Source organism: Flavobacterium cheniae (assembly GCF_004363695.1).
GTDB lineage: Bacteria > Bacteroidota > Bacteroidia > Flavobacteriales > Flavobacteriaceae > Flavobacterium > Flavobacterium cheniae.
In genome coordinates, this window is record NZ_SNZC01000002.1 from 403699 (window position 1) to 776786 (window position 373088).

Below are 373088 nucleotides of genomic sequence, written 5' to 3' on the forward strand. Positions count from 1 at the left end.
AAAATGGTGATGTTGTTGAAATTATTAAAAAATAAGTACTAAAAAAATATTGGTATGAGTAATAAAATAACCAAAAGCTTCGGAATTTCAACATGGGCGATTAACAATAAAATGACCGTGTATGTAATTACAGCTATTATCTTGATAGGCGGATTAATTTCCTACTATTCAATGCCTCGTGAAGATTTCCCTGAAATTATTGAAACTAAAATTTACGTTAGTTCTATCAATCCAGGAAATGCCGCTGAAGATGTTGAAAAATTAATCACTAAACCTTTAGAAGAAGAGTTTAACAATATATCTGGTGTAACTAAAATTACCTCAAACACACTTCAAGATTATTCTATGATTTTAGTGGAGTTTGATGAAGATATCTCGGTTGATGCAGCCAAACAAAAAGTAAAAGACAAAGTAGATTTAGTAAAATCTGAAACCGATTGGCCAACAATGCCAGGAGGCGAAAAGGTAGAACCAAACGTTTTCGATTTAAACATTGCAGAAGAACAACCTATATTAAATATTAATTTATCGGGAGATTTACCTTTAGATAAATTAAAAGATTATGCAGAATATTTAGAAGATAAAATCGAAAGATTACCACAAATTAAAGAAGCAGCTATTCGTGGTGCGCAAGAAAAAGAAGTGGAAATCGCAGTAGATATTTACAAAATGACGGCAGCTCAAGTCAGTTTTGATGATATTATCGGAGCTGTTTCAAGAGAAAACACAACTATTTCTGGTGGAAATGTAGTCAATAACGGCATCAAGAAAAACATTCGAGTGGTAGGAGAAATTGAAAATCCTGCCGAATTGGAAGACGTTGTGGTTAAAAAACAAGATGGCGTGGTGTATCTTAAAGATATTGCAACCATTAAGTTTCAACCTAAAGAAGCTACAACACATGCCAGAGAATATGGCAATGCCGTTGTTATGCTTGATATTAAGAAACGTAGTGGTAAAAACATGATTGAGGCAACTGAAAGCATCAAGAAAATTGTTAAAGAAGCACAAGACAACTACTTTCCTTCGAATTTAAAAATTTCTATGGCAAATGATCAATCTTCAAGAACCATTAACCAAGTAGATGATTTAGTAAACAACATCATTTTTGGAGTATTACTTGTAGTAGGTGTTTTGATGTTTTTCTTAGGATTTAGAAGTGCGCTTTTCGTAGGTTTTGCCATTCCGCTTTCTATGTTTATGTCGTACATTATTTTAGCTTCATTTGGAGTAACTTTAAATACGATGGTATTATTTGCCTTAGTAATGGGACTCGGAATGCTAGTTGATAACGGAATTGTAGTAGTAGAAAACGTACATTCGTTAATGAGTCAAGGCTTAAGCCGTAAGCAAGCTGCTATTGAAGGTGTTGGAGAAATTGCATGGCCTATTATTGCATCAACTGCAACCACTTTAGCTGCCTTTTTCCCATTAGGATTATGGCCGGGAACTATGGGTAAATTCATGATATATTTCCCTATGACACTTTCTGTTGTATTGTTTTCATCATTGTTTGTTGCATTAGTTATCAATGCACTTATTAATGCCGAATTTATGCAATTGGAAGAGAAAGAAATGTCTCAAAAAACATTAATTCGTTTGAGTAGCATTGTAGGAGGAATAGGAATAATTTTAGTAATTCTTGGTTTTTCAACCAGCACAGATGGTTTAAAAGGAATTGGAAATTTAATGGTTTTCTTTTCCGTAATGCTTTGGGTTTACAAATATTATTTGTCAAGAGCTCAAAAGTATTTTATGGAAGTTTCATTAGTAAAACTTGAAAACTTTTATAAAGAATCGCTGATTTATGTTTTGAGCGGGAAAAGACCTTATTATTTTTTATTTGGAACCATTGGACTTTTAGTTTTCTCATTTATTTTAGTGGGGATTGCTCAACCAAAAGTGTTGTTCTTTCCTGAAAATCAGCCTAACCAAATTATAACGTATATTGAATTCCCAGAAGGAACTGATATTGCTAAAACAAATGCTTTTACTAAAGAAGTTGAGAAAAAAGTATATGCTGTAGCCAATAAATATACCGATGAAGAAAATTTCAACTTTATGGTTGAATCTGGCGTAGCACAAGTTGGTGAAGGTGCTGGAAATCCTCAAACCGATGGTGGTTCACAAAACGAAATGCCACACAGAGGAAAAATTACTTTATCAATGCGTGAATTCAAGTTTAGAAAAGGAGTTGAAAGTAGCGATTTAATGAATGAAATTCGAGCAGCTGTTAAAGGTTATCCTGGTGTTTCTATAATTGTTGAAAAAGATCAAAACGGACCGCCTTCAGGTTATCCGATCAATGTTGAAATTTCAGGTGAAAATTATAATGACATGTTAATTGAAGCTGAAAAAGTAAAAGATTTTATCAACTCAAAAAACATTGCCGGAATTGAAGAATTAAAACTAGATGTTAATAAATCAAAACCTGGTTTAGAAGTAATTGTTGATAGAAAAGTAGCTGGACAATTAGGTGTTTCAACAGCTCAAGTAGGACAAACATTACGTCGTTCGGTATACGGAGAAAAGATTTCCACCTATAAAGAAGACAAAGATGATTATGAAATAAATGTGCGTTTTAATGAAGATTTGAAAAATGATAACAGTGCTATTTTCAATCAGCCAATCACATTTAGAGATCAAGCTACTGGAAGATTACAACAAGTTCCAATTGCTGCATTAGTAGAAAAAACAAACACATCATCATTCAATACCATCAAACGTAAAAACTTAAAACGAGTAATTACAGTATATTCAAATGTATTGGAAGGTTATAATGCGAATGAAATTGTAGGCGCTTTGAAAAAAGAAATGGCAACCTATAAAATGCCAAAAGACACTAATTTCGCTTTTACAGGTGAACAAGAAGAACAAGAAAAAAACTCTTCATTCTTATTTAAAGCTTTGTTAATTGCTATGGGAGGAATTATTTTAGTAATGGTGGCTCAGTTTAATTCGATTTCAAAACCAGCTATTATTATGTTTACCGTAATCTTAAGTTTTATTGGTGTATTCTTGGGATTAGTAATTTTTAGAGACGATTTCGTAATTATTATGACCATGATGGGAATTATTTCTCTTGCCGGAATTGTAGTAAACAATGGAATTGTATTAATAGATTACACCCAATTATTATTAGACCGAAAAGTAGCCGAATTAGGTTTAGAAGAAGGATCAATCTTAAGTAAACAAGATTATTTTGATGCTATTGTTGAAGGTGGTCGTTCAAGATTACGCCCAGTATTGTTAACGGCTATTACAACGGTTTTAGGTTTAATTCCATTAGCAATTGGTTTAAATATCGACTTCTTCGGATTATTCATCAACTACAACCCTAATATTTATATGGGTGGAGACAACGTGATTTTCTGGGGACCTTTAGCTAAAACGGTTATTTACGGATTAATATTTGCAACATTCCTTACGTTGATTATTGTTCCTGTGATGTTCTTCTTATTAAACAGAATGAAAATCAAAATTAAAAACCGAAAAAACAAAGACACTGAAATCTTACCATCAGTATAAAACAAAAAAGTCCCGATTAAATCGGGACTTTTTTTATACTTTAAATTGAATTAGTTTTTAACTAAAACATCTTTTGACCATTTTTTTACTTCAGCAATTCTACTATCAGAAAAATCAACTTCGCTTAATGAAGAGTCACTCCAGAAAAACCATTTTCCAGTTTTAGCGCCTTTATTATATTCTCCAATAGATTGTTTACTACCATCTTCGTTATAAGCCATCCATTTTCCATGTAATTTTCCGTCTAAGTAATAACCTTCTTGTTTTACTTGTCCGTTATCGTAATAATATGTTGCTTTTACCATTTGGTCAACCACTTCTAATTTTGGTTTTACTTCTTGTGCAAATGACAAACTTGAAACCAATAAAACTGCTGCAATCACTAATTTTTTCATAGTCTTTTCTTTTTTAGGTTAACATTACAGAAACAAATATAAAATTTATTTTACAATAAAAAAACTTTTACTTAACAATTTGGTAACATTGGATAAAAATTTAACATTAAAAAAGCCAATACGTAATGTATTGGCTTTAAATAGGATATAAAAATAGAGGTTGTTATTTCACCAAACCATCTAATAATTCAATTAATGATGTAGAAGAAGGTCTTGGTGCATCTGCCTTAACTACATTTCCATTTGGATCAATTAATATGAATCTTGGAATTGAATTAATTCCAAAAGCTTTTACAAAATCAGAAGTCCAGTTTTTATCAGCAAATAATTGAATTCCACCCAATTCTTTAGTAACTACCATTTTTTTCCATTTCTCATAATCCTTTTCTGTATCAACAGAAATACTCACAAACTCGATATTCTTTCCGTGATATTTTGCTTCTACTTTCTTTAAATGAGGAATCTCAGCTAAACAAGGTCCACACCAAGTAGCCCAAACATCAATATATACATATTTTCCTCTTAAATCTTCTAACTTGGTTTTTCCTCCTTTATGATTTTCATAATCAAATGATGGAGAAACAATGCCTTCCATTTTCTTAGCTGCTACCTTTTGTTTGTAATAATCTAACAAAAATTCTTCTTCTCCATCAAAAGTAGACTTCACCATTTTTACCAAAGTTTCATCAAAACCTTTCCCATCAATCATGCTAATATCATTCGCTTTCTTTTTAGCCAATGCGTCTTTAAAAGTAGCTTCGTCAGCATCAAATAAAGCTTCTAACTCCATCTCAAACTTTTCATCAGACAATGCTTTCTTAGCTAAATAGTTATTTTCATTAGCACCATTGCCCTTGTAAACAATAGTTTCATCAAAATCTTTAGTATCTAATGTCAACTTTAGATCGTAACCATTTTTCAAAAACATAGTAGTTCCTTCGTTACCATCATTTAAACGGTATAATCCCCCATCTTTTGAAGCTTCAAAAGTGGTTTGAAACTCACCTTTTTTATTAATCCCAACTTTTTGTTTGAAAGATCTTCCTGAAGAAATAGTAATCGTATCCGAAAATCTATTCGCAATTTTTACGTTTAAAGAAACCGTATTAGTAGTATTTTGAGCAAATCCTGAAAGAATTGCGGCAAAAAACAAAATGAATGCTTTTTTCATGTTTTAAAAGTGTTATTTATTGAATCAAATCTATTAAAATTAAACGAATAAAATTAATATTTGTTACTACATTTGCAAAAAATTTCAAGAAATGTACAGAAGTCATAACTGTGGCGAATTAAACGCTTCACACATCAATACAGAAGTTACCCTTGCAGGTTGGGTTCAAAAATCGAGAGATAAAGGATTTATGATTTGGGTTGATTTACGTGACCGTTATGGTATCACGCAATTAATCTTTGATGAACAAAGAACCGATAAAGCAGTGATTGAAAAAGCAAAATCTTTAGGAAGAGAATTTGTTATTCAAATCAAAGGAACTGTAATTGAGCGCGTTTCTAAAAACCCAAATATGGCAACTGGTGATGTTGAAATCTTAGTTACCGAATTAACTATTTTAAACGAAGCACAATTGCCTCCATTTACTATCGAAGACGAAACCGATGGTGGTGAAGACATTCGTATGAAATATCGTTATTTAGATATTAGAAGAAATCCTGTTAAAAATAATTTATTGTTCCGTCATAAAGTATCGATGGAAGTTAGAAAATATCTTTCTGACCAAGGTTTTTGTGATGTAGAAACACCTTATTTAATTAAATCTACTCCAGAAGGCGCGCGTGATTTCGTAGTGCCAAGTAGAATGAATGAAGGGCAGTTTTATGCACTTCCACAATCGCCACAAACATTCAAACAATTATTGATGGTAGGTGGAATGGATAAATATTTCCAAATTGTGAAATGTTTCCGTGACGAAGATTTACGTGCTGACCGTCAACCAGAATTTACACAAATCGACTGCGAAATGGCATTCGTGGAGCAAGAAGATATTTTAGATATGTTCGAAGGCTTAACGCGTCATTTACTAAAAGAAATCAAAGGAATTGAAGTAGATAAATTCCCAAGAATTACTTACGATTACGCAATGAAAACCTACGGTAATGACAAACCAGATATTCGTTTTGAAATGAAATTTGGTGAGTTAAACGCTGTAGCACAACATAAAGATTTTCCAGTATTCAATTCAGCAGAATTAGTTGTAGGAATCGCTGCGCCAGGTTGTGCAAATTATACCAGAAAAGAAATTGATGCTTTAATTGATTGGGTAAAACGCCCTCAAGTTGGAGCATTAGGAATGGTATATGTAAAATGTGAAGAAGATGGAACTTTCAAATCGTCTGTAGATAAATTCTACGATCAAGAAGATTTGAAAAAATGGGCAGAAATTACCAATGCAAAACCAGGTGATTTAATTTTAGTATTATCAGGAAAAGCTGATAAGACAAGAACACAATTATCAGCTCTTCGTATGGAAGTGGCTACTCGTTTAGGTTTGAGAAAATCTGACGAATTTGCGCCATTATGGGTAGTAGATTTCCCATTATTAGAATGGGACGAAGAAAGCGGAAGATACCACGCAATGCACCACCCTTTTACTTCTCCAAAACCAGAAGACATGGCATTAATTGAAACCGAACCTGGAAAAGTTCGCGCTAATGCTTATGATATGGTATTAAATGGAAACGAAATTGGTGGAGGTTCTATTCGTATTCATGACAGAGAATTACAAAGTAGAATGTTTGATTTGTTAGGATTTAGCAAAGAAGAAGCTTTATCTCAGTTTGGATTTTTAATGAATGCCTTTGAATTTGGAGCGCCACCACACGGAGGTTTAGCTTTTGGATTGGATAGATTGGTTTCTATTTTAGGCGGACAAGAAACGATTCGTGACTTTATTGCTTTCCCTAAAAATAATTCAGGAAGAGATGTAATGATTGATGCGCCATCTACAATTGATGAAGCACAATTACAAGAATTACATATTAAATTAAGATAACATGAAAAAGATTCTAATTGGTCTTATCGTAACCATTGCTTGCCTTATTTCTTTTGGATATTTTCAAAAAAACAACGGCTTAAATGGCGATAAATGGATTGGAATTGGAATTTTATTAGTAGCTTTCGTTTTAATGCCATTGTTTTTATATTCGAGATTTAAGAACAAAGAAACGAGAGAAAGAATGCTAAACTTAAGTTCAAAGAAAAAAGAAGACACTGATAATCAGTAATTTTGAAATATTTTTAACTTTTTCTTGTTCGTGTCGTAAATAAGTATATCTTTGAAGTATTATTAATTTTTTTATATTACAAAAATGCGCACAGGCAAAGTTAAATTCTTCAATGAATCAAAAGGTTACGGTTTTATTACAGATGATGAAACAGGAAAAGACATTTTCGTACACGCAAGCGGAATGAGAGTTGAATCTCTTAATGAAGGTGATGCAGTTAGCTACGAAGAAGAAGAAGGAAGAAAAGGTAAAGTAGCTGCTCAAGTAGTAGTTATCGAAGACTAATATATATTATTTTTTGATTACCTAGAAAGAACAAAGTCCCGATTAATCGGGACTTTTTTTATGCAAATAGCTGAAAGAAATACTTCAATAAAAAAAGGACTACATTTTTGTAGTCCTTTTTAATTCTCAACTAACCTTCTATTTAAACAAATATTTCATTCCAAATAAAATATTTCCTTTTGGCATAGGAACAAATGTATTTTCAAAATACTCTGTATTGAAAATATTTTGAATTAACATATTAATTTCAACATTTTTAGTTCTGAATGTTGTATTCAAATCATAAACATTATAAGAAATTCTTGAGGTTCTCTCAGCATATCGGTATGAAATGTTTTGACTAAAACCTTTAAACAATTGAATATCATAATTAAAAACAACTTGATGACGCATAGAATTTATACCGTTTTTTGAAATCAAATCTGTATTGATATTGTCATCAATGTAAGTGTAGCCTAAGTTTAGCTGATTTTTAATTTTACCTAATGAAAAATTATACTTTAACGAGGATTCGAAACCTTTTGTCTCAACATCAATATTAACTGGTCTCCATAAATCGGCTGGAGTTGCTCTTCTGTAATCGATGAAATTTTCTGTATTTCTATTAAAAAAGGCCACATTAAAATCAACTTTAATTGCATGATATTTGAACCCTAATTCTTGAGCAAAGGCTCTTTCTGCTTCTAAATTTGGATTCCCTTGAGTTTCTAAATCACTATAATTTAAATCGGTATAAGTAGGAACTCTATATGTATATCCAACGTTACTGTAAAGTCGAATTCTATCCGATAATTTCACCCCTAAATCAACACCTGGAAAAGCTCTATTGTCAAAATCAGAAAAATAAGAAACCGCAACACCTGGAGTAATATCTACTACTTTATCAAACAATTCAAAACGATGTTCTAAAAATAAAGTAGCAATTTCTCTTTCGGCATCTCCTAAGTTATTACTTTGAATCATATATTTTGAAAATTCAAGACCAAAACCTGTGATACCTATTTTAGATTCGTAAGAACCATTAAATTCTCCAGCAATTTTATTTGTGATATGTAAATTTCTGTAAACTGAAGGATTTGTTCTTATGAAAATATATTCGTCTTGGTTTCTTCTCCAATAAACTCTTGGTTTAAAAGTAAAATTCCCCCTTTTTACTTCGGTGGAAAGTCCTATTAAACTTGCTTGCGTAACTTCATATGGAAGTGCAAAATCCCTAGTAACACCATAAAAATTTTGAGCTCCAAATTTTCTCTCAGAAAAAGCTGAAATTAAATTAATAGGTAGTTTAGATTTATTGAATTTACTTCTCAATACATAATTTGTATTATCAAAATCAGTGTTTTTTCTATAACCATCTGAAGACTGCTTAGAAAAGTGAATCACATGATTGCTGTCTTCCAAATTAACAGCACCCGTAACTTCAGCAATAAATTGACCAAATGAACCTCCTTGAATCTTAGCAATGATTGAGTTCTCCAAATTGTCATTAGTTACGATATTAATGGCTCCAGTAAATGCATTTTGTCCAAAAATACGTGCGGCAGGTCCTTTAATTACTTCAATTCTTTTAATCACTTCAATTGGTAACGCTAAATTTAAAGTATGATGTCCAGTTTGTGGATCATCAACTTTAATACCGTCAATAAGCAATAAAGTTTGATCAAAACCTCCACCTCTAATGTATAAATCGGCTTGCATTCCGTTTACACCTTGACGTCTTACATCAATTCCTGCAACCTGTTGTAAAGCATCGGCAACGTTTGTAACACCTAATTTTTTGATGTCTTCAGCGGTAACAATTTGAATAGTTCTTGAATTTTCTTTAAAAGGTAAATCAATTCGAGAAGAAGTAACTACAACTTCTTTAAGAGAATCAGTTTTTAATTCTGTTTCTTGTGCATTTCCGAGTAAAGCACTTAAAAGCAAGGTAGATAAAAAGTATTTATTTTTCATTTGAAGTTTATTTTAAAACGGTGCAAAAGTCGTAACTTTCCGGACGATTAAAATAGTCCAGTTTTAAAATGAAAGATAGTCCGGTTAATTTGTTATTGAAAGAGCTTATTCACTTTGATAAATCAAGTGCTACTTCCGTATATATTCAAATTTCGCAGCAAATTATAAATGCGATACAAAGAGGTTATCTAAAAGAAGGAATGGCTTTACCTGGAACACGAGTTTTCAGCCAATTACTTAACATTCACAGAAATACGGCAGTTGCAGTTTATGACGAACTAGCTTCACAAGGTTGGGTTGAAATCATTCCAAATAAAGGCACTTTTATCTTGGTTCCAAAACCAAAAACAGCTTCCATAAAAGCGCGATCTAATAAAATAAACGATGCATATAGTTATCCTAAAACTACGGGATTCCCTTTTCAGACTTCGTTTCATTTGGCTTCAACGCAAGAATTTTCGGAAACAAAATACGTTTTAAACGATGGTCAACCCGATTTACGTTTACATCCTATTCACGAATTTTCAAAATGGTATGGTACATCAATGAAACGGAAATCGTTGATTTCAAAATGGAACAATACATCGAAAAACAGCTATTCTACATTTGAAAATCAATTGTGCAATTTTTTAAATGCAACCAGAGGATTTCATATCAAACCTACAAACTTAATCAGTACAAGAAGTACCGAAATGAGTTTGTATATCATCTCGCAACTTCTAATTCGCAAGAAAGATGTAGTATTGGTTGGTAATTTGAGTAACTATAATGCCAATATGATTTTTCAGGAAGCTGGAGCAAATATCAAAACCATTCCAATTGACGAAAATGGATTAGATATCAATTACATTGAAAAACATTTTACAAAAGGCAAGATTCGTTGTGTTTATGTGTGTTCCAATCGCGATTACCCAACTACAAATACTTTGTCTGCTGAGCGAAGATTACAACTTTTACAACTTGCCAAGAAATACCAATTTGCCATAATTGAAGATGATTTTGATTACGATTTTCAACTCGATGGCTCAGCCATGTTACCAATGGCAGTTTCAGACGGAAATGGAATGGTAATTTATCTTGGAAAGTTAGGACAATCATTATTTCCTAGCTTTCAAACCGGATTTGTGGTCGCTCCAGAAAATTTGATTTCGGAAGCCAAAAACTATTTACAAATGCTAGACAAACAAGGCGATTTAATTCAAGAACAAGTACTTTCTGAATTAATTTATGAAGGTGAAATTCATCGTTTATTGAAAAAAAATTCGATAATATATAAACAAAGAAGAGATTATGCTTGCGAATGTTTTAAGCGATATTTCAACGGGTCCATCCAATTTAAAAAGCCTTCAGGCGGATTAGCCATTTGGATTGAATTTAATCCTTCCATATCATTGATTCAACTTTCTGAAGAAGTAGCTAAAATAGATGTCTTACTACCGAAAACGATTCTTTATCAAGATAAAAACACGTGTGCCATCCGTTTTGGTTTTGGACATTTGAATGAAGAAGAAATTGAAATTGTGATAAGTAAATTAAAATTAGCATACGATACAATCACAAAGTCATAAAACAAAAAAAGTCCTGCAAATTGCAGGACTTTTTACTATAAATCTATTGTCTTAGTCAGCTAAAACAATAATCTTGTTTTCATTCATTTCGATGGTACCTGAATTAATAGGTAACCAATACGTTTGCTCATTTACTTTATTGAATTTAGAAACAAATTCTTTTTCAATTTTAATGTTTTGAGCATTGATTTTCACATTTCCTTTTGCTAATAAAGAAACAATAGGTGCGTGATTATTTAGCATTTGAAACTCACCGTTAATTCCAGGAACTGCTACCGAAGTAACTTCTCCTTTAAACAATGTAGCTTCTGGTGATACTATTTCTAAAATCATTTTTTTATGCTTTAGGCTTTAAGCTTTAGGCTTTAAGCTATTAAAAATTATGCTTCTGCTAACATTTTTTGTCCAGCTTCGATAGCTTCTTCGATAGTACCTTTAAGGTTGAACGCTGCTTCTGGTAAGTGATCTAATTCACCATCCATAATCATGTTAAATCCTTTGATAGTTTCTTTGATATCAACCAATACTCCAGGAATACCTGTAAATTGCTCCGCTACGTGGAAAGGTTGAGATAAGAAACGTTGTACACGACGTGCACGAGATACTGATAATTTATCTTCTTCAGATAACTCTTCCATACCTAAGATGGCGATGATATCTTGTAATTGTTTGTATTTTTGAAGAATCTCTTTTACTCTTTGAGCACAGTCATAATGTTCAGCACCTAAGATTTCTGGAGTTAAGATACGAGAAGTAGAATCTAATGGATCTACCGCTGGATAAATACCTAACTCAGCAATTTTACGAGACAATACAGTTGTTGCATCTAAGTGAGCAAACGTTGTTGCTGGTGCAGGGTCAGTTAAGTCATCCGCAGGTACGTAAACCGCTTGTACAGATGTAATAGATCCTTTTTTAGTTGAAGTAATACGCTCTTGCATTGCACCCATTTCAGTTGCTAATGTAGGTTGGTAACCTACTGCAGATGGCATACGACCTAATAAAGCCGATACTTCAGAACCTGCTTGTGTAAAACGGAAGATATTATCAACGAAGAATAATACATCTTTACCTTGGTCAGATCCAGCTCCATCACGGAAATATTCAGCGATAGATAATCCTGAAAGTGCTACACGAGCACGAGCTCCAGGTGGCTCATTCATTTGTCCGAAAACGAAAGTAGCTTTAGACTCTCTCATTCCTGGCATATCTACTTTAGACAAATCCCATCCTCCATTTTCCATAGAGTGCATGAAATCGTCACCATATTTAATAATTCCTGACTCTAACATCTCACGAAGTAAGTCATTTCCTTCACGTGTTCTTTCACCTACTCCTGCGAATACTGAAAGTCCACCGTGTCCTTTTGCAATATTGTTAATCAACTCCTGAATTAATACTGTTTTACCTACTCCGGCACCACCAAATAATCCAATTTTCCCTCCTTTTGCATAAGGCTCAATAAGGTCGATTACTTTAATACCTGTAAATAAAACTTCAGAAGAAGTTGATAAGTCTTCAAATTTTGGAGCTGTTCTGTGGATTGGTAAACCATTTGCACCAGCTTTAGGTAAATCTCCTAAACCGTCGATTGCATCACCAATTACATTAAATAAACGACCAAAAACGTCTGCTCCAATTGGCATTTGAATTGGTGCACCAGTAGCAACTACTTCAACACCTCTTGCTAAACCATCTGTAGAGTCCATAGAAATGGTACGAACAGTGTTTTCACCAATGTGAGATTGAACTTCAAGTACTAATAAAGTACCATCTTTTTTAGTGATTTCTAATGAATCGTAAATTTTAGGTAATTCGTTATTTGAGTCATTAAAAACGACGTCAACAACTGGCCCGATAATTTGTGCAACTTTTCCTGTGATTCTAGACATTGCTTATGTATTTATTTAATAGCTAATTAATGTTGAAAAAATGATGTATTTTTCCGAGTGCAAAGATAGTTTTTTCTAAAACAATTTTGCAATTTATTTTTTGAATTTTTTGCAATAAAAAAGCGAAATCTTCCAATTTCGCTTTTAAAATGTTATTCTACGGTTACGGATTTTGCTAAATTCCTAGGTTGATCCACATTACAACCTCTTAAAACTGCAATGTGGTACGATAATAATTGCAACGGAATTGTAGTTAATAATGGTGTAAATGGTTCGTTTGTTTCTGGAATTTCAATTACATGATCTGCTAAAGCTTTTACTTGCGTATCTCCTTTAGTCACGACAGCTATAATTTTTCCGCTTCTTGATTTTATTTCTTGAATATTACTTACCACTTTATCGTAATGCCCTTTGTTAGGAGCAATTACAATTACTGGCATGTGTTCGTCAATCAATGCAATTGGCCCGTGCTTCATTTCTGCGGCCGGATACCCTTCTGCGTGGATATATGAAATTTCTTTTAGTTTTAATGCACCTTCTAAAGCAACTGGGAAGTTATAACCTCTTCCTAAGTATAAACAATTGGTTGCATCTTTATAAATTTCAGCAATTTGTTTAGCAACATCATTTGTTAATAAAGCTTCTTGCACTTTTTCCGGCATGATTTCCAATTCTAACAAATAACGTTGGTACTCAGAATTATTCATTGTTCCTTTAGCTTTCGCTAAGCGAAGTGCTAGCAAAGTAAGAATAGTAATTTGTGTTGTAAATGCTTTTGTAGAAGCTACTCCGATTTCTGGTCCTGCGTGTGTATAAGCACCCGCATGAGTTTCACGAGAAATTGAAGAACCTACCACATTACAAACTCCAAACACGAAAGCTCCGTTTTCTTTAGCTAATTTGATTGCAGCTAAGGTATCTGCTGTTTCACCTGATTGTGAAATTGCGATGACAACATCATCTTTATTGATGATTGGATTTCTATATCTGAATTCTGATGCGTATTCTACTTCAACCGGAATTCTTGAAAATTCTTCAATAATATATTCTGCAACTAATCCTGCATGCCATGAAGTTCCACAAGCAACTATAAGGATTCGTTTTGCATTTAAGAATTTTTCTAAATTATCTTCAACACCTGACATTTGGATAATTCCTTTGTTTGCCAAAAGTCTTCCTCTGTAAGTGTCTTTGATTACGCTTGGTTGTTCGTAGATTTCTTTCATCATGAAATGATCATAACCTCCTTTTTCAATTTGCTCCAAGTTTAATTGAAGTTCTTGAATATAAGGATCAACCAATGAATCATCTTTAATTTTTCTAACTTTTAACGGTTTGTGTAAACGGACAATTGCCATTTCTTCATCTTCTAAATAAATAGCATTTGAAGTATATTCGATAAAAGGAGTTGCATCAGATGCGATGAAAAACTCATCTTCACCAATTCCAATTGCCAATGGACTTCCTAAACGAGCAACAATAATTTCATCTGGCTTTTCAATGTCAATTACCGCAATCGCGTAAGCCCCTATAACTTGATTTAATGCAATTTGAACTGCTTTTCCAAGCTTACAATTTTCTTTTTTCTTAACATCTTCAATCAAATTTACCAATACTTCTGTATCGGTATCAGACTTGAACGTATAACCTCTTTTGATTAATTCTTGCTTTAATGGCTCATAATTTTCGATGATTCCATTATGAATAATCACTAATTTTCCAGAATTTGAAAAATGTGGATGTGAATTTACATCATTAGGAACTCCATGAGTTGCCCAACGTGTGTGACCCATTCCTATTTTACCAATAGTTGTTTTCTCACTTTCAGCTTTTGCCTCTAAATCAGAAACTTTTCCTTTGGTTTTTGATAATTTTAAATCTTTTCCGTCATATAAAACAATACCGGCACTATCGTAACCTCTGTATTCTAAACGATGTAATCCTTTAATAATAACAGGATAAGCATCTCTATGACCAATATAACCTACAATTCCACACATATACTATTAGTTATTAGGTTTAGTGAAATAAATATTTAATTTTAATTTCATCGGAATTACATTTCCGTTTTCATCTGTAAAAGTAGCAGTACTTAAAGGTCCGTGCAAAACAGTTCCCAATGGATTTAATATTGAAGATAATGGCACTTTAGTAATTTGTACTCCATTAGTAGAAAAAGGAGTTTTAAGGTTTCCACTAGCTGCAAGATTGATTGACTCTGTTACAGAAAGGCCAATTTTGATATTGTCTTGATACTCACCATTACTATCTGCTTTCAAAATTCTTTTGATGTGCTCTGTTAATCTTATTGTGTATTTGATTCCTTTTTTAGGGTCAGTAGCTTCTCTTTCTATCATCCCTCCAAAAACAACTTTACTGTTTTTTGGATTAGCACTTGATGAACCATCAAATGTATAATCAACTAATACTGAATTATTAGTAGCATCATAAATATAAATTCTTTCTGGCTCACTCGTTTTTGGGACATTTGTCATAGCTGTTTTATCCACATAAAATGTTAGACGAGCATCATTAACTAACCAATTTTGTGTTGCCACATTATTTCTTAAAGCTTGCAATTCATTAGCATCAAAAAGATCAATAAAAGCTATTGAACCGTCACCTCCTTTTAGAAACAATTTGTCATCTCCTGTAGTCTCCGAAGACAAACTTAAACCATCTTGATAAGATTGTGTTTTTGTGTGTTCAAGAAAGTTTATACTATTATTTCTTAAACTTGATGACGCACTATATCCCATTTTTAAAGAAAACTCTCTTCTCGTTCTTTCTGGTGTTGGATTTTCAACACTTACTTCAGTTGAAGCTGCTTTGTATAATATCTTCAACTCTGCATTAGAAAAATCCAACATAGCTAAAGCGCCTTGACCAGCATTAATTTCTTCAACCTCAAACAACAATCCTCTAAAATAATTTTTAAAAGCATTATTACTAAACAAATTAGCAGTTGAAGCTGCATTTAAAATTTTCTGTTGAAAAAAACTGCTTTTCAAATCTAGCCACATACCTGGAGCTCTTCTTTCCTTAACAACTCTTGCAGACAAATCACTTTGATTCCCAAGAACAACACCTTGATCATCGACATATAAACCTGCTCCATTAGTTTTATAAATCTGTATCTCTTTATTACTAAAAAAGAATTCACTATTCTGAGAAACATTAGAACTATTATTTAAAAGCTCTGTCCCTTTGAAAGGATCAATCAAATTTTTATCATTACTATAATATTTTTGAGCGGTTTGTAAATTCTCACTTGGATCAAAGTCACGAAGATAGTAGCCATTTTCTAAAACATTTAATCTGAACTTTGCACTTTCTGAATAACCATAAACAGAATCTAACTCATAAATTCTTTCTCCATCGTCTTCTGTAGACTTTAATGTTCTAAAATAAGGAACATATAAATAAACAGAATCAACCACTGGATTAAATCCAAAAGAAGGATTTTCAGAAGCCAACTCAACTTGTGTTACAAAATGTGCTTTTGTAACACCAAAACCAGGATTATTGTAAATACCTAGCGCATTTAATGGCAAATTATTCGTCTGAACCGCACCTGTTGCTTTTGAATAAGCAATTAAATTTTCTACTTCGTATTTTTCTAAATCAAAATGATCATCGCCGATTACTTCTGAATCTAAGGAATTAAAATCCTTATCGCACGAAATTAGTAGAACAAATAGAAATAATAGAGAGGATATTTTTAAAAAACTTTTTTTCATAATGGTAGAACCCTTTTATAATACGTGATTTTTGATAAACGAAGTATACACTTCTTTAATTGTGTCTTTGGAGGCGAAAGGTAAAAAAGGTTTGTTTGAACTTTCTATAAATTTTGTTAAAGTTGGAGACAAGGTCTCAGAGCCTGCCACTACTGCATCGGAATGCATAATAGAAACCTTCATTAAGTTTTCGTAGGTTGGTGATGCTAAATCTGAAACAGCTTCTTTACCAATGTTATCAAACAATACTTTATTGATAAATTCTTTATCTAGCTCCCCATCAAATCCTTGCTCATAAACCGAAGAAATGATTTTTGTTTCAGCAAAAATACCTTCATCTTTATAATAATGTTTTAAGTAAACTGGCAACATTGCTGCCATCCAACCGTGAACATGAATTACATCTGGAACCCAATTTAATTTCTTAACTGTTTCTACTACTCCTTTTGCGAAGAAAATAGCTCTTTCGTCGTTATCTGGATATAAAACACCTTCTTCATCTGAAAAAGTTGCTTTTCTTTTGAAATATTCGTCGTTATCGATAAAATATACTTGAATTCGCTCTTTAGGAATTGAAGCTACTTTAATAATTAGAGGCATATCCATATCATTCACCACCAAATTCATTCCTGATAAACGGATAACTTCATGCAATTGATGTCTTCTCTCGTTAATATTACCATATCTAGGCATAAAAATTCGTATTTGTCCACCCAAATCATTAATCATTTTTGGCATTTCATACGATTGTAACGATACTTCGTTTTCAGCTAAATAAGGCACCACTTCAGATGATACATACAATATCCTCTTGTCTTCCATAATGTATTCTAGTTAATTATTGTTTTAAAAAACCTTGCAAAATTACAAAATTTTATGGATTTATCCACTAAAATAGTAAGTTTGCACCTGAAATAACAAAGTAGAAAATGCTCATTTTTAATAAAAAGTCCGATTTAAGTGCTTTTTTAAGCCCATTAATCAAACAAAATAAATCCATTGGATTTGTTCCTACAATGGGAGCGCTGCATCAAGGACACTTGTCGTTACTGAAAAATTCGCTTTCTGAAAACGATGTAACGGTGATGAGTATTTTTGTAAATCCTACCCAATTTAACAACGCCGAAGATTTAGATAAATACCCAAGAACTTTAGAACGCGATGTGCAAATCATGCAAGATTTAAGCAATAACATCATCGTTTATGCGCCTGAAGTGGCCGATATCTACGAAGGAAACACTATTTCTGAAAGTTTTAATTACGATGGTTTAGAAAATCAAATGGAAGGCAAACACCGTCCAGGACATTTTGACGGTGTGGGAACCATTGTAAAACGTCTTTTCGAAATTGTTCAACCAAACAAAGCATACTTCGGAGAAAAAGATTTTCAACAACTTCAAATTGTAAAGAAATTAGTTTCAAAATACAACATTCCGGTTGATGTTATTGGTTGCCCAATTCATAGAGAAGCAAACGGATTAGCCATGAGTTCAAGAAATGAACGCCTTTCAGAATCTGCAAGAGAAAAAGCAGCTATTATTTATCAAATACTAAATTCGGCAAAAGAAATTTTTCAAACGAATTCAGCAGAACAAACGATAAAATTTGTAGAAAACGAATTCAAAAAACATCCAGAATTTGAATTAGAATATTTTGAAATCGCCGATGAAGCAACACTTTTACCTGTTTCTGAAAAAGAATCTGAAAAAAAATATCGCGGATTTATCGCCATTTTCATTGAGAATATCAGATTAATTGATAATATTTCACTAAATTAATTACCTTTGCATCATGCAAATTCAAGTAGTAAAATCAAAAATTCATAGAGTAACCGTAACGGGTGCCGATTTGAATTATATAGGAAGTATCACCATCGACGAAGCTCTTTTGGAGGCTTCTAATATTATTGAAGGTGAAAAAGTACAAATCGTTAACATTAATAATGGAGAGCGATTAGAAACGTATGCCATCAAAGGACCTAGAAACACAGGTGAAATCACTTTGAACGGACCTGCAGCTCGTAAAGTACACCGAGGAGATATTATCATTATTATTTCTTACGGAATTATGGACTTTGAAGAAGCTAAAAAGTTCAAACCTACTTTAGTTTTCCCTAACGAGAAAGATAATTCTTTAACCTAGTTTGAAAGCTAGTATTAGAAAATTTTTAAGCCTTACTATCCCACTTTTTATTGGGTTAGGCATTATCTATTATCAATACACCACACTTACAACAGAAGAATTAGAAAAAATTAAAATCAGTTTTATAAAAGCTGATTATTTTTATATTTTTCTGTCACTTTTTATTGCCCTTTTTGGATTTTGGTCAAGAGCCTATCGCTGGAAATTTGCTTTACAACATTTAGGTTATCAAACTAAATTTCACAATGATTTAATGACAGTTTGTGTATCTTATTTGATTAATTTAACTATTCCTCGCTCTGGTGAAGTATCAAGAGCAATGCTGTTGAAAAAATACGAAGACGTACCATTTGACAAAGGTTTTGGAACCATAGTTGCCGAACGAATTGTAGATATGTTGATTTTTTTACTTTTTGTTACCATTGGATTTATATCACAATTTGAGACTATTTACCAATACCTAGTAAATAATGGAGTAAAATTTGAGACTTTAATTTGGGCTGGAATTTTAGTATTTGTTGTATTTGTCATTTTTGTTTTAGTTTGGATTTATGCCGAGTGGAAAATTATTTTAAAACTAAAACAAAAACTTTCGGGATTAATTGAAGGCATGCAAAGTATCTTAAAAATGAAAGACAAATGGAAATACATTTTTCATTCATTCTTTATTTGGTTTTCTTACTTAGCGATGTTTTATGTAACCATTTTTGCTTTACCTGAAACAGCTGATATAAGTTTTGATGTTGTAGTTATGGGATTTATTTTTGGCACACTAGCTGTTGGATTTACGAATGGTGGCTTAGGTGCTTATCCTTTAGCTGTAGCTTCAATTTTAAGTTTATACGGTATTTCTGAAGGAATTGGAACCGCCTTTGGTTATTTAATCTGGGTTTCACAAACACTTTTAACCATTTTCTTGGGATTATTATCTTATTTACTTTTACCTATTTTAAATAAAAAATAAATTAGTAAATTGCTAATCTATTTTAACCAAACTATTTAAAATGAAAACCAAACTTTTCCTTTTTGCTTTACTGGTATCGTCATGTATATTTGCACAACGTACACCAGAAACCATCGAATCTAAAAAATTAGGTACACGAACTTTTACGGTTGTAACTCCTGCATCATACGCTACTAGTCCTGAAAAAAGTTATCCAACTTTATTAATTTTAGATGGCGAATATTTGCTGGACCCTTTTGAAGGTATTTTAAAATATGGTGCTTATTGGGACGATTTACCTGAAATGATCATCATCGCAGTAAATCAAAACTATGGTGAAACTCGATTTGCTGATAGCGAATTTGACGAAGCCGGATTTCCATCAGGTTCTGGAGCAAACTTTTTTGAATTCATTGGACAAGAATTATATCCTTATGTAGATAAAAAATACCGCACTATTCCTTTTAGAATGGTTGCTGGTCATGATACAACTGCTGGTTTCTTGAATTTCTATTTATACAAAGACAACCCAATTTTCAACGCCTATATTTCGTTAGCTCCAGAAATGGCTCCAGAAATGGAAAAACGCGTAGCAGAGCGTTTGTCAAAAATGACCAAACCACTTTTCTATTATCAAGCTACAGGCGAAGGTGATTTAAAAGAAATCAACGAAAAAGCTGCGGAATTAGACGCAAATATTAAAGCAATTCCAAATGCTACTTTTAAATATCAAAACGATGCTTTTAAAGGCGCTTCTCATTATTCATTAGTTGCTAAAGCCATTCCAAATGCTATCTATTTTATTTTTGATGGTTACCAACCGATTTCAATGGTGGAATTTCAAGATAAAATTTTAAAATTAGATGCAGGTTATACTGATTATTTAGTTGCGAAATACGACGAATTAGAAAAACGTTTCGGTTTTAAAATGAAACCAAGATTATCAGATTTTAAAGCCATCGAAGCGGCAATCATGAAAAACAAAGGCTATAATGACTTATTGACTTTAAGTGATTACGCTAACAAACATTACCCAAAAACTACTCTAGGAACGTATCACGAAGCGTTGTATTACGAAAAAACGGGTAATTACAAAAGAGCTATTAAAACATACCAAAGAGCATTTACTCAAGAACCAATTCGTGAAATAACTAAAGATTTCATGTTAAACCGAGCAGAAGCTTTAAAAGGAAAACCAGACAAACCAACTGAAGAAGCTCCAGCAGAAGTTCCTGCAGAAACTCCTACAGAAGAACCAACAGAGAAAAAGGAATAAAACAAAATGAGTAAAGTAAAAACGGCTTTCTTTTGCCAAAATTGTGGCACCCAATATTCAAAATGGCAAGGACAATGTAACGCTTGCAAAGAATGGAATACCATTGTAGAAGAATTGGTTCAAAAAGAAGAAAAAGTAGCTTGGAAAACCACGAGTGCTACTTCTAAAGCCGCAACTAAACCTTTACTAATTAAAGAAATAGATACCGCACAAGAAATCCGATTGAACACAACAGATAACGAGTTGAATCGGGTTTTGGGTGGCGGATTGGTTCCGGGTTCCTTAACTTTGTTAGGTGGTGAACCAGGAATTGGAAAAAGTACATTGCTATTGCAAATTGCTTTAAAATTACCTTATAAAACACTTTACGTTTCGGGAGAAGAAAGCCAAAAACAGATTAAAATGCGTGCTGAACGTATTACCTCAAATGGTGATAATTGCTACATTTTAACCGAAACCAAAACCCAAAATATCTTCCGTCAAATTTTAGAAATTGAACCCGATATTGTCATTATCGATTCAATTCAAACTTTACATACCGATTATATCGAATCGTCTGCGGGAAGTATTTCTCAAATTAGAGAATGTACGGCGGAGTTGATTAAATATGCCAAAGAATCGAATGTGCCGGTTTTATTAATCGGACACATTACGAAAGACGGAACCATCGCCGGACCAAAGATTTTGGAACACATGGTGGATACCGTTTTACAATTTGAAGGCGATAGAAATCACGTGTATCGAATTTTACGTTCATTAAAAAATCGTTTTGGTTCTACTGCCGAATTAGGTATTTACGAAATGCAAGGTTCTGGTTTACGTGAAGTCGACAATCCATCGGAAATTTTAATTTCACACAAAGACGAGCAACTTTCAGGAACAGCAATTGCTACTACTTTAGAAGGCATGCGTCCGTTAATGCTAGAGATTCAAGCTTTAGTTAGTACGGCAGTTTATGGAACGCCACAACGAAGCACCACAGGGTATAACGCCAAACGATTAAACATGATTTTAGCGGTTTTAGAAAAACGCGCGGGTTTCAGATTAGGAACAAAAGACGTTTTCTTAAACGTAACGGGAGGAATTTCTGTAGAAGACACCGCGATTGATTTAGCCGTTGTAGCTGCTATTTTATCCTCAAACGAAGACATTGCCATTGCTGAAGGTTTTTGCTTTGCTGGAGAAGTAGGCCTTTCAGGCGAAATTAGACCCGTTAACCGCATTGAACAACGCATTCAAGAAGCCGAAAAATTAGGCTTTACTACCATTTTTGTTTCCAAACACAATAAAATTTCATTAAAAAACACCGGAATCAAAATTGTTTTAGTAGCTAAAATTGAAGATGTGGTGAGTGAATTGTTTGGTTAATTATGAGTGATTTAAAAGAACGCAGATTAAAAAGTCTTGATTATCAAATTCAAGAATTAGAAAACCGTCCCAATTATTATAAAAAATATTGGCTAAGATTAATTGTGATAGGTATTTTAGTAACATTAATTGCTCCAGAATATACAGCAAAAAACGCTAAAAATTTAATCTATTATTTTGATTACAATTATCCGTTATGTTATAGCGTTGTTGCTTTTTCTTACGTAGTAATTTGTGCCATCATGCTACTAACTTTCACAATTCAAGACAAGAAAAAACTAAAGAAATTAAAAGAAAAACGAGATTTTAATGATTTGTTTAGAGGATAAATTAAACCTGTCAGGTTTAAAGTTGTTATCTTTTGGTGAAATATCTGAGCGTTAGGATTTTTTCAATTATTCATTGTATGCCGCAAAAAAACATATGATAGCACCCAATGCTGTAAGAATAATAAATCCCCAGTGATCAACTATTCTAACTGTTTTGTCATATCCAAAAAGTTTTATGCCTTTCTCCTTTTTATCACTTTTCCACCATCTATGATATACATAGCCCAGAATCGAAATTATTAAAAACAGTAATCCTTTCCAAAAGTAATTATTCATAATTTATTTTTATCCTTATCACTTGAAATAGCACCTTAAATCCAACATTATTCATCAATAAATCATTAAAAATATTGAGGAATAACTTGATCAGAATATATAGGTTTACCAATTCTAGACACTCCTTTTTTTAATTTCAAATAATCTGTGGCAAGTTGCCAAATATATTCATAACCTTTATCTCCAATTTCATTTTTCCTTTTTTCAATTTTAGTTGTATCACTTGAAACTAAGTCTGCAATTATTGGATGAACTAATGTCCACATTCCTGAGTTATTTTTTCCTGGAATTAAATCAGATTGTAACTGGGAGATATCTGCAAATGTATTAACGCAAACTAATCTATCTTGAATTTTAAAATTATATTTATTTTGAATTTTGTCTTCAAATACCAGCATGACAATACAATCAATATCTTCATTATAAGCTGCAATTAACAATGGATTTGTTTTTACAACTATTGCACCTTGACTATCTCCATATTTTACATGCTCAGAAATAACTTCAATATGGGTTGAAAAACCCCATTTCTTGAATTTATATTTGATTTCTTGTATGGGGCTAAATATTTCTGGAATTAGTAACTTTAATTTTTTCAAATCGATATCAATTCCAATTGAATCAGACGCAAAAGATGTATTATCGTGATATTTCATAGCATTTTAAAAATAATTGGAAAAGGTAATTATAAATTTCTTCTTAAACTAAATCCCCTCCAACAACTCCAACGCCTTATTCACTGATTTCACATTATCAAAAGTCAGTAATAAACGTAAGCCGTTTTTGGTTTCTTTTTCTTTTATTTTACAAACATTGCCGTTGCGTTGGGCAAATTGTAGCACTTTCATGAAACGGTTACTTTGGTAAAAATCACTTTGTTGGTCGCCAATGAAATAACCAATCATTTTACCTTGTTTCATCATTAAACGTTCAATTCCCATTGCGGTTGCTTTCCATTTGATACGCACGCTATTTAGTAAGGCAATAGCTGGTTTTGGTAACGCTCCAAAACGGTCGATTAGTTTTTGTTCAAATTGTTGTAAAGCCGCTTCGTCTTTAATTTGACTTAATTCGTTGTATAAATTCAAACGCTCCGAAATGTTGTTAATGTATTCATCTGGGAACAGCAATTCGAAATCAGTATCAATTTGAATGTCTTTGACAAACTCTTTGGTTTCAATGTCATTTTCTTCTTGGTATAAATCTTTGAACTCGTTTTCTTTCAACTCGTCAATGGCTTCGTTCATGATTTTTTGGTAGGTATCAAAACCAATTTCATTGATAAAACCACTTTGTTCACCACCTAATAAATCGCCCGCACCACGAATTTCCAAATCCTTCATCGCAATATTGAAACCGCTTCCTAATTCGCTAAATTGCTCCAAAGCTGTAATACGTTTTTGCGCTTCTCCCGTCATCATCGAATACGGCGGCGTAATGAAATAACAAAACGCTTTTTTATTACTTCTTCCCACACGACCACGCATTTGGTGCAAATCAGACAATCCGAAATTATTGGCATTATTGATAAAGATCGTATTCGCATTCGGCACATCTAAACCACTTTCGATAATTGTGGTTGCAACCAAAACGTCAAATTCACCTTCCATGAAAGCCAACATCAATTCCTCCAATTTTTTCCCATCCATTTGACCGTGACCGATGCCTACTTTTGCTCCTGGCACCAAGCGTTGAATCATTCCTGCTACTTCCTTGATGTTTTCAATTCGGTTATTGATGAAAAACACTTGACCACCACGCTGAATTTCATACGAAATCGCATCACGAATGGCTTCTTCATTAAAACGAATCACGTGCGTTTCAATTGGATAACGATTTGGTGGAGGCGTTGTAATTACTGATAAATCTCGAGCCGCCATCAACGAAAACTGCAACGTTCTCGGAATCGGAGTTGCGGTTAAGGTCAAGGTATCGACATTCGTGGCAATAGTTTTTAATTTGTCTTTTACGTTCACTCCGAATTTTTGTTCTTCGTCGATAATCAACAAACCTAAATCTTTAAATACCACATTTTTATTCACCAATTGATGTGTTCCAATTAAAATATCGACTTTTCCTTCTTGCAATTTTTGAAGCGTTTCCGATTTTTGTTTTGCCGTTCTAAATCGGTTCACATAACTCACCGTAACAGGCATATCTTTCAAACGTTCCGAAAACGTTCTAAAATGTTGATACGCCAAAATAGTCGTTGGCACTAAAACTGCGACTTGTTTTCCGTTGTCCACCGCTTTAAAAGCCGCACGAATCGCAACTTCTGTCTTTCCAAAACCAACGTCACCACAGACTAATCGATCCATCGGACGCTCGCTTTCCATATCGGTTTTTACGTCTAAAGTGGCGGTAATTTGGTCAGGCGTATCTTCGTAAATGAATGAACTTTCTAATTCTTTTTGCAAATAACTATCAGGTGAAAACTGAAAACCTTTGTCTAATCTTCGCTTTGCATACAACTGAATTAGGTTGAATGCAATATGTTTTACACGTGCTTTTGTTTTTTGTTTTAGAGTTTTCCAAGCGTTGCTTCCTAATTTGTAAATTTTAGGTGGCGCGCCATCTTTCCCATTGTATTTTGAGATTTTGTGTAGCGAATGAATACTCACATACACAATATCGTTATCGGCATAAACCAATTTTATGGCTTCTTGCGTTTTGCCTTCCACCTGAATTTTCTGTAAACCACCAAATTTTCCAATACCATGATCGATATGCGTTACATAATCACCCACCGACAACGAAGTCAGTTCTTTTAACGTTATGGTTTGCTTTTTTGAATAACCATTTTTAATGGAAAACTTATGGTAACGCTCAAAAATTTGATGATCGGTATAACACGCAATTTGATTTTCTTCATCGATAAATCCTTCAAACAAAGGCAACACCATGGTTTTATACTGCTTGCGAACGCTTTCGGAATTGGCTTCGTCAATATCTTCAAAAATATCATGAAAGCGACTCGCCTGATTTTCATTGGAACAGCACAAATAATTTTTGTACCCGTTGAAATGATTCTCGCTCAAATTGTTCAATAACAAATCGAATTGTTTGTTGAAAGAAGGTTGCGGCTGAATATGAAATTCGACTTTTTTATCCGTTTTAAAAACAGGATTTGCATGCAATTCAATTACCGAAAAATCAAGCGCACGTTTTAAAAACTGCTTTTGATTTAGAAATAATTCTTCTGGTGGCGCATGCTGAATATCCTTAGATAATTTTTCGAAAGCTTCATTGGCTTTGTCGAATAATTTATCTAATTGTTGACCTAATAATTCGGTATTTTGAATCACTAAAACCGTTTTTTCATTGATATAATCTAAGAAACTTTCACGGTTTTCTTGCAGTAATTTATTTTCGACATTTGGGATAATCGAAATCTTTTTCAGTTTTTCAATCGATAATTGAGTTTCAACATCAAAACTTCGGATACTGTCTATTTCGTTACCAAAAAATTCGATTCGGTAGGGATTATCATTGGAAAACGAAAAAACATCAATGATTCCACCACGAACGGAAAATTCGCCTGGTTCGGTAACAAAATCTACTCGTTTAAAATTATATTCAAATAAGGTTTCGTTAATAAAATCGATGGAAAGTTTGTCTTCCACGGACAATTTTAACGTGTTTTTCTCTAATTCTTTTCGGGTAACGACTTTCTCAAAAATAGCTTCGGCATACGAAACAATAATAGCTGGTTTTTTTCGCGAATTGATTCGGTTTAAAACCTCAGCACGTAAAAGTACATTTGCGTTGTCGGTTTCTTCAATTTGGTAAGGTCTTCGGTACGAACTTGGGTAAAAAAGTACGTCTTCGGCATTAATTAATTGCTCCAAATCGTTTAAATAATACGCCGCTTCTTCTTTATTACTGAATAAAATCAGGAAAGGAAGTTCTGATTTTTTAAACAGCGAATGTGCCACAAAAGACAACGACGACCCAACCAAACCAGTCATTTGAGACTTTTGGCGCGCTGCGAATGTACTTTCTAAAACGGCAATCTTTGGTGACTTATCGTAAATGGATATAATGTCGGACTTGCTCAAAATGAATTTTTTAATTGACTACAAAAATAAAAAAACCACTACGTTTTCAATAGAAAAGTAGTGGTTATATTAGGGAAACGATTGTTAAAAAATGAATTTCTTAGCAACTGTAACGTTATTTTCTAATGTTGTTTTAATAATTAGTGCTTGATTGTTCGCTATTAAATTTGAAAGGACAACTTCTGAAGCGTTTACTTTATCTTTTGAAAAGACAACTCTTCCTAACATATCATACACAATTACACTTGCAATATTTGATTGTGTTGAAACGATTTTCGGTTGGTTATTTTCTTTAAAAACATATACCGAATTTTCAATTCCGGCAAAATCATCATTTGATAAAGAAGTGTCTTGATAATGGATTTTAAATCGAGTATCAAAAGTTCCGATAGCCGTTGTGAAAGTAAAAGCACTGTTTTTCAAATTGTGAAAAGTGCCATTGCTAGTGTCTTCTAAGAAGATATCTTTATCAGCGAAAAAAGTATCAAAATGATCAATAGCAATATCAAACGTTCCTGCTTGTGTAGTGGTGTAACCTAAAGGAACAACATCATTAATTGACCAAGGATAAGCTCTTGCTTGAATTCCGAAACCTAACGACAAAGAGTTAATTAACGAATAAAAACGAATAGCACCTTCTGTAGAAGCTAAAGCATCTGAACCAAAATCATAGCCATCTGTTGCGTCTTCTTGATAGCCAAAAGCAATTTGTTTAAAAGCTCCTAGTGTATTCGTCAAATTCAAGTGTACATAATAATTAAGAGGCACATTTTGAGCATTTCTGTAAAACTGCGAATTATTACCCGCTACTCGCATTGCATTCGTAAAATTAATGGTTGTAGTGGTTCCTGCTGATGCGAAAAAAGCTTGTCCAGCAGCAATATTAAGCCCAGGAGCAGTTCCTCCAGTTACCGCTGCAATACCAGTGGTTCTAGTTCGTATAGCATAATCACTTGAAGTAAAAACGTTGTTTGTAATCGCCGAATTATGTGTCCAAAAGTATAAGGTTCCTAAATTAGTATTATCTAACAAGGTAATAACATTAATTGCAGAAGGATAAGGATTAGCCAACAAATTATAGTTTAATAAAGCTGGGTTAAAACCTACCACATTTGCTGAAATATTTCCATTATTAGGAACACCCATAAATTCTCCACTAAAGACTTGAGGTGTTGTTGTATATCCTTGTGGTGCTCTAATTGCATACCCTTTTCCAGGCACTATAACATTGTTTTGATTTTCGATTACCCAATTATTAACTCCTACATTTGCATTGTAAGAATAAAATTTATCTGCTAATGTTAATGGAGAAAAAACGTTTAATACTTGACCAGCTACTGGGGCGCCCCAATATGTATATTCATATTGACGCATAGGAGTAGCGTTTCTTCTATACTTTATATTTCCTGTATTTGTAGCAGAAGAATTGTTTTGTAATAACGATGTATTATTATTTAAAATTAATTGCCCTGTACCTAAAACTTGAATATTATCTTGTACTGTTATAGTTGCAGCATTATCTACGTTTAAAATAGCATCTGCTTGTACTGTAATGGTTTTAAAACTTGTATTAGATGTAACATTACAAGTTCCCGACAAAACAATTGCATCAGTTGTTATGCTTGGATCACCATTATCCCAAGCTGAACCCGTCCAAGTAGTGGTTTGACCAAACATCATTTGAACAGCAAGGAAACTAATTCCAATAAAAAATTTAAAAAAGTATTTTTTCTTCATATCTTGTTATTATAAAATTCCAAAAACCTTATTTTATTTTATCGGAAATTTCCATTTTCTTTCGCATTTCATCTGGATTTGCGTTTCGTGTTGTATCCAAAGCTTGCAACATTAATTCTTCTCCTATTTCTTTTGGGATAGCTTTTTTGATAATAATTTCATCCCATTGTTTGTATAAACCTTTAATTTCTTCATTAATTTCTGGAATCAATTTAGCAATTCTTTGTTCTGGAATAACTCTCAAATTCATAAAAGTTTCTAACGATTTTAATTTGGTATTTAAAGTCGTAATTCTGCTTAAAATTTGAGGCTTATTGTATTCCAAAGGAATTGTAATTGCTAAAGTATCTGCTTTTGAAGACAAGTTTCTAGTTTTCATTTGAAAAGCCGACAAAGTAGATTGTGGTTTTTGAAGCATTTCGATTTCAAACTGGCGCCATTCGTTCCATTTATTCAAAGTAACATTTACTTCTGGTCTTGCATTAGGAAAATTGAATTGCCACATTTTCGAAATGTTCTTAAAAACAGCTTCGTTTTTTTGAGCTACTTTTTGGGCTTCTAATTGCTGATTTTCACTTTCACATGAAATTAATGTCAAAACTAAAAGCGATAAACTATATAAGAAAACTTTCATTCGGATAAATTAAAAAGCAAAGGTACAAATGTTTACTTAACGTAGTTACTTTTCTAATAATATCTTAACACTGGTTTTACATCTAAAATGTTAATCCATTAAGAAAAGTCTTTGAAAGAATGTTAATTTATTAAATATATAAATTAAGCAGGTTATTTGTAAAAATATCACAAAAAATCATCTGAAAAATTACTTCTAAATGTTATATTTGTTACCACTTTTACACAACCAAATGGATACGAAAATTTTAATAATTGGTGCTTGTGGTCAAATTGGCACCGAACTTACAGCAAAACTTAGAGCAACTTACGGCGTAAATAATGTAGTAGCTTCTGATATTAGAAAATTAGAAAATGATGTGGTAAACAACGGTATTTTTGAAGTTGTTAATGCTTTAGATTACAACCAAATTGAGCATTTACTTGAAAAATATCAAATTACCGATGTGTATTTGATGGCGGCTTTGCTTTCGGCTACAGCTGAAAAAAACCCAGCTTTTGCATGGGATTTGAATATGAATTCGTTGTTTCATGTTTTGAATTTAGCCAAAGCAGGGAAAATTAAAAAGATTTTTTGGCCTTCGAGTATCGCGGTTTTTGGACCAACAACTCCAAGACAAAACACACCACAATATACCGTTATGGAACCTTCAACAGTTTACGGAATTTCGAAACAAACCGGGGAAAGATGGTGTGAGTATTATCACAAACAATATGGTGTAGATGTAAGAAGTATTCGCTATCCTGGCTTAATTAGTTGGAGCACTGAAGCAGGTGGAGGAACTACAGATTACGCTGTAGATATTTATCATAAAGCGATTACCGATGGAAAATTCACGAGTTTCTTATCTGAAAATTCAGAATTACCAATGATGTATATGGACGATGCGATTAAAGCAACTATAGGAATTATGCAAGCTCCTGCGGAACAAATTAAAATTCGTTCTGCGTACAATTTAGCAGCGATGAGTTTTACTCCTAAACAAATTGGTGAAGAAATTAAAAAACACTATCCAAACTTCGAATTAAGCTACGAACCTGATTTCCGTCAGAAAATTGCTGATAGTTGGCCTGCAAGTATTGACGATACTTCGGCAAGAAAAGATTGGGGTTGGAAAAACGATTTTGATTTAGAAAACATGACCGTAGATATGTTCAAAAACTTAAACGAACATACCTATAAAAAATAAAAAAACGTCCCGAAATATCGGGACGTTTTCCATTAAAACAAAAAACAAACTTACTCCTGAACGATAGGAGCTCTCAATGATTCTAACACAGCAACAACTTCTCCGATTAAAACAGGGTCTGTAACTCCGTTTAATCCAGCAGCTGCTCCTACGTATCCTATAAATTTATCATATTCAGCATCATTTGATTTTTTCCCCATACGAGGATTTTGAGCTGGATCATGAGCTGTAACCATATCTAATCCTGTGTAAACATTTGTTGCCCCTCCACCAGTATTTGCTGAAAAGAAATCGGTCAAATTATCACTTAATATAGCAACATTAGTTGCGTTACCACTTAAAGCTTCTGAAATTACTGGTGCAAAATGCTCCCCTAAATTACCTTCTGCTCCCACTACAATATCAGAAACAATTAACGTAATTGTAGAATCCACAACAGAACGATAACTCAATCTCCCTTGTTCTATCATTTGTCCTGGATTGTTAGGATCAGCAACCATAGTAGTTCCTCCTAATTTTGCATATAAAGATGCTGGTTCTGCTGCTTTGTCATCGTCACTACAAGAAGTAACAAACGTACCCGATGCAATAAATAAAGCCAATAAGGCTAGTTTTGAAAAATTTTTCATAGTAATAGTATTTAGAAATTAATTAAAAATTCGTTGAATTCCTCTAGAAAACTTATAACTAAAGCTATCTTCATTCATCACTGGGCAAGCCGTTTTGTTTTCTAACTCTTTTGGTAATGTAAAACGTTCAGCCTTGTAATTTCCCATGGCTATTAATTTGTCATAAATAGTTTTCGAATCGGCTATTTTTATATCGTGAAAGAAAACCAAAACTCCAGTTTCTCTATTCAACCTATCGGTTTTTACACCTGGAATGGATTTTAAATTTCGATGGATTTCTTTCGCTTTTAGTGAATCTATTGGTTCTTTGAAATCTATTCGACTAATTTGTAGCGATGCATTATCAATTACTAAAGGTTTAGCCGTGGCGATATGAACCACTAAAACCACAAAAAGTATCAGGAAAATTCCGAAGATGCTTCCCAAAGCAATTTTGACTTTTTTATTAATCTTCATTTTATTTGAGATATTTGTTTAGTTGATTTACGTAAACAATTTCTCCTTGGTTTTCTGGAAATGAAAAAAAAGCGAATTTTAACATTTAGACATAAAAAATCCCAAGACAAATTATCTTGGGATTGAATTTTATTTCGGTTTATTCTTATTTCTTTTCAGAAAGTATTTTGTCTTCTATTACTGATTTTATTTTTACTACTTCATCTACATTGTCATTTGGAACTGTCATGGAAAGCACATAATGTTTAATTTTCCATTGTCCTTTTTCTTGCACTAAAACACCAGAACCGCGACAAATTTTCATTTGTGTACTCAATAATTCGTCAAACCAAACCATTTTTCCGTTTTCGCTAAAATAGATATTACGTTCTATTGCTTTAAAGTTCCAAGCTTTTCCTTTGTCAAAATAAGGTTTTGAAAAAGCTTGAAATTGTTTTTTATTCCAATTTTCAGTGGCGTCCGTTCCAATAAAAATAGATTCGTCAGACATGGCTCCAAAATACGCTTCATAGTCTGCAGCCGCAGCTGCTTTGTGCCAATTGTCTAAAACGGTAGTGATGTTTTGTTTCTCTGATTGGAGTTTTTCTTCACAAGGTTTACAGGAAAACCCTAGAGTTGCTAGGACTAGTATTGATAGTTTTTTCATATTAAAAAGTATTAATTACAACTGTTTTTACATTTACAAATTCTTTGATGCCGTCTTCGGCTAATTCTCTTCCGTAACCTGATTTTTTTATACCACCGAAAGGTAATCTTGGATCGGATTTCACCATATCGTTGATGAAAACGGCACCTTCATTAAATGATGGGATTTTAGTCTTGATAAAATCAATGTCTTGAGTAAAGATAGAAACTCCCAAACCAAATTCCGATTGATTACTTAATTTAATTGCTTCTTCAATAGTTTTGAAAGTTATGATGGCAGCCACAGGTCCAAAGGTTTCTTCATTGAAAACAGGCATTTCTGTTGTTACGTTTGTTAAAATTGCGGGTTCATAAAACGCTTCGTTTCGGGTTCCTCCAATGATTAATTTGGCTCCCATTTGAATGGATTTTTGAACTTGGACTTCTAATTCTTCGGCTAAATCAACTCGCGCTAATGAACCAATTTGTGTTTCTTTATCTAACGGATTTCCGGTTTTTAAATTTAGAATGGCAACTTTGAATTTTGCTATAAACTCTTCTGCGATAGTTTCATGAACTAAAAATCGTTTCGCTGCAATACAACTTTGACCTGCATTTTGCATTCGGGCATTAACGGCTGTTGCTACTCCTTTTTCAAGATTGGCATCTTCTAAAATGATGAAGGCGTTGCTTCCGCCTAGTTCTAAAACGCATTTTTTTAAATGTTTTCCAGCTTCGGTAGCGACAGCAATTCCGGCTTGTTCACTTCCTGTTAAGGAAACGGCTTTTATAATTGGATTTGCGATGCTGTTTGCTACTTCGCTACTTGGAATTGGTAAATCTTGATAACAACCTTTTGGAAAACCTGCTTGCTCAAATATTTCTTGAATTAATTCGGCTGATTTTGGAACGTTACTCGCGTGTTTAACCACAACAGTATTCCCCGCTATAATTGTTGGAACCGCGAATCGGAATACTTGCCAAAACGGAAAATTCCATGGCATTACACCTAAAATTACACCTAAAGGTTCGTAGGTGACAAAACTTTCAGAAGCTTCGGTTTTTATGTTTTTTGTGGCTAAAAAGGTTTCGGCATTTTCATAATAGTAATTGCATAGAAGTGCACATTTTTCAACCTCAGCAATGGCTTGTGAAATGGGTTTATGCATTTCGGTAGTGATACAAGTTGCATATGCTTCTTTGTTTTCTAAAAGTAGTTTAGCTAATTGTGGCAGAAAAGAAATTCGATTTTGAATACTTAAATTACGCCAAGAAAGCTGTGTGTTTTCTGAAACTTTTAAAAGATTTTGCATGCTGAAAGGTTTTTGTAAAAATACTAATTTTAATTGAAAACGAGGTTCGCGTTAGGGATTACCTCACCCAGTTTTAGTTTTAGTTGAGTTCGGTGAATTTCATTTGTAGTAGAAATCCTTTTCTTATAAAATTATAAGATTTTATAAGAAAAGATTGTAACGGAAAGCCCGACCCTTGTGGGAACGCCCAAATTAAAAAAGGAAATGATATCTTTGTGAGGTATTTTACAACATAAATAAAATGGAAGATTGTTTTGAAACCTTAATTTCGAGTTATTTGGATTCGAAAGTGGGAATTGTGGAACATTTTGTATCGGAAGAATTAGCGCAACATTTGACAAACAGATTGTTTGAATTGAAAGAACAAAATTTATTAAAAGCCGCTGGAATAGGAAATGCCGCAAAATTGACTCAAAATTCGGCGATAAGAAGTGATACTATTTATTGGTTAGACCGAGCGAACAATAACGAACATGAAAATGCATTTTTAGATCAAGTAGATGCTTTTGTGTCGTATTTGAACCGAAGTTGTTATACTGGAATTACAGGTTATGAATTTCATTTTGCGTTGTTTGATAAAGGCAGTTTTTATAGAAAACATTTAGATCAATTTCAAGATAATTCGAGCCGACAGTTTTCGATGATTACCTATTTGAACGAAAATTGGCAACCAGAAGATGGTGGCGAATTGTGTATTTATGATAGCGATGTAACTCAGAAAGTAGCACCAACCAATAGAAAAACGGTTTTCTTTAAAAGTAATGAATTGGTTCACGAAGTATTAGAAAGTCACAAACCTCGATTGAGTGTCACGGGTTGGTTGAGAAGAGATTAAAAATTAAAAAAGAGGTTATCAAAAACATGACAACCTCTTTTTTAAATTAAAAGACTTCAAATTATTTATAATAAGGACTTTCGTAATTTAGGAGTTTAGAAAAATAGTCTTTTATAAAAGCATGTTGTTGATTGTGACTCATTTTTTCTGCTGATTTCGTTTCAATTTTAATTTTATCAAAACGATGATCTTCGCGAATCATATTGGATAATTCTGTTTTAGCAGCTGTAGGACCGTAAAGCAAAACAACATCATACTCCTTGATAATATCCATTAATTCTTTGTAATATATTTTTAAGGACTGATTCTCCTTATTATGCATACTATTTTCACTGTGTAACAATTTACTCTGATGTACAGGTTCTGTAAATTTTGAAGCTATAGTATTTACTTCATAATCTTCACTTGAATACTCCATTAAGTGAGCTGTAGAATGATCCATCCAAATGCCAACTCTTTTTGCAACTTTCATCATGGTACTTAATTTTACTAATTAGGCAACTATTTGCTTTATTAAAGTTACAAAAAATATCTAAGTTAGGCAAGAATTAAAATGTAATTCGTGGAATGAAAAAAAATAGGTATAAAAACAAAAAAGCCAGTCGAATGACTGGCTTTTTTAATGCTCCCCCTCTTGGGCTCGAACCAAGGACCCTCTGATTAACAGTCAGATGCTCTAACCAACTGAGCTAAGGAGGAATCACCTCAAAGGTTTATATTGTGCTTAAAAGTTTGCTCCCCCTCTTGGGCTCGAACCAAGGACCCTCTGATTAACAGTCAGATGCTCTAACCAACTGAGCTAAGGAGGAAGTTGTATATCTTTTAAGCGAGTGCAAATATAAACTGATTTTTTGTTATCGCAAATTATTTTATTGAAAAAATTATAAAAGTTTGTCTACTACTAATTGATAAATATCTTTTCCGAAAGTTAAAGCCATTAACGTCAATAAGATAATCATTCCAAAGGTTTGAACATACCCAGCTGCTTTGTCTGATAATTTTTTCCCAGTTATCATTTCAACAATCGTAAATAATGCGTGTCCGCCGTCTAAACCAGGAATTGGCAATAAGTTCATAAATGCCAATCCGATTGAGAATAATGCTGTGAAATTCCAAATAAATTCCCAATTCCAAGTATCTGGTAAACGACGCGCAATTCCAATCGGACTTTGAACGTGTTTGTAAGCTTCTGTTTTTGGGCGTAAAATTAATTTGAATTGTTTTACATTATAAACTAACAGCGACCATGACTCTTTTACTGCCGCAGGAACCGCTTGACCGAAAGACAATTTATTATTTACTTCGTAATCTAATTTATCTAATGCTTTGTTGATGAAACCTAATTTTCCTTCCTTATCAACCTTCGCTTTCAATTCAACCATTTGAGTTCCTCTCAAAACTGACAAAGAAATGCTATCATTTTTATGTTTTGAAATTCGTTCTTTAAACTCATCATAATAAGTAAAAGCTGTTCCGTTTAACGCTTTAATTTTATCACCTTTTTTTAAACCTGCTACATCTGCTGCCGATTTTGGAACAACAGAATCTACTACGGTATTTGAAAATCGAGGTCCAACAAATTCTTTTCCTTCTTTACTTATGATTTCACCTTTCATTTCATCGGTTAAAATCACATCAACTTTAGCACCATTACGTTCTACCTCAACTTTATCACCTAATAAAACATCTAATGTCATACGGTTAAAACTTGGTTGGTGTTTTCCGTCTACTGAAAGAATTTTATCTCCATTTCTAAAACCTGCTTTTTGACCTACTTCGCCAAAAGCCAATCCGTTTTCTTGAATTTTAGCTGTTGAAATAAATTTTTGCCCTACAGTCGAATACATAATCGTAAAAATCAACCAAGCCAAAATTACATTCACAATAATCCCGCCTAACATAATAATCAAACGTTGCCAAGCTGGTTTTGAACGGAATTCCCATGGCTGAGCTTCCTCGCTCATTTGTTCCGTATCCATACTTTCATCAATCATTCCCGAAAGTTTTACATAACCTCCTAGTGGTAACCATCCGATTCCCCATTCTGTTTCACCAATTTTCTTTTTCACTAATGAAAAACCAGCATCCATAAACAAGTAAAATTTCTCTACTCGTACTTTAAACATCTTGGCTGTAATGTAGTGACCAAATTCGTGAAGAATTACTAAAACTGATAATATGAATAATATTTGTGCTACTTGAATCATTTTTACGCTTTTATTTAAACGACAAAAGTAAGGTTTTCACCTTACTTTTCATCATTATTTTATATGCTAACTATTTTTTTATAAAATTTTTATGAATTGCACCTTCCGAAGTAGTAATTTTCATCACATGCATTCCCGAACTTAAGTTATCAATTCTAAAATCTGCCATTTGATGTGTTGCTAATAGTTGCCCTAACGTATTGTAAATTTCTACTTTTTCTAATTGAGTAGTAGTTGGCATCATGATATGCAATTCGTCATTTGCAGGATTTGGGTAAACTGAAATTGCTTCTTCTAGTTCAAAACTATTGTTTGATAATGTTGTTGAATTACTGCTTGAAATAATGTGTTTGTTTGGGTCAAAAATAACACCTGTTACTAAAAACGGAACTGGCACCACGAATTGTTGATTATTAACCGTATTATTCACTACCACATCATGCGTTAATCCTCCTGCTCCTGTTAATCTAATTTCTAAAGGCATTTCAAAGAAAGCAACACTTGAATGTGACTGGGTTTGATTAACCGTAATTCGTGCTTGCCCTGTACCTAAGGTTTGAACAGCTAATGCGTACGATGGATATCCTTGCATATACACCCAATCATTAAAAAATTCATCCAAATTACTACCGTGAACCGCCTCTAGATGTCCTTTTAAATCATTTGTTTGCGCATACGCATACGCTAGATTTGTATCGTTTAAATAATTACGAAGTGCCAAGAAAAAATTAGCATCACCCATAACCCATCGCAACATATGAGTTACCATAGAGCCTTTGTTATATGACAATCTACTACTAAAAATGCGCCCAACATTTAAAGCTTCAGCATCTGTTAGATAAAGTGCACCTCCTGTTTGCGAGGTAATATTTGTGATTTTTCCATTTTTCCACGAAACAAAAGACGCATCGCCATCCAATTCTTCCACCATAATTCCTGCAGTATATTCTGTTAAACCTTCATTTAACCAAATATCTTTCCAAGATCCGCAAGTAACTTTATTTCCAAACCATTGGTGACCCAACTCATGAGCAATTAAACTTCTCCCCCAACTTCCCATTGAAGACATTGTTGCATGTTCCATTCCACCACCCCATCCAAATTGCACATGACCATATTGCTCATTTCTGTAAGGATAAGGTCCAAATTTTTCTTCAAAAACATTCATTATTGGAACAGTTACATCAAGCGCATTTCTATTTGTAGCAGTATTACTTTCAGGATACAAGTAATTATTTATTGGGAAAAACGGGCTCTCAACTGTTCCTAAACCTGCCTGAATATTATACGTTGTATAATTTGTTACATTTAACGAAATTAAATAGGCAGGAATTGGGTAATTATGTCTAAAATGACGCGTTGTATTTCCTCCTGAAGTTACAGAACTCTGCAACAAACCGTTTGAAACCCCAATGTAAGTATCTGGACAAGTGATATAAATATCAAAACTTGCTATTTTATCAGTCAAATCTTGTTTACATGGCCACCAATCTCTTGCTCCAAAAGGCTCAGAAAGAGTAAAAATAACAGGTGTTCCACTATGAGTACTTCGAGTAAAACCGCCTTCTGCTTGAGGCGGAGAACCTGCATAAGTAATTTCTACTGTTGCACTATTTCCTGTTGTTAACGTTGATGGTAAATTAATGTTTAACTCATAGTTGCTTTGGTTAAAAGTAAGACTTGTACTGTTCATTGTTACCGAACTTACTACTAAAGCTGTTGCCATATCAAAAGTAACTACATTCATATTAGAGAGCGCAGTAAAAGTAGTTTTAACAACACCACTAATGTATGGCGTTGTATTGTTTGGATTTACTGTAAAACGCAACTCATGATACGTTACATCATAGTTTTGAGTATTGGGATTTACTCTTAGATTTTGCAAAGACGAAGCCGATTTCATTTCTGCTTCCACCATTCTTTCAAATTCGTTATTATCAGTTTGGGCAAAACCAATAACACCAAATAAGATTAGAAGACTTAAGGTAATTTTTTTCATTTTTTGTAGGTTATAAGATTTTGGGGGCAACTTTTAGTGATTTAATTTTATTAAAACCCAACAGAATTAAGCTTAAAATTATCAATTTACATAAAAATTAAGCGAATATACAATAATATCTTTATTTTTAGAAAGGTTTGTGTGAGAATTTACTCAATTCACAAAAACACACAAGCTGTTGCTATTTTTACTCATTATCTAAATCCAATTTCTTAAATTTGCAACCTTAAAATCCTATATATTATGTTACAGATAGCGTACATTAGAGAAAACAAAGACGAAGTAGTAAAACGATTAGCTAAGAAAAACTTAGATGCTAAAAATGCGATTGAAGAAGTTATCGCATTAGACGAAAAAAGAAGAGCAACTCAAGCAGAATTAGACACTATTAAATCCGAGTCAAATAAGCTATCCAAAGATATTGGAGATTTAATGAAAAGTGGCGAAAAAGCGAAAGCCGAAATTTTAAAAGAAAAATCGGTTCAACTTCGTGAAAAAGACAAAGAGCTTACTGAAGTATTAAATGCTTTTGCCTCAAAATTACAAGAAGAATTATACAAATTACCTAATTTACCAGCAGACATCGTTCCGGAAGGAAAAACACCAGAAGAAAACCTAAACGTTTTTCAAGAAGGTGACATTCCTAAATTACATGAAGGTGCTTTACCTCACTGGGAATTAGCAAAAAAATACGATTTAATTGATTTTGAATTAGGAGTAAAAATCACAGGAGCAGGTTTCCCAGTTTACAAAGGAAAATGTGCCAAATTGCAACGTGCGTTAATCACTTATTTCTTAGATAAAAATACCGATGCGGGTTACTTGGAATATCAAGTGCCTCACATGGTAAACGAAGCTTCTGGTTTTGGAACAGGACAATTACCTGACAAAGAAGGGCAAATGTACCACGTAGGTGTTGATGATTTATATTTAATTCCAACTGCGGAAGTTCCAGTAACGAATATCTTTAGAGATGTATTGTTAAACGAAAATGATTTACCAGTTCTTTGTACAGGATATACGCCTTGTTTCCGTCGTGAAGCAGGTTCATATGGCGCACACGTTCGTGGATTAAATCGTTTACACCAATTTGATAAAGTAGAAATCGTTCGTATTGAACATCCAGACAATTCATACCAAGCATTAGACGGAATGGTAGAACACGTGAAAGGAATTTTACAAGAATTAAAATTACCATACCGTATTTTAAGATTATGTGGCGGCGACATGAGTTTTGCTTCTGCCTTAACGTATGATTTCGAAGTTTATTCAACTGCGCAAGAGCGTTGGTTAGAAATTAGTTCGGTTTCTAATTTTGAAACGTTTCAAGCAAATCGTTTAAAACTACGTTTCAAAGACAAAGAAGGTAAAAACCAATTGGCACACACATTGAACGGAAGTTCATTAGCGTTACCAAGAGTATTAGCTGGAATTTTAGAAAACTACCAAACACCTGAAGGTATCGTAGTTCCTGAAGTTTTAAGAAAATACACTGGATTTGATATTATTAACTAAACGTTAATCTTTATAAAATAATGTACTAATTTGACGCTAAAAAGTGTTACTTTAGTACATTATTTGTTTTATTTATGTTGCAAAAAATTGCTTTTTTCATACTCTTTTTGTCCTCGTTTTGGGTTTCGGCACAGAACGAGCAATTGGCCATGGACTATTTTGAAAAAGGCGAATTTCAAAAAGCATTGACTTTATTTGAGGAAATTTCGACAAAACAACCTTCAAATTATTTCTTTTTTCAAAGAGTAATTGATTGCTACCAACAATTGCAACAATATGATAAAGCAGAAAATGCCATTACAAAACGAAAAGACAAATACAACCAACCTTTGTTGTATATTGAATTGGGTTACAATTACCAACTTCAAAAAAATACCGAAAAAGCAGATAAAAATTACGAATTAGCCATTCAAGAAGTTGAAAAAGAGCCGAATTACGCATATCAAGTTGCTAATTCCTTTGAGAAAAAAGTGTTGCTAACTTGGGCTTTAAAAGCGTATGAAACCGCACAAAAGAAAAATTCTAATCTAAATTTCGATTATCAAACCGCCATGGTTCAAGGACAATTAGGTAATTTAGAAGTGATGCTGAACAAACTATTAGATTACGGATACAATACTCCAGAAGGAACTCCAATGGTTCAAAACCAATTGACCCGTTTTTTAATGGATGATTCTGATGGTTCTTTCGCTGCAACTATTCGAAAAAACTTATTGCTTAGAACGCAAAAATCACAAGATGTGTATTGGAACCAATTTTTGAGTTGGTTTTTCGTTCAACAAAAGGAATACGGAAAAGCCTTTGTTCAAGAGAAAGCAGTTTATAAAAGAAATCCTGAAAGTTTTTATAACATTGTCACTTTGGGAAGTATGGCAGTAGAAGAAAAACAATTTGATGACGCAAAACTTATTTTAGAATTTGTTTTAGAAAACACTCAGGATTTGGAATTACAAATGAAAGCGCATCATTTTCTAATTTCGATGGAAATGGAATCGGCAACTTCAAAAGAGTATCCTGTAATCGATTTGAAACTTCAAGAATTAGTGAAAAAATACGGCATTAGTCCGTATTCATTAGACTTGCAAATTCTTTCAGCCCATTTTAAAACGTTTTATCTGAATCAATCAAAATCAGGAATTGAACTTTTACAAAACACATTAAAATTACCATTAAACTTGCGAGATCAATCAAAAGTGAAAATGGAATTAGCTGATATTATGGTGTATGATGAAAAATTCAATCAAGCCATTTTATATTATGCACAAGTAGAAGATAATTTAAAAAATGATGTTTTAGCTCACGAAGCAAGCCTAAAATTAGCCAAAGCAAACTTCTACAAAAAAGATTTCGACTGGACGTTGCAACAAGTAAAAGTCTTAAAACAATCACCAAGTTTGCTAATTGCAAATGATGCTATCGAAATGTTTTTACTTATCCAAGACAATTCTGCCGAAGACAGTTTGCGAGTGGCACTTCAAGCTTATGCTAAAGCCGATTTACAAATGTATCAAAACAAAAACGAAGAAGCTTTGCAATCGTTCTTAGCTATTTTACAAAAACACAAAGGTGAAAGTATTGAAGAAAGCACATTGTTTAAAGTTGGGAAAATTTACGAAGAGAAGAAAGATTATCTGAAAGCATTAAGTTATTACCAAAACATTTTAGATAATTACAAAGACGGGATTTACAAAGATGAAGCCTTATTTTTTTCCGCAGAGATTTATAGAAAATATCTTTTAGACAATGAAAAAGCAAAACCTTTGTATGAAAAAATGGTTTTAGAACATCCTGATAGTTTGTATTATACAGAAAGTAGAAAACAATATAGAACTTTGAGAGGCGATACAACTATTTAGAGGAAAGAAGAAAGAAACAAGAGAAAAGATATTTTTAGTTAAACAATTAAAAAAGAATAATGATTATATATAACGTAACAGTAAACGTAGATGAAAGCATTCACCATGATTGGTTAAAATGGATGCAAAACAAACATATTAACGATGTTTTAGCAACAGGTTTGTTTACCAATGCTAAAATGGTTCGAGTAGTGGTGGAAGAAGAAATGGGAGGCACAACCTATGCCGTACAATATTTCACGGATTCGAGAGCAAAACTAGAAGATTATTACCAAAACCACGCACCGAGATTACGCCAGGAAGGACTACATCTTTTTGCAGATAAAATGTTAGCTTTTAGAACTGAGTTGGAAGTAATGGGAGAATTCTACGGAGAAACAAATTAAAATGGAAAAAGTAAGCGCAAAAAAACACTTAGGACAACATTTCCTAAAAGACGAAAGTATTGCAAAAGATATTGCTGATACACTTTCGCTGGAAGGCTATTCAAAAATTTTGGAAATTGGTCCAGGAATGGGTGTTTTAACCAAATATTTATTAGACAAACCAACCGAAACCTTTGTAATTGAAATCGACAAAGAATCGGTTGAATATTTGGGTGTTCACTTTCCAAAATTAGAAAATCATATCATTTCGAAAGATTTTTTAAAATACAATTTAAACGAAGTTTTCAATGACGAACCTTTTGCAATCATTGGAAATTTCCCTTACAATATTTCAACTCAAATTGTGTTCAAAACCTTAGAAATGCGCGACCAAATTCCAGAATTTGCTGGCATGTTTCAAAAAGAAGTTGCCCAACGAATTTGCGAGAAAAAAGGAAGTAAAGTCTACGGAATTTTATCGGTTTTAACACAAGCATTTTATGACGCGGAATACCTATTTACGGTTCCGCCTAATGTTTTTAATCCACCACCAAAAGTAGATTCTGGTGTGTTACGATTAAGAAGAAAAGCAGATTACTCATTACCATGTGATGAAAAAATGTTCTTTAGAGTAGTAAAAACCGCTTTTCAACAAAGAAGAAAAACATTGCGAAATAGCTTAAAAACATTCAATTTTTCTGATAATTTAAAATTAGACACTATCTTTGACCTCCGTCCGGAACAACTAACGGTGGAACAATTTATATCAATTACCCAAAAAATAACAGCCGATGGAGTTTAAAATCAGCAGAGAGTTTCTATCTGAAATAGAACAACTTATAAGTGAAAACAAGTCGCAAGAATTACTTTTGCTTCTTGAAGATATTCACTTTGCTGATATTGCCGAAATCATGGAAGAACTCGATGATTATGGCGCTGGCTATATTTTTAACACCTTAGATTCTGAAAAAACAGCCGAAATTCTTCTGGAATTAGACGAAGAAGTTCGTGAAAAAATCTTACGTAATCTTTCACCAAAAGAAATCGCAGAAGAGCTTGACGAATTAAGCACAGACGACGCTGCTGATATTATTGCCGAATTACCTCAACACAAAAAAGAACAAGTAATTTCGGAATTAGAAGACGTTGAACACGCCAAAGACATTGTAGATTTATTGCGCTACGATGAAGATTCTGCTGGTGGTTTGATGGGGAAAGAATTGGTAAAAGTTAATGAAAATTGGAACGTTTTAACTTGCGTAAAAGAAATGCGCGCTCAGGCCGAAAATGTTTCAAGAGTACATTCAATATATGTGGTGGATGATGAAGATCGATTAAAAGGCCGATTATCCTTAAAAGATTTATTAACCACCTCAACAAAAACCCATATTAGTGAAGTTTATATCAAAAAAGTAGACTATGTAAAAGTAGACACTAAAGATGTAGAAGTTGCGCGAATCATGCAAAAATATGACTTGGAAGCCATTCCGGTTGTAGATGAATTAGGTCGTTTAGTTGGTCGTATTACTATTGATGATATTATCGATGTCATCAAAGAAGAAGCCGACAAAGATTACCAGTTGGCAGCGGGTATTTCGCAAGACGTTGAAGCCGATGACAGTATTTTAGAACTAACAAAAGCACGCTTGCCTTGGTTAGTTTTAGCATTATTTGGTGGATTTATTTCGGTACACGTTTTGGGAATTTTTGAACCAGTCATGAAATTTCATCCCGAATTATTTTTCTTTACACCGCTAATTGCCGCAATGGCTGGAAACGTTGGAGTTCAATCTTCTGCAATTATTGTACAAGGTTTAGCAAACAACACTATTATTGGTCCAGTTGTTGAACGTTTATTAAAAGAACTTTCTTTGAGTTTATTAAACGGAGTGATTCTTTCGATAATCTTATTAGCTGGTAGTTACTTCTTATTAGGATACGAAATCCATGTAGGTTACACCGTTTCAATTGCTCTACTTTCAGTAATTATTATGGCATCGTTAATTGGAACTTTTATTCCTATCATCTTAAATAAATACGGCGTTGACCCTGCATTAGCAACAGGTCCTTTTATTACTACAAGTAACGATATCTTAGGAATTTTGACTTATTTTACTATTGCTAAGATTATTTTGGGGATATAATTAACTTTGTATAATTACAATCTTTGGGGATTATCAATTTTTTATCAATTTTCGTAAGTGCTTTTAATTCAAATTTAAAGACAACTTTTCTATCTGAATTTAGATGATACATCATTTTTAAAAGACCATTTGGAATATTTTTCTCCGATTTCCATTCTTCATAAGGAGTTGAATCTGTTAGAAAGGGTAAAAAATTTGGAGATTCTTTTGAGACTATATAGTGATATTCAACAATTTTTTTTCTTTTGATATAACTCAAACTCTTATTTGATTTAATAGCATAATGATAATATAGTGTGTCATTTATCAATGTATCATTATAATTTACAAAATCGTATTCCTTTATTTTATGTTTATTAGGATTTCCTGATTTAATTACATCATTACAATCAATATTTACAACTTCTGATTTAAAAAACAATTCTTTATTAGCTTTAGATCTTACAGAAATTTCTTTGTCTCTATCAATCATTCTAAAATCAACATGTGTTGAATCTTTATAGTTAGTTAACTCAGTAAAAAAATCATTGTCATTAGAGTTAATATAACAAATTCTTTCAAAATTTTTATCTTGAAAACTTACATTATAAACTAATACATAATCAAAATGATAGCTATTTTGTGAAAAACCTAAACTTCCAACAAAACAAAATAACAATAGAAAAAAACGTTTCATAACTCTATATTTTCTTACAATTTTACAAAATTTTTAAAACGCTTCCCAACCTTTTCCATTTTATTTCACTCTATACAATAAACACTAAAGTTTATAGAGATGAAAAAAATACTTGCATTTGCATTATTATGTTTTTCGGCAATAGGATTTGCTCAAAAACCAATTTTTACTTCCGCTAAAATTAAAAGCGCGACAGTTTATAGTAATTCAGCTGAATTGTTACAATCGGCAGCCGTAACACTTCCTTCCGGAACTAGTGAGATTGTTATTAAAAATGTTGCTGATTATGTAAATGAGAATACCATTCAAATTGGTGCTCCGTCTAATGTTACAGTTTTATCGGTTCAGTTTACACGCAATTTTATTTCGGAATATGAAATTGATGAAAGCAATCCGATGATTAAAAGAGTTCGTGATAGTATTATGCTTATCGAAAAAGAAATGGGAAAAATTGCCAATGAAAAAGTATCCTATTCCAAAACGATTGATTTATTAGATAAAAATCAAAATGTTGCTGGGCAAAATTCAGGTTTAAATGTATCTGAGTTAATCAAATTAGTAGATTATTATAGAGCTAAAAGAAACGAGTTGAGTAATTTGGTTGATACATTAATCGAGAAAGAAAACAAGTTAAAAGACAAACTATCAAAACTGAATTCTAAATTAGAATTGAATACTCAAAAACAAGAAAAATCTTCGCAAGGTAAATTAGTGTTACAAGTTATGACTGATGTTGCAAGTTCAGTTAATTTAGATATCAATTACCTTACAAACAACGCTTCGTGGTCACCATTTTACGATTTACGTGCCGACAATATCAACTCACCAATCAACCTAATGTACAAAGCAAAAGTGGTACAAAACACAGGAATTGATTGGAAAAAAGTAAAACTAACACTTTCAAGTGGTAATCCAAATCAAAATAACACTGCCCCAATTTTACAAGCTTGGTTTTTACGATATGGCTATCCGAGAACTTATAATAATAGTAATGTTGTTATGAATTCTGTTGCGATAAGAGGAGCTGTTTCATATGATAAAAAAGCAGAAATGGATGAATCCTCTATTTCAAATTACACTACAATAAATGAAAACCAATTAAATATTTCTTTTGATATTGATATTCCATATGACATTTTATCGAATGGAAAAGCACATAGTGTTGCCTTGAAAGATTTAAAATTACCAGCAACATATAAATATTACGCCGTTCCAAAAGTGGAAAAAGAAGCCTTTTTGTTAGCTGAAATTAGCGAATATTCTAAATTCAATTTGTTACCTGGTGAAGCGAATATAATCTTCGAAGGCATGTATGTGGGTAAAACCATGATTAACCCAAATCAAACATCTGATACGTTGAATTTGAGTATGGGAAGAGATAAAAAAATCGCCATCAAACGAGAAAAAATTGCGGATAAATCGGGAACTAAATTCTTGTCGGGATATAAAGAACAAACTTTTACTTACGATATCACCGTAAAAAACAACAAAAAAGAAGCAATTGAAATGTTGTTGAAAGATCAATATCCAATCAGTACCGATAAAGAAATCACCATCGAATTATTAGACAACGGAAAAGCAAAAGTAAATGCCGAAACCGGAATTCTAACTTGGGATGTGAAACTTAACGCTGGAGAAACTAAGAAATTCAGAATCAGTTATAAGGTCAAATATCCGAAGGATAAGTTTATAGATAATTTGTAAAAAAACACTTTGTCAAGCTGAACTCGTTTCAGCTTCTCAAACTGGATTCTGAAACAAGTTCAGAATGACAAAAAATCAGTGTTCAGAAGTAAGTGTTCAGTATATAACTGATTACTTATAACTGAACACTGATTACTTTTTTTAAGGAGCTGGATTCGGAATTAATTCCTGAATTTTCTCTATTTCAGCTACGATTTCGTCTGATAAAACAGTGTCAAAAGCAGTTATGTTTTCTTGCAATTGTTCCATAGTGGTAGCACCAATAATCGTTGAAGTCACAAATTTTTGGCGATGTACAAAAGCAATTGCCATTTGGGTTAACGTTAAACCATTAGCTTCTGCTAATTCTTTGTATAATTTGGTTGCTCTGAAGCAGTTTTCATTGGTATAACGAACGAAATTAGGAAACAATTTCATACGAGAATTTTCTGGATAACCATTCAAATATTTTCCAGATAAAAATCCGAATCCTAATGGTGAATACGCTAATAACCCAACATTTTCACGCATTCCAATTTCAGACAAACCAACTTCATACAAACGATTCAACAATGAAAACGGATTTTGTATCGTTGCTATTCTTGGCAAACCGTGTTTCTCGCTTTCCATTAAAAAACGCATTACACCCCACGGATTTTCATTTGAAAGTCCAATGTGTTTGATTTTCCCTTCTTTGATTAATCCGTCGTAAACTGTTAATACATCAAAAATATTGTCTTGCCATTTTGTATCCAATTCCTGAACACCGCGTTTTTGAAACATATTCATGATGCGTTCTGGCCAATGCATTTGATATAAATCGATATAATCGGTTTGAAGGTTTTTTAAACTTAATTCTACCGCTTCGTGAATACTTTTCTTTGAAAAATCTAATGGCTGACGAATGTACTCCATTCCACGATTTGGTCCCGCAATTTTAGTAGCTAAAACCAGTTTTTCTCTTTCTGAAGCACCAATTTTCTTTATCCAAGTTCCAATGTGACGTTCTGTACTTCCAAAGATTTGAGCGTTGCCACCAATAGGATACATTTCGGCAGTATCAATAAAATTGATTCCTTTTTCAAGAGCATAATCCAATTGACTGTGCGATTCACTTTCGGTATTTTGATTCCCAAAAGTCATAGTTCCTAAACAGATTTTGCTGACTTTTAGTTCGGTATTGGGTAGTGTTGTGTAGTTCATTTCAGGATTTGAAAATTTAAAGTTCAAAGTTACAAAGTTTAACCCAAAGAAAAAGGCTTGAATTTTAAACTCAAGCCTTTTTTATCAATCTTTTATGAAATGTTATAGATCATTCAACATTTTAGAAATTTCATCTAACTTAGGCGTTAAGATGATTTCGATTCTTCTGTTTTTTGCTTTTCCTTCAGCCGTTTCGTTGCTCATCAAAGGCGCATATTCACCACGACCCGCAGCTGTTAAGTTTTCTTTTTTCACTTTGGCGTTTGCAGATAAAATATTCACAATCGCTGTAGCACGTTTTGTAGATAAATCCCAATTGTTCTCTACTCCACCACCAATAGTTCCTGTGATTTTATCATTATCAGTATGCCCTTCAATTAAAACAGAAATGTCTGGATTATCTCCTAAAACTTTCCCCACTAAATCCACTGCTTTTTTTCCTTCTGAGCCAACTGTCCAACTACCTGATTCGAAAAGTAATTTGTTTTCCATAGAAACATACACTTTCCCATCTCTTTCAGTTACAGTCAAACCTTTACCTTCAAAAGCTTTTAAGGATTTAGATAACGTTTCTTTTAGTTTTTTCATAGCCGCTTCTTTGTCAGCCATCATTTTTTCTAATTCGGCTAAACGAGTTGACGAAGCTTCTAAATCTTTTTTCAATTTGTTTAAACGATCTTGTTCCGCTGCTAAAGCTTTTTGTTTTGCTTCTAACTCGGCTAACAATTGTCTGTTTTTGTTAATATTAGCTTCTAAAGCATCGTTGCTGTCTTTTTCAAGAGCTGCATAAGACGCTTTCAAATTATCTAAACTCTTTTTTGTAGCAGCATAATCTGCCGCTAATTTATCACGTTCTGCTTTGGTTTTGTCTAATTCCGTTTGAAGATTGTTTTTGTCTAATTCCAACTGATTTTTATCGGTTTTTAGTAATCCATTTTCGTCAGATAAAGCGTTGTGTTCTTTCTTTAAATCGGCATATTTATTTTCTAAATCTTGGTAGATTTTTTTAGAAACACATGAAGTAGTTAAACTTAAAACTACGCAAGCAAGGGCAATTTTTCTAATCATTTTTATTTTGTTTTTATAATTGATTTTCAAGTTTCAGGTTTCAAGTTTGACGTTGATCTTTGAATTTGAACTTGTAATTGAACTTTTATTTAATTTCTACTAAAACTGGGCAATGGTCGGAATGTTTGGCTTCGGGTAAAATTAATGCTCTTTGAATTTTATCTTTCAAAGGTTCGGCTGCCAAACAATAATCGATTCTCCAACCTTTATTATTATTTCGAGCATTAGCTCTATAACTCCACCAACTGTAATTGTGTGGTTCTTTGTTCAAATGACGAAACGTATCAACAAATCCACTTTTTATGAAACCATCTAACCAAGCTCGTTCTTCAGGTAAAAATCCCGAAATCTTTGCATTTCTTATTGGATCATGAATATCGATTGCTTCGTGACAAATGTTGTAATCACCACAAATTACCAAGTTTGGAACTTCTTTTTTCAACTCATTAACATAGTTTTGAAAATCGTCCATGAACATGAACTTATGATCTAATCTATCAATATTTGTGCCAGATGGAAGATACAAACTCATAATAGAAACGTCTTCAAAATCTACTCGTAAATTTCTTCCTTCAAAATCCATGTGCTGAATTCCAGTTCCGAAAACTACATTTTTAGGCTCGATTTTTGACAAAACTGCCACACCACTATACCCTTTTTTTTCAGCTGGAAAATAATATTGGTACGGATAACCTGCTGCTTCAATTTCGATTTTAGGAATTTGGTCTTCGGTAGCTTTAATTTCTTGAAGACAAATAACATCGGGATTTGCTTGTTGCAACCATTCTAAAAAACCTTTGGTAATGGCTGCTCGAATTCCGTTAACGTTGTATGATATGATTTTCATTTACTACTATAGCTTTTGACCAAATATAAGAAAAAGGTTTTTAAAAATAAAGATTAGATTTCATCGATTTCATAATTCACTAACTATCAAGCTACTAAAAAATATAACAAAATCGTCTTTTTTATTAGCAAATGAAAAGTGCTGAAAATTCATCAAAATTCTTATCTTTGTTTCTTGCTCAATAAACAAATTATAAATGGGTTTAGTTACTGCTAAAGAAGTTGCAAAGGCAATTAATGCTGACAAATACGGGGTTTTCGGGACTTTCTCGGGCTGGTTGCTCATGAAAGTGCTTAAGATTTCTTCGCTGAACAAAATTTATGACCGAAACAAACATTTGAGTGAATTGGAATTTTTGAATGCTATTTTAGATGAATTCCAAATCAAGTTCGAAATCCCAGAAGAAGATTTAAAACGTTTACCAAAAGACGGCGCTTATATTACTATTTCTAATCATCCACTTGGCGGAATTGACGGTATTTTATTGTTGAAATTAATGCTTGAAAGAGAACCGAATTTCAAAATTATTGCCAACTTTCTATTGCATCGCATCGAACCGATGAAACCGTACATTATGCCGGTTAATCCGTTTGAAAATCATAAAGATGCAAAATCAAGCGTTGTTGGAATTAAAGAAACGTTACGTCATTTAAGCGATGGAAAACCATTAGGAATGTTTCCTGCTGGAGAAGTTTCTACTTATAAAGATGGTAAATTAGTCGTAGATAAACCTTGGGAAGAAGGTGCAATAAAAGTCATTCGTAAAGCGCAAGTTCCAGTTATTCCTATTTATTTTCATGCTAAGAATAGTAGATTGTTTTACTTCTTATCTAAAATAAATGACACACTTAGAACTGCAAAATTACCAAGTGAATTACTAACGCAAAAAGATAGAGTAATTAAAGTTCGTATTGGAAAACCTATTTCGGTAGCAGAACAAAACGAATACCAAGATATTGAAGCGTATGGTGATTTCTTACGCAAGAAAACCTATATGCTTTCGAATGCTTTTGAAGAGGAAAGTAAAATTAATTTACCAAAATTAAGCATTCCAAAACCTCCAAAGCAAATTGCGAAACCAGCAAATCATGATCAAATTTTAGAAGAGATGGCTTTTCTAAAAAATGGTGATTACCGCTTATTACAAAGTAAAAATTATGAAGTTTACTTCGTAACCGCTGATAAAATTCCGAATATCTTACACGAAATTGGTCGTTTGCGCGAAATTACATTTAGAGAAGTAGGCGAAGGAACAAATGAATCGTTAGATTTAGATGCTTACGACAAATACTATCATCACATGTTTTTGTGGGATGAAGAAGCACAGTGTATTGCTGGCGCTTATCGAATGGGATTAGGTTCGCATATTTATCCAAAGCACGGAATTGATGGTTTTTATTTGCATGAATTGTTCCGTTTTGAACCTGAATTGTATGATATGATGAGTAAATCTATCGAAATGGGTAGAGCGTTCATTATTAAAGAATACCAACAAAAACCAATGCCTTTGTTCTTGCTATGGAAAGGAATCGTTCACACGACTTTACATTATCCTGAACATAAATATTTGATTGGTGGCGTAAGTATTAGCAATCAGTTTTCTGAATTTTCAAAATCGTTGATGATTGAATTCATGAAGTCGCATTATTACGACCCATACATTGCGCAATATGTGCATCCGAAAAAAGAGTTCAAAGTAAAACTGAAAGACGCTGATAAAGATTTTGTTTTTAACGAAACCGAGTCAGACTTAAATAAATTTGACAAAATTATCGACGAATTAGAACCAGGAACTTTACGTTTACCGGTTTTAATTAAGAAATACATCAAACAAAACGCAAGAGTGGTTGCATTTAATGTGGATCCACTATTTAATAATGCGGTTGACGGATTAATGTACATTCGAATATCTGATATTCCTGAAAGTACCATGAAACCTGTAATGGAAGAGTTTCAAGCGGAATTGGAAAGAAAAGAGAAAGGCTAATCGATTGATTAGCCTTTCTCTTTTGATAATTAGGTTCTATTTTTTAACCTCAACAACAGTCGTATTTGCAATAATATCACCCAACCGTTGATTTTTACTTGAATTTTTTATAGTCAAAATTCCAATAATTCCAAAAGGAAACATATCAATTGGGTCGAATAAATGTCTTGTAATAGATTGACCAAAAGTTAATTCACCATTATTTGTTATAAGCGACTTAGGCTTTAATATTCAGAATTATATTCAGTTATCATCAATTCTGGTTTTGTCTTTGAATATTTTATAAAAAGACTATCTCCTATGTCAAATTTATACCTCTCTTCAAAACCATCAATTCCTTCATAAAATTTTCCATCGACTTTATATTTCACGTGAATAGAATTCCCTTTATAAGTATGTTTTTCAGTAACAATTCCACGTATAGTATGATAATCTGCTTTTATGAATTTTATTTCTTCAATTCTTTCACTTCTCAAACTTGTCGCTATAAAATAAATAATGCTTACCAATCCAACCATTACAAAAAAAACACAAACTTTCTCTTTCGGCGATTTTTTTAATTGTTTTCTATTTTCCATTCGAATCTATTAAACCAAATTTACTCAAGAACTTGCATAAAACTATTCAACCTTATCCTTAAAATCTTCCCAAGCTTCTTTAGTTAAAATAGGTTTCGATTCTATCTTTTTACCTTTTAAATAATTCAAAATGGTTTTGGCTCTCGCTTCTGATTCGGGATGAGTGGAAACCCAATACGTATATTTGTGTAACTCATTATCAACGGATAATTCGTAAAGAAAATCAGCAAATGGTCTTGGATCGATATTCGCGTTAAGCATATATTTTACGCTTTGCATGTCGGCTTCGGTTTCTAAACTTCTGTCGTAGGCTGATGATGAAAGTGTTTTTAAAATTTCACTTAAAACCGCACCATTTGAACCAGTCGTAATCGATAATAAAACAGAAAGACCAATTTCTTTCGATAATTTTTTCATTACGTGATTGCCTTCAATATGGGCAATTTCGTGACCTAAAACACCTAATAACGCTTGCTCGTTTTTACAAGCTTTGATTAAACCTGTGTAAACTACTAAATGATTATCAGGCATAGCAAAAGCGTTTACTTCATCTTTGTCAACGATGTGTACTTTTAAACTGTCTCTTTCGATGCCGTTTTCTTTACAAATTGGCAATAACAAAGAATCCAAAGTATTCACAATCGAATCATCAAAAATGATAGTTTCGGTGTCTTCAATTTCGTTCCAAATGATATCACCAAGTGTTTTTTCAGTTCCTGTTTTGGCTTCTTTTACCTTAAAATGTTTCACAAAATCAATTTGCGATAACAACATCCAAACACCAAAAAATAGTGCTACGATAACTAATCCTTTACTTATTGTCTTCATTCGTTTTGCAAATTAAATTAGTTACATCTCCAAAAAAGAAGAATTCAGTGTGTTGTCCTTTTCTTACTTTAGTTGCGATAATTAAGGTAGAGAAAAACTCAATTAAGTTAAAAACCACTAACGTAATAATGTAAGCAAAGTAATAATTGGTTGCCTCTCCATCTTGAAAAAGAATAGACATAGTCCACCAAAAACCAGCACTATTAAAGAAAAATAATCCCAATTGAGAAACCAAAGCTTGTGTACAATGCCATTTTACAAACGCTGTACTTTTTCGGTTTCCTAAATAAAAGAAGATACTCGCCATTAAATTTAAAATAGGCAATGGCAAACCACCAATTACGGCTACTAATGACATCAAATAGCTATTCGACGCACGTTCTAGTTCCGATTCGTGAGGTTGATAATTAAATTTTGCTGTTGTAATCATAGATTTTTTTTAATGTTCCAAATCCAATTGGCTATTACCAGAATGATAAGTACAATAGCGACTTTTCGTTTTCTGAGTATAGTTTCAATTTTTAAATAAGTGGTGTAAAATGTTTCCTTTTTTTGAATGAAATCATAGCTAATCCAAACGGGAGCTATTATCATTATTAGCCCAACAATTATACCAAAAGGATTGATTAAAATTGCTGAAAGAAAATTTCCGTGTGAAAGTTGCATTACAGAACGTGTAGTTCCGCAAGAAGGACAAGGAATAGTGGTTACTTTTTTAAACAGACAAACGGTAAATTCTTGACTTTGAATTTCGTGTTCGTGTTGCAACGAAAAAAGCAACCAACTATACCCTACAAAACAAGCGAATAAAAGAAATAGATATAGCTTGTTTTTATGCATTATTAGAACATAAAAGTTCTGTTGAATAACTCCATGTTTTTCTCTTTGGTAGCTCCTTGAATTAAAAACCAATCCACGATTGTCCAAACATATAATCCTCCACAAGTTAATAATTTCCCAACACCCATACCTGTGTCGCCTATATAAAATCTATCAACACCTAAATTTCCTGCAAAAATAGATAAAATTAATGCGGTTGTAGGGTCTTTAAACTGAACTGTTTGTACCATTGGCCATTTCTCATCTTCCATTTGTAATAAACGTTCTCTGATAGATGCTAATTGATATCCTTCGAAAAATTTCGCGTTCGTCATCATGAACATGTCTACTTTTTGTGATTCCATTGTAAAATTGTTTGTTTTAGTTGTCTCCTACTCGTAAGGCTTTTCGGATGCGCCATAAAATGCTAATATAAAAACATTTTCTTTATTAGTCGACAACAACTAGAATTGTTACAAATATTATTGATAAATCTTACAAATCTTATCTACAATGGTTTGGGCAAGTTTTTGATGGCTTTCAAATGTCCAACCTGCAATATGTGGTGTTAACAAGACGTTTTCAGCTTGTAAAAGATATTCAAAAGCGGCAGGTTTTTCACCTTCAAACAAGGTTTCGAAAGATAGTTTTTCGTATTCTAAAACATCTAAACCAGCGCCTAAAATTTTTCCAGATTTTAAAGCTTGAACTAAATCTTCTGTTACAACTGAATTTCCTCTTGCCGTATTAATTAACCAAAATGGTTTTTTGAATTTATTTATGAAATCCGAATTAATCATTTTATCGGTTTCAGGTGTCCATGGCGTGTGTAAACTTAAAACATCTGCTCTTTCTTGAAGTTCGGATAATGCAACTTGAGTAGCATTTTCATTTCCCATATTCGGTAAAATATCATGACATAAAACGGTTACATCAAATCCACGTAATTTTTTAGCGAATGATTTTCCCATGTTGCCATAACCAATAATTCCGATGGTTTTGCCTTCTAACTCATGTCCGCGATTGGCTTCACGCTTCCATTGACCCGATTTTACTTCGTTATTGGCTTTGTTTAGATTATTAAAAAGCGATAATAACATTCCGATAGCATGTTCGCCAACTGCATTTGCATTTCCTTCTGGAGCAGCAATTAAATGAATTCCTTTCGCTGTAGCGTAATCACAATCGATACTTTCTAAACCAGCACCAACGCGCGCGATGAATTGCAAATTTGTAGCTTTATCTAAAAACGTTTTATCAATTTTAAAACGACTTCTAATGACAATTCCGTGGTAGTTTTCAATTTTGGCTTCTACTTCTTGTTTGGATGAAGTAAAATCGGCTTCGTTATGAAAACCCGCTTGTTGCAATTGTTCCCAAAGTAACGGATGGTTACTATCGATATGAAGTATTTTGATATTGGCTAAATTCATGTTTTACAAATAAAATATAAAAGTACAAATAAAATGGAATCCAAAAAAAATGAGGCCATTTCGACCTCATTCTTATTTTATAAGTTTAACCAAGATTCTGGATTTAACGTTGTCGTATTTTGTAATACTAAAAACTTAATTACTGCACTTCCAGAAGAATCGGTGTGAATTTTTCCAATATTTTGTTTGATTGTTACCTTTTGACCTTTGCTCACACTAACAGAAGATAAATTCAAATAAACAGTAATAAAATCTCCATGCTGAATATAAACCGCTTTATTGTTTGCTGAAATTACCTGAACTTGCAACACTTCGCCACCAAAAACAGCTCTTGCCGAAGCACCTGGTTTTGTTGAAATTTCAACACCACTATTATGAATGGTCAAATTTTTATGAACTGGATGTGGTTGATCGCCATGTTTTAATGAAATATAACCATCAACTACTGGCCATGGTAACTTACCTCTATTCGCTTTGAAATTATCTGAAACCACTTTACCTTCAGCAGATAAAACAAATTTTGTTGCGGCAGTTGTTCCTGCCTTTGGAGCAGTCGTTCCTGTTTTTGCAGCATTTCTCTTATTAGCTTCTGCAATTTCTGCGGCAATTAATTTTTTGATTTTTGCATCAATATCTTTTGCTTCTTTTTGCTTCTTACTAATTTCAGCCGATATTTTCTTTTTATCTTTTTGAATTAATTTTGCTAAACGTTCTTGTTCTTGCTTTTCCTTTTCTAATTCTTGTTTTTCTTTTTCAGTTTGCGCTAAAACAACTTCTTTTTCTTTTTTACTTTCTGATAATCGTTTTTCAGCGACTACTAATTTATTTTGTTTATCCTTGATTTCTTCACCTTGCATTTTTCTAAATCCAGCATATTGTTTCATATATTGGATTCGCTTATAGGCTTGAAGAAAATTTTCTGCTGAAAGAATAAACATAATTCTGCTTTGCTCGTTTCGGCTTTTGTATGATTTTACAATCATTTTTTCATAATCTTCTTTCAATACTTTTAACTCTCTATTTAACTTGTTCATTTCTAACTGTGTTAAATAAATTTCGTCACTTAATAAACGGGTTTGCTTTGCCGTTGTATTGAGTAATTTTTGTCGCAATTGAATTAGTCCTTTTTGCTCACTAATTTGTTTTAAAACCGATTTTTCTTTCTTTTTTTCCGCTTCTAAACGCGATTTATTTTCTGAAATTTCTTTCAGAATTTGTGCTTTACGCTCTTCTAACTTTTGCTGTTCAGAAGGTTGAGCAAAACATAGTGTTGTGATGAAAAAGAAAAATAGGATTTTAATGAATTGGTTCATGCAATAAGGATTTTTACAAAGGTAGTTTTTTTACTTAAATAAAAAATTAATTGATTTCAACTGCGGTGTAACCACTAGGTATTGAAAAAGGATAACTCAAATTTTCATTAAATGTTGTGTTCTTATACTCAATATCGATAGTCACTTTGTCTTTCTGTTCCGCTTTTATGTTGATTTCATTTGGTAAAAACATTCCTTTTTCTTCTTTGAACGAAGGATAACGAATTTCTAAACTACGATTTTGACTTGCTTGAGTTATCGTTTCTTTTTTTAATAAATAATTAGCGCCCTCAAAATAAAATTCTTTTGCAATATCTGAACCATTTGGCAACGACAACTTAAACATTTTCTCTACTACTTCAGAAACCCATTTATCTTTTGTTAAATCGTCAATTGCTTTTCCAAGAAATAAATTCTGTACTTTTTGAAAATCCAAATCAGTTCCTAACCAATTGCTTAACATACTGAAATCGCCTTCAAAATATGTGTTATTTATCTTTTCGTAATAGCTCACTTTTGTTGGAGTTATCATCGCTTTTGCCATTGGAATTCCTAAGAATTTAATATTAATCCAAATGATTTCGTCTTTTTTAATTCGAATATCGGCATTCATAGAATGAGATTGTTTCTCATCTTCGTATTTAGCGTTTGCTCTGATATTTAAGGTGGTAAAATCGTGCTCGTTTTTATAATGACCTTTGATTACTTTTGAAACTTCTGTATTTTCATTTGCAGCAGCTGTAGTTACGGATTGCTTTGATTTACATCCGATTAAAAAAACGATTAAAAAGGCTGATAGTATTGACTTCATTTATTTTTGTAATTGCTTTAATTTGTTGGTGTACACTTCTTTTTTAACCTTTTCATTCAAGTTTTCGCAACTGATAATTAATTGTTTGTAAAAATTAACATTGAAACGATTGTTGTAAATCCCAGATTCAGAAGGATTAAACTCAACTACAAAATCCAAGCCGTTTTCTAAAATGTTCTTTGCTTTTTTATATTCTTTAAGTTGATTGTATCCTAAACCTGCATAAAAATAAAACCCAACTTGTGTTGGAAATGACTCCAAATACTCTTCTGCTTTTTTACTAACCAACTGAAAATCTTGCTTTTGAATTAACACTTCTAAGTACAATTCCATAGCTTCAACGTCATCCGAATTCTTTTTGATTCCTTTATCAAAATATTTCGAAGCATTTTCTAAATCATTCTTTTTCCAGAAAAACTTAGCTACTTCTTTAGCTACATTAATTTCTCTATCGTTATCAAAATAAGGAATTGCTTTATCGATATCTTTTAAATACGTTGGATTTTTAACTGCAAAAATTAAAAACTCATTAAAAACGCGATGTTTAATTTTTAAATCCATTCTATCGTTGTCCAAAACTTTAAACATAGATTTTGAAGCATTCGTGCCATCGTTATTATTCAAATGAAACTTCACCAAACTCACGTGAGCCCAATCGGAATTTGGGATTTCTTTTTCCAATTGTTTTGCAACTTCAAAGGCTTTGTCTTCCTGATTGAAACTCGAGTATAAAACTATTAAGTCGATGTAATTCTGTTCGTCTTTAGGATTCTTTTTAATTGCTTCTTCTAATTGTTCTTTTTGTGGTTTTGTATAGGCATTTGATTCTTGAATCTTCAATTTATAGTATTCCATGGTGCTGGTCAACTTAGATTTCGATTCCATGTCTTTCAACAATTCTAACGCTTTTCCGTGTTGGTTGGTATTCATGTAAAGCGAAACCAAATCTTCTCTCATGTTACCATCAAACTCAATTAATTTTTCTACAATCGGAATCGATTTTTGATAATCTTTAGTTTGATAATACACATCGTACAATCCGTTCCAATACCAACGTTGTTTGTTGTCTAACTCGACCGCTTTTTTGAAAGCACTTTCGGCATCAACATAATTTTTTAGGCTCAAATAATTTTTGCCTAATTCATATTGAAAAGAAGCATTTTTTGAATCTTTTTCAATACATTTTTGAATCGCCACAATAGCTTTATCGTAATTTTCAATACCACGTTGTTTCACGGCTTCGTAAAAATTATTTTCCAATTGGTCATCCACCAATGCAATCGCATCAGGATTTTCTTGCGCCAACAAGTGATTCCCAAAACTGAAAAGCAGGAATGTAAATAAAGCTATGTGTTTTTTCTTTATCATCTATTCTAAAACCGAATAATCTCCGATACTAATACTTGTAAAATTACCATCAAAACTCGCGTGATTTCCTATCATTGCATTGTCCAATTTGGCATTTTTGATATGAGCGTGTGTTTGAATCAAACTATTTTTTATGGTTGAATCAATTACGTGACATCCTTTTCCTAATGAAACATTTGGACCTACAGTAGCATTAATCAACACCACATCTTCACCAATATAACATGGTGGAATAATAGTTGAATTTTCTAATTTCACATCATAATCAACTAAATGTTCGCCATCGTTATGTAAAAAACCTAACATTCTTGTGTTCGTTTCAACAGTAACGTCTTTATTTCCGCAATCCATCCATTCGTCGACTTTACCTGGTACAAATTTCATGCCTTTTGCCATCATTTGCTTAATACCATCGTTAATTTGGTATTCGCCACCATGGATAATGTTGTTATCTAATACCGATTGCAATTCGTTTTTCAACACGGCAACATCTTTGAAATAGTAAATTCCAATAACCGCTAAATCCGACACGAACTCTTTTGGTTTTTCTACCAATTCGATAATTTCTCCATTTGTATTTAAGTTCACAACACCAAAAGCTTCTGGTTGGTCGACTTGTTTTACCCAAATAACGCTATCGGCTGAAGTATCCAAATCAAAATCAGCACGAATTAACGTATCAGCATAAGCAATAACAGCTGGACCACTCAAAGAATCTTTGGCGCACATAATCGCGTGACCTGTTCCTAAGGCTTCGTTTTGATAATAAATAGTTCCTTTTGCACCTAATTTTTGAGCAATGGCAATTAAATCTTCTTCTACTTTTTTACCAAAACTCTCGTGAATAATAAACGCAACTTCGTCTATTTTCTGATTTAAAACTCCGGCAATATCTTCTACTAATCTGTGAACGATTGGTTTTCCTGCTACAGGAATTAATGGTTTTGGAATAGTTAATGTATGTGGGCGAAGGCGTGAACCACGACCTGCCATTGGTACGATTATTTTCATATAGAATATGTTTAAACTTCAAAATTCGTTGTTCAACATTGAATATTCAACATTTTTTGAACTTGGAATATTCAACTTGGAATTTTGAATATTGATTTATTATTTACTTATTTTTATTTCTTGATGTTTCAATACTTTTTACAAAAATTGATATTAATTCATCATTTTCTTTAATTGCTGTATCTATTTCAATCTCTTGTCCTAAATATAATTTTGCTCTAAAAATATTCTTTAAATTAGAATGTGTTTCTCTGAGTTCCTTTAAAACAACAGACATTTTGTGAATAAAATCATTTCTTGATTCTGCACTTTGTGCTTCACTATAATTCAAAGATGGTGCAGTTCCTGATCTAACAATTTGTCCCGACAAATGATTACCTGCTTTTGTTGTTTTTACGTTGTCAGTAATGTTAATGATTTGTACTGCAAAATCAATTAGTCTTTCGTGTAAATCAAATTTTTTCATGGCTTATATAATTATTTATGTTACTGTTTACTATTTCAAAATTCGTTGTGCAACATTGAATATTCAACATTTTCAACAACGAATATTCAACTTGGAATTTTGAATGTTGAAGTTTTACTTCACTCCCGTGCTTCCAAAACCACCTTCACCTCTTGAAGTTTCAGATAATTCGGTTACTTCAAGCCATTCAGCGCGTTCGTGTTTGGCGATGATTAATTGGGCGATGCGTTCTCCATTTTCGATTACGAAATCTTCATTGGATAAATTTACTAAAATCACACCGATTTCTCCACGGTAATCAGCATCAACTGTTCCTGGTGAATTCAAAACAGTGATTCCTTTTTTGGCTGCTAAACCGCTTCTTGGACGCACTTGTGCTTCAAAACCGATTGGTAATTCAATGAAAAGTCCGGTTTTAACAATGGTTCTTTCTAATGATTTTAAGGTTATGGGTTCTGAAATATTCGCACGTAAATCCATTCCTGCTGAAGCGATGGTTTCATAGTTTGGTAACTCGTGATTTGATTTATTGATGATTTTAATTTGCATATTATTTTCTTCTGATAATCGTTAAAATAGTTTCTTTTTCGTTTCGGTATACAAAGTAAGCAAAAAACAAGATAGATGCAATTCCGAATACATAAGTTTCACGTAAAATGGGTACATAAAATGAAATTCCCGAAAGCACTATTGCCAATCCCAAATAAGTGAAAATCGATTTCTTATCGTATGGAATTGGATATTTTTTTTGTCCCATGTAGTACGAAATGAACATCATAGTTCCGTAAGCCAAAATAGTAGCAATTGCAGAACCCATGTAACTGATAATTGGAATTAAAAGTAGATTTAAAACTAAAGTTACAATAGCTCCAACAATAGAAATATAAGCGCCAATTCTGGTTTTGTCGATTAATTTGTACCAAACGGATAAATTGGTATAAATGCCTAAAAAGAAATTTGCTAAAACTATTAACGGCACAACATCCATCGCATCCCAATAAATATCTTTTGGCACTAAAATTAATTTTAAAATATCAGCAAAAACGATAACACCTAAGCAAATAAACGAACCGAAAATGACAAAATATTTAGTAATCGTGGCGTAGGTTTGAGGCGCATTTTCATTTTTTGCGTGACTGAAGAAAAACGGTTCAATTCCTAAAGAATAAGCGGTTCGGAACAACACCATAAACATTCCGATTTTGTAACAAGCAGAATAGGCTCCAATATCTGCCATGTCGACTTTCATCCAATCTAATAAAATTTTGTCGAAATGTTCGTTGATGGCAAAGGCAATTCCTGCGACTAAAATAGGCAAACCGTATTGCATCATTTTCTTCCACAAATCAGCATCAAATTGCCATTTGATTTTGAAATAATCGGGTAAAACGAAAAGTAATGTGACTAAACTTGCAATTAAATTTGCAACAAAAATGTACCCAATTTGAAAATCATCATGATAGATGGTTTGTAATAACGGATTTGATGATTCATTTGCTAAATCGGGTAAAAGAATTAAAAAGAAAACGTTTAACAACAAATTGATTAATACGTTTGAAATCTTAATTACCGCATATTTTATCGGACGACCTTCAGCTCTAATTTTTGAAAACGGAATAATTGCCAAAGCATCTAAAGCTAAAATCCAAATAGTGAAAACAACATATTCCACATTGATTTCTGACCAAAGCGCTAAATCTTTTCGGAACAAAAGGAATAATGCTAAAAATCCTATTGTTGACCAAAATAGTGAAATAGTGGATGTAGATATTACTTTCCCTTTGTTTTCTTCAGAATTATAAAATCGGAAAAAAGCCGTTTCCATTCCGTAAGATAAGATTACGTTGAAGAAAACTAAATAGGAAAAAATAACGGAAACTTCACCCATTTTTTCTTTATCTGTAAGATAGTAGACAAAAATTGGATTTAGAATGAAGCTGATAATTCTTGGCAAAACGGTTGCTATGCCATAAATTGCCGTTTGTTTAAAAAGACTTTTGTAAAGACTCAATTTCCTTTGGTTTTAGAATAACAAATGTAATTAATTCTTTGGTTTTGTCGAAGGATATTCTAACCCTGGTTTTTCTTTAACTACTTTAATAGTTTGACGAATTTCTTTTCCGTTTTTAAAAAAAATTAAAACGGCATCTTTTTCGGCTAAGGTTAAAGCATTTTTTGTACTGGCGTAAATTTTGGTATCATCACCTTCAAACTTTTGTTGATTGCCTTCGGTTTTTATTCTTGCAATAAAATGTAATGCATCTTGTTTTTCAAAAGGCGCTTCATGCCCTCTAAAAATTACTTTTTTTAGTTCAATTCCTTCGCTTAATTCGGTTTTTAAATCAACGTAAAAATTGATACCGCTTCCACCACCTCGAACACCAGCAACCCAAGTTTCATAAGATGCCGATAAATTGTTTTCTTGCACTATTGTTTCAGTTGTTTTACAAGAGATTAATGTTGTGGCAAAGAATATGGTTAAAATATACTGAATCATAATAAATTTCGTTTTGATAAAGTTACTGAATTTATTATTGCAAAAAACAATCCAAAAGCATTGTTTAGCATAATATTTTAATACTTTCGTAATATTATTTGTAAGATTATGACACGATTTTTATTTGTATTCCTTTTTATTATTGCAAACGCTTTTTCTCAACAAAAAATAGAGACTAAAAAAGTTCCTTCAACGCTTTCAAAGCACGGAATTACCATACAGGATGATTATGCATGGTTAGAAAATACTACTAATAAAGAAGTTGTGGACTGGGTTGAGCTACAAAACAATCTTAGCGAACAAAAACTATCTGAATTGGTCAAAAATTATAATTTTTCATTCAAAATAAAAGATTACGATTATTTGTCTACAAATGGATTACCAACTAAAAAAGGAAAGTATTTTTATAGTATTTATAGAGTAGATAAAAACAAACCTATCGTTTTATATTACAGAGAAAGTTTAAATGATTCAGGTAAGTTACTCGTTGATCCGTTTGATCTTTACAAAGATGCGAATGTGATTTTGTCTGGTTATTATCCTTCAAAAAATTCCAAATATTTGGCTTTTAAAATTAGTCCGAACGGAAGTGATAGACAAGAAATTAAATTTAAAGATATTACGAACAAAAAATATCTTGATGATGTTTTAACCGATATTAAATTTTCGGATGTTTCTTGGAATTCAGATAAAGGTGTTTTTTACAAGAAAAATTCAAACAAAGAATTCTTTGAAAAAGATTCTACATATCAATTATATTATCATAAAATTGGAGATGTTCAAAGCAAAGATCAATTGGTGTTTGACACTTCAACTACAAAGTCAAACTTTAGTTTTTTTACCAAGCAAAATAAATTATTTATTGTTGAAACAAGCGAAGATGAAACTACTAAAAATTATTATTATTCCACAATTGAAAACGAATCATTTGAATTTAAAAACTTCATAAAAGACGACAAAACGAATCTTGAACTTTTAAATATTATTAACGATAAATTCTACTTTTCAGATGAAAAATATCCGTGGGGAAATATCAGTTATTTTGATATAAACAATCGAACAGAAAACACTGTTTTGATTCCTCAAGTATATTCTCATTTACTTATTGGAGCCACATTTTTAGAAAATTATATCATTTGTAAATATAACAATATGGGCAAATATTATATGTCTATATACGATTATACTGGGAAATTTATTCGAAAATTTGAAGCACCACACAATTTGGAGTTTAATATTCAATTTTATGAAGAAAAAACAAATGAACTCTTCGTTACGTTTTCTTCAAATACAATTTCATCCTTAAATTACAGATTAAATATTACTACTGGAGCGAATGATATTTATTTTAACGATTATATTGCTCCAAAACCTACTCTATTCCCATTCAACTATTTTGAAACCAAAACGATTACATATAAAAGTAGAGACAATAAAGATATTCCAATAGTTATTATTCATAAAAAAGGAATTGAACTCAACGGAAATAATCCCACTTTGTTGAGAGTTTACGGTGGTTTTGGTAGTATTAGCAGTCCAAATTACAATACTGGATTATTATATTTTATGGAAAAAGGCGGTGTTTATGCCTTTGCACAAGTTAGAGGTGGTGGCGAAAAAGGGAAAAACTGGCACAGAGAAGGCAAAGGATTGAAAAAAATCAATTCAATAAACGATTTTGTAGATGCTGCTGAGTTTTTAATTCGAGAAAAATACACCAATCCAAACAAATTAGCCATTAATGGCGGTTCGCATGGTGGATTAGTTGTGGGAGCTGCAATGACACAACGCCCTGATTTATTCAAAGTTGTAGTTTCAGAAATGGGAAGATTAGATATGGCTACGCTTGATAAATACACTTCTGGAATACATCATTTTGACGAATATGGAAATCCAAACAACAAAGAAGAATTTGAATCTATGCTTTCATATTCGCCTTATCACACTATTAAAGAAGACGTAAATTATCCAACTTGCCTAATTATAACTTCTGAAAACGATGATAGAGTGCCGCCGTTTCAATCCTATAAATTTGTAGCGAGATTACAAAATAGAACAACGCAAAAAAATCCTATTTATTTAAAAGTAAATAAAAGTGCTGGTCATTCTGGCAACATTTCTAGTTATGAAAAATGGGTAAAACAAAAAAGCGAATTTTATAGTTTTATTTGGGAATACTTGAATAATTAGGGTCAACTGAAAAAGTTTGCAAGCAAACAACAATATTCTTTTTTAAAAAGTCACGGATTACACAAATTTCCACGGATTTTTCTATAATAATCGAATAAATCTGTGAAAATCCATTAATCTGTGGCAAAATGAATTTAATTGTTTTAATTGAAAAAACTTTAATAATTAATCCTTCAAATATTTCACAAAATGAAACCCTTTGGGCACAAAACCGTGATTCATGTAGAATTTTTGTGCTCCAAAGTTGGTTGTATAAGCATCTAAAGCAATCATGTTACAATTTTCATCGATTGCTTTTTGATTGAGATATTCGGTCATGATACTACCAATTCCTTTCGAACGAAAATCTTCATGCACCACCACATTGTCTAATTCTAAATATTTACCAGACCAAAGCTTTGTTCCAATCCAAAATCCAGCTAAACCCATGGTGATTCCGTTTTCCACTACAATTAATTGTTTGTAATTGTGTGGAATCATTTTATCTAACAAATCGCCATAAATTTCAAGTGTATAATCGGGATATAGTTGTTGTAAGATGGATAATTGCTCCAACATTTCGGCTTTTGTTCCTAATTCAATTAACTGTGGCATTTTATTTTTGTAATAGATTTTCGTTGAATAAGTCTAAAATTCTTCGGTATTCGTCAACCCAAGAATACGTTCTTTTAAATCCGTGGGCTTCCACTGGAAATACAGCTAAATCCCAGTCTTTTTTACCCAATTCTATAAATCGTTGCGTTAAACGAATAATGTCTTGGAATTGTACGTTATCGTCTACCATTCCGTGTAACATTAACAATTTGTCTTGTAAATTATTCGCAAAATAGATTGGCGAACTTTTTTTGTACGCTTCTGGATCGGTTTCTGGAAAATTTAAAATGTTTGAGGTGTAACCGTGATTATAATGCGCCCAATCGGTAACTGAACGTAACGCGGCTCCTGCTTTGAATTCACCTGGTTCTGTCAACAAAGCCATTAACGTGATGAATCCTCCATACGAACCGCCGTAAATTCCAACTCGATTAGCGTCAATTCCTGCTTTTTCTACTAAATATTTTTTTCCATCTAATTGATCTGATAAATCTTTTCCACCCATGTGTCGGTAAATTCCTGTTCTAAAATCGCGACCGTAACCATCGCTGGCTCTGTAATCGATGTCTAAAACCGTGTAACCTAAATCGGTTAGCAAATTGTGAAACATGAATTCTCTGTGATACGTGCTCCAATAATTGTGTGCATTTTGCAAATAACCTGCGCCGTGAACAAAAATAACTGCCGCTTTGTTCTTGTTTTCTACTTTTGGTTGGTACAAACGAGCGTACACTGTCGTTCCATCTTCCGCTTTAAAAGTGATGACTTCTGGTGTTTTCCAATTGTATTTTTTGAATTCTGGCGTAGTTGAAAACGTAATTTGTTTCAAATCGGCATTCGGTTTATTAGCACCAACGTACAATTCCCAAGGTTTGTTTTTATATGAATAACGTACTAAAAGTGTTTGTTCATCTGGAGATAATTCTACTTCGTAATTGCCATCATTCGTTAAAATTCCAGTCATTTTTTTGGAAGCGATGTCCAATTTGTAAAAACTTCTGTTTCCTGGATGTGTTGTCGTAGTTGTGATGTAAAACGATTTAGCGTCATTGGATAATTGAATATTTCGAACTTCCCAATTACCCTTTGTTAATGCTTCTTTTTTCTTGGTTTTCAGATTGTATGTGTACAAATGCGAAAAACCAGTTGCTTCCGATTGAAAATAAAAAGTCGAATTATCAATAAACCCTAAAGTTCCGCTACTGAAACTATAGCCTGGAATTCCAGGTCCGCCAATCCAAGCTTCGTCGTGTTGATGATCTAATTCGGTGATTTTTCCTGAAACTAAATCCAATTGTACCATCCAACGGTGTTTGTTGTCTTGACTTCTGATTTCCAACACAGCATTTTTTCCGTCTTTGCTATACACTGGGCTTTGCATTACTATTGCTGTTTCGTAATCCGATTTATCTTTTAGATTTTCGTAGTCTTGATAATATTTTGGTGCGTCTTTGATGCCTGATAAATTGGAAAACGAAACATAATATGTAGTATCTTTTTCTACATTGAAAATTCCTAATTTGTGCTTACTGAAATTTTTATCGGATACTTTTTCGCGAGCTTTTTTACTTTGAGTAAATCCATCATCCGTAATAAAATGTTCAACGTTAGTCGAAGCTTGTGTTGGATAATCTGAAATTCTAAAGGTTACAAATTTTCCATCAGGCGATGCTTTTACTTGTTCTAACGATGATTTATCATAGAAAATTTCTTTTGGAAACTTCTCTTTTTTGGATTTGGATTGCGCTTCATACCAATCGTCTGCTTTTGCTTCATCCCGAACAAATTGAAACAATGCTGCCTGTTGATCTTTTAGAAAAGAATCTACTTCTTTTGACGATTTATTTTCTTTTCCAGTTCTAAAATTCGTTAATTGAACAATCGAAAAATCTTTGGTATTGAATTGATATACATTGCGACTTTGCTGAAAAAAGATGATATTAGGATCACTACTTCTTTGAACAGAGGCAATTCGGTCTGCTAATTGAATGACTTTTTTAGTCTTTTTTGTGGATTTGGTATACGCATACAAAACGCCTTGATTGGTATAATACACAACATCATAATCTTTCTGTGTTGCCATGAAATCCAAATCGTAAATAGGATTTGAAGTCGTTACTTTTTGAGGCGACTTACTCGATTTATTCCAAAAATAGGTGCTGTTGTCGATTTCATTATTCGGATTCCAATCAAATAAAACGGTTTGCCCATCGATAGACCAACGTTGATTATCAGGTTGGTGCCCGATGAATTCGTCGCCTTTCATGATGTCTTCTAAACGAAGATTTTGCGAATAACCAAAAAAGGTGAAAAGTAGTAAGAAGAAACAGCAATATTTTTTCATTGGAAAATAGTTTGTATTCTTACAAATATACCAATAAAAGTAAATGAGGAAAAAAAGGTTTTGTTAAATGAATTATTGTTATTGGAAAATATATTTGTTTGTTAAGAAATGATTCCGTGTTATAAGGAGTTTATTGCGTTTAATTTTTAATAACTTTTATCAAAAAAAATCTAATTACCAAATACAATATAAAAATAGAAATGAATATAACCCACTGATTTGCTTCCTTTAAAAAATTAAAACTAAAAGAAGTAATAAAAACTACGTTAATTAAAATTAATATAAAAAGCAATAATAAAATCGCCAAGATACTAATTGAAGCGGCTTCAGAGGTATATTTATCCGAGCCGAGTCTAACATAAAAAAAAGCGTATATACTTTTATAGAAATATCTTATTATTTTCATAGAATGAAATTAATTAATTCAATATATTAATGTAAATTTTACGACCCTCACAAATATAAAACAAAAAAGTCCCGAATAAATCGGGACTTTTTATAATATATAAATTAAAACTAGCTTTTCAAAGCTTCTGCTCCACCAACGATTTCTAAGATTTCGTTTGTAATAGCTGCTTGACGCGCTTTGTTGTAAGTTAATTTTAATTGGTCTCTTAATTCTGTAGCGTTATCGGTTGCTTTATGCATTGCTGTCATACGTGCTCCGTGTTCTGCTGCAAATGAATCTCTAATTGATTTGTATAATTGTGTTTTTAATGATTTTGGAATCAATGTCAACACAATTTCTTCTTTAGATGGTTCAAAGATATAATCAGAAGCTACTACTTCGCCACCAACAATTGGAGCCAATGGTAAAAACTGTTGTGTTCTTACAATTTGAGTTGCAGCATTTTTAAATTCGTTATAAACGATTTCGATTTTATCGTAATCACCTGCCACGAATTTATCCATTAATTGTTGTGCAATATCAGAAGCATTTTCGAAAGTTAATTTGTCAAAAATAACATTGTTAACCTCGATTACGTTGTTTGTTTTACGCAAAACGTCGTTTCCTTTTTTACCAATAGCAAAAATATCTACTTGTTTTCCTGCATATGTATCAGCAACTGCTTTTGCTTGTTTAATTACATTCGTATTAAACGCACCACACAAACCTCTGTTTGAAGTAATTGCAACGATAAGTACTTTATTTACTTCTCTTTGAGCTGTAAAAGCACCACCAACTTCTCCTTCAAGAGTTGCACTTAAGTTTTGTAATAGCTCAGTAAGTTTTTCTGCATACGGACGCATAGCTGTAATAGCATCTTGCGCTTTTTTTAATTTTGCAGCAGAAACCATTTTCATCGCCGATGTAATTTGCATCGTAGATGAAACAGAAGTAATCCTATTACGTATTTCCTTTAAGTTTGCCATGTTTTTATAGTAATTAGTAATTAGTGAATAGTAATTAGCTTTTTACTAATCACTATTCACTTTTCACTGAAAATTAATTATATTTTGCTGAAATTTCTTTCGCTACTTTTTCTAAAACGTCAGTGATAGCGTCATCAAACTTACCTGCTTTAAGTGCGTCTAATGTATCTCTGTGTTTCGCGTTTAAGTATTCTAAGAAATCTTTTTCAAATTCTTTTACTTTTACAACTGGTACATTTCTTAACAAGTTTTTAGAACCTGCATAAATGATAGCCACCTGATCTTCTACTGTAAAAGGAGAGTTTAAACCTTGTTTTAAGATTTCAACGTTTCTTTTTCCTTTTTCAATAACGTTTAAAGTTACAGCATCTAAGTCAGAACCAAATTTAGCGAAAGCTTCTAATTCACGGAATTGTGCTTGGTCTAATTTTAAAGTACCTGATACTTTTTTCATTGATTTAATCTGTGCATTACCTCCAACACGAGATACAGAAATACCTACGTTAATTGCAGGACGAACTCCAGAGTTGAATAAATCACCATCTAAGAAAATCTGTCCGTCAGTAATCGAAATTACGTTTGTTGGGATATAAGCAGAAACGTCACCCGCTTGTGTTTCGATAATTGGTAACGCTGTTAACGAACCACCACCTTTAACGATTCCTTTGATAGAATCTGGTAAGTCATTCATGTTTCTAGCGATTTCGTCGTTGTTAATTACTTTACAAGCTCTTTCTAATAAACGAGAGTGTAAGTAGAAAACGTCTCCAGGATAAGCCTCACGTCCTGGTGGTCTTCTTAATAATAAAGATACCTCACGGTAAGCTACAGCTTGTTTAGATAAATCATCATAAACAATTAAAGCTGGACGACCAGAATCTCTAAAATACTCACCAATTGCAGCACCTGCCATAGGAGCATATACTTGCATTGGAGCTGGATCAGAAGCGTTTGCAGCAACAATAACTGTATAAGCCATTGCACCTTTTTCTTCTAACATTTTTGCGATTCCTGCTACAGTTGAAGCTTTTTGCCCAATTGCAACATATATACAGAATACAGGTTTTCCTGCATCGTAAAATTCTTTTTGATTTAAGATGGTATCAATACAAACTGTTGATTTACCAGTTTGACGGTCACCAATAACCAACTCACGTTGTCCTCTACCAACTGGAATCATAGCATCAACTGCTTTTACACCTGTTTGTAATGGTTCAGTTACTGGCTGACGGAAGATAACTCCAGGAGCTTTTCTTTCTAATGGCATCTCGAATAACTCACCACCGATTGGACCTTTACCATCAATTGGGTTACCTAAAGTATCTACAACACGACCTACCATCTGTTCTCCTACTTTAAGAGAAGCAATACGTTGTGTTCTTTTTACTGTAGAACCTTCTTTGATTCCTGTAGATGGTCCTAAAAGTACCACCCCAACATTGTCTTCTTCTAAGTTCAATACGATAGCTTCTAATCCGTTTTCGAATTGTACTAACTCTCCGTATTGAGCGTTTGATAATCCGTAAACACGAGCGATACCGTCTCCAACTTGAAGTACTGTTCCAACTTCTTCTAACGATGCACCAGATTCAAAACCTGATAATTGTTGTTTTAATATTGCTGAAATTTCAGCAGGTTTAATTTCCGCCATTTTGATATATCTTTAATGGTATATTAATTACTAAACTCTCTTTTTAAATTTTGCAGTCTGCTTGACACAGATGCATTGTATTGTTTGTCGCCCATTCTTAAAATAAATCCTCCAATGATAGCAGGATCTACAATATTTTGAATGGTAATATTTTTATTTGAAAACGATGCAATTTTTGCCAATACTTTAGCTTCTAACTCAGGCGTAATTGGGAAAGCGGTAGTTACCTTTGCAATCTCAATTCCGTTAAGTTCGTCGTATAAAGCATTGAACTGTAAAGCAACATCATTTAATAATTCAAATCTTTTGTTTACTAAAAGCAATTGAAATAATCCTTTTGTCTCTTTTTGAGCAGAAGCAAAAATTTCGTTTAAAGACGAAAATTTAATTTCACCTTTAACAACTGGACTTTGCAAGAAATCTTTTAACTCAGCGCTGTCTTTAATTGCGTTAACAATTGAAGTCATATCTGAATTTACAGCTTGTGTGCTGTTGTTCACTTGGGCAATGTCCAAAATGGCTTTAGCGTATCGAATTGCTGCTCTAGTTCCTGCCATGATATTAGTTTAATTTAGCGTCACCTAACATTTTCTCAACCAATTTAGTTTGAGCTTCTTTGTTAGATAATTCTCCTTTTAATAATGTCTCAGCAATTTCTAATGACAAAGAAGAAACTTGATTTTTCAATTCTGCCATAGCTGCATTTTTCTCACTTTCGATTGTTGCTTTCGCAGATTCAATCATTGCTGCTCCTTGAACTTGTGCTTCAGATTTAGCATCAGCAATCATTTTTTCTTTGATTTCTCTTGCTTCTTTAATCATCAAGTCTCTTTCAGCTCTTGCTTCAGCTAATAATTTTTCATTATCAGACTTCAAGTTCTGCATGTCTTTTTTAGCGTTTTCAGCTGCTAATAAAGCGTTAGAAATTCCTTCCTCACGAGCTACAATTGAATTCATGATAGGTTTCCATGCAAATTTAACCATTAATACGATTAATATTAATAAGATAATAGCTTGCCAGAAAAATAGTCCGAATGAAAAATCGTTAATTAATTTCTCCATGTTTTGAAAAATATATGTTTAAATAGTACTTTCTTTTTAAAAGCAGTACCTGTAACCAACCGTTACAGATACTGTTTTTTGTTTCTTTATTATTTTCCTAAGATTAAAGCAGCGAATGCTAAACCTTCTAATAAAGCAGCGATAATAATCATCGCTGTTTGAATTTTACCAGCAGCTTCTGGCTGACGTGCGATAGCGTCCATTGCAGAACCACCAATTTTTCCTAAACCTAAACCTGCACCGATTACTACTAAACCAGCTCCAATTAAATTGTACATAATAATTGATTTATAAAATTAAACAATACTCAAATTTTAATGATGATCATCGTGATGATGATCTTGAACTGCCATACCAATAAATAATGAAGACAACATTGTAAAGATAAAAGCTTGTAGGAATGCTACTAAAACTTCGATAATTGAAATGAACAATGTTAATCCTAATGATATAGGTAAGTCAGCTGCTAAATTTTTTCCAACGAAAATCATTGCAATTAAACTCATGATTACAACGTGACCCGCTGTAATGTTTGCGAACAAACGAATTAATAATGCGAATGGTTTTGTTAATGTTCCTAAAATTTCAATTGGCATTAAGATAATCTTCATTGGAACCGGAACACCTGGCATCCAAAAAATATGCATCCAATAATCTTTATTAGCACTAAATTGTGTAATAAAGTAAGTGAATAACGCCAAACAAATAGTTACTGCAATATTACCTGTAACGTTGATTCCTAGTGGAGTCATTCCAAGTAAGTTTAATAACCAAATTAAGAAAAACACAGTTAATAAATAACCCATGAATTTTCTATATTTTTTCTCTCCAATATTTGGAATAGCAATTTCGTCTCTGATGAATAAGATAAGCGGCTCTAACACTCTACCGAATCCAGTTGGAATTGGTCCTTTTTTATATGATTTAGCTAAACCAATAAACATGAATAATAACAATGCAGAAGTAAACAACATTGAAAACACGTTTTTCGTAATTGAAAAATCTAATGGTTTTGCGTTTTTTGGATGATGGTGCTCGTCATAATTAATAGTTCCAGCAGCATCTGTTTTGTAAATTTTTCCGTGGTATAATTTATAGAAATTTCCATCAACTTCAGCCACAGTTTCTCCGTGGTGAAATTTAGAAGATGAAAACACTTTTAAACCATTATCAATTAAAATAACTGGCAATGAAAACCCATAATGTTTACCTTCTTTTTCATCTGAGAAAAAAGTAAAATCGTGAGAATCTTGTAAGTGATGTTGAATGTACGCATCTACTTTAGCTTTCTTGTCCTGAGGTTCAGCAGTTTCTCCGTGATTAGCATCAGCAGCAGCATGAACTTCATGAGCTTCTTTTTTAACTGAATCATTAGAAACATTAGCAAAACTAAATAAAGGCAATATCGCGATTGCGATTGCTGCTATTACATGAAGTGGTTTTCTTGAAATCACCATATTGATTATATTCTAAAATTTTGGTCTTAAAAATTTTTGCAAAAGTACAACTTTAATTAATATTCCAAGTTTCAAAAATATTTTTTTTTGAATATTTAATGATTTTTTTGCCTCAAATTACTTTTTGTTTAGCAATCTTATTGTAAAATAGACATCTAGACTTAAAAAAAACAGAAAAGTGATGAAAAAATTAATTTTGTTTGTTTCAAGCATTACCTTATTTTGAAATAAAAATTCGGTAGCAAAAAAATAACTAATTCCTACTTTTAATGTTGACAATCCTAAAAAAGCAAAACCCAACTGTTCTTTTGCTGTTTCATAAATCTTAATCATTGCCAACAAAATAGCCAATGTCATTATAAATTGTAAAGCATACGACATTAAAAAAGGCGTTGTGTCAATCTTATTTAAAAAAGTAACTGTTCCAAAATGAATTAGAAAAAAAACGATTGAAATTAATAAAGCTTGAACAGTTACGGGTAATTTTTTTAACATCTTTACTTATTATTATTTAATTGATTTACTTGTTTGATTACATTATAGAGGGCAACAAAAACTCCAAGAAGCGTAATTCCTTTTAGAAAATAACCTTCAGGATTTGGATATTTTTCATCGAGCCAACCACCAAGATACGAAAAGCCAAAAATAATCAATCCCATTTGAAATGGGATATTAATTAGTGCCAACCACTTATTAGATTGTTTTTTATTGTCTTTAGAATCCATTACTTGTTTTGAGTTCGCATTTCGCAACTAGCTTCAAATCGAGCTCCTGGCTCTACGGCAAGTTTTCCAACGATTACTTCTCCGGTTATATGTGCTTTTGATTTTACATTTAACATGCCTTCGGCCTGAAGTTTTCCTGAAAAAACACCTTCGATATCAATACTTTTGCAAATGATATCGCCAATAACTTCTCCTGTAGGGCCAATTACAATTTTTCCTTCGGAAGTAAAATTACCTTTTAGTTTTCCATCTAAACGAAAATCTGCCAAAGTAGTGATGTCTCCTGTAATGGTAGTTCCATCTACAATTCTATTGGTTTTGCCTAATAAATGATCTTGGTTTTTCACTTTTTCAAACATATTAATAGGTATTGGGGTTATTTATTTAACAAAATCCATTCTTGCAACTTCTTCTTCATCTGTACAATCTTGTAATCCTCTGTTGAAATGATATAAACTTTGTCGGTTAGTTTGTAGTTTTTATGCAATTGTAATACCGATAACACTGATATCGCAGCATCTTTATTGTCAAATCCATGAATTACAATAAAGTTATCAGTTAAAGTATAAATATCCTCAGATGATTTTAATGCCACTGCATTGGTGTCTTTAATGTATTTTGCTACTTTATCTGTTAGATTTTTGACTTCTTTGCCGTAAGGATACGTTTTAGGGAAGATGATTTTATAACTCGTTGGTTGAGCTAAACCGAAATCAAGTGCTTCAATTAACGGCACTTCCATTTGCACCATTTTTTCGGCTTGTTTTCCTTCATCAACATTAGGATACGTTAGTGCGACAAAATTTAATGCTTTTTTATATTCTTCAACCCCTTTTAATCTTCCTACTATTTTTGCTTTAAGCATTTCAAATTTCGGCAAAGATTCTTCACCTGCAAATCTAAAAATGGCTTCGTCAACTTCTACAAAAACTTCTCTTAATTGATTGTTTTCAAACTTCTTATACAAAGCATTAAATACCAATTCTGGATTATCGTTATCTGTGATTTCAACTTCTGGATTATTCAAAATTTGAGCATAACGACTTTCAGGATATTGCGACAAGATTTGTTGTTTCATATCTGCCGCTTTTGAAGGCGAAATTTGCTGATAGATTTTATACAGATTATACATTGCTGGAAGCACCAAACGCTCTTCTGGTTTGTTTTTTAACAATTGCTCTAAACGAGAAGCAGCCAATTCGTATTCTTTAAATTTTTCTTTGTAGATAAGTCCAAGTTGATAATAAGCAAAGTTTCGGTCTTTGGCTAAACTATCTAAAAGTTTTGAGTCTGTTGGAATTTGAGCTAAATAAAATTGTGCATCGTACTTTGGATTGATTTCCTTTTCTGCAACTGAATCTTTTTGATCAACATCAATATTTTCATCGTCAGCATTATTAGAATCGTTTGCGTTTTTTGAACCTAATCTCCAATCATCGGCAAGTGGTCGTTTTCCCCATCTCGCCTGAAATTCTTTCTTACCAAGTTCTACCGCTACCGGATTATAAAAATAAAAACTGTTTCCGTTACTATCGGTATTCATTCCTGGAGGTAACATTGAAGGAACACCCATGTCAATAACTTGTGTGTCCTTTTTGCCAGGAGTATTTATATTTCCAGGAGAGGTATTATTAAGACTTGCTTGTAGATTTGCTTCTTTCTCTGCTTTTTCGGCAGCAATTTTAGCTTTTTTCTCGTCTTCAATTTTTAATTTAGAAATATAATTATCGTAGTAGCTTTTTCTATCCAAATCATTCATTGCTACCACGCTCAGAATACTATCATTCTCTTGTGCAATAGTCTCATATTTGATAACATCTTCTAAATTATCTCTTTTTTTCTTTATTTTTCGATATTCACGTGTTCTATCGTTTAATCGCAATAAAGTACTATCGTAATATTTACCTGCTGTTTTGTATTGGGCTTCTTTAAAATAAATTTCTCCAATATTTCTATAATTTGAAGAAACTAAATAGCTGTCTTGTGAAACCGATTTTATCGATTTATTATAGTACAACTTTGCCTTTTGATTTAAGCCTTGCTTGTCATAAAAAATTCCCATTTGATGATTCAAGACATCCAAATAAGGTCGGTTTTCTCTATCCTCTAAAAGTTTATTGAATTTTTCGACAAACGCTAATGTATCGCCTTTTTTATAATCAAATTGCAGTGCCTGTTTAGCATGCGATTGAACAACATATCTGCGTGGCGATTTTCTATTCATATCAATTACTTCCTGAAAAGTCGCATAAGCACTGTCATTATACTGAAGATTCTCGTATAACTGTCCTAAAATAAAAGTATAACGTGCTTTTTCTTCATTGTCGTTAGTGGCTTCTTTTGCAACTTTTAAAGCAGCAATAGCAGTATCTTTAACTTGAATATTCATGTAAGCTTGTGCCAACATTGCATTAGCATCTGCTAAATCTTGACCTTGAATTTTATCGTCTTTTAAAAGTCTTTTCAGATTTTTGATAGCAACATCTTCGTTATCTAATCGAATATTAACTTTCTCACGCCATACTTTTGCGTGATAAATTCGGTCACTCAAAGGGTATTTGTATAGAATGTAATTTAATGCTTCTAAAGATGGGATAAATCGATTTTCGTAATAACGAGCCTTTGCTAACAACAAATACGCTTCATCCATTTGCGGATTTTTTTCAGTCCCAGCAATATTCATGGAATGCGTTTGAATTGCTTTTACTGCTTTTTCTTCGGCACGTTCAAAATTTTGGTTCTTTGTTTGACCTGGTAAAATAGCCTCTTCCGCATCCGATGTTCGCTCCACCGGAAGGACTTCCCAAAAATTGTCTTTATAGGTTGTTTTTAATTCTTCTAAACCTTTGGTTAAAGCCAAATTTCCGTTATATAAAACGTTATATTCGGTAGTAACGGCGTGAAAATTGCGATTAATAAATTTATCTTTCTTGACAGAACATGCTATCAAAAAAAACAAAAAACCTACGACAAGAGAGTATTTAATTATAGTGCTTTTCAATGTAAAAACGTTTTTGTACTTAAACTACTAAAATCACTTTTTAGTATGTATAGAATGGTAAAAATACGTTTCTTTTTTTGATGTGAAAAAAAATAGTAGACTTTTTGTTAATCAAACACGTTTTTAAGGTCTTTTATCACCTTAAATGCTACATCAATTTGATCATCGCTAACAATAATTGTAAACTCGTTTGTTGTTGAAATTACTTCGTGAATGATAATTCCTTCCCAAGCTAATCTTTGAAAAATATAGTAGTAAACTCCAGGTGTTGAAATGTTTTCTTGTGGTAATTTTACCGTGATAGAAGAAAGATTTTCAATCTTGTGTGTTAGTTTTTCATTCTTAAAAATAGCTTCAACCATTGGCTCAACCGAAGTACTGGTTACAATATTGGTTTCATTTACTCCACGAGATGAAGTGTAAAAAATGTCTTGTTGCTTATTAATTTCAGAAATTAGTTTAGCCTGATTGTCTAAAAGGGTGTCCGAAATTACGTAAGTGAAATCTGTTAACGAAGAACGAACCGTGATTTCGCCAATATTTTTTAAGACTTTAGAAATTTTATAATTGATTTTAAAATCTAATTCTTCCGAAAGTCTTTTTAAAGACATTACCACAGCACCTTGTTTTACATCTTTTCCTAAATGTGCTTCCAATTCTGGCATCATTATTCTTGCCAAAGAAGTCAAATTAATAATTCCTTGCGAAAGCGAACTCAATAAAAAAGGCTTAGATTTAATGTATTGTTCTACTACTGAGGATATAGTTTTCATGTTTTTAGTTGTTTGTTGGGCGCAAAGATAAAAACAAAAAACAATTTGTTACAAATTTAACATTAAAAATAATAAAATGCTTCTTCGATGTGTTCTATAACAAATTCTGCATTTTCTTTATGAATAGCAACAATGTCAAATCGCACTTCAATATCTAGGTCATTTTGGCTAACGTATTCATTTATAGCTTTTACCAATAATTGGATTTTCTTAGGCTTTACAAATTCTTGTGGCAAACCAAAATCTAAACTCGAACGCGTTTTCACTTCAACAACTGCCAAAATATTTTCTTTTTGAGCAATAATATCGATTTCGGCTTTATCAAAAACCCAATTCGTTTCCAAGATTTCATAGCCGTTTTTTTCTAAGAAATCAACTGCTAATTCTTCTCCAAATTTTCCTAAATCATTGTGTTCCGCCATGTCATTGCGAGTTTATAAAGCAATCATTTATTTGAAAGATAAAATCACTTCTTTTTCGTTCACTTCAAAATCTACTTGTTTTCCTAAAATTAAAGTTCGATTGTCTTTTTGATGTCCGGCTGGAAATTCAAACACAATTGGAATATTGTATTCTTTAGCAATTGCAGTAATAATTTGTACTTCATTTTGCCCAAACGGAATTTCGTTATCGTGCATATCGGCCATACTTCCCACAATAATTCCTTTTACATTTTCGAAATAACCATTGCGTTTTAAATTATACATCATTCTGTCGATGTGATACAAATATTCGTCCAAATCTTCAATAAAGAGAATTTTTCCTTTTGTATCAATCGATGATTTTGACCCTAATAAACTATATAAAATCGAAATATTTCCTCCTACTAATTCGCCTGAAGCTTTCCCTTTTACATCATATGGTTTTGATGGAATTGTATACGAAATCGCCTCTCCAAAAAGTGCTTTTCGCAGCGTTTCTTTTACTTCTTCTGGCGCTTTTGGAACTGTAAATGGCATAATCGAATGCAAAGTCGCCACGCGTTCCACGTTCAATTGACTGTGCAAAACCGTTACATCAGAAAATCCCATAATCCATTTTGGATGCTTTTTGAATTTTGTAAAATCTAATGAATCTATTATTCGAACTGTTCCATAACCACCACGTGCGCACCAAATGGCTTTGACATTGTCGTCATCCATCATTTCTTGAAAATCGGCAATTCTTTCAGCATCAGTTCCGCCAAGTTGACAACTATCTAAACCTATGGTTCGGCCTAATTTGGCTTTCAATCCCCAAGATTCTAATAATTCAATAGCGGGTTTTGCATCTTCTGGAAAAAATTTACGAGCGGTACAAACAACAGCAACTGTGTCGCCTTTTTTAAGATAAGGTGGAATTTTCATTTTCTTTTGCGAATGAGAAAAGTTTGAAATTAAAATAAGTACTAAAATAAATCTATACATAGTCAGATTTTATTAACTCAAAAGTAAACAAAATCCAATTAAAATTCGGGATTTCATCACTAATCGATTATTTTTGCATCAAATTTTATGATGATATGTTAGAAAATCCAAAAAGATATACGATTACAGCGGCTTTACCTTATACCAATGGACCTATTCACATTGGACATTTAGCAGGTGTTTATGTTCCTTCTGATATTTATGCAAGATATTTGCGTTTGCAAGGAAAAGATGTGGCTTTCATTTGCGGAAGTGATGAGCACGGTGTGGCGATTTCAATGAAAGCTAAAAAAGAAGGCATTACGCCTCAACAAGTAATTGATAAATATGACGGAATTATTCGTCAATCGTTTTTAGATTTCGGAATTTCTTTTGATAATTATTCAAGAACTTCTTCGGAGATTCATCATAAAACAGCTTCCGAATTTTTTAAAAAATTATACGATAACGGAGATTTCATCGAAGAAACTACCGAACAATTATACGATGCTAAAGCGGACCAATTTTTAGCAGACCGTTTCGTAACCGGAACTTGTCCAAAGTGCGACAATCCGGAAGCTTATGGCGATCAATGTGAAAAATGTGGTTCGACTTTAAACGCAACCGATTTAATTAATCCCAAATCAACTATTACAGGTGAAACTCCAATTTTAAAAGCTACCAAACACTGGTTTTTACCTTTAAATCGTTACGAATCGTTCTTAAGAGAATGGATTTTGGAAGGTCACAAAAACGACTGGAAACCAAATGTGTACGGACAAGTAAAATCGTGGGTTGATGGCGGTTTAGAACCAAGAGCCGTAACGCGTGATTTGGATTGGGGAATTGATGTTCCAGTAGAAGGTGCGGAAGGAAAAAAATTATACGTTTGGTTTGATGCGCCAATTGGCTATATTTCATCTACCAAAGAATGGGCAGCTCGCGAAGGAAAAGATTGGGAACCGTATTGGAAAGATGCCGATACAAAATTGGTTCACTTCATTGGAAAAGATAATATCGTTTTCCATTGTATTATTTTCCCAGCGATGTTAAAAGCGGAAGGAAGTTATATTTTACCAGATAATGTTCCGGCAAATGAATTTTTAAATTTAGAAGGAAATAAATTATCGACTTCTAAAAACTGGGCGGTTTGGTTACACGAATATTTACAAGATTTTCCAGAAAAACAAGATTCGTTGCGTTATGCATTAACGGCAAATGCTCCAGAAACCAAAGATAACGACTTCACTTGGAAAGATTTTCAAGCAAGAAATAATAATGAATTAGCGGCGATTTTTGGAAATTTCATCAATCGTGTGGTAGTTTTAACCAATAAATATTACGACGGAATTGTTCCAGCTCCAAACGAATTTTCTGAAGTTGACGAACAAACATTAGCCGAATTAAAAGCATATCCAGCTGTAATTTCAAGTTCAATTGAGCGTTACAGATTTAGAGAAGCGTTAGGCGAATTAATGAACGTAGCGCGTTTAGGAAACAAATATTTAGCGGATGAGGAACCATGGAAAATGGTAAAAGAAAATCCGGCAAGAGTGCAAACGCAAATGTATGTAGCGTTGCAAATTGCTTCTGCTTTAGCGGTTTTATCGGAACCATTTTTACCGTTTACAGCTAAAAAATTATCGAATATCTTAAAAATCGATACATTAGGTTGGAATGATGTAACGACTAAAACAGATTTGTTACCAGCAGGTCACCAAATTGGTAAAGCAGAAATTTTGTTTGCTCAAATTGAAGATACCGAAATCCAAAAACAATTAGACAAATTAGAAGCAACTAAAACTGCCAATAAAGTGGAAAACGCAAAAGCTGAACCGCAAAAAGAAACGGCTTCGTTTGAAGATTTTGCCAAAATAGATTTACGAATTGGAACTATCATCGAAGCAGAAAAAATGCCAAAAGCCAATAAACTTTTAGTTTTAAAAGTAGATACTGGAATTGATGTTAGAACCATCGTTTCTGGAATTGCAGAGCATTTTACACCAGAAGAAGTTATTGGAAAACGCGTAACCGTTTTAGTAAACTTAGCACCAAGAGCTTTACGTGGCGTGGAAAGCGAAGGCATGTTATTGTTAACAAATAACGCAGAAGGAAAATTAGTTTTCGTAAACCCAGATGCGGAAGGTGTGATTAATGGTGCGATGATTTCTTAATACAAAAGTATGAACCCAAAAATAATCGCTTTCGACGCAGACGACACTTTATGGCACAACGAACCTTATTTCGATGAGGCGCAAGAACGCTTTTGTGTTTTGTTTCAAGATTATGCTTCGAGTCAGGAAATTTTGGGATTGATATTGAATCATCAAGTGAAAAATTTGCCTTTGTATGGTTTCGGAATTAAAGCGTTTACATTGTCAATGATTGAAACTGCTTTGCAATTGACCAATCATAAAATTTCGGGAAAAGGAATTGAGCAAATTTTAGCTATTGGGAAAGATTTACTGCAAAAACCAGTCGAATTATTACCCAATGTTACCGAAGTTTTAGAACAACTAAAAGGAAGTCATAAATTAATTGTCGCAACAAAAGGCGATCTAAAAGACCAACACCGTAAATTGCACGATTCTGGAATTGGCGCTTACTTTCATCATATTGAAGTCATGAGCGACAAAGCAGAATTAGATTATGAAAAAATGTTAGGTCGTTTAGATTGTAAAGCTGAAGATTTTCTAATGATTGGAAATTCATTAAAATCAGACGTTTTACCTGTTTTAAACATTGGCGGACATGCGATTCACATTCCGTATCACACCACTTGGGAATACGAAAAAATTGATTTTGAAATTGAGCACGAAAATTTCAAATCGTTTACCAATATTACTGAGATTTTACCCTTATTGAAATGAAGCAAAAAATAGACCTATCCACTTGGAACCGAAAAGAACACTTTGAATTTTTCTGCACTTTCGAAGAGCCGTTTTTTGGGATTACCACACCAATAGATATGACTATTGCTTATGAAAAGGCAAAAGCCATGCAAATTCCGTTTTTTGTTTACTATTTACACAAAACCATTGCTGCCGTAAACCAAGTAGAAAATTTCAGATACCGAATTGAAGAAAATGAAGTGGTGCTTTATGACGAAATTGACGCTTCTTCGACAATCATGCGCGAAGACAAAACGTTTGGTTTTTCGTTTATGAAATTTCATCCCGATATTCACGAATTTACTAAAAACGTTCAAACTGAAATCGAAAGAATTCAAATTACACCAGGCCTTTTTACCAGAGAATTTCCTGAAAATATTATTCATTTTTCTGCTGTTCCTTGGATTAATTTTACAGGATTAACGCATTCTAGAAGTTATACGTTACCAGATAGTTGTCCAAAAGTTTCTTTTGGAAAGTTAATGACTGAAAACAGTAAAAAAACAATGGCAATGACGGTTTTAGCACATCATGGTTTGGCTGATGGCTACCACATGGGATTATTTGTAGATGCTTTACAAGCGGAATTAAATAAATAAACCACCGACAAAAGTCGATGGTTTATCAATCAAACAGCATTCAAAATTGCTAAAATATCTTCTCCGAATCGTTCCGATTTTTGTTTTCCGAAACCTTTGATTTGTTGTAATTCATCTAAGTTGCTTGGCTTATACATCGCTAAATCGATTAATTCTGAATTGTGACAAATCATGTATTTTTTCAGTTTCAAAGCTTCTGATTTTTCGTTTCTCCATTGAGTCAAATAACCATAAACTTGTTTGTCTTTCGGATTCAAATCTTCGTAAGATTTTCGTTCTAATCGTTCTGGTTTTTCTTGTTCTTCTGATTCATAATGAACGATAACTGACCAATGTGCTTCTTCACTTTCAACAAACTGTGTACTAGATTTTTTAAACGTAACCGAATTTAAAAAAGCATTCAATTGTTGTTGATCGTACTCCAAAAATGCGTTATCCAATCGGATTGAAAATACTTTAACTTGCATAACATACTTATTTACCGATTAATAAAATTTCGTTTGCAACAACTTCGGTAACAAAACGTTTATTTCCGTCTTTGTCGTCGTAACTTCTGTGTGTTAATTTGCCTTCAATGGCGATTTCTTTGCCTTTAGTTACAAATCGTTCGATAATGTCAGCTGTTTTTCCCCAAGCGGTTACACGGTGCCATTGCGTTTGTTCTACTTTGTCACCGTTGTCTTTGTAATACACTTCGTTTGTAGCGATGCTGATGTTTGCTAATTTTTTTCCTCCTTCTAGGTTTTTGATTTCTGGTTCTTGACCAACGTGTCCGATTAATTGTACTGAGTTTTTCATGGCGTATAAATATTTAATGTTTGTGTAAATTGAATTTTGAAATTGAACTTGTTCTTGAACTTGATTATTTGCTTAATAAAACCAATTCATTGGCAACAACTTCCGTTATATAACGTTTGTTTCCGTCTTTATCGTCGTAGCTTCTGTGGGTTAGTTTACCTTCTATGGCAACATGACTTCCTTTGGTTAACAATTTTTCGATAATGTCAACGGTTTTTCCCCAAGCAGAAACGCGGTGCCATTCGGTTTGTTCTACTTTTTCACCTTTGGCGTTGGTGTAATTTTCATTTGTAGCGATAGTGAAGTTTGCTACTCTTCCAGATTCTAAGTTTTTGATTTCTGGTTCTTGACCTACATGTCCGATTAATTGTACTCTGTTTTTCATAAGGCTTATATATTTATTTATTAAGGTTTTATGTAATTCGCATTTCGTTTAGTTTTTGCCTAAGGAAAATGCTCATTTCATGGCGTATAAAATTTAAATAATTAATAAAATTGATTTTTGAAATTGAACTTGCTATTGAATTTTGCTTTCGTTCATTTCGACAGTGCAAAGATGTGGCAAGAAAAAAACGTTATTCGGTTATTAGCTATTTAATATCGGTTGTAAATATTTGTAAGCGTTTGTAAATGGAAATTATTTTTGTATATTCGCTTTAACTATAAGACTTTACAGATGAAAAAATCAATCTTCCAAAAAAGTATTTATTTTTTACTTTTTATTTGTTCGTTTAGCGCATATGGACAAAACACTCTGAATTATAACGATGAAAAAGGATCTCCAAAAGCAACTTTACAAGATGTAAAATGGATTGTAGGCAATTGGACAGGTGAAGCTTTAGGTGGCATTTGTCAAGAAACTTGGAGCGAGCCGATTGGAAATTCGATGATGTTTAATTTTAAATTAGTCGTAGACGGAAAAGTTGTTTTTTATGAATTGGGACACATTATTGAAAAAGACAAAACTCTTTTATTACAACTAAAACACTTCGATGGTGAATTGAAAGGCTGGGAAAAAGTGGAAGTTAGCGAGAATTTCCGATTGGTAAAAGTCACGCCAATGCATGTGTATTTCGATAAATTTACGTTTGAGAAAATTTCGGATAATGAGATTAATCTTTACGTAGTTTTTGAAGATAGTGGTAAAGAAATGAAGTTTAATTTTAAGAAGTAAAGATGAAATACATTATCATATTATTTCTATCTAGTTGTTTTATTTATGCTCAAAATGTGGCGGAACATTTCAAAACAAGACAATTTGAAGTTGCAATTTTTCCAGAATCGAGTAATGAAATAATGCAGCAAAATAGATTTACTCCTTCAAAAGAAGAAATAATAAAAGCTGAAAATGCATTAAAATATAAACTAAAATTCTTGAACGATCCTCTGATGAATCAAACCAGTTCTCCGATTATTCACAAGAATTTAAAAAAATATAAAAGACAGTACTTTGGTTATATAAATAACAAAGGCGAAAAAATTTTATATATAAATTCACTTTGGAGTAAATCTATTAAAGAACACCATTGGCATTGGTTGAATGAAATAATTTGGATTTCAGATGGCGGAAGTTATTATTGGAATATTGAATATAATTTAGAAACCGAAGAATTAGAAAACTTAAAGGTTAATGGATACGCTTAAAAAAATACTGCTATGAGTAAAACCTGTTTAGAATGTGGCGATAAAATCATTGGTCGCGAAGACAAAAAGTTTTGTTCGGATGGCTGCCGCAATGCGTACAACAACAAAATGAACAAAGATCAGAACAATCTGATGCGCAACATTAATAACAAATTGCGTAAAAATTATCGCATTTTGTGTGAACTCAACCCAGAAGAAAAAGGAAAAACCACCAAAACAAAATTACTAAGTAAAGGTTTCGATTTTGAATTTTTCACAAGCATGTTACAAACCAAAACCGGTAACACGTATTTCTTTTTGTACGACCAAGGTTATCGCGCTTTGGAAGATGATTTTTATATGTTGGTGAAGAAAGATAGTTAAGAAGACAGATGAAAGAAGAAAGAGAAAAGATTGCCATACTAGGCTGTGGTTGGCTGGGTTTACCCTTAGCGAAATCATTGCTTACAAAAGGTTACGAAGTAAAAGGTTCTACGACTTCGGAAAGTAAATTGAAAGTATTGAAAAATGCTGGAATTTCGCCTTTCCAAATTCAATTGGAAGCACATCAAATCATTGGAACTATTGAAGATTTTCTAAAAGAAACCGATGTTTTGATTATAGATATTCCGCCAGGATTACGAAAAGCAATTTCGCCAACGCTCGAAATGACATTCGTAAATAAAGTAAAAACATTGATTCCATTTATCGAAAAATCGTGCATTCAGAAAGTTATTTTTGTGAGTTCGACTTCGGTTTATGGAGATAGTTTTCCAATTGTTGAAATTACGGAAGAAACAAAACCAAATCCTGACACTGAAAGCGGGAAACAATTAGTAATTACAGAAACTCTTTTACAATCGAATCCGCATTTTAAAACTACGGTAATTCGTTTTGGTGGTTTGCTTGGCGATGATCGTCATCCTATAAAATTTTTGGCAGGAAGAACCAATGTTGAAAATCCAGATGCGCCGGTGAATATGATTCAAAGAGAAGATTGCATTGGAATTATTGAAGAGATACTGAAACAAGTTCAGCATGACAATTGGGAATGGAATCAAACCTTCAACGCTATCGCACCTCAACATCCAACTCGTAAAGCATATTATCACAAAAAAGCTGAAATTTTGAATTTGCCATTGCCTACCTTTGCGGAAGATTCAGAATCGAAAGGTAAAATTATTTCCAGTAAAAAAGTGGAAACCATTTTAGGTTATTCGTTCCAAAAAGAAATTTAGTAATGGCGTATTTTAGCGTATTTCACAATTACATCCAACAAAAGAAAAATGCGATTGGTTTACCCATTTTAGCATTAATTTGGATTAGCTTTTTCTGGGGAACCACTTGGATTGCTTCCAAAGAAGGTGTCAAACACATGCCTCCGATGCAATTGGTAGCGCTGCGTCAACTTTTTGGCGGATTGTTATATCTGCTTTATTTCTTAATCAAAAAACATCCTTGGCCAAACAAACGACAATGGCGCACTATTTTAGTTTTGAGTGTTTTGAATTTCATGTTGAGTAACGGTTTAAGTACTTGGGGTGTGAAATACATTTCAAGTGGTTTAGGTGCGATTATTGGTTCGATATTCCCGCTTTGGATTGTCATCATCAGTTTGTTTCGCGGACAAAAAACTTCTTGGAAAGCGGTTGTAGGTTTGATTGTCGCTTTTGGTGGTATTTGCGTCATTTTTTACGATTACCTCAACGATTTTTTGGAACCTGAATTCCGATTTGGAATTTTACTTTCGGTAATTGCTACTTTTACTTGGGCGTTGTCTTCAATTTACATCAAAGAAAATAAGACGAATTTCAATCCGTATTTTAGTTTGGGATTGCAAATGTTGATTTCGAGCGTTGTGATTTCGAGCGTAATTGGATTTAATGGGACTTCGGTTCCGTTGAGTGAAATTCCAGCTATTTCTTGGTGGTCGATTGGTTATTTAGTCGTTTTTGGTTCGGTATTGACGTTTATTGCTTTTATTTATGCGTTGGAAAACTTACCAACGGAAATCAGCAGTTTATATGCTTACATAAATCCGATGGTGGCGTTGTTTTTTGGTTATTTGTTGTTTAATGAACCTTTGACTACTGCGATTGTCATTGGTGGAACAATAACGATTATCGGACTTTATTTAGTTAATCGAGCGATTAAGAAGAAATAAAAAATCCCACCTAAAAAGATGGGATTTGATTTTATTTTTTGAATTTGATTACCAAATTTTCACGCGTTTCTCAAAAGGTAAATACATACCGTTGTGTGGTAAAATATTGAACGCTTTGTAGAACGCTTCCACATTTTGTAACGGCACATAAGCACGATACATTCCTGGTGAATGCGGATCCGTTTTTACTTGGTTTTTAATCGCTTCGTCACGCATTTTACTTCTCCAAATGGTTGCCCAAGAAATAAAGAAACGTTGCTCTGGCGTAAATCCGTCGATTAAACCTGGGTTTCCGTTTGCTTTCAAATAGATTTGTAAGCCGTCGTAAGCTGCGTTAACTCCTCCTAAATCTCCGATGTTTTCACCTAAAGTGAATTTTCCATCTACAAAAATTCCTGGTAATGGTTCTAAAGCTGAATATTGATCAGCTAAAGCACTTCCTAATGATGTGAATTGTTTTAAATCTTCATCACTCCACCAGTTTACTAAGTTTCCATCTGCATTGTATCTTGAACCTGAATCATCAAATCCGTGAGAAATTTCGTGACCAATTACAGCTCCAATTCCACCATAATTTACTGCTTCATCCGCTTTGTAATCATAGAAAGGTGGTTGTAAAATCGCAGCTGGGAATACAATTTCATTGTTTGTTGGACTGAAATATGCATTTACCGTTTGTGGCGACATTCCCCATTCTTCTTTATCAACAGGTTTTCCTAATTTAGCGATATTCTGTTTATGGCTCCATTTTGCGTACATTCTTGAATTATCAAAATACGTTCCGCCTTGTTCTGGAGATTTCATTTCCAAAGCTGAATAATCTTTCCATTTATCAGGATATCCGATTTTCACTCGGAATTTATTCAATTTGATTTTCGCATTTTCCTTAGTTGCTTTTGTCATCCAAGGCAAATTGTTGATACGGTTATCAAAAGCCAACATTACATTTGCAATCATTGCTTGCGCTTTTGCTTTTGCTTCTGGCGGGAATTTTTTAGCTACGTATAATTTTCCTAAAGCTTCACCTAATCTACCATTAACTGTTGCTAAAGCTCTTTCTTCAGCTGGACGTTGTTTTACCGCACCAGTTAAGGTTTTTCCGTAGAAATCAAAATTAGCATTTTCGATTTCAGTTGAAAGTAATCCTGAAGAACCTCTTAAAGCTGTCCAACGCATATACGCTTTCCAATCTTCAACTTGGTTGTCTTTTAAGATAGTTTCAACTGTTTGCAAATATTTTGGTTGCGAAACTACTAACGAATCTACTTTTCCAATTCCAACGCTTTGAAAATACGTATCCCATTTTACGGTTGGTACTAATTTTTGCAAATCAGTAAAACTCATTGGATTGTAAGTTTTTCTTCTATCTCTACGCTCAACTCTATCTAAAGTTGCAGTTGACATTTTAGTTTCTAATGCTAAAATTTTCTTTGCATTTGCATTAGCTGTAGCTTCAGATTCTCCTAAATATTGTAGCATTCTGGTTACGTGAGCAATATATTTTTCGCGCTTTTCTTTGTTGTCTGGCGCATCGGAAACGTAGTAATCTCTATCAGGTAAACCAAGACTTCCTGTTCCTACATAAATTACGTTTTTGTTGCTGTTTTTAGCATCGGCACCAATGTAACTTCCGAAGAAACCTAATCCCATTTCTGGTTCCATTTCGGCTAATAAAGCAACTAATTGATCTGAATTCTGAACACTATTAATTTTCGCTAAATAAGGTTTTAACGGATCAATTCCAGCTTTATTTCTGCTTACGGTATCTAAAACCGTTTTGTATAAGCTAATTGCTTTCGCTTGGTCAGAATTTGGATCGATAGTTTTGTCGTTGATAGCTTCTTTCAAGATAGCCATTACATCGTCATCGGTATTTTTACGAAGCTCGTCAAAACTTCCCCAACGTGTTCTGTCTGCTGGAATTTCGGTTTTATCTAACCAAGTTCCGTTTACATAACGATTAAAGTTATCGGCTGGATTTACGGATTTATCCATGTAACCCACATTGATTCCTACTGACTCTTTTTTTGTTGCTACTTCTTGTGATGATTTACACGAAGAAAATGCAATAGATAAAAAAAGAAATCCTAAACTTCCTTTTAAAATGAATTTGTTCATAATTTACTCTTTAATGATTCTTTTTATTGTTGATTGATTATTTGAAGTTATCTTCACAAAATATATTCCTTGAGATGCTGATGTTAAATCAATTGGAGTTTGAATATCAGATACTCCAAAATCATTTTTTGATAAAATTACTTTTCCTGTTACATCATACACTTCAATTTCTTTAATATCATTTGTATCTGTAACTAAATTGAAAACACCTTTTGAAGGATTTGGGTAAATAAAATATTTGCTTTCTTCAAATGATTCAGTGCTCAAATTTTGCTGAATATAATTTACTGCAGAAAGCATATTTGGAAAAGGCCCAATATTTTTAGACAAGTCACCACCTTGTGGAATTCCAGTATTTTTTAAAATCGTTCTCATCTGTTGAGACGTTAAGGTATTATTAGTTTGACTCTTGTAGTGGGATTGTAAAACCGTAACCACACCACCTAATTGAGCTGTGGCAGAGCTTGTTCCTGTAAAAGTCATATAAGACTGATTAAAATCACTTCCAACTAAAGTAAATCCTGAGCCTGGAATAGCTCCAGTAGATCTAACATTTTCAAACCATCCTTGAACATCAACTCTGGAGCCATAAGTACTTGTATAAGTTACACCACTTACCACATAAGGAGGATAAATGGCATGTGTGGTATTTGCTGTACCACCTCCGACAATTATCGCACCACTATCTCCATAATTCATATATGCCTGATAATCTGAACTATCTAAGTCTTGATAACCATTTCCTGCCGCAGCAACTACAATCCTTCCTGAATCTGTTAAAGCTTTAGTCAAATTCCAAACTAAAATATCATATTCTGCGGGTACAAAGCGTGGGTTTGAAACCGTTCCGTTTAAACCATAAGCTTGCATTTCATAAACTATTACATCTCCAATTGTGGAATTATTTAATGCTTGAGTTATAGCATTTGTTCTGCTGTAACCACTTAGTTGCCACTCGGGATACAACCAAACTTGTGATGCACCATGAGCAATTCCTGTAACACCATAAATTCCATTATGTCCAAACAGGACTCCCATTGTAGCAGTTCCATGCTCAGTAAAAGAGGTAGATGCAGAAGAATTTACAGTCATTCCTGTTGCAATGTTACAATTTGTATCATTAAATTCTTCATGATTTTTATTAAACCCAAATTCAATATTATGAATTGTAATGTTTTGTCCTGTGTAACCTAAATTCCAAACTGCCTCTGCATTTAATCCTGGATTAGATTGTAAATATGTTTGTTGCGAAATAAAACTTGGCGTAGCGGGCAATATATCTCCTGGTGGTGAAATTATTTTATTATCTGTAAGCATGAACGTTATTTTTTTTAACTTTAGATAATCTAATAATTCTTGATTATAATATGATACTAAAAAATAATTCTTTAATTTTTGGATACTCAAATCTGATCCTGAAATTTTAATTGCGTCTTTTTCAAGTGTACTATATTTTTCTTCAGAAATATTGTAAAATGCTTTGATTGGATATCCTTTAGTGTTGATAAAATTAAATACTTCATGATTGTTGCTTTCTAAATTAATTACTAAACTATTCTGTCCATTAGCAAAATGAATTGATAGAAATAAAATAAAATTTAAAATGTAATTTCTACACATGTATTTAAATTTAGTTAGTAAAACGTTTACAACAAAAAAGTAAGCCAAAGCCTACTTTTTTGTTGTAAACTATATATTATTCTTTAATAATTCGTTTAACTGTTGATTGGTTATCTGCAGAAATTTTCACAAAATAAATTCCTTGCGCAACTGAAGATAAATTTACTTGTATTTCTGAATTTGAAACTTCAAAATCTTTTCTAGACCATACCACTTTACCTGTTACATCAAATACTTCAATCCCAGTAATCTCATTTGTACCTGTTACTAAATTGAAAATTCCATTTGATGGATTTGGATACAAAACAATGTTTTGCAGTTCAAAACTTTGTCCAGAAAGCGTTCCGTTAATTAAGAAATCATCAATATTAGCTCCTAAATCATTCACAGATTCATCGGAATGGAAAACAATTCTAAAAACAACATTAGTTTGCGTATTCAAAGCATTTAAAGGATAGGTATAAGTTGTTAAAGTAGTATTTACCCCTGTCCATTGTGCTCCAGGACAATTATTACAATCGGTTCCTGTAGTCGTAGGCGTTCTATCGCTGTTATACCATGTTGGACCCATTTCGCCCAAAACAGTCCATGTAGCACCAAAATTTGTTGAATATTCAACATAAACAATATCCCAGTTTGGTTCTACATCATATTTCATAGCAAAACTAATCTGTGGATTAATCACATTAGATAAATTATAACATTGAGAAACTAAATATGTTTTGATGTTATCTGGATAATTTCCTGTTAAGTTAGTCGTATAAACTGTATTTCCTGAAGATGTTAAACCACCTGTTCTTGTTCCTCTTTGCCATTGTGCACCACTTGTTCCTTCATTGTAAGCAATAAGCTCATTTGAAGCATTTGTGAATGGATTTACAACTCCAACTGTTCCTGCATCATTTATATAAAAAGATGAAGTACCATTATTATTATCTGAATAAGCATCATTTAAAATTACAGTAGTAACATTTAAATTATGAGCTCCTCTTGATAAAACGACCGAAGGTAAATCAATATCTGCAATTGCAGAAGAAGTTAAAGAACCATTCCATACAAAACTTGAAGGTGCTCCATCAATAGTATAATTAACTGTAATTGTGGTAATGGTATTTAAACCATTATTTTTGACTTCAACTCTTGGAGTAACAGTACTTCCGCAATTAATTTCAGCTGTTGGATTTTTTATTCTTAATAATTTAATATCGTTGCTTGCCAACTGAACAGGAATAGTGGTTTGCCACACTCCTCTTCCGTATGTTGCTGCAATCAATTTTGCATCCTCAACATTAATTTCCAAATCCTCAACAGAAACGTTAGGCAAATTCGTATCGAATGGTTGCCATGTTGACATACTATCATCTAAATAGTAAACTCCAAGACTGGTTCCTACATATAGTGGATTATCGGTATGTCTAGGTTGATGAACAATAATGTTTTTACCAATATTAGGAATGCCTGTAGTAATATTAATAAAGCTTACTCCGCCATCTAAGGATTTCAAAACCCTTCCAGCTGAACCACTAGTTGTTAAATATACTATCTCGTTATTTGAATTATTTACTTCAACAGAAGTAATGGAAGCATGAGCCGTGTAAACTAAAGTGAAACTTATACCTCTATCAATACTTTTATATAACCCCGTTCCATTTGCAACATACATAATATTATTATCTGTAGGATCTACTTCAATATAATCAATATTGCCAGAACCTGTTGGATCAAAGTTTTGTTGTTCCCAAGCATTACCATTTAACTTGTATAAATAATCAAATCCTGAAAATATTTCACCAATGGAATTTGCTACTAATGGAGTTACCCAGTTCCCATCAATTCCACCAGGTGAATTAACGGATGAACTAATCCCATTTCCTGCCGAATTACTGATGTACAATCCACCTCCATTTTGAATAAATCCATAATATAAATTAGGATTTGTTGGATCTACTGCGGTATCCATACCATCTGCACCATAATAATTTTTCCACTGACCTCCACTGTAGGCATAACCACCATTATCTTGTAAACCACCAACCATATTACCGCTAGATTGTTTTGAAACCGCAATTTTGTAATATTGGCTAATTTGCACCCCGGCGGTTAAATCTGTAAAATTAATTCCATTGTTTTCTGAAACATAAATTCCACCATCTGTCCCTGCAAATAATTTTGTTCCATGAAATCCTAAATAATGAATGTCGGCATGGGTATAAGTTGGTCCAGACGGATTACTCCAGTTATTAATTTTTGTTGCAGAAGTTCCTCCACTAGTAGATTTCCAAACATTTAAACACCCTGTGTAAATTTCTTCCGCATTTGTTGATGAAACCGCTAATGCCAAATCATACCAAGCTTGAGATGATTCGAAAACATCCGTTGTCGTATTTCTTGCTGTAAATGTGGTTCCACCATCAATTGAACGATAAATTCCCTGAAAACCACTTCCTGTTGTTGCGCTTAAAATATAAATATAATTTGCATTTGCAGGTGTAACATCTAATAATAATCTCCCTGAACTAGTTGGTAATCCTGAAGTAATCATCGAAAACGTTGTTCCAGAATCCGTTGAACGATAAAATCTGTTAGTTGTAACTGCATACACCGTATTAGGGTCTCCAGGTTTTAAACGAATATTTCCTTGAGAAAAATTTCCAGTTTGTACTTGCGTCCATGAGGTTCCAGCATTTATTGATTTAAAAATTCCTGCATTTGTAGCACACCACAAAACTTGATTATTTGTTGGATGAATTACAATATCACCTGCTCTTGAAGGATTAGATGCTCCCATTGTTCCTGTAGGATTCCAAGTTAAACCACCATTTGTTGATTTATAAACTCCAACAGAATAAGAATCTCCAGCGTCTTTATCGCCTGTAGCAATATAAATTACATTTGAATTTGAATAATCAACAGCAATACCAGAAACTCCAATTTGTGGTAATTCATCTGTTAAAGGTGTCCAAGTTGAACCGTTATTAGTTGATTTCCAAATTCCTCCTGCAGGAGCACCTAAATAAATCGTATTAGCATTAGATGGATCAACATGTACAATGTTAACTCTCCCCTGACCCGAAGACCACGAACCTGTATTAGTATGCGTAAATGGCCCCACTGCCTGCCAATTACTTGGTGGAAGCGACGTGATAGCATTTCTATTCGTTTTCGATTGATTCTTTTCACGCCAAGCGTTCCAAAACTCATCCGATGACATTATATAACCTTGATTGTTAGTGTAATTTTTCCAGTGGTATTCCCAACGCATGAAAGGTTTGTAACCAGATCCCCTTGCGTTTTTATCTCTTGTAGACCAGTAGGTGTTAAAAGCATTTACCATTTCATTAATGGTTGCTTCTCCGTTTTTAGCTGTGCTCATATTAGTCATCCAAGGGGCGTTGGAATTAAATTGTGAAAATCCTAAAAAGGAACACAATAAACTAACAATTAAGTAATTTTTAATCATTTATTTAGTAGTTTTATGGGTATAATATCACAAATATAATGAAGAAAATCAACAAATTAGAATTTTAACAAATGTCCATCTGTGATTTTAACAAATCTTTTTTGATTTATGATTATTTTTGTAAAAAATTTATATGCTTAATTTTCTGGCCCCTTATAAAAAGTTTTTAATCATTTTTTCAATACTTTCCATCATAATTTACTTTGGAATTTACACTTTACTTTCTCCAGAAAAAATGCTCCCAATCTACTCCCCTAGAGATATTAATCCAGAATTAGTAGATTCTACGGTTCAACACATTGGTAACGATCATAAAATTGCTGATTTTGCTTTTACCAATCAAAATGGAAAAGTAATCACCCAAAAAGACTATGAAAATACGATTTATGTAGCCGATTTCTTTTTTACTACTTGTCCAACTATCTGTCCAAAAATGACAGATAATATGGTTTGGTTGCAAGATCAATTGAAAAACAATCCTAAAGTAAAACTGTTGTCTTTTTCTGTTACTCCTGATATTGACACTCCAGAAGTATTAAAAAAATATGCTCTTGAAAAAGGAGTGGATGACTCGCGTTGGAATTTAGTAACAGGTGATAAAAAAGATATTTATTATTTAGCCAGAAAATCATACTTGGCAGTAAAAACTGGTAAACCGGAAGAAATGTATGACATGGTACATACCGAAAATTTCATTTTGGTAGATAAAAACAAACGAATTAGAGGTTTTTATGACGGTACCAATCTTGACAAACCTTCAGATGACCCAAAAACAAAGAACATGAAACAACTTTTAGAAGATATTTTGTGGCTTTGTGAAAACCAATAAATTAATTTTTATAAATATTTTGCTAAAGTTGACAATTATCAGTTGTAGTCCGATTATAATTTTTACTTTTGTATTTTAATTCAATCTAAATAAGGAAATGGAAATTTGTTCTTCTGAACTTAAAATTGGTGAAGTAGCTACCATTACTTCGGTCAATCTAGATGAAATCCCGCTAAAGCTTTTAGAAATGGGATGTTTACCTGGAAATTCCATTACTTTAATACAAATTGCGCCTTTAGGTGATCCCTTATATTTCAACGTAAATGATTCTCATGTTGCCATTCGTATTGAAACGGCAAGAGAAATTACCGTTACTAAAATTTAATTCTCATGAGTTCAAATCCTATAAAAGTGGCTTTAATTGGAAACCCAAATGTGGGAAAAACTTCCGTTTTTAACCAACTTACAGGATTGAATCAACAAGTGGGAAATTACCCAGGAATTACCGTTGAAAAAAAACAAGGTGTTTGCAAATTAAACGAAAACACGAAAGCTAGAATCATTGATTTACCCGGAACTTACAGCTTAAATGCGAGTTCAATTGATGAAAACGTAGTAATCGAATTGTTACTAAATAAAAACGATGAAGATTTTCCAGATGTTGCTGTTGTAGTGACCGAAGTAGAAAATCTAAAACGAAATTTACTCCTTTTTACTCAAATCAAAGATTTAGAAATTCCAACCATTTTAGTCATTAACATGGCAGATCGAATGGCTTTAAAAGGAATTGAACTGGATATTCCAGCTTTAGAAAAAGAGTTAAAAACGAAAATTGCTTTAATAAGTTCAAGAAAAAAAACAGGAATTAATCAGTTGAAAGAATTGATTCTGAACTATACGGAACTTTCAACCGAACCTTGTTTACACGCATCGTCGATTGACCCAGATTATTTTAATAATTTAAGAAGAGCCTTTCCAAATCAATTGTTGTACAAACTTTGGTTGGTAATTACGCAAGATGTTAATTTCTTAAATTTAGAGCGAAATGAAATTAAAAGTTCGTTTACTAAATCGCACGCCGATTTAAAACGCTTACAACAAAAAGAAACCATAAAACGTTACCAATTTATTAATGACACATTGAAAATTGGTCAAAAAATAGATGTTTCAAAAGCAACTGATATTCGAGCAAAAATCGACAGAATTCTAACACATAAAATTTATGGTTATGTGATTTTCTTCGGAATTTTAATGCTTATTTTTCAGTTTCTGTTTGATTGGAGTAGCATTCCAATGGATTTTATAGATGAAACGTTTGCTAATTTTAGCTCGCTTGCCAAACAACACCTTCCAGCGGGAGAATTCACCAATTTAATCAGTGAAGGATTAATTCCAGGAATTGGTGGTATCGTAATTTTCATTCCGCAAATTGCCTTTTTATTCTTATTCATTTCTGTTTTAGAAGAAAGCGGTTACATGAGTCGCGTAGTATTTTTAATGGATAAAATCATGCGAAAATTTGGTTTGTCTGGAAAAAGTATTGTGCCTTTAATCTCAGGAACGGCTTGTGCTATTCCGGCAATTATGAGTGCGAGAAATATCGAAAATTGGAAAGAAAGATTAATCACCATTTTAGTCACGCCATTTACCACTTGTTCGGCAAGATTACCTGTTTATGCCATTTTAATTTCCTTAATTATTCCCGAAAAAAGAATTTTTGGCTTTTTAAGTTTACAAGGATTAACGCTGATGGCATTGTATTTATTAGGTTTTGGAATGGCGGTTTTTTCGGCTTTCTTACTTAATAAATATTTAAAATTAAGTTGCAAATCGTATTTCGTAGTGGAAATGCCGAGTTATAAAATTCCGATGTTTAAAAATGTTGGTATTAATGTTTTAGAAAAAACCAAAGCTTTTGTTACAGGTGCTGGAAAAATCATTTTAGCCTTATCGGTAATTTTATGGTATTTAGGTTCTCACGGATTAAGTGATGATTTCAATAATGCTGAAGCTATCATTACCCAACAAAATCAAAACAAAACCATCACTACTGAAGCATTTGAAGATCAAGTAAATTCCTTCAAGTTAGAAAATTCATACATCGGATACATGGGAAAAGCGATTGAACCTGCTATTCGTCCTTTAGGTTATGATTGGAAAATTGGAATTGCAGTGGTAAGTTCGTTTGCAGCTCGTGAAGTTTTCGTTGGCACATTAGCCACCATTTACAGTGTAGGTAGTCATAGCGAAGAAGAAACTACTATTAAAAATAAAATGGCTGCCGAAGTGCATCCTGTAACTGGTGAAAAAATATTCAATTTTGCTACAGGAATTTCATTACTCCTTTTTTATGCTTTCGCGATGCAATGCATTTCTACTTTAGCCATTGTAAAAAAAGAAACTAATTCATGGAAATGGCCAATAATTCAGTTGGTTTTCATGAGTGGTTTTGCCTACATAACCGCTTTAATTGCGTATCAAGTTTTGAAATAAAGGCATACTTTTTGATTGCTTTTAAGAAACAAAAATTGATGAAAAACACATTACTTGTAATTTTACTCAGTCTTACCCTACACAATTCTTTTTCTCAAAAGATTGACAAGTCAAAAAATGAATTAAAATCTGGAAACACTTCGAATTCTTCATCGAGCTCAAGTTCATCAAGTTCAAGTAGAAATTCTTCTTCAAATGATTTTGGATTAGCTGGCTTATTCGTTGAAGGCTTATTATATGTGAGTTTTTATTCCACTATTGGCGATTACAGAAGTGAAAATCATTTATACAACCCATTATCTAAATATCCTTATTTTGATGGTGAATCAGGAAATTTTCAAAAAGATAATGACAGTATTCAATATGGAAACTTGACGCGATTTGATGTTGAGAATCATTTTCTGTATAGCAACAATAATTTATTCGGAAATCATCTAAAAGCAAAATTCAGACCTTTTCAATATTTCTATATACAAGGCGATTATCGAGAATTAATTGAGAAAAATGCTATTACTAACAAATATTCAAATCTTTCACTATTTCAATTTAATGTGGCTTACGATAGAATTCGATTTAAAAAGTTCAATTTAGGTTGGACTCTAGGCGCAACTTACGTTGGTAATGATGTTCAAAAAGCTGGTTTTTCTTATGGGTTACATACAGATGTTTTTGCGATAAAAAACATAAGTTTTAATAGTGCAATGATTTGGAGTAGAATAAATGGCTTACCTGTAAACTCATTCGAAATTAGAGGAAAATACCATAAACAGAATTATTTTTTCGCTTTAGGCTACGAACATTTAAAAATTGCTACTCCAAATTATAATTATATGACATTTGGAGCAGGAATATACTTTTAAAAAAAGCTGTTTTTGTTAAATAGTTTTGTTTGTTTTTCTGATTTAAATAGAAAAAATAAAAATTTATTATTAAAAAAATAGATTTAACACAATTCTAAAAGTCTCTTTAAAAAAGTTTATTTATAATTTGTCTAAATAAACTTTAGTGATTATTTTTGCTCCGTAGAATTAATCTAAATAAAATGAAATATATCGTTGTATTGGCTTTTTCAAGTATAGTGCTATCACAAAGCCTAAACGCTCAAGAAATTGAATCTAATGATTCTATAGTAGAGTTAAATCCAGTCACCATCTCACCTATTCAACAAAGTCCTGAGAGAATGCCTGAAACAAAAGGAAATGTGATTTTTTCAGGAAAGAAAAATGAAGTTATCAAATTAAACGCCATTAACGCAAATTTAACCACAAACAATGCTCGTGAAGTTTTCTCAAGAATTCCAGGAGTTACAATCTGGGAAAATGAAGGATCAGGAATTCAAATAAACGTTGGGGTTAGAGGTTTAAGTCCTAACAGAAGTTGGGAACTAAACACGAGACAAAACGGATACGACATTTCATCTGATGTTTTTGGTTATCCAGAAGCTTATTACAATCCACCTTTGGAAGCAGTTGAGTCACTAGAATTAATTCGTGGTGGTGCTTCATTACAATTTGGACCTCAATTTGGAGGTATGTTAAATTATGTTCTTAAAAGAGAAACCAAAAAGAAATTTTCTTTTGAAACACAAAACACAGCTGGTAGCTATAACTTAATGAGTTCTTATAATGCTATTGGAGGAAAAGTAGGTAAATTTTCATATTACGCTTACAATCATTCCAGAAGTGCTGATGGCTGGAGAGAAAACAGCGAGTATAAAGTAAGAAATTCTCATGTTTTCCTTGAATATGCATTCACAGAAAAAACAAAACTTTCTGCAGAATATACAAACATGGATTACCAAATGCAACAAGCTGGAGGTTTAACAGATGAGCAGTTTAGTAATAATCCTAGACAATCATTAAGAAACAGAAACTGGTTTGGAACTCCATGGAACGTGTTTTCATTAAATTTTGACACAAAAATTAATGAAAATTTAAGTTCTAACACTAAATTATTTGGCTTAATTGGCGAACGAAATAGTGTTGGTTTTACAGCAACTCCTAACAATGTAGACGCTATTAATCCATTAACTAATGACTATGCTAACAGAAGAGTTGACAGGGATTTTTATGAAAATTTTGGTTTAGAAAACAGAAACTTGTACAAATATAAACTAGGGAAAATTGAAAACAATTTAGCTTTTGGGTTTAGATTATACAAAGCAAACACTATCAGAAAACAAGAAGGTAGAGGGACAACAGGTTCCGACTTTGATCTATCAACTGAAAATGGTTTTCCTAGAGATTTAAATTTTTATACTGAAAATGTAGCTTTATTTGCAGAAAACCAATTCAAATTAACTGAAAAATTAAGTGTAACGCCAGGTTTAAGATATGAATATATTAACTCTATCGGAAACGGAAGATTTGGGATTAGCTCAGGAAATGATGTGCCATTTGAAGAAAAAGAAATTAGTAGAAGCAAACCATTATTTGGTTTAGGAATGGAATATAAACTAGGCTCAACAAACATTTATGCTAATATTACGCAAGCGTACAGACCAGTTCTTTTCTCAGACATTACTCCGCCTGCAGTTACTGACCAAATAGACCCTAACTTAAAAGATGCTTCAGGCTTCAATGCTGATTTAGGATACAGAGGTACATTTAAAAATTATTTAAACTTTGACTTTAGTTTATTCTATCTTTCATACAACAACCGAATTGGAGGTGTTAGACAATTTGTAAACAACGATCCAACTCAGGGTACTTTCTTATACAGAACCAACTTAGGCGAAACAATTAATAAAGGTATTGAAGGATTTGTAAATCTTAATGTAACTAAATTACTAGAGGTTGAAAATAAATTCGGAAATATCGACTTATTTGCAACAATTAGTTTTATTGATTCTAGATACACCGATTTTAAAATATATTCAGCATCAGGAACTGCGCCAAATGTAGTGATTACAGAAAGTAACCTTAAAGGAAATAGAGTAGAAAACGCGCCTCGTTATATTCACAATTTTGGTCTAGGATGGGAAAAAAACAACTTTTCCACTACATTACAATATAAAATGTCAGGGAAAATTTTTACTGATGCAAACAACACAATAACACCATCTGCAAATGGAGTAACGGGATTACTAGACAAATATCACGTATTAGATTTATCAGCCGAATATAGATTCTTGAAAAATTATAATCTTAAAGGTGGAATTAACAATTTAACCGATGAAATGTATGCAACAAGAAGAGCAGGTGGATATCCAGGCCCTGGAATTTTACCAGGAGAAGGGCGAACATTCTTTCTTTCTATTGGAGCAAAATTTTAATAATTTTCAGTTAGTTTTAGTTAATAAAAAAGCAATCTCATAAATTTTGAGATTGCTTTTCTTATTTTTGCACTATGGATATACAACAAATCTTAGTTTACCTTTCTTTAGCTATTGCCGTAGGTTTTTTGGTAAAGAAATTCTTTTGGAAAAAACGCCCAAAGAAATCAAAACCTTGCGGTGATGATTGTGCTTGTCATTAACCCAAAGCCACGTCTAAAATCATCATGACAATAAATCCGCCGATAAAACCTAAAGTGGCAATATCGGTATTTTTATCTTGTTGGGTTTCTGGAATTACTTCTTCAACGACAACAAATATCATAGCTCCAGCAGCAAAAGCCAATGCGTAAGGTAATATTGGGGTGAAAAAAGTAACCGCAACAGCACCAATTACTCCAAAAATAGGTTCTACAATGGCTGACGATTGTCCGTACATGAAACTTTTTGTTCTGCTCATTCCCATTCTTCGTAACGGCATAGAAACGGCAATTCCTTCAGGAAAATTTTGAATTCCAATTCCAATCGCCAAAGTAACGGCGCCTGCAATTGAAGCTTCTGGAATTCCAGCTGCAACACCACCAAACAAAACACCAACCGCTAATCCTTCAGGAATATTGTGCAACGTGATGGCTAAAACCAAAAGAGTGGTTCTTTGCCATGGCGATTTTATTCCCTCTGTTTCTTTGAAATTAATGTGCATGTGTGGCAACACTTTATCTAATCCGAAAATAAATAAAGCTCCTAAAGCGAATCCAACTGCAGCCGGAATTACTTTAATAAATCCATCTCCTTCACTCATTTCGATAGCGGGCGCTAACAAACTCCAAAAACTTGCCGCAACCATTACACCACCTGTAAAACCAAGCATTCCGTCTAAAACTACTCGATTCATCGTCTTAAAAAAGAACACAAACGAAGCACCGAATGCTGTTAATCCCCACGTAAATGTGGTAGCTAAAAAAGCAGCCAAAATCGGGTCGATACTTTCAAAAAAATGAATAATTGAATCAAACATAATTATTGTACGTATAAGTTATTAGCAATTTTATTCGAAATCGTTAATCTTTTTCCATCAATTTCAACCGTTAACGTGTCATCAAAATCTTCTTTGTCGATTACTTTAACAACTGAACCTAAAGCTATTTTTTGCTTGTCTAAATATTTTAAAAAATCGGTAGACGAATCTTTCACGCCAACACAATGAAATGCAGCATTAATTTCGACTTCCGATAAAAGTTGTTTCTCAATTTTTTTAATCACACCTTTTGCATCTGGAATGGGATCACCGTGTGGATCAGCTACTGGAAAACCAAGAAAAGCATCCAATTTATTAATCAATTGTTCGGATTTAATGTGTTCTAATTCTTCTGCAATTTCGTGCACTTCATCCCAAGAAAAACCTAATTTATCTACCAAAAAAACTTCCCACAAACGGTGCTTTCTAACAATCATTTTTGCCGAATGAAAACCTTTTTCAGTTAAGGTAACGCCTTGATATTTCTGGTAACTTACCAAATCTTTATCCGAAAGTTTTTTCATCATATCGGTAACCGATGACGCTTTGGTATCAAGCATTCCCGCAATAGCGTTCGTATTGACACCTTTTGGAGAAACCAACGATAAATGATAAATAACTTTAATATAATTTTCTTCAGAAATGGTCATAATCAATTCATTTTGACAAATATATAAAGTTTTTTTAGTTTTGTAAATGTTTTATTTTTAGTTTTGTCTAAATTTAATTTTATAATGTCTAAAATATTTATTTATACTGCTCTATTTTTATCTGCCTTTACCTTTTCACAAAACACTATAAAAGGAAAAGTAACCGCTAATAATGAAGTTTTAGCTTATGCCAATATCTATATAAAAGAGCTAAACAAAGGAGTTGAAACAAATGAAAAAGGTTTATATGAATTCGAAAATATTCCTAACGGTTCTTATACAATTACCGCTTCATACATTGGGTTTAAATCCGAAAAGAAAAAAATTACACTTGAAAACAATTCTGATTTAACAATCAATTTCACCTTACAAGAAGATTCAAACACATTAGACGATGTAGTAATTTCCGGAACACTAAAACCCGTTTCAAGAATGGAAACACCCGTTCCTGTAGAAGTGTATACAACAGCCTTTTTAAAGAAAAACCCAACCTCCAATATTTTTGAAGCATTGCAAAATGTAAATGGTGTTCGACCTCAACTAAATTGCAACATTTGCAACACTGGCGACATTCATATTAATGGATTAGAAGGTCCGTACACCATGGTTACGATTGACGGAATGCCAATTGTAAGCGCACTTTCAACCGTTTATGGTTTATCAGGAATTCCGAATTCGTTGATTGACAGAGTTGAAGTAGTAAAAGGTCCAGCATCAAGTTTGTACGGAAGTGAAGCCGTTGGCGGATTAATTAACATCATTACCAAAAAACCAACAACTGCTCCATTATTTTCTGCCGATATTTTTTCGACTTCTTGGCTAGAAACCAATGTGGATTTAGGATTTAAAAGTAACATTGGTAAAAAAGTAACCACATTAGTGGGAATCAATTATTACAATTACAACCAACCTATCGATAATAACAACGATAATTTTACCGATGTAACCTTGCAAGAACGCATTTCCATCTTCAACAAATGGAACTTTGAGCGAAAAAACAATAAAGAATTCACCATCGCTGGACGTGTTTTTTATGAAGATCGTTGGGGTGGCGAAATGCAATGGAATAAATCGTATCGCGGTGGTTCGGAAGTGTATGGTGAAAGCATTTATACCAAACGTGTGGAGCTTTTAAGTAAATATCAATTACCCACAACTGAAGATATGTATTTGTCTCTATCAGTAACCGCTCACGATCAAAATTCGGTGTATGGAAATACGATTTACTTGGCGAATCAAAAAATTGCTTTTGGACAATATACTTGGGATAAAAAGCTAGAAAATCACAATTTGTTATTGGGAGCTGCTTTTCGTTATCAATATTACAACGACAACACACCAGCGACAGTTTCGGCAGAACAAACAAAAATCTATAGTGTTTTTCTTCAAGATGAAATAAAATTGGCTGAAAAACATCATCTTTTATTAGGTGCTCGATACGATTACAACAACAATCACGGTAATATTTTCACCCCGAGAATTGCCTACAAATGGAATCCAACAGAAAATGATGTATTCCGAATTAATGCAGGAACTGGATTTCGAATCGTGAATTTATTTACCGAAGATCACGCTGCTTTAACAGGTTCAAGAGATGTAGTAATTACCGAAGATTTAAAACCTGAAACTTCGTACAACATCAATTTGAATTATTTGAAGAAAATCAGATTTGAAAACGGTGTTTTTTTAGGATTTGAAACTTCGGCTTGGTACACCTATTTTAACAACCAAATTATTCCAGATTACGACACAAATCCAAACCAAATTATTTATTCCAACTTAAACGGATATGCACAAACATTAGGAATAAGTGGTAATATCGATTTGGTTACACCTTTCGGATTAAAAGCAATTGTTGGTTTTACGATTATGGAACCTAAAAATGTGCAAAACGGAGTGATTTCAACACCTGTTTTAACGGAAAAATACAGCACTAATTGGGCAATAACGTACGATATTCCAAAATGGTTTCTATCCATCGATTACACTGGGAATTTATATGGACCAATGCGATTGCCAATTTTAGGTGATTTAGACCCAAGGCCTGAGTACTCTCCTATTTGGAGTTTGCAAAACATACAATTTACTTATAAAAAATTTCGTAGTTTTGAACTTTATGGTGGTGTGAAAAATATTTTGAATTGGACGCCAAATAAAGGAACTCCATATTTAATAGCTGGAGCAGAAGATCCTTTTGGTGAAAATTTTGACGCAACTTATATGTATGCACCCAACCAAGGAATTAGAGGCTTTTTAGGAATTCGATATACTATTTTTTAATGCAACATTATCATTACATTTTCACAGGTTCAGGATTATCGACTTTGATGACCGTTTATGAAATGCTTTTATCTGGAAAATTTAAAGATAAATCCATTTTACTAATTGATGAGAATACTAAAAAAGCAAACGATAGAACTTGGTGCCTTTGGGACGAACATAATTTATTTGATGAAATCGTCTCAAAAAAATGGAATCAAGCCATTTTTGCGAATGAAAAATTTAATCGGGTTTTAGAACTAACGCCTTATCAATACAAGAAAATCAATGGTTTGGATTTTTATGAATTGATTTTCAAGAAGATTTCCGAACATAAAAACATCCATTTTCTAAATCAAAAAGTAGTTGATTTTACAGAATTAGGAAATCATTGCGTTGTAAAAACCAAAGAAGAAACTTTTACTTGTAACAAAATTTTTAATTCAATTTACAATCCTGAAATTGTTACTGCGCAAAATAAATTTCCTTTGATACAGCAACATTTTGTAGGTTGGTTTTTCAAAAGTAAAGAAGCTGTTTTTACTCCAAATTGTGCCACTTTCATGGATTTTTCGGTGGAACAAAAAGGCAATACGCGTTTTATGTATGTTTTACCAACATCAGAAAATGAAGCGTTGTTAGAATACACGTTGTTTTCAAAAGACTTACTTTCAAAAGAGGAATACGAATCTGAAATCCAGAAATACATTGAAAATTTAGGTATAACGGAATACGAAATCATCGAAAAAGAACAAGGCAATATTCCGATGACGTGCTATCCTTTCTGGAAACACAACACTAAAAACATCATTAATATTGGTTCGGCTGGCGGTTGGACAAAAGCTAGCACAGGATATACTTTTAAAAACGCATCCAAAAAATCGAAAGCTTTAGTCCAATTTCTAAAATCAGAATCCGACTTCACGAAATTTCATAAGAAAGATAAATTTTGGTTCTATGATTTGTTGTTGCTGGATATTTTAAGTTCTAAAAACGAATTAGGTTCTAAAATATTTTCATCGATGTTTAGAAGTGGAAATTCAACTGTGATTTTTAAATTTTTAGATGAAGAAACTTCAATATGGGAAGATTTACAAGTCATTTGGAAATGCCCAAAAATGATGTTTGTGAAAGCGCTTTTTGGTAGAATTTTCAAATAAGAGTAAACTATCAAATCATAACAAATCTTTATGAATTGGTTTTCTGTAACAAGCAAAAAACTTTGTAACTTTGCAACTCGTTAACTTATAACAATACAAATTATGTATCCAGAAGAAATGGTAAAACCAATGCGTGCTGAATTAACAGAAGCTGGTTTTCAAGAATTATATAGCGCTGAAGCAGTAGAAAATGCTTTAAAAAACGAAGGAACTACGTTAGTAGTAATCAACTCTGTTTGTGGTTGTGCAGCAAGAAATGCACGTCCAGGAGCAAAAATGAGTTTAGATGGTGCTAAAAAACCTTCACAATTAGTAACTGTTTTTGCAGGAGTTGATAAAGAAGCTGTAGATGCAGCGCGTCAACACATGTTCCCTTTTCCTCCATCATCCCCATGTATGGCTTTATTTAAAGATGGTGAACTAGTTCACATGCTAGAACGTCATCATATCGAAGGTCGCCCAGCAGAATTAATTGCTGAAAATTTAAAAGACGCTTACAACGAATTTTGCTAATAATTTTTTTTGGCGCAACCTTTTTATGAATTTCGAATCTTATTAAAAAAAGATTATGAAAATTATAGTTCGAATTTTGCTTTTGTCAATTTTATTGCAAAGTTTTCAATGTGATGAAAATGAGTCAAATGTTTCGGAAATTACACCTGAACAATTGATTGAAAAAAAACAAGAGATTCTTGATTATATTAACAGTTTTTCGTGTACCAGCACATCAAATTGTAATTACATCGCTTTTGGTGCTAAGCCTTGTGGTGGACCTAGAGAATTTTTGGTTTTTCCAAATACAGTAAATCAAACTACATTAGAAAACTTAGTCAATGAATATTATGAAATGGATCGTCAATACAATATACAAACAGGAGCAGTTTCTGATTGTATGGTAGTAAGTCCTCCAAATAATATTGATTGTGTAAACGGCGACTGCACAATTGTAGACTAAAAATACAAGCATTATACTATGCTGGCATACAATAAAATCCACTAAAAAATTGGTGGATTTTTATTTTATAGCTTACTTTTGCCCAAATTGGTTTTTTACATGGAAAAAATTCTTTCATACCCACTTTCAATATTATACACGTTAGTTTTTTTTATTTGGTTGTTAATTTTTCATCCGATTCAATGGGTTTGTTTTAATCTTTTTGGATACAATGCACACCGCCTTAGTGTTGCATATTTAAACCTTTGCTTAGTTAGAACTGCGCATTTACTTGGCACCACTTATCATATTAAAGGGATGGAAAATGTTCCTGAAAACAAGCCTTTAATCATTGTTGCCAATCACCAAAGTTTACACGATATCACTACCATTATTTGGTTTTTGCGAAAAGTACATCCTAAATTTATAAGTAAAATTGAACTTGGAAAAGGAATTCCGAGTGTTTCTTATAATTTACGCCATGGTGGTTCGGCTTTAATTGACCGAAAAGATCCAAAACAAGCGTTACCTGAAATTAAAAAAGTAGCAGAATTAGTAAATAACAATAATTACTCGGTTGTAATATTTCCAGAAGGTACACGAAGCAAAACCGGAACACCTAAACCTTTCGCCGTGAATGGATTAAAAATGTTATACAAGTTTGCTCCAGATGCTTATTTCTTGCCAATAACCATAAATAATTCATGGAAAATGACTAAATTTGGTACTTTCCCTCTCGGATTAGGAACTCGTTTAGAATTTACCATTCATAAACCAATGAAAATTTCAGAACATCCGTTTGAAGAAATTTTTGAAAAAACCGAAACTATAATTACAAAACATATTAAAATATAACCCCCATGTCTATACAAAACGTCCGCTTGGAAGTAATGCAATTTTTGGAAAAAAAAGTGGATAACTTCGTGGAAGAATTCTTAATCCCTGTCGAGAAAATTTGGCAACCTACTGATTTACTTCCTGATTCTTCAAAAGAAAATTTTTTAGAAGAAGTAAAAGAATTACGTGAAATAGCTAAAGATTTACCTTATGATTTTTGGGTTACTTTAGTTGGAGATACCATTACCGAAGAAGCTTTGCCAACATACGAAACTTGGCTAATGGATGTTGAAGGCGTTACTCAAAAAGGAGAAAACGGTGATAACGGTTGGGCAAAATGGTTACGTCAATGGACAGGTGAAGAAAACCGTCACGGAGATGTATTAAACAAATATCTTTATCTTTCGGGTAGAGTAAATATGCGTGAAGTTGAAATTACTACGCACCATTTAATAAACGATGGTTTTGATCCAGGAACTGGAAGAGATCCTTATAAAAACTTTATATTCACCAGTTTTCAAGAATTAGCAACTTATGTTTCTCACAATCGTGTGGCGTTACTTGCTAAAAAATATGGCGATAAAAAACTACACAAAATGTGTAATTTAATTGCTGGAGACGAAATGCGTCATCACTTAGCGTATAGCGAATTTGTTAAACGTATTTTTGAAGTAGATCCTAGCGAAATGATGTTATCGTTTCAATACATGATGAAGAAAAAAATTACGATGCCAGCGCATTTGATTAGAGAATCAGGTGAAAGTATTGGAACTGCATTCGAAAAATTTTCAGAATCGGCACAACGTTTAGGTGTTTACACAGCGATGGATTATGTAGATATTCTTCAAAAATTAAATGAGAAATGGGAAATTGATAAAATTGGTAATCTTACAGATGAAGCTGAAAAAGCACGTGATTATCTAATGAAATTACCTGCTCGTATGGCAAAAATTTCTGAGCGTTTAGTCGTTCCTGCTGAAGGACAACTTTTTAAATGGGTAGAACCAGCTTTAGCTAGATAAACTTATAAATTCTAAAAAAAATTAAATTCCAATTTTACACAAGATTGGAATTTTTTATATCATCAGAAATGACAATAATAGACAACACTATACTTTTTGTAAAACAACAATTAGAAAATGCAGAAGGAGGTCACGATTGGTTTCACATCGAACGCGTCTATAAAAATGCTTTATTAATTGCAGAAGGCGAAGATTGCGATTTGATAGTAGTTAAGCTTGGTGCGTTACTACATGATATTGCCGATTCAAAATTTCATGGTGGCGATGAAACGGTTGGCCCAAAAACAGCTCGTACTTTTTTAGAATCACAAAATGTAAAAGAAGACATTATTTTACATGTAATTGCAATTATTGAAAATATTTCGTTTAAAGGTGGAAATTTCGAAAAGAAATTCAATTCCAAAGAATTAGAAATTGTGCAAGATGCTGATCGATTAGATGCTATTGGCGCTATAGGAATTGCTCGTACTTTTAATTATGGTGGATTCAAAAATCGTCCATTATACAATCCGAATGTTCAGCCCAACATGAGTATGAATAAGGAAGAATACAAGAATAGTGAATCGCCAACTTTGAATCACTTTTACGAAAAATTATTACTTCTAAAAGATAAAATGAATACCGAAACAGGTAAAAAAATTGCTCAAAAGCGTCATGATTTTATGGTGACTTTTTTAAGTCAGTTTTATGCCGAATGGGACGGTCAGGAATAAAAACAAAAAGCGGTTCTCTTTATGAAAACCGCTTTTTTTAATATTTTAATTTCATTAAACTACTCCTTGCGCCAACATAGCATCCGCTACTTTTACAAATCCTGCAATATTGGCTCCTTTTACATAATCAATATAACCATCATCGTTTTTACCATATTTCACACAAGATTCGTGAATGCTGTTCATGATTTTATGCAAACGCTCATCCACTTCTTCTGTTGTCCAACTCAATCGTAATGAATTTTGTGACATTTCTAATCCCGATGTGGCAACACCACCCGCGTTAGATGCTTTTCCTGGTGCAAATAAAATTTTTGCATTGTGAAAGGCTGCAATTGCTTCTGGAGTGGAAGGCATGTTGGCGCCTTCAGCCACACAAATACAACCGTTTGCAATCAATTTTTGTGCTTCATCACCGTTCAATTCGTTTTGAGTGGCACAAGGCAAAGCAATATCGCATTTAACTTCCCAAGGATCTTTTCCTGCAAAAAATTGTGCCTTTGGATATTTGTTCAAATATTCTGAAATTCTACCATAATTTATATTTTTGATTTCCATAATGTAAGCTAATTTCTCTGCGTCAATTCCGTCAGCATCATAAATATATCCTGAAGAATCTGAAGCTGTCACCACTTTTGCTCCTAATTGTGTTGCTTTTTCAATAGCATATTGCGCCACATTTCCTGAACCAGAAACCAAAACTGTTTTTCCTTGAAATGAAAGTCCTTTGGTAGCCAGCATACTTTGGGCAAAATAAACAGTACCATATCCTGTAGCTTCTGGACGAATTAACGAACCTCCAAAAGAGATTCCTTTTCCAGTTAAAACACCAGTAAATTCGTTTCTTAATTTTTTATATTGACCAAATAAATAACCTACTTCTCTACCTCCAACACCAATATCACCCGCAGGAACATCAGTATCTGGTCCAATGTGTCTAAATAATTCTGCCATAAAAGCTTGGCAAAAACTCATGATTTCAGTGTCTGATTTCCCTTTCGGATCAAAATCTGAACCACCTTTTCCACCACCCATTGGCAATGTCGTTAAACTGTTTTTGAAAACTTGTTCAAAAGCCAAAAATTTCAAAATGCTCAAATTTACCGAAGGATGAAAACGCAATCCTCCTTTGTATGGACCAATTGCAGAATTCATTTGGATGCGATATCCTTTGTTTAATCTTGTTTTTCTGGCATCATCTAACCATGCTACGCGAAACATTACAACCCTTTCAGGTTCAACCATTCGTTCTAAAAGCATTTTATCTTGATACTTTTTATTGTTTTCAATGAATGGAATAACAGCTTCGGCCACCTCGTGGACAGCTTGCAAGAACTCGGGTTCGTTTGGATTTTTTTTCGCAACTTCAGCCACGAAATCATTAATTTTTTTTAACATAATTATTGTGTTGTTGTTTGTTAAATAATTAAAAAATATTTATTTCAACTCAAAATTAAACATTTTAACAATTATACTTAAAAAAATTAACTAAAACATTTTGTTAACAACCTTAAATAAAAAACCCAGAACTAAGTTCTGGGTTTATATTTTATTTTCCTGGAAATATTGCTTTTCTTTTTTCTAAAAATGCGGTTGTCCCTTCTTTAAAGTCTTCGGTTCCAAAAGAAAGACCGAAGTTTTTAATTTCTACTTCATAACCATTCGTTCCGTCTTCAAAATTGGCATTAATTGCTTCGATTGCTTTTGCGATAGCTACACTTGAATTATTTGCAATTTTTGAAGCAATCCCTTTTGTGAAATCTAATAGTTCTTCTTGTGTAACTACGTGATTAACTAAACCAAAATTTTTAGCCGTTTCTGCATCAATCATTCCTGCTGTCATGATTAGTTCCATAGCACGACCTTTACCAACCAATTGAGCTAAACGTTGTGTGCCTCCATAACCAGGAATCACACCCAAAGTAACTTCTGGTAATCCCATTTTTGCATTTGTTGAAGCTGTTCTAAAATGACAAGCCATTGCTAATTCTAATCCACCACCAAGAGCAAATCCATTAACTGCTGCAATAACTGGTGTGCTTAAATTTTGTACAAAATCAAATAATAAAGCTTGTCCTTCAGCGGCTAATTTCCCGCCTTCTTCTACTGAAAAATTAGCGAATTCTGAAATATCTGCTCCGGCAACAAATGCTTTTTCGCCACTTCCAGTAATGATAATAGCTTTTATTGATTTGTCTTCGTTTAACGCTTTAAAACCATCATGTAATTCTTGTATTGTAGCTTTGTTTAATGCGTTTAATTTTGTGGGTCTATTAATGGTAATAACCGCAATATTGTCTTGTTTTTCAATTAAAATGTTCTCCATTATAGTGTGTTTATTGTTTATTTATTGGGAAAGAAACCAAAAATTCGGTTCCTATGTTTAATTCTGTTTCAAATGTAATTGTTCCGTGGTAATTTTCGATAATATTTTTAATAATTGCTAAACCAAGTCCCATTCCGCTTGATTTTGTGGTGAATTTTGGTTCGAAAATTCGGGCAGCATTTTCTTCGGAAATTCCTTTTCCGTTATCTTTAACCGCAATTTTTACTTGATTATCTTCTCTAAAAACGGTTACAAAAACCAGTTTGTGCTCTTGCTCTTCTGGAATGGATTGAATGGCGTTTTTTACCAAATTTGTGATTACACGAATTAATTGCGTTCGGTCTAACTTGGCAATAATTTCGTCTTCTAATGCTGAAAATTGAATAAAATCTTCATTAAAAATTTCCAATGCCATTTTAACAATATACACCACATTTAATGTTTCATTTTGTTGAGCTGGCATTGTGGCAAAGTTAGAAAAAGCACTTGCTACCGAACTCATCGTATCTATTTGTTGTAAAATGGTTTGCGTGTAATCGTTTAATTTTTTTGAAATATCAGGATCGTTAGCATCAAACTTTCGTTGAAAACTTTGCACCGTTAAACGCATTGGTGTAAGCGGATTTTTAATTTCGTGTGCTACTTGCTTTGCCATTTCGCGCCAAGCTTGTTCTCTTTCACTTTGTGCTAAAATAGTGGCGCTTTCTTCTAATTTATCTACCATGTTATTATAGGAACGGACCAATAAGTTGATTTCCTTACTTCCGTCTTCAATAACAATTTTTTCATTACGTTGATCTAATTGAGTTTCCTGAATTTTATCGCTAATGATTTTTAATGATTTTGTAATATAACTCGATAAAAAGTAAGAAAGAACAATGGCAATGAAAAACATAAAAGTATAGACCTGTCCAAAACGAATTAAGAAATTTTGAACTTCATTGTCATAAAACTCAGCATCTTCTTCATAGGGTAAATTTAAAATAGCAAGTGGCTTAAATTTATTATCTTTTAAATAAGAATAGGATGATCTAAAGGTTTTTTCGTCAACATTTGAAAATTCAATATATCTTTTATCTAAAGAAGATTGAATTATTTTTAAAGTAGATGGATTAATTTTTGGTTTGTCTTTATCTAATTTAAAAATAGCTTTTGATGAAATTAATAAGTTTCCTTTTAAATCAAAAAAATTAATTTCCATGCTATGAATATCTGCTAATTCGAAAATTTTATCTTTAAAAATTAGTGGAATATTTTTTGTGTTTAGCGGATAAGTTGTTGTTTGTAAAACATAATTTATGTGTTCAGCAATTGCAGTTTCTTTTCGCTCTAATCTATCTTGATGGTATTCTTTTGCTTCTTTTCTAAATTGGTAAATGGAAACCGCAGCAATAAGTATTGATGCAATTAGTGTTAAGAATATCATGGATAGAAATATTCTTACACGCAATGAAAGGTTTTTAAAATTGAATATTCTATCCATTAGTAATGCTAAAAATTAGCTGTTATTTTTTTCTCTAATTTTTTTATACAATTTATATCCTAGCATTAAAAGTATTGAAAAGGCAATAATTCCAACAACTCCAAAAATCCAGTTAATTGCATTCTTTAAAATTACTAAAAAAACTACTGCGAAAAGAATAATAGTAGCACCTTCGTTCCAAAGTCTAAAAAACCCAGGGGAATGTTTCACTTCGTTATTTTGTAATTGCTTAAATATTTGATGGCATTTTAAATGATACAAATACAATAAAAACACAAAAGCTAATTTAACATGCATCCAAGGTTGCGCTAACCAAACTTTCCCAACTTCAGTAAAAAACAACATCCAAAAAGCAAAAATACTTGCTAAAATAGCACTTGGCCAAGTAATAATGTACCACAAACGGTATTGCATTAATTGGTATTGTTTTATTAAAATATCTTGCTCAAGTTGTGGTTTTTGTTTGGCTTCGGCATGATAAACAAATAAGCGAACAATGTAAAACAACCCAGCAAACCAAGTGATTACAAATATTAAATGCAGTGATTTTATGTAGTTGTAAAGTTCCATTTAGAAGTCATTTCTATTTAATTTGAAAATCTTTAATCCAATTCGCAACTACTCCACACCATTCATCTTCATCATTTAAACATGGAATTGCCATAAATTCCTCGCCTCCATGATGCAAAAATTGTTCGTTAGCTTCCATTGCGATTTCTTCTAAAGTTTCTAAACAATCAGCAACGAATGCTGGTGTTACTACGGCTAATTTCTTAATTCCTTGCTCTGGCATTTTGTTAATTTCAACATCTGTATAAGGTGTTAACCATTTATCACCTGCTAAACGCGATTGAAAGGTTTGGCTGTATTTTCCTTCTGGAATTCCTAATAATTTTACAACTTGTTTTGTAGTTTCATAACATTGATGACGGTAACAAAATTCGTGCGCTGGCGAAGGTGTGTTGCAACAAGAACCATCAATTTTACAATGCGATTTAGTTACATCTGTTTTACGAATATGACGTTTTGGAATTCCGTGATACGAAAATAATAAATGGTCGTAATCAAATCCTTCTAAATGTTTTTTGATGGAATTTGCCAAAGCCTGAATAAAATCAGGTTTGTTATAAAAAGCTGGAACATTAGTAAATGTCATTTCTGGGAAATGCTTCTGACGTAATTCTTCAGCCAAAACTAAAATAGTAGTAGTTGAAGCCATGGCATGTTGCGGATATAAAGGCAAAAGCATCACTTCAGTTACCCCTTGATCTTTTAACTCTTGTAATCCTTTTTGAATGGTCATGGTTCCATATCGCATTGCTAAGGCAACTGGAACATCAACCAATTGTTGCACTTTTTGATGCATTTTTTTAGAAATCACAATTAAAGGCGAACCTTCATCTGTCCAAATTCTTGCATACGCTTCCGCTGATTTTTTAGGTCTTGTTTGTAAAATAATCCCTCGAACTAACAAAGCACGTAATAAAAACGGAACATCTATTACATATTTATCCATTAAGAACTCGTCTAAATATGGCTTAACGTCTTTGGCTGTTGGACTTTCTGGCGAACCTAAGTTAACTAATAATACTCCTTTTTTCATTTTCTTTTTTTTTCAAAAATACTATTTAATTATCAAAAAAAAATGACGTAAGATTAATCTTAAAGCAAAAATTACTATTTGTCGGAAAAATTATTCATTTTATCGAAATTTTGTTAAAATTATAATATTATTAACAATATATTTTTTTTTATATTAAATAATATTTAACTTAGTGACAGAATTATTGAATATTTAATAATTAAAAACCTTGGCTCATGAAGAAACATTACATTAAATTACTCATTTGGTTTGTTTCAACTACAGCATTTTCTCAAGTGCAAGGTGTAGGAATCAACGAGGACACTCCTCAACAAGCCCTTCATTTAGGTTCCTCAAGTGGAACAATTCGCGTTGATGGTTTAAATGACGCAAACTCTCTCTTTAATGGAGGGGGCGCTGTTACATATCCGTTATTCGTAGACGGAGCTGGTAATCTTACCTTAGAATTCAAACCAATTTATAACAGCAATGGTTCAGATGCTCTCGATCATGCGCTTTTGCCAGGCTCGGTTGTAACACTTCCTGCCGGTGATAATGATGGTGTAATGGTAGGGGAGCTTTTTAATTTTACAATAGCTGTTAATAGAGCGTCAATTCTTGAAGTAAAATACAATGTTAGCATGGATGTGTTTTTAAATCCCGCAGAAACAGCTATTTCTGATAGACGAGCAAGACGAGTAAATACTTTTTTTCAAGTTAATGGCGCAGGAAGAAAATATGGACAATCTGCAAAATGCTATACAGGTGGATCAGTTGATAGTGAAACAGGTAAATTATTTAACACAAGTACTTCATACATTACTCTGCCAGCAGCGGGTTCTTATGTAATTCGTTTTTACGGGGAAGTTTCTTCAGGAATAACAAACAGTACCGCAAACACAGGATTAGCCACTTGCGTAAAATTTGCTAGAGGAAACGACAGTTTACTATTTAGATTACATTAAGCCTCTTTTCTAATTCTAAAACTCAGAAAATTATGAAAAATCAATACTTATATTTACTTTTTAGCTCAGCTATTGGATTTAGTCAAGTAGGAATAGGGACTTCAAACCCACAAGAAGAATTACATGTTGCGGGAAATAATTCAACTATTCGCATAGAGAGTTTAAGCAACGCAAATAACCCACTTAATGACGGAATAAAAAACGCACGTGTTTATGTTGATGCGAACGGAAACTTCACATTAACCCCACCAAACTATACAGCAGGCGGAAGTGGATATGGAAATTTACCAATAAACTTCTTAATAGATGTACCAAATTTTATTCCTGATAATGTTGATGGTCTTCCAGCTCCTTATGATAGTTTAGGAAGAATAATAAATAGTGATTTAACTCAAGAAACCGTTGAAGGCTTTATTTTTAGTGCTACCTTTACTGTTCCTCAATCATGTACTGTTGAAGTAAAACATGGCGTTACAATAGTAATATCAGGTTCAAATATGTTAACTCCTAGTTTAGCATATATTAACGACAGTAAAACAAGAACCATACAAACCTTTTTCTGCTTTGATATAAATAATGATGGATTAAGCCCTGCAGAGAAAGCATTACAATATGGCCATAAAGGACAATTTTACTGTTCGGTTGCCGGAGGTTCACTAGGCTATCCATATATGAATAGTCAAGGGTACGCAACCTTACCTCCAGGCACACATTCCATTCATTTCTTTGGAATTGTACAAGATCCGCCTAACTCGTTCACAAGTGTAGGATTTGGAGGAGCAACAGACTATTTAAAACTTAGAGTATATAATTAAAACCTACTATTATGAAAAAATACTTTACCTTATTTATTTTTGCATTTTGCGCTTCAACATTTGGACAAGTGGGTGTTAATACTAACAATCCTCAAGAAGAACTTCATGTTGGAGGAGCAAATTCGACAATCAGAATTGATGGATTAAACACCCCTAACAACGTTAACAACCTAGGAACAGCTTCATCATCACCTGTTTACGTTGACGCTGATGGTGATTTGATTTTAGGAACTTTAGCAGACAATGTTGAAATACTTTTTGACTCGGAAAATTATTTAGTTGATGTTCAAGATCCAACATCTTTAATTAATCAAGTAGGTAGTGGTGCAGGATTTAGTCAAGGTGGAATTCCTATTGGAGGAACCGCTATTTCTTTTACCTTAACTAAACCAGCAATTGTTGAGGTTAACTATTCTGTAAGCTGGAATGTTGGAAAAAATGTAACTGCAACATCAAGAATTGATGATTTTAGAGCTAGAATTGTTCAAACCGCAATGTATTTCAGACAAAATAATTATTTAGGCCCAGCGGTTATTAACGATTATTATGGCAATCCAATTAATGGAGGACCATGGTGCATTACTAGTAATTGCATGGAACTTGGAGGTTTATTAGCTATCAATGGACAGTTTTATAATAACATCATTGGTAACCAAGGAGAATGGAGAAACTACAGAAACACAGCATCTGATTATGTAGTTTTAGGACCAGGAACCTATACTCCTATGTTTGCCGCTCAATTAGCAGTTGGAAACACGGGTGGTACAGGAGCTGTAAAATTATATTTAGGTGTTGGAATGGATGAGGTTCAAATAGTTGCTTATTATTTTAACTAACTTTATTAATATAAATAGTTTTTTGTCGGCAAAAATTGTATTTAAACGATTTTTGCCGACATTTTATTGATTATCAGAAAAATAATTAGATTTTTGACCAAAAGGTAGAGCATGAAATCAAAAATTATTTTTCTGATAGTTTTTTTTATTGGGGTAAACTCAAAAGCGCAAGTTAGCGGTGTCGGTATCAATAAAGACAATCCACAACAAGCACTTCATTTAGGATCACAAACAGGAACTATTCGTGTAGATGGATTAAATTCAACTAATAATACATTTAATGGTGGAGGTGTTGATAAAACATATCCTGTCTATGTTGATCATAATGGTGATTTAACATTAAAAACCGCAGCATATGACAACAGTGACGGAGACGATGCTTTTTTAACAGCTGCAATAAATGGCACTCTAACAATTTTAGCTGCAGATGTGCCTAATGATGGTTATGCAACTTCTGAAATAACTTCATTTGTTTTTACATTAACTAGACCTACAATCGTAGAAATAAAATATTCTATAAGTCTTGAAGTGTTTCAAAACAATCTTTTTACAATAATTAAAGACCCATATGCAAGAAATATTACAAATTTCTTTACACTAAACACACCAGTTTTATTAGATACTACTAGAAGATATGGCGCTAGTTCAAAATGTTATTTCAATAGAAATGATGCAGCAACAAACCCTGCAGCAGCTCCTGATGGAGCAACAGGTTATATTTATAATTCTGGCACAACATATATTCCTTTGCCAGCAGGACTACACACGCTTCGCTTTTATGGAACTGCTTGCTCAGGAAGCGCTAATCGACCAACATTTGTAAGATTTGCTGGAGGCCCAGACTCAATATTTATAAAACTATATTAATTTTTATACTATGAAAAAAAATATTATATATTTCTTTTTGTCATTTAGTTGTTTCTCGTTTTCACAAATTGGTATAGAAACTAATAATCCACAACAAGACCTTCACATAGCTGGTGCAACTTCAACAATTCGTATTGAAAGTTTAAATAGTATTAATGAACCTGCATTAAATGATGGAACAAAACTTGCACCACTTTATGTAAATGCAAACGGCGATTTTACACTTGCACCTTCTGGTTTTACAACCGGTGGAGGTGTAGGAACCAACGCGCCATTAAACTTTTTAATTAGCGTTCCTAATTTTGTGCCTAACGGACCATTTGGTGACGGTACAGTTGTAGCTAATGACATAACCGTTACAAGTGGTGTTGCTGAAATTGTTCAAGTTCCTTTTACAAGTCCACAAGATGCTTTAATAGAAGTGCGATATGCAATGACGATAGATCTTTCAGATCAATTTTTACCAGCACCTGCAGGATCAACTTTTAATGATATTTCAGCAAGAGCAGTTCGTTGTTATTTTTATATTGATTTAAATAGTGATGGATTGGATGCGGCCGAATTATCAAAAAAATATGGTTTACATGGTGAAGCATATACTTCATTTGCCCAAGGTTCAATTGGATATGCATTTATTCACGGTGTTGGGTATGGAAACATCCCTGCAGGGAACCATAGATTAGTGTTTTATGGGGAAACACAAGACGGAAACAACAGGGATACCTATGTAGGATTTGGTGGATCATCAGATTATTTAAAAATTAGAATCTATAATTAAATTATACTATGAAAAACATTTTAACATCTATATTTTTATTGTTTGCTTTTTTAGTATTTGGTCAAGTAGGAATTAAAACCACGACACCTTTAGAAGAATTACATATTGCTGGACCAACTTCAAATATTAGAATTGAAGGTCTTAATGCTACTAATAATGTTTTAAATCTTGGAAATAAAGAGAATACTCGTGTTTTTGTTGATACAGATGGAGACTTAGTTTTAAGTACAATACCTACAAATATTGGAGTGCTATTCAATCCAGCAAACTATTTATCTGATCCATTAGATACTGGTGGTGCTGATGCAAATGTAATTAATCAAACTGGTGTTGGATCTGGATATGCTCAAGGTGGTTGGCCAAGAGTTACTGGTCCAGGAAGTTCAACTTTCACCCTTACAAGACCTGCAATTGTCGAAATAAATTACTCCCTTTCTTACGAAATTTTTAAATCTGGCATTCCAATTGATGACAACCATGCGCGTACTGCTCAATTTTTTATTTACTTACGTAATGGCGGTCCAGCAGGAGCTATTATAACTACAGATTATAATGGAGATCCTGTGAATTTTGGTGGAAACCCAGGTGCATTAGGTTATAGTGGTAATTTTTATACTAACGGAAGTTCTTTAGGAGCTGGCGGTGGAGAAGGCACAGGAAAAGAGTTCTACGCAACAGGACATGACTATATTGTATTAGGGCCAGGAACTTATACACCAATGTTTTCAGGAATACTTTTTGTTGCAAATACAGGTGGTACAGGAGCTGTAAAAATGCAAATTGGGGGCGGAGACGATGAAGTTATTATTGTAGCTCATTATTACAACTAAACAAAATAAAAGCAAAAAAGAGCCAAAAGGCTCTTTTTTTTTATATACTAGAATTTATAGACATTAAATACTTTTTTGGAGTTGTACCAAATTTTTTCTTGAAAGCGGCTATAAAATGACTTCCTGTACTATAACCAATTTTCAAACCTACTTCATTTACATTATACGAACCACTATCTAATAATTGACGTGCGTAATCCATTTTGTAATCAAATAAAAATCCATAAACGGTATCGCCATAAATTTGCTTGAAACCCATTTTTAACTTCTTAAGATTTAAACCCACTTGGTCAGCCAATTCTTGAAGTCCAGGAGGCTCTGCCATGTTATTCAAAATAATATCTTTTGCCTTTCTTATTTTTAAAACATTTTCTTCATCAATTAGAAACGGACATTGTTCAGCATTTGGATCTTCTGAACGGTTAAAATACAAACTGAGTAATTCATATCCTTTACCCTTGTAATATAAATTTTTGATGAATGAATTCAAATTATAATGAAAAATTTGACTCAATACAATTGACATCGAAGGACTAATATCATTTTCTTTATAATATTTCTTATCCTTGTTTTCATCACTTAAAAAAGGGATGTTTTCTGCTTCTGAAGAAAACAAACCGTGAAATTTTTTTATAGAAACAATAATAGAAATCACCCAAGTATTGGGAGCTAATTCCAAATGAATAGGCAATTCTTTTTGTGGATTATAAAACAAAAGAGACTTTTCTTCTTTTAAATCTAAAGCATAATTTCCCTGATTAAAAATAAATTTTCCTTTTCCTTTAATTCCAAAATGAAACTGTATAAGACCCTGACTTACAGGTCTTTCAATTTTAATTGTTTCATTACTATCATTCTGAAAACGCAATAAAATAAATTCATTTTCAATTTTTATTTCTTCTAAAGAACCCATAGCGATATTTTTTCGTATATACTTTTAATCAACTAACAAAATATTATTTAGAATTATTCTACATAAAGCAATTGTTAGCCCTTGAATACATTACAAATTTAGTAGAAATAATAGTAAAAAGATAATATTAGCTTAAAATATCTTTAAGCGACACAAAAAGTCCTTTGAGCGTTGTTTTTATAAAAAGGTAAAATATATTTTTGTTAAACTTTTAGGAAAGAGTACATATTATGGAAAACAATACATTCGCAAAGCATCCAACTTTCTACGCCATAGGCTTAAGTTATAAGAAAGCTGATGCTGAAATGAGAGGAAAATTTAGCTTGGACGAACAAGCTAAAATCAGCTTATTGAATCAAGCCAAGGCAGAAGGTATTGATAACCTAATTGTAACCTCAACTTGCAATCGTACTGAAATTTATGGTTTTGCTCAACACCCTTTTCAATTAATTAAATTATTATGCGAAAACAGTCAGGGAACAGTTGAAGATTTTCAAAAAGTAGCTTTTGTATACAAAAATAGTGAAGCTATTTCACATATGTTTCGTGTAGGTACTGGTCTAGACAGTCAAATTTTAGGTGACTTTGAAATCATTAGTCAATTAAAAAATGCCTTCGTAAAAAGTAAAGAGCTTGATTTAGCAAATGCTTTTTTAGAAAGATTAGTGAATGCGGTTATTCAAGCAAGCAAGAAAATAAAAAATGAAACTGAAATATCATCTGGAGCAACATCGGTATCATTTGCTTCGGTTCAATACATTTTTAAAAACGTAGAAGATATTGCTTCGAAAAATATTTTACTTTTTGGAACAGGAAAAATCGGAAGAAATACTTGTGAAAACTTAGTAAAACACACGAAACACGAGCAAATCACATTAATAAACAGAACCAAAGAGAAAGCTGAAAAATTAGCTAGAAAACTACATGTTATAGTTAAGGATTATGCTGATTTGCAGTTAGAACTTCAAAAAGCAGATGTCGTAGTTGTGGCTACTGGTGCTCAAAATCCAACAGTTGACAAAGCCATTTTAAATCTGAAAAAACCTTTACTAATTTTAGATTTATCGATTCCGAAAAACGTGAACGAAAATGTAAAAGACATTGAAGGAGTTACTTTAGTTCACATGGATGAACTTTCGCAAATTACAGATGAAACTTTAGAAAACAGAAAAAAACATATTCCTGCTGCTGAAGCTATTATCGATGAAATTAAAGACGAATTTATTGCATGGACAAAGCAACGTAAATTTGCACCAACCATACATGCTTTAAAAGCAAAATTGAATACAATTAAAGAAGGAGAATTAAATTTCCAACGAAAAAAACTAGCTAATTTTGACGAAGAACAAGCCGAATTAATTACCGCTAGAATAATTCAAAAAATCACCAATCATTTTGCCAATCATTTAAAAGATGATGAAACAATGGTGGATGAAAGTATTGAATGGATTGAAAAAATTTTCCAATTAGAAACGGTTGCAAAATAATGAGCAAAACAATCCGAATAGGAACTCGTGATAGCGAATTAGCCCTTTGGCAAGCACACACAGTACAAAAAAAACTAAATGATTTAGGTTATAAAACCGAAATTACAGCAGTTAAATCGCAAGGAGATATCATTCTTGACAAACCACTTTACGAATTAGGAATCACTGGAATTTTTACCAAAACTTTAGATATTGCCATGTTAAATGGACAAGTAGATATTGCAGTGCATTCTATGAAAGATGTGCCAACCGCTTTACCTATCGGAATTGTGCAAGCAGCAGTTTTAGAACGCGCCAACACACTTGATATTTTAGTTCACAAAGGCAATTTAGAATTTTTAAATTCAGCTGGAACTATTGCTACTGGAAGCTTACGTAGACAAGCGCAATGGTTGAATAAATATCCAAATCACAATGTGGTAGATTTACGTGGAAATGTAAATACGCGTATGCAAAAACTTCATGATAACGATTGGAGCGGAGCTGTTTTTGCAGCTGCAGGATTAGAACGCATTAACTTAAAACCAGAAAATTATATCGATTTAGATTGGATGGTTCCGGCACCAGCGCAAGGCGCAATGGTTGTGGTGGCAATGGAAAAAGATGATTTTTGCAGAGAAGCATTAGCCAAACTAAATCACTCAGAAACAGAAATTTGTACACATATTGAACGTGAATTCTTAAAAACACTAGAAGGTGGTTGTACAGCTCCAATTGGTGCTTTGGCAACATTTACCTCAGATAAAATTAATTTTGAAGGCGTTTTGTTCTCTTTAGACGGAAAAGAAAAACACACAATCAAAAAAAGTTGTACTTTTGATTCTTATAAAAACTTCGGAAAAAATTGTGCCGAAGAAATTTTAAACAGCGGCGGAAGTGCTTTAATGGAAAGTATTCGTCGTGATTTAAAAAAGTAATTTTATTCCAAAATGGAGAAAGAATCGTTACTCAATTATTTATATCGCTTTTTTGATATTATCGTATTACTTTTTATAGTTTTTGACTTTGGATATGACTTCGAAGAAAACTACAATTCACCTCACGTTATTGGTTTAATACTCCTTTCTATTGGATTATTAGCCTTTAATTCATTTAAGTTTTTTACTTACAAGTATAAGAGTAATAAAAAAGTAGCCCTTGTAAATATGGTGTTACTAACCGGGATAATGATTACTTGTGTAATCATATCATTACTAAACTTTGAATTCCCAACAGATTATATTTTGCAAAAAATAAAGCCTCTATTAGAAGGAGGTTTGATCTTTTATTTTCTCCTTAGACTACTTGTGTTGGTGCGCCATATCTATGATATTTATTTCAATCCCGCAATTGTCTTTGTAGGAAGTTTTATGATTTTAGCATTAACAGGAGGATTTTTATTAATGTTACCAAGTGCCACAACAAACGGAATCACATTTACTAATGCGCTTTTCACTTCTACAAGTGCTGTTTGTGTTACTGGCTTAGCAGTTGTTGATACTTCAACGGCTTTCACTGTAGTGGGACAATCCATTATTTTAGTTTTAATTCAATTAGGTGGAATCGGAATTTTAACCTTTACCTCTTTCTTTGCTTTCTTTTTTAGAGGTAGCTCTTCGTTTAAAGAAGGATTAAATACAAAAGATTTTATTGCACACGAAGGCATGAGGGATGTTTTTAGAGCTGCTCTTAATGTTGTTATTTTTACTTTGGCTGTGGAAGCTATCGGTGCCATCTTTGTTTATTCGTCTATTGCAGATAACAATGCTATTGACAATAAATTCTTCTTTGCAATATTCCACTCTATTTCAGCTTTTTGTAATGCTGGATTTTCTATTTTATCAGCTGGTTTGTATGATGAAGCTATCCGTTTTGACTATTTCTTACAATGGATTATTATGACATTAATTGTATTAGGAGGTTTAGGTCACAACATTGTATTTAATTTTTATCAAAAAATAAGAACTTATGTGTTAGAACTTTTTGACAAAACTATTATTCATAAAAAAGTTCGAATCATCACTTTAAATACTCAAATTGTAATTTACACTACTTTAGTATTGTTAATCGGTGGTTTTATCTTCTTATTTATTTCAGAATACAACAACACCTTATTAGAGCACGATAGCATTTTTGGAAAAATCACAGCGGCTTCATTTAATTCGGTAACACCAAGAACTGCCGGATTTAATGCAGTAGATTTTACTAAAATGAATGTTCCTTCTTTGTTGTTTGTCATATTCTTAATGTGGATTGGTGGATCTCCAGCTTCTACAGCCGGTGGTATCAAAACAAGTACGTTTGCATTAGCTACTTTAAATATTTTTGCCGTAGCAACAGGAAAAAGTAGAATTCAACTATTTGGAAGAAGAATTTCTTCGGAATCTACTTCACGTGCTTTTGCCATTTTATGTATCTCTTTAATTACAATAGGAATTTCAATTGTTGCAATGTTGATTTTTGAACCAAAAGGAACACCTTTATTAACCGTTGCCTTTGAATGTTTTTCAGCATATAGTACCGTTGGATTAAGTTTAAATTATACACCAACAGTAACTGAACCAAGTAAATATGTTTTAATTGCTTGTATGTTTATTGGTCGAATTGGAATGCTCAACTTAATGGTTGGATTATTACGAAGATTGAATCATCAATTCTACGAATATCCAAAAGAAAATATATTAATTAACTAATCTACCAAAAATGAAAATTATAGTATTTGGTTTAGGAAACTTCGGAATGTCGCTTGCTATCAGCTTAACTGAAACAGGAAACGAAGTAATTGGTGTAGATAAAAACATCGAAAAAATTAATCTTATCAAAGATAAAATTTCACATGCTATTGCATTAGATTCAACAAATGAATTATCGTATGAAGCTTTACCTTTAAAAGATGCAGATAAAGTAGTAGTTGCTATTGGAGAAAATGAAGGTGCTGCTATTATTACAACTGCAATCATAAAAAAATTGAGTGATGTAAAAATTATCAGTCGTGCTTTATCACCTATTCACGATACGGTTTTAGAGGCAATGGGAATTCACAGTATAATTCACCCAGAGCAAGAGTCAGCAGATAGACTAACAAAACAAATCAACTTCAAATCAACGTTGGAAAACTATCAATTAGATGATAACTTCACGATTTCGGAAGTAAAAGCTAAGCCTGAATTCTTCGGAAAAACATTAGCAGAATTAGATTCTATCGATAAATATCATTTGACTTTGGTTACTATTATTCGTAAAAGAGAAAAACGTAATCTTATCGGAAAAAAATCAATTATAAAAGAAACTATTGGTCGTCCTGCTCCTGATACTGTAGTATTAGAAGATGATATTTTAGTAGTTTACGGATATAATAAAGATATCGAAACTTATTGTTTAGGTCAAGAAGAATATCAAATTAGAAGCTAAAATGACTCAAATTCTTTCTACGAAAAAACTTTCAAAGGCGTTAAAAAAGAAGTTTTCTGATGCTGGAATGAAACTTGTAGAAAAGAATTTTATTCAAACTAAAGCAGTTTCTTTTGAAACACCTCAACTAAATGATTACTTAGTTTTCACGAGTAAACAAGCAGTAAAAAGTGTTTTGAAATCGGGAGTACAAAACATTCTTTTGAAACCTTGTTTGTGTGTAGGAAGTAAAACCAAGAATTTTCTCGAAAAAAAAGGTTTCACCGTTATTGAAAGTGCTGATTATGCCGAAGATTTGATTCAAATCATCGATTCGAAATATAAAGACAATTCGTTTACATTCTTCTGTGGAAACATCAGAAAAAATACGATTCCCGATTTTTTTCAGCAAAATAAAATCGCATATAACGAAATTGTCGTATATGAAACTAAACTAAAACCACACCAAATAAAAAAACCATTTGATGGCATTTTATTTTTTAGTCCGTCTGGAGTGAATAGTTTTTTGGAAAAGAATTCATTAGAAAATAAAAAGTGTTTTTGTATTGGAAACACCACTGCAAAAGCATTAGAAAACAAAACAGAAAATATTGTAATTGCATCACAACCCACTGTTGAAAATGTAATTAACGAAGTAATACATTATTATAAACGCTTATAGCCTATTGCTTAAAGCCTAAAGCAATCAAAAATGATTAAGAACGATTTATTTTTAAAAGCATTAAAAGGAGAAACAGTTGAACGCCCACCAGTTTGGATGATGCGTCAAGCAGGAAGATATTTACCAGAATTTAGAGCTTTGCGCGATAAATATGATTTCTTCACGCGTTGCGAAACTCCAGAATTAGCAGCTGAAATTACCGTGCAACCTATTCGTATTGTAAAACCAGATGCGGCTATTTTATTCTCAGATATTTTGGTAGTGCCAAGAGCTATGGGAATTCATGTGGAATTGAAAGACAATTTAGGTCCGATAATTCCAAATCCGATTCGTACTGCCGAACAAGTAAATCAGGTTTTTGTCCCAAATATTCACGAGACTTTAGGTTACGTGATGGATGCGGTAAAACTAACCAAAGAAATGTTGAACGACGAAGTACCGTTAATTGGTTTTGCGGGATCGCCTTGGACAATTTTCTGTTATGCTGTAGAAGGTAAAGGTTCTAAAAGTTTTGATACTGCTAAAGGATTTTGTTTTTCAAATCCGGTTGCAGCACACTTACTATTGCAAAAAATTACGGATACCACAATTTTATACTTAAAAGAAAAAGTAAAAGCAGGTTGTAATGCTATTCAGATTTTTGATTCTTGGGGAGGAATGCTTTCTCCAGTAGATTATCAAGAATTCTCATGGCAATACATCAACCAAATTGTAGAAGCTTTAGCCGAAGAAACAGAGGTAATCGTATTTGGAAAAGGATGTTGGTTTGCCTTGAACGACATGGCAAAATCAAAAGCATCAGCTTTAGGAGTAGATTGGACGTGTTCGCCAAGAAACGCTCGTTATTTAACTGGTGGTGATATCACTTTACAAGGAAATTTCGATCCAAGTCGTTTGCTTTCTCCTATTCCAACCATCAAAAAAATGGTACATCAAATGATTGACGAATTCGGAAAAGACAAATACATTGTAAACTTAGGTCACGGAATTTTACCAAATATTCCTGTGGATCATGCTAAAGCGTTTGTTGAGGCAGTGAAAGAGTATAAGATGTAGTTTTTTTATAACTAATGATAGAAACCGATTCATTTCATATAATCACTTTACAAGCAGATGACGCAAAAAGTTTATCTGAAATGATGGTTTTGAATTTTGATAACTTTAAACGTTACTTTCCAATTACACTATCTAAAAATCTATCCATAAAAGATAGTTTAAGTTATATTGAAGAAAAAAGAAAAGAAAACGTTTCAAAGTCTGAATTTACTTTTGGAATTAAAGATGTTTCTAATTCAAAAATTGCTGGTTTGATCATCATCAAAGAAATAAATTGGGATACGAAACAAGGAGAATTTGCCTATTGTATTAGTTCAGAATACGAAAACAAAGGTTGGATGTCAAAAGCTATTGCTCGAACCACAAAATACGGTTTTGAAGTTTTAGGATTCAATAAATTTCAAATTATTGCTCATAAAACAAATATTGGAAGTTGTAAAGTTGCAGAAAAGTGCGGTTTCACATGGAAAAGAACACTTTTAAATGAATACACACCTCCAAATGAAACTCCATTGGATATGGAATTATATGAATTAGAACATGAAAAATAAATTAAAATGAGAGCAATTTTAACTGTATTTATTTTATTATTTTCAAACTTTATTAATGCGTGCCTTTGGGATAGAGACACTTATGCAATGGAAAAACAAAAGTTTCCAGATGCTTTTGAATTAATGACTGGGAATTTTGACAGGCACTCCAATTCATATTACCAATGGCGTATTGCTAAAATTCAACCACTAATTGATAAAGGAAGTAAAGACCCTTTACTTTTTGATGATTTGGCAGTGGCATATTCAAAATTAGGCAATGATAAAAAAGCTATTGAGCTTATGAAGCTTAAGGAAAAATTTGCTCCAAATTTATATGAAACATTCGCTAATCTTGGTACTTTTTATATACATGATGAGCAATTTGAAGAAGGATTAATATATATTAATAAAGCTATAAAAATAAATCCTGAGGCGCACTTTGGAAGAGAAATATATCAAAAATACCTTGTTGAATTTATTCTATCAAATAAAAAAAAGGGGTCTGAATCTAACAATTTTTACACCTTTTTATTAGAAAAATACAAAACCAAAAATAATTCAACGAAAGATTTTCTCCCTGAAGATGAAATTAAAAAAGCCGTAAAAGGAATTTTAGGAATGATGCGTTTTGGTAATTATAACTCTCCTATTCTTTTGAATGCTCTTGGAGATGTTTTGCTTAATGAATCATATAGTGAACCTGGAGCTAAAAGATTATCAGCTATGGCATATATGGCTTCTGATTTATACAATGCCGGTTCAGTTTCTCTCAAAACCAAAGAAAACATTCAAATGTTTTTGAGCATGCAAGAAAGTGATAAAAACACTTACGAAGAATTGCTTAAAGAAGTTAAAAAAGGTATTCTAATTGGGAAAAGCAGATATGCTGAAATTGAAAAAAAAGAATCAAATTGGGTTATCCAAAACAAAGATTTAGATATTGAGTTCGCACAAAATTTTTATGCAAAAACAGATTCTACAAATAAGAACAATGTTGCTCAAAATAATCAAAATAGAATTACTAAAAGCGGAGATAAAATATCTAACAAACTAATCATTGGATTAATCATTACATTAGTTATTGTTGGAATTATTGTGATTATAAAACTTCGAAAAAAACATATTTAAATTGAAAAATAAATTCTATCAATACATACAAACCCTACAAGATCAAATCTGTAAAGGATTAGAGGACATCGATGGCGGTACCAAATTTCGAGAAGATTTATGGGAACGACCAGAAGGCGGTGGCGGTCGCACACGTGTTATTGAAAACGGAAATGTTTTTGAAAAAGGTGGTGTAAATATTTCAGCCGTTCATGGTAAATTACCCGATACGATGCAAAAAATGTTTGGTGTTGGAGAAGCCGATTTTTTCGCTTGCGGATTGAGTTTGGTAATTCATCCTAAAAATCCGATGGTGCCAACGGTTCATGCGAATTGGCGTTATTTTGAAATGTATGATGAAAACGGCAATATCATTAACCAATGGTTTGGTGGCGGACAAGATTTAACACCTTATTACTTATTTGAAGAAGATGCCAAACATTTTCATCAAACTTGTAAAACGGCTTGTGACAAACATAACCCTGAATTTTATCCGAACTATAAAAAGAAATGCGATGAGTATTTCTGGAACGCCCACAGATTTGAAGCTCGTGGAATTGGCGGTTTATTTTTCGATTATTTGAAAGCAACCGAGCAAATGTCGATGGAAGATTGGTTTAATTTCGTGTCAGAAGTTGGAAATTCTTTCTTACAAGCATATGTTCCAATTGTGGAAAAAAGAAAAGATTTACCATATACAGATGCACAACGCACATGGCAAGAAATTCGTCGTGGTCGTTATGTAGAATTCAATTTGGTTCATGATAAAGGAACACTTTTCGGACTAAAAACTAACGGAAGAATAGAAAGTATTTTGATGAGTTTACCACCACATGTGCAATGGGTGTATGACCATCATCCTGAACCAGGAAGCGAAGAAGAAAAATTACTAAAAGTATTAGCAAAACCAGTTGACTGGCTATAAATAAAAAACTCCGCTATTTAAGTAGCGGAGTTTTTTATTTATTTCATTTGAATTAATCTAAAAAATCGATTAAATCCAAAGTCTGAAGTATAATATTTTCATTTGAAAAATTAGAATTGATTTCCATTTCTAATTTCATAATATGATTGTTTAGTTTATTTGACGCTTTGAATTCCATATTTTTAAACTGATTCCCTAAACGTATCATTTTTGCTGTATCACTTCCTAAATCTTGGTTTAATAAATACGCTTTGAAAAAACGTTGCATTTCAAAATTTCCGTAAAAATAATTCTTCGATAAATCTTTCTTTACTTTCTTAGTAAAATCAGACTTTGAGCCATCATTCAAATACTTTAATCCATTTGTAAACACCATAACATCCCCTTTTTTAAGTATAATCATATCTCCTAAATCTTCTGATTGATTTACTAAATAATAACCATCTCCTTTTTGTAAAAGATTTTTTCTAACACCTAAATTCAATAATTTATCTCCCATTTTTGGATGTGTAGAAGTCATAATCATGGTGAAAATTGGTCGGGTTTTAGTGATGGTTTTTTCTTCTTCTAGTTCTTCGTAATTTTCATCATAAGTTCTCGACATAAAGGTACTTTCATAAGACTCCATGGCATGTAAAAACATAGAAATATCGCCATCAAAAAGAGTTGCTGTGGCTTCTTCATCAACAATTGTTGAAATTAAATCTGTTATTATTTCTGTATCTTGTTTGTCAATTGGCATATTACTTAAAAGCTGCTCCATAATTTCTGGATAGTTTTTAAGTAATTCTTCTGTACTTGAGTGATAGGAAAAATACGCTAAAGGTTCTTGCTTTGGAAAATAATTATAAATGTTTTTATTCGGTTTTCTGGCAACTACTTTTTGCATTACATTGGCAAGAGATTCTGAATATTCCACTTTTTGTTCCATTCTAGCTTTGTTGTTTTCAAAATAGAAATCAACATTCATTCCTTTAATTGAATTATTGGAATTATTTATGCCGTTGTTTGAATTGATAGAACCTAACAAATAATAAAACGAACTCATTTTGCCATAAACTGCTTCATAATTAATCCATGAAGCAATATCTGCATTGGTACTTACTTTAGTTGAAGTTGGTGTTACAAATCCATTTTCAAATAAAAGAGCTATTTGTTCCTCTTGCTTTTCTTGTTTTTGGATTCGTTGTTCTGCTTGCTCTTTTTCAAAAGAGGCAATCCATTTTTTATACTCTTCATCTTCAACAGCTTCTACCACTTCGATATTTTCATCTTCAGAAATGGCTTCTTCAACTCCAATTCTTTTTTCAACAATTTCCTCTATTGGAGCAACTTCTTCAATTTCAATCACTTCTACTGGAGGGTCTTCATAATACTCTTCATCTACTACAACTGCAGCACTATCGGCTACCAACATAGCGTCTGAAAAATCTGCGTTAGTAAAATTATTATTGGTTTCAACAAGTCCATAAATAATGAAGTTGCCGTCATTCCACGCCATTGTAAAATCGTCTTTTTTAGGCGAATAAACAGTGTATTTTGAATGCGTTTTAATAACTTCTTTAATAGAATCAGTTGTTTTTGAGTTATTATTATTGACTTTATTTTGGATAAAAGCATTCCAACCATTTACATCTTTTAATGGAAATGTCATTTGATAATACGCTATACTATCGGTAAAATTTCCATGAATGGTTACGGGATTAGATTTATCTATGAACGAAATAAAATCGTTTAATTTAAAATCGGAATCAGCTTGGTTTACACTTTTAAAAACTTTGTGATTAAACAAGCTATCAATATTTACTTTTTTAGCAAATTGTTGTGTGTTGAATTGCACAAAATAATCATACTTTTCCAGTTTTTCTTGACTAAACACCAATACTGGAAATAAGAATAAGAAATAAAAAATCTTTTTCATAATTGAATTAAGGATTGAAACTTATGGAATTATTCATCAGCTTGTTGTTGTTTAAAACATTCCATATATTCTGTTTTAAAAACACTGTTTTTTTGGATTTTGAAAGTTTACTATTCGCATTTTGTACCATTGCCACATCTTTATCAAAAGTATAAACGGCAACTATATTTGCTTTCAGTAAATCTTCTTTTTTGTCTTCGTTCTTTATTAAATTTTTAGGTAACGGATAAGAAGCGATTCGCTCAAATTTGCCATTATTGTTTTTAAAATGAACTAAAGTATTTTTTTTATCTATTGCATTTAAAACAGCATTCAACGTTTCTAAAGAATTGTATGAAAAATTGATTTTGAAAATATAGGTGTTAAAATCGTATGAGGTGGAAATTTTTGAAATACCTTTAATTTTTGAAGCTTCAGCTCTAAATTGTGCTAACTTAGATTTAATATCTTCCTCATTTGGAATGCTTACACCATCGACTTCTTCTAACATTATAGCCGATTTTGTTTTAAACCATGAACTCGAAAAATCTACAACCAAACTATAGTCACCACTTTGATCACTATTGTGTTTGATTTTTTCAGTTATTTCGAAACAACTGGTTAGTAGCAAACAAATGCTAAGAATAATTAGCTTCTTCATACTGCAAAACTAAGAATATTTTTACAGATTTATGTCTTTTGCAAAAGAAAGAAATAGATGAAAAATTAGTAACTTTACGCATTAATATTTGAATATCAAATTATGTTTCCATTACACAGAGGTCGTCGTTTAAGAGTAAACGAATCTATAAGAAGTTTAGTTCGCGAAACCACATTAAGTCCGGCTGATTTTATGTTTCCAATGTTTATCATGGAAGGAGAAAACACGAAAGTAGAAATCTCTTCTATGCCAGGAATTTTCCGTCGTACATTAGATTTAACGGTGGAAGAAGTAAAAGAATTATACGCTTTAGGCATAAGAGCTGTCAATATTTACGTAAAAGTAAGCGATGATTTAAAAGACAATACCGGAAAAGAAGCTTGGAACGACAATGGTTTGATGCAAAGAGCCATTCGTGCTATCAAAGCGGCATGCCCAGAAATGATTGTGATGCCTGATGTAGCTTTAGACCCTTATTCAATTTATGGTCACGATGGTATCATCGAAAAAGGTGATGTAGCTAATGATGCAACCAATGATGCTTTAGTAAAAATGGCAGTTTCTCATGCAAAAGCAGGCGCCGATTTTGTTGCGCCAAGCGACATGATGGATGGTCGTGTATTACGTTTACGTCAAGGTTTAGATGCTGCGGGATTTCACAATGTGGGTATTATGAGTTATTCTGCAAAATATGCTTCTGCTTTTTACGGTCCGTTTCGTGATGCATTAGATAGTGCTCCGAAAGATGCTGACGTAGCAGTGCCGAAAGACAAAAAAACATACCAAATGGATTACGCTAATCGCATCGAAGCGGTTAAAGAAGCATTGTGGGATGTAGAAGAAGGAGCGGATATGGTTATGGTAAAACCTGGAATTGCCTATTTAGATATCGTTCGTGAAGTTAAAAATGCGGTTGATGTTCCAGTAACGGTTTTTCATGTTTCTGGAGAATATGCTATGATTAAAGCAGCTTCTGAAAGAGGTTGGTTAGATCACGACAAAATTATGATGGAACAATTAATGTGTATCAAAAGAGCGGGGGCGAGTTTGATTTCAACTTATTTCGCAAAAGAAGCAGCCATTTTATTAAATAAATAATTTTAAAATGAAACATATATTAAAATCATTCGCTGTTTTTGCATTAGCCATTTCATTGACTAATTGTGGTGAAAAAAAAGAAACGGATGCTTACGGAAATCCAGTTGAAGAAAAAACTGAGACAACCACTGAGACAACAGTTGATCCATTATTCGCTAAAGGGCAAGAACTTTTCGAAGGGAAAGGAACGTGTACAGCATGTCATAAACCAGATACGAAAGTAATTGGTCCGTCAATAAAAGAAATTGCTAAGATTTACAAAGAAAAAGATGCCAGTATTGCTGCTTTCATCAACGAAGAAGGAGAGCCAATTGTTGATCCAACACAATATGAAACCATGAAAACGAACTTTGCAATTACCAAAGCTATGACGGCTGAAGAACGTAAAGCTTTAGAAGTATATATGATGAGTTTCGAATAAAAAGCGATTACTCAACCACCAATTTAAAGCCCACGCGCGGAATGTTTTCTATTCTCACGTGGGTTTCTTCTTTTATGATTTTTCGTAATCTTGAAATGAATACATCTAAACTTCTCCCAAGGAAATAATCATCGCTTCCCCATAATTCCATTAGGATTTTTTCACGTTTTAAAACCGTATTTGGATTGTCTAAAAACAATTTTAAAAGCGATGCTTCTCTTTCGGTTAACGTGATTTTTTGACTGTCATTTTTCAACAAATAATTCTCAGGTTCAAATTGAAAACTTCCAAAAGTATATTGTTTTTGTGTTGAATTATCGGTTGATTTCTGACTTCGGTTTAAGAAAATTTCTATTTTTAAAATTAATTCTTCAATCGAATAGGGTTTTACCAAATAATCATCGGCACCCAATTTCAAACCTTTAATTCGGTCTTCTTTCATGGTTTTTGCCGATAGAAAAATGATCGGAATTTCTTGATTTCGCTTTCTAATTTCGGTTGCTATTTCAAATCCGTCCATATCGGGCAACATAATATCCAAAACGCACAAATCAAACGTTTCTTTACAAAACAGTTGAAATGCTTCTTTCCCGTTGTTGCAATGCACAACTTCAAAATGCTGTTCTAAATTATCGGAAGTTAAAAACGCTAGGGTTTCGTCGTCTTCTACATACAAAATACGTTTCTTACTCATAATCGTTTTTATTTATTTGGATGGATATTGTAATTCCTTTGTCTTCATTATTAGTTGCAAAAACTTTCCATTTGTGCCATTCGCAAACACGTTTTACATACGAAAGTCCAATACCAAATCCTTCTATATCTTTACTGTCTTCTCGTGCAACTCTAAAAAACTTATCAAACACAAATGGTAAATCATTAGCTGGAATTCCTACTCCATTATCCGAAAATTTCAATAGTAATCCTTTCTCATTTTCTTTGGATTGAATTTGGATTATTGGGTTTAAACCCGAATATTTTACCGCATTATCCATAATATTATAAAGCACATTATAAAAATGAAATTCATCAGCTTGAATTATATAATCACGCTCTAATTGAATGTCTATTTTTATTTCTTTCTGATGTTTTAAAACGATATTTTCTTTAACCAATTCGAGTAATACTTTTACATCTACTTTGGTTTTATCCAAAACAATTTGCTTGCTTTCGGTTTTGGCTACGTACAAAATTTTCTCAATGTGTTGATTTAATTTATTGCTTTGATTGATGATAATTTGCATGTATTTTGACAATCTTGGATTATCAACAATTTCTTTTTGTGTATTGGCATAATTTGAAGCAATCAAAATAGAAGCTAAAGGTGTTTTAAACTCATGTGTCATATTATTAATGAAATCCTTTTGTAAATCGGTATATCTTTTTTGTTGCAACATTAAAAATACCGAGTACACATAAATAATTAAAACCAAAAACAACACACCTGTAAATATCCAATATTGCGATAGACTTTTAAAATAGGTTTGTTCAATATGTGGGAAACGCACTGCAAAATAATACGTTAAATCGCTATTTTTTGAAAAACAATCTTCACAAAATTTTTCAGATTTTCCGTTAATCGAAATGTAATTTCCGTAAACCATTTCATCTGAACTACAGTCATAAATAGCATATTCAAAATCGAGTTCCAATTTTACTTTTTCAAATTCAAGTTTTAAATATTGTTCTAAGATTCTGTTTTCGAAAACATCGTTAACGTTAACTATAAAGTAGTTTTCAGAAACTTTCTTAATTTGATTGGTAATAGGTAATTCTGATTTATTATCTCTATAAATTTTTTCCACCACATCTTGCAAAGCAAAATGGATTTTATCTTCCATATCTTTTTTTTCAAAAATATAGGCCTGATTGAGCAAAAACAACTGCATGATGATAACACCAACAATTGCTAAAAACCCAATGAAAATTACGGTATTAAATCTGTTAAACTTCATAATGAGTTCGATATTACAAAAAATGTGGGTCTAAAAATCCCTATTAACATGTCATTAACAATCATTAAAATTTAATTAACAACACCCGTTTAAAAGTTTTTTAGTTTTGTATAACAAATTTAAAATAACTAAAAACATATACAGTATGAAATCAATTAAATTATCAATTGTAGCTTTATTTATAGCTAGTGCTTCATTTGCACAATTAAAAGATGCAAAAATAGAAACTGCTAAAGCAATTCAAGTTACTCCAACAGAAGTTAAAACTCCAGTTGCTCCAAAACAATCAAACATTAAATGGGATCAAGAAATGCATGATTTTGGAGATATTGAAAAAGGAAAACCAGTTACTTATGAATTTTCTTTTACAAACACTACAAAAGAAACTATCTTAATTACAAATGTAAGACCAGCTTGTGGTTGTACTGCTGCAAATTACACAAAAACTCCAATTAAACCAGGAGAAAAAGGAATGGTTGCTGCAACTTTTAATGCTGCATCTGGTGGTCAATTTCAAAAATCAGTTACAATTACAACTACTGAAAACGGAGCTGAAGCAGTAAAAACTTTATCTTTCAAAGGAAAAGTATTAGAACCAGCTACTGAGAAAAAAGAAGAGATTAAATCTTAACAATATTATTAATTCAGCTTTTACATCTTATTAAACCACCTGTCAAAAGGTGGTTTTTTTATATTTACAAAATGAAAACAGTCATTATAAACACACCGCTTGGTTGTACAGAAATTCAAGGAGATGAAAACGGAATTTCAAAAATTCATGTGATGAATGAAGACATTGAAATTTCTACAAAAATTCCGAAGGAATTAAAAGAGGCTGTTTTACAACTTAAAGAATATTTTGAAGGGAAAAGTACTGAGTTTTCATTTAAAATTAATCCAGCAGGAACTGATTTTCAACAAAAAGTTTGGCAAGAATTAGTAAATATTCCTTTCGGGAAAACATGTTCCTATTTAGAATTATCAAAAAAATTAGGAGATGTAAAAGCAATTCGTGCAGTTGCTTCTGCCAATGGAAAAAATCCACTTTGGATTGTAGTTCCATGCCACAGAGTTATTGGAAGCGACGGCTCATTAACAGGTTATGCAGGTGGTTTGTGGCGTAAAAAATGGCTGCTCGAACACGAAAATCCAGTAAAACAAGAAAGTTTGTTTTAGATTTTTTAAAATCATTCTAACTTTTTCCTACTTTTATAACACAATCTTATAAAATTAGGAAATGAAATTTCTTTTAAAATTCTTCAAGTGGTTCGCTATTATTTTAGCGAGCATCATTGTTTTAATGTATATTTTTGATGTTGATTACCTATTACGTGCTGTAAGAACCATTTATTTCAAAGGTTATACAACCGCATTTTTAGAAGATTACAAAGAATTTCCAAATAGAGAAATTAAAAAAGGAACTGCTCAACCTTGGGCAATTTCATCAGATTATAACTCTGTTCCTGCAACTCAAAATTTACAAAAAACACATAAAGAGCTTCAAACCATTGCTTATCTCATCATTAAAAATGATAGTATTTGGCACGAAAGTTATTTTGATGGATTTGATAAAAACTCGAAATCCAATTCCTTTTCCATGGCAAAAAGTGTCGTTACTATGGCGATGGGAAAAGCCATTATGGATGGAAAAATTAAAAGCTTAGACCAAAAAGTAACAGACTTTTTTCCGGAATTAAAAGGTAATTATGCAAAAGACGTAACCATAGGTGATTTATCTTCAATGGCTTCTGGGTTAAGTTGGGATGAAAAATATTATAGCCCATTTTCAATTGTAACCCGCGCTTATTTTGATGATGATTTAAAAGGAATTATTTTAGGTTTAGACATAAAAGAAAAGCCAGGAAAATCTTTCAAATATTTAAGTGGCGCTACTCAATTATTGGCGATGTGTATTGAAAAAGCTACTGGTGAACATTTATCTGATTATGTTTCAAAACACTTTTGGCAACCCATGGGAGCCGAAAATGAAGCGCTTTGGCAACTTGACGAAGAACCAGACGGAATTGAAAAAGCGTATTGTTGTATTGCTAGTAATGCTAGGGATTTTGCTCGTTTTGGAAAACTATATTTAAACAATGGAAAATGGAATGGTAAACAATTACTAGATAGCGCATTCGTGAAAAAATGTATAACTCCACGTTTTGAAAAAAGTCCGCAATATGGATATGGTTGGTGGATGCACAACTTTTTAGGAAAAGATTTATATTATATGCGCGGGCATTTAGGGCAATTTGTAATTGTAATTCCTGAAGATAAATTAATCATCGTAAGATTAGGCCATTTAAAAGGTGTACAAACAACTTATGATCCTCACAGCGAAGACTTATATACATATATAGAAGAAGCTTACAATATGTTAGAACAAAGAAAAAACAAAAAAGAAATACATTAATCAACTACTACTCTCTATGATTGAAAAAATTAATTTAAACAACATTCTGTTTTTAGACATTGAAACGGTTCCAGAATACCACAATTATCGTGGTTTAGATAGCGAAACCCAACAACTTTGGGAACAAAAAACACAATACCAACGTAAAGATGAAGTCTCGGCAGAAGATTTTTACGAAAGAGCCGGAATTTGGGCTGAATTTGGAAAAATTATTACTATTTCTGTGGGTTACTTTGTAAACAAAGGTGATATTAGAAACTTTCGCGTTACTAGTTTTTGGGGAGAAGAAAAGAAAATTTTAAACGATTTTTCTAATTTACTAAACACACATTTTAACGGAGCACAACACGTTTTATGTGGTCATAATGCTAAAGAATTTGATATTCCGTTTATAGCTCGACGCATGATAATCAATGGAATTGCACTTCCAAATAAGTTGAATTTATTCGGCAAAAAACCATGGGAAGTAGCACATCTAGATACGTTAGAATTATGGAAGTTTGGCGACTACAAACATTTTACTTCATTAAAATTACTTACAAAAGTACTTGGTATTCCATCTCCAAAAGATGACATTGACGGAAGTGAAGTGGCGCACGTTTTTTACGTAGAAAACGATATTGACCGAATTATTACTTATTGTGAAAAAGATGTAATTGCTGTAGCACAAATTTTTCTGAGATTAAGACGAGAAGATTTGTTGGTGGAAGATGAAATTATTCATGTATAAAAAAAGGGAGCTAATTAAGCTCCCTTTTTTATTTTTATGCTAATGATTATTTATTAATAACCAATTTTTTTGTGGTTTTAGCACCTCCATTTTGAATGCTTAACATATAAATACCTTCCGATAAATTTTCAATATTTAATGTTTCAATGTTATTAGAAGAAACTTTAGAAATTACTTTTCTTCCTTGAACATCAAATAATTCATAGGTTGTTTCACCTGTTACACTTCCAGCTAAATCGATATTAACAATACCTTTAGCAGGGTTAGGATAAACTTTTAATGAATTTAAAACAGTATCATTAGAACCTAATGTTCCTGGTACAACGTTGCAAAAGTTTAAAGAAACTGCATTAATTGCTCCACCATCTTGATTACCAACATCTGAAACTTTTAATGTCCAAACTCCATCGGCATTCAACCCATTAAAATCTATAAAACTTTCAAAAGGCGCTACGATACCTCTAACAACAGGTGATGTTGCTTCACAAACAAGTGCAGCACCTGCTTCATCTAGTGTCGCTAAAATATTTGGATAAGTAGAACCACTACCTGAACATGGTTGGTTCAGTAAAATAATTTCTGGACTACCTATCGAAGCAGGTCCTTCAAGAGAAATTATCATGTCTCCAATCCAAGTGTGTGAAATATCTAGAGTTACTTTCAAATCACCTATTATGATTCCTCCTGTAACATTTATTGGAACTGAAGCAGTAACATTAGCAGTAGTAGCAATTGTTGCATCAGAAAAATCTGTTGCGTTAAATATATTACCACATGATATAATTCCTGTTTTAAAAGAATTTACAACTGCAGATGCATTTGTTGCTGAACCACATCTGTTTGAAGGAACAACTCTCCAATAATAAACAGTATCTTGGTTTAAATTAGATGCAATAAAATTAGATTCTTGTATTAATTGATTAACTACAGTTGTAGTAAATGTTGAGGTCGTAGAAACTTGAAGAAGGTAATTTTCTGCATTGATGTCATCTTGCCAATCTAAATTAATTGAAGTTGGTGTACCATTAAATCCATTTAAAGGACTTGTTAACGTAATTGGAGTAAAAGTAGAGCTAAACACTCTTAATGACTTAGTTCTTGTTTCAGTTTCTGTGCCGTTATTCCCAACAATACCTATGTTATAAAAACCAGGTGTTACAGAACCTAAATTAGTAACATTCATTGTAACTGTTCCGTTTGCACTTAAACTAGTTGGTGTAAAACTTACTGTAGCTCCTGCCGGAACACCAGTTGCAGTAAAATTAGTAGTACCAGCTCCCGATTGTTTATAATCAAAAGTATATGATGCATTTGCAGTAGAACATAAAACAACATCATTTGATTTTGAAATTAATCCAAAACTAGACGAAATTCCAGTTACAACTAAAGAATAATTCTGACCTCCAGTAACTAAATTACCTTTATGAGTAATTGTTATTACATAATCCCCTGCTGCTGGAGAATCAATTCTTACTAACTCTACGTTATCAATATTATTATCTCCTGCTCTAGTAGCAGCTAATGTAGGGTCAAGGCTATTTAATTTCCATGGATAATAAGTAGTTCCATCTTTAGTTATTCTAATGTCTAAATCATTAACTAAAGCTCTTGTAAGATCATTAACTATTAGACTATTGTTTGCAACTCCTGGAACATCTGTCCACGTAATAGATGCAATAAGAGGGTTTGCAGCTCCTCCATTTGATCTAACAGTCATAGTAAACGTTTGACCTTGGTTTAATCTTTCTTCAGAAATCCATGATGTTAAACCGTTATTATTTATAGTTTCAGCAGCTTTTTTTGCATTTAATAATCCCCAACCAAAAGAAGGGTCAGGTCCAACAGTTCCTGCATCATCAGCTGTATGACAAGCTAACCCCTTTAATGTAGCTGCTTTCATAAAACTATTTGTAACGTTTTTGTGATGCTGTTGCAAAAGAAGTAAAGTTCCTGTAACGTTTGGAGCAGCCATTGACGTTCCTGAGTAATCAGCAGTAGTAGTATTACCTGTACTAATAGGAGATACTAAGCCAGTACCATTTCCTGTAATATCCGGTTTAATTCTTCTATCATCAGATGGACCTTGGCTACTGCCTGAATTTATATTAACAGAAGTTAAAGATCCGTCTGCAGCAATTGTAGCATCTTGTGCATTAGCAATGGTTAGCACATTTTTTGCAACTTTATTACCCACTAATTTATCTATACCAAATGCTATTGGGTCTGAATTATCATTATTATTTCCATCATTTCCAGCGGAATAAACTGGTAAATAAAAAGGCGCATTATAAGTAATTTCATCCCAAGCCCTTGAATCTTCAACATATGCTCCAATATACCATGCTGGAAGTGGACCAGTCCCGCCTGTCACTGGTACGCCATATGAATGATTAGATAACAACATTCCATTTGCTGCTTCATTGATAGCCTCAGTTTCGTCATCTGTCCAATCAAAAGTTCTTGCTGTAGCACTTGTTGCCATACCTTTTACTTGAGCACTTCCGGCATTCCATGGTAAAGCTAAAATTGTACCTGTAACATGTGTACCATGACTACTATTTGTAGAAGGTGACGAAAAAGGAGTATCTACAGCTGTAACTCTACTAGTAGTGTTAGTGCTACTTGTATAAAAGGCATTGTGAGTGCTTCTAACTGGTCCACCATCCCATACACGAGCAACCATGTTTTGACCATCAAGTGTTAAACCTAATCCACCTCCAGTATTTAAAAAATTCGCTCTTGTAGATCTTGCGGCTATTACATTACTTTCTGTAGCATAATAAATCGGTTGATTCCCATCTGGAGTTAATTTCATTAACTCATGGTAAACACCGTCTTTTTCAAAGGTAATTGGCCATCCATTTCTTTCAGCTACTTCATAAGCTGCTTTTTTTTCTGCTGCTTCTTTCTTTTTGTAAGAAACTTGCAATTCTTTTAATTTATCTAAATCGTAATTTTTTGTGATTTTCTCTACATCTTCTTTTGTTTGAGAAAAGACAAAACCAGAAATAGACAATGAAAAAATAAATAGTAATCTTCTGATTTTCATAATGTTTAGTAGCTTGGGTTAATATATTATTTACAAATATATAATTATTTCTTAAAATCACTAAATATTTATATTTTTTTAATATTTGTTGAAATATTTTGAATTATAGTACATTTACGAAAAAATAACAATTTATGGTTTTAAGCAGATTCTGGTTAGTGATATTTATATCGTCTATCTTTTTTATTGTTTTCGGATTGTTTTCTTCTCAATACTATTCTATTGATTATGTGTTGAATGGCAAACAAGGCGAACCTCTTTTAATAGGTGAAAAGTATTTAAAAGAAGTGCCCCAATTTGTACAAGACAGCGTACAAAAAGCGGAAGACAAAACATTCGTTATTAATAAAAATGAAAAGGATGCCGACACTACCTACATCTATAATAATCAAACCGTAAAAATCTACAGCGGAAAACAAAAAGCCGATGGTTTACTTCCTATGACCAAAAGCAGTTTGTTTGATTTAATTCTACCATTAATTGCCTATTTATCTTTTTTCTGTGGTATCATGGAATTGCTTATAATTTCAGGCGCTTCTGAAAGATTAGCTAAAAAACTAAGTCCGTTATTTGCTAAAGTATTTCCTTCGATTCCTAAAAACCACGAATCGATTTCATATATGACGTTGAACTTTTCCGCCAACTTTTTAGGATTAGACTCAGCGGCAACTCCTTTTGGTTTGAAAGCTATGCAAAGTTTACAAGAATTAAATCCTGATAAAGACAGAGCAAGTGATGCCCAAATCATGTTCATGTGCTTACATGCTGCGGGTTTAACATTAATCCCAACCTCAATTATTGGTTATCGTGCGGCTGAACATGCTGCCAATCCTGCTGATGTAATGTTGCCTTGTATCATTACTTCTTTCGTAGGAACAATTGCTGCTTTCATTTTGGTGGGAATAAAACAAAAAGTAAATTTCAAAAGTGCTTCTTTATTAGCGGCTTTAATGGGTGTTATCGGAGCCATTGTTGGATTATTATTTTACGTAAACAGTTTAGATTTAATCGGGAAAAATTATTTTACTTCTAATCTTTCTGGATTGTTATTGATATTAATCATAGGTGGAACTTTGATTTTTTCTTTCGTTCAGGAGAAGAAATTCGTAGAACAAAAAACAACCATTTTCGACACATTTGTATCAGGAGCCAACAACGGATTAAAAACGGGAGTAACTATTTTTCCTTATGTAATGGGAATGTTAGTAGCTATTTCGTTATTCAGAAATAGTGGTTTGTTTGAAAATATAAGCTACGGAATTTCATTTCTATTTGCTCATCTTGGTGTCGCTAAAGAGATCACCGATTCACTCCCTGTGGCGATGTTGCGTCCTTTTAGTTCTGGTGGTTCACGAGGTTTTATGATTGATGCGATGAAGCAATTTGGACCTGACTCCTTAACGGGAAGATTGAGCTGTATTTTCCAATGCAGTGCCGAAACAACTTTCTACGTGATTGCCGTTTATTTTGGAAGTATCAATGTGAAAAACACACGTTATACGTTAGGCATGATGCTTTTAGTGGATTTAATCTGCGTAATTACAGCGATTTTTGTGGCGAGTTGGTTTTTTTAAGGGATGAAAAGTAATTATAATTATAAATTTTACGGTGATCTTAATTTATACTATAGGCATAAATATATCACGGGATTATTATTGTTAATTGTATTTATTTTTATGCCTATATCTATTATTTATGGCATATTTGGATTTTTAATTTCTTTTATTTTAGTCATTTCAACTTTGATATTTATTCTAAATAAATTCAATCATGAAAATAATCTAATTCTATTTACAGACGAACAAATTATTCATCTTAAAAAAGATTTTATTTCCGAAATAAAATACGAAGATGTTAGGAAAATTGAACGTATTTATCAACCAAAAGGCCTTACGATACATGAACTTAAAACTAACAATCAAACTTTTAAATTTAATATTTCAATTAAAGTAAATACCATTTTTCCTTATAGTTCTTTCTATGAATTAATACTAAATAAGAATAAAAACATTGAAATAATTGAAATCGTATTTTGTGATAAACATAAATATTTTTTACATCATGGAGAAGTTAGAAAAATACAAATTGATTAAATCTATATAACAAATAACCAAAATTCATTTTTCCATTCCCATCAAAAATCCGTAACTTTACCTTTCAAAACATACACACAATGGACTTTTTATATCAAGACCCGTATCCAATTTTAAAAGACGATACACACTACAAAAAATTAACTTCCGATTACGTAAAAGTAGAGCAACTTGGCGATAGAGAAATCTTAGTGGTGGATCCAAAAGGATTAGAATTACTAGCACAAGAAGCAATGGACGACGTTTCATTTATGTTGCGTTCGGCACATTTACAAAAACTAAGAAACATTATCGAAGACCCAGAAGCAACAGACAACGATCGTTTTGTGGCTTATAATTTATTACAAAATGCTGCGGTGGCTGTGGAAGGTCAATTGCCTTCTTGCCAAGATACTGGAACAGCAATTGTAGTTGCCAAAAAAGGTGAAAACGTTTACACAGGCGTGGAAGATGGTGAATGGTTATCCAAAGGAATTTACAATACATACCAAAATAAAAATCTTCGCTACTCGCAAATTGTTCCGATTTCGATGTTTGAAGAAAAAAACTCAGGTTCGAATCTTCCTGCTCAAATTGATATTTATGCTAAAAAAGGAAGTTCGTATGAATTCTTATTTTTAACAAAAGGTGGCGGTTCGGCAAACAAAACGTTTTTATATCAAAAGACAAAATCGTTGTTAAATGAAAAATCGTTAGACGAATTTGTTCGTGAGCGCATTATGGATTTAGGAACAGCGGCTTGTCCTCCGTATCACTTGGCTATCGTTATCGGTGGAACTTCTGCGGAAGCGAATTTAGCAGCCGTGAAAAAAGCATCAGCTGGATATTATGACAATTTACCAACTTCTGGAAATATGTCAGGTCAAGCATTTCGCGATTTAGAGTGGGAAAAAAGAGTACAAATTATTTGTCAAGAAAGTCAAATTGGAGCACAATTTGGTGGAAAATATTTAACACATGATGTGCGTGTGATTCGTTTACCACGTCATGCTGCATCTTGCCCTGTTGGAATGGGAGTTTCTTGTTCAGCTGATAGAAATATCAAAGGAAAAATCACGAAAGACGGAATTTTCTTAGAACAATTAGAAACCAATCCAGGTCAGTTTTTACCAACATCAGCTCCACATTTAGAGCCAGCGGTAGAAGTTGATTTAAACAAACCAATGGCTGAAATTTTAGCAGAATTATCAAAATACCCAATCAAAACACGTTTGAAATTAAACGGAACGTTGATTGTAGCTCGTGATATTGCACATGCAAAAATCAAAGAATTGTTAGACGCTGGAAAACCAATGCCAGAATATTTCAAAAATCACCCAGTATATTACGCTGGACCAGCAAAAACCCCAGATGGAATGCCTTCAGGAAGTTTTGGACCAACAACCGCAGGAAGAATGGACGTTTATGTAGACGAATTCCAAGCCGCTGGCGGAAGCATGATTATGTTAGCAAAAGGAAATCGTTCTAAACAAGTTATGGATGCTTGCAACAAATATGGTGGATTCTATTTAGGTTCGATTGGTGGACCTGCTGCTATTTTAGCGAAAGAAAACATCTTAGCTGTTGAAGTAGTGGATTTTGAAGAATTAGGAATGGAAGCCGTTCGTAAAATTACCGTGAAAGATTTCCCAGCATTTATTATTACGGATGACAAAGGAAATGATTTTTTTATGAATCTTTAGTCTTAGAACAAAGAGAATAGACGCAAGAAAAAAGAAACCTGTGAGTTGAAAGACTTACAGGTTTTTTTATTTGAAATAGGATTCTAATACAGTTATTGATTTTTTGACTTTACTATCAAATATGAATTTCAGAATTAAGAGAAACCCAATCAAAAATGGAAAAAACAACAATACTTGTTTCTCTTGAATTTTCGTATAAATAAACACAATAAAAAGAGGTTCGACTAATATTATAAACCACAATACTTTTTTCATTATCGAACTTAAATCAAACACTAAGTCGATTTGATTGCCGTGAATTTTTCCTGTAATTTCTGGTCGAAATTGATTTCTTGGTCCGAAATCAAATGTAGGTTTAATATTAATTTCTCCATTTAAATTTACACTTCCTTCAAAATCGAATTTAGAATTGTCTCGATGAAAATTTTCAACCTTATTTTGAAGAATTGCAATGATTTCTTCTTTTGAAAGTAAGGTTTTTATAGTGTGAGTTTTTTTGAACATTATTCAGTAATTTTTACTTCAATTATGCTGTCTTCTAACTTTTTATTTTTTATATCAAATTTAATTTCATTGGGGCTTTTAATCATTTCATCATTGTTTTTATCAATGACTTTAAATTCAATTTCATTTACATCAATATTTTCTTCTTTTGGTTTATACTTTTGCTCTAATACATAAATTGAAAAGAATAACACTATAAAAATAAGTGGAAAACAATTTATAAGATAAAATAAATTAAAAACGACTTCTTTGAAGTTTTTAGATTTTAATTCAATATATCTACTGATTCCGATAAAAAATAATAAAAAATAAAAAATTAAAATAAAAACTGTTGCCTCTATTACCCCAAAAAAAATAAAACTCAATATGATTAATTGAAAAATAAAACTTAATAATGCAACAAATCTAATACTTGTCGAAAGTTTGTGTTTTAACCGATCAAATAAATTCATAACCAAAAATTACTCCACAAACAAAACCAATCCTTTCAAATAATGCCCTTCTGGATGGTAAATGTTGGTTGGATGATCGGGTCCTTGTTCTAATTTGTGTAAAACTCGGATGTTTCTTCCGGTTTCTATGGCTGCTGCGGCTACGGTATTATAGAATAAAACATCGTCAATTACTTGTGAGCAAGAGAACGTGAATAAAATTCCGTTGGGTGCTAAGGCTTTTAATCCTGCAATGTTTAAACGTTTGTAGGCTTGTGTTGCGGTGTGTTTACTTTTGATGCTTTTCGCGAAAGCTGGCGGGTCTAATACGATGACATCATATTGTTGCGTGTGTTCTTTCATGAAGTTGAACACGTCGTCAGCTACAGCTTTGTGATTGGCGTTTGGGAAATTTAATTCCATATTACTAGCTGCTAAGTCCACAGCTTTTTGAGAAATATCTACCGAGGTAACTAATTCGGCTCCGGCACTCATGGCATAAATGGAAAATCCTCCTGTGTAACAAAACGTGTTTAGTACTTTTTTGCCCTTTGAGAATTCGCCTAATAATTTTCGATTTTCGCGTTGGTCTAAGAAGAAACCTGTTTTTTGTCCTTCTACCCAATTTACAGAAAACAAAATGTTGTTCTCTTTGGCAACTGCTTCTGCTTTGTTTCCAAATAAGAAATAATCGGTTCCTGTATTCGGTAATGTTCCCGAACTTTTGCAATAAATGGTTTCGCAATAGTCTGGAAAATTCGATTTTATGGCTTCGGCAATTTGCTCCATTTGAAGAAAAACTCCTGTTGAATGCGCTTGAATTACCCAATTTTTATCGTAATAATCAATAATTAATCCCGAAATTCCATCGCCTTCTCCGTGAATTACTCGGAACGCATTGGTAACTTCAAAATCTAATAATTGTGTGCGTAAATACCAAGCTGATTGTAGTTTGGCTGCCCAAAAGTTCTCAGAGAAAGTCTCTTCGCCGAAAGTCAAAATACGAACTACGATACTTCCTTTATCACTGAAATATCCGGTTCCTAAATGATTGTTTTTCGAATCAACTACATCTACCATTTCGCCGTCGTTTATTTCACGACTTACGCCATAAACCGCACCACTGAAAATCCAAGGGTGACGACGTTGAATAGATTTTTCTTTACCTGATTTTAGAATTACTTTTGGTAAGCTCATTTTCTTTAAAATATATAAAAACCTGACAGGTTAGAGTAACCTATCAGGTTTAAAATTATAAACTCTTTTTATTAATCGATTTTCATTTCCGGAATTTCTCCTTCAATGATTAAATCGGCTTCAGTTGCTTTGATAATATCTTCTACTGAAACACCTGGCGCGCGTTCTAACAATTTAAAACCTTTTGGTGTGATTTCTAAAACGGCTAATTCCGTAACAACTTTTTTCACACAACCAACACCGGTTAATGGAAGCGTACATTTTTTAAGAATTTTTGATTCTCCAGCTTTGTTTACGTGCATCATAGCTACGATAATATTTTCTGCTGAAGCTACTAAATCCATAGCGCCACCCATTCCTTTTACCATTTTTCCTGGGATTTTCCAGTTGGCAATATCTCCGTTTTCAGAAACTTCCATCGCACCTAAAATAGTTAAATCTACTTTTTGCGCACGAATCATTCCGAAACTAAACGCAGAATCAAAGAAACTTGCTCCTGGCAAAGTGGTAATCGTTTGTTTTCCTGCGTTGATGATGTCAGCATCTTCTTCTCCTTCAAAAGGAAATGGACCCATTCCTAAAACTCCATTTTCCGATTGAAATTCAACTGAAATATCGGTACGAACGTAATTGGCAACTAAAGTTGGAATTCCGATTCCTAAGTTTACATAGTAACCGTCTTTTACTTCTTGTGCTATTCTTTTTGCTATATCTTCTTTTGATAACATAATTCTTTCTTTTACTGAACACTAAAAACTGAACACTGTTTACTTTTGACGAACTGTGCGTTGCTCAATTCTTTTTTCAAACTTCTCTCCTTGGAAAATACGGTTGACCATAATTCCTGGGATGTGAATTTCGTTAGGATTTAAAGTTCCTGCTGGTACTAATTCTTCAACCTCAGCAATAGTGATTTTTGCAGCACCTGCCATACAAGCGTTGAAATTACGAGCTGTTCCTTTGAAAATAAGGTTTCCTGCTTCGTCACCTTTCCATGCTTTTACGATAGAAAAATCAGCTTTGTAAGCCAATTCCATCACGTGCATTTTTCCGTTGAATTCACGTGTTTCTTTTCCTTCAGCAACTTCCGTTCCGAAACCTGCTGGAGTAAAGAATGCTGGAATTCCGGCTTGAGCAGCACGACATTTTTCAGCTAAAGTTCCTTGTGGTGTTAATTCTACATCTAATTCTCCTGAAAGCATTTGACGTTCAAATTCAGCGTTTTCTCCCACATAAGAAGAAATCATTTTTTTGATTTGACGTTTTTGTAATAGTAATCCCAATCCGAAATCATCCACACCTGCATTGTTTGAAATACAAGTTAGATTGGTTACATTTTTATTTACTAATTCAGCAATACTGTTTTCGGGAATACCACAAAGACCAAAACCACCTAACATGATGGTTTGTCCGTCTTGAATTCCTTCCAACGCTTCTTTAACGTTATTAACTTTTCTAGAAATCATATTTTGGTTTGTTGTTGTTTATAATCCGAATTCGTCCATGTCTGGCTCGTCTGTTGGAACAGCTGTGGTATCAACTACTTTTTTAGGTGTCCAACAATCTACTTTTATTTGTAAATCTTCTGGTTTTTCAAATGGCTCCTTAGACACATCTAAATAAGCGTCGTCATAACATTTCTTCATAAAAATACCCCAAATAGGAAGAGCTGTTGTAGCACCTTGACCCATATTTGTTGAACGAAAGTGCGCTGCTCTATCTTCATTTCCAACCCAAATTCCGGTTGCTAAATTAGGCACCATACCTATAAACCAACCATCAGAATTGTTTTGAGAAGTTCCTGTTTTTCCTGCAATTGGATTTCCGAAACTATAATCATATTGAACAAATCCAACTCCTCCATAATTTAATCTTGCACCTGTACCTGACTTTGTAACACCTTCCATTAATTTAACAACAGCATAAGCTACATCTTTATTAACGACGTCTTTTTGATAAGGAACAGGTTGATCTATTACGACACCATTTTTATCTTCAATTTTAATAATAAACGTTGGCTTTACGTATACTCCTTGATTAGCGAAAGTACTCATAGCTCCAACCATCTCTTCAACTGTAATATCTACTGCGCCCAAAGCAATAGAAGGTTGAACAGGAATTTTGGATGTAACGCCTAATTCTTTAACCATATCTACTACTGCCTGAGGTCCTACACGATCTATTAATTTAGCTGAAACAGTGTTTATTGAATTAGCTAATGCTTTTTGTAATGTTGTTGTACCCCTGTAATTACCATCTGAATTTTTTGGTGACCAATCGGCATCGATTCCCCATTTTCCTTTTGGCATGGTGAAATAACTGTCGATAATAGAATCACAAGGCGACATTCCTAATTGTTCGATAGCAGTTGCGTATACAAAAGGTTTAAAAGTTGAGCCTACTTGTCTTGCTCCTTGACCCACGTGATCGTATTGGAAATATTTATAATTTACACCACCTACCCAAGCTTTGATGTGACCGCTTCTTGGTTCCATAGCCATCATACCTGTTTGAAGCATATGTTTGTAGTAAATAATCGAATCTTTTGGTTTCATGATGGTGTCTTTTTCACCTTCATACGTAAAGATTTTCATTTTTGCTGGCACATCAAAAGACTTAATAATTTCCTCTTTAGTTTTTCCATTCAAATCCATTTTTCTCCAACGCTCAGAATTTTTCATGGCTTGGTTCATAATTTGTTGGGTTTGCTCTGGAGTAATATCAACAAAAGGAGCGTTTTCTTGGTCTTTCTTACCTTTAAAAAACTCTTTTTGAAGGTTTTTAAGATGTTCGTAAACCGCTTCCTCTGCATACTGTTGCATTTTTGAATCGATAGTCGTGTAAATTTTTAAACCATCGCGATACAAATCATATTCTGTTCCATCTGGTTTTAAATGATCTTTCACCCATTTCTTCATGTAATCTCTTAGATATTCTCTGAAATAAGTAGCACTTCCTTCGGAATGACTTTCAGGCTTGAAATCTAACTTGATAGGAAGTTTCTTTAATTCCTCTTTTTTTGATTCGGTAATTACACCATTTTTAACCATCTGACCTAAAACTGTATTTCTTCGGTCTAGAACCAATTTTGCTCTTTTTTTTCGGTTTGGATTATATAAAGATGGGTTTTTTAACATTCCGATGAATAAAGCCGATTCTTCTATTGTTAAATCTTTTGGTTCTTTGTTCATGTAAATTTTAGCTGCCGAACGAATTCCAACAGCGCCATTCACAAAGTCAACTTGATTTAAATATAATGCAATAATTTCTTGCTTGGTATATTGACGCTCCAAACGAATAGCAATAATCCATTCTTTTACTTTTTGAATTACTCGGAATACGATGAATTTTGAACCTTCACCATGAAATAAATTTTTTGCCAATTGTTGTGTAAGCGTACTGGCTCCACCGTCTTGAGCTAATTTTACCACTGCCCTCAATGTTCCTTTAGCGTCAATTCCTGAATGTTCATAAAAACGTTCGTCTTCTGTTGCTACAAGTCCTTTTACTAAATGTTGTGGCAAATCTTCGTACTTAACAGGTGTTCTATTTTCTTTGTAAAATTTACCAATGACTACTCCATCCGAAGAAATAATCTCGGTTGCTACATTAGAATCTGGATTTTCCAAATCGTCAAACGAGGGCATTTTTCCGAAAAATCCCCATGATGCAAAAAGGAATAATAAAATTACACCTAAAAATCCATAGGCAAATAATTGCCAAAATTTTCTTTTATACTCTGAAAAATCGTTTGTATTTGCTTTTTTGGTAGCCATACTATTTTATTTTTTCAATTCTTAATCCTAGTTCTGTTATTCCTTTTAGTTCCGAAACACCATCTACTTTTCCAGTTTCTCTTACTGCCTGAACTACTTCAACATTGTATTTTCCAGCTCTTTTAAATCTGAAATTTTCCAAATACCATAATTTACTTTCCTTCACATCTGAAAAACCTTCTCCTAATAACGTTCCATCTGGATTAGCCATTTGGTATTCTAATGTATCTACTTTAAAAGTCGGTTTTTTACCTGGTTCTTTCATCGTTACAATCAAATACATGTTGTTGAACGGATAATCGTTGTTGTTTCTCACATTTAAAAATAAATGATACGGATTTACCGTGTCTTTTTGTTCAAATGTAAAACGCAACGTGTCTGATTTTTTCCAAGAACCGTCTAACTCTTTGTATTCGCTAAAAAATTGCTTTTCATCGCAAGAGAAAAAAAGCACAGCAAACAGCATTAACCCAATAAATTTAGTCTTTTTTAGGAGCATTTTTGAAATTTGATGGTTTACGTTTTTTGTTTTTATTGTTATTCTTTTTCTTAGGTTGATCAAAACGTGTTAAACTATCTTGACCTACTACATTTTCGAATTTTTTCTCTACTTCTTGAACCGTTTCTACCACATAATCTTCCAAAGCCGCCACACGTTCTTTTTTCTTATTGATAGCTACAATTTCTTTCACTTTTGCTACTGGTAAAACCATCCATTGCGCTGGAGCATTTGCATAAGAGAACCACATAATTTCCTTGAAAATATCAATTTTCTGACAATATGCATCGCCTTTTTCGGTATACAATTTGGTTTCCATATCAGGCATATCTTTCAATGCATCCAAATAAGTGTCTAATTCGTAATTCAAACAACACTTTAGTTTTCCACATTGTCCTGCTAATTTTTGTGGATTTAACGACAACTGTTGGTAACGTGCTGCCGAAGTATTTACACTTCTAAAATCGGTTAACCAAGTAGAACAACACAATTCTCTTCCGCAAGAACCAATTCCACCTAAACGAGCTGCTTCCTGACGGAAACCTACTTGTTTCATTTCGATTCTGATTTTGAAATCTTGTGCAAATTCTTTAATTAACTGACGAAAATCGACTCTGTCATTTGCGGTGTAATAAAACGTTGCTTTTGAACCATCACCTTGAAATTCTACATCAGAAATTTTCATTTCTAACTTCAAATTAATAGCGATTTCACGAGCACGCATACGCACCGCTTCTTCTTTATTTCGAGCTTCTGTCCAAATATCGATATCACGTTGTGATGCTTTTCTATAGATTTTAGCTAATTCTTTGTCTGGATTATCGCCTTTCTTCTTCATTTGAATTTTAACCAATTCTCCTGTCAAAGTTACAATCCCAATATCGTGACCTGGAGAAGCCTCCGTAGCAACAATATCTCCAATAGCTAAAGTTAGCTTTTCTGTATTTCTGAAAAATTCTTTTCTTCCGTTTTTGAAACGGATTTCAGCCGCATCAAAAGGCGCCTGACCTCCTGGTAATGTCATGTTTGACAACCAATCAAAAACCGAAAGTTTGTTGCAGCTATCGGTGCCGCAAGTCCCATTATTATTACACCCCTTTGGTGCACCACCATCAGCGGTTGAACAGTTTGTACATGCCATAATTTAAATATATAGTGATTGTCCTTAAGCGGACTACGTTTCAAAACGTTTTTGAGCGTAAAGATATTGATTTTTTATGGAAACTTTCAAATTCAATCTTTTGAAGTTGCACAAAAACAAAAAACCTATCTCATTATAAAACGAAATAGGTCTTTATATAGTATTGTAAACCAAAAAATTATGTTTCTTTCACGGTAATTATGTGAACGGGACAAGCCTTTGCTGCTAATTCACAATTTTCAACAATGGTGTGGTCTGCCGATTTTAAAGTGTGAAAACCTTTGGCATCAACCGATTTTATTAAAACCGATTTTCCGTCTTTTTTTGACATTTGAAATTGGGCTGGCGCCATTTCTACACAATAATTGCAACCAATGCATTTGTCTCTTTGAAGCGTAACAACAACCATTAGTTTTCTACAATTTTATACATTTTATCCGATAAACGAATGCGGAACGGCACTTTTAAAGTACAACTATCTCCTTTGGTTGCTTTTTCAGAAGTAGCATCATTCACAAAAAAATCTTCTAAAATTAATTCTTGCGCTCCAGTTGACGGACCGGTAATTAAAATTTTATCGCCTTTTTTAATATCGTAAGCTTCGATTTTGAATTCGGCTATGCTTGATTTTGGGAAATAATGCATTCCTTTTCCAACGTATACTTTTTTCTGAGTTGCATTGGAACCGGGATTATCAGACCATTCGCCTAATTTTTGTCCCAAATAATAACCGCTCCAAAAACCACGATTGTAAACAGTTGCCAAAGCTTCCATCCAAGTGTTGATTTTTTCTTTGGTAAACGTTCCTTCGTAATACGAATCGATAGCTTCACGATAGGTTTTGATAACCGTTGCTACATAATCTGCAGCACGTCCACGACCTTCAATTTTTAAAACTTTTATTCCTGAATCGATTACTTGATCTAGAAAATCTAATGTACATAAATCTTTTGGCGACATTAAATATTCGTTATCAACTTCAATTTCAAAACCAGATTCTTGGTCAATAACGGTATATTTTTTGCGACAATTTTGTTTGCAAGCACCCCGATTTGCCGATGAATTATGCGAATGTAAACTCAAATAACATTTTCCAGAAACCGCCATACACAAAGCGCCGTGACCAAAAATTTCAATTTCAACTAAATTACCGCTTGGACCTTTTACTTGTTCTTTTTCGATGTCTTCGGTGATTTTTTTTACTTGACGCAAACTCAACTCGCGAGACAATACAATCGTATCGGCAAACATTGCGTAAAATTTTACCGTTTCTATATTAGTCACATTCAATTGCGTAGAAATATGAACTTCGATTCCGATGGTTCTAGCCGTCATAATAACCGCTTGGTCGGATGCAATTACTGCCGTAATTCCTGCTTCTTTAGCTTTAGTCAAAAGTGTTTTTACAATCGATAAGTCGTGATCGTAGATAATCGTATTTAAAGTTAGATAGGTTCTAACGTTTTTTTCGTTGCAACGACGTGCAATTTCTGGCAAATCGTCTAAAACGAAATTTACTGTTGCTCGAGCACGCATATTTAGTTGTTCGACACCAAAATAAATGGAATCGCAACCATTATCTAAAGCCGCTTGCATAGATTCAAAATTTCCTGCAGGCGCCATTAATTCAATTCTTCCCGAAGTTGTCATTAGCCAATAATTTTAAATAATTTATCAGATAATCTTACTCGGAAAGGTACTTCAAAAGTTATTTTATCGCCAACTTTAGCTACTGAATTTTCAGTTCCATTTACCAACATTTTTTCTAAAACTAATTCTTGGTTCCCAGTTGTTGGTCCTGAAATTAAAATTTTGTCGCCAACATTTAGTTCTTGATTTTCTATAACGAAAAGTCCCACTTGTGCTTTCACATAATAATGTTCGGCTTTACCAAGCAATACTTTTTTTACTTTTATCTTCTGGCGAATATCTTTCGTTTTTTCGGCAACAGCCAAAGGTTTATCCGACAATTCTCCTGAATGTTTGAATTTTAAATTCTCTGATTTTCCTTTTCGGAATACTTTATTACCTACTTGTTTTCCTCTACGAAGTTTAACTTGTTCGGCTAATGGTAAATGTGTGATTTCTAAACATTCTGTAGAACAACAATTTTCCATTGCAGCTTGGCATTCGTCACATTGAATGAATAATAAGTGGCAACCATCGTTTAAACAATTGGTATGATTGTCGCAAGGTTTTCCACATTGGTGACATTGCGAAACAATATCGTCAGTAATTCTTTCACCTAATCTGTGGTCGAAAACAAAGTTCTTTCCGATGAATTTACTTTCTAAACCTTCCTCTTTAAGTTGCTTGGCATAATTGATGATTCCGCCTTCTAATTGGAATACATTTTTAAAACCTTGGTGTTTAAAATACGCCGAAGCTTTTTCACAACGAATTCCTCCGGTGCAATACATCACTAGGTTTTTATCTTCTTTAAAGTCTTTTAATTGTTCGTTGATGATTGGTAAACTTTCTCTAAATGTTTCCACATCTGGAGTTATAGCACCTTTAAAATGACCAATTTCACTTTCGTAATGATTTCTAAAATCAACTACAATGGTGTTTGGATCTTCTAATATTTGGTTGAATTCTTTGGCTTTTAAATGCACCCCAATATTCGTAACATCAAACGTTTCATCGTTCAAACCATCAGCTACAATTTTGTCACGAACTTTTACTGTTAATTTTAAAAACGAATGGTCATCGTGTTCTACAGCAACATTCAAACGAATGCCTTTCATAAAATCATAGGCTTCTAAAGTTTCACGAAAAGCTTCAAAGTTTTCGGCAGGAACACTCATTTGAGCATTAATTCCTTCTTTGGCTACATACGTTCGACCAAGAGCATCGAGCTTGTTCCATTCGATAAATAAATCGTCGCGAAATTTTTTGGGATCTTCAATTTTGGCATACGCATAGAAAGATAATGTAAGACGTTGTTTTCCGGCTTCATCAATTAATTGAGCTCTTTCTTCTGCGCTTAAGGTGTTATACAGTTGCATGCTATAAACGTTTAAGTGAGAAATATGTTGTGAATTCTAAATGGAAGAATTCGAGGGCAAAGGTAATAAAATTGATTAAAAATCAAATCTTTAAATGAATTGGAAAACATATTAACAATTTTTGGCACAATTGAAAAAAGCTGTATTTTTACAAAAAAAGAATTGTAATCAATTTAAAGCCAAATATTATGAGTTCAGACAAAGAAGCAAAATTAAAAGCCTTACAACTAACATTAGACAAACTTGACAAAACATACGGAAAGGGAACTGTAATGAAACTGGGCGATAGCGCAGTGGAAGAAGTAGAGTCTATTCCTTCAGGTTCATTAGGTATTGATTTGGCACTTGGAGTAAATGGTTACCCAAGAGGAAGAATCATTGAAATCTACGGACCAGAATCGTCAGGTAAAACTACGTTAACATTACACGCCATTGCAGAAGCTCAAAAGGCAGGAGGAATTGCTGCATTTATTGATGCGGAACATGCATTTGATCGTTTTTATGCAGAAAAACTAGGAATCGATATTGATAACTTAATTATTTCACAACCTGATAATGGTGAACAAGCATTAGAAATTGCCGAAAGTTTAATCCGTTCGGGAGCAGTTGATATTGTAGTAATTGACTCGGTTGCAGCTTTAACTCCAAAAAGTGAAATTGAAGGTGATATGGGTGATTCTAAAATGGGATTACACGCGCGTTTGATGTCACAAGCATTGAGAAAATTAACTGGAACGATTCATAAAACAAACTGTACCGTTTTCTTCATTAACCAATTACGTGATAAAATTGGAGTTATGTTTGGAAGTCCAGAAACTACAACTGGAGGTAACGCATTAAAATTCTATGCTTCAGTTCGTATTGATATTCGTAAATCGACTCAAATTAAAGATGGAGATAATGTTTTAGGTAACAGAACCAAAGTAAAAGTAGTTAAAAACAAAGTAGCACCGCCTTTCAGAACAGCAGAGTTTGACATTATGTATGGTGAAGGAATTTCAAAAGTAGGTGAAGTTTTAGACTTGGCCGTAGAATTTGAAATCATCAAAAAAAGTGGTTCTTGGTTCAGTTATGGAGAAACTAAATTGGGTCAAGGTAGAGATGCGGTAAAAGCATTAATCAAAGACAACCCAGAATTAATGGATGAATTAGAACAAAAAATTAAAGATCTAATCAAAGAAAATAACGCTTAAAAATTAAATCACGCCTAGAGCGTGATTTTTTTTGTAAATACACGCAACCTTTTAATTAAATTTGAATCTAATATTTATAATATATCATTAATATGAAAAAAATATTTTTAATCTTGAGCTTATTTTTTGTTTTAAGTTCATGTGAAATTGATCAAGAAAGTGTTTCTGTTGTTACTCTACCTGTTGAATCTGTTGTAATACCAACTGAGTTTGAACTTGGAGGAACTTATCCCATAATCATGCGTTATTACAGACCTTCAAGCTGTCATACTCCTTATGGAATTTACTATGAGAAAGACTTAAATATTAGAGTTTGCGCAGTTAATAATATCGTAAGAGAAGGTGGAAACTGTAATGAATTAAATGATTATTTGGTTGAAGAAACTTTCGATTTTACAGTTACTAGCACAGGAAATTATATTTTTAAATTTTGGACTGGTGTAGACTCTGAAGGTAATAATACTTTCTTAGAATACGACATTCCTGTTAATTAACTTATCGTAAATTGATTATAGAGCAACTTATAGATGAATGTAGTAACAACAATACTAAAGCACAAGAGCAAATTTATCGTTTACTAGCGCCAAAATTGTTTTCTGTGTGTTTGAAGTATTCACGTAATTACGAAGAAGCTCAAGACAATTTACAAGAAAGTTTTTTAATCATTTTTGAAAAAATAAATCAATACAAAAAAACGGGTTCATTTGAAGGTTGGGCAAAACGAATCGTTATTAATTATGTACTACAGCAATATAGAAAACAAAATATTTTTGAAATTGTTTCTGAGAAAATAGCTGATGATGAGGAAATTGAAATTGATGATGATAACATCAGTTTAGAGTTTTTAACTAAGATTATTCAAGAATTACCAGATAGATATCGATTGGTTTTTAACTTATATGTATTAGATGGATACTCTCATAAAGAGATTGCAGAGATGTTAGAAATCAACATCGGAACATCTAAATCAAATTTAGCTAGAGCAAAAGCTATTTTGAAAAATAAGATTGAATCCAATAATAGTTTTGAGGTAAAAAAAAGTAAATGAAAGACAATAAAAATATAGAACGATTATTTCAAGAGAAATTCAAAGATTTTGAAGCCTTACCGCCTCAAGATTCTTGGGATATTATTGCTAGTCGTTTAAATGAAAAGAAAAAGAAAAAAAGAATTGTGCCAATTTGGTTCGAATTTTCTGGAATTGCCGCTTCATTATTTATAATCGGTTCATTAATTTGGAATTTCTCAGGTGAAAGCAATACAACTGAGGTGCCAAATTCTAACAACACAATTGTAAATACTGAAGATTCTAAAGGAAACTCAAATAATTCAAACATTACTTCACCTAATAACGAAGCTATTGTTTATGATTCGCAATCAAATGAAGAAAATTTAGATAAAAAATCTAACAACTCAATCAATCAATATAATGAAAAATCGATTGATGAAAAATTAGTTAAATCGAAACTTAAAAACAATTCTAGTAGAAGAAACGGATTAGTTTCAAATGGCAAATTACAAAACGATATTGATGCAAGTTCAAATCAAAAAGGATTTAAAAAAGGAAAGAACAATTTCAAAAAACAATCATCATCTGTAACAAATTCTGAAAAAGCTTTAGTTGCTAATACAGAAAAAAACAAAGCAAAAAGAAAATCAAAATCGAAGTCAAATAAAAATAATTCTGATTTTGAAAACCTATTTGATGATAATAACGTAGTTGATAATAATAGAGAAGATAAAAACGCTATCAATAAAGAAACTATTGATGCTTTTTTTGAAAATAAAACATCAAACACAACAACAATAACTAATAATGATTCTATTACAAAACAAACAAACAATTCAGATGTTGTTGTTTCTAATGAAATCATTACTCAAGATAGTACGCTAGTGGCTGAAGTTTCTAAAGAAACAAATCTGCTAGAGGAATTGCTTAAAGAAAAAGAGGCTGGGAAAAATGAAGATGAAAAAGAAGAAAAAAGAAGTAAATGGGCGATTAGCACTAACGCGTCGCCTGTTTATTTTAACTCCTTAGCACAAGGATCTTCAATTGACCAACAATTTGATTCGAATAGCAAAAATTATGCAACAACTTTAAGTTTAGGTATAGCTGGAAGTTACGCAATAAACAACAAATTAAGTTTAAAAACAGGGGTTAACAATATCAACATTAGTTACAACACCAACGATGTTCTTTTTGATGCAAGAATGAATAATGTTGAAAACAATATACCTACAATATCAAGAAATCCAGAAGCATCAAATATGGTGTTCTCATCAAAAGTTGGTAATGTAGAAACGTTATCGGGTGATGTTGAAAATGTAATTATTGAGAACAATGTGGGTGCATTACAACAAAACATTAGTTACATCGAAGTTCCTTTAGAATTAAGTTACAAATTATTAGATAAGAAATTTGGTATAGAAGTGATAGGAGGAATGAGTACCTTATTTTTAAATCAAAATAACATTTCGTTAGTAGCAAATGGCATAGAAATGGAAGTAGGAAGAGCCAATAATCTAAACAATATACATTTTAGTAGCAATGTCGGTTTGGGTTTTAAATATAATTTTTGGAAAAGCTTTAATGCTAATTTCCAACCTATGTTTAAATACCAAATCAATACTTTTAGTGAAAATTCCGGTAACTTCAAGCCTTATTTTATAGGCTTGTATACCGGAGTAAGTTTTAGTTTTTAAGCTTTGTTGGTTAAGCTTAAATTTTTAGTTAAGTTGTTTCGTTTCTAGTTAAAATGAAACTGAGAAAGTCCAAATGCGTTTGGACTTTTTTATTTTAAATCCTCAAGCAAAGGTTGTAAAATAATATCTCTTACTTGTTGTTTCAATGCGTTTCTATCTTCTAACGTTTTACCTTTAGTTTCAATTATCGGATAAATTTTAGCGCGCATTTTTCCTGGAGTTCCACTGAAGAAAGTATAAGAAAAACGTTTTTTGTTATCGAAAAATACCATTGGAACAATTGGCAAACCGTGTTCAATGGCAATTCTGAAAGCACCATCTTTAAATTCATCTAGCACAATGTGCTCCTCTGGAACGCCACCTTCTGGAAAAATACAAATACTCAAACCTTGATGAATTCTTTTTTGAGCACGCTCAAAAACTTGATAACGACTTTTACTGTTTGCTCTATCAACCAAAATACAAACGCGTTTATATATAAATCCAAAGATTGGAATTTTGGCCAATTCTTTCTTTCCCACAAAAACAAATGGGTGATTTTTAACCGCAATCAACATCAACATAATATCGGTCATTGAAGTGTGATTGGCTACTAACATATAACTTTTTCCATCTTCAAAAACTTCATCGCCTTCAATAGAATAATTAAAACCCATTCCAATTAAAATAATCTTAGACCATAACCTCGCAATTTTAAAAAATAACGGATAGGTTTTCTCGCTTAAGATCGTAGCCAAAATAAAAGGAAACAGTACAATGATTGGAACTAAAACCAAGATGTAAAACCAAATTCGATATAATAATGTAAGCGGATATTTTAAAAATTTCATTTAGCAAGTTTATTTGATTTCCAAAAGTAATCATTTATATAAAACCTATCTCTTTTTACTTTTCTGTTTTTACTTTACATTTGCATTTCTAAATAACAACTTAGCAACGCTTAGCGTTAAAACAAAAACAATGGCAAAAATCTTAACCGGAGTTCAAAGTACAGGAACACCACACTTAGGAAATTTATTAGGAGCAATTATTCCTGCTATTCAAATGGCAAACAATCCTGATAACGAGTCTTTTCTTTTTATTGCCGATTTGCATTCGATTACGCAAATCAAAAATGGAGCAGAATTAAGACAAAACACCTATAGTACAGCTGCAGCTTGGCTAGCTTGTGGTTTAGATACAAACAAAATTGTTTTTTATCGCCAATCGGATGTGCCTCAAACAGCTGAGCTTTCTTGGTATTTGAGTTGTTTTTTTCCGTTTCAACGTTTAACATTGGCACACTCTTTCAAAGATAAAGCAGATAGATTAGAAGATGTAAATGCCGGATTATTTACCTATCCAATGCTAATGGCAGCCGATATTTTATTGTATGATGCCAATATTGTACCCGTTGGAAAAGACCAAATGCAACACATTGAAATAACAAGAGATGTAGCCTCAAGATTTAATCATCAAATGGGCGAAACCTTTGTGTTGCCAGAAGGGAAAACTTCTGAAGACACCATGTTAATTCCTGGAACCGACGGACAAAAAATGAGTAAATCGAGAAACAATTTCATTAATATTTTTGTGGACGACAAAGCGCTTCGCAAACAAATTATGGGAATTCAAACCGATAGCACACCATTAGAAGATCCAAAAAACCCAGATACTTGTAATTGTTTTGCTTTATACAAATTATTAGCAACAACAGAACAAACAGAAGTAATGAAAGCCAATTATTTAGCTGGAAATTACGGCTACGGTCACGCGAAACAAGCTTTATTTGAATTAATCGTTGAGAAATTCAAAACCGAAAGAGAAAAATACAATTACTACATCAACAACCTAGAAGAAGTAGATAAATTATTACTTGAAGGCGCTGCAAAAGCAAGTGCTGTAGCGAATGGTGTTTTGAAAAGAGTTAGAGAGAAGTTGGGTTATTAATTAACATCATTTACAGATGATTGAAAACTCAAAAAAACTCTTCAAGCATTGTGAATTGTGTAAAAACAAATCACAAAATCTTGAAATTGGAGTTTTTTGTAGTTTAACCAATCGTAATCCAAATTTCGATGTTTTCTGTGATGAGATTTCATTTAATGAAAATCTTAAAAAAAAGATTACAGAGATTAACATCGCTTTTGAAAAAACAAAAAGAGAAAAGAATTGGGTATACTCCTATTTTGTAGTTTACTTAATTATGAGTCTAGCTATGTTTCTTTTTACCTATAAATTCAACGATTATATCGCAAACATTTTAAGTAAATCAAGCGGTAAACCTGTATTTATTGCCTCATCAATTATAATAATTTTTATTTGTATTGCAGTGATTTTACTTGGTTATGCTTTTGGTGCCTTGAATAGACATCGTTTTGATAGTAAAAAGAACAATACCGATAAACAGGAATTAGATGCCATTTTAAAATTATACAATATCGAATATGATTTTAAAATAACCTTTAACGATCGGATGTTAATGCCAATAGATATTAAAACTGAATTAAAAATAAAAAACCTCAAAGTTTAGAAGTCTAAATTTTGAGGTTTTTTATTTTTCAAACCACTTCAAACATTTTTCCGGGCAAAGGTCTAATCACTCCTTTTAATTCCATATTTAACAAAATAGTAGAAATGCGATAAATAGGAAAATCACATTCTAAAGCGATGATGTCCATCATTTCTTTTCCGGTTTTTTGAAGGTAATCGTAAATGATTTGTTCTTCATCGGTTAAGGTAATGAACAATTGTTTTTGTACTACTTTTTGAGATTCGCGTTGCAATTCCCAATTTAAAATATACACCAAATCAGCTGCCGAAGTAAGCAAATTAGCACGTTGTGTTTTAATTAAATTATTACAGCCTTGACTGTATTTATCAGTCGTTCTTCCTGGAACAGCGAAAACATCTCGGTTGTAATCGTTAGCTAAATTAGCGGTGACTAATGAACCACCTCTTTCAGCACTTTCAATTACTATAGTAGCTTCGCTAATGCCAGCAACAATGCGATTTCTTTTGATGAAATTTTCTTTGTCGGGATTGCTGGTGCTCCAAAATTCGGTTAAAAAGCCGCCATTTTGTTCCATTTTTGCCATGTACTTTTTGTGGGTTTTCGGATAAATTTGATTCAAACCATGTGCTAAAACACCAATAGTTTGCAAACCACAATCCATTGCTATTTGATGTGCATAAATGTCTACGCCATAAGCGAAACCGCTTACTATAATAGGATTTAATGGTGAAATTTCTTCAATCAATTTCTTAGTAAATTCCATGCCATACGTCGTAATTTGACGTGTACCGACAATACTAATGATTCTTCTATTCTGTAAATCAATATTTCCCGCTTGAAATAAAAGTACAGGGCTGTCGTAGCAATGTTTTAATCGTTCGGGATAATTTTCATCTTGAAAATAAGTGGTGGAAATATTTTCTTGCGCAATGAATTGGAGTTCAGCTTCCGCTTTTGCAAATACCGATTTGTCTTGTAAATTTTTAATTACAACCGAACCAATGCCGTCAATTTTTTGAAGTTGGGATTTTTTTGAAGCGAAGACTTCTGTAGCGTTTCCGCAATGTTGAATGAGTTTTTTGGCGATTACATCTCCAACTCCTTCCACTTGCATCAACGCAAGCGTGTGGTACAATTCTGACTGTGTCATGGCGTGTATAAAATTTATTTGGCGTATAATTGAAGAACAAAAATAGTTCTTTTTAGCAATAATCCAAAAAAGAAAATAGAAACCTAATTAGCCCTGATTACTTCACGCAGCGTTTATTTTTATTTGGTGTTTAGTGAATGCTTCGCATTTGTAGTGGAAATCCTTTTTTATTTGTTGCCTGAGGTTCTCGAAGGCAACAAATAAAAGATTGCAACGTAAAGCAGGAACATGGAAACCAAGAAAACCCAAGCCATTCGCTTCCAATTATTTACAGTAAAAATCGGAATTGTTAATAATTTTTGTTGATAAAATTTTGATATTGCTATTGATTATCTAACTTTGTTGTTATGCTTATAGAAAAACACATATCTGACTTATTATATCGTTATCAGTGCGTTACTGTTCCTGGTTTTGGTGCTTTTTTAACCGAAACTGTGTCCGCTCACGTTACTGGAAGCGCAAGTTCGTTTTTTCCACCTAAAAAAGTGGTTTCGTTTAATGCGAATGTAAAAAATAATGATGGGTTATTGGCAAATCATGTGGCATTACAAGAAAAAATGTCGTACGAATTAGCCGTAATCAAAATTGGTGATGTGGTGAATGAATGGACGTATTTGTTGCAAAACCGCAATCGCGTAGTGTTGAAAAACATTGGCGAAATTTCGGTGAACAATGAAATGAATTGGGTTTTTGAACCAGCAAACACCGTAAATTATTTAACGGATTCGTTTGGTTTGAGCAGCTTTGTTTCTCCAGAAATTACAAGAGAAGTTTTAAAACAAGAAGTAGAAGCTTTAGAAGAAAAAGCACCAATTATTTTTACTCCTGAAAGAAAGAAAGATTACTCGTATTTAAAATATGCAGCTGTTTTTGTAACGATGTTAGGCGCTGGTGGTTTTGGTTACAAAACCTACTACGACCAACAAATTACCAATCAAACTTTATTAGTTGAGAAAAACGTACAAGAAAAAGTACAACAACAAATTCAACAGGCGACTTTTCTAATTAATGCTCCAGTTGAAGCAGTTGAATTAAGTGTTGCCGCACCAGTTGAAGAAAAAAGACCTTATCATTTAGTAGCTGGCGCTTACAGAAGTGTAGAAAACGCGGACGTAGCAATTGCTGAATTAAATGCAGCAGGTTTTGAAAACGCAAAGATGCTTCCAATGAACAAACTTAAATTATATTATGTAGTTTATGCAAGTTTTAAAACATTAGAAGAAGCGCAAACCGATAGAAAAAACATACAAAAAACACATAATGCAGAAGCGTGGTTAATGATAGAATAATTTTTTAACACTTTGCATAATAATTATTAAAATCCCTGTTTTGGGATTTTTTTTTGCATATAATATTCGAAAACCTCATTATCTTTGTAAAAAAAACAATGCAACCAAAATTTCCTTCAGAATCGGTAACTACTTTAACCGACTTAGTTTTACCAGGTGAAACGAATCCATTGAACAACTTATTTGGTGGTGAATTACTAGCTCGTATGGACAGAGCTGCAAGTATTACCGCAAGAAGACATTCGCGTAGAATTTGTGTAACGGCATCTGTGAACCACGTGGCTTTTAATAGAGCTATTCCTTTAGGAAGTGTAGTAACCGTTGAATCTAAAGTATCGAGAACTTTCAATACTTCTATGGAAATTTATATTGATGTTTGGATTGAAGATAGAGAATCAGGAATTAAAAATAAAGCGAACGAAGCTATCTATACTTTCGTCGCGGTTGATGAAACAGGAAGACCAATTCCAGTTCCACCAATTGAACCAGAAACCGAATTAGAAAAACAACGTTACGAAGCCGCTTTAAGAAGAAAACAACTAAGCTTAGTCTTAGCTGGAAAAATGAAACCAAGCGAGGCAACGGAATTAAAAGCGTTGTTTATGGAATAAATTGAGAACCTTCGGGTTCTTTTTTTTATTTTTGTAAAAAATAAATCACATGTCATCATTTTATAAATTAAGCATTAAAGAAATCATCAAAGAAACTGCTGATGCCGTTTCGATTCTTTTTAATGTTCCAGACGAATTAAAATCGTATTATCAATTTGTTGCTGGACAATACGTAAACTTAAAAGTTACGCTTGACGGACAAGAAATTAGAAGAGCGTATTCTATTTGTTCTTCTCCAAAAAGTGGCGAATTGCGAATTGCCGTTAAAGCCATCAAAACTGGATTCTTCTCAAAATTTGCTAATGAAAAATTAGCAGTTGGAAATGTAATCGAAGTAGGAACACCAGAAGGAAAATTCACTTTCGAACCTAAAGTAGAACGTCAGAAAAACTATGCGGCTTTTGTTGCTGGTAGCGGAATTACGCCTGTCTATTCCATTCTAAAATCCGTTTTAGAGGAAGAACCAAACAGTACTTTTGTATTGGTTTACGGTAATAAATCGGAAAAAGACACTATTTTCCACAACCAATTACACGATTTACAATTGCAATATGTAGGCCGTTTGTTTGTGCAATATGTGTACAGTCAATCAACTGCTGACAATGCTTTGTTTGGCAGAATTGATAAATCAACCGTAAATTTCATCTTGAAAAACAAACATGCTGAAATGGAATTCTCAAAATTCTATTTATGCGGACCAGAAGAGATGATTAATTTGGTTTCGGACACTTTAAAAGAAAACAATATTTCAGATTCAGATATTAAATTCGAATTATTCTCAACATCTTCAAACGAAAACGAATCTGTTGGTGGAGCTGAAGGTCACACTAAAATTTCAATTTTAGTTGATGATGAAGAGACAACTTTCGAAATGAGTCAAAAACAAACCTTATTAGAAGCAGCTTTAAAACAAGGTTTAGATGTACCGTATTCTTGTCAAGGTGGTATTTGCAGTAGTTGTATTTGTAAAATTACCGAAGGTACTGCCGATATGAAGAAAAATCAAATTTTAACTGATGCTGAAATCGCAGAAGGATTAACATTAGCGTGTCAAGCATATCCAACAACATCAACAATTAAGATTGATTTTGATGATGTTTAAAAGTTTTTAAACTCAGAAGGAGTCTTACCAGTCGCTTTTTTAAAAGCAGTATTAAAAGAAGATTTAGAATGAAATCCTGCCATATTTGCTATTGTTTCGATAGTGAAATTGGCGGTTTCTTTTTGTACTAAAAGTTGTTTTGCTTCTTCAATTCGATAAGAGTTAATATAAGTGGCAAAATTCATTTCGTACTTAGAGTTTAAGAAAAGTGACAAATATTTTTCATTACTTCCAATTTTCTTAGCCAACTGATTCAAAGTAAGTTTGGCATCTAAAAATGGTTTTTCTTCTTTCATTATGGCACCTAACTTTTCTTCTAATCCTTCAAAAAAAGGTGCAAAAGTTTCTGATTCTTTGGCTTCCTTTTGTTCTTGCGCAACTTCAAAATCTAATTGTTCTTGTTTCCAACTGATGTAACCCACATAAATGAAATAAGCTGCAGAGTAAAATTCGAAAGATAATTTTAAAAATTTAGGAAAAATGCCTGTTAGACTTATAAGTAACAAGACCATAAAAATGACGTAACCTAAGATAAAATGAAGCAATTTATCGGGGTGAATTCCTGGAGAAGTGGTATCCAATTGTTTTTCTCTCTTATATCTTTTAAAGACAGAAATGGATAAAAACAGATAATAAATACTCAATAAAGGAAACACGAAAAGCAGTGCCAAATAATTGGAATACGTCAATACTTTTTCGCTCATTTCTTTCATAAAAAGATTCTTTTTCGAATCCATATATAAAAAAGAAAACGCATTAATGAAGAAAAGTAAAAACACCACATAATAGTGTTTTACATTTCTGTTTTGACGAATTCCGGCCAAAAAAGCACTGTAAAGATAAATCGTAGGTGGAATTGCAAGTAGGAAAACAAAGAAAAGTAACATAATTACCTCCGAAATCTTCTCAGGAAGCCACGTTAACTTTTCAGTTGCCAAAAAGAAGCACGAAATAGCAAAGGCCCAAAGTAAAAAATACAATCCTAAAAACTGCAAAGTCTTATTTTGCTTGCCATTTCCCCTAAATAAAAAGAGAAATGCTAACACAAAAGCAGTTAAAATAGGAAGTAGTAATGACATTAAATTAGGCTGTATTTTAGGTTAATTAATGTTTAAATATACGGAATTTGTACAAATTCACGGAATACAAACATATAGTATTTTCTTATCATTTTCAACAGAAGTAGTTTTGACCTGCATCAAAATACAAATGATTATGAAAAAAATTCTATTTACAATTATCGCTTTTTGCACGATTCAGTCTTTTGCTCAAGTTGGAATTGGAACAACTAATCCACATGCAAGTTCCATTTTAGATCTTACTAGTACAACCCAAGGATTTCTTGTACCAAGATTATCCACAGCACAACGTGATGCTATTGCTTCACCTGCTAATGGATTAATGATTTACAACACCTCTATTAATTGTTTCCAATATTACAAAAGTTCGGCTTGGAATTCACTTTGTGACGCTACTATTTCAATTTTAAATTGTGCTGGAGTAACAGCAAGTCCTGGCGCAGTTGGTATAAGTTATTCTGGAAATGCCACTATTCCTTATACTAGTGGAAACGGAGGATCATATCCTTCAGGTTTTCCAATTGCTTCCACAGGTGTTACAGGTTTAACCGCAACTTTACAAGGAGGAACGCTGACTAACGGAACTGGAAATTTAACTTATGTCATTTCGGGAACACCAACTTCAAGCGGAACAGCTAATTTTGCAATTTCTTTTGGAGGATTAAGTTGTTCTTTTTCTATAACTGTTAACGGTCCTACTATTGCTTCTATTCCTTGTACTGCTCCTTTCACAGTTACACCAGCCGGAAATGGAATTGCAGGTTTACCTTACAATAAAACAGTAACCGTTCCTTACACTGGCGGAAATGGTGTAGCTTATTCTGCCGGAATGCCAATTGCTTCAACAGGAGTTACAGGTTTAACCGCAACTTTAAACGCAGGAACTTTAGCCGCTGGAGCCGGAAATTTCACTTTTACAGTAACCGGTACTCCCGACCCTTTTGTCGCAGCTTCAACAACCGCTACTGCAACATTTCCATTTACATTTGATGGCAAGAGTTGTAGTTTCACGGTCATTATCAACAAAGCCAGTATTGCTCCTATAACTTGTTCAACAGCGGTTGTGGAAAGTCCAGCAACGGGGATTAATGGTTCACCTTATACCGGAACGATTACTGTAACCTATCCTGCTAGTGGAAATGGTGGTGGTTTTGATGCTCAAAGTATTCCTTCAACTGGAGTAACAGGATTAACCGCAACAATTGCTACTGGATTTACAAATCCTGCTGGCGGAACATTGGTTTTTAATGTTAGCGGAACTCCTTCTGGAACTGGGAATGCACAATTTAATTTGAGTAATTTTATTACCAATTTAGGATGTTCTGGTTCCAATGTTCAAATTGTAATTAGTGGAAGTCCAACAGTAACCGGTTTGAACTGTAGTGGAGCGACACACTCTCCAGCAACTGCAACACAATTTAGCGCATATTCAGGAACAACAACATTGCCTTATACAGGTGGAAATGGTGTAGCTTATCCAACCCAAACCATAAACTCAACAGGTGTTACCGGATTAACCGCAACTTTAACACCAGGAACTTTGGCTTCAGGAAATGGGAACTTAAGTTTTACAGTTTCAGGAACTCCTACTTCCTCTGGATTAGCAAGTTTTGCGATCACTTTTGGAGGACAAACTTGTGTGTTTTCAATCCGAGTAAACGGAAGAGTAATTTCGATAAAATATATTGATGGAAGTACTTATAATGCGACTTCTCCTTTCGGACAACAAACGGTTCCACAAAATTATGGTCCAACCGGAATTTTTAATACCATTGGTGGAATATTACATGACGATTACATTACCACTTTTAACGGCGGAATTTCTCCTTTAACCATGCGAAATACAATTGATATTGTAGCTTGTGGACCCAACAGAACTGCAGGTTCAAGAAGTTTAGCCGATTGTCAAAGAATTCGAGATTATGTGGCTTTGGGTGGAATTGCAATTATTACTTTGGATGCGAATGATGCAAACGCAATTACCACTTCAAACAATTATCACACTGCTTTTGGAGGAACAGGAACTTTTATTGCAGGCGCAAATCCGACGACGGTAAACTCAACTATTCCATTAAGTAGTAGTTATTGGGGAACAGCGAATGCGGGTGTAGCGTTATTAGGAACTGGCGTTAGTGCCGAATTTAATGGTACAACTTATACTTTACCAATAGGCGCTCAAGTGTTGGCAACATATCCAAGTGGTAAACCCGCTATTTGGACCTGTGGTGAAGGTAATAGGGCTTTATTTATTTGTGATAATGGCTTTTTATTAAGTGCAAATTTCACAACTATTGGAGTAGAAACGGACCAAGAGAAGTTTTTTCACAATTTATTGAAAAATTATATTTTAGTTCATTTAGGATTTTGATGCAAAAAACCTATAACTAAAAAAAGGAGCTAATTCAGCTCCTTTTCTATTTTTTCTATAATCCTATCAGGCAAAATCGTTCGCATCACATCTGCATAACCTTCCACTTTTTTATTTCCATAAATGGAAGTTGGCAATAACGGATATTTAGCTCTGTCTGAAGTCAAACAAAAATCATCAGGTTGATTGAACGGTTTGAAACCTGCGTATGGATGCGTTGCGCCCCAAAGTGTAATCACTTTAACGCCCAACATCGCAGCAATATGCGCATTTCCTGAATCCATTGAAAGCATGATGTTTAAATTGGAAATCACTTCTAATTCTTGTTTAAATTTTAGTTTTCCGGCTAAAACGATTACATTTTCATGTTGGTTTTGTAATTGATTTAGCAACTGAATTTCTTTCTCGCCGCCGCCAAATAAGAAGATTTTATTGTTTTTATTTTCAGCTAAACCATCAATTACTTGTTGCATTAAATCCAACGGATAGACTTTACTTTCATATTGTGCAAAAGGTGCTATTCCAATCCAATTTTGATTTTTTGTTCCTGTGATTGAAAGAATATCTTGCGATAAAGCAGCCTTTTCAGGAAACTGAGCATTCGATAAATCAATCGAAAAACCAAGTTGCTTGAAAGTATCTACATGTCTTTCAACCATTTGCTTCACTGGAGCAAAAACTTTATTGGTTAAACTCGTTAATGCTTTCTTTTCGGCTCTTCCTTTATCTGTTGCGGCTACTTTTTTTCCGCTTAAAGCGAATAAGGTTCGGACTACTTTAGAACGAAGTACATTATGTAAATCGGCAACCACATCAATGTTTAATTTTCGTAAATCGGAAAACAATCGAAGTAAACCTAAGAAACCTTTGTGTCGTTCTTTTAAATCCACTCCAAAGAAATCCACATTCGGAATTCCATCAAAAAAAGGTTGAAAAAATGGTCGGGAAACTACGGTAATTTTTACATCAGGATATTGCAAAACTAAGGCTCTCAACACGGGAACTGTCATTGCGACATCACCCATGGCTGAGAGCCTTATTACCAATATGTGATTTTTGTTTACCACCTATTTTTAAATTTTCTTCTGAAAAGTAACAAAGAAAACAAAATCATTACAACTAAGCTTAAATATTTTGTTCTTTCAAATCTCGGTAAAAAAACATATTCATACATCGCAATGAAAAACAAAATAAAAGCTAAAATAAAAAGTATTTTAAAAAAGATGTTTTCACTTGCGAAGTACGATCTTTTATCCATAATTACTTTTTATTCTGATACAACACCGGATTTAACTCCTCGTCGTTGTACATTTTCATTTGTTTGTACACTTTCATGTATTTGTCACCCGCTTCAATATCTTCAATTAATTGACTGATTGAAGTAAACATGTCGTTTTTTTGGTCTAACAAAACATTTAATTTTTCTTGACATTTAGCTCTGTGTTCCGCCGTAGCTTCAGCACGAGTTGCTTCTTCGTTCATGTGGTAAATTTTCAAAGCCAAAATTGATAAACGGTCAATTGCCCAAGCTGGACTTTCCGTATTGATTTTTGCATTTGGTTTTACTTGAACATCTTTATATTTATCTAAGAAATAGCTATCGATGTATTCCACCATATCCGTACGAACTTGATTCGAAGCATCGATTTTACGTTTTAAATCTAAAGCTGCAACTGGATCAATATTTGGATCACGAACGATATCTTCATAATGCCATTGCACCGTGTCTACCCAGTTTTTTGCAAACAACAAATATTCAATAGTTCCTTTTTCGAAAGGATTTACAACTGGTTGATACACATCGTCAATAATGTGATATGTTTTGATACTTTGTTCAAAAATGGGAAATGCAAATTCAGCAAACATAATAATAGCTTTAAAATTGATACAAAAATAGCGATTTTTTGTACTTTTATCCTGAAAATAAAAAATAAATCCAATGCACATTCATTATATCTCAGAGCAAAACAGTATTCTTAATCATTTCTTGGCGCAAATTCGTGATGTGAACATCCAAAAAGACAGCATGCGTTTTAGAAAAAATATTGAGCGTATTGGAGAAATAATGGCATATGAATTAAGCAAAACGCTTGATTACAAAGAAATTGATGTACAAACACCATTAGGAATTAAACACACCACAACCATTGCCGAACCTGTGGTTTTATGTTCAATTCTTCGCGCTGGTTTAGCTTTACATCAAGGTTTTATGAGCTTTTTTGATAATGCAGAAAACGGATTTGTTTCGGCTTACCGTCATCATTATGACAATGATGATAAGTTTGAAATTTTAGTAGAATATCAAGCAGCTCCATCATTTGAAGGAAAAAATCTGATTTTAATTGACCCGATGTTAGCTACTGGACAATCGTTAGTAGCTGTACTTCACAAATTACATTTGGAACACCAACCTAAAGAAATTCATATTGCTGTCGTGATTGCAACTCCAGAAGGCATTCAATATTTAGAAGAAAATGTTCCTGAAAATTGTCATTTGTGGGTGGCTGCTTTAGATGAAAAACTAAACGAACACAATTATATTGTTCCTGGTTTAGGTGATGCTGGAGATTTGGCTTACGGAATTAAATTATAATTGCATTATAAAGAAGAAAATTCCCAATCCTAACAAGGCATAAACCACAATTTCTTTCACTAAATTATTTTCAATTTTCTCGATAAAATTTGCGCCAATAATAGCTAAAGGTCCAAAGCAGAACGCTAAACTTCCGTTATTTTTATTAGCCGAAAGCACGTAGATTCCGACACCTAGAATAAAAGAAAACAAAATCGTTTTGTGTGACGATTGCATGTTCAAGGCTTTGTTTGGCACATCAAAAACATGCAAAACAAATGCAAATAAACTTAGTGAAGTAAAAACCGCTAAAGCAATTCGTTGGTAAATATTTTCAAAGTAATAAAAATCAAAACTAATATACGTTTTATCTAACAAGGTACTCAATAAAGTATTGTCGAGAATACTATTGGCAAGGAAAAATAAAATAGTTACCGCAAACAACGCAATAAAAGGTATAATCCAATTTCGATAATCTTTAGAAACGTGAAGTATAACGGCAATGAAAACTAAAATGATGTAAAAAATACTCCAAAAGTGAAATAAGGCAGCTAAGAAAATCCAAAACGAAGCGTCAAAAACTTTCTCTTTTGTTTGAAGTAAAGATTTCAAGGAAATTAACCTTCTCAAGGCTAAAAGCAATAGAAAATTAGAAATAATGATATTCTTATTCTGAAAAATTGAGGAAAAGAATAGAAGAAAGACAAAAAACAGAAATAAGGCATAATTGTTTCCTTTGGTCAATCCGTTTTTAAGTGTAATGAAATTTAGAATGAATAAAGAAGCGAAAAGCAAGACATATAAACCAAACTGCTCGGCATAGTAAACCCAGTCTGCAGTAGGTTTAGCCAACGCAATTATCTTTATAGAAAAGAAAAAAAGCGACAGAATTCCTATTACTAAATAATTAAATGGTCTTGTTTTACTAAAAACGCTTGCTAACATGCGAATATTTTATATTTTTGTGGTGTAAATATAATACTTTATCAAAATGAAATCATTTTTTGAAGGAATACAATCACTTTTCGTAGATTTTTTATTCTTACCAATGGATTGGTTAAGAGAACTAGAATTAACTAATTGGTGGACTGCAAATATCTTAAACTGGATTTTTATTATAATCTGTTGTGGAGCTATGACTTATTGGATTAAGCAATTGAACATCTTCAAAGCAAACAATGAAGATGAGCAAGATACAACTGCACACTCATTTTTAAAATAATCTTATTAAGATATAAGCAAGGATTATAAATCCTTACCAATATCTCTTCTAAAATACATCTTATCAAATTGTAGCTTAGCTATACTTTGATAAGATTTTTTTATGGCTTCTTGAAAGTCATTTCCGTAAGAAGTTACCGCAATTACGCGACCTCCATTAGTCACCACTTTTCCGTTTTCTAATTTTGTTCCTGCATGAAATGGAATAGAATCCGTGATGTTTTCTAATCCGAAAATCTCTTTTCCTTTTTCATAATCCTCTGGATAACCTCCTGAAACTACCATGATAGTTGTAGCTGCTCTTTCATCGATTTCCAAGGTGATTTTTTCTAATTCTTGATTGCCAATCGCTTCAAAAATTTCGACTAAATCACTTTTTAATCTTGGCATCACTACTTCCGTTTCTGGATCTCCCATACGAACGTTGTATTCGATAACCATTGGCTCGCCTTTCACGTTGATTAATCCAATGAAAACAAATCCTTTGTATTCGATTCCGTCTTTTTGTAAACCTGCGATGGTTGGCTTTACAATTCGAGTTTCAATTTTTTCTAATAAAACTGCATCCGCAAATGGAACTGGAGATACCGCACCCATTCCACCTGTGTTTAATCCAGTATCGCCTTCTCCGATTCGTTTGTAATCTTTTGCTGTTGGTAGTACTTTATATGATTTTCCATCCGTTAAAACAAAACAACTTAATTCGATTCCGTCTAAGAATTCTTCGATAACTACTTTTGAACTTGCTTGTCCAAATTTAGCTCCCACTAACATATTTCGTAACTCCGTTTTAGCTTCTTCTAAATCCGATAAGATTAAAACGCCTTTTCCAGCAGCTAATCCATCTGCTTTTAAAACATAAGGCGCATCTAAAGTTTCTAAAAACAAACAGCCTTTTTCAACTGTTTCTTTGGTGAAACTTTCGTAACGAGCGGTTGGAATATTGTGTTTTACTAAAAATTCTTTTGCAAACTCTTTACTTCCTTCTAATTGTGCCCCAACTTTTGATGGTCCGATTACTGGAATATGATTGATTTGTGAGTCATTTTTGAAGAAATCATATATTCCTAAGACCAAAGGGTCTTCTGGTCCAACCACAACCATTGCTACTTTTTCTTGTAAAACAAAAGCTTTAACGGCATCAAAATCATTTGGATTTAAATCCACATTTTTTGCGATGGTTGCTGTACCTGCATTTCCAGGTGCAACAAAAAGAGAAGTACATTTTGAAGATTGTAGCATTTTCCAGGCCAATGCATGTTCGCGACCGCCAGAACCAAGTAGTAAAATAGTCATTTTGTGTGTTGTTATGTTGTTTGGCAAAAGTACTATTTCTTAAGAAGAAAGAAAAAAGAAAAAAGAAGAAAGATTATTTTCAGATTTATTACTTTTGGATAAATTCCAACGAATGTTCAACTTGTTTCACCTTTCTTTAAAATTAAGCGGTTTTCCTATTGCGAAAGCTCAGGCTGATTTTGAGAAAATTCTAGAAATTTCAGAAACAGATTATCCAGATTATCTCGAAAATAAAAAGCGAGAAATTGTGGAATTTCATTTGAAAAATAACACTTTTTATCAGAATTTAGTTGGGAAAGACAGATTTGAAAATTGGAATGATTTACCTGTTCTAACCAAAAAAGATTTACAAAAACCATTAAAAGACCGAATTTCAAAAGGCTATTCCGAGAAAACTGTTTTCGTAAATAAAACTTCGGGTTCAAGTGGTGATCCGTTTGTTTTTGCTAAGGATAAAGAAGCGCATGCCATAACTTGGGCTTCCATAATTCATCGTTTTGGTTGGTATGGAGTTGATTTCAATTCGTCGTATCAAGCAAGATTTTATGGGATTCCATTGGATTTTATTGGGTACAGAAAAGAACGTTTAAAAGACTTTTTGAGTAAACGATATCGTTTCCCGATTTTTGATTTATCGGACAAAGTTTTAGATGGTGTTTTGGAACATTTTAAAACCAAAAAGTTTGATTATATTAATGGTTATACGAGTTCGATTGTGCTTTTTGGAAAATATTTACAAGAGCGAAATATCATTTTAACCGATGTTTGTCCCACCTTGAAAGTTTGTATGGTGACATCGGAAATGTTGTTTGAAGAAGATAAAATTCTGCTGGAAAAACATTTAGGAATTCCAGTTGTGAATGAATATGGTGCTTCGGAATTGGATTTAATTGCTTTTCAAAATCCGAATGACGAATGGCAAGTGAATTCGGAAACCTTGTTTGTGGAGATTTTGGATGAAAATAATCAACCAGTTCAGTATGGAAAGGAAGGAAAAGTGGTGATTACTTCGTTATACAATAAAGCGCATCCATTCATTCGTTATGAAATTGGCGATGTTGGAATTTTGGATGAAAAAAGCACGTTGAAAAAACCTATTCTGAAAAAATTAATTGGAAGAACCAGCGATGTGGCACTTTTACCAAGTGGAAAAAAATCACCAGGATTAACGTTTTACTACGTAACCAAAAGTATTATTGAAGATGATGGAAACGTGAAAGAATTCATCGTACGCCAAACAAAATTGGATAGTTTTGATATTGATTATGTAAGTTCGGTAGAATTATCATTGGAACAAATTCAAGAAATTGAAAAAGCAATTGCTAAATATTTAGAACCTGGTTTGCATTTTACCTATAACCGAAAAGAAGTTTTGGAAAGAACAAAAAGAGGGAAATTGAAGCAATTTCAATCAAATTTATGATTCATTTGTCAGTTTGAGCGAAGTCGAAAACTAATTTCTATACTTCATAAAACCGCGATACATCCAATGCAACATATAGTAAGCCGATTGAAAAACATTGAGCATTTCAACTTCTCTATAAAATTGCCATTGGTATTTAATTAAATCCGATTTTTTTCTGGAAAGTGAATTTTCTCTAATTCTATAAATAGCTTGAGTTTCTTGGATTCCGTGAGCGAATGGAATCACTTTCAAATAATTCAACCACAACCCCATATCTTGACGTTTTCGAATGAGTGGCATATATTTTTTACCCAACTTTTTAATATCTAAAAAAGCGGTCAAACAACTAATTGAATTGGATTTTAAAATGTCGGTATACGAAACTTTATGTGGTACAATAAAATCGGAATACATAAATTCTAATTCTTCATTGGCTCTTCTATAAGACGAAAACACGAATGGAATTCCAGTTTCGTTAATAGTTTTAATATTGTTTTCGATAAAAGTTGGGAACCAAATATCATCAGCATCAATAAACGTCATGTAATCACCTGACGCTTTCTCAATTCCAGTATTTCGGGCTACTGCTGGTCCAGAATTTTGGCTTAATTTATGAAATTGAATACGATTATCGTTTTGGATGATAGATAAAACCACATGTTCCGTTACGTCAGAAGAACCATCATCTACAATAATCATTTCCCAATTTTGATAGGTTTGATTTTGCACTGATTGTATCGTTTCAGCAATATATTTTGCAGAATTATAAGATGGTGTGATTATGGAAACTAAAGTGTTCATTAGTAGGCTTTTTTCTCACCTTTAATGGCGTTAATCACTGTGGCAAAAATGATTTTAATGTCTAACAAAATAGACCAGTTTTCCAGATAGAAAATATCATATTTTACTCTATTTATGATATCTTTTTCTGTTTCTACTTCTCCTCTAAATCCATTGGTTTGGGCTAATCCTGTTATTCCTGGTTTTATAAAATGACGTACCATGAATTTATCAACTGTTTTAGCGTACATTTCCGTATGACTAACCATATGAGGTCTTGGTCCAACAACCGACATGTCTCCTAATAGTACATTGAAAAACTGAGGTAATTCATCAATACTTGTTTTGCGAATAAACTTACCTATCTTAGTGATTCTTGGATCATTTTTCTGTACTTGTTCTAAATCAGCAATTGGATTTAGATGCATCGAACGGAATTTATAACAATAAAATTCTTCATAGTTTAAGCCGTTTCTTTTTTGTTTGAAAAAAATTGGTCCTTTTGATTCAATTAAAATTAAGAGAGCAATTATGGGAGTCAACCAAGAAAGCAAGCAGATAATTATTAGTAAAGAAAAAACTAAATCAAAAACTCGTTTTAATCGTTTATTTACTTCTTTATCTAATGGAATAGTTCGTAACGATATGATTGGAATATAATCATAGTATTCAACAGCTAAATTTCTTAAAAAAGTATTTTTACTGTCTGGTAAAAATTTAATTGTTTTTAAATTATTATCCGAAAAATGAATTAAATTATTGATTTCCCTATTAGTAAGCGTGCTTATTGATGCGTATATCTCATCAATTTTATGTTCAATAACATAGTTTTTGCATTCTCCTAATTCGGTTTTCTTATTCTTTTTTAAATCAAAAACATGGTTTAAATTATATCCATAATCGGGATTGTTTGAGAAAAATTCTATTAACTCGTCAACATTTTTACCGTTACCTACTATAATTACATTTCTGTAATTTCCACCATATAAAAGACGATATTTTTTTAATAAAAAGAAAATTGAAAATTTTAAAAATCCAACTGAAATAAATGAACAAAATATATAAAAACCAATTTCATCTGCTGTTACATATTTATATTTGAAACCAACATAAGCAAATGTAATTAAGCTAATAAAAAAAAATTGCTTTAATAGTTTTCCTAAAATTTGAAAACCTTTACTATATCTATATACCTCATAATAACCTGAATAGTAAGAAATTATCAGCCAAAAAATAGAAACTATTGAATGATAGCCAATATTACTCATAGCAGATCGCATACAAACAAGTATCAATAAATTTATTATAATTAAATCTAAAAGTGTTTGTATGGGTCTAATATATACTGAGTATCTTCCTGTTTTGTTCTTCAATTAGTGAATATATTTTGTAAAATCTTTATGTTCTTCTTTTAACAACTCTTCCGAAGAAAGTGTCTTAAAATAATCATACGTAATTTTCATGCCTTCGGATCTTGACACTTTTGCTTCCCAACCTAAAATTTCTCTTGCTTTGGTCGTATCAGGCTGTCTTTGCATTGGATCATTAATTGGCAACGGATGATATACCACTTTTTGATTGGTTCCTGTTAACTTTATAATTTCTTCAGCAAAATCTTTAATGGTGATTTCGTCTGGATTTCCAATATTTACAGGTAAATGGTAGTCTGAGTGTAATAATCTGAAAATTCCTTCTACTTGGTCGTCAACATAACAGAATGAACGCGTTTGACTTCCATCGCCAAAAATAGTTAAATCTTCGCCACGAAGTGCTTGTCCAATAAATGCTGGAATTACACGTCCATCGTTTAATCGCATTCTTGGTCCGTATGTGTTAAAAATACGTACAATTCTGGTTTCTACCCCGTGAAAAGTATGGTAGGCCATGGTTATAGACTCTTGAAAACGCTTAGCTTCATCATAAACACCTCTTGGGCCAATTGTATTTACGTTTCCATAATATTCTTCTGTTTGTGGATGAACTAAAGGATCTCCGTAAACTTCAGAAGTGGATGCAATAAGAATTCTAGCATTTTTAACACGAGCCAAACCTAACAAATTATGAGTTCCAAGTGAACCTACTTTCAAAGTTTGAATTGGAATTTTTAAATAATCAATTGGGCTTGCTGGTGAAGCAAAGTGCAAAATGTAATCTAATTTACCTGGAACATGAACAAATTTAGTAATATCATGGTGGTAAAATTCGAAATTTTTATCTTTAAATAAATGTTCTATATTTTTTAAATCACCCGTAATTAAGTTATCCATTCCGATAACAAAATAACCTTCTTTAATAAATCTATCGCAAAGATGTGAGCCAAGAAAACCCGCTGCACCTGTAATTAATATTCTTTTCATTTTATTTTATTTTCTTTTTCTGATAAATGAATTGTGTTGAACAAACAATAAAAAACTGTAAAAAACACAACACCTCTTTGTCTCCACAAAAAAGATTCGGTCAAAAATAAGCTTATCATTAGAATTGCAAAAACAATATGGGTAAAATCTTTATTTTTTAATGCGTTTTTAAGGTTTACGAATAAAATTAAAATCAAGAAAACAAATCCTATGAACCCTAACTCAGAAAAAACCTGAATATATTGGTTGTGAAAGTTTTTCTTTTGATACCCTTCTGTGGTTTCATTTCCTTGAAAAACGTTGTATTTCAAGCCTTTTTCTTCCAACATTTTATATGATGCATTAAGTCCTAAACCTTGAAAAAAAACATTTTCTTCATTCATTATTTCTAAAAACATTCTAAACTGATATACTCGAAAAGATGCTCCTGAAAAAAAATCGCTTTGTTCAAATTTATCATTTTCCCAAGCCTCCTTCATACTAATTATTCGATCACCAACAATTTCTTTAGGAATAACGGTATGTCCAATATTATTATCCTTATTCAATTGAAATTCAAATTCGATTTTTTCTTTTATTCTATGAAAAAAAAGAAATGAAAAAAACACAATTACTAGCATGACAATGTTTCGCAATCGCATTTTATTAGCTGTTTTTGAATAGAAGAAAAAATAAAGAGAAATCAAGAAAACCGTTGTTATTATAACTGTTTTTGATTGAAGTAAAAATAAAAATGAAACTAAAAAAAGCTGAATTATTATTGTTTTTAAAGTATTCGCCTCATGCGTTATAAAATATAATAAAGAAAAACTAACAAAAACAGAATAGTGAACAGCATTTAACTCTTTAGTTACTAATTCATGACCAAAAAAAGTATTACTATCGTTTATGATAAAGTTTAAAAATGCTCTAACTATAAAATATATTGAAACTACAACAATAGAATAACTAAAATATTTAATGATTTTAACTTTTTCTTGCTTAAATATTGTTTTCGAAAATATAAAAACTAGAGGTATCAACAATAAAGAAATCTCTTTTAATAATGATTTTATAGAAGTCGATTTATCTATTGACCAAAAAAAAGACAAAGCCATTAATGCATAAAGTATTATTGGTAATAATAGCGATGTGTTTTTATTAAAATTATTTTTATTTAAAAAACCCAACGAGATAGTAAATAAAATTCCAATACAAATGCTGTTTAATATATTTGCAAAAGGAATTGTTATTAAAACCAAAAGTATAAATATAAATAAACCCCCATCTTTTGTGTTAATTATTATCCTTTTGAAAAGTTCAACAATATTTGAATAAAGATTACTCATTTTTTAAAGTTAATGTTGATTGTTTTATATTTATTGCAAGTTATATAATAATTTTAATTATAAACAATGTATTATTGAATTTATATATAGAAAAAAATTCTTTACTATCTTTATAATTTTATATTTGCATTTAAATCTTTTTTAAGTGAAAAAAGCTATAGTTACAGGAATTAGTGGTCAAGATGGTGCTTATTTAGCAAAATTATTGTTATCAAACAATTATAAAGTTTTTGGTATTGTTAGAACTAATTTAAAAAGTTTCTCTAATTTAGAATATTTAAAAATCAATAATGAAATTGAATTTGTTTACTGTGATTTATTAAACATAAGTGAAGTAGAAAAAACAATAAACGACATAAACCCTGACGAAATTTATAACTTAGCAGCTCAAAGTTCTGTTTTTCAATCTTACTTGCAGCCAATTACTACTTTTGAATTTAATACCATTAGTGTTTTTAATTTAATTGAATCTATAAAAAAAATAAATCCAAAAATAAAACTATATCAAGCCAGTAGTAGCGAAATGTTTGGAAGAGTAAAAAACCTTCCTATAAACGAGGAAAGTGTAATTCATCCTGTTAGTCCATATGCTATTTCTAAAGTTGCCGCTCATTACACTTGTGTAAATTATAGAGAAAGCTATGATATGTTTATATCTTGCGGAATCTTATTCAACCATGAATCTTATTTGAGAAATGAAAACTTCTTTGTGAAAAAAGTAATTCGCGAAAGTTTAGAGATTTCATTAAATAAAAAAGATGATTTAAAAGTTGGTAATATTGATATTAAAAGAGATTTTGGTTATGCCCCAAAATATGTAGAGGCAATGCATTTAATGCTTCAACAGGAAACCGCCTCAGATTATTTGGTTTGTTCTGGGCAGTCAGTTAGTCTAAAAGAAATTATTTATTATGTTTTTGATCGATTGAACATTTCCAAATCTAAATGTATTATTGATAAAACGCTATACAGACCGTCTGATATTGAAGATATTTATGGAACTAACGAAAAAGCAAAAAAAGAATTAAATTGGCAATATGATTTAAACTTTTTTGCCGTTTTAGATATATTACTTGAAGAAGAGATAAAAAATTATAAAAAATAAATGAAAACAGCATTAATTACAGGAATTAACGGTCAAGATGGTTCATATTTGGCTGAACTATTGTTAGAAAAAGGATATCAAGTTCATGGTATAATAAGAAGAAGTTCAACTTTTAATACAGAAAGAATTGAGCATTTATACATAGAATCATTAATAAAAGATTTGCATTCAAAACAAAAAATCAAACTTCATTATGGTGATATGACGGATTCTACCAATTTGATTCGATTAATCCAACAAATAAAACCAGACGAAATTTACAACTTAGCCGCGCAATCGCATGTAAAAGTTTCTTTTGAGTTACCAGAGTACACGGCAGAAACAGATGGAATAGGTACACTTAGATTATTAGAAGCTATTCGAATTTGTGGTTTAGAACAGAAAACTAAAATTTATCAAGCATCTACTTCTGAATTGTTTGGAAAAGTGCAAGAAATTCCTCAAACCGAAACAACTCCATTTTATCCAAGAAGTCCTTACGGTGTTGCAAAAATTTATGCGTTTTGGATTACTAAAAACTATAGAGAATCCTATAACATTTTTGCTGTTAACGGAATTCTTTTTAATCACGAATCAGAACGTAGAGGAGAAACTTTTGTAACCCGAAAAATTACTTTGGCTGCTGCAAGAATTAAGCACGGTTTGCAAGAAAAACTATATTTAGGTAATTTAAATTCTCTTAGAGATTGGGGTTATGCAAAAGATTATGTAGAATGTATGTGGCTCATGTTACAACAAGATGTGCCTGAAGATTATGTAATTGCAACTGGCGAACAACACTCTGTACGCGAATTTTGTGAATTAGCATTTAAAGAAGTTGGTATCACAATTGTTTGGGAAGGAACAAATGAAAACGAAAAAGGAATTTGTAAAGAAACAGGCAAAATATTAATTGAGGTTGATCCAAATTATTACCGTCCTGCCGAAGTAGAAACATTATTAGGTGATCCAAGTAAAGCAAAAAACCAATTGGGCTGGAATCCAACCAGAACTTCTTTTGAAGAATTGGTTAAAATAATGGTTAAGCACGATTTAGATTATGTAAAAAGAAATTAAAAATGGAAAAAGCATCTAAAATTTTTGTAGCTGGTGCAAATGGAATGGTAGGTTCTGCAATTGTAAGAGAATTACAAAAAAATGGTTATGAGAACTTACTTTTGCCAAATTCTAAAGCTTTAGATTTAAGAAATCAAGAAGCGGTGGCTGCTTTTTTTGAAAAAAATAAACCAGAATATGTTTTTTTAGCGGCCGCAAAAGTAGGTGGGATTTATGCAAACAATACCTATCCTGCGGAGTTTTTGTATGACAACATGATGATTCAAAACAATGTTATACATCATGCATATCTTAACAATGTGAAAAAACTATTATTTTTAGGAAGCTCGTGCATTTATCCAAAATTTGCACAACAACCCATAAATGAAAATAGTTTGTTAACAGACACTTTGGAGCCAACAAATGAAGCTTACGCAATAGCTAAAATTTCAGGTGTTGAAATGTGTAAGTTTTATAAAAAACAATATGGTTGCCAATTTATTTCTGCTATGCCTACCAATTTATATGGCATTAATGATAATTTTAACATAGAAAACTCACATGTTTTACCTGCTTTATTGAGAAAATTTGTTGAAGCCAAAAACAAAAACGAAAAAAATGTAACCGTTTGGGGAACAGGAACACCTTTAAGAGAGTTTTTATATGTAGATGATTTAGCAGAAGCCTGTTTGTTTTTAATGTTGCATTACAACGAAGAATCAACCATAAATGTAGGCACAGGAGTTGAAATTTCAATTAAAGAATTAGCAGAAACTATTAAAGAAAAAGTTGGTTTTAAAGGCGAATTAGTTTTTGATACTACAAAACCAGATGGTACTCCAAGAAAATTATTAGATGTTTCAAAAATTAATAATTTGGGTTGGAAACACAAAATAGATCTTAACGATGGGATTGAAAAAACCATTGAATGGTTACATCAAACAAATTTTTCTTCTTTTAAATAATGTTAAAAAGAATCTCAGATAATCATTTAATCATGAGTGGTATTTACAAAGGAATTTCTGGGATTTCTTTGTTTGTATCCATTCGAATATTATTGGATTATTTAGGAGATGAGAATTATGGGCTTTGGGTATTAGTATTTACTTTGTTTCAATTAGTCTTGTTAATGGATTTTGGGATTCAAAGCTCATTAAAAACAAAAATTCCGGTTTTAGTTCATGAAGAAAAATTTGAGCTGATAAAAAGTTACATAAAATCTACATATAAAATATCGGGTTATATAGCGATTTTTATTTTTCTGAGTTTTTTTTTGCTTTCGCTTGTAATTGATTTAAAATCAATTTTTAACATTGATTTCCACAGTAATTTATTTGTTTCCTTTCTTTTTATTTTAAATGTATTTTTCTTTTGCATCAACTTTGTTGCAAACATTCATAAATCACTTTATGTGGCTTATTTGAAAGGAAAATATTCTGAAGAATCTTTAGCTGTTAACCAAATAGGATTATTGGTACTGTTCTTCCTGTTCATCACTTTTTTTCCAAAAATAAATGCCACTGAAAAATTAATTGCAATTTCAATAATAAACGGATTATTTACTTTTTTAGTAAACCTTTTCTATACGTTTCGCTTTTTTAAAATGACCTCGCTAAACCTAGTCACAAAATTAAAAACAGGTAGCGAATTTTTGAAAGGAATTTTAAAATTAGGATTCAAATATATGATTATTCAGGTGTGTTTTGCTTTAATGTTTTATTCAGATAATTATATCATTTCATCTGCTTTCAATCCTGAATCTGTTTCACCTTACGAAGTTGTTAGTAAATTATTTCAATTCCCATTAATGATTCTTTTTGCAGCTATCTCCCCACTATGGTCAATGTTTGCAAAAAATTATATTGAAAAAAATAAATCAGCCTTATTAAATTCCTTTAAAAAATTTAACTACTTTTTTATTGTTATTTGCGTTTTAGTATCAATAGGTATGATAATTAGCCCATTTATTATTTCTATATGGATTAAAGAAGCCATAGTAATTCCAACCTATTTAATACTTCTAACAGGAATTGTAACTCTGTTAAGAATATTTGCTACCTTTTATAGCTTTTTTTTAAATGGAATTGGTAATTTAAATACTTACATTAGTATTTTAGTAATAAGTGTACTTGTAAAAATACCTTTATCCTATTTTTTTGTAGATTTGGGGTTTGGAATAAACAGCGTAGTAATTTCAACGCTAATTTTAATGTTGCTATGGGTATTAATTATACCTTATAAATGTTACGCTTTAGTTAATAAACTCTCGGAAAATGAATAATTTTATATATAAAAATAAGAGCTTTTTATTAAAAATAAAAAGGGCAATAAATAATACTTGTGGCTTAGAAATTTTAAAATACCCTACACCAGAACTGGACCGTAGAATTAAACTATTAAAAAATTACAACATTGATGTTATTATAGACGTTGGTGCTAACATTGGTCAATATGGTGCTGAATTAAGAAACATTGGTTACGAGGGAAAAATTATTTCGTTTGAGCCTACTTCAGAAGCTTTTCAAAAACTTCAAAAAACAGCATCAAAAGATAATTATTGGGAAGTGCACAACATGTCATTAGGCGAGCGAGATGGCGAATCTACTATAAACATCTCTAAAAACTCAGTAAGTAGTTCAATTTTAAAAGATTTACCACAACTTACAGAAAGCGCTCCCGAAGCTACTTTTATTAAAAAAGAAGTAATAATCATCAAAAAATTAGATACTATTTTTGAAGACTTAAAAATAAAAGGCAAAAACATATACTTAAAAATTGACACGCAAGGTTATGAGAAAATGGTACTTGATGGTGCCGTTGAATCTTTAAAAAACATAACTGGAATTCAAATAGAAATGGCATTAATACCTTCTTATGAAGGTAGCTTAACTTTTGAAGAAATGAGCGCTAATCTAAAAAACTTAGGTTTCAAATTGACCACTATTGAAAGTGGGCACTATAACAAAAAAACAGGGAAGCTGCTTGAAGTGGATGGCGTGTTTTTTAAAAATTAAACATGATGGAAAATTTATTCAACAAACTGTCTATAGTAATTCCTGCTTATAACGAAGGACCAACCATTCATTTTATTTTAGATAAATTACAACACGTATCTTTATTAAATGCAATTGAAAAAGAGATTATAATTGTAAACGATTGCTCTAAAGACAATACCGAAGAAGCTATAAAAAACTACATGGCTCAAAACCCAAGTTTAAACATACAATATTTTAAACACGAAGTTAATAAAGGAAAAGGAGCTGCTTTACACACCGGTATTCAAAAAGCTACAGGTGAATATCTTATTATTCAGGATGCTGATTTAGAATATGATCCTGAAGAGTATAATTTATTACTAAAACCTGTTTTAGATGGTTTTGCCGATGTGGTTTATGGGAGTAGGTTTATGGGAGGGAACCCGCATAGAATTTTGTTTTTTTGGCACACGCTAGGAAATAAATTTCTTACTTTTTTATCTAATATGTTTACCAATCTAAATTTAACAGATATGGAAACCTGTTATAAAATGTTTGATACCAAAATTATACAATCGATACCATTACAAGAAAAACGCTTTGGGTTTGAACCAGAAGTAACCGCTAAAATTTCAAGAATTCCAAAAATTCGAATTTATGAAGTGGGAATCTCATACTATGGACGAACGTATGAGGAAGGAAAGAAAATTGGCTGGAAAGATGGTTTTAGAGCCATATATTGTATCTTAAAATATGGATTATTTAAAATGAAATAAATTATGTATGCAACCTTAATTTGTTTTCTTATTACTTCTTTTATTTTCACAATTTTAGGAAAAACCTTTATTAATTTTTTCGATAAACCTGAAAAATACTCGATTTTTGATTCATTTTTTATTGGTTTGAGTTTTGTTGGAACAATTTTAAATTTTTGGTCATTATTCTTTCCAACAAATCATTATTCACTGATATTACTACTTCTTATATCTTTATTAATTCTTTATAAAGAAAGAAAAATATATAATATTTATTTTAGTAGTATAAAAAACAAATTAATTAATAATAGGTCCATTTTAATAATAACAACTATTTTAATTCTATTAATCACTTTGTTGTTTTCAGTTGTTACACCTCAATTATATGATACATATTTATATCATATAAATGCAATTCAATGGAACGAAAACTACAAGATTGTACCTGGACTAGCAAATTTACATGACCGTTTTGGATTTAATTCTTCGGTTTTCGTATTGAGTGCAGGATTCTCTTTTAATTTTATTTACGAACAATATTTATTTATTATAAACTCTCTTTCTTTCTTATTATTCTTTATTTGGGTTTTAAAAAATGCTATTGAAATTAATAATATCAAAAGTTTACTTTTACTACTCTTCATTTATTATTTTACAAATCAATATTTTTTAGATATTTCTTCGCCGGGAACTGATTTATTACCTAATATTTTTATCAGTTATTTACTAATAAACATTCTGCTTTTTAGAGAATTTATAAAAAGAAAATGGCTTGTTTTTTTGGTCTTACCAATGTTTTGTTTAACACTGAAATTATCAACTCTTCCTATAATCATTTTAAGTCTAATTGTAATTTTTACAAATAACGAAAATACCTTTCTTAAGAATATTAAAAAGTTTGTGTTTTTGGCAATTTTATTCATTTTACCATGGATTGTTAGAAATGTTTTTCTTAGTGGATATCTTCTTTTTCCAGTAGCATCTATTGACATATTTAACTTTGATTGGAAAGTACCTCTCGAAAATGTTAAACTAACTAAAGATTGGATTTATTCATGGGCTAGAATTCCTTTTAAAGATAGTAAAGAGGTGTTAGCTATGAATTTTTCTGAATGGTTCAAAATTTGGTGGGAAAAATTATTATTAATCAATAAAAAACTACTGATTTTAGCTGTAATCTCACCTTTTGTGTTTTTAATATATTCCTTATTTAAAAAGAATGAAAAAGAAAAATTAATACCAATTGGAGTAGCCTTAATAATCATGTTATTATGGTTTTTTACAGCACCAGATATTCGATTTTCTTTTTCTGTTATACTTTTTTTAGCTTTATCGCCAATAGCTTTAATAAATTTTGATAAATTAAAAATTTTTAATAAAAAATACCTAATTATAGTATTATCGACTTATACTATATTTCTAATTTATCAAAAAGCGATTACTTTGTTTAAGCAAGATTATCTTATAAAAAACATCTCTGAATATTATTATCTCCCAACAGACATCACAACAATTAAAGAAAAAAGAAATATAAAATACAACACAAAAAAATTTAATTCAGAAAAAAATATAATTAATATATTTGAACCTAATCCTACACATTCTCAATGTTTCGATAAATTTCCTTGTTCGTGGTATATTGACAGTAATATCAGGCTCAGAGGAGAAGAATTAGGTGATGGTTTTCTTTATATTAAAGAATAAAATTTTACAAAAAAGTAACTTTGGTTTTACAAATAATTAATGAAACTCAACCTAAAAAAATACCTGCTTTATTCTTCTGTTTTTGCTATATTTAGTGAGGCGTTTTTTTTTCATTTTATAATTGATTGGAAGCTATTATATTTTATAATTTTCATTAATTATTTTGTTATTCTATCTCATAATTCAATTAAGGTAAACAAATATTTTATTTATTTGTTGTTTTTAATTTTATTGCATGCCATTTTAAGTTATACTTTTATTCAAATCCCTTTTAACTATTTTATATCTCAACTATTAGGTATTGCCGTAGTGGGTATCTATTTTTATAATTTAATAAAAATATTAGATTTAGATACTGTTATTAAAACCTACCTTAAATTCGCTTTTGTTGTTGTTATTATTGGTTATGTATTGTTTTTTATTGGCTATAATCCTTTTTCTCATTTTGATGGTGATCCAAGGTTAATGAGTATTTTAAAAGAACCTGCTCATTATGTAGTAGTTATTATTCCTGCTTGTTATTACTTTTTAAAAAACAAAAACTATTTAAAATTTTTCATAACCTTTATTTCTATTTTAATATCTACTTCAAGTTTAGGCATTATTGGCTGTAGTCTTATGTTTGTGTTGCCTTATCTTAATTTGAAAAAATTTTTAGTCTTTTTAGCATTGCTTCCTGTGTTTTTCTTTTTATTTGTACAAACTTATAATAATTTTGAACCTTTTAAATTACGAGTAGATGACACCTATGAATCTCTAAAATCTATAAAATCAGGTAAATTTAAAGAAGAAACCAATTGGAGTTCATATGCTTTAATTAGTAATTTATATGTACTAAATAAAAACATTTCCGATCATCCTTTAGGAAGCGGAATTGGAAGTCACTTTTACATGTATAATGTAACATATAGTAAAAGTATGAGAGCTCCTCAATACTTAATTGATCAAGATTTAGATAAATCTAACGCACCAGATGCCAATTCTTTATTTACAAGAATGGCATCAGAGTTAGGAATATTTGGAATTGTAATAATAATTTTTGGTATCTACTATATGAAGTATGTATTTACCTCAAATCATTTATTGTTTTCACAAGGTATAGTTATCTACCTAATCCTAAAATTGATTAGAGACGGTCACTACTTCCCTCCTGAATTTTATTTTTTTATATGGATAATGTTTTTTGAAATTAAACGGTTTAAAAGTCTTCCAAGCAAGAATTAATTGTATTAATTACTTTTTGCCCTTTTATTGCTTTAACCCTATCTTCAAAGTTATAAAAGTTTAATTTTCCGTTTATATTTCTTGATTCTCTAAACTTACTTTGAACATAAACATCACAAACTTCTTTTGCAACTATTTTACTGGTTAATAAGTCATTCCTAACAAAAAAAGCATTATTACCCGCGGAGTTACTTTCAATTAAACTATAACCTTTTTTATTTGCTAGTAATGTTAAGGCTTTTAGTGAAGCTCCAAAATACAAGTTACTAAAATGTTTGTTATTTCTAATAAAGCTTTTGTCATACGGAACTGTTATTGCTCTTTCTGAACCAAAAACACTGTTATATTCTAAAATAATAATTGATGGATTCAATACTGATAAATCTAAAGCTTCAAAAACATGATAATCTACACCATCAATATCAATATGTAACAATCCCATATCTCTGAATCCAGATTTATGTAAAAGCTCATTTATATTTTCCTTGGTTATAAACTCATCTAAACAACATAAATCATACTTCCAATACCATTTTCTGTTCTTAATGCTGTTTATACTGTCTTTAGAGCCATCTATTATAAATCCAGACCAGTTATCGTTCATCATTAAAAATCTAGTGTTAGATTCCATATAATCTTCAACACCAAACTCTATAAAGGTTTTATTCTTTATATCTAAATTTTTAATCAAATATTGAATTATTCCATCATCTCCAAATTGACTGAAAATTTTAAATTCATAATCCTTTATGTTTTTAAACTCTAAATTATATTGTTGATTTGATAATAATCGACCTGTTGCTAGCAATTCAGCTTCATCATTAAAAAAACTGGTAATTTTGCTTTTTGCTTTTTTTAATAAACCTTTCATTTTTTTTAAAATAAAAAAATGACATCTTATTTTTAATAAAATGTCATTTATAAGTTAGAAGCTATTTATTTTGTTAATAATGACTCTGTTAGTTCATTACCTAATAATCCAGGTGGATATTTATTTGAATGATTCAACTTAAATCTAGATTTTTCTAAATCCCAAGTAAATGATTCATCTGTTAAGAAATATTCAGAATGTTTACCATTTGAACCATCAATAACAACCTTGTCATTATTTAATATTGAAATATTTTGTACTGTTAACCCTTCTTGCTCTTTATTAGTACTTACTTCAATTTTGATGTTTTCAATTGCAATTCCTTCAGGAATTTGAACTTTTACTTTTTGAGGCATTTGAGAACCTTTGATTGTAGCGCTAATAGGTTTTTCATATTGAAAATAACCATCCATTTTGTAGAAAACATTTATACTATCATTCTTTTCATAAATGGCGTCTATTTCTAATGAATATTTGTCAACAACTTGAACTACAGTGTTGTCTTTAACCTCTTTTTTGTCTTTACCACAAGAAACTAGTGCTATCACACTAATTAACATTATAATTGTTTTCTTCATTTTTGATTTAAATTTTACGTAGCAAATGTATAGATTTTTGTTTGCAAAAAAAATTTTTTCTATTACACTTTTTAACTTTTCAACTTTAAAACTATATATTTGGTTTTTTATTGTATTACTATGAAATTTAATATTTTTGATTCTGAAAAAAACTTTCAATATATACTTCCATTATTTTTCTTATTTCCAATTTTTAAAGAGAGTTTACTAACTTTTTTAATTATAATATTATCAATTAACACTATTTTTTATTTGGTTCAAAATAAAATAAAAATTGCTATAAATAAAGATGTTTTTCTCTTGACTATTCCATTTTGGATTGTTTTTATTTCTTCTGTGTTTTACTTTAAAAATTTTGAAACTTTAAAACCTATCAAAAACGTTTTGTTTTTTTTACTTTTCCCTGTTCTTTTTTATTTTATACCAAAATCAAATTTTACCGACGAAAAAATAAAACAATATATTACTATCCTAAAAAATAGTTGCCTTTTTATAATTTTTACTTATATAATTGCTTTTTTTTATAATTATTCTGTTTCTGATTTTTTTATAGTTGCCCATAGAGTTTCAAAATTTAGACAATTTGCATATGAAGAAATAAGTTTTTTAAAGATTCATCCAACTTATTTTACAAGTATCGTATTGTTTTGTCTAGCTTTTTCATTGATAAACTTGTTTCGATATAAAAAGTGGTCTGAACTTTTGTACATTGTTTTTTTTACCCTTATTATCTTTTTATTAGTTGCTAAAATTAATTTAATATTCTTGTTTTTATTTCTTTTAATTTTTCCATTAATAAATCTTAAAGGTTTATTCTATCAAAAAATCTTATTTTACACTTCTTTTTTATTTATTTCGTTATTCTTAATTAAAAACACACCTGGATTATACGAACGTTTTCATGAGTTAAAGATTAGTTTAACTAATGCTCCAAAAGATTTGTCATATGATTCAACAAACATTAGAGTGGCTTTGTATAATTGTGATTATAGTTTAGCTAAAGATAATTTTTGGTTTGGAGTTGGTTTTGAAAATATAAAAAATGAAATAGAATACTGCTTAAAATCTAACTATAATTCCTCATTTTACTTAGACCATCAATATTTAAGTCATAACTACTTTTTTTATATTTTAATTTCTAGTGGTATATTGGGATTATTGGGGTTTTTGCTTTACTTAACACATGTTCTTAAAATTGCTTTAAGAGTGAATTTATTCTTGTTTTATTTCTTTTTTATTAACATTATAGTTGTTTCATTAACCGAAGACTTTTTTTACAGAGCATTTGGTTCTTTTTATTTTAACTTAATTGTTTTAATGTATTTTAAAAACTATAGGTCCAAAGAATCATAAAACTCTCTAGTTTCTCTACTACATTTTTCCCAACTATAATTTTTAGAGGCTTCTAAACCAATTTCAATAGCAGAGCTTCTAAAATCTGAATGATTTAAATTAGAAAATTTTGCGTTAAACTCAGAAACAGATAACGTATCCAACAAAACAGCTGAATTTTCTGCAACCTCTCTGATAGTTGCATTGTTTAAGCCAATTACCGGGCAACCTGCACGCATAGCCTCTACTACAGGAATTCCAAAACCTTCATAACTTGATGGATAAACAAGTGCTCTTGCTAAGTTAAATAACACATTTAATTCAAAATTTTCTGCTGATCTTAAATGAGTAAACCTTTTTAAAGCATCATCTGAAAATAATTTCTTTTCTTCTTCCGTAATTTCGCCACCTCCAACAATTACAAGTTTTAATTGAGGATTATCGTTTAAAACCGAAACTACAAAATCAAAATTTTTATATCCTGTTCTACCGCCTACAAACAATATAAAATCATCTGTTAACTTTTTATCTGTAATAAACTGTTGCTCTTTTAATGTATACTCTTTAATTGGAAAATAGTCATCACTAACCCCAACATGAATTACCGTAGCCTTTTGATTTTTTTTTAATGCGTAAAATTTATTTAAATCATTGTAGGTATTGTGAGAAATACAAATAATTCCATTTGATCTTTTTATAGCGTTAAACTTCAAAAAATTATGAAGTTGCTTTTTAGGAAAACTCGAATAATAACTATGAATGAAGTCATAAACAGTAGTTACTTCAATTTTATTTTTACATCCTTTCAAACCTCTATAATAACTTGAATGAAAAATTAATTTCTCATCTGAAGTATAAGATATCGGCATAAATCTATGAATGGAGTCTGATTTTACTTCTTTTATGCTTTGTGAAGATAAATTGAGTTTTTTTCTATGAAAATTTTCTTTGGCATCAATACTTTCAAAATAAGTTAACTCATCTTGGTTTTGTTTTTCTAAATATTCAATTAATTCATACCAATAATTAGAAACGCCTCCGTTTTTTACTTTAGAAAAAATAATATTGTCTAAATAAATCTTCATTTTATTTTATGTTTTTTTACCTAATTGTTTAATAAATTATATTTTTGTAAAAAAAAGTTGAATACGAAAAAAACTATTACAATTTTTACTGGAAATTATGCTCCAGAAGACACCGCAATAGGGTTATATACTTCTCAATTTGCAACTTTTTTATCAAACAAAGGTTATGATGTTTCAGTAATAACAGGTTTTCCATATTATCCTAAATGGAAAATTGCAGAAACCTATAAAGACAAAAATACTTATTTTACCGAAATAATCGATGGTATAACTGTATTTAGATACAAACAATTTGTGCCTAAAAAAGTTACTTTTTTGGGTAGAATTAAATTAATGCTAAGTTTAACTTGGGGTAGTTTTCAAAACACCAAAAAAATTAAAGAGACGGATTTAGTTATTTGCCTTGTTCCTTTAACACTTTCTATTCTTCCAGCCTATATATTAGCCAAAAAGAAAAATGCAAAATTATGGATTCATGTTCAAGATTTCGAATTTGATTTAGCATTCCAGTCTGGATTATTAAACACGAATTTTTTTGGAAATCTAATCAAAATGATGGTCTTGAACTTTGAAACATTTTTATTTAATAAAGCAACTATAATTAGCAGCATCAGTTATAATATGATGGAAAAAGCGATTGGAAAAACTAAATTTAAATCTATTTTTTATTTTCCAAATTGGGTTTCTGTCAACAATATAAATCCAACTATTGCAAAACAACACAACTACATTAATCCAGATAAATTTACATTGCTTTATTCAGGAAATGTAGGAGAAAAACAAGATTGGCTTTTTTTTGAGAATTTTTGTAAAGAAATAAATGCTGATAATGATTTAGAAATCGTTATTGTTGGTGATGGTGCTTATATGCAAAAATTAAAAACTAAATTGGCAGCATTTTCTTTTATCAAGTTTTATGAGCCTGTACCTTACAATGAATTAAATAATCTTTTGTGTAGTGCCAATGTTCATTTTTTATTTCAAAAAACAGATGTTCAAGATACCGTAATGCCATCAAAAATTCTTGGAATGATGGCCAGTGGAAAACCTTCAATTATAACAGGAAACAAAGACTCTGAAGTAGCAAAAATTTTTAAAGAAAATAATCTTAGTGGCTTTTTCTCAGAAAACAATACAAAACAAGTTGTTGATTATCTTCTAGAAATAAAAAAAGAAAAAAATATTGCTTCACAAGTTGGAGAAAAAGCAAAACATTTTGTTCTCGATAATTTTTCTGAAAACACTATTCTAGAAAATTTTGAAGCAAAAGTCAATTCAATTATTGAAAAAAAATAGTATATCAATAAGACTATATTTTTAGTTCATTATTAATCTACCTCTAAAATGTTGAATAACAGTTGGTGGTAAATTTGGATTATTTTTCAAAACTACATTTCCTGTACTGTAAATATCTCCTGAAATTGAATTAATAGGAAACAATATCACATCATTTGAACCTCTGTGATAAAATGTAATGGTATTAGCAACTAAATTTTCTCCATAAAAAATTCCATTTCCCCAAGAGAAAAAAACATGTAAATTTTCTGTTTGTCCGGTTAAATAAAAATTGGAAACGTTATTGCTTTCCACATAAAAATTAGTGCTATTTAATGCCAATCTAAAGTCGCCAGTTCCAGCACCATCGCTAATATCAATTGAAAACAATTTTAAATCAGAATAATTTAAAACTCCATCACTTCTTATTTCTTGATCAGTTTTAGAATGAATTTCTGTTAAATTTGGTGCGGTTACATAAACCGTGGTTTGTCCATAATCACGGGCAATATTACAAGTTGAATTGTCTTTAACAACAAGCATATCACCATTTAATTTCACATCTATATCATCAATAATATTATCTGATGTTACTACTTTAACTTCATAAATTGGACCATCTTTTACCACTAAACCTACGCCGTCGTAAACTTTAATTTTAGTGAAATTTTCTAATGGAAACGTTTGGGTAATTGGATTACCATTTCCTTTGAAACAATCTTCAGAAATACCACAACTGGTTACCAAAATTAGGCAACATATAGAAACGATATGTAAAACAAATTTTTTCATATTATAATCGTACACCAATAGTAGCTTCAATAGCTTCGGCTCTTCCGCCGTGCGTTTTTAAACCTACACCAGTAAAAATATTTTTATAAAGATAATATTTTATGCCTATTCTTTGGTACAGATCAATTTCATAATCAAGGGGCTTATAAACATAATAACCAACCTGTGCTTCAATGGATAACTTATTAATAAACAACTCGTGTCCAACAAACAATCCGATTCGTTTGTAATCGGTGTCTGAATCGGCATAAGATTCATGGTCTTCAGGAAAAGCCACCGATACAAATTTTATATAATCTTGTAAATAGCGCGAGAAAAAAACATCTGTTCCTAATTGTAAAGCGCTTTTTCTTCCAATTCGTTTGTCGGCATATAAACCAATGTGATAAAATTGGCGCTGCCCTAAATGTGGTACCGGTCCTTCTGAAATGCCTGTTCTAAAAGCAATATTGTACTTTATTCTTTCTTTGTAAGTGTCTTTTGACGGCAACGAATCAACTATAAATTCTTGTTTATCATTAAAATTATAATTCAATCCTACATTAAAAGCTATCGTGTTAATTCCGCTGTTTGGCGCTTTGAATCTTCCGTTAGAAAAATGAGTCAGCATAAATCCTGCTTGTAAGCCTATTTTATCAATGATGTTTTCCTTCTTATATTGTAATAAAAAGTAGTTATTGTCCATGAATTTAGTTCCGAAAGCATTGTTTTTGTTGTTGGTTTCTTTATCATAAGGAGACGAAGTCATACCAATTCCTTGCGAAATTCGAAACATCAATTGACGCTTGAAAAAATAAAAATTATAATGCACTCCAACAGCATGATTAACCCCTAAATATTGGTTTTTGAAGTCTAAATAATGATATGAAATACCATAATCGGGATAATTGTAGACTTGTTGCCATTCTTTTTTCCCAAAGGTTTTCCAATTGTAACTCAGTAAAAATCCATCGGGATGACCTGTGATTAAATGACCAATATCGTTGGTGTGTTTGTAAACATTTCCTCTAAAAAGTTGCACATCAAAATAAGTTGATGCTTTTTCTTGAGAGAAAGAAAAAAAGAAAGAAAAGCAAAAAAGTAAAATTGTTTTTTTCATGAATTTACAATTGTTTTAAACATGCACTTAAACTAGTTTGCCAATCATTAATTTTAATATCAAATGTGCTTCTAATTTTTGTTTTATCCAAAACACTATACGCTGGCCTTTTGGCTGGCGTAGGATAGGCTGAAGTTCGAATAGGTTTTAAATCTATTGAAACTCCATTTTGGCGAAATATTTCATTAGCAAAATCATACCAAGAACATTGCCCTTCGTTACTGAAATTGTAAATTCCAAAACTTGAAACCTGAAACTTGAAACTTGAAACCATTATAACTATCAAAACCTCAGCTAAATCAACAGCGTTTGTTGGTGTTCCAATTTGGTCTGCAACAACAGAAAGACTATCACGTTCCGAAGCTAATCGCAGCATGGTTTTCATAAAATTGTTTCCAAATTTAGAATATACCCAAGAAGTTCTAATAATAAAATGCTTATCCCAATTAGCTTGAATAGCTTGTTCTCCTTGTAATTTTGTTAAACCATAAACACCACTTGGAAAAGGCACATCGGTTTCTGTAAGGCCTAAATTACTTTTTAAAGGCAATCTAAGTTCTCTATCATAATAGGCGATTCCTTCAGAAAAATAGGCATCAAAAACAAAATCAGTAGAAATATGGATTAAAATGGTATTGAATTTTTTGCAAGTAATGGCTAAGTTTTCTGCACCATTTGCATTGATATCAAAAGCTTTCGCTGGTTCACTTTCGGCTTTGTCTACTCCTGTGTAGGCGGCTGCATTGATACAAAATTGAGGTTGAAACTCATAAAAAACAGTTTGACAATTTTCTAAATTAGTAATATCTAAGTCAGAAGATGAACAAAACACAAAATCTATTTCAGGATATTTTCCAGAAATAGATTGAATAGCTTGACCCAATTGTCCATTTGCTCCTGTTACCAATACTACCATACTTTTTTTGCGTTTTGTAGATTAGGTAATACTTTATCTTTATCAGAAATTATCAAATCTTGAATAGGAAAATTCCAATCGATATTTACGGTATTATCTTTATACATTAGGCCTCCTTCGCTTTCCTTATTGTAAAAATTATCGCATTTATAAAAGAAGGTTGCTGTTTCTGATAATACTAAAAACCCATGAGCAAAACCTCTTGGTACAAAAAACTGGGTTTGATTTTCTGCCGAAAGCAAAACCGCCTCATATTGACCAAATGTATCTGATTCTGGACGTAAATCTACTGCAACATCTAAAACTTCTCCATCAAGTACACGAACTAACTTAGCTTGTGCATGAGCACCACATTGATAATGCAATCCTCTTAAAACACCTTTAGTTGAAAACGATTGATTGTCTTGCACAAAAGTTACTTTTTGCCCAACTCCTTCTTGAAAAGTCTTTTCGTTAAAACTTTCCATGAAGTAACCTCGTTCATCTTTAATTATTTTAGGTTCAAGGATAAAACATCCTTTAAGTTTGGTTTCTATAAATTTCATTTTAGCTTACTAAACTCATTAAATGTTTTCCGTAACCACTTTTTAATAACGGTTCCGCTAATTTTTTTAATTGATTGGCATTGATGAATCCCATTTTGTAAGCCGCTTCTTCAATAGCGCCAATTTTTAATCCTTGACGCTCTTCAATTACTTGTACAAATTGTCCAGCCTGCATTAACGATTGAAAAGTTCCTGTGTCTAACCAAGCAGTTCCTCTATCCAAAATAGAAACTTGTAAATTTCCTTGTTCCAAATAAGCTTTGTTAATATCAGTGATTTCTAATTCTCCGCGTGGACTTGGTTTAATGTTTGCTGCTATTTCAACTACTTGATTGTCGTAAAAATAAATCCCCGGAACCGCAAAATTTGATTTTGGATGCGTTGGTTTTTCTTCGATAGATAAAACTTTTCCAGCGCCATCAAATTCTACTACTCCATAACGTTCTGGGTCGTGAACATGGTATGCGTATACAATTCCTCCGTTTGGATTACTGTTTTCTTGTAATAATTCGGCCAAACCTGTTCCGTAGAAAATATTATCTCCAAGGATTAAAGCTACTTTATCGTTTCCAATGAATTCTTTTCCGATAATAAATGCTTCGGCTAATCCGTTTGGATGTTCTTGAACTGCATATTCAAATTTACATCCTAATGATTTTCCATCGCCTAATAATTGGCTAAATAAAGGTAAATCGTGCGGTGTTGAAATAATTAAGATTTCGCTAATTCCTGCCCACATCAAGGTTGATAATGGATAGTAAATCATCGGTTTATCATAAATTGGCATTAATTGTTTACTCACCGCTAATGTTAACGGATGCAAACGTGTGCCTGAACCTCCAGCTAATATAATTCCCTTCATTAGTTGTTATATTTTTGTAAATACCATTCAATGGTTTTCTTGATTCCTGATTCGAAATTTTCATCGGCTTTCCAACCCAATTCATTCTCGATTTTTGTTGCATCAATAGCATATCGTAAATCGTGCCCTGGTCTATCTTTTACAAATGTAATTTGATCTTGATATTTCCCTTCAGATTTGGGTTGTAATTCATTCAAAATCGAACAAACGGCATCTACAATATATAAATTATTACGTTCGTTTCTTCCACCAATATTATAGGTTTCTCCAGATTTTCCAGTTTTGAAAGCTAATTCAATTCCTTTGCAATGATCTAAAACATACAACCAATCACGCACGTTTTTACCATCGCCATAAATAGGAATGTTTTCTCCAGAAATAGCTTTACGAATGATAGTTGGAATTAACTTTTCATTATGTTGTTTTGGTCCGTAATTGTTAGAACAATTTGTGGTTACAACGTTCATTCCATACGTATGAAAATAACTTCTTACAATCATATCTGAACCTGCTTTTGAAGCGGAATACGGGCTATTTGGTGCGTAAGGAGTTGTTTCTTCAAACAAACCCGTTTCGCCTAAAGTTCCATAAACCTCATCAGTAGAAACGTGGTGAAAACGCGAATTTTTAAATCCTTCATTATATTGATTTGGAGCCGACATCCAGAGTTTTCTTGCAGAATCTAATAAATTAAATGTTCCTAAAACATTGGTTTTTATAAAAGCTTCAGGACCCGAAATCGAATTATCAACATGACTTTCAGCTGCAAAATGAATCACATCATGAAATTGATATTTTTGGAATAAATCTTCAACAAAATTTCTATCGCAAATATCGCCTTGAACAAACGTATATCTTGAGTGGTTTTCCACTTCTGATACATTTTCTAAATTTCCTGCATACGTGAGTAAATCCAAATTTACTAAATGATAATCTGGATTATTTTTAATGAAATATGGAACAAAATTAGCTCCAATAAATCCGGCACCGCCAGTAACTAATATGTTTTTCATTAACTTTTAATTCTAGTTTCTTGATTTTTATAAGTATTTAATAATGCATATAATATAAGATACATTAAAATTAAAATTACTGGAAATAAAATCTTATTATTTAACAACAAAGGCTTATAATCTCTAATGTTTATAATACTACTTTCTTCTTTAATTATCTTATCAAAAATATTTACATTAGTTAACAAATATTGCTTTTCAGAGATTAAACGATCTTTTTTTTCAACTAATTCAGGAATACTGTTTTTCTCAGATATTGAGATTGTTCCTGAAGAGTTGTTAGAGGACAATAATACAATCAAATTATCAATTTGCTTGACTAAAGAATCATTTAAAGCGATTTTATCTGCTAAATTTTTTTGATATACTTTTTGCTGAATTTCAAAATAAGGATTGGCATTCAAGTAGTTTAAAACTGGTGTAATAAACTCTTCTTTTTTTAACCTTCCTTTAGTTTTGATAGAAATTTTATGGTGGTAATAATTTTTACTGGTTATTTCTCCCTGCATTATTTTATCAATATCACCATCTTCAGCCATTAATTTGATTAATTCGAAATTATTTCCTTGCTCTTTATTATTAACAAAATTATAAATAGCAGGATATGCCTCAATTTCAATTCCAACAACATCTTTAGGATTTTTTATACCCAATTCTTTAAAAAAAGAATCATCTTCTTCCCTAAGTTTGGTGTCAATTTGTTCTATTTTTTGGTACAAATACTCATTACTTCCAAAATTAGGAATTACTGAAATTTCATGATTGTAAATTTTTGTGTCTAATAAAAATGCTAAAACAACTCCAACAACAAACAAAACTCCAATAATTACAATTTTCTTTTTTACAAAAAATATAAAATCGAAAATTGAATTCACTATCCCATTGAAAAAGTTTTTAATTCCTGTTCCGATTTGTCCTAAATCGATTTCTTGATCTTGAGAATTTGTACTCATCGTTATTATTTTACGTTAAAGATTTGTTCTAATATTTTTATTGTAATTAAATACGTAGGTTTTACTCCAGTAGTTCCTAATCCTCCTGATGCCAATGTACTTCCTGTTTCTAATGGATTATCAGAAGCATAATAAGCGTATCTAACTTTTACATTTGGATTGATACTTTTTCTAATTTTTGAAGCCGATTGAATTGCTTTTTGATAATAAGCACCTTCCATTTCTAATCCGATAGCTTCCCAAGTAGATTCGTGGAAAAACTTCAACAAATCTCTATTTTGAAGCGATGTTCCTAAAACCGTAATCATTGGTCCTTCAAAAACCGGAATATCATTCCCATCAAACATGGCTTTGGTTAACTCATTTTCAAACGGATAATTATCTGCTGTTCCTTCATTTACGTGGGCTGTTGGAATCATGATGTCTCCTTTTCCACCTTCCAAAATTCCGGCTTTACCCATGATAGAAACTGATTCCACATTTAAGAACGTTTTGTTCTTCTTTTCGACTTTATAAGGTTTTAATAACTCATCAATCGTTTCAAAAGCTTGTTCACCAAAGGCATAATCCATTACAATTAGAACTGGTTTATCTTTGGCTAGTTTTGACTTAGCAAAAATGGTTTTTGTTAAATCAATTTTTGCTGTATCAAAAATTTGAACATCAATATTAGTTCCTGAAGTGTCTGGCAAAGAAATCATTCCTTGTTGTAACGCAAAATCTTCAACTTTCTTACGCAAATCTTTATTTGCCGAACTACTTAAATCCTCAAATATTTGAAATTCAGGTGTGTTTTTGTATTTTTTTCCTAAAACAGGTTCAGCAAAAATAGAATTCATAACACTGTGCATATTTGCACTAATAATATGAATAGGGCGTTCTAATAAATTATTTTTTAATAAAACTTCTTTAATAGTGGTTGCCCAAATGTCACCATAAATATGATGTCCTAATCTTTCTCTTAAAATTGGACTAAACGTAATGGTTCTTTTGTTGTTGTCAACTACTTCCTCGATAGCTAATTTTCCTAACCAATACACTACGTGTAAGAATCTATCTGGCGCTTCAGCTGTAGCGAAATCATCATAAATATCTTGTACTTCAGCAAAAGTTCTTCCTAATACGTTAGCAGCGTGAGAAATGGCTTTTTCACGTTCAACTAAAGGTAATTTTTTGGTTTGTTTTACCGCTAATTCTAGTTTTTGCCAATCACGTGAAACCGAACCTTCATCATCAATTAAAACTCTATCTTTAATTTTGTGTGATTCGATAAAAATAAAGGTCAAATGCGTTAAAATATCGTAAATATCCGAACGTCCGCGTGTGATTTCCACATTCATTTGTTCGTCGTCAATACGGTAACAGTTTCTTCTTCTTTTTGGAGGAACAATCGCTTTAAAGTGCGAATTTGAATAGCCTTCATCAGAAGTTAAGTTGATGTAACGGCATTCTTCAATTCCAATGGGTAAACGTTCAATTACGTATAAAAGTCCGTTTAATTCTACCTTTTCTTCGGCAATAGAACCGTAAATTTCTGGTCGAAGCGCTAATAAAGCTTCTCTTAAAGTTTCTCCTGAAACACCCATAGGTTTATAGAAACCTCTGTTAAATAAATGTCTCATGGTAATGTACAGTCGCTCAATAGCTGCTGAGGACTCTTGCGCTCTAGAACGCGAAATGTTTTTAATGTCTTTCATTAATATTTTGTTTTTCTAACCTGCAAAAGTACGATTTTTATTTTTAATTGGTTAAAATTAGGTTTATTGAGGGTTCATTTACACTTATTTTCTCCAAATTATTCCCTGATTGCTTACTCCATTTTCCGTAAGCATAAGTATAAAAGAAATCTCTTTCTACATAGTTATATAACACATACGGTTGGTATTTAGTGCCGGTTTTATTACTCTCAATTAACAACTTTTCATACGCCACAAACATTCCTTTTTCTGGGAAAACCAAATCAAATTGCGATATATTAAACCGATGTTTGATTACACCTTTTTTCAAAGTAACAACATAATCTTTTGTCAACAATTCTTCGCCTGGATAACCGTTTTCATCCACACTGTAAAAGTGAAGCTTTATAGTGGCTTCTTCAATTCTGCTGTCTGTGAAAATCGTTACTTCTTTTATAAACTTTGTTTTACTATACGAAGACTGGTATGGAAAGAACTTGGCTTCGATTTTTGGTCCGTTGTCAAAGGATTGAAAAATAGCATTTTTAATATCGCCTATTTCAATTTGTTTGGATTGTTTTTTATTCAATATCACTACTTCTCGTAAATCGTAAGCCATAGGTTTCAATTGAACAACAGAAATTTCACTTCCTTTCAATGTTTTCCTTTCATAACCTAAAACCGAAATCACAATGTTTTTTTCTTTGGATGCTTCCAAGAAAAAACTTCCATCCGCTTCCGAAGTAGTTCCAACAGTTTCATTCTCCACCCAAATATTCACAAACGGAATCGGTTCGCCAGAAATACTATCTTTGACTACACCACGGATTTGTGCGGAAAGGGAAAATGAGATTAAGTAAATAAAAATGAGATATTTCATTAGTTGGTTAGCGTTAATTGAATGGCTAATTCGCCAAATTTATCTTGATATTTTGAGGATTTTATGTCTTGATTAAATTTTCCTCTTTTTAACCATTTCCCTTTTGTATAATGCCAAGAAGTTTGATTTTCAGAAGGTGTGGTTCCTATATGAGGTTGATAATTCATTCCGTTTTTATAAACTATTTTGTTTTTTTCCTCTTCTAATGTGTAGGTATAAGTGTATTTGTTTTCTTCTATTATCAACCATTCAAAAGCAATAAATAATCCTTCTTCAGGAATTCTAATTTTATATTTTTCTAAATTTACCCTATTATTTTTCTTTCCTTTCTTTATTTCAAGAACTATATTAGTATCTAAAAAATCATTACCTGGTTTTCCTTCAGAATCTGCATCAAAAAATCTCAAAATTATTTTTGCGTTATCTATATCACATCTTGATAAAAAATTTATTTCTTTTAAAAAAGGATGAGATTGAATTTGTTCTGTAAACTCAATTTTCTTAGCAATTATTGTAGGCTGAATTCCTGCGCCAAAATAAACATTTATCTTTCCTTTTTTAAAACTATTGATGTTTATTGTTCTGCTATTCTTTGAATTTGAAACCACCACTTCATTCAGCTCAAAAACTTTTGGTTTCAATAAAATTAAATCCGTTTTTGAGGAAGATTTTTTTGTTTCATAACCCAAAGCCGAAAAAACCAATACTTTTTCTTCTTTTATATCCAATGAAAAATTGCCATTAGTTTCCGAAGTAGTTCCAATAGTTTCGTTCTCCACCCAAATATTCACAAACGGAATCGGTTCGCCAGAAATACTATCTTTGACTACACCTCGAATTTGTGAAAACGCAAATTGTGTCACAATTAGAAAAATCCAAATCAGTCTTATATCTTTCATCTTTATTCTTTTATCTCAAAAAACTGAGCAATTTTTCTATCGTTGCTTAATCTTGGTAATTTATTTTGTCCACCTAATTTACCTATCGATTTCATATAGTTTTGGAAACCATTTTTTGGAACACTTGTAATTATTAACGTTCGCAAAACATTCCCAACAATCAAATCATCGTAATACACGTTTTGCTTGCGCATGGCAGCGTCGATTTTTAATGCGAAATCTTCTAAATTGGTTGGTTCATTTTCAAATTCAATGAACCATTCGTGATATGGTAAACCTTCGGTTGGTGTAATTTGTGGCGCGACTGTGAATTCATTTACTCGAACATCAGTTCCTTCCATTGCTTCTTTTAAAGCAGATTCCACTTCTTTCCCAATAACATGTTCTCCGAAAGCAGAAATATAATGTTTGATTCTTCCCGAAACGATTACTCGATATGGCTTTAAACTCGTAAACTGAATCGTATCGCCAATATTGTATGCCCAAAGTCCGGCGTTAGTAGAAATTATTAAAACATAATTTACACCTAATTCTACTTCGCCAATGGTATAACGTTTTGGATTTTCGGTAAAAAATTCGTCTGCTTTTATGAATTCATAAAAAATTCCAGAATTCAATAACAATAACATTCCTTTTTCCTTCTGCGAATCTTGGTAAGCAAAAAATCCTTCAGAAGCTGGAAACAATTCTATAGAATCTACTTTTCTTCCTATTAAATTTTCAAATTTAGCTCGATAGGGTTCATAATTCACGCCACCGTAAATGAATAAATTAAAGTTTTTAAAGATTTCGCCAACCGGTTTTCCTGTTTTTTCCTTCAATTTCTCAAAATACATTTGTACCCAAGACGGAATTCCAGAAATAACCGACATATCTTCGTTAATGGTTTCTTCCACTATCGCATTGACTTTGGTTTCCCAATCTTCGATGCAATTGGTTTCCCAGCTTGGCATTCGGTTTTTTTGTAAATATTTTGGAACAAAATGCGCTACAATTCCGGATAATCTTCCCAATTTTATTCCATTTTTTTCTTCTAAAATGGGACTTCCTTGCAAGAAAATCATTTTCCCTTTTACAAATTCTGCTTTTCTTGTTTCGTGAATGTAGCTTAAAATAGCATTTCGTGCGGCTTGAATATGAAACGGCATCGATTCTTTAGTAAGCGGAATATATTTAGCTCCAGAAGTAGTTCCAGAAGTTTTAGCAAAATATAAAGGTTTTCCTTTCCAAAGTACATTCTCTTCGCCTTTTACTACTTTATCAACATAGTGTTTTAATCCTTCGTAATCGCGAACAGGAACTTTTTGAACAAAATCGGAATGCCTTTTTATCGAACCAAAATCGTGGTCTTTTCCAAATTGCGTTTGAGCCGCTTCTCTGATTAATTCTTCAAAAACTTTTTGTTGGGTTTCAACAGGATTATTGGCCCATTTTTGGGTTTTAGCGTGAATTCTTTTTGCAAATAATTTTGCTGCAAAAGCTTTTACTGACATGTTAATTGAAATTGATAAACTGCGTTGGGTCAATTGGGAAACCATCTTTCCATAATTCAAAATGCAACGTAGCGCCCGAATTTTGAACTGTATTTGCATTTCCTGCAAGAGCAATAACTTCTCCTGCTTTTACCGTGTTTCCTTGTTTTTTAGTTACAGAAGCTGCATTTTTATACACCGATAAAATATCATCTTTATGGCGAACAATCACTACATAACCCGAACTTGGTGTCCAATCGGAAAAAATGATGGTTCCAGCTCCAACGGATTTTATTGGTGTGTTATTTGTAAGTGCGATTGTAACGGCTAAATGTTTATTTCCTGCATTATATTTTTGTAAAATACTTCCTTGGGCAGGCGGAAACAAAACAAAACTTACTTTAGGTGTTGAAGATTCAAATACATTATATTTATCTTCTTTAATAACTTGATCTCTTAATTCTTGCTCTTTTTCTGTTGGTGAAAGTCCAGAAACATCTATATCAGAAACATCTAAAGCTTTAATGGAATCTTTGTTCAGCTTTGCATACTCTAAATCGCCTGTTAATACTTTTTTGATGGAAGCGATATAAGCGTTGTTGATTTTTACTGATTTTTCAAGAGAGTCTGATTTTATAGCCATTTCCAATGCATCTTGTTTTAATTTTGAAGAAGCATAACCTGGAATATATTCGCGCAAAGGCGTAAAAGCAATGATATAAGTAGTTACAAAAATGATTAAAATGGCGCCAATGGTTCCCACAACAAAGACATTCATTAAGTTTAATTTTAATGAAAACGTTTCTTCAAAAGTATCTTCGTTAAGAATAACTAATCTTCTTTTGTTGTATAACTTTTTAAGAAGTAACTGACGTTTTAGCTTTTTGTTAGCCATTTATTGCATTAATTTATATCACAAATATACTAAATACAACGTGTTTGTAAATTGAAACCTGATAATAAATCGTTAAAAAATAATGAATTGGTAATTTCTTTATATCTTTGTACTTTAAAATACTAAAATCATGAATGCTTTAACCATATTTTTGGGAGTAATAGGCCCTATGCAAGTAATATTAATTATCGCTATTGTAGTTTTACTTTTTGGTGGTAAAAAAATTCCAGAATTGATGAAAGGAATTGGAACAGGTATTAAAGAATTTAAAAACGCTGCCAAAGACGACCAACCAGCAAATTCTAAAAAAGAAGAAGAAACTAAAGAAAAAGAATAAGTTTTTATTTAGTTCGAATATAATAAATCCCAAACTCTAAATTTAGAATTTGGGATTTTTTGTTTTTATAAAATCATCGTCAACTGAATTCTCTTTCTCGCTTCGTCTACCTCAACGACTTTTACTTGTACATGTTGGTGCATTTTTACTACTTCGTTTACATCGGAAACATAACCTTCTTTTAGTTGCGAAATGTGAACCAAACCACTTTCTTTGATGCCAACATCAACAAAACAACCAAAAGCGGTAATGTTATTTACGATTCCAGGTAAAATCATACCAATACGTAAATCTTTTATGGTTTTTACATTCGGGTCAAATTCGAAAATTTTTGCGGCTTTTCTTGGGTCTAATCCTGGTTTTTCTAGCTCTTTTAAAATATCTTTTAAGGTTAAAATTCCGATTTCTGCTGTGATGTAATTTTCTGGTTTTATCTGCGCGATTTTTTCTTTATTAGCAATTAATTCATTGGTTTTGATACCCAAATCTTTTGCCATTTTTTCCACAATAGGATAAGCTTCTGGATGCACAGCTGAATTATCCAACGGATTTTTTCCATCGCGAATTCTAATAAAAGCTGCGGCTTGTTGGTACGCTTTTTCACCTAAACGTGGTACTTTTTTCAGTTGCTTTCTATCTTCAAAAGGGCCATTTTCTGAACGATAGGTAATAATATTTTCAGCCATTTTTTCACCAATTCCTGAAACATAACTCAGCAACGATTTACTAGCAGTGTTGATATTAATTCCAACAGAATTCACACAACTCATTACCGTGCTATCTAATGCTGATTGTAATTTGGTTTGGTCCACATCATGTTGATATTGTCCAACTCCGATTGATTTTGGATCGATTTTTACCAATTCTGCCAATGGATCAGAAAGTCGTCTTCCAATCGAAACCGAACCACGAACCGTTACATCGTAATTAGAAAACTCTTCACGCGCAATTTTACTCGCAGAATACACCGATGCTCCTGCTTCTGAAACTACAAAAACTTGAACAGGTTTATCAAAAGCGATTTTTTTAATGAAAAATTCAGTTTCACGAGAAGCGGTTCCGTTTCCAATAGAAATCGCTTCAATGTTATAGGCATTCACCATCGAACGAATTTTTTTCATCGCCATAGCGGTATCGTTTTGTGGTGCGTGTGGATAAATAGTTTCGTTGTTTAACAAATCACCTTTCTCATCCAAACAAACCACTTTACAACCAGTTCTATATCCTGGGTCGATGGCTAAAATTCGTTTTTCTCCTAATGGTGGCGCTAACAACAACTGACGTAAATTTTCAGAAAACACATCAATTGCTTTTATGTCGGCTTTGGCTTTTGCCTCTTGTAAGGTTTCATTAGAAATAGCGGGTTCTAACAAACGTTTGTAGCTGTCTTTAATCGCTAATTCTAAATGAGAAGTTGTATCAGAATTTTTATTTTTGATAATGTTTTCTTCGATGAAATCTAAAGCTTCTTCTTTTTCAACAGCGACATTTAACTTCACAAAACCTTCAGCTTCGGCACGCAACATGGCTAATAAACGATGCGATGGCGCTTTAGAAATCGGTTCTGCCCAATCAAAATATTGGGAGAATTTTTGAGCTCCTTCGTCGTCTTTTTTGGTTTTAACGACTTTGGTTGTGATTTCGGCTTTTCGTTGGAACAAGCGACGTAAATTTTTACGAATAAAGATGTTTTCGTTAATCCATTCGGCAATAATATCGCGAGCGCCTTGTAAGGCTTCGTCTTCGTTTTTAACGTTTGCATTCAAATATTTCGAGGCTAAAAACTCAATATCATCATTTTTTTGACTCATGATAATTTTTGCCAATGGTTCTAATCCGTTTTCACGAGCGACATCGGCTTTGGTTTTTTTCTTCTTTTTGTAAGGCAAATAAAAATCTTCCAATTCTTGTAAATCGAAACTGTTTTCAATTTTGGATTTCAATTCAGGCGAAAGTGCATTTTGTTCTTCAATCGATTTTAAAATGCTTTCTTTACGCTTGATGATTTCGTCAAATTGTTTGTTTAATTTCGAAATCGCTTCGATTTGCACCTCATCTAAATTTCCGGTTTGGTCTTTTCGGTAACGCGAAATAAACGGAATCGTACAATCTTCTAAAAGTAATTTTATAGTAGCTTCAATGCTTTTTGGAGCAATGTTGGTTTGGTTTTGAATGAATTGAATGTTAGTCATTGTAAATAAAAATTGAACTGCTAAAATACTATCTTTGGACAAAATTATTAGCTTTTGGAAGTACTATTTATTTATTTAATTGTGATTAACAGCCTCTGTTTTTTAACTTTTGGCTACGATAAATGGCGAGCTAAAAACAATAAAAGACGCATTTCGGAATTCAATTTGCTTTTGTTAACTGGAATTGGCGGAACTATTGGTGGAATTTTAAGCATGTATCTTTTCAAACACAAAACCAATAAATTTTCTTTTATTTTGAGTTTCTACGCAATTGCGATACTTCAGGTTGTTTTATTGTATTTTGGAATTCAAATGTTTAAAAGCTAATCCGATATTTTCAATAACATCAGTTATTAACATACTTTCTTCACTTTGCGTTTCAAGTGTAATATCAGCAGCCAATCCATGAAGATAAACACCTAATTTAGTCGCTTCCAAAGTAGTATAACCTTGCGCTAAAAAAGAAGTAATCATTCCAGTTAACGCATCTCCAGAACCACCTTTTGCTAAACCTGAATTTCCTGTAGTGTTTTCAAAAGTGTGAATTCCGTCAGTGATAAACGTTTTGTGTCCTTTTAAAACGATTACACAATTTAAAGCTGCCGCTTTTTGAATCGCTATACTTCTTCTTTCGGATTCAGAATCATGTTCGCCAAATAATCGGTCAAATTCTTTTGGATGTGGCGTTAGCACAAATGGAAAATTAAAATTATTCCAATCGATTTTATAATTTGCAATTAAATTCAAAGCGTCGGCATCAAAAACAACCGGAAGTTTATTTTCGTACAACTGGTAAATGTATTGTAGACTGATTTCATCAACTCCAATTCCGGGACCAATTCCAATAGCTTGATAAGGTGATAAATCATTCATCACACAAGAATTGGCATACATCGCTTCGGGAATCGAATTGAAAAGAACACTTTTGTTTTCGGGATAAAAAGCTACTGTTAATAAACCAACTCCAGAACGCAAGCAAGCTTTTGAAGCAATAATAGCAGCTCCCATTTTATTTGAACTACCTGCAATTAACAAAGCATGACCATGCGTTCCTTTGTTAGAATCACATGGTCGTTTTTTATAAGTGTTTTTAATACAATTCAAATCTATTTTTAGGAGTTCCATTTGAATTGATTTTAAGATTATTGATTATTTACAAGCAATTTTTTTCACGCGATTTCCGTGTCTTCCTCCTTCAAATGGTGTATTTAAAAACGTATCTACCATTTCAATAGCTTGCTGAATAGAAGTATAACGTGCTGGAATACTGATAATATTAGCATCGTTATGTTGGCGAGCTAAAGCGGCAATTTCTTTTGTCCAACAAAGTGCACAACGAATGTCTTGGTGTTTGTTAGCTGTCATCGCAATTCCATTTCCTGAACCGCAAATTACAATTCCTAAGTCCGCTTTTTTTGATTCCACATCATAGGCTACTGGATGACCAAAATCAGGATAATCAACACTATCAAAAGTATCAGTTCCGTGATTAAAAATGGTATGTCCTTTTTCTTCTAAATATTGAACAATAGCTTTTTTATAATCTGGACCAGCGTGGTCGTTTCCAATTGAAATTTTCATAAGTTGTTGTGTGTTTTGTATATGCAAAAATACTAAAGATAAAGGAGTAATAATAATATGATTTGGATTTTGATATTTTTTTAAACAAATCCTTTAAAATCAATGAATTATATAAGAAAGTAAACTAAAAATTACACATTGTTAACTTCTTTACGTAAATCCTTGATAATCAGTTAACCTTAATTTAACAATAATTGTTAACAACTTTGGATAGAAATTTAGAAGTTTTTTTAGGTTGTAAAGAAAAAATTTGTAATCAAAAACCGGAATTAAAAATCCTAATTTAGTTTCACGAATTTTTAGAAAAGTTATCAATAGAAAAAAATCAGTTTTCAACAGAAATCAACAATTGAAGTTATTTACAAAACGAATATAAAATCTATTTTCAACAACTGTTGATAACTACAAAAGAAAGAATTTAGAAGGTCTTATTTTCAGTTCTTTACTAAATTTTTAAATTGTTAATTACGTTGTATAAGTAACGATAACTTTTAAAAACTACTTCTGTAAAAAAACTTATTCCACATATTAACACGCTATAATAACCATCATAAATTTAAATTTAATTAAAAATATTTTTTGTTGTATTTAATAAATGTTGAAAACTTTCAGCTTTTAAAAAATTAAACAATTTTTAAATGATCGTCTTCGTTTAGTTTTTTTAGAATTTCTTTTACGGTTGCTTCATCGTTTGGATGTACTTTTAATTTGATTCCACCATAAGCAATTGTAGCAAATGGATCGATTCCAACGATAGTTTCGTTTTCAAAAAAGTAAGCAATACCTTCTTGCTCTAATAAATTTTTAATAATTAAAGTTTCGTGTTGGTAGTTAAAAACAGCAACGGTTACAAAATTTTCCATCTGAATTGATTTACATTATAAAGTTACGATAAGTTATTTTTATATTAAAACTGAAATACATTTTCGTTTTACATTGTTGTATTTTGTAACTTTAACCAATAATTGAAAATGATACAATGAGTAAGAAACCAAAAAAATTAGGAAATAAACCAAAAGATTTTACTGCACAAATATTTAAAATACTTTCAAGAGAACCTTCTAAATCTTTTAATTACAAGCAAATAGCTGCTGTTTTAGAGTTAAGCGATACCAAAAGCCGAAACGAAATAATTAGAGATTTAAAAATACTAAAAGCACAAGATAAAATTCACGAAACGGAAATTGGAAAATATCAAATTATTTCCAAAGCCGAATATTACGAAGGAGTTATTGATATGACGTCTCGTAAAACAGGATATTTTGTTTGTGATGAATTAGAAGACGATGTTTTTGTTCCGTTTATTAACTTAAATCATGCGTTAGACGGTGATAAAGTGAAAGCTTATATTTACAATAGAAGAAGTTCACGTAAACCAGAAGCAGAAGTTTTAGAAATTTTAGAACGTAAAAAATCAGAATTTGTTGGGGTTATTGATATTCAAAAAAACTTTGCTTTCGTAACAACAGCTAATGCTAAAATGTATACCGATATTTTCATCCCAAAAAATAAAATTGGTGATGCAGAACATGGAGATGTGGTTTTAGTAACCTTAGAAGATTGGCCAAAAAAAGCCGATTCTCCTTTTGGTTCTGTTATAAAAGTTTTAGGAAAACCAGGCGAACACAACACCGAAATTCATGCGATTTTAGCTGAATATGGTTTACCATACGATTTTCCAATTGAAGTAGAAGCGTATGCGAATAAAATAGATACTTCAATAACTGAAGAGGAAATTAAAAAACGTCGCGATATGCGTGACGTTTTAACCTTTACGATTGACCCAAAAGATGCTAAAGATTTTGATGACGCGTTATCGTTTCAAGTCTTAGAAAATGGAAATTACGAAATTGGTGTTCATATTGCTGATGTTTCGCATTATTTACAAGAAGGAACTATTTTAGATGATGAAGCTTATAAAAGAGCAACTTCTGTGTATTTGGTAGATAGAGTAGTTCCAATGTTACCAGAAGTGTTATCTAACTTTGCTTGTTCACTTCGTCCTCATGAAGAAAAATATACGTTTTCAGCGGTTTTTCAATTGAATAATAAAGCAGAAGTTTTAGACGCATGGTTTGGACGAACAGTAACGTATTCTGATCAACGTTTTGCGTATGAAGAAGCTCAGAGTATCATCGAAACAAAATCAGACGTTATTCCAGCCGAAATTTCATTAACTGGAAGCGAATACATCGTTCCAAAACCAATAGTTGACGCTACTTTAAAAATGGATGAATTAGCTAAAATTCTTCGAAGAAAAAGAATGGCAGCTGGAGCGATTTCGTTTGATAAAGTAGAAGTAAAATTCAATTTAAATGAAGAAGCGGAACCAATTGGAGTTTACTTCAAACAAAGTAAAGATGCCAATCATTTGATTGAAGAATTCATGTTGTTAGCGAATAGAAAAGTAGCAGAATTCATTGGGAAACAAAAGAAAACCTTTATTTACAGAATTCACGATGAACCAAATGAAGATAAATTAATCAATCTTCAAACCGTGATTGCTAAGTTTGGTTATTCGATAAATTTCCGTTCTAAAAAAGATATTTCAAGTTCGTTGAATAATTTACTTTCGGAAGTTGTGGGTAAAAAAGAACAAAATTTGGTAGATACGCTTACAATTCGAAGTATGAGCAAAGCAGCTTATTCAACTGAAAATATTGGTCACTACGGATTAGCATTTGATTATTACAGTCATTTTACATCGCCAATTCGTCGTTATCCTGATGTTATGGCACACCGTTTGTTACAATTTTACATAGATGGCGGAAAAAGTGTAAGTGAAGAAGAATACGAAGAAAAATGTGTGCATTCTTCACAAATGGAAGGTTTAGCCGCTCAAGCCGAAAGAGATTCTGTGAAATACATGCAAGTAAAATACATGCAAGATCATAAAGACGAAGAGTTTTTAGGTGTAATTTCTGGAGTAACCGAATGGGGAATTTATGTAGAAATCATCGAAAATAAATGCGAAGGAATGGTTAGAATTCGTGAAATAAAAGATGATTATTACACTTTTGATGACAAACAATATGCGTTAGTTGGTGAAGTTTCTAAAAACATTTTACAATTAGGAGACGAAATTTACGTTAAAGTAAAAAATGCCGATTTAGTGAAGAAACAATTGGATTTTCATTATTTGAGAAAGAGAGAGTAATTAAGTGATTAGTTAGAAACAAAGTTGTCATTTCGACGCAAGGAGAAATCTCATAATTAAGATGAAAGTAATAGAATTTATAAAAAATAATATTTCAGTTTTTAGTGTTTTAGGAATTATATTAGTTTTCATTTTTTTTAAGATTTACTTTTTCTATGAAAAGAAAGGAACTCAACAAGATATTATTTTAGTTTATAATATTTTATTGATTCCATTATCACTTTTTACTTTTATACTTGATTTATTATTTAAAATTATAATTAAAAATAGAATCATAATGAATATAATACAAATGTTAATAATCATATTGACATTAATGTATTTTAAAAAATATATTTAAAAAATGAAAAAAATAGTTTACAGTTTATTATTAATTAGTTCGATAGCTTTTGCCCAAACTGAAAAAAACGTAGGTGATTTTACCAAAGTAACCGCATTTGATAAAATTGATGTCAACTTAGTAGCTTCATCTGAAAATAAAATCGTTTTAACTGGAGCTAATTCGCAAGAAGTAGAAGTAGTAAATAAAAATGGTGAATTAAAAATCAGAATGCCGTTAACAAAAATGTTAAGTGGCGACGATGTTTCCGCTACGGTTTATTACAAAAAATTAGATGCTGTAGAAGCTAATGAAGGAAGTAGAATTGCTTCAAAAGATGAAATTTCTGCCATTAATTTTGACATCATTTGTAAAGAAGGCTCTGAAGTAAAACTAACTAATTTACAAGCCGATAGATTACAAGTTCGTGTTTCGCAAGGAAGTATTGTAACTACAAAAGGAACGGTAAAAAATCAAGATATTTTATCCAATTCTGGAGGAAAATACGATGGTCAAGATTGTAAAACACAACAAACCGTCGTAACTGTAAATGCTGGTGGAATGGCAAATGTATATGCAACTGATTTAGTGGATGCTAAAACAAGAGCAGGTGGTGAAATCACTATTTATGGGAAACCAAAACAAATCAACGAAAAGAAAATAGCCGGAGGAACTATCGAACAAGCGAAATAATTTGATAATAATTCCTTAACTTCGTAGTTCCAACTTTTAATTTCGTACTTTGTTCTTACACGATATACTTACCGCAATTCCTTGGGGACTTTTGTTAGCTTTTTCAATTGGTCCTGGTTTTTTTGTTTTACTTGAAACTAGTATTACAAAAGGTTTTAGAGCGGCTTTTACTTTTGATTTAGGAATTGTTTTTAGTGATATTATTTTTATTTTAATTGCTTATTTAAGTACCAATCAACTTTTAGAACAATTAAAAGATAATCCTACTTTATTTGTTATTGGCGGAATTATCATGTTGGCTTACGGATTAATTTCGTTTATTCAACTCAAAAGAAATTTCAAAAAACAAACTGAAATTGAACAAGACGACGATAATATTCCAAAGAAAAATTACTTTGCTCTGTTCTTCAAAGGGTTTTTATTGAATTTCATTAACATTGGAGTATTGGGTTTTTGGATGATGATTATCATTACATACGGACCACAAATGGAAATGAATACTTCACGAATTTCCGTTTTTTTCGCTGCAATTTTAGTGTTTTATTTGGCTTTCGATGTAGCTAAAATATTGTTAGCAAAGCAATTGAAACACAAATTAATTCCTGCTAATATCTACAAAATCAAACGAGTGATTAGTATGGTAATTTTAATTTTTGGTTTGTTTTTTATCCTACAAGGTTTCTTCCCAAAAGAAAAAGAAATGATAACTAATAAGCTATTACCAGATACTACAGTTTCTGAATAATTTCAAAAATTCATACTATGAAAAAGCTTCTATTATTTCTATTTATAATTAGTTTTCATAGTTATGCTCAAGATACTATTCCAGCTTCAAAAAGTGTAATTGCTTTAGACAAAATGAACGTCGTTTACCGTGGTGTTGAAAATCATTTATCAATTGCCGTAAATGGAGCAAAATCATCTCTTATTTATGGAAATGGTGTTTCTAAAAATAAAGAAGGAAAATATGTTATTCGCCCAGGTTCAGGTAATGAAACCAAAGTATTTGTTGAAATAGAAAATTTTGATGGTTCAAAAGTTGTTGAAGAGCATATTTATAAAATTGTAAACATTCCTATGCATCAAACAACAATTAATGGTGATTATTCAACTTTTAGATCTTCTTTAGAATTTAAAATAGAAGAGTTAATAGATGCAGAAATTGGAGTAAAATTTATAGATTGTTTTTTTATCAATTGTGAAGTAACTCAATTTAATTTGAAAGTAGGAAGTTATCCAACAATTATTATAAGTGGAAATAAATTAACTCCAGAAGCGCTAAAATTAATTAAAAAAGCAAGAAAAAAAGATGTAGTTTTAATAAATCAAATAAAAGGAGAATATAATGGATTTGATGGTTTAATCAAAACCCCTCGTCCTATTGTTTTTAAAATTATTAAATAAAAAACTGCCTAATTTCTATAAGGTTTTAGAGAGGCATCTCACGGATTCGATATATCTTTAATTAATTTTTTCTAAAAATTATCCCATAAAAAAACCTCCTGATTTCTTAGAAGGTTTTAGAGGCATCTCCCGGATTCGATATATCTTTAATTAATTTTTTCTAAAAATTATTCCATAAAAAAACCTCCAAATTTCTTAGAAGGTTTTTGAGGCATCGCCCGGAATATCTTTAATTAATTTTTTTTAAAAATTAAAACAAAAAAAAAGAGCTACTATTTCTAGTAACTCTTTAGAGGCATCGCCCGGATTCGAACCGGGGTAGACGGTTTTGCAGACCGCTGCCTAGCCGCTCGGCCACGACGCCATTATTTGAACGGACTGCAAATTTACATTTTATTTCTTCGAAACCAAAAAAAATATTAAGTAAATATTAAGCGCTATTATTTATCTGCGATACTTGTTTCTAATACCTTTGAAATGAAATCAATAGATAAAATAATGCGAAAATTACTTTTTTTACGTCCAGTTCTTAATTTTATAGCAATCGGATTATTCATTTTATCAGTAAACAGATTCTTTTTATTCCTAATTTTTAATGAAAGAGTTCTTGAAACACCAAATTATTTTCAATTATTTACCATCGGACTTCGTTTTGATCTTATTCTACTTTGCTATTTAAGTTTTCTTCCATTTGTACTCTTAACTGTCTTACCAAACACTATTTTAAATAGAATAAAGAAGTTCTTTAACTTTTACTTCATTTTCTTCTTGTTCCTAATTCTATTAATGGAGTTAGCCACTTTAGATTTTATCAACCAATACGATACGCGACCAAATCGTTTGTTTTTAGATTATTTAATTTATCCCAAAGAAGTCGTTGGAACTTTAATTAAAAGCTATTTACCTTCTTTAATTATCACTACAATTTTATTAGGAATTGCATTGTTTTATGCCTTTAAGTATGGAAAAAAAGTATTTTATCCTATCGAGAGTAACTATAAAACCAAGTTGCTTTTATTTCCAGTAGTTGCGTTTTTATTATTTTTTGGAGCTAGAGGTAGTTTAACTTCAAAACGTCCAATCAACGGAAGTAACGCTATATTTTGTTCGGATCAAATGACGAACTCATTAGGTTTAAATTCCTTTTATACAGTAGCTTTTGCAGCGTATTCAATGAAGAATGAAGGTGATGTTAAGAAGTACGGTAGAATGGATGAATTAGAAGCCTATTCTCGTGTAAAAAAGTATATGGATGTTACCGAATTTATTCCAGGAGAAGTACCTTTTTTACATCTTCAAAAACCTGATGTTTCGCAACCAAAATATAATGTAGTTATTCTTTTAGAAGAAAGTTTAGGCGCTGAATATGTTGGTAGTTTACACGGTTTAAAACTTACTCCAGAATTTGATAAATTAACTAAAGAAGGGGTATTATTTACTAAATTATATTGTACCGGAACTCGAAGTGTAAGAGGAATCGAAGCTGTAACTTCTGGGTTTTTACCAAATCCTTCCGAAAGTATTGTTAAGTTAAGTGGTTCACAACAAGGTTTTTTTACATTGGCAGATGCTTTTGGTCGTCAAAATTATGATACGAGTTTTATTTATGGTGGAATGGCAAATTTTGATAATATGGCGTCTTTTTTTAACGGAAATGGATTCAAAAATATTATCGATGAAACCGATTTTGATTCTGATGGAAAAAAACACGCCATGAAAGGAACTTGGGGATATTCGGATGAAGATTTAGCAGTAAAAGCTAATGAATATTTTAAAAGTTTAGGAAATAAATCGTTCTTTTCTTTGTTATTTTCAACTTCAAATCACGAACCATTTGAATTCCCTGATGGTAGAATAAAGCTTTTCGATAAAAAGAAAAATACCGTAAATAATGCCATGAAATATGCCGATTTTTCTATTGGTAAATTTTTCGAATTAGCTAAAAAAGAATCGTATTACAAGAACACTATTTTTGTAGTTATTGCAGATCATAACACTAGAACTTACGGTAAAAATTTAGTTCCAGTAAATAAATTTCATATTCCTGCTTTGATCATTGCTCCAAATGTTGATAAAGGAATTACCTATGATAATTTGGCAAGTCAAATGGATATTCCATCAACGGTTTTAGCTTTATCTGGTATCATTACTAAATCACCAATGCCTGGAAGAAATTTACTAAAATTACCAAAAGGAACAAAAGGAAGAACCATTATGTTATTCCATGAAACGTATGCATTTAGAGTTGAAGATGATATTGTTATCTTAAATCCAAACGCAAAACCATTACAGTTTAAAGTAAAAAGTGATACTGAATTAATTCCGGTTGCTTTAAATGAAGAATTAGCCAAAGATGCGCTAGCTCATATTGTTGCATCGAGTAATATGTACAAGAAAAGAGTTTATAAAATAGATTAAAAAAATGGAAGAGTTAATTTCTAAACTCTTCCATTTCTATTGTAACCGCTTCTACATCGCCACCAATTGGAGGATTCAATTTAGAAACTGCTAATTTTATTCGAGAAATCGAAGGAATTTCCGCAAAACATCTAGTGATAATACGTTGGGCAACATGTTCTAATAATTTAGAACGAATCGCCATTTCTTCTACCACAATTTTATTTAATAATACATAATCAACCGTATCTTCTAATTCATCGGTTTGAGATGATTTACGTAAATCGGTTTTTATTTCTAAATCTACACGGTAGTCAGAACCTATTTTTCCTTCTTCAATTAAGCATCCGTGATAGGAATACGTGCGAATATTTTGTAATTTAATAGTTCCCATTTTTTCTTTTATTATATACCAAATTTACCAATTTTTAGCCATTTTTAAGGTATTAAACCATGAAACTTTATATATCTTTGCATAAATTTTTGATACTATGTCAACAGAAGAAAAATCATTGAATTTTATAGAACAAATCATTGAAGAAGATTTAAAAAATGGTTTGTCAGCAGATAAATTACGTTTTCGTTTTCCACCAGAACCAAATGGGTATTTGCATGTAGGTCATGCTAGTGCAATTTGCTTAAATTTTGGTTTAGGAATCGATTACAAAGCACCAGTAAATCTTCGTTTCGACGATACCAATCCATCTAAAGAAGAGCAAGAATATGTTGATGCAATTAAGCGCGATGTAGAATGGCTAGGTTTTAAATGGGATAAAGAATGTTATGCTTCTGATTATTTCCAACAATTATACGATTGGGCAGTGGAATTAATCAAAAAAGATAAAGCGTATGTGGATAGCCAAACTTCGGAAGAAATGGCGCAACAAAAAGGAACTCCTACGCAACCAGGAACCGATTCTCCTTACAGAAATCGTTCAATCGAAGAGAATTTGGATTTATTCACACGTATGAAAAACGGAGAATTCGAAAAAGGAACTCACGTTTTACGTGCTAAAATTTCGATGGGTGCTAACAATATGTTGATGCGTGATCCTATTATTTACCGCATTATGCACGCACATCACCATAGAACAGGAAACGATTGGTGTATCTATCCAATGTACGACTGGGCACATGGTGAAAGTGATTATTTAGAGCAAATTTCACATTCATTTTGTACGTTAGAATTCTTGCCTCACCGTGAGTTATATGATTGGTTTTTGAATCAAATTTATGACCCAGCAAAGGTGCGACCAAAGCAAAGAGAATTTGCTCGTAGAAATTTATCACATACAGTTGTTTCTAAACGTAAATTATTACAATTAGTTGAAGAAAAGCACGTTACAGGTTGGGATGACCCTCGTATGAGTACGATTTCTGGAATGAGAAGACGTGGTTATACACCAAATTCTATTGTAAATTTTGCTAACACAATCGGTATTGCAAAACGCGATAATTTGATTGATGTTTCGCTTTTAGAATTCTGTGTTCGTGAAGATTTGAACAAAGTTGCACCTCGTGTAATGGCAGTTTTAGATCCAGTAAAATTAGTAATTACGAATTATCCTGAAGGACAAGAAGAGTGGTTAGAAGCTGAAAATAATCCGGAAGAAGAAGTAATGACCTACAGAAAAGTGCCATTTTCTAAAGAATTATATATTGAAAGAGAAGATTTTCAAGAAGAAGCACATAAGAAATTTTTCCGATTAACTTTAGGAACTGAAGTTCGTTTAAAAAATGCGTATATCATTAAAGGTGAATCAGTTGTAAAAGACGAAAACGGAAAAATCACAGAAATTCACGTTACTTACGACGTAGATTCTAAATCAGGAAGTGGAACAGAAGCAAGTCAAAGAAAAGTAAAAGGAACTATTCATTGGGTTTCTATTCCTCATGCAAAAGAAGCAGAAGTTCGTGTCTATGATCGATTATTTACCAATGAAAGTCCAGATAAAGACAAAGAAGTTGATTTTAAAGAATTTATCAATCCAAATTCATTAAAAGTAATTACAGGTTATGTGGAACCAAGTTTAGTTACTTCAAAAGAATTAGAGCATTTCCAATTTCAACGTTTAGGATATTTCTGTGTAGATAGAGATTCAACAGCTGAAAAATTAGTTTTCAACAAAACGGTTGGACTTAGAGATACTTGGGCAAAAATTTCTGAACAATAAAATTTCAATAATTGTCACATCGAGCGAAGTCGAGATGTTTTCATATAAATAATAAAACCTGCAAAATTTTCATTGCAGGTTTTTTATTTCACTTTCATTAAAATATAACTAATACTGATTTGAAATTTATTTTCAATTAGTTTTTACTATTATTATTAAAATCTATCAAAAATTAATTTTTAATAATTAAAAACTTAAAAAGTGACTTTCATAAATGAATTGTAAGAAAAAAACTTTTTTAGGTAAAGTGTTTTTACATCTTTATTGGTGAAAACATCAGAAATCGCCTTATTTTAATTTTTGACTCTTTTTCCCTTGATTTTCGACTTTTTAATCAGATAAATTATTTTTCACCAAATTTTTATCATCGATGATAAAAAAGTTATTCTTGTAAAATTACAGTTGTCTTACTTTTGAATCAAAAATATATTACGCTTCATCTTTTGTTGTACGAACAAGATTGATTCCCGAAATAAAAAATACAAGACCCAAAATTCCATAGGTTGCAAGCATTTTAATATTTTGTGTAGTTCCGCCACTATTTACAAATAGATAAGCAGCATAGATAAGCCCAACAATTCCAAGTATAGTAAGTACGGCGCCAAAAATTCTTTTGAGATTCATATGATATTATTTATTGAATTTAGAAATAGTTATACTTGTATGCTGGTAAGTTTGCTTAAAAGCCCAAAAGCCTTCAGCACCCAAACAACAACAACAATTAAAACAATAATGTTGACAATTTTTTTAATCTTGCCATCCATTGGAATGTAATTGTTTACTAACCAAAGCAGGAACCCAACAATAACAAGGACGATTAAAATATTGACTAATGGCATGATTTTTTTGGATTAATTATGTACTTACAAAATTCAATTATTTATGAATCAATTAATTACACAATTTTATTATTTTCTTATATATTTCACACCTAATTAATTTTTAATAATCACATAAAAAAAACCACCAATTAAAAATTGATGGTTTTCGTTTTTCATGCTATCCCGAAGTTTCGGGATTAGTTCAGCATTTATTTATACTTCTTCAGATTCTCCTTCTGTTCCAAATTCGTCTTTTTGATGTTTCTTAGCAACTTTTTTGATGTTTCCTTTTTTCATCATTTCGCCTACTTGGTTTGATGCACTAAATGAAGCCACCATGTTGTTTAACATGTCACTTCCAGCTTGAGGTGAGTTTGGTAATAAAATTAAATTACTATTTGCATCTGCACCGATCGCTTGTAAAGTATCGTAATGTTGCGTTACAACAATTAAAGCCGAAGCTTCTTGAGAATTAATTCCCACTTTGTTTAACACATCAACTGATTCTACTAAACCACGAGCAATTTCTCTTCTTTGGTCAGCAATACCTTGACCTTGAAGTCTTTTACTTTCAGCTTCTGCTTTTGCTTTGGCAACAATTCTGATTCTTCCTGCTTCTGCTTCATATTCTGCAGCAGTTTTTTCACGGTCAGCCGCGTTAATACGGTTCATCGCATTTTTAACTTGAATATCTGGATCAATATCCGTAATTAACGTATTGATAATGTCATAACCATAAGTTGTCATCGCTTCGTTTAACTCACGTTTTACCGCAACTGCAATATCATCTTTACGCTCAAAAACGTCGTCTAATTTTAATTTTGGAACTTCAGCACGCACAACGTCAAATACATAAGACGTAATTTGATCGTGTGGATATTCTAATTTATAAAACGCTTCGTATGCTTTTTCTTGTAATACTTTAAACTGAACCGAAACTTTCATTTTAACGAATACGTTATCTTTTGTTTTGGTTTCGATGATAACATCTAATTGTTGAATTCTTAGATTAACGCGACCCGCAATTCTATCCACAACTGGAATTTTTAAATGTAAACCAGAATTTCTCAAACTAAGAAATTTTCCAAAACGTTCCACAACAACAACTGTTTGTTGTTTTACAGTGAAGAAAGAAGATAAAAGGACAATTAATCCAACGAAAATAAGAGGGAACATGATAAACTCCATGATTTTATAGTTTTAGTTATACCTATTATACGCTTTTTAAAGTAAAAAGTTACAAAAACCAATTTTTAAGTTTACTTTTGGCGCTTAAATTTTTACAGATGAAGAAATTAGCTTTCGTTTTCCTTATGATTTCAACAGTTGCAATGGCGCAACGTGGTTTTAAAGACAGTAACAGAATTGGTATTGGTGCAGGTTTAACCCAATTGAATATTTATACAGATAATTTTACAGTAACTCCAGAAAGCGGTTGGATTGGTGGTTTAAGTGTTAGAGGAAACTATTATAACAACTGGCAAATGAGTTTTGGGATGTTTTTTACCGATAGTAATTTCTCTATTCCAACACTAAAAGGATTGCAACAAACGCAAACGAATTTTAAAATGTCGGCGGTTCAAATTTATATTGTACCAAGTTATGTGGCAATTGAAGACCATTTGAATTTAGAATTTGGTCCGGTTTTACAAGTAAATGGTAAATTAGGAATTGATAAAGATGACGAAAACAATTTATTGTTAGATCAACCCGGTTTAATTGCCAAAGACATTGTAGATGTTTCAAAAATTAACGCTAATTTCTACGTGGGAATTAACGGTGGAGTTAAAAATGTAAGAGCAAGAATAGGTTATCAATATGGTTTAACCAACTTCTTCGGCAACTTAAAAAACAACGACAACGTTAAGTTACTTGGCGAAAAAATGAAAGGAAATATAGGTTTGATTAGTGGTCAGATTACGATATATTTATAAAATACTTACAAAAAATAAAAAGCTAAAGCTCAAATATTTATATTTGAGCTTTCTTGTTTAACATCTAAATTACTATTTATGACAAAAATTAAGTTTTTATTTATTTTATTTCTGTTTTGTAGCATTCAATTGTATTCTCAGAGTGAGTATATAATTGATATAAAAGGAAATAAAATTATAATTGATGAAGGTTCATCGCAGATGACATCTGTTGGTAGTGAAAAAACGCCAAAAGTAACAACAACTATTTTTTATACTATTAAAGGTAAAAAGGAAACTATCGACCTTCTAGATATTAAAGAAGCCTCTTATGGAAGCTATAGAATCAATACATTTAAATTTGATTTAGAGTACGTTGATAAAGAATTACCTTATTTTACTTTAGCAGAACATAATGGTTTTAGATTAATTAGTTTACATAAAACAAAAATAAATTCATTTTCATTTATCATTGATAGTAATAATAAAATAATTGAAGACTTATCTTTGAAGAGTTATAAATATAAAGGTGATGAACTTGAGAATAGAGCAAGAGTAGATTCAAAAATCAGAGAATATTTTGGTAATTGCGAAGAATTAATCAGAAGATTGGATAGATATAAGTACAATAATTCAGTGATGACTTTCAAATCTAAGTTTGTTCAAAAGATGAGAAAGCCTAATGAAGTTAGTAAAAATGAAAATTACGAGAATCTAAATCTATTTTTTAATAACCCACTTTTTCAACAATGCCAATAAATATTTAATAATATGAAATTAAAATTTTTTTTATTATCAATTCTATTTTTGAGTTTTACAAATTGTTTTTCTCAAGAATTCACTGTTTTAGCAACTCACTATAAAGGACAAGGACTAGATACTGATTATCCTTTTAAAGGAACATTTATAATTAAAGATAGCTCACTTATATTGGACTGTGATCAATTTCATTTGGATGCACAAACAACTAAAGATAAAAGTGGTTTCATTACTTATCAATATGAAAATAGAGAGTATAAATTACAAATAATTGATAAAAAGGGTAATTATAATAAAATTTCTTATGATTTTATTTTGATAACCAAAACCGATGATATTGTTGGAGGCGAAGTTTCAACATATTATTGCAAAATTAAGTAACAAAAAAGCCCTGAATTTTCAGGGCTTTTCTTTTATAAACTAGCAATTGCTTTTTCTATTCTCTTCACCGTTTCGGCTTTTCCTATCATTTCGATGATGTCGAATAAATGAGGCCCTTTTAATGCTCCTACTAAACTCAATCGTAACGGTTGCATTACTTTCCCCATTCCAATTTCATTTGTTGTCATCCATTCTTTTAATAAGGTTTCGATGTTAACGGATTTAAAATCTTCTATTTTATTCAATTCAGAAATCACTTGTTGCATTAAACCTGGTGTTTCCTCTTTCCAGTTTTTAGCTGCTTTTTCATCGTATGATGTTGGAGCTTCAAAGAAATAATCGGCTAAATCCCAAAACTCATTTACAAAATGCGCTCTTTCTTTAATCATTCCCACAATCTTTGTCAAATCGAGAGAAGTTGAGATTCCTTTTTTATCTAAAATAGTTTTAAAGCTTTCCGCTAAACTTGCATCACTTTGCTTTTGTAAATACTGATGATTGAACCATTTGTTTTTCTCAGGGTCAAACTTCGCTCCTGCTTTGTGAATTCGGTTTAAATCAAATTTTTCTACCAATTCTTCTAACGAGAAAATCTCTTTTTCGGTTCCGTCATTCCAACCTAATAAAGCTAAAAAGTTGATCACCGCTTCTGGGAAAAATCCGTTTTCTCTATATCCTGATGATGTTCCTTCTTCTGTTTTCCATTCTAATGGAAATACTGGGAATCCCATTTTATCACCATCACGTTTTGATAATTTTCCGTTTCCAATTGGTTTTAAAATCAATGGTAAATGTGCAAATTCGGGTGCATTCCAACCAAAAGCTTTGTATAATAAAACGTGTAATGGCATCGATGGCAACCATTCTTCACCACGAATTACATGCGAAGTTTCCATCAAATGGTCATCCACAATATTCGCTAAATGATAGGTTGGCATTCCATCTGATTTGAACAAAACTTTATCGTCTAATAAATTCGTATCAAATTTAATATCGCCACGAATGATGTCTTTTAACTCTAAAATTTCATTCACCGGTGTTTTAAAACGGATCACATAATGTTCGCCATTTGCAATTCGTTCCGCTACTTTTTCACGTGAAACCGTCAACGAGTTATCCAATTGTTCTCTAACCGAATGATTATATATAAACGTTTTTCCATTAGCTTCTGCTTCTTTTCGCATCGCATCCAAACTCTCAGCCGTATCAAAAGCATAATACGCCCAACCTGAATTTATCAATTGGTCCGCATATTGTTGATACATCGCTTTGCGTTCGCTTTGACGATAAGGTCCGAATTTTTCATTCTTTCCAACGGTTTCTTCTGGTGCTATTCCTAACCATTCTAAAGCTTCAAAAATATAAGCTTCTGCTCCTGGAACAAAACGCGTTTGATCGGTATCTTCGATTCGTAAATAGAAAGTACCACCATGTTTTTTGGCAAATAAATAATTGAATAAAGCGGTACGAACACCACCAATATGCAAAGGTCCAGTTGGACTAGGTGCAAATCTTACTCTTACTGACATTTCATTAAATTTTGTGCAAAGATACGATTACAAATTAGAAGTAAGAATTTAGAATTTAGAAAATCTTATGGTTATTAACAATCCTATTCTGTAAATGTTAAGTTTCACTAAAAACCTATTGACTAATCTCACAAGATGTTGTAATTTTATCGGTTATAAACAGTATATCAACAATCTTGGAAGCAAAAAGCATTATTTTCGATAAGCTCGAAGGGTTTATCAAGAAGTTTTACACCAACGAACTGATAAAAGGAGTCATTCTTTTCATCGGATTGGGCTTGTTGTATTTCATTTTTACCTTATTGATTGAATACTTTTTATGGTTATCCACCTCCGGAAGAACTATTTTGTTTTGGTTGTTCGTTGGCGTAGAATCGTTTTTATTGATTCGATTCATTGCTTTTCCGTTGTTCAAATTATTCAAATTGCAACAAGGAATCAATTATGAACAAGCTTCTGAGATTATTGGAAATCATTTTTCCGAAGTGCAAGACAAGTTGTTGAACTTTTTACAATTGGCCAATCAAAGTCAAACTTCGGAATTATTAGCGGCTTCTATCGAACAAAAAGCAGCTTCGTTACAACCGATTCCGTTTTCTAATGCGGTGAATTTTGCCAAGAATAAGAAGTTTTTACCTTATGCGATTATTCCAATCCTATTATTGATTCTATTTTTCGTTACCGGAAATTCCGAAATCATTTCGAATAGTTTTGCTCGTGTATTGAATTATGAAACTAAATACGCTCCGCCTGCTCCATTTGAATTTGTGGTTTTGAATAAATCATTAACTGCGCAACAGAATTCCGATTTTGTTTTACAAGTGAAAACACAAGGAAAAGTTATGCCTGAAAATATTGCTATTCAAATTGGTGATGAAGAATATTTTTTACAAACCACAAAACCAGGAGTTTTTGAATATACGTTTTCTAAATTGTCAAAAGATGTTACTTTTTCGCTTTTAGCGAATGGATTAAATTCGAAAGAGTATCAGATTGATGTGGTAGATGTTCCAACGATTGCCAACTTTGAAATGGTCTTGCAATATCCTTCCTACTTAGGTAAAAAATCGGAAGTGATTCAAGGAACTGGAAATGCTGTGGTTCCTGAAGGTACGGTTGTAACTTGGAGAATTAATGCCTTAGCAACTGATAAAGTTAGTTTCAAAACGAATAATCAAGTGAGTGTTTTCGCTAATAAAGAAAATAACTTTTCGCTTTCAAGAAGAATATCAGATAATTTAAGTTACGAAGTAATTACATCGAATAGAAACATTAACGAGTTCGAAAAATTGTCGTATCAAATCGCAACTATCAAAGATCAATACCCAACCATTTCGGTTCAAATTGCTCCTGATTCATTAAAGTTAAAATCGAAAATGATGATTGGTCAAGTTGCCGATGATCATGGTTTATCAAAATTGCAAGTTGTTTTTTATCCGAAAGGAAATCCAAGTGCAGTTCGAAAAGCGAATTTAGCCATTAATAAACAAGCAGTGGACCAATTTATTTATTCATTTCCTAATGGCTTATCGATTGAAGAAGGTGTAAATTACGAATATTACTTTGAAGTGTTTGATAATGATGTAGTTAACAATTATAAAAGCACAAAATCATCTGTTTTTCTTCATTATGAATTGACTGAAGACCAAAAAGAAGACAAACAATTGCAAGAGCAGAATGAAAACATCAATAGTTTAGAAAAATCGCTTCAAAATCAAGAGAAGCAAATTTCGGAATTAGACAAACTGCAAAAAATGAATAAAGAGAAATCTAATTTAGATTTCAAAGATCAAAAGAAAGTCGAAGATTTTATCAATCGTCAAAAACAACAAGACGAAATGATGAAAGAATTTACAAAAAAGCTAACGGAGAATTTGGAAGAATTCAATCCAAAATCACAAGATAAAGACAAAGAAGAATTATTACGCCGTTTAGAAGAAGCTGAAAAGCAAGCAGAGAAAAATGAAAAACTTTTAAAAGAACTTGAAGAGCTTTCTAAGAAATTAGAGAAAGATCAATTGTTTGATAAAGCTGATAAACTAAAACAAAATGCAAAAAATCAACAACAGAATTTAGAACAGTTAGTTGAATTGACGAAACGTTTTTATGTGGAACAAAAGGCGGAACAAATCGCAGATAAATTAGACAAGCTTGCTGAGAAGGAAGAAAAATTAGCTGATGATGCTAAAGATAATAACAAGGAAAATCAAGACGCTATCAATAAAGAGTTTGACGATATTAAGAAAGAACTGGAAGAACTAGATAAAGAAAACAAAGAATTAAAAGCTCCAATGGATATTCCTAATGATAAGAATGAACAAGAGGATGTAAAAAAAGACATGGAGAAAGCTTCTGACGAATTGCAAAAACAAAACCAGCAGAAAGCAAAACCGAAGCAAAAATCAGCTGCTTCAAAGATGAAACAAATGAGTCAGAAAATGGCCCAATCTATGCAATCCGGTGAAATGGAACAAATGCAAGAAGATGCTAAATTGTTACGTCAGATACTTGATAATTTATTAGCTTTTTCATTCGACGAAGAGAGTTTAATTAAGACTACAAATTCATCTGAAGTACGTTCTTTACAATTGAATAAAGTATTAAAAAAGCAACAAGATTTAAAATTACAATTCAAACACGTTGACGATAGTTTGTTTTCTGTTGCCTTACGTAATCCAAAAATTACTGAAACGATTCTTAATGAAGTTGGTGAAATTCATTATAATTTAGACAAGACTTTAGAAACCTTAGCAGATAATAATATTCAGAAAGGAGCTTCACATCAACAATATGTTTTAACTTCTGCCAACCGTTTAGCTGATTATTTGAGCAATGTGCAAAGCGAAATGAATATGGAAATGCAAGGTCAAGGTTCCGGAAAAGGAAAACCAAAACCGGGACAAGGCAAAGGTGGAATGCAACTTCCAGATATCATCAAGCAACAAGAAGGCCTTGGTGAGAAAATGAAAGATGGAATGAAACCTGGAGATAAGCCTGGCGACAAACCCGGAGATAAGCCTGGCGACAAACCCGGTCTGGGAAAACAAAAGGGACAATCTGGTGAGAATGGTGAAAATGGCGAAAACGGTTCTGAAGGAAACGCAGGTAAAGTATTAGATATTTTAAAAGAGCAAAGACAACTTCGTGACGCACTTCAAAAAGCATTAGAAAAAGAAGGAATGACAGGTCAAGGACAGAATGCTTTAAATCAAATGAAGGATATCGAAAAACAACTAATTAATAAAGGTTTTAAAAACGAGACCTTGCAAAAGATGTTGAATTTAAAATACGAACTTTTAAAGTTAGAAAAAGCAATTCAGCAACAAGGAGAAGATACTAAACGTCAATCTAAAACGAATGACAAAAACTATAATGGTAGCACTACTCCACTTTCAAAGGAATTAAAAGAATATCTGAATAGTGTTGAAATATTAAACAGACAAAGCTTACCTTTGCAACCCAATTTTAACCAGAAGGTTCAAAACTATTTTAAAAGCAATGATTAGTTTTAATTACGAAACAGATTTCGAACTCGACAACGAAGAGCAATATGAAGATTGGATTTCCCGTATTATTGAATCCGAAGGATTTGATGAAGGGGAAATCAATTATATCTTTTGTGATGACGAATACCTACATAAAATCAATGTTGAGTATCTAGATCACGATACTCTAACGGATATTATTAGCTTTGATTACACGGTAGGAAATTTAATACAAGGCGATATTTTTGTTTCTGTTGAGCGAGTAAAGGATAACGCTAATGATTTTAACGTTTCTTTTGAAGAGGAACTAAAACGCGTTTTGTCTCATGGTGTCTTACACTATTGTGGTTACAAAGATAAATCTCCAAAAGACGAAGCTTTAATGCGCTCGAAAGAAGAAGAAAAAATGCAAATGTTTCACGTGGAACATTAAGCTTATAAACTAGAATTTTTTTAAATGTTTCACGTGGAACATAATATTTATAAAAGATGTTTTTAAATCAATATGATGTAATTGTTGTGGGTGCTGGTCACGCTGGTTGTGAAGCTGCTGCTGCTGCTGCCAACATGGGGTGCTCTACGCTTTTGGTGACAATGAATCTTCAAAACATTGCACAGATGTCGTGTAATCCTGCTATGGGAGGAATTGCAAAAGGACAAATTGTGCGTGAGATTGATGCCTTGGGAGGATACTCTGGAATTGTTTCTGACAAGACCGCGATCCAATTCAAGATGTTGAATAAATCAAAAGGACCTGCAATGTGGTCTCCAAGAGTGCAATCGGACAGAATGCGTTTTTCGGATGAGTGGAGAACCATGTTGGAGAATACTCCGAATTTGGATTTCTACCAAGAAATGGTGGCTGGGATTTTAGCAGAGAACGGAAAGATTGTAGGAGTGAAAACTTCTCTTGGAGTGGAAATCAAAGCGAAGTCGGTTGTGTTGACAAACGGAACTTTTTTGAACGGATTGATTCATATTGGTGATAAACAATTTGGTGGTGGTCGTGCAGGAGAAAGTGCTTCTTTTGGAATCACTGAAGATTTAGTAAAATTAGGTTTCGAATCAGGAAGAATGAAAACTGGAACACCTCCACGAGTAGATGGTCGTTCTTTGGATTTTTCTAAAATGACAGAACAACCTGGCGATGATGTTCCAGAAAAGTTTTCGTATTCGAATTTGACCGCTCCATTAAAAACACAACGTTCTTGTTGGATGTCGTATACTTCATTAGAAGTGCACGATATTTTACGTGAAGGTTTTGATAGAAGTCCAATGTTCAACGGAAGAATAAAAAGTTTAGGCCCGAGATATTGTCCTTCGATTGAAGATAAGATTAATCGTTTTGCAGATAAAGAACGTCACCAACTATTTGTTGAACCAGAAGGTTGGACAACTTGTGAATATTATATCAACGGATTCTCAACTTCGTTACCAGAAGATGTTCAGTTCAAAGCTTTACGTTCGGTAGCCGGATTCGAGAATGTGAAATTTTTCAGACCTGGTTATGCTATCGAATACGATTACTTCCCTCCTACGCAATTACAACACACCTTAGAAACTAAATTAGTTGAAGGTTTGTATTTCGCAGGACAAATTAATGGAACAACTGGTTACGAAGAAGCAGCATCTCAAGGTTTAATGGCTGGAATAAATGCTGCTTTAAAAGTTCAGAATAGAGAACCGTTTATCCTTAAAAGAGATGAAGCGTATATTGGAGTTTTAATTGACGACTTAATTACTAAAGGTACAGAAGAACCATATCGCATGTTTACTTCTCGTGCCGAATACAGAACCTTATTGCGTCAAGATAATGCAGATTTTAGATTAACGCCAAAAGCATTTGAAATTGGTTTAGCTAAAGAAGAGCGTTTGATTCGTATGGAACAAAAATTCTCTCAATCGGATGCGATGGTAAATTTCTTTAGAGAAACAAGTCTAAAACCAGAAGAAGCAAATCCTATATTAGAAGCCAAAGGTTCTGCACCAATGAGTCAACCTGATAAAATGTTTAAAGTGTTTTCTCGTCCACAATTGGATTTGGAAGATTTTAGAAAATTTAAAAAAGTAGCAGCTTATATTGAAGAACACGATTTAGATCAAGAAGTAGTTGAGCAAGCTGAAATTCAAGTGAAGTATTCTGGTTATATCGAAAAGGAAAAAAATAATGCCGATAAGTTGACTCGTTTAGAAGATATGGTTATTCCAGATAATTTCAATTTCGATAAAATCCAATCGATTTCAATTGAAGCCAAACAAAAATTAAATAAAATTCGACCAAGAACTATCGCACAAGCATCACGAATTAGTGGAGTTTCGCCAAGTGATATTTCGGTGTTGTTAATATACATGGGTCGATAGATAATAGATTAAAGAAAAAGAATATAGACGAAATCTTTTCTCTTTGTTCTTTTTTCATTGCTCTTTTAAAATGTTTCACGTGAAACAACGCTGTCAACCCTATTAAAATAAGCCTTTCGCATAAAAATAAAATAAATGAATTTTTTAGAAGATAAAAGTTTTATTACCGTTAAAGATTTTTCAGTTTCTGGAGAATCTTTTTCCTTGTTGTTAAATGAAGAATATCAAATCTTAAAAACGCATCCGCAACCTACGTTAGATAAATTAGGTTCGTATTACGAATTTGAAGATTACATTTCGCACACCGATGGAAAACGTACGCTATTTGAAAAAATGTATCATTTCATCAAAAGAAAAGCCATTCGTGATAAAGTTAGTTTAATTAATTCGCACCAACCTTTGAAAGGAAGAATTCTAGATATTGGTGCCGGAACTGGAGATTTCCTTTTGGAATGTAAAAATCAGAATTGGGAAATCTTAGGAATTGAGCCTAATGATAAAGCAAAAGGAATTGCTGTTGGAAAAGGAATTAAATTTGGTGACACGATTGAAAAGTTAGAAAGTAATTCATTTGATGTGATTACGATGTGGCACGTTTTAGAACACGTTCCAGATGTTGAACATCAAGTAGCGGAATTAAAACGTTTGTTGAAACCATCAGGAACTATTATTATTGCCGTTCCAAATTTCAAATCGTACGATGCAAATCATTACAAAGAGTTTTGGGCCGCTTATGATGTGCCAAGACATTTGTGGCATTTTTCAAAAACAGCAATTGAAAAATTATTCGACAAACAAAATATGAATCTAGAAGATATTAAACCAATGTGGTTTGATAGTTTTTATGTGTCACTTTTATCAGAAAAATATAAAACTGGGAAAATGAATTTTATTTCCGGATTTTTTATTGGTTTGATTTCAAATGTGTCGGGATTCTTTAAAAAGGAGTTTTCATCGCATATTTACGTGCTAAAAAACAAGTAAAAATCATTTTAAAGCGATTTTAGACAGTTTTTTATCTATTTCGACAAGATTTATTGTCTTTTTTTAAAAGATTTGACTTAGTCGATTTATGAAAGTTGTTTTTAATAGCTTGAATCTATCAAATTTTAAAATTGAAATAAGAAAATCTTATAGTTGAAAAATAAATAAAAAAGCAACAAATTTGTTACTTTACAACTTATTATTACTTTTACGAAAAATTATTAATTACCAATATACAACGATGAAAAAATTAGTATTGATTTTAGGTGTTGCATTAAGCGTTTTAGCATGTAACAAAACAGAAACAAGTTCAAAAGATTTTAAAACTGCATATATAGATACTGCTGAATTAATTGAGAAATACGAAAAATTCAAAGATGAAGATGATAAATTCAAAGTAAAATCTGAAGAATTAGGTCGCCCTTTAGAAGCTAAAGTAAGAGCTTTTCAAGCCGATGCACAAAGTTTTCAACAGAATGCTCAAGCAAAAGGACCTCAATGGGCACAACAAATGGGTGCTTCATTACAACAAAGAGAACAACAATTAGGAATGGAGCAAAATGCTTTAATTCAACAATTACAGCAAGAAGGTGCTGTTTTGAAAGACACTTTAATAAGTGAAGTTAAAAAATTCATTAAAGATTACGGAAAGAAAAAAGGATATGACTATATCTATGGAACAGGTGATGCTGCCACAGTTCTTTACGCTAAAGACAATTACGACATTACAAAAGAAGTTTTAAAAGAGCTTAACGATACTTATAAAGCTACTAAGAAAGATGACAAAGTAGCCACTAAGGAAGAAGAAAAAAAATAATTAAAAGTCCCGAGTAATCGGGACTTTTTTATTTCTATTCGTTTCTATATATTTGTATTTCAAATTTATAAGCCAAATGGAACCATTATCAGCCGCAGCCACTTACACCCTTCGATTTATTAATCAGACCAATAAATCCATCTTCCTTACCGGAAAAGCAGGAACCGGAAAAACCACACTTTTAAAGGAAATCATCGCCACAACACATAAAAATACGGTTGTTGTAGCACCCACAGGAATTGCCGCTTTAAACGCAAACGGCGTTACGATTCACTCAATGTTTCAGTTGCCTTTTGCTGCCTTTATTCCTGATAATAAGCAACTTCCTCACTTTTCAGACACCGTAAAATTTGAAAATCGCGATTCGTTAGGCCGTCATTTCAAAATGAATAACGTGAAACGTTCAGTAATTCGAAATATGGAATTGTTGGTAATTGATGAAGTATCTATGTTGCGTGCTGATGTTTTGGATGCCATGGATTTTATGATGCGAAAAGTCAGAAGAAACGAAAGACCTTTCGGCGGAGTTCAAGTGCTTTTTATAGGGGATTTACTACAATTACCACCAGTAGTGAAAAATGAAGAATGGGAAATGCTAAAGAATTATTATCGTGGTATGTTCTTTTTTCATTCGCACATTATTCAACAATATCCGCCTTTATACATCGAATTAGATAAAATTTTTCGTCAAACCGACGCCGAATTTATTGATGTTTTGAACAATTTACGACACAATAAAATCACTTCAGAAGATGTCAAAATTCTGAATCAATTTGTACAACCCAATTTTGATCTGAAGAAAAACAAAGGTTTCATCATTTTAACCACGCATAATTCCAAAGCAGATACAATAAATGCAAAATCTTTAGAAGATTTAGAAGGAAAGCAATTCACCTATTTACCAGAAATCACAGCTGATTTTCCAGAAAAAATTTATCCGTTAGAAGAAAAATTGCAACTTAAAGTCGGAGCGCAAGTCATGTTTATTAAAAACGATTTGAATTTCGAAAAACAATTCTTCAACGGAAAAATGGGCGTTATCAGTTCGTTAACCGAAAAAGAAATTTTTGTTCACTTTCCCGAAGAAAACAAAACGATTGAAGTAGAACGCTACGAATGGCAAAATATTCGCTACAAAGTCAACGAAAATACTAAAGAAATTGAAGAAGAAGTCATTGGAACTTTTGTCCACTACCCTATCAAATTGGCTTGGGCAATTACCGTTCATAAAAGTCAAGGCTTAACTTTCGACAAAGCAGCGCTCGATGTATCGCAAGTTTTTGCGCCTGGACAAGCGTATGTGGCTTTATCGCGTTTACGTTCGTTAAAAGGGCTTATTTTACTATCTCCGTTGCGAATGAATGGCATTTCTAGCGATGAAGAAGTACTTAATTATGCCGAAAACAAAGCTTCCGAAGAAATCTTACAACATTCGTTAGCTAAAGAGACCCTGTTTTTTTGGCTGAATACAATACTTAATTCATTTGATTTCAAAGAATTAGGTCAAGAATGGCGCAATCATTTGTTTAGTTACAATTCCGAAGCACCAAAATCACCAAAAACGAAGCATAACGATTGGGCAAAAAACCAACAAGAAAAAATCGCCGAAATTCTCGAACCTTCGGGGAAATTTCTATCGCAATTGCATAAAATTTTTTCTAATGAAAATCTCGATGTAAACTTTATAAAAGAGCGATGTGATGCGGCTTATCAATATTTTTTCAAAACTTTAGATGCAGTTGCAGAAGAATTGTTATTGAAAATTGAAGAAGTAAAACGCATCAAAAAAGTAAAAGCGTTTTATGATGAATTATTGGTTTTAGAAGAACTTCAAATCAAAGCGATTTTACAACTGAAAAAAGCAAAATTGCTCACCAACATCATTGTCGAAGGAAAAGAAATTTCGAAGAAAAATTTGATTTCGGAAGACATGAGTACTTATAAAATCAATAAGTTAGTAGTTGTAGCAGAACGCTTTAGAACTTCGCACGCGGCTTTAGTAGAAGACGATGAAGACGTTTCGTATTACACCGATTCGAAAAAGAAAAAAACAAAAGAGCCAAAGAAATCTACTATCGAAGATACTCTGGAATTGTGGAAACAAAACTTATCGATTTACGAAATTGCAAAACAGCGAAAACTTACACCACAAACCATTTACAACCATTTTACCAAGTTGATTCAAATGGAAATTGTACAACTTTCCGACATTTTACCAGAAGATAAAATTTCCGATTTAAAAGCCGCTTTCAAAAATTTTAAAGGTGAAAGTTTAGGCGAATTAAAAGAAATTCACGGCGATACATTCACTTGGGACGAGTTGCGATTGTATAAAGCGAGTTTAGGTTAAGAAAAAATTACCCGTTAAGTTTGTCATGCTGTCAAGCATCCCAAACAAAGTTTAAACCCAATCATTTGTTCAGTTTGTCATGCTGTTAAGCATCTCACAGATAACACTTTAAAAGCCAAAATCATGATCGAATTCACAGAAGGAATCTATAACTTTTACGTTTACATTCTAACAAACAAAGCCAAAACAGTTCTTTACACAGGTGTTACGAATAACTTAAAACGAAGATTACAAGAACACAACGAAAAACTAAATCCACAAAGTTTCACAGCTAAATACAATCTTAATTATTTGATTTATTATGAAAAATACGGTTGGATTCAACAAGCAATTGCACGAGAAAAGGAAATTAAATTACTCAGAAGAGATTTGAAATTGGAGTTAATAAAAGAATTCAATCCAAACATGGAATTTTTGAATAATCAGTTTTCATAGGAGCTACAAAGAGATGCTTGACAGCATGACAAACGTTGTGTTGAAGTTTTTGCGATTATTTTAACCTCAAAGTTGTCATGCTGTTAAGCATCTCTTGAACAAGTGAAGTATTATTTCAGTAGCTGATTTTTAGTGATAAAATTTGGAATTAGAAATTGAAGATAATAGTAATTTATGTTGTTTTATTCTCTGATAAAATAAACATAAATTACAACTATAACTCCTAGTAGATAAAATATATAATTGTATTTTAGACTAATATTGTTGACTAGATAGGATTCTTTAACTTTATTTTCGAAAACTATAGGAATTAAGCAAATCACAAAAAGTAAAAACATAATTACTGACATAAATATAACTTGATTTTTTTTATATCTCTCAGAATCAGAATAACTCATAAAGTTTTCATCATTTTTAGATAATGAATAGAGTCTGTTTTTATATTCAATAAAAGTTACAGTATCACCTTTTAAAATTTCACTTTTAAACTTCTCTTTCTTTAAATACTCGTATTCAGGACCAACTATTTCGTAAATCGAATTATCACCAACAAAATTTAGTACAACTGAATAGTTAATAGTTTTTGCTGTTCGAGTTGTTTTAAATGTTGGGGTTTCAGAAAGCACAGAAGTTTTTTCTTTTGAGTATTTTCTGTAATCATAAAAAGGTGTGAAAATGATATATGCAAACCAACTAATACTGGCTATTAAACCAATCCAATAAGGAATTTTGTTCTCAATTTTCATTTAAAAATAGTATTTGTAAATTTTTTGAAGAAATACAGAAATAACATTTACCCAAAAACTAATTCAACCAAAAAACCAATAATACAGCAGGAATAAAATAAATTACAATCGTTCTAGCACCATCATAATCTTTTGCTAATCGTTGTCCAAATAAAAGAAAAAGTAGTGTAATACAAGATAAAATGGCACCATAAAATCCTAAACCACGAATTACACCATCTTGCATGATGTTTTGAATAATTCCAGAAACACATAAAACACCCGAAACAATTTCTAAAAGCAATACAATTCCCAAAGCCAAAGGCACTTGCTTAGCTAAAACAGTATTTGAAAAGTGACCATTTAACCATTCTACATTGCCTTTCCAGTCTTTAATTTTATCATATCCAGATTGTAAAAAGGTAATTGCTAAAAAAGCCAAAACTAATAGTGGAGCTACTTGTGTCATAATTATGCGTTTTTGTGGATTAATCGAGTTAATTTTATAGATAAATCGGTTAAGATGATTTTGCTATTTCCGTTGCGTTCAATATGGTAAATAGCATCTTCTAATTCTTTGTAAATATCTGTAATATTTGCACCATTTACAAACGGAGCAAATTTTTCTAATTCAAATTTAGGCACTTTCGTTTCTAAGAAAACCAAGTCATTCGCTTTGTAATTCAGTAACAAAGCTTGTCTGAAAAAGTGAATGCAATAGTGTAAAAATTGTTTTTGTGTTTCTCTTCCGGTAGAAGCAATGTTTTCGCTCCAAGCAATTAAATCGTTAATAGCGGCTGCATTTCCTTTGGCACGAAAAGCACTTCTCACCCATTCAACAAACCATTCGTCAAACGGAAATTCATCATCCTCTTTTCGTAAAATATGTAAGGCTTTGTTATAATTTCCTTCGCTTTGATGTGCAATTTTTTTAGCAACTGTTGACTCACAATTTTCACGTGAAACCAAAGCTTCTGCAATTACACTTTCGCTCAAACCAATAAAATCAATTACTTGACAGCGCGAAAGAATCGTTTGCAACATATCGCTGGTGCTTTCGGTAATCAGAATAAAAACGGTTTTAGCTGGTGGTTCTTCTAATAATTTTAATAATTTATTTGCCGAAGGACCATTCATTTTATCAGCCATCCAAATGATCATTACTTTGTAACCACCTTCGTAGGCTTTTAACGATAATTTTTTGTTGATTTCCGTGGCTTCATCAACACCAATTAACCCTTGTTTGTTTTGAATTCCAAGGTTTTTCAACCAATCAAACAAACTTCCGTAAGGCGATTCGGTTAAAAATTGACGCCATTCTACCATGAAATTATCACTAACTGCATGACTTTTAACAGTATCAGTTCCAGCAACCGGAAAAACAAAATGCAAATCAGGATGTGAAAAATGTTCGAATTTTAGGTTACAAGCCGTGTTTTCTCCCACATTTTCACCACCAACATTGCCACACAAAATATATTGCGCATAAGCAATCGCCATGGGAAGTGTGCCACAACCTTCGGGACCCACAAATAATTGGGCGTGCGGAATTCTTCCGGCTTCGGCACTCTTAGTTAGGTGATTTTTAATGTGTTCTTGTCCTAAAATATCTTTGAAAAGCATGGAACAAACCTAATCAAAATTTACCAAAATTGGTAGAAAAGAAATCAAAAAATTGGTTTTGCAACATTTAAAAAAAACACAAAATATGATATTTGTTATAAAGATTTAAGATACAATAATTTATATTTGCAATCATTCGAATTAAAAAATCAATAAATGAAAACACTTAACGACTTCAATTTCAATAATAAAAAAGCAATTATCCGAGTAGACTTCAATGTGCCTTTAGATGAAAATTTTAAAGTTACAGATGCTACAAGAATCGAGGCTGCAAAGCCAACAATTGACAAAATATTGAAAGATGGCGGAAGTGTAATTTTAATGAGTCACTTAGGAAGACCAAAAGGTGTTGAAGCAAAATATTCGTTACAACATATCGTTGCAAAAACTGAAGAAATTTTAGGTCAAAAAGTACACTTTGCTTCAGATTGTATTGGAGAAATTGCTGAAAATGCAGCAAAAAATCTTCAACCAGGCGAAATTTTATTATTAGAAAACTTACGTTTCTATGCCGAAGAAGAAAAAGGTGATCTAGAATTCGCTAAAAAATTAGCTTCGTTAGGTGATATATATGTGAACGATGCTTTTGGAACGGCTCACAGAGCACACGCTTCCACAACCATTATTGCGCAATTTTTCCAAGATGCGAAATGCTTTGGTTATTTGTTAGCTAAAGAAATTGAAAGTATCGAAAAAGTATTGAAAAATTCAGAAAAACCAGTAGTTGCGATTTTAGGAGGAAGTAAAGTTTCTTCGAAAATTACGGTTATTGAAAATATATTAGATAAAGTAAACCACATGATTATTGGTGGTGGAATGACGTTTACTTTCATCAAAGCCTTAGGTGGAAAAATCGGAAATTCGATTTGTGAAGACGATAAATTAGAATTGGCCATCGAAATTTTAAAACAAGCTAAAGAAAAAGGTGTTCAAATTCACTTACCAGTTGATGTTGTTGCAGCCGATGCCTTTTCAAATGACGCCAATACACAAGTGGTAGATGTGAATAAAATTCCTGACGGTTGGCAAGGTTTAGATGCAGGCCCAAAATCGTTAGAAATTATCAAACGCATTATCTTAGATTCTAAAACGATTCTTTGGAACGGTCCATTAGGTGTTTTTGAAATGGAAAATTTTGCAAACGGAACAATTTCGTTAGGAGAATATATTGCAGAATCTACTGCAAATGGTGCTTTTTCACTCGTAGGTGGTGGCGATAGCGTTGCTGCTGTAAAACAATTTGGATTAGAGCCAAAGATGAGTTACGTTTCTACCGGAGGTGGAGCGATGTTAGAAATGCTGGAAGGTAGAACCTTACCTGGAATTGCAGCTATTTTAGATTAAGAATACAATAAAACGTTGGTTATTAAGTTATTAATGATTAGCATGCCCCAAAAACAAAAAACAGAATGAAAAAAACAATTATAATAACATCCCTTTTTCTGTCGCTTTTCAGTTTCGGACAAGAGAATGCAGAAAAAGAAAATTTACTTCCGTTGCCAAAAATGTCCTATTTGGATTCTTTGAAAACAACGTTTGTAAATCATAGCACAAGTAATTGTATTGATGAACGTTGGTTGTCGGAATTAGCAAGCACAGAATTGTCTGATAATATGTTTTCTGACATCTCGAATTTCAATGCAGATACCGAAGTAAGTTACGATTTATCTACAGAATTATTAAAAAAGCGATTGGCAAAAATGGATGCTAAATCGCCTTTTAATATCGAATACAATCCTGCTTTAGAAAACACGATTAAAGCCTTCTTGAAAAATCGTCCAAAAGCATTTGAGCGTTTAATGGCGGTATCAGAATATTATTTTCCAATGTTTGAAGAGCATTTAGCAAAATATAACATTCCGTTGGAATTGAAATATTTAGCTATCGTTGAATCAGCATTAAATCCTAGAGCGAAATCTCGTGTTGGCGCTTCAGGTTTGTGGCAATTTATGTATCCAACAGGAAAACAATACAATTTAGAAGTTACTTCTTATGTTGATGAACGTTACGATCCGCTAAAAGCAACGGAAGCAGCTTGTCAGTATTTATCAAGTTTGTACGGAATTTTTGGTGATTGGAGCATGGTTTTAGCAGCTTATAATTGCGGACCTGGAAATGTTTCAAAAGCAATTCGTCGTTCGGGCGGAAGCCAAAATTATTGGAACATTCGTAAAAACTTACCTAAAGAAACAGCGAATTATGTTCCTGCATTTTTAGCGACTTTTTACATTTACGAGTTCAAAAAAGAGCACGGAATTATGCCTAAAAAAGCACCATTAACGTATTTTGAGACTGACACAATTATGGTGAAAAAGCAAATGTCTTTCAAACATATTTCGGAGTTATTGGATATTTCGGAAGAGCAATTAGAGTTTTTAAATCCGATTTATAAATTAAAAGTAATTCCGTTTGAAGCAGATGAACCGCATTACTTGCGTTTGCCAAAAAATAAAATGGGATTATTTGTTTCTAACGAAGAGAAAATTTACGCTTATTTGAATTATTTAGAAACCTATAAAGAAAAAACAAAATCGGAATTTATTGCTTCCACTTCAAAAGATTCGATAGCATCTACTGCGGATTCCACATATGTAAGTAAACCTAAATTTGAGCGAAAAACACAGTTTCACACCATCAAAAGCGGTGAAAGTTTAGGAAAAATTGCCGATAAGTATAATGTTTCCATAACTGAACTAAAAAAATGGAATAACATAAAAGGAAATAACATACAGGCAGGAAAAAAATTAAAAATTTATTCGGATAAAAAAGTAATCGTTAAAACAGAGTCTAAATCTAATAACGACGGGACTTATACCGTTAAAAGTGGTGATTCATTATTTTCAATTTCAAAACAATTTCCAGGCGTTTCCATAGAAGATATTAAAAAATGGAACGATATTAGCGGTGATAATATTCAACCCGGAATGAAATTAAAAATTAACGGATAATCAATTGTTTTACCCCATGAAAAAATTAGCAGTTTTAACTTTCGTAGCCTTATCGTTTTTATCTTGTAAAGAAACTTCTAAAGAAGAAACGCAAGCCATTTTATCAGATTCTAATGGTAAAATCAATAACGTTTCTATTATTATTGACGATAACTTATGGAACGGAGAAATTGGAGATAGCATTCGTAAAAAGTTTGCCGCTCCCGTAGATGGTTTACCACAAGAAGAACCATTGTTTACTTTAAATCAATATCCAACAAAGGTTTTTGAAGGATTTGTTCGCAAAAGTCGAAACATCATTATTGTTAAAAAAGATAAAGAAGCTGGATATGCTTCGAATACCAACAAATATGCAAAACCCCAAAATGTGTTTTTCATTTCTGGTACAGATACCGAAGATGTTTTAAAGGTTTTGGAAGAAAAATCACCCGAAATTATTAAAACAATCAAAGCATCGGAAGTGATTGAGAATCAAATCCGAATGAAAAAATCGTTGGTTCCAGATACTCAAGTGCAAAGTAAGTTTGGTGTGAGTTTGCAAATTGGTTTTGGTTATAAATACGATATGGTAAAAGATAATTTCATTTGGTTAAGAAAAGAATTTACCTCAGGTTATAACAGTATTTTGATTTATCAGGTTCCAATTGAAAAAGTAGAAAAAGATAACAATATCATCGCTAACATTACAGCAATGCGTGATGAAGTTGGAAAAGCTAACATTCACGGAACACTACCAAATACATGGATGATTACGGAAGCAGCTTATGCTCCCTATTTGTTTGATGTAACCGTTGCAGGTAAAAAAACGTATTTAACCAAAGGAACTTGGGAATTAAAAAACGATTTCATGGCTGGACCATTTGTTAATTACGCAATCAAAGACACTAAAAACAATCGTTATTTAATTTTAGAAGGATTCACGTATAATCCATCAAAATCGAAGCGCGATTTGGTTTTCGAGCTAGAAGCTATTATTCAATCTGTTAAGTTTTTAAAATAATATTAAGTTCCCTTCATTGGGAACTTCTTTTTTTATCATGGAAATAACATTCAAAATAAAGCGATTTAACGAACTTTCTACAGTTGAACTATATTCTTTACTACAGCTTCGCTCAGAAGTGTTTGTAGTGGAGCAAAATTGCGTTTATCAAGACATTGATGGCAAAGACGAGAAAGCACTTCACGTTTTAGGCTATTACAATGGCGATTTAGCAGCGTATTCTCGTTTGTTCAACAAAGGCTATTATTTTGATGAAACTTCGATTGGACGCGTTGTGGTAAGCCCAAAGTACCGCGATAAAAAATTCGGTCACGATTTAATGCGCGTTTCTATTGAAGCTATAAAAGAAAATTTCAACGAAACAGCTATTACTATTTCCGCTCAAGAATATCTAAAAAAATTCTACGAATCACAAGGATTTATCCAAACCAGTGAAATGTATTTAGAAGACGATATTCCGCATATTCAGATGAAGAGGAGTTAATTTTACACAGAGATTCTCCGAGTTTTTTTGATATAAAATGTGTTGAGTAGAGTTCCACAGAGCCATTTTACTTCTATTTTGTCACGCTGTTAAGCGTCTCTTTTAAACACAAGGAACACAAAGAAGACACAAAGTTCACTAAGATTTTGTTTCAAGTTTCAAGTTTTGAAATTTTGTATGAACTTGCTTTTGATTTTTGAATTTGATTTTTGCTCTTGCTACAGCTTATAACTAATCGTCAACATTACAATTCTCGGTAATGTGTATGTTGTAGAACTTGAAATCATAAAATCGGAGAAAGAGTTGTTGATTTTAGTTCCATTGTTTAAGTAATTCTGTGCCGAAAGTTCAAAACGGAACGGGTTGTTTTTCTTTTGATAACTCAAATACGCATTGGCAATTCTAAAATCAGTTGCGATGTTGTTGCTGTTTTCGTTGAAGGTTACTTCGTAATCGGTTTTAAAATTAAAATGTTTCCAAAAATCGATATCCAAATCAAAACCAAATCGGTCAGAAGTTAATTTTGAATTCGTTAATCCTGAAAATTGACTAAATGTTTTGTTATAACTCACACTCGCACTTGGCCATTTTTTGTTGGCTGTTCGTAACTTAATTCCAATACTTTGATTGTTTCTGTCGTTAATTATCGTTTGGTTGTTTACTGTTTGAACGTAGTTGAACCATGATAAATTAGCATTTAAACCCAATCTAAATTTGTGGATTTTTTTATCTATATTTCCATATACACGATAGGTAGTTTCTGGATTATCCGTAATGGTTGGCGTTGTAAATTGATTGATACCATCTAAACCAATTTCATTACGAATGGTTCTTACTTTTTTGGTAAAACTTGCATTAGCAAACAACATGATGCCGCGATACATACTGGTTTTGGAATAGTTTAATGTCGCATTATGAAAACGTTCGTTTCGCAACAACGCATTTCCTCTAAAAACCGAATTATAACTTTGTAGCGTATAACGTTCTAACAAACGATTCGCTTCTGGATATTCATTTACCAAACGATAATTGAATTTCAAATTTTCCGATTGATTGAATTCGTATTCGCTTAACCAACTAGGTTGTAAAAATGTGTTGTTTAAGGTGTAATCAGCTGCAATTTGTTGCGTTTTCAAATGATAGTAATGGGCATAAATGGCAGGTTTGTTCACCCATTTTCCAATTTTAAACTTATATTCTAAACCTAAATACAAATCATTTAGCAAATAATCCATATCGTTACCAAAACCGTCGGTAGCAAAATCATTGATTGTTCCGTCGGTTAGGTATTGTTTTTCGGTGATTTGTAGTTGTGTTGTTCCTAAATTATTTCCAACATTGGTATACAAATGATTGTAATTGTTGATAATCCAATAATGTTTAAAAAGCGCATCAACACTACTGTTTTTTACTTTTTTTACTTGTTGAATGTTGTAAAACGAATCATTTTCTAACGGAATTAATCCAGTTAAGAATTCAGTATCGGTTAACCAAGTATTGATGGGTTTTTGATTGTCGTAACTTTGATTGATGACCAAAGTGGTCGTATGTTTCGAATTTACTTGCTTGTGCCATTCTAAAAACTGCTTGATTTGAACATTATCAGCTGAATTCAACGTTTCAAAAGAAGTTTGTTGTCCATCGAGTCTTGAATTTAAAACCGAAGTCATGTCATTGGCGCTCGATTGAAATTGGCCATTGTAAAACCATTTCTCTTTAGTGTTGGGCGTGTAGTTTAATTTTACGTTTCCAATGCCTAAAATCGATTTATTTTCACCTTTATTGATGCGTTCTTCTGAAGTGGCGGTTGTGTTTTGAAGATATTCAATATTACTTTCAGTTAAAGTGCTGGTAAAAAGTTTAGAAAAAATAGCAAAACCTTCTACGTCTAATTTAGAATTGATTTCTTGGCGAAAGTTCAAAGCGCTAAATTGCGATTTATTTTCTATGACATCGGTGTTATCACTTGCAAACGAATACAAATCGGTCAATTGTTTTCTTCCCGAAATAAAGCTGCTAGCGCCACCTTGAAAGCGCATCATATCTTGAAAAGAAAAAGTGCGTTTACCAATGTTGTTGAGGTCGCCAATGAAACTCACATTCGTTTTAGTTGCATAATAGAACAGAGCAGCGTGACCCAGATAAAACCCATTATTATCTGCTACTTCGGCACCTGCATCAACATCGCCAAAAATGAATTTCTTTTTATCTTCTTTTAGTTTGATGTTCATCGCCAAGTCTTCAGAATCGGAAACTTGTTTTAGAAAACCTACTTCGTTGAAGTTGTCAATTACTTCTACTTTATCTACTGCATCGGCTGGAATATTTTCTACCCCTAACTTCGTTCCACCACCAAAAAACGATTTATTTTCTACTAAAAACTTGGTTACTTTTTTGCCCTGAACGGTTACGCCTCCGTTTTTATCAACTTCTACACCAGGTAGTTTTTCTAATTGTTCTTTTAGTTTGCGCTCGTTGCCGTTAGCAAAAGCTTTTACATCGTAAATTAAAGTATCCTTTTTAACCACAACCGGTTTGTAATCATAGGTTATGGTAATTTCTTTTAATTCTTGCCCATTTTCTTTGAGTTTAAAATGGTGTTCTTTTTGCGAAAAATTTGCCGGAAGATTTAAAATTTCTTCTACAAAACCTAAATACGAAACTCGAACTTCATACGGAACATCTTTTTCTAATTCTAATTTGTAACGCCCCAAATGATCGGCAATAGCAAATTTTAACCCTTGTTTTTCCACTAAAGGTTTAGCAATTACATTGGCATTTTGTAATGGGTTTCCAAGGGAATCTTTCACCGTGCCAGTTAAGGTTTGAGAAAAAGAGAATAAAGGAAAAAGTAGGAGAAGAATTAGATATTTTGGCATTTAGAATTGTAAGTGTTGAGACTTATTTTATTTATTATTACTAAAATCTTGATTTTGATAGTTTTATGAATAAATTTTGATATTCCTGATGAGAAATTTTTATTCCTTTTTTTGGGATTTGAATCTTTTCTAAAGGTGCTTTTAATTCGATTTTTATTGCTCCAAATACATTGTTTTTTTCTTGTAGTTCTAATATCATTCCTGGTAAACCACCATAGCCTGCAGGTCCAAATTTATATGGTATTTCAGGACAATACCAAGCAATTACTGGATGAACAAATTTTCCTTTAGAATTTATTACTATATATTCTGTTGTAGCTTTATAACAAATGTAATTATCTATTTTTTTGGATTCATTTGTTAAGTTCCATTTCTTTTCGATGGGTTTTACTATCAAGTATTGGTTTTCTTCAAATGCGCCTTCTGAATTATTTTGATAGATACTATCTTTATAAACTATTATTTCTTTTCGACATCTACTCTTCATTAAAGCGCCTTTTGTTTCTTTTCCATCTAATTCAGCTATTTGAGTGTTTTCAAACTTTGCAATAGTATCTCTAAAAATTAAACGGAAATTTAAATATTTAGCGCTTTCCATATCCTCTCTATACATTTTACCAACAATTTCATTATCAAGTAATTGTTTGTCTTCAAGAATTTTAAAATTGTAGGTAATTATATTATTTTGGCTATTACTATAATTAAAAAAAAGCAAAAATATTAATAGGGTATATGTTTTCATTGTAATGGTTTTAAACAACCCAAGTAGATTCTTGGGTTGTTGTTTTAGATAAATTATGCTTGAGTTACTTTTTTCGTTTTACCAATGCAAACATTGTAAACTTTAAGACCTTCTTCATATGCTTCTTCAACAGACCAACCTGCCGCTTCATAAACATCCATTGTATCATTAGCTAATTTGTCACAATCTACTTCAACAGTTGCTTTAACACTTTCTTTTTTTGCTAATATAGCTTCAACCTTTTTTTCTTCATTTTCATTTGCCATCCCAGCAAACGAAAACGCTACTAGTGCAACTGCACTAAAAATCATTTTTTGCATTTTGTTTAAATTTTTAAAATTAACAAATTGTTTGTAATAACAACTGCAATTTAAAGTATACTTTCTTATTCCTGTTACAGATTTTCTGTACATTTTCAATTATTTTTTTCAGTGTTTGCTGGGATTTTGGTTTTAAAAAAGTGATTTATTGAAAATAAAAACGCTGAATTTATATTTTTTGAAATGGACATGATTAGATTTTGTCAGCGAGTTTTTCAACTTGCCGGTTAAGGTTTGAGAAAGAGTAAGGATTGGAAAAAGAAGTATTATAAGTTTTAAATAAATTTTCAAAGAAATTAATTTTTATTCAATATTCTTTTTAAATATACATCTTCAGCGATAGCCTTATGAATAGAAATTTCTTTAATTTTTTCATTGCTTTTTAAATCAATGTTTTTTGCAAAAATCACAAAGTTTCTGTCGCGAACTTCCAAAACTAAACCAGGTAAACCAACAAACATTCCAGGTCCAAATGAATACGGTAAATCTGGCGCATACCAAGCAATAATAGGAAAAACAAACTTTCCTTTAGAATTTATTACTGTTTTTTCAGAAGTTGCTTTGTAACATTTTATATTATCTATCATTTTTTCTTCGTTATGTAAAATCCAATTTAGTTTATTACTTACAATATAACTAACATCAGATATTCTATGCAATAATATATGAGAACTTCTGTTAAAAAAATATTCTCCCTCTATTACCATATTTGAAGCTAAAAATATTTTACTTTTATTTGGGATATTTAATTGTTCTTTAGTTTTAAAAAAAGATACTGTGTCATTAAAAATTAATTCAAATTTTATATCGTCTTTTGTTTCATTAATAGTTTTTAATAAAAAAGAGTTTTTCATCTTTTCATCGTTGATTTCTTCTAAATTAAAAAGTAATCCATATTCAATTTTTTTTGTGTTTTGTGAAACTGTTAAATAAAAATTAAAAAAGATTAAAAGAGTTGATATGTAAATTTTCATTTTAATTTGATTTTAACGGCTGTTTTAAACAGCCGCATATTAGTAATCAGAAAGTTCTTTTACTTTTGGATTAATTTCATCCCATGAATACCCAGAGCAAATAGCGTACCATATATTCATCCATAATGTGGCTTGGGTTTCTGTTGCTCCCATTAGTAAAGCTAAATCATATTCGTATCCAGCTGATTCTAAACAATCCATGTTAATAGATTTATTTTCAACTTTTTCAAATTGAATAGTTTCAACTTCAACCTTTTTCTCTTCAATTTCATTTGCCATCCCAGAAACTGAGAAAGCAACAAGTGCCACTGCACTAAAAAATACTTTTTTCATTCTTTAAATTTTTAAAATTAATGTTTTGTTTGTGTATATACAAAGACAAATTTAAAACATGAATTTTTATTCCTGTTACAGATTTTCTGTACATTTTCAATTATTTTTTTCAGTGTTTACTGGGATTTTGGTTTTAAAAAAGTGATTTAGTGAAAATAAAAACGCTGATTTTATATTTTTTGAAATTTAAAACATTAGATTTTGTCAGCGAGTTTTTCACCGTGCCAGTTAAGGTTTGGGAAATGAGAATATAGGAAAAAGTAGTAATATAATTAGGTGTTTTGGCATTTATTTATAATTATTCGTCTAGTACAAATTTCATTTTTTCTTTTATTATTTCGTCGTATTTATCTTGAGAAATAATTTTTTTAAAATCAATTTCTTTAAACTTAATAGTTTTATCATCAAAATTAATGGATTTCAATCCATAAATTACATTATCAATTTGAAGTTCTACAATTAATCCAGGTAAATTTCCATAACCATTAGGTCCAAATTGATAAGCTAATTCAGGACAATACCATGCGATTATGGGAATTGAATTGTTGTTTTTTGTCTTTTTATTTGTTATTGCTTTGTAACAACTATAATTTCCAATTTTTTTATTTTCAGTTGTTAAAGTCCAATTATATTCTGTTTTTTCTTCTAAAATATAGGTTTTATTATCAATTTCTTTTTCAATAAAAGTTTTACTTTTAGTTTTTCTAACAAAACCTTGATACCTAGAAAATGCTTTAACCATTCTAAAAGAATGATATTCAATTTCTAGATTATCATTAATAAAAAAATCACTGCTATCTTTAGAAAAAATCAAATGAAATGTAAATTGGTTACTGTTTTCTTGTGCAATTTTATAATAGGAATTGTAAGGAGAAGTCTTGTCTATATCTTCTTTATTGTTTATTGAAACGGAATATATAGCTTTGTTTTTTTGAGCATAGGTGCTTGAATATAAACAAGATAAAACAAGAAGGGTTTTTATTAATGATGCGTTTTTCATAGAAAATTAATAAATCATTAAAATTGTTTTTTTACTGCTTCACCAACTTTATTTTGATATTCTTGCTCACTAATTATTTTACCTTCTTTTGGTAATACAATTTCTTTAATGTCATTTGAAAACGCAATTTTTTCAACACCAAAAACACTATTCCACTCTTGTAATTCTAATATCAAACCAGGAAGACCACCATATCCTCTAGGTCCAATTGAAATAGGAATTTGTGGACAAAACCAAGCAATTACTGGATGTTTGAAGATTTTTCCATTATCCACTATATATTCATTGGTTGCCTTATAACAAGTGTAGCCATCGATGACTTTGGATTCATTTGTATACACCCAATTTTGGTTTAAAGGATCTATTATTAAAAACTCATTTTCTTTAAAAAGACCATTTGAATTATTATGATAAATTTTATTCTTAAAAATATAAATTTCTTTTCTTGCTCTACTGTCTAGTATTGCCATTTCTAAATTTTCTCCATCCAAAGCCATGTTTTTTATGAGTTTAAATTCTGAAATGGAATCATTGAATGTCAATTCAAATTTAAGATGTTTTGCGCCTTCAATTGCTTGTAAAAAAAACTTTCCAATAACTTCGTTTTTAATGAATTTTTCATCCTCTAAAATTTTGAAATTATAGGTTATGGTTCCTTTTTTCTGAGAAAAAGCAATAGTAGTAAAAAGAGTTACTATACAAAAAAAGAAATATTTCATGATGTGTTTGTTTAATCTACTTCTTCGGTTCTACTGGAACCACATCATTTTTGGTAATCAAAAGTTCCACTCTTCTATCTAAAGTACTTCCTTGTTTTAAGGATTGGGTATTACCATAGCCTTTATAGCTCATGCGAACTTTACTGATGCGTTTCATCAAAAAGTAATTATATACTCTTTTAGCGCGATTTATTGATAATTCTCGCTTTTTAGTATCACGATCAATTGCTTCTTTTTGGAAGGTTGGCGTACAACAAACATGGCCTTGAATTTCGAAATGGATGTTTTTGTATTTATGTAATTCTAAGGCAATTCGGTCTAATTCTTTCTTGGCTTTATAGGTCAATTGGCTACTGCCTCTTTCAAACAAAACGTGGTCAAGATAAATCCTATCGCCTACAATTCTATCTTTTTTAATCGTACTATAAACGCCAGGAATTTTAAAATCTTCAATTACAATAGGTTTGAAATTTACTACTACGTCTACTCTTCGGTTTTTTGAACGTGCTTCAGGAACATTGGTTTGCATGTCTTCATCAAGCATGATTCTACCTTTTCCTTCTAACGTAATGATAATTTTACTTTTGATACCTCTTTCAATCAACTTGTTCTTAACAGTATTAGCTCTGTTGGTCGATAAAGTATAGTTATATTGATCTTTTCCGCGGTCATCACAATAGCCAAAAATCTGAACCGATTCAATGCGCGAAGTGTCTATTTTGCTAACGAAAGCTACTACGGCATTGGCTTGTTCTTCTTTTAAATTGTATTTGTCAAATTCGAAAAATATCGAGTGTACCTCTTCATCTTCTTGAGCAAATGAGACTACTGAAAACAGTAAAAATAGTAGGGAAAATAAACGTGTCATCTTATTTTTTTAATATCGATTTGTATTGCGTTTGATTGTTTAATAAGGCAATGGCTTTTTCAATTTCTAAGTTTTCTTTGGTGTAAAATTGGTATAAACCTTCGCGATATTGGTAACGTGTGATTAAATCTTCCTGAATTAGTTTTTTGATTTGGTTCTTGTTTTTGTCCAATTCCATTTCCTGATTTTTCTCAATAGCCAATTCTAATTGTTTGTATTCATTCGTAATTTGAGTGTCTATTTTTTCTTTTTTAGCGGTTTCAAGCACGTTTTTAAGCGCTTTATTGGTTTCGGTGTCTAAACTGATTTTCTCTTGTTTTAAAAAGGTCTTAAACGCAATAAAATCAGCATCTGAAATGGTAGGAATTCCTGAAACGGTTGGGTTTTTATAATACCATTGCGTAGCAAAGTTAAAAATTGCATCTGTTTTAACTACAGCATCCGTAATGGTTGCCATTTTTGTTTCTTCAATTTCCATATCGGGTAAAACACCACCGCCATCATAAACCGTTCTTCCAGCCTTAGTTTTGAAGGCAGTGAATTCAGTTTGATTTTTCTTGATTGCTTTTCCGTTTTCGTCTTTTTTCGAATAATCTAAAGCTTGAATACATCTTCCAGAAGGTGTGTAATATCTTGAAATCGTGACTTTTACTTGCGTACCATAAGACAAATCTAATGGACGTTGTACCAATCCTTTTCCAAAACTTCTCGTTCCTAAAATTACACCTCTATCTAAATCTTGAATCGCACCCGCTACAATTTCCGAAGCCGAAGCACTTTTCCCGTCCACTATAACTGCAATCGGAATTTCTAAATCGATAGGTTCGTTTTTGGTACGATATTCTAAATTATGTTTTGGATTTTTCGATTTTGTGGTTACAATCAATTCGTTTTTCGGCACAAAAAGATTGCAAATATTCACTGCTTCATGCAACAAACCACCAGGATTTCCTCTTAAATCTAAAATGATTTTGGTAGCGCCTTGTTTTTTCAATTCTAACAATGCTGCTTTGGTTTCAAAGCTCGCCTTTTCAGTGAATTTCGTTAAAACAATGTAACCTGTATTGTCTTTTAAAAGCGAGAAAAACGGAACTGCTTTAATTTCAACATCATCTAAAATAATAGTGGCGTTCTGCGTTTTTCCTTGACGAATGTATTGAATTTCAACTTTCGTGTTTTTTGCACCACGAAACAATTGCGAAGCGTCTTCTTTGTATTCTTTTAAGCTAATATCTCCAATTTGAATTACCTCATCACCAGCTTTTAAACCGGCTTTATCGGCTGGAAAGCCTTTGTAAATTTCTTTAAGAAAAACTTTTCCTTCTTTGCGTTGCACCATAGCGCCAATGCCAGTGTATTCGCCCGTATTGTTGATTTTGAATTTTAAAACGTCTTGTTCGTTAAAGAAAACGGTGTACGGATCTAATTCTTTCAACATGTTTTTTATGGCGTTATCCATCATTTCACCCGGATTGGTTTCATCCACGTAATTTTGGTTAACGGTTTTGAAAAGTCCAGTAAAGATTTCAATTTGCTTGGCAATTTCAAAAAAGTCGTTCTTGAAACTAACACCCACAAATAAGAAACCCGCAGCCAGAACAGGAATGATAATTTTTCCTCTGAAATATTTTTTCATGTTGAAGTATTGAATTATACTAGTTTACGAAAGTAAAGAATCTTGAGCAAAAATTAAACCAAAAGTGCAATTTACTTCTGCCTTTCGTTGAATTTTTGAAAAAGTTGGATGGTTTTCTCTTCAATTTCTTGATAGGAAAGTCGCTCTTTTGTTTGATAGAAAAACATAAACGCATGTGGTTTTTCTAAATTATCAATCAAAAGATGCTTGTTTAAACGATAGGTTTCGCGCAAAACACGTTTGAAATAATTGCGATCTACCGCTTTTTTAAAGTATTTTTTAGAGACTGAAACACCCATTTTAATGAGTTCCGCATTAGGTTCTGTATTTTCTACATAAACCAAACGTAACGGATATTTTGAAACCGATTTCCCTCCCGAAAACAACAAGTCAATCGTAGTTTTGCTTTTTAATTTTTCGTGTTTGGGATAAGTGAATTTCATGTAGCAAAGTTAGAAAACTTTAAACTAAGATGTGTATTTAAGTTTTAATTCTTCTTGTAGTATTACAAATTTGTAAAAAGTGAAGTTGGAAATTCCAAACAAAATAATGGTTAACATTCTTAAAATTTCATCAGGATAGTAATACTTGTTGATTAAGAAAACTCCAATTTGAATCACAAACAAAATGGCGCTTATAATTAACCAATATAACCTTTTCTTATCTTGAAACAGGAAATTATAAGCAGCCATTCCGCCAATGAAAGATGTTAAAAATCCGTTTACAACCCATGGATAAAAATCTATTTTCACTTCGCTTTCTATCAAAAGTAACGCATATAGATAGATAAAAAAGAAAGGAATAGAAGCTAAAACTATCGCCAACCAATTTTTATTTTCAATACTTTTATAAACGATGATGAAGATTAATATGCGATAAGCAAGTGAAATGATAGCTCCAATAAAATTAAAGAAAGGCGTATTTTCTCTAAAGAATAAATAGGCAAAAAAGAACAAAATTAAAGCGCTAAAATAGAGCGTGCTTTTGATTTTTGAAGCAAGAAAATACATTAAAATAAGAAGCGGAATCCGAATACTACCTAACAGAAATTCAAGAATGGGAAATGATTTCAAATCAAAAAAGGAAAAGGCAACAACCACTAAGATGTATAGTATTGTTAATTGTGATACCGTTTTATTTTTATCTAAAATTTCCACCCGATTATATTTTATACTAATTTACTAATAATCAGTAGTAAATTTTTTATTTTCTCATTTTATTTTTTAAACCGTAAAAAATACGCACAAAAAAAGCTTCTTCAATTTGAAGAAGCTTTTCCAGAATCAAAATTCTTTCATTATTCAGATAAAACCGCATTGCTTATAACTAAACTTTCCTGAACATGAGTTGGAACCAGTTGATAATTACTAAATTCCAATTTGAATTTTGCTTTTCCTTGTGTTAATGAACGAAGTGTTGAGCCGTAATCTTTGAGTTCGGCTAATGGCACTTCGGAAATAATTTTTTGATAATGACCATCGGTGTCCATACCTTGAATGATGGCTCTTCGGGTTTGTAAATCGCCCATGACGTCGCCGGTGTAGGCATCTTCGCAAAGCACCTCAAGTTGATAGTAAGGCTCTAAAAGCTGAGGTCTTGCTTCGTTAAAAGCTTCTTTAAACGCATGAGAAGCGGCCAATTGGAACGAAATATCATTACTGTCTACCGCATGCATTTTACCATCGTAAATACAAACGCGAATGTTTTGACAATTAGAACCCGTTAACGGACCTTCAGTCATGGATTGCATGATTCCTTTTTTGATAGCAGTAGCGTATCTATTATCAATAGCGCCACCCACAATACACCAATAGAAAGCAAATTTTCCACCCCAAGGCAATTCTTCAATTTCTTTGTTGCGAACGTTTACTCCTTGTGGTTCTGGCATATCATCATAATAAGGCTCAATCGTTAAATGAACTTCACCAAATTGTCCAGCACCACCACTTTGTTTTTTATGACGGTATTCAGCTTTTGCGGCTTTAGTTATGGTTTCACGATAAGGCACTTTTGGTTCTTCAAAAACGATTTCGATATTGTTTTCATTTTCAACACGATGTTTGATTAAATCCAAATGCAATTGTCCTTGACCGTTAACAATAGTTTGTTTTAATTCCGAAGATTGTTCCACTTTAAAAGTCAAATCTTCTTCTTCAATTTGATGGAATGCTTTAATCATTTTTTCCATATCGGCAAGATTAGCAGTAGCTACCGCTTTTCTAATTCTGCTATCAGGAAATTGCATTTTTCTTACTTTTCTTTCTACACCTTTAGCATTCAATGTGTTGTTTGAATGTCCAAATTTCAATCGAACAGTTACGCCCAAATCTCCTGCAACTAATTTTTCTACTGAAGTTCTTTGTTTACCTTCGGCTACGAATAATTGAGTTAAGCGTTCAGTTTCTCCGTTATCGGAATTTACCAATTCATCGCCAGCATTCAATTCACCTGAAAGGACTTTGAAATAGGAAACCATTCCCACTTGTGGTTCTGAAAGCGTTTTGTAAATGAAAATAGTAGTTTTGTCTGAAGCATCGCATTTTAATTCGCCTCCATTTTCTAATTTTTTCGCTGGTCTATCGGCTGGAGATGGCGCAATATCATCGATGAATCCCATAACTCTTCCGCTTCCCATATCTTTCAATCCCGAAGCACAGAAAACTGGAAATATTTGTTGGTTAGCAAGCGCAATGGTTAACCCTTTTGCTAATTCTTCTTCATCTAAATTGCCTTTTTCGAAGTATTTTTCCATTAAACCTTCTTCGTTTTCCGCTGCAGCTTCAACTAATGCATTATGAAGCGCATTTGCTTTTTCTAATTCGGATTCAGGAATTGGCATTTTTTCTGGTTTTCCACCATTTTCTGTGAAAACATACATTGTCATGCGAAGTACATCGATAATGCTATTAAATTTTTCACCTGAATTGTAAGGATATTGAATCGGAATTACCTTATTCCCAAAGCGATTTACCGCTTGCTCTAAAGTAGTTTCAAAATCTGCTTTTGGTTGATCCATTTGATTGATAACAAAAAAAGCAGGCGTTTGATAGTTTTGAACGTATTCCCAAACAATTTCAGTGCCTACTTCTACGCCAGAAGCCGCATTTAGAAGAATTACAGTGGTATCGGCTACTTTAAGCGAAGAAACTACTTCGCCAATAAAATCGTCGAAACCTGGAGTGTCTATGATGTTGATTTTGTTGTTGTGCCATTTAACATGCATTAAGTGACTGTATAAGGTGTTTTCTCTTTCGTGTTCTAAATCGGTAAAATCCGAAATGGTATTGTGATTTTCAACCGAACCACGGCGTGGAATTACGCCACTTTCAAATAACATGGTCTCGATAAAGGTGGTTTTTCCAGAACCTGAATGCCCAAGAAATACCACGTTTCTAATGTCTTTGGTTGCAATGCTCATGACTTTATGTTTTTAAATGAATAACTAATTTTAATTGCATTTTTAGCACATTAAAATTACGAAAGACAAAACACGCAAATCATGACAATTATCATCTCAGCGATTGAAAATGAACACAAAAAAAGCGACCCGAAAGTCGCTTTTCAATTTTATTTTTTTGGAAAGATATTATCTTCTTTATTTACATCTGCCATTAAGTTTTCTGGGTCAATGGTGATGGATTTTATTTTTGCTTTTGGTTTTGCAATTTCAAAAGTGAATGTTGGAAACGCCCAATCCCAACCTTTTAATACATTTCCTTTGATTCCTGCATACGGATTTGGTTTTTCCCAACGCATTAAGGTGTTTGGAATGTAGAAAAATTCTTTGGTTCCGTCGGTGTATTCTACCATAACATCTAAAGGCATTGGCATTCTTCCCTTTCTTTCAAATACCACTTTTGTGTTGGCAGCATTGGCTTCTGAAACTTCTTTGATTCCGTAATCGATAGTGTTAGTGGTTAATGTCCAATCTAACAAATACCAATCTAAATTAGCACCCGAAACCTTTTCAGCTACACGTTTTATATCGTTTGGTGTTGGATGCGTAAATTTATACTCGTTGTAATATCGTTTGATGGTTTTGTTGAGGTTTTCTTGCCCAATTAAATAACCTAATTGTACCAAAAATACTTCTCCTTTACTGTAAGCTGAAATACCATACGCCATATTCAAATCATAACGATCTGCGTGAGTGGATAACGGTTGTTCTTTCCCAGATTTTGCTAAATAAATGTAATTATTATATGCATCTTCATAAGGAACTTCAGGTTTTTTAGGAGGCAATACCTTGTTCATTGCTAAATTAGAAATGTAAGAGGTAAATCCTTCGTCCATCCATTCGTGTTTGGTTTCGTTAGTTGCTAGAACAAATTGGAACCAAGAGTGTGCTAGTTCGTGAGCGGTTACACCAACTAAACTTCCAAAAGCTCTGTTTCCAGTGATTAAGGTACACATGCCATATTCCATTCCGCCATCGCCACCTTGAATCACGGAGTATTGTTTGTACGGATAAGGTCCAACATTTTCATTGAAAAACGCCAATAATTCGGCTGTTTTAGGTTGCATTTTTTTCCAATTTTCTAAATTTTCTTTCTTGTTTTTGTAAAGAAAATGCAGTTCTACATTATTTGGACCTAAAATCATGTCGTGGATGAATTCGTTATCGGCTCCCCAAGCAAAATCATGCACGTTTGGCGCATAAAAATGCCAAGTTAGGTTTTTAGTTTTCTTTGGATAAACGACTTGTACGCCAGCATCTTGATAACCATGACCGATTTCATTTTTGTTTTGTAAATAACCCGTTCCTCCAATAGTGTACGCTTTGTCAATCGTGATTTTTACATCAAAATTTCCCCAAACACCATGAAATTCTCTTGCGATGTAAGGGTTTGCGTGCCATCCTTCGAAATCATATTCGCATAATTTTGGATACCATTGTGTCATCGATAAAGCAACGCCTTCTTCAGATAATCTTCCTGAACGACGAATTTGCAATGGCACTTGACCGTTAAAATCTAATGAAAGCGTAGTTTTTTGTTTTGGTAAAATAGCTTTTGCTAACGTAACTTCTAAAATAGTTCCAACTACTTTTGTGGTTGCTGCAACGCCATCTTGTTTGAAATTAGCGATGTTTAAATACCCAATTTCATTCGGTTTTAAAGTGCTAATTCTACTTTCTTTTACATCTTTACCTTCTTTTTTAAAGGTTTTCACCATTCGCTTATCAGGGTCAGAAATGGCTTGAAGTCTTGCGTCCATTTCGCTTCCAGGTTGAAACGCATTATTGTACAAATGATAATACACTTTGTGTAGTGTGTCGTTAGAATTGTTGGTATAAACAATTTCTTGTTTTCCAGTATATTGGAATTTTTTTACATCCATTTTCACATCCATTTTATAGTCAACGTGTTGTTGCCAATAACCTGGATTTGGATTGTTTTGTGCGAAACCAATACAAGAAGTAAGTAAAAGAAGTAATTTTTTCATAATCAATTTTTAAAAGAAAAACCTACAAGAATTTGACAACCTGTAGGTTTTGGTTTTTACTAAAGTAGTGAAATTTTTATTTTTTCGCCATTTTTTCGGCTAAAACTAAAGCGTTGTAAGCATTTACAATTCTACCTGATTTTGATGCGTCAGCAAAATTAGCTTTATGTTTGTCTTCACCAATAGTTACTGTGTTTTTCAACGGAGTACCACTTTCCATAATAATTTGTTTTACTTGAACTGCAGTTAAGCTTGGATAGTAAGAACGAATTAATGTTGCTACACCCGCTACGTTAGGCGAAGCCATTGAAGTTCCTTGTAAATATTCGTAAGTGTTTAATGGAGTAGTAGCATAAATTTTTTCTCCTGGTGCAAAAATATCAACATTGTTTTTTCCGTAATTAGAAAAATCAGCTACCATTTTGCTTCCATAAGTTGGCGCTAAAGCTCCGATAATTAAAACATTTTTTGCATATTCTGGAGAGTTGTCATACGTATCGTTAGGATATTTGTTAGTAACATCTAAATCATACGATTCATTACCAGCAGCGATAACTACTAAAACGTCTTTCGATTCTGCATATTTGATGGCATCGATAACCCATTCTTTGTTTTGAGAAAAATATTTTCCAAAAGAACCGTTGATTACTTTTGCACCATTATCTGCCGCATAGCGAATTGCTAAAGCAATATCTTTATCATATTCGTCTCCGTTTGGAACAGCTCTTAACGCCATGATTTGAGCGTTGTTTGTAACTCCGTCTCCACCTTTATTGTTGCCTCTAACTTGTGCTACAATTCCAGCAACATGTGTTCCGTGTTTTGCTTCTTTTGGCTCTGGACCAACTACATTATTGTTTCCATATTTAGTGTCTTTTAAATCGTTTGGATTATCGCCAACGATTTTTCTTCCATCAAAATCAACATTTAAGTTGTAATTTAATTGTCCGTAAACATAGTCTTTATATTCTTCAATTTGTTTGTCGAAATCTGCTTTTGATGTTGTGCTTAAAACTTGCATAAAAACAGCTTTTGGTTGAGTCAAAGATGTTTCAGTCGCAGGAATTGCTTTTACTTCTTCTAATGTGAAATTGCTTTTCTTGAAGTAAGTAGTTAATTGTTTTTCAGCATTTACAATAAAATCTAATTGTTGTTTTTGAGGTGTAAGTCCTTTTAATTCTTCTTCTAATTTTGCTTTCGCTTTATCATAATCTGGAGTTCCAGGACCTTTTTTAACGATACGCGTCATTTCTAATTGTTCGTGAACAGCATTTCCTAAGAAATTCCATCCATGAATATCATCAATGTAACCGTTTTTGTCGTCGTCAATTCCGTTTCCAGCGATTTCTTTTGTATTAGTCCAAACAACCGCTTTTAAATCTTCATGGTTGATGTCAACACCAGAATCAACGATTCCAACGATAACTTTCTGCCCTTTTTTACCTTTAAGTAATTCCTTGTAAGCTTTGTCTACACTCATTCCAGGAAGCGTATCTTTTACTAAGTCTAAATGACTCCAACGTTGCAAATCATTTTCAGCAACGGGAGTGGTTTTTAAAGGTAAGTTATCAATATTTTCAACCGGAGTTGATACCATTTTTTGTGATCCACAACTTGCTAAAACAAGTCCTAAAGCTAAGCTTAAATACAGTGGTCTAAAAATTTTCTTCATATTCTCAATTAATTAATTTCAGTTATTGGACTGAAGTGTTTTGTATTTGTTACAGTTATAGTTGTTTTTAACTTTATTTTAAAATGTCTTCACATTTGAAAATTTCTTTTAATCGAATTCCTTTTTCGGTATGTTGAACTGTTATAATTTGATTGTGAGCGTCGTGTTCTAGCCACAAATAATAATTATTGTCGGCAGCGTTATTTAAAAATATTTGCTTTTCATCCATTGACATCAAAGGTCTTGTGTCGTATCCAGTTACATATGGTATTGGAATATGGCCCGCAGTTGGTAGCATATCGGCACAAAAAACAATGGTTTTTCCATTATAATTGATGTGTGGTAACATTTGTTTTTCGGTATGACCATCAGCGTAGAAAATATCGAAACCTAATTCGCTTGAAAAACCAAAATCACTATCAGGTCGATTGATAAATTGTAATTGTCCGCTTTCTTGCATTGGGATTAAATTTTCATGCAGAAATGATGCTTTTTCACGAGCGTTTGGTTTCGTTGCCCATTCCCAATGATTATCATTAGTCCAAAACTTAGCATTTTTAAAAGCGACTTCGTAACCTGTTTTGTCTTTGTTCCAATTCACACTACCTCCACAATGATCAAAATGCAAATGCGTCATGAAGACATCGGTAATATCATCGCGATGAAAACCAGCATTTTTTAAGGATTTATCTAAAGAGTGATCACCCCAAAGCGAATAATATCCAAAAAATTTATCCGATTGTTTGTTTCCCATTCCGGTATCAATCAACGTCAATCGGTTTCCGTCTTCAATTAATAAGCATCTCGCAGCAATATCAATTAGGTTATTTTCGTCGGCCGGATTGGTTTTATTCCAAATGGTTTTAGGCACCACGCCAAACATAGCGCCACCATCTAATTTAAAATTTCCAGCTTCAATTGGGTGTAATTTCATGATCAAAACAATTTTCAGCCAAATTACAAAAAATACTATAAATAGAAACTATGAATCTATAAGTTATAAAAATGTTAGCAACTCTTGTAAAAAGCAATTTATGGATTATCTTTGCAGTTAATTTAGACAAAATCAAAATAAGAAATGATTAAAGTATCTGATACAGCAAGTAAAAAAATCATCAGCATGATGCAAGAAGATGGTTTTGATGCAGCCAAAGATTACGTGCGAGTAGGCGTAAAAAGTGGTGGTTGCTCGGGTTTGTCTTATGATTTAAAATTTGACAAAGAAATAGGAGAAAACGATAAAATATTTGAAGATAATAATGTAAAAATTGCTGTTGAGAAAAAGAGTTTTCTTTACTTGGCAGGAACAATATTAGAATTTTCAGGTGGTTTAAACGGAAAAGGATTTGTTTTTAACAATCCAAATGCACAAAGAACGTGTGGATGTGGAGAGAGTTTCTCTCTATAAATCAAAAAATATGAGCAAATACACAGAAGACGACTTAAAAGTCGAATTAGAAAATAAAGAATACGAATACGGATTTTATACCGAATTGGACTCGGAAACGTTTCCTATTGGATTAAATGAAGACATTGTTCGTGCCATTTCAAAGAAAAAAGAAGAGCCAGAATGGATGACGGAATGGCGTTTAGAAGCTTTTCGTGCTTGGTTAGAAATGGTTGAGCCAGAATGGGCAAACGTTCATTATGAAAAACCAGATTTTCAAGCGATTTCGTATTATTCGGCACCTAAAAAAGCCGATCCGAATAAAAAATTAGAAGACGTTGATCCTGAACTTTTGGCGATGTACAAAAAGTTAGGGATTTCGGTTGATGAACAAAAGAAAATGAATAACGTTGCGATTGATATCGTGGTGGATTCGGTTTCTGTAGCAACGACTTTTAAGAAAACATTAAACGAAAAAGGTATTATTTTTTGTTCGATTTCGGAAGCGATTAAAGAGCATCCAGAATTAGTTCGAAAATATTTAGGAACTATTGTCCCGCAGAAAGATAATTTCTATGCCGCTTTAAATTCGGCGGTTTTTTCTGACGGAAGTTTCTGTTACATTCCAAAAGGTGTTCGTTGTCCTATGGAATTATCAACCTATTTCCGAATCAATCAAGGAGGCACAGGTCAGTTTGAAAGAACATTGTTAATTGCGGATGAAGGAAGTTACGTTTCATATTTAGAAGGCTGTACGGCTCCAAGTCGTGATGAAAACCAATTGCACGCAGCCGTTGTAGAATTAATCGCAATGGATGATGCCGAAATTAAATATTCAACCGTACAAAACTGGTATCCTGGAAACAAAGAAGGAAAAGGTGGGGTTTATAACTTCGTAACCAAAAGAGGTTTGTGTGAGAAAAACGCAAAAATTTCTTGGACACAAGTAGAAACAGGTTCGGCGGTAACTTGGAAATATCCCTCGGTTGTTTTAAAAGGAGATAATTCAATTGGCGAATTTTATTCGATAGCCGTTACTAATAATTTCCAACAAGCGGATACTGGAACGAAAATGATTCACTTGGGTAAAAACTCAAAGTCGACGATTATTTCCAAAGGAATTTCAGCTGGAAAATCACAAAATAGTTATAGAGGATTAGTACAAATAGGAGCAAGAGCTGAAAACGCGCGTAACTTTTCGCAATGTGATTCGCTTTTAATGGGAAATAATTGTGGAGCACACACTTTTCCATATATCGAAAGTAAAAATGCTTCGGCAAAAATTGAACACGAAGCAACGACTTCAAAAATTGGAGAAGATCAAGTGTTTTACTGTAACCAACGCGGAATTCCTACCGAAAAAGCAATTGCCTTAATCGTAAACGGTTTCAGTAAGGAAGTATTGAATAAATTGCCAATGGAATTTGCAGTGGAAGCCCAAAAATTATTGGAAATTTCGTTAGAAGGCTCTGTAGGATAATTAATTAGAAGTTAACTAAATGACAATTTCTTTTGACTTAGACGACACATTGATTCCAACAACTTTTAAATTTGATGTAGAGGAGCAAAATTTCTTACAGAGAGTTTTTAAAATTGAAAATATTAGAAAAGGTAGTTTAGAGTTGTTCAAAGAATTAGAAAAAAGAAAAATTAAAGTTAATATTTATACTACTTCCTACAGAAGTAAAGCAAGAATTAAAATTATGTTTATGTCTTATGGAATTAAAGTTGATAAAATAATTAACCAACAAGAACATAATAAATTTGTAAAAATTCAAAGCTCAAAATTTCCTCCCATGTTCAATATTGATATACATATTGATGATTCAGTTGGAGTAAAAATGGAAGGAGAAAAGTATAATTTTAAAACAATTATAATATCAAAAGAAAGTCATAATTGGGTTGAAGAGATTATTAAAAAGATTAATTAGAAAAGCAACAAAAACAAAATATACATGTTAAGCATTAAAAACTTACACGCTTCGGTAGAAGACAAAGAAATATTAAAAGGAATCAACCTTGAAATTAAGGCAGGAGAAGTTCATGCGATTATGGGACCAAACGGTGCCGGAAAATCAACGTTATCTTCTATCATTGCTGGAAACGAAAATTACGAAGTTTCTCAAGGAGAAATCTTTTTAGATGGAGAAGAAATTTCAGAATTAGCTCCAGAAGAAAGAGCCCATAAAGGTGTTTTCTTATCGTTCCAATATCCAGTGGAAATCCCAGGTGTTTCGGTAACGAATTTCATCAAAACGGCCATCAACGAAAGTAGAAAAGCCAACGGAAAAGAGGAAATGCCAGCTAACGAAATGCTGAAATTAATTCGTGAAAAATCAGAGTTATTAGAAATGGACAGAAAATTCTTGTCGCGTTCGTTAAACGAAGGTTTTTCGGGTGGTGAGAAGAAACGTAACGAGATTTTTCAAATGGCAATGTTAGAGCCAAAAATCGCAATTCTAGACGAAACCGATTCAGGTTTAGACATCGACGCCTTACGAATTGTGGCTAATGGTGTAAACAAATTAAAAAACGAAAACAACGCGGTATTAGTGATTACGCACTACCAACGTTTGTTAGATTATATCGTTCCAGATTTTGTTCACGTTTTAATGGACGGAAAAATCGTAAAAACAGGTGGGGCAGATTTAGCTTTAGAGTTAGAAGAAAAAGGATACGACTGGATTAAAAACGAACAAGCAGTATAAAATGGAGTTGAAAGATAAATTATTAGCTTCTTTCATGGCTTTTGAAGAAAAGATTGATACACATTCTGAACTTCACGAGTTAAGAAGTCACGCCATAAAAAATTTCGAAAACAAAGGTTTTCCTACAAAAAAGGAAGAAGCTTGGAAATACACGTCTTTAAATTCGATTTTAAAAAATGATTTTTCGGTTTTCCCAAAAAAGGATAATGCGATTGAATTTAAAGATGTAAAAAAGTATTTCTTACACGAAATTGACACTTACAAAGTAGTTTTCATCGACGGGATTTTTAGTTCGTTTTTGTCTTCAACAACGCATGAAGGTTTGGATATTTGCTTGATGTCTTCGGCATTGACAAAGCCGAAATATAAAATGGTGATTGACAATTATTTCAATCAAATTGCTAGTAAAGAAGAGAGTTTAACTTCTTTAAATACAGCATTTTCTTTAGAAGGAGCTTACATAAACATTCCAAAAAGTAAAGTAGTAGATAAACCAATTGAAATTATCTATTTCTCAACAGGAAATGAAGCAGCTTTGATGGTGCAACCAAGAAATTTGGTCATCGTAGGTGAAAACGCGCACGTGCAAATCGTAGAACGTCATCAAAGTTTGAATAGCAATCCAGTTTTAACGAATTCGGTTACCGAAATTTTTGCTCAAAAACGTGCGATTGTAGATTACTACAAAGTTCAAAACGATGTGCAAACTGCGAATTTGATTGACAATACTTACATTGCCCAAAAACAAGAGAGTAGAGTAGCGGTGCATACGTTTTCGTTTGGTGGAAACATCACGAGAAACAATTTGAATTTCTATCATCAAGGAGAAAGAATCGATTCTACCTTGAAAGGTATTACCATTATTGGTGACAAACAACACGTAGATCATTATACTTTAGTACAACACGCAACACCAAATTGCGAAAGCCACCAAAACTATAAAACGATTTTACACGATAGTTCAACCGGAGTTTTCAATGGAAAAATCTTCGTTGAAAAAGAAGCTCAAAAAACAGATGCTTTCCAACAAAATAACAACATTTTAATTGGCGATAAAGCTACCATTAACGCAAAACCACAATTAGAAATTTTTGCCGATGATGTAAAATGTTCGCATGGTTGTACTATTGGTCAATTGGATGAAAGTGCAATGTTCTACATGCAACAACGAGGTATTCCTAAAAAAGAAGCCAAAGCTTTGTTGATGTACGCTTTCACAAGTGAAGTAACAAACAGTGTAAAAATCCCAGAATTAAAAGCAAAAATTGCTCGTATTATCGCTGACAAATTAGGCGTGAATATGGGATTTGATTTGTAATAAAATTTTAGATATATTTTAAAACCGCCTTTTGGGCGGTTTTTTTATTTTAGCGATAATGTAAAACTTTCCTTATCTTTATTCAAATTTTAATTCATGGAAAAACCACATTTTTCAGAAATACTGCTTCAAAAACTCCATCAAAAAGAATTTTTGAATGATGAGGATTTAGAGAAAATTACTATTTATCAAAACAAAGGCATATTTTCGTTACGAAGCGAATTGCTTTTAATGATTTACTTCTCTATAATCTTATTTACTTCTGGAATTGGAGTAATTGTGTACAACAACATCGATTCTATTGGACATTTGGCTATTCTTTCGGCTAATTTTATTTTGATGTTGGTTTGCTTTTATTTCAGTTTCAAAAAGGCAAAAGGGTATTCCAATGATGAGGTTGTATTCGAAAATCCGTTGTTTGATTATTTGGTTTTAACCGGAAGTTTGTTGGCGTGTATCTTTTTGGGTTACATCAATTTTCAATATCAAATTTTTGATGATTCGTATGCTTACGTTTCCTTGATTTCAGCCCTTTTGTGTTTTGCTGTTGCATATTATTTCGATAATCGAATTGTGCTTTCTATGGCGATTACTAGTTTGGCAGCTTTTATCGGAATTTCTATTACGCCAAAAAGTATATTTCAAAATGAAGTTTATTCTAATTTACAATTGACATATTCGGGATTAGTTTTAGGTATTGGTTTATTAGTTTGGATGGAATATTCTTTGATAAATAAAATCAAAATTCACTTCCATTTTGTTTATACCACGTTTGCTTTGCATTTGTTAGGAGTTTGTATTATTGCAGGCTTACTTTCGGAACAATGGTATATTTTTATCCCCATTTTACTTGGTTTTGTCTATTATTTCTACCGATTTAGTTACCGTGTTTTAGCTACGTCAATTTTCGCTTTTATGTTGTTGTATGGCTATTTTGGTATAAATGTATTAGGAGGAAAAATATTGTCTTTTATAGATTTTGGACCTTTTTACGAATTATTGATTATGGTTTCACCTTTTTATGTGGTAGCGAGTATTTATCTGTTTATTCGATTAGTCAAACAATTTAATGCCAAAAAAAATGCAAGCGTACAATAAATCAGAATTAGAAAACTATTTTTTGGCCGAAGAAGCTAAAAAATTATACCAAAAGAAATTCCTTTCTAAAGAGCAATTACAAAAAATTAGTTCTCAATTAATGCAATTGAAATCGAATTCCAATATTTTCTTTCGAATTGGTTTCTTTTTGTTGGGAAATTTCCTTTTTTCATCTGTAATAAGCGCTTTTGCGGTGATTTTACTTCAGATTGTTTCCGATGAGTACCAAATTATATTCTTTTTGTATGCGATTTTAGCTTACATTGGATTAGAGGTTTTGGTTCGAATGAAGTTTTTTCGACATGGATTAGATGATGCTTTTTTACTTTCCGCCCAACTCTCTTTTTTAATAGGTATCGGAATTCTTACAGAAGCAGTATTACCAGTATTAGTAACAATGTTAGTTTTGGGTGTGTTTTTTGCTATTCGATTTATTAATACAATTTCAGCTATAATGGCTTTCATAGGTTTGGTTGGGATATTTTTCAATTTAATAGTCGAGCATGATTTCATGCCCAAGTTTTATTTGTCTTTTGTTGGATTGATTTTAGCGATTTTGGTTTATTTTTTCGTTTCGCATTTAAATAAAAATCAGAATTTCTACACGTATTTCAAAACCTTAGACACCATTAGAGTGGCTAGTTTACTTTTAGGATATTTATCAATGAATTATCTAGTAGTTCGCGAATTATCGGAATCATTAATGAACTTAACCATTACAAATACTTCAGATGTTCCACTTGCTTTCGTTTTTTACGGTCTCACTTTTTTGATACCGTTGCTTTATTTCTTTTTGGGAATCCAATGGAAGGATAAATTGGTTTTATATACGGGATTACTAACTCTAGCGTTCGGATTTTACTCCATTCGTCATTATTACTATTTTTTTCCAATTGAATGCGTAATGGTTATTAGCGGAATTTTACTTTTTGGATTAGCGTTTTTGATTATCCAACAATTAAAAAACAAAACAGAAGGCGTTACTTTCCAACCTGATAGAGATTCAGACGATTCTTTATTATTCAATGCTCAAGCCGTTTTATCATTAGCGAATGCCAACACACCAGCACCAACACAATCTAATCCAATGGAATTTGGCGGCGGTGGTTTCAGTGGTGGTGGAGCAGGTGAGAAGTTTTAATTCTATTTTAACCTTTATTTATTCCAATTATAAACAATCAAGTTGTAAATTTGTGCTCAAATTGTATGAAAATGTTTGATGTTCAAAAAGTAAGAGCTGATTTTCCCATTTTATCGCAAAAAGTAAATGGCAAACCCTTGGTGTATTTTGATAATGGAGCTACTTCGCAAAAGCCACAAGTGGTTATCGATGCTATTTCGAAATATTACAGCGAAATTAACGCTAATATTCATCGTGGTGTGCATACGTTGAGTCAATTGGCTACGGATGCATATGAAGTGTCGCGAAATACGATTCAAAATCACTTAAACGCAAAACACAATCACGAAATCATTTTTACTTCGGGAACGACTTTCGGAATTAACTTAGTGGCGAATGGTTTTGCAAGTTTGCTAAAAGCAGGCGATGAGGTTATGGTATCCGCTTTGGAACACCATAGTAACATTGTGCCTTGGCAATTTTTATGTGAAAAAACTGGAGCAAAGTTGGTCGTAATTCCAATGAATGAAAAAGGAGAATTAATCATTTCAGCATTCGACAAATTACTTTCCGAAAAAACGAAAATCGTAACGCTTAATCATATTTCAAATGCGTTAGGAACGGTTAACCCAATTGAATACATTATCAAAAAAGCACATGGAGTAGGAGCAGCCGTTCTAATCGATGGCGCACAAGCTACACCGCATTTACGTCCAGATGTGCAAGCTTTGGATTGTGATTTTTATGTATTTTCAGGACATAAAGTGTGCGGACCAACAGGCGTTGGAATTTTATACGGAAAAGAAGAATGGTTGCGAAAATTGCCACCATATCAAGGCGGAGGCGAAATGATTGCTGAAGTAACCTTTGAAAAAACAACTTATGCCGATTTACCACATAAATTCGAAGCTGGAACACCAAACATCGAAGGCGGAATTGTTTTAGGAACTGCGATTGATTATATGAATGCAATTGGTTTTGATAACATTGCAGCTTACGAACAAGAATTATTAGATTACGGAACCAAAAGATTACAAGAAATAGAAGGTTTAACGATTTACGGAACAAGTGAAAACAAAGCTTCGGTAATTTCGTTTAACATCGAAGGTATTCATCCGTATGACATTGGCACAATTATAGATAAGTTAGGTATAGCGGTTAGAACCGGTCATCATTGCGCCCAACCTATTATGAATTTTTTCAATATTCCTGGAACGATAAGAGCAAGTTTTGCTTTTTATAATACCAAGGAAGAAATTGATATCTTTGTAGAAGCGGTTAAAAAAGCGCAAATGATGTTATCTTAAAAAATGTTATTATGAAATTATTCGCATTAGTTTTTAGTATGATGAGTTTTTTTACCAGTTGTAAGTGTAAAGAAGCCACAATTCAAGATGAAGCAAAAATTGTAAATACGGAATCAAATTTGGAAAATCAAATTTTAAACTTACCGATTGTGGTTTATCAAGAAACGACAAGAGGAATGTACCGAAAAATATCAATCAACGAAGGGAAAATTTTTGTTGTTACTGCTCATGGTGCAAAACCAGCTTTTTGGGAATTAAAAAAAGAAGATTATAAAAAATTATTGGATTTATATCAAAAAATTGATTTGAACGGTTTAAGTTCTTTAAAAGACCCAACTCAAAAACGATTCTATGATGGAGCACCAATAGCAACATTATCGTTTACTAATGAAAAAGATACGTACACTTCTTCTGAATTTGATGGAGGCTTTCCTCCAAAAGAGATAGAAGCTTTTGTAAATGAGTTAATAGTAGTTGCCGAAAAATTAAATAAATAATGACAATTAAAGATATACAAAACGAAATTGTAGATGAGTTTTCGATGTTTGACGATTGGATGCAACGTTATGAATACATCATCGAATTAGGAAAATCTCTTCCTTTAATTGATGAACAATACAAAGTAGATGAAAACATCATCAAAGGTTGCCAATCAAAAGTTTGGGTTCATGGTGAAGAACAAGATGGAAAAATTGTTTTCACAGCAGATAGTGATGCGATTTTAACTAAAGGAATTATTGCTATTTTAATCCGAGCGTTTTCAAACCAAACACCAGCAGCAATTTTGGATGCTAATACCGATTTTATTGACGAAATAGGATTAAAAGAACATTTATCACCAACAAGAGCGAACGGTTTGGTTTCAATGATAAAACAAATAAAAATGTATGCTTTGGCATTTCAATCAAAGCAGTAAATTGAAAAATTAAACATATAAGCCATATAAGTTTTTATAATATGATATACACCAAAAAAATTAATACAAGCCATGAAGAATGTAACAAAAACTCATTTAAAGGATTTAGTTTATCAAGTTAACGGGGCAGCAATAGAAGTTCATAAAAGATTAGGTCCGGGATTATTGGAAACTGTTTATCATCAGTGTTTAATAAAGGAATTTGAATTACGAAATATAAATTCAATTTCTGAATGTAATATTCCAATTAATTACAAAGGATTTGAATTGGAATCAAAACTAAGATGTGATATTTTAGTTGAAGACATTTTAGTAGTTGAATTGAAAGCAGTGGCGGAAATGAATCCAATTTATGAAGCTCAACTTTTGACTTATATGAACTTATTGCAAAAGCCAATAGGATTATTAATTAATTTTAATGTCAAGAGCATTTATTACGAAGGTCAACAAACATATGTAAACGAAATATATAAAGCATTATGGGATTAACTTATATGACTTATATGTTTAAAAATTAAAAAAATGGAAGAATTTAACGATACAATCAACTTAGGCGAAGATGTAGTCAAAGTTTTAAAAGGAATTTTTGACCCAGAGATTCCAGTAGATATTTACGAATTAGGTTTAATCTATGACGTAATGATTAACGAGGATAATGATGTGAAAATCTTAATGACTTTAACATCACCAAATTGCCCAGTAGCCGAAACTTTGCCTCAAGAAGTTGAGGAAAAAGTAAAATCTATCGATGCTGTAAAATCTTGTGAAGTTGAAATTACTTTTGATCCGCCATGGAGCAAAGATTTAATGAGCGAAGAAGCAAAATTAGAATTAGGAATGCTTTAAATAAGTAATCAGTGTTCAGTCTTTAGTAGGCAGTTTGCTGAACACTAATTTCTGAACACTGAACACTAGAATATGGACGAAATAGTAAATAAAGTTGCACAAAGTTCTTTGATGGTATTCGATTTAGAAGATTACTATCCAGATAATCATGTAGTAGATTTAGATATTTCGCAATGGTTGTTGGAAGGATTCATTTTAAAAGAATCTGATTTTCGTGAACAATTAAAAAATAACGATTGGTCTCAATTTGAAGACAAATATGTCGCTTTGTATTGTTCGACAGATGCTATTTTACCAGCATGGTCATTTGCTTTAGTTTCGGTTTATTTAGCGCATCATGCTTTAAAAGTAATTCACGGAAATAAAGAATTAGCAGTTATCGAATGGTATCAAGATATTTTGAACAAACTCGATTATACCGATTATTTTCAAAAACCAGTAATTTTGAAAGGTTGTTCTAAAAAACCGGTTCCAAATCAGGTTTATACTTTAGCGATTCAAAAACTAATGAAAGTTGCTAAAAGTGTTATGTTTGGGGAAGCTTGCTCGGCTGTACCTTTGTTTAAACAAAAATAAGTACCTTTGCGCCTTTAATTTTTAAAAATTTAAGGAATGAAAAGACTTTTTTTATTGATACTATTTGTTTCAACGGTTAGTATTGCTCAAGAAACAACTATTGATACAACAAAACATTGGACCAGAAAAGGCGTTTTTACTTTTTTAGCGAACCAATCTTCTTTTAGTAATTGGCAAGCGGGTGGTCAAAATAACTTCGCTGGAAATGTTGGTTTTAATTATGATTTCAACTATAAAAACGGCGATTGGAATTGGGATAACAAATGGATTGTTTCTTACGGTTTAACCAAAATTAAAGGAGCTGATACTCAAAAAACCGACGATAGAATTGAATTGAATTCTCTTTTAGGAAAAAAAGCTTCCGGTGAGTGGTTTTATTCTGCCTTTTTCAATTTCAAAACACAAATGGATACGGGTTTAGATCCAGCAACTCAAACTGTAAAAATTTCACATTTCTTTTCACCTGCCTTTTTTCAATTTGGACCAGGTATGTTATGGAAGAAAAGTGATAATTTAAAAGTAAATATTGCACCAGCAACTTCAAAATTAATTGTAGTTCACGATCATTTTACAGAATTTGGTTCGTCTTTTGGAGTAGAACAAGCAGAAACAACTCGATATGAATTAGGAGCCGCGGTTAATGGTTATTATAAATTCAATATCATGGAAAATGTTTCAGTAGAAAACATCTTGAATTTCTATTCTAACTATTTAGAAGATCCTCAAAATGTAGATATAGATTATCAATTGAACATTGTGATGAAAATCAACAAATATTTATCTACTAACTTTGCGTTTCAAACGATTTATGATGACAATGCATTTAGAGGCTTTCAAACCAAACAAATTATTGGTTTAGGTGTGAATTATGGTTTCTAATTCAAAACGCCTTAAATAAAATAAAAAGACCTCAATTGAGGTCTTTTTTTATTCATTTTCAACAGCATCTTTATAATCTGGATATAAAAACTTGTTGTATGGAAATCGAGTAATATGAATTTCTCTGACTGCTTCGTAAACCTTTTCTCTAAATTCTTCAAAGTTGGCTTTTTCGGTTGCCGAAATAAACAAAGTATTGTTTTCACCTAATTTACTCATCCAGGTTCTTTTCCAATCTTCTAAAGTGTAATGTTTGGTTGTTTTTTCAACACTTAAATCGTTTTCATCAAAATAAACTGATTTGAAGGCATCAATTTTATTGAAAACCATGATAGTTGGTTTATCAGCACTTTTAATATCTAATAAAATTTTATTTACTGAAGCAATATGATCTTCAAATTCAGGATGCGAAATATCCACAACGTGTAGTAATAAATCAGCCTCTCTAACTTCATCTAAGGTGCTTTTAAACGATTCAACTAATTGTGTTGGTAGTTTTCTAATAAAACCAACCGTGTCGCTTAAAAGAAACGGCAAATTCTTAATTACGGTTTTACGAACAGTTGTGTCAAGTGTGGCAAATAATTTATTCTCTACAAATACATCGCTTTTTCCAACGGCATTCATTAACGTGGATTTTCCAACATTCGTATAACCAACTAGAGCTACACGAACCATGGCACCACGATTACTTCGTTGGGTTGCCATTTGTTTGTCGATAACTTTAATTTTATCTTTCAGTAATGATATTCTATCGCGTACAATACGACGGTCGGTTTCAATTTCAGTTTCACCGGGGCCGCGCATTCCAATTCCCCCTTTTTGGCGTTCTAAGTGCGTCCACATTCCTGTTAAACGAGGTAGTAAATATTGGCATTGTGCTAATTCTACTTGTGTTCTTGCATAAGAAGTTTCAGCACGTTGTGCGAAGATATCTAAGATAAGATTGGTTCTATCTAATACTTTACAATCTAATTCTTTGGTAATATTTTTGGATTGTGATGGCGTTAATTCGTCATCAAAGATTACAGTTGTGATATTGTTGTCTTTGATGTAATATTTAATTTCTTCTAATTTACCAGTCCCAACAAATGTTTTCGGATTTGGTTTGTCCATTTTTTGCGAAAAACGTTTTACAACCGTTCCTCCAGCCGTAAATGTCAAAAACTCTAATTCGTCAAGATATTCGTTTAGTTTCTCTTCACTTTGGTTTTGCGTAACAATTCCTACTACAATTGATTTTTCAAAGTCAATAACTTCTTTCTCTAACATAATCGTTCTTTAAGAATACAAAGGTACAAAATAGCAAGCATAAAAAAAGCGACTCAATTTGAGTCGCTTTTGATTTTATAGAAATTGTAATTAGTTGATTACAATATTGTCTAATTGCATTGTTGTAGTTGGACCAGAAGTTCCGTTTCCAACATATTCAAATACGAAGAAACCGTTACCAGTAACTCCAGCAGGAATGTTGTAAACACCACTTGCTGTAAATGCTGCAGGATATCCACTTGGTAAACCTGGAGAAATAGTAAAGCTTGATGTAATATCAACTAAAGTTGCTGAAGTAATTTGCGATCCAGGAACATAGTTTGTAGTGTAATATACTTTTAATACATTTCCATTGTGGAAACCAGCATTTGTAGCAAAAGATAATGTATTTGCTGCTGTCATATTAACAGGAACAATAAATAAAGATCTATTTGCTTCTGGAGTTCCACCAAATGAAGACATTTGGATGTAAGTATTTCCACTGAAGGTTTTTCTTTGCCAATATCTACTTCCCACAGCTGCATCATTGATGTATTTTGGGAAAACTTGTTGATTAGTTGTTGTGTAAGATGTGAAAGGCTCGTTTAAAGTAGCATCATAAACAATTGCAGAACCTCCGATTGGTGGATATAAATCAATTGCTAATCTTGTATCAGTTAAATTTACATCATTTAAAGTTCTAATCATGAATTGATAATCACTATTATATTTAGTCATTACACCTCTAATTTTTCCGTTTAATGAAGGAACTGTATTTGAAGCAAAAGTTGCGAATTCACTAACTCTAACGATAACTTTGTTACCAAATTGGTCTGTAATTTCATGATTTGTTGCTCCACCAAAACTATTTAGAGTAGCATCATAGTATTTTTTACCTAAAGATGCATCAGTAAATTGTACCGCATCAAATTCGATTAACATGTTTAAATATTGATCGTTTTTAGCCGCTGATATACTTAAATCTTTTACTATGTCATTCTCGTTAACATTTTCACAAGATCTTAAAATAACATCTTTATATTCAACTCCAGAAATTCTTCCAACACCACCTTCGTAAGAAGAACCGATAACAGTTGAACCGTGTTGTTTGTTGAAATATCTGTCTTTGTCTAATTTGATAGTAACTTTTCTTCCAGGTTCAAACTCGTTATACAAGTTGTAATTGTCAACAGGCATACTAAAGCCTTTTAATCCATCTAATGACATTAATGAGATAGATTTGTAGAAGTTTCCACCTTCATCACTTGAAGTAACATAAGCTTCAATATAGTCAGTTAAAGTTTCGTCAGTTGTATATTGAACTGTTGTAGCAGTTGCAATATCAGTTATTTCGAAAACTTCTTTCGTTGGTGTAATGGTAACACAGTTGTCTGATAAATCTGGTGTACCATAATCATCGCCATTAACACATCCTACTAAAGATGCTAAAATGGCTGTTGTTAATACTAATTTTAAGTTTTTCATAGCTATTAATTTTTGGTGATCTTAACATTGTCTAGTTGCAAAGTAGTAGTTACACCTGCTCTGCTTCCTGTATACTTGAATGCAATTCTTACGTTATCGCTTTCATAAGAACTGATGTCAATGTTTCCACTACTAACAAATACATCGTTTGCTGTTGGTGCAGTGAAAGAAAGAGGTGTCCAAGTTGCAGTTGCAATTCCAGCAGTTGTTCCATCATAATCTGTTGAAATAAAAGCCGTTAACGGATACCCGTTTGCGAATCTTGTTTTTGTTGAAAAAGACAAGATTTCTCCTGTTGTTCCAGTTAAATCAATTACTGGAGTTATTAACCAAGCTACATCATTTGTTCCTGTTGTAGAATAAAATGAAGAAAACTCAGCATAAATATTATCATCAAATGTTCTTGCGTGCCACAAGCGAGATGATAATGGTGTTGATGTTGACGCATTATAGTTTACCCAGCCTTCTAAAGTAATTGGCACTTCAACAGAGCCACTTCCTGTAGTTGAAGTTTCAAATCCTTCATTAAAAGCATACTCATAAACTGTAGGAATTGCATAATCATCATCTCCTACACAGCTTGTTAAAGCACTTGTACCAAGAGCTAACAAGAACATTGTTTTTAAAAATTTTATTTTCATAGTATATTTTTTTTAGAAGTTAATGTAGAAGTTAACAAAGAATGTTCTTCCGTATCCGTAAAAATATTTTGAACCAAAAGAAGGTGTACCATTAGCTTGGTCCGCTTGTAAATCTGGGAAAGTTGCTTTTCTAGATTGCTCAAAACCACCTGTTTTATAGGTTACATCAAAAACGTTGTTTACAGAAGCAAAGAATCCAACAGTGTTACGATTTGCTTTGCTTATTCTCCAAGATTTTCCTCCTGTCAAGTTTACTAATGTAAAACTATCAAATTTTTCTTGTTCTAATATATCTTTAACTGTTTCTGGTGTTGCGCCAGAATAATTATCTCCTGTAGTACTATCAATACTGAAATTGTCAGTTCTTAAAATACTAGCTACATCAATATAGCTATTTGCTAAATAGTTTACATTAGCTCCAATCCACCAGAAGTTAGGGTCTCTATATTCTAAACCAAATGATGCTGCTGTTTGTGGCATACCTGGTTGGTGATAATTTTTAATGTAAACAGTTCCAAAATCTGTTAAACTTTCATTTCCAGCTGCAGCTAAAGCATCATCATTTGTTTTTAATTTAGCATTATCAGAATAGATATACTGTCCGTAAGATGCTGCAGCAGTTGCTTTAATAGTTGAAGTAATTTGGTATTCTAAACCAAGTTCTGCACCCATGTTTTGTTTTTCAATACCAGTAACGATTTCACTTACAAATGTATCTTCGTCACCACCATCGTCACTTCCAATTCCTTCTCCATAGAAGAATGAAATTTCAGTAGCGTCTTGAATTTTAGAGTAGAAACCAGTTAAACGGGCTTTGAATTTTGGTGCTCTTAAAATGTAACTTGCATCAGCACTTGTAATACTTTCGCTTTGTAAGTCTGGAGTAATTACATTATTCATTCTCGCATTAGAGAAAGAGTTTCTCAAACTTGGAGCTTTTGTTTGGTATAAACCGTTGAAATCTAAATAATTTCTTCCGTTTAATTTGTATGTTAAACCTCCTTTGAATCCGAAGTTTTCAAAAGTGATACTTTCTCCTTTTCCAAAAGAATTATCTGCATAAATCCCATTTCTATAAATTCCTTCTCTTTGATACTCAGTTCTAGAAAAAGATTGAGCTAAATAAAAATCTGCTTTATCATAAGTGAATTTGAATTGAGTAAAACCATCAAATGTTAAAGCGTGTAATAAATAGTTATATCCGTAAGATTCGTTTTCACCAACTTGTCTATTTGGATTGTTTAAATCTGATTGACTAGCATTACCAGTGTAAAAAGGATCAATATCTAAGAAGTATTGACCACCCATTAAATCTAATAAGTTTTGGTAATTATGAGAGCGTAGTTTTCTAAAATTTGCTCCAGCAGTTAAGCTAACATTTTCAGAAATACTTGAGTTTAAGATAGTGTTTGCGCTTAATTGGTTGTCATCTGTTCTGTCTTCATACAAAACATAAACACTTCTTCCTGGAAATGCACTATTTTGATTAGCAATGTACATAGCATCCCAATCAATTTGAGAATTTAATCTAAAAGTGTTTCCAATTTCTTCTAATTGAAGAGGAGTATAACCTCCTAAATTGCTAAAATAACTTGGTAAGTTTCTGTAATAAGTTGGGTCAGGGTTGTTACCTAATTGAAAATCTAATCTAGAGTTTCCAATTGATCCTGTTTGAAAAGCAACATTAGTATTTAATGATGTTTTTTCTGTAATTTTCCAATAATGAGAAAGCATTACAATTGGTTCTTCAACGTCTTTATCTCTAGAGTTACGTTTTTTACCTCCTTGGTATCCCCAATATGAATTGTATTCGATACCCATTAAATCATTTACCTCTTTAGTGTTTGGAGAAGATTTTCCTCTGCTATTCTGAGCGTAAATTGCAGTTAAGTTTAAACTGTGTTTTTCGTTAATTCTTTTCTCAACACTAGCAAATATTGAATTTGCAGCATAATCAGTTCCTTCAAAATATCCCTCTTCAGCCCATCTTCTTGATGCAGAAACTACAAATGCCCATCCGTCTTTGTTCATTCCAGATGCGTGAGTTCCCATCATTCTCCAACTATAGTTGGTGTTTGTTCCTGACATCGAAATTCTTGAGCCTGGACGGTAGAATGAAGCTCTTGTGTTGATTTCTTGAGTTCCTAAAGCACTACCAAAAGTATAATCTGAAGGTGCAGAACCCATTGTAAATTCTTGATTACGAGTTGCATCATTTAAACCACCCCAGTTACTCCATTGTGGTCTTCCATCATATAATTTATTCATTGAAATACCATTAATCATGGTAACTCCATATTCATTATCTAAACCTCTAATTCTAAAACGAGCTAATCCCCAGTTAAAAGCAGCAGCTTGTTGGTACGTGTCTCTTGTTGCTTGTAAAAGCCCAGAAGTACTTTCCGACCCACTGTTGTCATCTCCTAAGTCATTTTCTGTAATAGTTACTAAACTTAATTGTTGTTCAGAAGTAACATCTTCTTCTAAAACAACTACGCCTAAGTCTAATGGTTCCCCATTGTTTGGCTCTAACACGAATGTCTGTTGGTTGTATCCTGTAGACTTAACTACCAATACTTGTTCACCACCAGGAAGTGATTGAAAGACAAAATTTCCGTCAAAATCAGTCAAGGCAGATTGATTCGTGCTTTGAATAGTTGCAACTACATTTTGTAATGGTTTTTGACTTTTAGCATCGATAACCTTACCTTTTAAGGCTGGATTTTGCTGTGCAAAAACAAAAACAGCTTGCAGCACTAGTAAAGTGCTTAATACAAGTTTTTTCATAAAGAATATTATAATTAATACTTATTTAACGTTAAGTGGTTTAAAACTTAACAGCCTGCAAATGTATAACTTTTAATAATATTATTTACCTTTGGCACCCAATTTGTAATAAACTTGATATTAATATAACATTTGATTTATGAAAATTAAACACCTTTTGGCTGTATTTACCGTGATTTTATCTGTAAATAGTGCTTTTTCTCAAGATAAAAAATTTAAAGTGCATACCGTGGCATTTTACAATTTAGAGAACATTTTTGATACAATTAATGATCCCGACACTTACGACGAAGAATATACTCCTGCTAATGGTTGGACAAAAAAGAATTACAATAAGAAATTAGATAACTTAAGTCGTGTTCTTATCGAATTAGGAACAAGTGATGTTCAAAAAAATTCACCGGTTATTATTGGTGGATGTGAAATTGAAAACAGAAGAGTTTTAGAAGATCTAGTAAAACATCCTACTTTAATTAACAAAGGATATAAAATCGTTCACTTTGATTCTCCAGATAAGCGTGGAATTGATGTTGGATTTTTATATCAAGAAAAACATTTTCAACCTACAAGCTATATAAATGTTCCTTTGTATGTTTATGAATCAGAATCTGTTTCTGATAAAAAAGATAAAAAAGAAGGTGAAGAAACAGAAGAAAATGTAAACTACGATAAAAAAACCAAAAGAATTTATACACGTGATCAACTTTTAGTTACAGGTTTGCTAGATGGAGAGGAAATTAACATTATTGTGAATCACTGGCCATCTCGTTCAGGAGGTGAGAAAAAAAGTAGCCCTTACCGTGAAGCGGCAGGAAGATTAAATAGAAAAATTATGGATTCTATCATTAAAATCAACCCAAATGCTAAAATTATTACTATGGGTGATTTAAATGATGGTGCATATAATAAATCTGTAAAACAAGGAATAGGTGCTAAACTAAAAAAATCAGAATTAAAAGAACCTAGAGATATATACAATCCATTTGAGCAAATGGCTAAAGACGGACATGCTACTTTATTCTACAGAGATTCAGGTGATATTTTCGACCAAATTATGGTAAGTCAACAACTGGTTCCAGCTGATAATAACGATTATGGCTCATTCAAATATTGGAAAGCAGGTATTTACAACAAGCCTTTCTTAATTCAAAAAACAGGTCAGTATAAGGGATATCCACTTCGTAATCAAAACGGAGTTCCAGGATTTTCAGATCACTTTCCAGTTTATATTTATTTAGTGAAAGAAGTGAAGTAATTCCAATCATAATAATTTAATAAGGTTAGTTTGCAATAAAATGCAGCTAACCTTTTTTCTTTTTAGTAACTTTACCTTTTTAAATTGCATAAGATGAAAATTAAAAAACCATTTAATCTTAATCATTGGATTGAAGAAAACCGACAGTTTTTGAAGCCACCGGTTGGAAACAAAACCATTTATGATGAATCTTCAGACGATTATATTGTTATGGTAGTGGGTGGACCCAATGCACGAAAAGACTATCACTACAATGAAACAGAAGAGTTGTTTTATCAATTAGAAGGTGAAATTACCATCTATGTTCAGGAAGATGGTATAAAGAAAGCAATGAAATTAGGGCCAGGCGATATGTATTTACATCCTGCTAAAGTACCGCATTCACCAGCTAGAACTGAAGGTTCTGTTGGTTTGGTAATCGAAAGAAAACGCGCTGGAAAAGGATTCAATGATGGTTTACTTTGGTTTTGTGATAATTGCAATCATAAATTACACGAAGTATATTTCGAATTACACGACATTGAAAAAGACTTTCTTCCACATTTTAGTACGTTCTACAATTCGGAAGAGAAGAGAACATGTAAAAAATGTGGTACTGTAATGGAAACCAATCCTAAGTTTACGAATAAGAAATAGTTAAAAAACAGCTGTGTAACTTGAGACACACAATTATTAAAATATATTTTTTACATTTGTGAAAATTTAACAAAAACCGAATAAAAAGTTATAAAATGATATCTGAAGCAGCAATTCAATTTGGTATGCAAGAAGCTTTGCAACAATTAGGCATTAAAGAAATTAACGAAGGAACTTCTACTGGAACAAAGTGGTTTTCTAACGGAAAAATCATCGAATCATATTCACCAGCAACAGGCGACTTGATTGGAAAAGTAAAATCTTCTACAAAAGAAGATTACGAAACAGCTATGAGTGCTGCAGAAGAAGCGTTCAAAACATGGCGTTTGGTTCCGGCTCCAAAAAGAGGGGAAATCGTACGTCAAATGGGAGAAGAATTACGTAAAAATAAAGAAGCATTAGGAAAATTAGTGTCTTTTGAAATGGGTAAATCGTATCAAGAAGGTCTTGGAGAAGTTCAGGAAATGATTGATATCTGTGATTTCGCAGTAGGTTTATCACGTCAATTACACGGATTAACAATGCACTCTGAGCGTCCAATGCACAGAATGTATGAGCAATGGCATCCGTTTGGAATTGTTGGAATCATTTCAGCTTTCAACTTCCCGGTAGCAGTTTGGTCTTGGAACACAATGTTAGCTTGGATTTGTGGAGACGTTTGTATTTGGAAACCAAGTTCAAAAACGCCTTTATGTGGTGTAGCTTGTCAAAACATTATTCAAACGGTATTAGAAAGAAACAACTTACCAGAAGGAATCAGCTGTTTAGTGGTTGGTAACGAGTCTGGAGATTTAATCAATAACGACAAACGTATTCCATTAGTATCGTTTACAGGTTCTACAAGAATTGGTCGTCACGTATCAAAAACAGTTGCTGAGCGTTTTGGAAACACTATCTTAGAATTAGGTGGAAACAACGCAATTATCGTTTCTCAAGAAGCTGATTTATCAATGGTATTGGTAGGAGCAGTTTTTGGAGCGGTAGGAACAGCAGGTCAACGTTGTACTTCAACTCGTAGATTAATTGTTCACGAAAGTGTTTACGATAAAACTTTAGACGTATTAGCTAAGGCTTATGCGCAGTTAAAAATTGGAAATCCATTAGATGCTAACAATCACGTGGGTCCACTTATCGATAAAGGTGCGGTTCAAGATTACTTAAATGCTATCGAAAAAGCAAAAGCTGAAGGCGGAAGAGTAATTGTAGAAGGTGGTGTTTTAGAAGGAAAAGGATACGAAAGTGGTTGTTATGTAAAACCATGTATTATTGAAGCGAAAAACGAGTTCGAAATCGTACAACACGAAACTTTCGCACCTGTTTTATACGTAATGAAATACAGCACAATTGAAGAAGCGATTGCTATGCAAAATGCAGTTCCTCAAGGATTATCTTCTTCTATCTTTACGAACAACATGAGAGAAATGGAATTATTCCTTTCGGCTGCGGGTTCTGATTGTGGAATTGCTAACGTAAACATTGGAACTTCTGGTGCTGAAATTGGTGGTGCTTTTGGCGGTGAAAAAGAAACAGGTGGTGGCCGTGAATCAGGTTCTGATGCATGGAAAGCTTACATGAGAAGACAAACCAACACCATTAACTACGGAACAGCGTTACCGTTGGCTCAAGGAATTAAGTTTGATTTTTAATAAGTGATTAGTGAAAAGTAATAAGTGATTAGTTACTTTTTGGATATAGAAAAACCCTGCAATTGCAGGGTTTTTTGTTTATTTAATTGATTTTTTATTCAGTTCCAAATAATTTTCCGTTGAATGTATGGGTACAACAATCACAGAATGGTTTCATGTCAACAGCTTTTAAATCGGCATTACATAGCTGTAACACCCCATTTTCATCAACATATAAACCAGAAAAATAAGAAGATTCACCAATTCCGATGTAATCTTTTTTATCTTCTTCTCTTAAAGCTACCATGGAAAAAATAGGATTTGTTTTATCTAATCTAGACTTAGCTTCACTAAAAACTTCATCCCAGTTTTTACCTACTTTTGACAACAAAAATCTAAATAGATGCGTATAATCTAATCCTCTTTCGGTTTTATCAGACATTTTTCCTTTAGTTTGCTCTAAAGTTTCCTTCTTTTTGTTTCTTGTGTTTTTAAAGTCGCTACCAAAATTATGGTGTACATTAAAAGTTTTGGTATTTACTTTTCTAAATAATTTTGACTTTTCTTTATTCATAATGATAAAAATACAAATTATTATTGTGTTATACTAGTTGTCTAAAGTTTTCCAAAAAATAATAATTATAGAAAGAAGAAAAAAGTAAAACCAAAACCCCCACAAATCAAATTTGCAGGGTTTTCTTAATACTTTAAGATTTGAATTAGTTGAATTAGTCAAAAGATATTCGAGCCATACACATGAGTGTTTTTAATTTATTTAGCGGATTAGAACAAGCTTTTAAATAACAGAAACAACTAAAAACAAAAAATCCCGATTCTCATGAATCGGGATTTTTTTATATTGTAAAATATATTAATCTAAATAATAAATGTAACCTACATGAAACCATAAGTTCCAGTCATTTGCTTTATTTTCTGTCCAAACTTCAGGATCTGGATTTAAGCCATCAACCCAATCAGAAAAATAGTACTGCCATCTTACTTCAGCAAATAAATCGGATAATTCAGTTAATTTATAACGTGTTCCCACACTCGCAACAACAGACCAAGCACTTCCTCCTTCGTCAGACCAAGCACCATAATATTTAATTGGAGTAGAAATTGGAGTATCCATTGCGCCTAATTCAGAATAAGTTCCGTTTTGGAAAAAAGTATAGTGAGCACCTAAACCAATAAATGGAGCCCAAGCGCCATCAGTAGCTGTAAATTCACGAATACTTAATGGAAAGTATTCTAATTGCATACCAATATCAGTGACTTTAGCTTCACCTTTCATAGCTCTTAATTGAGCCGCTGTAAATGAACTTCTGTCTACCCATTTACCAAAGTGCTGTAATTGAGTACTGTTGTAAGATAACTCAGAACGCACTTTAAAGTGGTCGTTAAAATAAGTTTCAGGCATGTAACAGTTACATTCTGCACGGTAAGCAAAATTCATATAGTGAACTAAACCAATACCAAAACCAGTGTTTCCAGCATTAGTTTCAAAATCGTGTCTTACTCCAAAATCAGATTGAAAAGCAACTCCTCCAACAAATGCTCCAACTTCATGAGAGAAGCCAAATTGTGCAGTCATTGATAAATTTGCTCCTAAAAGCAACATTAATAGGTATTTAATTTTTTTAGTCATCGCTAAAATTTTTCCATTATCGGACAAATATATAAAAACAAACTGCACTTCAAAAAAAAAAGAATGTTTTTCTTATGTAAAAAGCACAACTTAATACGATTAGTTAAATATTAGATAACATGAGGTATAAATTTTTCTTAAAAATATACCAAGTAATTTTTATAATGTATATTTGTCGACTTAAATTTTGCGAATTTGATAATTTAAGTAAAGAAACATATTTAACGAATTAGTTTAGCTACAAGTTTAATAGTATAATGGAACAAAAAATTAATGATTTTATGGCGCTTGTTGAGGCCAAAAATCCAAACGAGCCTGAGTTTTTACAAGCAGTAAAAGAATTTGCTGAAACAGTAATGCCTTTCATTGCTAATGAAAAAAAGTATGATGGAAAAAATGTACTTCTAAGAATGGCTGAGCCAGAGCGTTCAGTAATTTTCAGAGTGCCATGGGTTGATGATAAAGGAGAAATCCAAGTAAACAGAGGTTTCCGTATTCAGATGAATTCTGCAATCGGACCTTACAAAGGTGGTATTCGTTTTCATCAAACAGTAAATTTATCGGTTCTTAAGTTTTTAGCTTTTGAACAAGTTTTCAAAAATAGTTTAACAACTCTTCCAATGGGTGGAGGTAAAGGAGGTTCTGATTTTGACCCACAAGGAAAATCAGACGCTGAAGTTATGCGTTTTTGTCAATCGTTTATGACAGAATTATGCCGTCATATTGGTCCAGATTTAGACGTTCCTGCCGGAGATATCGGTGTTGGAGCAAGAGAAATTGGATACATGTTTGGTCAATATAAAAGAATTAGAAACGAATTTACAGGGGTTTTAACTGGAAAAGGGTTAGCTTATGGAGGTTCTTTAATTCGTCCAGAGGCAACAGGTTACGGTGTTGTTTATTTTACACAACAAATGTTGAGAACCAAAGGTGAAACAATTGAAGGGAAAACAGTTGCTATTTCTGGTTTTGGAAATGTGGCTTGGGGAGTAGCTTTAAAAGTGAATGAATTGGGAGGTAAATTAGTTACCATTTCGGGTCCTGATGGATATATTTATGATGCTGACGGAATTTCTGGAGAGAAAATAGAATTCATGTTAGAAATGAGAGCTAGCGGAAACAATAGAGCTGAAAGTTTTGCTGAAAAATTCCCAAGTGCTGTTTTCCACAAAGGAAAAAGTCCATGGGAAGCAAAAGTGGATATCGCTATTCCTTGTGCAACTCAAAACGAATTACATGAAGAAGATGCTAAAAAATTAATTGCAAATGGCGTTATGTGTGTAACTGAAGCAGCAAATATGCCATGTACATTAGACGCTATCAAACAATTCTTAGATGCAAAAGTTTTATTTGCTCCAGGTAAAGCAGCTAATGCAGGTGGTGTTGCGGCATCTGGTTTAGAGATGACACAAAACTCTATTCGTTTAAACTGGACAAGTGAAGAAGTAGATGCTCGTTTAAAAGACATCATGACAGGTATTCACAGTCAGTGTAAAAAATACGGAACAGAAGAAGATGGTTATGTAAACTATGTTAAAGGAGCCAACATTGCTGGTTTCGTTAAAGTGGCTGACGCTATGTTAGCTCAAGGTGTAGTATAATAACAAACTTTGAATTATATAAAAAGCTCTTTCAGGAAACTGAAAGAGCTTTTTTCTTTTATGAAATATATCAAAATTAAAATTAATACGTTTGTAGTATATTTGTATTAAATACTTGCGATGAAAAAAGCGATTTATATTTTTATATTTTTTATTTCCCAATACTTTTTTGGGCAACAAAGCAATCAATTGTGGAAAGGTTATTTTTCTTACAATGAAATTGTAGATGTTGAATCGTCGACTAATGCCGTGTTTGCCTCTACTCAAAATGCTCTTTTTTCACAAGTAGTCGCATCTTCTAATTTGAATGTTTACAATTCAATTACAGGGTTAAAACCAGATGTTATAACTACAATTCACCATTCAGATGCTTTTAATAAAACATTTGTTGGAAATAATAATGGTTTAATTTTAATACAAAATGCAGATGGTTCTGTTACTACTAAAGTAGATGTTATTGAAGAAGTGCCTGTGCCACCTAACAAAAAGAAAATTAATGATTTTTTTGAATTCAATGGTCGCTTGTATATTGCTACAGATTATGGAATTTCTGTAATCGATATTGCTACATCTGAATTTATTTCAACCTATTTTATTGGTACATCAGGAGAAGAAACAGAAGTGCTTCAAACCACCGTTTTTAATAATGAAATTTATGCCGTTACAAGAAGTTTTGGCATTAGAAAAGCGAATTTAAATAATCCTAATTTGTTTGATTTTAGTCAATGGCAAACTTTTGATACTGGATTTTGGTTTGGAATCGTAACTTTTAATAATCAATTGATTGCAACAAACGCAAATGCTAGAACGTATCGATTTAATGGAGGTACAGCATTTGAGATTTTAAATCATAATCAAGCAGGATTAAAATTAAAGACAAACGGAACGGAGCTTATAGTAACTACTCAAAACAACGTGTATGTTTTAAATCAATCATTTTCAATTTTAGCTCATATAACTCAAATTCCCAATTTTACTGTGCGCTTTACAGCTGCTTCTGTTGTTGGAGGAATTATATACATTGGAACTGAGAAAGAAGGGTTGTTTTCAACGAGTTTGTCAAATCCGACGGTATTTACTGCAATGTCACCAAATGGCCCGCTTCAAAACAGTACTTTTAGATTAAAAAAAGCGACTAATAAAATTTGGGTAGTACATGGCGATTATAGTCAGTCATTTAATCCTTATCCACTTGATGAATTAGGTATTAGTACATTTACAGCAGATCAAGGTTGGGATGTAATTCCATATAGCGATTTAAGTGGTGCAAAATCTTTGTCGGATATTGCAATTAATCCATCTAACCAAAATCAAGTATATGTAACGTCTTATTTTTCTGGACTCTTAAAAGTGTTTGGAAACACAATTGAATTGTTTAATAATACAAACACAGGCGCAAATGGTCTAGAGTCTTTAGTGTTGCCAGGAAACCCATCTTATGTTGATATTAGAATCAATAGTCCAGCTTTTGATAGAGAAGGTAATCTTTGGGTAACCAATGCGTATGTAAATAGAGGAATCAAAGTTTTAAGAGCTAACGGACAATGGCAATCCTATAATTTATCTGGAATAACTGCAAATTTAGCCACCGGAAGATACAACGCAATGTCTATCGATAAAAATAGTACCAAATGGATACCTGCTTATAACGATGGTGTTGTAGCTTTCAATGAAAATTACAATAATAAGTTTATTGTAATTAACCAAGAAAATGCGGATCTTCCAACTACGGTTGTAAATTGTGTGGCAATAGATAACCGCAATCAATTATGGATTGGAACAATGGCTGGTTTGAGAGTTTTGTCGAGTGTTGACAGATTTATTTCAGAAACAGAACTAGATGTTTTCCCAATTATTATTCAAGAAGGTGATTTGGCTCAAGAACTGTTTTTTCAGCAACCTATTTTAGATATTGCTGTAGATGGAGCCAATAGAAAATGGGTTTCTATTGCCGATGGAGGTGTTTTCTTAGTTTCTTCAAATGGTCAGCAAACCATTTACCGCTTTGACAAAAGCAATTCACCATTACCAAGTAATAACGTATTAGATATTGAAATTGATGGAGTATCTGGAGAAGTGTTTTTTGCCACAGATAAAGGAATTGTTTCGTTTTTAGGAACTTCAACTAAACCAAGTGATAGTTTAGGAGATGTTTTTGTATACCCGAATCCAGTACGACCAGAATTTTCAGGAACAGTAAAAATTAGCGGGTTAACCGACAAAGCTAATATCAAAATCACAGATATCGAAGGGAATTTAGTTTACGAAACTACTTCATCAGGAGGAACTATTGAATGGGACACCAAAGCTTTCGGAAAACATAAAGTAGCATCCGGAGTTTATATGATTTTTGTAGCAAGTCAAGATGGAACCGATTCTACCGTTAAAAAAGTTATGATTATTAGATAGTTATGAATATTCAATTAGATTCAAACGAAAAACGATTTTATCTATCTCTAGCTATACTTTTCCTTTTTTTCTATTTTTTTAGAATATTGTCAAAAAATTATTTTTTAGTAGATTCCTATGAATACATCGAAATAGCAAAGTACATTTCTAATCAAATGTTTTTTGACTCAAGTATTAACCCTTCATTATTAACCAAAAGACCATTTTTTTACCCTTTATTTCTATCTTTTCTTTTAAAGTTCAAAATTGAAATTATAATTCTTATTCAGACATTTTTTGCTTTTTCAAATAGTTTTATTTTGGTTCAAATTTTAAAAAAATTTAACATCCAAATAAAACCTTATCATGTTCTTTTTTTTCTTTTAACTCCATCAATTTTTATATATTCTCAATTAATTATGTCTGAATGGTTATTGATGTTATTAATTAATTTAAAGTTTTGGCTTTTCACACAAAAATGGTCAAATCGTAATTTTTTCTTCATTCAAATCTTAACCATTTTATTAGCTTTTACTAAACCTGTATTTTATCCATTTATATATTTGAATTTTGTTTACTTTTTTATTTTCTTTTTTAAGAAAAAGGTTTTTAGTTTTTTCATATTTCTGCCCATTATACTTTTACAATTATATTTACATCATAACGAAACACGAACGGGTTACAAGCATTTTTCTTCAATAGAAAATAAAAACCTAATTAATTATAATTTGTTTTATTTCAAATCATTTACAAACTCTCCAAAAGAAGCTCAAATATGGTTAGATTCAATTTATAATGGAGAGTATGAGAAAATGGATTTTCAAAAACAAAATGAATACTTAAAACAAATAGGAATTTCAACAATTAAAGATGATTTTTTTAGATATACTTTTTATCATGTTGTAAATGCTTTTAGAGGAGTTTTAGATCCTGGTCGTTTTGATTTAATGACATTTTTCAAGGAAGAAGATGGAAATCAAGGTTTTTTGGAAATTTTAAATGGTAAGAAGCGGTTTTCAAGTTTATTTGAAAACAATTTTTTTGTTCTCTATTTACTTTTAATTCCAGTTTTTTTGTTTGCTATATTGAAGGTTTTTTTATTTTCTTATGCTTTAATTTTTAACAGATACAGTTTTTACTTGAATTACATAATAATGCTGTTTTTTTATTGTATTTTAATAACAGGTCCAATCAATTGCTCAAGGTTTATGATGCCGTTACAAGGAATCATTTTTGTTTTTTATATCGTCGGGATAAATTCATATTATAAAAAAAAGAATATCAATGCTAGTCAAAACTAAAGCCATCGTTCTTTCTTCCTTAAAGTTTCAAGAAAAAAGCTTGATTGTCAAATGCTTTACCGAAATCGATGGATTAAAAAGTTATTTTGTACAAAGCGCTTATTCCAACAAAAAAGCCAATCAAAAAATTGCTTATTTTCAGCCATTAACGATTATTGAAATCGAAGCTAATCACAAGAATAAAGGCACGCTCGAGCATTTTAAAGAAATCCGATTAGCCCATAGTTATTATTCTATAAATACCGACATTGTTAAAAGTACGATTGTAATTTTTCTCTCCGAAATTTTGCATCACGCCATAAAAGAAGAAGAGAAAAATCAAAATTTATTCTCGTTTTTAGAAACGGCGCTTCTTTGGTTGGATACGCACGATGAAATGGCAAATTTTCACCTCATTTTAATGATGGAAGTTACTAAATACTTAGGCTTTTATCCCGATGTAACTGAAATTGATTTTCCTTTTTTCGATACTAAAGAAGGTTATTTTACGCCTTTTCAAAGTGTAAATTCGTTAACCGAACACGAAACGCATTTGTTCAAAAAATTATTAGACTTAAAATTTGATGCTGACCAAAAAGTATTTGCCGGAATTGAACGTCAAATTTTGTTAAAAATCCTCTTAGATTTCTATACGTTACATTTAGATGGCTTCAAAAAACCAAAATCGTTAGAAGTTTTAAAAGAAGTTTTTTCCTAAGTCTTAACTTTTGCCTTTTACCTTTTGCCTTTTACCTTTAAATCATTACTTTCGCAAATTGATTTAAGAAAGCGACAAAATGAGCACAAAATTTACTGAATACAAAGGACTTGACTTGCCAACAGTAGCGTCAGAAGTTCTTGATTTTTGGAAAAAAAACCACATCTTTGAACAATCGGTAACTTCTCGTGAAGGAGCTACTCCTTACGTGTTTTTTGAAGGGCCACCATCAGCAAATGGTTTGCCTGGTATTCACCACGTAATGGCGCGTGCGATTAAAGATATTTTTTGTCGTTATAAAACTCAAAAAGGCTACCAAGTTAAGCGTAAAGCAGGCTGGGATACGCACGGTTTACCTGTAGAATTAGGTACCGAAAAAGAATTAGGCATCACCAAAGAAGACATCGGAAAAACCATTTCAGTTACCGAATACAACGAAGCGTGTAAAAGAACCGTTATGCGTTACACCGACGTATGGAACGACCTTACTGAAAAAATGGGATATTGGGTAGACATGGAAGATCCATATGTGACGTACAAATCCAAATATATGGAAACGGTTTGGTGGTTACTAAAACAAATTTACAACAAAGATTTACTATACAAAGGTTACACCATCCAGCCTTATTCTCCAAAAGCGGGAACAGGTTTGTCTTCGCACGAAGTGAATCAGCCAGGTTCATATCGTGATGTTACCGATACAACGATTGTGGCGCAGTTTAAAGCAAAAGACGAAACATTACCAAGTTTTTTACAAGGTTTTGGAACTGTTCATTTTTTAGCTTGGACGACTACGCCTTGGACGTTGCCATCAAATACAGCATTGACTGTTGGCCCAAAAATCGATTATGTTTTAGTAAAAACGTTCAATCAATATACTTTTGAAGCAGTAAATGTAGTTTTAGCTAAGAATTTAGTTGGGAAACAATTCGGTGGAAAATATTTTACAGCGGAATCAGAAGCTGATTTTGCAAATTATAAATCAGAAGATAAAAAGATTCCATACCAAATTTTAGCCGAATCAAAAGGTGCTGATTTAGTAGGAATTCGTTACGAACAATTATTACCATTAGCGTTACCATATCAAAATCCAGAAAATGCGTTTAGAGTAATTTCAGGGGATTTCGTAACTACAGAAGATGGAACTGGAATTGTACACACCGCACCAACTTTCGGAGCTGATGATGCTAAAGTAGCGAAAGAAGCAACTCCAGAAGTACCACCAATGTTAGTCTTAGATGAAAACGGAAATCCTGTGCCATTGGTAGACTTGCAAGGAAGATTCATCCAAGGTTTAGGTGATTATTCTGGCAAATATGTTAAAAACGAATATTACAACGATGGTGAAGCGCCAGAACGCTCAGCTGACGTAGAAATCGCTATCCAATTAAAAGAAGAAAATAAAGCCTTTAAGGTTGAAAAATATGTACACAGTTACCCACATTGTTGGAGAACAGACAAACCAATTTTATACTATCCATTAGATTCTTGGTTCATTAAAGTAACCGAAATCAAAGATAGAATGTTCGATTTAAACGAAACCATCAACTGGAAACCAAAAGCTACAGGAGAAGGTCGTTTCGGAAATTGGTTGAAAAATGCAAACGATTGGAACTTGTCTCGTTCAAGATATTGGGGAATTCCTTTACCAATTTGGAGAAGCGAAGACGGAACCGAAGAAATGTTAGTTGGTTCAGTTGAAGAATTGTACAACGAAATCGAGAAATCAATCGCAGCAGGTTTCCAAACAGAAAATCCATACAAAGAATTCAAAATTGGAGACATGAGCGAAGCCAATTACGATTTAGTGGATTTACACAAAAACGTAGTAGACGGAATTGTTTTAGTTTCTCCATCAGGAAAACCAATGAATCGCGAAACTGACTTAATTGACGTTTGGTTCGATTCAGGTGCGATGCCTTATGCACAATGGCATTATCCATTTGAGAACAAAGAATTAATTGATGAAAATAAAGCATTTCCAGCCGATTTCATTGCAGAAGGTGTTGACCAAACTCGTGGTTGGTTTTATACTTTACACGCGATTGGAACTTTAGTTTTCGATAAAATCGCTTATAAAAACGTAGTTTCAAACGGATTAGTTTTGGACAAAAACGGACAAAAAATGTCGAAACGTTTAGGAAATGCCGTGGATCCATTCACTACTTTGGCTGAATATGGTCCAGATGCTACTCGTTGGTACATGATTTCGAATGCAAATCCTTGGGACAACTTAAAATTTGATATCGAAGGTGTTGCTGAGGTTCGTAGAAAATTCTTTGGAACGTTATATAATACGTATTCGTTCTTCTCGTTATATGCTAATATTGATGGATTTACTTATTCTGAAGCGGAAGTTCCATTTGAAGAAAGACCAGAAATAGACCGTTGGATTTTATCCGAATTACATACTTTAATTCAAGTTGTTGATGAAGCGTATGCGGATTACGAACCAACTAAAGCAGCAAGAGCTATTTCTGATTTTGTTCAGGAAAACCTAAGCAACTGGTACGTTCGTTTGTGTAGAAGAAGATTCTGGAAAGGCGATTATGCGCAAGATAAAATTGCAGCTTATCAAACGCTTTATACGTGTTTGGTAACGGTAGCAAAGCTTTCGGCTCCAATTGCACCATTCTTTATGGATAAACTTTACAGAGATTTAACACAAGCTACAGGTTCTGAGTCATTTGAAAGTGTACATTTGGCGAAATTTCCAGTTTCGGTTGAAAACTTTGTTGATAAGTCGTTAGAGAGCAAAATGATGAAAGCACAAACGGTTTCTTCACTAGTTTTATCACTTCGTAAGAAGGAAATGATCAAAGTGCGTCAACCGTTGCAAAAGGTAATGATTCCAGTACTTGACGACAATCAGCGTGCTGAAATTGAGGCGGTTTCTGACTTAATTATGGCTGAGGTAAACGTGAAAGAAATTGAGTTATTAGACGATGCTTCGGGTGTTTTAGTGAAGCAAATTAAGCCTAATTTCAAAACATTGGGACCGCGTTTTGGTAAGGATATGGGATTGATTTCCAAAGAGATACAAGGTTTTGGGCAAGAAGAAATTGCTAAATTAGAGCGTGATGGGGAGCTGGTTATGGATATTTCAGGAAAAAGTATAACTTTATCACTAGAAGATGTTGAGATTTCTTCACAAGATATCCCGGGTTGGTTAGTAGCCAATTCAAACGGAATTACGGTAGCGTTAGACATTACGATTTCCGATGAATTAAGAAAAGAAGGTATCGCGAGAGAATTGATTAACAGAATCCAAAATATCAGAAAAGACTCTGGTTTTGAAGTAACTGACAAGATTACCGTTAAAATGGAAAAAAATGCTCAAGTTGAGGAAGCCGTTTTAGCTAATGAATCGTATATTAAGTCAGAAACCTTAACCGAATCGTTAATTTTTGTGGAAAACCTTGAAAATGGTACGGAAATTGAGTTTGATGATATAAAAACAAGTATATTAATTTCAAAATAAGAACCGAAAGGTTTTTAATCGACGTATAACTATAAAAAAATATTGAAATTATGGTAGAGGAGCAAATTAGATATTCAGACGCTGATTTGGCTGAATTCAAAGCGTTAATTCAAGCTAAATTAGAAAAGGCTAAAGGTGATTTAGAGCTTATTAAGAGTGCTTACATGAATGACTTAAATAACGGAACTGATGATACATCGCCAACATTTAAAGCATTTGAAGAAGGTAGTGAAACAATGAGTAAAGAAGCCAATTCACAACTAGCTATTCGTCAAGAAAAATTTATTAGAGATTTAAAAAATGCCTTAATTCGTATCGAAAACAAAACCTATGGTTTGTGTAAAGTTACAGGCAAATTAATAAGTAAAGAGCGTTTAAAAATCGTTCCTCATGCAACTATGAGTATCGAAGCAAAAAACTTGCAACGTTAATCTTTTTACAAAATTATACTAACGCTCCGTTTGGGGCGTTTTTTATTTAATAAAAACACTATTTTTGCAAAAAAATTGAACATGTCGTTAAAGAAAGCCTATATTTTAATCATTGCTATTTTATTAATTGATCAGATTTCGAAAATCTACATCAAGACGCATTTTTTTATTGGAGAATCCATAAAAGTAATGGGTTTAGAATGGTTTCAAATTCATTTTATAGAAAATGAAGGTATGGCTTGGGGTGCTGAAATTCCTGGCGAACATGGAAAATTAATTTTAACTTTATTCCGTATCGTAGCCGTAGGAGGAATTGCTTGGTGGTTGTGGGATTCAGTAAGAAAAAAAGCATCAAATTATTTAATCGTAGCTATTGCTTTGATTTTTACAGGCGCTTTAGGAAACATTATCGATTCGGTTTTTTACGGTGTCATTTTTAACGATAGTTATCATCAAGTGGCAACAGCTTTCTCCGACCAACCATACGGTACTTGGTTCCACGGTGAAGTAGTAGATATGTTCTATTTTCCAATGTGGGAAGGAAACTTACCTTCTTGGTTACCAATTTGGGGTGGCAAACACTTCACTTTCTTCAACGCCATTTTCAATGTAGCCGATGTAGCGATTTCAACTGGAGTTGGGATTTTAATCGTATTCAACAAAAGAGCGTTTGCTCATGCAGATAAAGAGGAAGCATTAGCTGAGAAATAATCTCAACATGAAAAACGCATTTTTTTTATTGTTTTCAATTGTCCTTCTTTTTTACGGATGTAAAAAGGAAGAAGAAAATTATATTGAGGATATAAAAATAATACGCGAATATGAAGGTCCTGCACCAGATCATTTTATTTTTGAATTGAATGTATCTTCTGATGTTTATTCAAAAATAGATAATGATAGTTTAACGAGGCATATTTTAGAATTGAATAAAAATGAGCGAATTGACTATTCAAATAATTTTTTTGGATTAGATAAAGTGGGAAATAATAAAATAATTTTTCATTTTATTACACCTTATTTTCTAGTAGGTAAAAATAAAAGAAATCATATATCAGACACTTTGTTAATAGAAGAGCTTAGAAAATCTAGAGATTTGAAGCTTATACTTCATTTCAATAAAGAAATAATGGAATTCAAAAACAAATAACTCCATCAGGCGTCACACAAAAATCCAATTTCACATCATTATCCGAAACATCGTCAATTTTTTCTTCTGGAGGAAAGAACGATAATCCAATTTTAATCGTTTCGGGCTTGCATTTGCTTAGAAAGTTATCGTAGAAACCCTTGCCATAGCCAACACGATTTCCTTGCTTGTCATAAGCTAAAAGCGGTACAAAAACCACATCAATTTTCGCGTCAGGAACTTCTAAACCATCAACCGGTTCTGGAACGTTGTAACTGTTCTTTTTGATTTTGGTATTATCGGTTAATAAAAAATGCGTCATTCCCAAAGTGGCAAATTCGCACTTCGAAATGACGATTTCTTTATCTTTTCCCGCTAAAATTTGAAGAATATATTCGGTATTGATTTCTTTTTGCTCTTCAATCGTTAAAAACAAATGATAATACAATTTGTCCCAAATGTCCATGCGCAACAATTGGTTCGCAATCGCTAAACTTTTGTCTTCGATTTTCTCTTGAGTTAACTTTTGCCTTTCAGCTTTTGCCTTTTGCCTTAACGATTTCTTATCCATTTATAGACGCTTTCAATTCGTCTATAAATTTAGTCAAATGTTCTACTTCTACGTGATCCATTAACACAATTTTGTACCATTTATTGTGTTCATTGTGTTGTTGTGGCACCAAATCATACTTTTCAGCAATTTCTTCTGGAATCGATTCCGAATGAATCGTTACGATATTCATAAACGGTTCGCGGAAATATTTGATGTTTAAATGGTCTAACTCGTTACATAAAAATTGCGTGCGCATTTGTAAAATACTTACTTTTTCAAACCAACCATAAGCACCGTAAGTGAATAATATCATCCAAACCGCTACAGCATTCGCACCAGAGCGACTTCCGCAAAGCGTTAAATCCATTCCTTCAACATATTCCGCTTCTTTGGTCAATACGTTTTCAATTAAACCTTTTCGGCAAACAAAAACACCTGTTCCATAAGGAGCTTGCAACATTTTGTGCGCGTCAATCGTAATCGAACTTATTTTCGGATTGCTGAAGTTGATATTCGATTTTTGATTACTAAACGGATACACAAATCCGCCATAAGCGCCATCAATGTGCAAACGATAGGTTACTTCATTTTTTTCAAGTGCCGAAGTATAATCATCAGGATTATCAACCGAACCAAACATGGTTGTTCCCATATTTGAAACGGCAATGAAGTATTTTTTTCCTTTATTTTTAGCTTCCGAAATGATGTTATCCAATGCATTTACATCAATTTCACGGTTTTCAAATCCAACCGGAATTTTCAACCAATCGATTTGCAATAAATTAGAAGCTTTTGGAATTGAATAATGCGTGTCTTCCGATGCTAAAATGGCAATTTCGTCTAATTTCGCATCAAAATTATGCAAGAATTCATTTCTAAAAACCCAAATCGCTTGAATATTAGCTTCCGTTCCACCAGGAGCGATGTAGCCATCAAATTCGTTTTCTTTGGCTTTAAAAATATCAACAGCAATTACATTTAAAACTTCGCGTTCAATTTCTTGTGTGCCATAAAACGCTTTTTCGGAAGTACCAAAAGTGTGACAACCAATGTTATTTGGATTCGCAACATAGGTTTGAAGCGTGGGTGCATCTTTCAAAAAAGGCGCATCATCATAAAAAACGCGACTATCTAACTTAGAAGCCGGATAGCCTAAAGAAGCATCTTTTGAGAAGTTAACATTATCATGCAAAGCCTTATCAATTCGGGCTTTTCTTTCTTCGTGTGTAAGTTTTTTCCAGAAGTTCATACCTAAAAATTTTGACGAAATTACAGGTACTAATTCAATAAAAACATGATAATTGTTAGCTTTCTGATTCTAAGTGAGTAGAAATGTGAAAAATAGCATCGCCTTGGTAAATAATAGGCGCATCATTTACATTAATTACATAACCTTCATGTGGCGCTTTCATTTTGTGCTCTACTTTTCCATAAGGATCAGAAATAGTAGCCAATAAATCACCTTTTTTAACAAAACTACCAATCGTAGTTAAACCATGAAACATACCGGAATATTTCGCTCTAATCCAACTCGATTTTTCTATATAGATGGTTTTGTTGTCTTTTTTTGTTGCTTTTTTTCTCGGATTTAGCATTTCTAAATGATCTAAAAAACGCTTGGTTCCTTCCACGGCTTCTTCAGTAACTTGAAGGTTTATATCTAATGATTTTCCGCCTTCAAAAAGCAACATTTTAACGCCTAATTTATCGCAAGAATTTCGGAACGAACCCGAAATATTCTTCGAATACAATGTAAAAGGCGCATTAAAAACATCGGAAAGTTGCTTTAATTCTGGATTTTCTGGTACAATTCTAATTTGCGGAGCATTAAATCGACTCGCACCACCCGCATGAAAATCGATTGCATAATCTACGTGCGGAATAATATCTTTTAAAATATAATACGCAAAACGACTCGCCAAAGAACCTGTTTTACTTCCAGGAAAAACCCGATTCAAATCGCGACCATCTGGAAATTCACGTGTTTGATTTACAAATCCGAAAATATTGATAATCGGAATACAAATTATCGTTCCGCGTTTTGGTTTGTTTATTTTTTGAATGATTAACTGACGCACAATTTCGGTTCCGTTTATTTCATCACCATGTAAGCAAGCGGTGAATAAAACTGTTGGACCATCAATTTTTGAACGCTCCACAATTATTGGAATTTTCAATTTATTCATGGTGTGCAACTTGGCAATTTCCATGTTAATGGTTTTGCTTTCGCCAGCTAAAATGGTTTCTTTTAGTATTACAAGTGGTTTTGAGGCTGTCATTTGGTTGATTCTAAGGTGTTAAAAATACGAAAAGTTCAAGAACAAGGGCAAGTTCAATTTCAAAAATCAATTTTTTATTAGAACACAAATTGAAGAAATGAAAAGTTTAAAAGTAAAACGTCTCTGTGTACCTCTTTTCAACAGCATCAAAATCAAAAAAAGCTCCATGAATCTCTGTGTAAAAAACAACGCTCCAATAAGCGCTGCAAAGCATTCGTTTCATCCGCGTGCCAATTCAAACAATTCTCTTATCTTTGTTCTTTACCTCTTTTTTAAAAATGCAAACACCATTAGAACTTCAAATCCAAACTTTACCTGATAATCCGGGTGTATATCAGTATTACGATAAGGATGGAAAAATTCTATATGTTGGGAAGGCGAAAAATTTAAAAAAGCGCGTTCAATCGTATTTTACAAAGAACCACGATAATTATAAAACGTCGGTTTTAGTAAAGAAAATTGTTGCGATAAAACATATTGTTGTTCCAACGGAAACCGATGCTTTGTTACTGGAAAATAATCTGATAAAAAAGCTTCAACCACGTTATAATGTATTGCTTCGCGATGACAAAACCTATCCTTGGATTTGCATCAAAAACGAACGTTTTCCAAGAATATTCTCTACCCGAAAAATGATAAAAGATGGTTCAGAATATTTTGGACCTTACACCAGTTTTAAAACCGTTCATACGATTTTGGATTTGATTAAAGAATTGTATCCGCTGCGAACTTGTAATTATGATTTATCGAAAGCAAATATCGATTCGGGTAAGTTTAAAGTCTGTTTAGAATATCATATTGGAAATTGCAAAGGACCATGTGAAGGGTATGAGTCATTGGAGCATTATCAAAGTCAGATTGAAAAAATCCGTCAAATTTTAAAGGGAAATTTCAAAGAAAGTTTGAAAGATTTTAAGAAATTAATGACTGATTTGGCGATGGAAATGAAGTTTGAAGAAGCGCAAAAAATCAAAGAAAAAATCGAGGTTTTAGAAAATTACCAATCGCGTTCCACAATTTTGAATCCGAAAATATCCAATTTGGACGTATTTTCAATTATTTCCGATGAAACAATGGCGTATGTGAATTTTTTACAGATTTCGCATGGAGCCATCGTTCGTTCGCATACATTGGAATTAAAGAAAAAATTAGACGAAACCAACGAAGAATTGTTAGAATTAGCCGTAGTAGAATTGCGTGAACGTTTTCACTTGAATTCTAGAGAAATTGTTGTTCCCTTTCCAATTGATTTAGGAGAAAACATCAAAGTTACAGTTCCTCAATTAGGCGATAAAAAGCAAATTTTAGAACTATCAGAACGTAATGCCAAATATTATCGATTAGACCAATTAAAACAAATTCAAATCGTTGATCCAGAGCGACACACCAATCGCATCATGGCACAAATGCAAAAAGATTTGCGACTTTCGGTAGAACCAAGACATATTGAATGTTTTGATAATTCAAACATTCAAGGAACGAATCCCGTTTCGGCTTGTGTAGTGTTTAAAGATGGAAAACCGAGTAAGAAAGATTATCGTCATTTCAATATCAAAACGGTTGAAGGTCCAAATGACTTTGCTTCGATGGAAGAAGTCGTGTACCGAAGATATAAACGAATGTTAGATGAAAATCAGCCGTTGCCACAATTGATTATTATTGATGGTGGAAAAGGGCAATTATCATCAGCATTAAAAAGTATTGATGATTTAGGATTACGAGGCAAAATTGCCATTATCGGAATTGCAAAACGTTTGGAAGAATTGTTTTATCCTGGCGATTCAGCTCCGTTATATTTGGATAAAAAATCGGAAACCTTGAAAGTGATTCAGTTTTTAAGAAACGAAGCGCACCGATTTGGAATTACACATCATCGCGACAAACGAAGTAAATCAGCGTTAACGAATAGCTTAGAAAGCATTCCTGGAATTGGCGAAAAAACTATGATTACATTAATGAAACATTTCAAAAGTGTTAAAAGATTGCAAAATGCCGACGAAAAAGCAATTTCTGAAGTTGTAGGTGTTTCAAAAGCCAAAAAAATTTCCGACTTTTACAAGAATAAATCCCTATAAAAAGAAATGAAAAAACTGCTCTTGTTTGTAAGCCTACTAATTTTTACCCAAATCAGCTTAGGACAAGAAAATCAGCGACCAAAAGTAGGACTTGTGCTTAGTGGAGGTGGTGCAAAAGGATTGGCGCATATTGGTGTTCTTAAAGTAATTGATTCGCTCGGAATTAAGGTAGATTACATTGCAGGAACTAGTATGGGAGCAATTGTTGGTGGATTATATGCTTCGGGCTACAATGCAGAGCAATTAGATTCTATTTTTTCTAAAATTGACGTAGATGCCTTACTTCAAGATTACACACCTAGGGAATCAAAATCGTTTTACGAAAAACGAAATGATGAGATTTACGCTTTAACGCTACCGTTTAATAAATTCAAATTAGGTTTACCTTCTGGTTTATCTAAAGGCCTTTATAATTTCAATCTAATTTCTTCTTTAACACAACAAGTAAGTCATATAAGAGATTTTGATGAGTTACCCATTCCGTTTTTATGTATTGCAACTGATGCTGAAACAGGTGAAAAAGTGGTTTTAGACTCAGGAATCTTAGCTCAAAACATGATTGCCAGTGGTGCGTTGCCTACGTTGTACAGCCCAGTTGAAATGAACGGAAGATTGTTGATTGACGGTGGTGTTATAGATAATTATCCTGTTGAAGAACTAAAAGCAAGAGGATTGGATATTATAATTGGTGTTGACGTTCAGGATGGTTTAAAAACCCGAGAAGAATTGAAAGGCGTAACATCGGTTTTAGCACAGATTAATAATTTTTCCATGATTGAAAAAATGGAGGGAAAACAAAAAGCAACTGATATTTACATCAAACCAGACATTAAAGGCTATACCGTTGTAGATTTTGAAAAAGGCAATGAAATTATTGCAAAAGGGAAAGAAAAAGCGTTAGAATTTATAAAGGAACTAGCGCCATATGGAAATTCAAATTCAAAAAATGATAAAAAAATAGTCTTTCAAGATTCTATCTATATCAAAGATATTGTGTTTAATAAACTGGATAATTATACTCGTGCATACATTGTAGGGAAATTAAAGTTCAAAAGAAATACCAAAATTTCTAATGCCCAATTGCAAAAGGGAATTTTAAATTTAAATGCTACACAAAATTTTAGCGCTATCAATTATTCATTTGAAAAAATGCAAGATGGTGACAAATTAATTTTGCAATTAAAGGAAAACGAGAACAATACATTCTTGAAATTTGGATTGCACTATGATGATTTGTTTAAAAGTGGGATTTTAGTGAATTACACCAAAAAAAGATTAATAGCTAAGAATGACGTTGCTTCTTTAGATGTTATATTAGGAGATAATATTCGATATAATTTTGATTATTATATTGATAATGGCTTTCATTGGAGTTTTGGGTTCAATTCAAAGTTAACGACATTTAATAGAAATATTACTAGTAATATTGCCGATGACGTTGTTTTTAACACAACAGCCAATGCAATTAATGTAGATTTTTTCGACTTGAGTAACCAAGCGTATTTGCAAACGATTTTTGCTCAAAAGTTTTCTTTAGGAGGTGGATTAGAATTTAAAGTTTTAAAATTGGAATCGGAAACACTAGAAAATACTGATCCTGTTTTTGACAGTAGTGATTATCTGTCGGTATTTGGTTTTGTAAAATATGACTCATTTGATAAAAAGTATTTTCCAAGAACTGGCTGGAATTTTAATTCTGAGATACGTTCTTATGTTTATTCATCTGATTATAAAAATAATTTTGAACGATTTTCAGTAGCAAAAGCTGATTTTGGTGTTGCACAAACCGTTTTTAAAAATATGACGCTTAAATTTCAAACCGAAGGTGGTTTTGCAGTAGGCGAAAGAAGTATTTCTTATTTTGATTTTATTTTAGGAGGTTACGGATTTCAACAAGTAAATAACATCAAGCCCTTTTTTGGTTATGATTTTTTAAGTATTGCTGGAGATAGTTATGTAAAACTTTTATTAACAGCGGATTATGAGATTTTTAAGAAGCATCATTTGAATTTTAGTGCTAACTTTGCTAATGTTGGAAATAAAATTTTTGACACCATAGAGACTTGGTTTGTACAGCCAAATTATTCGGGTTATTCCTTTGGTTATGGGATGGAAACTGTAATTGGACCGGTTGAAATTAAACACTCCTGGTCGCCAGAAACTAAAGATCATTACACTTGGTTTTCAGTAGGATTTTGGTTTTAAAATATTTTTTTCGATATTTGTAATGATGAAAAATTGGACAGACTTACTTTCGCATTTAAAGTTCCTCATCAAGAGAAATCCTGAGTGAGCATAACTTCTTTTCGATTTACAGCGGGATTTTGTAATCTTGCTAAAAGCTATTTTAGAACTTTTAATAAAAGAAAAAATGCCAATATATCACAAATTAGGAGAAATTCCTCGCAAACGTCATACACAATTCCGTAAACCAAACGGAGATTTGTATTATGAGCAATTGTTTGGAACAGTTGGTTTTGACGGTATGTCAACCAATTCATATCACGAACAAAGACCTACTCAGGTTAAAGAAATCAGAAGACAATATAGTGTTGCGCCAAAAATCGCAAAGTCAAATAACATTCAGTCTTATAAATTAAGAGGTTTTGATATTGCACCTCAAGACGATTTTCTAGAAAGTAGAAAAATTGTTTTAACGAATTCTGATTGTCACATCGTTTTAGCAGCACCAAGAAAATCAACAACCGATTATTTTTATAAAAATACCGATTCAGATGAAGTAATCTTCATTCATCAAGGAACTGGAAAACTAAGAACCATGTTAGGAAATTTAGATTTCAAATATGGCGATTACTTAGTAGTTCCAAGAGGAATGATTTACAAAATCGATTTCGATACCGAAGACAATCGCTTGTTTATCGTAGAATCACATTCGCCAGTTTATACACCAAAACAATATAGAAACTGGTTCGGGCAATTATTAGAGCATTCGCCGTTTTGCGAAAGAGATATTCGTCGTCCAGAAGAATTAGAAACTTACAATGAAAAAGGAGATTTCGTAATCAAAGTAAAGAAAAAAGACGAAATTTTCGAAATGGTGTATGCTTCACATCCATTTGATGTAATTGGATACGACGGATTTAATTATCCTTATGCATTTTCAATTCATGATTTCGAACCGATTACAGGAAGAATTCACTTACCACCACCAGTTCATCAAACTTTTGAAACAAATGCATTTGTAATTTGTTCGTTTGTTCCAAGATTATACGATTATCACCCATTGTCAATTCCTGCACCTTACAATCATAGTAATATTGATGCCGATGAGGTTTTATACTATGTAGATGGTGATTTTATGAGTAGAAATGATGTAAAACCAGGGAATATTTCGTTACATCCTGCAGGAATCCCTCACGGACCACACCCAGGAGCAGCAGAAAGAAGTATTGGTAAAAAAGAAACGTTAGAATTAGCCGTAATGGTAGATACTTTCAAACCTTTAATGGTTACAGAAGATGCCATGGGTATTGCTGATGATACATACTTTCAATCTTGGTTAGACTAATGAATTATAATAAATTATCAGCCGACCCAACAGCTTTAATACTTGGAATAATTGCTTTTGTAATTATGATCTTAGGATTTTGTTGTGGATTAGTAGTTTTTGTTTCGTTAATTTTAGGAGTTGTAGGATTAGTTCTTTCAATAAAAAGTCTTAAAGAGTATGAAGCAAATCCAACAGTATATTCACACCAAAGTAGACAAAATGTATATGTTGGAAAAATCATTTGTTTGGTAACAACTATTTTATCAGCAATGTATTTTATAGTAATAATAGTTGCGGTTGTGGTTTATCAAGTTGGTTTTTCCGACATCATAGAAAACAGATTAGATCAAATTAAAAATCAAGAAGTTAACGATTCCATTTATTTGGAAGAAGAAATTGAAGAAAATTATAGTAACGATTCCATTTATATAGATTCCACTTTTGTAGATTCTATGAGAGCGGAAAATTAAAATTTAAGAATTATGGCACAAGAAATAAAATCAGTAGAATACGGATTAGAAAAAATATTTGAAGGAGCACAAGACTTTTTACCTTTAATGGGAACAGATTACGTAGAGTTTTACGTAGGTAACGCAAAACAAGCGGCTCATTTTTACAAAACAGCTTTCGGATTTCAATCATTAGCATATGCAGGATTAGAAACTGGCGTAAAAGACAGGGCTTCTTATGTTTTAAAGCAAGATAAAATCCGTTTGGTATTAACAACCGCTTTGAATAGCGATTCTTTAATTGGCGAACACGTAAAAAAACACGGAGATGGTGTTAAAGTTATTGCACTTTGGGTAGAAGATGCACGTTATTCTTTTGAAGAAACGACAAAGCGTGGTGCAAAACCATATTTTGAACCAGTAGTTGAAAAAGACGAAAATGGAGAAGTTGTTCGTGCGGGTATCTATGGCGCATACGGAGAAACTGTTTTCATTTTTGTAGAACGTAAAAATTATAACGGAATCTTTTTACCAGGATATAGCGAATGGAAATCAGATTACAATCCAGAACCAGTAGGGTTAAAATTTATCGACCACATGGTGGGTAATACAGGTTGGAACAGAATGAATGAAGCAGTAAAATGGTTTGAAGACGTTATGGGATTTGTAAATTTCCTTTCGTTTGACGACAAACAAATTACTACGGAATATTCAGCTTTGATGTCTAAAGTAATGTCTAATGGTAACGGAAGAATTAAATTCCCTATCAACGAACCAGCAGAAGGGAAAAAACGTTCTCAAATTGAAGAATATTTAGATTTTTATGAGGGTGAAGGTGTACAGCACATTGCAGTAGCAACAGATGATATTTTAACTACAGTTGCTGAAATGCGTGCAAGAGGTATCGAGTTTTTAAGTACTCCGCCGCAAGCATATTATGATGCAATTCCTGAAAGATTAAAAGATCACATGGATAAATTCAAAGAAGATATTAATGAACTTCAAAAATTAGGTATCATGATTGATGCTGACGAAGAAGGATATTTATTGCAAATTTTTACCAAGCCAGTTGAAGATCGTCCAACACTTTTCTTCGAAATTATTCAAAGAATGGGTGCTAGAGGATTCGGTGCAGGTAACTTTAAAGCCCTTTTTGAGTCAATTGAACGCGAACAAGAATTGCGAGGTACATTATAAAAAGACCAAATCATTAACAAATCATCAAATTATAACGTTGTAGTGGTGTCGTTTTTGATAAAAAAATGTTAAAGTTGAAATTTAGCTAAGAATAATTCAAAAACATATATACCTTTGCACTCGCAAAACAAGGAGGTAGTTTGCCTTGCTTTGTAATAAATTTTCATAATTTATAGTTTTTTGGTTGGTTAATAGCATAAAAACTCAGTCATATTTTTGACTGGGTTTTTTTGTTTTAGTATTTTTGGAACGGAAATTGCATTTTCATTTCTAAAAATGAATAAACCATGAAAAAAATTGCGCTACTTCTTATTCTTTTTGTTACTACAAATTCATTCGTAGTTCAGGAAAATGCATACACTACTGGTGAGTGGTTCAAACTTCGAATCCATTACGGAATGGTAAATGCCGGTTATGCTTCATTAGAAATTAAAGACGCCGTTAAAAACAACAAAAAAGTACATCATGTAGTTGGAAAAGGTTGGACTGTAGGAATGGCTAAGTTTTTCTTTGAAGTTGATGATAATTATGAAAGTTATTTCGACAAACAAACAGGAAAACCGTATCAATTTGTTAGAAAAATTGATGAAGGAGGTTATACTAAAAATCAAGAAGGTTTTTTTAATCAAGAACGAAACACAGTTTTAGTTAAAGATTACAAACACAAAACCGAAAAAACGTTCTCGGTTCCTGAGGATATTCAAGATATTGTGTCTTCTTTTTACTATTTAAGAAATCACCCTAAAATTGATAAGTTAAAAGTAGGAGAATCTATTGCAATTGATATGTTTTTTGATGATGAAACCACAAAGTTTAAGTTAAAATTTGTTGGTAGAGAAGATATAAAAACTAAATTTGGAAAAGTTTCTTGCATGATTTTTAGACCTTATGTGCAAGCAGGTAGAGTTTTTAAAGAAGAAGAAAGTTTAACCGTTTGGATTTCAGACGATGACAATAAAATTCCAATCCGTTTAAAGGCAAGTTTAGCTGTTGGTTCTATCAAAGCTGATTTAGAAGCTTTTAAAGGCTTAAAACATTCATTCAAAGTTAAAGTAGATAAATAATGGAAGTTACTCCCAAAATTCAGGAACAATTAGATCAACTTCATGATAAATTTGAAGCCATCAATCAAAACACATCCACTCATTTGGAAGGTTTGCTTTGGGCTAAACCCATTACGTATTGGGATTATATCCAAACTGATGCGCTTTTGAGTCTTCAAACACAACGAACCACTTTGCCAGACGAAATGGTTTTTGTAATGTATCATCAAGTAAACGAGTTGTTGTTCAAAATGATTCTTTGGGAAATGAACCAATTGTGTCATAACGAAAAACCAACAACTGATTATTTTACCGAGAAATTAGGAAGAATTAGTCGTTATTTTGATATGTTAACCACATCTTTCGATATCATGAAAGACGGAATGGAGCCGGAACAATATCTAAAGTTCAGAAACACATTAACACCTGCTAGTGGATTTCAATCGGCACAATATCGTTTAATAGAATTCAGTTCAACTGATTTAATTAACTTAATTGACAACCGTTTCAGAGCTACCATAGATAGAAATACTCCATATGACCACGCTTTTGAGCATTTGTATTGGCAAGCAGCTGGTAAAGATTATCATACAGGCGAAAAATCGTATTTAATTTTAGAATTCGAAAGAAAATACAAAAAAGTATTCTTAGATTGGATGGAAGAATACAACACAATTAATTTGTGGAGAAAATTCAAACAATTGCCAGAAACTGACCAACAAAATCCTGAATTAGTAGCTGCTATGCGTCATTACGACAAAACCGTTAATATTACTTGGGTAATGGGCCACTTTAACGCTGCAAAAAAATACATCGAGAGTGTTCCAGGAAATCACGAAGCTACAGGTGGAAGCGATTGGAAAAAATACATGTTACCAAAATACCAAAAAAGAATATTCTTCCCTGAATTATGGACGAAAGAAGAATTAGATAACTGGGGAGAATAACCGCATAGCGCACAAAACAAAAAACATTGAGATATTTAGTACTAGCCATTTTATTTGTTACTTTTTTTACCGCTTGTAATTCGAAAGATGAGGCAGAGAAAGCAAAAAAAGCAACAGTAAAAAAAGAACCTATCATAAAAGAATTCGGATTTACGTTTAACGACTATAAAGTGGTTAGAGATACTATTCGTTCGGGTGATACGTTTGGAAAATTACTAGAAAAATTCCCATTAAAAGATAGTTTACGAATCCACGATGTTACTGAAAAAGTAAAGGATTCATTCAATGTTCGACGAATAAAAGCTGGGAAACCTTACATTTTATTTTTAGATAAGAAAAAGCCAAATACGCTACAAGCTTTAGTATATATAGAAGACAGAATTAATTTTACGGTTGTCGATTTTAGAGATTCAATTGTAGTTTCCAACAAACAAAAACCCACTATTTTAAAAAGAAGAGTGGTAGCGGCAGAGATTAAAGGTTCATTGTCTGAAACTTTAAGCAATGCAGGAGTTAGCGCTGGTTTAGCCAATAAATTAGCCAATATTTATGCTTACACAGTCGATTTCTTTAAAATTCAAAAAGGAGATAAATTTGCGGTTACGATTAATGAACGTTACATCGATGATTCTATTTATGTAGGAGTTGAAAGCATTGAAGCTTCTTATTTTGAAAATAAAGGGAAAAAGATTTTTGCCTTTCCATATAAATTGTCTGAAAATCAGAAACAGGAAGATTTTTATGATGAAAATGGAAAAGGTTTAAAAAGTATGTTCTTAAAAGCACCATTGGATTATTTTAGAATTTCGTCTCGTTTTTCAGGCAGACGTTTTCATCCGGTACAAATGCGCTTCAAAGCTCATAATGGAACTGATTACGCAGCACCTCACGGAACACCAATTAAAACCACCGCATCAGGAGTTGTAGAACGAACAGGTTACACCGCAGGAAATGGAAACTTTGTAAAAGTCCGTCACAGTTCTACTTATTCCACTCAATACTTACACATGTCTAAAATATCGGTGAGAAATGGGCAACGCGTATCTCAGGGACAAGTAATTGGAAAAGTAGGAAGCACAGGTTTGGCAACCGGACCTCATGTTTGTTACCGTTTCTGGAAAAATGGCGTTCAAGTTGATCCGCTTAGGCTGAAATTACCTAATGCCGAACCGATGAATGACTCTCACAAACAAAAATATTTAGCGCATATTGCTCCTTTAAAGAAAGAATTGGATAGTATAACTGCAGTAAAATTTAAAGAATAATGGCACTATCGAAAGTAAATCCGTCACAAACTGAAGCTTGGCAAAAAATACAATCGCACTTCGAAACAATGCAAGCAACTTCAATGAAAGATTTGTTTGCGTCTGATCCAAATAGAGCTGATAAATTTCACATTCAATGGAATGATTTTTTAGTTGATTTTTCTAAAAATATTGTCAATCAAGAAACATTAGATTTGTTATTGAATTTAGCTAACGAAGTTAATTTAAAACAAGCCATTTCCGGTTATTTTCAAGGCGATATAATCAATCAAACCGAAAATAGAGCTGTTTTACACACCGCTTTACGTGCGAAAGAATCATCCAATGTTTTGGTCGATGGCATTAACGTAATGCCAGAAGTATATTCGGTAAAAAATAAAATCAAAAACTTCTCTAACGAAGTTATCTCAGGAAATAGAAAAGGATTCACAGGAAAACCATTTACCGATATCGTAAATATTGGAATCGGTGGTTCTGATTTAGGTCCAGCCATGATTGTAGAAGCCTTACAATTCTATAAAAATCATTTAAAAGTTCATTTTGTTTCCAATGTAGATGGCGATCACGTTAACGAAGTAATCAAAAAATTAAATCCAGAAACGACTTTATTTGTAGTAGTTTCTAAAACATTTACAACGCAAGAAACATTATCAAATGCAGAAACTATCAGAAGTTGGTTCTTGCAATCGGCTTCACAAGATGATGTAGCGAAGCATTTCGTAGCGGTTTCAACCAATATTCAAAAAGTAACCGAATTCGGAATTAATCCCGACAACGTTTTCCCAATGTGGGATTGGGTTGGAGGTCGTTTTTCGTTATGGAGCGCGGTAGGTTTGTCCGTAAATTTAGCAGTTGGATTTGATAATTTTGATAAGTTGTTGAAAGGGGCCAACGAAATGGACGAACATTTTAAAAATGAATCTTTCGATAAAAATATTCCAGTAGTTTTAGCTTTGTTGAGCATTTGGTATAACAATTTTTTTGGTGCCGAAAGCGAAGCTTTAATTCCGTACACGCAATATTTGCAGAAGTTAGCGCCATACTTACAACAAGGTATTATGGAAAGTAACGGAAAAAGTGTTGGTAGAGATGGAAAACCAGTAAATTATCAAACTGGAACCATTATTTGGGGCGAACCAGGAACGAATTCGCAACATGCATTCTTTCAATTGATTCATCAAGGAACCAAATTAATCCCAACGGATTTTATCGGATTCAAACAACCACTTTACGGAAACAAAGATCATCACGACAAATTAATGTCGAATTTCTTTGCGCAAACCGAAGCTTTATTAATGGGAAAAACGGAAGCGCAAGTAAAAGTAGAATTCGAAAAGCAAGGAATTTCAGGTGAAAAAGCCGATTTTCTATTGCCTTTCAAAGTCTTTTCGGGAAATAAACCAACGAATACCATCCTTATCAACAAACTAACACCTGAATCATTAGGTGCTTTGGTAGCGATGTACGAGCATAAAATTTTCGTGCAGGGCATCATTTGGAACATCTTCAGTTATGACCAATGGGGCGTTGAAATAGGTAAACAATTAGCGAATTCTATTTTAGATGAAATCGTAACAAAAGAGGTTAAAAATCACGATAGTTCAACATCATTTTTGTTGAAAGCCTATTTGGAATAAGTTTTAGTAATACATTATATAAAAACCTCTTATTCATTTTTTTGAGTAAGAGGTTTTTTAATTTCCTATATTTGTAATTCACTTTTAAAAAATTAGGTATGTACGAAACTATTCAATCTGTTCACTCTATTTTAGCATATGCCGCTTTAGGCTTATTGTTATTGGCTTCATTTAATGCCATTTTTGGATTAACTTCTAAAAAAATATTTACAGACAAAGATTTACGCTTGTCTTTATTTACCTTGATTATTTGTCACATTCAATTATTAATTGGATTGATTTTGTATTTTGTTTCTCCACTTGGCGCTGGGCAATTAGGAAACATGAAAGACGCTGCTATGCGTTTGACCTCATTAGAGCATCCTTTAGTTAACATTATTGCATTAGCAGTAATCACAATCGGATGGTCGAAACATAAAAAAGAAGAAAGTAACAACGGAAAATTCAAAAAGATTGCCGTTTTCTATACATTAGGTTTAGTGTTAATCTTATCAAGACTTCCTTGGGCTAATTGGTTCAACTAGTCTTTGGTACAATCTTTGGTAATAAGTTTACAAAATCATAAAATTATGAAGAAAAATATCCTAATAATATCGTTTGTATTACTTGTTACTGCATTAGTAAGCTTTTCTAATGGAACAAAATCAGGTTTCGTTAGAAAAGCTTCTTTATATGATACAGTTAAGAAAAAAGATTCGCTTCAAATTTTAGATTCGATAAAAAAATCAGACTCAATTCGAGTAGCCGATTCTATAGCCAATCTAAAAACTAAACTATACAAGAAAAACGTTGAAGCTTCGCATTATTCTGACAAATTAAACGGAAGAAGAACCGCAAGCGGACAAGTTTTTAGTAACAAAAAATACACGGCCGCTCATAAAACGCTAAAATTTGGAACGAAAGTAAAAGTCACCAATTTAGCCAATAACAAAAGCGTTATCGTAACCATCAACGATAGAGGACCACATACTCGAAATAGAGAAATCGATTTGGCAAAACGTCCATTTTTAGACATTTCTCACAATAACGGACGCTCGCTTTTACGCGTTAGTTTAGAAATCGTAGAATAATTATTTCAATTTACTTCCTTTAGAAGCCCACCAAGGCACAGTTTCAACTACCAATCTTCCTGCTTTTACGGCTGGGTCAAGATTTGCCAAACTATCTGCTTCTTGTAAAGTTTCGGTATTAAAAAGTAAAAATCCCGCAATAGTTTCATGTTTGTCAGCTGGACCTGCAATACTAATTTTATTGGTTTTTGCTAACCAATTGATATGTTCCATGTGCTTTTTCTGAATTTCCGCCGCTTCTTCTTTAGAATGTTCACGGTTAGGACCTTTTTTAAGCATCACCAAAAAATATTTTTGCATCACATACGTAGTATCGCCTTCTTTGTAGCTAAAAGTTTCGTGATTGGTTTTCGGTTTGTCAGGATAAACTACGGTGTTAGATCCGCAAGCAAACAATAATACAAGTACAAGTATTCCAAAAAGAGCTTTCATTTTACCAAGATTTAAAAGGGTGGTTACATAAATAAGCATTGTAATAACGTTCATCGGAAGTGACTTCTTCGCCTAACCAATTGGGTTTAGAAAAAGATTCGTTTTCCGATTGTAGTTCAATTTCGGCAACAATTAAACCTTCGTTTTCGCCAAAAAAAACATCGACCTCAAAAAGATGATTTTCATGCATCACGTTATATCGAATTTTATCAATAGCGCCTTTTTCACAAAGTGATAATAAAGCTTCGGCTTCCGAAATAGCGATTTCTTTTTCCCATTCAAAACGGCTCATGCCCGAATCGTTTCCTTTACCTTTTATGGTTAAAAAACCTTTGTCGCCTTTGATTCTAACTCTAACGGTTCTTTTAGGATTTGAATTCAGATAACCTTGAACAATTCTAAAGTTTTCGCTGCTTTCTATGATGAAATCGCGATTGGTAACGAGGAATTTGCGTTCTATTTCTACCAAAATTTAATATTTATTTAGGCATCTAAATTACGAAAAAAACCTTTCAATTTGTATCTTTACCCATATTAGACCTAAATCAGGAAGATGCTACAAAGAAAAACGAATACAACACCCGACGCCATCATTAGAAATTATTTTAATGAATTACAGCTTTGGAAAAACGAAGAGAACGATATCGATATATTGGTTCAATTGGTCAATGCTATTCGTCCGAAAAGTCCAAAAAAACTTGAAAAATTTAGTATTTTCCCTATAATTGAATTCTTTACGAATCATCCAACAGAAAGAGAAAATTTTGTTGTCTATTTAAAAACCGTGCTGCAAAACAAAAATTTTGACAGCATTTTAACCGATGCAGGAATTTTACAAGACATCGATTTCTTTTATGAAGTAAAAAAGAGAATTTTCGCTAAAATACTACCGTATCAAGCGCCAAAAGACACACTGCAATACGTTTTAAATCAGATTTTTTATGCTGATTCTGATCCAATTTGGATTAATAAAATTCCGAAAGCAGAATTAGAAACACTATTCGATTTGTTTCAATTTGAAACCATTTACGAATCGGTTGAAGCTCATGCACCTTTGTACGAAGTAATGGAAGCCATAAATCTGTTGTCGCAACGCACCAGTGGAAAAGCCTTGGAAACCGATGTAATGAAAATGGTGCCCGAATATTCTGGTTTAGAAAGTCCATTTGCGGCTTTTGAAAAAGAATTATATGCCATTGAAAAAACCATTCGTAATAAAGAATCGGAATTTCATACGACTTCATCAGATATCAATTTCAAGCAATTATTGGTGTTATATAAACAATGTAACGAATTTGTCGAGAAAGCCTTTCAAAACTCTTCTAAATACGGAATTTCGTTACGTGTGAACCAAAACCTATTAAGTATAAAACAACATTTGTATCGCATTGGTGTTTTGATGCCACTTTTAGTGATTGACAAACCCGAAGAAAAGAAATCAAAATCGATAGAATTAGCAATCAAACTAATTAAATACAATTGTTTAAAAACCAACGTAAGAAAACTATTTGCTGAAAGCACGCAATTGTTGTCTTACGAAATCACACAACATACCGCAAAAACAGGCGAACATTATATTACCGAATCGAAAACCGAATATTTCAAAATGTTATACGCAGCGCTTGGCGGTGGTTTGATTGTGGGTTTTTTGTGTATTATAAAATTACTATTGTCAAAAGTAGAAGCATCTGACTTTGGTCATGCTTTTTTCTATAGTATGAATTATTCGTTTGGTTTTATTGCGATTTATGTTTTAGGATTTACGTTAGCTACAAAACAGCCTGCTATGACGGCCGCAGCGTTAATTAGTGCTTTGGAAGATGGTTTGAAAAAGCAAGCCAGCGGAGATGGAGAAAAGCACAACAGTTTTGCTGTTTTATTCGCCCGATTGTTTCGTTCGCAGTTTATTGCCTTTGTGGGAAATGTCGTGATGGCTTTTCCAGTAGCGCTTTTAGGAATTTGGTTAATCGATTTAGCGTTTGATTACAATATTGCCGAAACCAAATGGCAAAAATTAGTTACCGATTTAAGTCCGATACATTCTATGGCGATTTTTCATGCTGCTATTGCTGGATTTTTCTTGTTCTTATCTGGAATTATCTCGGGAAGTATTGCCAATCGAGACAAGCATTTTGATGTGTATTATCGAATTCAAGAACATCCGTTGTTAAAATTAAATTTCGGAAAAGCCAGAGCTGAAAAAATTTCAAAATGGTACGAACGCTATTGGGCAGGAATCATTTCCAACTTTTGGTTTGGTGTTTTCTTAGGAAGTACGGCTTCTATAGGCTTGTTTTTAGGATTAAATTTAGATATTCGACACATTACTTTTGCCAGCGGAAATTTAGCTTTAGCAATTTACGGAGCCGATTATATGGTGAATAACGTGATGTTATTTTGGGGCATTTTAGGCATCGGAATTATTGGTTTTGTCAACTTTATTGTGAGTTTTAGTTTGTCGCTTGGGTTGGCGTTTCGTTCGCGCAATATTCCGTTGGCGGAGTTACGACCAATTATTACGTCTATCAAACAACATTTCTTTAGAAAACCAATGAGTTTCTTTTTTCCTACAGAATAATTTATGAGCGAGCACTACCGAAAAATAATTCACGTTGACATGGATGCGTTTTATGCATCGGTAGAGCAAATGGACAATCCTGAGCTGAAAGGAAAACCTTTGGCGGTAGGCGGAAGCGAAGTTCGTGGTGTGGTTTCAGCAGCAAGTTACGAAGCGAGAAAATACGGAGTTAGAAGTGCGATTAGCGGCATTCAAGCGAAGAAATTGTGTCCCGATTTAATTTTTGTGCGACCAAGATTTGACCGTTACAAAGAGATTTCCAAAAAAATCAGAAAGATATTCCACGATTACACTGATTTAGTCGAACCTTTATCGCTCGATGAAGCGTATTTAGATGTTACCGAAAACAAAAAAGGCAATCCCAGCGCGACATTAATTGCTCAAGAAATCAGAAAGCGCATTTTTGAAGAAGTTGGACTTACGGCTTCGGCAGGAATTTCAGTAAATAAATTCGTAGCCAAAATTGCTTCCGATTACAACAAACCGAACGGACAAAAAACGGTAAATCCAGATGAGGTGGAAGCCTTTTTAGAAAAATTAGACGTTAAAAAGTTCTATGGAGTAGGCAAAGTAACGGCTGAAAAAATGTACCAATTAGGCATTTTCACAGGTTACGATTTAAAGCAAAAACCGTTAGAGTATCTCGAAAAACATTTTGGAAACAGCGGTTTGCATTACTACCAAATTGTGCGAGGCATTCACAACAGCGCGGTAAAACCCAACCGAAAAATTAAATCGGTAGGAGCGGAGCGCACTTTTGGTGAGAATTTATCTTCTGAAATTTTCATGGAAGATCGCTTGCTAAGTATTGCCAAAGAATTAGAAAAACGCCTCCAAAAAAGCAAAATTTCAGGAAAAACTATTACCTTAAAAATAAAATATTCCGATTTCACCTTACAAACCCGAAGCAAAACTTTGCCGTATTTTGTAAACGACAAAAACATCATTTTGGACGTTGCTAAAGATTTACTTTACCAAGAACGCCTAAGAAACTCCGTGCGATTACTAGGTATTTCCATTCACAATTTAAACAACGAAGAAAAAACCAAAACCACTTTACCTCAAAAAAGTGTTTCAGTGCAATTGAAGTTTGAGTTTTAAGTGAAGAAAATTTTTTACATTGCAAGGTAAATTACATTCAGAAAAATGACTAAATATATATTTATCCTATACTTTTTAATATTTAATTATCAATCTGTTTTTGCATGCAAATGCGAATTAATTGATGATATTAAGACGGAATTTAATTCAACTGATGTTATTGTTCGTGGTAAAGTAATTTCTAAAGAAAATGTCACTTTTATAAGTACTCTAAACAAAAAAGGATTAAAAAAAATAAATTCGAATAATGCATTAGATAATGATAAAAAAGAGTTCTTAAAAAATGAAGATATTTTAAGAATTGAGATTGAAGTACTTTACACCTATAAAGGAAAAAGATTAAGAAAAAACATCATTGTTTATACAAATAGGCATTCTGGAACATGTGGTTATAAAGATTTTGAGTTTGGTCAAGAATACCAAGTTTATTTATCTAAAGATTGTTATTTTGGGTTTAACTATAAAAAAGCAAATTTAGACGCTTCAAGCTATAATGGTTTTTGGACAAATATTTGCACAAGAACAAAGCAATTTTCGTTGGAAGAAGATAAGGAGCTTAAAAAATTGATGAATTAATTTTAAGCTTCTGAGCAAATCCTTCTGAAACAATAAGATGAAACCTCCATTCTGACACTTTCAAAACGGAGGTTTTTCATTCCTTTTTCAAACTTAAACAAGCGTTAAAGTTCGTTTTTAATAGCTATTGGTTCGTTTTTCTTTTTAGTTTTATCCCAAATTACAATCGTTATGGAGTTCAAAGTTTACGATGCTGCGTTTGCAAAACAGCATGAAAATGGCGCTATAAAAGCTATGCCACTAGTGTCTTGGGATATTTATTCTCAGTATTTGTTGCAAACTAATGTATTGCTTCACGATGTAAATTCGTTACATCAAATAGCTAATAAAAATCAATGGAAATCAGTTTGGGATTATAAAGAAAGTTTACAAGACGAAACCGTAATTGTGGTTACTGATGCACAATTAAAAATTGTTTTCGCTAGTAAAAACATCAAAAAAATGAATGGCTACGAAGCACAAGAAGTCGTTGGAAACTCACCAAAAATGTTTCAAGGCGCCAAAACCGATTTACAAGTGAGCAACGAAATCAGAAAAGCCATTTTAAACAAAGTACCGTTTGAGAAAAATGTAATTAATTATTGCAAAGATGGTTCGTTGTATAAATGTCACATCAAAGGATTTCCAATTTTCAATCACAAAGGTGAAGTAACTAATTTTATTGCGTTTGAAAAAATAGCCGCATAAAACGAACATATATAAAACAAAAAGGAGTGCTAAATTATCTTTAGCACTCCTTTTTTATGTAGAAATGAGATTATTCTATTTCAGAAACTCTTAATGTGTTTACCATTCCTTTCGCTACGATAGGCATTGCAGCTAAGTTAACTACCATATCGCCTTTTCTAACGTATTTTTTTTCTTGACAAATGGTATTGATGTCATCAATCGTGTCATCTGTACTTACTAATTTGTCATAGAAATATGCTCTTACACCCCATAAAAGGTTCAATTGTGTTAATATTCTTCGGTTAGAAGTAAATACTAAAATATGCGATTTTGGTCGCCAAGCCGAAATTTGAAACGCAGTATAACCAGAATTTGTTAAGGTTGTAATCGCTTTTGCATTAATGGTATCAGCCATTTGAGCCGCGTGATAACAAATCGATTTGGTAATATAACGACTGTTTTTTATTTGTGGTTGCGAAATTGGCACTTTAATAAGTGGCGAATCTTCCACGCTTTCAATAATACGGGTCATAGTTTCAATAACTTCCACAGGATAATTTCCTACTGAAGTTTCTCCTGATAACATTACGGCATCCGCTCCGTCCATAACCGAATTGGCTACGTCGTTTACTTCGGCACGTGTTGGAGTTAAAGACGTAATCATAGTTTCCATCATTTGTGTTGCTACGATTACCGGAATACGAGCTGTTTTTGCTCTGTGAATCAATTTTTTCTGAATCAAAGGCACTTCTTCCGCTGGAACTTCCACACCTAAATCACCACGAGCAACCATTAAACCATCACAAAACGCTACGATTTTGTCAATGTTTTCAACTGCTTCAGGTTTTTCAATTTTGGCAATAATTGGAATTTTATGATCGGAATGTTTTGCAATTAAATCTTGTAAATCTTCTAAGTCTTTTGGTGTTCTCACAAACGATAAAGCAATCCAATCGACTTTATTTTCAATCGCAAAAATAGCATCGCGAATGTCTTTTTCAGTTAAAGCTGGTAACGAAACTTTAGTGTTAGGTAAGTTTACTCCTTTTTTTGATCTCAAAGGACCACCTTGCACTACAACCGCTTCAACTTCGGTGTTTTTGTCGGTTTTAGTAACTTCAAAAATTAATTTTCCGTCGTCTAATAAGATTCTTTCTCCAGGATTTACATCTTTTGGAAATTCTTTGTAGTTCATGTAAACTCTCGAAGCTGTTCCTAAGATATCTTCTGCAGTAGTGAAGGTAATAATATCGCCTTTGCTTACTACTACATCTTCTTTCATTACACCTACGCGTAATTTTGGACCTTGTAAATCGCCTAAAATTGAAGTTGTATAGCCAAACTCATCGTTTAGCTCTCTAATCATTTGTATGCGTTCTGTAACATCAGTATAATCAGCATGCGAAAAGTTAACTCTAAATACATTAACTCCGGCATCAATCATTTTTTTTATTACTTCTTTTGTGCTACAGGCTGGGCCTAGCGTAGCTACAATTTTAGTCTTTTTGTTTGTTGGCATTTTAATTAAAAAATTAAATTATTTTTAGATTTTAAGTTCGTGATATCAATCGTGTAAGCCGTAGTTACATTTTTAATCTCTTGAATTTTATCAACTATGGATTCTGAGTCAAATCCGTAATCGATATTTTCAATTTTAATAAGGTAATCGGCTTTTTTAAATTCAGGTAGTAAAAAAACGGTGATGTCTACTTGCTCAAATAAAGAGGTTGTTTGTTTGTTGGAATTAATAATCGTGGTTTTGTTTTCGATTAACGTCCAAACAACATCGTTTTTTTCATCATCAAAAATGTAATTACTAAAAGCGCTTTTTCCTTCGGGAATGGCAATTTCTACATAAGCAAGATTTTTACTTAATTGAACGCCTAATTCCTTGTTCAGCATATAAGCCAATTTGTAATCATCTAAAGATGAATGCACGGCAATAAGCTCATAATCATCTGAAACAAAATCGTTTATTTGAATTTTATGAATGGCCATTACCAGAATTTAAGTTGTAAAGATAAGACTAAAATCTATTAAAAAGTACCCATTTACGTGTTCTTAACGTTAATTTAGTAACGAAAACGTTTTAGTACTGGGTTATTTTTTTGAAATTTTTTCTTGTAAAGCAAAATAAGCACGTTGCGATGCTTTTTCTTCTGCTTTTTTCTTAGAAGTAGCTCTTGCTCGGGCAATAATTTTTTGGTCGATAAGCAATTTTACCCCAAAATATTTCTGACCTTCGATGCCGTTATCTTCCACAAAATCAAAAAAGAAAGACATTTTTTCTTTCTGACACCATTCAATGATTAAACTTTTGTAGCTGATAACTTTTCCTTCTAATTTGGCAATATCTACATATTGTTTGATGATTTTATTTTGGATAAACTTTTCGCAATATGTAAAACCTCTGTCTAAATAAATAGCGCCAATAAATGCTTCAAATAAATTACCGTGAATATTTTCACCAAATTGATTTGAATTGATTTTACTTTCTACAAATTGAAGCAAGTTAAAATCACGACCAAGTTCGTTTAAATGTTCTCTGCTGACAATTTTCGAACGCATTTTAGTCAAATACCCTTCATCTCCCGATGGAACTTCATTATATAAATGAGCAGCAATTACGCTACCTAGCATGGCATCGCCTAAAAATTCTAAACGCTCATAATTGAACGGATTTCCTTTCTCGTCTACTTTGTTGGTAGAGCGGTGCGTAAATGCTTTTTTGTAATATCTAAGCTCTATAGGTTCAAAACCTAGTATTTTGGTAATTTTTTCAAAAAAAATCCCGTCTTCTGGAGAACGGGAGTTTTTTCTTATTTTATTAAATAAACGACGCATGTGTTTAGTCTTCCAATTTTTTAAACAATACACAAGCATTATGTCCACCAAAACCAAACGTATTGCTCATCGCTACTTTAATTTCACGTTTTTGCGCTTTATTTAAAGTTAAGTTTAATTCTGGGTTAATGTTTTCATCTACAACAGTATGGTTAATCGTTGGAGGAACAATACTATGTTGCATAGCTAAAATAGAAGCAATTGCTTCAATAGCACCAGCAGCACCAAGTAAATGTCCTGTCATTGATTTGGTAGAGTTGATATTAATGTTTTTAGCATGAGCGCCAAAAACATGACTAATTGCTTTTAATTCGGCAACATCACCAAGAGGTGTAGAAGTTCCGTGTGTGTTGATGTGATCAACTTGCTCTGGAGACATTCCAGCATCACGCAATGTGTTTTCCATTACTGCAATTACTCCAATTCCTTCTGGATGCGGAGCTGTTAAATGGTAAGCGTCAGAAGACATTCCTCCACCCCCAATTTCACAGTAAATTTTAGCACCACGTGCCTTTGCATGTTCGTACTCTTCTAATACTAATGCACCAGCACCTTCTCCAAGTACAAAACCGTCACGAGTTGCATCAAAAGGTCTTGAAGCTGTTTCTGGACTTTCGTTTCTTGTTGATAAGGCGTGCATAGAATTAAATCCACCCATTCCTGCAATGGTTACAGCCGCTTCAGATCCACCTGAAATGATAACATCACACATTCCTAAACGAATGTAGTTGAAGGCATCGATTAAGGCATTAGCCGAAGAAGCACAAGCTGAAACAGTGGTATAATTAGGACCCATATAGCCATTTCTCATAGAAATATGAGCTGGAGCAATATCGGCAATCATTTTAGGAATAAAGAAAGGATTGAACTTTGGCGTTCCATCACCTTTAGCATAATATATTACTTCATCTTGGAAAGTTTCTAAACCTCCAATACCAGCACCCCAAATTACACCTACTCTATGTTTGTTTACATTATCTGAAGTAATTCCAGCGTCTTTAATCGCTTCGTCACTTGCAGCAATGGCATATTGAGCAAATTTATCCAATCGGCGCGATTCCTTACGATCCATATAATCTTCGATGTTGAAGTTTTTTACTTCGCACGCAAATTTTGTTTTATGTTTTTCTGTATCGTAATACGTTATGGGTGCAGCACCACTTTTCCCATTAATTAAACCATCCCAGTATTCTTGAATGGAATTTCCAATTGGGGTTAATGCTCCAAGGCCAGTTACAACAACACGCTTTAATTGCATATCCTTATTTTTAAAATATCGTTTAAACAAATAATACCCGTGTTTTCTTTAGTTTATAATAGTAAAGAGACAAGGGTATTTCAATATAATGTGATTGAAATTCAATCAAAAATAGTCTAATTTCTTAAAATAATAAAAACCCGCATGCAAAAAAATGCACACGGGCGTTTTATTTATTATTTTTTAGCTTCTTCGATGTAAGAAATAGCTTGACCTACAGTAGCAATGTTTTCAGCTTGGTCGTCTGGAATTTGAATATCAAATTCTTTTTCGAACTCCATAATAAGCTCAACAGTGTCTAATGAATCAGCTCCTAAATCGTTTGTGAAGCTAGCTTCTGTTACAACTTCGTTTTCGTCAACACCTAATTTGTCTACGATAATCGCTTTTACTCTTGATGCAATGTCTGACATAATCTTTTAATTTTTAATTTAATTTGTTGGCAAAAATAAAAAACTTTATTTTAAAACAACCTTTTTGTTACTAAATGTGACCACGAATTTAAAAAAAATAATTCACAAAGGCTTCTTTTTTTTATTTTTTACCAAATTTTATTCTTTTTTTTGTGGGAAGAAATCAATAGAAAATGAAGAATATTGTGCTTTTTGCTTCCGGAAATGGCTCAAATGCCGAAGAAATAATCAGGTATTTTAAAAAAAATAACCAAGGAACTGTAGTCGCCATCTTTTCTAACAAACCAGATGCCAAAGTGTTAGATAGAGCAAAAAATCATAACATTTCTTCAGTGGTTTTTAACAAAGCGCAATTAAATGAAGGTTTCGTCTTGGAAAAATTACATCAGTTTCAACCTGATTTAATTGTTTTAGCCGGATTTCTACTAAAATTTCCTGAGTCTATATTAAAAGAATATCCAAAAGTGATTAATATTCATCCTGCGTTGTTGCCAAAATACGGCGGAAAAGGGATGTATGGCATGAATGTGCATCAAGCAGTTTTAGAAAATAATGAAAAAGAAACCGGAATTACCATTCATTATGTAAACGAACATTACGATGAAGGTGAATTTATTTTTCAAAAATCAGTAAATATCGAAGATTGCAAAACCGCGGAAGAAATTGCGCATAAAATCCACGAATTAGAACATCAGTATTTTCCTGAAGTAATAGGAAAGCTAATCACTAATCACTAATTACTATTCACTTGAGTCACGAAGTCCACATATATACAGACGGCGCTGCCAAGGGAAATCCTGGCCCGGCTGGCTATGGCGTGGTGATGGAAATGGTAGGAACTCCGTATAAAAAAGAATTTTACGAAGGTTTCCGATTGTCTACCAATAATAGAATGGAATTATTAGCGGTAATTGTAGGTTTAGAAAAATTAAAAAACCCAAAAACTAAAGTCTTAGTCGTTTCCGATTCCAAATATGTGGTGGATTCGGTAGAAAAGCGTTGGGTTTTTCAGTGGGAAAAAATAAACTTCAAAGCCAAGAAAAATCCAGATTTATGGATGCGCTTCTTAAAAATATATCGCCAACACCAAGTTGATTTTCAATGGGTAAAAGGGCACAACAGTCATCCGCAAAATGAACGCTGCGATGAATTAGCCGTTATGGCATCGCAACAAGAAAAATTATCGATTGATGAGTTTTATGAGCGAGAAGAAGGGAAGTTGTTGTAATAAAAAAGGAGCTTTTCAGCTCCTTGTAATTATTTAGTTTCTTTTGTTAAATCGAATCGGTAAATCGCGTCAAATCCTAGATATATAGAAGAATCAAATTCCGAATTTAGTCGGTTTCTTTTATCGGTACTTAAAGGGAACGTCAATACTTGAGCTCCTACTTTTTCATTACTGCTGTACACACCATAATCTGTTGTGTCAAATCCAACTTTTCCTCTCAAAATGATTGAGTTTTCCATTAAACCAAGTGCTGCATACATAGCAAAACGAATCGATTCTTCTTGGGTATAAAAGTCTGAATTAAATTCTGATAAATTATAGGATTTAATTGAGGTAAGTAAGTCAGTACCTACACTAAATTTTTTAGTTAATGCGTAATTTGCATCCATACGAATTGGTAAAGTAGCATTTATGTAAAATTTATTGTTTTTTGATCGATGCCAAATACCAATTAATGGTGTAATAGTAGAACCATGGTTTTCTGACGAAGCATATAATCCAAATTTAACTTTTGAAGTTTCATTGTATTGATAATCTAAAACAGCTAATCCTCCAAATTGGAAATCATTTGAACCAATATTATCAAAATCTGATGCTATTTTTGGAAGAAAAACATAGGTACCCGACCATTTTTCAGAATGTTGGTATTTCATTCCTAAGTTTAAACGTGTCATAGTTAAACTAGTTCTTTCTGAAGCTTGGGAAAAATTTAATCGTGTGTTTTCAACCGTAAATCCAGTTAATAAAACAGCTTTTTCAGATAACTTTTTAGGATAGTAAAGTTCCATATTTAGATTGTTTACACTTGTTTCGTAGTCATTGTCTACATTTCCTAATGTCGCATTATTTAAAGATAATTTAAAAATATCAACATAGTCTTGCGCACTAACAGAAACTGTAAATAGAGCAAAAAGCATTAAGAATTTAATTTTTTTCATAAGTTTTTTTGTTTTTTATTTATTAAAATTTTTTCAAAAATATTCTTTAGCTATTAAAATTGTTAAAAAATTAGAAAGTATTAAATTATGATAGTCATAAAATTAATTTATGAATAAGGTTTTTGAGCATAAATATGCGCAAAATCCTAACCTTCAAAACCTTTTAAACTTTTAAACTCATAAACTTTTAAACTTCTAAACAAAAACTTATCTTTGCACCTTATTTCAAATTCAATTTAATGAACAAACTATTAATAGTAGGAACAGTAGCTTTTGATGCTATTGAAACACCTTTCGGAAAAACAGACAAAATTTTAGGTGGAGCAGCGACTTACATTGGTTTAGCGTCTAACTTTTTTAATGTAGATGCAGCAGTAGTTTCTGTGGTTGGTGAAGATTTTCCAAAGGAATATTTAGATTTATTAGAAAATAAAGGAGTAAATATAGAAGGAATCGAAATTGTAAAAGGTGGAAAAACCTTCTTTTGGAGTGGAAAATACCACAACGACTTAAATTCTCGCGACACTTTAGTTACTGAATTAAACGTTTTGGCTGATTTTAATCCAGTTGTGCCTCAAGCGTATAAAAATTCGGATGTAGTTTTATTAGGAAACTTACACCCAATTGTACAATCAGGCGTTTTAAACCAAATGTCTGAAAGACCAAAATTAGTCGTTTTAGATACAATGAACTTTTGGATGGATTGTGCCTTACCAGAATTATTAGACGTAATCAAACGTGTAGATGTAATCACAATCAACGATGAAGAAGCGCGTCAGTTATCAGGAGAATATTCTTTGGTAAAAGCAGCGGCTAAAATCCATACCATGGGACCAAAATATGTGGTTATCAAAAAAGGAGAACACGGAGCGTTATTGTTCCATAACAAAGACGTATTCTTTGCTCCAGCTTTACCATTAGAAGAAGTATTTGATCCAACAGGAGCTGGTGATACTTTCGCAGGTGGTTTCGCAGGTTACATTGCACAATCAGAAAACATTTCGTTTAGCAATTTGAAAAACGCTATTATTTACGGTTCAAATTTAGCTTCTTTCTGTGTGGAGAAATTTGGAACAGAACGAATGGAGAATTTAGATAAAAATGAAGTGAATGCGCGTTTGAAACAATTCAAAGCCTTAACACAATTTGAAATAGAATTAGAAGAATAAAAACGTGCCTCGAAATTTCGGGGCATTTTTTGTTTCAAAAAGAATAAGAATTACAACAACCTACAACAACACAACAACTTATGAGTGACGCTATACAACACGAATGTGGAATTGCATTACTACGATTAAAAAAACCGTTAGAATTTTATAAAGAAAAATACGGAACCGCTTTCTATGGTGTACAAAAAATGTACTTACTTATGGAGAAGCAACACAACCGCGGTCAAGACGGAGCTGGATTAGCGAGTATTAAATTGGATGTAAATCCAGGAGAAAGATACATCAGCCGTATTCGTTCAAACGACCCGCAACCTATTAAGGATATCTTCGCTCAAATTAACGACAGAATTAGTCGCGAGTTAGAAGAACATCCAGAATACCAAGACAATGTTGCACTTCAAAAACAAAATATTCCGTATTTGGGAGAAGTGTTTTTAGGTCACGTTCGTTATGGAACTTTCGGTAAAAATAGCATCGAAAGTGTTCACCCATTTTTACGTCAAAACAATTGGATGCACCGAAATTTAATTGTTGCGGGAAATTTCAATATGACAAATGTAAAGGAGTTGTTCCAAAACTTAATTGACTTAGGACAACATCCAAAACAAATGGCCGATACCGTTACCGTAATGGAAAAAATCGGACATTTCTTAGATGATGAGGTTACCGAATTATACAAACAATGCAAATTAGAAGGTTTTTCTAAACAAGAAGCTTCACCAATTATTGGCGAACGATTAAATGTACAACGCATTTTAGAACGTGCTTCTCGTAATTTCGATGGAGGTTATGCAATGGCTGGACTTTTTGGTCATGGCGATTCGTTTGTTTTGCGCGATCCTGCCGGAATTCGTCCTGCGTATTTCTACGAAGATGATGAAATTGTGGTAGTCGCTTCAGAACGTCCGGTAATTCAAACGGTTTTCAATGTACCTTTCGAAAAAGTGCAAGAATTAACTCCAGGAAGTGCTATCATCATCAAGAAAAACGGAAATGTTTCTATTCAGGAAGTAAGAACACCATTAATCAAAAAAGCATGTTCGTTTGAACGCATTTATTTTTCTCGCGGAAGCGATGCCGAAATCTACAGAGAACGTAAAGAATTGGGAAAATTAATCTTTCCAAGTGTTCTAAAAGCAATTGATAACGATACCGATAATACCGTTTTCTCGTTTATTCCAAATACTGCAGAAACTTCTTTTTACGGAATGTCAGAAGCGGCTCAAGATTTCTTAAATCAGAGAAAAGCCAAAATGATTATCGAGCAAAAAGATACGCTGACTGAAGACACCTTAAAAGAATTGCTTTCAGTAAAAATCAGAACGGAAAAAATCGCGATTAAAGATGCGAAACTAAGAACATTTATCACTGAAGATAGTAGTCGCGATGATTTAGTAGCACACGTTTATGATGTAACGTATGGTGTGGTAAAACCAACCGATAATTTGGTAATTATTGATGATAGTATTGTGCGAGGAACTACTTTAAAACAAAGTATCATTAAAATGATGGATCGTTTGCATCCAAAGAAAATTGTAGTTGTTTCATCGGCTCCTCAAATTCGTTACCCAGATTGTTACGGAATTGATATGGCGAAATTAGAAGGTTTAGTGGCTTTCAGAGCAGCTTTAGATTTATTAAAAGAACGCAATTTATATCATATAGTAGAAGAAGTATATCAAAAATCGAAAGCACAAGAAGATTTTAGTGATGCTGATGTAGTGAATTATGTAAAAGAAATTTATGCGCCATTCACTGATCAAGAAATTTCTGATAAAATTGCCGAAATGCTTACGCCAGAAGACACAAAAGCAGCAGTAAAAATCATTTACCAAACGGTGGAAGATTTGCATAAAGCTTGTCCGAAAAACTTAGGAGATTGGTATTTCACAGGAGATTATCCAACAGATGGAGGAAATCGTGTAGTAAATCGTGCATTCATGAATTTTTATGAAGGAAAAGATGCTCGAGCTTATTAAAATATGCGTTTCATCGACTTTTTATTTCGTTTAACAATTTTTTTATAGTAATACAAAATCTCACCATACTTTAGCTCTACCAGAAAATTAGTAGGTTAAGTTTTATGGTAGATTTGGGGCAAAAAGGGTACGCAATGCGTGCCTTTTTTTTTGCCAAAAAAGTAAGTTTTAACTAAAATAAGGGTGTTATTTTATGTAAAAATTGCATTTCATCGACTTTTTAATTCGTTTAACAATTTTTTTATGCAAGCATAGTATCTTATACTACTTTAGCTCTACCAGAAAATTAGTAGGTTAAGTTTTATGGTAGATTTGGGGCAAAAAGGGTACGCAATGCGTGCCTTTTTTTTTGCCCAAAAACTTAGAGATTTGTTATAAAAAATTAAAAAAATAACTGTTTTGTTTTTTTAAATTGCATTTCGTCGAGTTTTTGTGTTATTCAACAATTTTTTTATGCAAGCATTTTATCTTGTACTACTTTAGCCCTACCAGAAAATTAGTAGGTTAAGTTTTATGGTAGATTTGGGGCAAAAAGGGTGAAAGCAATTTCACCTTTTTTATTTTAATAAACTTGGTAACAAAAAAGGCGAGGATTAAAAATCCTCGCCTTTTTTAATTTTATTTATTCTGAATTATTTCGCTGCAGCAAAACGTTTTGCTACTTCTGTCCAGTTAATTACATTAAAGAAAGCTTCCATATAATCAGGACGTCTGTTTTGATAATGTAAATAATAAGCGTGTTCCCAAACATCCATTCCTAAGATTGGTTGTCCACCACAAGCAACACCTGGCATAATTGGGTTGTCTTGGTTTGGAGTAGAACAAACTTCTAATTTTCCGTCTTTCACACATAACCAAGCCCATCCTGAACCAAAACGAGTAGCTCCCGCTTTAGAAAATTCTGCTTTAAAAGCATCAAATGAACCAAACGCAGCATCAATAGCATTAGCTAAATCACCTGTTGGTAATCCACCACCATTTGGCGACATAATTTCCCAAAACATTGTGTGATTATAATGTCCACCACCATTGTTACGAACTGCCATATTGTTCATATCTAAATTCTTCATTAAATCTTCAATAGATTTTCCTTCTAAATCTGTTCCGGCAATTGCAGCGTTTAAGTTAGTAACGTAAGCATTATGGTGCTTAGAATGGTGAATTTCCATTGTTCTTGCATCAATATGTGGTTCTAATGCATCGTATGCATAAGGTAATTGTGGTAATTCAAAAGCCATAATATTTTATTTTTAGATTAGTAATATTTTCACCAAATTTACAAATTAAACTTCGGAATCAAAAATAGATAGTTTCTATACCACTATTATTAAGATAAATATAACATTTGAACACAACTGCTTTCACCATATACGACGCTTCGGCTGGCTCTGGAAAAACCTATACGCTAACGAAAGAATATTTAAAAATTCTTTTCTTGGCTTCGAATGATGATGCCTACCGAAAAATTTTGGCCATTACGTTTACCAACAAAGCGGTAGAAGAAATGAAAAGCCGAATTGTTTCCAGTTTGTACGAGTTTTCCATTGATACCACTTCCGATAAAGCGATGGAATTGCTAAAAGATGTTTCGGCTGAAACTAAATTGAGCATTGCCACTTTAAAAGATAAATCGAAAGCCATAATCAAAAATATCATTCATAATTATGCGGCATTTGATATTTCTACGATTGATAAATTCACGCATAAAGTTATCCGAACATTTGCTCAAGATTTGAATTTGCCACCGAATTTTGAAGTTTCGTTGGAAACCGATTCACTTTTACAAGAAGCCATCGATTTAGTCATTTCTAAAGCTGGTGATGATGTAAATTTGACCAAATTGCTAATCGAATTTTCAAAAGAAAAAACCGACGACGATAAAAACTGGGACATTTCGGCCGAATTATTAAAGGTTGCCCAATTGATTACCAACGAAAACAATTCGGAAGAAATCAAAGAAATGTCCGATAAGAGTTTGGATGATTTTGGTGTAATCAAAAAGAAATTGCAGGAGGAAATTAAAGAGTTAAAATCGGAATGTAAAGCTATTGCTAAAACTGTTTTGGATAAAATAGATACGAATGGCGTTTCTCGAAAATCATTTTACCGAAGTTTAGTTCCTAATTTCTTAGAGAAAATCGTTGATGATAAAATCGCGATTAATGAAACCGTAATTAAATATTTAGATGGTTCAGAAAGTGGTTATTCTAAAACTGTTCCACAATCTGATAAAGATTTTATTGATGAAAATTCTTCCGAAATTTTAACTTCGGTTATTGGAATCAATGAAAAAGCAGGAAAAATTTCAATGTATGAAGCTTTTCTACAAAATCTAAACCCATTGTCGTTACTAAATACGATTTATCAAGAATTCAAACAAATTCAAGAAGAGCAAAATTTAGTTTCGATTTCCGATTTCAATAAAATCATTCACAACGAAATTCAAAATCAGCCAGCGCCTTTTATTTATGAGCGTTTGGGTGAAAAATACCGTCATTATTTCATCGATGAATTTCAAGACACTTCGGTAATGCAATGGCAAAATTTAATTCCGCTAATTGATAATGCGCTTTCTGGTCAAGACGATTTTGGTCAACAAGGAACATTAATGTTGGTTGGCGATCCAAAACAAGCCATTTACCGTTGGCGCGGTGGAAAAGCCGAACAATTTATCGATTTAGCAAAAGAAGACAAAAAGTATAATCCGTTTTCTAATAAAGACAAAGAAACGCTTCGTTTGGGAACCAATTATCGTAGTTTTAGCGAAGTAATTCAGTTTAATAATGCGTTTTTCAAGCAATTATCAGATAAATTTGAAAATTCAGATTATAAAAATTTATACGAAAACCTTTCGCACCAGGAAATCAATTCTAAAAACGGAGGTTATGTGAATTTGTCGTTTATCGAAGTGCCAGAAGACGAAACTGATGTCGAAGGTTTTGATTCAGACAACGATTCGATTTCGGTAAAAGATAAATTTTACTTGAATCAAACCATAAGAACGATTGAAAAATGTATCGCAAACGGATTTGAATATAAAGATATCGTGTTGCTTACGCGAACAAAAGCACCTGGAATTAAGTTGGCGAATTTCTTAACCGAAAACAGCGTTCCGATTTTATCTTCGGAAACTTTATTAATTCAAAATGCGACTGAAGTGAAGTTGTTGATTGCGCTGCTTCGTTATTTGAAAAACCCAAAAGATGATGAATCGAAAGTCTATTTCTTGTATTTCATTGCGAAATATTTGCAATCAGAAGTAGCAATTCATGATTTTATTTTGACTGCAAAAGATAAAATTTCGGAAGAATTAGAAACGTTTTTGAAAACCATCGGAATTGATATTTCGTTCAAAAATTGCAAGAAAAAATCGTTGTATGAAGCGGTTGAAATTTTAATAGCGACGTTTTTAAATGATAAAGTGAATACTTCTTATTTGCAATATTTCTTAGATTTAGTTTTAGAGAATGACGTAAAAGTACAATCTAGCATTGCTGATTTCTTGGAGTATTGGGACAAAATTGGCTACCAAAAAAGTATTCCGTCACCAGAAGGAACCAATGCCGTTCGTATCATGACGATTCATAAATCAAAAGGTTTGGAATTTCCTGTTGTGATTTTTCCGTTTGCCGAAGAAGATTTTTCGAGAAAAATTAAAGATAAACTTTGGATTCCGTTAGAAGATTCGAATATTGATTTGCCAAAAGCGTTAATCAATAACAGAAAAGAAGTCGAAAGTTACGGAAACGAAGCAAAAACCATTTTTCAAACCAAAAACCAAGAAGAAGTTTTAGATACGATTAACGTTTTATATGTTGCATTAACGAGAGCTGAAGAACAATTGTATGTGATTTCGAATAAACTTACAACCAAAAAAGGCGATTTGGTTACCAATAATTTATCGTATTATTTTATAGAGTTTTTACAGAATTCAGGCAAATACGTAGATACAAAATTGGAATACGAATTCGGAAATCCAACCCGAATTTCAACCAACAAAGCACACGAAGGTAAAAACAATCAAATTGGTGTTGTAACGCATAAATTAAATCCAAAAAACATCAAAATTGCACAACGCGAAGCTTTAATGTGGGGAACCATTCAGCAAGATGCAATTAATTTTGGGAATATTTTGCATGAAATCATGGCGTTTATTCATACGAAAGACGATGTGGATTTGGCCATTCAAAAAGCAACAGAATTAGGATTGATTACGTTTTCTCAACAAGAAGTTTTCAAAGAAACGATTCAAAACATTGTTAATCATTCGGAATTAAAAGAATATTTTGAACCTGAAGCCAAAGTGTTTAATGAGCAAAATATCATTAAAAAAGCCACAAAAAACAGTAAGCCCGATAGAGTTGTAATTAAAGATAATGTTGCGTATTTATTAGATTATAAAACAGGAGAAAAACACAACAAACACAAAGCGCAATTAGAAGAATATGAATTGGCTTTACAAGAAATGAATTATACCGTTGCAAAAAAAGCACTCATATATATAGGAGAAAGTATAGAAATAGTAACTTTGTAACCATTAACACAACCATAAACGATTAATATATTATGTACGGAAAAATCCAACAACACCTACAAAACGAATTAAATACCATTCAAGAAAACGGATTATTTAAAAAAGAACGTGTTATAACGTCACCACAAGGAGCAGAAATTACAATTTCAACTGGCGAAACGGTTTTGAATTTTTGTGCGAACAATTATTTAGGATTATCATCACATCCAGAAGTGGTTCAAGCGGCGAAAGATGCTTTAGATTCTCACGGTTTCGGAATGTCATCAGTACGTTTTATTTGCGGAACTCAAGATATCCACAAAGAATTAGAACAAAAAATCGCCAATTTCTACGGAACAGAAGATACTATTTTATACGCAGCAGCTTTTGATGCTAACGGTGGAGTTTTTGAACCTTTATTAGGAGAAGAAGATTGTATTATTTCTGATAGTTTAAATCATGCTTCTATTATTGATGGTGTTCGTTTGTGTAAAGCAGCACGTTACCGTTATGAAAATAATAACATGGAAGACTTAGAACAACAGTTAATCAAAGCAACTGAAGCAGGTCATCGCTTTAAATTAATTGTAACTGACGGCGTTTTTTCAATGGACGGATTAGTAGCGCCATTAGATAAAATTTGCGATTTAGCAGATAAATATGACGCTTTAGTAATGGTTGATGAATGTCACGCTGCTGGTTTCATTGGAGCAACAGGAAAAGGAACATTGGAAGCTAAAGGCGTAATGGGAAGAGTAGATATCATTACAGGAACATTAGGTAAAGCTCTAGGTGGTGCAATGGGCGGTTATACAACGGCAAAAAAAGAAGTAATTGAAATTTTACGTCAACGTTCGCGTCCATATTTGTTTTCAAACTCGTTAGCACCATCTATTGTAGGAGCTTCATTAAAAGTTTTTGAACTATTAGAAAAAGATACCACACTTAGAGATAAATTAGAGTGGAATACCAATTATTTTAAAGCTGGATTAAGAAAATCAGGTATAGATTTCATCGATGGAGACTCTGCAATTGTGCCAGTTATGCTATATGATGCTAAATTATCACAAATAATGGCAGAAGAACTGTTAAAAAAAGGAATCTATGTTATAGGGTTTTTCTTTCCGGTTGTTCCAAAGGATAAAGCGCGTATTCGCGTGCAATTATCGGCTGCGCATACACAAGCACATTTGGATAAAGCAATAGAAGCTTTCACGGAAGTTGCTAAAAATTTAGGAATAATCAAGTAAAATCCGACAAATAAGTAATTTTTTTTAACAAAACTTTTTGTAGTTAAAAAAAACGTATTACTTTTGTTCCAATTATAACGCATTGTAATTAAATAAAAAACAAGTATGAAACATCTTAACAAATTATTTGCTGCCGCTTTATTGTTTGCAGGTATGACAACTCAAGCGCAAGACAGCAACAACCCGTGGGCAATCTCTTTTGGTGCTAACGGAGTAGACACTAAAGTAAGTGCTGTTGGAAACGATAGTCCAAAATGGATCCAATTAGCTAACGCAAACGACAACTGGAATATCGTTCCTGCTGTTTCCTATGTTAATGTATCAAGATATGTAGGTGATGGTTTTTCTTTTGGATTAACTGGTTCGGTTAACAGAATTAATAAGTGGGTAGTAAGAGTACCTGGAACTGAGTCAACTGATGTAGTTGTGAATCCTGGGGATTTAAATTATTTCGCTTTTGATGCTACTATTAAATATAGCTTCATGGAAATGTTAAAATCTAAATGGTTAGATCCATCTATCAACTTAGGTGGTGGTTATAACTTTTTTGGTGATGCATCTGCTGGAACTGTAAATGGTGGTTTAGGATTAACATTTTGGGTTACTGAAAATGTAGGTTTACAGTTACAATCTGTTTACAAACACTCATTTGATGATGACAGAGTTGCTGATCTTGATGTTCCAACACATATCCAACATTTCGCTGGTATAACTTTTAAATTTGGAGGTAAAGATACAGACGGTGACGGAATTTATGACAAAGATGATGCATGTCCTGAAGTTGCTGGTTTACCAGAATTCAAAGGATGTCCTGATACAGATAAAGATGGTATCCAAGATTCAGAAGACGCTTGTCCAGAAGAAGTTGGAACTAAAGAATTAAACGGTTGTCCTGATAACGACGGTGACGGAATCATCAATTCAGAAGATGCTTGTCCAGAAGACAAAGGAACTAAAATGATGAACGGATGTCCAGATGCTGACGGTGACGGTGTTGCTGATAAAGATGACAAATGTCCTACTGTAGCTGGTGCTAAAGATAACGCTGGTTGTCCATGGCCTGATACTGACGGTGACGGTGTTGCTGATAAAGATGACAAATGTCCAACTGTAGCTGGTACTGTTGCTAACAATGGTTGTCCAGAAGTTTCTGACGAAACAATGAAAAAATTAAATGATTACGGTAAAACTATCTTGTTTAACTCAGGTAAAGCTTCTTTCCAAAAACAAACAATGCCAGTTTTACAAGCAATGGCTGCTATCTTAAAAGAGTATCCTACTGCTAAGTTCTCATTAGAAGGACATACAGATTCTGATGGTAAAGATGCAATGAACCAAAAATTATCTGAAGATAGAGCTGCTGCAGTTAAGAATTTCTTAATTGAGCAAGGTATCGATGCTTCAAGATTATCTTCTAAAGGTTTTGGTGAGTCTATGCCAGTAGATTCTAACAAAACTTCTAAAGGTAAAGCTAACAACAGAAGAGTAGAAGTGAAATTAGTTAAATAATTTCTTTCAAAAATATTATAGGAAACGCCCCGATTTATCGGGGCGTTTTTTTATTTTTATAAAATGAAACAAAATACTTTTTTAGATAAGTTAAGCCAAACCATATTATCTCAATCTGATATTGAATTATCAAATTGTTTGATTGTTTTACCGAATAAAAGAGCCAAAGTGTTTCTTTTAGAAAGTTTAAAAAATCAATTAGAAACCACTTCGTTTGCTCCAACTATCATTAGTATTGAAGATTTTATTCAAGAGATTTCGAATCTTCGCACGATTGATCCTGTTGAATTGTTATTTGAATTCTACGAAGTCTATCTTTCAGTTACCGAAAAAGCCAAACAACAATCGTTTGAAGAATTTGCTACTTGGGCAAAAACTGCTATTCAAGATTTTAATGAAATCGACAGGTATTTATTAGATCCAAGCCATGTGTTTTCTTATTTAGAAGATATTGAAGCTTTGAAACGTTGGAATTTAGAACCATCAAATACCACCAAACTAATAGATACACATTTAGAGTTTTGGGCTAAATTACCTTTATACTACGAATCTTTTTACAATCATTTACTAAAAAAGGGAATCGGTTATCAAGGTTTATTATACAGAGAAGCGGTGAAAAACTTAGCTCCGTTTACCGCAACAATCACCAATCAAATCTATTTTGCGGGTTTCAATGCTTTAAATCAAGCCGAAGAAAGAATATTCAAACATTTAGCAAACGAGAACAAAGCCAGAATCTATTGGGATATTGATGAGGTTTTTTTGAATGATTCGTATCACGATGCAGGTTTATTCATTAGAAAGTTTAAAAAAGAATGGAAACCTTTCGTAAACCAAAATTTTGAATGGGTGGTGAATCATTTTAGTGAAGCTAAAAACATCGAAATTATTGGAACACCAAAGAGTATTGGTCAAGCCAAAATTGTAGGAACCATTATTGAAAAAATTCAATCTGAAAACCCAAATTTAGAAAAAACGGCTGTTGTTCTTGGCGATGAAAACCTCTTGCTTCCAGTTTTATATAGTTTGCCAGAATCAGTTGAGGCGTTGAATATTACGATGGGTTATCCAAGTAAAAATAATCCGGCGCAACTGTTGATTAGTAAGTTGTTCAAGTTGCATACCAATGCCAAACAACGAAACGATAAAAGCTACACCTTCTATTACAAAGAAGTTTTAGATATTTTAAATCATCCTTTGGTTGAACCATATTGTAAAGTGGAAGAAGTTGTAAAAGTGATTAACAACAACAATTTCACTTTCTTTTCCAATCAAAAATTATTCAGTTTATTCGAAGAAAAATATCCAAACACAGAAAATAAATTCTTTGAATTATTATTCACTCGTTGGGACGATTCTATTTCTGATATTTTAACAAACTTGAATTCGATTTTACTAACCATAAAATCCTATTTAAGTAACGATGATAGTGAAGAGAAAGTAACAAAAGCTTTCGTGTATTCGGTGTTTAAAACGATTAATAAATTAACCAATTACCACGAAACCTATAATCAAATCGAAAGTTTACAGTCGTTACAAGCAATTTACAAGCAAATCATCGATTTAGCGGAAGTTTCTTTCGAAGGCGAACCTTTGAGTGGTCTTCAGGTAATGGGTGTTTTAGAAAGCCGCGTATTGGATTTTGAAAATGTGATAATCACTTCAGTAAACGAAGGTAAATTTCCAGCTGGAAAATCTCAAAATTCATTTATTCCATATGATGTAAAGAAAGAACTAGGCTTACCAACCTACAAAGAAAAAGATGCGATTTATTGCTATCACTTTTATCATTTGTTGTTGCGCGCTAAAAACGTTTGGTTGCTTTATAACACCGACAACGAAGGAATCGATGCTGGTGAAAAAAGTCGTTTCATCACGCAATTAGAGATTGAGAAACAACCAAGTCATACTATTTCAAGTACCATTTACAACGCTGTTTTACCCGAAAAAGCGTACGAACCCGTTACCATTCCAAAAACGGATAAAATTATAACGCGTTTGCGCGAAATCGCAACCGATAAAGGGTTTTCGCCATCGTCTTTAACGAATTATATTCGAAATCCATTACAGTTTTATATGCAACGTATTTTACGTATTAACGAAGCGGATGAAGTGGAGGAAAATATCGCAGTAAATACGTTGGGAACCATCATTCACAATGCTTTGGAAGAATTGTATACTCCGTATTTGAATCAGTATTTAGCTTTGCACCATATTGAAACGATGGAAACTAAAATTGACGAGGTGATTTTGAAACATTTCAAAGAAATTTACAAAGAAGGTGAAATCACGAAAGGGAAAAATCTATTGGCGTTTGAAGTAGCGAAACGAAATGTTTATAATTTTCTACAGATAGAAAAGAAAGATATCGAAGAAGGTCAAGCCATAAAAGTACTATTGTTGGAAGCGAGTTTATCTTGTGAAATCGAAGTAAAATCGTTGCCATTTCCAATAAAAATTGCAGGTAAAGTCGACCGAATAGAAGAGCGAGATGGAACTATCAGAATCATCGACTACAAAACGGGTAAAGTATTGGGCAATAGCTTAAAAATTCACGATTTCACTGATTTGACTTCCGATATTAAAAATGAAAAAATTATTCAGTTGTTGTGTTATGCATTGATGTTTGAAAATCACGAATTAAAACAAAACCGAGAAGTTTCAGCGGGAATTGTTTCGTTCAAAAACATGAAAAGTGGTTTTTTGCCTTTTGGATTAGGTAAAGGAAAAGATGCCGAATTAGCGATTTCAACTGAAATTTTAGAAGATTTTAAAGCAGAATTAGAAATTTTGATTTTGGAAATTTTTAATGCTGAAATTCCGTTTAAAGAAAAAGTATAATTGAAATAAAACCTTGCGAACTTTGCGAAAAAGCTTTGCGTGCTTTGCGGTTAAATTAAACCCTTTTCAAAAAACCACTCAAAACTCCTAACAATTCCCCTTGGTTTTCAAAATGACTCATGTGACCATCTTCAAAAGTGGTGAGTTGTACTTGCGTGCCAATTATTTGTTCTAAATTCTCTTCGTAATTTAAAACAGGATCTTTTTTGCCTAAAATTAGTTGAATGGGATAAGGCGCAAAATGCAAAATAACTTCACGGTCTTTTCTGATTTTCATACCTTCTAACGCAGCAACAATACCTTGAAGAGGCGTTTTTAAAGCTTCTAACTTTACTTCTTCAATAATATCTGCTAAGCGTTCGCGATTGTCTTCACTAAATAAATTAGCAATACTCATGCGAATAAAAGCCGAATAATTTTGCTTTACCGCCACAATAGCTCTGTCACGATTTGTTTTTCGTTCGTCGCTATCAGCTCTTGAAGTGGAATTTTGTAATACAATTCCTTTGACATTATCAGGATATAATTCGGCGAAAGCCAACGCCACATAACCGCCCATCGAATGTCCAATCAAAACCGCTTTCCTGATTTTTAATTCGTGCAAGACATGATGCACCATATCGGCTTGGTCTTCCATCGTGTGGACATAACCTAGACATTCTGTTTCACCATGACCTAATAAATCGATAGTGATCATGCGGTGTTTTTTAACCAATTCAGGAACAAACGCTTTCCACATCGATTGATTTTCCAAAAACCCATGCAATAAAACCACAGCCGTTCCTTTTCCTTGGTCGGTGTAATTGATTTTAGTGTTTTTGAAGTTTGTGGTTTTCATAAAAGCAAAGGTAGAGTTTAAACGCAAAGGGCGCAAAGTTTTTTCGCGAAGTACGCAAAGTTTGGGAATAAAAAAACGGCTCACTTTCGTAAACCGTCTTTTTTCTTTCTTCTTGTATCTTTTCTCTAATTAAGAATTCATTATCGATTCAATTTCTTCAATTTCAATCGGAATATTGCGCATTAAGTTGAATGCAGCACCTTTTTCTTGAATCACCATATCGTCTTCTAAACGAATACCAAAACCTTCTTTCGGAATGTAAATTCCTGGCTCAACTGTAAATACCATGTTGGCTTGCATAGGTTCGTGTAATAATCCGTAATCGTGAGTGTCTAATCCCATGTGGTGACTTGTTCCGTGCATGAAATATTTTTTATACGCTGGCCAATCTGGATTTTCGTTTTGTACATCGGCTTTGTCGATTAACCCTAAACCAAGTAATTCAGAAGTCATGATTTTACCCACTTCTACATGATATTGTTTCCATAAAGTTCCTGGAACCAACATTTTAGTAGCTTCATTTTTCACATTTAAAACCGCTTGATAAACCGCTTTTTGTCTGTCTGTAAAACGACCAGAAACTGGAACCATACGCGTCATATCGCTTGAATAATTCGCGTATTCTGCACCAACATCAAGCAAAATCAAATCGCCTGCTTTACATTGTTGGTTGTTTTCAATGTAATGTAACACATTTGCATTGTTTCCAGAAGCGATAATTGGTGTGTAAGCAAAACCTTTCGAACGATTTCTTAGAAATTCATGCGCAAATTCAGCCTCGATTTCGTATTCCATTACGTTTGGCTTTACGAATTGTAATACTCTTCTAAAACCTTTTTCAGTAATATCACACGCTTTTTGGATTAAATCCAATTCTTCGCTTTCTTTTACCGAACGCAATCTTTGTAAAATAGGATTCGATTTTTCTACTTTATGTGCAGGATAATTTTCTTTCCACCATTTGATAAAACGCGCTTCACGAGTTTCCGTTTCAATAACCGCTCTGTAATGTTCGTTGGTGTTGATGTAAATTGTATCGGCATACGCCATGATTTCTTTCAAAGTCTTGTGAAAATCTTGTAACCAAATCACCGATTTAATTCCAGAAACCTCAAAAGCTCTTTCTTTAGTAAGTTTTTCACCTTCCCAAATAGCAATATGCTCGTTTGTTTCTTTTAAGAATAAAATTTCTCTCAAATGTTCGTAAGGCGCATCAGGAAAAAGCAATAAAATACTTTCTTCTTGATCCACTCCCGATAAATATAAAATATCTCTATGTTGTGCAAAAGGCAAAGTACTATCAGCACTTACCGGATAAATATCGTTTGAATTGAATACCGCAACGCTGTTAGGTTTCATTTGAGCTGTAAATTTCGCTCTGTTTTTAACGTATAAATCGCGGTCTATTTGATGGTATTTCATGGTTTATGATTTTTTTCGATTTCCAAAAATAAAAAGATAAAAATGAAAAGTTGTTAAATACTTTAGAAATTTTGTAGAAGTGCAATGTTTTGGCTAATTTTCAACAAATTTTTTCAAGATGAAGCAAATTACTATCCTGTTTTTATTGATTGTACAATCGGCAATCGCTCAAAATTCTTTGTTTAATCAAGTAGAGGCTAATAATATCGGGCCAACGATTATGAGTGGTCGTGTGGTAGATTTAGCCGTAAATCCTAAAAACCCAACCGAATTTTATGTCGCTTATGCAACAGGCGGACTTTGGTATACCAACAACAACGGAACTTCTTTCACTCCGGTGATGGATTCGGCTGAAACCGTAAATTGTGGTTCAGTTACTGTGGATTGGAATTCTGGAACAATTTGGGTAGGAACTGGTGAAGTGAATGCTTCGCGCTCGTCTTATGCTGGAGTTGGCGTTTTAAAATCTTCGGATAAAGGAAAAACTTGGGAAAATTTAGGATTAAAAGATTCGCATCATATTAGCCGAATTTGGGTGAACCCAAGCAATTTGAATGAAATTGTCGTGGCTGCTGTCGGACATTTATATACTACCAATAAAGAGCGCGGAATCTACAAATCAACCGATGGTGGAAAAACTTGGAAACAAACATTGTTCGTTGCGGAAGATACCGGAATTATCGATTTAGCGGTTTCTAAAAATAATCCAAAAATCATGTTTGCGGCGTCTTGGCAAAAAGATAGAAAAGCGTGGCATTTTGATGGTGATGGAGAAAAATCAGGCATTTATAAAAGTGAAGACGGCGGAACTTCTTGGAAATTAATTTCAACCAAAGAAAGCGGATTTCCATCGAATGAAGGTGTAGGAAGAATTGGTTTGGCAATGTTTAATGAAAACGTAATTTATGCCGTTGTTGATAATCAGAACAAACGACCAAAAACAGCTTCAAAAAATAAATTGACTACGATGTTGTCAACTCCTGGAGCTGATTTCATGGAAATTTCGAACAAGGAACTAAATATTGCTTTGAAAGAAAGTGGTTTCAGAGATAAATATCGTGCGGAAAACATTAAAAATTGGGTTGCTGATAATAATATGGAACCAAAAGAAGTTTTAGCCGTTTTGTCTGATGCGAATAAAGCGTTATTTGAAACCGAAGTAATTGGTTGCGAAGTTTACAAATCGGAAGATGGCGGAAAATCTTGGAAAAAAGCGAATCAGAATTACATCGATGATATGTTTTATACCTATGGTTATTACTTCGCGAACATTTCGGTAAATGAGAAAAATCAAAATCGTGTTTATATTGGTGGAGTTCCGTTATTATTTTCGGAAGATGGTGGAAAAACATTTACTGTAATTTCAAAAGAAAATGTGCATGCCGATCATCACGTAACTTGGGTAAATCCTGAAAATCCAAATCACATTATTAACGGAAACGATGGCGGTGTGAATATTTCGTATGATAACGGAACACATTGGATAAAATGCAATAATGAAGCATTAGGTCAGTTGTATGCGGTTAATGTGGATTATCAAGAAAATTATAATGTCTATGGCGGGATGCAAGATAACGGCGTCTGGTTTGGATCAAATAATTACTCACACAATGTAGCTTGGCATCAAGAAGGGAAATATCCGTATCAAGAACTAATTGGTGGTGATGGTATGCAAATTCAAATTGATAGTCGTAATCCAAATGTAGTTTTTACGGGTTATCAATTTGGGAACTACTATAGAATCAATCAGAAAGAAGGTAAGTTTGATTACATCACGCCAAAAGCACCAAAAGGCGAAAAACCATATCGTTTTAATTGGCAAACGCCGATTTTATTATCATCGCACAACCAAGATATTTTGTATATGGGTTCGGAGTTTTTACAGCGTTCCATGAATCAAGGCGAAACTTGGGAAAGAATTTCAGGCGATTTAACAAACGGAGCTAAAGAAGGAAATGTAGCTTTTGGAACTATTTCGACTATTTCAGAAAGTAAATTCCAATTTGGATTACTTTATGCAGGTTCAGATGATGGGAAAATTCATGTTTCGAAAGATGGCGGTGTTTCTTGGCAATTGATTTCTGGTAATTTACCTCAAAATTTATGGGTTTCAAGAGTCGTCGCTTCGTCTCATAAAAAAGAAAGAGTTTACGTGACTTTGAATGGTTACAGAAACGATAATTTTGAAAGCTATGCATTTGTTTCAGAAGATTTTGGCGCGACTTGGACTTCAATTTCGAATGGATTAACTCAAGCAGTGAACGTAATTGTTGAAGATTCAGCAAATGAGAATATTTTATATGTTGGAACGGACAATGGTTTATTCATTTCGGTAGACAAAGGAGCAAATTGGCAAGATTTCTCAAACGGAATGCCAAAAGTGGCGATTCATGATGCGGTAATTCAAACGAAAGCAAAAGAATTAATCGTAGGAACACATGGTCGTTCGATTTATAAAATGGATATTTCTAAAGTTCAGGAATTGACTAAAGACGTTTTGGCTAAAAATCTACATTTATTTAAACTAAACGATAGAACAAAATCAGACCGATGGGGAACTCAAAATTACGCGTGGGGAAAACCAAGTGAGCCTTCGCAAACTATTTGGTTCTATTCAGATGTTGATGGTATTGTGAATGTCTCGATTACAAATGAAGCTGGAATGCTAGTTCATACTCAAAAAGTGGAAGCTAAAAAAGGATTGAATTCGTTTGCATACGATTATTTGCTTTCAAAAGAAGTAGCTGAAAAGTGGAATAAGAAAGATAAAAATATTAAAATTAAAGAAGCTGAAAACAAGAAGTTTTATTTGCCTGTTGGGAAATATAAAATGACAGTTTCAAAAGATAAAGTAACGGAAACCAAATCATTTGAAGTCACAGCTCCAAAAAAATAAGTAATGAAAAAACTAACATTCAGTATTTTTTTATTTGCAACTATCATAAGTGTTGCTCAAGACAAAAAAGCCTATCAAATTTTTGATAAAAAGGGTAAAAAATCATCCTATGAAAAAGTTTTGAAAGCCAGCGAAAAGACGGATGTGGTTTTGTTTGGTGAAATTCACGACAATTCATTAGTGCATTGGTTGCAATTAGAATTTACTAAAGATTTGGCTCAAAGAAAGCCATTGGTTTTAGGTGCCGAAATGTTAGAAGCCGATAATCAAAAGCAACTCGATCAATATCTAAAAGGCGAAATCAATCAAAAACAATTGGATTCTTCGGCTCGCCTTTGGAAAAACTATAAAACCGATTACAAACCTTTAGTCGATTTTGCAAAAGAAAAAAAAATTAATTTTATCGCTACAAATGTGCCTCGAAGATACGCTTCGTTAGTATTTAAAAAAGATTTAGTGGCATTGGATTCGCTTTCTGCACTAGAGAAATCGTGGATTGCTCCATTGCCAATAGAATTTGATATTAATTTGCCAGGATATAAAGGGATGATGAGTATGCAAGGCGGTCATGCTGGAGAGAAAATGCCAAAAGCACAAGCCATAAAAGACGCTACAATGGCTTATTTTATCAATAAAAACAGAAAAGAAAACAGCATTTTTGTACATTACAACGGAACCTATCATTCAGATAATTACGAAGGAATCAATTGGTATTTAAGAAAGTTAGATGCTGATATACAAATTGTTACCATTGCCATGGTTGAACAAAAAGATATTACAAAATTAGAAGCCGAACATTACAATAAAGCGGACTTTATTCTCGTTATAGATGAAGACGTAACAAAAACGTATTAAAATCGTCTTAATTTAGAAACCAAACGTTTGGGTTTTGTTTAATGTTGGATTCCTGCTTTCCGTTATAGTCCCGATTTTATCGGGAGCTATCACTCCATCAGGGTTAGAAAACAATCGATAGTATGAAGAAATTTGTAGTTTTATTTTCTTTAATAGTAGGTGCATTTGCCTTTTTCTCTTGTGAGGATTCAGACGATGTATCAGAAGAGCCTCATTTAATAGTCAAATTCCAATTTGACCCCAATCAGGTGCGATTGAATAATTTGGGTCAACCTGCTACTATTCCATCTGGTCATGCAGCACAATCACCTGATTTTAGGAAAATTAGTGCTCATTATTTTGAGTTGGCTCCCACGGCTTACACTCAACTAACAGAAGGAACTGTTTTATACCATGCAGATGAAACCACTCAAGGAGGTTCGGTTGCAATTGATTTTAGTAAAGCCGTTGTGGTAGGTGAAGGCGAAGCTTTTTTGAGAATTCCATTAAGTCAAGTAGCGCAAGGAAACTATGAATATGTTCGAGTTTCATTAGCTTATCAAGAATACAATATTTCAATTCGCAACAATGGTGCAGATTATCAAGGTAAATTAGCGAGTTTTGTAGGATATAATAATTATATTACAACACATTCAATAGGTAATAATTCATTCCCAGTAAATGGAAATCGTTTGCAAGGTTATTGGGCTTTTGCCTTGAATGATTTTCCTTATGCTACTTCAGGGCAAGCACCTGCTGGCGCTACAACGGTTCCAAACCCAATTGCAGCAACTTCACCAATCCCTTCTGGCTCATGTGTGGTAACTGGAAAATTTGCTCAAAATCTTATTATTAATGGTAATGAAACGCGAGATGTAGTTATTACTTTATCACTTTCCTCTAACAATAGTTTTGAATGGCAAGAAGTTACTTCAGATGGTAAATATGAGCCTTCAATAGGTGAAAATGTGGTTGATATGGGCTTAAGAGGATTGATACCTACTTATGTTAAATAAATATATTTGCTAAAATAGTATATGTTGTTATGATTTTAAGCATCTAAGCTTCTGATATTCAACGATAGTTAAATTCATTTTAAAATCATTATAAATTAGCTCTAAAAGGTTGTAGTTAATTTCAAATAGCCTTATTTTTGTTTGATTTTTTATTAAACTAGTACAATCAAATAAAAATTATGGCAAAATCGGCACTATTAAAGTCATCTATCGTAAAAAAATACTGGATGGCTCTTACAGGTTTATTTCTATGCTTGTTTTTGGCGGGGCATTTGGCAGGAAATCTTCAATTGATTTTCGGAACCAGTCAGCAATTTAATGAATATGCATTATTCATGACCACCAATCCAGCAGTTAAGTTACTTTCTTATCTTACTTACATTTCAATTTTATTCCATGCTATTGATGGGATCATGTTAACAATCCAAAACAAAAAAGCAAGACCGGTTGGTTATGCTAAAACAGATGGTTCTTCAAGCAGTTTAGCTTCAAGAAATATGGCGGTTTTAGGAACAGTTATCATGGTGTTTATAGCTACACACATGGTGAATTTTTGGGCTAAAATGCATTTTGACAAAAACATGCCATTAGTTCAAAAAGAAATGGACAATGGTATGGGGCAAAAACAAATTCAGTTAGTGGGAACAAAAGATTCTCAAATGCCTTACATGCAATTGGATCAAAGCGGAAAATTATCTAAAGAATTTTTTGAGACAATCAAAATGCAAACACAAGGGCAATACGATCTAGAAGTGCAAGACATGACTAAAATCGTAAACAAAAAAACGGGTGAAGTCATTTTTGAAGGTTACAAAGATTTGTACAAATTAACTGTAGACTTTTTTAAAGATGCTAAATACGGATTGTTTTTTACAATCGGTTATGTTTTAGCAATGTTAGCTTTGGCATTTCACTTATGGCATGGTTTTCAAAGTGCTTTTCAATCGCTTGGAGCTACTAGTTCAAAATTAACACCAGCAATCAAGTTTTTCGGAAGAGCATTTGCAATTATAGTTCCACTATTATTTGCAATTATTCCAATCTTCTTACATTTTAAAAAATAATCAACATCAGTATATATTATGAAGTTAGATTCTAAAATACCAGCAGGTCCGTTAAAAGACAAATGGACCGATCATAAAAATCACTTGAAATTAGTTGCTCCAAATAATAGACCAAAAATCGATATTATTGTGGTAGGAACTGGTTTAGCAGGTGCTTCTGCTGCCGCTTCTCTTGGAGAAATGGGCTACAATGTAAAAGCATTCTGTTTTCAAGATTCTCCACGTCGTGCACACTCAATTGCGGCTCAAGGAGGTATCAATGCAGCAAAAAATTATCAAAATGATGGTGATAGTATTTACCGTCTTTTTTATGATACAATTAAAGGTGGTGACTACCGTGCACGTGAAGCAAACGTTCACCGTTTAGCAGAAGTTTCTGGAAATATTATCGACCAATGTGTGGCTCAAGGAGTTCCTTTCGCACGCGAATATGGTGGAATGTTAGACAACCGTTCGTTTGGTGGAACGCAAGTACAACGTACTTTCTACGCTGCTGGACAAACAGGACAACAATTATTATTAGGAGCATATTCTGCTTTATCAAGACAAATTGGGTTAGGACGTGTAAAAATGTACAACCGTCACGAAATGTTAGATTTAGTTAAAGTAGATGGAAAAGCTCGTGGAATTATCGCTCGTAACTTGATTACAGGAGAAATCGAAAGACATTCAGCACATGCTGTTGTTATTGCTTCTGGAGGTTATGGAAACGTATATTTCCTTTCTACAAACGCAATGGGAAGTAACGTAACTGCAGGATGGAAAATCCACAAGCAAGGAGCCTTATTTGCTAACCCATGTTATGTACAAATTCACCCAACATGTATTCCAGTTCACGGAACAAATCAGTCAAAATTAACTTTGATGTCTGAATCGTTACGTAACTCAGGGCGTATTTGGGTTCCTAAGAAAAAAGAAGATGCTGAAGCAATTAGAGCTGGTAAATTAAAACCAACGCAAATTGCAGAAGAAGATAGAGATTATTATTTAGAGAGAAAATATCCAGCTTTTGGAAATTTAGTTCCTCGTGATGTGGCTTCAAGAGCTGCAAAAGAAGTTTGTGATGCAGGACATGGTATCGAAGCAAATGATACTAACGAAGGAGTATACCTGGATTTCTCAACAGAAATTCAAACTAAAGGTAAACAATCGGCGTACGCAAAAGGAAATCACAATCCAACTCCAGAAGAAATTACAGCTTTAGGAAAACAGTGGTTAGAAGAGAAATATGGTAACTTGTTTACGATGTATCAAAAAATCACGGATGAAAATCCTTATGAAACGCCAATGAAAATTTACCCTGCGGTTCACTATACAATGGGTGGAGTTTGGGTTGATTATAACTTACAATCTACTATTCCAGGTTGTTTCGTAGCAGGTGAAGCTAATTTCTCTGACCACGGAGCTAACCGTTTAGGAGCTTCAGCTTTAATGCAAGGTTTAGCAGATGGATATTTTGTATTGCCTTACACAATTTCTAACTATTTAGCTGACGAAATTAGAACTGGAAAAATCTCAACAGATTCTCCAGAATTCTTAGAAGCAGAAGCAAGAGTAAAAGATTCAATTAGCAAATTCTTAAACAACAACGGTACAAAATCGGTTGATTATTTCCATAAAAAATTAGGTTTGATTATGTGGAATAAAGTAGGAATGGGTCGTAATGAAAAAGGATTAACAGAAGCTATTGCTGAAATCGCTCAATTAAAAGAAGATTTCTACAAAGAAGTTTATGTTCCTGGAAGTGCAGACGAATTAAATCCTGAGTTAGAAAAAGTATTAAGAGTTGCAGATTTCATCGAATTAGGTCAGTTGATGGCAATGGATGCTTTACAACGTAAAGAATCTTGTGGAGGTCACTTCCGTGAAGAATATCAAGATGCTGAAGGAGAAACTTTACGTGATGACGAAAACTTCAAATTTGTTGGGGCTTGGGAATACAAAGGAGATGATATCAGTAGAGAAGAACTTCACAAAGAAGAATTGAAATACGAAGAAATTAAAATTGCAGCTAGAAATTACAAATAAAATATTATGAGTGCAGCAAAAAATATCAATATAAACCTTAAAATTTGGCGTCAAAAGAATGCTAATTCTAAAGGTAGCATAGAAACTTATAAATTAGATAATGTTTCTACTGCAAGTTCGTTTTTGGAAATGTTAGACCAATTAAACGAGCAATTAATTAACGAAAGAAAAGAGCCAGTTGCCTTTGATCACGATTGTCGTGAAGGAATTTGTGGGTCTTGTTCATTATACATTAATGGACGTGCTCACGGACCTGATACTGGAATTACAACCTGTCAGTTACACATGAGAATGTTCAACGATGGTGATACAATTTACATCGAACCATGGAGAAGTAAGGCTTTCCCTGTAATCAAAGATTTAGTTGTTGACAGAACCGCTTTTGATAGAATTCAGCAAGCTGGAGGTTTCGTATCGGTAAACACTTCTGGAAATACTATTGATGCTAACTCAATTCCAGTTCCTAAAGTTGATGCAGACAAAGCGTTTGAAGCAGCAGCTTGTATTGGTTGTGGAGCTTGTGTGGCTACTTGTAAAAATGGTTCTGCGATGTTATTCGTTGGAGCAAAAGTATCTCAATACGCTTTATTACCACAAGGTAAAGTTGAAGCTACACAACGTGTTTTAAACATGGTACGTCAAATGGACGAAGAAGGTTTCGGAAATTGTACGAATACTGGAGCATGTGAAATTGAATGTCCAAAAGGTATTTCATTAGAAAACATTGCTCGTATGAACAGAGAATTTTTAAAAGCATCTGTGAAGTAATTCATAGAATCTTAAAAATAATAAAAACGCATTCATTCATTTGGATGCGTTTTTTGTTTTTAAATATTTCTTAAACATTCTTAAATGAAAGAATAAAATGGTATTTTTAACCTGATAAATTAGTCAATATGAAACAGCTATTTCTTTTGTTTTTCTTTCTTTTTTCAATTGCTGTTATATCGCAAAGCAACATTTTAGTTATTCAAAAGTTAAATTCTAATTTTACCAAAGAAATTAAGGAGAACAAGCGTATTAAGGTATGGACAAAAGATGGTCAAAAACTTTATGGAAGATTCACAATAAAGGATTCCATAAGTATTATAATTGAAGAAAAAGTTATACTGTTAGAAGACATCATAAAAATGAAGAAAAAGTCACTTTTTGGAACCATAGCAAATCCTATTTTCATTGTTTATGGTTCTTTTGCGATAATTGCTGGTGTGGTAACAGTTGGTACCGGAGGTTGGGGTGCAATTATTGGAGGAAGCTTCATTATTGGAGGAGTGCCATTAGTTTTAATACCGTCAATTTCTAATAATCACCCATCAGATAAATGGGAGTATTCAATAAAAATAAGATAAATGAAAGTAGCTCTTTTTCAAACCAAATTAGCTTGGGAAAATCCAGAAATCAATCGAACATTCATTGAGGAATATTTCTTAAATGAAGACGAATCATTTGATTTATTTGTCTTGCCCGAAATGTTCACTTCAGGTTTTACCATGAATCCATCTGCTGTTGCTGAAACTATGGAAGACGAAACAATGGCTTGGTTAAAAGAATTAGCAAAAAAGAAAACTTGTGCCATAACGGGCAGTTTAGTAATAAAAGAAAACGGAAATTTCTATAACCGAATGGTGTTTGTTTTTCCATCTGGCGAAGTGCAGTTTTACAACAAAAGGCATTTATTCACCTTAGCTGGCGAAGATAAAGTGTACACAAAAGGAATTGAAAAAGTAATCGTAAATTATAATAATTGGAATATTTGTCTACAAATTTGCTACGATTTGCGATTCCCGGTTTTTGTTAGGAATGTTGAAAATTACGACTTGTTATTGTACGTTGCCAATTGGCCAAAACCACGAATTAACGCTTGGGATGCTCTTTTAAAAGCGCGTGCCATTGAAAATATGTGCTACACCATTGGTGTTAATAGAATAGGCGAAGATGCCAATAAATTAGAATATCCTGGACATTCTAAGGCAACTGACTTTTTAGGAAATACAATTGTGGATTGCGAAGATGAATTAGGAGTTTTTATCTTCGAATTGGATAAAAATGCCCAACAAGAAACCCGTCAAAAATTGAATTTTCTTAATGATAGAGACGATTTTACAATTCTTTAATCCAAAATAAAATCTTGTTCTACATCCCAGTTTGCCCTAACATCAATTAGTTTTGGAAAATAGATAATTTCTTCGGCTTGTTTTTTAGCCAAGTAATTTCCTGTAGTCCATTCATTATCGGAATTATCGTCGTAGATGATTCTTATCGTATATAATTTTGGTTCAATGGTTTCAAAATAAACACTTGTTTCTTTTGTTGAACTCATTTTATACAAAACCTCGTTTTTATCCATCAATTCAACAATAAATGGAAAGCGTTTAATGTTTGAAATGTTGATTTTTAAATTTCCATAATCAGAAAGTTGCTTGGTACTAAAATTATATTTTAGTGAATCGTTTGTGGTTTCGTAAAAGTCTTTGATAGCACCAGGAAGTAATTCTATGGTGTACTTTTCATCTTCTTTTTTTTCAAAATCAAAAACAATTTCCTGATCAAAATCAATATATTTTGAGGTAAATTTTACAGTTGTAGAATCTTTACTTCGTAATACAATTTTAGATTCATCAATAGCGGTTATTGGTGTTTTTGATTTAAGAACAAATGCGTCTCTAAACGCTAAAATACCACCTGTTTTGTTTTCAATGTCTAGCGAATCTGCTTCTTTTAAATCTTTTAGCTTTGCATTAAAAGTTTTAGAATAGTCTTTGTTAGTAACAGAAATTTGTAAAGAATCTATTTTCATTTTTGGATAAAAAATTCGAACAGAATCTTTGTTTTTTTCAGGGAATTTGGCAATTTTAATTGGTACTTGAGTATTGTTATAAGAAGCAGTAATTTTAGTGTTTTTAAAATCACCTTCGTATCCTAAGAAAAGCTTGTTGTTACTTTCCTGTGATGGTTTGTCTGCTTTAAAAGGTTTCTTTTCTTGAAACAATTCTAATTCAAACATATCTGAGGTAGGAACTGTAATTGGATAGTCAATAAATCCAATTTTATCTATTGCTGGATTGTATTTGTTATTACCAGCTTTATCTTTCATGGCTACAATTTTATAAGAGCCTTCCTTTAGGTTTTCCAATGAAAAGACTTTTAAACTGTCTAGAGTGTTGGTAATATAAAGAGGCGTTTCTTTAAATACTGTTGAATCAGTAAATGTTTGAGCATCATAGAGCATTATCGAAACAAAATTATCTGGTTTTTGTTCGTAAGCATCTTTTACTTTTCCAACCACAGTTAAAGAATCTACATAATTTCCTGTCGAAAAAACATATTTGAATTGCGAATACGAATTTCCTTCGTTATTATCGGTAATACTTTGTCCAAAATTGAAACTATAAGTCGTATTTGGTGCCAAAGTATCTAAAATTTTAATTGAAATATACTTACTTGCGCTTCCTTGTGGTACAATGATAGGTTGTTTTTTCATTGGAGGCGAAATAATCAATTGTTTGTTGATGTCTTTTACCTTGATCAATTCGTCAAAGCTAATTTTGATTTCATTTCCTTTGAAATTGGTAGTAAAATTATCTGGATTACTATTGATGATTTTTGGAGCAATGGTATCTTTATCACCACCAGTAATGGTTCCGCGCTTAGCGCAATTGGTTAATAATAAAAGACTTGCTAATAAAAAAGCTATGTATTTAAATTTTGTCATTTTCTCAAATAATGTGGTTACAAAATAACGACTATAATTAGTACAAACATACAATTTTTAGTAATTTTTATGATAGCGTATAGGCAATGGTTACAACACTAACTTTGCTGTTTGGAATTTTTAACAATGCCTTTGCGCAAGATTCAAGTGTAGCGCCAGATGTCATTACGTCGTCAACAAGTAAGAAATGTTTGTTTTGGTCAGCTTCGGTGAAATTCACATCAAATAAGGAGTTGGCAATATCTTTTCTATTTTCTTTGTCTTTTTTGGTTTGTGTTTTGGAATAACGACTTCTGTATAAAAGGTTAGGATTATAAGGTATTTCAAGTTCTTTTGACAAAGCTTCACAAAAAGTAGTAACTTGATTATAACCTCGTTCTTCTAATCTTTTTTTATGTAATGGAACTGGGATAATTTCCGAGACAGTTTGTATTTGGCTAATATTTTCTAAATCTTTTGCATACCATTTACCTAGTAAGGAACCCACTTCTTGATGATTTTTATATTTTAGGTTATGAATTAAATTTTGAACAATACCTTTATGATGAAAATACAACATTGATGCACTAAATTCTATAGGAATTATGCCATAAAATTTTTTTGTTGTATCATTGTGCTCCAAAAAATGATGATTCGTATGCGGTAAGTTGTGATTGCATTCGCTACAAATAATTTTTTCATTGTTAAGTAGCAAAGCATTGCAACCCAAGCAAAGTTTTGGGAAAAGTAAGTTTATCAGATATTTTAGCATTTTATCGATTAATTATACTAACATTAACATTTTTGAATAAATTTATAAAAAAGTTTATAAAATGACACGTAGAAAAAACAAAATAACCAAAATAAGCATCTTAGTATTGCTGTTATTGGCATTGTTTTTAAGTGTCAAATATTATAAAATATCAGATGATTTTGAGGCTTATACTAAAAACTCTGAACTAGAAAATAAAGTGTTAGAAAGTCAACTTACAGAAATTCTTCACAAGTACGATTCTTTAAGCGTTAAAAATAAAATTGATAGTTTAAGATTTAACGAACAAATCAAGTTAGTTCAGTCAGGAAAATCAACAAAACAGGACTCAAGGTTTAATTCAATAGAAGATTCTATTGTGTTTTTTGCTAAAAAACAACAAGGTTCTAAAGAAGCGATTTCAAAAATTAATACTGTTGTAAATTCTAAAGTAGCAAGTAAAACCGCTCAGCTTACAGCTTTGAATGTTAATGCAAAAGGGGTTAAAATTTATTCTGATGCTTACAAAATGAGTGAAGCAAAAATTCAACAATTAAGAGTTTGTTTTACTTTAGAAGAAAACCAATTGGTACATTCGGGTTCAAAGACAATTTATGTACAAGTGGTAAACCCAAAAAATCAAATTATTTCGTTAGGAGATACTTTTGTTGAGTCGGATACTAATATTAAATTACAATATAGTGCTTCTGTAAATGCAAATTATAAGAAATTAGATACAGATGTTTGTACTTATGTTAATTTGGATCAAAAGAAAACTATAAAAGGTAAATATAAAATCAATATTTATCACGATTTCGTTAAAATTGGCACCACAATTTTTGAATATCAATAATTCTTATTTTTATTCTTCAATTTCTTTTCTTTATTTCATTCCTATTTTTACTTTTGCAGTATGGCAAAACAAGATGATATTTTTAAAAATGTAGTTTCGCATGCAAAAGAGTACGGATTTATTTTTCCGTCAAGCGAAATTTACGATGGTTTAAGCGCAGTATATGACTATGCTCAAAATGGTGTAGAGTTAAAGAAAAACATCCGTGAATACTGGTGGAAAGCAATGGTGCAAATGCACGAAAATATTGTAGGTTTAGACGCTGCAATTTTAATGCATCCAACCACATGGAAAGCTTCAGGTCACGTTGATGCTTTTAACGACCCATTAATCGATAATAAAGATTCTAAAAAAAGATACCGTGCCGATGTTTTAATTGAGGATTATGCCGAGAAATTAAATCAGAAAGCACAAAAAGAAATTGACAAAGCACGTGAGCGTTTTGGTGCTTCATTTGATGAAGAACAATACAAAACAACCAATCCTCGTGTGATGGAATATTTGTCTAAAAAGAAAGAAATTCTGGAAAGAATGGCGCGCTCTTTAGAGACAGAAAACCTTGCTGATGTAAAAGCCTTAATTGAAGAATTAGAAATTGCTTGTCCAGATAGCGGTTCAAAAAACTGGACTGATGTAAAGCAATTCAATTTAATGTTCGGAACAAAATTAGGAGCTTCTGCTGAAAGTGCGATGGATTTATATCTTCGTCCAGAAACGGCTCAAGGTATTTTCGTGAATTTCTTAAACGTTCAAAAAACCGGTCGTATGAAAATTCCTTTCGGAATTGCTCAAACAGGTAAAGCGTTTAGAAACGAAATCGTAGCAAGACAATTTATTTTCCGTATGCGCGAATTTGAACAAATGGAAATGCAGTTTTTCGTAAAACCAGGAGAGGAAATGAAATGGTACGAATACTGGAAAACAACGCGTTTAAATTGGCATTTGTCGCTTGGTTTAGGAAAAGAAAATTATCGTTTCCATGACCACGAAAAATTAGCTCATTATGCTAATGCTGCTGCGGATATCGAATTCAATTTCCCATTCGGATTCAAAGAATTGGAAGGAATTCACTCAAGAACTGATTTCGATTTGAAAGCGCACGAACAATTCTCAGGTAAAAAATTACAATATTTTGATAACGACACCAATTCAAACTACACACCTTATGTGGTAGAAACTTCAGTTGGTTTAGATAGAATGTTCTTAGCGGTTTTCTCTAAAGCGTTACAAGAAGAAACGTTAGAAGATGGTTCAACAAGAACAGTTTTACGTTTGCCTTCGGTTTTAGCACCAACAAAAGCTGCGGTTTTACCATTAGTTAAAAAAGACGGATTGCCAGAAGTTGCTAACAAAATCATAGAAGATTTAAAATGGGATTTCAACGTAGCGTATGACGAAAAAGATGCGGTAGGAAGACGTTACAGAAGACAAGATGCTCTTGGAACGCCATTCTGTATTACGGTTGATCATCAAACATTAGAAGATGAAACGGTAACTATTCGTCACAGAGATTCAATGCAACAAGATAGAGTGAAGATTTCAGAATTACGAGATATCATCAATAACGAAGTTTCAATGAGAAACTGGTTAATGAAAATGTAAATTCAAGATATCAAAGATATAAATCCCAAATTTCAATATATGAGTTTGGGATTTTTAAATTAGATTTGTTTTTATGAATGCTAAGTCTTTTTATACAATTATTTTTTCATGCTTTTTTCAATTCCTTTTTTGTCAAGAATATATTCTTCTAGACACTTTGAATAATGAAGGTTTTAAAAAAGACTTAGAACTATTCTATCTTAATCAAACGAGAAAGACAGAAATACTTATTAATCAAATTTCAGATTCGAAAGTAAAAGCCGAATTAAGAGAGATTTTTGTTGAGAAAAAATCCAATTTCTTAGATGAAATAAAAAATGGAAAATTTGTTTATCACAAAGAGATTTCACCATTAATTGAAAGGATTTTTAGTGATATCAAGAAAAATAATTCAAGTGAGAATTTCAACGACATCAAAATTGTTTTAGCCTTAGACGAAGAATTTAATGCGTATAATTATGGTGAAGGAATTGTTGTCCTAAATTTACCTTTAGTTTTAAATGTAAATGATGAATTAGAATTGAGTTTCATCATTTGTCACGAAATTGCCCATCAAAAGTTAGATCATGTTTTTAATTCAGTTGAAGCCTATTTAAAAAAAGGAAATTCAAAAGAAATGATTGAGAAGGCGAGAGAGTTGAAAAAAATTAAGTACAACAGAAGTGGTATAGCTAAAGCGGAAGTAAAAAAATTTGTATACCATAACAGGAGATTTAGCCGAGATAAAGAACATCAAGCAGATTCATTAGGGTTTATTTACTTTAGTAAAACCAATCCAAAGTATTTGCTAAAATCAACTGAAGCATTAGCCAATCTAAAATATATCGATAAAGAAAAAGATTCGTTAACAAAGAAAGATTATCATGTAATATTTGAAAACACAACTATTGTTTTTCAAGATGAATGGTTAGATACGGAAGATTTTAGTGATTATAACTATCAGAGGAATGCAAAGTTTTGGAACGTTGATTCGCTTCGAACACATCCCGATATTGATGTAAGAGTTGCCTACTTAAAAGACAAGTTTAAGATAACCGAATTTCAAATTTCTGAATATTACAAGTTAGATTATTTGATATTAAAATCAAAAAGTAAGTATGATGAAATTTTCATGTTGTATTATTTAAAAGAATATGGTAAATCGTTGTACAAAACCATGATTTTATTAAAAACAGACAAAGAAAATCCGATTTTAAAGAAAATGATGTACGATAATCTACGCTTGATTTCAGAATATAAAATTCAATACAAACTAAATCAATATTTGGAAACCGTTTCGCCTTACCATTCTGAAAGTTATAATATGTTTTTAAGCTTTATAAGAAACTTGAGAAAAACGACATTAGATCAAATATTAAAAATATACGAATATTAAAATGAAAAAATTAGTCCTATTCTTTTTATTAATAAGTCTTGGTTTGCAAGCTCAAATTCAAAAAATAAGTGAATTGTCAAAAAATCGATTTTTAGATTCTAAAATTATTTATGATGAGAATGGAGACGATGTTTGGGGATATTTTTTATTATATCAGAGTGATAAAACAAGTAAATCCGTTCTCGAATTGGAATTTGTTGTTTTAGATAAAAACTTAAATAAAGTAGGATCAAATTCATTTCAACAAGAATATCTGAACACCTGGTTGTTTAGTGCTTATCCTACTATTGATTATCTTAAAAAAAGGAATGGAGAATTAATAATAGCAATAGATTTTGAAGATGTAATTGATTATGGTTCTTATTTCTTTAAAAAAATAGATTTAAAAAACTTTGTTGTTAGTCCGGGTTATTTTTCAAGAAATGGAAAAACAATTCAAGATGAAAATATTTTAGAAAAATTTGAGCGAAAAAATGTACTTCCCGATTTTTTTCGCCCAGTTCCTAATTGCGGATTTATAAAATATGAGCGTGAATTAAAAGGTAAAAATGAGTTTTCTGGATTAGTCGAATTTGAAAAAGCTGATATTAAAGGATATAGTTTTTATGATTTAGATTTAAATAAAAAATGGGAAATAAAATATAATTTATCAAAAGATTATGGAGAAAATCATTATCGTGAAATTGCTAATGATAAGTATTTAATTTTGAGTAAAGAGTTTTATGGTAAAGCCTATAAAGGGAAGAGTAAATATTTTTATGAAGTAAAAGACATAACAAATGGAAGCGAAGTGTTTACAATTCCTAGAGATGATGCTAAATATACCTACTCAAAAAGTAATCTTTTTATTGAAAACAATAAAATCTTCATTTTTGAAAGGGTATTCGAATTTCATAAAGATAGCGAATATGACAATACTAAATGTTTGGGAATTTCAAAACGAGTTTATGATATTGAAACAAAATCGCTAGTGGAACAAAAGCTTATGTTTTGGACGGATTTAAATACGTTTTTTGAAATTTCAAAATATGGAAAATTAAAGAGCGATTTTATACATTTCTTAGACTTTAGAGTTACTACAGATGGTAAAACAATAGTTGTAGGTGAAGGTTTTAATCCAGGGCAAAGTACAAGTATTAAAAATTTTTATACTTTAATTTTAGATAAGGATTTTAAGGCGGAATCATTTAAAGAAATTGCAAAACAAAAAAACACTATAAATGATTATTCGGCATACGGAAATACTTTAGAGAAAAATGGGTTATTTGACTATATGTATTCGCAAAAAATCAAGAATGACGAATTTGTTTACTTCTATGGTGATAATGAAGTTAAGAGAGGTTTTTTAAATACTATTATTCCTGAATTAGCGGAAGCTTTGCCAGATAATTGGGTTTTAGGAATTGTAACCTATGCTGATGGGGAATTTAAAAATCAAAAGGTGAAATTAAAAACATCAAAAGGTAAAATTTATCCTTTGAAAGCAAAAAAAGGATATATAATTCTTCAGGAAGTTACAAAATCAGATGTTGAAATCAGGTTAGAAAAAATAGATTATTAATTTTAAATCATTAACAAAAAACCCCAAACTTCAACTGAAATTTGGGGTTTTTATATTTTCTGAACTCTCGGTTTTCCACTAGCGTCACTTCGAGTGTTTTTCATAAAATTGCCTTAGCTATTTTGTGAAAAATGTATCGAGAACAACTGAAAGCAAATCGTTGCTATAGTTTTTTAACTTTACTCTACTCACTCAAAGCATTCCAACCTCTTGCTTTTAATTCAATCTTAGTATTAGCTCTTGTGATTAAATGATTTCCTTCGGTAGCGGCAACCATGTGACCAATTACAGTGAAATTTGGATTTCCTTTTATTTTATCAAAATCTTCCATTTTAATAGTGAAAAGCAATTCGTAATCTTCGCCACCGCTTAATGCTACGGTTGTGATGTCTAAATTAAATTCTTCACACACATTAATCAATTGCGGATCAACTGGAATTTTCTCTTCGTATAAATTACAACCTACATTACTTTGCTTACATAAGTGTAAAATCTCCGACGACAAACCATCCGAAATATCAATCATAGCTGTAGGTTTTATTTCTAATTTTTCTAGTAACTCTTTGATGTCGTTACGTGCTTCTGGTTTTAATTGGCGTTCGATTAAATACGTGTAATCATCTAAAACCGGTTGGTTGTTTGGATTCACTTGAAACACTTGTTTTTCGCGTTCCAGAACTTGTAATCCCATGTAAGCTGCACCAATATCACCCGAAACCACTAATAAATCGTTTTCTTTCGCTCCGTTTCTATATACGATATCTTCTAGATTTGCTTCACCAATAGCAGTAATGCTAATAATTAATCCTTTTTGTGAAGAAGTCGTATCGCCACCAATTACATCTACATTGTAAATTTTTGAGGCTAACGTAATTCCTTCAAATAATTCTTCCAAAGCCTCTAAAGGAAAACGATTTGAAACTGCTATCGAAACTGTAATTTGTTTTGGAGTAGCATTCATCGCACAAATGTCAGACACATTCGCAACAACCGCTTTGTATCCTAAGTGTTTTAACGGCATGTAAGCCAAATCAAAATGAACGCCTTCTACTAATAAATCGGTGGAAATTACCGCTTTTTTATCTCCAAAATCTAAAACGGCAGCATCGTCTCCAATACTTTTAATTGTAGACTCGTGAGTAATACTAAAGTTTTTAGTTAAGTGTTCAATTAAGCCAAATTCGCCTAATTGCGATAAACTGGTTCTTGATTGGTCTTTATTTTCTAACATGGATTATTTTTTTTGCAAAAGTACGGTTTTATTGTTACACAAAGTAGTGCAAAGTTTTTCACAAAGTAGCACAAAGTAAATTTTTAAAATCCGCGAATCTGCGGTTTTATTGTTATACAAAGTAGTGCAAAGTAAATTTTTAAAATCTGCGAATCTGCGGTTTAAAGGGGTGCTAAGTTTCGTTAAGTTTTGCAAAGAACTTTAAAAAGTTTTTTTAAAGCTCAGTGTGTCTCAATGTTACTCTGTGAATCTCTGTGTAATAACTCCCAACTCCAATCTCCAATCTCCTAACTCCCCACTTCCAACTCTTTCAACTTCTCATAAATTAAACTCGTTTCATAACCTTTACGAAGTAAGAAATCGACGAATTTTTTGTTCTTTTTTGGTCCTTTTCGTTCCGTGATGGTTTCCCAATTTTTTTCTGCCAAGATGTGAAAGTTATGCAAATAAGTAGCTTCTGGAATTTCTTTAAGAGCAGTTTGAATGTTTCGAGAAGAGATATTTCGAAATTTCAGTTCGTTTACGATGCGATTTTTACCCCAAAATTTATAATTGTGCTTGCCACGAACAAAACTTTGAGCAAAACGTTCTTCGTTAATAAAATTATTTTCAATAAGATAAGTCAAAATTTCGTCTTTTTCCGATTGGCTAACAGAAAATGAATATAATTTTTCTTCCACTTCCTTATAACATCGCTCCTGATAGGCGCAATAGTATTCCATCTTAGCATAGATTTCTTTCAAGGAAAAAGCGGATTTATTAGTTTTCAATTCGTTAACAATTTAATAATGCAGTAAATATTTTAAAATCAAAAAATTATGATTTATCTTTGTAGGCTTTTTTTTAATCAAAGAAGGCGAAATTTAACCAAATCTAATATTTTCATTCAAAGTTATGAAATTAAAATTATTTATTGTTGCGTTATTTTGCTCGGTTTTAGGGTGGGGACAGGTTAATATAGTTACATCTGGAAATTATACTCAGGATTTTAATACTTTAGCAAATACTGGAACCCCTACTTGGGTTGACAATAGTACCATTGCAAGTTGGTATTCACAAAGAACTGGAACAGGGACCACCTATGCATCAAATACAGGAACTACCACCGCTGGAAATTTATATAGTTTTGGTGCAGTTGCGCCATCTACAGAAAGAGCTTTAGGTTCAATTGGTTCTGGAAACGCCGCTGCTGGTAGTTTTGCTCATGGTTTATTACTTAGAAATACATCAGGTACAACTGTTACGAACTTATCTGTTGCATACACTGGAGAACAATGGAGAAGGGAAAATGTAACAGCTCAAACTATTACATTTTGGTATAGAATTTCATCAAGTCCGATTACGGCTTTAACTCCTAACAATAATACTGGATGGACAGCAGTAACAGTTTTAAATTTTATTAGTCCACAAAACTCTGCAGCTGCGGGTGCTCTTGATGGTAATTTAGCTGCAAATAGAGTAGTTGTTCCTTCAACTGCAATACCTTCATTAAGTCTTGCATCAGGAGATTATATAATGTTAAAATGGGAAGACCCTGATCATACAGGTAGTGATCATGGTTTGGCAATAGATGATTTGAATGTTTCTTGGACAGTTCCAGCTGGTTGTTCAGCTCCTACTACACAAGCATCAGTTTTCACAAGTTCTTCAATTGCTGAAACTACAGCAACTACAGGTTGGACAAGAGGAAATGGTGATAATGTTTTAGTAGTAGCAAGATTAGGAGGAGCAGTAAATGCAGATCCAGTTAGTGGGACTACTTATACCGCAAATGCTGCTTTTGGCTCTGGTACACAAATTGGAACCGGGAATTTTGTGGTTTATAATGGTACAGGTAATTCAGTAAATTTAACTGCTTTAACTGCAGGTACCACTTATCACTTTGCGGTTTATGAATATAATAACACAGGAAATTGCTATAATTTAGTTGAGTTAGTTGGGAATTTTACCACTTTAATACCTGAAATCAATCTTCAAGGAAATACAGTTTCAATAGTTTCAGGAGATGCAACACCTGCTTTAGCAGACCATACCGATTTTGGCTCAGTTTCAACTGCTTCAGGAACAATTGTTAGAACATTTACCATTCAAAATACAGGAACAGCAGCTTTAAGTTTAACAGGAGTTAGTCCGTATGTTACTATTTCAGGAGCTAATGCAGCAGATTTTACAGTTACTGCAATTCCTTCAAATAGTATAGCAGCTTCTGGAAGCACAACTTTTCAAGTAACTTTTGATCCATCTGCAGATGGTTTAAGAACGGCAACTATAAGCATTGCAAATAATGATAGCAATGAAAACCCATATACTTTCGCTATTCAAGGAAATGGAATAAGTGCGCCTGTAATTACAAGTAGTTTAACGGCTTCAGGAAATGAAACCGTAGCTTTTAGTTATGCCATTGTAGCAACAAATACGCCTACAAGTTATAATGCAACGAGTTTACCTGCTGGTTTAGCTATTAATACAACAACCGGAGTTATTTCAGGAACTCCAACTACTGCAGGAATATACAACGTGACTATTTCAGCAACAAATGCTGCAGGTTCAGATACTGAAACTTTAGTAATTACTATTGGAGTTGCACCGTGTTTAGTTGCAAATTTTGAAACTGGCGCACCTTCTGGTTGGACTATGTCAAGTATAACTTACTTAGGACAACCATGTGATGGTGCACAAGGGATGGTTTTCAACGGTGTTGGAGATGCTGCTATTACCCCTGCAATTGCATATCCTCAAACTTTAGTTTTTTCTAAAAGAAGAAGTGGTGATGGAACAGCATGGGCATTAACGATTCAAGTTTCACCAACTGGTGCAGCTCCTTGGACTAATGTTACGACTATAACTTCTATTTCAACCACATGTGCAACAGAGACTGTTGACTTAAGTGCATATATGGGAGGGACTTACCATATAAGATTTATTGATGCAAGAGCTTCGGGAATAAATGAAAGAACGATTGATAATGTCATGGTTTTCTGTGGTACACCACCAGCAGTAGAAATGTTAGTTTCTGGTAATGGAAATGAAATTATTGATGGAGATACAACTCCAGCAGTAACTGACGATACCGATTTTGGTTCAACTTTGGTTGGAAATATTGTTACTAAAACATTTACAATTCAAAATACTGGCGTAGATCCTTTAGCATTAACTGGTGCGTCTCCGTTTGTAAACATTTCTGGAGCAAATGCAGGAGATTTTACAGTTTCGGTAGTGCCATCAGGAACAATTGCAGGAAGCGGTTCTACAACTTTTCAAATAGATTTTCAGCCAACAGGATTAGGATTAAGAACAGCAACAATATCTATTGCAAATAATGATGGTGATGAAAACCCTTATAATTTTAGCATTCAAGGAAACGGAATAACATGTACTCCAACAACTTCAGTAAGTTCTATTTCGCCACTTTCAGGTCCGGTTGCTACATTAGTAACTATTAATGGTACCGGTTTTACAACGGCTACTTCTGTAAGTTTTGGTGCCTTACCAGCTACTTTTACAGTGGTTTCTAATACATTGATTCAAGCAACAGTTCCTGCAAACGCAACATCGGGAAATATTGTTATTCAGGATGCTGGTGGATGTAATTTATCTTATTCTTCGTTTACAGTAATTGTAGATGATAACACAACTTGTGCTCCTGCTGCAGTTGGAATTACAGAATTATTTATTTCTGAAGTTACTGACGCATCAACGGGTTCATTATCTTACATAGAGGTTTTTAACGCCACTTCTTCAACAATCGACATGACAGATTACGAGATTTATATCCGTAACAACGGTAGTGGAACTGGAGATGATATTCCTTTAACAGGCTTATTAGCTCCTGGAGATTCATTTACTTTGGCAACAAGTATTGGAGGTAGTTCTTGTGCTGTGCCTGGTGGTGATGGAAGTTTAGCAGATCAAAATGACGTTTCAAGTGGTGTAAATAATAATGACTGTATTCATTTAGCTAAACTTGGAACTATAATAGATACTTGGGGAGTATGTAATGGAACTAATTGGATAAATTCATTAGGTTTAGGTTCTGCTGGATATGACTTTAAACGTAAAGCTACAGCATCTCCACTTCCAAGTACAACGTTTGTTGCTACAGATTGGGATATTATCGATTTTAATGCTTGTAGTGATGATTATAGTTTAATTGATAGTTATGAAGGTATTAGAAATCCTCCTATTACTACTGTTCCAAATTATAATTTCAATTGTTCAACTAATAGTGTGGTATTAACTGTTACAGGAACAGAGGCAATTGCTGGTGGTTTAGGATTAACATATCAATGGTATGTTTCTGCTCCAGGTGCTCCAGGTTGGACAGCACTTACAAATGCGGGTGTTTATTCTGGAGTTACAAATTCAAGTTTAACTATTTCTAGTGTAGTTGGATTAGATGGATATCAATATTATTGTCAAGTAATGGAAGATGTTGCAACGTGTTTTGTGGCGTCTAATGCAACAATTATTGGTCTAGGAGGTTCTTTAACAACATGGAATGGAACAACTTGGTCAAATGGTGCGCCAACAATTTCAACGTTTGCAACAATCAACGGAAATTACGACACCACAACTCATGGTGATTTTGAATGTTGTAGTTTGTTAGTAAATGCAACATTTACATTAAATATTCAAGCAGATGATTTTGTTTTAGTTCAGAATGATTTAACAAACAACGGTACTTTAAATGTTTTCAATAACGGTTCATTAGTACAAGTAAACGATTTAGGTGTTAACACTGGAAATATTTCTTACCAAAGAATAGCTTCGGTAAAACTTCAAGATTATGTGTATTGGTCGTCACCAGTTAGTGGTTTTGATGTAAATAGTATCTCACCATTAACACCAGCATATTATCATTGGCAATGGAATCCAACTATTTTAAATCCAAATGGAGGAGAAGGAAATTGGGTAAATGCTTCAACAGCAATGTTGGGTGGAAAAGGTTATATTGTAAGAGCTCCAAACGGGTTTAGTAATACTGCAAATCAAAACTGGACGGCTACTTTTAATAATGGCGTTCCAAATAATGGAGTTTATGCCCCTACAATTGCTAGAGGAAATAATTTAAATGCAGGAACTGCTGGTCCAAATGGAGTGATGCGTTTAGCTACTGACGATAACTGGAATTTATTAGGAAATCCATATCCATCATCAATTAGCATTAATTCATTCTTAACCGCGAATACTGAACTTGATGGTTTTATTAGACTTTGGACGCATGGTACATTACCTACCACAGCTATATCAGATCCTTTTTATAACAATTTCGTTTCAAATTATACGGCAGGTGATTACATTGCATTAAATGGTTCAGGAGCTACAAGCGGACCTGGAGCACCTGGTGTTATTGGAGCTGGACAAGGTTTCTTTGTTTTAATGAATCCAGGAGCAGCAGCAACTTCAACAGCTTTGTTTAACAATGCAATGCGAAGTAAAAATTATTCGAACAGTCATTTTTATAGAAATGCAAATACTACAAATGCAGGCCCTAGTGATGATGTTGAACGTCATAGAATTTGGTTAGACTTAGTAAGTCCAACAAATGAAACGACTAGAACTTTAGTAGCTTATGTAGACGGCGCAACAGCAGGAAAAGACAGAATGTTTGATGCATTTACAGATTATAAATTAACTCAGAACTTCTATTCTTTAATTGATGATCAAGTTATGGCTATTCAAGGTAAAGGATTACCATTTGAGCAAGAAGATAGAGTTCCTATGGGAGTTAAAATACCTTCAAATGGAATTTATAAAATTGCTATTGCTGCAGTAGATGGTTTATTCGAAAGAGGACAAAACATTTATTTAGAAGATAAAACTTTAGGTGTTATTCATGATTTAAGACAAAATCCGTATTCGTTTACTGGAACTTCTGGAATTCTTAATGATAGATTTGTGTTACGTTACACTAACGAAACTTTGGGGAATGAAGATTTTGAAAATCTTGATAATTCTGTAATTGTAACTAGCGGAAATAATTTATCAATAACATCCTTAAAGGAAACGATAAAAGATGTTAAGGTTTATGATGTTTTAGGCAGATTAATTGATAATAAGCAAAACGTAAATTCTTTAAATGTATCCTTGAATAACATAATTAAAACAAACAGTGCTTTAATCATTTATGTTACTTTAGAAAGTGGAAAACAAGTGATTAGAAAAGTTTTACATTAATTACATGATATTTATTTTAAAACCAGCTATTTAATAGCTGGTTTTTTTTGTTTTTATTAAGATATTTTGACATTTTTTTTATAAGTTTGCTTCCTAACCCCAAATCGCAATGTTATGAAAAAAATAGTACTATTTTTTTTATTATTTTTCTTTGCCTTAAATTCTTCAGCTCAGAAGAATTTGGCATGGTCTGAAGTTAATAATTCTATTGAGTTTACTCAAGGAAAACTTAGAAAAGAAGTTTTACCTACACAGTATAAACTTTTTAGTTTTGATTACGAAAAATTCAAATCACAACTTGTTAATGTTCCTGTAAGGGGAGAGTTTACAGGTGTTTCAAATGTAATTGTCTCTTTTCCTATGCCAAATGGAAAAGTAGAAGACTTTAGAATTACTGAAGCATCTACATTTGAAGAAACTTTACAAAATCAATTTCCTGAAATCCGATCTTTTGCGGGTCAAGGAGTTAACAATCCATCTAATGTAATTCGTTTTAGTGTTTCTCCTTATAATGGAGTAAGTGCTTTAATTCGTTCAGGCTCAGAAGGTTCAACTTATATTATAGATCCAATTTCAATGGATTATAAAACAATGATTGTTTTCGATAGAGTTCATGCCAAAAAAGAATCTGATTTCATATGTACAACAGAGGATGCTGTGCAACAGTTTGGACAAGTTTTAAATAGAGAAGCGGATCAAAACGTTATTTTAAATAATGCCGATGATGGTATTTTAAGAACATTTAGAATGGCTCAATCATGTACGGCTGAATATTCAAACTATTTTGGTGCTACGAGTGCGGCTCAGGTAAATTTAGTTTTAGCTGCTTACAATAGAACTTACACAAGAGTAAATGCTGTATTTGAAATGGATTTTAATGCAACAATGATTTTAATTGCAACTACTGTAAATGTCATTTATTATAATCCTGCAACAGACCCATATTCAGATGCCGCTAATTTAGGTAATTGGAATAATGAATTAGGAGCAACTTTACAGTCGGTTATTGGGAATGCAAATTACGATATTGGTCATCTTTTTGGTGCCGATGGAGGTGGTGGAAATGCTGGTTGTATTGGATGTGTATGTTCTACAGATAATGCAAAGGGTAGAGGTTATACTTCCCCTTCAGATGGTAGACCAGAAGGAGATTTTTTTGATATAGATTATGTAGCTCATGAAATTGGGCATCAATTAGGTGGAAATCACACTTTTTCTCATAGTGCAGAAAATAATGCGGTGAATATGGAGCCAGGTTCTGGAGTAACCATTATGGGTTATGCTGGAATTACTGGAGCTACAGATGTTGCAGCGCATTCAATTCCTATTTTTCATGCAGGTTCTATTCAGCAAATTACAAATAATATAAAAGGTAAGACTTGTCCTGTATTAATTAATACAGGTAACGCTGTGCCAGTTCCTTCTGCGCCAGCTACAAAAACATTGCCAATTGGAACGGCATTTAAATTAACAGGAACCGCAACAGATGCGAATGCTGGAGATGTTTTGTCATATTGTTGGGAACAGGTTAACGATGCAACAACTGTTGGAGCGGCAGCATCTTATCCTTCAGGAACAAAAACTGATGGTGCCAATTTTCGTTCTTTTATGCCAAAAAATAATGGAACAAGGTATTTCCCAAGATTAGAAGATCATGTGGCAAATGGAGTTGCTGGAAATCAATGGGAAATTATCCCAACAATTAACAGAACATTGAATTTTAGAATGACTGTTAGAGATAATAATCCAGGCGCAGGTAATAATGAAAGTGCTAACACGGCAGTTACTTTTGATAGCACAAGAGGACCATTTCTTGTTACTTCACAAAACACGGCTGGAATAAGTTACACACAAGGTTCTACTCAAACAGTTACTTGGTCAGTTAATGCTACCAATACTATGACAGGGGCAGCAAATGTGAACATTAGACTTTCTACTGATGGAGGTCAAACATATCCTGTAGTTTTAGTTGCTAATACTGCCAATGATGGAACACAAACCGTTACTATCCCAAATGTTTCTGCACCTTTTTGTAGAATTTTGATTGAACCAACAGCAAATGATTTTTATGCAATTAATACGCAAAATTTTGCTATTGGTTATACAGTAAATGATGTTTGTAATACCTACACAAGAACGTTAACAACAGGAAATGTTATTACGGATCAAACACCTCTTGCATATCAAAATTTTGCATTGAATATTCCAGATAATGTTGTGATTACAGACGTTAACGTAACTACGAATGTAACTCATTCAAGAAGAAACCAGTTATATGCAGCAATTAATAGTCCAGCAGGAACTTTTGTTCAATTGTTTACTGATGGAGGTTGTTCTAATGCTGTTTCTGACTTAATTGGAACATGGGATAGTCAATCTGGAACAGCGGCTGCTTGTGGTGCAGATAATAATTTTGGAACCATGAGACCAACAGGTGATTTAAATGTATTAAATGGTCAAAGTTCGCTAGGGAATTGGATTTTTAGAGTTGCAGATGTAACTGCAGATGCAAGAGATGGTGTGCTTAATAGTTTTTCAATTCAAATTTGTTATAAAGAAATTGTTGAATCTCCAAATGCATGTGGGGTAATTACCACAACTTGGAATGGAACTACTTGGTCAAACGGAACACCATTAAAAAATGTGGTTGCTATATTTAACGGAAATTATTCGTCAACTGCTGACTTAGAAGCTTGTTCAGTTATTGTTAATAGTGGATTTAATGTGGTTTTCAATCCAGGACATACCTTAATTGTTGGTAATGAAGTTACGGTAAACGGAACAGGGACATTAACCATCGAAAACAATTCGGCTTTACGTCAAATTAACGAACAAGCTATAAATGTAGGAAATATTCTAGTTAAGAGAAGTTCAACCCCAATGATTCGTCAAGATTATACTGCTTGGTCATCACCAGTTGTTGGACAACAATTATTAGCATTCTCTCCTAATACAGTCGCTACTCGTTTTTATGAATACCTATATACAGGGACTACTACCCCAACTGCTTATCAGTCAGTAACACCAACAAATAATTTTACTTCAGGTAAAGGATATATGATTCGTGTTGATAACAATTGGTCTTCAATTACTCCAGCTGCTTATAACGGACAATTTGCAGGAGTTCCTTTTAATGGAGATTTATCAGTTAACTTAGGTATTGGATATAACTTAATTGGTAATCCTTATGCTTCACCAATTAATGCTGATAAATTCTTAAGTGATAATGAAACAACAGTTGGAGCTCTATATTTTTGGACACATACTGTAGCAGCAAGTGGAGGAGTTTATCCGGTTAATAATTATGCAAGTTATACAACTTTAGGAGGGACAGCAGCAGCAGCAGGTGGACCAATGCCTAATGGAACCATTCAAACAGGTCAAGGTTTTTATGTGAAAGCATATGATTTTGGTTCAGCCATTTTCTCAAATTTCCAACGAGTTAATGCTTCTGTTTCTACACAGTTTTACAGAAATTCAAATGCGACAACTTCTGTGACAGAAAAACATAGAATTTGGTTAAACTTAAATGATGCTAATGTTTCTTACAATCAAACTTTAGTCGGATATACAGATGGAGCGACTTCAGGATTTGACAACGCAATAGATGGAAGAATTTTAGATGATTCTAAACCGATGTTATACTCTGTTTTAAATGCTGATAAATTAGTAATTCAAGGAAAAGGATTGCCTTTTACAGATGAGGATATTGTACCTTTAGGATTAAAGGTTCTAGTGCCAGGAAACTATACTATTTCGTTAGAAAATGTTGATGGATTGTTTGTTAATCAGGATGTTTTTGTAAAAGATACGGATACAAATGTTATCCACAATATCAAACAAGGTCCTTATTCATTTACATCACAAGAAGGAACATTTGAAAATCGTTTTGAATTGGTTTACAAAAACACAACTTTGGGAGGAGAAGATTTTGTTGATGAAAATGCATTAACAGTGTACACTTCAAACAATGGAATTGTTTTAAATTCTTCAGCGTTAATTTCAGAAGTAGTTGTTTTTGATGTTTTAGGAAGAAAATTACACCAACAAACAGTTACTAATCAAGAAGAAGTTGTTGTTTCTAAAATAGTAAAATCAAACCAAGCTTTATTAGTGAAAACAACATTGTCAAACGGTCAAGTAATTACTAAGAAAGTAATTTATTAATAAAAATAATATTTTTTGAAAAGCTCGGTATTTACCGAGCTTTTTTTGTTAAATTCTATTAATAATTGTTAAATATCAAAATCTTTATTATGTTTGTTATTAATTCCCCAAATTAAAAAATAATGAAAAAGACCTACTTATTCATTGTAGTGTTTATGCTTGTGTGTTTTCAAGTTATAAACGCTCAATCTAAAAGAATAATTGAAAAAAATAATTCAAATTCTTTAATCAGTAATTCAAATTCTCGAGAAAATTCTCTAGATTCTAATTTTTCTGAATCGGTCAATAGAGCCAGACAATTTTCACCAAATGGCATTGTAAGATGTGCTACTAGTGAATACACAAAACAAAAACAAAAAGCTGGATTAGCTCCATCTGATGAAGATTTTGAAAGATGGTTGGCGCCTAGAATTCAGGAAATAAAAAGATTAAGAACTTTAGGAAGATTGCCTTCAGTGATTACTATTCCTGTTGTAGTTCATGTTATTCATAACGGAGATGCAATTGGCTCCAATGAAAACATTGCAGATGGTCAAGTATTGTCTCAAATTACGGTATTTAATCAAGATTTTAGAAGAATGGTGGGAACTCCAGGATATAATACAAATCCTGTAGGTGCCGATACAACTATTGAATTTTGTATGGCTCAAATAGATCCAAATGGTAATCCTACAAACGGAATTGATAGGAGAAATCTTGGTATTGTTAGTTTTGATAATGCTGCTGTAGAAACGGCAAAAGCAAATACAATTTGGGATCCTACCAAATACTTAAATATGTGGACTTTTAGTTTTGGTGGTGATTTAGCAGGTGTATTAGGATATGCGCAATTTCCAACAGGCTCAGGTTTAGAAGGAATGCCAGCCGCTGATTGTATAGCTGGAGAGGCTTCTACTGATGGAGTAGTTTGTAGTTTTAATACTTGGGGTTCAAGAACAATTTTTCCAACGGGTAACTATGGAGGAACTCAATACGATAAAGGAAGAACGATGACTCATGAGGTAGGACATATGTTTGGATTACGTCATATTTGGGGTGACGGAGGTTGTGGTGTAGATGATTTTTGTAATGATACTCCTTTATCAGATGCCGCAAATTTTGGATGTCCAACGACAAATAGTTGTGTAGACTCTCCTGTTGATTATAATGATCAGGTTCAAAATTATATGGATTATAGTGATGATGCTTGTATGAATATTTTTACTCAAGATCAGAAAGATAGAATTTTGGCAGTACTTGTAAATTCTCCAAGAAGAGATGATTTGTTAACTTCTACAGTTTGTAACCCAGTCTCAGTTCCTTATATTCAGTTTAAAAGACAAGTTTGTGAACAAAGAGTTGCAAAATCTATAATCGAAGGAAATGGTTGTGGTTATACAGAGTTTACAGTGCCTGTAAATATAGATAAAGCTGCTTCAGCTAATGCGGTTGTAAGCTTCTTCATAGATGCTTCATCACAAGCAAATGCTACAGATATTCAAATAATGACACCAACGGTTACTTTTAACTCAGGTTCTACAGCAGATCAAAATTTAGTGTTTAGAATTTTTAATGATGGAGTACAAGAAATAGACGAAGAATTAGTTATTTCTTTTACGGTTAATGCTAATGGTGGAAATGCTGTTATGAATACAGAAGGAAATCTTTTTTCATTAACTATCATAAATGATGATGTGGCTCCAACATTAGTTGAAACATTAAATCTAATTGACGAAGATTTTGAAGATCCTGCGGGATGGTTGTTGTTAGATACCGATGGTGATGGTAGAAATTGGGGGTTGGTTAATGCCGATGGAATCGGAACAGCTCCAAATACAATATCAGGTACTTGTGCTTTTTCTGAGAAAAGACTGTCTTATTTAAGTGGAAGTGCGACTAATGCAAATCCAAACAATTATTTTATAAGTCCTCAAGTGACTATTCCTTCAAATGCATCATCAGTTTCTTTTTCTTATATAGTAGCAGGTTATGATAATACTGCTCAAACTAGAAATGCAGGAAATTATAGTGTTTATTTTACAACAAGTATTGCCAATGAAGCCGCAATTTTAGCAGGAACTGTTATTCAAGCAAATGCTGTGGTTAATGAGAATACATCACAATTAAGAACTTATAATTTGTTAGCTTTAGCTGGTCAAACAGGGTATATTGTGTTTAGACATAATAATACAGGTACAACAAATGTGGGATTACTTTTGTTAGATACTGTTCTTTTACAAGCAGTAGCTACTAAAAATGTTCAAACAGAAGTTAATAACCCAACGCGCTATCAAGCTACATTCCCATCATCAGGTACAATCTATACATCTGATACTACTTCTGGAAGAGTAATGGCAAATATAACTAGCGCTGCAAGTTTTAATTATGGATGTACCACAGTGGAGGTTAATAGAAGTCAAGTTTCTGTAGGTGCTCCAACAGCTAATTTTATAGATACGACAGCTCCAAATAGAGTTCTGTCAAAAACTTTTTACGTTAATCCAGCTAATGATAATGCATCGGGTAATTTTACAATTAAATTGTATTTTACAGAAGCAGAAGTAGCTGCATGGGAAGCCGCAACAGGTAAATCAAGAACTAGTTTAAGAATTATTAAAGTGGTTGATAATAGTATTAGTTCCGTAAATTCAGCTAACTATGAGAGTTTTACCATTTCTGAAGTTCCAGCTACAATAGGTACTTTTGGTACAAATGTTACGTTTGAAGCTACTTTCAATTCTAATTTAAGAGGTGGTTATGCTGTTGGTCCTGCAACGGGACTTATTTGTGGAGATTTCACAACTACATGGAACGGAACTGCTTGGAGTAGTGGTGTGCCAACAAAATTACACGCCGTGACAATCAGTGGTAATTATTCTTCTTCATCTAATGTGGAAGCTTGTTCGGTAACAATTTCAAGTGGAGCAAATGTTGTTTTTAACCCTAATCATACTTTAATTGTTGGAGGAAATGTTGTAGTAAATGCAGGAGGAAGCTTAACAGTTGAAAATAATGCAGCTCTTAGACAATTAAATGATACAGCTGTAAACACAGGATTAATAACAGTTAAGCGAGTTTCATCTCCGATGAGAAGATTAGATTATACTGCATGGTCATCACCTGTGTCGGGTCAACAATTATTGGCTTTTTCACCAAATACAATTAGTACTCGTTTTTATGAGTATTTGTTTACAGGAACTACTACGCCAACGGCTTATCAATCAGTTACTCCAACGAATAATTTCATTTCAGGTAAAGGGTATATGATTCGTGTTGCGGATAACTGGCCGGCTACTATTGCATCGGCTTATAATGGTCAGTTTTTTGGAACTCCTATTAATGGAATTGTTTCTCAAAATGTTGGAGTAGGTTATAATCTTTTAGGAAATCCTTATCCATCACCAATTAATGCAGATAAGTTTTTATTAGATAACTCATCTGTTGGAACGCTTTATTTTTGGACCAATACAACTCCAGCTTCAGGAGGCGTTTACCCGCAAAATAATTTTGCCTCTTACACAACTTTAGGTGGTGCAGCCGCTTTCGGAAGTGCTATTATTCCAAATGGAATTATTCAAACTGGACAAGGTTTTTATGTGTTAAGTGCTGCAGCAAATAATGTAAATTTTGCAAACGATTTGAGAGAGAATGCTTCTGTTTCTACACAGTTTTACAGAAATTCAAATGCGACAACATCTGTGACAGAAAAACATAGAATTTGGTTAAACTTAAATGATGCTAATGTTTCTTACAATCAAACTTTAGTTGGATATACAGATGGTGCGACTTCAGGATTTGACAACGCAATAGATGGAAGAATTTTAGATGATTCTAAACCGATGTTATACTCTGTTTTAAATGCTGATAAATTAGTAATTCAAGGAAAAGGATTGCCTTTTACTGATGAGGATATTGTACCTTTAGGATTAAAGGTTCTAGTACCAGGAAACTATACTATTTCGTTAGAAAATGTTGATGGATTGTTTGTTAATCAGGATGTTTTTGTAAAAGATACGGATACAAATGTTATCCACAATATCAAACAAGGTCCTTATTCATTTACATCACAAGAAGGAACATTTGAAAATCGTTTTGAATTGGTTTACAAAAACACAACTTTGGGAGGAGAAGATTTTGTTGATGAAAATGCATTAACAGTTTACACTTCAAACAATGGAATTGTTTTAAATTCTTCAGCGTTAATTTCAGAAGTAGTTGTTTTTGATGTTTTAGGAAGAAAATTACACCAACAAACAGTTACTAATCAAGAT

General features: G+C 32.5%; 333 protein-coding genes and 3 tRNA genes (1 of these 336 running past the window's edge). 174 read left to right on the forward strand and 162 right to left on the reverse strand.

Annotated features, from left to right (window positions below):
• Nucleotides 1-35 carry the end of an efflux RND transporter periplasmic adaptor subunit gene (locus C8D80_RS06810; RefSeq protein ID WP_133608699.1) on the forward strand. The gene continues 1129 nt to the left of window position 1, outside the view, so 35 of the gene's 1164 nt are visible here — the last part of the coding sequence; its start codon lies off the left edge, out of view; its stop codon occupies nt 33-35.
• A 19-nt stretch (nt 36-54) separates the two neighbouring features.
• Nucleotides 55-3528, forward strand: coding sequence for an efflux RND transporter permease subunit (locus tag C8D80_RS06815; protein ID WP_133608701.1), 3474 nt, complete (start codon nt 55-57; stop codon nt 3526-3528).
• A gap of 50 nt (nt 3529-3578) precedes the next feature.
• On the opposite strand, the gene C8D80_RS06820 is transcribed toward C8D80_RS06815, so the two are convergent.
• Both C8D80_RS06820 and C8D80_RS06825 read right to left on the reverse strand, forming a co-directional pair.
• On the reverse strand, nt 3579-3923 hold the full coding sequence (locus tag C8D80_RS06820) for a toxin-antitoxin system YwqK family antitoxin (protein ID WP_133608703.1): 345 nt from the start codon (nt 3921-3923) through the stop codon (nt 3579-3581).
• 163 nt (nt 3924-4086) lie between these two features.
• Nucleotides 4087-5094, reverse strand: coding sequence for a TlpA family protein disulfide reductase (locus tag C8D80_RS06825; protein WP_133608705.1), 1008 nt, complete (start codon nt 5092-5094; stop codon nt 4087-4089).
• Nucleotides 5095-5185: 91 nt separating this feature from the next.
• Here C8D80_RS06825 and aspS point away from each other — a divergent pair, with 91 nt between their 5' ends.
• The 3 genes from aspS to C8D80_RS06840 all read left to right on the forward strand — a co-directional run bounded on the left by aspS (nt 5186) and on the right by C8D80_RS06840 (nt 7448).
• Nucleotides 5186-6931, forward strand: coding sequence for an aspartate--tRNA ligase (gene aspS / locus C8D80_RS06830; protein WP_133608707.1), 1746 nt, complete (start codon nt 5186-5188; stop codon nt 6929-6931).
• 1 nt (nt 6932) lies between these two features.
• Nucleotides 6933-7163, forward strand: coding sequence for a hypothetical protein (locus C8D80_RS06835; protein WP_133608709.1), 231 nt, complete (start codon nt 6933-6935; stop codon nt 7161-7163).
• 84 nt (nt 7164-7247) lie between these two features.
• Nucleotides 7248-7448 (forward strand): cold-shock protein, encoded by a 201-nt coding sequence (locus tag C8D80_RS06840; protein WP_008255794.1) that lies wholly within the window; start codon nt 7248-7250, stop codon nt 7446-7448.
• Between the two features lie 138 nt (nt 7449-7586).
• Here C8D80_RS06840 and C8D80_RS06845 read toward each other — a convergent pair whose 3' ends face one another.
• The gene (locus C8D80_RS06845; protein WP_133608711.1) at nt 7587-9401 is read right to left on the reverse strand and encodes a TonB-dependent receptor plug domain-containing protein; all 1815 of its coding nucleotides are present in this window, start codon (nt 9399-9401) and stop codon (nt 7587-7589) included.
• A gap of 68 nt (nt 9402-9469) precedes the next feature.
• Between C8D80_RS06845 and C8D80_RS06850 the strand changes: the two genes are divergently transcribed.
• Nucleotides 9470-10969 carry an aminotransferase-like domain-containing protein gene (locus C8D80_RS06850; RefSeq protein ID WP_133608713.1) on the forward strand — a complete coding sequence of 500 codons (1500 nt, stop codon included), beginning with the start codon at nt 9470-9472 and terminating at the stop codon, nt 10967-10969.
• Nucleotides 10970-11020: 51 nt separating this feature from the next.
• Here C8D80_RS06850 and C8D80_RS06855 read toward each other — a convergent pair whose 3' ends face one another.
• The 5 genes from C8D80_RS06855 to C8D80_RS06875 form a co-directional block, all read right to left on the reverse strand.
• The gene (locus tag C8D80_RS06855) at nt 11021-11302 is read right to left on the reverse strand and encodes a F0F1 ATP synthase subunit epsilon (RefSeq protein ID WP_026725933.1); all 282 of its coding nucleotides are present in this window, start codon (nt 11300-11302) and stop codon (nt 11021-11023) included.
• Nucleotides 11303-11349: 47 nt separating this feature from the next.
• Nucleotides 11350-12861 carry a F0F1 ATP synthase subunit beta gene (atpD, locus tag C8D80_RS06860; RefSeq protein WP_133608716.1) on the reverse strand — a complete coding sequence of 504 codons (1512 nt, stop codon included), beginning with the start codon at nt 12859-12861 and terminating at the stop codon, nt 11350-11352.
• A 152-nt stretch (nt 12862-13013) separates the two neighbouring features.
• Nucleotides 13014-14861 carry a glutamine--fructose-6-phosphate transaminase (isomerizing) gene (glmS, locus tag C8D80_RS06865; protein ID WP_133608718.1) on the reverse strand — a complete coding sequence of 616 codons (1848 nt, stop codon included), beginning with the start codon at nt 14859-14861 and terminating at the stop codon, nt 13014-13016.
• Nucleotides 14862-14867: 6 nt separating this feature from the next.
• Nucleotides 14868-16601, reverse strand: coding sequence for a DUF4270 domain-containing protein (locus C8D80_RS06870; protein ID WP_133608720.1), 1734 nt, complete (start codon nt 16599-16601; stop codon nt 14868-14870).
• Between the two features lie 15 nt (nt 16602-16616).
• Nucleotides 16617-17423 (reverse strand): glycogen/starch synthase, encoded by an 807-nt coding sequence (locus C8D80_RS06875; RefSeq protein ID WP_133608730.1) that lies wholly within the window; start codon nt 17421-17423, stop codon nt 16617-16619.
• Nucleotides 17424-17530: 107 nt separating this feature from the next.
• On the opposite strand from C8D80_RS06875, the gene panC reads away from it, so the two are divergent.
• Genes panC through C8D80_RS06905 form a run of 6 tightly spaced genes read left to right on the forward strand, consistent with a single transcriptional unit; the run spans nt 17531 to nt 22659 of the window.
• Entirely contained in the window at nt 17531-18379 is an 849-nt protein-coding gene (gene panC / locus C8D80_RS06880) for a pantoate--beta-alanine ligase (protein ID WP_133608732.1), read from the forward strand.
• A 13-nt stretch (nt 18380-18392) separates the two neighbouring features.
• Complete coding sequence (gene panD / locus C8D80_RS06885) at nt 18393-18743, forward strand: aspartate 1-decarboxylase (RefSeq protein ID WP_133608734.1); 351 nt, start codon at nt 18393-18395, stop codon at nt 18741-18743.
• Between the two features lies 1 nt (nt 18744).
• Nucleotides 18745-19707 (forward strand): lysylphosphatidylglycerol synthase transmembrane domain-containing protein, encoded by a 963-nt coding sequence (locus C8D80_RS06890; RefSeq protein WP_133608736.1) that lies wholly within the window; start codon nt 18745-18747, stop codon nt 19705-19707.
• Nucleotides 19708-19747: 40 nt separating this feature from the next.
• Complete coding sequence (locus C8D80_RS06895) at nt 19748-20962, forward strand: alpha/beta hydrolase (protein WP_133608738.1); 1215 nt, start codon at nt 19748-19750, stop codon at nt 20960-20962.
• A gap of 6 nt (nt 20963-20968) precedes the next feature.
• Nucleotides 20969-22330 carry a DNA repair protein RadA gene (gene radA / locus C8D80_RS06900; protein ID WP_133608740.1) on the forward strand — a complete coding sequence of 454 codons (1362 nt, stop codon included), beginning with the start codon at nt 20969-20971 and terminating at the stop codon, nt 22328-22330.
• Between the two features lie 2 nt (nt 22331-22332).
• A complete protein-coding gene (locus C8D80_RS06905) occupies nt 22333-22659 on the forward strand; it encodes a hypothetical protein (protein ID WP_133608742.1) in 327 nt (108 codons plus the stop codon).
• 341 nt (nt 22660-23000) lie between these two features.
• Here C8D80_RS06905 and C8D80_RS06910 read toward each other — a convergent pair whose 3' ends face one another.
• The 4 genes from C8D80_RS06910 to C8D80_RS06925 form a co-directional block, all read right to left on the reverse strand.
• Complete coding sequence (locus tag C8D80_RS06910) at nt 23001-23591, reverse strand: hypothetical protein (protein WP_133608744.1); 591 nt, start codon at nt 23589-23591, stop codon at nt 23001-23003.
• A gap of 48 nt (nt 23592-23639) precedes the next feature.
• Nucleotides 23640-26903, reverse strand: a complete 3264-nt coding sequence (gene mfd, locus C8D80_RS06915; protein ID WP_394364580.1) for a transcription-repair coupling factor — start codon at nt 26901-26903, stop codon at nt 23640-23642.
• A 174-nt stretch (nt 26904-27077) separates the two neighbouring features.
• On the reverse strand, nt 27078-28730 hold the full coding sequence (locus C8D80_RS06920) for a T9SS sorting signal type C domain-containing protein (RefSeq protein ID WP_133608748.1): 1653 nt from the start codon (nt 28728-28730) through the stop codon (nt 27078-27080).
• A gap of 28 nt (nt 28731-28758) precedes the next feature.
• The gene (locus C8D80_RS06925) at nt 28759-29364 is read right to left on the reverse strand and encodes a hypothetical protein (RefSeq protein ID WP_133608750.1); all 606 of its coding nucleotides are present in this window, start codon (nt 29362-29364) and stop codon (nt 28759-28761) included.
• A gap of 232 nt (nt 29365-29596) precedes the next feature.
• On the opposite strand from C8D80_RS06925, the gene C8D80_RS06930 reads away from it, so the two are divergent.
• The gene (locus C8D80_RS06930; RefSeq protein WP_133608752.1) at nt 29597-30553 is read left to right on the forward strand and encodes an NAD-dependent epimerase/dehydratase family protein; all 957 of its coding nucleotides are present in this window, start codon (nt 29597-29599) and stop codon (nt 30551-30553) included.
• A gap of 50 nt (nt 30554-30603) precedes the next feature.
• On the opposite strand, the gene C8D80_RS06935 is transcribed toward C8D80_RS06930, so the two are convergent.
• The 4 genes from C8D80_RS06935 to C8D80_RS06950 form a co-directional block, all read right to left on the reverse strand.
• Nucleotides 30604-31182, reverse strand: coding sequence for a globin family protein (locus C8D80_RS06935; RefSeq protein ID WP_133608754.1), 579 nt, complete (start codon nt 31180-31182; stop codon nt 30604-30606).
• Between the two features lie 18 nt (nt 31183-31200).
• Nucleotides 31201-31638: a hypothetical protein gene (locus C8D80_RS06940; protein ID WP_133608756.1), complete on the reverse strand. Its 438-nt coding sequence runs from the start codon at nt 31636-31638 to the stop codon at nt 31201-31203.
• A 145-nt stretch (nt 31639-31783) separates the two neighbouring features.
• Entirely contained in the window at nt 31784-32284 is a 501-nt protein-coding gene (locus tag C8D80_RS06945) for a nuclear transport factor 2 family protein (protein WP_133608758.1), read from the reverse strand.
• A 1-nt stretch (nt 32285) separates the two neighbouring features.
• The gene (locus C8D80_RS06950) at nt 32286-33575 is read right to left on the reverse strand and encodes an NAD-dependent succinate-semialdehyde dehydrogenase (protein WP_133608760.1); all 1290 of its coding nucleotides are present in this window, start codon (nt 33573-33575) and stop codon (nt 32286-32288) included.
• A 241-nt stretch (nt 33576-33816) separates the two neighbouring features.
• On the opposite strand from C8D80_RS06950, the gene C8D80_RS06955 reads away from it, so the two are divergent.
• Nucleotides 33817-34410, forward strand: coding sequence for a 2OG-Fe(II) oxygenase (locus tag C8D80_RS06955; protein ID WP_133608762.1), 594 nt, complete (start codon nt 33817-33819; stop codon nt 34408-34410).
• A 61-nt stretch (nt 34411-34471) separates the two neighbouring features.
• On the opposite strand, the gene C8D80_RS06960 is transcribed toward C8D80_RS06955, so the two are convergent.
• The 5 genes from C8D80_RS06960 to C8D80_RS06980 form a co-directional block, all read right to left on the reverse strand.
• Nucleotides 34472-34885, reverse strand: a complete 414-nt coding sequence (locus tag C8D80_RS06960) for a hypothetical protein (protein ID WP_162845045.1) — start codon at nt 34883-34885, stop codon at nt 34472-34474.
• Between the two features lie 150 nt (nt 34886-35035).
• Nucleotides 35036-35109 (reverse strand) — tRNA-Asn (locus tag C8D80_RS06965).
• A gap of 36 nt (nt 35110-35145) precedes the next feature.
• Nucleotides 35146-35219, reverse strand: a tRNA-Asn gene (locus C8D80_RS06970).
• 72 nt (nt 35220-35291) lie between these two features.
• Complete coding sequence (gene rseP / locus C8D80_RS06975; protein WP_133608766.1) at nt 35292-36617, reverse strand: RIP metalloprotease RseP; 1326 nt, start codon at nt 36615-36617, stop codon at nt 35292-35294.
• A 70-nt stretch (nt 36618-36687) separates the two neighbouring features.
• The gene (locus tag C8D80_RS06980; RefSeq protein WP_133608768.1) at nt 36688-38616 is read right to left on the reverse strand and encodes a M1 family aminopeptidase; all 1929 of its coding nucleotides are present in this window, start codon (nt 38614-38616) and stop codon (nt 36688-36690) included.
• 243 nt (nt 38617-38859) lie between these two features.
• Here C8D80_RS06980 and serS point away from each other — a divergent pair, with 243 nt between their 5' ends.
• The 5 genes from serS to mgtE all read left to right on the forward strand — a co-directional run bounded on the left by serS (nt 38860) and on the right by mgtE (nt 44496).
• On the forward strand, nt 38860-40131 hold the full coding sequence (gene serS / locus C8D80_RS06985; protein WP_133608770.1) for a serine--tRNA ligase: 1272 nt from the start codon (nt 38860-38862) through the stop codon (nt 40129-40131).
• Nucleotides 40132-40205: 74 nt separating this feature from the next.
• Nucleotides 40206-41987 carry a tetratricopeptide repeat protein gene (locus tag C8D80_RS06990; protein ID WP_133608772.1) on the forward strand — a complete coding sequence of 594 codons (1782 nt, stop codon included), beginning with the start codon at nt 40206-40208 and terminating at the stop codon, nt 41985-41987.
• Nucleotides 41988-42046: 59 nt separating this feature from the next.
• Nucleotides 42047-42373 carry a DUF4286 family protein gene (locus tag C8D80_RS06995; RefSeq protein WP_133608774.1) on the forward strand — a complete coding sequence of 109 codons (327 nt, stop codon included), beginning with the start codon at nt 42047-42049 and terminating at the stop codon, nt 42371-42373.
• Nucleotide 42374: 1 nt separating this feature from the next.
• Nucleotides 42375-43154, forward strand: a complete 780-nt coding sequence (gene rsmA, locus C8D80_RS07000) for a 16S rRNA (adenine(1518)-N(6)/adenine(1519)-N(6))-dimethyltransferase RsmA (RefSeq protein WP_133608776.1) — start codon at nt 42375-42377, stop codon at nt 43152-43154.
• Nucleotides 43144-44496, forward strand: coding sequence for a magnesium transporter (gene mgtE, locus C8D80_RS07005; RefSeq protein ID WP_133608778.1), 1353 nt, complete (start codon nt 43144-43146; stop codon nt 44494-44496). Before rsmA ends, mgtE begins: the two co-directional genes overlap by 11 nt.
• On the opposite strand, the gene C8D80_RS07010 is transcribed toward mgtE, so the two are convergent.
• The gene (locus C8D80_RS07010) at nt 44480-45172 is read right to left on the reverse strand and encodes a hypothetical protein (RefSeq protein ID WP_133608780.1); all 693 of its coding nucleotides are present in this window, start codon (nt 45170-45172) and stop codon (nt 44480-44482) included. The genes mgtE and C8D80_RS07010 overlap by 17 nt on opposite strands.
• Nucleotides 45173-45271: 99 nt before the next feature.
• On the opposite strand from C8D80_RS07010, the gene C8D80_RS07015 reads away from it, so the two are divergent.
• Nucleotides 45272-46876 (forward strand): DUF4139 domain-containing protein, encoded by a 1605-nt coding sequence (locus C8D80_RS07015; RefSeq protein WP_133608782.1) that lies wholly within the window; start codon nt 45272-45274, stop codon nt 46874-46876.
• 141 nt (nt 46877-47017) lie between these two features.
• On the opposite strand, the gene C8D80_RS07020 is transcribed toward C8D80_RS07015, so the two are convergent.
• The 3 genes from C8D80_RS07020 to C8D80_RS07030 all read right to left on the reverse strand — a co-directional run bounded on the left by C8D80_RS07020 (nt 47018) and on the right by C8D80_RS07030 (nt 49973).
• Nucleotides 47018-48058 (reverse strand): aldo/keto reductase, encoded by a 1041-nt coding sequence (locus tag C8D80_RS07020; protein WP_133609450.1) that lies wholly within the window; start codon nt 48056-48058, stop codon nt 47018-47020.
• 102 nt (nt 48059-48160) lie between these two features.
• On the reverse strand, nt 48161-49126 hold the full coding sequence (locus C8D80_RS07025) for an OmpA family protein (protein ID WP_133608784.1): 966 nt from the start codon (nt 49124-49126) through the stop codon (nt 48161-48163).
• 85 nt (nt 49127-49211) lie between these two features.
• Nucleotides 49212-49973, reverse strand: coding sequence for an exodeoxyribonuclease III (locus C8D80_RS07030; protein ID WP_133608786.1), 762 nt, complete (start codon nt 49971-49973; stop codon nt 49212-49214).
• Nucleotides 49974-50169: 196 nt separating this feature from the next.
• On the opposite strand from C8D80_RS07030, the gene C8D80_RS07035 reads away from it, so the two are divergent.
• Nucleotides 50170-51960 (forward strand): GNAT family N-acyltransferase, encoded by a 1791-nt coding sequence (locus C8D80_RS07035; protein WP_133608788.1) that lies wholly within the window; start codon nt 50170-50172, stop codon nt 51958-51960.
• A gap of 224 nt (nt 51961-52184) precedes the next feature.
• Here the strand turns inward: C8D80_RS07035 and C8D80_RS07045 are convergent, their stop codons facing one another.
• The 14 genes from C8D80_RS07045 to C8D80_RS07110 form a co-directional block, all read right to left on the reverse strand.
• On the reverse strand, nt 52185-52538 hold the full coding sequence (locus C8D80_RS07045) for a hypothetical protein (RefSeq protein WP_133608790.1): 354 nt from the start codon (nt 52536-52538) through the stop codon (nt 52185-52187).
• A gap of 42 nt (nt 52539-52580) precedes the next feature.
• Nucleotides 52581-53366, reverse strand: a complete 786-nt coding sequence (locus C8D80_RS07050; protein ID WP_133608792.1) for a M48 family metallopeptidase — start codon at nt 53364-53366, stop codon at nt 52581-52583.
• Entirely contained in the window at nt 53350-53796 is a 447-nt protein-coding gene (locus C8D80_RS07055) for a DUF4870 domain-containing protein (RefSeq protein WP_133608794.1), read from the reverse strand. Before C8D80_RS07055 ends, C8D80_RS07050 begins: the two co-directional genes overlap by 17 nt.
• Nucleotides 53793-54206, reverse strand: coding sequence for a DUF2752 domain-containing protein (locus tag C8D80_RS07060; RefSeq protein ID WP_133608796.1), 414 nt, complete (start codon nt 54204-54206; stop codon nt 53793-53795). The genes C8D80_RS07055 and C8D80_RS07060 overlap by 4 nt, the downstream gene beginning before the upstream one ends.
• A gap of 2 nt (nt 54207-54208) precedes the next feature.
• Entirely contained in the window at nt 54209-54550 is a 342-nt protein-coding gene (locus C8D80_RS07065) for a TM2 domain-containing protein (protein ID WP_133608798.1), read from the reverse strand.
• Between the two features lie 117 nt (nt 54551-54667).
• Nucleotides 54668-55618, reverse strand: coding sequence for a 2-hydroxyacid dehydrogenase (locus C8D80_RS07070; protein WP_133608800.1), 951 nt, complete (start codon nt 55616-55618; stop codon nt 54668-54670).
• Nucleotides 55619-55695: 77 nt separating this feature from the next.
• Entirely contained in the window at nt 55696-56931 is a 1236-nt protein-coding gene (locus C8D80_RS07075; RefSeq protein ID WP_133608802.1) for a murein hydrolase activator EnvC family protein, read from the reverse strand.
• A 46-nt stretch (nt 56932-56977) separates the two neighbouring features.
• Nucleotides 56978-57742 (reverse strand): DUF4292 domain-containing protein, encoded by a 765-nt coding sequence (locus C8D80_RS07080; protein WP_133608804.1) that lies wholly within the window; start codon nt 57740-57742, stop codon nt 56978-56980.
• The gene (locus tag C8D80_RS07085; protein ID WP_242004824.1) at nt 57743-59110 is read right to left on the reverse strand and encodes a tetratricopeptide repeat protein; all 1368 of its coding nucleotides are present in this window, start codon (nt 59108-59110) and stop codon (nt 57743-57745) included. It abuts the gene before it with no gap.
• A complete protein-coding gene (locus tag C8D80_RS07090; protein ID WP_133608806.1) occupies nt 59111-60121 on the reverse strand; it encodes a sugar phosphate nucleotidyltransferase in 1011 nt (336 codons plus the stop codon).
• Between the two features lie 103 nt (nt 60122-60224).
• Nucleotides 60225-60587 carry a four helix bundle protein gene (locus tag C8D80_RS07095; protein WP_133608808.1) on the reverse strand — a complete coding sequence of 121 codons (363 nt, stop codon included), beginning with the start codon at nt 60585-60587 and terminating at the stop codon, nt 60225-60227.
• Between the two features lie 114 nt (nt 60588-60701).
• A complete protein-coding gene (dut, locus tag C8D80_RS07100) occupies nt 60702-61136 on the reverse strand; it encodes a dUTP diphosphatase (protein WP_133608810.1) in 435 nt (144 codons plus the stop codon).
• Nucleotide 61137: 1 nt separating this feature from the next.
• Nucleotides 61138-62598, reverse strand: coding sequence for a lipopolysaccharide biosynthesis protein (locus C8D80_RS07105; protein ID WP_133608812.1), 1461 nt, complete (start codon nt 62596-62598; stop codon nt 61138-61140).
• Between the two features lie 30 nt (nt 62599-62628).
• Nucleotides 62629-63084, reverse strand: a complete 456-nt coding sequence (locus C8D80_RS07110; protein WP_133608814.1) for a hypothetical protein — start codon at nt 63082-63084, stop codon at nt 62629-62631.
• Between the two features lie 108 nt (nt 63085-63192).
• On the opposite strand from C8D80_RS07110, the gene C8D80_RS07115 reads away from it, so the two are divergent.
• Nucleotides 63193-65274, forward strand: coding sequence for a prolyl oligopeptidase family serine peptidase (locus tag C8D80_RS07115; RefSeq protein WP_133608816.1), 2082 nt, complete (start codon nt 63193-63195; stop codon nt 65272-65274).
• Nucleotides 65275-65439: 165 nt separating this feature from the next.
• Here C8D80_RS07115 and C8D80_RS07120 read toward each other — a convergent pair whose 3' ends face one another.
• From C8D80_RS07120 to C8D80_RS07190, 15 genes are all read right to left on the reverse strand, one after another.
• Nucleotides 65440-65868 (reverse strand): GNAT family N-acetyltransferase, encoded by a 429-nt coding sequence (locus C8D80_RS07120; protein WP_133608818.1) that lies wholly within the window; start codon nt 65866-65868, stop codon nt 65440-65442.
• 1 nt (nt 65869) lies between these two features.
• The gene (locus C8D80_RS07125; RefSeq protein WP_133608820.1) at nt 65870-68212 is read right to left on the reverse strand and encodes a S9 family peptidase; all 2343 of its coding nucleotides are present in this window, start codon (nt 68210-68212) and stop codon (nt 65870-65872) included.
• 516 nt (nt 68213-68728) lie between these two features.
• Nucleotides 68729-69586, reverse strand: a complete 858-nt coding sequence (gene atpG / locus C8D80_RS07130; RefSeq protein ID WP_133608822.1) for an ATP synthase F1 subunit gamma — start codon at nt 69584-69586, stop codon at nt 68729-68731.
• A gap of 73 nt (nt 69587-69659) precedes the next feature.
• On the reverse strand, nt 69660-71237 hold the full coding sequence (gene atpA / locus C8D80_RS07135; RefSeq protein ID WP_133608824.1) for a F0F1 ATP synthase subunit alpha: 1578 nt from the start codon (nt 71235-71237) through the stop codon (nt 69660-69662).
• Nucleotides 71238-71260: 23 nt separating this feature from the next.
• Entirely contained in the window at nt 71261-71794 is a 534-nt protein-coding gene (gene atpH / locus C8D80_RS07140) for an ATP synthase F1 subunit delta (protein WP_133608826.1), read from the reverse strand.
• Nucleotides 71795-71798: 4 nt separating this feature from the next.
• Nucleotides 71799-72299 (reverse strand): F0F1 ATP synthase subunit B, encoded by a 501-nt coding sequence (locus C8D80_RS07145; protein ID WP_133608828.1) that lies wholly within the window; start codon nt 72297-72299, stop codon nt 71799-71801.
• Between the two features lie 89 nt (nt 72300-72388).
• The gene (atpE, locus tag C8D80_RS07150) at nt 72389-72577 is read right to left on the reverse strand and encodes an ATP synthase F0 subunit C (RefSeq protein ID WP_111566383.1); all 189 of its coding nucleotides are present in this window, start codon (nt 72575-72577) and stop codon (nt 72389-72391) included.
• A 36-nt stretch (nt 72578-72613) separates the two neighbouring features.
• Nucleotides 72614-73756 carry a F0F1 ATP synthase subunit A gene (gene atpB / locus C8D80_RS07155; RefSeq protein WP_133608830.1) on the reverse strand — a complete coding sequence of 381 codons (1143 nt, stop codon included), beginning with the start codon at nt 73754-73756 and terminating at the stop codon, nt 72614-72616.
• A gap of 117 nt (nt 73757-73873) precedes the next feature.
• Nucleotides 73874-74251 (reverse strand): hypothetical protein, encoded by a 378-nt coding sequence (locus C8D80_RS07160; RefSeq protein ID WP_133608832.1) that lies wholly within the window; start codon nt 74249-74251, stop codon nt 73874-73876.
• Between the two features lie 2 nt (nt 74252-74253).
• Nucleotides 74254-74481: an AtpZ/AtpI family protein gene (locus tag C8D80_RS07165; RefSeq protein WP_133608834.1), complete on the reverse strand. Its 228-nt coding sequence runs from the start codon at nt 74479-74481 to the stop codon at nt 74254-74256.
• Complete coding sequence (locus tag C8D80_RS07170; RefSeq protein ID WP_133608836.1) at nt 74481-74840, reverse strand: bactofilin family protein; 360 nt, start codon at nt 74838-74840, stop codon at nt 74481-74483. Before C8D80_RS07170 ends, C8D80_RS07165 begins: the two co-directional genes overlap by 1 nt.
• A gap of 17 nt (nt 74841-74857) precedes the next feature.
• A complete protein-coding gene (porW, locus tag C8D80_RS07175; protein ID WP_242004825.1) occupies nt 74858-77482 on the reverse strand; it encodes a type IX secretion system periplasmic lipoprotein PorW/SprE in 2625 nt (874 codons plus the stop codon).
• A 107-nt stretch (nt 77483-77589) separates the two neighbouring features.
• Nucleotides 77590-78255 (reverse strand): aspartate kinase, encoded by a 666-nt coding sequence (locus C8D80_RS07180; protein ID WP_133608838.1) that lies wholly within the window; start codon nt 78253-78255, stop codon nt 77590-77592.
• 62 nt (nt 78256-78317) lie between these two features.
• On the reverse strand, nt 78318-78677 hold the full coding sequence (locus C8D80_RS07185; protein ID WP_133608840.1) for a YraN family protein: 360 nt from the start codon (nt 78675-78677) through the stop codon (nt 78318-78320).
• A gap of 27 nt (nt 78678-78704) precedes the next feature.
• Entirely contained in the window at nt 78705-79601 is an 897-nt protein-coding gene (locus tag C8D80_RS07190; RefSeq protein WP_162845058.1) for a S66 peptidase family protein, read from the reverse strand.
• A 155-nt stretch (nt 79602-79756) separates the two neighbouring features.
• Here C8D80_RS07190 and metG point away from each other — a divergent pair, with 155 nt between their 5' ends.
• From metG to C8D80_RS07205, 3 genes are read left to right on the forward strand one after another with little or no spacing between them, the layout of a single operon-like run.
• Entirely contained in the window at nt 79757-81814 is a 2058-nt protein-coding gene (metG, locus tag C8D80_RS07195; protein WP_133608844.1) for a methionine--tRNA ligase, read from the forward strand.
• Between the two features lie 9 nt (nt 81815-81823).
• Nucleotides 81824-82510: an HAD family hydrolase gene (locus C8D80_RS07200; RefSeq protein WP_133608846.1), complete on the forward strand. Its 687-nt coding sequence runs from the start codon at nt 81824-81826 to the stop codon at nt 82508-82510.
• Nucleotides 82507-83130: a chloramphenicol acetyltransferase gene (locus C8D80_RS07205; RefSeq protein ID WP_133608848.1), complete on the forward strand. Its 624-nt coding sequence runs from the start codon at nt 82507-82509 to the stop codon at nt 83128-83130. The genes C8D80_RS07200 and C8D80_RS07205 overlap by 4 nt, the downstream gene beginning before the upstream one ends.
• 29 nt (nt 83131-83159) lie before the next feature.
• On the opposite strand, the gene C8D80_RS07210 is transcribed toward C8D80_RS07205, so the two are convergent.
• The 3 genes from C8D80_RS07210 to C8D80_RS07220 all read right to left on the reverse strand — a co-directional run bounded on the left by C8D80_RS07210 (nt 83160) and on the right by C8D80_RS07220 (nt 84313).
• Nucleotides 83160-83597, reverse strand: a complete 438-nt coding sequence (locus C8D80_RS07210; protein ID WP_133608850.1) for an HRDC domain-containing protein — start codon at nt 83595-83597, stop codon at nt 83160-83162.
• Between the two features lie 7 nt (nt 83598-83604).
• On the reverse strand, nt 83605-83928 hold the full coding sequence (locus C8D80_RS07215; RefSeq protein ID WP_133608852.1) for a single-stranded DNA-binding protein: 324 nt from the start codon (nt 83926-83928) through the stop codon (nt 83605-83607).
• A 64-nt stretch (nt 83929-83992) separates the two neighbouring features.
• On the reverse strand, nt 83993-84313 hold the full coding sequence (locus tag C8D80_RS07220; protein WP_026725498.1) for a single-stranded DNA-binding protein: 321 nt from the start codon (nt 84311-84313) through the stop codon (nt 83993-83995).
• Between the two features lie 291 nt (nt 84314-84604).
• Here C8D80_RS07220 and C8D80_RS07225 point away from each other — a divergent pair, with 291 nt between their 5' ends.
• The 5 genes from C8D80_RS07225 to C8D80_RS07245 are packed head-to-tail and all read left to right on the forward strand — an operon-like array spanning nt 84605 to nt 87715.
• The gene (locus tag C8D80_RS07225) at nt 84605-85102 is read left to right on the forward strand and encodes a DUF6265 family protein (RefSeq protein ID WP_242004826.1); all 498 of its coding nucleotides are present in this window, start codon (nt 84605-84607) and stop codon (nt 85100-85102) included.
• Between the two features lie 2 nt (nt 85103-85104).
• Nucleotides 85105-85572, forward strand: a complete 468-nt coding sequence (locus C8D80_RS07230; RefSeq protein ID WP_133608854.1) for a hypothetical protein — start codon at nt 85105-85107, stop codon at nt 85570-85572.
• Between the two features lie 12 nt (nt 85573-85584).
• Nucleotides 85585-85935 (forward strand): hypothetical protein, encoded by a 351-nt coding sequence (locus tag C8D80_RS07235; RefSeq protein WP_133608856.1) that lies wholly within the window; start codon nt 85585-85587, stop codon nt 85933-85935.
• Between the two features lie 8 nt (nt 85936-85943).
• Nucleotides 85944-86789 carry an SDR family oxidoreductase gene (locus C8D80_RS07240; protein WP_133608858.1) on the forward strand — a complete coding sequence of 282 codons (846 nt, stop codon included), beginning with the start codon at nt 85944-85946 and terminating at the stop codon, nt 86787-86789.
• 2 nt (nt 86790-86791) lie between these two features.
• Nucleotides 86792-87715 (forward strand): DMT family transporter, encoded by a 924-nt coding sequence (locus C8D80_RS07245; RefSeq protein WP_133608860.1) that lies wholly within the window; start codon nt 86792-86794, stop codon nt 87713-87715.
• 48 nt (nt 87716-87763) lie between these two features.
• Here the strand turns inward: C8D80_RS07245 and C8D80_RS07250 are convergent, their stop codons facing one another.
• The 3 genes from C8D80_RS07250 to C8D80_RS07260 all read right to left on the reverse strand — a co-directional run bounded on the left by C8D80_RS07250 (nt 87764) and on the right by C8D80_RS07260 (nt 94913).
• Nucleotides 87764-89833, reverse strand: a complete 2070-nt coding sequence (locus tag C8D80_RS07250; protein WP_133608862.1) for a M13 family metallopeptidase — start codon at nt 89831-89833, stop codon at nt 87764-87766.
• A gap of 3 nt (nt 89834-89836) precedes the next feature.
• Complete coding sequence (locus C8D80_RS07255; protein ID WP_133608864.1) at nt 89837-91453, reverse strand: S8/S53 family peptidase; 1617 nt, start codon at nt 91451-91453, stop codon at nt 89837-89839.
• A gap of 76 nt (nt 91454-91529) precedes the next feature.
• A complete protein-coding gene (locus C8D80_RS07260; protein ID WP_133608867.1) occupies nt 91530-94913 on the reverse strand; it encodes a T9SS type A sorting domain-containing protein in 3384 nt (1127 codons plus the stop codon).
• Between the two features lie 133 nt (nt 94914-95046).
• On the opposite strand from C8D80_RS07260, the gene C8D80_RS07265 reads away from it, so the two are divergent.
• From C8D80_RS07265 to C8D80_RS07285, 5 genes are all read left to right on the forward strand, one after another.
• Nucleotides 95047-95742 (forward strand): SCO family protein, encoded by a 696-nt coding sequence (locus C8D80_RS07265; RefSeq protein WP_133608869.1) that lies wholly within the window; start codon nt 95047-95049, stop codon nt 95740-95742.
• Nucleotides 95743-95839: 97 nt separating this feature from the next.
• Nucleotides 95840-96067 carry a FeoA family protein gene (locus tag C8D80_RS07270; RefSeq protein WP_133608872.1) on the forward strand — a complete coding sequence of 76 codons (228 nt, stop codon included), beginning with the start codon at nt 95840-95842 and terminating at the stop codon, nt 96065-96067.
• A 5-nt stretch (nt 96068-96072) separates the two neighbouring features.
• On the forward strand, nt 96073-98175 hold the full coding sequence (gene feoB / locus C8D80_RS07275; protein WP_133608873.1) for a ferrous iron transport protein B: 2103 nt from the start codon (nt 96073-96075) through the stop codon (nt 98173-98175).
• A gap of 38 nt (nt 98176-98213) precedes the next feature.
• Complete coding sequence (locus tag C8D80_RS07280; protein WP_133608875.1) at nt 98214-99035, forward strand: hypothetical protein; 822 nt, start codon at nt 98214-98216, stop codon at nt 99033-99035.
• A gap of 182 nt (nt 99036-99217) precedes the next feature.
• Entirely contained in the window at nt 99218-101449 is a 2232-nt protein-coding gene (locus tag C8D80_RS07285; protein WP_133608877.1) for a TonB-dependent receptor family protein, read from the forward strand.
• Between the two features lie 199 nt (nt 101450-101648).
• On the opposite strand, the gene C8D80_RS07295 is transcribed toward C8D80_RS07285, so the two are convergent.
• Nucleotides 101649-102467, reverse strand: a complete 819-nt coding sequence (locus C8D80_RS07295; RefSeq protein ID WP_133608881.1) for a ZIP family metal transporter — start codon at nt 102465-102467, stop codon at nt 101649-101651.
• Nucleotides 102468-102469: 2 nt separating this feature from the next.
• Entirely contained in the window at nt 102470-103117 is a 648-nt protein-coding gene (locus C8D80_RS07300; protein WP_133608883.1) for a metal-dependent transcriptional regulator, read from the reverse strand.
• Nucleotides 103118-103201: 84 nt separating this feature from the next.
• Between C8D80_RS07300 and C8D80_RS07305 the strand changes: the two genes are divergently transcribed.
• The 7 genes from C8D80_RS07305 (at nt 103202) to C8D80_RS07335 (ending at nt 110042) form a co-directional block, all read left to right on the forward strand.
• A complete protein-coding gene (locus C8D80_RS07305) occupies nt 103202-105397 on the forward strand; it encodes a TonB-dependent receptor (protein ID WP_133608885.1) in 2196 nt (731 codons plus the stop codon).
• Nucleotides 105397-106536 (forward strand): lycopene cyclase family protein, encoded by a 1140-nt coding sequence (locus tag C8D80_RS07310; RefSeq protein ID WP_133608887.1) that lies wholly within the window; start codon nt 105397-105399, stop codon nt 106534-106536. The genes C8D80_RS07305 and C8D80_RS07310 overlap by 1 nt, the downstream gene beginning before the upstream one ends.
• Nucleotides 106537-106638: 102 nt before the next feature.
• On the forward strand, nt 106639-107049 hold the full coding sequence (locus tag C8D80_RS07315; RefSeq protein WP_133608889.1) for a BrxA/BrxB family bacilliredoxin: 411 nt from the start codon (nt 106639-106641) through the stop codon (nt 107047-107049).
• Between the two features lie 55 nt (nt 107050-107104).
• Nucleotides 107105-107491 carry a hypothetical protein gene (locus tag C8D80_RS07320; protein WP_133608892.1) on the forward strand — a complete coding sequence of 129 codons (387 nt, stop codon included), beginning with the start codon at nt 107105-107107 and terminating at the stop codon, nt 107489-107491.
• 99 nt (nt 107492-107590) lie between these two features.
• Complete coding sequence (locus C8D80_RS07325; protein ID WP_133608894.1) at nt 107591-108325, forward strand: lysophospholipid acyltransferase family protein; 735 nt, start codon at nt 107591-107593, stop codon at nt 108323-108325.
• Between the two features lie 5 nt (nt 108326-108330).
• Complete coding sequence (locus C8D80_RS07330; RefSeq protein ID WP_133608896.1) at nt 108331-109329, forward strand: acyl-ACP desaturase; 999 nt, start codon at nt 108331-108333, stop codon at nt 109327-109329.
• A gap of 68 nt (nt 109330-109397) precedes the next feature.
• Nucleotides 109398-110042: an HD domain-containing protein gene (locus C8D80_RS07335; RefSeq protein ID WP_133608898.1), complete on the forward strand. Its 645-nt coding sequence runs from the start codon at nt 109398-109400 to the stop codon at nt 110040-110042.
• A 54-nt stretch (nt 110043-110096) separates the two neighbouring features.
• Here C8D80_RS07335 and gdhA (C8D80_RS07340) read toward each other — a convergent pair whose 3' ends face one another.
• The 5 genes from gdhA (C8D80_RS07340) to hemH all read right to left on the reverse strand — a co-directional run bounded on the left by gdhA (C8D80_RS07340) (nt 110097) and on the right by hemH (nt 115454).
• Nucleotides 110097-111440 (reverse strand): NADP-specific glutamate dehydrogenase, encoded by a 1344-nt coding sequence (gene gdhA, locus C8D80_RS07340; RefSeq protein WP_133608900.1) that lies wholly within the window; start codon nt 111438-111440, stop codon nt 110097-110099.
• A gap of 151 nt (nt 111441-111591) precedes the next feature.
• Nucleotides 111592-112368, reverse strand: coding sequence for an enoyl-CoA hydratase/isomerase family protein (locus C8D80_RS07345; RefSeq protein WP_133608902.1), 777 nt, complete (start codon nt 112366-112368; stop codon nt 111592-111594).
• Nucleotides 112369-112378: 10 nt separating this feature from the next.
• Nucleotides 112379-113794 carry a sensor histidine kinase gene (locus C8D80_RS07350; RefSeq protein ID WP_133609458.1) on the reverse strand — a complete coding sequence of 472 codons (1416 nt, stop codon included), beginning with the start codon at nt 113792-113794 and terminating at the stop codon, nt 112379-112381.
• 72 nt (nt 113795-113866) lie between these two features.
• On the reverse strand, nt 113867-114421 hold the full coding sequence (locus tag C8D80_RS07355) for a CopD family protein (RefSeq protein WP_133608904.1): 555 nt from the start codon (nt 114419-114421) through the stop codon (nt 113867-113869).
• A gap of 13 nt (nt 114422-114434) precedes the next feature.
• Entirely contained in the window at nt 114435-115454 is a 1020-nt protein-coding gene (hemH, locus tag C8D80_RS07360; RefSeq protein ID WP_133608906.1) for a ferrochelatase, read from the reverse strand.
• Between the two features lie 215 nt (nt 115455-115669).
• Between hemH and C8D80_RS07365 the strand changes: the two genes are divergently transcribed.
• The 6 genes from C8D80_RS07365 (at nt 115670) to C8D80_RS07390 (ending at nt 120524) form a co-directional block, all read left to right on the forward strand.
• Nucleotides 115670-116398, forward strand: coding sequence for a hypothetical protein (locus C8D80_RS07365; RefSeq protein ID WP_133608908.1), 729 nt, complete (start codon nt 115670-115672; stop codon nt 116396-116398).
• A gap of 32 nt (nt 116399-116430) precedes the next feature.
• Entirely contained in the window at nt 116431-117213 is a 783-nt protein-coding gene (locus C8D80_RS07370; protein ID WP_133608910.1) for a hypothetical protein, read from the forward strand.
• Nucleotides 117214-117224: 11 nt separating this feature from the next.
• Nucleotides 117225-118049: a hypothetical protein gene (locus C8D80_RS07375; RefSeq protein WP_133608912.1), complete on the forward strand. Its 825-nt coding sequence runs from the start codon at nt 117225-117227 to the stop codon at nt 118047-118049.
• A 111-nt stretch (nt 118050-118160) separates the two neighbouring features.
• Nucleotides 118161-118916, forward strand: a complete 756-nt coding sequence (locus tag C8D80_RS07380) for a hypothetical protein (RefSeq protein ID WP_133608914.1) — start codon at nt 118161-118163, stop codon at nt 118914-118916.
• Between the two features lie 10 nt (nt 118917-118926).
• A complete protein-coding gene (locus C8D80_RS07385) occupies nt 118927-119694 on the forward strand; it encodes a hypothetical protein (protein ID WP_133608916.1) in 768 nt (255 codons plus the stop codon).
• A gap of 8 nt (nt 119695-119702) precedes the next feature.
• On the forward strand, nt 119703-120524 hold the full coding sequence (locus C8D80_RS07390; protein ID WP_133608918.1) for a hypothetical protein: 822 nt from the start codon (nt 119703-119705) through the stop codon (nt 120522-120524).
• Between the two features lie 40 nt (nt 120525-120564).
• Here the strand turns inward: C8D80_RS07390 and C8D80_RS07395 are convergent, their stop codons facing one another.
• Nucleotides 120565-121437, reverse strand: a complete 873-nt coding sequence (locus tag C8D80_RS07395; protein WP_133608920.1) for a helix-turn-helix domain-containing protein — start codon at nt 121435-121437, stop codon at nt 120565-120567.
• Between the two features lie 230 nt (nt 121438-121667).
• On the opposite strand from C8D80_RS07395, the gene hemA reads away from it, so the two are divergent.
• From hemA to hemF, 9 genes are read left to right on the forward strand one after another with little or no spacing between them, the layout of a single operon-like run.
• Nucleotides 121668-122924 carry a glutamyl-tRNA reductase gene (hemA, locus tag C8D80_RS07400; RefSeq protein WP_133608922.1) on the forward strand — a complete coding sequence of 419 codons (1257 nt, stop codon included), beginning with the start codon at nt 121668-121670 and terminating at the stop codon, nt 122922-122924.
• Nucleotides 122921-123841, forward strand: a complete 921-nt coding sequence (gene hemC / locus C8D80_RS07405; RefSeq protein ID WP_133608924.1) for a hydroxymethylbilane synthase — start codon at nt 122921-122923, stop codon at nt 123839-123841. The genes hemA and hemC overlap by 4 nt, the downstream gene beginning before the upstream one ends.
• A gap of 12 nt (nt 123842-123853) precedes the next feature.
• Nucleotides 123854-125596: a TrkH family potassium uptake protein gene (locus C8D80_RS07410; protein ID WP_133608926.1), complete on the forward strand. Its 1743-nt coding sequence runs from the start codon at nt 123854-123856 to the stop codon at nt 125594-125596.
• Nucleotides 125597-125606: 10 nt separating this feature from the next.
• Nucleotides 125607-126314: a potassium channel family protein gene (locus C8D80_RS07415; RefSeq protein WP_133608928.1), complete on the forward strand. Its 708-nt coding sequence runs from the start codon at nt 125607-125609 to the stop codon at nt 126312-126314.
• A 1-nt stretch (nt 126315) separates the two neighbouring features.
• Nucleotides 126316-126975: a uroporphyrinogen-III synthase gene (locus tag C8D80_RS07420; RefSeq protein WP_133608930.1), complete on the forward strand. Its 660-nt coding sequence runs from the start codon at nt 126316-126318 to the stop codon at nt 126973-126975.
• Nucleotides 126976-127005: 30 nt separating this feature from the next.
• Nucleotides 127006-128031 (forward strand): uroporphyrinogen decarboxylase, encoded by a 1026-nt coding sequence (gene hemE, locus C8D80_RS07425; protein WP_133608932.1) that lies wholly within the window; start codon nt 127006-127008, stop codon nt 128029-128031.
• 14 nt (nt 128032-128045) lie between these two features.
• Entirely contained in the window at nt 128046-128582 is a 537-nt protein-coding gene (locus C8D80_RS07430; protein WP_133608934.1) for a GNAT family N-acetyltransferase, read from the forward strand.
• 6 nt (nt 128583-128588) lie between these two features.
• Entirely contained in the window at nt 128589-129692 is a 1104-nt protein-coding gene (locus tag C8D80_RS07435; protein WP_133608936.1) for a tetratricopeptide repeat protein, read from the forward strand.
• Between the two features lies 1 nt (nt 129693).
• Nucleotides 129694-130596 (forward strand): oxygen-dependent coproporphyrinogen oxidase, encoded by a 903-nt coding sequence (gene hemF / locus C8D80_RS07440; RefSeq protein ID WP_133608938.1) that lies wholly within the window; start codon nt 129694-129696, stop codon nt 130594-130596.
• Between the two features lie 52 nt (nt 130597-130648).
• Here the strand turns inward: hemF and C8D80_RS07445 are convergent, their stop codons facing one another.
• Nucleotides 130649-132517 carry a hypothetical protein gene (locus C8D80_RS07445; RefSeq protein ID WP_133608940.1) on the reverse strand — a complete coding sequence of 623 codons (1869 nt, stop codon included), beginning with the start codon at nt 132515-132517 and terminating at the stop codon, nt 130649-130651.
• Nucleotides 132518-132524: 7 nt separating this feature from the next.
• Complete coding sequence (locus C8D80_RS07450; RefSeq protein WP_242004827.1) at nt 132525-133007, reverse strand: hypothetical protein; 483 nt, start codon at nt 133005-133007, stop codon at nt 132525-132527.
• Between the two features lie 252 nt (nt 133008-133259).
• Here C8D80_RS07450 and hemB point away from each other — a divergent pair, with 252 nt between their 5' ends.
• Both hemB and C8D80_RS07460 read left to right on the forward strand, forming a co-directional pair.
• Nucleotides 133260-134255 carry a porphobilinogen synthase gene (hemB, locus tag C8D80_RS07455; protein WP_133608944.1) on the forward strand — a complete coding sequence of 332 codons (996 nt, stop codon included), beginning with the start codon at nt 133260-133262 and terminating at the stop codon, nt 134253-134255.
• 7 nt (nt 134256-134262) lie between these two features.
• Complete coding sequence (locus tag C8D80_RS07460) at nt 134263-134676, forward strand: c-type cytochrome (RefSeq protein WP_133608946.1); 414 nt, start codon at nt 134263-134265, stop codon at nt 134674-134676.
• Between the two features lie 7 nt (nt 134677-134683).
• Here C8D80_RS07460 and C8D80_RS07465 read toward each other — a convergent pair whose 3' ends face one another.
• Nucleotides 134684-135370 (reverse strand): response regulator transcription factor, encoded by a 687-nt coding sequence (locus C8D80_RS07465; protein WP_133608948.1) that lies wholly within the window; start codon nt 135368-135370, stop codon nt 134684-134686.
• On the reverse strand, nt 135363-136631 hold the full coding sequence (locus C8D80_RS07470) for a sensor histidine kinase (protein WP_133608950.1): 1269 nt from the start codon (nt 136629-136631) through the stop codon (nt 135363-135365). The genes C8D80_RS07465 and C8D80_RS07470 overlap by 8 nt, the downstream gene beginning before the upstream one ends.
• 145 nt (nt 136632-136776) lie before the next feature.
• On the opposite strand from C8D80_RS07470, the gene C8D80_RS07475 reads away from it, so the two are divergent.
• The 4 genes from C8D80_RS07475 to C8D80_RS07490 all read left to right on the forward strand — a co-directional run bounded on the left by C8D80_RS07475 (nt 136777) and on the right by C8D80_RS07490 (nt 139774).
• Nucleotides 136777-137262, forward strand: a complete 486-nt coding sequence (locus tag C8D80_RS07475) for a DUF1573 domain-containing protein (RefSeq protein WP_133608952.1) — start codon at nt 136777-136779, stop codon at nt 137260-137262.
• Between the two features lie 71 nt (nt 137263-137333).
• Complete coding sequence (locus C8D80_RS07480; RefSeq protein WP_133608954.1) at nt 137334-137807, forward strand: methylated-DNA--[protein]-cysteine S-methyltransferase; 474 nt, start codon at nt 137334-137336, stop codon at nt 137805-137807.
• Between the two features lie 61 nt (nt 137808-137868).
• Nucleotides 137869-139044 (forward strand): serine hydrolase domain-containing protein, encoded by a 1176-nt coding sequence (locus tag C8D80_RS07485; protein WP_133608956.1) that lies wholly within the window; start codon nt 137869-137871, stop codon nt 139042-139044.
• A 16-nt stretch (nt 139045-139060) separates the two neighbouring features.
• Nucleotides 139061-139774 (forward strand): 3'-5' exonuclease, encoded by a 714-nt coding sequence (locus tag C8D80_RS07490; RefSeq protein WP_133608958.1) that lies wholly within the window; start codon nt 139061-139063, stop codon nt 139772-139774.
• Nucleotides 139775-139820: 46 nt separating this feature from the next.
• Here C8D80_RS07490 and C8D80_RS07495 read toward each other — a convergent pair whose 3' ends face one another.
• Complete coding sequence (locus tag C8D80_RS07495; protein ID WP_133608960.1) at nt 139821-142823, reverse strand: S8 family serine peptidase; 3003 nt, start codon at nt 142821-142823, stop codon at nt 139821-139823.
• A 134-nt stretch (nt 142824-142957) separates the two neighbouring features.
• Between C8D80_RS07495 and C8D80_RS07500 the strand changes: the two genes are divergently transcribed.
• From C8D80_RS07500 to C8D80_RS07510, 3 genes are all read left to right on the forward strand, one after another.
• On the forward strand, nt 142958-144397 hold the full coding sequence (locus C8D80_RS07500; protein WP_133608962.1) for a nucleoside recognition domain-containing protein: 1440 nt from the start codon (nt 142958-142960) through the stop codon (nt 144395-144397).
• Nucleotides 144398-144400: 3 nt separating this feature from the next.
• Entirely contained in the window at nt 144401-144916 is a 516-nt protein-coding gene (locus C8D80_RS07505) for a hypothetical protein (protein ID WP_133608964.1), read from the forward strand.
• An 80-nt stretch (nt 144917-144996) separates the two neighbouring features.
• Nucleotides 144997-146598 carry a fumarate hydratase gene (locus C8D80_RS07510; RefSeq protein WP_133608966.1) on the forward strand — a complete coding sequence of 534 codons (1602 nt, stop codon included), beginning with the start codon at nt 144997-144999 and terminating at the stop codon, nt 146596-146598.
• Nucleotides 146599-146664: 66 nt separating this feature from the next.
• On the opposite strand, the gene C8D80_RS07515 is transcribed toward C8D80_RS07510, so the two are convergent.
• The 11 genes from C8D80_RS07515 to trhO form a co-directional block, all read right to left on the reverse strand.
• A complete protein-coding gene (locus C8D80_RS07515; RefSeq protein ID WP_133608968.1) occupies nt 146665-147102 on the reverse strand; it encodes a hypothetical protein in 438 nt (145 codons plus the stop codon).
• Nucleotides 147102-147554: a hypothetical protein gene (locus tag C8D80_RS07520; RefSeq protein WP_133608970.1), complete on the reverse strand. Its 453-nt coding sequence runs from the start codon at nt 147552-147554 to the stop codon at nt 147102-147104. The genes C8D80_RS07515 and C8D80_RS07520 overlap by 1 nt, the downstream gene beginning before the upstream one ends.
• A 9-nt stretch (nt 147555-147563) precedes the next feature.
• Complete coding sequence (locus C8D80_RS07525) at nt 147564-148730, reverse strand: class I SAM-dependent rRNA methyltransferase (RefSeq protein ID WP_133608972.1); 1167 nt, start codon at nt 148728-148730, stop codon at nt 147564-147566.
• 71 nt (nt 148731-148801) lie between these two features.
• The gene (locus tag C8D80_RS07530; protein WP_026725591.1) at nt 148802-149458 is read right to left on the reverse strand and encodes a CoA transferase subunit B; all 657 of its coding nucleotides are present in this window, start codon (nt 149456-149458) and stop codon (nt 148802-148804) included.
• Between the two features lie 39 nt (nt 149459-149497).
• On the reverse strand, nt 149498-150196 hold the full coding sequence (locus C8D80_RS07535; protein ID WP_133608974.1) for a CoA transferase subunit A: 699 nt from the start codon (nt 150194-150196) through the stop codon (nt 149498-149500).
• 18 nt (nt 150197-150214) lie between these two features.
• Nucleotides 150215-152506 (reverse strand): penicillin-binding protein 1A, encoded by a 2292-nt coding sequence (locus tag C8D80_RS07540; RefSeq protein ID WP_133608976.1) that lies wholly within the window; start codon nt 152504-152506, stop codon nt 150215-150217.
• A 1-nt stretch (nt 152507) separates the two neighbouring features.
• Nucleotides 152508-153005: a gliding motility lipoprotein GldH gene (locus C8D80_RS07545; protein ID WP_133608978.1), complete on the reverse strand. Its 498-nt coding sequence runs from the start codon at nt 153003-153005 to the stop codon at nt 152508-152510.
• The gene (locus C8D80_RS07550) at nt 152986-154146 is read right to left on the reverse strand and encodes a PSP1 domain-containing protein (protein ID WP_133608980.1); all 1161 of its coding nucleotides are present in this window, start codon (nt 154144-154146) and stop codon (nt 152986-152988) included. Before C8D80_RS07550 ends, C8D80_RS07545 begins: the two co-directional genes overlap by 20 nt.
• A 178-nt stretch (nt 154147-154324) precedes the next feature.
• Nucleotides 154325-154555 (reverse strand): ferredoxin, encoded by a 231-nt coding sequence (locus C8D80_RS07555; protein WP_026725596.1) that lies wholly within the window; start codon nt 154553-154555, stop codon nt 154325-154327.
• Nucleotides 154555-155796, reverse strand: coding sequence for a peptidase U32 family protein (locus C8D80_RS07560; RefSeq protein ID WP_133608982.1), 1242 nt, complete (start codon nt 155794-155796; stop codon nt 154555-154557). The genes C8D80_RS07555 and C8D80_RS07560 overlap by 1 nt, the downstream gene beginning before the upstream one ends.
• The gene (trhO, locus tag C8D80_RS07565; protein ID WP_133608984.1) at nt 155796-157154 is read right to left on the reverse strand and encodes an oxygen-dependent tRNA uridine(34) hydroxylase TrhO; all 1359 of its coding nucleotides are present in this window, start codon (nt 157152-157154) and stop codon (nt 155796-155798) included. Before trhO ends, C8D80_RS07560 begins: the two co-directional genes overlap by 1 nt.
• Before the next feature lie 188 nt (nt 157155-157342).
• Between trhO and recA the strand changes: the two genes are divergently transcribed.
• From recA to C8D80_RS07585, 4 genes are all read left to right on the forward strand, one after another.
• On the forward strand, nt 157343-158347 hold the full coding sequence (gene recA, locus C8D80_RS07570) for a recombinase RecA (protein WP_133608986.1): 1005 nt from the start codon (nt 157343-157345) through the stop codon (nt 158345-158347).
• Nucleotides 158348-158439: 92 nt separating this feature from the next.
• A complete protein-coding gene (locus tag C8D80_RS07575) occupies nt 158440-158841 on the forward strand; it encodes a hypothetical protein (protein WP_133608988.1) in 402 nt (133 codons plus the stop codon).
• A gap of 11 nt (nt 158842-158852) precedes the next feature.
• Nucleotides 158853-159395, forward strand: a complete 543-nt coding sequence (locus tag C8D80_RS07580; protein WP_133608990.1) for an RNA polymerase sigma factor — start codon at nt 158853-158855, stop codon at nt 159393-159395.
• Nucleotides 159392-161050: a hypothetical protein gene (locus C8D80_RS07585; protein WP_133608991.1), complete on the forward strand. Its 1659-nt coding sequence runs from the start codon at nt 159392-159394 to the stop codon at nt 161048-161050. Before C8D80_RS07580 ends, C8D80_RS07585 begins: the two co-directional genes overlap by 4 nt.
• An 89-nt stretch (nt 161051-161139) precedes the next feature.
• Here C8D80_RS07585 and C8D80_RS07590 read toward each other — a convergent pair whose 3' ends face one another.
• Complete coding sequence (locus C8D80_RS07590) at nt 161140-161880, reverse strand: lysophospholipid acyltransferase family protein (protein WP_133608993.1); 741 nt, start codon at nt 161878-161880, stop codon at nt 161140-161142.
• A gap of 130 nt (nt 161881-162010) precedes the next feature.
• Between C8D80_RS07590 and trpS the strand changes: the two genes are divergently transcribed.
• Complete coding sequence (trpS, locus tag C8D80_RS07595) at nt 162011-162979, forward strand: tryptophan--tRNA ligase (protein WP_133608995.1); 969 nt, start codon at nt 162011-162013, stop codon at nt 162977-162979.
• A 16-nt stretch (nt 162980-162995) separates the two neighbouring features.
• Entirely contained in the window at nt 162996-163562 is a 567-nt protein-coding gene (locus C8D80_RS07600) for a hypothetical protein (protein WP_133608997.1), read from the forward strand.
• Between the two features lie 28 nt (nt 163563-163590).
• Here C8D80_RS07600 and dprA read toward each other — a convergent pair whose 3' ends face one another.
• A complete protein-coding gene (dprA, locus tag C8D80_RS07605) occupies nt 163591-164694 on the reverse strand; it encodes a DNA-processing protein DprA (RefSeq protein WP_133608999.1) in 1104 nt (367 codons plus the stop codon).
• 347 nt (nt 164695-165041) lie between these two features.
• Here dprA and C8D80_RS07610 point away from each other — a divergent pair, with 347 nt between their 5' ends.
• From C8D80_RS07610 to C8D80_RS07620, 3 genes are all read left to right on the forward strand, one after another.
• Entirely contained in the window at nt 165042-165983 is a 942-nt protein-coding gene (locus C8D80_RS07610; protein WP_133609001.1) for an HU domain-containing protein, read from the forward strand.
• Nucleotides 165984-166081: 98 nt separating this feature from the next.
• On the forward strand, nt 166082-166594 hold the full coding sequence (locus C8D80_RS07615) for an acyl-CoA thioesterase (protein WP_133609003.1): 513 nt from the start codon (nt 166082-166084) through the stop codon (nt 166592-166594).
• A 49-nt stretch (nt 166595-166643) separates the two neighbouring features.
• Nucleotides 166644-167696 (forward strand): ferredoxin--NADP reductase, encoded by a 1053-nt coding sequence (locus C8D80_RS07620; RefSeq protein ID WP_133609005.1) that lies wholly within the window; start codon nt 166644-166646, stop codon nt 167694-167696.
• Here C8D80_RS07620 and C8D80_RS07625 read toward each other — a convergent pair.
• On the reverse strand, nt 167693-168775 hold the full coding sequence (locus C8D80_RS07625) for a helix-turn-helix domain-containing protein (protein WP_133609007.1): 1083 nt from the start codon (nt 168773-168775) through the stop codon (nt 167693-167695). The two genes, C8D80_RS07620 and C8D80_RS07625, sit on opposite strands and share 4 nt — an antisense overlap.
• A gap of 136 nt (nt 168776-168911) precedes the next feature.
• Here C8D80_RS07625 and C8D80_RS07630 point away from each other — a divergent pair, with 136 nt between their 5' ends.
• Nucleotides 168912-171143, forward strand: a complete 2232-nt coding sequence (locus C8D80_RS07630) for a hypothetical protein (protein ID WP_133609009.1) — start codon at nt 168912-168914, stop codon at nt 171141-171143.
• A gap of 29 nt (nt 171144-171172) precedes the next feature.
• Here C8D80_RS07630 and C8D80_RS07635 read toward each other — a convergent pair whose 3' ends face one another.
• On the reverse strand, nt 171173-172168 hold the full coding sequence (locus C8D80_RS07635; protein ID WP_133609460.1) for a glycosyltransferase family 9 protein: 996 nt from the start codon (nt 172166-172168) through the stop codon (nt 171173-171175).
• A gap of 235 nt (nt 172169-172403) precedes the next feature.
• Nucleotides 172404-173009: a DUF4254 domain-containing protein gene (locus C8D80_RS07640; RefSeq protein ID WP_111566475.1), complete on the reverse strand. Its 606-nt coding sequence runs from the start codon at nt 173007-173009 to the stop codon at nt 172404-172406.
• 73 nt (nt 173010-173082) lie between these two features.
• Between C8D80_RS07640 and upp the strand changes: the two genes are divergently transcribed.
• A complete protein-coding gene (gene upp / locus C8D80_RS07645; protein ID WP_133609011.1) occupies nt 173083-173736 on the forward strand; it encodes a uracil phosphoribosyltransferase in 654 nt (217 codons plus the stop codon).
• On the opposite strand, the gene C8D80_RS07650 is transcribed toward upp, so the two are convergent.
• Complete coding sequence (locus tag C8D80_RS07650) at nt 173731-174660, reverse strand: DUF6427 family protein (protein ID WP_133609013.1); 930 nt, start codon at nt 174658-174660, stop codon at nt 173731-173733. The two genes, upp and C8D80_RS07650, sit on opposite strands and share 6 nt — an antisense overlap.
• 46 nt (nt 174661-174706) lie before the next feature.
• On the opposite strand from C8D80_RS07650, the gene C8D80_RS07655 reads away from it, so the two are divergent.
• The gene (locus tag C8D80_RS07655) at nt 174707-174937 is read left to right on the forward strand and encodes a DUF6341 family protein (protein ID WP_133609015.1); all 231 of its coding nucleotides are present in this window, start codon (nt 174707-174709) and stop codon (nt 174935-174937) included.
• A gap of 23 nt (nt 174938-174960) precedes the next feature.
• Here the strand turns inward: C8D80_RS07655 and purD are convergent, their stop codons facing one another.
• Entirely contained in the window at nt 174961-176232 is a 1272-nt protein-coding gene (gene purD / locus C8D80_RS07660; RefSeq protein WP_133609017.1) for a phosphoribosylamine--glycine ligase, read from the reverse strand.
• A 112-nt stretch (nt 176233-176344) separates the two neighbouring features.
• Here purD and C8D80_RS07665 point away from each other — a divergent pair, with 112 nt between their 5' ends.
• The gene (locus C8D80_RS07665; RefSeq protein ID WP_133609462.1) at nt 176345-177655 is read left to right on the forward strand and encodes a phenylacetate--CoA ligase family protein; all 1311 of its coding nucleotides are present in this window, start codon (nt 176345-176347) and stop codon (nt 177653-177655) included.
• Nucleotides 177656-177685: 30 nt separating this feature from the next.
• Here C8D80_RS07665 and C8D80_RS07670 read toward each other — a convergent pair whose 3' ends face one another.
• The 4 genes from C8D80_RS07670 to C8D80_RS07685 all read right to left on the reverse strand — a co-directional run bounded on the left by C8D80_RS07670 (nt 177686) and on the right by C8D80_RS07685 (nt 182102).
• The gene (locus tag C8D80_RS07670; RefSeq protein ID WP_133609019.1) at nt 177686-178438 is read right to left on the reverse strand and encodes a glycosyltransferase family 2 protein; all 753 of its coding nucleotides are present in this window, start codon (nt 178436-178438) and stop codon (nt 177686-177688) included.
• Nucleotides 178438-179685: an undecaprenyl-phosphate glucose phosphotransferase gene (locus tag C8D80_RS07675; RefSeq protein ID WP_394364578.1), complete on the reverse strand. Its 1248-nt coding sequence runs from the start codon at nt 179683-179685 to the stop codon at nt 178438-178440. The genes C8D80_RS07670 and C8D80_RS07675 overlap by 1 nt, the downstream gene beginning before the upstream one ends.
• 105 nt (nt 179686-179790) lie before the next feature.
• The gene (locus tag C8D80_RS07680; RefSeq protein ID WP_133609023.1) at nt 179791-180774 is read right to left on the reverse strand and encodes a UDP-glucuronic acid decarboxylase family protein; all 984 of its coding nucleotides are present in this window, start codon (nt 180772-180774) and stop codon (nt 179791-179793) included.
• Nucleotides 180771-182102, reverse strand: coding sequence for an O-antigen ligase family protein (locus C8D80_RS07685; RefSeq protein ID WP_133609025.1), 1332 nt, complete (start codon nt 182100-182102; stop codon nt 180771-180773). Before C8D80_RS07685 ends, C8D80_RS07680 begins: the two co-directional genes overlap by 4 nt.
• A 145-nt stretch (nt 182103-182247) precedes the next feature.
• On the opposite strand from C8D80_RS07685, the gene C8D80_RS07690 reads away from it, so the two are divergent.
• From C8D80_RS07690 to C8D80_RS07725, 8 genes are read left to right on the forward strand one after another with little or no spacing between them, the layout of a single operon-like run.
• Complete coding sequence (locus C8D80_RS07690; RefSeq protein WP_133609027.1) at nt 182248-183207, forward strand: GDP-mannose 4,6-dehydratase; 960 nt, start codon at nt 182248-182250, stop codon at nt 183205-183207.
• On the forward strand, nt 183208-184263 hold the full coding sequence (gene gmd, locus C8D80_RS07695; RefSeq protein WP_133609029.1) for a GDP-mannose 4,6-dehydratase: 1056 nt from the start codon (nt 183208-183210) through the stop codon (nt 184261-184263).
• 2 nt (nt 184264-184265) lie between these two features.
• A complete protein-coding gene (locus C8D80_RS07700) occupies nt 184266-185207 on the forward strand; it encodes a GDP-L-fucose synthase family protein (protein WP_133609031.1) in 942 nt (313 codons plus the stop codon).
• Nucleotides 185207-186523, forward strand: a complete 1317-nt coding sequence (locus C8D80_RS07705) for a lipopolysaccharide biosynthesis protein (protein WP_133609033.1) — start codon at nt 185207-185209, stop codon at nt 186521-186523. Before C8D80_RS07700 ends, C8D80_RS07705 begins: the two co-directional genes overlap by 1 nt.
• Nucleotides 186516-187256, forward strand: a complete 741-nt coding sequence (locus C8D80_RS07710) for an FkbM family methyltransferase (protein WP_133609035.1) — start codon at nt 186516-186518, stop codon at nt 187254-187256. The genes C8D80_RS07705 and C8D80_RS07710 overlap by 8 nt, the downstream gene beginning before the upstream one ends.
• A gap of 5 nt (nt 187257-187261) precedes the next feature.
• Nucleotides 187262-187993: a glycosyltransferase family 2 protein gene (locus C8D80_RS07715; protein WP_133609037.1), complete on the forward strand. Its 732-nt coding sequence runs from the start codon at nt 187262-187264 to the stop codon at nt 187991-187993.
• A gap of 3 nt (nt 187994-187996) precedes the next feature.
• The gene (locus C8D80_RS07720; protein WP_133609039.1) at nt 187997-189676 is read left to right on the forward strand and encodes an LIC_10190 family membrane protein; all 1680 of its coding nucleotides are present in this window, start codon (nt 187997-187999) and stop codon (nt 189674-189676) included.
• 39 nt (nt 189677-189715) lie between these two features.
• Nucleotides 189716-190900, forward strand: a complete 1185-nt coding sequence (locus C8D80_RS07725) for an O-antigen ligase family protein (RefSeq protein ID WP_133609041.1) — start codon at nt 189716-189718, stop codon at nt 190898-190900.
• Here the strand turns inward: C8D80_RS07725 and C8D80_RS07730 are convergent.
• Together C8D80_RS07730 and C8D80_RS07735 are read right to left on the reverse strand one after the other, a co-directional pair.
• Nucleotides 190875-191771, reverse strand: coding sequence for a hypothetical protein (locus C8D80_RS07730; RefSeq protein ID WP_133609043.1), 897 nt, complete (start codon nt 191769-191771; stop codon nt 190875-190877). The genes C8D80_RS07725 and C8D80_RS07730 overlap by 26 nt on opposite strands.
• 65 nt (nt 191772-191836) lie before the next feature.
• Complete coding sequence (locus tag C8D80_RS07735; RefSeq protein WP_133609045.1) at nt 191837-192349, reverse strand: hypothetical protein; 513 nt, start codon at nt 192347-192349, stop codon at nt 191837-191839.
• A 120-nt stretch (nt 192350-192469) separates the two neighbouring features.
• Here C8D80_RS07735 and C8D80_RS07740 point away from each other — a divergent pair, with 120 nt between their 5' ends.
• Complete coding sequence (locus tag C8D80_RS07740; RefSeq protein ID WP_133609047.1) at nt 192470-193702, forward strand: O-antigen ligase family protein; 1233 nt, start codon at nt 192470-192472, stop codon at nt 193700-193702.
• Here the strand turns inward: C8D80_RS07740 and C8D80_RS07745 are convergent.
• The gene (locus C8D80_RS07745) at nt 193681-194766 is read right to left on the reverse strand and encodes a glycosyltransferase family 4 protein (RefSeq protein ID WP_133609049.1); all 1086 of its coding nucleotides are present in this window, start codon (nt 194764-194766) and stop codon (nt 193681-193683) included. The genes C8D80_RS07740 and C8D80_RS07745 overlap by 22 nt on opposite strands.
• Before the next feature lie 57 nt (nt 194767-194823).
• Between C8D80_RS07745 and C8D80_RS07750 the strand changes: the two genes are divergently transcribed.
• On the forward strand, nt 194824-196062 hold the full coding sequence (locus C8D80_RS07750; protein WP_158633796.1) for a WcaI family glycosyltransferase: 1239 nt from the start codon (nt 194824-194826) through the stop codon (nt 196060-196062).
• Nucleotides 196063-196083: 21 nt separating this feature from the next.
• On the opposite strand, the gene C8D80_RS07755 is transcribed toward C8D80_RS07750, so the two are convergent.
• The 12 genes from C8D80_RS07755 to C8D80_RS07810 are packed head-to-tail and all read right to left on the reverse strand — an operon-like array spanning nt 196084 to nt 208043.
• Nucleotides 196084-196833 carry a head GIN domain-containing protein gene (locus tag C8D80_RS07755; protein WP_133609054.1) on the reverse strand — a complete coding sequence of 250 codons (750 nt, stop codon included), beginning with the start codon at nt 196831-196833 and terminating at the stop codon, nt 196084-196086.
• Nucleotide 196834: 1 nt separating this feature from the next.
• Entirely contained in the window at nt 196835-197932 is a 1098-nt protein-coding gene (locus tag C8D80_RS07760) for an acyloxyacyl hydrolase (protein WP_133609056.1), read from the reverse strand.
• Nucleotides 197933-197936: 4 nt separating this feature from the next.
• Nucleotides 197937-198848 (reverse strand): dTDP-4-dehydrorhamnose reductase, encoded by a 912-nt coding sequence (rfbD, locus tag C8D80_RS07765; RefSeq protein WP_133609058.1) that lies wholly within the window; start codon nt 198846-198848, stop codon nt 197937-197939.
• Nucleotides 198842-199393: a dTDP-4-dehydrorhamnose 3,5-epimerase gene (gene rfbC, locus C8D80_RS07770; RefSeq protein ID WP_133609060.1), complete on the reverse strand. Its 552-nt coding sequence runs from the start codon at nt 199391-199393 to the stop codon at nt 198842-198844. Before rfbC ends, rfbD begins: the two co-directional genes overlap by 7 nt.
• Nucleotide 199394: 1 nt before the next feature.
• Complete coding sequence (gene rfbA, locus C8D80_RS07775) at nt 199395-200255, reverse strand: glucose-1-phosphate thymidylyltransferase RfbA (RefSeq protein ID WP_133609062.1); 861 nt, start codon at nt 200253-200255, stop codon at nt 199395-199397.
• Nucleotides 200255-201268: a dTDP-glucose 4,6-dehydratase gene (gene rfbB / locus C8D80_RS07780; RefSeq protein ID WP_133609064.1), complete on the reverse strand. Its 1014-nt coding sequence runs from the start codon at nt 201266-201268 to the stop codon at nt 200255-200257. The genes rfbA and rfbB overlap by 1 nt, the downstream gene beginning before the upstream one ends.
• Entirely contained in the window at nt 201268-202221 is a 954-nt protein-coding gene (locus tag C8D80_RS07785) for a hypothetical protein (RefSeq protein ID WP_133609066.1), read from the reverse strand. The genes rfbB and C8D80_RS07785 overlap by 1 nt, the downstream gene beginning before the upstream one ends.
• A gap of 5 nt (nt 202222-202226) precedes the next feature.
• Nucleotides 202227-203918, reverse strand: coding sequence for a DUF6909 family protein (locus C8D80_RS07790; RefSeq protein ID WP_133609068.1), 1692 nt, complete (start codon nt 203916-203918; stop codon nt 202227-202229).
• Between the two features lie 43 nt (nt 203919-203961).
• The gene (locus C8D80_RS07795; RefSeq protein WP_133609070.1) at nt 203962-204777 is read right to left on the reverse strand and encodes a carboxypeptidase-like regulatory domain-containing protein; all 816 of its coding nucleotides are present in this window, start codon (nt 204775-204777) and stop codon (nt 203962-203964) included.
• A complete protein-coding gene (locus tag C8D80_RS07800) occupies nt 204777-205676 on the reverse strand; it encodes a carboxypeptidase-like regulatory domain-containing protein (RefSeq protein WP_133609072.1) in 900 nt (299 codons plus the stop codon). Before C8D80_RS07800 ends, C8D80_RS07795 begins: the two co-directional genes overlap by 1 nt.
• A 2-nt stretch (nt 205677-205678) precedes the next feature.
• A complete protein-coding gene (locus tag C8D80_RS07805) occupies nt 205679-207169 on the reverse strand; it encodes a GH3 auxin-responsive promoter family protein (protein ID WP_133609074.1) in 1491 nt (496 codons plus the stop codon).
• Nucleotide 207170: 1 nt separating this feature from the next.
• Nucleotides 207171-208043, reverse strand: a complete 873-nt coding sequence (locus C8D80_RS07810; RefSeq protein ID WP_133609076.1) for a murein hydrolase activator EnvC family protein — start codon at nt 208041-208043, stop codon at nt 207171-207173.
• Between the two features lie 130 nt (nt 208044-208173).
• On the opposite strand from C8D80_RS07810, the gene C8D80_RS07815 reads away from it, so the two are divergent.
• The gene (locus tag C8D80_RS07815; protein ID WP_133609078.1) at nt 208174-208380 is read left to right on the forward strand and encodes a Sec-independent protein translocase subunit TatA/TatB; all 207 of its coding nucleotides are present in this window, start codon (nt 208174-208176) and stop codon (nt 208378-208380) included.
• Nucleotides 208381-208445: 65 nt separating this feature from the next.
• Here C8D80_RS07815 and C8D80_RS07820 read toward each other — a convergent pair whose 3' ends face one another.
• Nucleotides 208446-210572 carry a Tex family protein gene (locus tag C8D80_RS07820; RefSeq protein ID WP_133609080.1) on the reverse strand — a complete coding sequence of 709 codons (2127 nt, stop codon included), beginning with the start codon at nt 210570-210572 and terminating at the stop codon, nt 208446-208448.
• Nucleotides 210573-210653: 81 nt separating this feature from the next.
• Between C8D80_RS07820 and C8D80_RS07825 the strand changes: the two genes are divergently transcribed.
• Nucleotides 210654-210899 carry a DUF1294 domain-containing protein gene (locus tag C8D80_RS07825; RefSeq protein ID WP_242004829.1) on the forward strand — a complete coding sequence of 82 codons (246 nt, stop codon included), beginning with the start codon at nt 210654-210656 and terminating at the stop codon, nt 210897-210899.
• Here the strand turns inward: C8D80_RS07825 and C8D80_RS07830 are convergent.
• From C8D80_RS07830 to C8D80_RS07840, 3 genes are all read right to left on the reverse strand, one after another.
• Nucleotides 210864-211697, reverse strand: a complete 834-nt coding sequence (locus C8D80_RS07830; RefSeq protein ID WP_133609084.1) for an NAD(P)H-hydrate dehydratase — start codon at nt 211695-211697, stop codon at nt 210864-210866. The two genes, C8D80_RS07825 and C8D80_RS07830, sit on opposite strands and share 36 nt — an antisense overlap.
• 24 nt (nt 211698-211721) lie before the next feature.
• Complete coding sequence (gene rpiB, locus C8D80_RS07835) at nt 211722-212153, reverse strand: ribose 5-phosphate isomerase B (protein WP_111566511.1); 432 nt, start codon at nt 212151-212153, stop codon at nt 211722-211724.
• Nucleotides 212154-212776: 623 nt separating this feature from the next.
• The gene (locus C8D80_RS07840; RefSeq protein ID WP_026725428.1) at nt 212777-213016 is read right to left on the reverse strand and encodes a hypothetical protein; all 240 of its coding nucleotides are present in this window, start codon (nt 213014-213016) and stop codon (nt 212777-212779) included.
• Nucleotides 213017-213132: 116 nt separating this feature from the next.
• Here C8D80_RS07840 and rnr point away from each other — a divergent pair, with 116 nt between their 5' ends.
• The 4 genes from rnr to C8D80_RS07860 all read left to right on the forward strand — a co-directional run bounded on the left by rnr (nt 213133) and on the right by C8D80_RS07860 (nt 217726).
• Nucleotides 213133-215310, forward strand: a complete 2178-nt coding sequence (rnr, locus tag C8D80_RS07845; protein WP_133609086.1) for a ribonuclease R — start codon at nt 213133-213135, stop codon at nt 215308-215310.
• A 343-nt stretch (nt 215311-215653) separates the two neighbouring features.
• Nucleotides 215654-216322, forward strand: a complete 669-nt coding sequence (locus C8D80_RS07850; protein ID WP_133609089.1) for a head GIN domain-containing protein — start codon at nt 215654-215656, stop codon at nt 216320-216322.
• Between the two features lie 49 nt (nt 216323-216371).
• Nucleotides 216372-217067, forward strand: coding sequence for a LysE family translocator (locus C8D80_RS07855; protein WP_133609091.1), 696 nt, complete (start codon nt 216372-216374; stop codon nt 217065-217067).
• 17 nt (nt 217068-217084) lie between these two features.
• Nucleotides 217085-217726, forward strand: a complete 642-nt coding sequence (locus tag C8D80_RS07860; RefSeq protein ID WP_133609093.1) for a GldM family protein — start codon at nt 217085-217087, stop codon at nt 217724-217726.
• A 293-nt stretch (nt 217727-218019) separates the two neighbouring features.
• On the opposite strand, the gene C8D80_RS07865 is transcribed toward C8D80_RS07860, so the two are convergent.
• Nucleotides 218020-218090: transfer RNA gene (locus C8D80_RS07865), tRNA-Cys, on the reverse strand.
• A 113-nt stretch (nt 218091-218203) separates the two neighbouring features.
• Between C8D80_RS07865 and C8D80_RS07870 the strand changes: the two genes are divergently transcribed.
• Nucleotides 218204-220144 carry an LTA synthase family protein gene (locus tag C8D80_RS07870; RefSeq protein ID WP_242004828.1) on the forward strand — a complete coding sequence of 647 codons (1941 nt, stop codon included), beginning with the start codon at nt 218204-218206 and terminating at the stop codon, nt 220142-220144.
• 13 nt (nt 220145-220157) lie between these two features.
• Here C8D80_RS07870 and folB read toward each other — a convergent pair whose 3' ends face one another.
• Nucleotides 220158-220517 (reverse strand): dihydroneopterin aldolase, encoded by a 360-nt coding sequence (gene folB / locus C8D80_RS07875; protein ID WP_133609095.1) that lies wholly within the window; start codon nt 220515-220517, stop codon nt 220158-220160.
• Between the two features lie 97 nt (nt 220518-220614).
• Here folB and C8D80_RS07880 point away from each other — a divergent pair, with 97 nt between their 5' ends.
• Nucleotides 220615-222297, forward strand: coding sequence for a glutamine--tRNA ligase/YqeY domain fusion protein (locus tag C8D80_RS07880; RefSeq protein ID WP_133609096.1), 1683 nt, complete (start codon nt 220615-220617; stop codon nt 222295-222297).
• 429 nt (nt 222298-222726) lie between these two features.
• Here the strand turns inward: C8D80_RS07880 and C8D80_RS07885 are convergent, their stop codons facing one another.
• From C8D80_RS07885 to C8D80_RS07895, 3 genes are all read right to left on the reverse strand, one after another.
• Nucleotides 222727-222921 carry a hypothetical protein gene (locus C8D80_RS07885; protein ID WP_133609098.1) on the reverse strand — a complete coding sequence of 65 codons (195 nt, stop codon included), beginning with the start codon at nt 222919-222921 and terminating at the stop codon, nt 222727-222729.
• Between the two features lie 29 nt (nt 222922-222950).
• Complete coding sequence (locus C8D80_RS12810; RefSeq protein WP_133609100.1) at nt 222951-223136, reverse strand: Thivi_2564 family membrane protein; 186 nt, start codon at nt 223134-223136, stop codon at nt 222951-222953.
• A gap of 195 nt (nt 223137-223331) precedes the next feature.
• Entirely contained in the window at nt 223332-224306 is a 975-nt protein-coding gene (locus C8D80_RS07895) for an SPFH domain-containing protein (RefSeq protein WP_133609102.1), read from the reverse strand.
• Between the two features lie 98 nt (nt 224307-224404).
• Between C8D80_RS07895 and C8D80_RS07900 the strand changes: the two genes are divergently transcribed.
• The 3 genes from C8D80_RS07900 to C8D80_RS07910 all read left to right on the forward strand — a co-directional run bounded on the left by C8D80_RS07900 (nt 224405) and on the right by C8D80_RS07910 (nt 226171).
• Entirely contained in the window at nt 224405-225052 is a 648-nt protein-coding gene (locus C8D80_RS07900) for a PorT family protein (protein WP_133609103.1), read from the forward strand.
• A gap of 78 nt (nt 225053-225130) precedes the next feature.
• Nucleotides 225131-225790, forward strand: coding sequence for a hypothetical protein (locus C8D80_RS07905; protein WP_133609105.1), 660 nt, complete (start codon nt 225131-225133; stop codon nt 225788-225790).
• Between the two features lie 12 nt (nt 225791-225802).
• A complete protein-coding gene (locus C8D80_RS07910; RefSeq protein ID WP_133609107.1) occupies nt 225803-226171 on the forward strand; it encodes a hypothetical protein in 369 nt (122 codons plus the stop codon).
• A 32-nt stretch (nt 226172-226203) separates the two neighbouring features.
• Here the strand turns inward: C8D80_RS07910 and gltX are convergent, their stop codons facing one another.
• A complete protein-coding gene (gene gltX, locus C8D80_RS07915; RefSeq protein ID WP_133609109.1) occupies nt 226204-227700 on the reverse strand; it encodes a glutamate--tRNA ligase in 1497 nt (498 codons plus the stop codon).
• 176 nt (nt 227701-227876) lie between these two features.
• On the opposite strand from gltX, the gene C8D80_RS07920 reads away from it, so the two are divergent.
• The 7 genes from C8D80_RS07920 (at nt 227877) to C8D80_RS07950 (ending at nt 238132) form a co-directional block, all read left to right on the forward strand.
• Nucleotides 227877-231206 carry a DUF4175 family protein gene (locus C8D80_RS07920; RefSeq protein ID WP_162845046.1) on the forward strand — a complete coding sequence of 1110 codons (3330 nt, stop codon included), beginning with the start codon at nt 227877-227879 and terminating at the stop codon, nt 231204-231206.
• On the forward strand, nt 231199-231618 hold the full coding sequence (gene ybeY / locus C8D80_RS07925) for an rRNA maturation RNase YbeY (protein ID WP_133609111.1): 420 nt from the start codon (nt 231199-231201) through the stop codon (nt 231616-231618). Before C8D80_RS07920 ends, ybeY begins: the two co-directional genes overlap by 8 nt.
• A gap of 56 nt (nt 231619-231674) precedes the next feature.
• Nucleotides 231675-233546, forward strand: a complete 1872-nt coding sequence (gene mnmG, locus C8D80_RS07930) for a tRNA uridine-5-carboxymethylaminomethyl(34) synthesis enzyme MnmG (protein WP_133609113.1) — start codon at nt 231675-231677, stop codon at nt 233544-233546.
• Between the two features lie 135 nt (nt 233547-233681).
• Nucleotides 233682-234530: a class I SAM-dependent methyltransferase gene (locus tag C8D80_RS07935; RefSeq protein ID WP_133609115.1), complete on the forward strand. Its 849-nt coding sequence runs from the start codon at nt 233682-233684 to the stop codon at nt 234528-234530.
• A gap of 241 nt (nt 234531-234771) precedes the next feature.
• Complete coding sequence (locus tag C8D80_RS07940) at nt 234772-235347, forward strand: OmpH family outer membrane protein (RefSeq protein WP_133609117.1); 576 nt, start codon at nt 234772-234774, stop codon at nt 235345-235347.
• A 76-nt stretch (nt 235348-235423) separates the two neighbouring features.
• Nucleotides 235424-237697 carry a helix-turn-helix domain-containing protein gene (locus tag C8D80_RS07945; RefSeq protein WP_133609119.1) on the forward strand — a complete coding sequence of 758 codons (2274 nt, stop codon included), beginning with the start codon at nt 235424-235426 and terminating at the stop codon, nt 237695-237697.
• Between the two features lie 123 nt (nt 237698-237820).
• Entirely contained in the window at nt 237821-238132 is a 312-nt protein-coding gene (locus C8D80_RS07950; protein ID WP_133609124.1) for a GIY-YIG nuclease family protein, read from the forward strand.
• Nucleotides 238133-238314: 182 nt separating this feature from the next.
• Here the strand turns inward: C8D80_RS07950 and C8D80_RS07955 are convergent, their stop codons facing one another.
• From C8D80_RS07955 to C8D80_RS07965, 3 genes are read right to left on the reverse strand one after another with little or no spacing between them, the layout of a single operon-like run.
• Nucleotides 238315-238878: a hypothetical protein gene (locus tag C8D80_RS07955; protein ID WP_133609126.1), complete on the reverse strand. Its 564-nt coding sequence runs from the start codon at nt 238876-238878 to the stop codon at nt 238315-238317.
• Nucleotides 238879-238936: 58 nt separating this feature from the next.
• On the reverse strand, nt 238937-239326 hold the full coding sequence (locus C8D80_RS07960) for a DoxX family membrane protein (RefSeq protein ID WP_133609128.1): 390 nt from the start codon (nt 239324-239326) through the stop codon (nt 238937-238939).
• A gap of 2 nt (nt 239327-239328) precedes the next feature.
• Complete coding sequence (locus C8D80_RS07965; protein ID WP_133609130.1) at nt 239329-240480, reverse strand: DNA polymerase III subunit; 1152 nt, start codon at nt 240478-240480, stop codon at nt 239329-239331.
• A 156-nt stretch (nt 240481-240636) separates the two neighbouring features.
• On the opposite strand from C8D80_RS07965, the gene C8D80_RS07970 reads away from it, so the two are divergent.
• The 4 genes from C8D80_RS07970 (at nt 240637) to C8D80_RS07985 (ending at nt 244912) form a co-directional block, all read left to right on the forward strand.
• On the forward strand, nt 240637-241824 hold the full coding sequence (locus C8D80_RS07970) for a phosphoglycerate kinase (protein ID WP_133609132.1): 1188 nt from the start codon (nt 240637-240639) through the stop codon (nt 241822-241824).
• A 65-nt stretch (nt 241825-241889) separates the two neighbouring features.
• A complete protein-coding gene (locus tag C8D80_RS07975) occupies nt 241890-243428 on the forward strand; it encodes a lytic transglycosylase domain-containing protein (protein WP_133609134.1) in 1539 nt (512 codons plus the stop codon).
• Nucleotides 243429-243444: 16 nt separating this feature from the next.
• Entirely contained in the window at nt 243445-244428 is a 984-nt protein-coding gene (locus C8D80_RS07980) for a DUF4837 family protein (protein ID WP_133609136.1), read from the forward strand.
• A gap of 37 nt (nt 244429-244465) precedes the next feature.
• Nucleotides 244466-244912: a GNAT family N-acetyltransferase gene (locus tag C8D80_RS07985; RefSeq protein ID WP_133609138.1), complete on the forward strand. Its 447-nt coding sequence runs from the start codon at nt 244466-244468 to the stop codon at nt 244910-244912.
• Between the two features lie 218 nt (nt 244913-245130).
• Here the strand turns inward: C8D80_RS07985 and C8D80_RS07990 are convergent, their stop codons facing one another.
• The 15 genes from C8D80_RS07990 to C8D80_RS08060 all read right to left on the reverse strand — a co-directional run bounded on the left by C8D80_RS07990 (nt 245131) and on the right by C8D80_RS08060 (nt 262434).
• Complete coding sequence (locus C8D80_RS07990; protein WP_133609140.1) at nt 245131-247791, reverse strand: TonB-dependent receptor; 2661 nt, start codon at nt 247789-247791, stop codon at nt 245131-245133.
• A 40-nt stretch (nt 247792-247831) separates the two neighbouring features.
• Nucleotides 247832-248533 (reverse strand): GLPGLI family protein, encoded by a 702-nt coding sequence (locus tag C8D80_RS07995; protein ID WP_133609142.1) that lies wholly within the window; start codon nt 248531-248533, stop codon nt 247832-247834.
• Nucleotides 248534-248586: 53 nt separating this feature from the next.
• Nucleotides 248587-248853: a hypothetical protein gene (locus tag C8D80_RS08000; protein WP_162845047.1), complete on the reverse strand. Its 267-nt coding sequence runs from the start codon at nt 248851-248853 to the stop codon at nt 248587-248589.
• 296 nt (nt 248854-249149) lie between these two features.
• Complete coding sequence (locus tag C8D80_RS08005) at nt 249150-249827, reverse strand: GLPGLI family protein (protein ID WP_133609147.1); 678 nt, start codon at nt 249825-249827, stop codon at nt 249150-249152.
• Nucleotides 249828-249866: 39 nt separating this feature from the next.
• On the reverse strand, nt 249867-250160 hold the full coding sequence (locus tag C8D80_RS08010) for a hypothetical protein (protein WP_133609149.1): 294 nt from the start codon (nt 250158-250160) through the stop codon (nt 249867-249869).
• 298 nt (nt 250161-250458) lie between these two features.
• Nucleotides 250459-251160: a GLPGLI family protein gene (locus tag C8D80_RS08015; protein ID WP_133609151.1), complete on the reverse strand. Its 702-nt coding sequence runs from the start codon at nt 251158-251160 to the stop codon at nt 250459-250461.
• 17 nt (nt 251161-251177) lie between these two features.
• Complete coding sequence (locus C8D80_RS08020; RefSeq protein WP_133609153.1) at nt 251178-251879, reverse strand: GLPGLI family protein; 702 nt, start codon at nt 251877-251879, stop codon at nt 251178-251180.
• Nucleotides 251880-251895: 16 nt separating this feature from the next.
• Nucleotides 251896-252747, reverse strand: coding sequence for an OmpA family protein (locus tag C8D80_RS08025; protein WP_133609155.1), 852 nt, complete (start codon nt 252745-252747; stop codon nt 251896-251898).
• Nucleotide 252748: 1 nt separating this feature from the next.
• Complete coding sequence (locus C8D80_RS08030; protein ID WP_133609157.1) at nt 252749-254383, reverse strand: S41 family peptidase; 1635 nt, start codon at nt 254381-254383, stop codon at nt 252749-252751.
• A gap of 71 nt (nt 254384-254454) precedes the next feature.
• Nucleotides 254455-254826 (reverse strand): ribonuclease P protein component, encoded by a 372-nt coding sequence (gene rnpA, locus C8D80_RS08035; protein ID WP_133609159.1) that lies wholly within the window; start codon nt 254824-254826, stop codon nt 254455-254457.
• A 24-nt stretch (nt 254827-254850) separates the two neighbouring features.
• The gene (locus tag C8D80_RS08040; RefSeq protein ID WP_133609161.1) at nt 254851-255540 is read right to left on the reverse strand and encodes a hypothetical protein; all 690 of its coding nucleotides are present in this window, start codon (nt 255538-255540) and stop codon (nt 254851-254853) included.
• A gap of 140 nt (nt 255541-255680) precedes the next feature.
• Nucleotides 255681-257801 (reverse strand): elongation factor G, encoded by a 2121-nt coding sequence (locus tag C8D80_RS08045; RefSeq protein WP_133609163.1) that lies wholly within the window; start codon nt 257799-257801, stop codon nt 255681-255683.
• Nucleotides 257802-257950: 149 nt separating this feature from the next.
• Nucleotides 257951-259828, reverse strand: coding sequence for a M1 family metallopeptidase (locus C8D80_RS08050; protein ID WP_133609165.1), 1878 nt, complete (start codon nt 259826-259828; stop codon nt 257951-257953).
• Between the two features lie 76 nt (nt 259829-259904).
• Nucleotides 259905-261500: a S8 family peptidase gene (locus tag C8D80_RS08055; RefSeq protein WP_133609167.1), complete on the reverse strand. Its 1596-nt coding sequence runs from the start codon at nt 261498-261500 to the stop codon at nt 259905-259907.
• A gap of 73 nt (nt 261501-261573) precedes the next feature.
• The gene (locus C8D80_RS08060; RefSeq protein WP_133609169.1) at nt 261574-262434 is read right to left on the reverse strand and encodes an MBL fold metallo-hydrolase; all 861 of its coding nucleotides are present in this window, start codon (nt 262432-262434) and stop codon (nt 261574-261576) included.
• A gap of 144 nt (nt 262435-262578) precedes the next feature.
• On the opposite strand from C8D80_RS08060, the gene C8D80_RS08065 reads away from it, so the two are divergent.
• The 14 genes from C8D80_RS08065 (at nt 262579) to C8D80_RS08130 (ending at nt 273655) form a co-directional block, all read left to right on the forward strand.
• The gene (locus C8D80_RS08065) at nt 262579-262908 is read left to right on the forward strand and encodes a HesB/IscA family protein (protein WP_133609171.1); all 330 of its coding nucleotides are present in this window, start codon (nt 262579-262581) and stop codon (nt 262906-262908) included.
• A 10-nt stretch (nt 262909-262918) separates the two neighbouring features.
• Nucleotides 262919-264367, forward strand: a complete 1449-nt coding sequence (sufB, locus tag C8D80_RS08070) for a Fe-S cluster assembly protein SufB (RefSeq protein ID WP_133609173.1) — start codon at nt 262919-262921, stop codon at nt 264365-264367.
• A gap of 19 nt (nt 264368-264386) precedes the next feature.
• The gene (locus tag C8D80_RS08075; RefSeq protein ID WP_133609175.1) at nt 264387-264818 is read left to right on the forward strand and encodes an HAD family hydrolase; all 432 of its coding nucleotides are present in this window, start codon (nt 264387-264389) and stop codon (nt 264816-264818) included.
• Between the two features lie 24 nt (nt 264819-264842).
• Nucleotides 264843-265595, forward strand: coding sequence for a Fe-S cluster assembly ATPase SufC (gene sufC, locus C8D80_RS08080; protein ID WP_133609177.1), 753 nt, complete (start codon nt 264843-264845; stop codon nt 265593-265595).
• Between the two features lies 1 nt (nt 265596).
• Nucleotides 265597-266913 (forward strand): Fe-S cluster assembly protein SufD, encoded by a 1317-nt coding sequence (gene sufD / locus C8D80_RS08085; protein WP_133609179.1) that lies wholly within the window; start codon nt 265597-265599, stop codon nt 266911-266913.
• A 96-nt stretch (nt 266914-267009) separates the two neighbouring features.
• The gene (locus C8D80_RS08090) at nt 267010-268011 is read left to right on the forward strand and encodes a DUF2157 domain-containing protein (RefSeq protein ID WP_133609181.1); all 1002 of its coding nucleotides are present in this window, start codon (nt 267010-267012) and stop codon (nt 268009-268011) included.
• A complete protein-coding gene (locus C8D80_RS08095; RefSeq protein ID WP_133609183.1) occupies nt 267983-269152 on the forward strand; it encodes a hypothetical protein in 1170 nt (389 codons plus the stop codon). Before C8D80_RS08090 ends, C8D80_RS08095 begins: the two co-directional genes overlap by 29 nt.
• A gap of 71 nt (nt 269153-269223) precedes the next feature.
• On the forward strand, nt 269224-270438 hold the full coding sequence (locus tag C8D80_RS08100; RefSeq protein WP_133609185.1) for an aminotransferase class V-fold PLP-dependent enzyme: 1215 nt from the start codon (nt 269224-269226) through the stop codon (nt 270436-270438).
• An 11-nt stretch (nt 270439-270449) separates the two neighbouring features.
• Nucleotides 270450-270935: a hypothetical protein gene (locus C8D80_RS08105; protein WP_133609187.1), complete on the forward strand. Its 486-nt coding sequence runs from the start codon at nt 270450-270452 to the stop codon at nt 270933-270935.
• Nucleotides 270935-271354, forward strand: a complete 420-nt coding sequence (locus C8D80_RS08110) for a SufE family protein (RefSeq protein ID WP_133609189.1) — start codon at nt 270935-270937, stop codon at nt 271352-271354. The genes C8D80_RS08105 and C8D80_RS08110 overlap by 1 nt, the downstream gene beginning before the upstream one ends.
• A 72-nt stretch (nt 271355-271426) precedes the next feature.
• Nucleotides 271427-271843, forward strand: coding sequence for a GxxExxY protein (locus C8D80_RS08115; RefSeq protein ID WP_133609191.1), 417 nt, complete (start codon nt 271427-271429; stop codon nt 271841-271843).
• Nucleotides 271844-271876: 33 nt separating this feature from the next.
• Complete coding sequence (locus C8D80_RS08120) at nt 271877-272200, forward strand: SUF system Fe-S cluster assembly protein (protein WP_111566555.1); 324 nt, start codon at nt 271877-271879, stop codon at nt 272198-272200.
• Between the two features lie 72 nt (nt 272201-272272).
• The gene (locus C8D80_RS08125; RefSeq protein ID WP_133609193.1) at nt 272273-272776 is read left to right on the forward strand and encodes a DUF2480 family protein; all 504 of its coding nucleotides are present in this window, start codon (nt 272273-272275) and stop codon (nt 272774-272776) included.
• 36 nt (nt 272777-272812) lie between these two features.
• Nucleotides 272813-273655, forward strand: a complete 843-nt coding sequence (locus C8D80_RS08130) for a DUF3078 domain-containing protein (protein ID WP_133609195.1) — start codon at nt 272813-272815, stop codon at nt 273653-273655.
• A gap of 48 nt (nt 273656-273703) precedes the next feature.
• On the opposite strand, the gene hflX is transcribed toward C8D80_RS08130, so the two are convergent.
• The 4 genes from hflX to C8D80_RS08150 form a co-directional block, all read right to left on the reverse strand.
• The gene (gene hflX, locus C8D80_RS08135) at nt 273704-274927 is read right to left on the reverse strand and encodes a GTPase HflX (protein WP_133609197.1); all 1224 of its coding nucleotides are present in this window, start codon (nt 274925-274927) and stop codon (nt 273704-273706) included.
• 90 nt (nt 274928-275017) lie between these two features.
• Nucleotides 275018-276391, reverse strand: a complete 1374-nt coding sequence (locus C8D80_RS08140; RefSeq protein WP_133609199.1) for a DUF5689 domain-containing protein — start codon at nt 276389-276391, stop codon at nt 275018-275020.
• 5 nt (nt 276392-276396) lie between these two features.
• Nucleotides 276397-277032, reverse strand: coding sequence for a choice-of-anchor J domain-containing protein (locus C8D80_RS08145; protein ID WP_133609201.1), 636 nt, complete (start codon nt 277030-277032; stop codon nt 276397-276399).
• A gap of 12 nt (nt 277033-277044) precedes the next feature.
• Nucleotides 277045-279819 carry a TonB-dependent receptor gene (locus C8D80_RS08150; RefSeq protein ID WP_133609203.1) on the reverse strand — a complete coding sequence of 925 codons (2775 nt, stop codon included), beginning with the start codon at nt 279817-279819 and terminating at the stop codon, nt 277045-277047.
• A gap of 139 nt (nt 279820-279958) precedes the next feature.
• Here C8D80_RS08150 and C8D80_RS08155 point away from each other — a divergent pair, with 139 nt between their 5' ends.
• From C8D80_RS08155 to amaB, 3 genes are all read left to right on the forward strand, one after another.
• Complete coding sequence (locus C8D80_RS08155) at nt 279959-281074, forward strand: endonuclease/exonuclease/phosphatase family protein (protein ID WP_133609205.1); 1116 nt, start codon at nt 279959-279961, stop codon at nt 281072-281074.
• 93 nt (nt 281075-281167) lie between these two features.
• Complete coding sequence (locus tag C8D80_RS08160; protein WP_133609207.1) at nt 281168-281710, forward strand: 3-hydroxyanthranilate 3,4-dioxygenase; 543 nt, start codon at nt 281168-281170, stop codon at nt 281708-281710.
• A gap of 95 nt (nt 281711-281805) precedes the next feature.
• Nucleotides 281806-283356: an L-piperidine-6-carboxylate dehydrogenase gene (gene amaB, locus C8D80_RS08165; RefSeq protein WP_394364579.1), complete on the forward strand. Its 1551-nt coding sequence runs from the start codon at nt 281806-281808 to the stop codon at nt 283354-283356.
• A 94-nt stretch (nt 283357-283450) separates the two neighbouring features.
• On the opposite strand, the gene C8D80_RS08170 is transcribed toward amaB, so the two are convergent.
• Together C8D80_RS08170 and C8D80_RS08175 are read right to left on the reverse strand one after the other, a co-directional pair.
• Nucleotides 283451-283909: a hypothetical protein gene (locus C8D80_RS08170; RefSeq protein WP_133609209.1), complete on the reverse strand. Its 459-nt coding sequence runs from the start codon at nt 283907-283909 to the stop codon at nt 283451-283453.
• A gap of 297 nt (nt 283910-284206) precedes the next feature.
• Complete coding sequence (locus C8D80_RS08175) at nt 284207-284983, reverse strand: THC0290_0291 family protein (protein ID WP_162845048.1); 777 nt, start codon at nt 284981-284983, stop codon at nt 284207-284209.
• A 257-nt stretch (nt 284984-285240) separates the two neighbouring features.
• Here C8D80_RS08175 and gdhA (C8D80_RS08180) point away from each other — a divergent pair, with 257 nt between their 5' ends.
• The 8 genes from gdhA (C8D80_RS08180) to C8D80_RS08215 all read left to right on the forward strand — a co-directional run bounded on the left by gdhA (C8D80_RS08180) (nt 285241) and on the right by C8D80_RS08215 (nt 296029).
• Entirely contained in the window at nt 285241-286584 is a 1344-nt protein-coding gene (gene gdhA / locus C8D80_RS08180) for an NADP-specific glutamate dehydrogenase (RefSeq protein ID WP_133609211.1), read from the forward strand.
• A 120-nt stretch (nt 286585-286704) separates the two neighbouring features.
• Nucleotides 286705-288993 carry a type IX secretion system anionic LPS delivery protein PorZ gene (porZ, locus tag C8D80_RS08185; protein ID WP_133609213.1) on the forward strand — a complete coding sequence of 763 codons (2289 nt, stop codon included), beginning with the start codon at nt 286705-286707 and terminating at the stop codon, nt 288991-288993.
• A 2-nt stretch (nt 288994-288995) separates the two neighbouring features.
• Nucleotides 288996-290273 carry a hypothetical protein gene (locus C8D80_RS08190; RefSeq protein WP_133609215.1) on the forward strand — a complete coding sequence of 426 codons (1278 nt, stop codon included), beginning with the start codon at nt 288996-288998 and terminating at the stop codon, nt 290271-290273.
• On the forward strand, nt 290257-290970 hold the full coding sequence (recO, locus tag C8D80_RS08195; RefSeq protein WP_133609217.1) for a DNA repair protein RecO: 714 nt from the start codon (nt 290257-290259) through the stop codon (nt 290968-290970). Before C8D80_RS08190 ends, recO begins: the two co-directional genes overlap by 17 nt.
• A 79-nt stretch (nt 290971-291049) precedes the next feature.
• Nucleotides 291050-294451, forward strand: coding sequence for an isoleucine--tRNA ligase (ileS, locus tag C8D80_RS08200; RefSeq protein ID WP_133609219.1), 3402 nt, complete (start codon nt 291050-291052; stop codon nt 294449-294451).
• Between the two features lie 50 nt (nt 294452-294501).
• Entirely contained in the window at nt 294502-294882 is a 381-nt protein-coding gene (locus tag C8D80_RS08205) for a TraR/DksA family transcriptional regulator (RefSeq protein ID WP_073581819.1), read from the forward strand.
• Between the two features lie 81 nt (nt 294883-294963).
• Nucleotides 294964-295593: a lipoprotein signal peptidase gene (locus C8D80_RS08210; RefSeq protein WP_133609221.1), complete on the forward strand. Its 630-nt coding sequence runs from the start codon at nt 294964-294966 to the stop codon at nt 295591-295593.
• A 7-nt stretch (nt 295594-295600) separates the two neighbouring features.
• Nucleotides 295601-296029, forward strand: a complete 429-nt coding sequence (locus tag C8D80_RS08215; RefSeq protein ID WP_133609223.1) for a hypothetical protein — start codon at nt 295601-295603, stop codon at nt 296027-296029.
• Here C8D80_RS08215 and C8D80_RS08220 read toward each other — a convergent pair.
• The 3 genes from C8D80_RS08220 to C8D80_RS08230 are packed head-to-tail and all read right to left on the reverse strand — an operon-like array spanning nt 296016 to nt 298840.
• Nucleotides 296016-296579, reverse strand: a complete 564-nt coding sequence (locus C8D80_RS08220) for a 5-formyltetrahydrofolate cyclo-ligase (RefSeq protein ID WP_133609225.1) — start codon at nt 296577-296579, stop codon at nt 296016-296018. The genes C8D80_RS08215 and C8D80_RS08220 overlap by 14 nt on opposite strands.
• Nucleotides 296572-297810: an aminotransferase class I/II-fold pyridoxal phosphate-dependent enzyme gene (locus C8D80_RS08225; protein ID WP_133609227.1), complete on the reverse strand. Its 1239-nt coding sequence runs from the start codon at nt 297808-297810 to the stop codon at nt 296572-296574. The genes C8D80_RS08220 and C8D80_RS08225 overlap by 8 nt, the downstream gene beginning before the upstream one ends.
• Before the next feature lie 55 nt (nt 297811-297865).
• Nucleotides 297866-298840: a succinylglutamate desuccinylase/aspartoacylase family protein gene (locus tag C8D80_RS08230; RefSeq protein ID WP_133609229.1), complete on the reverse strand. Its 975-nt coding sequence runs from the start codon at nt 298838-298840 to the stop codon at nt 297866-297868.
• 278 nt (nt 298841-299118) lie between these two features.
• Between C8D80_RS08230 and uvrC the strand changes: the two genes are divergently transcribed.
• The 11 genes from uvrC to C8D80_RS08285 all read left to right on the forward strand — a co-directional run bounded on the left by uvrC (nt 299119) and on the right by C8D80_RS08285 (nt 312034).
• Nucleotides 299119-300915, forward strand: a complete 1797-nt coding sequence (gene uvrC / locus C8D80_RS08235; RefSeq protein ID WP_133609231.1) for an excinuclease ABC subunit UvrC — start codon at nt 299119-299121, stop codon at nt 300913-300915.
• 6 nt (nt 300916-300921) lie between these two features.
• On the forward strand, nt 300922-303120 hold the full coding sequence (locus C8D80_RS08240; protein WP_133609233.1) for a patatin-like phospholipase family protein: 2199 nt from the start codon (nt 300922-300924) through the stop codon (nt 303118-303120).
• A gap of 166 nt (nt 303121-303286) precedes the next feature.
• Nucleotides 303287-304444 (forward strand): homogentisate 1,2-dioxygenase, encoded by a 1158-nt coding sequence (locus tag C8D80_RS08245; RefSeq protein ID WP_133609235.1) that lies wholly within the window; start codon nt 303287-303289, stop codon nt 304442-304444.
• Nucleotides 304444-304896: a CCC motif membrane protein gene (locus C8D80_RS08250; RefSeq protein WP_133609237.1), complete on the forward strand. Its 453-nt coding sequence runs from the start codon at nt 304444-304446 to the stop codon at nt 304894-304896. Before C8D80_RS08245 ends, C8D80_RS08250 begins: the two co-directional genes overlap by 1 nt.
• A 12-nt stretch (nt 304897-304908) precedes the next feature.
• Nucleotides 304909-306072 (forward strand): 4-hydroxyphenylpyruvate dioxygenase, encoded by a 1164-nt coding sequence (gene hppD, locus C8D80_RS08255; protein WP_133609239.1) that lies wholly within the window; start codon nt 304909-304911, stop codon nt 306070-306072.
• Between the two features lie 287 nt (nt 306073-306359).
• Complete coding sequence (locus C8D80_RS08260; protein WP_133609241.1) at nt 306360-307136, forward strand: DUF3108 domain-containing protein; 777 nt, start codon at nt 306360-306362, stop codon at nt 307134-307136.
• Nucleotides 307136-308062, forward strand: a complete 927-nt coding sequence (locus tag C8D80_RS08265) for a tryptophan 2,3-dioxygenase family protein (RefSeq protein ID WP_133609243.1) — start codon at nt 307136-307138, stop codon at nt 308060-308062. The genes C8D80_RS08260 and C8D80_RS08265 overlap by 1 nt, the downstream gene beginning before the upstream one ends.
• 26 nt (nt 308063-308088) lie before the next feature.
• Nucleotides 308089-309327 carry a M23 family metallopeptidase gene (locus C8D80_RS08270; RefSeq protein ID WP_133609245.1) on the forward strand — a complete coding sequence of 413 codons (1239 nt, stop codon included), beginning with the start codon at nt 308089-308091 and terminating at the stop codon, nt 309325-309327.
• Nucleotides 309327-310964: a glucose-6-phosphate isomerase gene (gene pgi / locus C8D80_RS08275; protein ID WP_133609247.1), complete on the forward strand. Its 1638-nt coding sequence runs from the start codon at nt 309327-309329 to the stop codon at nt 310962-310964. Before C8D80_RS08270 ends, pgi begins: the two co-directional genes overlap by 1 nt.
• A gap of 98 nt (nt 310965-311062) precedes the next feature.
• A complete protein-coding gene (locus tag C8D80_RS08280; RefSeq protein ID WP_133609249.1) occupies nt 311063-311488 on the forward strand; it encodes a hypothetical protein in 426 nt (141 codons plus the stop codon).
• Between the two features lie 45 nt (nt 311489-311533).
• On the forward strand, nt 311534-312034 hold the full coding sequence (locus C8D80_RS08285; RefSeq protein WP_133609250.1) for a septal ring lytic transglycosylase RlpA family protein: 501 nt from the start codon (nt 311534-311536) through the stop codon (nt 312032-312034).
• Here the strand turns inward: C8D80_RS08285 and C8D80_RS08290 are convergent, their stop codons facing one another.
• Together C8D80_RS08290 and C8D80_RS08295 are read right to left on the reverse strand one after the other, a co-directional pair.
• Nucleotides 312035-312466, reverse strand: a complete 432-nt coding sequence (locus tag C8D80_RS08290) for a YciI family protein (RefSeq protein ID WP_158633798.1) — start codon at nt 312464-312466, stop codon at nt 312035-312037.
• A gap of 1 nt (nt 312467) precedes the next feature.
• Entirely contained in the window at nt 312468-312935 is a 468-nt protein-coding gene (locus tag C8D80_RS08295) for a CYTH domain-containing protein (protein ID WP_133609254.1), read from the reverse strand.
• A gap of 84 nt (nt 312936-313019) precedes the next feature.
• Between C8D80_RS08295 and C8D80_RS08300 the strand changes: the two genes are divergently transcribed.
• The 4 genes from C8D80_RS08300 to C8D80_RS08315 all read left to right on the forward strand — a co-directional run bounded on the left by C8D80_RS08300 (nt 313020) and on the right by C8D80_RS08315 (nt 317408).
• Nucleotides 313020-315044 carry a recombinase gene (locus C8D80_RS08300; RefSeq protein ID WP_133609256.1) on the forward strand — a complete coding sequence of 675 codons (2025 nt, stop codon included), beginning with the start codon at nt 313020-313022 and terminating at the stop codon, nt 315042-315044.
• 3 nt (nt 315045-315047) lie between these two features.
• The gene (gene dinB, locus C8D80_RS08305; protein WP_133609258.1) at nt 315048-316145 is read left to right on the forward strand and encodes a DNA polymerase IV; all 1098 of its coding nucleotides are present in this window, start codon (nt 315048-315050) and stop codon (nt 316143-316145) included.
• A gap of 45 nt (nt 316146-316190) precedes the next feature.
• Nucleotides 316191-316721, forward strand: coding sequence for a hypothetical protein (locus tag C8D80_RS08310; protein ID WP_133609260.1), 531 nt, complete (start codon nt 316191-316193; stop codon nt 316719-316721).
• Nucleotides 316722-316892: 171 nt separating this feature from the next.
• Nucleotides 316893-317408 carry a PAS domain-containing protein gene (locus C8D80_RS08315; RefSeq protein ID WP_133609262.1) on the forward strand — a complete coding sequence of 172 codons (516 nt, stop codon included), beginning with the start codon at nt 316893-316895 and terminating at the stop codon, nt 317406-317408.
• A gap of 70 nt (nt 317409-317478) precedes the next feature.
• Here C8D80_RS08315 and pyk read toward each other — a convergent pair whose 3' ends face one another.
• The 5 genes from pyk to C8D80_RS08340 all read right to left on the reverse strand — a co-directional run bounded on the left by pyk (nt 317479) and on the right by C8D80_RS08340 (nt 321905).
• Complete coding sequence (pyk, locus tag C8D80_RS08320) at nt 317479-318909, reverse strand: pyruvate kinase (RefSeq protein WP_133609264.1); 1431 nt, start codon at nt 318907-318909, stop codon at nt 317479-317481.
• 5 nt (nt 318910-318914) lie between these two features.
• Complete coding sequence (locus C8D80_RS08325) at nt 318915-319388, reverse strand: IPExxxVDY family protein (RefSeq protein WP_133609266.1); 474 nt, start codon at nt 319386-319388, stop codon at nt 318915-318917.
• Between the two features lie 102 nt (nt 319389-319490).
• Nucleotides 319491-320234 (reverse strand): ribonuclease III, encoded by a 744-nt coding sequence (rnc, locus tag C8D80_RS08330; RefSeq protein WP_133609268.1) that lies wholly within the window; start codon nt 320232-320234, stop codon nt 319491-319493.
• Between the two features lie 4 nt (nt 320235-320238).
• Nucleotides 320239-321492: a beta-ketoacyl-ACP synthase II gene (gene fabF / locus C8D80_RS08335; protein WP_133609270.1), complete on the reverse strand. Its 1254-nt coding sequence runs from the start codon at nt 321490-321492 to the stop codon at nt 320239-320241.
• 176 nt (nt 321493-321668) lie between these two features.
• On the reverse strand, nt 321669-321905 hold the full coding sequence (locus C8D80_RS08340) for an acyl carrier protein (protein WP_007137004.1): 237 nt from the start codon (nt 321903-321905) through the stop codon (nt 321669-321671).
• A 173-nt stretch (nt 321906-322078) separates the two neighbouring features.
• Between C8D80_RS08340 and purN the strand changes: the two genes are divergently transcribed.
• Together purN and rnhA are read left to right on the forward strand one after the other, a co-directional pair.
• A complete protein-coding gene (gene purN, locus C8D80_RS08345; RefSeq protein WP_133609272.1) occupies nt 322079-322642 on the forward strand; it encodes a phosphoribosylglycinamide formyltransferase in 564 nt (187 codons plus the stop codon).
• An 11-nt stretch (nt 322643-322653) separates the two neighbouring features.
• Nucleotides 322654-323133 (forward strand): ribonuclease HI, encoded by a 480-nt coding sequence (gene rnhA, locus C8D80_RS08350; RefSeq protein WP_133609274.1) that lies wholly within the window; start codon nt 322654-322656, stop codon nt 323131-323133.
• Nucleotides 323134-323162: 29 nt separating this feature from the next.
• On the opposite strand, the gene C8D80_RS08355 is transcribed toward rnhA, so the two are convergent.
• Nucleotides 323163-324071: a DUF6268 family outer membrane beta-barrel protein gene (locus tag C8D80_RS08355; protein WP_133609276.1), complete on the reverse strand. Its 909-nt coding sequence runs from the start codon at nt 324069-324071 to the stop codon at nt 323163-323165.
• A gap of 239 nt (nt 324072-324310) precedes the next feature.
• Between C8D80_RS08355 and C8D80_RS08360 the strand changes: the two genes are divergently transcribed.
• Together C8D80_RS08360 and C8D80_RS08365 are read left to right on the forward strand one after the other, a co-directional pair.
• The gene (locus tag C8D80_RS08360) at nt 324311-325240 is read left to right on the forward strand and encodes a PfkB family carbohydrate kinase (protein WP_133609279.1); all 930 of its coding nucleotides are present in this window, start codon (nt 324311-324313) and stop codon (nt 325238-325240) included.
• A gap of 80 nt (nt 325241-325320) precedes the next feature.
• Entirely contained in the window at nt 325321-327219 is a 1899-nt protein-coding gene (locus C8D80_RS08365; protein ID WP_133609281.1) for an amidophosphoribosyltransferase, read from the forward strand.
• 632 nt (nt 327220-327851) lie between these two features.
• Here C8D80_RS08365 and C8D80_RS08370 read toward each other — a convergent pair.
• On the reverse strand, nt 327852-328457 hold the full coding sequence (locus tag C8D80_RS08370; protein ID WP_133609283.1) for a superoxide dismutase: 606 nt from the start codon (nt 328455-328457) through the stop codon (nt 327852-327854).
• A 107-nt stretch (nt 328458-328564) separates the two neighbouring features.
• Between C8D80_RS08370 and C8D80_RS08375 the strand changes: the two genes are divergently transcribed.
• From C8D80_RS08375 to C8D80_RS08390, 4 genes are all read left to right on the forward strand, one after another.
• On the forward strand, nt 328565-331753 hold the full coding sequence (locus tag C8D80_RS08375) for a UvrD-helicase domain-containing protein (protein WP_133609285.1): 3189 nt from the start codon (nt 328565-328567) through the stop codon (nt 331751-331753).
• 32 nt (nt 331754-331785) lie between these two features.
• A complete protein-coding gene (gene kbl / locus C8D80_RS08380) occupies nt 331786-332982 on the forward strand; it encodes a glycine C-acetyltransferase (protein ID WP_133609287.1) in 1197 nt (398 codons plus the stop codon).
• 105 nt (nt 332983-333087) lie between these two features.
• Complete coding sequence (locus C8D80_RS08385) at nt 333088-334491, forward strand: OmpA family protein (RefSeq protein WP_133609289.1); 1404 nt, start codon at nt 333088-333090, stop codon at nt 334489-334491.
• A gap of 63 nt (nt 334492-334554) precedes the next feature.
• Nucleotides 334555-337332, forward strand: coding sequence for a PD-(D/E)XK nuclease family protein (locus C8D80_RS08390; protein WP_133609290.1), 2778 nt, complete (start codon nt 334555-334557; stop codon nt 337330-337332).
• 55 nt (nt 337333-337387) lie between these two features.
• On the opposite strand, the gene C8D80_RS08395 is transcribed toward C8D80_RS08390, so the two are convergent.
• Together C8D80_RS08395 and C8D80_RS08400 are read right to left on the reverse strand one after the other, a co-directional pair.
• Nucleotides 337388-338170 (reverse strand): alpha/beta fold hydrolase, encoded by a 783-nt coding sequence (locus C8D80_RS08395; RefSeq protein ID WP_133609292.1) that lies wholly within the window; start codon nt 338168-338170, stop codon nt 337388-337390.
• A gap of 129 nt (nt 338171-338299) precedes the next feature.
• A complete protein-coding gene (locus C8D80_RS08400; protein ID WP_133609294.1) occupies nt 338300-339592 on the reverse strand; it encodes an aminopeptidase P family protein in 1293 nt (430 codons plus the stop codon).
• A 118-nt stretch (nt 339593-339710) separates the two neighbouring features.
• Here C8D80_RS08400 and C8D80_RS08405 point away from each other — a divergent pair, with 118 nt between their 5' ends.
• The 8 genes from C8D80_RS08405 (at nt 339711) to C8D80_RS08440 (ending at nt 349544) form a co-directional block, all read left to right on the forward strand.
• A complete protein-coding gene (locus C8D80_RS08405; protein WP_133609296.1) occupies nt 339711-342488 on the forward strand; it encodes a VPS10 domain-containing protein in 2778 nt (925 codons plus the stop codon).
• 3 nt (nt 342489-342491) lie between these two features.
• The gene (locus tag C8D80_RS08410) at nt 342492-343343 is read left to right on the forward strand and encodes a ChaN family lipoprotein (protein WP_133609298.1); all 852 of its coding nucleotides are present in this window, start codon (nt 342492-342494) and stop codon (nt 343341-343343) included.
• Nucleotides 343344-343465: 122 nt separating this feature from the next.
• On the forward strand, nt 343466-344338 hold the full coding sequence (locus C8D80_RS08415; RefSeq protein ID WP_133609300.1) for a hypothetical protein: 873 nt from the start codon (nt 343466-343468) through the stop codon (nt 344336-344338).
• A gap of 179 nt (nt 344339-344517) precedes the next feature.
• Complete coding sequence (locus C8D80_RS08420) at nt 344518-345402, forward strand: succinate dehydrogenase cytochrome b subunit (RefSeq protein WP_133609302.1); 885 nt, start codon at nt 344518-344520, stop codon at nt 345400-345402.
• An 18-nt stretch (nt 345403-345420) separates the two neighbouring features.
• Nucleotides 345421-347430 (forward strand): fumarate reductase/succinate dehydrogenase flavoprotein subunit, encoded by a 2010-nt coding sequence (locus C8D80_RS08425; RefSeq protein ID WP_133609304.1) that lies wholly within the window; start codon nt 345421-345423, stop codon nt 347428-347430.
• A 6-nt stretch (nt 347431-347436) separates the two neighbouring features.
• Nucleotides 347437-348198, forward strand: a complete 762-nt coding sequence (locus C8D80_RS08430) for a succinate dehydrogenase/fumarate reductase iron-sulfur subunit (RefSeq protein WP_133609306.1) — start codon at nt 347437-347439, stop codon at nt 348196-348198.
• Between the two features lie 128 nt (nt 348199-348326).
• Nucleotides 348327-348779 (forward strand): hypothetical protein, encoded by a 453-nt coding sequence (locus C8D80_RS08435; RefSeq protein WP_133609308.1) that lies wholly within the window; start codon nt 348327-348329, stop codon nt 348777-348779.
• Nucleotides 348780-349544 (forward strand): nitrilase family protein, encoded by a 765-nt coding sequence (locus tag C8D80_RS08440; RefSeq protein WP_133609310.1) that lies wholly within the window; start codon nt 348780-348782, stop codon nt 349542-349544.
• Here the strand turns inward: C8D80_RS08440 and C8D80_RS08445 are convergent.
• Together C8D80_RS08445 and C8D80_RS08450 are read right to left on the reverse strand one after the other, a co-directional pair.
• A complete protein-coding gene (locus C8D80_RS08445; RefSeq protein WP_133609312.1) occupies nt 349541-351142 on the reverse strand; it encodes an Ig-like domain-containing protein in 1602 nt (533 codons plus the stop codon). The genes C8D80_RS08440 and C8D80_RS08445 overlap by 4 nt on opposite strands.
• 67 nt (nt 351143-351209) lie before the next feature.
• A complete protein-coding gene (locus C8D80_RS08450) occupies nt 351210-351701 on the reverse strand; it encodes a ComF family protein (protein ID WP_317125874.1) in 492 nt (163 codons plus the stop codon).
• Nucleotides 351702-351954: 253 nt separating this feature from the next.
• On the opposite strand from C8D80_RS08450, the gene C8D80_RS08455 reads away from it, so the two are divergent.
• The 4 genes from C8D80_RS08455 to C8D80_RS08470 all read left to right on the forward strand — a co-directional run bounded on the left by C8D80_RS08455 (nt 351955) and on the right by C8D80_RS08470 (nt 357263).
• On the forward strand, nt 351955-352725 hold the full coding sequence (locus C8D80_RS08455; protein ID WP_133609314.1) for a hypothetical protein: 771 nt from the start codon (nt 351955-351957) through the stop codon (nt 352723-352725).
• A gap of 60 nt (nt 352726-352785) precedes the next feature.
• Complete coding sequence (locus C8D80_RS08460; RefSeq protein WP_133609316.1) at nt 352786-354327, forward strand: glycine--tRNA ligase; 1542 nt, start codon at nt 352786-352788, stop codon at nt 354325-354327.
• 73 nt (nt 354328-354400) lie between these two features.
• On the forward strand, nt 354401-355702 hold the full coding sequence (locus C8D80_RS08465; RefSeq protein WP_133609318.1) for a M48 family metalloprotease: 1302 nt from the start codon (nt 354401-354403) through the stop codon (nt 355700-355702).
• A gap of 1 nt (nt 355703) precedes the next feature.
• Nucleotides 355704-357263: a DUF6770 family protein gene (locus C8D80_RS08470; protein WP_133609320.1), complete on the forward strand. Its 1560-nt coding sequence runs from the start codon at nt 355704-355706 to the stop codon at nt 357261-357263.
• Between the two features lie 184 nt (nt 357264-357447).
• Here C8D80_RS08470 and thiL read toward each other — a convergent pair whose 3' ends face one another.
• Both thiL and C8D80_RS08480 read right to left on the reverse strand, forming a co-directional pair.
• A complete protein-coding gene (gene thiL, locus C8D80_RS08475; RefSeq protein WP_133609322.1) occupies nt 357448-358494 on the reverse strand; it encodes a thiamine-phosphate kinase in 1047 nt (348 codons plus the stop codon).
• 287 nt (nt 358495-358781) lie between these two features.
• Complete coding sequence (locus C8D80_RS08480) at nt 358782-359216, reverse strand: regulatory protein RecX (protein WP_133609324.1); 435 nt, start codon at nt 359214-359216, stop codon at nt 358782-358784.
• Between the two features lie 172 nt (nt 359217-359388).
• Between C8D80_RS08480 and C8D80_RS08485 the strand changes: the two genes are divergently transcribed.
• From C8D80_RS08485 to C8D80_RS08495, 3 genes are all read left to right on the forward strand, one after another.
• The gene (locus C8D80_RS08485) at nt 359389-364671 is read left to right on the forward strand and encodes a choice-of-anchor D domain-containing protein (RefSeq protein ID WP_133609326.1); all 5283 of its coding nucleotides are present in this window, start codon (nt 359389-359391) and stop codon (nt 364669-364671) included.
• Between the two features lie 114 nt (nt 364672-364785).
• A complete protein-coding gene (locus C8D80_RS08490; protein WP_133609328.1) occupies nt 364786-368838 on the forward strand; it encodes a reprolysin-like metallopeptidase in 4053 nt (1350 codons plus the stop codon).
• Nucleotides 368839-368960: 122 nt separating this feature from the next.
• Nucleotides 368961-373088 (forward strand): M43 family zinc metalloprotease (locus C8D80_RS08495; RefSeq protein WP_162845050.1); only part of this gene is annotated, 4128 nt, incomplete at its 3' end.

Coding starts and splice junctions, on each gene's coding strand:
- C8D80_RS07350 (WP_133609458.1), bottom strand. CDS start 113,794: ATGATATTCTTAACACTAATTGCATCAATACTTATTGCTGCGGTTTCC.
- C8D80_RS06935 (WP_133608754.1), bottom strand. CDS start 31,182: ATGAAAAATTTTTCAAAACTAGCCTTATTGGCTTTATTTATTGCATCG.
- C8D80_RS07590 (WP_133608993.1), bottom strand. CDS start 161,880: ATGAAATTTTTAAAATATCCGCTTACATTATTATATCGAATTTGGTTT.
- C8D80_RS07260 (WP_133608867.1), bottom strand. CDS start 94,913: ATGATTAAAAATTACTTAATTGTTAGTTTATTGTGTTCCTTTTTAGGA.
- C8D80_RS07355 (WP_133608904.1), bottom strand. CDS start 114,421: ATGGAACTTTACAACTACATAAAATCACTGCATTTAATATTTGTAATC.
- C8D80_RS07730 (WP_133609043.1), bottom strand. CDS start 191,771: ATGAAAGGTTTATTAAAAAAAGCAAAAAGCAAAATTACCAGTTTTTTT.
- C8D80_RS08450 (WP_317125874.1), bottom strand. CDS start 351,701: ATGTTGTATTTTCATCATAAAGGTATTGTTCAAAATTTAATTCATAAC.
- rfbB (WP_133609064.1), bottom strand. CDS start 201,268: ATGAAAAACATATTAGTTACTGGCGGTGCCGGATTTATTGGAGCTAAT.
- rfbA (WP_133609062.1), bottom strand. CDS start 200,255: ATGAAGGGAATTATATTAGCTGGAGGTTCAGGCACACGTTTGCATCCG.
- C8D80_RS07435 (WP_133608936.1), top strand. CDS start 128,589: ATGAGAGCAATTTTAACTGTATTTATTTTATTATTTTCAAACTTTATT.
- C8D80_RS07630 (WP_133609009.1), top strand. CDS start 168,912: ATGAAAAAAATTCTATTTACAATTATCGCTTTTTGCACGATTCAGTCT.
- C8D80_RS06825 (WP_133608705.1), bottom strand. CDS start 5,094: ATGAAAAAAGCATTCATTTTGTTTTTTGCCGCAATTCTTTCAGGATTT.
- C8D80_RS07505 (WP_133608964.1), top strand. CDS start 144,401: ATGAAAAGTAATTATAATTATAAATTTTACGGTGATCTTAATTTATAC.
- C8D80_RS07745 (WP_133609049.1), bottom strand. CDS start 194,766: ATGAAGATTTATTTAGACAATATTATTTTTTCTAAAGTAAAAAACGGA.
- C8D80_RS08395 (WP_133609292.1), bottom strand. CDS start 338,170: ATGAAAACCACAAACTTCAAAAACACTAAAATCAATTACACCGACCAA.
- C8D80_RS07670 (WP_133609019.1), bottom strand. CDS start 178,438: ATGAACACTTTAGTTTCCATAATCACACCATCTTATAATTCTGCAAAA.
- rseP (WP_133608766.1), bottom strand. CDS start 36,617: ATGATTCAAGTAGCACAAATATTATTCATATTATCAGTTTTAGTAATT.
- C8D80_RS08425 (WP_133609304.1), top strand. CDS start 345,421: ATGAAGTTAGATTCTAAAATACCAGCAGGTCCGTTAAAAGACAAATGG.
- C8D80_RS06990 (WP_133608772.1), top strand. CDS start 40,206: ATGTTGCAAAAAATTGCTTTTTTCATACTCTTTTTGTCCTCGTTTTGG.
- C8D80_RS07585 (WP_133608991.1), top strand. CDS start 159,392: ATGAAAGACAATAAAAATATAGAACGATTATTTCAAGAGAAATTCAAA.
- C8D80_RS06940 (WP_133608756.1), bottom strand. CDS start 31,638: ATGAAGATTAATAAAAAAGTCAAAATTGCTTTGGGAAGCATCTTCGGA.
- C8D80_RS07115 (WP_133608816.1), top strand. CDS start 63,193: ATGACACGATTTTTATTTGTATTCCTTTTTATTATTGCAAACGCTTTT.
- C8D80_RS07805 (WP_133609074.1), bottom strand. CDS start 207,169: ATGTCAGTAAAAGCTTTTGCAGCAAAATTATTTGCAAAAAGAATTCAC.
- C8D80_RS07035 (WP_133608788.1), top strand. CDS start 50,170: ATGGGTTTAGTTACTGCTAAAGAAGTTGCAAAGGCAATTAATGCTGAC.
- kbl (WP_133609287.1), top strand. CDS start 331,786: ATGTACGGAAAAATCCAACAACACCTACAAAACGAATTAAATACCATT.
- C8D80_RS07285 (WP_133608877.1), top strand. CDS start 99,218: ATGAAATATATCGTTGTATTGGCTTTTTCAAGTATAGTGCTATCACAA.
- purN (WP_133609272.1), top strand. CDS start 322,079: ATGAAGAATATTGTGCTTTTTGCTTCCGGAAATGGCTCAAATGCCGAA.
- folB (WP_133609095.1), bottom strand. CDS start 220,517: ATGGGAACTATTAAATTACAAAATATTCGCACGTATTCCTATCACGGA.
- atpB (WP_133608830.1), bottom strand. CDS start 73,756: ATGGTGATTTCAAGAAAACCACTTCATGTAATAGCAGCAATCGCAATC.
- C8D80_RS06910 (WP_133608744.1), bottom strand. CDS start 23,591: ATGAAATATCACGATAATACATCTTTTGCGTCTGATTCAATTGGAATT.
- C8D80_RS07830 (WP_133609084.1), bottom strand. CDS start 211,697: ATGGAACTCCTAAAAATAGATTTGAATTGTATTAAAAACACTTATAAA.
- C8D80_RS07850 (WP_133609089.1), top strand. CDS start 215,654: ATGAAAAAAATAGTTTACAGTTTATTATTAATTAGTTCGATAGCTTTT.
- trpS (WP_133608995.1), top strand. CDS start 162,011: ATGGCAAAAATCTTAACCGGAGTTCAAAGTACAGGAACACCACACTTA.
- C8D80_RS07110 (WP_133608814.1), bottom strand. CDS start 63,084: ATGATTCAGTATATTTTAACCATATTCTTTGCCACAACATTAATCTCT.
- sufB (WP_133609173.1), top strand. CDS start 262,919: ATGAGCAAATACACAGAAGACGACTTAAAAGTCGAATTAGAAAATAAA.
- C8D80_RS07910 (WP_133609107.1), top strand. CDS start 225,803: ATGAAATTAAAATTTTTTTTATTATCAATTCTATTTTTGAGTTTTACA.
- C8D80_RS08005 (WP_133609147.1), bottom strand. CDS start 249,827: ATGAAAATTTACATATCAACTCTTTTAATCTTTTTTAATTTTTATTTA.
- C8D80_RS07095 (WP_133608808.1), bottom strand. CDS start 60,587: ATGAAAAAATTTGATTTACACGAAAGACTAATTGATTTTGCAGTACAA.
- rnr (WP_133609086.1), top strand. CDS start 213,133: ATGAGTAAGAAACCAAAAAAATTAGGAAATAAACCAAAAGATTTTACT.
- C8D80_RS07935 (WP_133609115.1), top strand. CDS start 233,682: ATGAATTTTTTAGAAGATAAAAGTTTTATTACCGTTAAAGATTTTTCA.
- C8D80_RS08130 (WP_133609195.1), top strand. CDS start 272,813: ATGAAAAGACTTTTTTTATTGATACTATTTGTTTCAACGGTTAGTATT.
- C8D80_RS06895 (WP_133608738.1), top strand. CDS start 19,748: ATGAAAACCAAACTTTTCCTTTTTGCTTTACTGGTATCGTCATGTATA.
- C8D80_RS08160 (WP_133609207.1), top strand. CDS start 281,168: ATGAAAATTAAAAAACCATTTAATCTTAATCATTGGATTGAAGAAAAC.
- C8D80_RS07180 (WP_133608838.1), bottom strand. CDS start 78,255: ATGAAAACTATATCCTCAGTAGTAGAACAATACATTAAATCTAAGCCT.
- C8D80_RS08050 (WP_133609165.1), bottom strand. CDS start 259,828: ATGAAAAAATTACTTCTTTTACTTACTTCTTGTATTGGTTTCGCACAA.
- aspS (WP_133608707.1), top strand. CDS start 5,186: ATGTACAGAAGTCATAACTGTGGCGAATTAAACGCTTCACACATCAAT.
- C8D80_RS08315 (WP_133609262.1), top strand. CDS start 316,893: ATGGAGTTCAAAGTTTACGATGCTGCGTTTGCAAAACAGCATGAAAAT.
- gdhA (WP_133608900.1), bottom strand. CDS start 111,440: ATGTTAAAAAAAATTAATGATTTCGTGGCTGAAGTTGCGAAAAAAAAT.
- C8D80_RS07500 (WP_133608962.1), top strand. CDS start 142,958: ATGGTTTTAAGCAGATTCTGGTTAGTGATATTTATATCGTCTATCTTT.
- C8D80_RS08415 (WP_133609300.1), top strand. CDS start 343,466: ATGAAGAAATTTGTAGTTTTATTTTCTTTAATAGTAGGTGCATTTGCC.
- C8D80_RS07610 (WP_133609001.1), top strand. CDS start 165,042: ATGCTTATAGAAAAACACATATCTGACTTATTATATCGTTATCAGTGC.
- C8D80_RS08115 (WP_133609191.1), top strand. CDS start 271,427: ATGAAGAATGTAACAAAAACTCATTTAAAGGATTTAGTTTATCAAGTT.
- C8D80_RS07010 (WP_133608780.1), bottom strand. CDS start 45,172: ATGAAACGTTTTTTTCTATTGTTATTTTGTTTTGTTGGAAGTTTAGGT.
- C8D80_RS06955 (WP_133608762.1), top strand. CDS start 33,817: ATGGAAGATTGTTTTGAAACCTTAATTTCGAGTTATTTGGATTCGAAA.
- C8D80_RS07475 (WP_133608952.1), top strand. CDS start 136,777: ATGAAATCAATTAAATTATCAATTGTAGCTTTATTTATAGCTAGTGCT.
- C8D80_RS07800 (WP_133609072.1), bottom strand. CDS start 205,676: ATGAAAGATATAAGACTGATTTGGATTTTTCTAATTGTGACACAATTT.
- C8D80_RS07220 (WP_026725498.1), bottom strand. CDS start 84,313: ATGAAAAACAGAGTACAATTAATCGGACATGTAGGTCAAGAACCAGAA.
- gdhA (WP_133609211.1), top strand. CDS start 285,241: ATGGAACAAAAAATTAATGATTTTATGGCGCTTGTTGAGGCCAAAAAT.
- C8D80_RS07870 (WP_242004828.1), top strand. CDS start 218,204: ATGAAATCAATAGATAAAATAATGCGAAAATTACTTTTTTTACGTCCA.
- C8D80_RS07090 (WP_133608806.1), bottom strand. CDS start 60,121: ATGAAAATAATCGTACCAATGGCAGGTCGTGGTTCACGCCTTCGCCCA.
- C8D80_RS08455 (WP_133609314.1), top strand. CDS start 351,955: ATGACACGTAGAAAAAACAAAATAACCAAAATAAGCATCTTAGTATTG.
- C8D80_RS07715 (WP_133609037.1), top strand. CDS start 187,262: ATGGAAAATTTATTCAACAAACTGTCTATAGTAATTCCTGCTTATAAC.
- C8D80_RS07450 (WP_242004827.1), bottom strand. CDS start 133,007: ATGTTAGAAGAAGTCGATGGTGTAAGCATTCCAAATGAGGAAGATATT.
- C8D80_RS07635 (WP_133609460.1), bottom strand. CDS start 172,168: ATGGGTGATGTCGCAATGACAGTTCCCGTGTTGAGAGCCTTAGTTTTG.
- C8D80_RS08095 (WP_133609183.1), top strand. CDS start 267,983: ATGCCAAAAAAAATGCAAGCGTACAATAAATCAGAATTAGAAAACTAT.
- C8D80_RS08140 (WP_133609199.1), bottom strand. CDS start 276,391: ATGAAAAACTTAAAATTAGTATTAACAACAGCCATTTTAGCATCTTTA.
- porZ (WP_133609213.1), top strand. CDS start 286,705: ATGAAAAAAGCGATTTATATTTTTATATTTTTTATTTCCCAATACTTT.
- C8D80_RS08310 (WP_133609260.1), top strand. CDS start 316,191: ATGACTAAATATATATTTATCCTATACTTTTTAATATTTAATTATCAA.
- C8D80_RS06930 (WP_133608752.1), top strand. CDS start 29,597: ATGGATACGAAAATTTTAATAATTGGTGCTTGTGGTCAAATTGGCACC.
- C8D80_RS06995 (WP_133608774.1), top strand. CDS start 42,047: ATGATTATATATAACGTAACAGTAAACGTAGATGAAAGCATTCACCAT.
- C8D80_RS08025 (WP_133609155.1), bottom strand. CDS start 252,747: ATGACACGTTTATTTTCCCTACTATTTTTACTGTTTTCAGTAGTCTCA.
- C8D80_RS07390 (WP_133608918.1), top strand. CDS start 119,703: ATGAAAAACATTTTAACATCTATATTTTTATTGTTTGCTTTTTTAGTA.
- C8D80_RS08075 (WP_133609175.1), top strand. CDS start 264,387: ATGACAATTTCTTTTGACTTAGACGACACATTGATTCCAACAACTTTT.
- C8D80_RS07520 (WP_133608970.1), bottom strand. CDS start 147,554: ATGAATTTATTTGATCGGTTAAAACACAAACTTTCGACAAGTATTAGA.
- C8D80_RS08175 (WP_162845048.1), bottom strand. CDS start 284,983: ATGACTAAAAAAATTAAATACCTATTAATGTTGCTTTTAGGAGCAAAT.
- C8D80_RS07085 (WP_242004824.1), bottom strand. CDS start 59,110: ATGATAAAGAAAAAACACATAGCTTTATTTACATTCCTGCTTTTCAGT.
- C8D80_RS07970 (WP_133609132.1), top strand. CDS start 240,637: ATGAAAACACTTAACGACTTCAATTTCAATAATAAAAAAGCAATTATC.
- C8D80_RS07760 (WP_133609056.1), bottom strand. CDS start 197,932: ATGAAAAAAACAATTTTACTTTTTTGCTTTTCTTTCTTTTTTTCTTTC.
- ybeY (WP_133609111.1), top strand. CDS start 231,199: ATGATTAGTTTTAATTACGAAACAGATTTCGAACTCGACAACGAAGAG.
- rfbD (WP_133609058.1), bottom strand. CDS start 198,848: ATGGTAGTATTGGTAACAGGAGCAAATGGACAATTGGGTCAAGCTATT.
- C8D80_RS06815 (WP_133608701.1), top strand. CDS start 55: ATGAGTAATAAAATAACCAAAAGCTTCGGAATTTCAACATGGGCGATT.
- C8D80_RS07465 (WP_133608948.1), bottom strand. CDS start 135,370: ATGAGTAAGAAACGTATTTTGTATGTAGAAGACGACGAAACCCTAGCG.
- C8D80_RS07345 (WP_133608902.1), bottom strand. CDS start 112,368: ATGGAGAACATTTTAATTGAAAAACAAGACAATATTGCGGTTATTACC.
- C8D80_RS07125 (WP_133608820.1), bottom strand. CDS start 68,212: ATGAAAAAATATTGCTGTTTCTTCTTACTACTTTTCACCTTTTTTGGT.
- C8D80_RS07370 (WP_133608910.1), top strand. CDS start 116,431: ATGAAAAATCAATACTTATATTTACTTTTTAGCTCAGCTATTGGATTT.
- C8D80_RS08145 (WP_133609201.1), bottom strand. CDS start 277,032: ATGAAAATAAAATTTTTAAAAACAATGTTCTTGTTAGCTCTTGGTACA.
- panD (WP_133608734.1), top strand. CDS start 18,393: ATGCAAATTCAAGTAGTAAAATCAAAAATTCATAGAGTAACCGTAACG.
- C8D80_RS07625 (WP_133609007.1), bottom strand. CDS start 168,775: ATGTCATTACTACTTCCTATTTTAACTGCTTTTGTGTTAGCATTTCTC.
- C8D80_RS08030 (WP_133609157.1), bottom strand. CDS start 254,383: ATGAAAAAATATTTCAGAGGAAAAATTATCATTCCTGTTCTGGCTGCG.
- C8D80_RS07330 (WP_133608896.1), top strand. CDS start 108,331: ATGTCTATACAAAACGTCCGCTTGGAAGTAATGCAATTTTTGGAAAAA.
- C8D80_RS08300 (WP_133609256.1), top strand. CDS start 313,020: ATGCTACAAAGAAAAACGAATACAACACCCGACGCCATCATTAGAAAT.
- C8D80_RS07655 (WP_133609015.1), top strand. CDS start 174,707: ATGAAATCATTTTTTGAAGGAATACAATCACTTTTCGTAGATTTTTTA.
- C8D80_RS07075 (WP_133608802.1), bottom strand. CDS start 56,931: ATGAACCAATTCATTAAAATCCTATTTTTCTTTTTCATCACAACACTA.
- C8D80_RS08215 (WP_133609223.1), top strand. CDS start 295,601: ATGAAAAACGCATTTTTTTTATTGTTTTCAATTGTCCTTCTTTTTTAC.
- hemB (WP_133608944.1), top strand. CDS start 133,260: ATGTTTCCATTACACAGAGGTCGTCGTTTAAGAGTAAACGAATCTATA.
- rnc (WP_133609268.1), bottom strand. CDS start 320,234: ATGCGTCGTTTATTTAATAAAATAAGAAAAAACTCCCGTTCTCCAGAA.
- C8D80_RS08390 (WP_133609290.1), top strand. CDS start 334,555: ATGAAACAAAATACTTTTTTAGATAAGTTAAGCCAAACCATATTATCT.
- hflX (WP_133609197.1), bottom strand. CDS start 274,927: ATGTTAGAGAAAGAAGTTATTGACTTTGAAAAATCAATTGTAGTAGGA.
- C8D80_RS08110 (WP_133609189.1), top strand. CDS start 270,935: ATGACAATTAAAGATATACAAAACGAAATTGTAGATGAGTTTTCGATG.
- C8D80_RS07990 (WP_133609140.1), bottom strand. CDS start 247,791: ATGCCAAAATATCTAATTCTTCTCCTACTTTTTCCTTTATTCTCTTTT.
- C8D80_RS07740 (WP_133609047.1), top strand. CDS start 192,470: ATGAAATTTAATATTTTTGATTCTGAAAAAAACTTTCAATATATACTT.
- C8D80_RS07210 (WP_133608850.1), bottom strand. CDS start 83,597: ATGCAAGTTAAAGTATTTTCAATCCGATTGGATAACGCATTTTTGGAG.
- recO (WP_133609217.1), top strand. CDS start 290,257: ATGCTAGTCAAAACTAAAGCCATCGTTCTTTCTTCCTTAAAGTTTCAA.
- trhO (WP_133608984.1), bottom strand. CDS start 157,154: ATGCAACTGTATAACACCTTAAGCGCAGAAGAAAGAGCTCAATTAATT.
- C8D80_RS07375 (WP_133608912.1), top strand. CDS start 117,225: ATGAAAAAATACTTTACCTTATTTATTTTTGCATTTTGCGCTTCAACA.
- C8D80_RS08210 (WP_133609221.1), top strand. CDS start 294,964: ATGTCGTTAAAGAAAGCCTATATTTTAATCATTGCTATTTTATTAATT.
- atpH (WP_133608826.1), bottom strand. CDS start 71,794: ATGGCAGGAACTAGAGCAGCAATTCGATACGCTAAAGCCATTTTGGAC.
- C8D80_RS06875 (WP_133608730.1), bottom strand. CDS start 17,423: ATGGAAGACAAGAGGATATTGTATGTATCATCTGAAGTGGTGCCTTAT.
- C8D80_RS07365 (WP_133608908.1), top strand. CDS start 115,670: ATGAAGAAACATTACATTAAATTACTCATTTGGTTTGTTTCAACTACA.
- C8D80_RS07235 (WP_133608856.1), top strand. CDS start 85,585: ATGAGTAAAACCTGTTTAGAATGTGGCGATAAAATCATTGGTCGCGAA.
- C8D80_RS07950 (WP_133609124.1), top strand. CDS start 237,821: ATGATCGAATTCACAGAAGGAATCTATAACTTTTACGTTTACATTCTA.
- C8D80_RS07790 (WP_133609068.1), bottom strand. CDS start 203,918: ATGAAAGACATTAAAAACATTTCGCGTTCTAGAGCGCAAGAGTCCTCA.
- C8D80_RS07160 (WP_133608832.1), bottom strand. CDS start 74,251: ATGTTAAAAAAATTACCCGTAACTGTTCAAGCTTTATTAATTTCAATC.
- C8D80_RS12810 (WP_133609100.1), bottom strand. CDS start 223,136: ATGCCATTAGTCAATATTTTAATCGTCCTTGTTATTGTTGGGTTCCTG.
- C8D80_RS07410 (WP_133608926.1), top strand. CDS start 123,854: ATGGAGAAAGAATCGTTACTCAATTATTTATATCGCTTTTTTGATATT.
- C8D80_RS07265 (WP_133608869.1), top strand. CDS start 95,047: ATGCTTAATTTTCTGGCCCCTTATAAAAAGTTTTTAATCATTTTTTCA.
- C8D80_RS08340 (WP_007137004.1), bottom strand. CDS start 321,905: ATGTCAGACATTGCATCAAGAGTAAAAGCGATTATCGTAGACAAATTA.
- C8D80_RS07550 (WP_133608980.1), bottom strand. CDS start 154,146: ATGGCATGTACAAACTGTTCAACCGCTGATGGTGGTGCACCAAAGGGG.
- C8D80_RS08045 (WP_133609163.1), bottom strand. CDS start 257,801: ATGAGCATTGCAACCAAAGACATTAGAAACGTGGTATTTCTTGGGCAT.
- C8D80_RS08105 (WP_133609187.1), top strand. CDS start 270,450: ATGAAATTATTCGCATTAGTTTTTAGTATGATGAGTTTTTTTACCAGT.
- C8D80_RS07785 (WP_133609066.1), bottom strand. CDS start 202,221: ATGAGTACAAATTCTCAAGATCAAGAAATCGATTTAGGACAAATCGGA.
- C8D80_RS07960 (WP_133609128.1), bottom strand. CDS start 239,326: ATGACACAAGTAGCTCCACTATTAGTTTTGGCTTTTTTAGCAATTACC.
- C8D80_RS08265 (WP_133609243.1), top strand. CDS start 307,136: ATGGAAGTTACTCCCAAAATTCAGGAACAATTAGATCAACTTCATGAT.
- C8D80_RS07460 (WP_133608946.1), top strand. CDS start 134,263: ATGAAACATATATTAAAATCATTCGCTGTTTTTGCATTAGCCATTTCA.
- C8D80_RS08490 (WP_133609328.1), top strand. CDS start 364,786: ATGAAAAAAATAGTACTATTTTTTTTATTATTTTTCTTTGCCTTAAAT.
- C8D80_RS07940 (WP_133609117.1), top strand. CDS start 234,772: ATGAAAAAATTAGTATTGATTTTAGGTGTTGCATTAAGCGTTTTAGCA.
- C8D80_RS08280 (WP_133609249.1), top strand. CDS start 311,063: ATGTACGAAACTATTCAATCTGTTCACTCTATTTTAGCATATGCCGCT.
- C8D80_RS07420 (WP_133608930.1), top strand. CDS start 126,316: ATGACTCAAATTCTTTCTACGAAAAAACTTTCAAAGGCGTTAAAAAAG.
- amaB (WP_394364579.1), top strand. CDS start 281,806: ATGATATCTGAAGCAGCAATTCAATTTGGTATGCAAGAAGCTTTGCAA.
- C8D80_RS08240 (WP_133609233.1), top strand. CDS start 300,922: ATGAAAAAACTGCTCTTGTTTGTAAGCCTACTAATTTTTACCCAAATC.
- C8D80_RS07240 (WP_133608858.1), top strand. CDS start 85,944: ATGAAAGAAGAAAGAGAAAAGATTGCCATACTAGGCTGTGGTTGGCTG.
- C8D80_RS08465 (WP_133609318.1), top strand. CDS start 354,401: ATGAATGCTAAGTCTTTTTATACAATTATTTTTTCATGCTTTTTTCAA.
- C8D80_RS08325 (WP_133609266.1), bottom strand. CDS start 319,388: ATGGCCATTCATAAAATTCAAATAAACGATTTTGTTTCAGATGATTAT.
- pgi (WP_133609247.1), top strand. CDS start 309,327: ATGGCACTATCGAAAGTAAATCCGTCACAAACTGAAGCTTGGCAAAAA.
- C8D80_RS07995 (WP_133609142.1), bottom strand. CDS start 248,533: ATGAAAACATATACCCTATTAATATTTTTGCTTTTTTTTAATTATAGT.
- C8D80_RS08245 (WP_133609235.1), top strand. CDS start 303,287: ATGCCAATATATCACAAATTAGGAGAAATTCCTCGCAAACGTCATACA.
- C8D80_RS07705 (WP_133609033.1), top strand. CDS start 185,207: ATGTTAAAAAGAATCTCAGATAATCATTTAATCATGAGTGGTATTTAC.
- C8D80_RS07480 (WP_133608954.1), top strand. CDS start 137,334: ATGAAAACAGTCATTATAAACACACCGCTTGGTTGTACAGAAATTCAA.
- C8D80_RS07530 (WP_026725591.1), bottom strand. CDS start 149,458: ATGTTATCAAAAGAAGATATAGCAAAAAGAATAGCACAAGAAGTAAAA.
- metG (WP_133608844.1), top strand. CDS start 79,757: ATGTTAGAAAATCCAAAAAGATATACGATTACAGCGGCTTTACCTTAT.
- C8D80_RS08100 (WP_133609185.1), top strand. CDS start 269,224: ATGTTTGATGTTCAAAAAGTAAGAGCTGATTTTCCCATTTTATCGCAA.
- C8D80_RS07165 (WP_133608834.1), bottom strand. CDS start 74,481: ATGGATTCTAAAGACAATAAAAAACAATCTAATAAGTGGTTGGCACTA.
- C8D80_RS07335 (WP_133608898.1), top strand. CDS start 109,398: ATGACAATAATAGACAACACTATACTTTTTGTAAAACAACAATTAGAA.
- C8D80_RS08090 (WP_133609181.1), top strand. CDS start 267,010: ATGGAAAAACCACATTTTTCAGAAATACTGCTTCAAAAACTCCATCAA.
- C8D80_RS08460 (WP_133609316.1), top strand. CDS start 352,786: ATGGCAAAACAAGATGATATTTTTAAAAATGTAGTTTCGCATGCAAAA.
- C8D80_RS08170 (WP_133609209.1), bottom strand. CDS start 283,909: ATGAATAAAGAAAAGTCAAAATTATTTAGAAAAGTAAATACCAAAACT.
- C8D80_RS07065 (WP_133608798.1), bottom strand. CDS start 54,550: ATGGAATCACAAAAAGTAGACATGTTCATGATGACGAACGCGAAATTT.
- C8D80_RS07535 (WP_133608974.1), bottom strand. CDS start 150,196: ATGATTTCTAGAAAAGTTAATAACGTTAAAGAAGCGTTGGAAGGAATT.
- C8D80_RS08155 (WP_133609205.1), top strand. CDS start 279,959: ATGAAAATTAAACACCTTTTGGCTGTATTTACCGTGATTTTATCTGTA.
- C8D80_RS08400 (WP_133609294.1), bottom strand. CDS start 339,592: ATGAAATACCATCAAATAGACCGCGATTTATACGTTAAAAACAGAGCG.
- C8D80_RS08370 (WP_133609283.1), bottom strand. CDS start 328,457: ATGGCTTTTGAATTACCACAATTACCTTATGCATACGATGCATTAGAA.
- C8D80_RS07525 (WP_133608972.1), bottom strand. CDS start 148,730: ATGAGCTTACCAAAAGTAATTCTAAAATCAGGTAAAGAAAAATCTATT.
- C8D80_RS07055 (WP_133608794.1), bottom strand. CDS start 53,796: ATGATTACAACAGCAAAATTTAATTATCAACCTCACGAATCGGAACTA.
- C8D80_RS07700 (WP_133609031.1), top strand. CDS start 184,266: ATGGAAAAAGCATCTAAAATTTTTGTAGCTGGTGCAAATGGAATGGTA.
- C8D80_RS07840 (WP_026725428.1), bottom strand. CDS start 213,016: ATGGAAAATTTTGTAACCGTTGCTGTTTTTAACTACCAACACGAAACT.
- C8D80_RS06870 (WP_133608720.1), bottom strand. CDS start 16,601: ATGAAAAAAAGTTTTTTAAAAATATCCTCTCTATTATTTCTATTTGTT.
- C8D80_RS07270 (WP_133608872.1), top strand. CDS start 95,840: ATGGAAATTTGTTCTTCTGAACTTAAAATTGGTGAAGTAGCTACCATT.
- C8D80_RS07720 (WP_133609039.1), top strand. CDS start 187,997: ATGTATGCAACCTTAATTTGTTTTCTTATTACTTCTTTTATTTTCACA.
- thiL (WP_133609322.1), bottom strand. CDS start 358,494: ATGTTAGAAAATAAAGACCAATCAAGAACCAGTTTATCGCAATTAGGC.
- C8D80_RS08020 (WP_133609153.1), bottom strand. CDS start 251,879: ATGAAATATTTCTTTTTTTGTATAGTAACTCTTTTTACTACTATTGCT.
- C8D80_RS07880 (WP_133609096.1), top strand. CDS start 220,615: ATGTCAACAGAAGAAAAATCATTGAATTTTATAGAACAAATCATTGAA.
- C8D80_RS07490 (WP_133608958.1), top strand. CDS start 139,061: ATGATTGAAAAAATTAATTTAAACAACATTCTGTTTTTAGACATTGAA.
- C8D80_RS06905 (WP_133608742.1), top strand. CDS start 22,333: ATGAGTGATTTAAAAGAACGCAGATTAAAAAGTCTTGATTATCAAATT.
- C8D80_RS08010 (WP_133609149.1), bottom strand. CDS start 250,160: ATGAAAAAAGTATTTTTTAGTGCAGTGGCACTTGTTGCTTTCTCAGTT.
- C8D80_RS07955 (WP_133609126.1), bottom strand. CDS start 238,878: ATGAAAATTGAGAACAAAATTCCTTATTGGATTGGTTTAATAGCCAGT.
- C8D80_RS08230 (WP_133609229.1), bottom strand. CDS start 298,840: ATGACAGCCTCAAAACCACTTGTAATACTAAAAGAAACCATTTTAGCT.
- C8D80_RS08000 (WP_162845047.1), bottom strand. CDS start 248,853: ATGCAAAAAATGATTTTTAGTGCAGTTGCACTAGTAGCGTTTTCGTTT.
- rpiB (WP_111566511.1), bottom strand. CDS start 212,153: ATGAAAATTTCAATTGGAAACGACCACGCTGGTCCAGATTATAAAAAA.
- sufD (WP_133609179.1), top strand. CDS start 265,597: ATGGAGTTGAAAGATAAATTATTAGCTTCTTTCATGGCTTTTGAAGAA.
- C8D80_RS07325 (WP_133608894.1), top strand. CDS start 107,591: ATGGAAAAAATTCTTTCATACCCACTTTCAATATTATACACGTTAGTT.
- C8D80_RS07445 (WP_133608940.1), bottom strand. CDS start 132,517: ATGAAAAAGATTTTTTATTTCTTATTCTTATTTCCAGTATTGGTGTTT.
- C8D80_RS07515 (WP_133608968.1), bottom strand. CDS start 147,102: ATGTTCAAAAAAACTCACACTATAAAAACCTTACTTTCAAAAGAAGAA.
- C8D80_RS06820 (WP_133608703.1), bottom strand. CDS start 3,923: ATGAAAAAATTAGTGATTGCAGCAGTTTTATTGGTTTCAAGTTTGTCA.
- C8D80_RS07965 (WP_133609130.1), bottom strand. CDS start 240,480: ATGCTTTTCAAAGATATTTTAGGACAAGAACACATTAAAAATCACCTA.
- C8D80_RS08120 (WP_111566555.1), top strand. CDS start 271,877: ATGGAAGAATTTAACGATACAATCAACTTAGGCGAAGATGTAGTCAAA.
- C8D80_RS07545 (WP_133608978.1), bottom strand. CDS start 153,005: ATGCTCCTAAAAAAGACTAAATTTATTGGGTTAATGCTGTTTGCTGTG.
- C8D80_RS07710 (WP_133609035.1), top strand. CDS start 186,516: ATGAATAATTTTATATATAAAAATAAGAGCTTTTTATTAAAAATAAAA.
- C8D80_RS08125 (WP_133609193.1), top strand. CDS start 272,273: ATGGACGAAATAGTAAATAAAGTTGCACAAAGTTCTTTGATGGTATTC.
- C8D80_RS07485 (WP_133608956.1), top strand. CDS start 137,869: ATGAAATTTCTTTTAAAATTCTTCAAGTGGTTCGCTATTATTTTAGCG.
- C8D80_RS07190 (WP_162845058.1), bottom strand. CDS start 79,601: ATGAAAATTCCACCTTATCTTAAAAAAGGCGACACAGTTGCTGTTGTT.
- sufC (WP_133609177.1), top strand. CDS start 264,843: ATGTTAAGCATTAAAAACTTACACGCTTCGGTAGAAGACAAAGAAATA.
- C8D80_RS07665 (WP_133609462.1), top strand. CDS start 176,345: ATGTTCAACTTGTTTCACCTTTCTTTAAAATTAAGCGGTTTTCCTATT.
- C8D80_RS08430 (WP_133609306.1), top strand. CDS start 347,437: ATGAGTGCAGCAAAAAATATCAATATAAACCTTAAAATTTGGCGTCAA.
- C8D80_RS07510 (WP_133608966.1), top strand. CDS start 144,997: ATGGACTTTTTATATCAAGACCCGTATCCAATTTTAAAAGACGATACA.
- recA (WP_133608986.1), top strand. CDS start 157,343: ATGAGTTCAGACAAAGAAGCAAAATTAAAAGCCTTACAACTAACATTA.
- C8D80_RS07725 (WP_133609041.1), top strand. CDS start 189,716: ATGAAACTCAACCTAAAAAAATACCTGCTTTATTCTTCTGTTTTTGCT.
- C8D80_RS07560 (WP_133608982.1), bottom strand. CDS start 155,796: ATGACAACTTCGGGAAGAATTGAATTAATGGCGCCTGCAGGAAATTTT.
- C8D80_RS07675 (WP_394364578.1), bottom strand. CDS start 179,685: ATGAGTAATATTGGCTATCATTCAATAGTTTCTATTTTTTGGCTGATA.
- rnpA (WP_133609159.1), bottom strand. CDS start 254,826: ATGAAATTCACTTATCCCAAACACGAAAAATTAAAAAGCAAAACTACG.
- rsmA (WP_133608776.1), top strand. CDS start 42,375: ATGGAAAAAGTAAGCGCAAAAAAACACTTAGGACAACATTTCCTAAAA.
- C8D80_RS07820 (WP_133609080.1), bottom strand. CDS start 210,572: ATGACTAACATTCAATTCATTCAAAACCAAACCAACATTGCTCCAAAA.
- C8D80_RS07680 (WP_133609023.1), bottom strand. CDS start 180,774: ATGAAAAGAATATTAATTACAGGTGCAGCGGGTTTTCTTGGCTCACAT.
- C8D80_RS07015 (WP_133608782.1), top strand. CDS start 45,272: ATGAAAAAAATACTTGCATTTGCATTATTATGTTTTTCGGCAATAGGA.
- C8D80_RS07025 (WP_133608784.1), bottom strand. CDS start 49,126: ATGATTAGAAAAATTGCCCTTGCTTGCGTAGTTTTAAGTTTAACTACT.
- C8D80_RS07980 (WP_133609136.1), top strand. CDS start 243,445: ATGAAAAAATTAGCAGTTTTAACTTTCGTAGCCTTATCGTTTTTATCT.
- atpG (WP_133608822.1), bottom strand. CDS start 69,586: ATGGCAAACTTAAAGGAAATACGTAATAGGATTACTTCTGTTTCATCT.
- serS (WP_133608770.1), top strand. CDS start 38,860: ATGTTACAGATAGCGTACATTAGAGAAAACAAAGACGAAGTAGTAAAA.
- uvrC (WP_133609231.1), top strand. CDS start 299,119: ATGCAAACACCATTAGAACTTCAAATCCAAACTTTACCTGATAATCCG.
- glmS (WP_133608718.1), bottom strand. CDS start 14,861: ATGTGTGGAATTGTAGGTTATATTGGTCATAGAGATGCTTATCCTGTT.
- C8D80_RS07415 (WP_133608928.1), top strand. CDS start 125,607: ATGAAAATTATAGTATTTGGTTTAGGAAACTTCGGAATGTCGCTTGCT.
- C8D80_RS08150 (WP_133609203.1), bottom strand. CDS start 279,819: ATGAAAAAACTTGTATTAAGCACTTTACTAGTGCTGCAAGCTGTTTTT.
- C8D80_RS08480 (WP_133609324.1), bottom strand. CDS start 359,216: ATGGAATACTATTGCGCCTATCAGGAGCGATGTTATAAGGAAGTGGAA.
- C8D80_RS08250 (WP_133609237.1), top strand. CDS start 304,444: ATGAATTATAATAAATTATCAGCCGACCCAACAGCTTTAATACTTGGA.
- C8D80_RS08355 (WP_133609276.1), bottom strand. CDS start 324,071: ATGAAAAAAATTAAATTCTTAATGCTTTTTGCTCTATTTACAGTTTCT.
- C8D80_RS06850 (WP_133608713.1), top strand. CDS start 9,470: ATGAAAGATAGTCCGGTTAATTTGTTATTGAAAGAGCTTATTCACTTT.
- C8D80_RS07575 (WP_133608988.1), top strand. CDS start 158,440: ATGAAAAAAATATTTTTAATCTTGAGCTTATTTTTTGTTTTAAGTTCA.
- C8D80_RS07060 (WP_133608796.1), bottom strand. CDS start 54,206: ATGCATAAAAACAAGCTATATCTATTTCTTTTATTCGCTTGTTTTGTA.
- C8D80_RS07555 (WP_026725596.1), bottom strand. CDS start 154,555: ATGGTTGTTGTTACGCTTCAAAGAGACAAATGCATTGGTTGCAATTAT.
- rfbC (WP_133609060.1), bottom strand. CDS start 199,393: ATGAAATTTATAGAAACCAAACTTAAAGGATGTTTTATCCTTGAACCT.
- C8D80_RS07320 (WP_133608892.1), top strand. CDS start 107,105: ATGAAAATTATAGTTCGAATTTTGCTTTTGTCAATTTTATTGCAAAGT.
- mnmG (WP_133609113.1), top strand. CDS start 231,675: ATGTTTTTAAATCAATATGATGTAATTGTTGTGGGTGCTGGTCACGCT.
- C8D80_RS07080 (WP_133608804.1), bottom strand. CDS start 57,742: ATGAAGTCAATACTATCAGCCTTTTTAATCGTTTTTTTAATCGGATGT.
- C8D80_RS07985 (WP_133609138.1), top strand. CDS start 244,466: ATGGAAATAACATTCAAAATAAAGCGATTTAACGAACTTTCTACAGTT.
- C8D80_RS07640 (WP_111566475.1), bottom strand. CDS start 173,009: ATGTTTGCTGAATTTGCATTTCCCATTTTTGAACAAAGTATCAAAACA.
- mgtE (WP_133608778.1), top strand. CDS start 43,144: ATGGAGTTTAAAATCAGCAGAGAGTTTCTATCTGAAATAGAACAACTT.
- C8D80_RS07905 (WP_133609105.1), top strand. CDS start 225,131: ATGACAAAAATTAAGTTTTTATTTATTTTATTTCTGTTTTGTAGCATT.
- gmd (WP_133609029.1), top strand. CDS start 183,208: ATGAAAACAGCATTAATTACAGGAATTAACGGTCAAGATGGTTCATAT.
- C8D80_RS07380 (WP_133608914.1), top strand. CDS start 118,161: ATGAAATCAAAAATTATTTTTCTGATAGTTTTTTTTATTGGGGTAAAC.
- C8D80_RS07185 (WP_133608840.1), bottom strand. CDS start 78,677: ATGGCGGAACACAATGATTTAGGAAAATTTGGAGAAGAATTAGCAGTT.
- C8D80_RS07540 (WP_133608976.1), bottom strand. CDS start 152,506: ATGGCTACCAAAAAAGCAAATACAAACGATTTTTCAGAGTATAAAAGA.
- C8D80_RS07120 (WP_133608818.1), bottom strand. CDS start 65,868: ATGCCACAGTTAATTGAATTAGGAACAAAAGCCGAAATGTTGGAGCAA.
- mfd (WP_394364580.1), bottom strand. CDS start 26,903: ATGACTGGTTTGGTTGGGTCGTCGTTGTCTTTTGTGGCACATTCGCTG.
- C8D80_RS08445 (WP_133609312.1), bottom strand. CDS start 351,142: ATGACAAAATTTAAATACATAGCTTTTTTATTAGCAAGTCTTTTATTA.
- atpD (WP_133608716.1), bottom strand. CDS start 12,861: ATGTCTAGAATCACAGGAAAAGTTGCACAAATTATCGGGCCAGTTGTT.
- hemE (WP_133608932.1), top strand. CDS start 127,006: ATGATTAAGAACGATTTATTTTTAAAAGCATTAAAAGGAGAAACAGTT.
- hemA (WP_133608922.1), top strand. CDS start 121,668: ATGGAAAACAATACATTCGCAAAGCATCCAACTTTCTACGCCATAGGC.
- C8D80_RS08365 (WP_133609281.1), top strand. CDS start 325,321: ATGAGTGACGCTATACAACACGAATGTGGAATTGCATTACTACGATTA.
- C8D80_RS07470 (WP_133608950.1), bottom strand. CDS start 136,631: ATGAAGTTTAACAGATTTAATACCGTAATTTTCATTGGGTTTTTAGCA.
- C8D80_RS08470 (WP_133609320.1), top strand. CDS start 355,704: ATGAAAAAATTAGTCCTATTCTTTTTATTAATAAGTCTTGGTTTGCAA.
- C8D80_RS08060 (WP_133609169.1), bottom strand. CDS start 262,434: ATGAAATTACACCCAATTGAAGCTGGAAATTTTAAATTAGATGGTGGC.
- C8D80_RS06845 (WP_133608711.1), bottom strand. CDS start 9,401: ATGAAAAATAAATACTTTTTATCTACCTTGCTTTTAAGTGCTTTACTC.
- C8D80_RS07045 (WP_133608790.1), bottom strand. CDS start 52,538: ATGGAAAATAGAAAACAATTAAAAAAATCGCCGAAAGAGAAAGTTTGT.
- C8D80_RS07430 (WP_133608934.1), top strand. CDS start 128,046: ATGATAGAAACCGATTCATTTCATATAATCACTTTACAAGCAGATGAC.
- C8D80_RS07650 (WP_133609013.1), bottom strand. CDS start 174,660: ATGTTAGCAAGCGTTTTTAGTAAAACAAGACCATTTAATTATTTAGTA.
- C8D80_RS08190 (WP_133609215.1), top strand. CDS start 288,996: ATGAATATTCAATTAGATTCAAACGAAAAACGATTTTATCTATCTCTA.
- C8D80_RS07615 (WP_133609003.1), top strand. CDS start 166,082: ATGCAACCAAAATTTCCTTCAGAATCGGTAACTACTTTAACCGACTTA.
- C8D80_RS08055 (WP_133609167.1), bottom strand. CDS start 261,500: ATGAAGAAAATTTTTAGACCACTGTATTTAAGCTTAGCTTTAGGACTT.
- C8D80_RS07975 (WP_133609134.1), top strand. CDS start 241,890: ATGAAAAAAACAATTATAATAACATCCCTTTTTCTGTCGCTTTTCAGT.
- C8D80_RS07315 (WP_133608889.1), top strand. CDS start 106,639: ATGTATCCAGAAGAAATGGTAAAACCAATGCGTGCTGAATTAACAGAA.
- atpE (WP_111566383.1), bottom strand. CDS start 72,577: ATGTACAATTTAATTGGAGCTGGTTTAGTAGTAATCGGTGCAGGTTTA.
- C8D80_RS06980 (WP_133608768.1), bottom strand. CDS start 38,616: ATGAAAAAAATTACCTTAAGTCTTCTAATCTTATTTGGTGTTATTGGT.
- C8D80_RS07170 (WP_133608836.1), bottom strand. CDS start 74,840: ATGTTTGAAAAAGTGAAAAACCAAGATCATTTATTAGGCAAAACCAAT.
- C8D80_RS07755 (WP_133609054.1), bottom strand. CDS start 196,833: ATGAAAAAATTTGTTTTACATATCGTTTCTATATGTTGCCTAATTTTG.
- C8D80_RS08485 (WP_133609326.1), top strand. CDS start 359,389: ATGAAATTAAAATTATTTATTGTTGCGTTATTTTGCTCGGTTTTAGGG.
- C8D80_RS08225 (WP_133609227.1), bottom strand. CDS start 297,810: ATGAACTTCTGGAAAAAACTTACACACGAAGAAAGAAAAGCCCGAATT.
- C8D80_RS07230 (WP_133608854.1), top strand. CDS start 85,105: ATGAAATACATTATCATATTATTTCTATCTAGTTGTTTTATTTATGCT.
- C8D80_RS07225 (WP_242004826.1), top strand. CDS start 84,605: ATGAAAAAATCAATCTTCCAAAAAAGTATTTATTTTTTACTTTTTATT.
- C8D80_RS07030 (WP_133608786.1), bottom strand. CDS start 49,973: ATGAAAATCATATCATACAACGTTAACGGAATTCGAGCAGCCATTACC.
- C8D80_RS06950 (WP_133608760.1), bottom strand. CDS start 33,575: ATGCAAAATCTTTTAAAAGTTTCAGAAAACACACAGCTTTCTTGGCGT.
- C8D80_RS06855 (WP_026725933.1), bottom strand. CDS start 11,302: ATGATTTTAGAAATAGTATCACCAGAAGCTACATTGTTTAAAGGAGAA.
- C8D80_RS07310 (WP_133608887.1), top strand. CDS start 105,397: ATGCAACATTATCATTACATTTTCACAGGTTCAGGATTATCGACTTTG.
- C8D80_RS07860 (WP_133609093.1), top strand. CDS start 217,085: ATGAAAAAGCTTCTATTATTTCTATTTATAATTAGTTTTCATAGTTAT.
- C8D80_RS07815 (WP_133609078.1), top strand. CDS start 208,174: ATGAATGCTTTAACCATATTTTTGGGAGTAATAGGCCCTATGCAAGTA.
- C8D80_RS07050 (WP_133608792.1), bottom strand. CDS start 53,366: ATGAAGACAATAAGTAAAGGATTAGTTATCGTAGCACTATTTTTTGGT.
- hemH (WP_133608906.1), bottom strand. CDS start 115,454: ATGAAAAAAGGAGTATTATTAGTTAACTTAGGTTCGCCAGAAAGTCCA.
- C8D80_RS07735 (WP_133609045.1), bottom strand. CDS start 192,349: ATGAAGAAAACAATTATAATGTTAATTAGTGTGATAGCACTAGTTTCT.
- C8D80_RS07020 (WP_133609450.1), bottom strand. CDS start 48,058: ATGAACTACACAACACTACCCAATACCGAACTAAAAGTCAGCAAAATC.
- C8D80_RS07795 (WP_133609070.1), bottom strand. CDS start 204,777: ATGAAATATCTCATTTTTATTTACTTAATCTCATTTTCCCTTTCCGCA.
- C8D80_RS07600 (WP_133608997.1), top strand. CDS start 162,996: ATGATTGAAAACTCAAAAAAACTCTTCAAGCATTGTGAATTGTGTAAA.
- C8D80_RS08435 (WP_133609308.1), top strand. CDS start 348,327: ATGAAACAGCTATTTCTTTTGTTTTTCTTTCTTTTTTCAATTGCTGTT.
- C8D80_RS06945 (WP_133608758.1), bottom strand. CDS start 32,284: ATGAAAAAACTATCAATACTAGTCCTAGCAACTCTAGGGTTTTCCTGT.
- C8D80_RS07145 (WP_133608828.1), bottom strand. CDS start 72,299: ATGGAGAAATTAATTAACGATTTTTCATTCGGACTATTTTTCTGGCAA.
- C8D80_RS08220 (WP_133609225.1), bottom strand. CDS start 296,579: ATGGATAAGAAATCGTTAAGGCAAAAGGCAAAAGCTGAAAGGCAAAAG.
- C8D80_RS07250 (WP_133608862.1), bottom strand. CDS start 89,833: ATGAACAAATTCATTTTAAAAGGAAGTTTAGGATTTCTTTTTTTATCT.
- C8D80_RS07070 (WP_133608800.1), bottom strand. CDS start 55,618: ATGAATTTAGCCAATATCAAAATACTTCATATCGATAGTAACCATCCG.
- C8D80_RS07280 (WP_133608875.1), top strand. CDS start 98,214: ATGAAAAACACATTACTTGTAATTTTACTCAGTCTTACCCTACACAAT.
- upp (WP_133609011.1), top strand. CDS start 173,083: ATGCACATTCATTATATCTCAGAGCAAAACAGTATTCTTAATCATTTC.
- C8D80_RS08285 (WP_133609250.1), top strand. CDS start 311,534: ATGAAGAAAAATATCCTAATAATATCGTTTGTATTACTTGTTACTGCA.
- C8D80_RS07810 (WP_133609076.1), bottom strand. CDS start 208,043: ATGGCTAACAAAAAGCTAAAACGTCAGTTACTTCTTAAAAAGTTATAC.
- C8D80_RS06960 (WP_162845045.1), bottom strand. CDS start 34,885: ATGATGAAAGTTGCAAAAAGAGTTGGCATTTGGATGGATCATTCTACA.
- C8D80_RS07395 (WP_133608920.1), bottom strand. CDS start 121,437: ATGGGTTCTTTAGAAGAAATAAAAATTGAAAATGAATTTATTTTATTG.
- purD (WP_133609017.1), bottom strand. CDS start 176,232: ATGACTATTTTACTACTTGGTTCTGGCGGTCGCGAACATGCATTGGCC.
- C8D80_RS07895 (WP_133609102.1), bottom strand. CDS start 224,306: ATGGAGTTTATCATGTTCCCTCTTATTTTCGTTGGATTAATTGTCCTT.
- C8D80_RS08420 (WP_133609302.1), top strand. CDS start 344,518: ATGGCAAAATCGGCACTATTAAAGTCATCTATCGTAAAAAAATACTGG.
- C8D80_RS08065 (WP_133609171.1), top strand. CDS start 262,579: ATGATTAAAGTATCTGATACAGCAAGTAAAAAAATCATCAGCATGATG.
- C8D80_RS07900 (WP_133609103.1), top strand. CDS start 224,405: ATGAAGAAATTAGCTTTCGTTTTCCTTATGATTTCAACAGTTGCAATG.
- dprA (WP_133608999.1), bottom strand. CDS start 164,694: ATGACACAGTCAGAATTGTACCACACGCTTGCGTTGATGCAAGTGGAA.
- C8D80_RS08440 (WP_133609310.1), top strand. CDS start 348,780: ATGAAAGTAGCTCTTTTTCAAACCAAATTAGCTTGGGAAAATCCAGAA.
- C8D80_RS07255 (WP_133608864.1), bottom strand. CDS start 91,453: ATGTGTAGAAATTACATTTTAAATTTTATTTTATTTCTATCAATTCAT.
- C8D80_RS06835 (WP_133608709.1), top strand. CDS start 6,933: ATGAAAAAGATTCTAATTGGTCTTATCGTAACCATTGCTTGCCTTATT.
- C8D80_RS07300 (WP_133608883.1), bottom strand. CDS start 103,117: ATGACCATTTCTGAAGAAAATTATATTAAAGTTATTTATCATTTATCG.
- hppD (WP_133609239.1), top strand. CDS start 304,909: ATGGCACAAGAAATAAAATCAGTAGAATACGGATTAGAAAAAATATTT.
- C8D80_RS07495 (WP_133608960.1), bottom strand. CDS start 142,823: ATGAAAATCAGAAGATTACTATTTATTTTTTCATTGTCTATTTCTGGT.
- ileS (WP_133609219.1), top strand. CDS start 291,050: ATGAGCACAAAATTTACTGAATACAAAGGACTTGACTTGCCAACAGTA.
- C8D80_RS08385 (WP_133609289.1), top strand. CDS start 333,088: ATGAAACATCTTAACAAATTATTTGCTGCCGCTTTATTGTTTGCAGGT.
- C8D80_RS07205 (WP_133608848.1), top strand. CDS start 82,507: ATGAAGCAAAAAATAGACCTATCCACTTGGAACCGAAAAGAACACTTT.
- atpA (WP_133608824.1), bottom strand. CDS start 71,237: ATGGCGGAAATTAAACCTGCTGAAATTTCAGCAATATTAAAACAACAA.
- C8D80_RS08260 (WP_133609241.1), top strand. CDS start 306,360: ATGAAAAAAATTGCGCTACTTCTTATTCTTTTTGTTACTACAAATTCA.
- C8D80_RS06840 (WP_008255794.1), top strand. CDS start 7,248: ATGCGCACAGGCAAAGTTAAATTCTTCAATGAATCAAAAGGTTACGGT.
- C8D80_RS06920 (WP_133608748.1), bottom strand. CDS start 28,730: ATGAAGAAAAAATACTTTTTTAAATTTTTTATTGGAATTAGTTTCCTT.
- gltX (WP_133609109.1), bottom strand. CDS start 227,700: ATGTCAGTAAGAGTAAGATTTGCACCTAGTCCAACTGGACCTTTGCAT.
- panC (WP_133608732.1), top strand. CDS start 17,531: ATGCTCATTTTTAATAAAAAGTCCGATTTAAGTGCTTTTTTAAGCCCA.
- C8D80_RS07945 (WP_133609119.1), top strand. CDS start 235,424: ATGGAACCATTATCAGCCGCAGCCACTTACACCCTTCGATTTATTAAT.
- radA (WP_133608740.1), top strand. CDS start 20,969: ATGAGTAAAGTAAAAACGGCTTTCTTTTGCCAAAATTGTGGCACCCAA.
- C8D80_RS07245 (WP_133608860.1), top strand. CDS start 86,792: ATGGCGTATTTTAGCGTATTTCACAATTACATCCAACAAAAGAAAAAT.
- C8D80_RS08205 (WP_073581819.1), top strand. CDS start 294,502: ATGGTAGAGGAGCAAATTAGATATTCAGACGCTGATTTGGCTGAATTC.
- dinB (WP_133609258.1), top strand. CDS start 315,048: ATGAGCGAGCACTACCGAAAAATAATTCACGTTGACATGGATGCGTTT.
- C8D80_RS08410 (WP_133609298.1), top strand. CDS start 342,492: ATGAAAAAACTAACATTCAGTATTTTTTTATTTGCAACTATCATAAGT.
- pyk (WP_133609264.1), bottom strand. CDS start 318,909: ATGCCAACAAACAAAAAGACTAAAATTGTAGCTACGCTAGGCCCAGCC.
- C8D80_RS08405 (WP_133609296.1), top strand. CDS start 339,711: ATGAAGCAAATTACTATCCTGTTTTTATTGATTGTACAATCGGCAATC.
- C8D80_RS07295 (WP_133608881.1), bottom strand. CDS start 102,467: ATGTTTGATTCAATTATTCATTTTTTTGAAAGTATCGACCCGATTTTG.
- fabF (WP_133609270.1), bottom strand. CDS start 321,492: ATGCAATTAAAGCGTGTTGTTGTAACTGGCCTTGGAGCATTAACCCCA.
- C8D80_RS07215 (WP_133608852.1), bottom strand. CDS start 83,928: ATGAAAAACTCAGTACAATTAATCGGACACGTTGGTCAAGAACCAGAA.
- C8D80_RS08290 (WP_158633798.1), bottom strand. CDS start 312,466: ATGAAAGCTCTTTTTGGAATACTTGTACTTGTATTATTGTTTGCTTGC.
- C8D80_RS07305 (WP_133608885.1), top strand. CDS start 103,202: ATGTCTAAAATATTTATTTATACTGCTCTATTTTTATCTGCCTTTACC.
- C8D80_RS08015 (WP_133609151.1), bottom strand. CDS start 251,160: ATGAAAAACGCATCATTAATAAAAACCCTTCTTGTTTTATCTTGTTTA.
- dut (WP_133608810.1), bottom strand. CDS start 61,136: ATGCAAATTAAAATCATCAATAAATCAAATCACGAGTTACCAAACTAT.
- C8D80_RS07200 (WP_133608846.1), top strand. CDS start 81,824: ATGAACCCAAAAATAATCGCTTTCGACGCAGACGACACTTTATGGCAC.
- C8D80_RS07385 (WP_133608916.1), top strand. CDS start 118,927: ATGAAAAAAAATATTATATATTTCTTTTTGTCATTTAGTTGTTTCTCG.
- C8D80_RS08360 (WP_133609279.1), top strand. CDS start 324,311: ATGAACAAACTATTAATAGTAGGAACAGTAGCTTTTGATGCTATTGAA.
- C8D80_RS07620 (WP_133609005.1), top strand. CDS start 166,644: ATGTCATCATTTTATAAATTAAGCATTAAAGAAATCATCAAAGAAACT.
- feoB (WP_133608873.1), top strand. CDS start 96,073: ATGAGTTCAAATCCTATAAAAGTGGCTTTAATTGGAAACCCAAATGTG.
- C8D80_RS07885 (WP_133609098.1), bottom strand. CDS start 222,921: ATGAATCTCAAAAGAATTTTTGGCGCCGTACTTACTATACTTGGAATT.
- C8D80_RS07685 (WP_133609025.1), bottom strand. CDS start 182,102: ATGAGTAATCTTTATTCAAATATTGTTGAACTTTTCAAAAGGATAATA.
- C8D80_RS06925 (WP_133608750.1), bottom strand. CDS start 29,364: ATGAAAGTTTTCTTATATAGTTTATCGCTTTTAGTTTTGACATTAATT.